This window comes from Bacillus sp. ISL-51 (genome assembly GCF_018613535.1).
Classification (GTDB): domain Bacteria; phylum Bacillota; class Bacilli; order Bacillales; family Bacillaceae; genus Bacillus.
Window position 1 is genome coordinate 345,235 of record NZ_JAGGQB010000005.1, and the last position, 415,516, is coordinate 760,750.

Annotated in this window: 429 protein-coding genes, 1 tRNA gene, 8 pseudogenes, 9 riboswitches and 2 other annotated features (1 of these 449 cut by a window edge); of the genes and pseudogenes, 154 read left to right on the forward strand and 284 right to left on the reverse strand. The window is 45.4% G+C overall.

The window, feature by feature from the left end; genetic code table 11:
• From J7E26_RS06495 to J7E26_RS06515, 5 genes are all read right to left on the reverse strand, one after another.
• Positions 1-74, reverse strand: the beginning of a protein-coding gene (locus J7E26_RS06495; RefSeq protein ID WP_214799721.1) for a 1,2-dihydroxy-3-keto-5-methylthiopentene dioxygenase. It extends 463 nt beyond the left edge of the window; 74 of the gene's 537 nt are visible here — the first part of the coding sequence; its start codon is at positions 72-74; its stop codon lies beyond the left edge, outside the window.
• Between the two features lie 15 nt (positions 75-89).
• Positions 90-719, reverse strand: a complete 630-nt coding sequence (locus J7E26_RS06500; protein ID WP_214799723.1) for a methylthioribulose 1-phosphate dehydratase — start codon at positions 717-719, stop codon at positions 90-92.
• Complete coding sequence (mtnX, locus tag J7E26_RS06505) at positions 677-1,384, reverse strand: 2-hydroxy-3-keto-5-methylthiopentenyl-1-phosphate phosphatase (RefSeq protein ID WP_214799726.1); 708 nt, start codon at positions 1,382-1,384, stop codon at positions 677-679. Before mtnX ends, J7E26_RS06500 begins: the two co-directional genes overlap by 43 nt.
• On the reverse strand, positions 1,381-2,595 hold the full coding sequence (mtnW, locus tag J7E26_RS06510) for a 2,3-diketo-5-methylthiopentyl-1-phosphate enolase (RefSeq protein WP_214799728.1): 1,215 nt from the start codon (positions 2,593-2,595) through the stop codon (positions 1,381-1,383). Before mtnW ends, mtnX begins: the two co-directional genes overlap by 4 nt.
• Before the next feature lie 89 nt (positions 2,596-2,684).
• Positions 2,685-2,784: riboswitch (SAM riboswitch) on the reverse strand.
• 15 nt (positions 2,785-2,799) lie between these two features.
• Positions 2,800-4,017, reverse strand: coding sequence for a pyridoxal phosphate-dependent aminotransferase (locus J7E26_RS06515; RefSeq protein ID WP_214799729.1), 1,218 nt, complete (start codon positions 4,015-4,017; stop codon positions 2,800-2,802).
• A 94-nt stretch (positions 4,018-4,111) separates the two neighbouring features.
• On the opposite strand from J7E26_RS06515, the gene J7E26_RS06520 reads away from it, so the two are divergent.
• The 3 genes from J7E26_RS06520 (at position 4,112) to mtnA (ending at position 7,505) form a co-directional block, all read left to right on the forward strand.
• Positions 4,112-4,891 carry a carbon-nitrogen family hydrolase gene (locus J7E26_RS06520; RefSeq protein WP_214799731.1) on the forward strand — a complete coding sequence of 260 codons (780 nt, stop codon included), beginning with the start codon at positions 4,112-4,114 and terminating at the stop codon, positions 4,889-4,891.
• Positions 4,892-4,986: 95 nt separating this feature from the next.
• Positions 4,987-5,142: riboswitch (SAM riboswitch) on the forward strand.
• A 110-nt stretch (positions 5,143-5,252) separates the two neighbouring features.
• On the forward strand, positions 5,253-6,437 hold the full coding sequence (gene mtnK / locus J7E26_RS06525) for an S-methyl-5-thioribose kinase (RefSeq protein ID WP_214799733.1): 1,185 nt from the start codon (positions 5,253-5,255) through the stop codon (positions 6,435-6,437).
• A 6-nt stretch (positions 6,438-6,443) separates the two neighbouring features.
• Positions 6,444-7,505: an S-methyl-5-thioribose-1-phosphate isomerase gene (gene mtnA, locus J7E26_RS06530; protein WP_214799735.1), complete on the forward strand. Its 1,062-nt coding sequence runs from the start codon at positions 6,444-6,446 to the stop codon at positions 7,503-7,505.
• A 247-nt stretch (positions 7,506-7,752) separates the two neighbouring features.
• Here mtnA and J7E26_RS06535 read toward each other — a convergent pair whose 3' ends face one another.
• Both J7E26_RS06535 and J7E26_RS06540 read right to left on the reverse strand, forming a co-directional pair.
• Positions 7,753-8,250, reverse strand: coding sequence for a methylated-DNA--[protein]-cysteine S-methyltransferase (locus J7E26_RS06535; RefSeq protein ID WP_214799738.1), 498 nt, complete (start codon positions 8,248-8,250; stop codon positions 7,753-7,755).
• Positions 8,247-10,466 carry a PAS domain-containing sensor histidine kinase gene (locus tag J7E26_RS06540; RefSeq protein ID WP_214799740.1) on the reverse strand — a complete coding sequence of 740 codons (2,220 nt, stop codon included), beginning with the start codon at positions 10,464-10,466 and terminating at the stop codon, positions 8,247-8,249. The genes J7E26_RS06535 and J7E26_RS06540 overlap by 4 nt, the downstream gene beginning before the upstream one ends.
• Positions 10,467-10,721: 255 nt before the next feature.
• Here J7E26_RS06540 and J7E26_RS06545 point away from each other — a divergent pair, with 255 nt between their 5' ends.
• Positions 10,722-11,744, forward strand: a complete 1,023-nt coding sequence (locus J7E26_RS06545) for an acyltransferase family protein (protein ID WP_214799742.1) — start codon at positions 10,722-10,724, stop codon at positions 11,742-11,744.
• A 42-nt stretch (positions 11,745-11,786) separates the two neighbouring features.
• Here the strand turns inward: J7E26_RS06545 and J7E26_RS06550 are convergent, their stop codons facing one another.
• The 4 genes from J7E26_RS06550 to htpX form a co-directional block, all read right to left on the reverse strand.
• Positions 11,787-11,954, reverse strand: coding sequence for a hypothetical protein (locus J7E26_RS06550; protein WP_214799743.1), 168 nt, complete (start codon positions 11,952-11,954; stop codon positions 11,787-11,789).
• Positions 11,955-11,956: 2 nt separating this feature from the next.
• Entirely contained in the window at positions 11,957-12,631 is a 675-nt protein-coding gene (locus J7E26_RS06555; protein ID WP_214799745.1) for a DUF421 domain-containing protein, read from the reverse strand.
• Positions 12,632-12,726: 95 nt separating this feature from the next.
• The gene (locus J7E26_RS06560) at positions 12,727-14,079 is read right to left on the reverse strand and encodes a TrkH family potassium uptake protein (protein WP_214799747.1); all 1,353 of its coding nucleotides are present in this window, start codon (positions 14,077-14,079) and stop codon (positions 12,727-12,729) included.
• 157 nt (positions 14,080-14,236) lie between these two features.
• A complete protein-coding gene (gene htpX / locus J7E26_RS06565) occupies positions 14,237-15,130 on the reverse strand; it encodes a protease HtpX (RefSeq protein ID WP_214799749.1) in 894 nt (297 codons plus the stop codon).
• Positions 15,131-15,273: 143 nt separating this feature from the next.
• Between htpX and J7E26_RS06570 the strand changes: the two genes are divergently transcribed.
• Positions 15,274-15,984, forward strand: coding sequence for a DUF1836 domain-containing protein (locus J7E26_RS06570; protein ID WP_214799751.1), 711 nt, complete (start codon positions 15,274-15,276; stop codon positions 15,982-15,984).
• A gap of 132 nt (positions 15,985-16,116) precedes the next feature.
• Positions 16,117-16,311 carry an alpha/beta-type small acid-soluble spore protein gene (locus J7E26_RS06575; RefSeq protein WP_214799753.1) on the forward strand — a complete coding sequence of 65 codons (195 nt, stop codon included), beginning with the start codon at positions 16,117-16,119 and terminating at the stop codon, positions 16,309-16,311.
• A 6-nt stretch (positions 16,312-16,317) separates the two neighbouring features.
• On the opposite strand, the gene J7E26_RS06580 is transcribed toward J7E26_RS06575, so the two are convergent.
• The 4 genes from J7E26_RS06580 to J7E26_RS06595 form a co-directional block, all read right to left on the reverse strand.
• Positions 16,318-17,484: an anti-sigma-I factor RsgI family protein gene (locus tag J7E26_RS06580; RefSeq protein ID WP_214799755.1), complete on the reverse strand. Its 1,167-nt coding sequence runs from the start codon at positions 17,482-17,484 to the stop codon at positions 16,318-16,320.
• Complete coding sequence (gene sigI, locus J7E26_RS06585) at positions 17,481-18,236, reverse strand: RNA polymerase sigma factor SigI (protein WP_214799757.1); 756 nt, start codon at positions 18,234-18,236, stop codon at positions 17,481-17,483. The genes J7E26_RS06580 and sigI overlap by 4 nt, the downstream gene beginning before the upstream one ends.
• A 277-nt stretch (positions 18,237-18,513) precedes the next feature.
• A complete protein-coding gene (locus J7E26_RS06590) occupies positions 18,514-19,305 on the reverse strand; it encodes a TerC family protein (RefSeq protein WP_214799759.1) in 792 nt (263 codons plus the stop codon).
• 251 nt (positions 19,306-19,556) lie between these two features.
• Positions 19,557-20,189 carry a DedA family protein gene (locus J7E26_RS06595; protein ID WP_214799761.1) on the reverse strand — a complete coding sequence of 211 codons (633 nt, stop codon included), beginning with the start codon at positions 20,187-20,189 and terminating at the stop codon, positions 19,557-19,559.
• Positions 20,190-20,563: 374 nt separating this feature from the next.
• Here J7E26_RS06595 and ku point away from each other — a divergent pair, with 374 nt between their 5' ends.
• Together ku and J7E26_RS06605 are read left to right on the forward strand one after the other, a co-directional pair.
• On the forward strand, positions 20,564-21,448 hold the full coding sequence (gene ku, locus J7E26_RS06600) for a non-homologous end joining protein Ku (protein ID WP_214799763.1): 885 nt from the start codon (positions 20,564-20,566) through the stop codon (positions 21,446-21,448).
• 2 nt (positions 21,449-21,450) lie between these two features.
• Positions 21,451-23,286: a DNA ligase D gene (locus tag J7E26_RS06605; protein WP_214799765.1), complete on the forward strand. Its 1,836-nt coding sequence runs from the start codon at positions 21,451-21,453 to the stop codon at positions 23,284-23,286.
• A 9-nt stretch (positions 23,287-23,295) separates the two neighbouring features.
• Here J7E26_RS06605 and J7E26_RS06610 read toward each other — a convergent pair whose 3' ends face one another.
• The 4 genes from J7E26_RS06610 to J7E26_RS06625 all read right to left on the reverse strand — a co-directional run bounded on the left by J7E26_RS06610 (position 23,296) and on the right by J7E26_RS06625 (position 25,076).
• A complete protein-coding gene (locus tag J7E26_RS06610) occupies positions 23,296-23,850 on the reverse strand; it encodes a YkoP family protein (protein ID WP_214799923.1) in 555 nt (184 codons plus the stop codon).
• 193 nt (positions 23,851-24,043) lie between these two features.
• Positions 24,044-24,508 carry a MarR family winged helix-turn-helix transcriptional regulator gene (locus J7E26_RS06615; protein WP_156476255.1) on the reverse strand — a complete coding sequence of 155 codons (465 nt, stop codon included), beginning with the start codon at positions 24,506-24,508 and terminating at the stop codon, positions 24,044-24,046.
• 141 nt (positions 24,509-24,649) lie between these two features.
• The gene (locus tag J7E26_RS06620; protein WP_061528033.1) at positions 24,650-24,832 is read right to left on the reverse strand and encodes a hypothetical protein; all 183 of its coding nucleotides are present in this window, start codon (positions 24,830-24,832) and stop codon (positions 24,650-24,652) included.
• 88 nt (positions 24,833-24,920) lie between these two features.
• Positions 24,921-25,076, reverse strand: coding sequence for a hypothetical protein (locus J7E26_RS06625; protein ID WP_214799767.1), 156 nt, complete (start codon positions 25,074-25,076; stop codon positions 24,921-24,923).
• Positions 25,077-25,269: 193 nt separating this feature from the next.
• Between J7E26_RS06625 and J7E26_RS06630 the strand changes: the two genes are divergently transcribed.
• Positions 25,270-25,602, forward strand: coding sequence for a MerR family transcriptional regulator (locus J7E26_RS06630; protein ID WP_214799769.1), 333 nt, complete (start codon positions 25,270-25,272; stop codon positions 25,600-25,602).
• A 37-nt stretch (positions 25,603-25,639) separates the two neighbouring features.
• Here J7E26_RS06630 and mgtE read toward each other — a convergent pair whose 3' ends face one another.
• The 3 genes from mgtE to J7E26_RS06645 all read right to left on the reverse strand — a co-directional run bounded on the left by mgtE (position 25,640) and on the right by J7E26_RS06645 (position 28,991).
• On the reverse strand, positions 25,640-26,995 hold the full coding sequence (gene mgtE, locus J7E26_RS06635; RefSeq protein ID WP_214799771.1) for a magnesium transporter: 1,356 nt from the start codon (positions 26,993-26,995) through the stop codon (positions 25,640-25,642).
• A gap of 234 nt (positions 26,996-27,229) precedes the next feature.
• Positions 27,230-27,395, reverse strand: a riboswitch (M-box (ykoK) riboswitch).
• 106 nt (positions 27,396-27,501) lie between these two features.
• Positions 27,502-27,639 (reverse strand): transcriptional regulator SplA domain-containing protein, encoded by a 138-nt coding sequence (locus tag J7E26_RS06640; RefSeq protein ID WP_156476266.1) that lies wholly within the window; start codon positions 27,637-27,639, stop codon positions 27,502-27,504.
• Between the two features lie 89 nt (positions 27,640-27,728).
• Positions 27,729-28,991 carry a glycosyl hydrolase family 18 protein gene (locus J7E26_RS06645; protein WP_214813208.1) on the reverse strand — a complete coding sequence of 421 codons (1,263 nt, stop codon included), beginning with the start codon at positions 28,989-28,991 and terminating at the stop codon, positions 27,729-27,731.
• 159 nt (positions 28,992-29,150) lie between these two features.
• Positions 29,151-29,262: riboswitch (TPP riboswitch) on the forward strand.
• A gap of 185 nt (positions 29,263-29,447) precedes the next feature.
• Here J7E26_RS06645 and J7E26_RS06650 point away from each other — a divergent pair.
• From J7E26_RS06650 to J7E26_RS06660, 3 genes are read left to right on the forward strand one after another with little or no spacing between them, the layout of a single operon-like run.
• On the forward strand, positions 29,448-30,047 hold the full coding sequence (locus tag J7E26_RS06650; protein ID WP_214799774.1) for an ECF transporter S component: 600 nt from the start codon (positions 29,448-29,450) through the stop codon (positions 30,045-30,047).
• Entirely contained in the window at positions 30,034-31,671 is a 1,638-nt protein-coding gene (locus J7E26_RS06655) for an ABC transporter ATP-binding protein (protein ID WP_214799776.1), read from the forward strand. The genes J7E26_RS06650 and J7E26_RS06655 overlap by 14 nt, the downstream gene beginning before the upstream one ends.
• Positions 31,646-32,407 (forward strand): energy-coupling factor transporter transmembrane component T family protein, encoded by a 762-nt coding sequence (locus J7E26_RS06660; RefSeq protein ID WP_214799778.1) that lies wholly within the window; start codon positions 31,646-31,648, stop codon positions 32,405-32,407. Before J7E26_RS06655 ends, J7E26_RS06660 begins: the two co-directional genes overlap by 26 nt.
• A 53-nt stretch (positions 32,408-32,460) precedes the next feature.
• Here the strand turns inward: J7E26_RS06660 and J7E26_RS06665 are convergent, their stop codons facing one another.
• Positions 32,461-33,294, reverse strand: a complete 834-nt coding sequence (locus J7E26_RS06665) for an STAS domain-containing protein (protein ID WP_214799780.1) — start codon at positions 33,292-33,294, stop codon at positions 32,461-32,463.
• Positions 33,295-33,513: 219 nt separating this feature from the next.
• On the opposite strand from J7E26_RS06665, the gene J7E26_RS06670 reads away from it, so the two are divergent.
• Positions 33,514-34,473, forward strand: coding sequence for a S8 family peptidase (locus tag J7E26_RS06670; RefSeq protein ID WP_214799782.1), 960 nt, complete (start codon positions 33,514-33,516; stop codon positions 34,471-34,473).
• 139 nt (positions 34,474-34,612) lie between these two features.
• A riboswitch (SAM riboswitch) is annotated at positions 34,613-34,768 on the forward strand.
• An 81-nt stretch (positions 34,769-34,849) separates the two neighbouring features.
• Positions 34,850-37,138 carry a 5-methyltetrahydropteroyltriglutamate--homocysteine S-methyltransferase gene (gene metE / locus J7E26_RS06675; protein ID WP_214799783.1) on the forward strand — a complete coding sequence of 763 codons (2,289 nt, stop codon included), beginning with the start codon at positions 34,850-34,852 and terminating at the stop codon, positions 37,136-37,138.
• A gap of 40 nt (positions 37,139-37,178) precedes the next feature.
• Here metE and J7E26_RS06680 read toward each other — a convergent pair whose 3' ends face one another.
• Entirely contained in the window at positions 37,179-37,325 is a 147-nt protein-coding gene (locus J7E26_RS06680) for a hypothetical protein (RefSeq protein WP_214799785.1), read from the reverse strand.
• A gap of 76 nt (positions 37,326-37,401) precedes the next feature.
• Here J7E26_RS06680 and J7E26_RS18665 point away from each other — a divergent pair, with 76 nt between their 5' ends.
• A complete protein-coding gene (locus tag J7E26_RS18665) occupies positions 37,402-37,617 on the forward strand; it encodes an alpha-helical endospore appendage domain-containing protein (RefSeq protein ID WP_483861459.1) in 216 nt (71 codons plus the stop codon).
• Entirely contained in the window at positions 37,563-37,796 is a 234-nt protein-coding gene (locus tag J7E26_RS06685) for a BclA C-terminal domain-containing protein (RefSeq protein WP_483861460.1), read from the forward strand. The genes J7E26_RS18665 and J7E26_RS06685 overlap by 55 nt, the downstream gene beginning before the upstream one ends.
• Before the next feature lie 38 nt (positions 37,797-37,834).
• Here J7E26_RS06685 and J7E26_RS06690 read toward each other — a convergent pair.
• The 4 genes and pseudogenes from J7E26_RS06690 to ohrB all read right to left on the reverse strand — a co-directional run bounded on the left by J7E26_RS06690 (position 37,835) and on the right by ohrB (position 40,609).
• Positions 37,835-38,961 (reverse strand): annotated as a pseudogene (locus tag J7E26_RS06690) (glycosyltransferase).
• 4 nt (positions 38,962-38,965) lie between these two features.
• Positions 38,966-39,439, reverse strand: coding sequence for a hypothetical protein (locus J7E26_RS06695; protein WP_214799789.1), 474 nt, complete (start codon positions 39,437-39,439; stop codon positions 38,966-38,968).
• 21 nt (positions 39,440-39,460) lie between these two features.
• Positions 39,461-40,066, reverse strand: a complete 606-nt coding sequence (locus J7E26_RS06700) for an alpha-helical endospore appendage domain-containing protein (RefSeq protein WP_214799791.1) — start codon at positions 40,064-40,066, stop codon at positions 39,461-39,463.
• Between the two features lie 132 nt (positions 40,067-40,198).
• Positions 40,199-40,609 (reverse strand): organic hydroperoxide resistance protein OhrB, encoded by a 411-nt coding sequence (ohrB, locus tag J7E26_RS06705; protein ID WP_214799793.1) that lies wholly within the window; start codon positions 40,607-40,609, stop codon positions 40,199-40,201.
• A 131-nt stretch (positions 40,610-40,740) separates the two neighbouring features.
• Here ohrB and J7E26_RS06710 point away from each other — a divergent pair, with 131 nt between their 5' ends.
• Positions 40,741-41,187 carry a MarR family winged helix-turn-helix transcriptional regulator gene (locus tag J7E26_RS06710; protein ID WP_214799796.1) on the forward strand — a complete coding sequence of 149 codons (447 nt, stop codon included), beginning with the start codon at positions 40,741-40,743 and terminating at the stop codon, positions 41,185-41,187.
• 30 nt (positions 41,188-41,217) lie between these two features.
• Here the strand turns inward: J7E26_RS06710 and J7E26_RS06715 are convergent, their stop codons facing one another.
• From J7E26_RS06715 to J7E26_RS06750, 8 genes are all read right to left on the reverse strand, one after another.
• Positions 41,218-41,643, reverse strand: a complete 426-nt coding sequence (locus J7E26_RS06715; RefSeq protein WP_214799798.1) for an organic hydroperoxide resistance protein — start codon at positions 41,641-41,643, stop codon at positions 41,218-41,220.
• Between the two features lie 115 nt (positions 41,644-41,758).
• Positions 41,759-43,006, reverse strand: a complete 1,248-nt coding sequence (locus J7E26_RS06720; RefSeq protein WP_214799800.1) for a glutamate-5-semialdehyde dehydrogenase — start codon at positions 43,004-43,006, stop codon at positions 41,759-41,761.
• Positions 43,003-44,115, reverse strand: a complete 1,113-nt coding sequence (gene proB / locus J7E26_RS06725) for a glutamate 5-kinase (RefSeq protein ID WP_214799801.1) — start codon at positions 44,113-44,115, stop codon at positions 43,003-43,005. The genes J7E26_RS06720 and proB overlap by 4 nt, the downstream gene beginning before the upstream one ends.
• 66 nt (positions 44,116-44,181) lie before the next feature.
• Positions 44,182-44,396: a binding site (T-box leader), on the reverse strand.
• An 86-nt stretch (positions 44,397-44,482) separates the two neighbouring features.
• Positions 44,483-45,385: a formyltetrahydrofolate deformylase gene (purU, locus tag J7E26_RS06730; protein ID WP_214799803.1), complete on the reverse strand. Its 903-nt coding sequence runs from the start codon at positions 45,383-45,385 to the stop codon at positions 44,483-44,485.
• Between the two features lie 74 nt (positions 45,386-45,459).
• Positions 45,460-45,777: a DMT family transporter gene (locus J7E26_RS06735; RefSeq protein ID WP_214799806.1), complete on the reverse strand. Its 318-nt coding sequence runs from the start codon at positions 45,775-45,777 to the stop codon at positions 45,460-45,462.
• Positions 45,774-46,112 (reverse strand): DMT family transporter, encoded by a 339-nt coding sequence (locus tag J7E26_RS06740; protein WP_214799808.1) that lies wholly within the window; start codon positions 46,110-46,112, stop codon positions 45,774-45,776. Before J7E26_RS06740 ends, J7E26_RS06735 begins: the two co-directional genes overlap by 4 nt.
• Before the next feature lie 67 nt (positions 46,113-46,179).
• Positions 46,180-46,288, reverse strand: a riboswitch (guanidine-I (ykkC/yxkD leader).
• Between the two features lie 31 nt (positions 46,289-46,319).
• Positions 46,320-46,847 (reverse strand): GNAT family N-acetyltransferase, encoded by a 528-nt coding sequence (locus J7E26_RS06745; RefSeq protein ID WP_214799809.1) that lies wholly within the window; start codon positions 46,845-46,847, stop codon positions 46,320-46,322.
• Between the two features lie 98 nt (positions 46,848-46,945).
• On the reverse strand, positions 46,946-47,464 hold the full coding sequence (locus J7E26_RS06750) for an acyl-CoA thioesterase (protein WP_214799811.1): 519 nt from the start codon (positions 47,462-47,464) through the stop codon (positions 46,946-46,948).
• 191 nt (positions 47,465-47,655) lie between these two features.
• On the opposite strand from J7E26_RS06750, the gene J7E26_RS06755 reads away from it, so the two are divergent.
• Together J7E26_RS06755 and J7E26_RS06760 are read left to right on the forward strand one after the other, a co-directional pair.
• A complete protein-coding gene (locus tag J7E26_RS06755; RefSeq protein ID WP_214799813.1) occupies positions 47,656-48,516 on the forward strand; it encodes a dimethylarginine dimethylaminohydrolase family protein in 861 nt (286 codons plus the stop codon).
• Between the two features lie 71 nt (positions 48,517-48,587).
• Positions 48,588-49,637 carry a lactonase family protein gene (locus tag J7E26_RS06760; RefSeq protein WP_214799815.1) on the forward strand — a complete coding sequence of 350 codons (1,050 nt, stop codon included), beginning with the start codon at positions 48,588-48,590 and terminating at the stop codon, positions 49,635-49,637.
• A 24-nt stretch (positions 49,638-49,661) separates the two neighbouring features.
• Here the strand turns inward: J7E26_RS06760 and J7E26_RS06765 are convergent, their stop codons facing one another.
• The 10 genes from J7E26_RS06765 to proG all read right to left on the reverse strand — a co-directional run bounded on the left by J7E26_RS06765 (position 49,662) and on the right by proG (position 59,991).
• The gene (locus tag J7E26_RS06765) at positions 49,662-50,633 is read right to left on the reverse strand and encodes an ABC transporter ATP-binding protein (RefSeq protein WP_214799817.1); all 972 of its coding nucleotides are present in this window, start codon (positions 50,631-50,633) and stop codon (positions 49,662-49,664) included.
• Positions 50,630-51,535 carry a C40 family peptidase gene (locus J7E26_RS06770; RefSeq protein ID WP_214799840.1) on the reverse strand — a complete coding sequence of 302 codons (906 nt, stop codon included), beginning with the start codon at positions 51,533-51,535 and terminating at the stop codon, positions 50,630-50,632. The genes J7E26_RS06765 and J7E26_RS06770 overlap by 4 nt, the downstream gene beginning before the upstream one ends.
• Positions 51,532-52,629 (reverse strand): mandelate racemase/muconate lactonizing enzyme family protein, encoded by a 1,098-nt coding sequence (locus J7E26_RS06775; protein ID WP_214799842.1) that lies wholly within the window; start codon positions 52,627-52,629, stop codon positions 51,532-51,534. Before J7E26_RS06775 ends, J7E26_RS06770 begins: the two co-directional genes overlap by 4 nt.
• 14 nt (positions 52,630-52,643) lie before the next feature.
• Positions 52,644-53,570, reverse strand: coding sequence for a S66 peptidase family protein (locus tag J7E26_RS06780; protein ID WP_214799844.1), 927 nt, complete (start codon positions 53,568-53,570; stop codon positions 52,644-52,646).
• An 89-nt stretch (positions 53,571-53,659) separates the two neighbouring features.
• Entirely contained in the window at positions 53,660-55,285 is a 1,626-nt protein-coding gene (locus J7E26_RS06785; protein ID WP_214799846.1) for a peptide ABC transporter substrate-binding protein, read from the reverse strand.
• Complete coding sequence (locus J7E26_RS06790; RefSeq protein WP_214799848.1) at positions 55,282-56,313, reverse strand: ABC transporter ATP-binding protein; 1,032 nt, start codon at positions 56,311-56,313, stop codon at positions 55,282-55,284. The genes J7E26_RS06785 and J7E26_RS06790 overlap by 4 nt, the downstream gene beginning before the upstream one ends.
• A 4-nt stretch (positions 56,314-56,317) precedes the next feature.
• Positions 56,318-57,265 carry an ABC transporter permease gene (locus tag J7E26_RS06795; RefSeq protein WP_214799849.1) on the reverse strand — a complete coding sequence of 316 codons (948 nt, stop codon included), beginning with the start codon at positions 57,263-57,265 and terminating at the stop codon, positions 56,318-56,320.
• Positions 57,266-57,270: 5 nt separating this feature from the next.
• Positions 57,271-58,197 (reverse strand): ABC transporter permease, encoded by a 927-nt coding sequence (locus J7E26_RS06800; protein ID WP_214799851.1) that lies wholly within the window; start codon positions 58,195-58,197, stop codon positions 57,271-57,273.
• Positions 58,198-58,211: 14 nt separating this feature from the next.
• Positions 58,212-59,036: a M55 family metallopeptidase gene (locus tag J7E26_RS06805; protein WP_214799853.1), complete on the reverse strand. Its 825-nt coding sequence runs from the start codon at positions 59,034-59,036 to the stop codon at positions 58,212-58,214.
• A gap of 136 nt (positions 59,037-59,172) precedes the next feature.
• Entirely contained in the window at positions 59,173-59,991 is an 819-nt protein-coding gene (proG, locus tag J7E26_RS06810; RefSeq protein WP_214799855.1) for a pyrroline-5-carboxylate reductase ProG, read from the reverse strand.
• Positions 59,992-60,170: 179 nt separating this feature from the next.
• Between proG and htrA the strand changes: the two genes are divergently transcribed.
• Positions 60,171-61,538 carry a serine protease HtrA gene (gene htrA / locus J7E26_RS06815; RefSeq protein WP_214799858.1) on the forward strand — a complete coding sequence of 456 codons (1,368 nt, stop codon included), beginning with the start codon at positions 60,171-60,173 and terminating at the stop codon, positions 61,536-61,538.
• Between the two features lie 248 nt (positions 61,539-61,786).
• On the opposite strand, the gene J7E26_RS06820 is transcribed toward htrA, so the two are convergent.
• From J7E26_RS06820 to J7E26_RS06830, 3 genes are all read right to left on the reverse strand, one after another.
• Positions 61,787-62,758: a glycosyltransferase family 2 protein gene (locus J7E26_RS06820; RefSeq protein WP_214799860.1), complete on the reverse strand. Its 972-nt coding sequence runs from the start codon at positions 62,756-62,758 to the stop codon at positions 61,787-61,789.
• Positions 62,759-62,769: 11 nt separating this feature from the next.
• The gene (locus tag J7E26_RS06825) at positions 62,770-64,914 is read right to left on the reverse strand and encodes an ArnT family glycosyltransferase (RefSeq protein WP_214799862.1); all 2,145 of its coding nucleotides are present in this window, start codon (positions 64,912-64,914) and stop codon (positions 62,770-62,772) included.
• A 215-nt stretch (positions 64,915-65,129) separates the two neighbouring features.
• Entirely contained in the window at positions 65,130-66,080 is a 951-nt protein-coding gene (locus tag J7E26_RS06830) for a ring-cleaving dioxygenase (protein ID WP_214799864.1), read from the reverse strand.
• A 328-nt stretch (positions 66,081-66,408) separates the two neighbouring features.
• On the opposite strand from J7E26_RS06830, the gene J7E26_RS06835 reads away from it, so the two are divergent.
• The 6 genes from J7E26_RS06835 (at position 66,409) to J7E26_RS18230 (ending at position 70,872) form a co-directional block, all read left to right on the forward strand.
• Positions 66,409-67,719: an APC family permease gene (locus J7E26_RS06835; protein WP_214799866.1), complete on the forward strand. Its 1,311-nt coding sequence runs from the start codon at positions 66,409-66,411 to the stop codon at positions 67,717-67,719.
• A gap of 280 nt (positions 67,720-67,999) precedes the next feature.
• Complete coding sequence (locus tag J7E26_RS06840) at positions 68,000-68,617, forward strand: DUF47 domain-containing protein (RefSeq protein WP_214799868.1); 618 nt, start codon at positions 68,000-68,002, stop codon at positions 68,615-68,617.
• A 12-nt stretch (positions 68,618-68,629) separates the two neighbouring features.
• A complete protein-coding gene (locus tag J7E26_RS06845; RefSeq protein ID WP_214799870.1) occupies positions 68,630-69,628 on the forward strand; it encodes an inorganic phosphate transporter in 999 nt (332 codons plus the stop codon).
• Between the two features lie 105 nt (positions 69,629-69,733).
• Positions 69,734-70,480, forward strand: coding sequence for a type II toxin-antitoxin system SpoIISA family toxin (locus tag J7E26_RS06850; RefSeq protein ID WP_214799872.1), 747 nt, complete (start codon positions 69,734-69,736; stop codon positions 70,478-70,480).
• Positions 70,480-70,650, forward strand: a complete 171-nt coding sequence (locus J7E26_RS06855; RefSeq protein WP_214799874.1) for a type II toxin-antitoxin system SpoIISB family antitoxin — start codon at positions 70,480-70,482, stop codon at positions 70,648-70,650. Before J7E26_RS06850 ends, J7E26_RS06855 begins: the two co-directional genes overlap by 1 nt.
• 99 nt (positions 70,651-70,749) lie before the next feature.
• On the forward strand, positions 70,750-70,872 hold the full coding sequence (locus tag J7E26_RS18230; protein ID WP_229978138.1) for a hypothetical protein: 123 nt from the start codon (positions 70,750-70,752) through the stop codon (positions 70,870-70,872).
• A 30-nt stretch (positions 70,873-70,902) separates the two neighbouring features.
• Here J7E26_RS18230 and J7E26_RS06860 read toward each other — a convergent pair whose 3' ends face one another.
• The 37 genes and pseudogenes from J7E26_RS06860 to J7E26_RS07040 all read right to left on the reverse strand — a co-directional run bounded on the left by J7E26_RS06860 (position 70,903) and on the right by J7E26_RS07040 (position 98,085).
• The gene (locus J7E26_RS06860; RefSeq protein ID WP_214799876.1) at positions 70,903-71,784 is read right to left on the reverse strand and encodes an N-acetylmuramoyl-L-alanine amidase; all 882 of its coding nucleotides are present in this window, start codon (positions 71,782-71,784) and stop codon (positions 70,903-70,905) included.
• A 36-nt stretch (positions 71,785-71,820) separates the two neighbouring features.
• Positions 71,821-72,060: a phage holin gene (locus tag J7E26_RS06865; RefSeq protein WP_214813210.1), complete on the reverse strand. Its 240-nt coding sequence runs from the start codon at positions 72,058-72,060 to the stop codon at positions 71,821-71,823.
• 14 nt (positions 72,061-72,074) lie between these two features.
• Complete coding sequence (locus J7E26_RS06870) at positions 72,075-72,338, reverse strand: hemolysin XhlA family protein (protein ID WP_214799880.1); 264 nt, start codon at positions 72,336-72,338, stop codon at positions 72,075-72,077.
• Positions 72,339-72,391: 53 nt separating this feature from the next.
• Complete coding sequence (gene xepA, locus J7E26_RS06875) at positions 72,392-73,165, reverse strand: phage-like element PBSX protein XepA (protein ID WP_214799883.1); 774 nt, start codon at positions 73,163-73,165, stop codon at positions 72,392-72,394.
• A 70-nt stretch (positions 73,166-73,235) separates the two neighbouring features.
• Positions 73,236-73,430, reverse strand: a complete 195-nt coding sequence (locus tag J7E26_RS06880; RefSeq protein ID WP_214799884.1) for an XkdX family protein — start codon at positions 73,428-73,430, stop codon at positions 73,236-73,238.
• The gene (locus tag J7E26_RS06885; RefSeq protein WP_214799886.1) at positions 73,417-73,878 is read right to left on the reverse strand and encodes an XkdW family protein; all 462 of its coding nucleotides are present in this window, start codon (positions 73,876-73,878) and stop codon (positions 73,417-73,419) included. The genes J7E26_RS06880 and J7E26_RS06885 overlap by 14 nt, the downstream gene beginning before the upstream one ends.
• Positions 73,879-73,890: 12 nt before the next feature.
• Positions 73,891-75,513, reverse strand: a complete 1,623-nt coding sequence (locus tag J7E26_RS06890) for a pyocin knob domain-containing protein (protein WP_214799888.1) — start codon at positions 75,511-75,513, stop codon at positions 73,891-73,893.
• A 2-nt stretch (positions 75,514-75,515) separates the two neighbouring features.
• The gene (locus J7E26_RS06895; RefSeq protein ID WP_214799890.1) at positions 75,516-75,788 is read right to left on the reverse strand and encodes a hypothetical protein; all 273 of its coding nucleotides are present in this window, start codon (positions 75,786-75,788) and stop codon (positions 75,516-75,518) included.
• Positions 75,785-76,363 carry a YmfQ family protein gene (locus J7E26_RS06900; protein ID WP_214799893.1) on the reverse strand — a complete coding sequence of 193 codons (579 nt, stop codon included), beginning with the start codon at positions 76,361-76,363 and terminating at the stop codon, positions 75,785-75,787. The genes J7E26_RS06895 and J7E26_RS06900 overlap by 4 nt, the downstream gene beginning before the upstream one ends.
• Positions 76,347-77,393, reverse strand: coding sequence for a baseplate J/gp47 family protein (locus J7E26_RS06905; protein WP_214799894.1), 1,047 nt, complete (start codon positions 77,391-77,393; stop codon positions 76,347-76,349). The genes J7E26_RS06900 and J7E26_RS06905 overlap by 17 nt, the downstream gene beginning before the upstream one ends.
• Complete coding sequence (locus tag J7E26_RS06910) at positions 77,386-77,811, reverse strand: DUF2634 domain-containing protein (protein WP_214799896.1); 426 nt, start codon at positions 77,809-77,811, stop codon at positions 77,386-77,388. Before J7E26_RS06910 ends, J7E26_RS06905 begins: the two co-directional genes overlap by 8 nt.
• Positions 77,812-77,887: 76 nt before the next feature.
• Positions 77,888-78,245 (reverse strand): annotated as a pseudogene (locus J7E26_RS06915) (VOC family protein).
• A 53-nt stretch (positions 78,246-78,298) separates the two neighbouring features.
• Positions 78,299-78,565, reverse strand: a complete 267-nt coding sequence (locus J7E26_RS06920; RefSeq protein ID WP_214799898.1) for a DUF2577 family protein — start codon at positions 78,563-78,565, stop codon at positions 78,299-78,301.
• A complete protein-coding gene (locus J7E26_RS06925) occupies positions 78,565-79,542 on the reverse strand; it encodes an XkdQ/YqbQ family protein (protein WP_214799925.1) in 978 nt (325 codons plus the stop codon). Before J7E26_RS06925 ends, J7E26_RS06920 begins: the two co-directional genes overlap by 1 nt.
• A 14-nt stretch (positions 79,543-79,556) precedes the next feature.
• The gene (locus J7E26_RS06930; protein WP_214799900.1) at positions 79,557-80,216 is read right to left on the reverse strand and encodes a LysM peptidoglycan-binding domain-containing protein; all 660 of its coding nucleotides are present in this window, start codon (positions 80,214-80,216) and stop codon (positions 79,557-79,559) included.
• Positions 80,209-85,002, reverse strand: coding sequence for a transglycosylase SLT domain-containing protein (locus tag J7E26_RS06935; RefSeq protein ID WP_214813213.1), 4,794 nt, complete (start codon positions 85,000-85,002; stop codon positions 80,209-80,211). Before J7E26_RS06935 ends, J7E26_RS06930 begins: the two co-directional genes overlap by 8 nt.
• Entirely contained in the window at positions 85,002-85,142 is a 141-nt protein-coding gene (locus J7E26_RS06940; RefSeq protein WP_214801343.1) for a hypothetical protein, read from the reverse strand. The genes J7E26_RS06935 and J7E26_RS06940 overlap by 1 nt, the downstream gene beginning before the upstream one ends.
• A 41-nt stretch (positions 85,143-85,183) precedes the next feature.
• On the reverse strand, positions 85,184-85,630 hold the full coding sequence (locus J7E26_RS06945; protein ID WP_214801300.1) for a phage tail assembly chaperone: 447 nt from the start codon (positions 85,628-85,630) through the stop codon (positions 85,184-85,186).
• Positions 85,631-85,716: 86 nt separating this feature from the next.
• Positions 85,717-86,160: a phage tail tube protein gene (locus J7E26_RS06950; RefSeq protein ID WP_061523160.1), complete on the reverse strand. Its 444-nt coding sequence runs from the start codon at positions 86,158-86,160 to the stop codon at positions 85,717-85,719.
• Position 86,161: 1 nt separating this feature from the next.
• Positions 86,162-87,559: a phage tail sheath family protein gene (locus tag J7E26_RS06955; RefSeq protein WP_214813216.1), complete on the reverse strand. Its 1,398-nt coding sequence runs from the start codon at positions 87,557-87,559 to the stop codon at positions 86,162-86,164.
• A complete protein-coding gene (locus J7E26_RS06960; protein WP_214801294.1) occupies positions 87,559-87,768 on the reverse strand; it encodes a YqzN/YkzM domain-containing protein in 210 nt (69 codons plus the stop codon). Before J7E26_RS06960 ends, J7E26_RS06955 begins: the two co-directional genes overlap by 1 nt.
• On the reverse strand, positions 87,765-88,211 hold the full coding sequence (locus tag J7E26_RS06965; RefSeq protein WP_214801291.1) for a phage tail terminator family protein: 447 nt from the start codon (positions 88,209-88,211) through the stop codon (positions 87,765-87,767). The genes J7E26_RS06960 and J7E26_RS06965 overlap by 4 nt, the downstream gene beginning before the upstream one ends.
• Entirely contained in the window at positions 88,208-88,711 is a 504-nt protein-coding gene (locus J7E26_RS06970; RefSeq protein ID WP_214801287.1) for an HK97 gp10 family phage protein, read from the reverse strand. Before J7E26_RS06970 ends, J7E26_RS06965 begins: the two co-directional genes overlap by 4 nt.
• The gene (locus J7E26_RS06975; protein ID WP_214801284.1) at positions 88,708-89,064 is read right to left on the reverse strand and encodes a DUF3599 family protein; all 357 of its coding nucleotides are present in this window, start codon (positions 89,062-89,064) and stop codon (positions 88,708-88,710) included. Before J7E26_RS06975 ends, J7E26_RS06970 begins: the two co-directional genes overlap by 4 nt.
• Positions 89,061-89,444 (reverse strand): protein YqbG, encoded by a 384-nt coding sequence (gene yqbG / locus J7E26_RS06980; protein WP_214801281.1) that lies wholly within the window; start codon positions 89,442-89,444, stop codon positions 89,061-89,063. The genes J7E26_RS06975 and yqbG overlap by 4 nt, the downstream gene beginning before the upstream one ends.
• A 20-nt stretch (positions 89,445-89,464) precedes the next feature.
• The gene (locus tag J7E26_RS06985; RefSeq protein ID WP_214801278.1) at positions 89,465-90,400 is read right to left on the reverse strand and encodes a phage major capsid protein; all 936 of its coding nucleotides are present in this window, start codon (positions 90,398-90,400) and stop codon (positions 89,465-89,467) included.
• Between the two features lie 26 nt (positions 90,401-90,426).
• Positions 90,427-91,272, reverse strand: coding sequence for an XkdF-like putative serine protease domain-containing protein (locus tag J7E26_RS06990; protein WP_214801275.1), 846 nt, complete (start codon positions 91,270-91,272; stop codon positions 90,427-90,429).
• Positions 91,273-91,305: 33 nt separating this feature from the next.
• Positions 91,306-92,754 carry a phage portal protein gene (locus J7E26_RS06995; protein WP_214801272.1) on the reverse strand — a complete coding sequence of 483 codons (1,449 nt, stop codon included), beginning with the start codon at positions 92,752-92,754 and terminating at the stop codon, positions 91,306-91,308.
• On the reverse strand, positions 92,755-94,053 hold the full coding sequence (locus J7E26_RS07000) for a PBSX family phage terminase large subunit (protein ID WP_214801269.1): 1,299 nt from the start codon (positions 94,051-94,053) through the stop codon (positions 92,755-92,757). It lies immediately after the preceding gene.
• Entirely contained in the window at positions 94,050-94,847 is a 798-nt protein-coding gene (locus J7E26_RS07005) for a terminase small subunit (protein ID WP_214801266.1), read from the reverse strand. The genes J7E26_RS07000 and J7E26_RS07005 overlap by 4 nt, the downstream gene beginning before the upstream one ends.
• Positions 94,848-94,961: 114 nt before the next feature.
• Complete coding sequence (locus J7E26_RS07010; protein WP_214801262.1) at positions 94,962-95,471, reverse strand: sigma factor-like helix-turn-helix DNA-binding protein; 510 nt, start codon at positions 95,469-95,471, stop codon at positions 94,962-94,964.
• 115 nt (positions 95,472-95,586) lie between these two features.
• Entirely contained in the window at positions 95,587-95,793 is a 207-nt protein-coding gene (locus J7E26_RS07015; RefSeq protein ID WP_214801339.1) for an XtrA/YqaO family protein, read from the reverse strand.
• Positions 95,780-96,121 carry a phage portal protein gene (locus J7E26_RS07020; RefSeq protein WP_214801259.1) on the reverse strand — a complete coding sequence of 114 codons (342 nt, stop codon included), beginning with the start codon at positions 96,119-96,121 and terminating at the stop codon, positions 95,780-95,782. Before J7E26_RS07020 ends, J7E26_RS07015 begins: the two co-directional genes overlap by 14 nt.
• Positions 96,122-96,218: 97 nt before the next feature.
• Positions 96,219-96,386, reverse strand: coding sequence for a hypothetical protein (locus J7E26_RS07025; RefSeq protein ID WP_214801256.1), 168 nt, complete (start codon positions 96,384-96,386; stop codon positions 96,219-96,221).
• Positions 96,386-97,186, reverse strand: a complete 801-nt coding sequence (locus J7E26_RS07030) for an ATP-binding protein (RefSeq protein WP_214801253.1) — start codon at positions 97,184-97,186, stop codon at positions 96,386-96,388. The genes J7E26_RS07025 and J7E26_RS07030 overlap by 1 nt, the downstream gene beginning before the upstream one ends.
• Entirely contained in the window at positions 97,086-97,916 is an 831-nt protein-coding gene (locus J7E26_RS07035) for a FaeA/PapI family transcriptional regulator (RefSeq protein ID WP_214801251.1), read from the reverse strand. Before J7E26_RS07035 ends, J7E26_RS07030 begins: the two co-directional genes overlap by 101 nt.
• The gene (locus J7E26_RS07040) at positions 97,909-98,085 is read right to left on the reverse strand and encodes a hypothetical protein (RefSeq protein ID WP_214801249.1); all 177 of its coding nucleotides are present in this window, start codon (positions 98,083-98,085) and stop codon (positions 97,909-97,911) included. Before J7E26_RS07040 ends, J7E26_RS07035 begins: the two co-directional genes overlap by 8 nt.
• Positions 98,086-98,274: 189 nt before the next feature.
• Between J7E26_RS07040 and xre the strand changes: the two genes are divergently transcribed.
• Both xre and J7E26_RS07050 read left to right on the forward strand, forming a co-directional pair.
• A complete protein-coding gene (gene xre, locus J7E26_RS07045) occupies positions 98,275-98,616 on the forward strand; it encodes an HTH-type transcriptional regulator Xre (protein WP_214801247.1) in 342 nt (113 codons plus the stop codon).
• A 148-nt stretch (positions 98,617-98,764) separates the two neighbouring features.
• Positions 98,765-99,361 carry an ImmA/IrrE family metallo-endopeptidase gene (locus J7E26_RS07050; RefSeq protein ID WP_214984869.1) on the forward strand — a complete coding sequence of 199 codons (597 nt, stop codon included), beginning with the start codon at positions 98,765-98,767 and terminating at the stop codon, positions 99,359-99,361.
• Between the two features lie 38 nt (positions 99,362-99,399).
• On the opposite strand, the gene J7E26_RS07055 is transcribed toward J7E26_RS07050, so the two are convergent.
• The 4 genes from J7E26_RS07055 to J7E26_RS07070 form a co-directional block, all read right to left on the reverse strand.
• On the reverse strand, positions 99,400-100,008 hold the full coding sequence (locus J7E26_RS07055) for a poly-gamma-glutamate hydrolase family protein (RefSeq protein ID WP_214813217.1): 609 nt from the start codon (positions 100,006-100,008) through the stop codon (positions 99,400-99,402).
• Positions 100,009-100,088: 80 nt separating this feature from the next.
• Complete coding sequence (locus tag J7E26_RS07060; RefSeq protein ID WP_214801243.1) at positions 100,089-101,039, reverse strand: N-acetylmuramoyl-L-alanine amidase; 951 nt, start codon at positions 101,037-101,039, stop codon at positions 100,089-100,091.
• A 156-nt stretch (positions 101,040-101,195) separates the two neighbouring features.
• Positions 101,196-101,330, reverse strand: coding sequence for a PhrA family phosphatase inhibitor (locus tag J7E26_RS07065; protein WP_214801241.1), 135 nt, complete (start codon positions 101,328-101,330; stop codon positions 101,196-101,198).
• Positions 101,320-102,456 carry a response regulator aspartate phosphatase gene (locus J7E26_RS07070; RefSeq protein WP_214801238.1) on the reverse strand — a complete coding sequence of 379 codons (1,137 nt, stop codon included), beginning with the start codon at positions 102,454-102,456 and terminating at the stop codon, positions 101,320-101,322. The genes J7E26_RS07065 and J7E26_RS07070 overlap by 11 nt, the downstream gene beginning before the upstream one ends.
• Before the next feature lie 217 nt (positions 102,457-102,673).
• Between J7E26_RS07070 and J7E26_RS07075 the strand changes: the two genes are divergently transcribed.
• Both J7E26_RS07075 and J7E26_RS07080 read left to right on the forward strand, forming a co-directional pair.
• On the forward strand, positions 102,674-103,138 hold the full coding sequence (locus J7E26_RS07075; protein ID WP_214801235.1) for a DinB family protein: 465 nt from the start codon (positions 102,674-102,676) through the stop codon (positions 103,136-103,138).
• A gap of 144 nt (positions 103,139-103,282) precedes the next feature.
• Positions 103,283-104,047, forward strand: coding sequence for a sulfite exporter TauE/SafE family protein (locus tag J7E26_RS07080; RefSeq protein WP_214801230.1), 765 nt, complete (start codon positions 103,283-103,285; stop codon positions 104,045-104,047).
• A gap of 47 nt (positions 104,048-104,094) precedes the next feature.
• Here J7E26_RS07080 and J7E26_RS07085 read toward each other — a convergent pair whose 3' ends face one another.
• The 22 genes from J7E26_RS07085 to J7E26_RS07190 form a co-directional block, all read right to left on the reverse strand.
• Entirely contained in the window at positions 104,095-106,977 is a 2,883-nt protein-coding gene (locus J7E26_RS07085) for a type 2 lanthipeptide synthetase LanM family protein (protein WP_214801228.1), read from the reverse strand.
• Positions 106,978-107,069: 92 nt separating this feature from the next.
• Positions 107,070-107,246, reverse strand: coding sequence for a class II lanthipeptide, LchA2/BrtA2 family (locus J7E26_RS07090; protein WP_214801225.1), 177 nt, complete (start codon positions 107,244-107,246; stop codon positions 107,070-107,072).
• Between the two features lie 36 nt (positions 107,247-107,282).
• On the reverse strand, positions 107,283-107,459 hold the full coding sequence (locus J7E26_RS07095; protein WP_214801223.1) for a class II lanthipeptide, LchA2/BrtA2 family: 177 nt from the start codon (positions 107,457-107,459) through the stop codon (positions 107,283-107,285).
• A gap of 21 nt (positions 107,460-107,480) precedes the next feature.
• Positions 107,481-107,636: a hypothetical protein gene (locus J7E26_RS07100; protein WP_214801220.1), complete on the reverse strand. Its 156-nt coding sequence runs from the start codon at positions 107,634-107,636 to the stop codon at positions 107,481-107,483.
• An 18-nt stretch (positions 107,637-107,654) separates the two neighbouring features.
• Positions 107,655-109,802: a peptidase domain-containing ABC transporter gene (locus J7E26_RS07105; protein WP_214801218.1), complete on the reverse strand. Its 2,148-nt coding sequence runs from the start codon at positions 109,800-109,802 to the stop codon at positions 107,655-107,657.
• A gap of 9 nt (positions 109,803-109,811) precedes the next feature.
• Positions 109,812-112,979, reverse strand: coding sequence for a type 2 lanthipeptide synthetase LanM family protein (locus J7E26_RS07110; protein ID WP_214984867.1), 3,168 nt, complete (start codon positions 112,977-112,979; stop codon positions 109,812-109,814).
• An 84-nt stretch (positions 112,980-113,063) separates the two neighbouring features.
• Positions 113,064-113,246, reverse strand: a complete 183-nt coding sequence (locus J7E26_RS07115; protein WP_214801216.1) for a plantaricin C family lantibiotic — start codon at positions 113,244-113,246, stop codon at positions 113,064-113,066.
• A gap of 224 nt (positions 113,247-113,470) precedes the next feature.
• Entirely contained in the window at positions 113,471-114,136 is a 666-nt protein-coding gene (locus J7E26_RS07120; protein ID WP_214801213.1) for a response regulator transcription factor, read from the reverse strand.
• Between the two features lie 11 nt (positions 114,137-114,147).
• A complete protein-coding gene (locus J7E26_RS07125; protein ID WP_214801211.1) occupies positions 114,148-115,398 on the reverse strand; it encodes a sensor histidine kinase in 1,251 nt (416 codons plus the stop codon).
• Positions 115,399-115,465: 67 nt separating this feature from the next.
• Entirely contained in the window at positions 115,466-115,657 is a 192-nt protein-coding gene (locus tag J7E26_RS07130) for a hypothetical protein (RefSeq protein ID WP_061528140.1), read from the reverse strand.
• A 17-nt stretch (positions 115,658-115,674) separates the two neighbouring features.
• Positions 115,675-116,406: an ABC transporter permease gene (locus J7E26_RS07135; RefSeq protein ID WP_214801208.1), complete on the reverse strand. Its 732-nt coding sequence runs from the start codon at positions 116,404-116,406 to the stop codon at positions 115,675-115,677.
• The gene (locus J7E26_RS07140) at positions 116,387-117,322 is read right to left on the reverse strand and encodes an ABC transporter ATP-binding protein (protein WP_214801204.1); all 936 of its coding nucleotides are present in this window, start codon (positions 117,320-117,322) and stop codon (positions 116,387-116,389) included. Before J7E26_RS07140 ends, J7E26_RS07135 begins: the two co-directional genes overlap by 20 nt.
• A 125-nt stretch (positions 117,323-117,447) precedes the next feature.
• Positions 117,448-118,800: a HAMP domain-containing sensor histidine kinase gene (locus J7E26_RS07145; protein ID WP_214801201.1), complete on the reverse strand. Its 1,353-nt coding sequence runs from the start codon at positions 118,798-118,800 to the stop codon at positions 117,448-117,450.
• Positions 118,797-119,468: a response regulator transcription factor gene (locus J7E26_RS07150; protein WP_214801198.1), complete on the reverse strand. Its 672-nt coding sequence runs from the start codon at positions 119,466-119,468 to the stop codon at positions 118,797-118,799. The genes J7E26_RS07145 and J7E26_RS07150 overlap by 4 nt, the downstream gene beginning before the upstream one ends.
• 248 nt (positions 119,469-119,716) lie before the next feature.
• Complete coding sequence (locus J7E26_RS07155) at positions 119,717-121,210, reverse strand: UxaA family hydrolase (RefSeq protein ID WP_214801195.1); 1,494 nt, start codon at positions 121,208-121,210, stop codon at positions 119,717-119,719.
• Positions 121,176-122,651: a tagaturonate reductase gene (locus J7E26_RS07160; protein WP_214801191.1), complete on the reverse strand. Its 1,476-nt coding sequence runs from the start codon at positions 122,649-122,651 to the stop codon at positions 121,176-121,178. Before J7E26_RS07160 ends, J7E26_RS07155 begins: the two co-directional genes overlap by 35 nt.
• Positions 122,652-122,725: 74 nt before the next feature.
• Positions 122,726-123,727 (reverse strand): LacI family DNA-binding transcriptional regulator, encoded by a 1,002-nt coding sequence (locus J7E26_RS07165; protein ID WP_214801188.1) that lies wholly within the window; start codon positions 123,725-123,727, stop codon positions 122,726-122,728.
• Between the two features lie 68 nt (positions 123,728-123,795).
• On the reverse strand, positions 123,796-125,190 hold the full coding sequence (locus tag J7E26_RS07170) for a glycoside-pentoside-hexuronide (GPH):cation symporter (protein WP_214801186.1): 1,395 nt from the start codon (positions 125,188-125,190) through the stop codon (positions 123,796-123,798).
• Between the two features lie 22 nt (positions 125,191-125,212).
• Positions 125,213-126,610: a glucuronate isomerase gene (uxaC, locus tag J7E26_RS07175; RefSeq protein WP_214801183.1), complete on the reverse strand. Its 1,398-nt coding sequence runs from the start codon at positions 126,608-126,610 to the stop codon at positions 125,213-125,215.
• Between the two features lie 191 nt (positions 126,611-126,801).
• Positions 126,802-127,980 (reverse strand): NAD(P)/FAD-dependent oxidoreductase, encoded by a 1,179-nt coding sequence (locus J7E26_RS07180; protein WP_214801179.1) that lies wholly within the window; start codon positions 127,978-127,980, stop codon positions 126,802-126,804.
• Between the two features lie 42 nt (positions 127,981-128,022).
• Positions 128,023-128,439, reverse strand: a complete 417-nt coding sequence (locus J7E26_RS07185; protein WP_061523191.1) for a helical membrane plugin domain-containing protein — start codon at positions 128,437-128,439, stop codon at positions 128,023-128,025.
• A 353-nt stretch (positions 128,440-128,792) separates the two neighbouring features.
• Positions 128,793-129,323: a cupin domain-containing protein gene (locus J7E26_RS07190; RefSeq protein ID WP_214801176.1), complete on the reverse strand. Its 531-nt coding sequence runs from the start codon at positions 129,321-129,323 to the stop codon at positions 128,793-128,795.
• Positions 129,324-129,455: 132 nt separating this feature from the next.
• On the opposite strand from J7E26_RS07190, the gene J7E26_RS07195 reads away from it, so the two are divergent.
• The 3 genes from J7E26_RS07195 to J7E26_RS07205 are packed head-to-tail and all read left to right on the forward strand — an operon-like array spanning position 129,456 to position 131,988.
• On the forward strand, positions 129,456-130,439 hold the full coding sequence (locus J7E26_RS07195; RefSeq protein WP_214801173.1) for a DMT family transporter: 984 nt from the start codon (positions 129,456-129,458) through the stop codon (positions 130,437-130,439).
• Positions 130,440-130,493: 54 nt separating this feature from the next.
• Positions 130,494-131,234 carry an ABC transporter ATP-binding protein gene (locus tag J7E26_RS07200; protein WP_214801170.1) on the forward strand — a complete coding sequence of 247 codons (741 nt, stop codon included), beginning with the start codon at positions 130,494-130,496 and terminating at the stop codon, positions 131,232-131,234.
• 1 nt (position 131,235) lies between these two features.
• Positions 131,236-131,988: an ABC transporter permease gene (locus tag J7E26_RS07205; RefSeq protein ID WP_214801167.1), complete on the forward strand. Its 753-nt coding sequence runs from the start codon at positions 131,236-131,238 to the stop codon at positions 131,986-131,988.
• Positions 131,989-132,019: 31 nt separating this feature from the next.
• Here the strand turns inward: J7E26_RS07205 and J7E26_RS07210 are convergent, their stop codons facing one another.
• Positions 132,020-132,835, reverse strand: coding sequence for a uroporphyrinogen-III synthase (locus J7E26_RS07210; RefSeq protein WP_214801163.1), 816 nt, complete (start codon positions 132,833-132,835; stop codon positions 132,020-132,022).
• 219 nt (positions 132,836-133,054) lie between these two features.
• Here J7E26_RS07210 and J7E26_RS07215 point away from each other — a divergent pair, with 219 nt between their 5' ends.
• The gene (locus J7E26_RS07215) at positions 133,055-133,240 is read left to right on the forward strand and encodes a DUF8096 family protein (RefSeq protein WP_053573476.1); all 186 of its coding nucleotides are present in this window, start codon (positions 133,055-133,057) and stop codon (positions 133,238-133,240) included.
• Between the two features lie 40 nt (positions 133,241-133,280).
• Here the strand turns inward: J7E26_RS07215 and J7E26_RS07220 are convergent, their stop codons facing one another.
• From J7E26_RS07220 to fdhF, 4 genes are all read right to left on the reverse strand, one after another.
• The gene (locus J7E26_RS07220; RefSeq protein WP_214801160.1) at positions 133,281-134,465 is read right to left on the reverse strand and encodes a macrolide family glycosyltransferase; all 1,185 of its coding nucleotides are present in this window, start codon (positions 134,463-134,465) and stop codon (positions 133,281-133,283) included.
• Positions 134,466-134,484: 19 nt separating this feature from the next.
• Complete coding sequence (locus J7E26_RS07225) at positions 134,485-135,675, reverse strand: cytochrome P450 (protein WP_214801157.1); 1,191 nt, start codon at positions 135,673-135,675, stop codon at positions 134,485-134,487.
• 205 nt (positions 135,676-135,880) lie between these two features.
• Positions 135,881-136,411, reverse strand: coding sequence for a helical membrane plugin domain-containing protein (locus tag J7E26_RS07230; protein WP_214801154.1), 531 nt, complete (start codon positions 136,409-136,411; stop codon positions 135,881-135,883).
• Positions 136,404-139,361, reverse strand: coding sequence for a formate dehydrogenase subunit alpha (gene fdhF, locus J7E26_RS07235; RefSeq protein ID WP_214801151.1), 2,958 nt, complete (start codon positions 139,359-139,361; stop codon positions 136,404-136,406). The genes J7E26_RS07230 and fdhF overlap by 8 nt, the downstream gene beginning before the upstream one ends.
• A gap of 124 nt (positions 139,362-139,485) precedes the next feature.
• On the opposite strand from fdhF, the gene J7E26_RS07240 reads away from it, so the two are divergent.
• From J7E26_RS07240 to J7E26_RS07255, 4 genes are all read left to right on the forward strand, one after another.
• Positions 139,486-140,055, forward strand: a complete 570-nt coding sequence (locus J7E26_RS07240) for a YjgB family protein (RefSeq protein WP_214801148.1) — start codon at positions 139,486-139,488, stop codon at positions 140,053-140,055.
• A 102-nt stretch (positions 140,056-140,157) separates the two neighbouring features.
• Positions 140,158-140,565, forward strand: a complete 408-nt coding sequence (locus J7E26_RS07245) for a ribosomal maturation YjgA family protein (RefSeq protein WP_214801145.1) — start codon at positions 140,158-140,160, stop codon at positions 140,563-140,565.
• A 43-nt stretch (positions 140,566-140,608) separates the two neighbouring features.
• Positions 140,609-140,782 carry a YjfB family protein gene (locus J7E26_RS07250; RefSeq protein ID WP_214813218.1) on the forward strand — a complete coding sequence of 58 codons (174 nt, stop codon included), beginning with the start codon at positions 140,609-140,611 and terminating at the stop codon, positions 140,780-140,782.
• 122 nt (positions 140,783-140,904) lie between these two features.
• Positions 140,905-141,078: a hypothetical protein gene (locus tag J7E26_RS07255; RefSeq protein ID WP_214801139.1), complete on the forward strand. Its 174-nt coding sequence runs from the start codon at positions 140,905-140,907 to the stop codon at positions 141,076-141,078.
• A gap of 206 nt (positions 141,079-141,284) precedes the next feature.
• On the opposite strand, the gene J7E26_RS07260 is transcribed toward J7E26_RS07255, so the two are convergent.
• From J7E26_RS07260 to J7E26_RS07270, 3 genes are all read right to left on the reverse strand, one after another.
• Positions 141,285-141,920, reverse strand: a complete 636-nt coding sequence (locus tag J7E26_RS07260) for an MgtC/SapB family protein (RefSeq protein ID WP_214801136.1) — start codon at positions 141,918-141,920, stop codon at positions 141,285-141,287.
• 2,172 nt (positions 141,921-144,092) lie between these two features.
• Positions 144,093-144,782 carry an HAD family hydrolase gene (locus tag J7E26_RS07265; RefSeq protein ID WP_214801133.1) on the reverse strand — a complete coding sequence of 230 codons (690 nt, stop codon included), beginning with the start codon at positions 144,780-144,782 and terminating at the stop codon, positions 144,093-144,095.
• 22 nt (positions 144,783-144,804) lie between these two features.
• Positions 144,805-145,566 carry a DeoR/GlpR family DNA-binding transcription regulator gene (locus J7E26_RS07270; RefSeq protein ID WP_214801130.1) on the reverse strand — a complete coding sequence of 254 codons (762 nt, stop codon included), beginning with the start codon at positions 145,564-145,566 and terminating at the stop codon, positions 144,805-144,807.
• Positions 145,567-145,822: 256 nt separating this feature from the next.
• Between J7E26_RS07270 and lacG the strand changes: the two genes are divergently transcribed.
• The 8 genes from lacG to J7E26_RS07310 all read left to right on the forward strand — a co-directional run bounded on the left by lacG (position 145,823) and on the right by J7E26_RS07310 (position 155,334).
• A complete protein-coding gene (gene lacG / locus J7E26_RS07275) occupies positions 145,823-147,223 on the forward strand; it encodes a 6-phospho-beta-galactosidase (protein ID WP_214801128.1) in 1,401 nt (466 codons plus the stop codon).
• A 60-nt stretch (positions 147,224-147,283) separates the two neighbouring features.
• The gene (locus J7E26_RS07280; RefSeq protein WP_214801125.1) at positions 147,284-147,598 is read left to right on the forward strand and encodes a PTS sugar transporter subunit IIA; all 315 of its coding nucleotides are present in this window, start codon (positions 147,284-147,286) and stop codon (positions 147,596-147,598) included.
• Positions 147,599-147,609: 11 nt separating this feature from the next.
• Entirely contained in the window at positions 147,610-149,307 is a 1,698-nt protein-coding gene (locus J7E26_RS07285; RefSeq protein ID WP_214801122.1) for a PTS lactose transporter subunit IIBC, read from the forward strand.
• Positions 149,308-149,336: 29 nt separating this feature from the next.
• On the forward strand, positions 149,337-150,506 hold the full coding sequence (locus J7E26_RS07290; RefSeq protein WP_214801119.1) for a galactokinase: 1,170 nt from the start codon (positions 149,337-149,339) through the stop codon (positions 150,504-150,506).
• Positions 150,507-150,509: 3 nt separating this feature from the next.
• The gene (gene galE / locus J7E26_RS07295; protein ID WP_214801115.1) at positions 150,510-151,508 is read left to right on the forward strand and encodes a UDP-glucose 4-epimerase GalE; all 999 of its coding nucleotides are present in this window, start codon (positions 150,510-150,512) and stop codon (positions 151,506-151,508) included.
• 5 nt (positions 151,509-151,513) lie between these two features.
• Positions 151,514-153,010 carry a UDP-glucose--hexose-1-phosphate uridylyltransferase gene (gene galT / locus J7E26_RS07300; protein WP_214801112.1) on the forward strand — a complete coding sequence of 499 codons (1,497 nt, stop codon included), beginning with the start codon at positions 151,514-151,516 and terminating at the stop codon, positions 153,008-153,010.
• Complete coding sequence (locus J7E26_RS07305) at positions 153,007-154,059, forward strand: aldose epimerase family protein (RefSeq protein WP_214801109.1); 1,053 nt, start codon at positions 153,007-153,009, stop codon at positions 154,057-154,059. Before galT ends, J7E26_RS07305 begins: the two co-directional genes overlap by 4 nt.
• A gap of 159 nt (positions 154,060-154,218) precedes the next feature.
• Entirely contained in the window at positions 154,219-155,334 is a 1,116-nt protein-coding gene (locus J7E26_RS07310; RefSeq protein ID WP_214801106.1) for a glycoside hydrolase family 53 protein, read from the forward strand.
• Positions 155,335-155,609: 275 nt separating this feature from the next.
• Here J7E26_RS07310 and J7E26_RS18535 read toward each other — a convergent pair whose 3' ends face one another.
• Complete coding sequence (locus J7E26_RS18535) at positions 155,610-155,786, reverse strand: hypothetical protein (RefSeq protein ID WP_311379516.1); 177 nt, start codon at positions 155,784-155,786, stop codon at positions 155,610-155,612.
• Positions 155,787-156,097: 311 nt separating this feature from the next.
• Positions 156,098-156,286 carry a hypothetical protein gene (locus J7E26_RS07315; protein WP_214801103.1) on the reverse strand — a complete coding sequence of 63 codons (189 nt, stop codon included), beginning with the start codon at positions 156,284-156,286 and terminating at the stop codon, positions 156,098-156,100.
• 772 nt (positions 156,287-157,058) lie between these two features.
• Between J7E26_RS07315 and J7E26_RS07320 the strand changes: the two are divergent.
• Positions 157,059-158,060: pseudogene (locus tag J7E26_RS07320) on the forward strand (tyrosine-type recombinase/integrase); the annotation flags it as partial.
• Positions 158,061-158,190: 130 nt separating this feature from the next.
• On the opposite strand, the gene J7E26_RS07325 reads toward J7E26_RS07320, so the two are convergent.
• The 3 genes from J7E26_RS07325 to J7E26_RS07335 form a co-directional block, all read right to left on the reverse strand.
• Positions 158,191-158,263: transfer RNA gene (locus tag J7E26_RS07325), tRNA-Val, on the reverse strand.
• Positions 158,264-158,395: 132 nt separating this feature from the next.
• Positions 158,396-159,568 (reverse strand): cystathionine beta-lyase, encoded by a 1,173-nt coding sequence (gene metC, locus J7E26_RS07330; protein ID WP_214801097.1) that lies wholly within the window; start codon positions 159,566-159,568, stop codon positions 158,396-158,398.
• Positions 159,561-160,682: a methionine biosynthesis PLP-dependent protein gene (locus tag J7E26_RS07335; protein WP_214801093.1), complete on the reverse strand. Its 1,122-nt coding sequence runs from the start codon at positions 160,680-160,682 to the stop codon at positions 159,561-159,563. Before J7E26_RS07335 ends, metC begins: the two co-directional genes overlap by 8 nt.
• A 68-nt stretch (positions 160,683-160,750) precedes the next feature.
• Positions 160,751-160,876, reverse strand: a riboswitch (SAM riboswitch).
• A gap of 177 nt (positions 160,877-161,053) precedes the next feature.
• Here J7E26_RS07335 and J7E26_RS07340 point away from each other — a divergent pair.
• From J7E26_RS07340 to J7E26_RS07365, 6 genes are all read left to right on the forward strand, one after another.
• A complete protein-coding gene (locus J7E26_RS07340) occupies positions 161,054-161,776 on the forward strand; it encodes an esterase family protein (protein ID WP_214801090.1) in 723 nt (240 codons plus the stop codon).
• A gap of 33 nt (positions 161,777-161,809) precedes the next feature.
• Positions 161,810-162,325: a YjcG family protein gene (locus tag J7E26_RS07345; RefSeq protein ID WP_214801086.1), complete on the forward strand. Its 516-nt coding sequence runs from the start codon at positions 161,810-161,812 to the stop codon at positions 162,323-162,325.
• A gap of 5 nt (positions 162,326-162,330) precedes the next feature.
• A complete protein-coding gene (locus J7E26_RS07350; RefSeq protein WP_214801083.1) occupies positions 162,331-162,762 on the forward strand; it encodes a GNAT family N-acetyltransferase in 432 nt (143 codons plus the stop codon).
• Positions 162,763-162,920: 158 nt separating this feature from the next.
• Entirely contained in the window at positions 162,921-163,154 is a 234-nt protein-coding gene (locus J7E26_RS07355) for an AbrB/MazE/SpoVT family DNA-binding domain-containing protein (protein WP_214801080.1), read from the forward strand.
• Positions 163,155-163,892: an ABC transporter ATP-binding protein gene (locus tag J7E26_RS07360; protein ID WP_214801077.1), complete on the forward strand. Its 738-nt coding sequence runs from the start codon at positions 163,155-163,157 to the stop codon at positions 163,890-163,892.
• The gene (locus tag J7E26_RS07365; RefSeq protein WP_214801074.1) at positions 163,885-164,607 is read left to right on the forward strand and encodes an ABC transporter permease; all 723 of its coding nucleotides are present in this window, start codon (positions 163,885-163,887) and stop codon (positions 164,605-164,607) included. Before J7E26_RS07360 ends, J7E26_RS07365 begins: the two co-directional genes overlap by 8 nt.
• A 45-nt stretch (positions 164,608-164,652) precedes the next feature.
• Here J7E26_RS07365 and bla read toward each other — a convergent pair whose 3' ends face one another.
• The gene (gene bla / locus J7E26_RS07370) at positions 164,653-165,411 is read right to left on the reverse strand and encodes a subclass B1 metallo-beta-lactamase (protein ID WP_214984845.1); all 759 of its coding nucleotides are present in this window, start codon (positions 165,409-165,411) and stop codon (positions 164,653-164,655) included.
• An 89-nt stretch (positions 165,412-165,500) separates the two neighbouring features.
• Positions 165,501-165,755: a hypothetical protein gene (locus J7E26_RS07375; RefSeq protein WP_214801067.1), complete on the reverse strand. Its 255-nt coding sequence runs from the start codon at positions 165,753-165,755 to the stop codon at positions 165,501-165,503.
• Positions 165,756-165,875: 120 nt separating this feature from the next.
• Here J7E26_RS07375 and J7E26_RS07380 point away from each other — a divergent pair, with 120 nt between their 5' ends.
• Positions 165,876-168,161: an ATP-dependent helicase gene (locus tag J7E26_RS07380; protein WP_214813220.1), complete on the forward strand. Its 2,286-nt coding sequence runs from the start codon at positions 165,876-165,878 to the stop codon at positions 168,159-168,161.
• A 77-nt stretch (positions 168,162-168,238) separates the two neighbouring features.
• On the opposite strand, the gene spoVIF is transcribed toward J7E26_RS07380, so the two are convergent.
• The 4 genes from spoVIF to J7E26_RS07400 form a co-directional block, all read right to left on the reverse strand.
• The gene (spoVIF, locus tag J7E26_RS07385) at positions 168,239-168,493 is read right to left on the reverse strand and encodes a sporulation-specific transcription regulator SpoVIF (RefSeq protein ID WP_214801060.1); all 255 of its coding nucleotides are present in this window, start codon (positions 168,491-168,493) and stop codon (positions 168,239-168,241) included.
• Positions 168,494-168,664: 171 nt separating this feature from the next.
• Positions 168,665-168,850 (reverse strand): YjcZ family sporulation protein, encoded by a 186-nt coding sequence (locus J7E26_RS07390; RefSeq protein WP_214813223.1) that lies wholly within the window; start codon positions 168,848-168,850, stop codon positions 168,665-168,667.
• 91 nt (positions 168,851-168,941) lie between these two features.
• Positions 168,942-169,139, reverse strand: coding sequence for a hypothetical protein (locus J7E26_RS07395; protein ID WP_214801054.1), 198 nt, complete (start codon positions 169,137-169,139; stop codon positions 168,942-168,944).
• A 280-nt stretch (positions 169,140-169,419) separates the two neighbouring features.
• On the reverse strand, positions 169,420-169,776 hold the full coding sequence (locus J7E26_RS07400; protein WP_214801051.1) for a DUF1360 domain-containing protein: 357 nt from the start codon (positions 169,774-169,776) through the stop codon (positions 169,420-169,422).
• A 171-nt stretch (positions 169,777-169,947) separates the two neighbouring features.
• Between J7E26_RS07400 and J7E26_RS07405 the strand changes: the two genes are divergently transcribed.
• The 5 genes from J7E26_RS07405 (at position 169,948) to cotZ (ending at position 172,504) form a co-directional block, all read left to right on the forward strand.
• The gene (locus J7E26_RS07405) at positions 169,948-170,334 is read left to right on the forward strand and encodes a spore coat protein (protein ID WP_214801048.1); all 387 of its coding nucleotides are present in this window, start codon (positions 169,948-169,950) and stop codon (positions 170,332-170,334) included.
• A 40-nt stretch (positions 170,335-170,374) separates the two neighbouring features.
• Positions 170,375-170,689 carry a spore coat protein gene (locus tag J7E26_RS07410; protein ID WP_214801045.1) on the forward strand — a complete coding sequence of 105 codons (315 nt, stop codon included), beginning with the start codon at positions 170,375-170,377 and terminating at the stop codon, positions 170,687-170,689.
• Between the two features lie 92 nt (positions 170,690-170,781).
• Complete coding sequence (gene cotX, locus J7E26_RS07415; RefSeq protein WP_214801041.1) at positions 170,782-171,285, forward strand: spore coat protein CotX; 504 nt, start codon at positions 170,782-170,784, stop codon at positions 171,283-171,285.
• 149 nt (positions 171,286-171,434) lie between these two features.
• A complete protein-coding gene (gene cotY, locus J7E26_RS07420; protein ID WP_214801038.1) occupies positions 171,435-171,917 on the forward strand; it encodes a spore coat protein CotY in 483 nt (160 codons plus the stop codon).
• 143 nt (positions 171,918-172,060) lie between these two features.
• Positions 172,061-172,504, forward strand: coding sequence for a spore coat protein CotZ (gene cotZ / locus J7E26_RS07425; protein ID WP_214801035.1), 444 nt, complete (start codon positions 172,061-172,063; stop codon positions 172,502-172,504).
• Between the two features lie 59 nt (positions 172,505-172,563).
• On the opposite strand, the gene J7E26_RS07430 is transcribed toward cotZ, so the two are convergent.
• The 10 genes from J7E26_RS07430 to J7E26_RS07475 all read right to left on the reverse strand — a co-directional run bounded on the left by J7E26_RS07430 (position 172,564) and on the right by J7E26_RS07475 (position 181,470).
• Positions 172,564-173,169 (reverse strand): CotO family spore coat protein, encoded by a 606-nt coding sequence (locus J7E26_RS07430; protein WP_285288992.1) that lies wholly within the window; start codon positions 173,167-173,169, stop codon positions 172,564-172,566.
• Positions 173,170-173,266: 97 nt separating this feature from the next.
• Positions 173,267-174,043 (reverse strand): enoyl-ACP reductase FabI, encoded by a 777-nt coding sequence (gene fabI, locus J7E26_RS07435; RefSeq protein ID WP_214801029.1) that lies wholly within the window; start codon positions 174,041-174,043, stop codon positions 173,267-173,269.
• A 127-nt stretch (positions 174,044-174,170) separates the two neighbouring features.
• On the reverse strand, positions 174,171-174,983 hold the full coding sequence (gene thiD / locus J7E26_RS07440; protein WP_214801026.1) for a bifunctional hydroxymethylpyrimidine kinase/phosphomethylpyrimidine kinase: 813 nt from the start codon (positions 174,981-174,983) through the stop codon (positions 174,171-174,173).
• Between the two features lie 21 nt (positions 174,984-175,004).
• Positions 175,005-176,015, reverse strand: a complete 1,011-nt coding sequence (gene thiF, locus J7E26_RS07445; protein WP_214801023.1) for a thiazole biosynthesis adenylyltransferase ThiF — start codon at positions 176,013-176,015, stop codon at positions 175,005-175,007.
• Positions 176,012-176,776 carry a thiazole synthase gene (gene thiG, locus J7E26_RS07450; RefSeq protein WP_214801020.1) on the reverse strand — a complete coding sequence of 255 codons (765 nt, stop codon included), beginning with the start codon at positions 176,774-176,776 and terminating at the stop codon, positions 176,012-176,014. Before thiG ends, thiF begins: the two co-directional genes overlap by 4 nt.
• A 3-nt stretch (positions 176,777-176,779) precedes the next feature.
• The gene (gene thiS, locus J7E26_RS07455; RefSeq protein ID WP_214801336.1) at positions 176,780-176,980 is read right to left on the reverse strand and encodes a sulfur carrier protein ThiS; all 201 of its coding nucleotides are present in this window, start codon (positions 176,978-176,980) and stop codon (positions 176,780-176,782) included.
• Positions 176,980-178,089, reverse strand: a complete 1,110-nt coding sequence (gene thiO / locus J7E26_RS07460) for a glycine oxidase ThiO (protein ID WP_214801017.1) — start codon at positions 178,087-178,089, stop codon at positions 176,980-176,982. Before thiO ends, thiS begins: the two co-directional genes overlap by 1 nt.
• Entirely contained in the window at positions 178,073-178,690 is a 618-nt protein-coding gene (gene tenI, locus J7E26_RS07465) for a thiazole tautomerase TenI (RefSeq protein ID WP_214801014.1), read from the reverse strand. The genes thiO and tenI overlap by 17 nt, the downstream gene beginning before the upstream one ends.
• Positions 178,668-179,375 carry a thiaminase II gene (gene tenA, locus J7E26_RS07470; protein WP_214801333.1) on the reverse strand — a complete coding sequence of 236 codons (708 nt, stop codon included), beginning with the start codon at positions 179,373-179,375 and terminating at the stop codon, positions 178,668-178,670. The genes tenI and tenA overlap by 23 nt, the downstream gene beginning before the upstream one ends.
• 87 nt (positions 179,376-179,462) lie before the next feature.
• Positions 179,463-179,571, reverse strand: a riboswitch (TPP riboswitch).
• Between the two features lie 54 nt (positions 179,572-179,625).
• Positions 179,626-181,470 (reverse strand): monovalent cation:proton antiporter family protein, encoded by a 1,845-nt coding sequence (locus tag J7E26_RS07475; protein WP_214801011.1) that lies wholly within the window; start codon positions 181,468-181,470, stop codon positions 179,626-179,628.
• A 224-nt stretch (positions 181,471-181,694) separates the two neighbouring features.
• Here J7E26_RS07475 and prpE point away from each other — a divergent pair, with 224 nt between their 5' ends.
• A complete protein-coding gene (prpE, locus tag J7E26_RS07480) occupies positions 181,695-182,438 on the forward strand; it encodes a bis(5'-nucleosyl)-tetraphosphatase PrpE (RefSeq protein ID WP_214801008.1) in 744 nt (247 codons plus the stop codon).
• Between the two features lie 38 nt (positions 182,439-182,476).
• Here prpE and J7E26_RS07485 read toward each other — a convergent pair whose 3' ends face one another.
• The 4 genes from J7E26_RS07485 to J7E26_RS07500 are packed head-to-tail and all read right to left on the reverse strand — an operon-like array spanning position 182,477 to position 185,233.
• Complete coding sequence (locus tag J7E26_RS07485) at positions 182,477-183,370, reverse strand: RluA family pseudouridine synthase (RefSeq protein WP_214801005.1); 894 nt, start codon at positions 183,368-183,370, stop codon at positions 182,477-182,479.
• 14 nt (positions 183,371-183,384) lie between these two features.
• Entirely contained in the window at positions 183,385-184,185 is an 801-nt protein-coding gene (locus J7E26_RS07490; RefSeq protein ID WP_061521833.1) for an NAD kinase, read from the reverse strand.
• 18 nt (positions 184,186-184,203) lie between these two features.
• Positions 184,204-184,839 carry a GTP diphosphokinase gene (yjbM, locus tag J7E26_RS07495; protein ID WP_214801002.1) on the reverse strand — a complete coding sequence of 212 codons (636 nt, stop codon included), beginning with the start codon at positions 184,837-184,839 and terminating at the stop codon, positions 184,204-184,206.
• Positions 184,840-184,867: 28 nt separating this feature from the next.
• Positions 184,868-185,233, reverse strand: coding sequence for a UPF0738 family protein (locus tag J7E26_RS07500; RefSeq protein ID WP_214800999.1), 366 nt, complete (start codon positions 185,231-185,233; stop codon positions 184,868-184,870).
• Between the two features lie 124 nt (positions 185,234-185,357).
• On the opposite strand from J7E26_RS07500, the gene J7E26_RS07505 reads away from it, so the two are divergent.
• From J7E26_RS07505 to J7E26_RS07525, 5 genes are all read left to right on the forward strand, one after another.
• Positions 185,358-185,939 carry a CYTH domain-containing protein gene (locus J7E26_RS07505; protein WP_214800996.1) on the forward strand — a complete coding sequence of 194 codons (582 nt, stop codon included), beginning with the start codon at positions 185,358-185,360 and terminating at the stop codon, positions 185,937-185,939.
• Positions 185,936-186,625 carry a lytic transglycosylase domain-containing protein gene (locus tag J7E26_RS07510; RefSeq protein WP_311379515.1) on the forward strand — a complete coding sequence of 230 codons (690 nt, stop codon included), beginning with the start codon at positions 185,936-185,938 and terminating at the stop codon, positions 186,623-186,625. Before J7E26_RS07505 ends, J7E26_RS07510 begins: the two co-directional genes overlap by 4 nt.
• Before the next feature lie 227 nt (positions 186,626-186,852).
• A complete protein-coding gene (locus tag J7E26_RS07515) occupies positions 186,853-187,251 on the forward strand; it encodes a globin domain-containing protein (RefSeq protein WP_061521828.1) in 399 nt (132 codons plus the stop codon).
• On the forward strand, positions 187,248-188,150 hold the full coding sequence (gene spxH, locus J7E26_RS07520) for a ClpXP adapter SpxH family protein (RefSeq protein WP_214800993.1): 903 nt from the start codon (positions 187,248-187,250) through the stop codon (positions 188,148-188,150). The genes J7E26_RS07515 and spxH overlap by 4 nt, the downstream gene beginning before the upstream one ends.
• A 286-nt stretch (positions 188,151-188,436) precedes the next feature.
• Complete coding sequence (locus tag J7E26_RS07525; protein WP_214800990.1) at positions 188,437-188,604, forward strand: hypothetical protein; 168 nt, start codon at positions 188,437-188,439, stop codon at positions 188,602-188,604.
• A gap of 36 nt (positions 188,605-188,640) precedes the next feature.
• Here the strand turns inward: J7E26_RS07525 and pepF are convergent, their stop codons facing one another.
• The 4 genes from pepF to J7E26_RS07545 all read right to left on the reverse strand — a co-directional run bounded on the left by pepF (position 188,641) and on the right by J7E26_RS07545 (position 192,760).
• A complete protein-coding gene (gene pepF, locus J7E26_RS07530; protein ID WP_214801325.1) occupies positions 188,641-190,470 on the reverse strand; it encodes an oligoendopeptidase F in 1,830 nt (609 codons plus the stop codon).
• Positions 190,471-190,698: 228 nt separating this feature from the next.
• Positions 190,699-191,859: a competence protein CoiA family protein gene (locus tag J7E26_RS07535; protein ID WP_214800986.1), complete on the reverse strand. Its 1,161-nt coding sequence runs from the start codon at positions 191,857-191,859 to the stop codon at positions 190,699-190,701.
• Between the two features lie 152 nt (positions 191,860-192,011).
• Entirely contained in the window at positions 192,012-192,668 is a 657-nt protein-coding gene (gene mecA, locus J7E26_RS07540; protein WP_214800983.1) for an adaptor protein MecA, read from the reverse strand.
• Positions 192,659-192,760 carry a hypothetical protein gene (locus J7E26_RS07545; RefSeq protein ID WP_156476323.1) on the reverse strand — a complete coding sequence of 34 codons (102 nt, stop codon included), beginning with the start codon at positions 192,758-192,760 and terminating at the stop codon, positions 192,659-192,661. The genes mecA and J7E26_RS07545 overlap by 10 nt, the downstream gene beginning before the upstream one ends.
• A gap of 184 nt (positions 192,761-192,944) precedes the next feature.
• Between J7E26_RS07545 and J7E26_RS07550 the strand changes: the two genes are divergently transcribed.
• On the forward strand, positions 192,945-193,601 hold the full coding sequence (locus J7E26_RS07550) for a TerC family protein (RefSeq protein WP_214800980.1): 657 nt from the start codon (positions 192,945-192,947) through the stop codon (positions 193,599-193,601).
• Positions 193,602-193,646: 45 nt separating this feature from the next.
• Here J7E26_RS07550 and spx read toward each other — a convergent pair whose 3' ends face one another.
• The 8 genes from spx to J7E26_RS07590 all read right to left on the reverse strand — a co-directional run bounded on the left by spx (position 193,647) and on the right by J7E26_RS07590 (position 201,950).
• Complete coding sequence (spx, locus tag J7E26_RS07555; protein WP_003327578.1) at positions 193,647-194,042, reverse strand: transcriptional regulator Spx; 396 nt, start codon at positions 194,040-194,042, stop codon at positions 193,647-193,649.
• Positions 194,043-194,220: 178 nt separating this feature from the next.
• Positions 194,221-194,799 carry a GNAT family N-acetyltransferase gene (locus J7E26_RS07560; RefSeq protein WP_214800977.1) on the reverse strand — a complete coding sequence of 193 codons (579 nt, stop codon included), beginning with the start codon at positions 194,797-194,799 and terminating at the stop codon, positions 194,221-194,223.
• 77 nt (positions 194,800-194,876) lie between these two features.
• A complete protein-coding gene (locus J7E26_RS07565) occupies positions 194,877-196,103 on the reverse strand; it encodes a putative glycoside hydrolase (protein ID WP_214800974.1) in 1,227 nt (408 codons plus the stop codon).
• Between the two features lie 259 nt (positions 196,104-196,362).
• Complete coding sequence (gene oppF, locus J7E26_RS07570; protein WP_214800971.1) at positions 196,363-197,280, reverse strand: ABC transporter ATP-binding protein; 918 nt, start codon at positions 197,278-197,280, stop codon at positions 196,363-196,365.
• Entirely contained in the window at positions 197,273-198,349 is a 1,077-nt protein-coding gene (locus J7E26_RS07575) for an ABC transporter ATP-binding protein (protein ID WP_214800968.1), read from the reverse strand. The genes oppF and J7E26_RS07575 overlap by 8 nt, the downstream gene beginning before the upstream one ends.
• Positions 198,350-198,361: 12 nt before the next feature.
• Positions 198,362-199,279, reverse strand: a complete 918-nt coding sequence (oppC, locus tag J7E26_RS07580) for an ABC transporter permease (protein WP_214800965.1) — start codon at positions 199,277-199,279, stop codon at positions 198,362-198,364.
• 3 nt (positions 199,280-199,282) lie between these two features.
• The gene (locus J7E26_RS07585) at positions 199,283-200,218 is read right to left on the reverse strand and encodes an ABC transporter permease (RefSeq protein WP_214800961.1); all 936 of its coding nucleotides are present in this window, start codon (positions 200,216-200,218) and stop codon (positions 199,283-199,285) included.
• Between the two features lie 106 nt (positions 200,219-200,324).
• A complete protein-coding gene (locus tag J7E26_RS07590) occupies positions 200,325-201,950 on the reverse strand; it encodes a peptide ABC transporter substrate-binding protein (protein ID WP_214800958.1) in 1,626 nt (541 codons plus the stop codon).
• Positions 201,951-202,426: 476 nt separating this feature from the next.
• Positions 202,427-202,638, forward strand: a binding site (T-box leader).
• 53 nt (positions 202,639-202,691) lie between these two features.
• Here J7E26_RS07590 and trpS point away from each other — a divergent pair.
• Entirely contained in the window at positions 202,692-203,684 is a 993-nt protein-coding gene (gene trpS, locus J7E26_RS07595; protein ID WP_214800956.1) for a tryptophan--tRNA ligase, read from the forward strand.
• 33 nt (positions 203,685-203,717) lie between these two features.
• Here trpS and J7E26_RS07600 read toward each other — a convergent pair whose 3' ends face one another.
• From J7E26_RS07600 to J7E26_RS07640, 9 genes are all read right to left on the reverse strand, one after another.
• Positions 203,718-204,470, reverse strand: a complete 753-nt coding sequence (locus J7E26_RS07600) for a YjbA family protein (protein ID WP_214800953.1) — start codon at positions 204,468-204,470, stop codon at positions 203,718-203,720.
• 211 nt (positions 204,471-204,681) lie between these two features.
• On the reverse strand, positions 204,682-205,593 hold the full coding sequence (gene opp4C, locus J7E26_RS07605) for an oligopeptide ABC transporter permease (RefSeq protein ID WP_214800952.1): 912 nt from the start codon (positions 205,591-205,593) through the stop codon (positions 204,682-204,684).
• Between the two features lie 15 nt (positions 205,594-205,608).
• Positions 205,609-206,559: an ABC transporter permease gene (gene appB, locus J7E26_RS07610; RefSeq protein WP_214800950.1), complete on the reverse strand. Its 951-nt coding sequence runs from the start codon at positions 206,557-206,559 to the stop codon at positions 205,609-205,611.
• Positions 206,560-206,633: 74 nt separating this feature from the next.
• A complete protein-coding gene (locus J7E26_RS07615; RefSeq protein WP_214800948.1) occupies positions 206,634-208,262 on the reverse strand; it encodes a peptide-binding protein in 1,629 nt (542 codons plus the stop codon).
• 77 nt (positions 208,263-208,339) lie between these two features.
• Positions 208,340-209,329: an ABC transporter ATP-binding protein gene (locus J7E26_RS07620; RefSeq protein ID WP_214800947.1), complete on the reverse strand. Its 990-nt coding sequence runs from the start codon at positions 209,327-209,329 to the stop codon at positions 208,340-208,342.
• A complete protein-coding gene (locus tag J7E26_RS07625; RefSeq protein WP_214800946.1) occupies positions 209,326-210,312 on the reverse strand; it encodes an ABC transporter ATP-binding protein in 987 nt (328 codons plus the stop codon). Before J7E26_RS07625 ends, J7E26_RS07620 begins: the two co-directional genes overlap by 4 nt.
• Positions 210,313-210,485: 173 nt before the next feature.
• The gene (locus J7E26_RS07630) at positions 210,486-211,271 is read right to left on the reverse strand and encodes a DUF2268 domain-containing putative Zn-dependent protease (RefSeq protein WP_214800945.1); all 786 of its coding nucleotides are present in this window, start codon (positions 211,269-211,271) and stop codon (positions 210,486-210,488) included.
• A 78-nt stretch (positions 211,272-211,349) separates the two neighbouring features.
• Positions 211,350-212,588 (reverse strand): beta-ketoacyl-ACP synthase II, encoded by a 1,239-nt coding sequence (gene fabF / locus J7E26_RS07635; protein ID WP_214800943.1) that lies wholly within the window; start codon positions 212,586-212,588, stop codon positions 211,350-211,352.
• A gap of 23 nt (positions 212,589-212,611) precedes the next feature.
• Positions 212,612-213,550: a beta-ketoacyl-ACP synthase III gene (locus J7E26_RS07640; protein ID WP_214800941.1), complete on the reverse strand. Its 939-nt coding sequence runs from the start codon at positions 213,548-213,550 to the stop codon at positions 212,612-212,614.
• A gap of 166 nt (positions 213,551-213,716) precedes the next feature.
• Here J7E26_RS07640 and J7E26_RS07645 point away from each other — a divergent pair, with 166 nt between their 5' ends.
• Positions 213,717-213,950 (forward strand): hypothetical protein, encoded by a 234-nt coding sequence (locus J7E26_RS07645; protein WP_214800939.1) that lies wholly within the window; start codon positions 213,717-213,719, stop codon positions 213,948-213,950.
• A gap of 29 nt (positions 213,951-213,979) precedes the next feature.
• Here the strand turns inward: J7E26_RS07645 and J7E26_RS07650 are convergent, their stop codons facing one another.
• From J7E26_RS07650 to J7E26_RS07665, 4 genes are all read right to left on the reverse strand, one after another.
• Complete coding sequence (locus tag J7E26_RS07650; protein WP_214800937.1) at positions 213,980-214,171, reverse strand: ComZ family protein; 192 nt, start codon at positions 214,169-214,171, stop codon at positions 213,980-213,982.
• Positions 214,172-214,184: 13 nt separating this feature from the next.
• Positions 214,185-215,138 (reverse strand): BMP family ABC transporter substrate-binding protein, encoded by a 954-nt coding sequence (locus J7E26_RS07655; protein ID WP_214800935.1) that lies wholly within the window; start codon positions 215,136-215,138, stop codon positions 214,185-214,187.
• Positions 215,139-215,227: 89 nt separating this feature from the next.
• Positions 215,228-215,794 (reverse strand): hypothetical protein, encoded by a 567-nt coding sequence (locus tag J7E26_RS07660; RefSeq protein WP_214800933.1) that lies wholly within the window; start codon positions 215,792-215,794, stop codon positions 215,228-215,230.
• 82 nt (positions 215,795-215,876) lie between these two features.
• Complete coding sequence (locus tag J7E26_RS07665) at positions 215,877-216,611, reverse strand: hypothetical protein (protein WP_214800931.1); 735 nt, start codon at positions 216,609-216,611, stop codon at positions 215,877-215,879.
• 257 nt (positions 216,612-216,868) lie between these two features.
• Here J7E26_RS07665 and J7E26_RS07670 point away from each other — a divergent pair, with 257 nt between their 5' ends.
• Positions 216,869-217,054: a YjzD family protein gene (locus J7E26_RS07670; RefSeq protein ID WP_214800929.1), complete on the forward strand. Its 186-nt coding sequence runs from the start codon at positions 216,869-216,871 to the stop codon at positions 217,052-217,054.
• 43 nt (positions 217,055-217,097) lie between these two features.
• Here J7E26_RS07670 and J7E26_RS07675 read toward each other — a convergent pair whose 3' ends face one another.
• From J7E26_RS07675 to J7E26_RS07735, 13 genes and pseudogenes are all read right to left on the reverse strand, one after another.
• The gene (locus J7E26_RS07675) at positions 217,098-217,277 is read right to left on the reverse strand and encodes a YjzC family protein (RefSeq protein WP_061521800.1); all 180 of its coding nucleotides are present in this window, start codon (positions 217,275-217,277) and stop codon (positions 217,098-217,100) included.
• Positions 217,278-217,370: 93 nt separating this feature from the next.
• On the reverse strand, positions 217,371-218,327 hold the full coding sequence (gene argF, locus J7E26_RS07680; protein WP_214800927.1) for an ornithine carbamoyltransferase: 957 nt from the start codon (positions 218,325-218,327) through the stop codon (positions 217,371-217,373).
• On the reverse strand, positions 218,315-221,407 hold the full coding sequence (locus J7E26_RS07685) for a carbamoyl-phosphate synthase (glutamine-hydrolyzing) large subunit (protein ID WP_214800925.1): 3,093 nt from the start codon (positions 221,405-221,407) through the stop codon (positions 218,315-218,317). Before J7E26_RS07685 ends, argF begins: the two co-directional genes overlap by 13 nt.
• Entirely contained in the window at positions 221,400-222,458 is a 1,059-nt protein-coding gene (locus J7E26_RS07690) for a carbamoyl phosphate synthase small subunit (protein WP_214800923.1), read from the reverse strand. Before J7E26_RS07690 ends, J7E26_RS07685 begins: the two co-directional genes overlap by 8 nt.
• A 69-nt stretch (positions 222,459-222,527) precedes the next feature.
• On the reverse strand, positions 222,528-223,685 hold the full coding sequence (locus J7E26_RS07695) for an acetylornithine transaminase (RefSeq protein ID WP_214800921.1): 1,158 nt from the start codon (positions 223,683-223,685) through the stop codon (positions 222,528-222,530).
• Positions 223,682-224,458: an acetylglutamate kinase gene (gene argB / locus J7E26_RS07700; protein WP_214813227.1), complete on the reverse strand. Its 777-nt coding sequence runs from the start codon at positions 224,456-224,458 to the stop codon at positions 223,682-223,684. Before argB ends, J7E26_RS07695 begins: the two co-directional genes overlap by 4 nt.
• A 14-nt stretch (positions 224,459-224,472) precedes the next feature.
• Positions 224,473-225,690, reverse strand: a complete 1,218-nt coding sequence (argJ, locus tag J7E26_RS07705) for a bifunctional ornithine acetyltransferase/N-acetylglutamate synthase (protein WP_214800917.1) — start codon at positions 225,688-225,690, stop codon at positions 224,473-224,475.
• Between the two features lie 21 nt (positions 225,691-225,711).
• Positions 225,712-226,749 (reverse strand): N-acetyl-gamma-glutamyl-phosphate reductase, encoded by a 1,038-nt coding sequence (gene argC / locus J7E26_RS07710; protein WP_214800915.1) that lies wholly within the window; start codon positions 226,747-226,749, stop codon positions 225,712-225,714.
• A gap of 199 nt (positions 226,750-226,948) precedes the next feature.
• Positions 226,949-227,486: pseudogene (locus J7E26_RS07715) on the reverse strand (MFS transporter).
• Positions 227,483-228,922 (reverse strand): FAD-binding oxidoreductase, encoded by a 1,440-nt coding sequence (locus tag J7E26_RS07720; protein WP_214800913.1) that lies wholly within the window; start codon positions 228,920-228,922, stop codon positions 227,483-227,485. The pseudogene J7E26_RS07715 and the gene J7E26_RS07720 overlap by 4 nt, the downstream one beginning before the upstream one ends.
• A 108-nt stretch (positions 228,923-229,030) precedes the next feature.
• Entirely contained in the window at positions 229,031-229,201 is a 171-nt protein-coding gene (locus tag J7E26_RS07725; protein WP_214800911.1) for a YqaE/Pmp3 family membrane protein, read from the reverse strand.
• A 59-nt stretch (positions 229,202-229,260) separates the two neighbouring features.
• Entirely contained in the window at positions 229,261-229,569 is a 309-nt protein-coding gene (locus J7E26_RS07730; RefSeq protein ID WP_214800909.1) for a metal-sulfur cluster assembly factor, read from the reverse strand.
• Positions 229,570-229,632: 63 nt separating this feature from the next.
• Positions 229,633-230,400: a prolyl oligopeptidase family serine peptidase gene (locus J7E26_RS07735; protein WP_214800906.1), complete on the reverse strand. Its 768-nt coding sequence runs from the start codon at positions 230,398-230,400 to the stop codon at positions 229,633-229,635.
• 120 nt (positions 230,401-230,520) lie between these two features.
• On the opposite strand from J7E26_RS07735, the gene J7E26_RS07740 reads away from it, so the two are divergent.
• The 3 genes from J7E26_RS07740 to J7E26_RS07750 all read left to right on the forward strand — a co-directional run bounded on the left by J7E26_RS07740 (position 230,521) and on the right by J7E26_RS07750 (position 231,778).
• Positions 230,521-231,333, forward strand: coding sequence for a Cof-type HAD-IIB family hydrolase (locus J7E26_RS07740; protein ID WP_214800904.1), 813 nt, complete (start codon positions 230,521-230,523; stop codon positions 231,331-231,333).
• A gap of 98 nt (positions 231,334-231,431) precedes the next feature.
• Positions 231,432-231,581: a hypothetical protein gene (locus J7E26_RS07745; protein WP_214800902.1), complete on the forward strand. Its 150-nt coding sequence runs from the start codon at positions 231,432-231,434 to the stop codon at positions 231,579-231,581.
• The gene (locus J7E26_RS07750; RefSeq protein WP_061521787.1) at positions 231,581-231,778 is read left to right on the forward strand and encodes a DUF3813 domain-containing protein; all 198 of its coding nucleotides are present in this window, start codon (positions 231,581-231,583) and stop codon (positions 231,776-231,778) included. The genes J7E26_RS07745 and J7E26_RS07750 overlap by 1 nt, the downstream gene beginning before the upstream one ends.
• Before the next feature lie 73 nt (positions 231,779-231,851).
• Here J7E26_RS07750 and J7E26_RS07755 read toward each other — a convergent pair whose 3' ends face one another.
• The gene (locus J7E26_RS07755) at positions 231,852-232,313 is read right to left on the reverse strand and encodes a BsuPI-related putative proteinase inhibitor (RefSeq protein WP_214800900.1); all 462 of its coding nucleotides are present in this window, start codon (positions 232,311-232,313) and stop codon (positions 231,852-231,854) included.
• A gap of 15 nt (positions 232,314-232,328) precedes the next feature.
• Positions 232,329-233,171 carry a YitT family protein gene (locus J7E26_RS07760; RefSeq protein ID WP_214800899.1) on the reverse strand — a complete coding sequence of 281 codons (843 nt, stop codon included), beginning with the start codon at positions 233,169-233,171 and terminating at the stop codon, positions 232,329-232,331.
• Positions 233,172-233,305: 134 nt separating this feature from the next.
• Here J7E26_RS07760 and J7E26_RS07765 point away from each other — a divergent pair, with 134 nt between their 5' ends.
• Both J7E26_RS07765 and J7E26_RS07770 read left to right on the forward strand, forming a co-directional pair.
• Positions 233,306-234,157 (forward strand): DegV family protein, encoded by an 852-nt coding sequence (locus J7E26_RS07765; RefSeq protein ID WP_214800897.1) that lies wholly within the window; start codon positions 233,306-233,308, stop codon positions 234,155-234,157.
• A 51-nt stretch (positions 234,158-234,208) separates the two neighbouring features.
• The gene (locus J7E26_RS07770) at positions 234,209-234,331 is read left to right on the forward strand and encodes a DUF3941 domain-containing protein (RefSeq protein WP_214800895.1); all 123 of its coding nucleotides are present in this window, start codon (positions 234,209-234,211) and stop codon (positions 234,329-234,331) included.
• A gap of 45 nt (positions 234,332-234,376) precedes the next feature.
• On the opposite strand, the gene cypC is transcribed toward J7E26_RS07770, so the two are convergent.
• The 4 genes from cypC to J7E26_RS07790 form a co-directional block, all read right to left on the reverse strand.
• A complete protein-coding gene (gene cypC / locus J7E26_RS07775) occupies positions 234,377-235,627 on the reverse strand; it encodes a CYP152 family fatty-acid peroxygenase CypC (protein WP_214800893.1) in 1,251 nt (416 codons plus the stop codon).
• Positions 235,628-235,759: 132 nt separating this feature from the next.
• Positions 235,760-237,409 (reverse strand): methyl-accepting chemotaxis protein, encoded by a 1,650-nt coding sequence (locus J7E26_RS07780; RefSeq protein WP_214800886.1) that lies wholly within the window; start codon positions 237,407-237,409, stop codon positions 235,760-235,762.
• 2 nt (positions 237,410-237,411) lie between these two features.
• A complete protein-coding gene (locus J7E26_RS07785; protein ID WP_214800884.1) occupies positions 237,412-238,386 on the reverse strand; it encodes a BMP family lipoprotein in 975 nt (324 codons plus the stop codon).
• Between the two features lie 177 nt (positions 238,387-238,563).
• Positions 238,564-239,412 carry a CvfB family protein gene (locus J7E26_RS07790; RefSeq protein WP_214800882.1) on the reverse strand — a complete coding sequence of 283 codons (849 nt, stop codon included), beginning with the start codon at positions 239,410-239,412 and terminating at the stop codon, positions 238,564-238,566.
• Positions 239,413-239,558: 146 nt separating this feature from the next.
• On the opposite strand from J7E26_RS07790, the gene J7E26_RS07795 reads away from it, so the two are divergent.
• The 3 genes from J7E26_RS07795 (at position 239,559) to J7E26_RS07805 (ending at position 242,734) form a co-directional block, all read left to right on the forward strand.
• On the forward strand, positions 239,559-240,050 hold the full coding sequence (locus J7E26_RS07795) for a YajQ family cyclic di-GMP-binding protein (RefSeq protein ID WP_061521780.1): 492 nt from the start codon (positions 239,559-239,561) through the stop codon (positions 240,048-240,050).
• A gap of 101 nt (positions 240,051-240,151) precedes the next feature.
• A riboswitch (SAM riboswitch) is annotated at positions 240,152-240,275 on the forward strand.
• Between the two features lie 90 nt (positions 240,276-240,365).
• A complete protein-coding gene (locus J7E26_RS07800; protein WP_214800880.1) occupies positions 240,366-242,207 on the forward strand; it encodes a bifunctional homocysteine S-methyltransferase/methylenetetrahydrofolate reductase in 1,842 nt (613 codons plus the stop codon).
• Positions 242,208-242,293: 86 nt separating this feature from the next.
• The gene (locus J7E26_RS07805) at positions 242,294-242,734 is read left to right on the forward strand and encodes a GNAT family N-acetyltransferase (protein WP_214800878.1); all 441 of its coding nucleotides are present in this window, start codon (positions 242,294-242,296) and stop codon (positions 242,732-242,734) included.
• A gap of 63 nt (positions 242,735-242,797) precedes the next feature.
• Here the strand turns inward: J7E26_RS07805 and J7E26_RS07810 are convergent, their stop codons facing one another.
• Positions 242,798-243,604 carry an alpha/beta fold hydrolase gene (locus tag J7E26_RS07810; RefSeq protein ID WP_214800876.1) on the reverse strand — a complete coding sequence of 269 codons (807 nt, stop codon included), beginning with the start codon at positions 243,602-243,604 and terminating at the stop codon, positions 242,798-242,800.
• A 231-nt stretch (positions 243,605-243,835) separates the two neighbouring features.
• On the opposite strand from J7E26_RS07810, the gene J7E26_RS07815 reads away from it, so the two are divergent.
• The gene (locus J7E26_RS07815) at positions 243,836-244,465 is read left to right on the forward strand and encodes a pentapeptide repeat-containing protein (protein ID WP_214813233.1); all 630 of its coding nucleotides are present in this window, start codon (positions 243,836-243,838) and stop codon (positions 244,463-244,465) included.
• Between the two features lie 119 nt (positions 244,466-244,584).
• A complete protein-coding gene (locus tag J7E26_RS07820) occupies positions 244,585-245,088 on the forward strand; it encodes a DinB family protein (RefSeq protein WP_214800872.1) in 504 nt (167 codons plus the stop codon).
• Positions 245,089-245,193: 105 nt separating this feature from the next.
• Here J7E26_RS07820 and iolX read toward each other — a convergent pair whose 3' ends face one another.
• The 3 genes from iolX to J7E26_RS07835 form a co-directional block, all read right to left on the reverse strand.
• Positions 245,194-246,222 (reverse strand): scyllo-inositol 2-dehydrogenase, encoded by a 1,029-nt coding sequence (iolX, locus tag J7E26_RS07825; RefSeq protein WP_214800871.1) that lies wholly within the window; start codon positions 246,220-246,222, stop codon positions 245,194-245,196.
• 232 nt (positions 246,223-246,454) lie between these two features.
• Positions 246,455-247,474 carry a LacI family DNA-binding transcriptional regulator gene (locus J7E26_RS07830; protein WP_214800869.1) on the reverse strand — a complete coding sequence of 340 codons (1,020 nt, stop codon included), beginning with the start codon at positions 247,472-247,474 and terminating at the stop codon, positions 246,455-246,457.
• A 47-nt stretch (positions 247,475-247,521) separates the two neighbouring features.
• Positions 247,522-248,385, reverse strand: a complete 864-nt coding sequence (locus J7E26_RS07835; protein ID WP_214800867.1) for an AraC family transcriptional regulator — start codon at positions 248,383-248,385, stop codon at positions 247,522-247,524.
• A gap of 122 nt (positions 248,386-248,507) precedes the next feature.
• On the opposite strand from J7E26_RS07835, the gene J7E26_RS07840 reads away from it, so the two are divergent.
• On the forward strand, positions 248,508-249,875 hold the full coding sequence (locus J7E26_RS07840; protein WP_214800865.1) for an MATE family efflux transporter: 1,368 nt from the start codon (positions 248,508-248,510) through the stop codon (positions 249,873-249,875).
• A 34-nt stretch (positions 249,876-249,909) separates the two neighbouring features.
• Here the strand turns inward: J7E26_RS07840 and J7E26_RS07845 are convergent, their stop codons facing one another.
• Positions 249,910-250,653, reverse strand: coding sequence for a squalene/phytoene synthase family protein (locus tag J7E26_RS07845; RefSeq protein WP_214800863.1), 744 nt, complete (start codon positions 250,651-250,653; stop codon positions 249,910-249,912).
• A gap of 87 nt (positions 250,654-250,740) precedes the next feature.
• On the reverse strand, positions 250,741-252,582 hold the full coding sequence (gene asnB, locus J7E26_RS07850; RefSeq protein WP_214800861.1) for an asparagine synthase (glutamine-hydrolyzing): 1,842 nt from the start codon (positions 252,580-252,582) through the stop codon (positions 250,741-250,743).
• Positions 252,583-252,755: 173 nt separating this feature from the next.
• On the opposite strand from asnB, the gene J7E26_RS07855 reads away from it, so the two are divergent.
• Positions 252,756-253,301, forward strand: a complete 546-nt coding sequence (locus J7E26_RS07855; protein WP_214800859.1) for a DUF2777 family protein — start codon at positions 252,756-252,758, stop codon at positions 253,299-253,301.
• 38 nt (positions 253,302-253,339) lie between these two features.
• Here J7E26_RS07855 and J7E26_RS07860 read toward each other — a convergent pair whose 3' ends face one another.
• The 4 genes from J7E26_RS07860 to J7E26_RS07875 form a co-directional block, all read right to left on the reverse strand.
• Entirely contained in the window at positions 253,340-256,024 is a 2,685-nt protein-coding gene (locus J7E26_RS07860; protein WP_214800857.1) for a peptidase S8, read from the reverse strand.
• 80 nt (positions 256,025-256,104) lie between these two features.
• Positions 256,105-256,254 carry a hypothetical protein gene (locus J7E26_RS07865; protein ID WP_214800855.1) on the reverse strand — a complete coding sequence of 50 codons (150 nt, stop codon included), beginning with the start codon at positions 256,252-256,254 and terminating at the stop codon, positions 256,105-256,107.
• A 101-nt stretch (positions 256,255-256,355) separates the two neighbouring features.
• Positions 256,356-256,712, reverse strand: coding sequence for a YisL family protein (locus J7E26_RS07870; RefSeq protein ID WP_214800853.1), 357 nt, complete (start codon positions 256,710-256,712; stop codon positions 256,356-256,358).
• Positions 256,713-256,805: 93 nt separating this feature from the next.
• Positions 256,806-257,711: a fumarylacetoacetate hydrolase family protein gene (locus J7E26_RS07875; RefSeq protein WP_214800851.1), complete on the reverse strand. Its 906-nt coding sequence runs from the start codon at positions 257,709-257,711 to the stop codon at positions 256,806-256,808.
• Between the two features lie 205 nt (positions 257,712-257,916).
• On the opposite strand from J7E26_RS07875, the gene J7E26_RS07880 reads away from it, so the two are divergent.
• The 7 genes from J7E26_RS07880 (at position 257,917) to J7E26_RS07910 (ending at position 260,462) form a co-directional block, all read left to right on the forward strand.
• Positions 257,917-258,102: an aspartyl-phosphate phosphatase Spo0E family protein gene (locus J7E26_RS07880; protein ID WP_214800850.1), complete on the forward strand. Its 186-nt coding sequence runs from the start codon at positions 257,917-257,919 to the stop codon at positions 258,100-258,102.
• Positions 258,103-258,516: 414 nt separating this feature from the next.
• The gene (locus tag J7E26_RS07885) at positions 258,517-258,738 is read left to right on the forward strand and encodes a spore germination protein (RefSeq protein ID WP_061521764.1); all 222 of its coding nucleotides are present in this window, start codon (positions 258,517-258,519) and stop codon (positions 258,736-258,738) included.
• Positions 258,739-258,751: 13 nt separating this feature from the next.
• On the forward strand, positions 258,752-258,985 hold the full coding sequence (locus J7E26_RS07890) for a spore germination protein GerPB (protein ID WP_214800848.1): 234 nt from the start codon (positions 258,752-258,754) through the stop codon (positions 258,983-258,985).
• Between the two features lie 33 nt (positions 258,986-259,018).
• Positions 259,019-259,636 (forward strand): spore germination protein GerPC, encoded by a 618-nt coding sequence (gerPC, locus tag J7E26_RS07895; protein ID WP_214801321.1) that lies wholly within the window; start codon positions 259,019-259,021, stop codon positions 259,634-259,636.
• Entirely contained in the window at positions 259,633-259,809 is a 177-nt protein-coding gene (locus J7E26_RS07900; protein WP_214800845.1) for a spore gernimation protein GerPD, read from the forward strand. The genes gerPC and J7E26_RS07900 overlap by 4 nt, the downstream gene beginning before the upstream one ends.
• Entirely contained in the window at positions 259,809-260,204 is a 396-nt protein-coding gene (locus J7E26_RS07905; RefSeq protein WP_214800843.1) for a spore germination protein GerPE, read from the forward strand. Before J7E26_RS07900 ends, J7E26_RS07905 begins: the two co-directional genes overlap by 1 nt.
• A gap of 39 nt (positions 260,205-260,243) precedes the next feature.
• Positions 260,244-260,462 (forward strand): spore germination protein, encoded by a 219-nt coding sequence (locus tag J7E26_RS07910; protein WP_214800841.1) that lies wholly within the window; start codon positions 260,244-260,246, stop codon positions 260,460-260,462.
• A gap of 30 nt (positions 260,463-260,492) precedes the next feature.
• Here J7E26_RS07910 and J7E26_RS07915 read toward each other — a convergent pair.
• From J7E26_RS07915 to addB, 5 genes and pseudogenes are all read right to left on the reverse strand, one after another.
• Positions 260,493-260,744, reverse strand: a pseudogene (locus J7E26_RS07915) (HNH endonuclease); the annotation flags it as partial.
• A 64-nt stretch (positions 260,745-260,808) separates the two neighbouring features.
• On the reverse strand, positions 260,809-264,201 hold the full coding sequence (gene sbcC, locus J7E26_RS07920; protein ID WP_214800839.1) for an exonuclease subunit SbcC: 3,393 nt from the start codon (positions 264,199-264,201) through the stop codon (positions 260,809-260,811).
• Positions 264,198-265,370 (reverse strand): exonuclease subunit SbcD, encoded by a 1,173-nt coding sequence (gene sbcD / locus J7E26_RS07925; protein WP_214800836.1) that lies wholly within the window; start codon positions 265,368-265,370, stop codon positions 264,198-264,200. Before sbcD ends, sbcC begins: the two co-directional genes overlap by 4 nt.
• Positions 265,371-265,435: 65 nt before the next feature.
• A complete protein-coding gene (gene addA, locus J7E26_RS07930) occupies positions 265,436-269,140 on the reverse strand; it encodes a helicase-exonuclease AddAB subunit AddA (protein ID WP_214801318.1) in 3,705 nt (1,234 codons plus the stop codon).
• The gene (gene addB, locus J7E26_RS07935) at positions 269,127-272,627 is read right to left on the reverse strand and encodes a helicase-exonuclease AddAB subunit AddB (RefSeq protein WP_214800834.1); all 3,501 of its coding nucleotides are present in this window, start codon (positions 272,625-272,627) and stop codon (positions 269,127-269,129) included. Before addB ends, addA begins: the two co-directional genes overlap by 14 nt.
• Positions 272,628-272,770: 143 nt before the next feature.
• Here addB and J7E26_RS07940 point away from each other — a divergent pair, with 143 nt between their 5' ends.
• The 4 genes from J7E26_RS07940 to J7E26_RS07955 all read left to right on the forward strand — a co-directional run bounded on the left by J7E26_RS07940 (position 272,771) and on the right by J7E26_RS07955 (position 275,721).
• Positions 272,771-273,481, forward strand: coding sequence for a DUF421 domain-containing protein (locus J7E26_RS07940; protein ID WP_214800832.1), 711 nt, complete (start codon positions 272,771-272,773; stop codon positions 273,479-273,481).
• 64 nt (positions 273,482-273,545) lie between these two features.
• Positions 273,546-274,031, forward strand: a complete 486-nt coding sequence (locus tag J7E26_RS07945) for a ferritin-like domain-containing protein (RefSeq protein WP_214800830.1) — start codon at positions 273,546-273,548, stop codon at positions 274,029-274,031.
• Positions 274,032-274,062: 31 nt separating this feature from the next.
• A complete protein-coding gene (locus J7E26_RS07950) occupies positions 274,063-274,395 on the forward strand; it encodes a four-helix bundle copper-binding protein (protein WP_214800828.1) in 333 nt (110 codons plus the stop codon).
• A 168-nt stretch (positions 274,396-274,563) separates the two neighbouring features.
• Complete coding sequence (locus J7E26_RS07955; RefSeq protein WP_214800826.1) at positions 274,564-275,721, forward strand: AbrB family transcriptional regulator; 1,158 nt, start codon at positions 274,564-274,566, stop codon at positions 275,719-275,721.
• Positions 275,722-275,774: 53 nt separating this feature from the next.
• Here J7E26_RS07955 and J7E26_RS07960 read toward each other — a convergent pair whose 3' ends face one another.
• From J7E26_RS07960 to J7E26_RS07975, 4 genes are all read right to left on the reverse strand, one after another.
• Positions 275,775-276,266, reverse strand: a complete 492-nt coding sequence (locus tag J7E26_RS07960) for a MarR family transcriptional regulator (RefSeq protein ID WP_396019843.1) — start codon at positions 276,264-276,266, stop codon at positions 275,775-275,777.
• A gap of 120 nt (positions 276,267-276,386) precedes the next feature.
• A complete protein-coding gene (locus J7E26_RS07965) occupies positions 276,387-277,865 on the reverse strand; it encodes a monooxygenase (protein WP_214800822.1) in 1,479 nt (492 codons plus the stop codon).
• 142 nt (positions 277,866-278,007) lie between these two features.
• Positions 278,008-278,523 (reverse strand): signal peptidase I, encoded by a 516-nt coding sequence (gene lepB / locus J7E26_RS07970; protein ID WP_214800820.1) that lies wholly within the window; start codon positions 278,521-278,523, stop codon positions 278,008-278,010.
• Positions 278,520-279,146 (reverse strand): TVP38/TMEM64 family protein, encoded by a 627-nt coding sequence (locus J7E26_RS07975; protein ID WP_214800818.1) that lies wholly within the window; start codon positions 279,144-279,146, stop codon positions 278,520-278,522. The genes lepB and J7E26_RS07975 overlap by 4 nt, the downstream gene beginning before the upstream one ends.
• A 157-nt stretch (positions 279,147-279,303) precedes the next feature.
• Here J7E26_RS07975 and J7E26_RS07980 point away from each other — a divergent pair, with 157 nt between their 5' ends.
• The 4 genes from J7E26_RS07980 (at position 279,304) to J7E26_RS07995 (ending at position 281,805) form a co-directional block, all read left to right on the forward strand.
• On the forward strand, positions 279,304-279,663 hold the full coding sequence (locus tag J7E26_RS07980) for a YhjD family protein (protein WP_214800816.1): 360 nt from the start codon (positions 279,304-279,306) through the stop codon (positions 279,661-279,663).
• A gap of 119 nt (positions 279,664-279,782) precedes the next feature.
• Positions 279,783-279,983: a DUF3311 domain-containing protein gene (locus tag J7E26_RS07985; protein ID WP_214800814.1), complete on the forward strand. Its 201-nt coding sequence runs from the start codon at positions 279,783-279,785 to the stop codon at positions 279,981-279,983.
• Complete coding sequence (locus J7E26_RS07990) at positions 279,980-281,449, forward strand: sodium:solute symporter family protein (protein ID WP_214800812.1); 1,470 nt, start codon at positions 279,980-279,982, stop codon at positions 281,447-281,449. Before J7E26_RS07985 ends, J7E26_RS07990 begins: the two co-directional genes overlap by 4 nt.
• Before the next feature lie 44 nt (positions 281,450-281,493).
• Positions 281,494-281,805 (forward strand): YbjQ family protein, encoded by a 312-nt coding sequence (locus J7E26_RS07995; protein ID WP_214800810.1) that lies wholly within the window; start codon positions 281,494-281,496, stop codon positions 281,803-281,805.
• Positions 281,806-281,848: 43 nt separating this feature from the next.
• Here J7E26_RS07995 and J7E26_RS08000 read toward each other — a convergent pair whose 3' ends face one another.
• Positions 281,849-282,118 carry an excalibur calcium-binding domain-containing protein gene (locus J7E26_RS08000; RefSeq protein ID WP_214800808.1) on the reverse strand — a complete coding sequence of 90 codons (270 nt, stop codon included), beginning with the start codon at positions 282,116-282,118 and terminating at the stop codon, positions 281,849-281,851.
• Between the two features lie 195 nt (positions 282,119-282,313).
• On the opposite strand from J7E26_RS08000, the gene J7E26_RS08005 reads away from it, so the two are divergent.
• Positions 282,314-283,024 (forward strand): YrpD family protein, encoded by a 711-nt coding sequence (locus J7E26_RS08005; protein ID WP_214801315.1) that lies wholly within the window; start codon positions 282,314-282,316, stop codon positions 283,022-283,024.
• A 249-nt stretch (positions 283,025-283,273) separates the two neighbouring features.
• The gene (locus J7E26_RS08010; protein ID WP_214800806.1) at positions 283,274-284,485 is read left to right on the forward strand and encodes a GNAT family N-acetyltransferase; all 1,212 of its coding nucleotides are present in this window, start codon (positions 283,274-283,276) and stop codon (positions 284,483-284,485) included.
• A gap of 39 nt (positions 284,486-284,524) precedes the next feature.
• Here the strand turns inward: J7E26_RS08010 and pdxR are convergent, their stop codons facing one another.
• Positions 284,525-285,940, reverse strand: coding sequence for a MocR-like pyridoxine biosynthesis transcription factor PdxR (pdxR, locus tag J7E26_RS08015; RefSeq protein WP_214800803.1), 1,416 nt, complete (start codon positions 285,938-285,940; stop codon positions 284,525-284,527).
• A gap of 103 nt (positions 285,941-286,043) precedes the next feature.
• Here pdxR and J7E26_RS08020 point away from each other — a divergent pair, with 103 nt between their 5' ends.
• Positions 286,044-286,595: a pyridoxamine 5'-phosphate oxidase family protein gene (locus J7E26_RS08020; RefSeq protein WP_214800801.1), complete on the forward strand. Its 552-nt coding sequence runs from the start codon at positions 286,044-286,046 to the stop codon at positions 286,593-286,595.
• A gap of 33 nt (positions 286,596-286,628) precedes the next feature.
• On the opposite strand, the gene J7E26_RS08025 is transcribed toward J7E26_RS08020, so the two are convergent.
• The gene (locus J7E26_RS08025) at positions 286,629-287,546 is read right to left on the reverse strand and encodes a DNA-3-methyladenine glycosylase family protein (protein ID WP_214800799.1); all 918 of its coding nucleotides are present in this window, start codon (positions 287,544-287,546) and stop codon (positions 286,629-286,631) included.
• Between the two features lie 164 nt (positions 287,547-287,710).
• Positions 287,711-288,289, reverse strand: a complete 579-nt coding sequence (locus J7E26_RS08030; protein ID WP_214800797.1) for a competence protein ComK — start codon at positions 288,287-288,289, stop codon at positions 287,711-287,713.
• A 314-nt stretch (positions 288,290-288,603) separates the two neighbouring features.
• Here J7E26_RS08030 and J7E26_RS08035 point away from each other — a divergent pair, with 314 nt between their 5' ends.
• Positions 288,604-288,837, forward strand: a complete 234-nt coding sequence (locus J7E26_RS08035; protein ID WP_214800795.1) for an IDEAL domain-containing protein — start codon at positions 288,604-288,606, stop codon at positions 288,835-288,837.
• Between the two features lie 29 nt (positions 288,838-288,866).
• Here J7E26_RS08035 and J7E26_RS08040 read toward each other — a convergent pair whose 3' ends face one another.
• Positions 288,867-289,724, reverse strand: coding sequence for an SDR family oxidoreductase (locus J7E26_RS08040; protein WP_214800793.1), 858 nt, complete (start codon positions 289,722-289,724; stop codon positions 288,867-288,869).
• Between the two features lie 125 nt (positions 289,725-289,849).
• Here J7E26_RS08040 and J7E26_RS08045 point away from each other — a divergent pair, with 125 nt between their 5' ends.
• From J7E26_RS08045 to J7E26_RS08070, 7 genes and pseudogenes are all read left to right on the forward strand, one after another.
• A complete protein-coding gene (locus tag J7E26_RS08045; protein WP_214800791.1) occupies positions 289,850-291,373 on the forward strand; it encodes an FAD-dependent oxidoreductase in 1,524 nt (507 codons plus the stop codon).
• A gap of 125 nt (positions 291,374-291,498) precedes the next feature.
• Positions 291,499-292,041 (forward strand): annotated as a pseudogene (locus tag J7E26_RS18605) (protoglobin domain-containing protein); the annotation flags it as partial.
• Positions 292,042-292,281: 240 nt separating this feature from the next.
• The gene (locus tag J7E26_RS18610) at positions 292,282-292,797 is read left to right on the forward strand and encodes a methyl-accepting chemotaxis protein (RefSeq protein WP_396019842.1); all 516 of its coding nucleotides are present in this window, start codon (positions 292,282-292,284) and stop codon (positions 292,795-292,797) included.
• A 129-nt stretch (positions 292,798-292,926) separates the two neighbouring features.
• A complete protein-coding gene (locus J7E26_RS08055; protein ID WP_214813250.1) occupies positions 292,927-293,484 on the forward strand; it encodes a biotin transporter BioY in 558 nt (185 codons plus the stop codon).
• A gap of 2 nt (positions 293,485-293,486) precedes the next feature.
• On the forward strand, positions 293,487-294,929 hold the full coding sequence (locus tag J7E26_RS08060; RefSeq protein ID WP_214800787.1) for an acyl-CoA synthetase: 1,443 nt from the start codon (positions 293,487-293,489) through the stop codon (positions 294,927-294,929).
• Complete coding sequence (locus J7E26_RS08065) at positions 294,917-296,008, forward strand: acetyl-CoA C-acyltransferase (RefSeq protein ID WP_214800785.1); 1,092 nt, start codon at positions 294,917-294,919, stop codon at positions 296,006-296,008. The genes J7E26_RS08060 and J7E26_RS08065 overlap by 13 nt, the downstream gene beginning before the upstream one ends.
• A 53-nt stretch (positions 296,009-296,061) precedes the next feature.
• Complete coding sequence (locus J7E26_RS08070; RefSeq protein WP_214800783.1) at positions 296,062-296,637, forward strand: histidine phosphatase family protein; 576 nt, start codon at positions 296,062-296,064, stop codon at positions 296,635-296,637.
• 33 nt (positions 296,638-296,670) lie between these two features.
• On the opposite strand, the gene J7E26_RS08075 is transcribed toward J7E26_RS08070, so the two are convergent.
• Positions 296,671-297,591, reverse strand: coding sequence for an ABC transporter substrate-binding protein (locus J7E26_RS08075; RefSeq protein ID WP_214800781.1), 921 nt, complete (start codon positions 297,589-297,591; stop codon positions 296,671-296,673).
• A gap of 496 nt (positions 297,592-298,087) precedes the next feature.
• On the opposite strand from J7E26_RS08075, the gene J7E26_RS08080 reads away from it, so the two are divergent.
• Positions 298,088-299,236: a S8 family peptidase gene (locus tag J7E26_RS08080; protein WP_214800779.1), complete on the forward strand. Its 1,149-nt coding sequence runs from the start codon at positions 298,088-298,090 to the stop codon at positions 299,234-299,236.
• 43 nt (positions 299,237-299,279) lie between these two features.
• On the opposite strand, the gene J7E26_RS08085 is transcribed toward J7E26_RS08080, so the two are convergent.
• Entirely contained in the window at positions 299,280-300,530 is a 1,251-nt protein-coding gene (locus J7E26_RS08085) for a M48 family metallopeptidase (protein WP_214813240.1), read from the reverse strand.
• Positions 300,531-300,682: 152 nt separating this feature from the next.
• On the opposite strand from J7E26_RS08085, the gene J7E26_RS08090 reads away from it, so the two are divergent.
• The gene (locus J7E26_RS08090; RefSeq protein ID WP_214800775.1) at positions 300,683-301,078 is read left to right on the forward strand and encodes a YhfM domain-containing protein; all 396 of its coding nucleotides are present in this window, start codon (positions 300,683-300,685) and stop codon (positions 301,076-301,078) included.
• A 47-nt stretch (positions 301,079-301,125) separates the two neighbouring features.
• Here J7E26_RS08090 and J7E26_RS08095 read toward each other — a convergent pair whose 3' ends face one another.
• From J7E26_RS08095 to J7E26_RS08110, 4 genes are all read right to left on the reverse strand, one after another.
• Positions 301,126-302,667, reverse strand: coding sequence for a fatty acid--CoA ligase family protein (locus tag J7E26_RS08095; protein ID WP_214800773.1), 1,542 nt, complete (start codon positions 302,665-302,667; stop codon positions 301,126-301,128).
• Between the two features lie 132 nt (positions 302,668-302,799).
• Positions 302,800-303,444 (reverse strand): SDR family oxidoreductase, encoded by a 645-nt coding sequence (locus J7E26_RS08100; protein WP_214801310.1) that lies wholly within the window; start codon positions 303,442-303,444, stop codon positions 302,800-302,802.
• 82 nt (positions 303,445-303,526) lie between these two features.
• Positions 303,527-304,522 carry a lipoate--protein ligase gene (gene lplA / locus J7E26_RS08105; RefSeq protein ID WP_214800771.1) on the reverse strand — a complete coding sequence of 332 codons (996 nt, stop codon included), beginning with the start codon at positions 304,520-304,522 and terminating at the stop codon, positions 303,527-303,529.
• Positions 304,523-304,534: 12 nt separating this feature from the next.
• Entirely contained in the window at positions 304,535-305,269 is a 735-nt protein-coding gene (locus J7E26_RS08110; protein WP_214800768.1) for an MBL fold metallo-hydrolase, read from the reverse strand.
• 157 nt (positions 305,270-305,426) lie between these two features.
• Between J7E26_RS08110 and yhfH the strand changes: the two genes are divergently transcribed.
• Both yhfH and J7E26_RS08120 read left to right on the forward strand, forming a co-directional pair.
• Positions 305,427-305,561, forward strand: coding sequence for a protein YhfH (gene yhfH, locus J7E26_RS08115; protein WP_016938325.1), 135 nt, complete (start codon positions 305,427-305,429; stop codon positions 305,559-305,561).
• Between the two features lie 232 nt (positions 305,562-305,793).
• Positions 305,794-307,083, forward strand: coding sequence for a glutamate/proton symporter GltT (locus tag J7E26_RS08120; protein WP_214800766.1), 1,290 nt, complete (start codon positions 305,794-305,796; stop codon positions 307,081-307,083).
• A 39-nt stretch (positions 307,084-307,122) separates the two neighbouring features.
• Here the strand turns inward: J7E26_RS08120 and J7E26_RS08125 are convergent, their stop codons facing one another.
• Entirely contained in the window at positions 307,123-308,163 is a 1,041-nt protein-coding gene (locus J7E26_RS08125) for a M42 family metallopeptidase (RefSeq protein WP_214800764.1), read from the reverse strand.
• A gap of 157 nt (positions 308,164-308,320) precedes the next feature.
• Here J7E26_RS08125 and J7E26_RS08130 point away from each other — a divergent pair, with 157 nt between their 5' ends.
• Both J7E26_RS08130 and fabHB read left to right on the forward strand, forming a co-directional pair.
• Positions 308,321-308,494, forward strand: coding sequence for a hypothetical protein (locus tag J7E26_RS08130; RefSeq protein WP_214800762.1), 174 nt, complete (start codon positions 308,321-308,323; stop codon positions 308,492-308,494).
• Positions 308,495-308,609: 115 nt separating this feature from the next.
• The gene (gene fabHB, locus J7E26_RS08135) at positions 308,610-309,587 is read left to right on the forward strand and encodes a ketoacyl-ACP synthase III (protein ID WP_214800760.1); all 978 of its coding nucleotides are present in this window, start codon (positions 308,610-308,612) and stop codon (positions 309,585-309,587) included.
• A gap of 71 nt (positions 309,588-309,658) precedes the next feature.
• Here fabHB and J7E26_RS08140 read toward each other — a convergent pair whose 3' ends face one another.
• The 6 genes from J7E26_RS08140 to J7E26_RS08165 form a co-directional block, all read right to left on the reverse strand.
• Positions 309,659-311,989, reverse strand: coding sequence for a YhgE/Pip family protein (locus J7E26_RS08140; protein ID WP_214800758.1), 2,331 nt, complete (start codon positions 311,987-311,989; stop codon positions 309,659-309,661).
• Between the two features lie 69 nt (positions 311,990-312,058).
• A complete protein-coding gene (locus J7E26_RS08145) occupies positions 312,059-312,631 on the reverse strand; it encodes a TetR/AcrR family transcriptional regulator (protein ID WP_214800756.1) in 573 nt (190 codons plus the stop codon).
• A 147-nt stretch (positions 312,632-312,778) separates the two neighbouring features.
• A complete protein-coding gene (hemY, locus tag J7E26_RS08150; RefSeq protein WP_214800754.1) occupies positions 312,779-314,212 on the reverse strand; it encodes a protoporphyrinogen oxidase in 1,434 nt (477 codons plus the stop codon).
• Positions 314,213-314,239: 27 nt separating this feature from the next.
• The gene (gene hemH / locus J7E26_RS08155; protein ID WP_214800752.1) at positions 314,240-315,175 is read right to left on the reverse strand and encodes a ferrochelatase; all 936 of its coding nucleotides are present in this window, start codon (positions 315,173-315,175) and stop codon (positions 314,240-314,242) included.
• A gap of 71 nt (positions 315,176-315,246) precedes the next feature.
• A complete protein-coding gene (hemE, locus tag J7E26_RS08160; RefSeq protein ID WP_214800750.1) occupies positions 315,247-316,308 on the reverse strand; it encodes a uroporphyrinogen decarboxylase in 1,062 nt (353 codons plus the stop codon).
• A 123-nt stretch (positions 316,309-316,431) separates the two neighbouring features.
• Entirely contained in the window at positions 316,432-318,573 is a 2,142-nt protein-coding gene (locus J7E26_RS08165; protein WP_214800748.1) for a transglycosylase domain-containing protein, read from the reverse strand.
• Between the two features lie 122 nt (positions 318,574-318,695).
• On the opposite strand from J7E26_RS08165, the gene hmoB reads away from it, so the two are divergent.
• The 3 genes from hmoB (at position 318,696) to J7E26_RS08180 (ending at position 321,956) form a co-directional block, all read left to right on the forward strand.
• On the forward strand, positions 318,696-319,196 hold the full coding sequence (gene hmoB, locus J7E26_RS08170) for an antibiotic biosynthesis monooxygenase family protein (RefSeq protein ID WP_214800746.1): 501 nt from the start codon (positions 318,696-318,698) through the stop codon (positions 319,194-319,196).
• A gap of 150 nt (positions 319,197-319,346) precedes the next feature.
• The gene (locus J7E26_RS08175) at positions 319,347-320,696 is read left to right on the forward strand and encodes a hypothetical protein (protein WP_214801307.1); all 1,350 of its coding nucleotides are present in this window, start codon (positions 319,347-319,349) and stop codon (positions 320,694-320,696) included.
• Positions 320,697-320,765: 69 nt separating this feature from the next.
• Positions 320,766-321,956, forward strand: coding sequence for a M20 family metallopeptidase (locus tag J7E26_RS08180; protein WP_214800744.1), 1,191 nt, complete (start codon positions 320,766-320,768; stop codon positions 321,954-321,956).
• Between the two features lie 19 nt (positions 321,957-321,975).
• Here J7E26_RS08180 and J7E26_RS08185 read toward each other — a convergent pair whose 3' ends face one another.
• Genes J7E26_RS08185 through ecsA form a run of 3 tightly spaced genes read right to left on the reverse strand, consistent with a single transcriptional unit; the run spans position 321,976 to position 324,689 of the window.
• Positions 321,976-322,680 carry an EcsC family protein gene (locus tag J7E26_RS08185; RefSeq protein ID WP_214800742.1) on the reverse strand — a complete coding sequence of 235 codons (705 nt, stop codon included), beginning with the start codon at positions 322,678-322,680 and terminating at the stop codon, positions 321,976-321,978.
• Between the two features lie 46 nt (positions 322,681-322,726).
• Complete coding sequence (locus tag J7E26_RS08190; protein ID WP_214800740.1) at positions 322,727-323,953, reverse strand: ABC transporter permease; 1,227 nt, start codon at positions 323,951-323,953, stop codon at positions 322,727-322,729.
• The gene (ecsA, locus tag J7E26_RS08195; RefSeq protein ID WP_214800738.1) at positions 323,946-324,689 is read right to left on the reverse strand and encodes an ABC transporter ATP-binding protein; all 744 of its coding nucleotides are present in this window, start codon (positions 324,687-324,689) and stop codon (positions 323,946-323,948) included. Before ecsA ends, J7E26_RS08190 begins: the two co-directional genes overlap by 8 nt.
• A 490-nt stretch (positions 324,690-325,179) precedes the next feature.
• On the opposite strand from ecsA, the gene J7E26_RS08200 reads away from it, so the two are divergent.
• The 3 genes from J7E26_RS08200 (at position 325,180) to J7E26_RS08210 (ending at position 327,473) form a co-directional block, all read left to right on the forward strand.
• Complete coding sequence (locus J7E26_RS08200) at positions 325,180-325,617, forward strand: HIT family protein (RefSeq protein ID WP_214813243.1); 438 nt, start codon at positions 325,180-325,182, stop codon at positions 325,615-325,617.
• 136 nt (positions 325,618-325,753) lie between these two features.
• Complete coding sequence (gene serC / locus J7E26_RS08205) at positions 325,754-326,833, forward strand: 3-phosphoserine/phosphohydroxythreonine transaminase (RefSeq protein WP_214800734.1); 1,080 nt, start codon at positions 325,754-325,756, stop codon at positions 326,831-326,833.
• A 121-nt stretch (positions 326,834-326,954) separates the two neighbouring features.
• Entirely contained in the window at positions 326,955-327,473 is a 519-nt protein-coding gene (locus J7E26_RS08210) for a tryptophan transporter (protein WP_214800732.1), read from the forward strand.
• 57 nt (positions 327,474-327,530) lie between these two features.
• Here J7E26_RS08210 and yhzF read toward each other — a convergent pair whose 3' ends face one another.
• Entirely contained in the window at positions 327,531-327,722 is a 192-nt protein-coding gene (gene yhzF, locus J7E26_RS08215; protein WP_214800730.1) for a membrane protein YhzF, read from the reverse strand.
• 118 nt (positions 327,723-327,840) lie between these two features.
• On the opposite strand from yhzF, the gene J7E26_RS08220 reads away from it, so the two are divergent.
• On the forward strand, positions 327,841-328,197 hold the full coding sequence (locus J7E26_RS08220) for a YtxH domain-containing protein (protein ID WP_214800728.1): 357 nt from the start codon (positions 327,841-327,843) through the stop codon (positions 328,195-328,197).
• A gap of 178 nt (positions 328,198-328,375) precedes the next feature.
• Positions 328,376-328,987: an HTH-type transcriptional regulator Hpr gene (locus J7E26_RS08225; protein ID WP_214800726.1), complete on the forward strand. Its 612-nt coding sequence runs from the start codon at positions 328,376-328,378 to the stop codon at positions 328,985-328,987.
• Here the strand turns inward: J7E26_RS08225 and J7E26_RS08230 are convergent.
• Entirely contained in the window at positions 328,984-329,325 is a 342-nt protein-coding gene (locus J7E26_RS08230; RefSeq protein WP_214800724.1) for a YhaI family protein, read from the reverse strand. The genes J7E26_RS08225 and J7E26_RS08230 overlap by 4 nt on opposite strands.
• 210 nt (positions 329,326-329,535) lie before the next feature.
• On the opposite strand from J7E26_RS08230, the gene J7E26_RS08235 reads away from it, so the two are divergent.
• On the forward strand, positions 329,536-330,066 hold the full coding sequence (locus tag J7E26_RS08235; protein WP_214800722.1) for a DUF3267 domain-containing protein: 531 nt from the start codon (positions 329,536-329,538) through the stop codon (positions 330,064-330,066).
• Between the two features lie 60 nt (positions 330,067-330,126).
• Positions 330,127-330,345: a hypothetical protein gene (locus J7E26_RS08240; RefSeq protein WP_003155245.1), complete on the forward strand. Its 219-nt coding sequence runs from the start codon at positions 330,127-330,129 to the stop codon at positions 330,343-330,345.
• 55 nt (positions 330,346-330,400) lie between these two features.
• Here the strand turns inward: J7E26_RS08240 and yhzE2 are convergent, their stop codons facing one another.
• Positions 330,401-330,487, reverse strand: coding sequence for a sporulation protein YhzE2 (gene yhzE2 / locus J7E26_RS08245; RefSeq protein WP_003155248.1), 87 nt, complete (start codon positions 330,485-330,487; stop codon positions 330,401-330,403).
• A gap of 126 nt (positions 330,488-330,613) precedes the next feature.
• Complete coding sequence (gene yhzE1, locus J7E26_RS08250; RefSeq protein WP_003327753.1) at positions 330,614-330,700, reverse strand: sporulation protein YhzE1; 87 nt, start codon at positions 330,698-330,700, stop codon at positions 330,614-330,616.
• A 159-nt stretch (positions 330,701-330,859) separates the two neighbouring features.
• Between yhzE1 and J7E26_RS08255 the strand changes: the two genes are divergently transcribed.
• Entirely contained in the window at positions 330,860-331,714 is an 855-nt protein-coding gene (locus J7E26_RS08255) for a peptidylprolyl isomerase (protein WP_214800721.1), read from the forward strand.
• 38 nt (positions 331,715-331,752) lie between these two features.
• On the opposite strand, the gene J7E26_RS08260 is transcribed toward J7E26_RS08255, so the two are convergent.
• From J7E26_RS08260 to J7E26_RS08285, 6 genes are all read right to left on the reverse strand, one after another.
• Positions 331,753-331,980 carry a sporulation YhaL family protein gene (locus J7E26_RS08260; RefSeq protein WP_214800719.1) on the reverse strand — a complete coding sequence of 76 codons (228 nt, stop codon included), beginning with the start codon at positions 331,978-331,980 and terminating at the stop codon, positions 331,753-331,755.
• A gap of 117 nt (positions 331,981-332,097) precedes the next feature.
• Positions 332,098-333,042, reverse strand: coding sequence for a 3'-5' exoribonuclease YhaM (gene yhaM, locus J7E26_RS08265; RefSeq protein ID WP_214800717.1), 945 nt, complete (start codon positions 333,040-333,042; stop codon positions 332,098-332,100).
• Positions 333,043-333,114: 72 nt separating this feature from the next.
• The gene (locus tag J7E26_RS08270) at positions 333,115-336,000 is read right to left on the reverse strand and encodes an ATP-binding protein (RefSeq protein WP_214800715.1); all 2,886 of its coding nucleotides are present in this window, start codon (positions 335,998-336,000) and stop codon (positions 333,115-333,117) included.
• Entirely contained in the window at positions 335,997-337,223 is a 1,227-nt protein-coding gene (locus J7E26_RS08275) for a metallophosphoesterase family protein (protein ID WP_214800714.1), read from the reverse strand. The genes J7E26_RS08270 and J7E26_RS08275 overlap by 4 nt, the downstream gene beginning before the upstream one ends.
• A 111-nt stretch (positions 337,224-337,334) precedes the next feature.
• Positions 337,335-338,594, reverse strand: coding sequence for an ABC transporter permease (locus J7E26_RS08280; protein WP_214800713.1), 1,260 nt, complete (start codon positions 338,592-338,594; stop codon positions 337,335-337,337).
• A complete protein-coding gene (locus tag J7E26_RS08285; protein WP_214800712.1) occupies positions 338,587-339,483 on the reverse strand; it encodes an ABC transporter ATP-binding protein in 897 nt (298 codons plus the stop codon). The genes J7E26_RS08280 and J7E26_RS08285 overlap by 8 nt, the downstream gene beginning before the upstream one ends.
• A 104-nt stretch (positions 339,484-339,587) precedes the next feature.
• Between J7E26_RS08285 and J7E26_RS08290 the strand changes: the two genes are divergently transcribed.
• On the forward strand, positions 339,588-339,773 hold the full coding sequence (locus tag J7E26_RS08290; RefSeq protein ID WP_214800711.1) for a YhzD family protein: 186 nt from the start codon (positions 339,588-339,590) through the stop codon (positions 339,771-339,773).
• A gap of 24 nt (positions 339,774-339,797) precedes the next feature.
• On the opposite strand, the gene J7E26_RS08295 is transcribed toward J7E26_RS08290, so the two are convergent.
• The gene (locus J7E26_RS08295) at positions 339,798-340,565 is read right to left on the reverse strand and encodes an enoyl-CoA hydratase (RefSeq protein ID WP_214800710.1); all 768 of its coding nucleotides are present in this window, start codon (positions 340,563-340,565) and stop codon (positions 339,798-339,800) included.
• Between the two features lie 181 nt (positions 340,566-340,746).
• Here J7E26_RS08295 and J7E26_RS08300 point away from each other — a divergent pair, with 181 nt between their 5' ends.
• From J7E26_RS08300 to J7E26_RS08310, 3 genes are read left to right on the forward strand one after another with little or no spacing between them, the layout of a single operon-like run.
• A complete protein-coding gene (locus J7E26_RS08300; RefSeq protein WP_214800709.1) occupies positions 340,747-341,100 on the forward strand; it encodes a hypothetical protein in 354 nt (117 codons plus the stop codon).
• 28 nt (positions 341,101-341,128) lie between these two features.
• A complete protein-coding gene (locus tag J7E26_RS08305) occupies positions 341,129-341,626 on the forward strand; it encodes a cation:proton antiporter regulatory subunit (protein WP_214800708.1) in 498 nt (165 codons plus the stop codon).
• A gap of 7 nt (positions 341,627-341,633) precedes the next feature.
• Positions 341,634-342,848: a cation:proton antiporter gene (locus tag J7E26_RS08310; RefSeq protein ID WP_214800707.1), complete on the forward strand. Its 1,215-nt coding sequence runs from the start codon at positions 341,634-341,636 to the stop codon at positions 342,846-342,848.
• 26 nt (positions 342,849-342,874) lie between these two features.
• Here J7E26_RS08310 and J7E26_RS08315 read toward each other — a convergent pair whose 3' ends face one another.
• From J7E26_RS08315 to J7E26_RS08325, 3 genes are all read right to left on the reverse strand, one after another.
• On the reverse strand, positions 342,875-344,164 hold the full coding sequence (locus tag J7E26_RS08315) for a lysine N(6)-hydroxylase/L-ornithine N(5)-oxygenase family protein (RefSeq protein WP_214800706.1): 1,290 nt from the start codon (positions 344,162-344,164) through the stop codon (positions 342,875-342,877).
• 100 nt (positions 344,165-344,264) lie between these two features.
• On the reverse strand, positions 344,265-345,767 hold the full coding sequence (locus J7E26_RS08320; protein ID WP_214800705.1) for a coproporphyrinogen III oxidase: 1,503 nt from the start codon (positions 345,765-345,767) through the stop codon (positions 344,265-344,267).
• 115 nt (positions 345,768-345,882) lie between these two features.
• Positions 345,883-346,749 carry a Cof-type HAD-IIB family hydrolase gene (locus tag J7E26_RS08325; protein WP_214800704.1) on the reverse strand — a complete coding sequence of 289 codons (867 nt, stop codon included), beginning with the start codon at positions 346,747-346,749 and terminating at the stop codon, positions 345,883-345,885.
• Between the two features lie 587 nt (positions 346,750-347,336).
• Here J7E26_RS08325 and J7E26_RS18235 point away from each other — a divergent pair.
• Positions 347,337-347,497: pseudogene (locus J7E26_RS18235) on the forward strand (hypothetical protein); the annotation flags it as partial.
• Positions 347,498-347,584: 87 nt separating this feature from the next.
• On the opposite strand, the gene J7E26_RS08330 reads toward J7E26_RS18235, so the two are convergent.
• Positions 347,585-347,938 (reverse strand): YlbF/YmcA family competence regulator, encoded by a 354-nt coding sequence (locus J7E26_RS08330; protein WP_214800703.1) that lies wholly within the window; start codon positions 347,936-347,938, stop codon positions 347,585-347,587.
• 87 nt (positions 347,939-348,025) lie between these two features.
• Positions 348,026-349,159: a DUF445 domain-containing protein gene (locus J7E26_RS08335; protein ID WP_214800702.1), complete on the reverse strand. Its 1,134-nt coding sequence runs from the start codon at positions 349,157-349,159 to the stop codon at positions 348,026-348,028.
• Positions 349,160-349,404: 245 nt separating this feature from the next.
• Here J7E26_RS08335 and J7E26_RS08340 point away from each other — a divergent pair, with 245 nt between their 5' ends.
• The 6 genes from J7E26_RS08340 (at position 349,405) to J7E26_RS08360 (ending at position 353,461) form a co-directional block, all read left to right on the forward strand.
• Positions 349,405-350,496, forward strand: a complete 1,092-nt coding sequence (locus J7E26_RS08340) for a YheC/YheD family endospore coat-associated protein (RefSeq protein WP_214800701.1) — start codon at positions 349,405-349,407, stop codon at positions 350,494-350,496.
• Between the two features lie 13 nt (positions 350,497-350,509).
• The gene (locus tag J7E26_RS08345) at positions 350,510-351,850 is read left to right on the forward strand and encodes a YheC/YheD family endospore coat-associated protein (protein ID WP_214801303.1); all 1,341 of its coding nucleotides are present in this window, start codon (positions 350,510-350,512) and stop codon (positions 351,848-351,850) included.
• A gap of 85 nt (positions 351,851-351,935) precedes the next feature.
• Positions 351,936-352,151 carry a YheE family protein gene (locus tag J7E26_RS08350; protein WP_214800700.1) on the forward strand — a complete coding sequence of 72 codons (216 nt, stop codon included), beginning with the start codon at positions 351,936-351,938 and terminating at the stop codon, positions 352,149-352,151.
• A gap of 219 nt (positions 352,152-352,370) precedes the next feature.
• Positions 352,371-352,580: an alpha/beta-type small acid-soluble spore protein gene (locus J7E26_RS08355; RefSeq protein ID WP_214800699.1), complete on the forward strand. Its 210-nt coding sequence runs from the start codon at positions 352,371-352,373 to the stop codon at positions 352,578-352,580.
• Between the two features lie 106 nt (positions 352,581-352,686).
• Positions 352,687-352,812, forward strand: coding sequence for a hypothetical protein (locus J7E26_RS18240; protein ID WP_286174400.1), 126 nt, complete (start codon positions 352,687-352,689; stop codon positions 352,810-352,812).
• Between the two features lie 28 nt (positions 352,813-352,840).
• The gene (locus tag J7E26_RS08360; protein ID WP_214800698.1) at positions 352,841-353,461 is read left to right on the forward strand and encodes an NAD(P)-dependent oxidoreductase; all 621 of its coding nucleotides are present in this window, start codon (positions 352,841-352,843) and stop codon (positions 353,459-353,461) included.
• Positions 353,462-353,502: 41 nt separating this feature from the next.
• On the opposite strand, the gene bmrD is transcribed toward J7E26_RS08360, so the two are convergent.
• Positions 353,503-355,524 carry a multidrug resistance ABC transporter ATP-binding protein/permease BmrD gene (bmrD, locus tag J7E26_RS08365; RefSeq protein WP_214800697.1) on the reverse strand — a complete coding sequence of 674 codons (2,022 nt, stop codon included), beginning with the start codon at positions 355,522-355,524 and terminating at the stop codon, positions 353,503-353,505.
• Positions 355,521-357,278, reverse strand: coding sequence for a multidrug ABC transporter ATP-binding protein BmrC (gene bmrC, locus J7E26_RS08370; protein WP_214800696.1), 1,758 nt, complete (start codon positions 357,276-357,278; stop codon positions 355,521-355,523). Before bmrC ends, bmrD begins: the two co-directional genes overlap by 4 nt.
• A 427-nt stretch (positions 357,279-357,705) precedes the next feature.
• Between bmrC and J7E26_RS08375 the strand changes: the two genes are divergently transcribed.
• Together J7E26_RS08375 and J7E26_RS18245 are read left to right on the forward strand one after the other, a co-directional pair.
• Positions 357,706-358,206 carry a universal stress protein gene (locus J7E26_RS08375; RefSeq protein ID WP_214800695.1) on the forward strand — a complete coding sequence of 167 codons (501 nt, stop codon included), beginning with the start codon at positions 357,706-357,708 and terminating at the stop codon, positions 358,204-358,206.
• A gap of 53 nt (positions 358,207-358,259) precedes the next feature.
• Positions 358,260-358,361: pseudogene (locus J7E26_RS18245) on the forward strand (hypothetical protein); the annotation flags it as partial.
• A gap of 31 nt (positions 358,362-358,392) precedes the next feature.
• Here the strand turns inward: J7E26_RS18245 and J7E26_RS08380 are convergent.
• The gene (locus tag J7E26_RS08380) at positions 358,393-358,941 is read right to left on the reverse strand and encodes a hypothetical protein (RefSeq protein WP_214800694.1); all 549 of its coding nucleotides are present in this window, start codon (positions 358,939-358,941) and stop codon (positions 358,393-358,395) included.
• Between the two features lie 121 nt (positions 358,942-359,062).
• Between J7E26_RS08380 and J7E26_RS08385 the strand changes: the two genes are divergently transcribed.
• Positions 359,063-359,653, forward strand: coding sequence for a TetR/AcrR family transcriptional regulator (locus J7E26_RS08385; protein ID WP_214800693.1), 591 nt, complete (start codon positions 359,063-359,065; stop codon positions 359,651-359,653).
• 39 nt (positions 359,654-359,692) lie between these two features.
• Here the strand turns inward: J7E26_RS08385 and dat are convergent, their stop codons facing one another.
• On the reverse strand, positions 359,693-360,544 hold the full coding sequence (dat, locus tag J7E26_RS08390; RefSeq protein ID WP_214800692.1) for a D-amino-acid transaminase: 852 nt from the start codon (positions 360,542-360,544) through the stop codon (positions 359,693-359,695).
• A gap of 255 nt (positions 360,545-360,799) precedes the next feature.
• On the opposite strand from dat, the gene J7E26_RS08395 reads away from it, so the two are divergent.
• On the forward strand, positions 360,800-361,648 hold the full coding sequence (locus J7E26_RS08395; protein ID WP_214800691.1) for a polysaccharide deacetylase family protein: 849 nt from the start codon (positions 360,800-360,802) through the stop codon (positions 361,646-361,648).
• Between the two features lie 39 nt (positions 361,649-361,687).
• Here J7E26_RS08395 and J7E26_RS08400 read toward each other — a convergent pair whose 3' ends face one another.
• The 3 genes from J7E26_RS08400 to J7E26_RS08410 all read right to left on the reverse strand — a co-directional run bounded on the left by J7E26_RS08400 (position 361,688) and on the right by J7E26_RS08410 (position 363,899).
• Positions 361,688-362,458 carry an NAD-dependent protein deacylase gene (locus tag J7E26_RS08400; RefSeq protein ID WP_251034603.1) on the reverse strand — a complete coding sequence of 257 codons (771 nt, stop codon included), beginning with the start codon at positions 362,456-362,458 and terminating at the stop codon, positions 361,688-361,690.
• 55 nt (positions 362,459-362,513) lie between these two features.
• The gene (locus J7E26_RS08405) at positions 362,514-363,629 is read right to left on the reverse strand and encodes a mechanosensitive ion channel family protein (RefSeq protein ID WP_214800689.1); all 1,116 of its coding nucleotides are present in this window, start codon (positions 363,627-363,629) and stop codon (positions 362,514-362,516) included.
• A gap of 165 nt (positions 363,630-363,794) precedes the next feature.
• Positions 363,795-363,899 carry a YhdX family protein gene (locus tag J7E26_RS08410; protein ID WP_214800688.1) on the reverse strand — a complete coding sequence of 35 codons (105 nt, stop codon included), beginning with the start codon at positions 363,897-363,899 and terminating at the stop codon, positions 363,795-363,797.
• Positions 363,900-364,068: 169 nt separating this feature from the next.
• On the opposite strand from J7E26_RS08410, the gene J7E26_RS08415 reads away from it, so the two are divergent.
• From J7E26_RS08415 to crcB, 3 genes are read left to right on the forward strand one after another with little or no spacing between them, the layout of a single operon-like run.
• A complete protein-coding gene (locus tag J7E26_RS08415; RefSeq protein WP_214800687.1) occupies positions 364,069-364,785 on the forward strand; it encodes a glycerophosphodiester phosphodiesterase in 717 nt (238 codons plus the stop codon).
• Between the two features lies 1 nt (position 364,786).
• Positions 364,787-365,182 (forward strand): fluoride efflux transporter FluC, encoded by a 396-nt coding sequence (locus J7E26_RS08420; protein WP_214800686.1) that lies wholly within the window; start codon positions 364,787-364,789, stop codon positions 365,180-365,182.
• Entirely contained in the window at positions 365,179-365,538 is a 360-nt protein-coding gene (gene crcB / locus J7E26_RS08425) for a fluoride efflux transporter CrcB (protein WP_214800685.1), read from the forward strand. Before J7E26_RS08420 ends, crcB begins: the two co-directional genes overlap by 4 nt.
• Positions 365,539-365,552: 14 nt before the next feature.
• On the opposite strand, the gene J7E26_RS08430 is transcribed toward crcB, so the two are convergent.
• The 3 genes from J7E26_RS08430 to J7E26_RS08440 all read right to left on the reverse strand — a co-directional run bounded on the left by J7E26_RS08430 (position 365,553) and on the right by J7E26_RS08440 (position 369,639).
• Positions 365,553-366,941, reverse strand: a complete 1,389-nt coding sequence (locus tag J7E26_RS08430) for a hemolysin family protein (protein ID WP_214800684.1) — start codon at positions 366,939-366,941, stop codon at positions 365,553-365,555.
• 236 nt (positions 366,942-367,177) lie between these two features.
• Positions 367,178-368,422 (reverse strand): beta-ketoacyl synthase N-terminal-like domain-containing protein, encoded by a 1,245-nt coding sequence (locus tag J7E26_RS08435; protein WP_214800683.1) that lies wholly within the window; start codon positions 368,420-368,422, stop codon positions 367,178-367,180.
• Between the two features lie 32 nt (positions 368,423-368,454).
• Complete coding sequence (locus J7E26_RS08440; protein WP_214800682.1) at positions 368,455-369,639, reverse strand: pyridoxal phosphate-dependent aminotransferase; 1,185 nt, start codon at positions 369,637-369,639, stop codon at positions 368,455-368,457.
• A 198-nt stretch (positions 369,640-369,837) separates the two neighbouring features.
• Between J7E26_RS08440 and cueR the strand changes: the two genes are divergently transcribed.
• Together cueR and J7E26_RS08450 are read left to right on the forward strand one after the other, a co-directional pair.
• Positions 369,838-370,263, forward strand: a complete 426-nt coding sequence (gene cueR, locus J7E26_RS08445; protein ID WP_214800681.1) for a Cu(I)-responsive transcriptional regulator — start codon at positions 369,838-369,840, stop codon at positions 370,261-370,263.
• 61 nt (positions 370,264-370,324) lie between these two features.
• Positions 370,325-371,659 carry a hemolysin family protein gene (locus J7E26_RS08450; protein ID WP_214800680.1) on the forward strand — a complete coding sequence of 445 codons (1,335 nt, stop codon included), beginning with the start codon at positions 370,325-370,327 and terminating at the stop codon, positions 371,657-371,659.
• Positions 371,660-371,712: 53 nt separating this feature from the next.
• Here J7E26_RS08450 and J7E26_RS08455 read toward each other — a convergent pair whose 3' ends face one another.
• Positions 371,713-372,312, reverse strand: coding sequence for a lysophospholipid acyltransferase family protein (locus J7E26_RS08455; RefSeq protein ID WP_214800679.1), 600 nt, complete (start codon positions 372,310-372,312; stop codon positions 371,713-371,715).
• Between the two features lie 238 nt (positions 372,313-372,550).
• Between J7E26_RS08455 and sigM the strand changes: the two genes are divergently transcribed.
• The 3 genes from sigM to J7E26_RS08470 are packed head-to-tail and all read left to right on the forward strand — an operon-like array spanning position 372,551 to position 374,386.
• Positions 372,551-373,042: an RNA polymerase sigma factor SigM gene (gene sigM / locus J7E26_RS08460; RefSeq protein ID WP_003155312.1), complete on the forward strand. Its 492-nt coding sequence runs from the start codon at positions 372,551-372,553 to the stop codon at positions 373,040-373,042.
• Positions 373,032-374,108 carry an anti-sigma factor gene (locus tag J7E26_RS08465; RefSeq protein WP_214800678.1) on the forward strand — a complete coding sequence of 359 codons (1,077 nt, stop codon included), beginning with the start codon at positions 373,032-373,034 and terminating at the stop codon, positions 374,106-374,108. The genes sigM and J7E26_RS08465 overlap by 11 nt, the downstream gene beginning before the upstream one ends.
• Entirely contained in the window at positions 374,096-374,386 is a 291-nt protein-coding gene (locus tag J7E26_RS08470; RefSeq protein ID WP_003155315.1) for an anti-sigma-M factor, read from the forward strand. Before J7E26_RS08465 ends, J7E26_RS08470 begins: the two co-directional genes overlap by 13 nt.
• An 81-nt stretch (positions 374,387-374,467) precedes the next feature.
• On the opposite strand, the gene J7E26_RS08475 is transcribed toward J7E26_RS08470, so the two are convergent.
• From J7E26_RS08475 to J7E26_RS08490, 4 genes are all read right to left on the reverse strand, one after another.
• The gene (locus tag J7E26_RS08475; RefSeq protein ID WP_214800677.1) at positions 374,468-375,823 is read right to left on the reverse strand and encodes a sodium-dependent transporter; all 1,356 of its coding nucleotides are present in this window, start codon (positions 375,821-375,823) and stop codon (positions 374,468-374,470) included.
• Positions 375,824-375,938: 115 nt separating this feature from the next.
• Positions 375,939-377,342, reverse strand: a complete 1,404-nt coding sequence (bcaP, locus tag J7E26_RS08480; protein ID WP_214800676.1) for a branched-chain amino acid transporter BcaP — start codon at positions 377,340-377,342, stop codon at positions 375,939-375,941.
• Positions 377,343-377,708: 366 nt separating this feature from the next.
• On the reverse strand, positions 377,709-378,578 hold the full coding sequence (locus J7E26_RS08485; RefSeq protein ID WP_214800675.1) for an SDR family oxidoreductase: 870 nt from the start codon (positions 378,576-378,578) through the stop codon (positions 377,709-377,711).
• Between the two features lie 78 nt (positions 378,579-378,656).
• Positions 378,657-379,760, reverse strand: a complete 1,104-nt coding sequence (locus J7E26_RS08490; RefSeq protein ID WP_214800674.1) for a citrate synthase/methylcitrate synthase — start codon at positions 379,758-379,760, stop codon at positions 378,657-378,659.
• Between the two features lie 109 nt (positions 379,761-379,869).
• Here J7E26_RS08490 and J7E26_RS08495 point away from each other — a divergent pair, with 109 nt between their 5' ends.
• On the forward strand, positions 379,870-380,745 hold the full coding sequence (locus tag J7E26_RS08495; RefSeq protein ID WP_214800673.1) for a transcriptional regulator CitR: 876 nt from the start codon (positions 379,870-379,872) through the stop codon (positions 380,743-380,745).
• A gap of 68 nt (positions 380,746-380,813) precedes the next feature.
• On the opposite strand, the gene J7E26_RS08500 is transcribed toward J7E26_RS08495, so the two are convergent.
• Positions 380,814-381,647, reverse strand: a complete 834-nt coding sequence (locus J7E26_RS08500) for a C40 family peptidase (protein WP_214800672.1) — start codon at positions 381,645-381,647, stop codon at positions 380,814-380,816.
• Positions 381,648-382,107: 460 nt separating this feature from the next.
• Between J7E26_RS08500 and J7E26_RS08505 the strand changes: the two genes are divergently transcribed.
• Positions 382,108-383,487 carry an alkaline phosphatase PhoA gene (locus J7E26_RS08505; protein WP_214800671.1) on the forward strand — a complete coding sequence of 460 codons (1,380 nt, stop codon included), beginning with the start codon at positions 382,108-382,110 and terminating at the stop codon, positions 383,485-383,487.
• 35 nt (positions 383,488-383,522) lie between these two features.
• Here the strand turns inward: J7E26_RS08505 and J7E26_RS08510 are convergent, their stop codons facing one another.
• Positions 383,523-384,929, reverse strand: a complete 1,407-nt coding sequence (locus J7E26_RS08510) for a SpoVR family protein (RefSeq protein WP_214800670.1) — start codon at positions 384,927-384,929, stop codon at positions 383,523-383,525.
• A 169-nt stretch (positions 384,930-385,098) separates the two neighbouring features.
• Between J7E26_RS08510 and J7E26_RS08515 the strand changes: the two genes are divergently transcribed.
• From J7E26_RS08515 to lytF, 3 genes are all read left to right on the forward strand, one after another.
• On the forward strand, positions 385,099-386,613 hold the full coding sequence (locus tag J7E26_RS08515) for a mechanosensitive ion channel (RefSeq protein WP_214800669.1): 1,515 nt from the start codon (positions 385,099-385,101) through the stop codon (positions 386,611-386,613).
• A gap of 123 nt (positions 386,614-386,736) precedes the next feature.
• Complete coding sequence (gene nsrR / locus J7E26_RS08520; protein WP_214800668.1) at positions 386,737-387,171, forward strand: Rrf2 family transcriptional regulator; 435 nt, start codon at positions 386,737-386,739, stop codon at positions 387,169-387,171.
• 184 nt (positions 387,172-387,355) lie between these two features.
• Complete coding sequence (lytF, locus tag J7E26_RS08525) at positions 387,356-388,789, forward strand: peptidoglycan endopeptidase LytF (RefSeq protein WP_214800667.1); 1,434 nt, start codon at positions 387,356-387,358, stop codon at positions 388,787-388,789.
• 42 nt (positions 388,790-388,831) lie between these two features.
• Here the strand turns inward: lytF and J7E26_RS08530 are convergent, their stop codons facing one another.
• Positions 388,832-389,155, reverse strand: a complete 324-nt coding sequence (locus tag J7E26_RS08530; protein ID WP_214800666.1) for a DUF3889 domain-containing protein — start codon at positions 389,153-389,155, stop codon at positions 388,832-388,834.
• Positions 389,156-389,347: 192 nt separating this feature from the next.
• Here J7E26_RS08530 and J7E26_RS08535 point away from each other — a divergent pair, with 192 nt between their 5' ends.
• Positions 389,348-389,590, forward strand: a complete 243-nt coding sequence (locus tag J7E26_RS08535) for a YhdB family protein (protein WP_214800665.1) — start codon at positions 389,348-389,350, stop codon at positions 389,588-389,590.
• A gap of 14 nt (positions 389,591-389,604) precedes the next feature.
• Here J7E26_RS08535 and J7E26_RS08540 read toward each other — a convergent pair whose 3' ends face one another.
• The 13 genes from J7E26_RS08540 to J7E26_RS08600 form a co-directional block, all read right to left on the reverse strand.
• Entirely contained in the window at positions 389,605-390,129 is a 525-nt protein-coding gene (locus J7E26_RS08540) for an NADPH-dependent FMN reductase (protein ID WP_214800664.1), read from the reverse strand.
• Positions 390,126-390,770: a response regulator gene (locus J7E26_RS08545; RefSeq protein WP_214800663.1), complete on the reverse strand. Its 645-nt coding sequence runs from the start codon at positions 390,768-390,770 to the stop codon at positions 390,126-390,128. The genes J7E26_RS08540 and J7E26_RS08545 overlap by 4 nt, the downstream gene beginning before the upstream one ends.
• The gene (locus tag J7E26_RS08550; protein WP_214800662.1) at positions 390,767-391,906 is read right to left on the reverse strand and encodes a GAF domain-containing sensor histidine kinase; all 1,140 of its coding nucleotides are present in this window, start codon (positions 391,904-391,906) and stop codon (positions 390,767-390,769) included. The genes J7E26_RS08545 and J7E26_RS08550 overlap by 4 nt, the downstream gene beginning before the upstream one ends.
• A gap of 145 nt (positions 391,907-392,051) precedes the next feature.
• Positions 392,052-393,794 (reverse strand): phospho-sugar mutase, encoded by a 1,743-nt coding sequence (locus J7E26_RS08555; RefSeq protein ID WP_214800661.1) that lies wholly within the window; start codon positions 393,792-393,794, stop codon positions 392,052-392,054.
• Between the two features lie 132 nt (positions 393,795-393,926).
• Entirely contained in the window at positions 393,927-395,594 is a 1,668-nt protein-coding gene (gene glpD, locus J7E26_RS08560; RefSeq protein WP_214800660.1) for a glycerol-3-phosphate dehydrogenase/oxidase, read from the reverse strand.
• A 139-nt stretch (positions 395,595-395,733) separates the two neighbouring features.
• Complete coding sequence (gene glpK / locus J7E26_RS08565) at positions 395,734-397,224, reverse strand: glycerol kinase GlpK (RefSeq protein ID WP_214800659.1); 1,491 nt, start codon at positions 397,222-397,224, stop codon at positions 395,734-395,736.
• A gap of 16 nt (positions 397,225-397,240) precedes the next feature.
• Positions 397,241-398,068, reverse strand: a complete 828-nt coding sequence (locus tag J7E26_RS08570) for an MIP/aquaporin family protein (RefSeq protein ID WP_214800658.1) — start codon at positions 398,066-398,068, stop codon at positions 397,241-397,243.
• A gap of 173 nt (positions 398,069-398,241) precedes the next feature.
• Complete coding sequence (locus tag J7E26_RS08575; protein WP_214800657.1) at positions 398,242-398,817, reverse strand: glycerol-3-phosphate responsive antiterminator; 576 nt, start codon at positions 398,815-398,817, stop codon at positions 398,242-398,244.
• 25 nt (positions 398,818-398,842) lie between these two features.
• Positions 398,843-400,189 (reverse strand): aspartate aminotransferase family protein, encoded by a 1,347-nt coding sequence (locus tag J7E26_RS08580; RefSeq protein ID WP_214800656.1) that lies wholly within the window; start codon positions 400,187-400,189, stop codon positions 398,843-398,845.
• Positions 400,190-400,417: 228 nt separating this feature from the next.
• Positions 400,418-401,956, reverse strand: coding sequence for a bifunctional GNAT family N-acetyltransferase/carbon-nitrogen hydrolase family protein (locus tag J7E26_RS08585; protein WP_214800655.1), 1,539 nt, complete (start codon positions 401,954-401,956; stop codon positions 400,418-400,420).
• Positions 401,957-401,975: 19 nt separating this feature from the next.
• Positions 401,976-402,638, reverse strand: coding sequence for an HAD family hydrolase (locus J7E26_RS08590; RefSeq protein ID WP_214800654.1), 663 nt, complete (start codon positions 402,636-402,638; stop codon positions 401,976-401,978).
• Positions 402,639-402,764: 126 nt separating this feature from the next.
• A complete protein-coding gene (locus J7E26_RS08595; protein ID WP_214800653.1) occupies positions 402,765-403,187 on the reverse strand; it encodes a CBS domain-containing protein in 423 nt (140 codons plus the stop codon).
• Positions 403,188-403,317: 130 nt separating this feature from the next.
• Positions 403,318-403,707, reverse strand: coding sequence for a DUF5365 family protein (locus tag J7E26_RS08600; RefSeq protein WP_214800652.1), 390 nt, complete (start codon positions 403,705-403,707; stop codon positions 403,318-403,320).
• Between the two features lie 110 nt (positions 403,708-403,817).
• Between J7E26_RS08600 and J7E26_RS08605 the strand changes: the two genes are divergently transcribed.
• Complete coding sequence (locus tag J7E26_RS08605; RefSeq protein ID WP_214800651.1) at positions 403,818-404,726, forward strand: RluA family pseudouridine synthase; 909 nt, start codon at positions 403,818-403,820, stop codon at positions 404,724-404,726.
• Here J7E26_RS08605 and J7E26_RS08610 read toward each other — a convergent pair.
• From J7E26_RS08610 to J7E26_RS08645, 8 genes are all read right to left on the reverse strand, one after another.
• Positions 404,723-405,322, reverse strand: coding sequence for a class D sortase (locus tag J7E26_RS08610; protein ID WP_214800650.1), 600 nt, complete (start codon positions 405,320-405,322; stop codon positions 404,723-404,725). The genes J7E26_RS08605 and J7E26_RS08610 overlap by 4 nt on opposite strands.
• Complete coding sequence (locus J7E26_RS18540; protein WP_214800649.1) at positions 405,319-405,528, reverse strand: LPXTG cell wall anchor domain-containing protein; 210 nt, start codon at positions 405,526-405,528, stop codon at positions 405,319-405,321. Before J7E26_RS18540 ends, J7E26_RS08610 begins: the two co-directional genes overlap by 4 nt.
• A 310-nt stretch (positions 405,529-405,838) precedes the next feature.
• A complete protein-coding gene (gene fabD / locus J7E26_RS08620) occupies positions 405,839-407,095 on the reverse strand; it encodes an ACP S-malonyltransferase (protein WP_214800648.1) in 1,257 nt (418 codons plus the stop codon).
• Between the two features lie 25 nt (positions 407,096-407,120).
• Complete coding sequence (locus tag J7E26_RS08625; RefSeq protein ID WP_214800647.1) at positions 407,121-408,188, reverse strand: HAD-IIIC family phosphatase; 1,068 nt, start codon at positions 408,186-408,188, stop codon at positions 407,121-407,123.
• A gap of 23 nt (positions 408,189-408,211) precedes the next feature.
• Positions 408,212-409,342, reverse strand: coding sequence for an acyl-CoA dehydrogenase family protein (locus J7E26_RS08630; RefSeq protein ID WP_214800646.1), 1,131 nt, complete (start codon positions 409,340-409,342; stop codon positions 408,212-408,214).
• A gap of 17 nt (positions 409,343-409,359) precedes the next feature.
• A complete protein-coding gene (locus tag J7E26_RS08635; RefSeq protein ID WP_214800645.1) occupies positions 409,360-409,593 on the reverse strand; it encodes an acyl carrier protein in 234 nt (77 codons plus the stop codon).
• Between the two features lie 37 nt (positions 409,594-409,630).
• Positions 409,631-410,482: a 3-hydroxyacyl-CoA dehydrogenase family protein gene (locus J7E26_RS08640; RefSeq protein ID WP_214800644.1), complete on the reverse strand. Its 852-nt coding sequence runs from the start codon at positions 410,480-410,482 to the stop codon at positions 409,631-409,633.
• Positions 410,483-410,522: 40 nt separating this feature from the next.
• Positions 410,523-415,511 (reverse strand): non-ribosomal peptide synthetase, encoded by a 4,989-nt coding sequence (locus J7E26_RS08645; RefSeq protein WP_285289006.1) that lies wholly within the window; start codon positions 415,509-415,511, stop codon positions 410,523-410,525.
• Between the last annotated feature and the right edge of the window lie 5 nt (positions 415,512-415,516).

The window sequence follows — 415,516 nt, forward strand, 5'->3', positions numbered from 1 at the left end:
TCTAAAAAGCGTGCTACTTCCTCTTGGTTTTCTATTAATGTATTTTTTTCATCATGAATTCTGATCGTTGCCATTTTGATTCCTCCTCTTTATTTGACAAGCTGCGGCCGGAGTGACAGGAGCTTGATATGATAGCTGAATAAAAACTCATAGGCTTCCAGCACCCTTTTTGCCTCAAACGCATTTTTCCCCCATGCCGTAATGCCGTGGTTGCGGATCAGCACGGCGCCGGAGTCGCTCACCGCGTGTGCTGCGAAGCTTTCAGCCAATGACGGAATATGTGCGGGATTGTCAATAATCGGAATGACCACCGCAGCGTTTTCCTCCCAAAAGCCGAGCGCTTTAATGATTTCCTGCCCCTGAAATGTAATTTGTTTTTCATCGCGGTACAGCTCTGATATCACATTATTATTTATCGTATGGATATGCAGACAGCAGCCCGCATTTGTCTTTTGATACAAATAGGTATGCAGAAGCGTTTCCGCTGACGGCTTTAAGGTATGGCCGGTTTCAGCGGGTTTCCCGTCCTGATCGACTAAGAGAAAATCTTCGTCTGTTTCTTTCCGTTTATCCTTGCCGCTTGCCGTGACGAGAAAGGTTAACGGCTCATCAGAGACTTTAATGGAAAGATTGCCGCTTGTCGCCGGGAACCAGTCTCTTTCAGCCAGCTCACGCTTTACTTCGGCAAGTTCGCGCCAGCGCTCTTGTTTTGCAGCCATGCCTGCACCTCCCCCATGTTTTCAATGCCGCTTTTCACTTCGTAAAAATCATGAAAAGGAAGATGACGCAGCCCGAGCTCCTTGCATTCATCCAGCAAGTAATCTCTTGCAAAACACATATCAGATAACTTGGCAGCCTCGACATCCGTAACGGAATCACCGATCATGATGAGAAACTCCTTTTGGTCTTTTGAAAGCTTTCGGATGACTGACGGTTTGCAGCAGCCGCATTGGTTTGTACAGCCCTCGTCACAGGCATGAGGCCATTCAATCTGAATATGTGCATTTTCAAAAGACGCGTGATTGCAGAAAATACGCTCCTTTTCCACGATTCCATCCAAAAGCGGGTGCACAAAAAAGTCCATCCCGCCGCTTACGACATAAAACGGAAGGCCGTTTGACCGGACGAACGAGACAAACTCCACAAAACCGTCCCGTATGTTCGCATCCTGCAGAACAAAATCTCTCAGCTCTTCTTTTAAGCAGCTCGGCAGAAGCCCGAACATCCGGCCGACGCCCTCTTGGATGGATATGCTTTTAGACAGGACGCCATCCTTTAAAGCGAGCCATTCAGGCGGTGCGAATTCTTTCATGATGCTGATAATGTTGTCGTTCATTGTAACCGTTCCGTCGAAATCACAAATAATCAGCGGTGTTTGGGTCATACGGCTTCCGCCCTCCCCCATTTATCTAATGCGAGCTGAAGGTCTTTGCACGCTGCCGCTTTTTCTTCTATCGGCTGCCCTTGAAGCACCGCATCGATAATGGCGCGGAACGCTTTTCCTCCGCCTTCGGCGCCTCTCGGATGCCCGTGAATCCCGCCGCCGGCGTTAATGATATGATCAATTCCGAAATCACGCATCAATAAAGGCGCCATGCCCGGATGAATGCCTGCCGACGGAACTGCAAATGAAGGCTTGAAGACATCTTCCTTTACACATTCGTCGTGAATGGCGAGCGCTGTCTTTTTCGGAAGAGCCACCGACCCGTAAGGTGACGGAAATAAACTGAAATCGGCGCCGCAGCACCGGTTCAGCTTACCAAGCAAAAGTGCATGCGATAAACCGTAGACGGGAGATGATGTGAACGCGCCGCTGACCGCCGGGTGCGCCATGATCGGAAGCGGGATGTCCGCATCTTCCGCAAGGCTTTGCATAACGTCTAAGCCGTAGGCGAACACATTCAATAAAAGGGCGTCGGCTCCAAGCTCGGCAGCGCGTCTTGCTTTGTCCCGCAGGTCAGCCGTCCGTCCCGTAAGGTTTACCGCATACAGTGTTTTATGCCCGGTCTCTTCACAGGTTTCCTTCAAGACACGCTTCCCTTCTGTAATACGGGTTTCAAACGGGGCCAAATCATTTTCAAAGAAAATTTCGTCATCTTTAATGATATCAACGCCGCCCAGCGCCTGCTGTCTGAGCTGATCTTTAATGTCAGTGAGATCCCGTCCGATTACGCCTTTAAAAATGCTCATTAAAAGCGGTCTTTCAAACTCGCCGATCATTTTGCGGATGCCGTATATGCCGAATTTCGGCCCGGGCAGGGAGCGTTTAAACGCCTCGGAAAATTCAAGATCAGTCAGTTTCATTTTTCCGTCAAGCGACAGCTTCCCGAACACTGTTGTCAGCACTGCCGGAATATCGTTTGAAAAATTAACCTCAGGATAGGCAATGGTAATGACCGCCTGTTTTTCGTTTTCAGCGGTTCCTTCTTTCTTCTCAACCTTTACCACCCGGCCCTTATGCCGTCTGAGCTGATCCTGCTTCAGCTGGGGCAAATCCGTCCAGGAGCCTACCGTCAGCCCCGTCGCAATTTGTTCAGCCCGTTTCTCACTGTCTCCCGGGTCCGTCAAAAGATATGTTGCCAATACTTCGCTCATGCGTGAACTCCTCTCTTTCTTTCGCAAAACAATAAAAAACCTCTCCTGTTTGAGCAGAAAGAGGTTTCAAGGTTTCGTGTTATGTCCGAATCTTATCTCTCAGCTCCTGCTGCAAGAATTAGCACCGTGCTTTATCAGTCGGTTGCCGGGCTTCATCGGGCTCGTCCCTCTGCCTGCTCTTGATAAGAATAATGATTTTATAAATTATTTCGAATTATCCCATTGTTTTCTTGTAATGTCAATGCTTTTTCGGGCGAAAAGATTTAGTTTTCCGATCCGGTCCGCCGCCTCTTTAAGTCTTTCTTCACTTGTCAAAAGACCGACTCTGATGTAGCCCTCGCCCCATTTTCCAAAGCCGTTTCCCGCTGCGACCGCGACATTGGCCTTTTCCAGAAGCAAGTCTGAAAATTCCTGTGACGTATAGCCGGCGGGCACAGGCAGCCACGCGAAAAAGGAGCCGGCCGGAGCCGTCACTTCCCAGCCGATATCGCGGCAGGCCGTGATCCACGCATTGCGCCTTGATTCATACCTGTCATTTTGCTCGGCGACACATGTCTGATCCGCTAAAAGAGCCGCTGCAGCAGCCTGCTGCACCGCAGGGAACAAACTGACAAACATGTGGTCTTGGTACAGGTTGATCGCTTCGATGACTGATCTGTTCCCAATGGCAAATCCAACCCGCCAGCCCGCCATATTGTAGGTTTTTGACAGCGTGTAAATTTCAATTCCGGTTTCTTTTGCCCCGTCTGTCTGCAGGAAACTCAGCGGTTTGTGCCCGTCAAAGCCGACGGCCCCGTAAGCGAAATCATGAACGGCGCAAATGCCGTTTTCCTTTGCGAAGCTGACCGTTTCCTGAAAAAACTCCGGTGTCGCCACAGCCCCAGTCGGATTATTCGGATAATTGAGATACAGGAGCTTCGCTTTTTTCCGCACTTCTGCGGAAATCGCGCTGTAATCCGGGAGAAAATCCCTTTCTTCCGTCAGCGGCATCATTTCCATTTTTGCTTTCGCTAGGGCAACGCCTGACCAGTAATCGGGATAACCGGGGTCCGGCACCAGAATCGTATCACCCGGGTTTAACAGGCATTGCGGAAGCTCAACAAGCCCTGCCTTGCCGCCGAACAATACGGCTACTTCAGTTTCCGGATCGGCAGTGACGCCGTACTCTCTTTCGTAAAAAGCCGCTGCTGCCTTTTTAAAGCTGTAAGAGCCGCGGAATGATGAGTATTTATGATTTTCCGGCCTTTCGACAGCGCGTTTCATTTCTTCTACGATATGCTGAGGAGTAGGCTGATCAGGGTTTCCCTGCCCCAAGTTAATTACGTCTTCGCCTTCTTTCAGCTTTCGGTTCACCTTTTGCACCAAAGATGCGAAAAATTGTTGAGGCAAATGTTTCAGTACATCAGAGAATTCAAAGTTCATATTTTCACCTTCTAAAAATGTCTTGAAATGATAGTCCATCATCATATATGGTTAAATAAAAAAAGTAAAGAGAAACTTGGGGGAGTTGTAAAAAATGAAATGGACCGTTTCTTGTTTGCAATTTGATATTTCATACGGGAATCCTTCAGAAAATATAAAAAAAGCAGAATCTTTTATCGAACGAGAAAGCCGCCATGCCGATGTTTTGGTGCTTCCTGAATTGTGGACGACAGGCTATGACCTCACACGCCTTGATACATTGGCTGATGAAAACGGTGAAGCCTCAAAGCAATGGCTCCGGCAAACGGCGAAAACATATAACGTGCACCTCGTCGCCGGATCGGTTGCGGTTAAAGAAGGAGATAACGTCTATAACACGATGTACATCGCCGATAACAACGGACAGATCAAAAAACAATATCAAAAAGCGCATTTGTTTCAGCTGATGGATGAACACCTGTATTTATCAGCCGGCAGCAGCGATGGTTTCTTTGAGCTTGACGGCGTAAAGTGCGCCGGGCTGATTTGCTATGATATCCGCTTTCCCGAGTGGGTCAGAAAACATACGGTGAAAGGGGCGAATGTGCTGTTTATTTCTGCGGAATGGCCTCTTCCCCGCCTTGATCATTGGAAAAGCCTGCTTGTCGCAAGAGCGATTGAAAACCAATGTTTTGTCGCGGCATGTAATTGCACGGGTTCTAATCCCGATAATGAATTTGCCGGCCACAGCCTGATTATCGACCCGTGGGGACGGATTTTAGCCGAAGGAGGACAGACAGAAGGCGCCGTTCGGGCGGAAATCGATGTATCAGAAAGCGCGGCTGTACGCAGCACCATTCCTGTCTTTAATGATTTGCGGAGTGATTTATATTAATTTTTTGAAAAAAAACGTTGACAAAAAGATCAGGCTCCTGTTAATATTTTCATCAACTGATTAATTCGAATTGTTATACAAATCAATATATTTTTCTCTTATCGAGAGTTGGGCGAGGGATTGGCCTTTTGACCCCAACAGCAACCGACCGTAATTCCATTGTGAAATGGGGCGCGTGATTTTTGCGCCGAGACGATTTGTCTCTTAAGGCACGGTGCTAATTCCATCAGATTTTATCTGAGAGATAAGAGGCGGACTTTACTGTTTCAGCCTCCTTCTCTTCAGAGAAGGAGGCTTTTTTTACGGACCTATTCTCCGGACAACATCTTTTTACACCACTACATAATTGGAGGGGAAATCCATGCCAGCAACGAAAACAAGTGTTTATGAACAATTAACCGAAAGCTCAGCTGCCGCGTTAGCCGTTAAGCTCGGCTTATTCCAAAGCAAAAGCACATTAACGTGCCGTGAAATCGGCGACGGCAATTTAAATTACGTCTTTCATGTTTATGACAAAGAAAACAATAGAGGACTGATTATCAAACAAGCGATTCCTTATGCAAAAGTCGTCGGTAAAAGCTGGCCGCTTACCATCGACCGTGCAAGAATCGAAAGCAGCGCGCTGATCCGCCAAGGCGAACATGCGCCTCACCTCGTTCCGTCTGTGTATTATTCAGATACAGAGATGGCTGTGACCGTTATGGAAGATCTCTCCCGCCTGCAAATTTCAAGAAGAGGATTGATTGAGGGTAAAAACTACCCAAATTTATCAGTCCATATCGGTGAATTTCTCGGAAAAACGCTTTTTTACTCATCCGATTATGCGCTTGATGCAAAAGTGAAACAGCAGCTCGTAAAGCAGTTTACGAATCCGGATCTCTGCAATATTACAGAAAGGCTTGTCTTTACAGAGCCGTTTCTTGACCATGAGACAAATGATTTTGAAGAGGAGCTTCGCCCTTACGCAGAAAAGATTTGGAACAATTCCCGATTAAAAACGGAAGCAGCCGAGCTGAAAGCCATATTTTTAACATCAGCCGAAACATTGGTTCACGGGGACCTGCATACGGGAAGCATATTTGCCGGTGAACACGAAACAAAGATCATTGATCCCGAGTTTGCCTTTTTCGGGCCGATCGGTTTTGACATCGGCCAGTTTATCGCAAACCTGCTGTTAAACGCCCTCAGCCGGGACGGTGAAGACAGACAGCCTTTATATGACCATACAGAGGCCGTATGGGAGACATTTGTGAAAACGTTTAGTGAGGCGTGGGAAAAAGACAGTCTCATTTCGTGCAGACACCGGCTTCACGAAACGCTTCAAACCGCATTTGAGGAAGCCGTCGGTTTTGCCGGATGCGAGCTGATCCGCCGCACGATCGGGCTTGCCCACGTGGCCGACTTAGAAGAGATTGTGCCGTTTGACAAACGTATTGAAAGAAAGAAACTGACACTTGAAATCGGCGCCTTTTATATCGAAAACCGAAAAGAACTGAAAAGCATCACTGAAGTTTTGGAACAATTTAAGCTCCGCGTAAAGGAATGATGGATCATGACGAATGAATTTGCCATCCCCCGTTCTGTTGAATGGAAGGAAACACACATCAACATTTTAAACCAACAAAAGCTCCCGGAGATTACTGAATATGTGGAGCTGACGACGAAAGAGGATGTATTTGATGCGATTGTCACCCTGAAAGTAAGAGGCGCTCCGGCCATCGGCATAACCGCGGCGTTCGGACTCGCACTTTGTGCTAAATCGATAGAAGCTGCGGATGTTTCTGACTTCCGCCGTCAGCTTGCATCCATCAAAGAATATTTAAACAGCTCAAGACCGACGGCTGTCAACTTGGCGTGGGCGCTTGACAGGCTTGAGAGTTCCATCAGCCATGCCATTTCAATCAATGAAGCGAAAACCACTCTTGTCCATGAAGCCATTCAAATCCAAGTTGAGGATGAAGAAACATGCCGGATGATCGGCCAGAATGCCTTGCACCTTTTTAAAAAAGGCGATCAGATCATGACCATCTGCAATGCAGGTTCGATTGCCACAAGCCGCTACGGCACGGCGCTTGCGCCTTTTTATTTGGCGAAGCAAAAGGATCTCGGCCTCCATATTTACGCATGTGAAACACGGCCGGTATTACAGGGATCACGGCTGACGGCATGGGAGCTGATGCAGGGAGGAATTGATGTGACTCTCATTACAGACAGCATGGCCGCCCATACGATGAAAGAAAAACACATTTCAGCTGTTATTGTAGGCGCTGACAGAATCGCTAAGAACGGTGATACGGCCAACAAAATCGGGACGTACGGTCTCGCGATTTTAGCCAACGCGTTTCAAATTCCATTTTTTGTCGCCGCCCCGCTTTCCACATTTGATATGCGGATTGAGAGCGGTGATCAAATTCCTATTGAAGAACGAGATCCTGAAGAGGTAAGGCAGATATCCGGCGTGCGCACCGCTCCTGAAAACGTACCCGTATTCAATCCCGCCTTTGACATCACCCCCAATCATCTGATTTCGGGTATTATTACAGAGAAAGGGATTGTGACCGGTTCATATCAGGAAGAAATCGAGCAATTATTCGCAGATTGCCAGATCATCTGAAAAACCGCTGATGATACTGCCTCCTCTTCAGGCAATGTCAGCGGTTTTTTTGTTTACACAATTTGACCATTTCATCTCTTTGGACGGCTGATATCAGATGCAATTTCAGAAACAGCTCTGCATAACCGGCTATTTTTTCCGGACGGCTCAGCTTCATCAGACTTCGTCCTCCTTTTTCGTCAGACCAACTCTTTTCACTTAATAAAATAATATGTCAGGCGTGAAAAAACGGAACGTGCCATATGCTTTATTTTTCTTTATAGGATATTTGTTCGAGGTTTAATAAAACGGCTTTTACATCAGTCTTGCTGCCCGCGTATCCCGTTAAGGCACTATTTTTGCCGATTACCCTGTGGCACGGAATAAAAATCGGAAGCATATTGCATTTGTTGGCTTGTCCGATGGCGCGCACCGCTTTTGGATTGCCGATCGCTTCGGCAATATCGGCATAGCTTCGGGATTCCCCGTAAGGAATCATGGCAAGTGTGTCCCACACTTTTTCTTGAAAAGGTGTGCCTTTTTGTCTCAGCGGCAGAGAGAAATGCTTTCTTTTTCCGGCAAAATACTCTTCCAGCTGTTTTTTTGCCTTCATTAACAGGGCGGTTTCACGCATTTCAGTCTGAGGGGATGATTGTTCCCATTCCGCAAAATCGTCCCCGCTCAGAAAAAGGCCGGTGATAAAGCCTTCTTCCTCTGTGATCATGATAGTTCCAAGCGGTGTGTCCGCACTTGTAAAGCAGGTCATTCGATATTCCTTCTTTCCTCTTTGTTCTGCCGGATCGGGAGCGTCAAATGAAACACGGTTCCTTTCCCTTCTTCACTTTCAACATGAATACGGCCTTGGTGTTCTTCGATGATTTTGTAGCTGACCATCAGCCCGAGGCCCGTTCCTCTGTCTTTCGTCGTGTAGAACGGTTCTCCCAAACGTTTCAGTTTGTCCTCTGGGATGCCGGTACCTTCATCTTGTAATGAAATCTGAATGTGATCTTTATCCGAAGGCTGAATGGTCACGTAGATATTACCGCCGTCGGGCATGACTTCGATTGCGTTTTTTAAAATATTAATAAACACTTGTTTTAATTGATTGGGCTCACAGTAAATCGGAGGAATGTTTCCGGTCAGATTTAAATGGATCTGCACATTGACAAGGTTGGCCTGGGCGTTCAGAAGATCAGCCGTGTCTTTCATAATCTGCGTCACATCTTTTTCTTCATACAATATGGCCTGCGGTTTTGCTAAAATTAAAAATTCGGTGATAATAGACTCGATGCGTTTTAATTCTGAGGTAATGACGTTAAAATACAGGGAATACTCACCTTCAATACTTCCTTTGAGAAGCTGAATGAATCCTTTCAGCGCCGTCATGGGATTTCTGATTTCGTGGGCGATGCCTGCTGCCAGCTCCCCTACGACGTGCAGGGTGTCGGATTTCCGAAGCCGCTCCTCCAGCTCTTTGCGCTCCGTGACATCTTTAAAGATGGCAAGATTCATATTTTGAATGATATTCCGCTTGAAGGAAAATTCCAGTTTGCGGTGATCGCTGCTGCTTAATAAAAAGGGGATTTCATTATCCATTCCTTCTAAATCAATCTCTCTTGCGGGAACGCCCGCGTTTTCAATGTCAAAAGAAGAAAGAATGTCAGGCACGGCGTGTGTTTTCAGCTCTTCATGCGGAATGCCGAGAATGCGGCTGGCCAGCGGATTCGCGTCGATAATGCGGAACTGGTTGTCAAATAATACGTTGCCGTCCATGGAGCCGTTAAATACTTTTCTGAATTTCAGCTCGCTTTCCCTCAGTTCTTTTTCCATTCGCTTACGGTCGCTGACATTTCTTAAAATCGTCAAATGCTGGCCTTCGAGTATCGTCCGTTTTGACGTGAATTCAAGCTCTTTATATTGTCCGTTCCCCATCTGAAACAGCATTTCTTCCCGGATTTCACCGTATTTTTCGTATTTCTTTTTGATATGTTTGTATTTTTTCTGCGGATCAGCGATAAACGTACATAAGTACCGCTTCAGAAACTCGTCCATCGGCAGCTCAAAAATTCGGCATGCCGCTTGGTTCGCCTTGGCGATTTTTCCGTCGTCAGACCAAATCACGATGGCGTCCATGGCGTTTTCAAAAATTTCGCGGAAGCGCTCTTCGCTTTTAAAGAGTTTTATTTCCATCGACCGTTTTTCCGTTATGTCTCTCATAATGGACATATAAAACCCGCTGATTAAGTTGGAAGTGATCGTAAACTCAAACAGCTTCTCCTTACCTGACCGGAGCTTGACGGGCAGCTCTCCCTTGGCTTTTCCTTTCCTGCGGAGAGTATCCCAAATGTCCTTCAGGTGCATGTTGTTTTCGCCGTCTGTAAAATGCTGGAGTGACAAATGAAACAGCTCGTTTTGGTCTATCTCGAAGCTTTTGCAAAAAGAGAGATTTGCATCAATAAATCCCCCGTCCTTGTCAAACAGCACAATTCCGTCAACAGCCCTGTCAAACAAATCTTTGAACAGCTGTTCGTTCATTGAGAATTCCCGCTCCAATATTTTTTTAGAGGAGATGTCCCTCATCACCACAAAAAAATAATCCTCCCCAATTCCGTCCCTGGCAAGGAATTCAATGTATTTTGTTGCGCCGCTGTCCAGCTTAATCGGCACCTCTTTCCATAAGAAGCCCTTATCTAAAAATTTCTTGACGGCCGCGTTCAATTCTTCCTGAGGGACAGAATATAAAAAATCGAGGACGGAGCGGTTGATGAGGCCGTCTGCCTCAATCTGCATCATCCGTGCCGCAGCCTCGTTCGCCTGGACGATTTTCATTTCCTTATGGCAGATGAAAATGGCATCAAGCGTGTTGTTCATTATGATATGATATCGGCTCAAATCATTTTTCAGACGGTCATTTTCCTCCTTCAGCCGCTTCAGCTGCTCTTGCAAAGATTCCTTTGTTTGCAAATCCAGAGTTTCAGCCATTCAGTACACTCCTTCTTCAAAAAACCTATCCTTCAATATTTCTACAAAATCCTCCGTCTTCCTTCATTTGCCCTATACATTTCAGAAAATTTCAATGATATGACAAGTTAAAGTCTTTTTCTACGATCCTTACCTCCCCGTTACATCATCCTAACAATCCTTTTTTTTCGCCTTCATTTTTCATTTTTTATTTTAAAATGGACACGAGCAGGAAATAATCATGCAGTGAATGATTTTTGAAGAGAAGGTGATGCTATGACGAAATCGCGTGACAGTTACTTTGACAATGCCAAGTTTATTTTGATTTTCCTTGTGGTGTTCGGCCATATCCTCCGGTCATTTATTAACGGAAATGAGTTTATGCTCCATCTCTACAAATTCATTTATACTTTTCATATGCCTGCCTTTATCCTTGTGTCCGGCTATTTTGCGAAAAACTTCAAGCGCAAAGGTTATGTGAAGAAACTGGCTGTGAAGCTGATTATTCCGTATTTGATTTTCCAGAGCATCTATTCGGTTTTTTATTACTTTATTCAGGATGAAAGCATAACAAGCGTTAATCCGATTGATCCGCAGTGGTCTCTCTGGTTTTTAATCAGCTTATTCTTTTGGAATCTGCTGCTGTACCCATTTACGAAACTGCCGAAAATGTGGGCGCTTGCTGCGAGCTGCGGGCTTGCCGTTATGATCGGTTATCTCGATTTCATCAGCAGCACGCTGAGCCTTTCACGAACGTTTGTCTTTCTTCCGATGTTTCTCGTCGGCTTTTATTTAAATAAAGATCACTTTGATTTACTGAAGAGCAAAAGGGGCAAACAAATTGCCACCGGCGTTCTTTGCACGGTTTTTCTTTTATGCTGGTGCATCGACTTTGATTACTCGTGGCTGTTTGGCTCGGAACCCTATTCAACATTCGGAGACGTGACGCTGTTAAGCGGGCTGTCACGTATCGGCTGGTATGTTTTGGCCTTTGCCGCTACCTTCAGCTTTTTGGCACTCGTCCCGCAAAAACGCTATTTCTTTACAAAGTGGGGCACGAGAACATTTTACGTCTACCTGCTGCACGGATTTATTATTAAAACCTTGCGGCAGATCGGGCTGGAGGATCATCTGTCTGATTATCAAAATGTAGTGATGCTTCTTATTTTAACAGCAGTCCTTACATCCATTTTATCCAGCAATGCTGTGAAAACAGCCGCCCAGCCGTTTATTGAATTGCGAATGACCGCCTGGCTTGAAGCTGTAAAAGGAACAAGGAAAAATGCTTATTCCAAATAACGAAAAATACCTCTTAAGCGCGTGCCGCCTAAGAGGTATTTTTTATTTTTTGCTGTCTTCTTTTTCCTTCGGTTTTGTCTGTTCAAGCGTTTCAATCAGTTTTCCGGCGTTATAATCACCGAGTTCGCTTGAGAATTCTTCTTCAAGCAATTTAGGATCCATCGGTTTTTTATGATTTTGCATATCCTTGCTGTGGCGGTTTTTTGTCATGCTTATTCGCCCCCTTGTTTGCCGTGTTTTGACTTGCGGTTTGCGCCCCTGAGTCCCGGATCACCGTCATATTGTGTTTTGTATGCATCTTTATCCATACTTTCTGTCGGTGTGTTGTTATTTGTTAAAGCTTCATTCGTTGCTGCCTTGCGTTTCATCTGATTTCCTCCTTCTGTAAGCAATTCTGTTTTGAATTCCTGCAAAATCGATTTAAGATCGCGCACTGTGACCGTTTTTGCCTCATCCATCAGCTCGTAGCCGATTTGTCCGTTCGGCTCCAGCAGCACAATTTTAAAATCCTTAATATCCCCGAGGCCCTCCTGCCTGATCCTCATCGACAGCTGTGATTCGGTTAAGCGCATTTTTTTTAAATTTTTCGATATGACTTGCCCGTTTTCAACAACAGCTATGGTTTTCCCAGAAAATAAATACTCGAAAAATTTTGATTTGATTTCGAGGAATTCCATTAGAATCAAGACCAAAATGAAAATCGTTGCCGCAAAAATGGTTTCCCATAAACTATGCTCAATAAACGGCTGAATGATAATGGAGCCGATGGAAATCATGATGACTGTCTGGGTAACCGACAGCTGGCTAATCGATTTCCGTCCGGCAAGTCTTAATAAAAAGGTACCGACCGCTATCATAATCACTGATTTCCATAATACGGCTAACAAGTATGTCACCTCTTTAGGATTAGCGTCTCCCAAGAATTCATTTCCACACATCTTTTTTTTGGCAATAAAAAAGCACCGCGCTTGAAGACGCGGTGTCAGCCGATAATGACTCTTTCCTTCGGATAATGGTAATTCGCTTCGATTTCTTTGCGCCCGATTAAATAAAGGAAAGTCAATATGCCGATTCGGCCGATAAACATGACAATCATAATGACACATTTGCCGACGTCGCTTAAATGCGGCGTAATCCCCAATGACAGCCCGGTTGTTCCGAAAGCCGAGCATACCTCAAACAGCAGTTCAAGCAGTGACTGATGCTTTTCGGTCACGGCTAAAATGAGCGTCGATCCGAAAACAAGCAAAATAGCCATCATCGTGACGACAAGCGATTTCATGACATCCGCCTGATGAAGCTCGCGTTTAAATACCTTCACGGCTTTATTCCCGCGGGCAAAATGAAATAAAGCAAGGAGATTAAGCGCAAAGGTCGTCGTACGGATTCCGCCGCCGACTGAGCTTGGCGAAGCGCCGATAAACATCAGGGCGCATATAAAAAATAAGGTCGGCGCCGACAGCTGGCTGATGTCAATCGTCGCAAGCCCCCCGCTTCTCGTGGCGGTTGATTGAAAGAGACATAAAAATAAAGTATCGTGCCAGCTTTTCCCCTTTAAGAGATGGCTTGCTTCAAGAGCATATATCCCGACAGCCCCGAACAATACGAGCAGCCCAAACATGATCGTCGTAATTTTCGTAAACAGCGTAAATGAATATCTGCGCTGCTTGGAAAATAAAAAGCCCTTCACTTCCACAAGCACCGGAAAACCGATAGCGCCGAAAATAATCAGAAGCATCGTAATAAATTGCACAAAATAGTCATGTCTGAACGGAACGAGCGAATTTCCGGTAATATCAAATCCGCCGTTCGTCGTGGCGCTGATGCTCGCAAAGAAGCCGTGTAAATAGGCTTGTTCAAATGAATGATAATACGTTAAAAAATACGTTCCTAAAATCAGGCCGCCAAAAAACTCGATCCATAAAATCAGAACCAGCACTTGCTTCATCAGATTCACGATCCCGGAAAACTGCGATTGGTTTTGGTCGACCATTATAAGTTTTCGTTCCCTTAAACCAATCCGTTTCCCCATAATCAGCCAGACGAATGTTCCGAGCGTCATAATGCCGATTCCGCCGAATTGCAGCACGAAGGCTAAAATGACAATTCCTGTCGTGCTGAACGTATCAGCCGTGTTTACAACCGTTAATCCGGTCACGCTGACTGAACTGACAGCCGTAAACAGCGCGTCTATAAACGACCAGCTGGCTCCCTCTTTATGGGCAGCCGGCAAACTTAACAAAATAAATGCGACCGTTACAGCGAGAAAATAATATAACGCAATCAGCTGTGCGGGCGACAAAACCTGTATTAATTTCCCTAGCTTTAATTTCATATGATTATTCCTTCAGCCTCTCATTGTAGTACGTAATTATTCTAAAGATATTAGGAGAATTTTTAAAGGTTTTTTGACAAAGAATTTTCTTTACCTTATGTAATTACACATATCTTTAAACAAAAAACCTCTGAACCAGGTTCAGAGGTTATTGACATTATTTCGCTTCCAGCCTGCGGATTCTTTCATCCAGGTCAGGGTGAGTAGAAAACAGAGACGAATGCTTTTTCCCGTTGATTTTTAAAGTTTGCACCGCTGTCTGATCCTCTTCGTTTACATGGGCTGTATAAGATTTCAGTGTGCGCAGGGCGTGAATCATTTTATCCTTACCGGCAAGATCCGCTCCTCCGCGGTCAGCATGAAATTCTCTATGGCGTGAGTACGCGAAGACGACAAGACTGCCGAGTATGGAAAAGATAATCTGAAACACAATTATCGCGATAAAGTGGACGATCGGCGCAAGATCTTCTTTTACAAATCGGCTTGCAATCCATGCCGCGATACGTGAGAGGAATACAACAAACGTATTGACGATTCCCTGCAACAGCGTCATCGTAACCATATCACCGTTTGTTATGTGCGCGACCTCATGGGCAAGAACCCCTTCTACCGCAGCATCATCCATTTGCTGCAGAAGCCCCGAAGAAACCGCAACGAGCGAGCGCCGTTTAGACGGTCCGGTCGCAAAGGCATTGACTTCAGGAGAATTGTATATACCGACCTCAGGCATTTTCGTTAAACCTGCGGAACGAGACAGTCTGTGGACGCGGTCGACTAATTGCTGCTCCTCATAGCTGAGTGATTGTTTTTTCGGGTTTAACACCCTGACACCCATCATTGTTTTTGCCATCCATCTGGACATGGCAAGTGAAATAAAGGAACCGACAAAACCGACAACAAGGCTGAAGACGAGTAATGCCGTCAGATCTACCCGGCCATTTTGTATATACGAGCCAACACCGGTGACGCTTGTAATGATCGTAAGCACAATCCCGATTGTCGTGATGACCAAAATATTCGTTAAAATAAACAGAAATATTCTTTTTGCCATAATAACCTCCGTCATTTTAAGATCAAAAGAACTTATTTAATTAAATTATATCTGATCCGTTTGAAAATGCAACAATTACGACGTATGATGATAATGTATTTCTCAGCGATTGAACAAAGTAAACACGTAATCAGAGGTGAACAATGAATACTTTTAAACTGACCCGAACTGACATGGTCCGGCTTCTTTATGCGTTACAAGGCCAAGGGGACACAAGCCCTCTCCAAATCTTAATAAAATCAGCAAAATCAGCAAATATGACGTTAGATGAAGCAGAGAACCACCTTCACATTCCTGAGTTTCTCACAAGATTTGAACGAAAAAAAGAAAGGAGAGAATACGGGCTTTCAACAAACGAGATTGTCGAGCTCGGCAACTTGTGCGAGCTGACGTCTTTAAAATCAACGGCTGTCCAAAATTGGGTGAAACGCGATATTAAAGACTTAATCGGCCATCCCGAATTAGGAAAAAAATATTCAATCGAACAAGCTGTTATTCTTCTCATTGTACGTGATTTAAAATCAATTTATGACTTTGAACATATACGCGTCATATTAAAGATTGCTTTCAATACCATTACAGACCGGTCCGATGACATCATCAGCCCGATCAGCTACTATGAAAGCTGCGCTCAGGTAATCGATTATATTCACCACAAAGACAGCCCTCCGATGAAAGAGACAAGCCTTCAAGAGCTCGTTGAACAGCAGACGGACAAGCTGCGCGGCCGCTTTAAAGAGCTGGGAAGCGGACAATGGGAGAAAATCAAAACCATTATCGCGGTTACGGTGCTCTCCGTTTTGACATTCCACATCCAGACTACCGCCTACAAAATGACACGCCATTTGTTATAAAAGATGCTTTCAGCCCCGGTCCTTTTACCGGGGTTTTTTAACGGCGTACAACAATTGCCAGCATAATGGGGACGATTCTGCCTGAAACTAAGACGCGTAAATAATCTTGCCAGAGAAAAGGAGATGAAAAAGATGGCGAGCAGAAATAAACTCGTTGTTCCAGGGGCTGAGCAGGCACTCGACCAATTTAAATACGAAGTGGCTCAAGAATTCGGCGTGAACCTTAGTTCTGACACAGCAGCACGCGCAAACGGCTCTGTGGGCGGAGAAATGACAAAACGGCTTGTGCAGCAGGCCCAATCACAATTAAACGGGAAAAATCAATAATACAGTTTATTCGCCGGGATTTCTCGGCGAATTTTGATGTTTATCAGCATTCTCCCTGCCGTGCCGGTACCCATTCGGATTCCGGCGGTCTGACGCATCTTCATGCCGGTGATAGGATTCGCGGTGTTCACTGCGGTCCTGATTCCAGCGATGATTATAATACCTTTGTTGATACCCTTTGTCATTTCCGTTTTCTTGAGGATCTTGTGTTGGGGTTTGCTCTGTTTCCCCATCTTGTTCCTTCTGTGTATTTTCCTGTGATCCGGAATTTACATTTGTGTCTTTTCCCTGATTGTCGTCCTGGCTGTTTGGACTCTGATTATTTGGGTCAGTTGTTTCATTGCTGTCCGGCTGCTCTGTTTTCAATTCTCCATCAGTATTTTTTTGATCGTCTGCTGCCGGTTTTTCCGCTGCCGGGTGCTCTGTTTGATCACTGTCTGTCTCGGTGTTCTGATGTTCGGTTTCATTGCTGTCCGTTTTCTTTTCGGGCCGGTCTTCTTCTGTTTTCTTTTCATTTCTTCTTATGTAGCTGCCTGTTGACATTCCTTCCTGTTTTGCTTTTTCCCTTGTTTCCATATCTGATTCAAGAGATTCCAGGCGGTAGGTGTCTTTATATTTTTTCGTTACGTCAGCCAGCTGTTTTTTAACGCCTGTTTTATATGTATGATCATCTGAATTTTCATAAACCGTGGAAATTAAGATCTCTTTTGATTCCTTTACATATCCATGCTTGCTGCAATCGGTAATTATATCACTGATGACTTCCTTAAAATCATTGCTTTTCCAATCGCCGATATCATCGATGACCTGTTTGGCATCATTATTCAGCGGCGTCAGCTCAATAACCTCATATTTGCTGTTTAACGCCATTTCAATACTCGGATTAATGTCAAGCGTCATGTAGGCGTATGCTTTGTTATCAGAAAAAATCGGGAGCATAATTAAAATAAATAAAATAATAGCTGTCATTGTAAAAACTCCCAATTTGAAAGGGCGCAGTTTCAGAAAATCAAAAAAGCTGGCCCTTCTGCTCATACGCGTTTCGCCTGAAAGCGTAATTTCCTCTCCGATTTCACAAGTATGGTGATCATTTTTTGTTTTTAAAAATTGTCCGTCAGGGGTTAGCAACGTGACGAATTTTTTATTTTTTTCTACAATGATCCCTCTTCTCATGAGTGCAACACCCCTTTAAGATAATCTTTTAAATAAATATAATCACCGGTAATAATAATGCTCATGGCAATGATATACTTTCTGTTCCGCTCGATCGTTTTTCTGCTGACCGACACAAGCTGCTCCAGCTGTTTGACCGGAAGCTGTTTTTTCTGGTGAAGAATGGCTGCCAATTCTTCATTTTCCACAAGCGTATAGGCAACCTTAATCGCATTCTGCCTCGCATCTGTATGCTTTGGCGATTGCTCAAGCAATTCTTTAAAAGACAATCCGTACTCTCTCAGCTGCTTTTGAAAAAAAAGGATTTCTTCCCGCCGCTGTTCCTGTTCAATCTGTTTGCGGTATTCATCGATGGAAAGCTCTGCCTCGATTAGGCTCTGGGAAGACTCCTGATCATCGCCTTCTGGCACATCCATATTGATATGCTGAGCGGCTCTTGCTTCTTTTCTTATATAATCTATTACTTTTCTTTTTATAATCAGCTCTGCAAATGCAAGCAGCGAATTTCCTTTTTCAGGCGAATATTTTTCAATGGCTTCGTTAAACGCGATCAGTCCGATGCTGAATTCGTCGTCTTTTTCATCTATATATCGTTTACAAACGGATGAAACCGTCTTCGCGATAAAAGGCTTATATTGCTGTATTAAATCGTTCTGCAGATCTTTGTCGCCTTTTTGTATTTTTTCAACAGATGTTTCAAGCGTTTGTTTCTTTTTTCCCAATTTAAACAAAAGGCTAAGCACTGGTTTCACCTCAGTTCCTCCCTATAACTACTCATAATCATAGCTAATTTAGTAGGGATTCGCAAAGGAAGAAAAAGAGAAATCGATTTCTTTTGTCTCAATTATGACAAACTAATAAGACGTACTATACATGATTTCGTGCCCTTATTTAGAATTAAGGGGGTTTTCTGTACGTTTTTTGTAACAATGCTGTTATAAAATTGTTATCATATGTCTTGTTTGTAAGCGCTTCAACTATAAAAGGGAGTTCCGCTTTGAAAAAGCAGAACTCCCTTTTTGAACCCTTTTACGCGTGCTCTCTCCCAGCGGACTCTTCTTTATGCCTCTCCTCTTGCGTTTTTTTTGAGCCGGACATAAACCATCCGCCGGCCGCGATCGCCGCCAGAACCGTCCAAAAAACGACCTTCCATGCCGCCGAATGAATAAAGTGAGCGGAAACCATACCGATTTCCTCATGAGCAAGGGTGTATAAAGCGAGTTTTACACCTACCCAGCCCACAATAACAAATGCCGCCGTTTCCAAACTCGGGCGTGTTTTCAATAAAGAAACGAACATGGATGCCGCAAAACGCATAATAATCAAACCGATGATTCCGCCCGCTAAAATAACGATAAACTGACCGCCGTCAAGTTCTCCGATGGCTGGAAGCGATGTCTTAGGAAGCGTTACGGCAAGCGCGACCGCCGCTAATATCGAATCAACGGCAAAGGCGATGTCAGCCAGCTCCACTTTGAATACAGTCGCCCAAAACCCGCTTTCTTTCTGAACTCTCTGTTTGCCGTCATTTTTGTATACATAGCGCTTCAGCAAGTGGCTTACGGCAATGTAAAGCAAATACAAGGCCCCGATTGCCTGAACCTGCCATACATTAACGAGAAAAGAAATGGCGAATAATGAACCGAAACGTAAGATGAAAGCCCCTGCCAGTCCGTAAAACAATGCTTTCTTTCTTTGTTTCTCCGGGAGATGCTTCACCATCACCGCCATCACCAGCGCATTATCCGCCGCTAAAATCCCTTCCAGCCCGATTAAAACGAGAAGAACCCAGCCATACTCCAACAACAATGCAATATCCAATTTTACTCCTCCTCTTCTCCGTTTTCTGTCATCCGAGCTTATACCGGCGGTTTTTTTATACAAAAAAGACCTTTGCCGATATAAGGCAAAGGTCTTGCTAGACATGAAATGATTGGCATGCCAACAAAGCCGATGGATATAGATCCATGAATTGACGACTTTGTTTCCGGAAAATCCGGACGCTACTCCCCTTTGGGATATCAAGAAAATATTGGTTTATAAGCTCATCATAAAGGCTGTTTCTAAGTTTGTCAATGCTTAACTTTTTCATTAAATGAAGAATCCGCTTTGATCCCGTTTCTTCTTTTCACCAGCATATAAACGGCAAAAAGCAATACAATGAAAATACCGAACGGCAGCATATATTGATCAAGGATTGAGCCGACGCTTTTCCAATTTTCCCCGAGCTTCATGCCTAAATAAACGTAAACGAAAGTAATCGGCAGCATGGCGATATATGTATAAAGGGAAAATACCCAGACATTCATCTTTGCAATTCCGCAAGGCAATGAAATCAATGTCCTTACACCGGGTAAAAAACGGCCGCTGAAAGCCACAAAACCGCCGTGCTTTTGAAAAAACTCATCCGATTTTTGAAGAGATTCGGGCTTTATCCATATGTACTTCCCAAACTTCAGCAAAAACGGCCGGCCGCCCCATCTGCCGATCCAGTACAAGACAAGCGGGCCGGAAAGACCGCCGAGCGACCCCGCAAACACTGCGCCGGCAAACGTCATATCTCCTCTCGAGACCCAATAGCCCGCAAGCGGAAGAACGATTTCCGCAGGGATGAATTCTATACTCAGCGCCAAAAAAATTCCGGCGTAGGATAAGCTCTTAAACGCCTCAATTATCGTTAGGATAACATCTTCGATCAGTATCACTCCCCTTATGGGTCTTCTATTCCGAAACTTCAGAATGATTTTAACACATTTGCACCGGAAGAAACGATTACTTTATCTCGAGACTGAAATGTTTTAAAGGCATGCCGCTATAAATGAGAGTTATTTCAGATCGGTGACAAGAAAGCGAGAAAGCTGCGGCTTGATATGGTGCTGAGTGAAGAGGCGGAAACGGATATGCAAAAAAGCTTTCGGGTGAAAAAGGCTGTGATTTCTGCAAGGCTTCTACTTCAGCAGACCTTTGCGGCCAAAGGAACTCGAACAGCTGGTTAGTGAAACGCCGCACCACCCATAAGTTGCTACACATGGAATGAGGCTGTCTATCCACAATAAAAAACAAAAAGGAGTTTTTATTCATGCATACGATGTGGAAGGGATCGATCAGTTTCGGCCTCGTCAATATTCCGGTTAAGCTCTTTGCGGCCACTGAAGATAAAGATGTAAAATTCCGCAGTCTTCATAAAGAAGATCACGGGCCGATTAAATATGAAAAAATCTGCACCGGCTGCGAAAAAAGCCTCAGTCCGGACGAAATTGTCAAAGGATACGAATATGTAAAAGGAAAATACGTTATTTTGACCGATGAAGACTTGAAAGAAGTAAAACAGGAACACGAAGAAAAAGCGGTTGAAATCGTTGATTTTGTTCAATTAAAAGAGATCGATCCGATTTATTTTAACCGTTCTTATTATGTCGGGCCCGGAGACAACGGCACGAAAGCTTATACGCTTTTGCGGGAAGCGCTTAGAACGACAGGTAAAATCGGCATCGCCACCATTACGATCCGTTCAAAACAGCAGCTTGCCATCCTCCGCGTGTATGAAAATTGCATCGTGATGGAATCTATTCATTACCCGGATGAAGTCAGAAGCGCGGGACATGTGCCAGGCGTCCCGGATCAAACGGATGTAAATGAAAAGGAATTGCAGACAGCCATCACTTTAATCGACGAGCTGACAACCGAATTTGACCCTGAACAGTACGAAGACACATACCGCAAAGCCCTTCTCGCCAAAATTAATGATAAGCTGGAGCATCAGGAAGCGGGTGTCACACCGGCTGCGGCAGGTCCGCGTGAGGATGTCATTGATCTCGTCAGCGCCCTTCAGGCAAGCATCGATCGAACAAAGCGGCCCGATCGCGAGAAAGCGGCGCCCGCTCAGCCGAAAGAAGCTGCACCTGCTGGCAGCGGGGGCAAAAAGCGGAAAACAACAAGACAAAAAGCCTCCGGAACGTCATAGTCATGGTGCTGACGATGCAGCCGATTTTGACCTCCTCACCGCCTGAGGGCAGTGAATGGCGCTACGAAGTGAAGTATGACGGGTTTCGCTGTCTGCTCCATGTGAACGCAAAAGAGGTTACATTAACAAGCAGAAACGGCCAGCCGCTCACCAGCCAATTTCCGGAAATCACCCTTTTTGCGGCACAATGTTTTCAACAGATGAAAGATAAGCTCCCCCTTACGCTCGACGGAGAGCTTGTCTATTTGATCAATCCGTACCGGGCAGACTTTGAGCGTATTCAAATCCGCGGGCGTTTAAAACGTGCGGAGGCCATTGAAAAAATGGCTGCCGAACGGCCGTGCCGCTTTCTTGCGTTTGATCTGCTGGAACTAGCGGGAGCAAAATTCGCTTCTCATCCATATTCGGAGCGGAAGCAAATGCTTTTTCATCTGCTGGCGGAAGCACAGCTCCCTGCGTCTCCTCATCACCTGGCAAAAGAAGCCATTCAATACATTCCCGAGCATGCTGGCTTTGACCCGCTCTGGAATACAGTTGTACGGCATGACGGAGAAGGAATTGTGGCGAAAAAAACAAACAGCAAATGGATCGAAAACAAACGGTCTCCTGACTGGCAGAAATATAAGCATATGAAAACGGCGCATGTTTTATTAACCGGTTTTAATCCGAAAAACGGCTATGTGACCGCATCGGTTTTAAAAGACGGTAAGGTCATTCCCGTTGCGTCAGTCTCCCATGGCATGCAGGACGAAGAAAAAAACGCCGTCAGAACGATTATGGAGACCCACGGAAAAAAGCTGGGAACCGGCGAGTATACACTCGATCCTTCTATTTGTATGACCGTCCGATATTTAACCGTTTTGCAGGATACGCTGCGGGAGGTCTCCTTTGTTTCCTTTCAGTTCGGCATGGATTGGACGGCTTGCACCTATAAGCAGCTTGTTCTTCACTCAAAAACGCTGCATCCGAAACTGCAATTCACTAGCCTGGATAAAGTCATTTTTAAAAAACGCAAAAAGACAAAAGAGGATTTTATATGCTATATCGTTCAAATCAGCGATTTTCTTTTGCCTTTTCTAAAAGACCGGGCAGTCACAGTCATCCGTTATCCGCACGGAGCGCCCGGTGAATCCTTTTTTCAGAAAAACAAACCGGATTACACGCCTGACTTTATCTCATCCGTTTTTGACGGAAGCCATGAACATATTGTTTGCAACGATATGTCAACACTTTTATGGCTGGCTAATCAGCTGGCGCTGGAATTTCATGTTCCTTTTCAAACGATACACAGCGAAAGACCCTCAGAAATCGTAATTGATCTCGATCCGCCGTCACGAGATGATTTTCTTATGGCCGTGCAGGCGGCGCATGTGCTGAAGCAGCTGTTTGAGTCATTCGGCATCACGCCGTTTCCAAAGCTGTCCGGAAATAAAGGCATTCAGCTCTACATCCCGCTTTCTCCGGAGGCTTTCACTTATGATGATACCCGCCGGTTTACAATGCTCATTGCTGATTATTGCGTCAGGACCTACCCTGATCTTTTTACGACAGAGCGTTTTATAAAAAATCGCAATGGAAGGCTGTATCTTGATTATTTACAGCATGCCGAAGGGAAAACGATTATTTCTCCCTACTCCACACGGGGCAATGAACTGGGAACCGTCGCCGCCCCTCTGTATTGGAACGAAGTAAACACAGCGTTAACGCCTGATGATTATACGATTGACACAGTGATTGAACGTGTAAAAAAGCAAGGCGACCCGTTTTATGACTTTTACCGCCAGCCCCAGGACGAGCCTCTTTCAATCGTGCTGGAGCAAATAAAGAAAAAGAGCTGATTTCTTCTGTCAGCTCTTTTCAGCTTGATATGTGCCCATCAGCTTTTCTTTAGAAATCATTAAATAATAGGAATAAGGAATATTTTTGAGGGTGAATTGTTTTGTTGTAAAATATAAAATCGGAATATGCGCCACTTGCTTAAATACCCTGTAAAATCCATTGGACGGCTTCATTACCTCAAACCCGAGCCTCGCCGCTCCTTTATGAAGCATCGTGATGCCGATGACGCCTTTAATCTCGTCTTTTCGTTTATGCTGATGAATATAATCAGCTAAATGAGGCATGGATTGATAAACCTTTTGGTATATCATAAAGCCTCTTCTGACCGCACTTTCAATATGCTGCAGCTCTTTTAGGAGTTTGACATTATGAAGATGAATCTTGACCAATATATCGTTCTTTTTAATCCGGGTTCCGTCGCTTAATACGACTTCTTTTCCTTTATACCTTGTTAAACGGACGCGAAACACATTGGACTTGTGTTTGTCAATCAGCGTCAGCCGGGTAAAAAAGAAATAAAGCGGATCAAGTACATACCAAATGGACAGCAGACAGCTCCTCACACGCTCACCTTCTTTATTGTTCAAAGCACCCTCATATTTTGGCATGAGGCGTGTCACATTATGATTGGTAAATAATGATGCTACCCTTTTCCATCATATGCAAAAAGAGCGGCCGGCTCTACAGCCGCGCACAGAAAAAAACACTCTCTATATAGAGAGTGCCCGGCTCGTTTTTCAATGCGAAGGTTTGCGTTTAACGGAACAGCAAATGCTGGCTGTGAATACCCGCTTTTTTCAATAGGGCTATCAGCTGTTCTTGTTCATCAGGCATAAGTCCTGAAAACGCTCTCGCAATTCTCAATGAATGAATCGGATAAATTTTATCCAAATACTCGTTTCCTTTATCAGTTAAATGGGCATAAACAGACCGTTTGTCCTTCGGATCTTGTTCTCTGACTAAAAATCCGTTTCTCTCAAGCTTATCGATGACATAGGTGACATTCCCGCTGACAAGCAAAAGGCGCGATCCGATTTGCTGCAATTTTTGCGGGCCTCTCGTGTACAGAAGTTCTAGCACTGCAAATTCAGTCGGATTAAAGCCATGTTCTTTGCTGTCACGGATACTGTGTTCGGATACACTTTTGAAAGCCCTTGCAAAAACTTTGTACAAATTCATCGAACGCATAACTTCCTCTTCGTTAAACGATAATCTCATCATATCTACCTCGTATATAAGATTTTTATAAAAAAATAATGTAAACCCTTACAATTAATAAGAGTCGTTTTCTGTTTTATATTCTATTCGTGCTGTTTTTCAGAATTCCTTCTTTTTTATATAAAAAATACCCTTATACATAAATTAATTTGTATAAGGGTCTCGTTCTCTATAGGGAATGTTCCGAAAAAAATACGCGTATTCCTTTCTTAGCTCCGTAATGGTCATCGAATTCAAGATCTCTTTCGTATAAACTCCGATCTGAAGCAATTTTTTTGAATAATGGCTTCTCTCTTTGTCCAATGCGGTCTGTAGCAAATGACTCATGGCGCCCTCCTTTGTTTTGCGTTATTCTGTTAACAGGATAACGTTTTTATATCAATGACGTATAAAGCATTTGTAAAGCTTCTGTAGATTATGATGTTTTTCGGTAAAGCCCGTTTTGTACGGAACGGAGCAATTGAAAAGCATGTTCTCCGGCAAGCTGCATGAACGCTTCCAGCATTTCATCCCGTTTCATATCCAGTTCTATAATCTCTTTTGCCAGCAAAACCGCTTTTTCTTCCTCCATGAATATCCTTCCTCCTCATTGTTTCTGTACATCAAGCATAAAACGGGATGTTAGGCCGTGCATCAAACTTGTTAATTTTTCTGCCGTCTTTTTTCTAAAATCTTCTATTTCATGTTAGAAAACCTAACAATCGTCAGGTTTTTTCTCTTCTTTTTTTATATAATATGAGTAAAAGACATCCAGGGGTGGAAAAATGACGACAGACGAACAATCTTACAAAGACAAAAAAGTGATTTCGATCGGTATTGTAAGTGAATTAACCGGATTGTCAGTCAGACAGATCAGATATTATGAAGAACGGAAATTGATCTATCCGCAGCGCTCTTCACGGGGGACGAGAAAGTATTCTTTCGCAGACGTAGAACGGCTTATGGATATTGCGAACAAACGGGAAGACGGCGTCCAAACCGCGGAGATTTTAAAGGACATGCGCAAAAAAGAACAAGCCCTGAAAAATGATCCGCAGGTCCGGAAGAAAATGCTCAAGGGACAGCTTAACGCCCACTTCAAGTATAAAAACCGCTAAATAAAAAAGTCCGCCTCACAAAAGAGACGGACTTTTTTTACAGCGCATGAAGAAATGCCGTTGCGATTCCGAAATAAATTAATAAGGACAAAATATCATTAAGCGTCGTAATCAGCGGCCCGGAAGCAATCGCCGGATCAATGTTCAGTTTATGAAGAATAATAGGGACAATCGTTCCCGCCATCGTTCCGATAATTAAGGTCACGAGAAGAGACGAACCGACGACGAAACCGAGCGTTAAGTCCTTCTGCCAGACGGATGCGACGATCGTAATCGCTATCGAACAGACGATTCCGATATAGATACCGGCTCTCAGCTCACGGAAAATCAGCTTAAAAATGGTTTTTTTATTCATTTCTTCTTTAGCCAAACCTCTGATAACCACAGCGAGGGACTGTGTACCGGTGTTTCCGGTAGTTCCCGCGATCATCGGCATGAAAAATGCCAAGGCGACTACTTTTTGCAATGTGTCTTCAAAATAATTCAGAATGCTTCCAGAAATCAATCCGATAAACAAAAGCAAAATCAGCCACGGCAATCTGCGGTATGCCGCTACATAAGCTTTCGTATCAAACGTGATCGCTTTACCCGATGCCGCGAATTTTTCATAATCTTCATCGGCTTCTTTAATAACGACGTCGATAATATCATCGACGGTGACAATGCCGACCAGCACATTGTTTTCTTCGACGATGGGAATGGCTAAAAAGTCATACCGCTGAATAAGCCGGGCGACTTCTTCCTGATCTTGAAGCACTCCCGCTGAAATGACACGCGTAAACATGAGATCTTGGACTTTATCTTCCGGATCTCCGAGAATTAAATCCCTGTAGGAAAGAACCCCGACAAGCTGCTTGCTGTCATTAATGACGTATAAATAGTTTATCGATTCAGCGATTTCTGCGAAGCTTTTCAGCTTGACGACCGCATCATTTACAGTATAATGCTGCGGGATCCAGACAAAGCGGTTCGTCATCATACGGCCCGCTGATTCCTGCGGATAGTTCATCAGAAGCTGGACGGCCTTTGATTCCTCCGCCTCCATGCTGGAGAGCAGCTGTTCTTTCAGTTCTTCATCCATCTCTTCCAGCAATGCGGCGAGATCATCGTTATCCATTTTGTTCATCGCGAGGGTTGCTTTCGTTTTACCGACTTTATGTAAAACGGCAAGCTGGAATTCCCGCTCTAATTCTCCGATCATGTCGGTGATATCATCAACCGTCAGGTACGACAGGTAGCGGGCCCGGTGTTTTTCCGGCATTTCTTTAAATAAAAACGCCATATCATAAGGCTGAAGTTCATCTATCATGCTGCGGAATTCTTTTATTTTTCCATCCCGCAATAAAATTATAATGCGTAATATGAGTTCGTCATAGGTCATGTTTTGAACCATCGGGACTCGTACCTCCTTTACGGAGACGCGCCGTCTGTCAAAGAAAGTGCGGCGGACCGTCTCCTCATCATGTCATCACTTGTTATCTGGCTGTATATGGGTACTTCTTCTGACATACTCGAATGGGGAGAATCCATACTCCGCACCTCCTTATCATGCTCAGTCATGTACATTTTGAGGCATAAAAAAAACCTTCTGAATTGAAGGCGAAAAGAAGCACGGCAAATAAACGTGCGGGGCCTTCAATCGTAGAGCTTTAGCACTGTATGGCATAGGATGACCATCCAGCTGCGTTAAAAATCACCTTATGTCGATGATTCCTGTTGACCCATTGGCGTCTTTGGACATTTTTGGGCAGCAGCGTATCTCCATACAGGAGCCTCACCTAACGAAGTTCCTATTTGAATTGACACACTGAGATTACAGAAAAAAAAGGGATGTGTCAACCATAAAATGCGTTATTTCAGCTATCGGTGACAAAATAAACGGAATAAAGGCTGAAGCCCTTATTCCGGCAAATCGCTTTCATCTTCTTCTGAGAGCAAATGATACGATTCATGCAGCATTAACGCGTATTCCCCTTCTTTTGTCGGATGGGGAACGTATTCAGCCTGATTAATGTACTGCTCTTCTCTTTTTTTCATGTGCAAACCTCCTTTTCACATTAGATTGTCCAAAAGAATGCCTGTTATCATAGGAAAGAAAAAACCCCGCCCGAGGGCGGGGTCAGGCGCTATATTTTTCGGATCGTGAAAAATTTCCGCAAGAGCCAAGGCCCCGGATTGAAGCCGAGCGTCAATTGCCACGCTCCGATTGCCTGAAGGCCGAATTCCCGCACGAGAACCATTTTTTCACTCATGCTTCTTACGTCTTCAAACCACACTTCATGGGCTCTTCCCTGTTCATCCGTGTACCGGAAATACGGCGAGCGGTCTTGCTCGGAATAGTGTATCGCCGACTGGTGCTTCATAGCGGTTTCAATCGCCCGCTGATTGGATATGGCCGTTCCGATGGTGCCCGGTTTGTACGGAATGAGCCAATCATAGCCATACAGCGGAACACCGAGAATCACTTTTCTTCTCGGCACCCTGCTGATGGCAAAATTGATTGTTTCCCTGACCTCGGTCAAAGGCGCAACAGCTCCCGGCTCACTGCCCGCATGGTGCCAATCGTACGCCATAATAAACATGTAATCGACGACAGCACCGATTCCGCCGTAATCATACCCGCGAAGCCAAGGCACCCCTTCACTTGTTTTAGCCGGAACCGATATGGTTAAAGCAAGCTGATGCTGGGAAAGCCGGTTTTTTAATTCACGGAGAAAGCCTGTGAAAAGATCACGATCCGCTTCACTGATCCGTTCAAAATCAATGTTTACACCGCCATACCCCTTTCTTGTGGTCAAACTTACGATATTGTTGACGAGGTTCGTCCGGGCTGACGGATTTTGCAGCACTTGATGGGCAAGGTCAGAACTGAACCCCCCGCCCGTCAGATTCGTAATGACGGCATGCGGCCGCACTCTGTTTTTCCACGTGGTTTCAATCGCTGTTTTGTCATTTAAATCATTCAAAAGGTCCCCATTTGGGCCAAAATGATATTCAAACAGCGATATCGCTGATGAATAGGGTGCATAATCGTTGATTAACGCTCTGTCTGCTTCAGGTGTCCGAATGACATAAAATTGCAGAGTACCGGCAAGGTAGTTCGAGATGTCAGGTATCCTCACCTTCATTCCCGCCTGTAAACGGTTTGGCAAAATCGCGGGATTGGCCTGCATCAGCTGCATTTGCAAAACATAAGACTTGCTCGCGATGACGGCATACGTATCATTCGGCTGAACCGTATATTCATAAAGAGGAATAAGCAGCGCTTGCCCCGGAACAATATTTGTTTCCTCAAGCCCGTTGACGCTTCTGATCCGGTCAACAGGAAATCCGTATCTCCTGCTTATTGAAAATAACGTGTCGCCAGACTGCACTGTATGAACAAACATAGGAGTCCTCCATTTCCTTTTTTAAAAAAGGCGCGCGATAAACACTCTTCCTATCTTTATGAATGACAGTCCGGCCCGATTCCTCTCTTCAGCCGGGAAAAGCTGTTTACAAATCAGAATTGATCAACTATGATGATGTCATCATAAAAAACTGTATAGGAAACGCACTAGGGGTGCTGTAATGGCTGAGATAAAACATGCTGCGGCGTGTTTTGATCCCTTATAACCCGATCTGGATAATACCAGCGTGGGGAAGTGCAGATTGACCGAAGCGCGGTTTATTTTCCATGCGTTTTCGTTCTGTTGCTGCATATTCCCTTGGATATGCAGTTTTTTATTTTCATTTAAAAACGGGAGGGAAACGAGAATGATGAAGCCGAATGATCATTTCCTGTAACGAAGTCAGTATTCAATAGCAGCCGATAATTCAACAGACAAGAAAGCAGGAGATTAAAAATGAAGAACTGGAAAATGAGAGAAATTGTTGTCATGTCAGTCATCAGTGTTGTATTCGCCGTCATCTATTTATTGTCTACTCACTTAAGCAATATAGCGGCCGGTTTTTTCGGCCGGATGAGCTATGAACCGATTTACGGCATTTGGTTTATCGTATCGGTTATTGCCGCATACATCATTCAAAAACCCGGAGCGGCGCTTATTTCTGAAGTCATTGCCGCATTTGTGGAGTGTCTTCTCGGAAATCCGTCAGGCCCGATGGTCATTCTGATAGGAATTGCGCAGGGGCTGGGAGCGGAAGCCGTCTTTTCAGCCACACGCTGGCGGGTCTATTCCCTGCCTGTTTTGCTGTTGGCGGGGATGGGTTCTTCTGTGACAAGCTTTATTTATGATTTGTTTGTTTCCGGCTACTCTGTTTTGAATCCGGGTTTATTGGCAGTTATGCTGATCATCCGTCTTGCTTCCGGTGCGATTCTTGCCGGGCTTCTCGGAAAAGTGATCAGCGACTCGCTTGCCTATACGGGCGTGCTGAACGGAATGGCGCTCGGAAAGGCATTCAAAAAGAAAAAGAAACAGGTGACCCAAGATGCAGGCATCTGATCCGCTTCTCACGGTTGACCGTCTGACATTTTCTTATGAAGAGGATGAAAAACCGATTATTCAAGACGTATCATTTCAGCTGAAAAAAGGAGAACGTGCCTTATTGCTCGGTCCGAGCGGGTGCGGCAAAAGCTCGCTTGCCCTTTGCTTAAACGGCCTTTATCCGGAATCGTGCGACGCGGTTCAAACAGGCCGTATTGCCTTATACGGGACACCCCTGTCAGATCTGTCAGAGCCTGCCGCCAAATCAATCGGCGCGGTGTTTCAAGATCCGGATCAGCAATTTTGCATGCTGACGGTTGAGGATGAAATCGCCTTCGGACTGGAAAATCTGCAATATGCAAAAGAAGACATGGACAGGATCATTGATGATGTGCTGGAAAAATTCGAAATTCTCCATCTGAAGAAACGAACAATCACTGCCCTGTCAGGCGGGTTAAAGCAAAAAGTCGCGCTCGCTTGTATTATCGCGATGGAGCCTGAACTTATTATTTTGGATGAACCGACGGCTCAGCTTGATCCTTATTCTGCGCGTGAATTCGTACAGCTGATCAGAGAACTCCAAAAGAAAAAAGGCTTCGGCCTTCTCGTTATTGAACATCAGCTCGATCATTGGGCGCCGTGGATGGACAGAACGATTGTGCTTGACGAATCGGGGCGGAAAGTGATGGACGGGCCGACAAAAGACATCTTTCAATTTCAGCTTGATGAGCTGACGCAGCTCGGAATAACCATTCCGCGCGTCATTACTTTGCAGAAGCATCTTCGTATCCCTTTTACTTTGTGCAAAGAAACCCTTTTTAACGAGCCGTTCCCTCCCCTTTCGGATAACGGAGGGATCAAGCCTTCTTCAGAAGATGCGCTCAGCGTTCACGATCTGTCATTTAAAAGAGGATCGAAACCGATTTTTCAGAACCTGGGCTTTTCCGTAAAAAAAGGCTCAATCACTGCGATTGCCGGGCCTAACGGCACCGGAAAGTCCACGCTTCTCTCAGTGCTTGCCCGGCTGAATCGGCCGGAGAGCGGACTGATTGAAATAGATGGAAGACCGATTGATTCCTATTCTGAAAAAGAGCTGCGGCGCCATATGGGATTTGTATTCCAAAATCCTGAGCACCAGTTTGTCACTGACACAGTCATGGATGAACTGCTATTCGGCTTTGAACGTCATAAGGGAGTGAAGGAGAAAGCCCTTCAGCTGTTAACCCGGTTCGGGCTCCGGCGCTATGTCTCGTATCATCCGTTTTCGTTAAGCCAAGGACAAAAACGCAGGCTCAGCGTTGCGACAATGCTGATGCACGATGTAAAAATGCTGCTGCTTGATGAGCCGACATTCGGCCAAGACGCAAAGACGGCGCGTGAATGTATGCAAATGCTTCAAGAGATTCAAGCAGAAGGAACGGCGGTTCTAATGGTGACACACGATATGGAGCTTGTCTCCGAATATGCCGACAGCATTCTTGTGCTTCATGATACGAACCTGGTTTACTATGGGTCACCTGACTCTCTGTTTTCTGAACGGCACGGGCTCGTTGAACAGGCAAAGCTGGCTTTGCCGCTGAAGTATGAATGGATGAGACAAGATGGGAGGCAGAGACATGAATCACCGGCTGCAAGCTGTTAACCCGACGATAAAAGCGGCGGCTGTCCTTTGCTGTGTCGTGATGCTGTCGTTTATTTATAATCCATATACGCCGGCTTTGTTTTACATTATCATCGTGGCAGGTGTCATAACGGCAGGCCGGATTCCGCTGAAAAAATGGCTTCTGTTTACGGTTCCGTTTTTCATTCTCGCCTTCGGCTGCTTATGGACAGCGGCCGTTTTCGGAAATGTCCCGACAACCGCCGGCAACCTGCTGTTCCGGCTGGGGCCTATTTCCGTCAACAGTGACAACGCGGCACTCGGCGTTTCGATCGGCTTTCGCATTTTATGTTTTTCTGCTTTGTCGATGATGTTTATTTTCACAACCGATCCGATTCTGTTTATGCTGAGTCTCATTCAGCAGTGCAAGCTGCCGCCGAAGCTTGCGTACGGCATTATCGCCGGTTTTCGGTTTCTTCCTCTTCTGAAAGACGAGATCCGGATCATCAGGCAGGCGCACAGAATCAGAGGCGCTGTGACTGAATCCGGCCTGAAAGGAAAGCTGTCCGCCTTTACACGCTATACCATTCCGCTTTTGGCAGGTGCGATCCGGAAAGCGGAACGCACAGCCATCGCAATGGAATCAAAAGGTTTTACAGGCAGCCGAAACCGTACGTATTACAGGACCGTGACTGTGCGGGGCGGCGACTGGTTCTTTTTCCTGCTCGTCCTTTTATTATTTGGCGCAAGTTATACTGTCTCTTTATTCTTTTTATAAAAACAGGCCGCCGGAGACGATTCGGCAGCCTGTTTTTGTTATGTACGCTTCTGTCACTGATTATAATTAAGCGCTTGAGCCAAATTTGACTTAATCGTAATATTTGAGAAATTAATACCGAGCTGAACGGCCGTTTGGGCGATTTCCGGCCTGATTCCGGATAAGGTCGATTTGACTCCGATTAAATTAAGCGCCTCAATCAATTTAAAGATTTGGTGCGCCACCATCGTATCCACGACCACCACGCCCGACAAGTCGATTAACAAATGCTCGACAAGCCTGTCTGCACAGGTGCTCAACGTGTTTTCAAGAATAAATTTAGCCCGCTCAGTGTCGATATCCCCGACAAGGGGCAAAAGGGCCGTGCGTTTGCTGAGTGTGATGACCGGCGAGCTTAATTCTAATATCATTTCCCGCTGCGCGTTCAGCTGCATTTTCGAATTATGCTCGGCATGATCAACAAACGTATAAATGGTAAAATCAAATACCTGAACGATTAAATCCTCCCATTTCTTCCTTTCTCCCCGTGCAAACAAAGACTCATGAGAATCGGCAAACGCATCGTAATAACTTTTATACAGCGTCCGGTTTCTCATAAATTCACGGACCACATATTGAACGGGTGTGTCTAAATGCTTCTGGTCCTTCGCAAGCTCGATCACCCACCGTTCGAACTCTTCCAAAAATTCTTTTTCCGGTTTGATATACATGTTATTAATATGCCGGTAAAATTCTTTATCCTGCTCAAAAAGTTCTTCTGTCATAACCGGATTCGTCAAGGAATAGATCGAATTGGGGTCTGTGTCTTCCATTGTGTCGATCCAATCTTTTGCAATTTGATCAACCTGTCCTGAAAAATATTCGTATAATGCTTCATTTAGTTTCATACCTCTTCTCCTTTCCCATTTCCAATTATAGCGTCAGCGGGTGCCGATTCACAGTGAAAGCTGTTAATCCATCCATTTATTTGAAAATAATTAGTGCAATGGATTGCGCCTGTTTTGTCAAAATGCTTCAAATGTCTCTTTCCAAGCGGCGGTCTCTGCCATAAAATAGTAGCAACACCCTTGTATCCACTTGCAAACATAAAAAAGGAGGGCTTTTTTATGAATGGTGAAATGCGCTTGATCCCGTATGTCACGAATGAGCAGATGATGGATGTGAACGAGCTTCCTGAGGGTATTAAAGTGATTAAGGCGCCAGAATTGTGGGCAAAAGGGTTTAAAGGCAAAGATATTAAAATCGCGGTTCTTGATACAGGCTGCGACACGAACCACCCGGATTTAAAAGATCGGATTATCGGCGGTAAAAATTTTACCGATGATGACGGAGGCAAAGAGGATGCGATTTCCGATTATAACGGACACGGCACCCATGTTTCCGGAACGATTGCTGCTAATGATGCAAACGGCGGAATTTCTGGGGTTGCGCCAGAGGCAAGCCTGTTAATCGTCAAGGTGCTCGGCGGTCAAAACGGCAGCGGAAAGTATGAATGGATTATTAACGGCATTAATTATGCGGTTGAACAAAAGGCTGATATTATTTCCATGTCACTCGGCGGACCGAGCGATGTGCCGGAGCTGAAAGAAGCCGTCACAAATGCCGTGAAAAACGGCGTGCTGGTCGTCTGCGCAGCAGGAAATGAAGGTGACGGAGACGAGCGGACAGAAGAGCTTTCTTATCCCGCTGCTTACAACGAAGTCATTGCAGTCGGATCGGTTTCCGTAGCTCGAGAATCGTCTGAATTTTCAAACGCCAATAAAGAAATTGACCTTGTCGCTCCAGGAGAAAATATTCTCTCCACCCTCCCTAATCATAAATACGGAAAGCTGACGGGCACTTCAATGGCAGCCCCGCATGTGAGCGGAGCGCTCGCCTTGATTAAAGGGCTTGAACAAGATGCTTTTCAGCGAACGCTGTCTGAGGCTGAAGTTTATGCCCAGCTTGTACGCCGGACGCTTCCGCTTGATATTGCCAAAACATTAGCGGGGAACGGATTTCTTTATTTAGACGCACCTGACGTGCTGATGGAAAAAGCCGAACAGTCACAGCTGCTGTCTCTATAATATTTTTTTCATATAATGTTATCTTCATTTGTCAGATATTCAGTTTTTAAAATATGAGATTTTCTATTGACAGTGATCTTCATAAGCTGTTAAGATTACCAACAAATGATGTAACTTTTCAAAAAAATTAAAATAATTTCTCTTATCGAGAGTTGGGCGAGGGATTGGCCTTTTGACCCCAACAGCAACCGACCGTAATACCATTGTGAGATGGGGCGCGTGATTTTTGCGCCGAGACGATTTGTCTCTTAAGGCACGGTGCTAATTCCATCAGACGTGATCTGAGAGATAAGAGAGGCTGACTTTTGATGTTAAAGCCTCTTTCTCTCATGAGAAAGAGGCTTTTTTGTTACATCTCACTAAAGGAGGAGACATAATGACAACAATTAAAACTTCGAATCTGGGTTTTCCGAGAATCGGCTTGAACAGAGAATGGAAAAAAGCGCTTGAGGCGTATTGGAAAGGAAATACCGACAAAGAAACATTTCTTAAAGAACTTGACGGACTATTTTTATCCGCGGTCAAAACACAGCTTGATCAGCATATCGATATTGTGCCGGTGTCTGATTTCACCCATTATGACCATGTGCTTGATACAGCCGTCAGCTTTAACTGGATTCCGGAAAGGTTCCGCAGCATTACCGATCCCGTTGATACATATTTCGCCATTGCCCGCGGCGCAAAAGATGCCGTTTCTAGTGAAATGACAAAATGGTTTAATACCAACTACCATTACATCGTTCCTGAATATGACAAAAGCCTGGAATTCCGCTTAACAAGAAACAAGCAGCTTGACGATTACCGCCGGATTAAAGAAGAATTCGGAGCGGAAACAAAACCTGTTATCGTCGGCCCGTTCACATTTGTCACGCTTGCCAAAGGCTATGAACAATCAGAAGCGAAAGCCATTCAAAAACGCCTCGTCCCTCTTTACGTCCAGCTTTTGAAAGAGCTTGAAGCAGAAGGCGTCAAATGGGTTCAAATTGATGAGCCTGCGCTCGTGACAGCTTCTTCTGAAGATGTCCGCGCCGCAAAAGAACTCTATGAAGAAATCACAAAAGAGCTGTCAGGCTTGAATGTTCTTTTACAAACGTATTTTGATTCCGTTGATGCTTACGAAGAACTGATTTCTTATCCGGTACAAGGCATCGGGCTTGATTTCGTGCATGATAAAGGCAGAAACCTTGAACAGCTGAAATCGCACGGCTTCCCGAAAGATAAAGTGCTGGCAGCAGGTGTGATCGACGGACGCAACATTTGGAAGATCGATGCTGAGGAACGCCTTGATGCGGTTCTAGACATTCTCGGCCACGCGGATATTGAAGAGTTGTGGATTCAGCCTTCCAGCAGTCTGCTGCACGTCCCGGTAGCGAAACATCCTGACGAGCACCTGGAAAAGGATTTGCTGAACGGACTGTCATACGCAAAAGAAAAATTAGCTGAACTTGATGTCTTGAAGAAAGGGCTTTTGTCCGGAAAAGCCGCGATCAGCGAACAGATTGAGCAATCCAAGGCAGCTCTGGATGCTTTGAAAGCTTTCGCTACAGGAGCAAACTCCGATCAAAAAGATGAGCTTAATCAATTGACAGAACGAGATTTTTCCCGTCCTGTGCCGTTTGAAGAGCGTCTCGCACTTCAGAATGAATCGCTCGGCCTTCCCCTTCTGCCGACGACGACGATCGGGAGCTTCCCGCAGTCTGCTGAAGTGCGCAGCGCGCGTCAAAAATGGCGGAAAAAAGAGTGGACTGATGAACAGTACCAAGCATTTATTAATGCAGAAACAAAACGCTGGATTGACATCCAGGAAGAAATCGGACTCGACGTGCTCGTTCACGGAGAATTCGAACGGACGGACATGGTTGAATATTTCGGTGAAAAACTCGCCGGTTTCGCCTTTACAAAATATGCTTGGGTGCAATCTTACGGTTCACGCTGCGTCCGTCCGCCGGTCATTTTCGGAGATGTCGAATTTATCGAACCGATGACTGTAAAGGATACGGTTTACGCCCAATCGCTGACAGAAAAACATCTGAAAGGCATGCTGACGGGCCCTGTTACCATTTTAAACTGGTCATTCCCGCGTGTGGATATTTCCAGAAAAGAAATCGCCTTCCAAATCGGCCTCGCCCTCAGAAAAGAGGTAAAAGCGCTTGAGGATGCCGGTATTCAGATTATCCAAGTGGATGAACCGGCGCTTCGGGAAGGTCTTCCGTTAAAAACGCAGGATTGGGATGAATATTTAACATGGGCTGCAGAAGCATTCAGATTAACGACGTCTTCTGTGAAAAATGAAACGCAAATCCATACACATATGTGTTACAGCAACTTTGAAGATATCGTTGATACGATTAATGACCTTGACGCAGATGTAATTACGATCGAACACAGCAGAAGCCATGGAGGATTTTTAGAATACTTGAAAGAACACCCTTACGTAAAAGGCCTCGGGCTCGGCGTATATGACATTCACAGCCCGCGTGTTCCGGCTACTGAAGAAATCTATCAAATTATCGATGACGCGCTTGCAGTGTGTCCGACTGACCGTTTCTGGGTGAACCCGGACTGCGGGCTTAAAACAAGACAGCAGGAAGAAACCGTTGCGGCTTTAAAAAATATGGTGGACGCGGCGAAGCAGGCCAGAAAGAAGCAAACTCAGCTTGTATGACGAAAAAAACCATCCGTTTTCAGGCGGATGGTTTTTTCTATTATAATGAAGCGATCATATCACGGTATGAGCCGTCCCCTTCTTTTTCAATGGTGATGTCCCGTTTTTCGTCAACTGCCAGTACAGTCAGAGATGTATCATGAATATAGGAAGAGTTCCAAAGTTCGGAAAGCTCCCGCTGTTTCACATTTTTTTGCTTGAAGGGATCCTTTTTAACCGTACGAAACTTGAGTGATCTATATTAATTTATAAGGGAGGACATTGTGTCACAGCCTGATTTACCTAATATCACCCCTGTCGTTACACATTCCAGAGACGATACCATTAACCTTCTGCTTTCATCTATTGCTATGGAAGAGCTGGGAATGGCCCATATAATGATCAGAACCTTTCTGCTGATATTACGGTTAATGCGGCAAACACTGTGTTTACTATCGGACCGGCAGGGAGATATTATATCTCTTACCAGATCAATTTAACGGCCGGATTACTGGTAAGCTCACGTGTTTTAATTAGTGGTACAGCATTTACAAGTTCAATTATTGCTCCGGTCGCATCTTTGGCAAATTTTAATAACTCCTTTATTGTTTCGCTGACTGCCGGAAGTACAATTCAGCTGCAGCTGCGCTGCTTGCGGGCAGTGCGAGAGCGGCTTTAAACATTACCCGTTTGTCCTGAGTGCAGATAAAAAAAGGATCAGGCGTTTGTCCGCTGATCCTTTTTCAATTGAGACAGAAGCGCTTGCGCCGGTTTGAATTGCGGGTTGGCTTTTACGGATTTTTTGGCGTAAGCGATGGCCGTCATCTCATGATTTAATTCGGCATGGCACATTGCCATGTAATAAAAAGCCCTGAAGTCAGCGGCTCCTTTTAAAATAAGGTGTTCCGCGTTTTCTTCTTGAATCTGCGTTCCGCTTTCAAATGCTTTTATCGCTGCCCGGTACTTTTTAAGATGGTATAAAACAAGGCCTTTATAATAGTGCAGATTGCTGTAATCAGGGTACAGCCTGAGCACTTTATCAATTCCCTGCTCCGCTTCATCATACCTTTTCAGCTCAAGTAAAATCGTATATTTTAAATAATATAAGAGAGACGGCGGCATCCGTTTTTCACTTAAAAACTGAAAAATCGAACCGTTGACAAGGTGCAGCGCTTTTTCATAATCTTTTATTCTATAGCATTCACTTGCCAAATGATAGACAAGCCAAGGATCGGGATTTTCCTGAGAAAGCTCTTCATTTAAAATGCTGATGTTCCGTTTATGTTTTTGCTTTACTTTTTCTTCTTGCTCCAAGTAGCCATAGTGATGAATCACACAAGGAAGGGTAAAAAAAGCTTTGTTATCTTCCTCATTGGCGGATGTGATAGTTTCATGTATTCTGCCTTGATAATAGAGGCCTTGCCTGTTTCTGAACAGCTTGGCTGCATGCTTTCAAACGCTTCGTTTTCGTCTAAGGGCTTCCCCGTATAATTTACGATTTTTAAGAGGCCGCGGCTCGGCAATTCGTCATGCAGCAGCGCGGTTAAAAAACTGCCCGTCTCCTGATCAATCTCCTCGTCAGCGTCTAATATTAAAATCCAATCTCCCTCGGCATGCTGCAGGCCGTAATTTCTCGCCTTTGAAAAGTCATTTTCCCATTGAAAGTCAAACACTTTGGCATTAAAGCTTCTGCAAATGGCTTTTGTATTATCCTGTGATCCCGTGTCTACAATAACGATATCATCCGTGATGTCTTGTACACTTGATAAACAACGGGAAATGTGGCGTTCTTCGTTTTTTACAATCATACAAAGAGTCAGCTTACTCTCCGGATTTCCGCTCATTTTCTCACCTTTCTCGTTTTTGGAGTTGTTGATTGAACCAAGGCCGTCCTGGCTTTCCGTTCATCGTTACGACAGTTGGACGGACCCATCTGACGGCGGATTCAGCAGGTGTTTCTATTTCATGTTCCTGCCATTGCTGAAGCAGCCTTATCGCCTGTTTCGTAATGGGATGTGCCTGAAATTCCCTGGGGCATTCAGAAATGAATTTTTTCGTACGGGCCGCAACAGCCTTCATTTCATGAAAGTGCCTCTCATACATATGCTTCTGCTCCCTTTCCAAACTGATCATTAAAAACAGCCGCCCGCCCGTTTCCATCTGCCAGCGGCACAATGCGGAAAATAACCTGATCTCTTCTTTATAGTTTGAATTTCCCCTCTTATCGACTGTGATGGTTAATATATTTAACAAAGCGATTGTGAGACAATGCATGGCTTCAAACGATGCCTTGCGGGCCTTTTTTATTTCTTGATACGGCATCTGTTTCACCCGTCTCTCATTTTATGAACGTTCCTCTCTGTCTTCTTTACTGCCGCACTCCTCACATTCCTCACCTTCACAAGCCTCACACTCACAGCAATCAATGCGGCCGTAAAACAGCCCGTCACACGGATCAGCATCAGGCGGCGGATTCGGAAAGTACGGGTCTTCAGGTTCATCAGGATCATTGGGGTCTTCAGGGTCCCGCGGTTCGTCTGGATCGTCCGGATTGTCCGGATCGTTGAGGTCTTCAGGGTCCCATGGGTCGTCTGGATCGTCTGGATCGTCTGGATCATCTGGTTCGTCCGGATCATCAGGATCATTGGCGTCCATACAGAGCTGAGAGTCCTGTAAATAGATAATATCCTCCAGCTTTGTCTGCAAAAGGAGCTGGGATTTCATGACAGTGCGCAAGAGCCGTTCTGTGCTTCTATTTAACCCTAACAATTCCCGGAATGGAGGATCATCGAAAGCGTCGAGATACGTTTGGATTTTTTCCGCTTCCGCCTGCAAAATATGGGATAGCCCGATTTCTTCCATTGCCACGGATGAAAGTAGAAGATTCAGGGTTTCACATCTGGTGAGTGTAACGTCGGGGGTGATGTTCGGTATGTTTGGAAGAGACATCGATTTCTCCCTCGTTTCTCATGGTGTATGATGCGCTATATATTATTCTTATTCCGAGAGAGAAGAGATCATTACTGATGTTTTCAGCATAAAAAAACATCCCGTACGCCTGATCCGGGATGTTTGCCAGTTTTATTTCAGCTCAAGTTTGACATCAACATTTCCTCTTGTCGCCTTTGAGTATGGGCAGAACTCGTGGGCTTCCTGAACAAGTTTCTGTGCTGTTTCTTTATCCAGCCCTTTTGTATCAATGACAAGCGTTACGCCGATTTTAAATCCGCCGTCGCTTTCATCCTTCATAAGGCTGACTTGCCCTTCGATTTCAGATTTTATGTCGATTTTATGTTTTTTGGCGGCGAGCTCGAGCGCTCCCCCGAAACAAGCTGCATATCCCGCTGCGAAAAGCTGTTCAGGATTTGTTCCGGTTTCTCCGTCTTTTTTTTCATTCGGCATGACGACATTAAAATCCAGCACGCCGTCGTCTGATTTGATATGCCCTGCCCGTCCGCCGACTGCGGTCGCTTTTGAAGTAAATAGTGCCATTTGTTATCAGCCTCCTCATTGTACTTATTGTTTATATTACCCATGCACATATTTTTAAACATGATAGGAATAGGAAATAGGTCATTTTTCGGATACAATAGGAGTAACGTTAACAAAGAGTTGGTGAAAACATGGCAGAAAAAGAATTTGAACATATGAAACTGGAGAATCAGCTTTGTTTTTTGCTGTATGCAAGCTCAAGGGAAATGACGAAAAGATATAAACCCCTCCTTGATAAGCTGAATGTGACCTATCCGCAATATTTGGCCCTGCTTTTATTATGGGAACATGAGGAGCTGAATGTAAAACGGATGGGTGAGCTCCTGTATCTGGACTCCGGAACCCTTACTCCGATGCTCAAGCGGATGGAGCAGCACGGAATCATTATGAGAAAAAGATCGGCAGAAGATGAACGGTCCGTCACCATCCGGCTGACGGATAAAGGACGGGCTTTACAGGAAACGGCGGCGGATATTCCCAGTGTCATGCTCGAGCAGACGGGACGTTCTGAAGAGGAATTAAAGCAGTTAAAGCGCTCCCTTTATGAGCTGTTGAAAACATTGCACTGCATAAAATGAGGATGCCCTTCATCAGGCATCCTCATTTTTTTATTCTGCTGCTTGAAGCTTCACTTCAATATTCCCGGCTGTTGCTTTTGAATAAGGGCAGACACCGTGGGCTTTTTGGATGAGTGCTTCCAGATCCGCTTTATCGATACCGGACGCTTTGACTTGCAGGGAAACGCCGAGTTTATAGCCTTGATCCGCTTCATCTTTTAATAAACTTACGTGTGCTGTGACTTCTGTTTCAATCTTGAGGCGCTCTTTTCTGGCTACAAGCTGAAGGGCGCTGTCAAAGCAGGCGGAATATCCGGCGGCAAACAGCTGTTCAGGGTTTGTTGCATGTTCCAGCTGTTTCGCACGCGGCGTTCCCGGCATTGCGACATCAAGGTTCAGCACCCCGTCAGATGACGTTACTTTTCCTTCTCTTCCGCCGGCGGCTGATACTGTTGCAGTAAATAATGGTTTTGTCATGAGATTCACCTCTAATATATTTTATACAATCATATTGTACACAATTTAAATAGGGACGTCAATCTTTCCGCAACATAAAAAAGCTTACCCCTGAAAAGGGATAAGCTTTAAACAGTCATACGCGGATTTGTCCGTTTCCTTTGATAATGATCTTTGTTGAAGTTAACGCAGGCAGCCCCATCGGTCCTCTCGCATGGAGTTTTTGCGTGCTGATGCCGATTTCGGCTCCGTATCCGAATTCAAAGCCGTCTGTAAATCGGGTAGATGCATTGTGATATACAGCGGCAGCATCAACGGCCGTCTGGAAATATGCCGCGTTTTCGTTATTTTCAGTCAGAATGGCTTCTGAATGGTTTGTGCCGTATTGCTGGATATGGCGGACTGCCTCCCGGACGTCCGGCACTGTTTTCACACTGAGAATCGGCGCCAGATACTCCGCTCCCCAATCGGCCTCTTCTGCTTGTTTCGCTTCCGGCTTCAGCTTGCATATGACGTGATCTCCGCGAAGCTCCACTCCTGCTTTTACAAGCTGGTTCAATAGCTCTAAACCGTGCTCATTCGCCCAGTTTTCATGAATCAAAAGAGATTCAATCGCATTACAAACGGAAGGCCGCTGTGTTTTGGCGTTGATCACGACCTCACTTGCCATTTTTGGATCTGCTGATTCATCTATGTATACATGGCAGTTCCCCGCTCCGGTTTCTAACACGGGCACGGTTGATTCCCTGACCACCAGATCAATCAGATTTTTGCCGCCGCGCGGGATTAATACATCCAATCCGTCATTTAATGTAAAAAGCTGCTTCGCGGTTTCTTTGCTTGTATCTTCGATAAGCTGAATCGCATCGACCGGAAGCTTTGAAAGCCCAAGCGCCCGTTTCATCACGCTGACAAGCGCTTTGTTGCTGTGGATCGCTGACGAACTCCCCCGCAGCACAACCGTGTTTCCTGTTTTTAAGCAAAGTGTGGCCGCATCGACGGTTACGTTAGGTCTGGCTTCATAAATCATGCCTACGACTCCGAGCGGCACGCGGATTTTTTCGATAGATAAGCCGTTCTCTTTTTGAATGGTTTCCAATGTTTCACCGACGGGGTCTTTAAGCCCGATCAATAATTCCACCGCGTCCGCTATGTCGAGGAGGCGTTTTTCGTCAAGGGTCAGCCTGTCGATAATGTCAGGTGTCAGCCCTCTTTTTTTTCCCGCTTCAATATCTTTTTGATTTTCTGTTAAAATCAATTGGCGTTCGTTTCTGAGTCCGCCTGCAATGAATTGCAGCGCTTCGTTTTTTTCCGCCGTCGTTTTCATGACCATTTCGGCAGCCGCTTCTTTTGCCAAAGCCGCTTTTTGCAATACTTCACTCATGTGTTTTCCCCCTCGTCAAATAAATTCACCCAATCGTCTCTATGAATCACTTCAACTTGTTTCATGCCTGCGAGTTGATCGCTCCGCTTTCCTCTGACTTTCATAATCTGATCGGATGAGTAATGCGTCTGCCCTTTGCCGATGATGCCGCCGGGCCCTCTGACTTCCACCACGGCCCCTTTCGGGAAATGGCCGCGGACATCGGCAACGCCGGCCGGAAGGAGGCTGCTGCCATTATGAATCATCGCCTGCTCCGCTCCTCCATCAATAATGATTTCCCCGGATATCGGAGAATGAAACATGATCCATTGCCGCGTATTATTCACTGAGGATAACTCTTTGTCGCCGATATATGTGCCGTCTCCATTTCCGTTTAAAATGGCGCTGAGCTTTTCTCTTCCGCTTCCGGTTCCGATAAATACCTTAACCCCGAGGGACAAAGCGGTCTGGGCAGCGAGAAGTTTTGACTTCATGCCCCCGGTGCCGACCTTTGATCCGGCCGAGCCTGCGTAACCAAGCAATTCAGGCGTAATGTCATCCAAGTAATCAAACCGTTTCGCGTCGGGCTGTTCATTCGGATTGGCATCGTAAAGCCCGTTAATATCGGTGAGAATCATCAATTGGTCCGCATGTATCAGCCCGCTCACAAGCGCGGACAGCATGTCATTATCGCCGAAGGTCAGCTCTTCGACTGAAGTGGAATCATTCTCGTTAATAATCGGCACAACCCCCCGTTCCAATAATTCCATGATCGTCGCATACGCATTTCGATACCGTTCTCTTTTTGAGAAATCTATTCTCGTCAATAGGATTTGCGCCGGAGTGAGACCGTGCCTTTTTAATTGGCTCATATATTGCTGCATTAAAAGCGTCTGACCGACCGCAGCCGCGGCTTGCTTCCCTTTGATCGTAACGGGGCGCGACGGGTAGCCGAGGGCAGAAAAGCCCGCAGCTACGGCGCCTGACGTGATGAGGATCATTTCATGGCCTTCCTGCTTTAACAAAGAAATGGCTTCAACATGCTCCTTCATTTTTGCTTCATCAATACTTCCGTTACTGTTGGTGAGCGAACTGCTCCCGATTTTCACAACGATTCTTTGCTTTTTCATTGTTTTCTCCTCCGTGGCAATCAATCCAAACCGGCTTTCCATAAAAAAAGCCCATTTCATCCTGAATATAAGGACGAAATGGGCTTTCCGTGGTACCACCTTGATTGAACGCGTTTTTCACGCGTTCCGCTTTCCCTGTAACGCCAGGTTATCGCGCTTGAGTTTTCCCCTCAAGACTCCAAGGCAGGTTCGGCAGGTTTCATGCGGCAAAATGTTTCAGCGGGCCATTTTGCTCTCTGTCACAGAAAGTCCTGCGTACTAATCCTCTTCAACGCTCAATGATTTTTTTATATTATGCAAAGAAAAAAGTATCTTGTCAAGATATTTTTTCACTAAAAACAGCCCGCCTCCTCAGGCGGACCGTCAATTAATTAAATACGATTGTTTTGTTCCCGTGAACGATCACACGGTCTTCCAAGTGCCATTTTACGGCTCTTGCCAATACGCTGCGTTCAATGGTTCTGCCGATATTTTTCAGGTCGTCGGCATTATCTCTGTGGTCAACGCGTTCAATATCCTGCTCGATAATCGGGCCTTCATCAAGATCGTTCGTAACATAGTGAGATGTCGCGCCGATTAATTTCACTCCCCGCTCGTATGCCCGTTTATACGGATTCGCGCCGATAAAAGCCGGCAGGAATGAATGGTGAATGTTGATAATCCGATTCGGATGAGCCGATACAAAGTCAGGCGTTAAAATCTGCATATATCGGGCCAGTACAATGACGTCAATGTCATATTGCTTCAGCAGTTCAAGCTGATGACGCTCCGCTTCCGCTCTGATGTCTTTGTTTGCTTTCATATAATGGAACGGAATATTCAGCGGTTCAACCAATTCTTTTGCATTCTCATGGTTGCTGATGACGGCCGCTATTTCAGCCATCATATTGCCGCTTTGCCATTCCCAAATCAGCTCATGAAGACAGTGCAGTTCCTTCGAGACAAAAATCGCCACCCGCTTCAGCTCGCTTGCCAATGTCAGGCTCCACGTCATGCTGAATGTGTCAGCGATTGAGGCGAATGCCTGTTTTAATTCCTCTTTTTTTTCACGAATGCCTTGGCAGTCGAATTCGATTCTCAGGAAAAACCTTCCGCCTTCAGGGTCTGTTGTATATTGGTTTGACTCAATAATATTTGCGCCGTGATCAAACAAAAAAGCTGACACAGCCGATACAATTCCCGGCTGGTCGGGGCAGCTGACAAGCAGGCGCCCTTTTTCCTCATTACCTTCGCGGTATTCCTTCAGCCGCTGTGTCATATATGAATTCATATTTTTAATCCCTCATATCTTTGTAATTCGTAAACTAATTATAAATTATACTTAAGATTTGATAAAAATCAATTTCACGAAAGAATTTTCAGTCCGACAGCGGCGCATAAAATTAACGCAATAAAAAAGATACGCTTTGCATCCTTCTGCTCGCCGTAGAAAAGAATACCGGCCAAAGCGCCGCCGGCCGTGCCGATACCGGTCCAGACTGCATAGGCCGTTCCCATCGCAATCGTTTCCATCGCATAAGATAGAAGAGAAAAAGAAGCCGCAAAGCCAACGATAATAAAAAGAATCCACTTGAACGTTTTCTCTTTTTGATATTGATTTATCAGAACGACACCGAGCATTTCAAAAAGGCCCGCGGCAATTAAGCTGATCCAATGCATCATTCACCCTCCTCCTTCGTTTCAGGGTTATCCTGCGTTACCAGTTTTAAACCAATGACGCCGATCAGCAAAACACCGATCAGCACGATTTTTACGGGAGCCACCTGTTCCTTAAACAGAATGATTTCACAAAGCACCGTTCCGGCCGTGCCGAGCCCGGTAAATACTGCATATACCGTGCCTACCGGCAGGCTGCTTGCCGCCTTTATTAATAAATAAAAGCTGATGACGATTCCGACGGCCGTGCCGCTCCACGCCAGCGCTGAATCTGCATGTTTCAGCCCGATGACCCATACGACTTCAAATACGGCCGCAAAAATGACTAAACTCCATTTCATCTTGTTCACCCTTTCTGTTTTCCGGACAATACAAAAATGCCCGGGCAGTCGTCTCTCATGAGATTGACTCTCCCGGGCTTTTTTCCCTCCGTGTGCATATGCGGGGATATGTCCGCATATGTGTTTTCTCTCGGACCAGACCACGTGATGCATGCGGAACCCTAGAAAACATGTCTGGCTGTATCATACTACATCTTGATATAACGTTCAATTGTCAGATTTTATTTCGTAAACCGCAAGCTGTCTGCCCCATTTTTCTACGGTTTGGCCGGTGATCATGCCGATCTTTTCTGCCACACGGACGGATGCACGGTTATTCGGATCAATCAGCGCCGTCAAACGCCCGTAATGAAGTTTGCCGAAGCCGTATTCCAGACAGGCTTTTGCGGCTTCTGTCGCGAAGCCGCGCCCCCAATGGCAGCGGGCAAACATATAACCGATTTCCATCACCGTGCTCCCGTTAACCGTCTGCGGCACGATCCCGCATTGGCCCAAAAACCCGTTCGTCTCCTTTTCTTCCGCTATCCAGAGACTGACCCCGTACCCTTTTGCCAATCGTTTGTTCCAAGCAATCCATTCCTTCGTTTCCCGTTTACTTTTAAGAGAGGGATAATATTTCATGACCTCCGCGTCTGTAAACAGCTTATACAAATTCTGCTCATCACTATCCTGCATTGCCCGCAGGCGGATCCGCCCGGTTGTCAGGATGGTATCAGAAAGCTTGTTTTTCCCCATACGCGCCACGGCTCCTTTCCCTGTATAAAATTATCTATACGGAAGGGAAAGTCCTTTTTCAACCTGAAAAAACAGCTTTTAAAAGGCGGTTCTGACGCCTACCAAGGTTTATCCGTACCAAGCGCGTCTGCCAGGGCCTTGCTGTGCTTTAGGCGGTTTTTTCGTTCGGCGGCCCGCTGGACGGCAGTATTATGAAGCATGATTTCTTCCTCTGTTTCCGGCACGATTCTCGGGACGGGTACGGATTTGCCGTTTGCATCAAGAGCAACAAACGTCAGAAATGATGTGGCCGCAAGCTCCCGTTCCCCCGTCATTAAATGCTCCTTAATCACTTTGACAAACACTTCCATAGACGAAGTGCCTACCCAAGTGACATAAGATTCAAGGCACACGGAATTATCTTGACCGATCGGCCGCAAAAAGTCCACAGAATCCATTGAAGCTGTGACTGTTTCACATCGGCAGTGCCGGGCTGCTGAAATAGAGGCGATATCGTCAATGTAACTCATCAGCTTCCCGCCAAACAGCGTGTTGTGATTATTCGTGTCAAGCGGAAATACCCGGCTTGTTTTTACCACCCTTGTTTCTTTGCAAAATCTCGATTCAGGTAACTTCATATCATTCAAACTCCCCTTTGGTGTCTGCTCGTATTGAGTCATTCTTTTGTACCACCTATTAAACAATACTTTCGCCGCTTTGTCTAAAATTTTAAATGTTAAGCTGGTAAGATGTTCTGCCAGAAATGTTTCATTATTCTTCACTAAAGGGAATAATATACGCACATTGACCACGGACAGGAGGATTTTACATGGACGTATCCATTCCGAAATTCAAGCAGAAACCGGCATGCCGCAGTGAATATGATGCTTTACAAACGGTCATTTTATGCCGGCCTGAACATATGGCAATTAAAGATATTATTAATGAAACGCAAAAGTTTTTTGAACATGAGAATATCGACATCACTATCGCCAAAAAACAGCACAGCGACTTCGTCAGCATATTAAAAGCACATCATATTGAAGTCATCATGCTGCCTGAGAATCGCGAATTGCCGGAACAAGTATTCACTCGGGATATCGGATTTGTTTTGGGCGGAACCGCCTTTATTTCCAATATGGCCGCATCTGTCCGGCAGGGAGAAGAAAAGGCATTTCAAAAGCTGCTTGAAGACGAGAACGTACCTTTTATCCGCATGGAAGAAGCGAATATTGAAGGCGGCGACGTCATGATCGCAGGTGATACCGTTTACGTCGGTCTGAGCGACCGGACGGAACAAGCGGCTGTTGCGGAGCTCGAAAACGCGCTGCCGGAATACACCGTTGTGCCGATCCCGTTGCAAGAGGATTTTTTGCATTTGGACTGTGTGTTTAATATTATATCGGACACTGAAGCGCTATACTGCCGTAAAGGCTTGCGGCAGAAAGAAATTGACCTTCTTTCCAAACGTTTTGAACTGATTGAAATACCTGAAAAAGAACATTTTACCCTCGGCCCGAATGTGCTTTCGATCGGTCATAAAACGATCATCAGCCTGCCGCAGCACCGCCATACGAATAGCGAGCTGAAGAAAAGAGGCTATCGCGTCATTGAAACCGATCTTTCCGAAATTATTAAATCCGGGGGTTCCTTCCGCTGCTGCACCTTGCCGATTGTCAGGAGATCATAAACATTTTAAAAGGCGGATTCCCCTAAGATGCGGTAATATAGAGAAGACATTACTTTAGAGGGGGAAACCGAATGGCTAAGTACATAGGATACGCAGGAACATATACAAAAGGCGGAAGTGAAGGCATTTATTGTTTTGAACTCGATACAGAAGCAAAACGGCTCAGCCGGACGAAGCTGGCCGCAAAGCTCGGCAACCCGACTTACGTTACACCGAATTCAGATAACAGCATGCTTTATTCCATTGAAAAAACAGACGGAAAAGGCGGCGTCGCTGCCTATCAGATCAATGGCACAAGCGGGGAATTAACATTTGTGAACCATCAGCTGATTGATGGGCCTTCTCCGTGCCATGTCAGCGTTGATGATAAACATGAATTTGTCTTAACCGCTAATTATCACAGCGGTAAAGTTCACGCCTTTCCGGTCGGTCAAGACGGCAGGCTTCAGGCAGCAGCAGCTGAAGCCGCTCATACGGGGGCAGGCCCTCATGAAAGACAGGAAAAACCGCATACGCATTTCGCAGGCTTTACGCCTGAGCACAATTACATCGCGGCCGTTGATTTAGGAACGGATAAACTGTACACGTACCAATTGAAAGAAGGCGCCCTGCAAGAAGTAAAAAGCCATTCATTTGCACCTGGTTCAGGACCGCGCCACATTGTTTTCCATCCGGCTGAAAAATACGCCTATGTGATGACTGAAATCAGCAATGAAGTCATCGCTCTTGAATATAACCCGACATTGGGCGAGTTCAGAGAGCTTCAAGTCATTTCCGCTTTACCGGAGGGCTTTACTGACAAATCCCAAGGGAGTGCGATTCGAATCTCAAAAGACGGCAGATTTCTTTATGCCGCTAACCGCGGACACGACAGCATTGCCATCTTTAAGATCAACCAATATTCCGGTGAATTATCACTTGTTGAATGGGTGTCAACAGAAGGAAACTGGCCGCGGGATTTCGCGCTTGATCCGTCTGAAGCATTCGTCGTTGCCTCAAATGAGGAGACGGGAAACCTCGTCCTGTTTGAACGTGATCAAGAAACAGGCAGACTGACATTGCTGCAATCTGACGTATCTGTTCCGTATCCGGTCTGCGTTTCATTTTTGTATCAATCCTAAACAAAAAGAAAGCTGGCTTATCAGTCAGCTTTCTTTTTTGTATAAGTGACAGGCTACAAACCGCCCTGCCTTTACTTCTTCAAGTTCAGGCACGGCTTTGGCGCACACATCCATCGCTTCAGGGCATCTCGTCCTGAAGACGCAGCCGCCGGGCGGATTGACCGGGCTTGGCAGCTCCCCCTTTAAAATAATCCGTTCACGCTTGTCCTCCAGCTCAGGGTCAGGAATCGGTATCGAGGATAAAAGCGCCTTTGTATAAGGGTGAAGCGGTTCGCGATAAAGCGCGCCGCTTTCCGTAATTTCCATCATGCGCCCTAAATACATGACACCGATGCGATCACTGATATGCTTGACCATCGATAAATCGTGGGCGATAAACAAAAAAGTCAGTCCTTTTTCCTTCTGCAGCTTCTTGAGCAGATTGACGACCTGGGCCTGCACAGACACATCAAGGGCTGAAATCGGCTCATCCGCTACAATAAACTCAGGGTGCAAAGAGAGCGCTCTGGCAATGCCGATCCTCTGCCTCTGGCCGCCGCTGAATTCGTGCGGATAGCGGCTGCCGAAGTCGGGGTGAAGACCTACCGCTTCAAGCAGCTCATCCGCTACCATCAGGCGGGCTTTTCGCGTATTGTACAGCTTGTGGATTTCCATCGGCTCCATAATGATTTCTCGTACCGTCAGACGCGGATTCAAGGAAGCGTAGGGATCCTGGAAAATCATCTGGAGCTTGCGAAAGAAGCCGGCCCGCTTTTCAGCGCTTATATTGTGAATGTCCGTTCCTTCATATGATACTGATCCGGCCGTCGGCTGATACAGGCGGAGGATGACTCTGCCGAGCGTCGATTTCCCGCAGCCAGACTCTCCGACAAGGCCGAATGTCTCCCCTTTTTGAATGTGAAAGCTCACACCGTCTACCGCTTTAACCGTTTGCTTTCTGCCCGCGTCAAAATGCATTTTAAGCCCGCTGACTTCAAGGAGCGGAGAAGCCGTCATTTCCTTTCCCCCTTTCCGCTGAAACAGCGGCGTATTATACATAATTCTTGTTCATAGATCGTTCCTTCTAACGGGAGCACTTCAATTGTTTTACCCGTTTTCGGCGAGTGCAGCATCCGCCCGCCGCCTATCGCCAAACCCACGTGGTGAACGGCGCCTTTTCCTTTTTCATAAGCAAAAAACAAAAGGTCGCCCGGCTGCATTTCGCTTACCGGCACGCCGATCCCGGCCTGTGCCTGGTCTGTGGCATCACGCGGCAGCGCATAGCCGTTTGCTTTAAAAATCGAAAACATAAATCCCGAGCAATCATAACCGAATCCGCTCAGGCCTCCCCACAAATAAGGAAGCCCGAGAAACGCCATTCCCGTTTCGATAATGTCATGCGCCCTTCCCTGCGTGTGCCGCAGCACCCCGGCATCTGTTTCTTTCAGGAATCGTTCCCCGAACGGAGTCAGCACCCTGATCAATCCATCCTGCTGACCTGCGGCAGGCAGACGCGTTAAGAAACTCATTTCCGATTCCCGCTCGCCGTTTTTGTTATATAAAAAAGCTGTCGGCTTGGTGATCCATACGGTATGAGGAGATGTACCGAAGCGGCTTTTAGAAAGCTGGCATGTTTTCACCCACCCCGGATAGCCGCGCGCATCTTTTTTCGAAGGCTGGCCCGGAATGACGACAAAAGCCCAATCTCCCTCCTCTTTGAGCACGATGACTTCTTCACCGAAGAGCACCTGTGTTTGAACAAGATTGTCCGTGCATAATTGAAGCCGCTCCTCATATCCCATGTGCGCCAGCCATTTTCTGATGTTCACCGGATTTCCAAGCATCGGCGCTTCAGCCGGTCGCGGAGAAGACGGCGACGTCCATATATTGGCCACAGCAGCTGTAACGACCGCTTTCATCTCTCCGCCTCCTCTGCCGACAAGACACCGGTAATGCCGAGCCCCGGGTCGTCAGGAATGGTAATCTGACTGCCGCTGTATGATATGCCGCCTTGGATGATATCTGTTTTCAGCATTAGCGGCGCATCAAAATCAAATCTTGTCACGTTTCGTTTGCTTGCCGCAAAGTGGGCTGCCGCGGTAATGCCGAGTTTCGTCTCAATCATGCTGCCGACCATACATTCCACCCCGCACGTTTCCGCCATCGCATTGATGGTCTCCGCCCGCTTGATTCCTCCTGCTTTCATCAGCTTAATATTGATCATATCGGCGCTTCTGGTTTGCAGCACGTGAAATGCCTGCTGCGGGGAAAAGACGCTTTCATCAGCCATGATCGGTGTCTCAGTCGCATCGGTGACCTGCTTCAGGCCGGCGAGATCGTCTTTATGGACGGGCTGCTCGACAAGCTCGATCTCAAGTCCGGCATCCTCCATTTTGCCAATGGCGGTCACTGCCTTTTTCGGCGTCCAGCCCTGATTGGCATCCAGCCTCAGCTTCACGTTTGCGCCGACGCGCGCTCTGATCGCCCGGATTCGTTCAATATCATCGGCTATCTCATCTTTGCCCACTTTTATTTTCAACGTATGAAACCCCTCTTTCAGATAACCGGCCGCGTCTTCGGCCATCTCCTCAGGAGAATTGACGCTGACGGTAAAGTCTGTTTCGAAGGTGTTGCGATAACCGCCAAGCAGCTGGTAAAGCGGGACTTCGTTCATTTGCGCCCAGCCGTCATAAACAGCCATATCAATCGCCGCCTTTGCGCTCTCATTTCTCTCTAAAAGCCGGCTGATGTCATAAAAAATCGCTTCCGGGCTATGAAGGCTCCGCCCCAGCAAAACGGGCTTCAGAACGTCATGAATGGCGCTTTCGATGCCCGCCATGCTGTCGCCTGTAATGACAACAGTCGGGGGCGCCTCCCCCCAGCCGGCCAGGCCGTTGTCATATGTGATCTTCACAATGACCGATTCAGCTTTGTATACCGTCCGTAAAGCGGTTTTAAACGGTTTTTTCAGAGGCACGGAGATTCGGCTTGTATGAATACCAGTTATCCTCACTTTTGGTCACTCCTTCAAGAAACTCCCGGTTCAATCGTTACCGTTTTTGCAACTGTATCCATGACTGCGCGCACACCGATCGGAACGGCAAAGCTCGGTGAACAGTGGCCGATTTTAAAGCCCTTGAGCGCAGGTTTTCCTGATTTGACAATATAATCTTCCAAAACCTGCTCTAAAGTGAGCGATTTTTCTTTTTTCTGCGGCTCACATTGATGGAAATCACAGACGAGTATTCCCGCGGCATCCGACAGCTTGCCGGCCATTTTTAATTGATTCAGCATTCTGTCGATTTGATACGGCTCCTCATCGATATCTTCTATAAACAGCAATTTGCCTTTCGTATCAATTTCAAAGGGCGTGCCGAGTGTTGAAGTGATGAGTGACAGATTGCCTCCCGCAAGCTCTCCTTCGGCTCTTCCGTCCGACAGCGCCGAAAGCGGGGATATGTCTTCTGTATAGGTGAATTCCGTTTCTGAGAAGAGCTGCTGATACGATGCTTTCGTAAGGGGATGCACATCGTCAAGACCGATATCTGAGCTCAGCATCGGACCGTGAAAAGTGACGAGCCCCGTATTTTGATGAATGGCTGTATGTAAAAACGTGATATCGCTGTATCCCCAAAAAATCTTCGGATTGCTGCGGATTAAGCCGTAATCGATATCAGCGGCGATGCGGCCTGTGCCAAATCCTCCGCAGGCGCATAAAACCGCTTTAACATCCTTATCAGCGAACATGTCATGCAAATCATCCAGCCGAACGCGGTCCTCTCCCGCCAAATAGCCATGCCGGTTCTTCAGCGCCCGGCCGAGTTTCACTTGAAGGCCAAGCTCCGTTTCTAAAAAAAGCTGCGCCGTTTTTAACGCTTCACTGTCAGGCGGGCTTGCGGGTGCAATCACACCGACCGTGTCACCTTTTTGCAGAGCCTTCGGTTTATGTTTCATGGCTTCCCATTCTCCTTTCCTTCCCTTTCGAGAAAGTGAAAAATACCGCTCCCTTGCCGGCAAAAGAGCAGTATGGTTTCAATTTAACATCAGGACTTTTCCGCCCATTTTAAATCAATGTAGCCGACGGGATGGCGGACAATGCCCTTCACGTTTTCGTTCTGCAAATGAACCTGGTTGTAAAAATAAATCGGAATAATAGGCGCTTCATTGATCAGCAGCTTTTCTGCCTTATGCATAAGCGCAAATCGTTTTTTCGCATCGGCTTCATGCTGTGCCTGTTTAATATAGCTGTCGTAAGCTGTGCTTCCCCAGCCTGTGCGGTTCATTGAATTTCCTGTCTGGAATGCTTCGAGAAAGCTGATCGGATCTGCGTAATCAGGTAAAAATGAGCTTTGTGAAAATTGAAATTTCAGCCCTTTCTGCTCCTCTAAAAAGACGTTCCATTCCATATTGGCAAGCTTGACGTCAACGCCGAGCACGCCTTTCAGCTTTTGCTGAATCGCTTCCGCTATTTTCTTATGCTCCGGTTTTGTGCTGTATGTCAGTGTAACGGCCGGCAGCTTGTCATAATGCTCTTCTGCCATGCCCTTTTCCAAAAGTTTCTTTGCCTCTGCTTCGTTTGCGGTTAATAAGCTGCCGCCCGCTTCGCGGAAATCTTTGCCGTCAGGCTGTGTAAATCCCGGAGATACAAAGGCATGAGCCGGCTTTTCGCCGTTTTTGGTCACATAGTCTGTGATTTCTTTTTGATCGATGGCCATCGCAAACGCTTTTCTGATCTTTTCATTTTGAAACGGTTCCATTTTCACATTAAAACGGTAAAAATACAGGCCGGCCTGATCCCACGTATGAACATTTTTCTGACCCGTCAGCTGCTCGCTCAGCTCGGCCGGAACATATGACGTATCTAAATCTCCTGACTGGAACATCTGATAGTCTGTATTGCGGTCACTGACCATCGCCCACGTGATTTTATCAAGCCTGACAGTCTTTTTATCCCAGTACGAATCGTTTTTTTCCATTGTGATACTGTCGTCATGCTTCCATTCGGTCAATTTAAACGGCCCGTTCCCGACAAAGCTCTTCGCTTCAGTGAACCATTTCGGATCAGCCTTGGCGACCTTTTCATTAATAGGAAAATACGCCGGATTTGAAACCACGCTCAGAAAATAATCTTGCGGGGCAGCAAGCGTCACGACAAGCGTTTTCTGATCTTTTGCGGTGACTTTCACATCTTCTTTTTTGCCTTTTCCGCTGTTAAATTCTTCTCCGCCTTTTATCATGTAGCCGAGAAAAGCGGAGGATGCACCCGTTTTCGGATCCAGCATCCGTTTCCAGGCATATACGAAATCGCCGGCTGTGACCGGATCGCCGTTCGTCCATTTGGCGTCATCCCGTATCGTAAAGGTATACGTCAGCTTATCATCGGACACCTTCCAGCTTTTTGCCATGGCAGGTTCGGGTTTATTATCTTTTCCGAGCCTTGTCAATCCCTCCATGATGTTGTTCAGCGGCTGCCACGACACATTATTAAATCCGATCGGAGGATCGAATGAGGTCGGCTCATTCTCATTATTCAGCCGGAGCACGGTCTCACTCCCCTGCTCTTTCGCTTTCCCTCCGCCAGCTTCCGTTCCCGCCTGCTCATTGGCCGTACAGCCCATCAAGGCAAACGAAAGCGCAGCCGCAACTCCTATCGCCCATCTCTTTTTCATCTGAATCCTCCTTTTTCCTCTGCTGCTGTCAGTTGTTTTTGCACGCGCTGCTCTGCGCGTTCGTCCTGGAGCCAGCAATTTACCATGTGGCTTTTTGATTTAACGGTTGTTTCGGGATATACTTTCTCACAGACGATCATCCTGTCCGGACAGCGGGCCGCAAACGGACATCCCGCCGGAGGATCGAATAAATCAGGCGGCGTGCCGTCAATCGGCATAAGCTCAGCCCCTTCCATATCCAGCCGCGGCACAGAATGGAGCAGCCCTTTTGTGTAAGGATGGTTCGGATGATAAAAGATATCATGCCTCGTGCCGATTTCCGCAATTTTCCCTCCATACATGACTGCTACCCTGTCAGCAACCTGGGCGACAACACCAAGATCATGTGTGATCAGAATAATAGATACGCCGGTTTTTCTTTGAATCTCCTTAAACAATTCCAGTATTTGTGCTTGAATCGTCACATCAAGGGCCGTTGTCGGTTCATCGGCGATCATAATCTCCGGCTCGCATATAAGAGCCATCGCGATGACAATCCGCTGCCGCATACCGCCGCTTAACTGGTGGGGGTATTGCTTGAGCCGCGTCTTCGAATCAGGAATGCCGACCAGTCCCAGCATGGAGAGCACCTCGGCTTCAGCTTGTTTTTTTGTCATGGCCCGGTGTTCCAGAAGTGCTTCTGAAAGCTGATCTCCTACGGTTAAGGTGGGGTTCAGCGCCGTCATCGGATCTTGAAAGATCATCGAGATATCCCGCCCCCGTATCCCCCGCATTTCCCGTTCCGGCAATTTGCAAAGGTCTTTCTGTTTAAACTGTATGCTCCCGGATTCAATCCTTGCTGAATGTTTTGGAAGAAGACCCATCACTGTTTGGGATGTCACACTTTTTCCGCAGCCAGATTCGCCGACAATCGCAAACGTTTCGCCTTTATACAAATCAAAGCTGACGCCTCTTACAGCCTTAACAGTGCCTCCGTACGTTGAAAAAGTAACATGCAGGTCTTGAACTGAAAGGACTTTATGTGCCATACTGCTACCTCCTCAGCTTAGGATCTAACGCGTCCTGCAGGCCGTCGCCAAGCACGTTAAAAGCGTACATTGTCAAGGAGATGAAAAAGGCCGGAAAAAACAGCCGCCACCAATGGCCTGATAAAATTGTCGGCAAGCCGTCATTTGCCATCACACCCCAGCTGGCGAACGGCGCCTGAATGCCGAGCCCGAGAAAACTTAAAAATGATTCCGCAAAAATCGCCGCCGGAACAGTGAGCGTCATCTGCACAATAATGGCCCCCATCGTATTCGGCAAAAGATTTTTCTTAATAATCCGAAATGTTTTTGCGCCGAAGGTTTTTGAGGCGAGGACATGCTCATCATGCTTCATCTTAAGCACCTGCCCCCTGACGATCCGCGCCATGCCGACCCATCCTGTGACGGTTAAAGCAACGATGATCGAACTGAGGCCGGGGCCCATCAGCACCATTAGCAGAATCACAACGAGCAGATACGGCAGGCCGTAGAGGACCTCAATGATTCGCATCATAACGCTGTCTGTGCGGCCTCCCTTGTAGCCGGCGATGCCTCCGTAAATGACGCCTATCAAAAAATCAATCAGCGCCGCCATCACACCTACAAATAAAGAAATCCGCGCCCCGTACCATGTTCTTGTAAACACGTCCCGGCCAAGCTCGTCAGTCCCGAACCAGTGAGACGAAGACGGCGGGAGATTTTGCTCAGCGAGCGTTTGGCGGGTTACACTGTGCAGTGAAATCAGCGGGCCGAAAATCGCCATTATAAACAGAATCAGCAGAATAAAAAGCCCGGCCATCGCCAATTTATTTTTTTTGAGCCGCCGCCACGCATCCTGAGCGTATGACAGACTCGGACGTTTGACGGACTCAGACTCGCCATTTTTTTCACCGGCCGGCTGAAACCAATCGTCAGGCACTTCTGCGCGCTTCCCTGCTTCTGCGGAGAGATTCATAGCGTTCACCCTTTCTTATGAAGTTTTATGCGCGGATCTAACAGACCGTATGCCAAATCTACTAAAAACAGCATGACAATCAGAATTAAACTGTAAAAAACGGTCGTTCCCATAATGACGGGATAGTCCCGCTGATTAATACTTTCCACGAAGTATTTTCCCATTCCGGGGATGGCAAAGATTTTTTCTATGACGAAACTCCCCGTTAATATACTGGCAACCAGCGTGCCGAGCACGGTAATCACGGGCATGAGCGCGTTTTTCAATGCATGTTTTAAAATGATTTTCATAGGAGAAAGCCCTTTTGCTTTGGCGGTGCGGATATAATCCTGGGTAAGCACCTCTGCCATGCTTGACCTTGTCAGCCTCGCGATAATCGCCATCGGGCCGACGGCAAGCGCCGCGGTCGGCAGCACCATATGAACCGGACTCGTCCAGGTCGCCGCGGGAAGCCATTTCAGATTGACGGCAAATTGCTGGATTAGCAGTGTTGCCATAATAAAGTTGGGAATGGAAATCCCGAGAACCGCCAGGCTCATCGCCGCATAGTCGAGAAAGCCGTTTCGCCGGAGGGCGGCGGTAATGCCGAGCGCGAGGCCCGAAACAACGGCAATGACAATCGCGGTCATGCCGAGCTCAAAGGAAACGGGAAATCCGCGTTCGAGCATATCGTTTACACTGTCTGACGGTTTTTTGATAGATGGACCGAAATCAAATGTGAGAATGGATTTTAGATAGATGGTGTATTGGATAATGAGAGGTTCGTTCAGATGGTAGTAGGATTCGAGATTTCGCTGAACCGCTTCGTTTGTTCCGCGCTCTTCGTTAAAAGGCGAGCCGGGTATCACCTTCATCATGACAAATGTCAAGGTGGTGATGACCAAAACAGTCATGGCCATTGCTATAAAACGTTTAATGATATACCGTACCAAAGCCGTTCACCCCTTTAACAGAATGATGTTCTCATGGCGAGTTCTGTCATGACCAGCATGGCCTGATAGGCTTCCGGCATATCTTTTGCCTGAAATTGAACGGTTGTCGTGCCCGGAACGATTTCAGCCCCCGGCATCAAATTCGCCCATTCTGCCTGTCCATAGTTGGCAAACTCAATGCCTAAAACGGGTCTGTCCGGCGGCGTAAGCGGTTTGACCTTATCTTTATGTTTCAGCGCATAGGCTGTTTTCTCCGTCAGGAGCTGGCCGGCTTTTACAGGTGACAGGCATTTTACCGCTGTTCTTGAGATCGATTGTTTCACGGCGGCAGTCGTTACATTCGGGATCAAATCCTCCGCTTCTTTTGCGGCGCGGTCATCTCCGGCAACCATAATCACCGGCACATCGAAAAATCCGGCGAGATAGGCATTCAGTCCCAGTTCACCGACCGCCGTATCGTTTATGTAAAAGTGACGCACACCGAAAATCATACTGTGGGACATGACCCCCGGGGTCGAGGCTCTTGCATGATAGCCGATAAATATCGCACCCGTATATGATTCGTCAAGCCCCTGCATCATCGAAAACGGCTTCACGTCCCCTGTAATTAATTCAGCCTCGGGGTGAAGCTTTTCGGCGAGCAAATTATTCATTTTTGAATGGCTGTCATTCACGAGCACTTCCGTACAGCCGTTATTGAACGCTGCTGTGATGCAATAGTTTGCTTCCTCCGTCATGATGGCACGGCCGCGCTCATAGTTGTGCATCCGGGAATTGACAAACGTTTCGTCCGGCAGGCCGGAAATCCCTTCCATGTCTGCAGATACATACAGTTTCATATAATGCCTCCTTTTTTATCTAAAATTTCGTTATTAAATTATGAATATTCTTACAAATTATATTAAAAAAGAACGAAACATGCAATATCAGCAGTAGATTATCGTTCACAATTGACAAAAAGAATCCCGCATATGTTCACATGCGGGATTTGACATTTTCTGAAAGCTTACGGTATTTATCAAGTGTTCTCTCAAAAACCTCATCAAACATGGCAGGGGCGGCGGATCGGATGACATCGGCTCCTTCTCCTGTTATGCCTCCTTTTGTCGCCACGCGCGTTAACGTTTCCTGAAACGTGATTTTCTTTTCCAGCAAAAGCTTTCCGGTGCCGTACAGCGAGTGAACGAGAAATTCAAAAGCTTCCTCTTTTGATAAATGGCTGTTTTTAACGGCTGACAGCGCGAATTCCTCAAATAAGGCGGCGATCAACCCCGGTGCTGAACTTGTTAAATTACTGGCGGCATCCAGATTGTCCTCTTCTATTTCTCTTACCGTTCCAAAGGCTGACAATCGCTCATTCAAATGGTTTTTTTGGGTCGAAGATACCGTTCCGCCATGAACGATCAGCGACACGCCGGCTTTTACTTCTGACGTCAATGCGGGAATATATCGGCTGACAGCTGTGTCTGATCCTGCCTCAAGCGCCTGTAATGGCACGCCGGCCGCAATGGAGACAACATGCGTGTCGCCATGTATGAATGAATCTAAGCGCTGCTTCGTTTCCAGCACATACAGCGGAGGTACGCAGATGAAAATCAGACTGCATGTTTCAGCCCATACCTCAAGGGAGTCAATCTGTACCGAAGGATATTCAGAAAGCAGCGCCTGCAGACGCTCCCCTCTTGTTCTCGTATCAATAAAAAGATCACGCTCCGTAATCTGTTGATCTCTCAGCAGACGGAGAGCAATCATTTCCGCCATGCTGCCGTACCCTATCAAACCGATGCGGCCCATCTCATCATTCCTCTCTGTTCATAGCTTCCTTAAGCAGTGTACCCTTTTTAGTAAATCTCCGCACTTTTTCACAATTTCCCATAATCTTTTCATTATTATCCCACACTTTTTGTTTAAGATGGAGTCAGTCATAATCGGCAAATCATGCTATGATGAAATAGAGAAACGGAGTGAACATGATGGATAACTATCGTGATGAAAATCGGACAGACCAAAAAGAACAGGAAGTCCTTTTAGTGAAAGAAAATCCTGATCAGCACCCGCACCCCGCCAGATACACCTTACAGGATGAGGAGAAGAAAAAGCGCAGCTTCGGGTGGTTCAGACCGCTCCTCGGCGGGGTCATCGGCGGAGGGCTCGCCCTGGGAATTTATACATTTACACCGCTTGGCGATCATCAATCTCAAGACACAGCAAGCACGGCGCCGGCGCAGGAAACATCATCGGTAACCGCAAAGCAGACGTCTTCTGATTCCGGCAAAAACACAACGGCGTCCGACAGCTCGTCAAAAGATTCAGCAAAAATTTCGAATATGGTAGAAGACATCTCACCGGCAATCGTCGGCATTACAAATCTTCAAAAGCAGCAAAGCAGCTCTGATTCGCTGTTCGGCTTCGGATCAAGTTCTGACTCAAGCTCAGGCTCATCGGGTGATGATACCGAAACAGGCTCAGGCTCGGGCGTCATTTTCAAAAAAGCAAACGGAAAAGCGTATATCATTACGAACAACCATGTGGTTGAAGGCGCCTCTTCTCTTAAAGTGTCATTGTACGATGGCACAGGTATAACAGCCAAGCTTGTCGGCAGAGATTCTTTAACGGACTTAGCCGTATTAGAAATCAGTGATAAACACGTGACAAAAGTCGCGAGCTTCGGAAACTCATCCTCTCTCAGAACGGGTGAATCGGTCGTTGCCATCGGTGATCCGCTCGGAAAAGACCTTTCGCGCACCGTGACACAAGGAATTGTGAGCGGCTTAAACAGAACCGTTTCCATTTCTACGTCAGCCGGAGAGTCCAGCATTAACGTCATCCAAACCGACGCGGCCATCAATCCCGGCAACAGCGGCGGGCCGCTGTTGAATACAGACGGCAAAATCATCGGCATCAACAGCATGAAAATCAGTGAAGACGACGTAGAAGGCATCGGCTTTGCAATCCCAAGCAACGACGTAAAACCGATCGCCGAAGAGCTCCTCTCTAAAGGACAGGTGGAACGTCCTTATATCGGCGTCAGCATGATAGACTTGGAGCAAGTGCCGCAAAACTATCAGGAAGGCACGCTCGGCCTCTTCGGCAAACAGCTGGATAAAGGCGTTTATATCCGTGAAGTGGCACAAGGCTCACCTGCCGCAAAAGCCGGACTGAAGGCAGAAGACATCATCATCAGCTTAAAAGGCAAAGAAACTGATACAGGCAGCGAGCTTCGCAACATTCTTTACAAGGATACAAAGGTCGGCAGCACCGTTGAAGTGAAAATTCTCAGAAACGGCAAAGAAATGACAAAAAAAATCAAACTGAATCAAAAAGAAGAAACCTCTTCTTAACACAAACCCAAGGCCAGCAGCCTTGGGTTTTTTATAGAAAACGAAACGTTCAGGAGGACGCATACTGATGAAGGGTAAGGTCTTGTGCTGGTATGGGCGGGCATAATATTTTTGCAGATCAGCCTTCACCTCCCCCCGGCAGATTTCGAAAGACAGCTCATCGTATAAAGCTGCACCACTAGTCAACCTCCCGCAATGTGTTAAATAACAAAAAAACACCCTGTCCATAAGCGGACAGAGCATTTGGATCACGACATATGCTGGTCGCGGCAGATGTTTTGTTTTTTAATGCCGTACGCTTTTTGAACGATATAAAGCGGGCGGTCTTTTGCTTCGTCATAAATTCTTCCGATATATTCACCGATCATTCCTAAAATCAGAAGGACAATGCCGCTGAATAACAGCTGTATCACAATCAGGGATGACCAGCCGGTAATCGTGCTGTCTGTAAACAGTTTCATATATAAAACGATAAACATATAGAGAAAACCTGCGCCTGACATGAGCATTCCCGCATAGCTTGCAGCCTTGAGCGGTTTATGGGAAAACGTTGTAATGCCGTCCATTGAGAGCTTCAGCATCTTTTTAAGCAGGTATTTCGTTTCTCCCGCCAGCCTTTCGTCACGCTCGTATTCGACAGAGGTCTGCTTAAAGCCGACCCAGCTGACAAGACCTCTGACAAAAGGGTTTTTCTCTTTTAATTTTTTCATTTCATCACAGACTTTTCTGTCCATCAGGCGAAAATCGCCGGTGTCGATCGGGATATCGATATCAGTCACGCTCCGCAGCAGCCGGTAAAACATAGCAGCTGTCTGTTTCTTGAAAAAGGTCTCGCCTTTTCGTTTTGTCCGGACGGCGTACACGACATCAAAGCCTTCCTTCCACTGTTCAATCATCTCCAGAATTAATTCGGGAGGATCCTGCAAATCGGCGTCAATGACGACGATTGCATTCCCCTCTGCGTAATCCACGCCTGCTGTAATTGCGATTTGGTGTCCGAAGTTTCTGGAAAAATCGATAATTTTCACTCTCAGATCAATGAGGCTGTGCTCTCTTAAAATCTCAATACTGCGGTCTTTGCTTCCATCGTTAACAAAGATTAATTCATATTGCTCTTTCGTTTGATCCATGACTTCTTTCAAACGCTGATAAGTCGTGCGAATGACGAGTTCTTCGTTATAAACCGGGACGACAATGGAATATTGAGTATGTCTGTTCATGTTTTTTTCTCCTATTCATCAGCATTTAGTTCGTATAATGCAGCTGACTGATTCATTCCGCCAGGTCCGCCGCCCATTCGGCCGTTTTTGCCTGAAGCCTTGCCGTTGCTTGATGTATCAGTTGGACCAGTATTTTTTGTCTTCTGATCAGAGCTTGATTGCCATTTATCTGAAGACACTTTCTTCCCGTTTTTCTGAACCCATTCAACAATATCGTTGTTTCCGCCTTTTCCCATTCCAGAAGCTAAGAAGTATTTCACTTTTCCTTCTTTTACAAGCCTTTTAAATTGAGTCAGCGTGACAGCCGGGTCAGAACCGCTGAATCCGCCAATAGCCATGACAGCCTTTTTCGTTTTAATAATATATGGCGCCGCTGTATTCGAGTCGGTTGTGGCGAACAGGAATTCCGCTCCGGAATTATTCTTCTCTACATATTTGATCAGTTTTTCATTTACAGTTGCATCAGACATTCCCATGCCTTTTCCGCCCATTGATGCGAGCTGGGGCCCTGTTTCAGGCTGTGAACTGTTGCCTCCGTACAGAAGCGGTGTGCTTGCCCAATAAATCGGCATCACCAGCAATACGAGAAGAGCTGCAAGTGATACATAATAACTGACCGGTTGTTGACGCTGTTTGAACACCAGCAGAGCAATTGCAGACAACGCGCCGATAACACCTGCGCCAATGCTCCAGCCTGCACCGATTTGATCGTTGTAGTTTCTGAGAATAAACAATTCAAATCCAGTTGTGGCAATAATCGCTGCCGGGAGAAGCCATGATTTCCAGCCTGTCTGATTGCGGTACAGGTGAACAAGAGCAACCCATCCCGCACCGACAAGAGCCGCAATCGGAGGTGCCAGCATAATGAGATAATAATGGTGGAAAAATTCTGCCACACTGAAGAATCCTGCAATTGGCACAAGCCACGCTACCCAGAAAACCATTTCCTTCTGCTCGACAGATAATCTTCTTTCTCTCGCTCCCGCGATGAATAAGCCTGCGATTCCAAAAATCGCAAACGGCAGCAGCCAGCTGATTTGATCAGATAGTTCTGTTTGGAAGAGCCGCAGCGGACCAGGAGTTCCCGTTCCGAACATTCCTGAGCCTGATTGCATTTTCGAGCCGGTTCCTGTACCGCCTTTGCCGCCGCCAGGTCCGCCTTGACCCCCATTCGGCATTTCACCGCCGCTTGGCATTTGCCCGTTGGATGGAGGTGCCGTCATAGTGCCGTTTGATGATTTGTCATTACGAGATGAACTGCTGCTCGATGAGTTGTTAGGCGGTGCTTGAGTTTGTGATGAACCTTTATCGGAAAAAGACATTTCTTTTGAAGCGTCTCCGTTCGGCCCTCCCTGACCGCCGCCGGAATTTTGGCCTGTCAGCCGCTGAATTCCGTTATAGCCGAAAGCCAATTCCAATACGGAGTTTGTCTGGCTGCTTCCGATATAAGGCCGTTTGCTGGCGGGAATATTGTCAACAATGAGCGCCCATGATAACGAAACAGCTGCTAATACGGCTAACGCACTTACCAATGAAATGATTTTTTTCTTCATTGCGGCGTTTGCCGCAATCAGATAGAACAACAAGAAGGCCGGTAAGATCATATAAGCCTGAAGCATTTTTGTATTAAAACCTGCGCCAACTACAAAAAATGCCGCCAACAGCCAGATCAGCTTTCCTTTTCTTATGGCTTTAAAGAGAAGCCACGTTGCCAGCAAGAGGAAAAACACGAGTAATGCATCGACATTGTTTGTCCGTGCTACAGCTACAGCAATCGGTGTACATGCCATAACAAATGAGGCAATGCGTGCCGCCGTTTTGCCGAACGTCGGCTTAATTAATAAGTACATAAGAAGTACTGATCCTACACCAGCCAATGCCTGAGGCAGGATGACGCTCCACCCGTGCATACCGAATATCAGTGCGCTGATCGTTTGGATTTGGTATGTAACGGGCGGTTTATCCACCGTGATAAAACCGGCTGCGTCAAATGAAGCGTAAAAGAAATTATGAAAGCTTTGAAGCATACTCGTTACTGCTGCGGTGTAATAAGGATTCACCGTATCGTCATTCCAGATGTTGTACATATTCAAGAATGCAGAAGCGAGTAAAATGATGATTAAGACTGCATCCATCTCGCGTTTTTTCATTTTCACCTTTGTTTTCACTCCTTTTGTCTAACTTTGATACAGTGTAACAACCAAATGTGAAAAAATTATTAATAAACAAAGACAATTATTTTGCCATTTACAAATAGGTAAAAAGAATGATAAACAGGAAATGCCAAGTGAACAGACCGTCCCGTTACTTTCTAAAAGCACAAAAAAGATGCCTCCGTAAAAGCCGGACGGCATCTTTTTACATCTGTTATTTACTGAATCGGCTTGAGGCGCGCTTCTATTTCAGAACGGCGATGCTCAAGATAAGGAGGCAGCGCAATCGTTTTACCGAGCTCCTCTGGCGCTTCATCCACCATAAACCCCGGGCCGTCTGTTGATAATTCAAAAAGGATTCCGTTAGGCTCCCGGAAGTACAGCGCTTTGAAATAATAACGCTCCACAATGCCGGAGTTGCCGAATCCCTCTTTGCTGATGAGGCGGTGCCAGGCGGCAAGCTCCTCCTCATCTTTAACGCGGAATGCGACATGATGAACGCTTCCTTTTCCTTGGCGCTCACGAGGAAGATCGCTTCTTTCGATCAGATGGATTTCTGTCGCCGCCCCGCCGTCTCCGGATTCTAACACCGTGACGGTTCCCCGGCCTTCATGTGTTTCTTTTCCGATTTCCGTGAATCCCAATATGTCAGTTAACACACGCAGGGTCGGTTCAGCGTACGGAACGGTCAATTCCACCGGACCGAGGCCGCGGAAGGAATATTCTTCAGGAATGCCGCTTTGTTTCACGGCTTCACCGATGTTTCTGCCTTTTTCATCAGCCGTCAATATAAGCCGCTGCCCCTCATGGTCTTGAAAAGCAAGAGTGTCTCTTCCGGCTGTTTTTATGATGTCACCGTGAGCGACCTGATGTTCATAGAATCGTTTTTTCCAATATTGAAGAGCTTGGGTGTCCGGCACGCGCAGACCGATAGAAGAAATGCTGTTTGTCCCCGCATGAAACGGCGCGATCCGGGGAATTTCAAAAAACGTCAGCTCAGAACCCGGATTGGCAGCTTCGTCTCCGTAAAACAAATGATACATTGTCGGCTCATCCTGATTGACGGACTTCTTCACAAGTTTCAATCCCATGACCTTACTATAGAAATCTAAGTTTTTTTGTGCGTCAGCCGTTAAAGCCGACACATGGTGAATTCCCTTAACCTTCATTTTGTTATCCTCCATTTAATTATCTCGATTTCGAGATATTTTCTATATATACAAACCTATTTTATTCGGAGCATAAAGTCAATACATCTGCTCCGCAAATCAGGTCTCCCTCGTGTCTCACGAAAAAAACCACGAACTATTTCTATTCCGCAATAAATAATATTCGTTATTTCAGACAAAACATTTCAGTTTCCAAGAATAAAAACCTGTATTTATAAGGAAATACGTAAAATCAGAAAATTTATTTAATTCGTGTTTTAGCAAATAGGGTTTACAATATGTAAAATAGTTTTTTCAACAAGAAGCTTTTACATTGGAGGGACAGGATATGCAGACTGAAGAAAATGGATTAAAAAAAGAGATCGGGATGACAATTGCCCTCTCTCTTGTCATCGGCACCATTATCGGTTCCGGCGTATTTATGAAGCCCGGCACCGTGCTTGCCTACTCCGGTGATTCGAAAACTGCGCTTTTAGCATGGCTGTTAGGAGGAATATTAACGCTTGCCGGGGGTTTGACCGTTGCGGAAATCGGCACGCAGATTCCGAAAACAGGCGGGCTGTATACATACCTTGAGGAAGTGTACGGCGAGTTTTGGGGCTTTTTGTGCGGCTGGGTTCAAATTATCATTTACGGCCCAGCCATTATCGGAGCGATCGGGTTATATTTCGGTTCCTTAATGGCGCATCTTTTCAGCTGGAATTCAGGCTGGTCAAAGGTAATCGGAATTTTGGCCGTTTTATTTTTAAGCATCATTAATATCATCGGAACGAAATACGGCGGAATCGTTCAGGGAATTACGACCGTCGGAAAACTGATACCGATCATCTGCATGATTGTCTTCGGTCTTTGGAAAGGCGATCAGCACATATTCAGCGCCGTCACCAGCAGCATCTCCGACATGAATTTCGGCGCGGCGATTTTGGCAACACTCTTTGCCTACGACGGCTGGATTTTACTTTCCGCTCTCGGAGGAGAAATGAAAAATCCTGAAAAACTGCTGCCGAAAGCGATGACGGGCGGGCTGTTAGTCGTGACCGCGGTCTATCTTTTCATTAACTTCGCCCTTTTACACATTCTTTCTGCAACCGACATCGTCAAGCTCGGTGAAAACGCGACAAGCACGGCGGCTGAAATGCTGTTTGGCGCCATCGGCGGAAAATTGATCAGCGTCGGAATCATCGTCAGTATTTTCGGCTGTTTAAACGGAAAAATTCTCGCTTTTCCGCGTATCTCATTTGCGATGGCGGAACGAAAACAGCTTCCGTTTGCCAAACAGCTTTCACGCGTACACCCGGCGTTCCGCACCCCGTGGATCGCGGTGTCATTCCAGATTGCGCTCGCCGTTATTTTTATGATCGTCAGCAATCCGGATAAGCTGTCTGAGGTCTCCATTTTTATGATTTATATTTTTTACGTCATGGCCTTTTTCGCGGTATTTATCCTGCGAAAAAAGAACGCCGGCAAAAAACGCGCCTACAGCGTCCCTTTGTACCCAGTCGTCCCTGTTTTGGCCATCGCGGGTTCACTGTTTGTTTTAGTCAGCACGGTCATCACAGACACCTTAAGCTGCGGGCTGTCCATTTTGATCGGTCTTGCCGGATTGCCGCTGTATTTTTGGATGAAAAAAGCAAATTAAACGGTTCCTATTACGGGAGCCGTTTTTTTTCATTAAAATCACGCGCAAAAGTTGACAGGAAATTCACATCTTTTGTTATACTTTTTAAGCAAGATGTCTGAATTCGAAGTATGTTACGTTTTTTTGGCGAAGTGGGATAATATAAGAAGAACGGGATGAGACACGTTTTTACGAAAAAATCAAGAGGCGTTTTTTTCGACTTTACCTGTTTTTTTTCGACAAAAGGCTATATAATAATTTGATGTGTGCATTGTCTCATTCAAACAATGGAGGGTTTTTAATGATAAGAAGAAAAAAAGATAAGTTCTCACTCCTTTTAACAGAAATCGCAAAAAATATAGACGAAACCGCAGAATATTTTGTGAATTTTAAAGTCACGAACCAAACGACTTTGAAGGAATTTGCCGATACGTTAAAAGAGTTTGAAACGAAAGGAGATAATCATGTTCATGTCATGATTAAAGAGCTGAACAAAGCTTTTATCACTCCCATTGAACGTGAAGACATCCTTGAGCTGACGAACAGCCTCGATGACGTGCTTGACGGAATCGAACATTTTTCAGCGATGATGGAGATTTTCTCAATCACCTCTTCTGACGAACATATCGATAAGTTCAGCGGCTACATAAGAGAGTGTGCGAAGGAAATTTTAATCACAATTGAATTGCTCGCAGAAAACCGATTAAAGGACATTCACCCTCACGCCATTAAAATTAAAGAATACGAGCACAGCTGTGATAACCTGCACCGTAAATCTTTAAAAAATCTGTTCGGAACAGAAACCGACCCGATTAAAGTCATTCAATACCGCGAGATTTACGAAACGCTTGAGGAAATTGCCGACTCTTGCCAAAGCGTTGCCAATAACCTTGAAACCATCATTATGAAAAACGCGTAACGAGGGGTTATCATGAGTACATTATTAATTTTAACGATCTTAATTGTCATTTGTGCTTTGATATTTGATTTCATTAACGGATTTCATGATACCGCCAACGCAATCGCCACCTCGGTTTCGACAAAAGCGCTGAAGCCGCGGCACGCAATTATCATGGCCGCTATCATGAACTTTCTCGGAGCTATGACGTTTACAGGCGTAGCCAAAACCATCACGAAGGATATTGTGAATCCTTATACATTAGACAACGGTTCGATTGTGATACTCGCGGCTTTGCTCGCGGCGATCACCTGGAACTTAATCACTTGGTATTTCGGCATCCCGAGCAGCTCTTCTCATGCGATTATCGGGGCGATTGCCGGTGCGGCCATTGCGGCGTCAGGTTTTGCTTCGCTGAATTATAAAGGATTTATTAAAATTATCGAAGCACTTATTTTATCACCAATTATCGCCTTTGTCCTCGGCTTTACCGTTTATTCAATCGTAAAGCTGATTTTTAAAGACAGCAACTTGGCGAAAACGAACAAACGGTTTCGCAGAGTGCAGATTTTAACGGCTGCGATTCAGTCCTATACACACGGAACAAATGACGCGCAAAAAGCGATGGGTATCATTACGATGGCACTAATGACTGCAAACTTACATAAAAGTGATGCGATCCCTTTCTGGGTGCAGCTTTCATGTGCGGCTGCGATGGGTCTCGGTACGTCAATCGGCGGCTGGAAAATCATAAAAACCGTCGGCGGCAAAATTATGAAAATCCGTCCGGTAAACGGCGTATCTGCCGACTTAACCGGCGCGGCCATTATTTTCGGCGCGACATTTATCCATCTGCCGGTCAGCACGACACACGTCATCTCGTCTTCCATCCTGGGCGTGGGCGCTTCCCACCGCGTAAAGGGCGTAAACTGGGGAACGGCCAAACGGATGCTTATTACATGGGTTATCACGCTGCCGATCTCAGGAACACTCGGCGCCATTGCCTTTTTTATCTTAGATATCTTCTTCTGATATATCACCCGCTTCTTAACAGAAGCGGTTTTTTTGTGACAGGAAAATGATTCCATGACATAGAATGAAAATAAGCAGACCATTTTTCGAATGTGAGGGGTGCCCATGCTTTTATTTTTTCAAATTATGGTGTGGTGCATGGCGGCCGCGCTTGTTTTATATGTTTATGCATCCTGGCGGTTTGAGGCAAAAGTCAAAGAAAAAATGTTTGCCATACGCAAAACGTGGTATTTACTATTTGTAGTAGGCGCGATGGTTTATTGGACATACGAGCCTGAGTCCCTCTTTACCGACTGGAACAAGTATTTAACCGCTGCCGTCAGCTTTGCCCTTATAGATGCGTTCATCTTTTTGAGCGCTTATATTAAAAAGCTCGCCGGTAATGAATTAGAGACGGATACGCGGGAAATTTTAGAAGAAAATAACGAAATGCTGCACAACTATCTCGAAAAACTGAAAACCTATCAATATCTGTTGAAAAATGAACCGATCCATGTTTATTATGGAAGTATAGAAGCTTATGCAGAAGGAATCAGCAGACTGTTAACTGCCTATGCTGAAAAAATGAACATCACGGTTTCGCTGTGCGATTATTCCGCACAGACGGATAAGGACCGCTTAACAGAGCATATGCCTGATGCGGCGGATGTTCAGTCCCGCCTTAACCGAAAAGACGTCTACTATGATCAAAAAGGAAGGCTTGTGCTTATTCCGTTTACAGTCCAGACCCGCCATTATGTGATCAAACTGACATCAGAAAACCTGTTGACGGAATTCGATTATTTGCTTTTCACATCATTAACGAGCATTTATGATTTAATGCTGCCAATAGAAGAGGAAGGTGACGGATAATGGAGCAGGCTTTTCATAATGGTCAGCCGGAACGGGCGGCAAAGCCGTTTAAAATTCTCAAAAAACGCTCATTGACAAGTTTCGGGAGTTATCAAGTCAGCCCTCATACCGCAAGAATTTTCAAAGAAAACGAACGGCTGATTGATAAGTATAAAGGAAAAAAAGCTTGATTACACTAAAGGACAGGAGACTCGGCTCTTGTCCTTATTCCTTTTCTCCTTATTTTACATATAATAAAACCAACTACATCAGATGCGACAGGTGATCATGTGAAAAAAATTGTTCGGCGTGTGAAGTTTGTGGATTATGGACGGTTCGGGCTTTCCGCTTATTCGCTGAAGATGAAGGCGAGGAATCTCGGGCTGCTGAATCGATTAAAGAAGAAAAGCTGAATCCCGGAATCATCCGGGACTCGGCTTTTTTTATGTGAGCTGCATCATGATCTTCGCTTTTACAGCCGGGCCGTAGATGCCGTCAGACGTTAAGCCGTTCACAGATTGAAAGCGGGCTACAGCGTTCGCTGTTTTCGGACCGTAGACGCCGTCAATGCCATTGTTGACAGCTCCTTTTTCAGGGTAAAAATAAAGCGCGGCAAGCGCGTTTTGCACCTGGTATACCTTTTCGCCGGATGTATACGGCGTTGTCAGCTGAATCACCTCGTCCGGAAGAGGATATGTTACCTGTACGGGCGCACTGACATACAGCACTTGTCCGATTTGAATCAGATTCGGGTCAGCAATGTTGTTCCATTTCTGCAAGTCCGCTACGCTGACACCGAATTTTCGCGCGATTGCCGACAGCGTGTCCCCTTTTTGTACAGTATAAGTCTGTCTGCTGTCTGAACCGATCCCCGCTTTAAATTCGTCCCATATATCCAAAAGCCTTCTCGGGCAAAGCTTGCCTGACCAATGCTTATGCTCGACGACATTTGCAAGCGGTATACTGTGCGATGCCATTAATGTGCGGATGAGCCATTGGGCGTTTGCGACAGCTTTTGGAAAATCGCCGTCTGCATTTTCACAGATTTCAATGCCGATTGATTTACGGTTGCCGTCTCCGTTCCCGTCCCCCGCATGCCATCCGTTTTCATTTAACGGAAGATGCTGATAAATTTCTGTATCATCGACTGTGAAATGCCAGCTTGTGGGCGTATCGGGATTTTTCACATAACGCGCGTGCATTTTCGCATTAGCGCCGATAGATGTATTCGCCGTATTGTGAACTGTAATATAGATAGGCGTCATCGCATAGCCGGGGCGGTTATCGGCACCGACCGGAATAAAATCTTGAATAATGTTTACCATTTTTATCTCTCCTTACTTCGTTAAATTGTTTATTTTTTATAAAGCCTGCTGTTTTTTCCCTTTTGATGTTACATAATTGTTTTTAAACCAGGCAGCCACTGTCGTCCCGATCGTAAAAATAGCGGATCCGGCGGCATATAGCGTGTCCGCAAGCTGATTGACCTGGTCCTCCTGAATGTCTAGTGGCGACTTGCCGAACATCAGCAAGGTTTGGTTCAATAAAGCAAGCAAAAGAAGCACCGTCCTGATGACCGTGCCTTTGTCCGCGTATTTCATATCTGTGTCCCTCCTCATTTTTGCAGCAGATTGTACATGATGGCGATGGCGCCGCCGATAATGCCCGTGCATATTGCTGTCACGATGGCTCCTGTAATGGTCCGCTTAATCCATGTCGTATTTTCCTCAATCTTGTTCAGCTTCTCATTCAGTGTCATGATTTGCTGGTCCTGACGGACTGACACCCGCTCTAATGACGCGACCCGCTGTTCTAACACCTTATGTTCGCCTTTGATTCCCGCGAATTCTTTCTGCAGCGTATGTTCATCAAGCAGCAATAATAAAACCCCCTTTTACATTGTTCTCACCCCCCTTCGGAAGCCTGTTTTCCTTAGGACACAGCCGTCCCTTTCACAGAAAGGCTCCCGCCTGAGATTTTCGTAATTTCCATGACAATTTCTTTAAAGCCGGCAATATCAAATGACCACGCTTCATGTGTTCCTGACGTACCGCAGGACAAAGTCCCGTCATCTGATTTAACCCCTCTGATCGGCAGGTTTTCTCCGGAGAAGGATCTGCCCCAGAACGCAACAATGCTTGATTCGGCTGTGCCGGTGATTTCGACGAGGAGTTTTTTTCGTGTTCCTGCTGAGAAAATATTTCCTTCTCCCGTTTCAGCCGCATCTTCATGAAAAACAACATCTTCAAATGAAGCTTGCCCTTCAGTCTCGCAGTCCCCCGCACCACTGTCACCCGCTCCGACAGACTGGTATAAACCAAATTCGGACTGTTTTTGGCTGCCATTTTCATAGCGGAAACGGTAATATCTTTTAGATAGATATAACCAATCGGCAGCGGTCAGCACCCCCGCCTTTACTGCTATAGATTTTGTTGCCGTCCAGAAATTGTTATCCTCACTCTCTTCGATAAAAAGAGTTCCGTCGCTATCTGAGTAAGCCCATCCCTGTACTTTTACAATTAATACGGCCCCCAAGCGGTCTTGTCCGAACTGGCTATAGACTTCAATAGCTTTAAGCGGTGTATTGGTCAGAAGCTCTGCCATCCCGGAAATATTCGCAACCGGTGTCACATAATCGTTTTTTCCGCCTCGATAAGCCTTTACTGCGCCAGGCCGGCCAGGAAATTCAAATGAGTACTTTTTCATTGTGCAGCCTCCTTTTCTTTGTTTGTTAACCATGTAAGACCAAATAAAAAAAGCCGCTTGGCTTATGAGGTTACATCTTTGTTTTTACATTTTCGTATGCTTCACCCGTTATTTCTTTGAATTCCCCAGGGGTGACATACTGCGCAGCCACACCTTCAGCCAGCTCCTCAACAGAGCAATCATGATAGCCCGCGGCCTGTTTTACCATTTGTACTGAGGCCCATTTATAAAACAAAGCGTAAACCCAAAAGTTAAGATGTTTCATTTTTCATTTCTCCTTTTAAGTTCATAACATCCAATTTTAAAGCTGCTAATTGCTCGCCAAGAAACTGATTCACATGCTTAGCCTCTTGTTTCGCCAACACCTCTGCAGCTAACTGCATGCCAAGTGTTTGCTGGGCTTGTTCGGCTGCTTTTCTTGCTAATTTTTCATTTGCCAGCTGTTGACCGAGATTATAAATTTGTTGAGATGGATTTGAAGCTGGGGAAATACCCTTTTTTAAGCTATCCTTATAAGCTTGGTCAGCTGTTTCCGTCCACTCTTGTTTTTCTTCATCAAAATACGGCCGCCACATGCCTTCACCGTTTATTTCCGGCGGTAAGTCTGTAGCGTTACTCGGCATGATATAGTCTCCTAATTTAGAATCCGGATAAAGCTCAACAGGTCTGCCTAAATAAATCTTGTCATTACCATAAGGAAATATTAACTTCATATTCTCCCGCCTTTACGTTAGTGCCACAACAAGGTCAATGTAATAGCCATTAACATTATTTTCAACATTGGCCATAATACCGGTCAGCTTTAAATCTCCATTAGAATAAATAATAACCTTGCTGTAGCCGGTGGTACCGCTTGCTGCAACCATGGTCACAACTCCTTTTGCAGGTGCACAAGAGGACGGGATACTCCCGAAAACTACTTCTCTATCAGTCAGAACGTGTCCGTTTAGATGAAGGGTGTTCCCTACTTTACGATATTGAAGCGGTCTGTCTCCTGATTTAGCGCCATTTTTGTAAGGAACATTTATCCAAGGTACGTTCTCGGTATCAAGTTCAGTTACAATACGCCTCCAGCCCTGCCAGCCCAGGTTTAAATCCAAATAGTTTGTAAACATATTATTCTTATAATCGACAGCAATTACGTAACCAAATGTTCCCCTTCCTTCACTATCAAGCGATGTAAAATGAAACATACCGCGAGTTGAGGCACTGCTTGGACTATTTGCAGCTTTACCGGTTGAATAAAATGTACCAAACGACCTTCCGTTTTTATTAATTTTTTCAAGAAAGTCATCCTCATCACCAATCGCAAGAAGATAGCTCCCGTTATCACTTGTTATTTTAGAAAGCTGTGCGCCATTCCATTGATTTTTATCTGTCTGTGTTACATGGATGTCTTTCTGGTTGGCATGTGCATCTACTTTTGCTTGCGCGCCTGAATCAGTTTCTCTTTTGCTCCATTCCGACCAGACCCCCTTCGTGCTGAAGCTTCGGACATACGTAGGGTTTCCGGCAGACACTGTATCCATAAAAACCTGGACAAAAGTCGGTGATGTTCCGCGGGTTCTCTGCATTACAATTAATTGGCCGTATTCCGCAGGCTTATTTTCCGTATGCTGGGAAGACATATAGTACACACCGGACGTTTTGATATTGTCTAAGTTTGTTTCCGTTATGGTTTTTGAATTCCCGTCACTATCAGTCAGACTGAATAATTGAGCGGCATTCCATTTTTCTTTATCTTTCTGAGTGACATGAATATCCGTCTTATCGGCATGCGCGTTCACTTTCTCTTGCGCGCCTGCAGCTGTCTCAAACAGCATCCAATCAGTCCAATTGCCGTTTTTCAGCGTTTTTCTCCAGAGTCCTCCGTCACTTGAAAAAGCGACAGCCTCCCCGTCATTCTTTGAAGAGTAAAGGTAAATGCCGTCCGTTGATTGCGGCGGAGTATTTATCCCTGAATCCGTCGTATAAAAAGTGAAGGTTTTATTCTGAGTGACAGCTGTTTTATGAAAATCCAGTCCGTCAGAAATATTGATTAAAACAGAGCCGTCATCTTTTGTGATTTTTGACAACTGGCCGTTATTCCACGTCTGACGCTCCTCCTTGGTCAAATGCCGGTCTTGGTCCTGGACGTGCTGATCAACATCTTTTTTTGCTGCCTGCTGTACATTGTCCACATTTCCGAGTCCGACTTGCGCCTTTGTCGTTTTATGCGGGTTGTTCATATCGTTTTTATGGGCTGCCAGATCTGTATGGGCGTCTTTTATTCCTTTTTCCCAGCGATTGACGTCATCTTCGTTAATGGGGTCGTCCGGGAGCCAGTCTGTTTTTTCTTCATATGCCATCGTTACACCACCTCAAACGTAAATCTTAAGTCGAGCGTTCTGTTGTTGCTTACGTCTGCATTTGTTTTTCTTTCTGTGATGACGCTGCCTGTTTCATCGATTATCTGCACGGTTTCAATGTGCTTGATGTCTTCTTCCCGGCGTGTCAGGACGGTGACGGCGGCGTCATTTATGGTTATTTCTGCGATCGGCGTTTCTTTGCCGTTTAACAGCACTTTTGTGATTCTGCTTTTCAGATCTGCTGCCGCGCGCTGTCTGTATGCGGTTGATATCATGGTAAGACCACCTCGTTATTGTTGAGTGTGACGGAATATCCGACTTTCAGCTCACTGGCCGTCCGGTATCTGCGATGGTTGAGAATGACACGGTCTTTCAGCTCCAGCGTTTCGTTTAATCCGGCCCTGAGTGTATAAGCCAAATGGGAGGGCTTAATGTTTTCCAGCGTCTCGATCAGCTCGCTTATGTGCTGCAGATCGTCAAGCACGATATCGACATTAAAACGGTATTCTCCCGGAAGCAGGCGGACGTGAGCAGAAGGATGTTTCAAAAAGCGGTTTAACGCCTGTTCAATGGCTTGATATGTCATCGGCGGAATATTCGACATCTTTGAAATGAGCCGCAATCGTCTCATTTCAGCCGTGTCGCCTGACTCCCTCGGTATTTTTAATATTTTTTCCCAGCGGTCAAGCCCCCACGTCGCCGTCGTGATAAACAGCTGGTCGGTCAGATCAAAAATGCCGTTATTCTGCTGATCAAATTCCGGGGCTTCCGCTTGCAGAATTTCCGCCATTTCTTTTAACCGGGTTAAAAACAGCGGGAGGCAGGCCGTCATATCATCGAGTCTGCTCAAGTATAGTCACCTGCCTGAGTGCCGGAATTTCAACATCGCTCAGCACGAGGTTTTCCGCTGCTCCGTTGATCCTGATATCGGCGTAGTCACTGACGGACGCCGAGTTATATACGATATTGTTAATTTGTGATAAGCGAATGGTATTTTCTTCGAATGCCATTTTCTTAAATAAATTCAGGACACCCGTTTCGATTTCAGCTTTCACTTCATCAATTGAGCTGTTTAGCTCAGGAAGAACTGTGGCGGAGATCTCAATATCCTTCCATACAGCGCTTTCTACCGTTACAGATGCTCCGATCGGGGCCTGTCCTTCTCCCTGTCCTTCTTCCGGGTCAATATAATCCTTTACTTTCTTAATCAAAATGGCTGATGCCGGCTCGAGGTTCGCATTCGTGATGACGACCTTTACCGTTCCTTCTCCGTTCCAAAGCGGAAAGATTTTCGCTTTTCCGACACCGTCCACTTCTTCAGCCCATTGCTTATAGTGCTGCTTATTTGCACTGACTGCCTCGCGGCGGACACGCATAAAGTAGCGCTCCCGCAAGCTGTCGTCGTCTTCTTCCTCACGGCCCGGAATTAAAATATCACGAATAACCGCCTTCTCAAGCCCCGGTATCGTATCAAGCGGCAGCAGGTTTCGCCCCGAAATGTTGGCATTTCCCGCTTCACCGGCCGTTTCACATTGGAGCGTTCCGTCAGCCGCATATTGAAAATACAGGTTATCGACAAAAAAACGGGACCCGGCGGGAATGGTGACGCCTGATGTAAATTCTCCGGCTCTTACTGCTTTTGTCGCAGCGGTTCTTTCAATTCCGGCTTCCGCGGCCCGCCTGTCCAGAAATTCTCCCTGCGCGGTATCGGAAAAGACAAGCTCCAGAACGGTATCAAGCCAAATATAAGATTTTGCGAGTTCAGCCGCCGCAGGTGCGAGCGCATTGTAGATTACGCTGCCTTCCCTTGTATCAATGGCAGCCGTTATTCGTGACAGCATTCTGTCCATAATGTCTTCAAATGTCTGTGCTTCAAACATCCCTGCCCATCACCTCCTCAATCTCAAGCATTCCGTCATCGGTTTCCACTGTGAAAGAGACATGGAATGCATCATCTTGTTTCTCAATCTCAAAATCTGTCACAGCGGAAATGCGGTCATCATACAGTAAAGCTTCTTCAATGAGCCTTGGAATCTCCATTTTTTTATAAGCATCGGTCGTTTCATTATCAGAAAGAACCTCCTGCAGCTCATTCCCGATATCATGGCTGAAAACGGAATACGAATAACGTTCTGTATGAAGGGCGATATAGACAAATTGCCTGATTGCTTCAAGCCCTCTTATCAGTTCATTTGTAATCCGGTTCTTTTCAAAATCAATTCGGTAGGTTTGTGAAGTTTCAATGGCTTCACTTACATCCTCCAAATCATCAAATTCGATTTCCGGTGTCAGGGCCATTGCACCCGCTCCTTTATCATTTGTTCAATAAAAAAAAGCCCCCTTCATCAGATGAAGCGGTCTTTTCCTTTGCCTTTCAATAGGCTGAAATTCCGATTACATTTCCGTCCGGATCTCTGATATAGACGGATAAAATGTCCCCTATCGCTCCCGTGCGTTTCACCGGTCCTTCCTCTATAGTCAATCCGCCCTCCGTCACATGGCGGATAACGGAATGGCAGTTTCCGTAATGAAACAGAGATCGGCTGCCCCGGGTGTCGGAGTCTGCGCTTTCGGCTCGAACTCTTTATTGGCTTCATGCAGATTTATTTCCTGATCACCAAAAGGAAGCGCGGTTCTGCCTGCCCCGAAGGTAAGGCCTTCATGCCCAGCATCCGGTTGTAAAATTGCACGGTCCGCTCGATACTGGCGACAGTGAACACCAAATGATCCAGTCTCTCGACTTATATGCACATCCCCGTTTTTTCCCAATTATACAGAAATGCGGCTAAATTTTGTCCAGTATAAAAAACGATTGACCGCCGGTTAAAGCCGCGGTCATTACCCGTTCTCCGGGCTGGAGCTGATCGTCTTCCCCCGCTCTCATCCGTTTCGGTACAATGACGGCATCTGCCGGAATGATGAGCTTATCGTGATCCTTCAATTTCAATTCGAGCGGCGCAGCGGCTGTGACTTCGGCCGGAATTAATTCTACCGGCGCCCCGGCATCAACCGCGCCGACTGCTAAATGTTTAATGGCATCACTCAGTTTCATCAGGAAGTCCCCTCCGGCATGACGTTTTTCTCTGTGACATCAATGGTCATCGTGTGTTTCGTTCCTTGGAATTCATGGCGGTCCGTATCAACGTAATACGTTTTTTCCAACCCGATTTCCGGGATTGAAATATACACCGGCAGACCGCTTTCCAGACCCGGAATGCCGATGGCCTGAATGTTTTTCAGCTCTTGTTTCACGCCCTTTTTCTCTGCCTGCTTGACCTTTGCCCGCTGCTTCAGCTGGGCTTCGTTAATGTCGTCAGAAACCGTTTCTGTATACTGCAAGACGCCGAATGTTTTCATGCCGGAATCGTCTTTGGCAGTTGCTTTCACCGTTTTGTTGTCTTTTTGAAGACGCATGACGACACGGGTTGCGGTATCGTCTATTGAGGTGCTGTATTGATACCCCGTGATATTGACACCTGTTTCCAGCACCCAAACCTCCGACGGCTCCGGCCACTCTCGCAATCCCAGCCTGCCCTTTTCTGAATAAAGCTGATAATGGCGTCCCGTCTGGCTTTTTGTCTGCTTTAACGCCTTTAAAATGATGTCGTAAAGACTCGTATCATTTTTAAAAACGAGAGACTTGATTGTGTGGCCCGTATTGGCAATCGACGTGACGGGAATTTGAAAATCGCTGGCGATTCTCTTAATGATTTGATCGGCGCGCTGATTGGAAAACACATAGACATCTTGGTTTTTCACAAGATACTGGAGCATATCATAAGCGGTAAAGGCGACGGTATGCTCGTCCGGGGTTCTCGCAAAGACAATGCCGCGGAACAGCTCCTTCCCGTTCCATTTAAATAAAACCGTATCACCCTCTGACACGCTGTAATACGTCTGGCTGCCCTGCTTGACCACAATCGTCGCTTCAATCGAGCGCGGCGCCTGGTATCTGCGGCCTTCAAGTGATACGCTTTCTGTCACCAGCTCAAGCCACTCCATTTCTTTAATGACAAATAGTTCTATCATTTCATTCACCCGTTTCATTGCGGTATCTTCAGCTTCTGCCCCGGGAAAATCCAATGCCCCGGCTGCCTGATGTTCCGTTTGCTTCGCTTAATCATAGCGGCTTTATTCGCGTTCCAAATTTTCCTCCACTCAGTGTGGTTTCCGTAAAACTTCCCGGCAATGTCCCACAGCGTGTCTCCTTTTTTCACCGTGTACGTTTTGGGAGAAGCTTTGGACGGGCGCTTCGCTTTCGTTTTTTTCTTTTGTTTGATTTTTCTTGGAGATGCAGTTTTATATTCTTTCAGCACGATGTCATAATTCCTGTCACCGATTTCATTGTCGCCTTCACTGTAATTGAGGCTTTCAATGCTGCATGTGACATTGATTTTTGTCCCCGTAATCAAAAACTGAACGGGTTTTTTCGCCTTCATCCATTTTTCAATTTTGGCGATTGCATTTTCTGGTGAAGGGATGCTTTTATATTCAGCAATCGGGCTGTATCTTTTTGGAAAAAAAGAAGAGAACGAAATTTCTTTCGCTCCCGGTTCTTCAATAAATGTCACATCTCCCAGTCCGGTGACCTTCACTGAATCATTCTGCACACTGTTTGCGATATCAATTGCTTCAGGAAGAACGGGAAGCCGGAGCTTATCCTTTCCCTGTGATATCCAAAATTCATAAACGGATTTAGTCAAAAGCAACGGCCCCCTTCGCTCCGGTATAAATGTCTTTTTGCAATTCATCGATCAGCGCCTGTTTGATTTTGGCCGCCAGGCTGTCGGCATCTTGTCCATTATGGAAATGCTGTTCGCCGCTGAATTCAATTTTAATTTCATTTGTTCCTGCTTTTTGTACGGTTTGCCGGCTTCCTGTGACTGCGGCAGAAACTGTGCCAGCAGAAAGCGACGCCGGGTCGGCCTGAGACGGATCAGATACTTCCATTCCCAGCGCTTGAGCCGCTTGTTGAAGAAGATAACGGCCGCGGATGCCCCGTTCTTCAGGGATAATCCACTCCCGTTTATTGCCTTCGCCGACACGGGCGATTTGTTCCTTCGTAATCAAACCGCCGTTCGCGTAGCCGATGTACGGTCCGCCGTGATTCATGCTTTTAATGCCCGGCACGTTGTTGATCGAACCGTAGCGGCTTTTAATATAGCCGATGGCGGCTGCCGCGTTGTGAATCGGGTTTCGGATATCATTCATGCCCGGTGCTTTATGATCGTCAAACGTGCTCGGGATTGTCTGCATGAGTCCTTGTGACGGATGCCCCGCTTTTGCGTTGCTGTCCCATAAGTTAATGGCGTTCGGATTGCCTCCGGATTCATTTTGAGCGATGGTCATTAATCCCGGAAGCCAGCTTAATGGCGTATTTGTAGCGCTCATTGCGGCCAAAAGCCACTCCTTGACGTTTCCTCCGGCAGCGCCCATGCCTGAAAAAGCGGCCGCAAGCGAGCCTGCTTGTTTTTCAGCGAATTTTTTCACATCAACTGAGCCAAGCCCCTTGACAACACCAACTGAAGCAAAGCGGCCGAGACTCATCATGACGCGGGAAGGAGAATGGATATCAAGCTCCTCCCGAAAAGCCTCCTCAACCTTTTTGGCCATGTCTTTGGCCGCCTGTTTCACTTCGCTTCCTTTGGAGATCATACCTGATACAAAGTTGCCGACTAAGCCTGATCCCCACCCGTTTGAAGCGTCCTTCGATTGCAGGAACGGTTTATCTACATGTGTGCTCACATATTGCGCCGTTCCCGTATCCTTTGCATTTTGCCCGGCCGAGAACCCTTTGACCGTTCCGATCCCCCAAGAGGATGATTGATTGACCGCGGATTGATAAGGCGTTTTGACTTTCGATTGTAAAAACGCATCGGTTCCCGTCTGCGTCGCATTTTGCCCTTTTGCATAGCTTGTGACGACTTGCTTTCCGTAGTGAGGCGAAACGGAAATTAAATTATTAAACGGTGTGCTGATATTCTTCTGTTTCCAGGCTTCCATATCCACTGCATTGCTGCTGATGCCGCTGTCAAATCCTTCCGTGAATTGTTTGCCGAGTGTTGAAGCTTGGCCATTGAGACCGGATGCATCAACGGACGGTGAAACGGATGCGGACACGGAAGACGATGAAACGCCGCCTAATGCCGGCGCACCGGCTGATGCTGCTGCCGCGCCCATATTATCGACAACTCGCATGCCGAGCTTTGAGGCGGCTTGAGACAGAAGCATTTTGCCGCGGCCGCGGTTGTTGTCGACAGGAATAACAAACTCCTTGCCGGCTTCACCGATCCATGAGATGGTCGGTTTTGTGATGTATCCGCCTGTGGCGTTTTTATCCGCCTTTTTCTTTTTATCTCCGCCGCCTGTCACAAAGTTTATAACGCTTGACACCGCTCCGCCCGCTTTGTCCCATATTTTTTTCACCCAGCCGAATGCTGCAGAAAATGCATCTGAAATGGCTTCGCCCACTTTCGTGAGGGGCTCTTGAATGTTTTTCTCAAACCAGCCGCTTAACCCTTTCCAAATGTCCTTTACAGTATCTAAGGCAGTCTGGAAAGCATCTGATATTCCTTTTCCGACATCTGTTACAGTGTTTTTCACAGGGTTCCAGACCGTGTCCATGAACCACCCGGAAACCGTACTGAAAACAGACTTAATTTTATCCCAAGCTCCTGTGATTTTACTCCAAATGGAAGTCGCTACTCCAACTACAGCTGATTTAACAGGCTCCCAGACGGTGCTCATAAACCATGCTGATACCGTGCTGAAAACATTTTGAATGGTTGTCCATGCATTTACGATACTTGACCAGATACTTGTCGCCACTCCGACTACGGCTGATGATACCGGCGTCCATACATTGTCCATAAACCATGCCGATACCGTGCTGAAAATGCCTTGAATCGTCGTCCATGCATTTACGATGTTCGACCAGATGCTTGTCGCCACTCCGACAACTGCCGTTGACACAGGTGTCCATACATTGTCCATGAACCATGAGGAAACGCTCCCCCAAGTATCTTGTATCGTTGACCAAGCAGTTTGAGCGGCTTTCGTGATATCATTCCACGTATCTTTCAAAGCTCCGGAATCAAAGGCCTCGCCTAAGCCGGAACCGCCTAAACTGCCGGCGATTCCGCCTACCGCTCCTCCAATTAATGTTCCGACTCCGGGAACGACACTTCCTATCGCTGCTCCGGCAGCCGCCCCGGCCATACCGCCGCCTGCTGAACCAATTTTTTCCCCGGCGTTGTCTTTATTCATTCCGATTAAATCAGTAAGTGACAATAATTCGCCTATACCGGGAATCCCTTTAGCCGCACCTTTTAATCCTTTCAGTCCGCCCTTTAATGTCTTGGAACCCTCCAACCCTTTCAAAAGGCTCTTCATTCCATTACTTGAATCTTTCGTTTTCAGTGTATTGACAGAGGTATTTTTACTTCCCTTTCCAGGTGATTCACGTTTTGTAGATTTATTTCTATCTTCGACTTTATTGCTTTTGCTGCGTGAGACGCCGGTGCAGCAGCAACAGCCGCCCCACGCGCCCCCTGTCTTTTTGGCGGACCTTCCGGAGGATTTAACCGCCGGCGCAGCCGGCTGCGGCCGCTTCGTTACATTAGGACGATTCGCGCTTTGGGCGCTTCCCCCGGACATACTGCCTTTGCCTTTTGCATTTTTGGTTTTACCGCCTAATAACCCGCCTATATTGAGATTCCCCAATTTTTCAGCGATGCCTGTCATAATCTTTTCTAGAAATTCCCCGACTTTATCTATGACTTTATCCGGACTGAATTTCTCGAATTTTTTCGCGATCTTGCTGACAATGTTATCAACAAATTTTTCAGCTTTTTCTATGATTGCATCCGGACTGAATTTGCCAACGACGTCGTCAACTTTTTTCATAAATGAATCTGTAAATTTGTCCAGCTCTTTAAATATCGCTTCAGGACTGAATTTGCTGGCGATGTCATCTATCTTTTTCATAAAGGAGCCTGTGAATTTGTCCAGTTCTTTTAATATTGTTTCCGGACTGAACTTGCTCGCTATATCGTTGACTTTTCCCATGAATGAAGTCGTGAATTTGTCCAGCTCCGCTAAGATTGTTTCCGGACTGAATTTGCTCGCTATATCATTGACTTTTCCCATGAATGAAGTCGTGAATTTGTCCAGTTCCGCTAAGATTGTTTCCGGGCTGAATTTGCTTGCTATATCGTTGACTTTTCCCATGAATGAAGTCGTGAATTTGTCCAGCTCCGCTAAGATTGTTTCCGGGCTGAATTTACTCGCTATATCGTTAACTTTCCCCATAAATGAAGTCGTGAATTTGTCCAGTTCCGCTAAGATTGTTTCCGGGCTGAATTTGCTCGCTATATCATTGACTTTTCCCATGAATGAAGTCGTGAATTTGTCCAGCTCCGCTAAGATTGTTTCCGGGCTGAATTTGCTTGCTATGTCATTGACTTTTCCCATAAATGAAGTCGTGAATTTGTCCAGCTCCGCTAAGATTGTTTCCGGGCTGAATTTGCTTGCTATATCGTTGACTTTTCCCATGAATGAAGTCGTGAATTTGTCCAGTTCCGCTAAGATTGTTTCCGGGCTGAATTTGCTTGCTATGTCATTGACTTTTCCCATGAAAGAAGTTGTGAACTTATCCAGCTCTGTCAGTATCGTTTCCGGACTGAACTTTGTTGCGATCTCGTCTGCTTTTTTCATAAAGGATGCCGCAAACTTGTCCAGTTCCGCCAAGATTGTTTCCGGATAAAATTTGCTTGCAATTTCATTGACTTTTTTCATAAAAGTTTCTGCTATTGTATCCAATATCGAAAAGCTGTTTTTCGGAGAAACGTCAGGAGCGGCATTCGGCATTTTTCCGATTTCCGGCATTTTCTTTTGCAATGCAGCAAGCTGTGCTGTCACCTTTTCATTTAACGATAGCTGAATACTGTTGTTTTTTCCCGTCAGCGTATCAATCCCCGCTGAAATGCGGCCGACTGTTTTCATGACGTGATCAATTACCCGTATGGTGACAGAATACCCACTCTTTAACGCAGACTGCATATAGTGTTGTATGCGCTGAATGGCGGGTGTCACTTGGTCTGCCGCACTTAGTGTAACGGTAAATCCTTTAAACCCGGCGGCCAAATCCCGCAATCTTTCAAATGCCGCTGTCGCGTTATCCTTTGCTCCTATTTTAATGGTTAAAGACGCAGGCAGACCCGCTAATTGGACTTGCACCTTTTGAATGACGGCACTGGCTCCGTCTTCAGCTGTAATAGAGATGATTTGTGCGCCCAGCTTTCTTTTCATAGATCGTTGAATGCGATCAACCGTTCTTAAGACAAATTTACTCTCTTTCCGAATATCAATTTCGCTTTTGCGTTTCGACATTTTTCTATATTTCTCAAGCGCTCTAAAGCCATTTTGAATTTTCCTTATTTTCTTTGTCACTCGATCTTCCATTTCAAACCGGGCCGTCAGCTTTGCCATTATGTTGTTCCCCCTTTCTTCGCTTGTTTTTCAAGAATGTCCAGCTTATAACCGATGAACCCGTATAACAGCGCCTTAAAATGTCTCGGCGCTTCATATAACTCTTGCAGTTCTGATGGAGAATAATGAAGCTCGTGCATCGCGTAATAGAGATACACGGCTTCCTTGTTTCCATCTTTTATCAGTTTTTTGCTTCTTGCTCCAAATCTTCCAATTCGTCCTCAAAACCGTTGATTTCAATTGCTTTGTTTAACCAGTTGGCATATTCGCCGCCGACTGAAAGAACGCGTTTTGCCACCTCTACCGGGTCTGCCGTTTTGTATGCCTCGCGAAGCTCTTTAGAGCGGAAATCAGGGTAAATTGTAGATTCCACTGCAATTCGCGCATAGAAACGCTGACTGTCTAAGTCTTTTACGCGTCCGCGGCCTTTAACATTTTTATACGTCGTGCTTTCCTTCTCCAATTCATCAATGCGTTCAGTCGTGATCGCTTTAAAAATGAAAGGCACCATATTTCCTTTTTTATCAACAAACCGCTTTGAAAGAGGAACCTTGATTTCTTCAGCCTCCACTGTTTTCCCCGGCAAAAAGAAGGACAGATCATATACTTGTTCGTTTTTTTCGCTCATCATTAAAACTCCCTTTTATCTATGTTTTTCATGTTTAAAAGCAGACCTTCCTCACAGAAGGTCTGCTTCATACTTCAAATCCGGACTTAAAACGTTTCAGAAAGCTTTTCCGGCACATCAAAATCTTCAAATGTAAACGGCACTTCTTCTTCGAGCGCCTCTGAGTCCACATCCAATCCGGCGATTTTGGCTGAATCGAAGTTGACGTCGTATAGTGTGACGCGTTCTGTGCCGCGGCCTGACGATTGGTCATCAAGAACGGCCTGCAGCGTAAAATACGGATCGCTGCCTTTTTTGACGTAATCCATCATGAGAACGGCGAATTTTGATGTGACTTTATAAAATGTCGCCGTGCCCGTTCCGTTGGCGCCTGTCGTTTTGTGGCCCGTCATGCGGCGGCCCATGATGTTCACTTCTGATTTGTTTTTTTCCACGTTTGCTTCAAATGTTTTGATGTGCGCCATTTCTTCCCCATCGAGAAATAAACGGCCTTCTTTTCCTGAAATGGTGTTTTGCGCTTTTAATGCCATCTTAGTTTACCTCCACATTAAAGTAGAATTTTTCCGCTGCGTCCACAGGCTGTACGGCGAGATCAATTAAAAATCCGTCGCGGTCTTCGCTCATGCCGATTTTGATATCGTTATCTGAGTCAAAATCAGTAATGCCTCCCGCATCCTGAAGCGTTGTCATGTATTGAATAATCATCGTTTTGACGAATTGAAGGCCGTCATTTGTAGCAGGAATATCGCTTCCGCTGCCTTTTTTCGATTTAATTAATGCTTTCAGCTCACGTGTCAAATCGTTGTTCACCGCGTCCAGCACACGGACGATTTTGTTTTTCGCGAACTTTCTGTTTTTCTCAGCGGTAAATGTGACTAAAGAGTTGATGTCCTTTTCAACGCTGACCGACTTATCGCGGGCATCATATGAGAAAAGGAATTCTCCCTTTGCGAGACGTTCGACAACTTCATCATGATCCAGGCGGTGCAGCACATCGACTGCGCCTTCGTATTCAACAAATGTTAATGATTGATTAAAAGTTGCACCTGCGCTTGCGCCCGCTACCCAGGCCGTCGCCTCTTCGGCTTTGACCTCGGTTCCGTCTTCAAGCAGGACACCTTCCGTTACATTGATGATGCCTTCATAGTCTCCGTTGTAATGGGCAGTCACACCTTGCACTTTTTGTCCCTGTGCGTCACGGAGGCGTTTAATAAATGCAGCGAATGTCGCTTTCAGCTGTTCGTTATCAGCAACCGGAAGAGCGATGACATCAAAGTTCTCCGTTTCGGCTGCCGCTAAGAAATCTGTATAATCCGAGTTGACCGGCGCCTTATCTGTTCCGCCTGCCAAACGGATGCCGACCGCCGGATGTAACGTTTCACCGGACTCATCCTCAGACCCAGTCAGAGGGATGGATGAAGACAGTTCGCCCGTTCCGGTGAAAGTGACATAACCGTTTGCCGTTAATTGCTCGGCTTTTTTCACCGTTTGTTTGTCGACTTCCGCTTCATCCATATAAGTCGTCACATCGAAAGCGGTTTGGTCAAGGACATTTTCACTGATTCGGATCATGATGTCATTTCCTTTTGATCCGCCGTATAATGCAGTTGCTTTTACACCCGGCGAGATATCGGCGCTGGCTCTGATTCCCTCCGTCAGACGGTACATCAGAACAGTCCGGGCTTTTTTCTTGGCCTCGCGTAAAAGCAGCAATGACGGATCTTCAATGCTCAGTCCCACTTTTTTGTTCAAGTCCTCAATGCTTGAAATGGAAACGAATGTTTTCGCTTCACCCCAATTCGATGCGACAGGCAGAGCGACGATCCCCCGTTCACCGAGTGCCACCCGCTCTTCGGCCGTTGTTTTAAAGTTGAAATAGATGCCTGCACGTTCTTTTTCTTTTCCCTGCGTAAATGTTCCGCCGTTCATTATTGCATGACCTCCTTGGTTAGAAATGTTTGAATGTAAGTTTGGGCTTGCGCTTTTGTCATTTGTTTTTGATTCACGCCGAATAAAGCCCCCTGAAGAATTTCAGGTTTAACGCCGAAAAGCTCCTTCGCGTGCTTCGTTAAGTCCGCCGTGTCAAAAAGGACGGAGCCTTCTTTTTTCACGGTATTTTGCTTTTTGTTTTCTTTCACTTTTGTTTCACCCCGCTGTTTATGTCAATGTCCCGCAATCCGGGATTTGAGTGTTTCTGATAATAGTAACGGCTCGTCCAGCGGATCATGATCACTGCGTCGCCTTTATCTCCGATCCTCGTTTCCATACGTGTAATGCGGATGAAATCACCAGTATGTTCGCCTGATTCCGTCAATAGCGGAATCTGGTGTCTTGATTCTCTGACAGCGTCAGCCACCCGGTCGGCAGTATAAAGCGCCTGCACGGAGTCAAGATGGAACAGCTTTACATTGAGGCTGTAGGTTTTCTTAAAGGTAGAGACCGTATCATTCTCGTCAAAAACGGAAGGCGGCGGGATGTAAAGTGAAGGCACCTGAAATTGTTCAGGGAGCTCACTTTCATAAACCGGCACGCCACACTGTTTATATAAAAACGCCGCAATTGACCCGGTTTCACTGTTCATCCGATTTTCCCTCCCAATGTGTTGAGCCACTTATCCATGCGCCTATTCAGCAAGTTTGCAAAGAGCCGTTCATACAAAAGAAGGGCGTCATCCCAAAACTGATTGCCGCTGACCCATTTTTTCTTCAGCGCCATTCCCGTTGATGCCGAAGGATCGTATATGAACCGGGACCCTTGAAAATATCCGGGCACCCATCTTACGTTTTCATCCGAGACGGTCCAATGCCCGTCATTTATGAAAGAGGCGTATTCCAAATTGGTGCCGATTTCAAGGGACAGCCCGCCCTTTTCTGTGATCCACACATTATCCTGCGCTCCTTTTCGAAAGGAGGATAACAGCCTCTCTGTATCAATGCCCCGCGAATGAATGAGTTCATCACGAACCAAATCGAGAAACTGCATGCCGGACTGTTCCAGCCATTCGGCAGCTTGACGGGAAAAGTCTCCGGAAGCGGCTTTTGCTAATGATTGATTCCATCGTTCAAGGCCCTTTATCTTCATAACCTGCCATCCCTCACAGCTATGGCCTCCCAATGATGATTTCTTACTTTTTTCGGCATTTCCAGAATGTAAACGTGATTTTCCCAGATGATTTTGTCGTTCACACGCAAAACGGCAGCTATCGGAAAATGAACGAGAAACCGCTGATACACCTTGTGATCAGGCTCAAGCTGGATGAGCTGCTGCTGTTTTTCAGTGAAGCAGCACGGCACGTCATGTTCATCAGGCGTATCAGGATAAGTGAAAACAGGCTGGAGCTTTTGCGCGGGAATTCCGAAGCGTCCGCTCTCCGGAACCGACTCCGTCTCATGATAAATATCACACCTGTCAGTAAGCAGCCGTTCGTAGCTCATAACGTTCTCACCTTTACGCTTGAAGAAACCGGAGAATAGCCGGGCGTGACATAATCACTGAGCAGATGGTACACCGCGGGTTTTTCGATTCCGCCTTGTGCTGCCACTGTATAAGAGTAATCACCTATTTTTTCAGACTGATAGGCGGAAGCGGCTGCTTCATTCTGATTCAAAAGCGCAAAATACTGGGCGAGCTTTAATATCGCGAGTTTCGCTTTTTCAGGGAGCGGTGCGTACACGGGATCAGTAAACTGATGACCCGTCAGCCTTGCCGCTTCTGCCTCCGCCTCCAGAATATCCTGCACGAGCAATGACTCAGGCCTGTTTTTGACTTGATCATAAACCGAGTACGAGGCAACGTCAGACGGCTGAATTAACATAGCTGCCCCACCTCCATTTGTTATTCTTTGACGTTAATAATTTTCGCGCTTGCATCTTCTTCTTCAAACTTGCTGTCAAGTTTAGCAGTTAAGACAATGATAAATTTACGGCTGCGAATATCCTTATCGACTTCAATTCTGATATTTCGGGAGAAGCCGAGAATGATATTTTTCGGATGGGTTAAAATGATATCAGACGCATCATACTGAGCGTCTCCTTCTCCGGCTGTATACGGCTGCAGGTTGGAAATCCCTTTAACAGGGACGCCGAATGCCGAAGACAACCCGCCTTGCACCGCGAGATCCCCTAAGCCGGTTTGACGATCAGCCACCCGGTCTTTCCATTCAATCTCCATGCCTTGAGATGTATAAAACCTGAATTCCTGAGGAAGACGCAAATATTTAGCAGGCACCGCCTTTAAACCTTTTTTGAAAGTGGCTCTGGACAGTTCTTCCCCCTTAACGTCAATGACGTGAGAAACGGCCTGCTTGCGGATCCCGTCAAGCTGTGCAAGATACGGATCAGATGAAGATGTATCGCCGTTTACGACAAGTTCTTCAATATCCACTGCCGCCCGTTCGGCTAAAATCTGCATGATCGTCTGCTGCAAGCCGTCTTTTTCAATGTTATTTTCAAGCGTGTCATACGTAATGTTAATTTCCGCGATGACTTCCTTCGTATTCAGCTGAACCGTGCTTGTTGACGGAACGGTCAGCTCATCATTTGATAAAGCCTTTCCTTCTTCAGCGGCCCGCAGGATACGCTGGCCGAAACCGATTTTTTCAAATTTCTGCGAGTCGTTTTCCATTTGGATGACACGCGATTCACTGAAAATGGTCGGCGTGTTCTGCACCATTCGGATAAAAGCCGATGCTTGTGCAGGATTCATTAATCCGCCGCTTTTTAAAGCAGAAAGTGACATTTCCGCTTTTCTGATGATATCTTGATTTCTCACTCTAGAGTTCCTCCTTCTGACTGGGTTTAGAGCAGTCCGCTCCAAATGGATTTTTTGACCGGCTCTTGGCTGCCGCTCATGTCATCTTCCGTCTGCTTTGAAGCCCCTCTTGCTTTTTCAAGCGCTTCAATGCGTTTAATAATCGGCGCAAGCATGTCCTCAACAAGCTTTTTCAGCTTTTCATCATCAGACGGCGCAGATGACCCGTCTTGTGCGTCCGTGTTTTGGTCCATATTGTCAAGACGCTTCAACAGCGGATGCAGCGCGTGTTCAATGGATTCTCTCAAGTCTTCTTTTTTCATCTTTTTCAAGTCCTCTCCCTTGCGGTATCTGGATTTACGGTCGCGGTCCAGCAATTGCTTGACCACGCCGAATAAGCCGGCTTGTTTTTCCTCCGGCTCTTCATATACGTCAGCGGTTCCCGCCATGCTGTAGCCGGTAATGACGCCGGCTTTAATTTGTTCCCATACTTCATCGGATGCTTTCGTGACAAGCACCCACGATCCTTTTCGGATCTGTGCTCCGCCGATTTGAAAATCATCCGGTGCGACATATGACTCCACCACCTCGCCGGTGCCGCCTTCAAAGTTATGATTCGTGTCAATATTTCGGGCATCGGCCAGAAATCCGTGAGCGGCCTTTTCAATTTCTTCAGCTGTCATATAGTCGCCGTGGGCATCGGGGACATCCGGCTCATAAACAATGCCGTAGACGAGCTTTTGCTCATCGGGCTCGCTTTTCGTAAACACCTGCACCTTTTTTTCAAATGACGGGAGGCCGGCTGCTTTTGTGAAAAAAAATTCCGTCTGATTCGCCGCCTTATCCACGTAGCTCACAAAGCTGATGACGGCATTTCTCAATTCCCTCGGCACTAGATTTTTCACCCCCTTTAAAGGACTGGTTCATCATTTCTTTGCATTCTGATCTTGCGCCGCTTGTAATGGGGGACGGCTGTAAAACTCTTCCGGCCATTCCTCAAGCGTTTTGCCGAGCACTCTGCCTGCCAGATCACGCAAATCATTAGGCGAGACGGCACCGGCCGTGATGAATGGCGTGAGCACCTTCGCAATTTCAAGCGGATCACGAAAATCAGGACCCTTTAATGTCAGCTGCACATCATGAATGCCCAATTCAGGCAAAAACAAGGTGTTCAGCTTGTTGACAAGCGTTTTTCTCTCCGGCTGAAACACTTGCTCTTCCGTTATTTTCCGGGCGGTGTCCGCCGTCGCTTTGTTATATTCCTGCGCCTCGCCTGTATAAAGCGGCGGAAGGCGGAAGGCGGACCGGAGTTTATTTCTGCTCTTGTCGTCATATTCAAGAAACAGCGCATCATCCTGTAAAATTTCTGCAAGCGATTTGATTTCCACGGAAACCGGTGTGATGTCTTCTCCGCCGTGAAGATCTTTTTCCTTGGCGATGCCTTCTGCCTCAATTAACAGAAACTTATGGGCGTTTTCCACCCCTTCCAAATCATTCATATAGTCTTGCAGCTCTTTATACGAGGTTTCAGACAGCATGCCGTTTTCGACCGTAATCGCAGCCGGCACGTGGCGGCCCTGCTTAAAATACATGAAGTTAAGCTCTTCTGCTTTTCGCGCGCCGTATAGGTTGACGATATTGCCGACCCAGCGCGGAATGCCGTATGTGCCGCTGCCGATTTTCAGATGAATCGCTTCATTTGCCTTGTATTGCTCAGACAGGGCGTTCACATATTCGCCGGTCCGCATGTCCATGATGCGCGGGTCGCCGTATTCTTTGAAGAAAACTTTCCGGCCATTTTGCAATTGAACATATTTGCGGAAGCGCTTTTGCCTTTTGATCGTTTTGGACGTGCCGTTTTCTTCATAGGAAAACGTGACTTCAACAGGATCGGTTACGCCGCACACCCGCATATTTTTCACATCCAAATATTCGATCCCCGCCGGTTTTCCCGATCCGTCCCGAAGCACCTCCATAAAGCCGTTGCCCGTTTTTTCCCGGTCTTCAATCGCATACCCGAGAATCGTCTCGGCTGATTCGTCAAAGTGAAGACATTTGTAAAAGCTTTCAAGCTTCGTCCAGTTTTTTTCAGCCTGTTTCTTTTTAACCGGGGCCACATCTGAGCTGTTTATATCAAAGGTGTACTCGACATCAAATCCGAAGCCCGTAATGTTGACCCGATATGCATCAATACATTGCTGAAGGATTGTAGAGTATTCGGCAATCGTTTTCAGCTCTATAATGTTATAAGGCGGAGAAATAATGTCTTCGCCGTAAAGGTCCGAAAATTGATCATCGTACAGCTGTTTTGCCTGCGGCGCGGCCATATTTGATTTAAAAACGGTGGCTCTTACGCTTTGATTGTTCGGCACCATTTACCTCCTCCTTTCTCGATTCGGGCGGGCCCGTTTCTGTGATGAATCTTTCAGATCCGCTACGTCGTAATCATCCAATGCGTACCAAATCGCTGAAAGTGTATGGGGATCAATTGAAAATTCATCTTCCGACAGAGCGCCGTTTTTGTTCTTTGCATAGGTTAATGTTTGCAGTTCATAAATGGTATGCTGACAGCGGTCTGAGCAATAAATGTTTCTGAACCGTTTCAGCTTTTTTGTGTATTGCAGCCGGGAGCCGGGAAACTTTTTCGCCGCGACCATGTGAAAGCCTTGCTGACGGAAATATTGAATGCTTTTCGGCTCGGCTGAATCCGCTTTGATCAGCTCTTTTTTGTCTGCGAATTCGCGAAGCTCTTCAGCTGTTTTGTCATCGGTCATTTTGTTTTTATAATATTCCCAGAAAATATAAAGCTCCTTGTTTTCCGGATCTACGGCAAGCCGAATAACGGCGTTGTATGACTCTTCAAAACCAAAATCCATGCCTGTCCGAAACATCGGCTGCCTGATGCCTTCGATCCGCTGTTGTAAAACCTCATGTTTCATGACTTGAAACTGCGGAAACACACGGATGCCGTTTACGCCGAACTGTCCTTTGCGGGCAATTCGGTACAGATCAGGATCATATTGTTTTAAGCTGTCCAGCTGAGCAATGTAGCTTTCAGGCAAAAACATATTGTCGCAGGCGGTGGAATGGTGGTAATACGTATCCCCTTTAATGACGGTGCCTTTTTCATACAGCTCCCGGTCATCCAATACGAACCGTTTGTTTTGCTCATCCTGAAAAAAATGCCGATACGTCCAATTGGAGGTGCCGACAGGATTTGTGGTGCATATCATGTGAAGCGAAAGCTCAGGATGCCGCAGACGGCCGATCAGCTCCTTAAAGCCCTCATACTTCACCTCAGAGCATTCTTCAATCCAAATTAAAGAAATATGATGGATGGATTTTAATTTCGCCGGGTTGTCCATGCCCTTGAACATAACCCGGCTTCCGTTTGCAAATCTCAGCTGCATCGGTGAGGATACTGCCTTCACGGCATGTGCCAGCTCAAGCTCCTCGATGATATCCTCAAACAGCGCAAAGGTGGAATCCCGATGCGTATCAAACACCTCGCGCACGACAAGCGCCGTCCGCTTTTCCTGAAGCAGCTTCAAGATGATTTTCAGCGCAGTGTGATAGCTTTTTGATGAGCCGTAGCCGCCGACGAGAAATTGGTACGTTTCATTCCAATTGAACAAATAATCCTCAAAGCGCGGGTTGACCGCTTTTTCCATCATGTCCGTTCCTCTTTCCGCGTGATCATAATATCAATCGGCTTTTGGGGGCCCTCTGTTTTTTCCAGCTTCTGCTGTGCCAGCTTTAATTTTTCATTTTCGATCTTTTGTTTAAATTGATCCGGGAATAAGTCAAAATACAAGGAAAGCTTTTCGAGCGCCTTCATTTTGTCGGCAAGCTTAATGGCGATGCCTTCCTTGCCGAGTTTTGCTTCTGTCACAATCGTGCCGTCCACAAGACCCGAATCTTTTACGTCGACGTAGCTGATCTCCTGCATAATCGGATTGTCATTTTCATCAAACAGCGGCCCTGATTTTCCGAAGGCCTGAACCTCTTTTTTTCCGAATGTCACATAATCCGTGATGTCTGCGAAAGCGATTTTCACATACACTTGAAGGACGTCCATCGCTTCGATAAACACTTTATTGACCATTTCCTTTTTCATGCGCCTGATTTCTCCGGCGACCTTTTCGTTTTTTAATAGCCTGCTTCCCGTCACATGTGCGCTGTCCGGAGAATACCCGGCTTTAATCGCGGATTGGGTGGCGTTAAAGCTTTTCACATAATAAAGGCAAAACAGCCGCTGGCGTTCGTTTAAATCATCATTGTCATAAGAGGCGTTTTTTCCGGGGCTTCTCTGTTTTTTATGTAACGCCTCTTTCCAGCGCCCTTCTTTTTTCCACCTGCCTATCGTCCTGGCGGATACGCCGGCTTCTTCGGCTACGGCCCGGTTTGTTATGCTGCCTTTATGCGCCTTATATACTGCAAATGCTTGTTCTCGCTGTGTGTTTTTCATGTTACGGCATCACCGCCACCTCCGACATGGATGTCTATAATAAAAAGCGGCTTCTTTCGGCCGCTTTCATGTTTTCGTCTATTCACTTCTAGGTGGCAAACGTATGACAAGACCTTAAGCAGGTGACTGTTTTCTTTCTTCCTGCTGCTTTTGTATTTTTAACAGCGCCCGTTTGATCGTCGTCTGTACGGTTGATTTCTTTACATTCAAAAGCGCCGCTATCCGTTCATAGGAAAAGCACTCTGCTTTGTGAAGGAGAAGCATTTCTTTTTCTCTATCTGTTAATAGGGTTAATGCTTCCCGTATTCTTATCCTGTCTTCTTCAGTGATGCTCCCGCTCGGTTCAAACATCATCGCTTGTGAATAGGATTCTATAATTCTCGGATCTTTAATCAGCATTCTTTGATAGGCATCTCTGCGGTCAATTGCTCTTCTTATGCCGGGCTGCCGTCCTTTCTCAAGCCATTCCGTGACATATTCTAAATCTGTAATGATTGTTCTGATTATTTTTTTGTCCTTCAGCTCTTCTGCCGAAAGTGCTGCTTCATCAGCTTCCTCCAGCTGCTTGTACCATTTTTTCGTTTGCTTCAGCGTGCGTTTATATTCAAATAATAAGTCTTCCATGATATGATCCTCCTCTTTTCGGGAACAAAAAAAGGACACCAATCAATGCACAGATATGCGCAATTGATCAGTGTCCGCAGGCTTTCCGTCTTGGACGTATTCTGTTTTTAAAAATCTAATTCAATTTATAGCCGATTTCGTATTCAACCCGGGCCAAATCTCCCTTTCTCGTTTCGACAAGCGTTTTGCCGTGCTCCGGCGCTTCGGCGAGCCATGCTTCCCCCTTCAGCCCGTCTACAATAATGACGCGCACCTTACCTTCCTTTAATTGGCTTTGCAATGTCGTTGTTTCGATGTTTGCCAGTTTTTTAGGATTCATGATAAAAGTCCTCCGTCTGTTTTGTTATTTGTATGTCGTTTATGATGTGTTCGAGCTCACGAATGAACTCTTCCTTCCCCTCGGAAAGCTCTCCCTTTAACATGTGAAGAGCCGTTTCAGCCGCTTCATAAAGCTCCGGGGCTTTGGCCATCAATGCGGCGTTTATTTGCTGTGAGTATGAGCTTAAGTTGAAAACGGCTGCAATGAGCCTGCCGTTTGAATAAGGGAATCTTTCCCTGTCCGCTTCATTGTAAGCGGAATAAATGTAAATTGGTTTTTCTTCTCCGCTGTTTACGGCCCGCCATGGGGCGGGACTGTTTTCTAATTGCAATGAATGTCCTCACTTTCCGTCGGCTTCATGCCACGATTCAATTTGCTTTTCGATCCGTTTAGCCCGGAACAGCAGGCAAAAAAGCCATTTTATATATTTATACATGTGCACCCAGCCTCGCTTTACCGGCTTGAACCATTTGCTCCAGCCGGTTGATGACCGGTGTTAAATCAGCGCCTGCTTTGCAGTTTGGGCACGGGTGAAAGACAGCTCCGAAAGCAGTCGCTTTGACGATGACTTTTTTCGTTCGGCACAGTTTACACATTACCTCGCCCCCTCTAATCTGTGGTTCAGTTCATACGGATTTCCTTTAATAATGACTAAATAGTCGCTGCACATTTCATAAATTCTGGTCCCCAGCGCCTCATCAATCCGCACAAGCTCGTCACAGGCAAGCTCGCTGGAAAGAAGGATCGGCTTATGATTTAAGTAGCGGTAATTAATGACGGCATACATCTGTTCAATCTGCCAGTCGGTCGCCCGCGGTTTTCCGTTTAACGGTTTAAACAAGTCATCTATAAAGAGCACATCAACCTGCTTCATGCGGGAAAGCTTTGCGTCCAGCAGGTCAAAATCATTTTTTAAATCCGTAAACCCCTCCACAAACGGAAAATACACAACCGGGGTTTGCTTTTGTTTCATGACATCATTGCTGAGAGCGGTAAGAAGATGCGTTTTTCCCGTTCCCGGCCGTCCCAAAAGGGCGATGCTGTTTTTCCGGCTGTTTTTGATCCTGTCAAAGTTCTCAATAAATTCAAGCGCACAGTCATAAGCATCGATGACGGCCTGCGGCTTTCCTGAGGTTCGAAACCCCTTGAAATTCAGCTTCCTGAAGGCATCGGTGATTTCACTTGCGCCAAGCAAACGCTTCACTTTCCGATCATCGGCGCAGCCGCACTTCACCCATACATCCGTTCCGTTTTGCATTCTGAGAAACCCGCCCTGATCTTTACAGAGCTGACAGTCATAGCGGCTTTCGTCTGATTCGCCCGGTCTGTCCGCCAGTAATGGACGTTTCCCGTTTTTCAGGTCGGCAAGAATCTGCTCGATTGTTCGTTTTGTCATGTATTTTATTCCTCTCTCTTCTCATTGTGATTGTCTTTTTCGCGATTCGCGCATTCAAGCGGTCTTCTATAAACTTGGCACAGTAGCTGAATGACTTAATCGTTTCAGCTGAAGAGGTGCGCCGCTGTTCAAAGGCTGTAAAGCATTCTCCGAGCCATTTGATTGCTTCGTGTGCTGAAACACCGCGGGAAACAATGCGGGCGATGGCTTGATAATCTCTTGACGATGGGTACACGCTGCGCCCCTCCTGGGCAGACCTCAATCTGATAAAATGTCTGGCAATCTCGTTTATTTCATCTTCAGCAGTATAGTCTTTTGTTATATCTATATCTGACCTGACGTTTTTGTCCTCCGGATTTACCGTAAATGTCTGATCAGAGCCTTCGGGGCGGATATATGTGTCCGCTCTTTGCGTAAATTTTTTCGAATGCTTAACGGAGATCATCAATCCGTAAGGCGCCCGGACGACTTTGATATATTCATGCTTTTCCAAAAGATCAAGCCATCTTCTGACGGTTTTTTCACTGACGCCGAATACCTCGGCCATCTCTCTTGCTTTTACGGGCTTATGCCCAAGAACGATGCCCCAATTGACTCCGTCGTGCTGCTGTTCCCTTGTCGTTGAGCTGATGAACCATAAAAACAGCCATACAGAGGAACCCATTTTGTCGTAATGTTCTGAATTCAGTAATCCCGAATAGGTAAAAAACGGATAGCTGTTATCATTCATGCCGTGAATCTCCATTTTTCTTTAAGCTTACATACAACTCATACTGCATTCGGTTCTCAAATCGGAACACCGGAAGTCCGCAAGCGGTAAACGAAATTGAACCGCCTGCTTGCCCTAAAAACTGCTGGTCAGCCAAATTGCGGCTGAAGCGGATGATAATCGGCTGCATATGATAACCTCCCGATACTTTTTTTATCACTTTTGATACATTTTGTATCTCTATGAGTTCGATTATATACGATACATTTCGTATCATCAAGACATTTTTGATACTTTTTTTATCTTCTCTTTATTTCGATACGTTTTGTATCTATAATCAGAAGTAAATTAGGGTGTTGAAAAAAGAGAGGTCATTCGGATGATAGGCGGCAGATTGAAAAGTCTCAGAGGAAAAAAAACACAGGAAGAGATCGCTAATCATATCGGTGTCTCACGGGCCAGATACTCTCATTATGAAAACGGCCGCTCAGAACCCGATTATGAAACGCTGCAAAAGCTGGCCGATTACTTCAAAGTGTCGACAGATTACTTGTTAACCGGAAAAGAAAAGCCTTCAGATGAAGATATGTTTTCAGATCCCGACTTGCAGATCGCGTATCGGGACATGCAGGATTTTTCCCCGGAAAGCAAACAGCAGGCGATTGAATTCATTAATTATTTAAAAGAAAAAGAAAAAAACCGCAAGCCGAAAAAGAAATAATTCACTCTTTTCGTTAAATAAAACGAAAAATAAGCCGATATAAAGGCTGCATGTTTATTTTTAAAAGAAAAGGGAAATGATTCAAAGTCCGATAAGGGCTTTTCTTTCTCACTCAAAAAGGAACATACGTTCGAAAGGGTGTATTCAATTGGGCGATTTTTTAACACATCTGGAGGAATACGTAAAAAACTTATATTGCAGCTTGGGAATGACCGCCCCTCTTCATATTGATATGCAGACCATTGCGAGGGAACTTGATATTTGGATTCATTTTGAAGATACCCCCAGCATGATGCTGAAGCGTGACGGCATGTACAGCATTGTCCTTAATCAAAGAAAGTCGCCTGAAGAACAGTGGGAAGATTTTGCGCATGAGCTGTGCCACGCGCTGAAGCATACCGGAAACCATTTTCACATGAATAAGCTGTTCAGAGAGCTTCAGGAATTTCAAGCCAATCAATTTATGTACCACTTCTGTGTGCCGACCTTTATGCTGTTAAATATGGAGCTTCCCCAGTGGAGAAGCCATGCCGTCACTTTAATCGCAGCTGCCTTCCGCGTGACAAAATCATTTGCGGAAAAAAGGCTGGAGCTTTTTGAACGGCGTAAAGCAGGTATTCAATTTCAGAAGCAGCTGGCCTTTCATCTGTCAGGAAAACGAAAAACGGGAGGATATCAGCCGGCGGAACACCGCCTGGCTGCCGCCGAACACAAAGAAGCTTACAGCTTCAGCAGCTGCGAATAAAAAACGCCGGGCACCCAGCCCGGCGACAGATCCTGCAATCAATCTTCACAGTAAAACACACGTTTTACTGCTTTCACATAACGAAAAAAACAACCATTTTTAGAAAACCGCCGCCCGCCGAATGTAAAATGATCGAAAAATGCCCGGCGCTGGGCGGTGCTCAATTCAAGCTGTATGCCCAATGCTTTTTTGCTTTGATTTACGATATTGGCCGGATGCGCCCCTTTGAACCTTCCGCTTTCAGCCGCAAGTTCGGCGCTGAATCCCGCCTCACGGAGACTTTCAACAATGGCTTTCGCGCCGGCAATATTTGAACCGCCGGCAATCGTGTGCCTTTTTGTTAGATCCCGATAGCCGTGAAACGCCAAAGCAGCGTCATGCTGCTTAACCATTCGAAGCGCAATCGGCTCATCAAATCGGGTGCTTGTCAGGTGCAGAAAATGATTATTGCGTTTTTTCATACCCTCAAATAAATAGATGGAGCAGCGGTCTGAAAAAGCGCGCACGAGCTCGCTTACACCAGGTTCAATTCCGCCCCCATGAGGACTGAAAACGATACGGTCTGCCTCTTGTTTTTCCCGACACACGATGCGGTATTCCGATTCCGCCGCCTGTAACGCATGAAAATGATGATACATATCGTTCATATTCAAGTGCTCTCCTTTACATATCAGCACCAGTTTACGCTACACCGGACAAAATGAAAATAGTTTTCTTTTGCCTTTGGTTAAGAGAGCTTTGCTTCCAGTTTTGCTTTTGTCTTCGGCCCGTATATTCCGTCAGCTGATAAGCCGGTCACAGATTGGAACCGTTTGACGGCATTTGCCGTTTTCGCTCCGTATACACCGTCAGCTCCATGATTTTTGGCGCCTTTGTCGGGATAAAAATAAAGCGAAGAGAGCGCCTCTTGCACTTGGAGAACCGCGCTGCCTTTCGTCAGAGGGCTTGTCACCTTAAGAATGCCCATTGGGAGCTTCCAGTGACCCGTTTGGCCGGCAGATGAAGCCGCAGAACCAAGCTTGATCGCTTGGCCGATCTTAATCAGATCAGGATTTCGAATATGGTTTATACGTTGCAGCGTCTTCAAGCTGACGCCGGTGCTTTGGGCTATTCCAGAAAGCGTATCGCCTTTTTTGACGTAATAAACGGAGCCCTTATGCACAGACGAGACCGTTTTAATATCGGCACTCCCGTTTACTTTTTTTTCAATCGCAGCCTTCACTTCATCCCAGCGGCCCTCGGACAAAATACGGTGCGGGCAATATTTTCCGTTCCAGTCCTGATGTTTTCTGATCCGATCAATCCCCCAGCCGCGCTCCTTCAGCAGCTGTGCGATAAATGTAATCGCCAGCTCCTCTGCGGCTCTGTACCGTGTGCCGCCTGACTTGCTGTAGCAGATTTCTACAGCAATTGACTTCCGGTTGCCCGTACCGTTTGTACCGTCTCCCGAATGCCAGGCATTTCGGTCCAGGGGCACTCCTTGAATCACTTCTTTATCGTCGACAGCAAAATGATAGCTTGTTGATTCGCTGTTGCCGGTCATATAGCTGATTTCATTAGCGGCCGATGCGTCATTTGCCGTGTTATGAATGGTAATATACTCCGGCGTCATCGGATTGGGGCACTTTAATGCGTGTTTATCCGCAGATACGAGCCGTTTTTTTACTGCAATACTCACTCTTCATCTCTCCTTATGCCTTTTTCACTAATAGGTGGCATTCGTAGGACGGATGTCCGAGCAGAAAGGCCTTGATATTTGGATAAAAATGCCTCAACGGGAAGAAGAAGAGCGGAAACTAAATAAGACCCTTTCGAGGAAGGGTCTTCACGTATTTTATGTTTGGTTCCGCGCGGCAATGTGGAATGTGCCATCCGTTTGATCCGCTGAATGGCTTTCATAGCTGATCACCTGAGTAAAGCTGAACCCGACAGCAACAAGCATCAATCCTGACAACAATTTAGATTTCATAGAGACAATCTCCTCTCTGGATTTGTTTTTGGGCGTGCACCATTTTCTCATAAAACGTGAGCGCTTTTTCAGGCTGCCCATGTTCCATGTAGAATTTGGCAGCATCATGCGCCAGTTCTTCTACATACGGATACAGCATGTGTTCTTCCAGAAAATCAAACGTGTGCTTGACGGATGCGTTATCCATTTTCTTTCCATATAACGCATGTAAAAATCGAAACAGCTCTACAAACAATTCATCATTGTACTCGCGGGCAATGTCCAGTCCCAGGCGATATTGCTTCTCTGCTTCTGCAGTTGTGTTTTGTTTATAAAGAACCTGTGTTAATGAGTAAATAGAATGCGGAAGATTATCGAACTTTTCTGACTTGCAAATGGAAACGGATGTCTCAAAATATTCGGCTGCTTTAGAGAGGTCTCCCATTTTTTCGTAACAGTTTCCGAGATTATATAAGGCTGAACTGATAAGACGGGGATTGCCTTCTTTTTTTGCAAGATCTAAAGCCAGTTCTAAGTGGGGCAATGCTCTTTCTGGATACTGCATGTCATCATAATTCCCTGCAATAACGAATTCACATTGGATTCTGCGGACGTTGTACGTTTCATACGATTGGTACGTTTCAAGCGCTTGAACGGCGTAACTCATGGAGACGTAGGTTTGTTTCAGATTGTAAAATATCTCGGCCATTTTAAAAGCAAACTCAGCTTTTTCGATGTCGTCAGAGACGAGGGCAAGGTTTTTTTCAGCCCGTTTGTAATACATCATGGCGTTTAAGAACATTTTTTGTTTGAATTCATACATTCCTCGAAAAAAATTAAAATAGTAATCAAGCAACCCTGTCAGTTTGTACTGATTGCCTTCAATGTCTTCCAATAATTCTGAAAACTCAGGCTGAGAAGGGTCCTCTTTTAAGGGCTTGATGTAATCCAGCATAACACGGTGCCTGAATTCCATTAATGAATAATACAGCAATAAATCCTGGTCTTCTTCCATATCCTCAATTTCTCTCTCTACTTCACGTTTGACGCGTTCCGCTTCAAGCACGTGAAACTGTCGGATATGGGTGTACCATTCATTAATTTTGAGCCCGACAAAAGAGGACGGAATAGTCTGCTTCATCCTCAATTAATCCCCCCTTTTGGAATGACCGAGATATGTCATATTTTATCATATTTGCAAGAAAAAGAAGAACGCAAAAAGACCGCAATTGTCGAATTTCGGCTAACCGCAAAGGTTCAGCCGCTGTTTTTTCTGCTGAGCCGGGGCTTTTTGCTTGTTTCTTCCCTCTCAATTGATATAGCATGTCAGTACAGCATTTATCTTTTTAAATGGAGGAAAACACATGACAACACAAAATCAACTGGTCAGCCACTTTTTATCACATCGAAACGTGACGATTGAATTGGCGGAAAAAATCAGCCGGGAGCATTACGATTACAAACCTGCAGAGACATCAATGTCTGCTGAAGAACTTGTGAAACACATTTTTTCTTCATTCCTCATGTTCGCAACAATCATTAAAGAAGGAAATGGATCAGCGCTCCAAAACATGCCTAAGGAAGAAGAAACAGATCTCATAAAACTGGCGAAAACGCACACAGAAAAAACGACAAACATTTTGTCAGAGCTGACTGATGAGCAGCTGAACCGCGAAATTGACCTGACCGCTTCTTTTGGGAGATATGTAACTGGAGCCGCTCTCCTTCAGCTTGCCATGGAGCATGAGATTCATCATAAAGGGAATTTGTTTGTATATGTCAGAGAAATGGGCCATACGGATCTTCCGTTTTATCAGCAAAAATCATAACCTGATTATCCGCCAAACCAGTCATATTACGCTGGGCGGCGGATTTTTTCTATTCATTAAAAAATTCTAAAAATTAAATTGATTATAGCCTTCGAATCATATATAATCTGATAAAAATAGTCGGATTATTCAGGAGGCTTTCAGATGAGTGTAAGCATTTTATTCATGGGTTTCATTGTCGGAACGCTGGTCGGATTGACGGGTGTCGGGGGAGCGGCGCTTTTAACTCCCTTATTGATTATTTTAGGAATCAACCCGTCTATCGCGGTCGGCACCGATCTTTTATATAACTCGATCACCAAACTGTTTGGCGTTGTTTCTCATTGGAAACAAAAGACTGTTCATTTCAAGCTTGCAGGATACTTGGCAATCGGAAGCGTGCCCAGCGCATCCATAGCCATCGGCGTACTCCACCTGTTCCCCGCTTTTCATCAGCATCAGGAGCAGATTATTAAACACGCTCTCGGCTATGTTCTGACGCTGGTCGCGGCCTCCATTATCCTGCGCCTCTTTTTTGATAAAAAACTGCGCCCGAACCGCTGGCAGCAAAAGCCGCTTGAAGAGAAACGGACACTTATGATTATTATCGGCGTGATTTTCGGCTTCATCGTCGGGTTGACATCGATCGGTTCCGGCTCTTTATTTGCGATCGCCATGCTGTATTTGTTTAAAATGAAAACGTCAGAGATTGTAGGAACAGACATCGCGCACGCATTTTTGCTCGTAACCGCAGCCGGCCTGTTAAACGCCGGCTTTGGAAGCGTCAATTACTTGCTGGCGGCGAATCTGCTGCTCGGCTCAATTCCCGGCGTGCTCCTCGGCAGCTTCTTCTCGCCAAAATTCTCCCCGCGCCCGCTGCAGTTTGTGATGGCGGCGATTATTTTGATAAGCGGGTTGAAATTAATCTAAAAAAAGCGTCCTTTACGGATCGCTTTTTTTCTTTTCGAAAAAGTTCGCTAATCTAAAGCCAATGGGGTGGGAATTTCTTTATTAACTGATCTCAATAGTGCAAATAATTGTCCTGTTTTCCCTAACATCATCCCCAGTCCCGAATGATCATTTCTTATTCCATTTTGCCAGCCATGCATCAATAAGGTTTCTTTAAAATTGTTAACCCATATATTAATTGTATTCTCAATTTCTTGTTTGCGATTTTTAAAGAGAGACAATTCCTTAATAGCATGAAGTATATCTATATTGCCCATCGTGCCATGACACAATGAGTAACCCTGCCGATGGGAATTGCCATTTTGCAATGTGTCATTTAATGACTCATTAATATACCCAACATGAATACGCCCATCTACATTTTCATGTATCCTGCTTCTCCCAAGAAGAATACCGCAAGACCCATGACACCACATTGGGGACGAATAATCCGACCCATTTTTTCTGTTATCTTTCCACTTATTTATTTTAGTATCAAAAAATCTATCTTCGTATTTGAGAGCTGATTCAATCAGTCTGAGTACTTCCTCGGATGGCTCAATATGTGCATAATATTCAGATAGTGCATAACAAATTCCAGTAATTCCGTGAGAAAACCCTGCTAAAATTATATTCTCATCCGCGTCAGATTTCCAATATGCTTCATTTCGGTTTTGAATCGCTCTTTTGCATATTTCCGTACAAACTGCCCTTGCAGTATCTTTCACTATTTCAGTCCGATAATGCTTGCCGAGTTGAACCACAACCTTTAATATTCCCGCGAGTCCGCCGATAAAATCAGTATGTTTTATTTGGGAGGTTTCCTCACGAAGCTTCTCTAAGTATGCTTTACACACCCTGTTCACTTCATTTTCTGAATAAAGTCCGGTATCTCTCATTTTATTGACAAAATAGATATAAGAACTTGATCCGTAAAAAGCTGAAAAATTTGTTTTATAAATACTATGCTCATATATTTGATTAATGGAATTAACTATTTTACGAAGAACTGGCTTGATTTTTTCATCATTATATATAAGATTATAAGCTGAAAAATACAGCCCTACTCCAGCTAAACCATCGTACAGTCCAAAGCTTAGCGGTCCTGCAGATAAAGTGCCATTGGGAGCCGAGACTATTGATACCCATTGAAGATCATTCTCTGATTCCATTGCTTGTTTTAAAATACAATCTGTTTCTATTTGAATCAGTTCTTTAATTTGTATTTCATTTTTAAATTGCCTAGGTACAAAATCATCACTTTGATTAGTACAAATGATATCCAAATTAGCTGCTGTGGAGCTTAAGGCCATATTTATCAATCTCACTTGCTGGTACATGTCTTCTTCCGACATATTCGCTAAACGAGTTAAGACTTCTTGTTTAGCGCTTCTTTTCATAATCCCTGTACCCACCACTTGTACTGAATTTGAATAAACCTGTTTTTCACTAATAAAAGTATTAAAATAGGGTATATCACCGATCATCATATCCTTGATCTCAAATGGGCTGATGGAATCAAATGCTTCATATTTTGTGTAGGCATCCTTAATAAAAGATAAAACTCTTCTCCTTTCTCCATAATCTTTTAAATACATAGGATGGAGAAGAGTTTCAAGAAATGCAGCGTAAACATATGTAGGTCTGACAATAATTCTAATAGGGGCATTGCTAAAATTGCTTATGAGGTTCGGGATATATAAATCTTTTTTCAAAATAATGTATATTCTTTCGAAACCTTCAATAAACTCTTTTTCAAATTCAAAGCATTCTGCTACTTTATTTTTATAAACAGGAAGGTTACTTCCCCTTTTGAAGAAATAATGTTTCTTTCTCATAGAAATTTTATCAGTTTTTATATGAAGCACTTCTTCTTTTTCACCTTTTTGATTTTCTGTATTTATCAAACCTCCTATATTTGTCAAGCCGTTATCTTCCGGAAAACTCATATAGTTGAAAAATGCAGATTTTAATATTGTTTTATTTACTTGCGCTGATGCCATCAAATTAACATTTTCTTTGTTCTCTTCAGAAAAAACAAGGCTGCTTTGAAACAAAGTCTCAAGATCAACCAACACAGGTTTGTCACGACATGCAATTATATTTTCAAAATGAAAATCTGATCCTTGAAAAGCATAAATAAAGCCTAAATGCATTCCAAATTGATAATAATAATTTCTTACCTGTTCAATATTATCGCAAGGTTCAGCCTGTACGTATTCTTGCCATCCATACTCACCTTGATCCAAAGATAAAGGAGTTTTTAAATTAGTTTGATAATGCTGATTGACATAATCAATGACCTTTTCATAAAAAACATCAATTTTAAGTGAACGGGGTTTATAAACGAGTTTATCATTTTCAAATTCTATAATAACGACACTTTTACCGCCGTTATGAACATCACCCGCATTCATTTCAATCTTTCTCATTTTTCCGAGCGAAAAATTGAATTTTTTTTGGATGTTTTTATAATCATTAACCCAATGTTTAATAATAGATATAGTGAAGCGTATAAAATCAGAGGTGGATCTGGAGATTAAATCTTCCAATACAGGATAGTTATTTAATATTTCTTCAACAAATGCGGAATTTTTCAGCCTTTCTGAGAATAGATCATAATTTTTAGATTCATTTTTTTCATCAAACTCATCAAAAGTCTGATGAAACTCATGGATAAGTGTTTTCTCCGCCAAATGGTATATTTTTTTCTTATAATTAATTAATATCGATTCAATAAGACACATTTTATCCAGACTTTCTGATTGTATTCTATCCATTTCTTTAACAAGACGAGTTTTACAAATATTTATAAAATACTTTGCAAAACCTTCAAAATAGTCATCTTCTTTAAATATGTCTAATACAGAGTTTTTATAATAATGGTTATCTGATTTCTGTGTTTTGTTCATATTAATCACATCCCATATTTATTTCTTGACTGCTTGAATAACAAAAAAGAAAAAGAATATGTACGCATATACATATTCTTTTTCGGATATATTTAGTCGTTACATGGGCTGACGATGGACGCACACTTTGTCGTCGGACAGCCTGCCAACGATATTGGAATTGTGATGGTTGTCGGAGTTATCGTCATCGGGGCTGCATCTGAACCCCCTGCAAGATCTTTTAATTCTTCTTCAGTCATTGGAGTCAGTGCTTGGAAATCTTTTTTCATTTTTAATTCCTCCTATAGTTTAATTTTTTAAAATTTTCAGTCGTTACATGGGCTGACGATAGACGCACATTTAGTTGTCGGACAGCCTGCTAAAGATATTGGAATTGTGATAGTTGTCGGTGTAATCGTCATTGGAGTTGCCTCCGATCCTCCCGCCAATTCCTTTAATTCTTCTTCAGTCATTTGTTCCAATGCTAAAAACTCTTTTTTCATTATAAATCCCTCCGATTATTTTTATATTTGCTTTTGCGGACATGCGCAGCCTACTGTGACAGTTGCACACAGATGTGTGAATGGAATTGTTGTTATCGATATTAAGTTTTGCCCTCCAACAAGGTCTTTCAATTCTTGTTCCGAAGTTTCATGCAATGCGCTAAAGTTTTTTTTCATATTTCACCTCCTTTCAAGCTAATTAGTCTGCTGCAGCCGAGATTCATATTTGCTCTTTATTGCCTTTAAGTTTCCATTTTCAATCTCGTAGATAGATTCGGAGAATTCGAGCCATTCCGTTCTATGGGTAATAGAAATTACAGTTATATCCTTATTGTAGATGTTATTTAATATATTTAATTCCGTATCCTTATCCAAATTGCTTGTTCCTTCATCTATAAAGAGAATTTGCGGATTTTTCGCTAACACTCTGGCTATTGAGATCCTCTGCCGCTGCCCGCCCGATAAGGTAATACCATTTTCTCCAATTATCGTATGGTAACCCATGGGCATTTTTATAATATCCTCATGAATACATGCTTCTTTTGCAGCTTGCACAACTTCTTCCATTGTTATTTTTTCACTAAAATATTTTATATTATTTATAATAGTGTCATTAAACAGATTGACATCTTGAACAATGTAACCTAATGTTTCTCTCAGCTTAACCATATTTACGTCCTCTATTTTGAATTCACCATAGCAAATTTCTCCCGCAGTTTTTTGATAAAGGCCGGCAATGATTTTAATCAATGTAGACTTTCCGCTTCCGGTTTTTCCGATTAATGTGATTTTTTCTCGCGGGCGGATCATTAAATTCACATTATTCAGAATACAGTCAGTTCCATTGTAGCTGAAGTCAATATTTTTCAAGCTGATATTATGAACAGCCGGGTTAAATCGTTCACTGCTTTTATCATTTACTTCCTCATCTTTTTCATCCAGCACGGCCTCAACTCGGTCTACCATTTCTTCGACTAATTTAATAGATTCGAGACTGCCAATTATAGATCCAAGCGGTGACATAAACCGTCCGGCAATGTTAGAAAAAGCAATTACTGCTCCAAGTGTTAAACCTATGGATGACGCTGACCAGGTACCTACAATTAAAATAAGTAACGGCAAAGATAGATTGATTGCATTGGAGACCGCACCCAGTAAGGACGAATAATTCATTCTTTTTGAGAAATAATCTAATTGATGATCAAAATTATAATTTAATTGGCTTTCAATATTCTTTGTTTCTCCTATTGTTTTTATAAATGTCATGGATCTTAAAATTTCGATTAGCTGACTCTGAAAGTTTGATTGACTGTTTACTTCCTGTTTTGTAAACATTTCAATTTTCGGAAGCAAAAATTTAGTACTCAGCACCTGTATCATCGCTCCCGATAAAACTATAAAAGATAAAACCGGAGAATAAACAAACATTACAATGAAAAATACAAAGATAAGACTGATATCCAATATTAAAGTCGACGCAAGCCTGGAAATGACTTCGCGAATTACAGCAATGTTATGAATTCTTGTCGAAATATCCCCGGCGGTATTCGCCTCAAAAAACTTTAAGGGAAGAGAAAATATTTTACTGATTATTTTATCAGTCATACTTTTATTAATTTTTAATTGCAGTTTGATAATGAATTTCATTCTGATTAAAGACAGACTAAAGAATAATACGATTGAAACAATAACAAACGTTAAAAGCATAGGTATAGGGAGACTTTTCTCATCTCCGCTAATAAATGAATCAATGATATATTGAGTCAAAAAAGGAGTCATTAAGTTTAATGCTTGAAAAATAAAGGTAAAGATTATAATAAACCCCAATAATTTTTTATCTTTCAGAAGATATTTTCCGATCTTTTTAAATGAAGACACGTCTTTTAATGATGCAGCAATTTTATCTTTTCTCTCAAATTCGTTCTTTCTAGTTAACATAATAGAAATACCATTATAAAACGTCTTGAACTCTTCTAATGTGATTGTCAGTCGGCCAGTCGAAGGGTCTATAATTTTTACGGTATCCGTGCCAAATGATTCGACAACTACAAAATGATTATGATTCCAATGAACAATTAGCGGATGGATTTTGTTTATCTCTTTAAGCTGATTTAAGTTGTCTGTACGAAAAGCTTTAAAATCATAATCGAATGTTTCGGAAATCTTTTTCATTACAATTAAATCTGTGCCGTCTCTTCCGATAATTTCTTTATTTAATTTCAATTTGTTAGGATTGATTTTTATTCCTTCAGCCCTGCTCAAAACCATAGCTAAACAAGTAATACCGCAATCAAATTGATTTCTTTGAAGAATAACCGGAAGTTTTTTTTTACTAATTTTCATAAAAATCTCCTAATAAGTTTTTTTCATACAACCTATTTCAAGATTAAGAATATTCGGTAATCCGGTATCTGCTGCATAGAGCATCCCATACAAGATCCCTGCTAAACCCAGCATTAAGTTTGGTGTTTCCACATCTCTTCCCACTCCGCATTGATAGAAACCTATATTTTTGTCTTGTACACTCTCTGCGATTAAATTTTTTCCAATCGTTACAAATTGACTTTCACCAGTCTTTTTTCCATATTCGATCAATATTAACGCGTTCCCCATGTCTCCATGACATAGGCTTTGCTCTCGGCCAAAACCGTCATAAAAAATATTGGAAACGGCTTGGTTCATATCATTTTTGGCCTCTTCAGCAATGTCGGCGTGTTTTGAATCTTTCAATTCTAATCTGCTTAATAGAATTCCAGGGGAACCATGACACCAAGCAGATGCAGCTTCTTCATTAACCGGTTTTCTCAGGTCAATCCAGTTACCGTGTACTATTTTGGAATTTTCAAAAGCAAGTCCTTTTCGAATATACTTACTTATATCTTGATGTTCTGAATGTTTCTGGAGCAATTGAAGGGCGAATATCATTCCAGCATTTCCATGAGAAAAGCCCGTTAACGGCTTATTTGCAATACCTTCCCAAGTGATAAAATCCTGATCAAGAAAGATAGCTTGTTTCATTAAGAATGAACCGCATTGTTCAGCCAACGATAAAAAGAATGTATCATTCTCTATTTCAAACGAACGTATCAATACAGTAAGAGCCCCTGCTGCTCCACCGATTATATCCAATTCTTTATCATATGGAAGCAATTGCGGAATAAGCTGAGCTATTTGTTTTGCATCCTGTTTATATTTTTCGCGTTTAGTAAACATATAGAAATTCATTAATGCATATACAATCGAAGACACTCCGGAAAAAGCCCCTACAGACATATTGCTGCCTTCCTCCGGTTTTATCTCAATATGAATAAAACGAGAGACGACATCATTCATAATTTTTTCTGCCATGTCCAGATATTTTTGTTTTTTCGTGACGCGCCATAAAGCAAGATAGGTGAAGGCCATCCCGGAAAGTCCGTCATAAAAGGTATCACCCATAACAGACAAATTCCATTGAATTTCATCAACCCCAATAGGAGTAGCGTTTAGCCAAGAGTATGAACTTCCTTTATCTGTATGTGCTTTGTATGATTGATTATAAATATAAGCTGCCAATTCTTCTGCTTTTTCTATTAAGATACTCTCTTGGTCACTATTGAAAATATTTAAATATCTGCTGGGTTCTTTTGTTATAAATTCTTTCAAAACTATTTGTCGGTCATCCTCCGAAGCAAGCATTGACAGTTCGATAACATTAAGCTGAAACTCTAAATCGTCTTTTGTTAAATTTGAAATTCTTTCTTTTACACTTTGAGCCGGTGTTTCTGCAAAGTAATTCTCAATTTTTTTATTTTTTGAGCTCAGTAAATCTTTTTCATTGAGCTTTACTTTGAAATAAGGGATATCATTATTGATTAAATCATTGAACTCATATTTAACAAGGGATTGATATTCATCTTCTCGCTTGGGCCTCTCCCATATTTTAGATAAGAAAATTTCTCTATCAATAGAGTTATGTAAAAATCTTGGGTGGAAACTTAATTCTAATAAAGCAGAATATTTTATTGTCGGTTTCGAAATAAACCGAACATATATCTTGTTTTCATTCTTTTCTATTATGCGAATTAATTCCGAAGCATGTTTTAGTATTGTCATATATATTTTCGAAAAACCTTGTTTCAGTTCTTTGACATAATCTTTTGCGTATACAAATTCATTGTCAAGCATAGGGTGATTATTAGCTGAATCAATTTCGACATAGTCTCGTTTGACAGACATTTCTGCTGTCTTTAAATTTTTAAGCTGAGGAACTTTAATGATCGACTTTGCTTTCCCTTTCCGCCCTATACCGCTAATATCAGCTTTGCCAGCAAAGAAAAAAGGAAGCAGGCCTAATGCTCTGACAGATTCATGAAGCTGCGTCTCAGCTTTTTCATAAGCGTCCATCGCATTCGTTTTTTTCTGGTATGCGGGATGAAATAAGGACTCTAAATCAATGAGAACTGGATAACTTCCGTTGGCAATAAGATTTTCCGAATGAAAATCGACGGCTTTCAATGCATATAACAAACCGATTTGGGCTCCTGTGCGCCGATAAAAGCTTTGAATATCTTTTAAACAATTGCATGCTTTAAAAGATATAAATTCAGTCCATCCATATCCGTCTCTGCTAAGAACATTTGGAGTGCTCAATTTTATATCATGATCTCTATTTCTCTCATTCAGAAATTCAATTATCTTTTTATATAACAGATCAATTTCTAAGCTTCTCGGCTTATAAATAAGCTTGCCTTCGTTTAATATAATTTTAGTTACCTTTCTCCCATCAGAATGGGAATCACCCATTCCTAATTCAATGTCCCTTATTTTGACTTGTTCTGAAAAACCAAATGAAGAGAGTAGTTCAGGCCTGTCTTTTTCAAAACGGGAGATAAATTCCGCCAAGAATTTTTTAAATTTTCTCAATTCATTACCGATCACTCTCAATAAAACTGGATATTGTTGAAAAAAGCTTTTAAGGTACTCGGGATTGCCCAAAAGAGTTTTATTATAATAATCATATTTTTCTTTAGGGGTCTCCCCTGATAAAAGACCTTTTTCCCGATTCATATTCATATCCAATACAAGTGTTCTATAGGATACTTTTAAAATGGTTTTTTCTAATTGATTTGATATACTATTATGAAGAAATGCTGGTTGTTCTAGCAGATAATCATAAGAAGAAAATTTTGATTTTTGAAGAAGCTCATCGAAGTAAGAAGACACTTTTAAGGCAAAAATATGAAACATGATTTCTTCATTTACGTTCTCTTTCTTAAAAGTTTGGTGAGCAATCCCTGTTTTTAAGTTTTCGAAAACATGGACTGTAAAAGCGGATTTATGTAGTGGGGTTTGATATAAGTTTTTCACTTTATCAATTGACTGAATGGATAACACATTATGAATGCTTTCCTGGGCCATTTGAATATCATTCTTATATATCAATTCCAAGTTTCGATCAAGCAGATTTTCATTTCCATTATAGTGAGAGGCGGCAGCTTTTTTTTCTTTACTTAATAGAATATTAGTTATCGAATTCATTTGATATTCATCTCCTTTAAAAAAAGAGGGAGACAACTGGATCTCCCAGGGCATTGGAAATCTTTTGTTACTTTTGCGTTTGTTTTAACAGAAGCAGGTGTGAGTAGGACAAAGGCCGCATTCCCAAGTTAATGTACAAAGCTTACCATCATTACCTTGAGAAATCCCTCGTTGTTCAGCACCGCCCCCTCCGCTGAATTCACTTAAAGAAATTTCCTCAAGTTCCTCTCTTAAATCCCCGGCAAAACAATACATTTTCTCATTCATTAGTATTCCCCCTTAATGTTTTTTGAAATATATTGGATTTAAATCCATATATTTCTATAATCCTATGATAAACATCTTTTCCCAGTAAGGCACCGAAAAGTCATATTCGGAAAAGCGCTTTTTTTTTGCGCCTTTCCGAAGTGATATTATTTATTGTGAGGCATCATTTATTTATCCGGTACAAAGAAAAATCGGGATTAACTATTCTGTTAATCCCGATTCATTTACTCATATATAGTTTTCAAAGAGATTAAAGAATATCGATTTGCTTTAATCAGTGCCTCTGTTCTAGATTTCACACCAAGCTTGTTGTACACACCCGTAAGAATGTATTCAACTGCTCTCTGACTGATTAACAGCTTAGCCGATAATTCCCGATTTGTCATTCCTTCGGCAACTCCTGCTAAGATATCTTGTTCTCTTTCATTTAATGTAATATCTCTTATTCTATCTTCAAGCTTATCAATATTGAACATATTTGCTTCTGTCCTTCTTAATTGCTTAAAAAGATGAGTAGGAATAATGGTATCTCCTTCAATGACACATTCAATTACTTTTATCATTTGCTCTTCCGTTGATGACTTACTTATGAAACCGGAAATACCGACTTCCACTAAAAGGTTGAAGTGTGCAGGGATATCAAATCCAGTATAAATTATAATTTTTTGATCGGGACTTTCTCTAAGAATCATTTTTGACAATTCCATTCCATTTAATTCCGGCATATATAGATCAAGTAAAATTAAGTCATACTCGTAATGCTTAAGATGATTAAGTACTTCTTTACTGTGAGACAATATTGTTACTTCCATTCTATCGCTTTTTTCTAGAATGGCTTTTGTCCCTTGAGCAACACCAATATGATCATCAATTAATAGAATCTTTATCATAGCAGCGCTCCCTATTCATTTTTCGTACTTATTTCAAACCTTACCAGCAATCCTTCATTTTCAACTGATGCTATATTATGAATACCATTCATACAGTTTATACGTTCTTTGATCCCTGTTAACCCGAAGCTGTTTGTTTTTGTATTCACTGTATTCCAATTAATGCCGATTCCGTTATCCTCGTAAACAAACATAAGACTTGTTTCTTTTTGAATCATTGTCAAAACAATATAATTGGCTTTTGAGTGTTTTACAGCATTGATAAGCAGTTCTTGAACAATCCGGTAAATGTTTATTGTTATATCTTCTGTAAAAATAGAATCGTCTTTTACATCTAAAAGGAATTCAATATCAAGCTGATGGTTACTTTTATATTTATCAATTAAAACTTGAATGCTGCTAAGAAGTCCCATCTCCATTAAAAAAGGGGGTCTTAAATCAAAGCATTTTTCTCTTATATATTGGATATTATCCAACAAAATTTCTCTTATGTAATAAATATCCTTATATTCCCCAACATGATACTCTAATTCTCTGCATATAAATATTAGCTCTTGAATGATAGAGTCATGAATATCCTGTGCAAGTTTGGTTCTCTCTATCTCTGAAATTGAAAATAAAACCTTAGAAAGTACAGCCGACTTACATTTATATTGATCGCTTATGATGATTTCATCAATTTTTTGCCGGATTAATAATTTGTTCTGAAGTGCAGATGCTGTGCAAAATGCCAGCATTCTCAGCCAATCTGCTTCATTTTCACGGATCTTTATAGGATAACCTCTATCTGATAAAAGAATATAAACAAATGTATCATACTTCTCCCCAATAAAGAGAATTGATCCACTAACGGTTTCACTGATTTCTCCTATCTTAAGATTTGTAATGTTTTTGTTAGGGATCTGAATATGTTCTTCTTTAAATTCTAATGTTTTTTTATCATAGTGTATAAGAGAAATCTGCTCTCCTGAGAAGACACTCTGTATTTCATTGGTCAGCTCTTTTATTAATTGATCTGCATCTGATTCCTCTTGACAAGATTCTGAAAAACGGATCAAGCTGCGGAGGTATGTCTTATTCTTGTCACCACAAAGAGAGCATAAAAAACTACTGCCAAATATACTTAGAACAAAAAATAGACTATACTGTTTAAACTGTAATTGGCCGCCTGTTATAAGTAAAAGCATAAATAACAATAATAAGGAGAAAACAAAGGCCCTTGCATACTGCTCTGCATTAAGCTTCACCCAATAATCTTTCATTCGTCTCCAAACCCCTTACTAAAGAAAATAAGGGAACTCTCCCTTTGAATTCCCCTAAAACGGAATGTTACTTTACACTTATTAAAATATAAACAGCGAACGCAACAATGTATACCAGAAATGATCCCGTCATAAATTTTACGGGTTTTCTTGAGAAGTTTAATACTCCTCTTAATCCGTCATTCAAAATCATTCCGAAAAATGTAACCAGCGTAACTCCTAAAGCCAGCATTGAAATCACAAAAATAATTTGCTCCATCTAAAATCATCCTCCATTTACATTCTGTATTTTTTTGAATATACATATAAGCCTGATAAGGAAACCAAAACATACAGCCCCATTATCAGTAATCCCCAGATTAAAAAAATTGAATTTGAATATCCCATATCACTTTCTAAAATTTGAATACTGAAACGATAAATAAAAGAAAAAGGAAAGACAATTGAGATATCACTTGCTAACAGCATTGTCATTACTAGAAATGAAGCTACACCTGTTATCATCACAACCACTATATTTTTACTTATGAATGCAATTAAAGCGGCAATCGGAATGGTAAGCAGACTCATAGTAGTAGAAGTAAAGGATGTCGCTATTAACCTTAATAAGTCGCTTGCCGTGAGGTCTTCTCCAAAAAAGAAAAACAAGGTTGTTAAGTGAATAAAGTGATTAATTGCCGAAATGAAAAACAAAAACAGAAAAGCTGCAGCTAGCTTTGATAATATCAATTTGAATTTATGATAAGGATAAGACATCCAGTTCAACATTGTCTTGTTTTTAAATTCTAAATAAAAATAAAAACCTGAAAATATAAAAATAACAGTCGGAAAAAGGACGGAATACTGATTAAAAACAAACATATAAAATTTGTACCAATCTGTTTTTTCATTCATAGTCAGAAGACCGATTCCATTTATGAGAAATGGCAAAAAACTTAGAAAGAAAATAACATAAATTGATTTTAGCCTTTTCAGTTTCATAAATTCGTTACGCACTAACAGACTCATGACCTTCCTCCTTTGCCAGCAGTTTTAAATAAAGATCTTCCAAAGATAGCTTAAATCCGTCAATAGATTCCTTGTTAACTCCATAAGAATTTAAATTCTCTTTCATTTCCGACGGATGCATTATTGAAATAAATTCAAATTGCTGTTTATTTCTTGAAATAATATGATCGGCAAATTCCTCAATATCCGCCCAATCAATACCTGCTTCCGCTGGTATTTTGTATAAATAAAGATGTTGTTTATTTTTCATAAAGGCTGACTCAAAAATAATTTGTCCCTTATTCATAATAAGCAATTCATCAGCCATGAGATTAATCTCACTTAAGAGATGACTTGAGATAACGACTGTGGTTCCATTTTTCATTACTTCTTGTATCAGCATTTCCCTCACTTCTTTAATACCATAAGGATCTAAACCGTTCGTCGGTTCATCCAGCAAAAGCAATGCGGGAGCGTGCGCAATTGCTCTGGCGATTCCCAGCCTCTGTTTCATTCCTAATGAAGTTTGTGAAAACAGCTTATCTTTGTGTTCATAAAGTCCAACCGCTCCTAAAACCTCATTTATTTCTTCTTCCGAAGCTGATCTTTTTAAATAGTTAAGATGCAGCTTGATATTCTCAAAAAGAGTCAAATTTTCATAAAAACCGGGAAATTCGATAATGCTTCCGATAGACTGAATCACATCATGATTTGGATTGCGATATAGGTTGTTCCCCTCAAAAATCACTTCTCCTGAAGTTGGAGGAAAAATCCCTAAAAGAACTTTAAGCAATGTCGTTTTCCCTGCACCGTTCGGACCTAACAAACCGTATATTTTCCCTTTTTCCAGTGTTAAATTTATATCATGTAAAATTTCTTTCTTTTTTATAGAAACATTGATACCTTTGGATATTAAAGCTGGATCAGCCTTCTTCACTTATCATCATCCTTTCCATCTTGTTCTGTTTATAATATAAACTTACAAGGTTAAAAAGAAGATATAATCAAGGTTAATTTAAGTTTAAATTTCTCAACATAAAAATACGTGAAACCGCTATGGCTTCACGTTTCTTCACTGCTGTTTTGGTAAATAATAAAAACCGTTCCGTTTTGATTACTTTTTATTTTATGTTCCAGTTTCATTTGTTTGAGCATCATATTAATGATAGATAATCCAATTCCGGCGCCTTTTCTTTCAGATTTATAATCCATTCCCGGGCCCATATCCTCAATTATGATAACGGGTTTGTTTTCAATAAATTTTGTCTGTACTGAAACGTATTTTCCTGAATTAGCATGGCGCAAAACATTTTGAAAAATGTTATCAAGAATTCTTTTTAGCCAAGTCTCGTCTATTTCCCATACGATGTTTTCCTTTAGATTAATATCTATTGTAAAGTGCTCTTTCTCAAAAATCGGATACCAAGCTGTTAACGAAGAACGTATAATCTTTAATATGTCACAACTCTTTTTATGAAGCGGCAATTTACCTGCAGCAAGAAGAGAAAATGATGACAAATTGTCAATCAGTTCGCCCATAAAAGTTATTTTATCATTTATGATGCCTAGTGAATGCTTTCCATTTTCACTGCTTATTTCATTCTTTAATGAAAATGTATGCCCTCTTATAACCGTAAGAGGTGTCCTTAAATCATGGGATAAATCAGCAATCAAGTTTTTTCGTATTTCAGCTTCTTCCCGCTCTTTTTGTCTGCTGTTCTTCAATTCCTCAACCATTTGATTGAATGAATATTCCACTTGACCCAGTTCATCGTACTGTTTAACTGTTACAAATTCTGGTATTCCGTCATTATCTTGTTTTTTCATATGATTCCCCAGAGAAATTAACCTTTTTTGTATTTTCGCAAAAAACATCCATGAATTAATCACAAAAAGTGAACAGACAAAAATCAAGGCGATAAACCATATATAGGAATACTTGGCTCTCATAACTTCCCATTGAGATCCTATAATTGAGCGGGGAGTTTCTAAAAATGCATACCCGCTGTCTTCACTCCCATTTAAATAAGCACTCAGTAATAAATATTTCTTTTGGTTTTGTTCCATTAATTTGATCAATTCGCTTACGTGAATAATCTCACCTTTTTTGGCGAACCGATCTGAGGTTGAAAAAATCACCTTTCCCTTATCATTTATCCAAATGATATCAGAGTGTTTATATTGCTTCATATGCGGGAATGCGGCTGTAATTTCTCGATTAGACTTTCCTGAAAAATCATCTATATCGGACTTCCAATCACTTTCCAATTTATTTGGTTCATAATGTACTTGACCCTGGTGATCAATAATGTATGTTAATGTGACATAATATAGAAAATTAACGCCTAAAAAGGCTATCGGAAAAAATAAAATTGAGGCAATGATATTAAGAAGGTACTTTGTCGATAATCTCATTGTTTAATCCTATATCCTATCCCTCTGATTGTTTCAAGAATCTCTGGCTCATTTGGGTTTATCTCGATTTTTTGCCGTAAATGCCGGATATGTACCATTAACGTCTTATCCCCTTCGATATAAGTCTGTTCCCAAATATTTTCGTAAATTTGTTCCTTTGTTAATATTTGATTGGGATGTCTAAGCAAAAGCAAAAAAATCCTTAACTGCTTGTCAGTTAAAAATATTTCCTCATTGCTTTGATTATTTAAAATCCTTTTTTCTTTCAAGTAAATACTTAAGTGTTTTAGCTTCAACTCATGAATAGCAGTCTTATCAAACCTTCTTAACAATACTTCAATTCGTGCGACCAGTTCATCGGGATGAAATGGCTTTGTCACATAATCATCCGCAAACCCTAAGCCTTTCAGTTTATCTTCTAAACCTGTTCTGGCTGTTAAAAGCAAAATAGGGATCTGCGGATGAGTTTTTTTCATCCTTTGACCTATTGTAAATCCGTCTAAACCAGGCATCATAATATCAAGTACAATCAGGTCTGCCTTTTCTATATATTTTTCATAATGATAGGAAGAAGTGAGCCACTTAATCATATAACCCCGTTCTTCTAAGTCATCCTTTACAAATTGTCCAATTTCTTGGTCATCTTCAATATATAAAATGTTATTCATTAGGCCCTCCTCTGAAATGACATGATCAAAAAATCAATCTCCATAATAATTATATGTATTATAAAAATCTCCTTTATTTAAGGCACCATTACATAATTATAACTTAATTTGGTATTCACTAAAAAATTTCTTCTGCTTGTTTAGTGGCTATCATTCAGTTTTCGTGCACTCCATTCCACAATTCATTTTAAGATTCAAAGTAATAGGTCAATACGAAAAGGCGACCCTTCCACGGATCGCCTTTTCCCTTATAATGTCACACCTGACTTGAAAATCGCGAGCTCTCGAAAATCGTTTTTTTCGTTATTGACAAACTCACCGCTTGCGACTTGTATGATGTATTGAATAAAATCTCTTACCATATCACCCTCTGCTGTTTGTTCTTCTGTTAATCGGCCTGCATTATAGTCAATCCAATGAGGTTTTGATTGATAAAGGCTTGTATTCGTTGACACCTTTACAGTCGGAACAAATGTGCCGAAAGGTGTGCCTCTTCCGGTTGTAAACAGTACGATGTGGCAGCCTGCTGCGGCGAGTGCTGAGGAAGCGATTAAATCATTGCCGGGCGCACTAAGCAGTGTCAGTCCCTTTGTTTTCAGTGTTTCGCCGTATGCCAGTACATCAGAAACCGGTGAAATTCCGGCTTTTTGTGTGCAGCCAAGCGACTTGTCTTCAAGCGTTGAAATACCGCCTTCCTTGTTCCCGGGTGACGGATTTTCATAAATCGGCTGCTCGTGCTTTATAAAATATTGCTTGAAATCATTGATCAAGCGGACCGTTTTATGAAACACTTCTTCGTTGGCCGCCCGCTGCATGAGAATCGTTTCAGCGCCGAACATCTCAGGCACCTCAGTCAAGACGGTGCTTCCTCCCTGTGCAATCAAGTAATCTGAAAACCTCCCTAATAAAGGGTTTGCAGTAATGCCGGAAAAACCGTCAGATCCGCCGCATTTTAAACCGATGCTCAATTCTGACAGCGGGATATCTTCCCGTTTATCCCCTTTCGCTGCTTGATGAATCTCCTTTAAGAGCGCAGCACCTGTCTCGATTTCATCTGTGACAGATTGTGATTCGAGAAATTTTACCCGATCCCCGTTTATATCGCGGAGCGCTTCTTTTATCGCTGACAGCTCATTATTTTCACAGCCGAGCCCCAATACAAGGACACCGCCGGCATTGGGATGACGAATGGCGTTTATTAGGATTTGTTTCGTATTCTCATGATCATCGCCAAGCTGTGAGCATCCGTATTGATGCTTTAATACTAAAACATTATCAAATGGCGCAATGTCTCCCGCTTCCTTTACGAAGCGCTGAATGATTTTCTCGGCGACGCCGTTTACACAGCCGACTGTGGGGACAATCCACAGTTCATTCCGCACGCCGGCCGTGCCGTTTTCTCTACTGTAGCCTTTAAATGTCCGGTTTTCATTTGTAAAGGGATTGTCTTCGAAAACCGGTGTGTAGGCGTATGTCTGCACATCTGATAAATTTGTTTTTACATTATGGACATGAATATGCTCGCCGATGGAAATGCGTCTTGTCGCGTGTCCGATCGGAAAGCCGTATTTGATAATGCCGCTGTTTTCTTCTATTGTTTCGAGAGCAATTTTATGCCCCCGTTTCATATCGTCTTTCGCTTCAATGACCAGGCCGTCCATATGAAGCATTTCCCCTTTTTTAATATCACGCAAAGCGAGAAGCACATTATCGTTTGGATGAATTTTCATGATCTCTTTCATTTGACACTCCCCTTTTCATACAGCACTCTTTTAGCGCATATTCCATTCTCCCCTCATGAATGGTTCTGAGGAAAAAAGCAGTACGTTCGGTCAGTTCCGGAAGATCATTCAGATTCATTCCCCATAGGCGCTCTTCACCTAAAATTGCAGCAGAAGCCTGAACCATATCCTCTTTTTTTGCGGACCAAACCGCTTGAAAAAAAGCCAGGACATCCGCATCGTCCTCCAGCTCATACCGGCCGTTCCAATATGAATAAATGAGAGCGCTTAACGCAAACACCAGCCGCTCCGGAAGACGGCCCTTCTGTTTGACATAGGCCTGAAGCGTCGGAAGATTTCTCGTTTTGAATTTGGACACGGCATTGAGCGATATACTTTGTAAATAATGTTTCATATATGGATTTTTAAATCGGTTTAAAACATCCTCCGCATATGGTGTAAGTTCCTTCATATTTAACACAGGGAGAATTTCTTCACTTATCAGCTCTTCGATAAATCGGCCGGTCACATTATTTTCTGCAGCTTCCCGAACGGTCTGTAATCCGTATAAAGAGGCAACCGGCGCCATTGCCGTGTGGACGCCGTTTAAAATTCTGACCTTTTTCGTCCGATACGGAGTGAGATCACCGGTGATAATCACGTTCAGCCCGGCGTCGGCAAAAGGGAGTTCATTTTGAATATACTCAGGCCCCTCTATCACCCATAAGTAATATTGCTCGCCCACCACAAGCAAGCGGTCTTCATATCCGAGAGAAGCTGTGAGCTCCTCCGAGGCGCCGACAGGAAAACCGGGAACAATCCGGTCTACTAAGGTATTACAAAAGAGGTTTGCATAATGAATCCAATGTGTAAAACCTTCCTCCAGCTTCCACAGCTCAGCATATTGAAGAACGGTTTCTTTCAGTTTCCGGCCGTTTTCTTCAATCAGCTCACACGGCAGCACTATACAGCCTTTTTCAGCATCGCCTGCAAAAGCCTTGTAACGAAAATAAAGAAAAGCCGTTAATTTCCCAGGGAATGTTTTTTGCGGCGTATCCTCCAAACGATCCCCTTCATCAAATGTAATGCCGGCTTCTGTCGTATTTGAAATAATAAAACGCAGCTCCTCCGCCTTTGCCAGCCGTTTAAATGATGCATAATCAGAAAAAAGATCAATGCCCCGGCTGATGGATTTTACAATCGTATGTTCATTTACGGGTTTTCCATCCTTCATTCCCTGCAAAAAAAGCGTAAACAAACCGTCCTGCTCGTTTAATATTTTCATTTTTCCAGATCCCCTCGGCTGAACGGCGACAACGCTGCCCTTAAAATCCGTCAATTGATTCAATTGATCAATCTGCCAATCCGCAAACGCCCGCAAAAAGTTGCCTTCACCGAATTGAAGAACTTTTTCCGGATATTGAATGAATTCCTTACACAGTGTCTTATTTAAACGCTGCAAGCTGTTCGCCTCCTTCACATTTATGCACACGTTAACATTTTTCAGTGTGGAAAACCGAGGTGTATGCATACGGGTCATCGCTCAAGCTTTTTAACAGAATCCCTTATCATAACCTCGGTATTTTCATAGATTTTTTCCGCCGCCATGCACGGATCAGCGATCAGCGCTAAAATCTTCTCGGCGCCGAGTTTGCTGATGTTTTCAACGGGCCGCTTCACTGTTGAAAGCCTTGGCGTCATGTATTGGGAAATGCCGATGTCATCAAATCCGATGATCGATATGTCTTTGGGAACCTGCATCCCTTTGGCAAAAATCGCATTCATTGCCCCTATGGCCATGTCATCATTTGAACAAAAGACAGCCGAAGGAGAGGATTGAAGAGACATGAGCTTTTCCATCGCCTGATAACCGCTTTCCATATCATAACGCCCTTTTACACTGTATTCCTGCTTGATCGGAACATGATGCCGGATCAGCGATGACAAGTAGCCTTCTTTTCGCTGCTGGGACGATTTAAATCCTTCCTTTCCTTCAATAATGGCGATGTCTCTGTGGCCATTTTCGATCAGGCAGTCAACGGCCTGCATGGAGCCTTCTTTATCGTTTGATAAAATATTGATGATGCTCCTGTCATCAATATCTCTGTTCAGCACAACAAGCGGGATGTTTTTTTCGCGGATATGATAAATAAAAGAATTATCAGTATCGCTTTGGCTCATTAAAATGATGCCGTCGTATCTCATAGGGTTGATAGTGTCATAGCTTTTAAGATCATCAATGCCGCGCACGAACAAATTGTATTCCTCGCTGATGACGCGGTTTACCCCTTTTATGGTGTCGGAAAAGAAGCTGTGTGAAGTTCCGTTTGTGATGCTTGTAAAAAACAGTCCGATCGTATGAGATTTTTGCATGGCAAGGCTTTTCGCATTGACATTGGGTGTATAATTCAGCTGTGCAGCGAGCTTTAGTATTTTCTGTTTTGTATGCTCTTTAATGTAAGGGCTGCCGTTCAGCGCCCGGGAAACGGTGGTGTGGGATACATTGGCTAGTTTTGCGATATCTTTTATGGTTACCATCGGTTTTCCTTTCTCCATCGTCATCTGACATTTATTTCTATTGTACCATTAATGGAGGGCCCATAAAATCACAAATGATGAGGTTTGGCGCTGTTTAACTCCTGAACGAGTTCTGCGTGCTGTTTGTCTGTCAGTTTATACATGAAACCGATGATCAGCATGGCGCACAGTAAAGCGGCAGCGGGATATAAAAGCAGCAGACCTTTTATTCCTATTAAGGTGCCGGCTGTTTGGGAGACATTTGGGACGTAGCCGATTAAGCTCAGCCCAACACCTGAAAGAAAACCGGACAAAGATTGGGCCAGTTTTCTTGAGAAATTAAACAGCGAATAGGTGGTGGCCTCTTTCCGCTCGCCCGTTTTCCATTCGCCGTAATCAATAATATCCGACACAAGCGCCCACGTGATGCCATTCGGAATGCTGATGCCGATAAAAGCAATGCTCGCTAAAATCGTAAAAACGTATACATTTGCCGGCAGACAGAAATTCACTGCATCAGCGGCGGCACTGACGGCAAAACCGATTATTACCGTTTGCTTTTTTCCAAACCGTTTGACAAGCTTCGGCAGAAACAGAACGCCCAAAAAAGAAGATCCGATAATTATAAAACTCAAGTAGGACATAAGCTCTGCGTTGTGAAGATTGTACTGCGCGAAATACACAAGCATTGCTGATTTAATGTTATAAGCCGATATCGAAAAAATCGTCATAAAAACGACTGTCAATAAAGGTTTATTGCCGATAAAGCTTTTTAGAACCGCCCCCGCAGACAGCTTTTCCTTCGGGGCGTCGCGGACGATGATTCTTTCTTTACAATTCCGATAACAGATCATAAATCCTGCGATCCCGATGACGGCCATCATTCCCATGACAGCGGGGTATCCGATGTGAACGTTATCAAATTGAACGAGGATCGGTATAACGATGACACTCGTAATCAATAGCGCCCCAAGCGATCCGATCTGCCGAAATGCGGAAAGCGCGGTTCTGTCCTCCGCATCCTGTGTAATGGCGGCGCCAAGTGATCCGTACGGGATGTTGACGAAAGAATAGGCGACACCCCAAAGCATGTAGGATGCATAAGCATAGACGAGTTTCCACGTTACTGACACATCCGGTGACACAAAAATCAATACGGTCAGGATCGCAAGAACAATACTTCCGAATAACAAATACGGCCTGAACTTCCCCCTCGGACCGATATTTTTTCTGTAATCAATAGCCGATCCGACAATCGGATCAGTTACAGCCGCGAACAGCTTGCTGACTAAAAATATACTGCCGGCGAAGGCTGCCGGGATGCCTGCAACATCAGTGAAAAATTTCAGCAGATATATTTGTCCAAGGTCAAACATAAATCCGTTTCCGAAATCACCGAAACCGTAGGACACTTTTTCCTTCAAGCTCAGCTTATGTCCTTTCACTTCTGCGGGTGATGCTGTAACGACAGGCACATTATTCATAAGTCACCTCTCCGGTTAAATTTTAAAAACCGAAATATTCCTGTGCGTTCCGGCAGCAAATTCCCTCGACAATCCCCCCTAAAAGCTCCATATCGTATGGCGCTTCCCCATTCTCTGCCCAGGTGCCGATCAGGTTACAGACAACTCGTCTGAAGTATTCGTGGCGTGTATAGGACAAGAAACTTCTTGAGTCAGTAAGCATGCCGATAAAGCGGCTGAAAAGCCCTGTATTTGATAATGCTTTCATCTGTTGAAGCATTCCGTCCTTCGTATCATTAAACCACCAGGCTGTGCCGAATTGAATTTTCCCCGGCGTTTTTCCATCCTGAAAGCTGTTCATCATGCTGGCAATAATATAGTTATCGTTAGGATTCAGTGAATATAAAATGGTTTTTGGCAATTGCTGTTTCATTTCTGCGGAGTTTAGAAGCTGTGCCAGAGGTTTTGCGATATGTTCATCATTTATCGAGTCATAGCCTGTGTCAGGACCGAGGGTATTGAACATTCTCGTATTTGTGTTTCTTAATGCGTTGATATGATACTGCATCGCCCAATCCAGTTCAGCGTACAGACCGCAAAGAAATTGCAGCGTCCATGTTTTAAATTTCATTTCGTCTTCAAAAGACACATGCCCTCCGCTTAATCCGGCAGCAAAAATACCAGCCGCTTCGTCTTCGGTTGTTTCGGCATATACCATTTGATCTAAGGCGTGATCAGACACCCTGCCACCGGCAGCATGGAAAAAACGCACACGTGATTCCAACGCTTCTAAAAACGTTTTATAGGAAGTGATGGAGATTCCCGCAGCTTTCTCAAGCGCCTTAACCCACTCGGCAAAACCCGGCCGGTTGATCTCGAGTCCCTTATCCGGGCGGAACCCCGGTAAAACTTTTACAGGGAAATCGCTATCTTTTAACAGCATATGATATTCCAGCGAATCAACGGGATCATCTGTTGTGCAAATGACTTTTACATTCGATTTTAAAATGAGGTCCCGTGCGCCAAAACCTTCTCCTTGCAGCAAGACATTTGTTTTTTTCCAAATAGAGTCGGCTGTTTTTTCATTCAGCACGTCATAAATGCCGAAGAAACGCTGCAGCTCTAAATGAGTCCAGCTGTACAGCGGGTTTCCTATTGCCATCGGCACTGTTTTTGCCCAAGCCGCAAACTTCTCTTCATCTGCAGCGTTTCCGGTAATGAAGCGCTCCTCAACACCATTTGCTCTCATGAGGCGCCACTTATAATGATCACCGTAAAGCCATGCCTCCGTAATCGTGGCGAATGTTCTATTTTCATAGATTTCCTTGGGGCTTAAGTGACAGTGATAATCAATAATCGGCATTCCTTCCGCATATTCTTTGTACAGTTTGACAGCGGTTTCATTATCCAGTAAGAAATCGGTTCCCATAAATGCTTTCATTTTCTCATCCTTTCTAATATTGTTAACGTTAACAAAATGATTCCTTTTCATTTTATCTTTCTCTTTTTCATATATCAATCACTTTTGTTTGATTTTTCAAAATAGTCTGCCGCCTCTTTTTCAGAAAAAAAGACATTGCCGTCAGGCTCTGAATTCAGAGCGCCGGGCAATGTCTTTAAACAACTAAAGGATTAGTAAGCGAGACTGAATAACCCTTTAATATGTGTTAAGTAACGTACGTTACTAGCTTCTTTCATTAAAGATGCAGGAAGGCCTTTCAGCGGAGTAGAGTTCGCTCCAATAATGGCAACAGCGTCTTTACGGCCGAGGCTTGCAAGCGTACCAGAGTTTACAGGCTTGAATGTTTCAAGCGTTTTTCCTTCTAAGTAAGCGAATAGGTTGTACCCGATCAGCTCACCCATTTGCCAAGCGATTTGCGCTGTCGGCGGGTACGGACGGCCGTCCGGTGCGAAGTATACCGCGCTGTCTCCGGCAACGAATACATCTTCGTGAGAAGTAGATTGTAAGAAATCGTTAACTGTCGCGCGTCCGCGGTTCACTTCAAGACCTGATTCGCCGACTAATGGATTTCCTTGTACGCCGCCTGTCCAGACAAACGTGTTAGCAACGACTTTTGATCCGTCTTTCAGATCAATTACGTTTCCTTCAACATTTGTAACAGGAAGACCTGTTAAGAACTCAACGCCGCGTTTTTCAAGGCTTGCTGTCGCGCGTTCGATAAGATCATCCGGAAGAACAGGAAGGATTTTCGGACCTGCTTCAACCAATTTCAGTTTGATTTCTTTTGGATCTACGCCGTATTTTTTCGCCAGGTTCGGCATGATGTCAGCAAGCTCACCGACAAGCTCGACGCCTGTTAAACCGCCGCCGCCGATAAGAATTGTTGCATCAGCTTCGTTTTTCGTTTTAGAGTACTCACGCACACGGTCTTCCACGTGATTGTAGACTTTATTGGCATCAGCCGCAGATTTCAGCACCATGCTGTTTTCTTCGAGGCCAGGAATGCCGAAATAAGCCGTAACTGAACCAAGACCGACAACAAGGGCGTCATATGTTAATTTAGAACCGTCACTAAGCGCAACTTCTTTCTTATCAACTGAGAAAGAGCTGACTTCCGCGATTTTAAGATCAACGTCCTTACCTTTTAAAAGTTTTTCAAGCGGCATAGCAATCGCTTGTTCAGATACGTTTCCGGCTGCAAGACGGTGCAATTCCGTAATGATTTGGTGAGTCGGGTATTTGTTCACAACGGTTACGCGGGCTTCATCTTTACTGTAATGTTTGCGAACGGTTAGAGCAGAAAGAATTCCGCCATAACCAGCGCCTAAAATGACAATATGTTTTGACATCGTATATCCTCCGTCCTTTATATCAATTTGTGCGGTAGTTGATTATTTTTGTTTTTCAGACATGATTTGCAGGTAGCTTTGAGCAAAACGGAAAAGCTTTTGCGCCTGCGGGTCTTTCAGCATTTTCAGCAGGCCGAAAATTCCGATCACTTCATTGCTTGCATCCGCGCGGTCTTTTGCTTCGATCGCAGTAGCAGCCACTTCTTTCGCTGTTTCTTTCACAGGCTCAAGAATTTCTGTAAGCGCACCCACTGTATCGCTCTTCAATACTTCGTCTGTCGCTACAGACTGTGCAAAATCGTAAGACTTCGTTAAAATATTAACTAACTCAGTCAGTTTTGGAAGCTGGTCTACTAAAGCAGTCAGTGATTCTTGAACTTCCGGTTTTAACAGCTGATCAATGAGATCGCGTTGGCCTTGGCTGACAGATTCATTTGTTTGATCGATTGTTTCTGGCATATCCGATTCTCCTTTACTATAAGCAGTATGCTGATTTTTTTTGGAAAGGGTAGCCTTCCCCATTTCACGCAGAAAGCATGAAAAAACAGGATTGTGAATTCATGCACAATCATTTACAAAAATAAATGTTTACTACCCAGTTTTTCACTTTGCCATATTCAGTATTATTTTTATATCAACAAAAACAATTGAATAAGTCAAAATTCCTTTTTCCTCTCTGAAAATAGCAAACATAAAAAACCCCAATTTGATTTACTTCTATATGATAACACTTTTTGAACAAAATTTGAACGTGAATTGTTTCGTTTATGAAATTATTTATATGGAGGCAGAGTTATAACGTTTCTTTGACACTATTTTTTTACAGGCATTCCGCTTCTCTCCTGTCCTTTGTCCCAAATCTCTAAAAGCGGCGCTTTATGTCCCGTAAAAGGGTCATGCTTCGGAAGCGGGACGCAGCTGATTTCTGTTACTGCACTTTTACTTTTTTCTGTTTTTATATCATACTTCCGGCCGCCGGGATAAGCGCCCATAACCTTAAAATCAGAACTTCCGGTCATTTTTTTATGGCCGATTCCGGCGGGTATGACCGCAGCATCTCCCGTTTGAACGCTGATATCGGTTCCGTTTTCGCCTCCGAATCTCAAAACAGCGCTGCCTTTTATCGTAATAAGAACTTCATGAGTTGTACTGTGAAAATGATGATAAGGAAATACCCCTCCCGTCCAGCTGTTTGACCAGTCATGTTGACGGAGGATTTTCTCCGCTTTCTTTACCGTATCACCTTTGAAGATCCCTTTATAAATCACAAGCGGGAGCCCGGGGTTGTTCGGGATGCGTCCGTCATCTTCAAAATAAAATGTTTGGATGTCCTCTTTCTGCATGGTATCACCTCCGTACTATTTTGTATTCCACAATTCTTCATCGGTTAAAACGCTATTTTCTGATATTCCATTGCGAAGCATTCCGGTGAATAGTATAGTATAAAAAATAATGTGTCAAAATGAGGGATTTTAATGAAAGCAATTGTACTCGGAATATTGTCATCTCTGTTTTTTGCAGTTACTTTTATTTTAAACAGGGCAATGGAGCTGTCAGGCGGGAGCTGGATGTGGAGCTCTTCCCTGCGCTTCATTTTTATGGTTCCGTTTTTATTTATGATTGTTGCGGCAAAAGGAAAATGGAGGCCGCTTTGGCTTGAAATGCGGAGCAAGCCGTTTTTTTGGCTGAAGTGGAGCTTTATCGGTTTCGTGCTTTTTTACGCACCGATTACCTTTGCGGCAGCTTACGGGCCCGGCTGGCTCATCGCCGGCACGTGGCAGATTACGATTGTCGCCGGAGTGCTGTTATCTCCTTTTTTCTATGAGAAAAAAGATTCACCCGCCGGCCCAATTTTTGTTAGGCAAAAGATTCCTCTTATCTCACTTGTTACTTCCGTCATTATCTTGATCGGAGCCGGGCTGATTCAGCTTCAGCATGCGGGCTCACTATCGGGCCGCACGCTTTTATTCAGTGTTGCGCCAGTCGTGATCGCCGCTTTTGCCTATCCCCTCGGCAACCGCAAAATGCTTGAACAATACGGAGGAAAACTCGATACGTTTCAGCGCGTGCTCGGCATGACGCTTGCAAGCCTTCCTTTCTGGCTGTTAATCGCAGCTTTCGGATGGCATTCAGACGGTCTTCCGGCTCCCGGCCAGACGTTTCAGTCCTTTATCGTCGCTGTCAGCTCAGGAATTATCGCGACCGTTTTATTTTTCCGGGCCACTGACCTGGTAAGAAACGAGCCGCAAAAACTTGCCGCTGTCGAGGCGACGCAGTCGGGCGAGGTTCTTTTCGCTCTGATTGGCGAAATCGTCTTTTTATCCGCGGCTTTCCCGTCACTTCTTTCTTTTGCCGGGTTATTCATTATTATTGCCGGAATGGTTATGCATACTTTCGCTTCCCATCAGCCAAGCCCGAAACCTGCGGAGAAACCGTCAGCCAATCTCACAGAATCATAATTTTTTTAAAAGAGCCGTTTCATTACGGCTCTCCTATGAAAGGTGTAATACTCTATGAATGAAGAACACATTCCCGCAATTTCTTTTCTGTCAGTCAATAAAAGCTACGAACAAAACGATACCCGCTATGACGTACTGCTCGATGTAACCGGTCATATTCGGCATGGCTCGATAACGGCAATCATAGGGCCGTCGGGTTCAGGGAAAAGCACGCTGCTGTCGCTGTGCAGCCTTATGAATTCACCGGATAAAGGCGAAGTGCTTGTATTCGGAAAAGAGGTAAGGAATTGGGATATCAAAGAGCTCAGAAAAACGTCCGGGCTTGCTTTCCAGTCTGCTCCTGTCATAGAGGGTACGGTGCGGGACAACCTCCTGCTCGCGGAAAAGCTCCATCAGACACAGGCTTATACACCGGAAGAGCTTGCCGATTTTACAGATCTTCCTTACGAGCTGCTGGATCGAAACGCAAAAGAATTGTCAGGCGGACAGCGGCAAAAGCTTTCATTAGCCAGAACGCTTGCGAATCCGCCGTCCATTTTGCTGCTGGATGAAATCACGTCCGCTTTAGACCCTGCATCGGTTCTCGTGATTGAGAAACTTATTACAAGCTGGCATCAGCAAAAAAAACTGACTGTCTTATGGATTACCCATAACCTCGAACAAGCCGAACGGATATCCGATACGATATGGTTTATGGCGGAAGGGCGGCTTTTAGAAACCGCAGACACCGAAACATTTTTTAAAGATCCGAAACACGAAGCGGCCAGAGCGCTTTTACAAGGGAGCGGCCGATAATATGGATTATCTTTCTCTTTTATTTACCAGTGTTTTTGTCATCATCGCTTTATTTTTATCTAAATCTTTTAAAGCCGGCGTAGAAAAGGATATGATCATCGCGACTGTAAGGGCGGTAATACAGCTTTTAATTATCGGTTATATCCTATCGCTGATTTTTCACGGCGATCACCCGGTGTTTATCATTTTAATGGTGCTTCTCATGCTTACTGCCGCCTCGCAAAATGTCGTAAAACGAAAAAAAATGCAGATCGGCTCATTTTGGCGAGTTTTCCTGACGCTGGCTATCGTAGAAATTGTAACACAGGGAATTTTATTGGCCCTTCACATCATTCCTTTCACCTCACGATATGTCATCCCGATAAGCGGAATGGTGATCGGAAATTCTATGGTGCTGTCGAGCTTGTTTTTAAACCGCCTCGGATCAGAGGCTGAAATGCGGAAAGAAGAGATTCAATTGATTCTTTCTCTTGGCGGAACACCTAAGCAGGCAATCCGGCACATTTTAACGTCGAGTATGAAGCTCAGTATGATTCCGACGCTTGAAAGCCAGAAAACATTAGGCCTCGTCCAGCTTCCCGGCATGATGACGGGACAGATTTTAGCCGGCGCAGATCCTATACAGGCGGTGCGCTTTCAATTGCTGATCGTTTTTACGACCATGGCCTCCGCCCTGCTGACATGTGTCATATTAAGCACCTTGACTTACCCTTCTCTTTTCACAGCTCACTGGCAGTTAAAAAAAATTCAATAGGAAAAGAGTAGGCTCTTTCCCTATTGAATCATCAAGAGTTCAGAGATTCATAGTAACGGGACAGCTCGATAATCATCGCCCCCATCCGCTCAATTTCCGGAGCAAGGAGCCTCATTATCCCTTCATCGCGAATGGCTTCAGCTGTCACTTTTCCGACAGCCGCAGCCAGAACGCGTTCTTCGAATACTTGTTTTATTTCATTTGCCATCCCTTTCTCTCTTGCATAATCAAAAAGGGAGCGCACTTGAATGGCTGTCGTAAAACACACCGCGTCAATTTCATGGTCCATCAGCTCCCGGCACAGCTTATCAACGGTTTCCCTTTCAGGCGGAATGTGCTGATAAGGCAGGATAGGGAAAACCTGCGCTCCCTTTCCCTCAAGAAAGTCTGTTAACACAGGCGCTTTCTCACCATGGAGCTGTATCATTACCTTTTGCCCTTGGAAATCAAACCGCTCCAGAGAACGGATCAGCCCTCTTGTTGTTCCGTCTTCATCTGAAGCTGACGGTGTCATGCCGAGTTTTTTTAAAGCTGCAAAGGTTTTATAGCCTCTGCAGCCTATTTTTGCTTGTTGGATGGCCAGCAGAAACTCTTCTTTCAGACCGATTTTTTCTGAAACTGATCGTAAGGTTTCCATTCCGATTCCGGTTGTAAATATGGCCCAATCTGCTTTTTCTTTAACAAATCTCCGCACATCTGGTTCAATTTGTTCTTCGGCCAGGTACACGGTCCCTTGGAGGGAGCGGATAACTGCGGTGCCGCCTTGTTTTTCAATTAATGTGCTGATTTCTTCTGTTTTCCGCGAACCGCCGATTGCAATCCGCTTACCGTTCAATCCTTTTCCCATCGCTGTACTCCTCTTCCCTTCAGATGCCGGACAGCCGCTCGGTTTTTCGAAAACTGACTGTCCGATTCTCTCTCAATTTTGCTCATCCATTTCTATTGATGATATCATTTATTTTCACGCAATCGTGAGGGAAAATCAAGACAGCCCCCGTTGAATCCCGCATGCGGTTGCTGTATGATTAACCGCAGAACGATTAGATTGGCGGAGGGGTTTTCAATAATGGAAACGAAAAAAGAGTTTGAAACAAAAGGGTATGATACATCAGTGATTTATGAGTTTAACGAATATCCTGACGCGCATAGCGGACGCTGTGATAATTGTGACTATACACTGTTTAAAAGCTCGGTAAAAGGCGGAAAGTTTTTGCGAGAATGCCGGAGATGCGGGATGAAGAAAAACATTTAACAAAACAGGCAGCGGAATCTGTCCGCTGCCTGTTTACATATCAATTTTCCACAACCGCCTCTTTTATAAAATCTTCAATTGCGGCTGCAGCCTGTTTAGCGCCGCCGGTTTCTTCAATTTTCTGCTGCATGTTTTTCACCCGGCTGAGGATGTTTTTATCTTGGTAAACCTTCTGAACGTCTTTTTGCAAACGGGACACACTGACCTCTCTCGGCGGCAGATGAACGCCGAGGCCCAATTCATCTACGCGCATGGCGGTTACCTCTTGTTCTTGCATTTGCGGCACCACAACGAGCGGGACACCCGCATTCATCGCTTCCATCGTACTGTTCATCCCGCCGTGAGAAACGAAGAGCTGGGCTTTTTCCAATATATCAAGCTGCGGGACGTGCTGGCGGATGATAAAGTGATCAGGCACATCGGTAAAGCTTTCCGGATCAATTGATGTGCCGACTGACATGACGACACGCCATTTTGAATCCCGAAATGCATCAATGCACATTTGATAAAATTCAGGCCATGCATTAAATGCCGTTCCGAGAGAAATGAGCATAAGCGGCCGGTCATCGGCATTCTCAAGCTCCAGACTTCCTGTATTTGTGCGTTCACCAAGAGACGGGCCCACAAAACAGAAGCTGGCATCAAAGGTTTCTTGTTTCGGCTGAAATGCCCTCGGCATAAAGACGATATTCAGTTTTTCAGGCTTAAAGAATTCTTCCATGGTCATATGTTTCACTTGCTCATTTTCGACCTCTTCCTGAAACTCCTCTATCGCTTGTTTTGCCGCTTCAATTATATTTTGGTCTTTTTTTATTTGAAAATGCTCATTTATCGCATAACTCGGGCAGAATTTCACAGCCGGAATACCGCATTTGTCGGAAAACAATCTTCCTGACAGAGCGAGAAAATCATAAAGAACGGCGTCGGGGAGGTCATCTTTGTACAGCTCTTCCAACTGCGGGAGCACTTCAGCCGCTTCTTTCAAAAACATCACAAAGGCATCGCTTTTATTCACCTGCTCTTTTATTGTCTCAGGGTCAGGCTTAATGCTCGTGCGGTATAAAACCGGGACGGCGCCGGTTTGTGAAACGGCATGTGCGAAGTCCTCCGTCGTAGCATATGTAACTCTGTGCCCTAGTTTGACAAGCTCCTCCGCTACCGGCAATGTGGGATTGACATGACCGTGAGCGGCCACATTAATAATGGCAATGTGATTTTTTTTCATCATTCTCTTCTCCCCTATATTAATTTGTCTTAAGTTCAAATACTGTTAAGCCGTACATGACGCTGTTTTGAATCGGCTCAACCCGGACGGGCTTCAGCTTGTGATATGTTTTTAAAAGCCCTCTCAGCGCGACCTCTGCTTCAAGCCTGGCAAGCGGCGCGCCTAAACAAAAATGAATGCCGAATCCAAAAGAAAGATGCGGATTCGGTTGACGGCGGATATCAAACACTTCGGCATTCTCGAATTTCTTCTCATCACGATTGGCTGACGCAATATAACCAAGAACCATTTCCCCGCTCTTCAAGAGGCGGCCGCTCAGCTCAATATCGTGTTTGACCGTCCTCCGGACAAACGGAGCAGGAGCGCGAAAACGCAACGTTTCTTCAATGACCAGCGGGATGAGCGAAGGATCCTGTCTCAGCTCTTCGTAAAGTCCCGGTGTTTCTAATATGCTGTATACCGTATTGGAGATGAGATTGGTCGTTGTTTCATTTCCCGCCACCAAAAGCAAGGTGCAAAACGGGAGCAGATCTTCTCCTGAGAGCTTTTCTCCTTCTGCTTTAATTAAAATAGAAATAATATCCTGGCCGGGCTGTTTTCTTTTTCCTTCTATAATCCTTGCAAAAAATGAGGCCAGTTCCCGCTCACATTCATCCCGTTCTTGCTCATTCACTTTCGCCGCTTCAGGGCTGTCATCCTTAGGCGTGCTGACAAGAATATCCGACCATTCTTTAAATTGGTCCATATGCTCGGACGGAACACCCAATAACTCCGAAATCACGATTACCGGCAAAGGATAAGATAAATCTTTAACAATATCAATGCTTCCCCTGCCCTGTGCCTGTTTCAGCAGGTCATCTGTGATTTGCTGAATTCTCGGCTCCCATTCTTTCAAAACCCGGGGAGTAAAAGCGCGATTGACGGCTGATCTGATACGGGTATGCTTTGGCGGGTCCATATTCAGAATGGAATTTCCGATCGAACTGATCATTTGCGGCATATGGCTGGAGAATGCCTCTTTATCACCAATGACTTTTTTTACATCATCATACAAAAACACGCTCCATACCTTGTTTTCTTCATCAAAATGAACGGGGTTTTCCCGCCTCATTTCTTCGTACCACGAAAAAGGGTCATATGCGTCTAGGCCGTTCTTTCCTTTCATCAGGGTTCTCTGGATCGCTTGTCTAGGATTCTTAAGCTTGCTCATGTTTTCTCACTCCTGATTGTGTCAATTTTTGAACTTTTGACGCCTTGATTTTTATCGTAGCACATCTTTTCAATTTTTTTCTATTCATAACCTTAACTATTAACATAACACAACAAAAGTCATAACAACGGGCGTGAAATTTATCCCAAGAAACCGTTCACAGCGCACAAAAAACCCGAGCCGCCTTCAGGCTCGGGAATGATCGTTACTCATTTGTATGGTGCTTTTGATTTTCGGGAGGCTGCGTGTTTCTCTCCATATCACTTGTATCCCCGCCCATTCCCTTTAAAAAAGAAAACAGCAGGGTGACGGCCTTGTTGATGTCCGGGTCTTTCAAAGCGCGGACGATATCAAAATAACCTGTCTTCTTATCATCGTCTTTTTCTTCAACAGCCTTTGTCACGCCCGCGTTGATTTTGACGATGAAAGGCTCAAGCTGTTTAACGTCAATCATGCCGAGCACGCCCGTCAAAAGCAGGAGGTTTTTTAACGTATTGGCGGTTTCTGGCGTATCAGCTTTTTTCACCATAATATCCATCACTTTGTCTCCCTGTCCGAAAAGCCCCCGCAGAAGGGCCAAAACGCCGCGCTCATTCATATGATGAAGAATGTTCAGGGATTCTAAAATAGCGTCCTTATTGTGTAAAAGGGCGGTCTCAATTTCTTCTAAATCCCGCCTGCGTTTCTCTTCGTCCGTTACGGTCTGTTTGCGAATGGTCTTGATTGCCTTAGCCATTTTGCTTTTTCCCCCTTTTTACCGCGTCTCCCGGAAACACATAATCCTTCCGCGCCCATTTCCGCTGGACTTGAACTCCGATCTGCGGCTGCGGGTTTCCGTGGCGGAAATTGATCTTCGGCAGCGGATTGATGCCTTCTTTCTTCAAGATTTCCATCTTGGCGGATGTTTCTTTATAAGCCGGTGTATCGGTATCCTTATCAGAATAGCTGCTCGTTAAAAGATTGACGGCTGCATCATTCGAATCGTTCATCGGCAAATACACTTGCTTGCCTTGGACACGGTCTGTGATGACGCATTTGACCTTCACATTCCCGTACGGCGATGTCAGGCGGACGAGCGTTCCGTCTTCAAGCCCTCTTTCTTCTGCCAATTCAGGCGATACTTCTAAAAACACACTCGGTGTTTTTTCAGAAATCCCTTTTGATTTATAAGTAAGGTTGCCTTCATGAAAATGCTCAAGCAGACGGCCGTTATTTACATGGATATCGTATTGTTCATCAAATTCCTTCGGCTCCGTCCACTGAACGGGATAGAGAATCGCCTTGCCGTCAGAAAACGGAAATTTGTCTGTAAATAAAAGCGGTGAATCGGTTCCGTCAGCCCCGACCGGCCACTGCAGAGATTTATAGCCTTCAAGACGTTCATATGTGACGCCGGCATAAAGCGGTGAAAGCATCGCTGCTTCTTCCATGATGTCCGCGGGATGATCGTAATGCCAATTTGCGCCTAACCGGTTTGCGACATCCATAATGATTTTCCAATCCGGTTTTGAGTCGCCAAGCGGCTCAAATACTTCGTAAAGGCGCTGCACCCGGCGTTCCGTATTAGTAAATGTGCCTTCTTTTTCAAGGCTCGGGCTTGCGGGAAGCACCACATCGGCAAACTCGGCCGTACGTGACAGAAAGATATCCTGTACAACGAAGAAATCAAGCTTTTCAAACGCAGCGTGGACGTGATTAATATTAGAATCAACAAGTCCCATCTCTTCGCCTTTCAGGTACATTGATTTCAGCTTTCCTGAATGGATGCCCTCAATCATTTCATGGTTTGTCATGCCGATTTCTTTCGGGAGATCCGTTCCCCAGCCCCGCTCGTATTTTTTGCGGGCCTTTTCGTCCGTTACTTTTTCATACCCCGGGAAGCTGTCCGGCATACTGCCGAAATCACTGGCCCCCTGCACGTTATTATGGCCGCGCAGCGGATAAGAGCCGGAACCCGGTTTTCCGTAGTTGCCGGTCACCAGAAGCAAATTAGAAATAGCGGTGCTCGTATCACTGCCTCCGATATGCTGGGTGACACCCATCGCCCACAGTGCGCACACACTGCCGGCCTCATGAATCATATGGGCGATTTTGATCAATGTGTCCTTGGCAACGCCGGTATGTTTTTCAGCGTATTCCATCGTGTACGGCTCGAGGCTCTCTACAAACTCATCTATCCCGTTGACCCGTTCACGCAAAAATTCCGAATCCGCCATATCATGATCGAGCAAGTATTTTGAAACGGCGTTGAGCCATACAATGTCAGATCCCGCGCGCGGCTGGAAGAACAGGTCTGAACGCTCAGCCATCTCATGTTTTCTCAAATCAGCGACAATCAGTTTTTGTCCGTGCAGCTTATGTGAACGTTTAATCCTGGTGGATAAGACGGGGTGCGATTCAGATGTATTTGAGCCGATAATCAGCACAAGCCCTGCTTTTTCAATGTCTTTAATGGATCCTGAATCACCGCCGTAGCCGACCGTCCTGAACAATCCGGCTGTCGCGGGAGACTGGCAGTAGCGTGAGCAGTTATCGACATTGTTGGTTCCGATGACGGCCCTTGCAAGCTTTTGCATTAAGTACGATTCTTCATTGGTGCACTTCGAAGATGTAATAAAGGCAAGGGCGTCAGGGCCGAATGTTTCTTTGATATCGGTAAATTTATCGGCAATCAGCTCAAGCGCTTCCTCCCATTCCGCCTCCCGAAACGCGTCTCCTTCGCGGATAAGCGGTTTAGTGAGGCGCTCTTCACTATTGACGAAATCCCAGCCGAACTTCCCTTTGACACATGTTGAAATTCCGTTGGCAGGCGCCTCCGTCTGCGGTTCAACCTTTAATATGTCTCTTCCTTTCGTCCATATATCAAAGCTGCATCCGACACCGCAATACGTACACACGGTTTTCGTTTTTTTAATTCTTTCGTCTCGCATGGCTGATTCCATGTCTGATATGGCAAGGATGGAGCCGTATCCGGTTTCAACGCCTTTTGTGATGTCAATCATCGGACGAAGCGTCTCTTTATTGATGCCTGTTAAATACCCCGCCTCGCCTTCCATTCCTTTTTCCATCATGGCATTGCACGGACAGACCGTTGAACAGTGCCCGCAAGACACACATGAAGATTCATTGATCGGAACATCATTGTCCCAAATGACCCGCGGGCGTTTGCGCTCCCAATCTATCGTAAGGGTTTCGGTGACCTGTACGTCTTGACACGCTTCAACGCAGCGTCCGCATAAAATACACTGATCCGGATCATATCGGTAAAACGGATTTGATTCGTCTTTGTGATACGGCTTTTGATCAAACGGAATGCTTTGGTGGTTGATTCTCATTTCTTTCACCGTGTTATGTACTTCGCATCCCCCATTGTTGTAATCACAAACAGTGCAATATAATTCATGGTTATATAAAATCTTGTCCATGCCGATAATTTGCGCTTTTTTCACATCTGACGAAAGTGTGTCAATTACATCTCCGTCCTTTATGTTCGCTGAGCAGGATCTCACCAATTCTCCATTTACATTAACGATACAGGTGTCACACGTCTCAATCGGGCCAAGGCTTGGATGATAGCATACTTGCGGCACTTCGATTGAGCTGTTGTTTAAAAGCTGCAGCACGGTTTGTCCGTCTGCGGCCTCCATCTCAACACCATTGATTGTTACTTTCTTTGTATCAGGCATTTTGATTTCCCCTTTCTGCACCCCTTTATACATCATCTATGATTCCCCAACCGGCCATTCAGTAAAACATCGCGTTTAGCCCGGAAGACCTTCGGGTACAAGAGGAAAAAAGGAGGCATTACATATGTTGAAGAAAAAAACGCTCATCACGGGATTATCGGCAGTTGTCCTGACAGGAACCGTTTTCGGTGCCGAAGCGTTTTCTGATTCAGAGCCCGTTCATGCTGCGGCTGCTTCTGAGACACCAGATCAAAGTGCAAAAGAGCTGGTGAACCGCCTTTATCAATCAGCCTTTAAAGGAGAAATGCCGCAAGACGTTAAGGGCTTGAAAATAAATCAAAGCACAAAGCAGGATGTGTATGATAAAATCGGCGAGCCTGAACGGAAAGCGGACGGCAGCAATCCATTTGACCTGTACAGCTGGAATATGGGACATCCCGGCTATGGATTTTCCTACCGCGAAAACGGAACAATCTCAGAAATCCGCTATTTCGGCACCGGTGTTGAACGCCGCTTTAACCTTGGCAGCGTAACGCCTGACGTCTTAAGCAAACAAATCGGCAGCGCCGATAAAACCCTTGCCGTACCGGGAACCGGTGAAACGGATTATGTTTACAATACAGGGGATTACGAACTCCATTTTGTCATCGGCAGCGGACAAAAAGCCGATCATGTGAATGTAAAAGCCAGATAGCACAAATAAAACAGCGGCCTTGGAGCCGCTGTTTTTCATAGACAGCTTACCCATAAATCCTTACAATACATGGGAGAACCTGTGTAAAGGGGAACAAGTGACGTGAGAAGAAATCGATTGGCATATGGCGCTTTGACCATACTCATCATTGCGCTCGGCTTATTATCCAGAACAGCATATACGACTGCCCTGCTTCCCGATGCGGTAAACGCTTATCTAGGGGATGCTCTGTGGGCCGCGATGATCTTTACGGGGTGCGGTTTCCTGTTTCGGCACGCACAAACAAAAACAGCCGCTGTGATAAGCCTTTCGTTTTGCTATATGATTGAATGCAGCCAGCTGTATCACGCGGCGTGGATCGACGCCATCAGAAACAATCCGCTCGGCGGGCTCGTCCTCGGCTATGAATTTGTTTGGAGTGACATCATCGCATATACAGTCGGGGTGTGCGCTTCTGCCTTTCTAGAATGGACAACGAAAAGCAAAAAAAGCCGGGCGCTCTCTTTATAATTGGCGTAAGCCGCCGATATGAAGAAATAAGGAGGTGGAATTTGTGGACATTCCCGCATTATCAATCGCTATGCACCAGACATCTCTGGCGCAAAATGTAAACATCGCTTTAACAAAAACGGCCTTACAAAATGCTCAGACTGCTTCGGAGGAGACCGTGAAAATGCTCTCCCCCCAGCATCCGACATCCGGCCATTCTATCGATCTGAAGGTATAAAAAAAAGGCTGTCAGGTATATTCTGGGCAGCCTTTTCTCCTCCCTTGGAATTGTACGTACACCATATCAGGGGAATAGGCATATGGTAAAGAGAATAAAAATTTCTTAGGGAGGTTTTCCTCTTGTACGATCCTTTTTTAACCGAATTTGCGCCCGGTGACGAACGGGTTCCTTATTATTATCCGAGGCCGCGCCCGCCTTATTATTACCCGAGACCCTATCCATACTATCCAAGACCGTACCCATACCCTTATTATCCGCGTCCCTATTTTCCGTACCATCCTTGGTATTATTGATGTTGAACACCCGTATTCCAAACAGAATATGCCCTGTACTCCGATCCTTTTCCGCCCGGATAATGGTGTGATTTTGTCATAAAAGAAAGAAAATGGCGGCTTCAGCAGAAAAACACGGCCTCCCCCATCCGGATACGATCAAACCTGAGCACGGCTTTAGACAAATGTATGATAATCGCAAAAAAGGGGATTGCCCCCTTTTTTTGCTATTCAACCTTTACAGACACCATGTATGGGACGGATTGAACGTTCTCCATCACTGCCGCTTTTCCGCTCCTGCTTTTCGCTCTGCCCTTCACTTCAAGAATGCCTTTATTCAGCTCATAGGAAGTAATGAGAATACCTTTCGCTTCAAGTGATTTTAAAATATCATAAGTAGCGGCCTGCTCCTCCGCTTGAAAGCTGATCACTAAAGAATAGGCTGCCGATCTAAAAAGAAAATTTAAAAGTTCTAGACCGATTAACGCTAAAATCGTGCCGCTGATCCCGATGACATACATACCGGCTCCGACCGTCAAGCCGATTCCAGACGTTGCCCAAATCCCCGCCGCCGTCGTGAGCCCGCGCACAACATGCCTTTGCAAAATAATTGTGCCGGCGCCTAAAAATCCGACGCCGCTGACCACTTGTGCCGCTACCCGGCTCGGATCAAAAGACGTATGATCTTTAGACAACAAATCAAAAAAACCGTATTTGGACACAATCATCATCAAGGCGCTGCCGACAGCAACTAAAAAATGTGTCCTCAATCCGGCCTCCTTTGCCCTGAACTCCCTTTCCAAACCGATGAGAGCACCAAGCAGCCCGGCAACCGCTAAACGAATCACAAAATCAAGTTCCATCGTCTCTCCCCTTTCCTTATCTTCTTACCCGATCTTACAGCACAATCATGCGGTGATCTTTTTTCAACTATCGGTATAAGGAGGTTTTATGAAATATATTCTTTGGTTCTTTAAATTATTGTGATTGATTTGCGGAGGATATAAAGCATCCGTTTCCAGGTATCTTATTTGCCTGCACGGCAAAACAAAGGAATATAAAAAAATACATACCGTTTCGCGAGAGAAGAAGAAGGCCCAAGCGGTTTATACCAATTGGGCATCGCCGAAAAAGGCTGGGAGGACTTATCAAAACCTATGAAAAAATGGAGAGCGTGTTTCTCTTTTTTATAGCACGGGAGAAATAGATGTCATTGAAGAATAATCATTACAAAAAAACAGGATGAAACCCGCAAACCGGCTTGTCTTTTTCGGCGGCCATCATCCTTTCGGATCGAACACCATCTCTCGGTAAGGAGAACACCTTATTCTAAGCCGAAAAAACAACAGCTGCACTCCCCTTCACCGCCATTTAACCGAAGATCATGATTTCTAGTAAACCAATCTTATTTTTTTAAATAGATATTCCGAAATAAACGATCGAAACAAGATATTGTAATAAATCCCTGTTCACCCTTAAAATACTAATTGATAGAATGGTATAAGGAGGTGAAAAAATATTCAAAGCGAACAAATATAGATCTCACCTAAATACATATTCATTGTTTTGCTGGTCATTATATTTATAAAGGAGGAAATGCTCAGCTAAAGGGATGCTATTTGCCGTATCTTTAGCCCTTGCTTCCGCTTCTTGTCCCAACATCAGTAGCTAAAGAAACCAATACTAACGCTACTAACGTCACCGGAATTACGAACTCGATTACTTATAATGAAAATATTCCCTCTATGATTAACATACAAAGCGATACCTCTGTGTCAAAACCTATTAAAGATGCTATTAGAACAATTTTAAAAAACAAACCAAAGCTTTTTATCTCGCAGAAAAAATAGCAGGCAAAATTATAAGAAATGATCTCGACTGAATATATTGAACCAGTATTAAAAGACTTATTGAATGAATATGCAGCCTTGAATTGGTCTGATGTGCAAAATAAGCTTTATCATTCACTTAAAAAGTCAGGACTGTCTGATAGTAAGGCTAAGAGTCTCGCCTACTGGACAACTTTGGCTATGAAAACTCTTTAATTTTTATTTATTAGGGGAAAAGCAAGAAAAAAAACGCACCATAATGTTAAGCCAACTAATTATGGCACTATCTTACTGGTTCTAGCCATTTTAAATTAAGTTAAAGTGCTGCTAGTTTCCGCTATGGTTTTTCGTGAGCTGAACAAGACAATCTTTACAGCTGTAATACTTGCTATTCCGGCCTGTCTGGCAATATTCGTTTTAACATTTATGATTCTTTTAAAAAATAAAATCGTTGATACTCCACCTAACCGTTTAGCATCAATATCATTTATTATTCCTGTTGGATTCTCTGTTCTTTGCGTACTATTGTACCTAGTTTAGTCATACATTTTTTTCGCAGCAATGCTGCAAATCATTTTTCAGGTGTTATACCCTTTACAACTCGTTTTCAAAACTATACATATTCACTTTACTGGTCAGCATGTTAGCTCTAGTCTGCATGCTTATTTTTATGACGATTGTAAAAGGGGTTGCACTCATTCTTAAAACTGCCTAATTGGTCGGCCTGCATTCTTAAGTTAATCTGCATAGGTTGTTATCTGCTTCTCTATAAAATATGTTTCGCATAGTACTGTTGGAAATATATCTATATTCTAAAGAGGAGAAATTCTTCTTTCATTCTTTATAGCTTTCTATTCCCGGGCTAAGACATGCTTTTACTAACCTGGGTAAAATCAGAAAAGAAAAACCAGGAGAAATGGAGGGATTAACACATATGGATAATATTAAATACACATTGTATTTTTCTATTTCTTTCGTTTTACAGCTCCTGTGGTTCTTCTTAATAAAGGAGAATTTTAATGTAACTATACTAGACATGGCAGTTATGTCTTTCTTCATCACCTTTTTCATGTTCATCATAGACAAATTGTTCAAAAAAAAGCAGGCCGCATAAGGCCTGCTTTTTCAATTGGTATTCTTCACTTTTAAATAATTCCAGCTTTCCTGCACACTATCAGCTGCCATGAAACATTGAATGAGAAAAAGTTACGGAAATATAGATGAACCAGCAATTACATCAAAAAACGCAGTAAAATCAGTGATAATCCCACCGCTCGCCAGTTGTTTTTCCTCAAATAACGAGCGGTTTTTTCCGAATGGATCAATGGCAATAATCTTGCCGATGCCCGCTTTCTTCGCCGCTGTAAGTCCTGAAAAGGCATCTTCAATGACTAAACATTCGTTTGGCATAAGACCTAATTTATTCGACGCAATCATAAATATGTCCGGTGCCGGTTTGCCAGGAAAGCTTCCGTCATCAAACGTTACTTTGTCAAAATCAAACCACTGGTCTAAATGAAAAACGTCAAAGTAAAATTCGACATTTTCCTTTACCGTAGCGGTCGCAATGGTCATTGGCATTCCTGATTTTTTCAGCCGGTTCAGTATATCCGCAAGTCCCTTTGTCAGCCTTAGTTCATCTTTGTTTTTAAGGCATAATTCTCTGTAATAGGCTTCTTTTTCAAAAGACATTTTTTCGATTTCCTCACTTGTTAAATCTTTCGAAATAAAATAAGTGAGGATTTCCTTGTTCGTTCTTCCATGAATGTTAATTAAAATGTCTTTATCCGAAATCGCTTTTGATGAATACTTCTTTACCATGAAAAACCATGCTTTTTCATGTAAATGCGAATCTTGAAACATAGTGCCGTTGAAATCAAAAATAATCCCTTTCATTGAATCGCTCTCCTGCCTTATTTTATTTTTTTGCGATTTTAACATCTACATATTGTTCGTAATGGATTTGAACATCCTTCATCACTTTATCATCCGTAATCAGGTAATCTATATCATGCAAATTATAGAAAACGTAAAAATCTTCCCGGTTGAATTTTTTATTATCAACAAGCAGAAATTTAGTTCTCGAATTATTCAGCGCAATTTGATGTGCTTCTCCTTCTTCAATGCTGTAAGAAGAAATTTCATCATTATGTATACCATTTGCACTAATGAACGCCTTTGTAAAATTGAATTTTTGCAGATTGCCGTTGACGATGGGACCTACGAATGCACCTGTATTTTTTCTGAAGTCCCCCCCAATCAGGATAATATCGGCAACGTCACCATGCTTTAAAATATCAAACACAGGATAGTTATTGGTAATAATTCGGATTCGCTTATGTAAAAGATGTTTAGCTAAAAGTTCAATTGTCGTACCCGGTCCCAGAAAAATGGTATCGCCGTCGTTAATATAGGATGCTGCCAGTTCTGCAATTGTACTTTTTTCCTCCATTTGAACGCCGAGTTTTTCGTGATGCGATAATTCCTGATCAATTGAGTAAGAAATACTCTGGGCGCCGCCATGAATACGCACAATTTTCCCGGCTTTATCAAGTTCATCTAAATCTCTTCTGACTGTCATGTCGGAAACATCCAGTCCATCAATAATGTCATTCACCGTAACAAACCCTCGGGAGTTAACGATATCAATGATTTTTAATAATCGTTCTCTTTTTAACATGTTCAATCATCCCCTTAACTTTAAACACAATTTAACACACGCGCAAACTCCGGTCAACAAAAACAAACACAAATGAACAACTTTACAAAACCCCTGTCACGCCAATAGAAATCGTCATTAAGTCTATAATTAGAGCCTTTATTTCTCAATGAAACTATTGACAACAAAAATGTATGCGTTTACTATTAAACAAAAGATAACAATTGTAAACATTAATAAACTTAATTTTTACATTGTTTTGAGGAGGATTCCAGTAATGCTCAAATTACCTCATGATTTTATTTTAGGCGGCGCGACTGCAGCGTATCAAGCAGAAGGCGCAACAAAAGAAGGCGGCAAAGGACCTGTTGCCTGGGATGAATTTCTTGAAAAACAAGGAAGATTCAGCCCTGATCCGGCGAGTGATTTTTACCGTCAATATCCGGAAGATATAAAGTTATGTGAAAAATTCGGAATTAACGGCATCCGACTTTCCATTGCCTGGACAAGAATTTTTCCGAACGGCACGGGTGAAGTCAATCAAGAAGGCGTAGATTACTATCATCATATGTTCGCAGAATGCCAAAAACGAAATGTCACTCCTTTTGTCACGCTTCATCATTTCGATACACCGAAAGAATTATTCGATAAAGGCGATTTTTTACATCGTGACACAATAGAAGCGTTTGTTAACTATGCGGAGTTTTGTTTTGAAGAATTTACCGAAGTCAGATATTGGAGTACTTTTAATGAAATTTATCCCGTAGCCACTAACCAGTATTTACTGGGTGTTTTTCCGCCGTCTATTGAAAGCGATCTCACAAAGGTCATTCAATGCTTACATAATATGATGGTGGCGCACGCAATGACCGTTAACCTATTCAAGGAGGGCAGCTATCCTGGTGAAATCGGCGTCGTTCACTCGCTGGAGACAAAATATCCCGCCAGTGACTCAGAAGAAGATCGCCACGCCTGTTTCCTTGATGATGCGTTATCAGTCAGACTCCTCCTCGATGCAACTTACCTCGGTTACTATTCAGAGGAAACCATGCTTGCTCTAAATGAAATCTGTCAAGCAAATGGAGCTTCATACGAGTTTTCAGACAGCGATTTTGAAATCATGAAAAAGGCTTCAACGCGAAATGATTATCTCGGCATTAATCATTATCAATGCCATTTCGTTAAAGCGTACAACGGTGAAACCATGATTCACCATAATGGAACCGGAGACAAAGGCACTTCGGTTTATAAAGTAAAAGGGATCGGCGAAAGAATCTACAAAGAAGGGCTGAAAAGAACCGATTGGGACTGGCTCATCTACCCTGAAGGAATGTACGACATCCTGATGCGTATTAAACAAGATTATCCGCAGTATAACAAAATTTACATTACCGAAAATGGCATGGGGTATAAGGACGAATTTGAAGACGGCATCATTATGGATAAAGCAAGAATCGAATACTTAAAAGTGTATTTAGAAGCGATCAGTAAAGCGATTACTGACGGCGTCAATGTAAAAGGGTATTTCTTATGGTCCTTAATGGATTTATTTTCTTGGACAAACGGATATAACAAACGCTACGGTCTTTTCTATGTCGATTTCGAAACTCAGAAACGATATCCGAAAGAATCCGCCTACTGGTACAAACTGGTGAGTGAAACAAAAACGATTATTTAACGATGACACATGGTGAAAAGGATCTCTTTTCATCATGTGTTGCCTTAGGAGGTTTTTTTAATGACTAAAGAAGAATTACAAATGCTCGGTTTTGAAATTGTGGCTTATGCCGGAGATGCCAGAAGCACACTATTAACATTACTAAAAGAAGTGCGTGCCGGAAACTTCGAAAATGTGGAAGCAGGATTAGAAAGTGCCGATGAAAATTTACATCTCGCCCACAATGCACAAACGAAAATTTTAGCAGAAGAAGCCCAAGGCAAAGACATGGAATTAGGTTTTATTTTTATACACGGGCAAGACCACTTAATGACAACTCTGCTTATTCGGGATCTCATCCAAGATTTTATAGAGCTCTATCGAAGCCGTCAATAAGGAGTGGAATAATGAACGGTATCATCAAGCAAATCGAAAAGGGAAAACCCTTTTTCGAAAACATTTCAAGAAACATTTATTTAGGCGCAATCCGTGACGGCTTCTTAACCGCCATGCCTGTCATTTTGTTTGCAAGTATTTTTATTCTGATTGCTGCTGTACCGGAAGTATTAGGATTCTCCTTCCCTAAAAGCGTATCCAAATGGCTCTGGAAAGTGTATAACTATTCAATGGGAGCCCTTGGTCTGATTGTGTCGGCAACCACAGCAAGATGTCTGAGTGAATCAATGAACCGCAGATTGCCAAAAAACAAAGTGATTAACTCCGCCTCCGCGATGCTTGCTTCTATTGTTGGGTTTCTTATTTTAAGCGTTACTCAAATTGACGGCGGTTTTTCAACAGAATATTTAGGTACAAAAGGTCTTTTAGCTGCTTTTGTCTCTGCATTTATTACGGTGAATGTTTATAAGTTCTGCGTGCTGAAAAATATCACAATTAAAATGCCCAAAGAAGTTCCGGGAACCATTTCACAAACGTTTAAAGATGTCTTTCCGTTCGCCTTTTCCGTACTGACAATGGTGATCATAGATTTAATCGTCAGAAATATGCTGAACGTGTCTTTCGCAGAAGCTCTCACTGCTCTGCTATCACCGTTGTTTACTGCCGCTGATGGTTATCTGGGAATCTGTATGATTTGGGGGATGATGGCCCTTTTCTGGTTTGTCGGCGTACACGGGCCTTCTATTGTAGAGCCGGCTATCGCGGCTATTATTTATGCAAATGTGGAAACAAACTTGCAGCTTCATAATGCCGGTGAACAAGCATCCAACGTGCTGACAGTCGGACTTGGAAACTTCGTCGGTACAATGGGAGGAACCGGCGCAACCCTTGTTGTTCCATTTATTTTCCTTCTTATTGCAAAATCCAAACAATTGAAAGCAGTCGGAAAAGCGTCTGTAGTACCAGTATCTTTTGCAGTGAACGAACCACTTCTCTTTGCTGCACCAATGATTTTAAATCCTTATTTTTTCATCCCATTTATTTTAACACCGATGGTTAATGTCTGCCTGTTTAAGTTTTTTGTTGATGTGATCGGAATGAACAGCTTTATGTATGTTCTTCCATGGGCAACGCCTGCACCAATCGGCCTGATTCTCGGAACAGGTATGGGACTCTCGGCTTTTATTCTTGCAGCCGTATTAATTATCGTCGATTTCCTTATTTATCTTCCATTCTGTAAAGCTTATGACAGCGAATTAGCGGCTAGAGAAGCTAAAAGTACTGAATCGGAAATTGCTGCTGAAACTTCTCACGCAGCACAGGCAGCAGAAGATACAGCCTCTGTCATAGATACAAATCTTCAAATGAAAGAATCTTCACCGGCCCTGGAACAAAGCACCAATGTTTTAGTATTATGCGCAGGCGCAGGAACAAGCGCTATGCTTGCTAACGCACTGACAGAAGGCGCTGAAGAATACAATGTGCCGATCACTGCCTCAGCAGGCGCCTACGGATCTCATTACGACATCTTGAAAGACTTCGATATCGTCATTCTAGCTCCGCAAGTAGGCTCTTATTATGATGACATTAAAGAAGATACAGACCGCTTACAAATTAAACTCGTCGCCACAAAAGGTGCAGAATATATCAACCTCACCAGAAATTCGGAAAAAGCAATTACATTCATACTGGAACATACCGCTGAATAAAAATCAGACTGTAAAATTGGAGGCTTGTCATGGAAACAAAACTTTTGAAAACAAAATTCGAAGACGTTTTCAATCGGCAGGACGGAGAATTATTTTTCGCACCGGGACGGATTAACCTTATCGGAGAGCATACGGATTATATTGGCGGGCATGTTCTTCCTTGTGCCATTACACTCGGGACATATGCTGCAGGTGCGAAACGGGAAGATCATCAAATTCGGCTCTACTCGGAAAACTTCCCGGACATCGGCATGGTTTGTTTCGATCTTCACGATACAGCTTACAGAAAAGAAGATAACTGGACCAATTATCCGAAGGGAATGATTCGTTACCTGCAAGAAGCCGGCCATAAAATAGACAGCGGATTGGATATTTTCTTTAACGGGAATATCCCGAACGGGGCCGGATTAAGTTCCTCTGCTTCAATTGAAATGCTGACAGGCGTTGTCTTAAGAGACATATTTGACCTGGATGTTTCTGATCATGATTTAGTGTTAACCGGAAAAAAAGTTGAAAATGAATTTATCGGTGTCAATTCCGGAATTATGGATCAGTTTGCGGTACAAAAGGGAAAAAAGGATATGGCCATTTTATTGGATTGCGAAAAGCTTGAATATGAAATGATACCGGTTGTTTTAGATGGATATAAAATCGTCATCATGAACACGAACAAGCGCAGGGAGCTTGCGGCTTCAAAATATAATGAGCGCCGCTCTGAATGCGAAGCGGCCCTTTTGGAACTGCAGCAATATCAGAAAGTGAACTCGCTTGCACAGCTTACAGTGAAAGAGTTCGAAAAATTGGAAACTCATCTGTCTTGTGAAACGTTGCGTAAAAGAGCCCGCCACGGGGTCAGCGAAAATGAACGGACCCTCTTAGCCGCAAAAGCATTAAAAGCGAACGATTTAAAAACCTTCGGGGAACTGATAAATGCGTCACACAGATCTTTGCGTGATGATTATGAAGTAACGGGTGCCGAATTAGACATATTAGCAGAAACAGCCTGGGAAGAAGGAGCCCTCGGAGCAAGAATGACAGGCGCGGGTTTCGGCGGCTGTGCGATAGCGATCGTGGAAAGCGAAAAAACCGACAGCTTTATCCGGGGCGTTTCATCTAAATATCTTGATAATACAGGACACGAAGCTTCATTTTACATAGCAGATATTAGTGATGGAGCGAATAAATGGAAGGAGAAATAGATGATGACAGTTCTGGTTCTGGGCGGAGCAGGTTATATTGGTTCTCATGCCGTCGATCAGTTAATTAACAAAGGATATGAAACGGCAGCAGTGGATAATTTGCAGACAGGCCATAGAAAAGCCGTTCATGAAAAAGCACGGTTTTATCACGGTGATATTCGCGATAAAGAGTTTCTTCGTTCTGTTTTTGAAAAAGAGAGTGTGACAGGGGTGCTCCATTTTGCGGCTCATTCCCTTGTCGGCGAATCTATGAAAACTCCCCTTTCCTACTTCAATAATAATATTTACGGTACACAAATTACACTGGAAGTGATGAAGGAATTCGAAGTAAAAAACATTATATTCTCTTCTTCCGCCGCTGTCTACGGCGAACCTGAGCGTGTACCCATTACAGAAGAAATGCCGACGAATCCGAAAAGCGCATATGGCGATACAAAACTCATAATGGAAAAAATGATGAAATGGTGCGATATTGCCTGCGGTATAAAATATGTTTCTCTCCGGTATTTTAATGTTGCCGGAGCGAAAATGGACGGCTCCATCGGCGAAGATCACAAACCCGAAACACACCTTGTCCCTATTATTTTACAAGCAGCGCTCGGTCAGCGTGAGGAGCTTTCGATATTCGGTAATGACTACAATACAAAGGACGGCACGTGCGTACGCGACTATATCCATGTCGTTGATTTAATCGATGCCCACATTCTCGCGCTGGAATACTTGAAGAACGGCGGGGACAGCAGCATTTTCAACTTAGGTTCAAGCACGGGATTTACAGTCATGCAGATGGCGGAAGCTGCACGTGAAGTGACTCGCAGGGAAATTAAAACAAAAGTCGCAGAAAGAAGAGCAGGAGATCCAAGCACGCTCATTGCTTCAAGCGATAAAGCAAGAAACATTTTGGGATGGAATCCGAAACATACAAGTGTCTCGGAAATCATCGGAACTGCATGGAAATGGCATCAGGGGCATCCAAACGGATACAATGATGAATTCAATTAAGGTGGATGGTAATCGTGATTTTTGAATCAGTGGCAGGGTTTTTACAGGCCAGTATCGCCTCGGGTGATATGGATGAAATGGATGTTATCTACAAGCGAAATCGGCTTCTTGATTTACTCGGGCTGACAGATTATACAGAGCCTAAGCGGATTAAAAAACAGAGCCGCCTTCTCTGCCTGGACGAAATGGTCGAAGATGCGGTGAAACGAGCAATTATTAACGATACACTGGCTGAAAAAGAAATGTTAGAAAGCAAAATAATGGATGTCATTACGCCGGCGCCTTCGTTTATCAATGCCAAATTTAACGAACTGTTTTTAGATCACCCGAAAAAAGCAACAGATTATTTTTATCAGCTGAGTAAGAACAATGATTATATTAAAACGCGTGCGATTCAAAAAAATATTGTTTACAGTTCAAAAACGCCTTTTGGAGAACTCGAAATCACAATCAATCTATCAAAGCCGGAAAAAGACCCTAAAGAAATCGCCGCGGTGAAAAACAGTCCAGCGGGCGGCTATCCCAAATGTCCGCTTTGTATGGAAAACGAAGGATATGCCGGAAGATTAAATCACCCCGCGCGTTCGAATCATCGCATCATTCGATTTGACTTAGCCGGCGAAAAATGGGGATTTCAATATTCCCCATATGCGTATTATGGCGAGCATGCGATTTTTCTGTCAAGCGTGCACAAACCGATGAAAATCGATCGTGACAGTTTCAGAAGGCTCCTTTTGATTACGGAGAAATTTCCGCATTATTTTGTCGGCTCAAATGCAGATTTACCCATCGTAGGAGGATCGATTCTTTCACATGATCACTATCAAGGCGGAGCCCATCATTTTGCAATGGCAAAGGCGGAGTCCTTTTACCCTTTTGAAATGCAGCATTTTCCGCAAGTTCAGGCAAGTGTCGTGAAATGGCCGATGTCAGTTATTCGCCTCCGGGCAAAAGATCCCAAAATGCTGACAGATGCGGCAGCTGCTGTTCTTGAAAAGTGGCGCGCTTATACAGATGAAGCCGTTAACATCATTGCTAAAACAAGTGAATGGCATAATACCGTTACCCCCATCGCAAGACGCCGGGGAACAGATTTTGAAATGGATCTCGTCCTAAGAAATAATCGCACGACTGAAGAATACCCTGATGGAATTTTTCATCCGCATCAAGATGTTCAGCACATAAAAAAAGAAAATATCGGCTTGATTGAAGTGATGGGGCTGGCCGTTTTACCGCCGCGGCTTAAAAACGAGCTATTGGAAGTAGAAAAGTATTTGCTGAATGCGTCACATGATATAAAAGAAATCCATCGATCGTGGGCTGAAAAAATCAAAATGAAGCAGGACGTTACTCCTGAAAATGTAACCGCTGTCTTGCAAACAGAAGTAGCGAATGTATTTTTACGCGTACTGACTGATGCAGGTGTGTTTAAAATGACGGACGATGGAATTCATGCTTTTAAACGATTCACAAAATTACTTGAGGATGGTGCCAAAAAGTGAAAATCACGAAAACAATTTTTGGACATCTTGAAAACGAAGAAGTTGTCGAATATGCCCTTGAAAATGACAACGGTTTAACACTCAGAGCTTTGAATTACGGAGCAATAGTCACTTCTATCGAAATGAAAGATTCGAAGGACAATTTAGAAAATATCAGTTTAGGCTTTCGGACGCTTGAAGACTATTTGAAATACTCGCCGTATTTTGGAGCTCATGTCGGACGGGTGGCCGGACGGATAGCAGACGGCCAATTTGAAATTGACGGAAAACCGTTCGTTATTGATAAAAATGATGGAAATAATCATCTTCATGGCGGAAAACACAATTTCAGCAAAAAAATTTGGGACGCGGAAACGAGTATCAATGAAAATAGTGTTTCACTCGTTTTTCGTTACACCAGCCCAGACGGAGAAAATGGTTATCCAGGAACGCTTCATGCCATCACTTCTTATACGCTGACAAATGATGATGAGTGGGTCATCGATTACCATGCGGAAACAGACAAACCGACCCTTTATAATCCAACCAATCACATTTACTTTAATTTATCGGGATCTGTCAAGGAGACGATTTTAGATCATCACCTCTTTGTCAGCAGCGAGTCTTATGCCCCCCTCAGAGAGGACGGCATTCCGCTCGGAAACATCATTCCATCAGCCGGCACCGTTTTTGATTTAACCGCTCCGGCACCGATTCGGCGGGCTGCCGAAAGCGATGACGAGCAAATTACATTCGTAAAACAAGGGTATGACCACCCCTTTGTACTCTCTCATAAAAAAAATGAGCCGGATGCGATTCTTTCCCATGAGAAAAGCGGCCGGGCCGTTTACATGTTTACGGATGCCGATGCTGTCGTCATTTATTCAGGCAATAAGCTAAAAGGAAACTTTACTATCGGCGGTTATCCGGCCGGAAAACACAGCGGGATTACCATGGAAACGCAAGCATTGCCTGATGCAGTCCATCACGAAGATTTTGGCGACATTGTGTTAAGACCGGAAAAACCATTTTCTTCACGGACAATTTATCAATTTAAAGTAACTGAATAAACGAGAGAAATGTCATTAGCCTTTTACCAGAGAACACCGGCGAGGCAAACCAATTAAACAAGTCAGAACCTCCCCTCAGAAAGCCGCTGGGTTGTCTTAAGAGTAAAAACAAGAAGCAGCCGGGTCAATAAAGATTTTTTATCCCAGGAGGTCATTTTTATGTTAAAAAACCATGTAAAACGTTTTTTGGTAAAAATCATCTGTCTATCTCTTGCTTTCACTGGTTTTGCGATTTTCAACGTTTTTCAAAAGGCAGAAGCGGCGGCTCCTTTTGCTTATGGAGCTGACATAGGCTGGATGAAACAAATGGAGGATGAAGGTGTACGCTGGCTGGATGACAGCGGAAAGCCGGCAGATTCTTTACAGATTCTGAAAGACCACGGAATGAATTCCGTCAGGCTGAGAGTTTTCGTGAATCCGCCAAGCAGCTATTATTGGCTGAAAGACGGCACAACCTGGACAATGCTCGGTTATAGCGACAAAGCCGGCGTGCTTGCTGCAGCAAAAAGAGCAAAAGCTTTAGGAATGAAGGTAATGGTTGACTTCCACTATAGTGATGTTTTTGCAGACCCTGGCCATCAGATAAAGCCGAACAAATGGGCCGGATACACCAATACCCAGTTACAAACAGCCGTATATAACCATACTTACGATGTCATGAGTGAATTAAAAAATCATGGCATATCTCCTGATTGGGTGCAGGTCGGAAATGAAATCAACTCAGGGATTATGCTGCCGGATGGCAGTACGAACGATTTCAGTAAATTGACTGGATTCCTTAATAAAGGCTATGACGCAGTAAAGGCGGTCAGCCCCTCCTCCAAGGTGGTCAGTCATTTAGCACACGGGACAAACAACAGTCAATTCAGATGGTGGTTTGATCAATTCTTCAAAAATGGAGGCAAAACCGATATTATCGGTGTATCATTCTACCCCTATTGGGAAGGTAAGCCCTACTGGGAACTCACCGGTGATTTATCGTCCAATTTAAATGACATCGCATCACGCTATAACAAAGAAGTGATGGTTGTTGAACTGGGCGGAGACGAAAATAACCCTAAAGATTCATACTGGACAATCAGCGATACAATAAAAGTAGTAAAAGCCGTTCCGAACGGCAAAGGGATCGGAGTATTTTATTGGGAACCCGAGGCTCACTCAAGTGTTCTTTCAGATGGTTATCCATTAGGCGCGACTGCCAAAGTTTCTAAAAACGTCTTGAAATATACAACCGCTATCGATGCTTTTAGTGACGCAGCGAAAGGAAAGAACTGATCAATTACAAAAAATGATGCATGACACCGGAAACCGGCGGCTTCGTTTTACACTCATACTCTTTATGGCTTTATAAGTAACAGAAGACAGCCGGTTTTGACGTTAAGAATAAAAAACATTTTCTGAGGAAAGGAGTAATCTTGTGTTTGTTTTTCCGATGAGTTGACCCCGAACCCGCATACTAAAGTCAATCACAGGAATAACGAAGAAACTTCAGCATTCTTCCCGGCGAAAAATTTTTTCCTTTTCACTTTACTAAGCCCCCTTAACGCACCCTAAGAATCAGCCCGACTGACTAACTGTTTGACTTTATACCCGATAACAGCAAGATAAATTACGATAATACAAATCAACGCACCTGTTCCAAAATAAGTTTGCGAAAATAAGTAAACACTTACCCCGCCGAAAATGATGTACATAATGATGTCAAAGATAATTTTCTTATTAGTCATTTTGATTTCCCCCATCTGCATGATTCGGGGTGCTTGTTTTTAAAAACACCCATATTTTATAAAATATACAATATTTTGCACCCGCAACTTTCTAACAATAATTTTTTCCTTTACTGGTACTATACGTAAATATACCGATTTATTAAAAACATGTTAACACACTATTAGAGGTGGAAGAATGGTAAAGCATTATAAAAGATTCTTATAAACTACATTTGAAACAAAATCAGTAAATACCAATGACTGATTTACTGGGTGCAGTTTACAGAGAACATAAAAAAGCATCCAAAATGGATGCTCATTAATGAATTTTATCTTTTTTTCACATCAAATTGCGTTACAAGTCTCATATTAACATTTGCAATACGCTTACCATCTTCAAACTCATACCAATGCTCACATTCTTGCAATTCTTTTATAAGTTCTTTTTCAGATTCTGCAATTACTTTAGCTGTTCTTATATTTTCATTGTCAAACCAAAAAACAACTTCAAATTTCATAATCTTTCACCTCTTGCTTTATTATCGGATAAGAGGTCTAGAAATGAAACGGCTCGCAAAATTTGTCGAACGAAAGTGCCCTTCATACCTCAGAACGCTCCTGTGCGTTTTTATTGGGCATTTTCTTTTCCCGTTTCGTGTCATCCCTCCGTTCAAATAAAAAACGGACACTGATCAGAGCACAGTGATTCTGTGCTCTGATCAGTGTCCGCAGGCTTTCCGTCTTGGACTTAATTATTAGTTTTCTCAATTGATAGAGCAATAATTAAAACAAGGAAGGAAGTAGTCCCGAATATAATGAAAAACATTTTCCCATGAAGGTAATTATATAAGAAAAAACCACATAATATGACTACGATTAAACAAGATATTAATTTACAAAAGCACAAAAAAAATCCTGTTTTTTTCTCGCACTTTCTCTTCTTCTTCTTTTAAAAAGGGTGAATCAATAGTGCTATCCTATTCCTTTCAGGAACAGAAACTAGAAGCCAGCAATAATCACCTCTTTTTCTCTATATACCTATCAATCTCTTTAAAGTAAGCTGTAGCCGTGAATGAAATGATTGCGCTTATTAACGTGATGTTCGCTTTCATGTCCGGCCTGTAATCGTGTTGGAAATATATCCAGAATCCGCAGTCCATCAGCAGAAACAGTATCCTGAGAATCATAGGTTACTCTCAATCATTCGCGCCCTCCTTATCCTTTTCATAGGACCCAATCTAATTGTTAACCAGCTCCAAAACACTCGACTGACCTCGTTCAGCTTTTTGATCATTCGCAGAGAAGTGGGTTGAAAAGAAACTCTTTAATAAGAATGGTAAGCCTTACTATTTTACAACATCTGTAAAATATTCAAACCACTTAAAAAATCATATCCTCCCAGCATTAGGTCATAAAAAAATAGACAAAATAAAAAGTCTTCATATTGTTGATTTTATTGATGATTTATCTAAAGATGGAGCTAGAAAAGATGGAAAGCCTGGCGGATTAGGTGATCAAACAATCAAAGATATATTTAAAATTTTACAAGCATTATTTAAAACTGCCACAGAGGAATGGAAATTGATAAAAAACGACCCTATTGAGGGATTGAGTTCGCCAGAAGCTGAGAATAAAGAAATGAACTTTCTTGAATCTGATGAAGCAGCTGAATGTATTAAAGTGTTGTATGAAATAGATATTAAATGGCGCTTATATTATCTTGCAGCTCTGATCGGGGGGCTTCGTAGAGGGGAAGCTCTTGCCTGTGAATGGCACTTGGATGTAGATTGGGACAAAGGTGGAATATACGTAAATAGATCAATTTCTAAAACAATTAACGGAGAGCCTCATGTCAAAAGCCCAAAGTCAAAAAGTTCTCAACGATTCGTCAAAATGCCTGATTTTTATATGAATGAGCTGGCGAAATATTATCGCATATGGAAAAAAGAAAAATTATTGCTTGGCGATGCCTGGGAAGGCGGAGAACATCAATATGTGTTTCACAGTGGTAAAGGAAAACCTTACTACTATACAACCCCTACCGCAAAATGGACTAAAATAAAAAAGAAGTACGGTCTAAAAGATGTTCGTCTTCATGACTTGCGGCATACTATGGTGGCTCTCCTTATGGAAGCTGGCGAAAGTCTCAGTGCTATTCAACGAAGAGCTGGACATGCCAGTGCTCGAACAACTAGTGATATTTATGGTCATGTTACCGAGAAACTCGAAAATAGCACAGTAAAACACTTTAACCAGTTCGATCCTAGAAACCTAGCACAAAAACAGAGTTGATTTTGAATTCCCCTTCAAAATCAGCTCAAAAAAATAATTTCGTCCCCAATTCGTCCCCAACTCGATTAATGATGACAAAATCAATAAATAAGCAAAGTAAAAAACCCTTGCGTAGCAAGGGTTTTGGCTATGATTCCGACTGGGCTCGAACCAGCGACCTCTACCCTGTCAAGGTAGCGCTCTCCCAGCTGAGCTACGGAATCATGATATGTATGTGTTTCTGGGTATGTTGTTGTCTCTCTGACATTTACAATTATATAACCTGCTTCCCCATTCGTCAACACTTTTTTATAAAAAATAAAAAAGGGCGCTGCGCACAAAGCGCAGCGTTATGATTACCGCACACCGGCGGGGGCAATTTGTTTCAGCGCCCGTTCGAAGTCGCGCTCTAAGTCTTCGGCGTTTTCGACTCCGACGCTCAGGCGCAGCAGGCCGTCTGTGATGCCGCGTTTTTCTCTTTCTGTTTTCGGCATGGCGGCATGCGACATTGTCGCCGGGTATGAGAGGATGGATTCGACGGCGCCCAGGCTGACGGCGAATACCGGGAGCGATATGTTCTCCACCAGCTTTTTGACGGCTTCCTTGCTTTCCAGCTCAAAGGATAGAACGGCGCCTGATCCGCTTGCTTGGCGTTTATGTGTTTCAGCCCCCGGGTGGCTGGCCAGTCCTGGATAGTAAACGTTTTTGACAGCGGGGTGCCGGTGAAAATATGCAGCCAGCCGCTCAGCCGTCCGGCTCGCTTTTTCCAATCTGACCTGCAATGTTTTCAAGCCTCTCAGCACAAGCCAGCAGTCCTGTACGCCAAGCACCGCGCCAAACGAGTTTTGCAGCTTATAAAGCTGATTGCCTAGCTTTTCATCTTTTACAGCGGCGAGGCCTGACAATACGTCGCTGTGCCCGCTTAAAAATTTCGTTGCGCTATGAAGCACGATATCTACGCCAAGATCAAGCGGGCGCTGTAAAGCCGGAGTCATGAACGTGTTATCCAAGTATGTCAGACAGCCGTGATCTTTGGCCAGTTTGACGACTGCCTCGATATCCGTGATGCCGAGCGTCGGGTTTGAAGGAGTTTCCATATAGATGGCTTTTGTATGCGGCCTGATGCCGCGGGCGACCGCTTCTGTGTCCGTCATATCGACAAAGGTGTGCTCAATCCCGAAACGGGACAATACCTCAGTCACCATGCGGAAGGTCCCGCCGTACACATCCTCTGTGACAAGAACGTGGTCGCCTTGGGACAAAAGCAAAAATGCCGTAGAAATCGCAGCCATTCCCGAGCTGTAAGCAAAACCTCTCGTTCCGCCTTCAAGATTCGCAATGGTCTCTTCAAGGGCCGTTCTGGTCGGTGTGCCGGAGCGGCTGTAATCATACGCCCCGAATTCTTCAAATGAAGACTGATGGAATGTAGAGGCGTGCTGGATCGGCACGCTGACGGCTCCCGTGGCCCCGTCTGTTTTAAATGAATTGTGCACGAGCTGGGTTTCAAGCGTCCAATTTTGATTACTCATATGACACAGCCCCCTCTTTCACTTGGCGTAACGCCTGCTTCAAGTCCTGCTTTAAATCCTCTGCGTGTTCAATCCCGACTGAAAAGCGCAGCAGGCGATTGCAGACGCCGTTTGCGATACGGATGTCTTCCGGAATGTCCATATGAGTCTGGGTCGCGGGGTATGTAATAAAGCTTTCCACCCCTCCGAGGCTTTCCGCGAAGCAAATCGTCTCGAGCGCTTTTAAAAACGGATTGATCCATTCCTCTTTTTGCAGACGGAATGAAAGCATGCCGCCCTTTCCGGGATATAAGACATCGGTGATTTCTTCTTGATGCTCTAAAAATGCCGCAAGCTCACGGGCGTTTTCCTCATGCTGGCGCATTCTGAGGCCAAGCGTTTTCATTCCTCTCATTAAAAGCCACGAATCAAAAGGCGGGAGGACGGCGCCGATGGCATTTTGATGATTAAACATGATCTCGCCAAGCTCCTCATCCTTAACGACAACAAGGCCAGCAAGCAAGTCATTGTGCCCGCCTAAATATTTTGTGGCGCTGTGAATGACGATGTCGGCGCCAAGTTCGATCGGGCGCTGAAGAACGGGGGTATAAAAAGTATTATCTACGATCAGCAGCAAGCCCGCTTCTTTCGTAATCCGGGCGATTTTTTCGATATCTGCCTCCTGCATGAGCGGGTTTGTCGGCGTTTCAACAAATACCGCTTTCGTGTTGTCCGTCAGTTTTGAGCGTAAACAGTCTTCATCGCTGAAATCATCATAAATGAAGCTTACACCGTACTTCCTCCACTCATTTTCAAACAAACGGTATGTGCCTCCGTATAAATCTGAAGAAACAATCAGTTCATCCCCGCTTTTGAATAAAGCCATGATGGTTTGAATGGCTGCCATTCCCGAGCTGAAGGCAAAACCTCTCGCTCCGTTTTCTAAATTGGCAATGGCGTCTTCCACGAGCTGGCGTGTCGGGTTTTTTGTACGTACATAATCAAAGCCGGTAGATTCTCCTATACCTCTGTGGCGGAAAGCGGTAGACAGATAAATCGGCGGACTGACAGTTCCCGTTGCTTCTTCACTTCTATTTCCAATTTGGGCTAATTTTGTTTCAACATGCTGCGTCATAAGTAAGCACCATCCTTTTTTCAAAATAAAAAAGCTCCTTCTTCATAAGAAGAAGGAGCTTTCTCTTCCTCTTATCTTCCAAGCATGTGAATCGCTTGCTGGATTTAGCACCTTGGCACTTTGCCTTCTGACGGCAAAGCAAACCGGTTGCTGAGGTTTCAAAGGGCCAGTCCCTCCACCTCTCGTGATAAGAATAGTGTTTAGTATTTTCTGATTGTTCTATATTAACTCACTGTTAAATGAATTTCAACAACTTTTTATTCTTTCCAAACTCTCGCAAGAAGTACATCTGAAGAAAGAAATTTCTAATAATTCATGGTACAATAGGAAAAAACACAATCAAGACTAGAGACGCCCTGGAGGAATGCAATGTGGCACCGAAAACCGGAGTAATCCATGAGAAAAAACTTTTTTCACATGAGCTTGAAGAGGAAATGACCGTTTTGGTCTACCTGCCGCATACTTACTCTCCACTGTACAAATACCATACGATCATCGCTCAAGACGGCCATGATTACTTCAGATTGGGGAGAATCGGCCGGCAGGCGGAAGAGCTCATGTCCAAAGGGGAGATTGACCGCTGCATCATTATCGGTGTTCCCTATAAAAATGTTCAGGAGCGAAGAAACACGTACCATCCTGAAGGCTCCAAGTTTGCCTCCTATAAACGGTTTATCGCAAATGAACTTGTCCCTTTTATCGACGAAGAGTACCCCACTTATCAAGTCGGCTTCGGCCGCACAATGATCGGGGATTCTCTCGGGGCAACCGTTTCGCTTTTGACGGCGATTGATTATCCGAACATGTTTGGAAACGTCATCATGCAGTCACCGTATGTCGACAAGCATGTAATTGATGCCGTCAGAGAGTCGGAGGATGTAAAGCAGATCTCCGTTTACCATCAAATCGGAGTAAAAGAAACAGACGTCCATACAACGGACGGCAAGATTGTTGATTTTACTGCGCCGAACGAAGAGCTCAAACGGCTGCTGGAAACGAAACAGTCTGAATACCATTATGAAACCTTTGACGGGGATCATAAATGGACCTACTGGCAGCCGCTCATCGCACCGGCGCTGAAAAAAATGCTGTAATCACTTTTACATTCATTCAAGGAGGGAACTTTCATGAAATACGGTATCGTTCTATTTCCATCAAAAAACTTGCAGGATCTCGCAAATTCGTACCGGAAACGCTATGACCCGAGCTACGCGCTGATTCCGCCGCACCTGACGCTGAGAGAACCGTTTGAATCCGCTGAACAGGAAATTGAGCAAGTCGTATCACAGCTGAGACAGATTGCAAAGGAGTCACATCCGCTCGTTTTAAAAATCACCAAATACAGCTCGTTTTCTCCCGTCAATAATGTCATCTACATGAAAGCGGAGCCAACGGATGAATTAAAAGCGCTGAGTGAGAATTGCTATTCAGGGGCATTAACCGGCAAGCCGGAATACAGCTTTGTTCCGCATGTGACAGTCGGCCAGAAGCTTTCGTCAGATGAGCATTCTGACGTATTGGGCCAGCTGAAAATGCTGGAGCTTTCCCACGAGGAAATCATTGACCGTTTCCATCTGCTCTATCAATTGGAAAACGGCTCATGGACAGTATATGAAACATTTTTATTAGGCGGAGGAGAATAACTGTTTTGGAAACCATCATCGCTCATACTGAAAAACAAATAAACGACGCTTTTTTCGTCAGAAAAGAGGTCTTTGTTAAAGAACAGCAAGTACCGGAAGAAGAAGAAATCGATCATTTAGAAGACGAATCAGAACATATCGTCATTTACGATGGCAGCCAGCCCGTCGGAGCCGGCAGATGGCGCTTGAAAGACAGCTATGCAAAATTAGAACGTATCTGCGTGATGAAGAGCCACCGCTCTCTCGGCGTCGGCGCGATCATTATGCAGGCGCTTGAAAAAGCCGCAGCCGCGCGCGGCGCTTCTGCTTTTATCTTAAATGCACAGACCCGGGCGGTGCCGTTTTACGAAAAACAAGGATACCGTGTCACATCCGGGGAAGAATTTCTCGACGCCGGCATTCCCCATTTGGAAATGGTAAAAGATAATAAAAAATAAAAAACACTCCTGTCTCGGATGATGAGGCAGGAGTGTTTTTGTACACCTGGGAAAATTTTCGTTTTACACTTGAAATTTGTGTAAAAAAAGAGTATGTTTGGTATGTTTAGTAATACAAATCATACAAAATATACAATTCTTACTGAGGAGGACATGAAATGGTAGCCCCAAAAGGAAAGCATATCTTTGGAACTGTCAAAGTTGGAACGAAAGGGCAAATTGTAATTCCAAAAGAAGCGAGAGAAGTGTTTAATATTCAGCCAGGGGACTCGCTGCTCATGTTAGGTGATGACCAGCAGGGTATTGCACTTGTAAAACAAGAACTCTTTTTCGAATTCGCTAATGATATTTTAAATGCCAAAAACATAGATGAAGAAGGCGAGGAAGAGTAAATGCCCGCCATTCAACTGAAGAAATTAACGAAAAATTATAAAGGTGTAACGGCTGTCGATCATCTTGAATTTTCAGTTAAGAGTGGAGAATTTTTTGCTTTATTAGGTGAAAATGGTGCCGGGAAAACGACACTAATCAGTATGCTCTGCGGGCTTCTTTCACCTGATGGCGGAGATGCATTCGTGCTCGGGCATAGTATTTTGACTGATCTGGACAAAGTGAAACCTAAAATGAATTTGTCGCCTCAGGAAACTGCTATAGCGCCGAATTTAACGGTGCGTGAAAACTTGGAGTTTATTGCAGGAATTTATGGGATGTCAAAAAAAGAAGCGAAAATAAAGGCATCTGACATGCTGGAATTGTTCCATTTAAAGGAGAAGGAAAAAGCAAAGACGAAAACATTATCTGGCGGAATGCAGCGCCGGTTAAGCATTGCGATGGGAATGATTACGAATCCGCAAATCTATTTCTTAGATGAGCCGACATTAGGACTGGATGTTCGTTCGCGCCGTGAATTATGGAAGAATCTTGAGAAACTGAAAGGAAACATGACGATTATTTTAACAACACACTATTTGGAAGAAGCCGAAGCACTGGCAGACCGTATTTGCATTTTAGAAAAAGGTTCATTAAAAGCGCTGGGCACGGCGGAGGAGCTGAAGCAGCAAACTCATACAGCAACATTTGAAGAGGCCTTTTTAGCCATTTGTGACGGTGAGGCCGGAATTTATGCTTAATTTTGCGATACGCAATCGAAAGGAAATATTTCGTGATCCCCTGTCCATTATACTGGGAATCGCATTACCCGTTATTTTATTACTTGTTTTTACAACCATTGAGAAAAATGCGCCGCTTGATACCTTTAAAGTCAATCATTTGGCACCCGGACTGATTGTCTTTAGTTTTGCTTTTCTCACGATGTTCTCTGCATTATTAATTGCAAAGGATAAACAGACTGCACTTCTGACCCGTTTGTTTGCTTCCCCATTGAAAATAACCGATTATGTTGCTGGTTATGCCCTGCCGATGATACCGTTAGCCATTTTACAAATCGTCATTTGTTATTTAGCGGCGATGGCTGCAGGTTTATCCGTTGAATGGTTAGATCTATTGTTAAGTATCGCTGTATTATTGCCGATAGCCATCATGTCCATATTCTTTGGGTTATGCTTAGGGGCAATCTTTACAGATAAACAGATTTCAGGGATCGGGACAATGTATATCACGTTAGTGCAATTTTTAGGCGGAGCCTGGATGGATTTAAATCTTCTCGGTGAATCATTTAAAAAAATCGCCTATGCTTTACCCTTTGTTCACGCAATTGAATTAGCACAAGATGTTATCATTGGCGATTATTCTGCATTTACTGAACATTTTTGGTGGACAGTTGGATATGCAGTATTAACGTTACTTATTGCTATCTTAGCTTTTCTTAAAATCTATAAAAGATAAAAAACGAGCCGGCACTTAACGTAATAAAGTGTCGGCTTTTCTTCATCATTTTTGATTTTCCAGCAAACTCAGCGTATGAGTTAATAAACGGGCATCCCCCGGATTCCCATGGCCTGGAACCACAATGTTGATATGGTTATATCTTTTTATTACGTTTTCTACCGCATGCGGCCAGTGATCCGGATAGAAGTCCGGGGTCGGAACGATTTCCTGTGTCTCCAATGCCTTTATTAAACATCCTCCAAATAAGAGTTTCTCTTGCGGCAGCCAGACGATGATATTATCTTTTGTGTGTCCTTTTCCAGGATAATACGTTTGTACATCAATACCGCCAAACCGCATCTTCGTTACCTTCTTTAAATCTCCGAGCGGCCGGTCAAATCCCCTTTGTTCTGCTAAGTCGGCCGTCAGCTTCGTGCTGTGTACCTTTACTCCATTTTTGTAAAGAGTGTTCAGTCCCCCTATACGATCGTCATGGGCGTGCGTCACAATCGCATCGGTGACCTGTTTGTCCGGAAATTGCTGTTTTAACCGCTGAAGCAATTGATCTGTGAGGCTGTCATCCCAAGGGGTGTCAATCATGACTAACCCTTTCGACGTTTCAAGGACTACACCGTTTGCCGGAACAGGACTTCCATCTACTATCCCGGTGCTTGTATGCATCCATACATGTGGCGCCAGCTTTGTGAGGGTTATATCTTTTACGGAGTTTTCTGCTGCGTGTGTCGGTCTCGCTCCGATTGTAAAGAAGCTTAACACGAGTAACCCAACCACTAAAAACCTGAATCTTTTCAACATGATCATTCCTTTCTTCCATTATTTTAAATCTTACTATTTGAAAGAAAAAGAGAATTTTTCATTTAACGATAAAGCCCCGGCTCTTATCCGGGGCTTTAAGCGTATTGATTAATATATCGTCCTTTTCCCGCTCTTCCCATCACGTGACGAAGAGAGCGCTTACGTTTTTCCTCATTTACTTTCTTTTCAGCGGCTGCCGCGTTTTCCCGGCGGCGTTCCACTTCTCTGTAGTCCCTGTCATTGGCCAGAGCGGCCGCTTTTGTAATGCCGGCATAGTCTGGTTTATATCCTGCTGTCCGGTTTGCGTACTGAGCATATTGCTGGTTTTGGATCGGTCCCGCATAAATCATATGTAACCCTCCCCTTTGCTCTTCATTTCCCTTAATCTTACTTTTTGAAACGCGGTTCTTTTGATATGATATTCTTTGTCTATCAAATGGATGAACACATTTTAATGGGAGGACCCCTTTTTGAAATGCGCCCGACTGAACCATCGAACGATACATTTACATACATATTCTAGAGAACATTATCAATTCCTTTTTGAAGAAGCGCAAAAAGGCCATTTATTTTGCGCACATTGTGACAAACCTGTAATGATGCGGCTTACGATTTTAGAAGCGCCGGAATTTTACCATCGCCAAAAGGGTGATTTCACAGCCTGTGAAAAAGCCTGTGAGGAAATGGCCCCTCAGGCGGAGGCAGAAAAAGAGGATTATAAGGAAACCGGCATGTTCCGCCTGCCGAAAGGAAAAGCCATTTCAGCGGACAGAAAGCCGGTTCTCTCCGAATGGAAAAGACCGCAAAAAATAACGTCCGCCGCGCCATTTACCGTGAAAACGGAAACACCTGATACTTCTCTGTTTCCTGATATCGGTTTAAACCGGGAACAGCTGGAGGCGGTCACCGAAACTAGCGGGCCGCTGCTTGTGCTTGCAGGCGCCGGGAGCGGAAAAACAAGGGTTTTGACCGCCCGCGCTGCCCATATGATTGAACATCTCGGCATTTCACCAGAAAACATGCTGCTGGTGACCTTTACGACTAAAGCAGTCGCTGAAATGAAGGAGCGGATGTCCAATGAATACGGACTTTCCGCCTCCAAAGTCGCCCGTCTCGTAACCGGAACATTCCACAGCTTCTTTTATAAAATTTTATATCACTTTGATTCTTCCAAATGGAATGGCAGCCAGCTCTTAAAAATGGAGTGGCAGAAAGAGCAATATTTGAAAAAAGCGCTCTATGAAGAAGATTTGGATGAAAAAGAGTTTCCTGTTGACCAAGCCCTGCAGCTTATCGGATGCTGGAAAAATACGTATCTGTCTCATGAGCGAGTTCCGTTGGAGGACGAATGGGAGAAAAAAGTATACAGGCTTTATGAGCGTTACGAGCGGCAGAAGCAAGAGAAGAATCAATTTGACTTTGATGATATGGCCCAAGGCTGTTACGAGCTGTTTCAAAGCCGCCCTGATATACTCGCGCAATATCAATCGAGATTTTCTCATATTTTGATTGACGAGTTTCAGGATATCAATCCGGTGCAGTATAAAATCATGCAAATGATCGCAAGTCCCGAGGATAACTTGTGCTGCGTCGGGGATGACGATCAATCCATCTATGCGTTCCGCGGCAGCAGCCCGTCATTTATTCTTGATTTTCAGAAAGACTATCCCGCTGCAAAGACGATATACTTAACAGAGAATTATCGCTCGACGCACCCGATTGTCTCAAGTGCTCACAATGTCGTAAAGAAAAATAAAAAACGGTATGCGAAAACACTTTCCGCCGTCCGGGATGGCCTGCATGAGCCAGTCATTTTTTATCCTTACGATGAAGAAGAAGAGGCGACAATGATCGTATCTGATATAAAAGAGAAAATCCAAAACGGAGCAAGCCCTGATGATTTTGCCGTTCTTTACCGGACGAACAGCGCCGGACGGGCCATGTACGAAAGGCTGCATCAATCATCCATTCCTTATCATGCGGACCGCGGCGTGCAAACCTTTTACAGCCGAAGAATCGTCCGGCAGATTCTCGCGTACTTATACGCGAGCCAAAATGAGGATGATCCGGATGCAGTGAAGGATTTGCTGCCGGCCCTGTTCTTGAAGCAGTCTGCCTTACAAACAGTAAAGGCGCTGTCCATAACAGAAGACTGCACCATGATAAAAGCGCTGACAAAGCTTCCCGACCTGAAGCCTTTCCAGCTCAATAAAATAAAACAAATCGTGCCATTTTTCGCAAGCATCCGCACGATGAAGCCTATTGAAGCCATTACCTTTGCAGAAAGCAAAATGGGCTTTTCCGAGTATATAAAAAAACGGGGAAATGAAGGAAACAAGCTTGAAAAAGGCTCTGATGACCTTCGGGATGTCAAGGTTGCCGCCAAAAAGTTTAAGACCATTCCCGATTTTCTTGCCCATGTCGATCATATGCGCGCCGCCGAAAATGTAAAAACGGACGAAAACGGCGTCGAACTGATGACGATTCACCGCTCCAAAGGGCTCGAATTCAATACGGTCTATATTTTAGGCGCGGCGGACGGCTCGATCCCCCATGATTTTGCGCTCGAAACAGCGAGAAAGGGAGACGGCGCTCCGCTCGAAGAAGAGCGGCGGCTTCTGTACGTGGCCATGACAAGAGCCATGCAGCATCTTTATGTATCAAGTCCGGCAAACAGGCGGGGAAAAACAGCCCGCAGTTCAAGATTTCTTGAGCCTCTTCTTCAGCTAAACAGACGGACTGCACTCAAAATATAAACAGCCCGGCAGAAATCTGCCGGGTTTTTTTCAAATAAAAAGGCCTACCGCAGCAAAGACAGCAAGGCCGGCTGACCCTATTTATTGTTCAGCATTTTAGAAATGGTGCCAAAATCGAGCTTCTCTTTTCCGCTTGTAATAGATTGAACGATTTTGTCTTCTAATTCTTTCGGAACACGTTTGTTTGCCAGCTGCGACACCTTCTGAATGACGCCTCTCACCGTATTTTCATCTTTGAAATCGGCATTTTGCAAACTTCCGGCGAGATTCATGACATCCTTCATGTTGACGCCTGTTTTCTTCTCAATATTTTTAAAAAATTGATTATCCATGTTTTGCCTCCTTTTGTGGAGTAATACGATATTGTATGAACAAAGGGCGGATCATGTGCTCAGAGGACACAAGAAAAAAATCCGGGCTCCCCAGCTCCACACCCCGTAAGCATCAGGCAAGCACGGGGCTTGATGTCCCCGCGCTTTTCCTGGGTCTTGCTTAATGATTAATTAAAGAAAGGACGCACCGACAATGATCAGAAGGATAAACAATACGACTACAAGAACAAATGTTGAGCCGTATCCGCCTCCGACATAGCCGCCGCCGTAACCGCCGTAACCGCCGCAGCCGCCGTAACCGCCGCAGCCGCCATAACCACCGCCGCAGCCGCCGAATCCGCCATATCCGAATCCCATATATAAGCACCTCCTTTACTCTCTATACACTATGTGAGCTGACTCGTTTGGCTTGGATAAATGCATAGGGCCAGTGCGGATTTCATGAATTTTATTGGAGATGCTCCATTTTCTTCAGCTTTGCTTCCGTTTCGGATGCAAATACTTCTATCCATTCTTCAAAGCGCAATCCTGCATCATCAAATTCTGACAACTGCTTTTCAATAGAAAGGATATTACTGTCATGCAGTCTTTGTTTTTGATTGTGCGGATGATATTTTCTGTTTATAAACATTTCAATGATGTTCATATTGATCCCCCCTCCTATTGTCTATGCGGAAAAGAGACGGGGGTTCTGAAAAACAAAAAAACCGGAATCTCCGGTTTTTTTACATAGGTCTCGGTTTTTTCTTTTGGCCGCACCCGCAGCCTTTCTTTTTAATTTTTTTTCCGTAAGGCTGATGCTCAGAAGTTTTGTATGGAGAATTTTGGGAAGGTTTGCTTGATTGACTCATGATGATCCTTCCTTTCCTTATGTCATATATGCTAGTTTATGCCGAAAGTTACGATAAGTTGCTGGTGGAACCGCCTTATTCCGGAAGCAGACGGGAAACCGCCGCCTCAATAATTCCCGCTGCGCCGGCAATTGCCAAAAGTAAAATCAGCCATTGCGCCGCTTGAGGAATCACAATTTGCGCGATGATCAAAAAGGCGGCGCACCATACGCCCGTACACCAGTAGCAGCTGAGCAGTTCACCGATAAATGCCCTGAGACCCTTTCCTTTGATAACGATATAGGTTTCTGTTGAGCCGTCAGGAGCGGTCTCCGTTTTTTCTTCGTGAAAAAGGCTCCTGAGCGGCGCCATAATGGTGTCAAAAACAAAAAGCCTGGCCAACCGAAAAACGGCAAACGAAAGCAGAAAAAATGAAAGCCAATTAATAACCACTGATTCACTCCTTTTCAAAACATGACCTCTTTTACATATATGCGAAAATCCTGATCCTCATGAATCGCATCTTGTCCGGTAAAAAAATGGGTGTGGTTTAGTTGTTTTTCTTATTCCGCTCGGCGTTTCATTTGCATTATATAAAGTATGGATTAGAAAGGAGTGAAGGTTATGTCGTTTGAAGAAAAAGTTGAAACACTGCAACCGCAAATATTCGAACAATTATCCAGCGAATTCGAACAGGAGATCGAAGTGATTGATTGCGAAAATATCACAGTGGATACAACACATATAACGGCCGCTCTTTCTATACAAGCCTCAGTTACTACGGCGATTATCCTCGCGACACAGCTCATGGTCGCAGATGAAGATACAGCCGACCAAATGGTAACCGAACTGCTGATCCTGGATGATTGCCAGATAAAAAAAAGAACCGTTATTCAAGTCATTAACAGCCGCAATGTCAAAATCACACTGACAGCAGACGATATTATGGCCTTTGTACAAATTTTGCTTCAATTATTAAATATACTTTTTACTGAACTCGGCATCCTTTAACCCTTTCTTTTCACAAATTTTAAAGTTGAGGTGAAAACAAATGTCAGATAACGAAAAATTCAAAGAAGAACTCGCAAATCTTCCAGAGGTGGATCCGCTTTTAAAAGTGCTTGTCAGCAATGTCTTCAAAAAACACGGCGTGACAAAGGATAAATTACGGGAAATACCTGATGAAGAAAAAGAAATGCTGATCGCATTAGTCAAAGACATGCAGGCGAAATCAGAAGCTTTCCTTGAAAGCCAGAAACAGAAAAAAGAGCAGGAAAAAGCGCAAGAACAGCAGCAAAATCCGAAAACCCGCAGAGAACAATTAATCGAACAGCTCCGGCAAAGACGCCAAAATCCCGGTCAATAACTAAAAAATGGTGATTTTTATCAGGATATATGCCTGAGTCAAAGTAAGGGGCCGGCTCATTTAATAATAGTAAAAGAAAAGGAGGAATAGATATGGAAAGCAGACCATATTCTTGGGTTGCACTTGATCCTGAATGCGAACATCCGCGAGAAGAAAAAGAAGAAAAAGAAGAAAGAAGATGTAATGTTTGCTGTAACGGCAACGGTTTTTTCGACAACGATAATGCCTTCATCGACCAGGACCTGGCTCAGGCAAATATCAGCAAACAAGTGTCTGATGAGGCTATTATCATTCGGGACTCTTGCGACATCAACGTTACATCCACAGACGTTCAGGCAGTCACATCAGTCGTAACAGCATTAAATGCGGCAGTCGTAACGGCTACTCTCACTTCAATCGCTGACGGAGTCATCGCTGAATTAGTCGCACAAGACTTACTGCAGCTAACATCTAACAAACAAATCAACCGCCAAAAACTTCTCATCGAAAACTCCCGCGGCGTTAATGTCACAACAGTTGATGCCGATATCGCAACATTGATCTCAACAGCGACAAATACACTGGTTGCCATCTTAGTCATCACTCTTGTCCTCTAAATCTAAAAGCAGAGCTAAAAAACGCTCTGCTTTTTCTTATTTTCCCCGCATATGATGATTTATAGACGTTCACCCACACCAAGTGGGTCTCACGTACATATGTTGTTAAAGACTAAAGTCAAATACCCTAAAAGAAGGAGCTGAAATCCATGAGCTGCGGAAAACACCATGGCCGAGATGAGAACTGTGTATGCGAAGCAGTCGAAAAGATTTTAGCAGAGCAGGAGGCCGTTGAAGAACAGTGCCCGACCGGCTGCTATACGAATCTTTTGAGTCCGACAATTGCTGGTAAAGATACCATTCCGTTTCTCGTATTTGATAAAAAAGGCGGATTGTTCTCCACATTCGGGAACGTCGGAGGATTTGCGGATGATAGCCAATGCTTTGAGTCCATTTTCTTCCGTGTAGAAAGACTTTGCGATTGCTGTGCGACGCTGTCTGTATTGCGTCCAGTAGATGTGCATGGCGACACCCTCAGCGTCTGCCATCCTTGTGATCCTGATTTCTTCGGTTTAGAAAAAACAGAATTTTGCATTGAAGTTGATTTAGGCTGCTTCTGCGCCATTCAATGCCTTTCACCGGAGCTTGTTAACCGGACTGCGCCGCACAAAGAGAAAAAGCATCACGGATAGTCAATGATTCGCATCTTTTCTAAGGAGAATCCCCTTCCAACCTTCTATTACAGATGCAATCATTCAGCCCGCCCGAATTCGGGCGGCTGACTCTCCGATTTCGTTGCCGGTTTCATTTAAAACGTTAAGGCAGGAGGGATATTATGAGCCAGAAAACAACAAACTGTGTGCGTGAAGCAGTAGAAAATATTGAAGACCTTCAAAATGCGGTGGAAGAAGATTGCCCGGCAGGCTGTTATTCTAACCTTTTATCTCAGGCTTATACATTAGGCGATACAGTGCCGTTTGTGCTTTTCACATCTAAATCTAAACCGTTTACCGCGTACGGAAATGTCGGCGAGCTGGAAAACGGTCCTTGCTTCAATACCGTTTTCTTCAGAGTGGAAAGAGTCTGTGACGGCTGCGCCACATTAAGCCTGCTCATTGCGTTTGACGAGCATAAACACATTCTTGATTTTACGGAAAAGGATTCTGTCTGCGATGTGTTTCGATTAGAAAAAACGAACTATTGTGTGGAGGTTGATCTTCATTGCTTCTGCGCGATCAATTGCTTGAATCCGAGACTGTTGAACCGCACACACTACTAAGCGAAAAAACAGCATAAAAATAAGCTGCCGAATGATGTTTCAGGCAGCTTTTTGTATGCTTAAAATCCGAGCGGGTGCAGCGAGGTGATATCCTCTATTGCGAGTTCTGTCGGCGCTCCGTTGCTTGTTGTCCGCAGGAAAATCGCATCATTTTTTCTTCCGACGATCACACCTCTGTAGGTTTTCCCATTCGCTTCAATCAGACAGAGCGCACGCGGCATATTGTGGGGAAGCTTCGTTAAGAAATCAATTTTTTCAATAATGGACATTCTGCTCATCGGCTTTTTCACACGTTTTGGCGGCACTTTCTCTTCCGGCTCGGCATTGTGAACCGCTTCCGGTTCCTTTTCGGCTTTCTCAGGCTCTGAAACGCCCTGCTCCTGAGTCTGTTCTTCATGCAAGGCTGCTTCTTCTGACTGGGATTGCGGCGGCAATGTTTGTTTGTCATGCTCCTTTTCTTCGGCCGGCGAGGCGGCGGCAGGCTGATCCGCCTGTTTTTCCGCGTGCTCCGGAGGCTCCGGTTTTACAAGCTCTTCCTGCGGCGGCTCAGGTGTTTTCCTTTTTTTTACTAATATGTCCTGCATAGAAGATTGCGTTTCCACATAATCCGGCTGAACGATATACATGAGCGGTTTTTTCTCCGCGTTTCGGTTTTTATTTGACATCTTCATCCCTCCGATTCAGTCATGTTTTATCTATATGACAGAATGACAAAAATCAGAAGAAATAAAAAAGCAATCCCTGTCAGGGACTGCTTGTCAATTAACGTGCGGTAATATGGAAACCTGAATCAACATGAAGATTTTCGCCCGTGATGCCTCTTGATAAATCACTGAACAAGAAAGCGGCTGTATCGCCAACTTCCTCAGGCGTTGTTGTACGGCGAAGCGGTGCGCGCTCCTCGATGTCTTTCAGGATAGAGTTAAAGTCGCTGATGCCTTTTGCAGACAGCGTGCGGATCGGACCGGCAGAAATGCTGTTTACACGGATATTTTCTTTTCCTAAATCAGCAGCTAAATATTTTACGCTCGCATCAAGAGACGCTTTCGCAACACCCATTACGTTATAGTTTGAAACGACGCGCTCACCGCCGAGGTAAGTCAATGTTACGATGCTTCCGCCTTCTGTCATCATCGGACGCGCCGCTTTTGCGACGGCTGTCAGAGAGTAAGAGCTGATGTTATGCGCCAGCAAGAAACCTTCACGGTTCGTATTTAAGTATTCGCCGACAAGCTCTTCTTTGTTTGCAAACGCGATGCAATGCGCAATGCCGTGGATGACGCCGACCTGTTCTTTAATGCTTGCAAAGCAAGTCTCAATCTCAGCGTCGTTCGTCACATCACACGGAAGAATGACTGAATCATTTCTTTCTAAAGTAGCTGCAAGCTCATGGACTGATTTTTCCAAGCGCTCTCCGGCATAAGTGAAAATGAGGCGTGCTCCCGCTTCATGCAGTGAACGTGCGATTCCCCAAGCGATACTGCGTTTATTGGCAACCCCCATCACAACGATGTTGCGGCCTTCAAGAGAAAAATTCATATGTATAAAGCCTCCTGTAATAGTTTAAAGACATAGTGTTAGTACCTGATCTTAATTTCAATCATATCATAACCTTGTCCAGAATAAAAGTACAGGAAAGAGACCGCAGCCATGAGCGGTCCCTTTTTTATCTCGTCTGCAAACTGTTTCTTTTAAAGGCAAAATGATTGGTCGGGCCGTGTCCCGCACCGATGCCGAGCGTGTTTTCCACAGCTTCACGGACAAAATTGGCGGCAATCTCGAATGCCGTTTGAATCTCTGCTCCTTTTGCTGTCTCCGCTGTCATCGCTGCCGCAAACGTGCAGCCTGTTCCGTGTGTATGTTTTGTGTCAATATACGAGTGGCTGATTTGCGTAAAAGACGAGCCGTCAAATAATAAATCAACGATTTTACCCTGTTCAGGCTTGTGCCCGCCTTTTATAATGACATTTTTTGCTCCAAGCTTACATAGATGTTCCGCGGCTTTTTTTCGATCCTCAAACGTACGGATTTCCATTCCCGTTAACACCTCGGCTTCGGGAACATTCGGCGTAATCGCATAGCTGCGCGGGATTAACAGCTCCTTTAATGCGGCCTGTGATTCTTCACGCAGCAAGGAAGCGCCGCCTTTCGCAATCATAACGGGGTCAGCGATTACATGATCCAGCTCGTACTGATCAATTTTTTCTGCAATCACCGTAATCATCTCAGCGCTCCACAGCATCCCCGTCTTTAATGCGTCCGGCCGCAAGTCTTCCGCCACCGCGTCTATCTGGCTGCCGAGGGCTTCTGCCGTGAGCGGGTAGATGCCGTGAACACCCAGTGTATTCTGCGCAGTTACCGCTGTAATGGCTGACATTCCGAAGACGCCGAGTTCCTGAAACGTTTTGAGATCCGCCTGAATACCGGCGCCCCCGCCTGAATCAGAACCGGCAATCGTTAATGCTTTACAAATGCTCATGCTGTTTTCTCTCCTTTCGCGTCACCCGATCCATTTATGATAAAAGGATTTCGCCCTGCTGATGTCGCTCGTGCCGTGAATTAAAGCCCGGCCGTCACGAAACAGAACCATCTTTAAACTGTCCGAACGGCAGGAAATTAAATACGGATTAGCCGATACTTCAAGCCCCGCCTGTCTGAGCTGTCCGGCAAGTGATTTAAGTTCAATCTGTTCTGCCATCTCCGTCCTGATCTGTACGGTGTTTCGGCCGCACAGTACAGCGGCTTTTGTTTGGCTTTCAAAAGATAAAAACGGAAATTCATTCGTGCCGCAGCTTGGGCATTCGGCCGCTTTAAGCTTAGCAATATTCACTTCTGACCGTTCATTTTTCCACAAATCAAAGGAACGGAGTACATGCTCAATAGGTTCGCCTGTCAAAAGCTTCAGCGCATCGGCAGCCTGATAAACGGCAACCTGTAATACCGCAGGGCTGATGATTCCCGCCGTATCGCAGGTCAAACCGCCTAACGGCAGCGTCTCAAGCAGACAGTGAAGGCATGGAGTGACACCAGGAATAACGGTAAAGGAAATCCCATAGCTGCCGACACAGGCGCCGTACAAAAAGGGAATTCCCTTCTGAACCGCCGCGTCATTGACAATAAGCCTTGTTTCAAAGTTGTCCGCAGCGTCGACAATGATTGAAGCATCACTGATTAGCCGGGGCGCATTTTCTGCGGTGACATCCATGACTAAGCCTTTCACATCCACATCGCTGTTAATGGAACGGAGCCGTTTTTCAGCCGCTGCGGCCTTCGGCATTTCCCGTCTGACGTCGTCTTCAGTATAGAGCTGCTGGCGCTGAAGATTGCTCCATTCAACATAATCTCTGTCGGCTATCGTTACTTTCCCAACACCTGCTCTGACAAGCATCTCCGCACCGGCCGTCCCGAGCGCGCCGGCGCCGATAATGACGGCATGAGACGCTTTCAGCTTTTGCTGGCCGCCGGGACCGATCGGCTGAAACAGCTCCTGTCTGGAATATCTGTCCGTCATACAGGAAGACCGTCTCGCGGACTGCTCGCCGTGCCGTAATCTTTCACCGGAATTCTGCCCGCCTCATAAGATAGCCGCCCCGCTTCGACGGCAAGCTTCATCGCCTGTGCCATTTTTACCGGATCATCCGCGCCTGACACAGCTGTATTTAATAAAACACCGTCGGCTCCCAGTTCCATCGCATAGGCTGCATCTTTTGAAGATCCGACGCCGGCATCCACAATGACAGGCACCTTCGCCTGCTCAATGATGAATGACAGATTCAGAGGATTCAGAATGCCTTGGCCCGAGCCGATCGGCGAAGCGCCTGGCATAATGGCATGAACGCCAAGCTCTTCAAGACGCCTTGCGAGCACGACATCATCAGACGTATACGGAAGAACGATAAACCCCTCTTTAAGCAGCTGTTCGGAGGCTTTTAACGTTTCGACCGGGTCCGGCAAAAGAGATCGGCTGCAGCCGATCACCTCTACTTTTATCATGTCGCAAAGCCCGGATGCTTTTGCAAGCTTTGCGATTCTGACGGCTTCTTCAGCCGTCGAGGCTCCGGCTGTATTCGGAAGAAGCGTGTATTTGGACAAATCAAGCTGTTCAAGAAAATTCGGCTGAGACGGTTCAAATATGTTCATCCGCCGTACCGCAAAAGTTAAAATATCCGATTCTGATACGGCGACCGCTTCTTTCTGGATGTCGAAACTCGGATATTTTCCCGTTCCTAACAGAAGTCTTGAATTAAATTGTTTTCCGCCTATTGTTAACATGACTCATCCGCCTCCTACGAAATGGACAATCTCTATGACATCGCGGTCACACAGGCCCACATTCCGATAATTCTTTTTTTCGATGATTTCTTTATTTCTCTCCACAACTACAATTTTTTGGTCAAGCTGATAGGATTCTAGCAAATCCTGAATCGTGCCTTTTTCCTTATCCCATTCAATTTGTTTTCCGTTCAGCTGAAGGATCATACCTGAACCGCCTCCTTGCGATCAATTCGAAACGCCTCTTGCCACTCTGTTTTGACCTCTTGATTCAAGACCAGATTCCGAACCATTTCAGCCGTTGCCGGGGCTAAAAGAATGCCGTTTCGAAAATGGCCGGCAGCAAATACTAAGCCGTTGTCCTCCGGGTGCCGGCCGATAAACGGCTTTCCGTCTTTTGTTCCCGGCCGGAGCCCCGCCCAAAACTGGTCCATCTTCATATGTTCAATTGCAGGCAGCATTGATTTTGCTTTTTTTATGACTTCTTCAAGCCCTCCGATGTCCGGTGTATCACTCCAGTCGCCCGGTTTCATGGTTGCTCCGATCACAAGTCGGCCGCTTTTTCTCGGAACGACATAACAGTGGTCATGGTACAGCGTTCTTGTAAGCGGGATCTCATCGTTCCAAACAGAGAGACATTCCCCTTTTACAGGGAAAAAGGGCTGTCCTAAGCCGAGCTGGGCAAAAAACTGTCCGCTCCATACACCGCTTGCGACTGCGACTTGATCAGCATATACGGCTCCGGCCGATGTTTTTATGCAGAACGCTTCTTTATCCCGTTTGATTTCAATAACGTGTGTATGTTCATAACATTCTGCTCCATAGCGCCTCGCGCCTTTGGCATACGCTTTACAGACATAATACGGCTCGACATGGACGTCGTCTTTTATCAGGCTTGCGCCGAGAATGTCTTTTGACGCAAACGGCTCTTTTTCAAGCGCTTCTTTTGCAGAAAGCCATGTGACGGAAGGTAAATCATCCATCTGCCGCAAACGGTTGACATCTTCTTTTGAATACGCCAGCTTCAGCATCCCGCCATTATGGCGCCTGATGTCAATGCCCGCTGCTTCTTGCAGCTCTTTTTCGGCAGTTTCATACAGGCGCTGGCTGTGCATGGCAAAATCAAAAAACGCGTCACGATTTTCGCATTCAGCATGTGCGCCAAGCATTCCCGCCGCTGCGCTTGTCGTCCTTTTGCCGATTGTCCCGCTTTCGAACAAGACGGTTTTCTGTTTATTCTTCGCCAGCTCATAAGCAATGGCCGTTCCGATGATTCCGCCGCCGATAACCGCTGTATCATAGTGCTTCTTCATAACCGGCCTCCCTTACCTCGCGAGAATAACGTTTTGCCGCTTCCCCGGGGTTTTTTGCTGAAAAAATCCCCGACATGACGGCAATTCCGTCCGGCCCCGCCTGTTTTGCCTGACAGATTGTCTCAAGTGTCATACCGCCAATGGCGATCACCGGAATGGAAATTTTTCGTTTAATGTCTGAAAGCAGATTTATGCCTCTTGCTTCAAGTCCTTTTTTACAATCAGTTTCAAATACATGGCCGAATAACACATAATCGGCATCCTCTTTTTCAGCTTGGACGGCTTCTTTCAGCGAGTGAACGGAACGGCCGATATGAAGATGCGGAAATCTCGCTCTTACCTGCTTTACGGAAAAGCTGTGCGCCGGAAGCTGAACTCGGTGAATATTGGCAAAAAGCGCTATATCCGCCCGGTCATTGATGATCAGTTTTTCCTTATCCACGCCGCCTTTTTGTAAAAGCGACAGCAGATGCATGATATCCCCGGCTGATTTGTCCCGCTCTCTGAGATGAATAAAGCCCACATGACGATGAATCGAGATAATATCTTGCGCCAGCTGTGCAACGGGCTTTCGGTTATCAGTTACCGCGTGCAGCTCCAAAGGGCTCCACCTCTTCCTGAGCCTTTTTGGACCAGCCTTCTTTTTGATAGGCCATTCCCCAAAATTGATATTCATAATAACTTGAAATGACGAAATTCTCTTTCATCTTTGCGCGGATTTCCTCTGTGCTTTTTTCAGCCAGCTCGTCAAAACGGTTGACCTGTTCCTCAACCTGCTGTCTAAACCAGCCGCCGCCGTATGTTCCGATCCATTTCTCATAAATCGGGTGGCCCGGTTTACATTCCTTCAGCCGTTCGCCGACTTCATAATAAAGCCAATAGCAAGGCAAAAGAGCTGCTAATATTTCCGCAAAATTACCGCTCAGCACCGATCTGTACATATGGGACGTATAAGAGTAAGCAGTCGGTGACGGTTTAAATTCCGCACGCTCTTTTTCTGTAATCCCTAAAAGTTTCGTAAATTCGCGGTGCAGCGCCATTTCCGCTTCATATGTGCCTTGCGCGTGGCCTGCCATTCTGCCCGTTGTAAACAAGTCCTCGGCATAAGCCGCTCCGAAAGCCTGAACCTTAGCAAAATGCGTCAAATAATAGGAATCTTGCAGCACATAATATGTAAAGCGGTCTATCGGCAGGCTTCCGTCACCGATTCCCTTTACAAAAGGATGAACAAAGCTCCCGTCCCACCATTCAGCGGCGGCCCGCTTGCATTCCTCTGAAAATTTCATCATGTTTTCCCCCTTGATAGAAATAAAAAAACCACTTTCCCGCATCGGAAAAGTGGTTTGGAATTTACATGGATAAAAGACACCCAAAAAAATACCGCTCCACTTCCCTACGCAGGTCTGAACCTGTTCAAGTTATGAGGGTCTAAAAGTCTCACTTTTATCTCAGCCCTTATGAAGGACACCCCTAGTGGTCATACGATTAATTATTTACTTGTTATGCCCTTCTATCTTAACATGAATCAAAATTTGGTCAAGCTTCAAGCGTTTTTTTCAGCTCCGACACGTAGTTGCGCGAGCCAGTGACAATAAGGCGGTCTCCTGTTTTCAGCCGTGTGTCTCCGTGCGGAACGATGCTGTCCACGCCTCTGAAAACCCGTACGAAAATGACATCGCCCATCAGCGGAAATTCACGCAGAATAATGCCGTTATACGCGGTATTTTCCATGTTGATCTGATAAAGCGAAGACTCTTGGTTCGTCAGCAGGTTCATCACGCCGGGAGCTTCAATTAATGCGCGCAAAAGCGTTTTTGTAGAGAGAAGGATTGAAAATATGCTGATGCCCTCTTCCTTCAGCTTCGCTTCATGCTCAACGGACCCGACGCTTGCGATGACCCGCTCGGTCCCTTTTTCTTTTGCAAATAATGCGATTTCCGCATTGAGATCTTCATTACCCGTCGCTACCACGAGAATATCGGTCTTAAAGATGCCGTGCGACTCCAGCGTGCTGTGTTTGTAATCAGCGATCGTTTCCACCGTAAAGACGGATTCTGAAAGCTTTTCCTCGGCATTTTCCTGATACACATGGACGATCCGCACTTCATATTCCTCATCGGGCAGTTCAAGCGTGACCGGAAGCGTCATTTGGTTGGCGCCGATAAATGTAATGCGTTTTTTTTCCTTCGGCGTTTCTTGCCGTTTGTATAATTTTTTAAAGCCGATCGGCGTTATAATGCTAGCAATCACGGCAACCAAGGTCAGTGCCCCCGACATATTGGCGCTGATGATATGCAGCCTCTGCCCGATCGTAGCTGCTGCAATGACAAGCGACAGAGTGGATGTCAGCAGAAATCCCGACGCCAACACGGTCCTCTTGTCATACCACCTTTTCAAATAAAGCACCGGAATGATCTTGCTGATAAACAGCGCAATCAAAAGCAGCGGAATCATAATCAATGTTTTCGGATCTTGAAACAGCGTCCAAATGTCCAATTTCACGCCGACCATGACAAAAAAGATCGGGATTAAAAACCCGTAGCCGAACGAATCAAGCTGTTCAACCATTTCTTTATTCGGCGACAGCAGCGACACCAGCACGCCGGCTAAAAACGCCCCGAGAATATTTTCTGCCCCGAGCGACTCTGACAGGGCGACAAGCACGATAATCAGCGTGAAAATGGCTCTCGTGCCAATCTGAACCGTTCCTTTTGACATCGATTGAACGAACGAGCGGTGCTTAAAGATCCGGCCGAAAAAGTACAGGACGACCCCCGCGGCAAACAAAATCATGAGAAGCCACATATTACCGCTGTCCTCACCGTAAACAGAAGCAAAAACGGCGAGGAGAATCATCGTCGCCAAATCGGCAATAACGGCGACAAGCAGGATGATCTGCCCGATATTTGAGTTCATAATCCGCTCTTCCTTTAAAGTCGGCACGACCACTCCAAGCGATATCGTCGAAATGATAAGCGTCATTAAAAAGGCATTTTTGATAAAACCGGCTAAAACAAAGCCGTACGACAGCAGTAATGATAAGATAAAAATGCCGATAAAAATTATCAGTGCTGCGGCAAACGTGTTGGGAGCTTCCCTGCCGTTTTGGAGAAATTGTTTTTTCTTCCCTTTTTCAAACGAAGAAAAGTCAATCTCCAAACCGCTTAAAAACATTAAAAAGATAAAGCCGAGAACAGACAGCGTCTCCAGCCACGTATCCCCCTGAACGACAAGATTAAAGCCGCTTTTTCCGATGATAAGCCCCATGATGATTTCCGCGACAACGACCGGAATGCTGAGCTTAAACCGATGTAAAAGGAGCGGCGTCAAAAATGCGACGATCAGGACAACGACTAAAGATGCGACTGATGTGTGTTCCATTTGTAAATACCTCCTTAGAACAAGGGTTATTAAAGCCCGTATAAACGGACAAAACCTTCTTGATTCAAAAAAACATAACGCGATTTTAACAAGGCTGAACGCAAAAAAAAAGTAATAAGGCTTTTTTTGTTCAATTCTATTTTAATTTGCTCTAAAACAGCATGATTAGGCACAGGAATTTGCCCCATAATAAATAAATCAGCTAAAAAGGGAGGCTAATACGCATGGCTTATGATGTCATCAGCGATATACACGGGTGTTATGATGAAATGATCGCGTTAATTCAAAAGCTGGGGTATGAGGTGAAAGGCGGCATGCCCGTCCATTCTGAAGAGAGAACGCTTGTATTTGCAGGAGATTTAACAGACAGAGGCCCAAAATCCGTTGAGGTGATGCGTTTTGTGGCAGAAGCATATGAAAAAGGGGCAGTCCGTTATGTCCCGGGAAATCATTGTAATAAGCTGTACCGTTATTTAAAAGGGAATCCCGTAAAAGTTATGCACGGACTGGAAACGACTGCTGCAGAACTTAAAGAACTTTCGCCGGCTGAAAGAATGGAGGTCTCAGCGCAATTTATCCGGTTATACGAAAAAGCGCCGCTTTACGACATTTTACATAACGGCGATCTTGTTGTCGCCCATGCCGGCATAAAGGCTGACGATATCGGCAAACACTCGCGGAGGGTGAAGGAGTTTGTCCTCTACGGGGACATAACAGGAGAAACGCATCCAGACGGCCGGCCTGTCAGAAGAGACTGGGCCGCCGCTTATCACGGCAAAGCGTGGGTTGTATACGGCCATACCCCTGTAAAAAGGCCGCGGATCGTCAATCGCACCATTAATATTGATACAGGCTGCGTCTTCGGAAATGAGCTGACCGGCTTTCGTTTTCCCGAGCATGAAACTGTTTCTGTGAAAAGCTCGATGCCGTATGACGCTACACGGTTTCGCGAAGATGCCGGCCAATAGCACACAAAAAAGCCCGAAACTTTCGCTGTTTCGGGCTTTTATATCTGTTCGATCAATGATTTCATGTCATCCGGAATCGGAGCATGGAACACGAGCGGTTCACTTGTCATTGGGTGAAAAAATGAAAGCCGCTCACTGTGAAGGGCCTGCCGGGGCATTCCCTCAGTTTCCCCGCCGTACAGCGTATCGCCGACTAACGGATGGCCGAGATAGCTCATATGCACCCGAATTTGATGTGTTCTGCCCGTTTCCAGCTGTAAAGCGGCCAGAGTGCATGTGTCTCCCGCTTTTTTCACACGAAAATGGGTAATCGCTGCTTGGCCTTGCTGGGTAACCATCCGTTCAATAATGCTGTCCGGCTTTCTGCCGATGTGAGCGTCAACCGTTCCTTCTTTCTGAATCATTCTGCCGTGTACAACAGCGAGATAGCGCCTTTTAACGCTGCCTTTTTTCTGTTCCGCCGACAAAAGAGAATGGGCGAGACGGTGCTTCGCGATCAGCATGGCGCCCGAGGTATCCCGGTCAAGGCGGGTGACAAGATGAACCGTTGACTGTACGCCGTTTTGCCGGTAATGGTGAATGATTCCGTTAGCGATGCTTTGTGACGGGTGCTCCCTTGAAGGAATGGAGGAAACATATGGCTGCTTATTGACGACAAGCACATGTTCATCTTCATAAAGAATATCAAGCGGTACAGGCTCAGGCAGCAGGGTTTCACTCACTTGTTCCTTTGGAAACTCCACCTTTAACACATCTCTGTCAGCTAAAACCGCGCGGACGGTCACATGTTCACCGTTAATCAGAAGATCTCCCCCGCCGAATTTAATTTCTGCCAGAAGCCGCTTTGAAATGCCGAGCTGCGCTGTATATTCTTTTACCGTCATGCCGGCTTCTGCGGCTGTAATGGTCTTTTGGATAAAAAAGTTTTCCAATCCGTTTCCTCTTTCTATTCACCTTTTCCGATAAAGGAATCCTGCACTCTTTTCCAAAACGGGAAAGGCCGGAATCTTGCAAATCTGACTTTTTCTTCAGCCACTCGGCATAGAATCGACTTGACGTCCTTATGCAGCAAGGTTAAATGATCTATCGTCACTTGAAAATCGACGTCATTTCTCGGTTTGATGACACAGTTATGATGATCCGGAAGAAGGAGCGGCGAGCCGACAGTCCGAAAGACGCGGTTATTAATTGAAGCCATCTCCGCAAGCTGAATCGCTCTGATGGAAGGATGAATGATCGCGCCGCCTAATGCTTTGTTGTAGGCCGTGCTTCCGGACGGTGTGGACAGGCATAAACCGTCACCCCTGAACGTTTCAAACAGCTGTCCCTTAATTTCAACGTCAGCAACAAGACTGCCTTCTATACTTTTGATCGTGCATTCATTTAATGCCAAATATCGTTCTTCACGCTCGTTCTCATGATAAGTAACGATCACCTCTAGGAGAGGATATTCCACAGTATGATACGGGGTTTTGGCGATGGCCAGCACAAGCTTTTCAATTTCTTGGGGAACCCAATCGGCGTAGAAGCCTAAATGGCCTGTGTGAACCCCGACAAAGGCTGTTTTGTCCAAACGGTCGCTGTATCTGTGAAATGCGTAAAGGAGCGTTCCGTCACCGCCGACAGAGATGACGATTTCCGGCTCTTTTTCATCCAATGTCATGTCAAAATCGAGTAAATACGTCTGTATCTTGCTTTTGAGTGTATCTGAAACCTCGTCTCCTTTTGAAGATACGGCAAATTTCATGCCATAACTCCTCCTTTCCTATTGATGGCCGCCCGCTTTTTTCTTACGTGAAAACACGGCTTGGGCTTCCTGAATTTCGCCGCGTATTTCTGACATTTCTTCATCCAGGCGGGATGCGGCTTCTGATGCACGCTGCAGCCTCAGCTTTACTTTTTCAGGAATGTTACCGCTGTATTTGTAATTCAGTGAATGCTCAATGGTCGCCCAAAAGTTCATGGCAAGCGTACGGACCTGTATTTCCACGAGAACGTGCTTTTCCCCGGACGTCGTTTGTAAGGGATATAAAACGACAAGGTGATAAGACCGGTATCCGCTTTCTTTATGCTCAGCGATGTAATCGCGCTGGTCAACGACAGTAAAATCTTTTCTGGCAAACAGCATATCCTTAACACTTTGGATATCATCGACAAATTGGCACATGATGCGGAGCCCTGCTATATCCTGCATCGTTTCAATCTGATGCAGCGGTATGCTTTTCCGTCTCGCCTTTTCCAGTATGCTTGCCACCGGCTTCACACGGCCTGTCACAAACTCAATCGGCGAATGGTCATCTTCATACTCATAAAGGGTTCTGACGCCTTTCAGCTTCACTTTTAATTCATCAACAGCCTGGCGGTATGGCGCTAAAAATTGCTCCCATTGTTTGTCATCCATCGTACATCCCCCAATTCCGAACCTGTTTCTAAAGAAATACGCGTTTCACTTTTTCTTCCATTTCTCCGTAATTTGCATTATCTTTAATATTTTCGAGAAGATAGTCGAGCTCTTCATGCAGGCCTGAAAGTTCAACCGTTTCATCTCCTGCCATAAGTATTGCAGGCTTTCTTTGATCACGGGCCTCTTTCAGGGAAGGCCATACATTTTCTTTTATAATGACATATTCAAAAGAGTCCGCTGATTCAAGTATGTATACAAAAGCAAAGTGGTCGGAATCAACAAGCATTTGACCTGAGGCTTTGCGTCCTGCTCCGCTTACGTCTTCCCCGCACTCGAGGCGGAGTCCGTCTTCTGATAATGATGCGTTTTGGATTTCAATTCTCTTTTGCATAATGTTCTCCTTTTTTAACAAAGTACAGGATTTATTTTATCATATCAAGGTCGATATTGATAAACGTAACCTCTAAAGAGATAATGGGAATCATACAATTTTTCTGCCTGAAAGGAAGACAACCATGACCCAAGAAATAGAAATTGAATTCAAAAATCTCCTGACAAAATCAGAATTTCTTATGCTGGCTGACGCATTTAACATGATGGAAAACGATTTTAAGCACCAGGTGAATCATTATTTCGATACAAAAGATTTTTCCCTGAAACAAAAAAAATCGGCGCTCCGCATCCGCGAAAAAAACGGCGCTTACGTCCTGACGTTAAAAGAGCCTGCGGCAGTCGGACTTTTGGAAACACACCAGAAGCTTGCAGCACCTGATCTGGACGGCTTCACAATTCCTGAGGGTCCTGTAAAAGAGCAGCTGACCGGCCTCGGCATCAATCCGGACCTTATTTGTTATTTCGGAACTTTAACGACAAAACGCGCGGAAAAAGAAACAGAAAAAGGCTTAATAGTTTTAGATCACAGCCGATATTTAAATAAAGAAGACTTTGAATTGGAATTTGAGGCGGCTGACTGGGATGAAGGAAAACAGGCCTTTGAACAATTGCTTCAGCGATTCAGCATTCCTCAGCGGATGACTAAAAATAAAATTATGCGTTTTTATGAACAGAAACAAACAGAAGGTGGAATGACACAGTGAATATAACGAATTGGGCGGCCCTCCTCCAGCTTCAGTCGATGGCGCTGCAATCAATGTCAAATACGAGCGGCACAGCAGGCGGACAATCGTCAGAAAGCCCGCTTTCAAGCTTCAGCTCCCTGCTCAGCCAGTATACAAACACGGTCAGCGGACAGCAGTCCTCCTCCGCGCATTTAAACGGCGTGCGGGCAGCGGGCAGCACCTATTCACCGAGGATATCTGAATTCACAGCAGAAAGTCCCGTCCAGAGCAGTCATACAGCTGATGCCAGCATAAAGGCAGCACAGACATCAGACAGCAGCACCGGGAGCTTTTCAGTGGACAGCGCTATTAAAAAAGCGGCTGAAAAATACGGGATAGATGAAAAACTGATCCGCGCCGTCATCAAACAGGAATCAGGCTTTAATCCGAAAGCCGTCAGCGGCGCCGGAGCAATGGGGCTGATGCAGCTGATGCCGTCTACGGCAGAATCACTCGGCGTGTCAAACCCGCTCGATCCCGTCCAAAATGCTGACGGCGGCACAAAATACTTAAAGCAGATGCTCACAAAGTATGACGGGGATGTTTCCTTGGCTTTGGCCGCCTACAACGCAGGACCCGGCAACGTCGATCAATACGGGGGTATTCCTCCGTTTAAGGAAACACAGCAGTATGTCAAGAACATTACCGAACAGTATTACGCGTAAACCAGAGAGGCTGAGTGCCCTCTGGTTTTTTTGCGGAGTGAAATCTTACACATGAATGAATCCTATGTGATATGATATGTAATACAAATGCCTGACAGAAAGGCACTTTGTTTGTAGAAATAAAATGTTATTGCTAAAATATACAGTAAATGAAGATAGTAAAACTGAAATATAATTTTGCAATGGGAATTATGATTCCTATTAGCCATATTAAAGGAGTAGTCAACATGGGACAATCGTTTAACGCACCATATGAAGCGATTGGAGAGGAACTTCTATCGCAACTTGTTGATACTTTTTATGAGCGTGTCTCGTCTCATCCCTTGCTGAAGCCAATATTCCCAAGCGATTTGACAGAAACGGCCAGAAAACAAAAGCAATTCTTAACCCAGTATTTAGGCGGACCTCCCCTTTATACTGAAGAGCACGGCCACCCCATGCTCAGAGCAAGGCATCTCCCCTTTCCGATTACAAACGAGAGGGCTGATGCGTGGCTCAGCTGTATGAGTGGCGCGATGGATCATGTCGGGCTTGAGGGCGACATTCGTGAATTTCTGTTCGGGCGTCTGGAATTAACGGCCAGACATATGGTAAATCAGGCAGAAGCGGAGGATCGATCATATTGACAAACTATCAACATGAGCAATACTTCGCCCATTGCCACGGACATCCAAAAAAACCTTTGGAAATTTACATGTTTGTCGACCCTTTATGTCCTGAATGCTGGTCGCTGGAGCCCGCCATAAAAAAATTAAAAATCAGATACGGACGTTTTTTCACACTGCGGATCATTGTTTCCGCCAGCATTACATCCCTGAATAAACAAAAGCGGAAAAAACACCTTCTCGCCGAAGCATGGGAAAAAATTGCGAACCGGTCGGGAATGTCCTGTGACGGAAACCTTTGGCTCGAGGAGGATCAGCCCCTTTCATCGCCTTACCTTGCCGCACTTGCTTTAAAGGCGGCCGAGCTGCAGGGAAGAAAAGCGGGAATCCTGTTCCTTCGCAATATGCAGGAAAGCCTGTTTGTGTCTAAACAAAACATTACCGATGAAGACGTGCTTTTGGATATAGCTAAAAAAACGAAATTGGATTTAGAAGAGTTCAAACGGGACCTCCATTCGCAAAGCGCGGTAAAAGCGCTTCAATGTGATATGAAAATTGCGGCGGAAATGGATGTCACCGTCAACCCGACCTTGACGTTTTTTAATACCCAGCATGAAGATGAAGGGCTGAAAGTGCCCGGCAACTATTCTTATGACGTATACGAAGAGATTTTATTTGAAATGCTTGGCGATGAACCGAAACCTTCCGAAACGCCTCCCTTGGAGTGTTTTATAGAATATTTCAGGTTTGTCGCATCTAAGGAAATTGCACTAGTTTATGATTTAAGTATTGAAGAAGTTGAAAAAGAAATGAAAAAACTGGCGTTTGCCAAAAAGGTCGCCAGAGTTGAAGCAAAGCACGGACTGTTTTGGAAGTCATTAGCCGGCAGCCAGGAAGATTTCACCTGCTGTGATAAGTAGCAAAAAAGCTGATTCCTTACGGAGCCGGCTTTTTTTTTGCAAATAAAGAAACCGCGCCGGGATAAGCGCGGTTTCATATGTCTTAACGACAACAAAGGGGATGGGAGAAATTTTTCACGGTCAAACAAAGGGGTAATGTTTGTTTGTGATCAATTTCACATCCTTATCATATCAAATCATGTCGAGCTTTGACAAGCCATACGATCAATGTTCATATTTTTGTCACAAAACATAACTGACCGCTTGTTTTCATAGAATGTATCAATAAGGACGAGGAGGGAAAATGATGCTTCGCACCGTGATAACCATCGGTATGATTGTATTTTTCTTCTTTTTAAATTTATTAGCCATGATGCACATGCTGCCGCTTTACATTACCTCTCCCCTGCTGTTTTTGTCCATATTGTTCACCTTGTACCGGCTGAATCACCGGAAAACGTTTAAAGGTTTTTAAGAAAGCCTGTGCACATTTTGCACAGGCTTTCTTGATTCAGGAATGGTTCAATTTTGAAAGCAATTCTTCCATTTCATTCAGTTTTTCTTCAAACATTTTGCAGGCTGCTTCAATCGGTTCTGGCGATGTCATGTCGACTCCTGCTTTTTTCAGTATATCAATCGGATATTCTGAGCTTCCGGCTTTTAGGAATTCCGTATAACGCTCAACCGCAGGCTTGCCTTCTTTTAAGATCTGGCTGCTCAGCGCTTGCGCCGCACTGTAGCCTGTCGCATATTGGTATACATAATAATTGTAATAGAAATGAGGAATTCTTGACCATTCCAAGCCGATTTCCTTATCAATGACCATGTTGTCCCCAAAATACTTTTTGTTCAGATCATAATAAAGCGTGTTTAACAATTCAGGCGTTAACGGCTCGCCTTCTTGCGCCTTCGTATGAATCAAATGCTCGAATTCGGCAAACATCGTCTGTCTGAAGACCGTGCCTCTGAAGCCTTCAAGCATGTGGTTGAGCAGGTAAAGACGCTGTTTTTTATCCTTTAAGCTGTTCAGCATATATTCTCCGAGAAGCGCTTCATTTGTCGTAGAAGCTACTTCAGCGACGAAGATGCTGTAGTTACCGTACGGGTACGGCTGATATTTTCTCGTATAGTAGCTGTGCACCGAATGCCCGAATTCGTGAACAAGCGTAAACAGGTTGTTGACATTGTCATGCCAGTTCATCAAAATATACGGGTTCGTGCCGTATGTACCGGACGAATAAGCGCCGCTTCGTTTTCCTTTGTTTTCGTACACATCGACCCAGCGATTTTCAAGGCCTTCTTTCAATATAGACGCGTATTCTTCACCTAACGGGGCAAGCCCTTTCAGCATGTACTCTTTTGCTTCATCGTACGTCACCTTCATTCCCGCATCTTTTACAAGCGGTGTGTACAAGTCATAAATATGGACTTCATCAAGTTCAAGCACCTTTTTTCTCAGGTCGATGTAGCGGTGTAAAAGCGGCAGATGCTTATTGATGGTTTTCACCAGATTATCATATACTTCCTCTGGAATGCTGTTAGCAGACAAAGCGGCTTCCCGGGCTGATTTATACTTTTTCACACGCGCGTAGAAGTTATCTTTTTTCACAGTGCCGCTGAGGGTAGTCGCCATCGTGTTTTTAAACTGCCCGTATGTTTTATACACAGCTTCAAACGCGTTTTTGCGAACCTCCCGATTGCCGCTTTCTAAGAAATTAATAAAGTTGCCGTGTGTGATTTGCGTTTCTTTTCCGTTCTCATCTTTAATAGACGGAAACGTAATGTCAGCATTATTTAAAACACTGAACGTATTGGAAGGAGACGACAGCGCTTCTGAAGCTTCCGCAAGCAGCGCCTCTTCTTTTTCACTTAACACGTGCGGACGCTGTTTCGTAATCTCTTCAATCGCATGGGAATACAGCTTCAGCTCTTCTTTTTCTAGAATAAACTGCTGCAGCTTGTCCTCCTGAATAGAGAGAATTTCCGGTTCTATATATGCAGCTGCGCTGGCAGCTTGTGAATACAGGCTTGCTGCTTTGTCGTTCAGCCCTTGATAGAAAGAATTGCCCGTATCCTGGTCTGAGCGCATATGCGCGTAAGAATACAGTTTCCCTAAACGGCTCGTCACCTCGTCTTGAGCGGTAAGAGCGGCGTATAAATTATCGGCGGAATGAGCCAGTGTGCCTTTAAAGGAAGATAAATTCGGAATTAATTTTTTAACCTCTTGAAATTCTTTATTCCAGGCCTCATCACTAGGAAAAATATCCTCTAGTCTCCATGTATCCTCTGCCTTTACTTCGCTTCTGTCAGGCAGCTGTTTTGCTTTTTTTTCCTCAGTCATGGTGATCCCCCTCGTTTTCTTTACTTCAAGCCAATTGAAAAAACGATTGTTTCTCCAAAAACTTGTGTTGTGATTATCTTCCGTTTTTTCACTGCCTTTTGTCAAATCATATGCGGCACATAAGAGCGAGCATGCCAAAAATACAGTGAAAAAGCGAAAACCAAACGCTTTTATGCGCTTCACATTCAGCCACCACCTTGACGTTAGGGTGAGCTAAATGCCGCATTCTCATTCCCCAAAAAACAGCCGATCCCGCTGATACAGCTCCTCAGCTGTTCGAGGGTGCTTTTTTTGAGATGTGAGCATATATACTTCATTCTCAGTTTCTCTTAAAAAATCCTGCAAACATAAAAAATCGGCATATTGTTTTATCGCCAGGATGATGAATTCTTTATTGTATTCGTACCGCAGATTGATATCCCGATCAATGATTTTCCTGCGGCAGAAGCGGACCATGTCCGCTAAGCGGATCGGCGCTCCTTTTTCCGAAAGCTCCATAAACCGCAAATACAGGTGTCCCTGCCATACAAAAACAGGGCTTTGAAACAAAAAGCCGGCCGATACTGGAACAAATACCTCAGACGGCAATAAAGAAAATGCGGTTTGATGCCTTTCATAAAAAAGGCGCTGAATGAGACGGGCTTCTTTTGATAAGAACCGGCTGCTTTTTCGGCGGAAACCGGAAACAGCCCGCTTCCAAGCGGAAAGCTTAACATTTCGGGAGCCTTCCGGCAGACAAATGTCCGTCAGATTTGCTTTATGGAGAGGAGTGATTTTCATTTCGGCATATGAATAGCCTGTGTAAAACGGAATGATCGCATGCAGTTTATAAAAGGAGCGGGCCTCGGGGCAATAAAATAAAATAGAGGAAAATGAATTGACTTCGAAAAACTGCCAATGAAAAGCAGAAAGTTGAAAAAAATGTGCGGACAGCCGTTTTAAACGTTTTGCTCCGATGATCCAAAACGGATTGAACCCGGCTTTTTTCAAGCCTTCTGTACGGCTGTGCAAAGTTTCCGCAGATAGATGTGCACATTGAAATTCAAACGCCAGCCTGTCTTCTCCGCTTTCAGCAGTAAGATCCGGCCGCTGTCCCGCTGATTTGACATATGGCTCCAAATTGGCGGTAAGTCCTTGTGCTTTCAGCCAGAGAAAAAGCTGCCGTTTTCCTTCCATGTGGTATTCACTTTCCGGTTCCGGCTCTCCCGGACACAGCCTGCTTTTCTTATGGGCAAAGTGCGGCAGTTTTTGCGATCCCACTTTCAGATCAAGCTCTCCCCGGCATACAGGGCAGTACCAGCGGATTTGTCTTAACTCCGCTGCTTTTTGATTAGAATAGCTGCCAGCCAGCTGAACCAGCCGGCCCTCGGCAGTCACGGCACTGAACATTTACCATCTTCTCCTTTCTGCGTCTTTCTGTTATTCAGCAAAAAAGAAGGTATAATCCTGTTTGCAGCAAAAGGCGGATTTTCCGTTTTCGATCGTTCAGAATCCTTTTCTGCACAAAAAAAAACCGATTTCTGCTGAGAGAAATCGGTTTGTTATGATGCAAAGTGTTTTTTTATTGTATATAACGCATGCTCAGGTATCACCAATTTGCCGTATTCTTCAAGGCGGTGAATGCTGACTGATGATTCATGCGCGTACTCTAACAGGATGCTTAGCTGATTTTCAACCTCTTCATCAGTTTGCTCATTAAAGTCTGCATATAAATAATATCGGTTCTCAAACGAGTAAAGTGTCGTTTTTATTCCGTTAAGATTTAATTTAGAAAGCGAAATAATATCCTCAAAATCATCGAATCGCAAAGTAAACTGAAGCTTCTGTTCCTTGTCTTCCTGGCTGTCAGCCTGCTCTTCTTTTTGGAAATCATCAAGTAAGGCGTCGAGATTTTCATCTGCCGGCTCTTGTTTTTTATCTTCAGGGATCGGCAGTTCGAGTTTTTGTCCATCTTTGGAAAGCTGGGCTTTTGTTACGATAATTTCCAGTCCTTTGTCCAATGCCTGAACCTGAATCCAAAGCGGACCCTCGACAGCGAATTCCTCTTCCTCATGAACTTCATCCATGACTTCCCAGAACAGTTCTTCACTGCGTTCGCGATTGTACCAGATTTCTTCTCTGTCAAAACCGCGATCTTCAATATCACCATATGACATATAAAATTTTACAGTATGCTCGTTAATTCTTTCTATTTCCATTTGCCAACCTTCCCTTCTTTATAAGATGTTGAAGGGACATCTAAGCTCCCGATGAATAGTACTTTACTACACTTTACCCATTCCGTCCACATCTTAACCTTATGAGGAAACAGCGCGAATTCTTTATATTTCTATTTTATGATAAATCAGTTATAAAAGAAATAAAAAAGCATTTTCTCACGGAAAAACAGGCTTTCCCCCGGTTCCCATCATAATTGTCATCCTGCTTCATATATTAGTTGTACAAGCAACCGGAACAAAAAGCGAGGTGGTTTCATGCCGCACGATTACCTGCTGTCTCTACTTGTCATTATCGGAATTGATTTAATCCTCGGCGGTGATAATGCTGTCGTCATTGCGATGGCATGCCGGAACCTGCCGCATAAGCAAAGGCAGAAAGCGATTATTTTCGGAACGTTTATTGCCGTTGCCATGAGAATAGGACTGACGAGCGCAGCCGTCTATTTGCTGAACGTTCCTTTTTTACAATGCGCAGGCGGCGTGTTCTTATTGTATCTCGGCTATCAGCTTCTTATTGAGAAGAAGGATACACAGCGTGTGAAGAGCAGTTCCTCACTTTGGAGAGCTATCCGCACTATCGTACTGGCCGACCTCTTTATGTCGCTTGACAATGTGATTGCCGTAGCGGGCGCTTCTCACGGCGAGCTGACGCTTGTTGTCATCGGGCTGTTCGTCTCGGTGCCGATTATCATCTGGGGCAGCAAGCTCGTTCATGCTGCAATGGACAAAGTGCCGCTATTAATCTATGCCGGAAGCGGCCTGCTCGCTTTTACGGGCGGTGAAATGATCGCGAGAGACAGTAAGCTGTCTTTTTTCATGGCAGACCACGGTACGGTTCAAATGATGCTGCCGATTTTGACTGTCGTGTTTGTCATCCTCGCCAGTATGATTTATGAACAGACTGAAAAGTAATAAAAAAGCCCAAACCGCGAAGGTTTTGGGCTTTATAATCTTATATCAGTTAGCCAGGCGCTGTGCTTCTCTCAATTGGAAAGAACGCACTTTTCTTGGCAGGAATCGTCTGATTTCATCTTCGTTATAGCCGACTTGCAGACGTTTTTCGTCAATGATGATCGGGCGGCGAAGCAATCCCGGATGCTCATTGATTAAAGTGTACAGGTCTTGAAGCGGCATTGATTCAACGTTTACGTTCAGTTTCTGGAATACTTTAGAACGGGTAGAGATAATTTCATCCGTACCGTCTTCAGTCATACGCAGAATCTGCTTGATTTCGTCAATGGATAAAGGCTCGGAGAAAATGTTTCTCTCTTCAAACGGAATCTCGTGCTCTTCCAGCCAAGCTCTTGCTTTTCTGCATGACGTACAGCTAGGTGATGTGTATAATGTAACCATTAATCTTCACTCCTCTAATTAGTAGGATGAACATGTTTGTATTCTCAAATTGAAATGACTTTAAAAAAGGAATCTTTATAGGTATTATACTATAAAAAAGTAAGTATGAACAGTCTCCTGAGAAAAAAATGTGTCGATCCGGCAAATTTGCAGCTTGCGGGATTATTTACATTCTCAATTAGTTTAACTTATCGAAAATGTTTTTTTGTTTTTTCTCATCAATGACTTTGAGAACTTCATCCGTATTTTCGTATGATTCTCCGTACCATTTTTCATCTTTATAAGTGTGAATGGTTTCATATGTCTGTTTCATCGCTTCAAACATTTCTTCTTCAGATTCTGTTTTCGGTGACCAGTACAGAATCTCCATTTTATTCACTTCATTCGTAGCCAATGACCGGCGCCGATACCCGATTGACTGTGCATGCTTGAAATGCTCTCTTTGGTAAAAACGCAAACGCTTCTGTGTGTCCGTGTCATCCTCGTCGACAGGCTCCACCTCAAGCAGAATCGGCTTGTTTTTCTTTTTCAGCTTACCGATCAGCTTGCGTCCGAGACCCTGCCCTCTGGCTTTCTTTGACACAAACAGATAATCAATAAAGATAAAAGAGTCAAATTCCGCAAACATCAGCACGTAGTGTTGGCCCTCTTCTTTATGATAAACATCGCTTTGCTCCTTTAACAGGGCTTCCATATGCGCTTTTGATTTCATTTCTTCAATCGGAAAATATTCACTCAGCTTTTCATACCAGTTCATTCATTTGCTCCTTATGGGTTCGTTGTCTTCACACTTTTAGATATACCCCATTTCCGACTGTTTAAACAATCTTACATCTATTTAGACGGTTGACTTTGTGACATGGTTTCATTTTTTTTAAAAGGTGTGTAATCTACATGTTGCGTATAATGATTGGCTGCATCCCACAATAAAAATTCGTCGATGCCTTCATCGTGTAAAGCTTTAATCTGGTCTTCCACCTGGCTTTTGCCGTACTCTTGGTAGTTGCCGCTTCCAAGGTATGAGGCTGTAAAGTCCTGAAGCCACGGGCGTGACGATGGCGGATTTTTCAGTTTGGAGAGTTTTTTGTTCTCCACCTTTGCATATTCCCTGACGACTTTGTACGGTTCAAGGTCGGGTTTATCAATGCCGAAATAGCTCGTCCAATGGCTCGGATAAATCATGGATGAAATGACATCGACATGCTCAGAAATTTTGCTGAAATTCTGTCCGATTCCCGGCGCTTCGGGCAATGTCGCTGAATAGCCGAAAATATCAGCCGACATATCAACACCGTGCGGCTTTAATTTTTTCTTGGCATAACTGACAAAATCGGTAACGGCATGAACACGTTTCTGCACGTTGCTGTCAGCTGATTTTCCATAGACTCCATGGCCGTATGTCAGCTCATCATCGCGTTTTTCAAACCCTTCCGGGAAACGGACATAATCGAACTGAATCTCTTTAAAGCCCATTTTTGCGGCTTCTTTTGCAATGTTTACATTGTAATCCCATACTTCTTTCATAAACGGATTCACGAATGATTCCCCTCGTCCGTTCTTCCAGACGCTTCCGTCTTTTTCTTTAAAGGACCACTCCGGTTTTTCTTTCGCGAGCGCGCTGTCTTTAAAAACGACAATCCGCGCGATCGGATAGATGTGTTTTTCCTCCAGTTTTTTCATCATCGTTTTTGGGTCTTTGATGTACGGCTTGCTGATCTTGTAGTAGGGAGACTGTTTATCCGGCTGGAACGTAAGGTTTCCGTTATCGTCTTTCACATCAATGACCATTGTATTCAGTTCTGTTTTGTCTACAAAATCCGTCAGTTCATCAAACTTGCTTCCGCCCGCAGAATGCCCGGTTACGTAAATGCCCCGCACCTTATCGGGATGTGAAAAGTGCAGCCCTGAGGGATAAGCGAACCTCGTCATCCCTTCCGGCAGTTCTTTTTTTGTAAGAGCTACTTTTAATTCCGGCTGCTCTTCTTTTACAGCGGCCTTCGCCGGATAAGCCATCAAACTTAGAAACAGTCCTGTGACGATGGCGTATGTCATCATTCGCATGCTAAACTCCTCCTTTTTTCCATTATAGGAAACGGGGCGCATGCTTGATAAACTTTAATGTGCAAGGCTGCCAATATCAACTTTTGTCCGGCCGCGGCTTTTCCGGAAAAAACAGGACATTGACGATAACTTCCAATGACGTTTCATTTTCTTTTTCAACCCATTAAATAAATCGTATGGCAGTGAACCGGAAAAATGCAAGGTCATGGACAGTCCATAAAAAAATCCTTCAAGACTGCAGTCTTGAAGGATGATCATCTTATCGAAACGTTTTAAATTCTGCTTCTGTGCACATGACAAAATGTCCCGGTGTGACTTCGCGAAGCTCCATCTTTCCCCCGTCTTTCAGCTGATGGATTGACGGATCGTATTTTTTCCGGACCCGATTTCTTTCGTAATCAGGGTCAGGAAGCGGAATGGCGGACAGGAGGGATTTTGTATACGGGTGCAGCGGATTCTCGTAAAGCTCATCCGCCGGCGCAAGCTCAACCAGCTTTCCGAAATACATGACGCCGATACGGTCGCTGATGTATTTGACCATGGATAAATCATGGGCGATAAACAGGTAAGTGAGCCCCTTTTCCTTTTGCAATTTCTTCATTAAATTGACGACCTGCGCCTGAATGGATACGTCAAGGGCGGAAATCGGTTCGTCCGCAATGATAAATTCCGGATCAACCGCCAGCGCTCTGGCAATTCCGATCCGCTGACGCTGCCCTCCAGAGAATTCATGTGGATAGCGGTTGGCGTGCTCCTTATTTAAACCGACCGTTTCAAGCAGTTCATAAACCCGCTGCATGCGCTCCTTTTTCGTTTTCGCGAGACGGTGGATATCAATCCCCTCTGCAATAATGTCGGCAACTGTCATTCTCGGATTTAAAGATGCATACGGATCTTGGAAAATCATCTGCATTTTCCGGTTAAACTCCAGCAGCTTTTTGCGGGATTTTTTGCCGTGGACATTTTCTCCGTTAAACAGCACCTCGCCGTCAGTTGCTTCATACAGACGGATAATGCTCCGGCCTGTCGTCGACTTTCCGCAGCCTGATTCTCCGACGAGGCCGAGCGTTTCGCCTTTATAAATATCAAATGACAGGTCATCTACCGCTTTTACGGTTCCTTTCTGCGTGAAAAAATGCTGTTTTAAATGTTTAATTTCGAGAAGCTTTTCAGTCATTTTTTTCACCTTCCTTCATTAAAACCGGCTGCTGGTACGTATTCGGCAATTTGCGCATTTTTGCCTTAACCGCTTCAGGCGGCTCTGCCTTAGGCGCGTCCGGATGCAGAAGCCAAGATTTCACAAAATGCGTGTCAGACACTTTATACATCGGCGGCTCCTCTTCAAAGTCAATTTTCATCGCGTAAGAGCTGCGAAGCGCAAACGCATCTCCTTTTGGAGGATTCGTCAGATCAGGCGGTGTTCCCGGGATGGCCGTCAGTTTTTCCTGGTCAGTGCTTTCAAGACTCGGCATAGATGCTAAAAGCCCCCACGTATACGGGTGACGCGGATCATAGAAGATTTCGTCCACCGTGCCGGATTCAACGACTTGGCCCGCGTACATGACAGCGACCCGGTCGGCAACGTTAGCGACAACGCCTAAATCATGGGTGATAAAAATAATCGAAGTGTCGATTTTTTTCTGCAATTCCTTCATCAGCTCAAGAATCTGGGCCTGAATCGTTACATCAAGTGCGGTTGTCGGCTCATCAGCAATTAACAGCTTCGGATTTGCCGCAAGCGCCATCGCGATGACGACCCGCTGCCTCATTCCGCCGGAGAATTCATGCGGGAATTGGCCGACCCGCTTTTCCGGCATCGGAATTCCCACCAGATCAAGCAGTTCAATCGCGCGTTTGCGTGCCGCTGCTTTTGAAATGTTTTCGTGTTTAAAAAGCACTTCCGTAATTTGTTTCCCGACCTTCATTGTCGGGTTCAGAGACGTCATCGGATCTTGGAAAATCATCCCGATGTCTTTTCCTCTGATGGACTGCATCTCTCTTTCTGACATCGGTACAATATCGCGTCCGTCAAAGAGAATCTGCCCTCTTTTAAAATAGCCGGGCGGCATTGGAATCAGCTTCATAATCGCTTGGGACGTCACACTTTTTCCGGAACCGGATTCCCCCACGATCGCGAGCGTTTCTCCCTTATTCAAATGGAAATTCACGCCGCGGATTGCCTGTACCTCTCCGCCGTATGTTTTAAATGAAATGGCTAAGTCTTTTACCTCTAGCAAGCGTGTCACTCATATCACTCCTTATTTGCGTAACTTAGGATCCAGCGCGTCTCTTAATCCGTCACCGACAACATTAAAGCCAAACATCGCAAGGCAGATAAAGCCGGCAGGGAAGAATAAACGCCAAGGGTAATAGGTTAATGCAGGCAATCCGTCTGAGGCCATCGTTCCCCAGCTCGCAAGCGGCGCCGGTACGCCGAGCCCTAAATAACTTAAAAATGCTTCTGTAAAAATCGCGGTCGGAACCGTCAGTGTCATCGTGACTAAGATAGAACCCATGGCATTCGGAACAATATGCTTAAACAGAAGACGTCCCGTTTTCGCACCCAGTGTTTGGGAAGCAAGCACATATTCCTGATTCTTCAATTGGAGCACTTGGCCGCGGACGATCCTCGCCATATTAATCCAGCCCGTTATCGTCATGGCAACGATAATCGTCAGTAAGCCCTTCGGCAGGACAACCATCAGCAAGATAACCATTAATAATGAAGGAACTGCCCAAAGAATGTCCGCGATACGCATCATCACTTCATCAGTTCGGCCGCCGCGGAATCCGGAAATGCTGCCCCAGATGACGCCGATTAATAAATCAAGCACGGCAGCGGCTACACCGATAAAGATGGAAATCCGCGCACCTACCCACGTCCGTACGAAGATGTCCCTTCCCAGGTCATCCGTACCGAACCAATGATCCTTAGACGGTGCTTTATCCGCATTTAAAAGATTCGTCGTTGCATAATCATATCTTGAAAAAACAGGGGCAAAAATAGCCATAAGGATAATAAGAACGATCAGTACAAGCCCGACCATCGCAAGCTTGTTGCTGCGAAAGCGAAGCATGGCGTCTTTCCACAGGGAAAGGCTTTTTTTACTTATTTTTTCGGCATCACTGGCATTAGCTGAAGCTGGTTCAAACATATTTTTAGGAATGTTCTGCATGGCCTAGGCTCCTTTCTTTGCTTTAGAAAGCTTGATTCTCGGATCAATCAATCCGTACAGCACGTCTACAATTAATACGCATAAAAGCAGGATAACGCTGAAGAACACGGTAACTCCCATAATGACCGTATAATCACGGTTGGTAATGCTGTTGACAAAATGCGCGCCTAAACCGGGAATTCCGAAAATGGATTCTATGATAAAGCTTCCCGTCAAAATGGACGCCGCCATCGGTCCCATATATGTCACAACAGGCAATAACGCGTTTCGCAGCGCATGGCGCACCGTGACTGACGGACGTGACAGCCCTTTTGCTTTTGCGGTCCGTATGTAATCGCTGTTTAACACTTCAATCATACTTGAACGGGAGAGCCTGGCAATAAACGCCATCGGCATAGAAGCAAGCGCAATGGAGGGCAAAAAGGTGTATGCCCAGGATTCCCACCCTGCGACCGGGAAGAGTTCCAATTTAATAGAGAAGATATACTGTAATATCGTCGCCAATATAAAGCTCGGAACTGATATTCCAAAGATCGTTAAAATCGCAACGGTATAATCCTGCCATTTATTATGATACAGGGCAGCAATCACCCCAAACAAAACACCAAACGCTAAAGCGAGGAGAATAGCTTCTGCTCCGAGAGTAAATGAAACGGGGAAACCTGAATTGATTAAATCATTTACGCTTTGCCCTTTATATTTAAATGAAGGTCCGAAATCCCACATCGCGACAGACTTTAAGTAGCTGACATATTGGATAACGAGAGGCTTGTCCAGGCCGTAGTGCTCGTTTAAGTTTGCCTCAATTTCAGGCGGGAGCTTTCTTTCGCCTGAAAACGGTCCGCCCGGTGCAGCCTGCATTAAGAAAAATGTGGCGGTGACAATCACAAACAATGTGATGATCATGTAAATGAATCGTTTACCGATATATTTTAGCAAGGTGAACACCTCCATGTTTTTTACAATTTTATACTTAATCAGTAAGAAAGGTATATGGGGACATCCTCCCCATATACCTTGGGTCTTTTGTTTTTAGAGCCGCTTTCTATTCAAAAGAAGCATTTCTAAAGTAGACGTCGCCTGTTCCGGTTACAATGACATTTTTGAGGTTTTTATCCTGCACCCATGTATCTGTATAGAAATAAACTGGCGCGACCGGCATTGCATCAAGAAAAATCTTCTCTGCTTTTTTCAGCTCTTCGATACGTTTATCCGGGTCAGTTTCAAGCTGAGATTGATTCAATAATTTTTTAAACTCAGGATCTTCCCATCCGGTATCGTTGTTTCCGCCTTCTTTATCGCGGAACAATTCAAGGAAGTTGATCGCATCATTGAAGTCGCCGAGCCAGCCCATACGGCCGATTTGATAATCCTGGCTGTGCAGTTTGTCGATGTACACATTCCATTCGGAGTTATCAAGTTCAACCTTAACGCCTAAATTCTTTTTCCACATTTCCTGCACGGCCTGCGCGATTTTAGCGTGAGCATCATCCGTATTGAAAGATAATTTGATTGCCGGAAGGTCAGATACTTTCTTAACGCCTAACTCCTTCAAACCTTTATCAAGATATTCTTTTGCTGTTTTGACATCATTGTCTTTGAAATATCCTTTAGTATTATCTTTAAAGCCCTTCATTGACGGAGGCACGGCTGCCATTGCCGGGATTTGTTCGCCTTGGGTCACGTTTTTCACGATAGACGCGCGGTCGAGGGCATAAGTAAGAGCTTTCCGAATGTTGACATTATTCAGCGGTTTGGCTTCTGTATTAAATTTGTACCAATACACGCCGGCAATAGGCTTAACATTCAATGATCCGTCTTTCTTCAAAGTCGGCAGGGATTCTGTCGGAAGCTGTCCAAGCGGCATTCCCGCCCAATCAAGTTCCCCTGCTTGGAATTTTTTAAGTTCCGTGTTGTTATTGTTAATCATCACCATGTTGATTTTCTTCAGTTTTACAGAGTCTTTATCCCAATATTCATCGTTCTTAACAAGATCGATAGAACCGCTGTGTTTCCAGGCCGTCATTTTGAACGGGCCGTTTGACACATAATTTTCGCCTGCATTCGTATTCCAGTTTTTATGTTTTTCAGCAATTTTCTTGTTAATCGGCATATACGTATAGAATGATGTTAATTGCAGGAAGTAAGGTGTCGGGTTGTTCAGTTCAACCTTTAATGTTTTGTCATTAACGGCTTTTACGCCTACGTCATCAATTTTACCTTTTCCTGTGTTGGCAGCTTCAGCGCCTTTGATATAGTAGAGCTGATATGCGTATTGTGACTCGTTGTTCGGGTCAAGCGCCCATTTCCAGGCATATTCAAAATCCTGCGCAGTAACGGGATCGCCGTTTGACCATTTTGCACCGTCACGAATCGTAAATGTATAGGTCTTTCCGTCTTTGCTTTTTTCGATCTTAGATGCCATTCCTTCTTCAGGCTCACCTTTAGAGTTGACGCGTGTCAATCCTTCAAAGGTCTGACGGATGACACCGCCGGAAACGGAATCGTTAGCTAAACCGGGATGTAAAGAGAATGGTTCTGTTTTAATATTGATATGAAGTGATGTCTGCCCTTTGGTGTCATTCTTTCCACCGCCGCCTGATCCGCCGCATGCACTTAACACAAGCGAGAAGATAAGCATTAAACCCACAATAGACCAACGCTTTTTCATGCACTAACCCCCTAATTAATTTTTCAGCCTTTACTACTAAATACTCAGAAATATCAGACAAAATAACTTAATATTTTTCTAAACTTTAATTGTGTTCCGTCTTTTCTGATTATTTTATGTAAAGAAGCTGTAACAATAGAGTGAACAAGTTCATTATAATGAAATGAATAATTTATTGCAATACTATTTTCTCAATTTAAAATATTTAAATTTGGTCAGTTTTTCTGCCAAAAACGTGACATCCTTCTATAGTTTAAAGCATAACTAAACTAAATTTTCCGCAGATAATTTCCAGTTCATATTGCTTTTTACATATAATATTCGTTATACGAAATGTTGATAAGTGTTATCATTTAGGCATTTCCAGACAATTTCGTGATTTTTCGAACCATGAGAGAACTGGAAAAAATCTTGTATTCTTCTGATGACATTTGTCTATAATTGATTTATAATGGATCAATCAAACATAATTGTTGTGATTCGCTATGATGAAGAGTAGTACACATTTCAACCCATTTGAAGAGAGCCTGCGGTGCTGTGAGCAGGTAATGGGCAATGTGGAATGGACTTCTGAGCAGCTGACCGAACGTAAGTAGGCTCAGCCGGAGCAGTCTCCGTTACCAACGTCTCGAGCGATTCCATTGTTATGGAATAATCAGGGTGGCACCACGGTTCATTCGTCCCTTTTTCTACGGGAAGAATGGGCTTTTTTTATTATGTTTTAGAAACGAGGTATGGATTATGAAGAAAACAATTTTTTCAGGCATTCAGCCGAGCGGGTCAGTAACGCTCGGAAACTACATCGGAGCAATGAAGCAATTTGTCGATTTGCAGCATGATTACAACGGTTACTTTTGTATCGTTGATCAGCACGCGATTACGGTGCCTCAAGATCGGCTTGAGCTGCGGAAAAATATCCGCAATCTTGCAGCGCTATACGTAGCGGTCGGGCTTGACCCCGAGAAAGCGACACTGTTTATCCAATCAGAGGTTCCCGCTCACGCCCAAGCGGGTTGGATGCTTCAATGCGTCGCATATATCGGTGAACTTGAGCGGATGACGCAGTTTAAGGATAAGTCCAAAGGTAAGGAAGCCGTTGTTTCCGGACTGTTAACATATCCGCCGCTTATGGCCGGAGATATTTTGCTGTACGGAACTGACCTTGTCCCTGTGGGAGAAGACCAGAAACAGCACCTTGAGCTGACCCGAAATCTGGCGGAACGTTTCAACAAAAAATACAATGATATTTTCACGATCCCCGAGGTCAAAATCCCTAAAACGGGCGCGCGCATCATGTCGCTGGCTGACCCGCTGAAGAAAATGAGCAAGTCAGACCCGAATCAAAAGGCATTCATCACGCTGCTTGATGAGCCGAAGCTGCTCGAAAAGAAAATCAAGAGCGCCGTAACCGATTCTGAAGGAATTGTAAAATACGATAAAGAAAACAAACCGGGCGTCTCTAATCTGCTTACCATCTACTCAATTTTAGGAGGCGCATCGATCGAAGAATTAGAGGCTAAATATGAAGGCAAAGGCTACGGCGAATTCAAGAGCGATTTAGCTGAAGTGGTGGTCAATGCGTTAACGCCGATTCAAGAGCGCTACCGTGAATTAATTGAAAGTGACGAATTGGACCGGATTCTCGATGAAGGTGCAGAGCGCGCCAACAAGGCGGCCGGCAAAATGGTGAAAAAGATGGAAAACGCCATGGGGCTCGGACGGAAAAGACGATAAAAAAAGAGGCGGGGTTTCCCTGCCTCTTTTTCTTTAATTCACTTTTGATTCCTGTTCCATCTCCCAAAGCTTCTCGAAAAACGGCTGCCCTTTTATCAAGTTTTCACAGAAAGCGAGATGCTTGTCTGACCAGCCTTCAATCGTTTCATTATAAAGCATGTCCCAAATCTCCTCAAAGCTCATTCGTTTGATCTGCTCGTACATATGCGGATTCCACTCAGTATACCAATACACAATTTCCGCTCGGTTTTTCAGCCCTTTCAGCTGATCAAGCGCCATAAACATCAGCTGCTTGATCTGCCGCTCTTTTCTCGTCAGCCCTCTGACGTGCTCCGGCGCCAATGATAAAATGTGATATTCCTTTGAAGACTCCAATTGCTTCGGCTCAAATTGATAGGCTTCAGGCTCTACATCCTTTACCATTTCATAGACAAGCTGCTCCTGCCTCGGAATCAGACGGCTCTTCCGGACCGGAATGGTATAGCCGATCGTATCCACGGCAATGATGCCGATTCCGTCTGTTACGACAAAACAATATTCAAGCTTCGTCCGTTCATGATTTTTTCGCACGTATGATTTTTGGTGAACTTCATCAAGCAGCTCTTTCGGAAGCTCCGATAAATCGTTTTCTATGTAATGAAATAACACCGACGGCACTCTGAGCAATGGCGTCTGATCCAAAAGCTCTACCGTATCTTCCTTGCGCCATTCGTGAAAATGGCATACATTATAACCATTCTCTTCACCTTCAAACCAATTCACCCACACATCATGAAGAAATAACATATTCGACCCCTCACTTTATAAAAACTGTTGTCCACAGTATAGGCAAGGGGAAGATAAATTATTCCATTTCCATATGAGAATTCCGCTTCAGCCTGAAAGACCCGGCGTTTCCGCCTTTCCCTCTTTGGTCAGCATGCCTGTAAGCCTTCATTGCAGAAACATAATACAAGGATCAAAAGAATAAAAAAATCTCCCGTTGTGAACCGGGAGATCATTTCACATTTTTAGGATCAAGCGCATCACGCAGCCCGTCACCGACAAAGTTGAAGCATAATACGGTAAAAAGAATGAATAGTCCGGGAAACAATGGATACCACCATGCCTGTATCATAATCGTAAAGTTTTGCGCATCTTGAAGCATATTTCCCCAGCTTGCAATGGGCGGCTGTATTCCGAAACCGAGATAGCTCAGCGCGGATTCAGCCAGAATAACCGAGCCGACTTTTAAAGTTGCTGACACAATGATCGGTCCCAGCGCGTTGGGAAGGATATGAGAAAAAATGATTTTATGCGTTTTTGTCCCGATTGTTTTGGCAGCCAGGACATATTCTCTTGAACGTAAAGATAAAAATTCTCCCCTGACCAAACGCGCAGTGGTTGTCCACCCCGTCAGACAAAAGATTAAAATCAATTTGTCCACACCCGGTTTAAATATGGTAACAAGCGTAATCAATAAGAAAATATCAGGTATTGAAAGCACTATATCAACTAAACGCATAATAACAGCATCCACAATGCCTTTAAAATAGCCTGCTAACGCGCCTAAGATGGTTCCGATAAAAATGGAGCCGACCACAGACGCAAAACCGACTAATAAAGAGATCCGCGCGCCATATAATATCCTGCTGAAAATGTCACGCCCAAATTTATCCGTTCCCATCAAATGCTCTAGCCCCGGTGCTTTAAATTTATCAAGCAAACTTTGCTGCTCTTGCGAATAAGGAGCAATCACCGGCGCCAAAATCGCTGACATAATAATTACAAACAGAATAATAGCACCCGCAACCGCCAGTTTATTTTTCGAAAACTTTTCCCAAAAGATTTTTGTCATGGTTTCCGGCTTTTCGGCAATATTTTCTTTCAGCCCGACCTCCGGTGCTGGAGGTGTGTTTAATTCGGCCATCATCGTTCCCCCCTTTTAATATTCAATTCTCGGATCAACCACTGCATATAAAATGTCAGCGACAAGGTTGCCGATCACCACAAGGACGGCTGAAATGACGGTCATCGCCATAATAACTGGATAATCACGCTGGAACGCTGAATCGACAAACAGCTTTCCTAACCCCGGCCATGTGAATATTTGTTCTACGACAACAGATCCGCCGATAAATGAGGGAATCATCAGTCCAAAGATTGTAATAACAGGCAATAACGCATTCCTCAGGCCGTGCTTAAATAACACACGATTTTCTTTAAACCCCTTCGCTCTTGCCGTACGGATATAATCCTGATTTAATACGTCCAGCATATTTGATCTCGTGTATCTTGTCAGACCGGCCATATCGGCCGTCGCTAATACGAATGCAGGCAAAATTAAATGATGGATGCGGTCAAAAATATTGAAGTCCGTGTTCAGCGTCTCGACACCTCCGGTAGGAAACCAGCCAAGGTTTACAGATAGAACCATAATTAAAATTAATCCAAACCAAAAGTTCGGAATAGCCAATCCTATAAATGAGGTAAATGTAATGCCATAGTCGAGTTTTGAATAGGGTCGTTTTGCGGACAAGACGCCAAATGGGATAGAGATGATAAGAGCCAAAATCGTTGAAACGAGCATCAGTATGAGCGTATTGGGCATTCGGGCCATAATCAGTTCTGAGACAGGTGTTCCTTTTCTGACAATTGACGTTCCGAAATCCCCCTGAACCATATTGCCGAGCCACTTTAAATATTGAACATACTGAGGATCATTTAACCCGTATTTTTCAATAAATTGTTCTCTGTCGGCCTGGCTGATTTTCGGGTCCATCATTAACGTCATCGGATCTCCCGGCGCAGCTTTCATGATAATAAAAGATAAAATGGTGATCCCCAATAAAATTGGAATGGACATCAATGTTCTTCTGATAATATATGTAGCCATATTCTTGTCCCCTTTACTATCCTTATTAAAAACAGAAGAGGGAGGAAACGCTCTCCCTCCCCTCTAAGGGAAAATTATTTTGCAAGCCACCACTTTTGAATATTATACAAATCACGTTTCGGATGGTATTTGTATCCCTCAAGGTTTGCCGGCATTGCCATGTGATTGTTAGGGTAATACAAGAACGTATACGGCTGATCTTCCGCGATTTTTTGATAGATTTGCTCGTATTCTTTTGAATACTGCTTTCTGTCGCTGATCGATTTTGCATCCTTCATGAGTTTATCCGCTTCAGCATTCTTATACCACACATAGTTTAAGCCCTTTTTAATTTGGTTTGAGTGGAAGATGTCATATTGGTCTGGGAAAGTAGATAAGCTCCAGCCCATGACCATCGCGTCAAAATCCCAATTCGGAGGATTCATCTGTTCAACAAGGGCGCTCCATTCTACAATCTGAGTCTTCACTTCAATGCCGATTTTCTTCAGCTGTTCTTGAACGACTACAGCTATGTCTTCCCGGACTTTGTTTCCTTGGTTCGTTTTCAGTGTAAACGAGAATTTCTTTCCGTCTTTATCTAAAATGCCGTCACCGTTCGTATCTTTCCATCCGGCTTCCGCAAGCATTTGTTTCGCTTTTTTCTCGTTATACGTGAATTTCGGAACTTCAATGTCCTTAGGATAGTTCCAAGATAAAGGACTTTCCGGAATGTAGGCTACCTTGCCGTCTCCATCTAATACTTGGTTGACGATTGACTCACGGTCAAGAGCGGTTGTGAGCGCCTGGCGGACCTTTTTGTCCTTGAATAATTCGTTCTTCTCATTCCAGCCGATGTATACATAACTTAATGCCAGATCAGTGACTACTTTGAGGTTATTAAATTTTTCAGCGGTTTTATAGTCAGTGGCCGGCACATTAAAGAAATTAATATCGCCAGCTTGGAGCTGAGCTACCGCGGCATTTGCATCCGGGATAATTTTGTAGGTCACCGTATCTAAATAAGGTCTTCCTTCAAAGTAATCATCATTCGCTTCGAGTTTAATATATTGCCCCTGTTTCCATTCTTTAAATTTGAACGGGCCTGATCCGATTGGTTTTTTTCTATTAAATTCGTTTTCTTCCAAATCTGCAACCGGAACATTACCGAGAATATGCTTCGGCAGAATGGCTGTGCTGTCTAAAGCATTGTTATAGAAATTACCGTCTTTATAATTCAGCTTGAACAATACTTCGTAATCGCCTTTTTTCTCGACGGATTTCAGCATTTCATAAGTTGATCCGCGTTCTCCCTTGTAATCTTTGCTTAACGGGACACTGTACGTAAATACAACGTCATCTGCGGTCAGTTCTTTTCCGTCGTGAAACTTAACGCCTTTTTTAATCTTCACATCGTACGCAAGCCCGCCGTCTAATTCTTTAATGCTCTCAGCAAGCGACAATTTCACGTTCAGTTTTTCATCCGTTTTCGTTAAATAGCTGTAAAGCATATTCTCAACTTCAGTACTTGCATCATCTGTGGAATACAGCGAGTTAAAGAGTGTAGGCTCCCCGATAGACCCGACAACCAAATCTCCGCCTTTTTGCGGTTTGCCTGCCGGTTTGGATTCGGAGCTTGTGGATTTTGAGCCGGAGCAGGCGGACAGGAAGATGGCGAGCGCCATAAAAACACTTAGCATCATCAGTGCAGATTTACGTAATTTCATATCAATTCCCCCTTTGTGATATATATGCGGCAAGTTCGTTATGTAATCCGGCATACCCCCTCTCAAAGCTTGTCATTTTAGGCATACAAATGGCAGGCGACGAAATGATCGGGAGCGGCTTCTTGGAATGCCGGTATTTGTTCTTTGCAAATCGGTTTGGCCATCGGGCATCTTGTGTGGAACACACAGCCTTTCGGCGGGTTGGCCGGGCTTGGCAGTTCTCCTTTCAGGATGATTCGTTCCCGCTTGACGGCTCCTTTTTTTCTCGTGAGCGGCACTGAGGAAAGGAGCGCTTGCGTATAAGGGTGAAGCGGATTGTCGTAGAGCTCGTGCTTATCGGTCAGCTCCATCATTTTTCCGAGATACATGACGCCGACTCTGTCGCTGATATGGCGGACAACACTTAAATCGTGAGAGATAAAGAGATATGTCAGATTAAATTCTTCCTGCAGTTCTTCCATTAAATTGATGACTTGGGCTTGGATGGAGACATCAAGCGCGGAAACGGGCTCATCCGCAATGATCAGCTCCGGATTTAATGTAAGCGCTCTTGCGATGCCGATCCGCTGCCGCTGCCCTCCGGAAAACTCGTGCGGATAGCGGCCCGCAAAGCTCGGATGAAGCCCGACTTTTGCAAGCAGCTCTTCCACTCTTTCGTTTCGTTCGCGCAGGCTGTACATATTGTGAGTATGAAACGGTTCTTTAATAATGGAACGCAATGTTTTTCTCGGATTGAGTGATGCGAAGGGATCTTGGAATACCATCTGAATGTTTTTGCGGACGCTTTTTCTAAGTTTTTCTTCAGACAAGTTGGAAATATCCCGGCCTTTGAAAAGAATCTGGCCGTCTGTGGGTTTGTATAAGCGGATCATCGTTCTGCCTGCAGTTGACTTGCCGCAGCCTGATTCTCCGACGATCCCGAGCGTTTCACCGCGTTTCAGTGAGAAGGACACACCGTCTACAGCTTTTACGTCCCCGACTTTTCTTTGAAAAAAACCGGAGCGGATCGGAAAATATTTTTTTACGTCTTTCAGCTCTAAAATGGTTTCTTGGTTGGCAGCTGTCATTTTGAATCGGCACCCTCTTCCTCATATAAGAAACATCTTACAGAACGGCCGTTTTGATGTGTCACGAGCGAAGGCTGCCCCGTCCGGCATTTATCCATCGCTTTTGAACATCTTGGAGCAAAACGGCAGCCTTCCGGCAAATTGTCCGGTGTCGGCACGCTTCCTTTGATCGCATTCAATGTATCAATCTCTCCGTCTATCACCGGAATGGAGGTTAACAGCCCTTCCGTGTACGGATGAAGCGGTTCTAAAAATAATTCATCGACGGTTGCGCTTTCTACGACTTGTCCGCAGTACATGACGATCACCCTGTCAGCCGCTTCTGAAACGACGCCTAAATCATGGGTGATGAGCAAAATGGAAGTATCGAATTTTTTGCAGAGGTCTTTCATCAGCTCCAGCACCTGGGCTTGTATCGTCACATCAAGCGCCGTCGTCGGCTCATCGGCAATCAGGAGCTTTGGGTTGCAGCTGAGCGCGATGGCGATCATGACCCTCTGCCTCATTCCTCCTGATAAGCGGTGCGGATATTCTTTTAACATTTGTTCGGCTCTGGAGAATCCGACCAATTTCAGAAGATCCACTGCCTTTTTCAGGGCTTCTTTTTTGCTCATTTTTTTATGGTATTCAAGCACTTCTGTAATTTGTTCACCGATGGTCAGCACCGGATTGAGGGAAGTCATGGGTTCCTGAAAAATCATAGAGACGTCATTTCCGCGGATTTTGCAATATTCGTTTTCGCTAAAGGAGGCCAAGTCCTTGCCTTCAAGCTTAATCGAGCCGTCCATTATTTTCCCGCCCGAGCTTTGGACAAGTCCCATAATAGAAAGCGAGGTGATGCTTTTGCCCGAGCCGGATTCTCCTACAAGCGCGACGGTTTCACCTTTGTTAATGTGAAAATCAACACCGTCAACTGCGGGAATCGGCTGCTTTTTTCTGAAAAAATAGGTCTTTAAATTATTCACTTCTAATAGTGTGCTCATGATACTCCCCTTTCTCATTCCGCTGCATCAGAGGAAAACATTCGTTTCGCTATCAAAAAATATAGAATAGTCGAAAAATTTTATAGTTGTATATTATTACATCATTATTACAAAAGCAAGAATTTTTTAGGATAAATGTAATATCCTTAAATAATTTCCATTCTTTTAATCTTTTAAAGCGTTGCTTCCAGAAAGGTTTTCGAGGGGATGGACAGCGCTTCCTCCACTGTTTTTTTATTATCTGTTAAATATTTTTTTACTATATTGAATCCGACGGCATAGCCAAGCATTGAGGGTACGTATCCTTTGCCGAATAACAGCTGGGAAAACTGTCTGCTGTCTCTTGTTAATCGGAGATTTGGCTTGATTCTTTTTTCAAACAGAAACTGCAGCTGCTCAGGCGTATAGTAGGACGTCCACTCCGCCGTAAGGCTTGAGCCGAAGCGCTCATAAACAGCATATTCTGCCAGCCCCTCCATCATGATTGTATCAAGTAATGTGACATCTTTTTCATCCTTTGTCACATGTTCTAACCGGCAGACATGATTATATTCATGCGTCATAATGGCGGAGACAGCCGAATTAGAACTATCTGACGATAAGAAGAGGAACATTTTATCCCGGAAGGCAAGGCCCGATTTTGACCCGAACTCCAGACGGATTCTCCGATTTCGTTCATCGACGGGCAAAAGAATAATCGGCACGTCAGGCCCGTTCCACTTTTCCTTTAGATTCTTCTCTTCCTTTTGAACATGGCTGAAACATCCTTTTTCTTTCAGCTGATTGATTGTAAGTGATCCGTCTTTCATATTGCGAAACATCCCGTGGTTTTGGAGAGTTCCGAGTATCGGCTTCCAATCTTTCTGTTTTGCTCCTGAAAAAAGAGGTAAAATGTGTACGGCTAACTCATCTATAGATGCCGCATTATTTATCCATTTGTATGTTTGTTTGACACTCATGCTGGTTCGCCTCCTCTTTTTATGATATGCAGGCAAAAAAAACCGGCCACCCTTTTGGGCAGCCGGCCAATGACTGTGTTATTGATATTTTTTGAAGATCAAAGTGGCATTATGTCCGCCGAATCCGAGCGAGTTGCTGAGGACGACATTTACATCCTGCTGACGCGCTTTATCCGGTACGTAATCTAAATCACATTCTTCATCAGGCGTTTCAATATTGATCGTCGGCGGAATGATTCCGTCTTTAATCGCCATAACGGAGAAAATCGCTTCGATACCGCCGGCAGCTCCTAACAGGTGGCCCGTCATTGATTTTGTCGAGCTGACTGCAAGCTTGTACGCATGCTCGCCGAAAACGGTTTTAATAGCCATTGTTTCGTATTTATCATTGTAATACGTGCTTGTACCATGAGCGTTGATGTAATCAATATCCTCCGGCTTGATGCCGGCATCCTTGATCGCTTCCTGCATTGCTCTGGCTCCGCCTTCACCGTCTTGGGCAGGCGCGGTAATGTGATAAGCATCACCCGTTGAACCGTAACCGACAATTTCTCCGTAAATTTTCGCGCCGCGGGCAAGCGCATGCTCTAATTCTTCAAGCACAACGATTCCCGCGCCTTCTCCCATGACAAACCCGTCACGATTTTTATCAAACGGGCGGCTTGCCGTTTTCGGATCAGGATTTGTAGAAAGCGCTTTGTTGGCGCTGAAGCCCGCAAAAGACATTCTTGTCAGCGGCGCTTCCGTACCGCCGGTAATCATCGCATCAGCATCGCCGCGCTGGATGACTTTAAACGCGTCCCCGATAGAGTTCGTTCCCGTCGCGCATGCCGTCACCGTACAGGAGTTGACTCCTTTCGCTCCGAGTGCGATCGAGATTTGGCCTGTCGCCATATCCGGAATCATCATTGGAACAAAAAACGGGCTGACCCTTCTCGGCCCTTTTGTTAAGAAGATTTCAAATTGCGATTCAAGCGTTTCAAGGCCGCCGATGCCGGACCCCACCCAAACGCCGACTCTTGGCGCAATGTCTTCTGTAATGTTCAGACCTGCATCTTCAACCGCCATTTTCGCGGCAACGACTGCATATTGTGTGAAGCGGTCCATTTTTCTCGCTTCTTTTTTATCCATAAAGTTTTCAATGTTGAAATCTTTCAGTTCAGCGGCTACTTTCGCCGGATATTCATCCGATTCCACACGTGTGATCGGACCGATTCCGGACACGCCGCCGATTGCGTTTTTCCAGCTTGTTTCGGCGTCGCTGCCAAGCGGAGACAGGGCTCCGAGTCCTGTAACGACTACTCTTTTTTTACTCATCTTGTGTGCACCTCACCTTTTTTCTATCGACCCCAGCGCATTGCGATAGCGCCCCATGTTAAACCTCCGCCGAATCCAACCATGACGATCACATCACCGTCTTTGATTTTTCCGGCTTCTAATTCCTCTACTAATGAAATCGGAATAGATGCAGCAGAAGTGTTACCGTATTTATGGATAGTTTTAGACATCTTTTCAACCGGAAGCTCTAAACGTTCCCGCGCCGCTTCCATAATGCGGATGTTTGCCTGATGGGGAATTAAAAAGTCTACGTCCTCCTTGGAGAGGCCGGCTTTTTCAATGACATTTACACTTGATTCACCCATTTGGCGGACGGCGAATTTGAATACTTCTCTTCCATGCATGATTGTATGCCCTTTTTCATCTAAGTACAAGTGCTGGCCGCCTGTTCCGTCTGCTCCAAGCTCAAATGACAGAATGCCTCTGTCGTCGCTGACAGGCCCGATGACCGCCGCGCCCGCTCCGTCCCCAAACAGAACGGCCGTGTTGCGGTCTTCCCAGTCTGTAATGCTTGAGAGTTTTTCCACACCGACCACAAGAACATGTTTGTATGTTTGTGATTCAATAAATTGTTTGGCAGTCACAATACCGTACATAAAACCTGCGCATGCGGCACTGATATCCATTGCGCATGCTTTTTTGGCACCCAGCTTTTCCTGAATCATACAAGAAACGGTCGGGAATGACTGGTCAGGAGTAACGGTTGCGACGAGAATCATATCAAGATCCTCAGCCGATACGCCCGCCTGGTCAAGCGCCTTTTGCGCAGCCTCAGCAGCCATGCCTGATGAATACATGTCTTCAGCAGCGATTCTTCTTTCTTCTATACCTGTTCTCGTCCGAATCCATTCGTCCGATGTTTCTACCATTTGTTCAAGATCATGATTTGTCAGCACTTTTTCCGGAATGTAGCGGCCGACACCAAGTATTCCAGCTTTCATAGGGAAGACTCCTTTATATAGTGAATTTAAAAATTATTTATTAAGATCAATTATTAGTATCAGGTACTAATTCTACCCTATTTTTTTTCTGTTGGCAATATATTCGTCTAAACTAGACGCGATTCTCTCTCATAGAATACCTCAAAGACGAAAGGAGGCCTTGAGTATGGACATTTTCACAAAAATGATGTTCGGCAATATTGAGGACCGGGAAGAACGGGAAGAACGGGAGGAGCAAAAGGAAGAGAAAGAAGAGCCTGAAGCTGATCCCGAAGAGACAATCGATTACAATCATGTGATGAATCAGCTCGGCGCCATTATGAACTCCCTCGATCAATTAAAGCCAGTCTTTAAAGACCTCGCGCCGATGGTGTCCGCCTTAAAGAAAAAAATAATGTGAAAAGCCACTTCCATTAAAAGTGGCTCTCTTTATTTATTCGGCTCCCCGGCATCGGATTTGCCAAGCTCATAAGCTTCCGCCATGACTGATGTAAACAGGTTCATAAACGGCTGGATCATTTCCATAGACAGATCAATGCCTGATTTCTCAAGCTCCGCCTTCGCTTCCGGCAAATATTTCATTGCAATCTGCATAAATTCAAGCGATTTTTCATGCTGCATGTGTATCCACCTCTTATTCATTTGACGGCAGTTCATTTGTTTGATTATACGTTTTTACTAGATCGGCTATCTTTTGCTGAAAAGCTTTGTCCACCAGGGGGCTGAAGGTTCCCATTTCGACGACTCCGTCTCTGAAATCGAAGCTGTGGTCTCCGCTCTTTAAGACACCTTTATTATACTGTTCTGCGATCAGTGTGTAGGCTTTATCTACATTTTGCACCGTGCTTGTCAGCACCGTGTTTTTGCCTAAATCAGCTTGATCGGCGACATAGCCGATGGCGTACAGTCCGTCTTTTTTTATTTGCTGAATGACAGGAACATTATACCCGTCTCCGGCCGGATACACAACATCCGTGCCTTCATCCTTTAATTTCCCGTAAAGGTGCAGCGCTTCATTGTCATTATCCCAGTGGTCTGTAAATTCAGTATTGACGACGATGTCGGGGTTTTCATATTTTGCCCCTTTGATAAAGCCGTCTACTTCGGGCTGCCATAAAAATGAAGCTATAACGCCGACCTGATTGGTTTTTGACATGTGGGCAGCGGTCATTCCGCCGAAAAAGCCCATTGCTTCTCCCATGAGATGGACGCTTGTGACATTGTCGCCTTTAGCCGTTCCGTTTGAGATGACGAATTCCATGTCGGGATAGTCCTTGCTGATCATATTAAAGATTTCCTCATATTCTTTTCCGTGTCCGTATAAAAGATTGACACCTCTTTTATGAAAGTCCTCTATCGCTTTTAAAATATCTTCGTCAGATCTTATATTTTCTTTATAATAAACGTCTACGTTAAATTCAGATTGTATCGCTAATAAACCTTTGTAACCTTTTGTGCCCCATACCAGATCATTGATGGTATCGGGAAAAAGCATTCCGACCTTCTCAATTTTTCCTTTAAACGGAGTTTGTGCGCATCCGCTCATTAAAAGGAGGACAGAAAAGATCATGACAAGCCTGGTGATCAAGCCATGTTCAACCCCTTTTCAAACCCATAACATGTATATTTGATATACGTTTATTGTAGCGGTAATGCACATAACATGGAAGGTTTTTCTTAAAATTTGTCGAATATTGATGAAAATTGTCTTTTCCATTCTTGAATTTTTTCTTCCGCTTCATATTTTTCCGTTTTTTCTTCTATTTTCAGCGTCATAACCGAATCTTCATCTTTTATGCTGTCTGATTCCAGCTTGTTTTTCAGCTGAGCGGCTGCGTCATCTAAAAAAAAGCGGTTTTCGCTGTCTTCTTTCGGCTCCCTCCACGGACCGTACAAAGGCGGAAGGATGATGGCCCGGGCCGCTTCCCTCTGGCAGCTCTTTTCCCATGCTTCGAGATCCTCGCTGTATATGATCCAATACAGAGGTTCCGTCCTATCTTCAGGAAGAAATCCGCTTCCGTATTGAATGCAGATCTGATCGTATGTCTTTTCGCCAATTTCATCTATTTTCTGAAAATGCTCGTTTCTTCCGAGCCACATTAATCTTTCTTCCAAATACAGCTGCCGGGTTTTATCTTTCGGTTGAGCCAAAATGACATCAACGTATGTTCCTTCATCCATCAACTGCTCGCATAATGAAAGGCCGAGAAATTCATCTGCTCCAATTATCAGCGCTGCTTTCATCTCATCTGCCGCCTTTCCGGTTTTTCATTGGCGCACAAGCCAAACAGCCCTCTGAAAAGAGATGGCTGTTGTATTCTATTCACTACAGTTCTTTTTCATGCCTGCGGAAAAACTGACAGATGGCGCCATACATCCGTGCGGGATGCTCAAATAAATGATAGGTAATATCCGCTTTGCTTCCGGTCCTTTCCAACGCTTCTTTATATGCGTTCGCATGCAGGAGGTGTGGATACGGCGCTCCGGTCATTCTTTGCCAAATATGTACCGGAACGCGGGTGGAGAAGCCTGAAATGGTTTGATAGCGGCGTGAGCTTGCTTCTTTTTCAGATATGCCGAAGCTTGCGGCAGCTTCCCTCAGAAATTGTTTATAGAAAAATTTATTTTCTTTTTCAGATTCATAATGAGCTTGAAGATCAAGACAAGGATTCAGCATCGCGGCTGAACGGATATGTTCCGGGGAAAAACGCAGCAATTGATCGGCGCAGAGGGCGCCCATGCCGTCTGCCAACAGATGAATTTTCGGATTGAGGATTTCTTGTTTCAGCACATAGTGGATCAGCTGCTTGGCGTAGGCAACCGCTTTTTCCGCTCCCCAGTGCCTGCCGTACAAATTGCTGTTGAAGATGGTATAGCCCTTTTCCCTCAGCATGTTTAACAGCTGATTTCTTCCGTAATGCTCGAGCCAAAAGCTGGAGTCCCCGCTGACATAGTGTGTTCTGTCACCAAGGATAAAGACGCCGAAGCCGTTCGGCTGATACGGAAGGTGGATGACGTTCGGCTCAGACCCCAATTGGAAAAACCTTTCCGTTATCCCCAACCTTCCCGCCTCCTTTCACTCCTAATCTCTCGCTATCTTATGTAAATAGAAATGAAACGGATAAGGTATACCCCTATTTACTCCTATGTTTTGGCTATTATACCAAATACCGATACTCTATTTTATCATTAAATAGGCAGAAAGCAGAGTGAATGCCGATGCCAGAGACCTTCATTTTGATGCGAAAATTGCCTTTCGCCCGGGCTTTATGTATGGTATGATACAACGTAGAATAAAATGAAGGACGAGGTGGAAACGTGCGGTATATTATTGCTTTTATTTGGACGTTCCTTTTATCACATATGGCCTGTTATCTGGTCGCCTCCATGAACAGTGCGGCATACAGCTTTAAGCAATCTTCCGTTATTGCCGTCATCATTGCGGTGCTTGTCTTTGTTCTTGCGGAAATCATGCCTGTGAAACAGGATGCCGGCCAGCATTAATTGATGAAATGAAAAAAACCTGCTGACCGCAGGTTTTTTTCATTCACGGCTTTCTTTGGTACGTCCACAGCCTGTTGTGATTTGAGGTTTCAGGAAACATGTCTCCTGCGGTCAGCTTAATTTTTTGCGGATTTTTGACCATACTCCCCGTCTCGCCGATTTCAACGTACACACCGTTATTCGGCGCTTTTTGTCCGGGCCTGAATTGATGCTGCTGTCCCACGTCATTTCCTCCTTTTTCTTTTTAATGTAGTATGCGCTTGTATGCGGGATAATATGTTCAATAAAAAAGCCGCCGATTCGGCGGCTTTCTTCGTTATTGCTGTTTGCAAAGAAGGGCTTTCAGCAGCGCCTTCTGTGCGTGGAGCCGGTTTTCCGCTTGTTGAAACACAGCAGAGTGCGGGCCGTCGATAATGTCAGACGTTACCTCTTCCTCTCGGTGGGCGGGCAGGCAGTGCAAAAATGTATAGTCCGGCTTTGCGAGGGTGGCGAGTGACGCGTTTACTTGATACGGCGCAAAAACCGTAAGCCGCTGCTGCGACTCTTCTTCCCGCCCCATGCTTGTGAACACATCGGAATAAATTACATCAGCGCATTGCACCGCTTCTTGAGGGTTTTCGGTAAGGATCATTTTTGTCCCGGACAGCGCTGCGGCCTCTTTCGCCGCCTTTACCGCCTCTTCCTCAACTTCATAGCCTTTCGGTGATGCTACCGCAATATCGCAGCCCATTTTGGCGCAGCCGATCATAAGGGAATGCGCCACATTGTTTCCGTCTCCGATATAAGCGACTTTTACGCCCTTCAGCTTACCCTTTATTTCTTGAATCGTTAACAAGTCCGCGAGCGCCTGGCAAGGATGGTACCGGTCGGTCAGCCCGTTAATGACGGGAATGTCAGCGTGCTCGGCAAGCTCCTCCACTTTTTCATGCTCAAAGGTGCGGATCATGATGGCATCAACAAATCCGGACAGCACCTTCGCCGTATCCGCGACCGTCTCGCCGCGACCCAGCTGCAAGTCGCCGCTTGACAGAAACAGCGCTGTCCCTCCAAGCTGCGCCATCCCCGCTTCAAAGGACACACGCGTCCGCGTCGATGATTTTTCAAAAATCATCGCCAGTGTTTTCCCTTGGAAGATCGGTTGGATCGGATTTTGTTTTAATGATGAGGCTTCCGCAAGAAGCGCATTGATGGCGGACGCGCTGAGGTCCTTTAACGTCAGAAAATCTTTTCCGTATAAATTGGTTAAAGCATGTTGAGCATTTACTGTGTGCATGACGCCACTTCCTTTTGATAGAGATCTCTGAGTGAAACAGGCTCAGGCTTGCCAGAGCCGCTCGCTAAAAACGCTTTTACGGTTTCCGGTTCGGTAAAGACCGTCACGCCGTGCGTCATGGCTTCAAGCCGCTGACTGCGGGCTTCTTCAGAGTCATTGAAATTGATATGGACCGCTTTATCCTTTCGCTCTGCCCAGGCTGAAAAAGAGCTTTCGCACACTGTAAAGCCCGCGGCTTCGGCCAGTTGTGCCGTTTCTTCATCTCCGCCTTCTAAATAGATGCTCCCTTTTTTATCCCACACATGCGCGTAGATTTTTTTTAAGGCGCTTTCGGCGTCAAATGCGACACACATGCCTTCTCCAGTCGACTTCATTTCAGGTCCGAGCTTTACGTCGATATCCTGGATGGCGTGGGATGAGAACACCGGGAATTTGACTGCTGTTCCGTGCTGATTTTGAATGACCGGGTTCACGTCTTGTAAGGATGCGCCCGCTAACAGCCGGGTGGCGAGCGGAATCATCGGCACTCCCATCACTTTAGAGATAACGGGAACCGTGCGGCTTGCTCTCGGATTTACTTCGAGAACGAGAATCTCCCCTTTATCGATGACAAATTGAATGTTCATGATCCCTTTGAATGATAGTTTTTCTGCTATTTTTTCTGCGGCTTTCTTCATGCCTTGTTCAAGTTCCGCAGTGACAGACGGCCCCGGAAGGATCGCAAAGCTGTCGCCCGAATGGACACCGGCACGTTCAATATGCTCAGTATACGTCGGAACGAAGACCTCTTTTCCGTCAGAAATCAGATCGATCTCCACTTCTTTTCCTTCAATATATTGATCGATAAGAATCGGGTACGGCATGCCTGTTTCCTCTTCAAGAAGAGCGGAGAAAACCGCTTCTGATTCGATGATGATCATACCCATACCGCCAATGACGTAGGAAGGGCGGATCAGCACCGGATACCCGATGCCTCTTGCTTTTCGGACGGCTTCTTCCTTAGAATAAGCCGTTTCCCCTTTTGCATGCTTCAGGCCGAGTTCATCCAGCAGCTTATAAAAGCGGTCCCGATCCTCCAGCGCATCAAGTGTCTCAAATGACGTTCCGAGCAGCGGAATGCCCGCTTTTTCCAGCGATTCAGCGGCATTGATAGCGGTTTGCCCTCCGAACTGGACGATGGCAAAATCGATATCTTCATGTTCCGCTACATTTAAAATATGTTCTGCCGTCAGCGGTTCGAAATAGAGCCGATCGGCAATTTCGTAATCCGTGCTCACCGTTTCCGGGTTGTTATTGATCATGATCGTTTCAAACCCGAGCTTTTGCAGGGTTAAGACACCATGAACGGCGCTGTAATCAAATTCTACGCCTTGACCGATACGGATCGGGCCTGATCCTATAATGAGCGCGCGTTTTTTCTCTTTGCGGCTGATATCTCCGTCACTTTCTCCGAGATACGTGGAGTAAAAATAGTTCGTTTTGGCGTCAAATTCAGCTGCACACGTGTCCACGATTTTAAACGATGGCTTGATGCCTGTTTCTTTTCTGAAAGCGCGGACGGCTTCTTCCGTTTTTCCTGTGAGGAATGCGATCATCCCGTCTGTGAATCCCTTTACCTTCGCTTGTTTCAAAAGCGGTGCTGTCAGGTTTTCCCCTTCTTCCATCAGTTTGTTTTCCAATGTGATGATATGACGGAACACATGGAGAAAAAACGGATCGATTTTTGTTTTCGCATGAATGTCTTCTACAGTCACACGGCGGCTCAACAGCTCCATCACGACGAAAAATCGGCGGTCATCCGGCACCTCGGCTAATTCCCACAGCCGCTTCAGCGTATAGCCGCCGAGCTCAGGCAGGCGGGTGCCGATATTTTTTAATTCAAGCGAGGCTGCCGCTTTTTGAATGGCTGCCTCGAGATTCCTTTCAATAGCCATGACCTCGCCTGTTGCCTTCATTTTCGTTCCGAGCGTGCGGTCAGCATTTTTAAATTTGTCAAACGGCCATCGCGGGAATTTCACGATGACATAATCAAGCGCCGGTTCGAAGCTTGCGTATGTGGAGCCAGTCAGCGGGTTTTTCAGTTCGTCAAGCGTATAGCCGACGGCCAGCTTTGCCGCCATTTTGGCAATTGGATAGCCTGTTGCTTTTGAAGCAAGTGCGGATGACCGGCTGACCCGCGGATTCACTTCGATCACGTAATACTGTTTGCTGAAAGGATCAAGCGCAAATTGAATGTTGCAGCCTCCGACCACATCAAGCGCCGAAATAATCGCTAAACTTGCCGACCGCAGCATTTGATATTCTTGATCCGTTAAGGTTTGAGACGGAGCGACAACGATGGAATCCCCAGTATGCACGCCGACCGGATCAATGTTTTCCATATTGCAGACGGTAATGCATGTGTGATTTCTGTCGCGCATCACCTCGTATTCAATTTCCTTAAAGCCCGCGATGCTTTTTTCGATCAGGCATTGGTGAATGGGGCTGGCTAAAAGCGCCTGCTTGATAAGCTTCTGAAACGCTTCTTTCGTCCGGGCGATTCCGCCGCCCTTTCCGCCTAATGTATAAGCCGGCCTCAGGATGACGGGGAACCCGATGGATTTTGCAAAACGGAGAGCGTCTTCTTCATTGTCGACGATTTCACTTTCCGGAACGGGCTGGTGAAGCTCATTCATCAAGGAGCGGAACTGTTCCCGGTCCTCACCTTTTTGAATGGTTTCCACCGATGTGCCCAAAAGCTTCACATGATGCTTTTTCAGCACCCCTGCTTCTTCAAGCTTAACGGCTAAATTTAACGCGGTTTGGCCTCCTAAATTAGCAAGCAGCCCGTCTGGCTTTTCTTTTTCGATAATGGCCTCAAGACTGGCGGGTGTGAGCGGTTCAAAATATATTTCATCGGCAAAAGCCTCATCCGTCATAATCGTTGCGGGATTGTTATTTACCAGAATTACGCGGTATCCTTCTTCTTTCAGGGCCATGCAGCCCTGCGTGCCTGAATAGTCAAATTCTGCCGCCTGGCCGATGATAATCGGGCCGGAACCAATGACTAATATGCTGGAAATTGTCGTATCTTTAGGCATGAGCGATTTCTCTCCTTGCTGTTATCACTTTCTCTATATATTCATCAAATATCCACTCACTCTCAGCCGGTCCGGGATGGGCTTCAGGGTGGAACTGAACGCTTAAAACAGGAAGCCGTTTGTGACTGAGCCCTTCGACTGACGTGTCATTGACATGATGAAACCTGATGGACAGCTCGTTTTCGTCAATTGATGCTTCGTCTACGACATAACTGTGGTTTTGGCTTGTCATAAACACCCGTTTCGTTTTACGGTCAATGACGGGGTGGTTGGCTCCCCTGTGTCCGAACGGCAGCTTATACGTATTCCCTCCGAAAGCAAGGGCGATAAGCTGATGGCCGAGACAAATGCCAAGCGTCGGAAAATCACTGATAATAGATAAAATCAGTTTCATGTACGGCGCGATCGCCTTCGGATCTCCGGGTCCGTTTGAGAGTACGATTCCGTCAGGATTGATATCATAAACAGCATTCATTTGCTGATACGGAATGACCGTCACCTTGCAGCCCCGTTTCATGAGTGATGAGGCGATAGATTTTTTAAAGCCGAAATCAATCAGCGCGATATGCTGTTGCCCGTCTCCCATGACGGTGATGTCTTTTGCTGCCGCCTTTTGTGCCGGATTTTCTTCCTGCGGCAAGGCAGGCGGTGCTCCAGATGTCGAAATGGCTGCGTTCATCGTGCCGCCGGAACGGATTTTTTTAACGACGGCTCTCGTATCAACCTGAGTCAGAAGCGGGATGTTCCACTTATTTAAATACTCCCTTACACTTGATACCGCTTCATGATGAGAAAAGTGTTCACATGCTTCATAGACGACAGCAGCCTTCACTTGGGGGATTTTGCTTTCAAGGTCTTTCTCATTCATTCCGTAATTTCCGATCAGCGGATACGTAAAGACGATAATCTGCCCTTTATATGACGGATCCGTCAGCACTTCCTGATAGCCCGTCATCCCGGTAAAAAAAACGGCTTCGCCTGTGCAGCTCGCTTCTTTGTCAAGTTCACCGCTGAATGAAGTTCCATCTTCCAATACTAAATAGCCTTTCATCTAAAGCTCACCTCTTGATGAATAATTAATTAAATAAATGTATCTTTATACCTTTATAACTAAAAAAAATTATTGATTGACCGCGGAATGCGCTTCGATCGCTTCTTTCAGTTTGCTGACGGCTGTTGTGATGTCTTCTTTAGATACCGTAAGCGGAGGAAGAAGCCTGATGACATTCGGGCCCGCCGGAAGCACCAAAAGCCCGCGCTCCTGCAGATCTCCGATGATGCCGGAAACAGGACCGGCGCATTCAATTCCGACTAATAATCCTTTTCCGCGAATTTGTTTTATAAAAGGACCTGTCAGCTCACTTTTCAGCTGTGCTTGAAGAAAACGGCCTTTGTCCGCCGCCTCTTGGAGAAAGTCCGGCTGAAAAACGGTTTGGAGCGTCGCATTCACCGCTGCCATTGCAAGCTTGTTTCCGCCGAAGGTCGTGCCGTGAGAGCCCGGCGTAAAGGCTTCCCCCAGCTTCTTTTTACCGATGACGGCTCCAACCGGGAAGCCGTTTCCTAAGCCTTTGGCAACCGTGATAATATCCGGGCTGAGGCTGAAATGCTCATAGCCGAATGCTTTGCCCGTCCGGCCGATTCCGGTTTGAATTTCGTCTATGATGAGCAGCGCTTTTTTCTGATTGCAAAATATCTGTACAGCGGCGATGAATTCCGGGTCTGCGGGATGGACTCCGCCTTCTCCCTGCACCGTTTCAAGCATGACGGCGGCAATATCCTCTTCCTGTGCCAGCGTGCTGAATGCAGACGGATCATTAAACGGCAGATAATGAAAGCCTTCGAGCATCGGGCCGAAGCCGGTTTTGATTTTGTCTTGGCCTGTAGCGGCCATTCCCGCATAAGTACGCCCGTGGAAGGATTGATTGAATGTGACGATTTTTGTTTTTCCCGTTGCTTTTCGTGCGAGTTTAATTGCTCCTTCATTAGCTTCCGCCCCGCTGTTGCAAAAGAAAACAAGATCGCCCGCGCTGTGCTCAGCAAGCTTCGCCGCGGCTTTTTCCTGAAGAGAATTATCAAATAGGTTGGAAACATGCCAGACGCTGCCGAGCTGTTCTTTGACTGCTTCTGTCACTGCATCATGGCAATGCCCGAGATTGGAAACGGCGATACCTTGGATAAAGTCGAGATACGTTTTTCCGTTTTGATCCTCCGCGATCGTTCCTTTCGCTTTTTTAATATCGATAGGCCAGCGGCTGTAGGTTTGAAATAAGCTGCTCATGACACAATCTCCTTTTCCTTGACGATTTTTGTCCCTTGGAAGGTGCGGTCTGTAAAAAACGCTCCTTTTCCGTTTACGATCATGACTTCCGACACATCTTCGTTCAAAGCTGATAAAGCCGATTTCACCTTCGGAATCATGCCTCCTGAAATCACTCCTTCATTAATGAGTGACTGAACCTCTTGCGGCGTCAAGACATCGAGCCGGTTTTGGCCGTTCATAATCCCTTCGACGTCGGTGACAAACATGAGCTTATCGGCGTTCAATGCCGCAGCTACGGCTGTAGCCGCCACATCTGCGTTTACGTTTAGCGTTTCACACTCATTCGTCATAGAAAGCGGGGCGATGACGGGGATGATGCCGTCTTTCATTAAAGCTTGAATAATCGACGGGTCGGTGTTTGTGATCTCGCCCACTTCGCCGTATTTGTCTTGGTCCAGGTAGGACGCCTTCAAAAGACCGCCGTCCTTCCCCGATATACCCGCAGCCTTTAATCCATTTCTGGAAAGCTCCGCCACAAAAAATTTATTGACCGTTCCTGACAGCACCATTTCTGCGACTTCCAATACCGGTTTGGTGGTTTTCCTCTGGCCTCCGACGAATTCTGTTTCAATGTTTAATCTCTTCAGCATATTTGTTATTTCCGGGCCGCCCCCGTGAACGATGGCAATGTTCCAGCCTGCTTGCATGAGTTCTTTTACATTTTGAAAAAAAGCGGCGGATAACTCGCGAATCACACTTCCCCCGCATTTAAAAACAATGGTTTTCTTCATGCCGCTCCCCTTTATTACGTGCGATAGCTCGCATTGATTTTGATATAATCATAGGTTAAATCACAGCCCCATGCCCGGCCGCGTCCGTCGCCTTCGTGCAGCCGGACCGCGATCACAATCTCGCCGCCGGTTAAATATTCCTTCGCATCGGTTTCTGAAAACGGCTGAGGCTCATTGTTTCTGAACAGGCACTGCCCTCCGAGAAATACTTCCACTCGTTCGGCCGTTACGCTGGCTGCACTGTGTCCGATCGCTCCGATAATGCGGCCCCAGTTGGCGTCGGTGCCGTAAACGGCGGTTTTAACAAGGCTTGAGCCGACGATTTTTTTGGCAATGACGTTTGCTTCCAGATTGTTTTTCGCTCCCTCGACTTGGGCTTCAATTAATTTTGTCGCCCCCTCGCCATCTCTGGCAATCTCTTTAGCAAGGTCTTCGCAGGCAAGCTTTAAGCCCTTTTTAAAAACCGGCCAGTCCGGATGCTGCTCCGTTAAGCATTCATTTCCAGCACAGCCGTTTGCCATCACAAGCACCATGTCATTCGTCGATGTTTCTCCGTCAACGGTGATTTGATTAAAGGAAACGTCTGTGACCTCCCGCAGCGCTTTTTGCAGAGCCTGTTCTTCCACAGCCGCGTCTGTCGTGACAAAGCCGAGCATGGTGGCCATGTTGGGATGGATCATTCCCGAGCCTTTTGCAGCTCCGCCTATCGTTATTTTTTGACCCCCGATCATCAGCTCGTAACACGTCTGTTTAATGACCGTATCCGTCGTCAAAATCGCTTCTTCAAAAGCGCCCGACACCGCAGGCGCTGCGTTCAGAAGCTCAATGCCGGTCTGGATTTTCTTCATGTCTAAAAGCTCACCGATGACGCCCGTCGATGAAACGGCAACAAGCTCCGGTTCAATGCCGAGCAGCCCGGCGAAGCTTTCCCGCATTTGATAGGCGTCTTGTAAGCCTTGATCTCCGGTGCAGGCGTTGGCAATCGCGCTGTTCACGATAACCGCCTGCAGCACCGCTCCTTTTTTGAAGCTGTCTTGCGTCACTTTAAGCGGGGCGGCCTGAAAATGGCTCTGCGTATAAACTGCGGCGCTTGCTGCCGGCGTCTCGCTGATAATCGCGCCGAGGTCTTTTTTTGAATAACGCAATCCGCAGTGAACGCCTTTTGCTTCAAATCCTTTTGGCGAGGTTACGCCGCCTTTGACTTTCGTTATTTCCTGACTCAGTTGAATCATATTCAGAATTCCTCTCCTGTTTTATGGATAGACTGGCGTCATCGTAAGCCCTGTTTCTTCCTTCCAGCCATTCATAATATTTAAATTTTGGACCGCCTGCCCTGCGGCGCCTTTCATCAGGTTATCTATGACAGAAACGATGGTGACCCGGTTTGTTCTTTCATCAATGGTGACGCCGATATCGCAAAAATTGCTGCCGTACACTTCTTTTGTCGCCGGGTATTCACCCTCCGGCCTGATTCTCACAAAATATGAATCTTGGTAAAATTCCGAATACAGCTCTCTTATTTGTGCGGAAGACATGTCTGACGTTACTTCCGTATAGATCGTCGCCATAATTCCTCTTGTCATCGGCGCCAGATGCGCTGAGAAAGTAACGGGTTTCAAACTCGGCTGCCATGCCGTTAATTGCTGCTCAATTTCAGGTGTATGCTGGTGCTCATTGACTTTATAAATCTTGAAATTATCATTCAGCTCAGAATAATGTGCGGCCATGGACGCTTTTCGGCCGGCTCCGGATACGCCTGTTTTCGCATCGATAATAACAAATGAATCATGCAAAAGCTTTTTCTGCGCCAGCGGGGCGAGTCCGAGCAGCACGGCCGTCGGAAAACATCCCGGATTGGCGATCAGCTTTGCCGTTTGAATCTCTTCTTTTTGAAGCTCGGCTAAGCCGTACACCGCATTTTGGATCGTTTCTTTCGGCGCGGATTTCCGCTTATACCACTTTTCATACACGGCGGGATTTTGAATCCTTAAATCGCCTGAGAGGTCAATGACCGGGATTCCCGCTGCCGCAAGCTGCGGCGACCACTCGCCGGAAACACCGGGAGGCGCTGCCATGAACATGACATCTATTTCTTTTCGGATCGTTTCTATATGAATGGGCTGGAGTGATTGTTTTGTCAGATTCCTTAAATGCGGATATGAATCAGTATATGCATTCCCTTCTCCGCTTGATGAATATAATATACATTCTTCTGCATAAGGGTGATGATTTAGAATCCTGACAAGCTCGGCGCCTCCGTAACCAGTTGCGCCTATTATTCCTATTCTCAACGAGTTCACCTTCTTGGTTTTTGTGAAATTATTTAACATTATAACATGAATAAAAATTAATTCAATTGTATATTTAATATTTTTTCATCCATTTTCCAAGTATATTTCCGGTCAAAAAAATCCCTCTCAGCAGGGTTTTCAGAAAAAGGTGCCGCTGCCCGATTACAGCAGCAGAAAATAAAAAAACAGACTGAATCTATCAGCCTGTTTTCATCATCAGCCCGCTTATAAAAAACAATATCGAGCTGGCGTAAAAAATGATATGCACCGTAAAAAAATCAGCGAGAAAGCCGCCAAGGATGATGGCCGCCGCGGAAAAAACGGCAGTCCAGAAATGGTAGCTGCCGATTTTTCTGCCTCGTTCTCCGCTGTCGGTATAATCGGCAATCAAAATCTTTTCGCCGTGTTTTTTGCATCGCTCCGAACAGCCCTAGCAAAACCTGAACAATGTAGACTTGATACACATCGGTAATGTGCGGGAACGTAAGCAGAAGCACCGCCATGCCCCATGAATTGGACATGAGAAAGTACCGGGATTCCACTTTTGCCGACAGGCGGCCGAGCAGCGGATGGATCAGCGCCCCGCTTAAGCCGAACAAGCCGTACGACAGACCGAATTGCGTGTAGCTGGAGCCGATGTTTTTAATAAATAAAATGTAGAAAGGAAAGATCAAGCTGCTGGCAAAAAAGACGCTGCTTTGAGAAAGAATCAGCCATTTTAAATTATCGCGTTTCATGTTTTGTACCTCTGGTAAAAGTAATTCATAAACAGATCGTCCGGATCATACTTCCGTTTTTTCTGAAAGAACGTATCGCTTTTCGGATAGGCCCGCTGCATTTGTTCTTTCGTTTGATATAACATATACGGAAGATAATAGCTGCCGTGATGCTGCAATGCCGTATCCGTCATTTTTCTGATGATGCGCGCCGTATCCGCCTGATCCGCTTTTGAAAATCCTTCATTAATTAAAAGGACGAGCGAAAACATGTCATCCTTCGCGTATGACAGATCGGCTTTTTCATTCTTTTGCACGTAGCGGATCGTAATGTTCACAAGATTCAGGTCTTCATGTGACAATGTCTGCCGCAAATCATCGATGTACGGTGCAAATTCGCGGACGGGCACGAAGTATTCTTGAAGCACGTCGGTATTGTCTCCGTTTTCATATTCTGAAAATTTGGACTCTGACCGCATCACGTTGTTTCTTGTGATTTTCGTGCCGTTTTGACTGAGAAAATAGGATTGCTGTGCCGACCAGAGCCAGTTTCTCCCCCAGTCATACCGGCGGGACAGACCGAGCGCAAACTTCGTCAGCGACGGATGTTCGTCTTCTTTCAGTTCGTCGTACTGGTTTAATTCCTGCTGGTTTTCGGCCAGTGTGTAATTGGTCACATACATATCGTGCAAAAAGCCTTTTTCTCCGGTTGCAATCCGGGCAAGATGCATACGGACTCCAGGGTTGCGCTGAACGTTTTTGATAAAATATTGACTGTATGTATCAGCGTTCATACGCTTCGTCTGCATTTGATAGAGCTCATCGTCAGTCAGTTCAATATCGGCATCAAGAATGACTCCGAACAGCCCGTAGCCTCCGATGACGGCAGAAAACAGCTCATCTTTCGGTGTGACAGTAATCACTTTGCCGTCTGCCTGCAAAAGATGAAAGGATTTGACCGTATCAATCAGCGAGCCGTACCGGATATCCCGTCCGTGGGCATTGGCGCTCAGTGAACCGCCGACCGTAAAGATGTTTTGTGATTGCATGACCTTTACCGCAAGTCCGTACGGATTGACATAGCGCTGAATATCATTCCATGTCGCTCCCGCCTGCACTGTGATGATTTTTTTCTTCTGATCGAGCCCGAGTATTTTGTTATAGCCCGTCATATCGAGAACAATGCCATCCTCATAATAGGTCTGGCCGCCCATTGAATGCTGGGCGCCGGCGATTGAAATTTTCAGATGCTTGCGCTTTGCTTCGTTTATCGTTTCGATCAGCGTCTCTTTTTCTTTTCCCTTGACCGTCTGCTTAATTTTTACGGGCATCAGCCGGCTCACATCCGTCACGGTGCCGTTTTGCCGCTCTTTATCTTTGTGATAAACAGAAAAGGCGAACAGCACCGTATACATACAGACGGCACATAAGGTGATTAGAAGTGTTTTTTTCTTCATGGCGTCCCCCCTGAATGCAGCCGGTTTATTATAACACGCTCGCGCCCTCTTTTTTCCTTTTTAAACCGAAACCGCAAAAAACCCGAATGATGGAGCAATCGGGTTTTTTTAGCGCCTCGCTCTTTTTTCAGCGCGCCGGTCCGCAACGACAAAGCAGGCATGAATGGCGCCCGGCAGCCAAAAGAAAGCGGTCAGAATCAGGTTTAATACGGCTTGAATCGGCCGGCCGGAAAACAGTACGGCAAGCGGCGGGCAAATAACGGCTAACAGATACATCAACGGCTCTCACTCCCTCTATATTGGAAAAAAAGGCTGCCCGAAACAGGCTGCCTTTCTTATTATTGAATGCCTAATGCAATTTTCGCGTAACGTGACATTTTATCCCTTGTCCATGGCGGGTTCCACACGATGTGAACTTCCGTCTCTTTTACATCCGGAATATCGGCGAGGGCTTTTTTCACCTCATCGACGATAATCGGGGCGAGCGGACATCCCATTGATGTCAATGTCATTGTGACGTGCGCAAGGCCGTCATCATCCATATCAACGTCATATACAAGGCCGAGATTGACGATGTCGACGCCGAGCTCAGGGTCAACGACCTGCTCCAAAGCGCCCATGATGTTTTCTTTTAATGCTTCCTCCACGGTTCCATCACTCCTTTTTCTTCAGTATAACGTAAAACCTGCTTATCTTAACACCTTTGTGCTCTATAAATGCTTATGAAACCATGCGACGGTTTCTAATACGGCATGTCTGGGCACTTTATGATCCGCCCGCTCGTCTTTAATAAATTGAAGAAGCTCAGGCCGTTCGCTGTAATGCGGTTTGATTGTTTCATAAAAGCAGCGGGTCGGCGCATACGGAACGACTTTGTCTTTGACCCCGTGCCAAAATAACAGCGGACGATTGCGTAATTTTTCAGGCTGCAGGCTGAGATCAAACATTTTCAGGCGCTCAAACAATTCATCGACTTTCTCCTGGCTGACGTTAATGTCCATTCCCTGCTGTTGTACATAGTCAATCTGCTGCTGAAAAAATGCCGTGTAATTCGGGCTTCCCATCAGACTGACGCCGACTTTGACCCAATCATACGCAGCCATTGCGCCGAGTGTCGTAATGCCGCCCATCGACGTGCCCGCAAGCCCGATTCGCCCCTCCTCGATCAGGCCCCGCGCTTCAAAGTCCTCCTTCAGCACACGGAGCTCGCTGATTTCATTTAAGACGATGTCCCAAAAATGGACAGAAAGCTCTTCTGCCGATAATTGTTCAGCGCGTTCCCCGTGGTAAAGGGCTTCCGGCAGCACTGCCCTGAACCCTTTTTCAGCAAGCAGGTAGGCAAAATGAAGATTATGCTCCTTGGCGCTTGTAAATCCGTGGATAAAGAAAACGAGAGGGACGGCACGGTCTCGGTATTCTTCTTTTACAATATGTAAAAACGGAATGTCTGATACGTTTTGATGATCAATTTGAATCACGATGACTCCCTCCTTAGGATAACCATAATCATAAGTGTAACATGTAGACAATAAAGATGGTAAAAAGCTACACTGTACATAAGAGAAAAGCAGCAAAATATATGATTGAAGGAGTTATGTATGGAGACAAAACCTTATATCATTGCCTTAGACCTAGACGGAACCTTGCTAAAAGATGATAAAACCATATCCCATGAAACAGCCCGGACGATCCGATTGCTCAAAGAGGCCGGCCACCATGTTTGCATCTCAACGGGGCGCCCGTTCCGTTCCAGTTCGATGTATTACGAAGAGCTGGAGCTTACAACGCCGATTGTCAATTTTAACGGGGCATTTGTCCATCATCCGAAAGACGATTCATGGGGCCGCTACCACACGTCTTTATCTGTTGACGTGGTTAAGCAGCTCGCTGATCTCACTGATACTTATCAGATACATAACGTGCTTGCAGAAGTCATTGATGACGTTTATTTCCATTACCATGATGAGCATTTAATCGAGGCCTTTCATATGAACATGGCGCGTGTCACGTTCGGCGATTTGCGCGAAACCGTAAAAGAGGATGTGACGTCCGTGTTAATCCACGCAAAGGAAGAGGATGTTGCGGGCATACGGGCACATCTATCCGATGTCCACGCCGAAGTGATTGACCACAGAAGATGGGCCGCACCGTGGCATGTGATTGAAATTATTAAGCACGGCATGAATAAAGCGGTGGGGCTGAAGAAAATCAGCGACTATTATCAAGTTCCGAGAGAGCGGATCATCGCATTCGGCGATGAAGATAACGATCTGGAAATGCTCCGATTTGCCGGATGCGGCGTGGCAATGGGAAACGGAACGGATGAAGCAAAACAGGCGGCGGACCGCATCACGGATACAAACGAAGCGGACGGCATCGCCCGGTTTTTGAAGGACTATTTTTCACTATAGGAATGGATATTAATTTTTTCCCACTTATAACCCGCCGCAGCCCGTCCATACTAAAAGAGACGACTCATCTCGTCAAAGTATGGAAGGGGGAAATTGCAATGGGTAAACGAAACAAATCAAAACGGTTTATTCAGCAAGGCAAGGACTCTGTCAGCCTACATGACGCAAGATTTCCATATCGGTCTACATTAGCGGACGCGCAGCACGACGGCGCAAAAGAAACTGCTGAAAGACAGGTCGATTATTAATGAGAAACGAATTGTTTTCTCAGGCAAAATCATTTGTCCAGCAGGCTGTCATGATTGCGAACGGTTTCGAAGACGGCGACCGGCAAAAAGCCGTCTTACGGGCTAAAAATGCCGTATCTTCCGCGTACGCCAATTCGACAGATGCAGAACGTCAGCAGCTGCACCAATTTCAGGATCAGCTGGAGAAATTGCAATAACCTGCGGGATTCCGCAGGTTTTTCTTTTTAACAAAAAACGGCGCTGGTTTTCAACCAAGCGGCCGCTTTTCTTTTACTTCACTTCAAATGTTTTTACCATTTTCAGCCTTTTTCCGATCTGATCGGACTTTCCTAAAAATGTCACTGTCACTGTGTATGTCCCCGGACCAGGTGCGTTTTTCCATACATCTGAAAAGTCATACGTTTCATTCGGCATTAATGTGACGGTCTGGAACGCCTGGGTAAACATTCTGTCTTTTGAATAACGGTACAGCTCCTTATTATGCTGGTCATGTACGGTCAATTCGAATTTCTGTCCTGAGCTGAATGTAAAGTCGATCGGGTTTGCGCCTTTGTTTTTTAAGGACATTTGAAACTCAATTTGGTGATCAGTCTGCACAGGATTAACGGCCAATTCAACTTGCTGTTCATTCATCTCTCCCGATACCTCCTCTGCGGGCTCCTTCTGCCCGGATTGACTGCTGCATCCGATCAATAAAATGACCGGGAAAAGCAGGCCAAACAGCCATTTCATTCTATCCGCTCCTATTTAGTCTTTTCTGAAGAAACCAAAAATCCCAGTCGTTTGGACGATGTTCGTGAAGGCTTTCGGATCGACTTCTTTTACGATCTTCTCTAAGTCGTACAGTTCATACCGCGTGATGACGATGATCATCATTTCTTTCTGTTCGTTTGTGTAAGCGCCCTTTGCCGGCACTGTCGTAATGCCGCGGACCATTTTTCCGTAAATCGCTTCTTTGATTTCTTCGGCTTTTTTCGTGACGATCATGGCGGTCAGCTTCATGTGGCGGGTATGGATGGCGTCAATCACCCTTGTTGTGACATACAGTGTGACAAGGGTATATAATGCTTTCTCCCATCCTTGCAATAATCCTGCCGTCAAAATGATAATCCCGTTTAAGATGAAGAAATACGTGCCGACCGGTTTATCCTTCCATTTCGCAAGCACCATCGCGACAATATCGAGACCGCCCGTTGATGCGCCGTATTTCAGCGTAATCCCGATCCCTACAGCCGATATCACCCCTCCGAATACCGCATTCAAAAGGATATCATGCGACAGGCTTTTTTCGGGCAGAATCCCCATAAAGACGGTGGTCAGCGCGACGCTTAACACGCTGTAAATCGTGAATGATTTTCCGACCTTCCGCCACCCTAAAACGCCGACCGGAATATTTAAGAGGAACAAGAGCACTCCTGTCGAAATATAAAAGGGGGCGTATTGGTCAACGACGCTTGATAACAGCTGTGCGACTCCGGTAAAGCCGCTCGCATACACATTCGCCGGAATGAGAAATAAATTCAGCCCGGCCGCGTTCAGAAACGCGCCGATAACGACGATTGCTAATTTTTTTGATTGTTCTAGTACCATAGCTTGCTCCTCCGCTCATTTTCATTATTAGCTTTTCCCTTAAAACAAATATTTGAACACAATTTTGCCAAATTTATATGATATAGTTGGCATATCTCTCATATTTGAGGAATACCGGAAAGAAGGGAATTATGATGACAGTTCACCTTATTGCAGACAGCGCCTCTGATTTGCCGAATTCTTATTTTGAGGCGAACCAGATTGGGTTTATTCCGCTTAATGTGTCACTTGACGGCAAAGAATATGAAGACGCGGTCACCATTCAGGCGGATGATATATTTAAAGCAATGCATGATGGGAAAATACCGAAAACGTCCCAGGCATCACCGGAAACTATTAAAAATGTGTTTTTGCAATACGCAAAACTGGGAGAGCCGGCGCTTTATCTCGCCTTTTCTTCAGGCCTTTCCGGCACCTATCAGACGGCTGTGATGGTCGCCAATGAAGTAAAAGAGGAATTCCCCGATTTTGACTTGCGGATCGTCGATTCCCAGTGCGCTTCATTAGGCTGCGGCCTTGCGGTTATGCACGCTCAAACACTCTGTGTTAACGGGAATACAATACAAGAAATCGAAACGTCTGTAAAGAACTTTTGCGCACATATGAAGCACATTTTTACAGTGGATGATGTAGCCTACCTTGCGAGGGGCGGCAGAATTTCCAAAACATCCGCTTTTGTCGGCGGGCTGCTGAATATTAAACCGATTCTGCATGTGGAAGACGGCAGACTTGTTCCGCTCGAAAAAATGCGGGGGCAGAAGAAACTGTTTAAGCGGATTATTGAGATGATGAAAGAGGAAGGCGGAGATTGGGAGAGCCAAACTGTGGGAATCAGCTATGCCGATAATGAAGATACCGCTCTCAGCATGAAACAGCAGATCGAAGAAGCGTTTCAGCCGAAAGAGGTTATTCTTCATTCAATCGGGTCAGCCATCGGCGCTCATTCCGGGCCGGGAACGCTTGCGATTTTTTTCTTAAAGCCATAATTTCAAATGCGGCCGGGCATCCTAAGAGGAAAGGAAGGGAGGCTTTGCCGAATGAAAGATGATGATAAAAAACCGCTTGACAATAACGCCCTTAATCAGAAAAAGAACCGGCTTGCCGAAAAAAACCGCCAGGCAGGCAAAAAACAAGATTCAAAAAAACCCGATCATCTGTGATCACAAAAACAGCCCTCTTGTTCAGGAAGAGGGCTGTTTTGTGTTCTATTTGCGTCTTACATGGCTTATCACAAATCCGCTCTCTGGCAGTGCCGGCATTCTGGACAGACTGAAGCTCAAATCTTGAGGCGGAACATCGTACTCTATTTCATTGGCGAGAAACGCAAGGGAAGCCTTCATCACTTCCACGGTCATTCCCTCACCCGGACAGCGGTGGCCGTGAGCCGGATCACCTCCGCCCTGAGGAATGAAATCAAACTCATTTTCCTCCCGCCCTTGGAAGCGTTCCGGACGAAATTCATTCGGATTCTCCCAAAGCCGGGGATCATGGTTTGTCCCATATAGGTCAAGCATGACGGATGCGCCCTTTTTAAACTCACAGTTCTTCCACACGAAATCCTTTTTCACGACGGCTCCTAAAAACGGGGCGAACGGGTAATACCTCCGCACTTCATGTACAAATCTTTCGGCATCCTGATCATCTCCCGACCTGAGCTTATTCCGATATTCAGGGTGTTCATGCAATGCCAGGGCGGAAAACGCAATGAAGTAAGAAATGGCGGCAATCGGGCGCAGAACATTAATAAGCTCGACGGCAGCCATGTGAGAATCAAGTCTGCTCCCGTCCGGCTCTGTATGAAAAGCCATTTCATACAGGGCCGAGCCCTCCGGCGTTTGCAGCTTGCCGGACCGCACATCCTCAATGACCTCTGCTATCCATTTCTCCGTTTTCGGCCTCGCCCTTCTGCCTTTCCAATGACGCGGACCGACAGCTCCGAATGCGTCTACCATGGCGCTGAAATCCTCCGCCCGCTCCTTCACTTCTGAGTCTTTCAGCGGGACGCCGGCCCAATCACAGGCAGCCCGGCACAGCACTTGCTTCGCTTCATCAAAAAGGACAATTTGGTCTCTATCCTTCCATTTTTCCGCAGATGCTTTCCACTGTTTTGCCGCAGCTTCTGCAAGCTGTTTTTGCCGGGGCGGCGTCATCAGCGACATAAAAAGAAGCTTCCGGTGCTTATGCCGTTCGCCGTCCATTGCCTGAATTGCCCCTGTGCCGAATAACGTTTTCTGCACCCGCTTGGGAAGGGCATGCTGCCGCTGAAATCGTTCTGTGTCATAAAAAAGCTTTGCGGCTTCCGCTCCGCTCATGCAAATGAATGTCTTCCCTAATAAACGGGCGCGAAACACATCCGAGCGGTACTTCTCCGCTCTGTTTTTCACAAATACATATCCATCGCGCAATAAAGCCAGACTGTTATCAAGACCCTTTTCATGCGGGATTTGTTCATTCATCCCTATTCCTCCCTTCTTTTTTTCACCTTTCACAAAAAGGTTGAATGTAAACACATGATATTCAGTATCTGTGTTTCACTCAGAAGTTAATCATGTCAGACGGCAAAAAATCAGGGATTGAGCGGAATTCCGTTACAATGTAAAACGGCGGACCTGATCATTTAACCGTTCTGTCAGGCTGCGCAAGGCATTGACGCTTTCTGTCATGTTTTTAAAGGATGACAGCTGTTCGAGGGCTGAAGCTGAGATCTCTTCGCTTCCGGCAGCAGTTTCCTGAACGACGGCGCTGATGCTTTCGGCATGCTGCAGCACTTGCTCACCAAGCTGTTTCGATTCGCGGATCTGCCCGTCTAAGTGAGAAAGCTCTGCCTTAATGTGCGCGGCTTTCTGTTCAATGTGCGCAAAGGAGCCGGATGTTTTATCCATCAGCGCCTGCTGTCTGTCAGCTAAAGCGGCGCCGGTGCTGACGGCGCCTGTTATAGAGGTGATGCCGGCTTCAATTTGCTTCACCATATCGAAAATCTGCCCGGTCGCTTTTGTTGAGCCGTCTGCCAGCTTTCGTATTTCCTCCGCTACGACGGCAAACCCTTTCCCCGCTTCTCCGGCTCTTGCCGCCTCGATCGCGGCGTTTAATGAAAGCAAATTTGTCTGGCCGGCAATTTCGGAAACGGTTTGTGCCATCATATTGATGCCCGCCGCGTGTTCTATGAACAAATTTGCAGCTTTCGAGATTTCTTTTGACGTTTCATTGCTTTTGTCAATCGCTTGTTTTGTTTCTGCTAAAGCGCTTCGGCCTGCAGCTACCGCTGAAATGGTGTCCTCACTGCTTGCCGTCGTCTGTTTTGAGCGCTCAGCGTTCGCCTTTGCGTGCTCATCCATTTTTTCAATAAATAACACCGCATGCTGCAAGTCTTCTGAAATGGTTTGTGAGCCTTTTGCCATTTCTTCCGTTGATACAGACACCTGCTCGGCCATTTCCGTGAGTGTCTGGTTTTCTTTCGTCAGGCCTTCTGCAAATGTTTCCACTTCGCGGCCGACCTCTCCGATCGCCTTGATTAAGGTGCGGAGCTGTTCTGTCATGATTCCGAATGAATCATTCAGCTCTTTCAGCTCGTCTTTGCCTCTGTAATCTAGTTTTTCAACGGCCAGATTTCCGCCTGCGATCCGCCGGGCGTTTTCGGCCATCCGGCGGATCGGCCCGGCAATTTTCGTCGTCAGCCTGATGGATGACAGCACGGTGACGGTAAGGAGCACGATCGTTAACGCCGCTGCGCTGTATACGATAAATTGAATTTGATCGGCCGTTTGTTTCTGCATCTGTTCATAACGGCTGCGGCTTTCGAGATTGAGCATGTAAATGTCATTCAGCAGGCCGTTAATACGGGCGGCTGTCCTTGTCGCTTCGGCCGGACTCTTTGTATTAAGGGCCGCAACCCCCTCCGTCTGCCATGTCTCATATTTTTTGGCGAGCTTGTCATAGGCGGCTTTTCCCGCCGGGTCAGTCATTGTTTTTTGAAGCGCATTCAGCCGGCCGGAGCTGTTTTTCATATAGGTGCGGACGCTCTCTTTCTGAGCATCGGCAAGCGTGTAGGAATAGCTTGTGATGCTTTCTTTCAAAGTATTGAGTTCAGCCTTTGCCGCTTGGACGCTTAACAGCGCTTCAATCTCATCTTCATTTGAAGCTTGAATCTTCATCATGTTTACAATCGTAAAACCGATGACTGCGGCAAAGCATATCATTGTCACGGCCGCATTAACGAGAAGTCTGGTCCGTAATGTCACGTTCATTCCCCTCCCTTTTCGATCAGCTTGCTTTTCATACCAGTGATTTTTTTTGTCAGCTTATCTGAATTCTGCACGATTCTGATCTGGGCTAAATCCATGCCATTTTCTTTTAATCCGTAAACGATTTGGCCGCTTTTGATTCGCTTTCCGTTTTTTAAATCTTTGGCCAGCTCATAAATCACATGATCGACGTTTTTCACTAAAGAGGAAATAACGGCGTGTTCGGCAGTGTAATACTGGTCGCTGTCCGCACCTATCGCGTATTTCTTTTCGGCCTCAGCTTCCTTCAGCGCCCCTACACCCGTAAAACCGGCCGCCGCAAACAGAACATCGGCCTTTTGATCAATCATTCGTTTGGCGATCTGCTGCCCAAGCTTGTCATTATCAAATGATCCGCTGATTTCAGACAGGACATGGATATTCGGTTTGATTGATTTCGCTCCTTCCAAATAACCTTTTTTAAACCGTTTAATGACGTCGGCATCCGAGCCGCCGATAAAACCGATCGTGCCCGTTTTTGTTGTCATAGCGGCCAGCGCTCCGGCTAAATAGCTTCCCTCATCCTCTTTAAAGGTAACGGAGGTGACATTTTTCAGTTCGGACACTGAATCAATCAGCACAAACTGCTGGTTCGGATATTTTTTTGCGACCTTCTCTACATCTGGCTGCATGCTGTAGCCAAGCCCCACAACAAGATCATTTCCTTCTTTTACAAGCTGGGTCAGTCCTTTTTCATATGTACCGGCATCCTTTATTTCTCTGTAATCAAATGTGATGCCGAGCTCGTCTCTTGCTTTTATTAAGCCTTGAAAACCGGAATCATTAAAGGACTGGTCGCCAAGCCCATTGTCCGTCAGCATCATGCCGATTTTTTTCGTCGCGCGCCCGGCCGTTTCGTCTGTTTGGCTGTTTGCACATCCGGCTGCTCCGAGTGCGATCAGCAGAACAGCCGCAAATATCACCAGTTTTTTCATTGAAAATCTCCTTTACGGTTTTTTCTATATATCGGTCTGCATGTCATGATATTTTATTTCAATAAAATATTTATTTTTATCGAAAACAAACATGAGGAGAAAGATAATCAGGGATATTGCGGTTTTAGAGGAAATAAAAAAACACCAGTGGTATCCACCGATGTTTTTGCAGAAAATTTATTGTTTTTCGTACGTCCAGCCGTCCTCCTGATAAACCTTGCCGTTTTTCATCAGATGGCCGAGCGCCCGTTTAAAGGCGGCTTTGCTTAAATTGAACCGCTCGCGGATATCGTCAGCATGGCTTTTGTCCCCGTAAGGCATTGCGCCGTTTCTCGATCTTAAATATGTCAGAATCTCTTCCGCGTCAACGGAAAGCGCGTCCTGCTTTCTCGGGAGAAGCGACATATTGACTGAACCGTCTTCCTTCACCTGAATGACACGTCCCGTCACACGGCTGCCGAGTCTCGGTTCTTCCTTTCTTTCAGAAGGATGAATAAACCCGCGGATTCCTTCATCAGTAATAATGAACGAGCCGGAAGCGATCAGCCTGTACACTGTACCCGTCAGTTCTTTATTCATCATCTCTTCGCCTGCATCCGTAAATAATTCGCTGATGATGTCCTCCGGCGCCGGTTTGGCAAACATGCGTCCTCGGTTTGTCACCTTCAGCATGCAATACAGCCTGTCGCCTTTTTGCGGCCAGACGGATTCATACGGAGGAAGATGCTCTGTCGCTACGAGCGCGTCTTTTGAGAGGCCGACGTCGACGAATACGCCCATATCCTCCACCTTATCCGTCACTTCCACCCATCCGTAGTCATAAAAGCTGATAAGCGGCTTTTTCATCGTCGCGGCGAGCCTTTCCTGAGGGTCGACGTAAATAAACACCTCCACTTCGTCTTTATCTTCAATGTCCTCTGTGATTTCGCTGTTATGTAAAAGAACCGTATCCTCGCCGTCCGTTAAAAAATACCCGAAATCGGTTTGGTGATCTATACTCAACGTGAGCTGCTGCCCTGGTCTCATGTTATCGTCCTTCCTGCTTCGCCCATATAGGCTGTTGTTTGTCTCATTTTTACCAACAAACACAAATTCATGCTTTATGCTGTTGGACATTTCTCCTTATTCTACTATAATCAACACATAAGTGAAATGTTATTGGAGGTTTTCATATGGCAAAAGAAAGTTCTTTTGATATTGTATCCAAAGTTGAATTTCCCGAGGTGCAAAACGCGATTCAAATGACGCTGAAGGAAATCGGCACCCGCTATGACTTTAAAGGGTCTAAAAGTGACGTGACATTAGAAAAAGAAGAACTAGTGCTGATTTCTGATGACGAATTTAAATTAAACCAGCTTAAAGACGTGCTTAGCGGCAAGCTGATTAAACGCGAGGTTCCGACGAAAAACATCGAATACGGCAAAATCGAAAATGCCTCAGGCGGCACGGTGCGCCAGCGCGCGAAGCTTGTGCAGGGCATTGATAAAGACAACGCGAAAAAAATCAATGCCGTGATCAAAAACTCCGGCTTGAAGGTAAAATCACAAATACAGGATGACCAAGTGCGCGTGACCGGAAAAAACAAAGATGATTTGCAGCAGATTATATCAGCCGTCCGCGGGGCAGACCTGCCGATTGATGTTCAATTTATTAATTTTAGATAAATTGTGTGATTCCTATTGATTATTGTCTCTATTTTCGGTAAATTTGGAGAAAGGGATTTTCGGAGTTAACATTTGGAAACCCATTGACAATTAAATGAACGTTCTTATCAAGAGAAGCCGAGGGACTGGCCCGACGACGCTTCAGCAACCGGTGTAATGGTTTATAAAAACCGTGACCAAGGTGCTAAATCCAGCAAGCTTACAAAACAGCTTGGAAGATAAGAAGAGAGACAAATGATCAAAAAGTCTTCTTCTTAAGAAGACTTTTTTTATTTCTCTTTTTTCCTTGCTGAATGTGAATGAAGGAGGCAAATAATGGGACTATTGGAAGATTTGCAGCATCGGATTTTAATCGGCGACGGAGCGATGGGAACTCTGCTTTATTCCTATGGCATTGACAGGTGCTTTGAGGAGCTGAATGTGTCAAAGCCTGAGGAAATCAAACGGATACATAAGGCTTACGTGGAGGCAGGCGCCGACATTATTCAAACGAACACGTACGGGGCGAATTACATTAAGCTGTCGAGATACGGACTGGAGGATGAGACGAAAAAAATTAACCAGGAGGCGGTCAAAATTGCGCGTGCCTCCTCAGACGGCGCCTATGTGCTGGGAACGATGGGCGGCATCCGCACCTTTAACAAAAACGCCTACAGCCTTGAAGAAATCAAACGCAGCTTTCGGGAGCAGCTGTATCTCTTACTGCATGAAGAGCCGGACGGCCTTCTGTTAGAAACCTATTATGATTTAGAGGAGGCGCGCGAAGTATTAAAGATCGCGAGAAAGGAAACGGAACTCCCGATCATGCTCAATGTATCGATGCACGAGCAGGGTGTGCTTCAGGATGGCACGCCGCTTAGGGAAGCGCTCAGGTCGATTGCTGACATCGGCGCTGATATAACGGGCATTAACTGCCGTCTCGGCCCGTATCACATGATTGAGGCGCTCACCGAAGTGCCGATTTTCCGCGACGCTTATTTATCCGTCTACCCGAACAGCAGTCTCCCGTCTCTTGAAGAAGGCCGGCTTGTTTATGAAACAGACAACACTTATTTCCGTGAGAGCGCCGTTGAATTCCGCAAGCAGGGCGCGCGGATTATCGGCGGCTGCTGCGGCACGACGCCAAACCATATCCGGGCAATGGCGGAAGCAGTCCGCGGGCTTCTTCCCGTCACGGAAAAAGAGGTGAAAATCAGACGGGAAGAAGAGGTAATCGCTGTCCGGGATGAACGGGCCGAACCGGGATTAAACGAAATAGCCGCTAAAAAACGTTCGATTATTGTGGAGCTTGACCCGCCGAAAAAATTGAATTTTGACAAATTTCTGCATGCGGCAGCTGAATTAAAGGAAACCGGAATTGAGGCGCTGACGCTCGCCGACAATTCACTCGCGACGCCCAGGATCAGCAATGCCGCCTGCGGGTCTTTATTAAAGGAGCGGCTTGATATTCGTTCTCTCGTCCATCTGACATGCAGAGACCGGAATATCATCGGTCTTCAGTCGCATTTAATGGGGCTTGATACCCTCGGACTCACCGATATTTTAGCCATCACGGGCGACCCCTCAAAAATCGGCGACTTTCCGGGGGCCACCTCTGTTTATGATTTAACGTCTTTTGACTTGATCAGACTGATTAAACAGTTCAACGAAGGCATTTCCTTATCGGGAAAACCGCTCGGTAAAAAAACCAGTTTTTCCGTGGCAGGCGCGTTTAATCCGAATGTCCGCCATCTTGACAAGGCAGTCAAAAGGCTGGAGAAAAAGATCGAGTGCGGCGCCGATTATTTCGTTTCCCAGCCTGTCTACTCAGAGCAGCAGCTCATTGACATTCACAAGGAAACGAAGCATCTTCAAACACCGGTATATATCGGGATAATGCCGTTAACAAGCAGCCGCAACGCGGAGTTCATCCATCATGAAATCCCCGGTATTAAGCTGTCAGACGGCATCCGCGAAAAAATGGCGCTTGCCGGAGAGGATAAACAGAAGCAGAAAACCGAAGGCCTTGCCATCGCCAAGTCCCTCCTTGACACGGCGTGCGAGCTGTTTAACGGAATCTATTTAATCACCCCTTTTCTCCGTTCTGATTTGACGTCCGAGCTTGCCTCTTATATTAAGCAAAAGGATGAAAAGCGGACAAATGTCTATTTGCATTGATACGGGTAAAAATGAGGCCGCCTGATGTGACAGGCGGCCTTTTCATGGTACGATTAAGAAAAAGAAACAGATAAAGGAGAATGGCCATGCTTGAAGTAAAATCCATTACCGCAGAAGATACGTACAATATCAGACATAAAATACTGCGCCCTCACCAGACCATTGAGGATTGCAAATATGATCAGGACAACATGGCAGGCGCTTTTCATCTGGGGGCGTTTTTCGAAGGGACGCTGATCAGCATCGCCTCTTTCTATCCTCAAGAACAAAAAACATTAAAGGAAACACCCGCCTATCAGCTGCGCGGCATGGCGACTCTCCCGGAATACCGCACGCAAAAAGCCGGAAGCACATTAATTGCATACGCAGAACGGACACTGACAGATATGGGTGCGGCGCTTGTCTGGTGCAACGCCAGATATCATGTGAAAGGGTATTATGAAAAGCTCGGCTGGAAAAGCATCGGCGAAACCTTTGACATTCCGGGCATCGGTCCGCATCTGATCATGTATAAAAAACTTGCCTGACTTTCCGGCCGGGCAAGCGAAAGCCCTGATAAAAGAATATTCCTTATCAGGGCTTTTGACGCGTTATTCTTTGGCAAACCGGGTGATTTCTTCATTAAGGCGGTCTTTTTCTTCATAGAAGATGCCGTGCCCGCTTTCTTCAAAAGGAATGAAGCTCGCACTTTGAATCCGCCGCTTCAGCTCCTTCGCAAAATGAACGGAACAGACCTTATCCTTCACGCCGTGCATAATCAGTGTCGGCACTGTAATATCCTTCAGCTCCTTGCGTAAATCCTCATCCCGCAAAGCGGCGGCGGAATGAAGGGTGCCGTAAGATGAGGCGCTTAAACCGAGATTCTGGAACCATTGCCTGAACTCCGGCGTTTTGCTTTTCGCAAAGAAAATGCGGCTGAAATCGGCGAGCGCTTTCGGCCGGTCTTTTTTAAAATCGGCAATCAAATCATCAACGTCTTTTTTTCGAAAGCCGTACGGATAATCAGGCCGTTTTGTAAATGCCGGGGCTGCCGCCGACATTAAAATGAGTTTTTTAATGTCCGCCCCGCCGTGTCTTGTCATGTAACGGATGGCGATGGCACCGCCCATCGAAAACCCGGCGAGCACCGCATCCTTCAGCTCCAGCGTGTAGATGACGGCCTTCACATCATCAGCCATCGTGTCATAATCATATCCTTCAAACGGCTTGTCAGATTGGCCGTAGCCCCGGAAATCAATGCCGATGCAGCGGAACCCTTTTTTCGGCAGTTCATTCATCTGATATTCAAACATATTGTGGCAGAGCGGCCAGCCATGCAGAAAAACAATCGGCTGTCCCTGCCCGATATCCTCGACAAATAAACTCACATTTTCTTCGGTTTGAACGTAGCATCCCATCTGCTCATTCCCCCTATCCGTTTTTTCAGCCCCAAGCGGTTGACGCCGCTCCGCTTTTCCATTACGCTCTTTCAATAAAGCGAAACACTGCGAAAATCGGCGAAGAATGCAAGGCACGCTTTGCAGGCGGTGCTGTATATGTTTTCTGATTATCATAAGAAAAACCGTTTCGATTCACTATATGTTTCAATTGCTGATTTCAGCTATTATTTTAGTAAAGGGAGTAAGTCGATGAATACGATACAAAAACCGAAAATTCCGGAGCAATTACCGCTTCTTTCTTTCAGTGAAGCACTTAAGGAGGATCATATAAAGGAGGCGGTGATTGAAAATGGTTCAATCACCGGATATGAGCTGCAGCACTTGTGTGCAGAGCAGGTGATTTTCAGAAATATGGTCTTTACGGACGTCTCGTTCAGACATATGGAATGTACGGATGTGCGGTTTGAAAAATGCGATTTGTCAAACGCCGATTTCAGCGGGAGCATCATCCATAGAACGGTCTTTCAAAACTCAAAATTGCTCGGAGTGAATCTGGCTGACTGCACCTTGCGTAATGTGCGGTTTGAAGACTGCCATGCCAATTACAGTTCATTCAGCTATTCAAATATGAAGCATGTACGCTTTGAACAATGCACTCTTTCTGAAAGTGAATGCAATGATGCCGCTCTGGAGCACACACAGTTTGATGCATGTAATTTGGACGGCGCAAACTTCATCGGCACTTCTCTTTTCAACATGGATATCAGCACATGCACCTTTGAGGACATGCACGTCTCGCTTGATAAGCTGAAAGGATGCCGCATAGCCCCCGCCCATGCCATTACTTTTGCGAGAGCGCTCGGGGCCATTGTCCTGTAATGCCTATTACAGGACAATGGCCCCAGCTTAATACCCTTCTCCAAGTATGCCTGCGAATGCGTTAAAAAGGGATTTCCCCATAAGCGTTGAATGTACAGAAAGGAAAAGGGGGAATGTGAATGTCTCAAATTCAAAAGCTCTATGACTATCACGTATGGGCCAATCAGCAAATATTTCAGCATCTGAAAAACGTGCCTGCTGTAAGCCTGAATCAGGAAGCAGAAAGTGTTTTTCCGTCCGTCAATGCTGTGCTGCTGCATATGTGCCAGGCTGACTATGTCTGGCTTAAAACGCTTTACGGTGAAACGCACGAGCAAATCATTCAGAGTCTCGCTCAATTTAAGGAACTGCACGGAGATCACGATGCGATTGAACATAGGATGACGGCGCTTTATGAAGAATACGGCAAATTTTTAACGGGGCTGGAGGATACGGAAAGTTCGATCTCCATTTCTCACCCGCACTACGGAACACTTCATACGACATACGCCGATATCATCCGGCATGTTGTGAACCACGGCACATACCATCGCGGCAATATAAGCGCTATGCTTCACCAAATGGGACATAAAGGCGTACCGACTGACTATATTTATTTTTTATACGAAAGAAGAGGTGAATAAAAAAAGCAAGGGCTGAGCTGCCCCTTGCTTTTAACTGTTTTTGAAGTTATAAAGATATGATCATAGATAGCCGGCAGGCTGAGCATCGGAGCAAAGCGGATACAATTATATTCCGGCATAGCGGATGCCTGCCGTAAGCTTCACAGGCTTTCCTGTTCTAAAGGAATCGGTCGCGGCGATGCCGATTTCTAAATTAATTGCGGCATCGACTTCTGTGACAATCGGTGTTTCCCCTTTTTGCACACATGCCGCAAAATGCTCAAGCTCCAGACGGTAGGCGTCTTTAAAGCGGGTTTGAAAGTCAGGAATAATGTCATAGCTGCTGCCAGCCTCCGTCAAAACGGTGACATGCCGGTTCCGCAGCGTTCCCACTAATATAGTTCCCGTTGTGCCGATAATTTCTGCGCGGATGTCATGGCCGTACGGGGAATTTCTGCTTGCCTCCACATCTCCGGCAGCGCCTGAGTCAAATTCAAGATACGTCAATGCCTGGTCGACATCTCCGCACTCTTCCATGAACGGATGCTTTAAAATCCGGCCGTGTCCGCTGACGGACGTCACTTCAGCATTCATGAGATACCTGGCCATATCGTAATCATGAATCGAGCAGTCAATGAAAAGGCCGCCGCTATGTTTAATAAATTCCGCCGGCGGTGAGCCATAATCTCTAGTAAAGCCTTTATAATAAATAGGCTTGCCGATTTCCCCGGCATCGATTCGTCTTTTCGCGTCAGCGTACGCCGGATCAAACCGCCTCATAAAGCCGACCTGGCAGATGACTCCTGTTTCCTCTATCTTTTTCATGACTTCTTTAGATTCAGCAAGGCTGAGTGTCAGCGGTTTTTCAACGAAGATGTGCTTGCCGTTTTCAGCGGCTTTTATAATCATTTCTGCGTGTGTGCTTGTCGGAGTGACAATGATCACCGCGTCAATGCTGTCATCCTCCAGCAATTCGTACGGATTTTCCGACCATTTGCTGATCCCGAGTTCCTTTGCAGCTTCTTCAGCTCTTCCCTTCATCGGGTCACAGACCGCCGAGAGCTGCGCGCCCTGCACTTCGCTGATTAAATGCTGTGCATGAAAATATCCCAATCTTCCCAATCCCAAAACCGCACACTTGACTTGATTTGTCATGTAAAACACTCCTTTTTATGAGAACCCTGCGCCGAAGATGATTAAACGGAGCAAACGGTTTCTCTTTTAAGAAACACCGATTTGAAAGCGCTTTATTTTTCATGTATGCTTTTTGGTCTTTTTCTTATTCGGAGTATTTTGCGCAAGCGCTTTCTCAAAAGATGATTTCATTCTACAATGCTTATCACTCCTTTGACAATCCCTTTTTGATAAAAAAACGCGCCCCTTTAGCTTACGGGCGCGTTTTTGCCGGAGCAGTGGACTGTCTGACGACGAGTTCCGGTGATAAGATGATTTTGCTTTTTGTTTTTTTCTTTCCTTGAATTTCATCAATAAGCAGCTGAACGACGCGGCGCCCCATCTCATGAATGGGCTGGGCCATCGTGGTGAGCGGAGGATCGACCATTTCAGCGAGAATGGTATTATCAAAGCCGATGATGGATAAATCTTCCGGAACCCGAATACCCCGCAGACGCGCAGCCTGAATCACCGCACACGATAAGACGTCATTAAACGCAAACACGGCCGTCGGAAGGTCTCGGTCAAATAATGCACCCGCAGCTTTTTTTCCGCTTTCAAGCGAGTATCTCGTTGGAATGATAAGCGATTCATCGAGATGCGTTCCTGCTTCCCGCATTGCCTCCTGAAACCCTTTCATCCTGTCTTTTTCACTTGTCGTCGAACCGTCGCCTGTGATACAGGCAATTTTCTTATGGCCCAAAGAAAGCAGATGCTTGGCTGCCGAATAGCCGCCGAGAAAGTCGTCAATAATGACGACGTCCATCGGAACGAGCAGTCTGTCCTGAGAAATCATCGCCAGCGGGATGCCGGATTTTACGATATCGTCCAGCGCCTTGATGCTGTCGGCATGTTCAATTCCTGTCGCAACAATAATTCCGTCTGCCTTTTTTTGTTTCAGCATTGAAAAATACTTTGTTTCCTTTTCCGGATGGTAATCAGTGCTGCAAATCATAATATGAAATCCGAGCAGACTCGCGCTGTCTTCAATGCTTTTCGCCAATTCCCCAAAAAACGGGTTTGAAATATCCGGGGTGATCAGGCCGATAATATTTGTCCGTTTGCCGGTTAAAGCAGAAGCGTGGACGTTCGGCAGGTAATCCATCTCCTCCATCACGCGGAGCACCTTTTGCCGTGTTTTGTCACTGATTCTCCCCGTATTGTTTATGACCCGCGAGACGGTGGTAATGGAGACGCCCGCTTTATCCGCCACATCATAGATTGTGATTTTCATACAACAAATCCCTCATCTGTTTTCTGATTTCCTCATATACGCCAAGCTCAGTCTATCTTGCGGCTTACGAATTTGCGGTATTCCAACGGAGTTACGCCCTCGATCTGCTTAAACAGTTTAGAAAAATACGTCGGGTCTTCCATGCCGATGGCGTCGGCAATCACCCCCATTTTGTCATTGGTTGAGGATAACAGGCGCTTCGCCTCCGTCATTCTTACTTTGTTCGCATATTGGCCGGGCGTGACACCGAGCACCTGCTGCATGCAGCGGGTCACATAGTCTTGATTGTAATGAAGCGCCGAGGAGAGCGCTTTAATGGTCGTTTTCTCTTGAAAATGCTCCTGTAAGTAGCGTGCGGCCTCCCATGCGACCCTTTCCTTCGCTGACGGAATTTGAAAGGCTTCTTTTTGCAAATGCAGCAGCAGTTCCTCAAACAGAATCTGCTTTCTCAGCGGCAAATCGGAATTTTCGGCGCTGTCATCAATGAGGACGCCGAATTGTCCCGCCATAAACTGCGGGCGCCGCACCTTTCCTTTTTGCGGCAATGCCAGACGGTAGCGGGCCGGCTCTTCAAAGCTGCCCTTTTTGTGCCGCAGTTCAGCCCAGTTGTTCCCGGCTTTTTCCGTAACGTCATATGCCGCTCCCTCAAAATGAAGCCACGAGTAGCAGGTCGTCTCCTCGCTGCCTTTCGTGCCGTAATGCTCCAGACCCGGAGAAAGCAGAATATACTCCCCCGCTTCAACCGAAAAAGAGTTTCCGTCTTCTGTGATGTACAGGACGCCCTTGGTCACATATAACAGATCAAATACGGAGAAAATCCGCCTCACATGTGTTTCGCCTTTTTTGAAAACTCCTTCTCCCGCGGCGATAAACGCCGGGAATGGAGGGACAGTAAACTCGAGAAAAGCCATTTTTTAAAGGCCCTCCTTTTTAAGTCGGATTTTTGCAAGAAGTTTCGTTTCTCTCCCTTTTTATTATAAGAAAATGGCGGTACACTTTAAAACGTTGATTTTGTTAAGAAAGGGGTAAAACAATGAAACAAGCGATTTTAAAACGAACTGCCTTCAAACAATCTGCTGATCACAATCTCTCATTATTTGCGCTTACTTGGCCGATATTTATTGAGGTTTCATTATATATGTTTATGGGGAACGCCGACACTCTTATGCTTAGCCAATACTCAGACAACAGTGTGGCGGCTGTGGGCGTCAGCAATCAGATCTTAAATTTAATTATCGTGATGTTCAGCTTCATTGCAACCGGCACAACAATCGTTATTTCGCAATTTTTAGGCTCTAAACAGAAAAAAGAAGCACAGGAAGTGGCATACGTTTCCATCGGGGCAAACTTTGTCATCAGCCTCGCGATCAGCGCCGCCGTTTTTTTCGCGGCCGTCCCGATGCTTCGTGTGATGGGCCTTTCAAATGAACTGATGCCTGATGCCAAAGTCTTTTTACAGGTGGTCGGCGGCCTTTCATTTATCCAAGCGCTGATTATGACGTTCAGCGCCATCTTAAAAAGCTACGGCTATACGAAGGATACGATGTTTGTCACGATCGGAATGAATATATTAAATATCGCCGGTAACTTTCTTGTCATTTTCGGGCCGTTGGGCTTGCCGGTTCTCGGCGTCGCAGGAGTTGCGATGTCTACGTCCATCGCGCGGGTCATCGGATTAATTGCGATGATAATGATCGTCAAAAAACGCATCGGCCTCGGCTTAACGTTTAAGAAAGTATTTCACGTCCATAAAGAGCACTTGCGCAAGCTGTTGAAAATCGGCATTCCGTCTGCCGGCGAACAGCTGTCTTACAACATTTCGCAAATGGTTGTCACTTATTTTATCGCCATCATGGGTGCACAGGCGCTGACGACAAAGGTGTACACGCAAAACATCACCATGTTTATCCTTTTATTCGGGACAGCGATCAGCCAAGGCACACAAATTTTAATCGGCAGGTATATCGGCGCCAAACAATTTGATGACGCATATCACCGCTGTATGAAAAGCCTGTATTGGGCGCTCGGCATTGCTGCGCTGACATCCCTTGTCATGACGCTGTTTTCAAAGGATCTGATCGGACTTTTCACAAACAGCCCGGACATTATCGCCACGGCGAGCATGCTGATTGCCATGACGATTATTCTTGAACCCGGCCGTTCATTTAATGTCATCATCATCAACTCGCTGCGGGCGGCCGGAGATGCGAAATTCCCCGTTTATATGGCGATGATTTCCATGTGGGGCATCGGCCTTCCTCTCGCATATCTGTTCGGCATCTATTTCGGATTCGGGCTGATGGGCGTGTGGATTTCCTTTATCGCGGATGAATGGGTCAGAGGCATTTTAATGTACAGAAGATGGCGGTCACGGATTTGGATTCAAAAAGGAATCGCATAAACGCCCGAAGCTTCGCAATGAAGCCGGGCGTTTTTTACGCTTGAGAAAGCATGTCTCTGATCTCTTTCAATTGTGTTTGATAACGTGAAGCCAAATCGCAAACGGCTGATTGCGAATATAACGGAAACAGCGGCATCGCTTCTGCGGCTTCCTCATAATACGCCTCCGCTTCAAAAGCGATATACTCCCACACATTGATAAAAGCCTTGTTGACCGTCTGGCTGCTGAGCTCTTCTTCCGTATAGCCGAACTGCTGCATCACTTGCCGCGGCAAGCGCTTTTTTTGACGTTTATCCGTTTCGATATCCCTGAGGAGGCGTGTCAGCTGAATGGCCACTCCCAGTGATACGGCGGCGTTGCGGAGCTTGTCTTGATTTCTGCGCGCGCATATCGGCAGGATGAGTAAACCGATGGCGCCGCCCGTCTGATAGGCGTACATAAGCAGTTCATCAAGCTCGTCATATGTTCCTTTCTCTCTATCTTGCCTTTGGCCTGCGATGAATTCACAAAAGGGCTCTTCCTCTAATGTAAATTGCCGGCGGGCATCGCCTAGCGCCTCCCACAAAAAGCCGCCGGGGCTTGTCCCGTTGAGAAAGGCGTCCGCGGCCTGTTCAAAAAGGACAAGCTCATGAAGGTCAGCGAGCTGTTCGGCTTGATGAAACAAAGCCAGCACAGCCCATGCCGCCCGCCTGTTTTTCAGCGGAAGAGACGAAAAGGCTTTGTCACATAAGGGAAGATGCTTTTTAATGATTTGTCCGCACGTTTCATATTCGGTCATGTCACTCACTCCTCTATCTGTTTAGTTTATCATATGTTTCACAATGAAAAGACCGATATCCGTTAAAGGAAACCGGTCGCGGCACGGCTATTCTTCTATGTCGATGCGGTACGCCTCAAACCATGTATGGATCTGGGCGAGGTGGGCGATCAGCTGCGGACCTTTCATCAGCTGCCCGAACCACGGAACTTGAAAAGATGACCCCTCTGTTTCCAGCAGCATTTCTAATTTTTTTCTGTCCAGCAGCATGTGGAGCACGGAATCTTTTTCTTGTAAAATCGTTTTCAGCCATTCTGTGACGCCTTTTGTATATTTCGGGTGATGGGTTTTCGGATACGGGCTTTTTTTGCGGTACAGAATATCGTCCGGCAGCAGGCCTTCGAGCGCTTTTCGTAAAATACCTTTCTCCCGATTGTCATGCATTTTCATTTCCCACGGGATATTCCATACGTATTCCACCAGCCTGTGATCGGCAAACGGCACACGCACCTCAAGGCTGGCGCCCATGCTCATGCGGTCTTTGCGGTCAAGCAGATTTGTCATAAACCACAGCATATTCAGGTAAAACAGCTGTCTTCTCGCTTTATCGGCGCCCGTCTCGCCGTCTAGCAGCGGTGTTTCCGCGATTGTTTCTTCATATCTTGCATTCACGTACTCTCTTAAGTGCAGCCGTTTTTGCCATTTTTCATCTAAGAGGGTGATCCTCTCCTCAGTAGACCTCATCCAAGGAAATCCTTCTTCTGCTGCCGCATGGTGAAACCACGGGTATCCCCCGAAAATTTCATCGGCACATTCTCCTGAAAGGCTGACGACGAAGTCCTTTTTAATTTCGCGGCAAAACCACAGCAAAGAGGAATCAACATCGGCCATGCCCGGAAGATCTCTGACGAGAACGGATTCCTCAAGATGTTCTACCAATTGATCTTGCGTGATGACACACTTATGGTGCTGTGTGCCGAATGCGCCTATCATTTTATCGATCCACGGGCCGTCGTCATTCGGCTGAAAAGCACTCGCTTTAAAAAATCTGTCGTTCTCCTCGTAATCGATCGAATAAGTATGAAGCGGATCTCTTCCTTCTTTTTCAAAATGTTCTGCGGCAATGGCGGTGATGGCGCTTGAATCAAGCCCGCCTGATAAAAATGTGCAAACCGGCACGTCGGAAACGAGCTGGCGCGTGACCGCATCTTGAAATAAGTACCGAACGTGAGCAGCCGTATCATGAAAGCTGTCTGTATGCGGTTCGCTTTTTACATTCCAATAACGCCATATGGACAAACCGTCTTTTGAAAAGGTGAGCGCGTGGGCGGGGCGGACCTCGTTAATCCCTTTGAAAACGCCGCTGCCGGGTGATCTGGACGGACCGAGGCCAAACACTTCGGCAAGCCCGATACTGTCTGTGCGGGCTTTCACATCAGGATGTGCGAGGATGGCTTTCAACTCTGAGCCAAACAGAAAAGAAGACCCATGTTCTTTATAAAAAAACGGTTTTACGCCGAGCCGGTCTCTTGCCGCAAACAACCGCTCCCGCTTTTCATCCCAAACCGCGAAGGCGAAAATGCCGTTCAAGCGGTGAACGCACTCCTCCTGCCACTCAATATAGCTATGCAGCAGCACCTCTGTATCAGATGTCCGTTCAAACCGGTGCCCACGCGCCTGCAGCTCTTTCCGCAAATCTTCTGTGTTATACAGCTCGCCATTATAAATAATCGTATACGTTTCTCCTTGATGCGTGCAGGCCATCGGCTGGCGCCCGCCTTCAATATCAACGACTGAAAGTCTTTTATGTCCGAATAAAACATGGGGCTCTCCCCAAACGTTTGAATCATCAGGTCCCCGTTTTGAAAGAGTGTCTGTCATTTTGTTCATAATATGTTTCTCTTGGACGAGCTGCTTTTTAAAATCGATCCAACCCGTAATTCCACACATGTGATATCAGCTCCAATCCCGTTTCTGTCGGTTTCAAATTCGTTTCTATCAGCACTTTACCCAGTTTATGCAGAGAAACACAGATAGTTGATTTGTCCCAGTAAGAGTTGTATGAGACAAGCTTGAAATGGAAAGAACGGAAGAGAAGAAAAAACAAAGGAGACCGGCGCAAAATGAAACGAAAACAGCTTTTTTCAGAAAAGAACAAATGGGAGCGCGGGACGCTGATGATAGAGGACGGCATCTGCCTTGTTGAGAACGGGGATGGAGACATTCTGCTTGCTGAAAGCCTCGGAAACGCTGCCGTATTTATTAAACTTGACGGCAAATGGCAGCCGTCCCGGATTCAAGGCAATACAGCCGAGGTGGGTTCCGGGGGAACGATTGTCCTTTCGGGCGGGGAAACGATCCGTTATGAAAAGACGGTGAAACGGCCGCTTTTGGACTTGCTGGACTCACTTGATGATGAAACGTTTCTCTTGTTTCTGAAGCATTTGCACGGGTTCGGCCTGTCTGTATATGATTGTGTTTTTTCCTACAACCAAGCGATGTTCTCCGGTGAAGGCGTATCGTTCTACCACTTTTCGGCAGATGACGCCCAGTGCGCCCTACAGCATCACCGCGGCAGCTCGGGGAAAAACGATCGGTTTGAATGGACGGCGTCGGACGGGCGGCGCTCCATCATGTATTCAACCGCAAAACACGGCGGGACAGCGTAAGTAAAACAGGCGGCGCCCTTTAAAGACGCCGCCTGTTTTTATTTTCCGACAGTTACTTTGACTGCTTTGCTTTCTTGTTTATCCGTATCGGCAGCCGTCACATAAAGCACGGTGCCTGCTTTTTGTTTTTTGATTTTGACGGAGAACGCGCCTTTTTGATCAGCTTTCTGCGTCGCGATTACTTTTTTCGCTTTATTTTTGACGGTGATTTTCGCTTGGCTGTTTGCTTTTCCTTTAACCGCCGTGTCTTTTGATGTCACTTTGCTGACCTTAGGCGCGGCGGACGGGGTTCCTTTGGCTGTGACAATGGTGACAGATGTTTTTGCGTCATCTTTAGCAGCTTTCACTTGTAAAACGGTGTCTTTTTTCTGCATCGGGATATTCACTTTAAATTTGCCGTCTTTACCTGCTTTAGCGCTGCCGAGTTTTTTCTTGCCGTTCATGACTTCAATGGCCGTGCCCTCTTTCGCTTTTCCTCTGACAGCTGTCTGTGTGCTTTCAAGCTTGTTGATTTCAAGGCCTAAATCAACGGCGCTGACTGCCTTCATGATATTCAGGCGGCCGTGGCCGGAATGCCAGTCAACTCCCGGGATGACAGGAATCGGAATCGGGTCGCCATTGTCATCATACAGCTCTTCTTCTTGGCCGTCCTCGCTTTTAAACGAAATATCGTCCGCGGTCTGCTTTAATTTGGCTTCCACTTCATTCGGCTTGAGCTTCGGATTTTGGGACAGCAGCAAGCCTGCGGCAGCCGATACATGCGGCGCGGCCATTGACGTGCCGCTCATATACGTTACATTTCCATTCGGCACGAGACTCGGAATATCAGACCCGGGCGCTGTCAAATCGAGCCCTTTTCCATAGTTTGAGAAATCAGCCGTCATATCCATCCGATTGCTTGCGCCGACAGAGATGACATATTTTGATGAAGCCGGATAGGACAGCTCATTCTGGCCTTCATTTCCGCTTGCCGCGGCAATAACGACATTTTTTGATGCCGCATATTTCAGGGCAAATTCAAGCACACGGCTGTATGCTCCGCCGAGACTCAAGTTAATGACTTTCGCTCCCTTGTCGGCCGCATATTTAATGCCAAGGGCGATTTGCTCTGTATCTCCCGAACCTGTAGAATCCAGCACTTTTACGGGAATAATGCCGGCTTTAGCATTCAGTCCTGCCATAGAGTAACTGTTATCGCTTTTCGCGGCAATAATCCCGGCAACATGTGTGCCATGCCCTTGATCATCAAGCGCACTGTTTGTTCTGTTTACAAAATCGTGCCCTAAATCGGTCCTTACCTTTCCCTTCAGATCAGCAAGTGTGCTGTCTACTCCTGTATCCACGACAGCGATGAGCGTGTCATTGAGCTTGCGTTTTGACAGCAGCGATGACGCCTGGTCAAATTTCACATCCGCTCCTTTTATACCCCCGTCCGCGCCGCCGTTTTTCAGTGACCATTGGTAAGGATACTGAATGTCGGCCGACTGGCTTTTGTATTCACGCACAGGTTCGGCAAATTCAACAGCCGGCAGTTTTGACAGTAAAGATGCCGTGTCCTTCACCCGTTTGGGGCTGATAGAGTATGTGCCGTTTTGTTTTTGATCTTTCGGCATTTCAAAGGAATAAAGGTTGTCAAACAGTTTCTTCGCCTGCTTGATTTGGGATATATCTTTTTTAGATTGCGCGCTTGCCTTGAAGCCTGCTGCTTCTTTAGTGACTGCGGCAAGGCTTTTGTTATGTTTTAATTTAAAAATCACTTTCTGCATCTGAACTTTGCTTTCAGGAGCCAGCTTGTTTTCTGTTAAAAATGCTCCGGCTGTTTTGCCTTTTAAGCTGTGAATGTGAAGCTTATTTGCTTGCTGTTTCATTTCTTTTTTCAAATAAGAAGGTGCCGATTGCAATGCGGCGGCATATAGCCGTTCAATCGCTTTTTGGTCTTTGTCAGTCACCGTGTATGAGGAATTGCTTCCGTTTTCAGCCGTGTCGCTGAACAGCGGCTTCAATGTCACAAGATCCTGATAGATTTCGGTTCTAGCTTTTTTGTTGAAAACGAGTTTTGCTGCGATAAACGGGGCGGCTTTGTAATAGAGCTTAGACAGTTCTTTTCCTGAAGCTGTTTGATTCAGCTCTTGATCACGAATCGTTCTCAGATCCTTTAAAATACCGGTTCCCGCTTTTTTCTGGCTGACGCTCATTTCTACAGGGCAGGATTCCTCCTGTTCAAGATCTGCCGGCTGGAGCGTTGTGCCTTTATAGCTGATAGTGTAGGCTGCTTTTTTTGCGCTTTCGTTTTGAATGCTGCCCTCTTCCTCAGAATCTTCCCCTAAGTACTCTACTTTTATGTAGTAAGGGCCTTGCCAGGCATGCGGAACGTTGATTTCGCTTTTCTCTTGGTCTGTGTAAGAACGGTACATGTCAAACGTGTCGCCGCTGAGGGCTTTCTCTTTGCTGGAGTAGACGGATACATTTAAGAAGGATTGACTGCTTACGGTTAACGCCATATGTGAATCTTTTGATACTTCATCTTTACTCGGCGTTATTTTATACCAAACTGATTGTTCCGGCTCATCAATCACTCCGGACTGTGCCTTTCCGTTTTCCAAGGCTTGTGCTTGCTCAATCGGCTCTGCGGCAGATACTTCTGAAAACGGAGCGGCGAGGCTCAGCACAAGAGCCGCTGTCAAAATGGCCGCCCCAAACGATATGAATCTCTTTCGTCTCATCTCGGAATCCCCCTATTCTTCTTTGATTCTCTTGAAGAGTAGCACAATCCCAAGGAAACAGATACCCAGTAAAGGAATATTTAAGGATATGTTAAAATACTCGGAAATCGGATAGGTCCATTTACGCCAAAATATTGCGGAAGAAGAATGTGCGGCCGGCACGTCCGGTTCGGATTAGAACGGTCTTTTACGATCCATTCTCCGCCCCATGTTTTCATTACATTTCTCATTTGGCAGCACCAACCTTCTTCAGTAATGTTACTGTTGAGTATGAAGGCATAACCTGCAAATAAAAAAACCCGGATCGGCATCCGGGCCATAAAGTCATCAGTTAAAATAAGTGAAAGCCGATCGGCAAATGCAGGCCGAGTAAAACCGTCAGGATGAGAACGATGATAAAACCGATCCACATGCCCGCAGTCGATTTGCCTTTCTTCTTGCGGATCAGAAGCATTTCCATCAGGCCGATGGTAATGATGCCGAGCAGCATTTTGCCGGCGTATTCTCCGTTCCAGTTAGCAAAACGGACAAACAGCTCAGCGCCGGTCAGAATAATAATAATATAGAATAAGCGCAGAATCATATGCGTGATTTTCGCGCCCTTCGCTTTTCCGGAATCGTACATCCCGTAGCTGACAAACACCAGAATAAGCGCAATGACCCATGATGTAATATGCCAATGTGTCATAATTTTCAATTCCCCCTATCAGATCAATCTGCCTCACTTATGGTACCACAACAAGCCGCCAGGAAGCATTATCAATTGCAGAAAGACACACAATTATCCGATTTGATTCGACAGCGTGCCGATCGGCTCAATCGTAATGTCAATGCGATCGCCCGGTTTCAGAAATTTCGGCGGCTGAAAACCTTTGCCGACGCCCGACGGTGTTCCCGTCGCTATAATATCTCCGGCTTCAAGCGTCATTCCTTTTGAAAGCGCCTCAATCAATTCCGCGATCGGAAAAATCATGTCGCCTGCCGAACCGGATTGGCGCAGTTCCCCGTTCACCCGCGTCTCAACCTTCAGGCTTTGCGGATCGCTGACCGCGGACTTATGTACAATGACCGGTCCCATCGGACACGTCGTATCAAGGCTTTTGCCGATAAAAAACTGTTTATGTTTTTGTTGCAGATCGCGCGCTGTAATATCGTTCACAATGGTGTATCCGAATATATAATCGTGCGCTTCTTCTTTGGAAATGTGCGATCCGTTTTTTGAAATGACGACCGCGAGCTCTCCCTCATAATCAAGCTGGTCCGTTACGCCGGCGTGGCTTTTGACTGTATCGCCGTGGCCGATAACGGTTGTCGGCGACTTGGTAAATACCATGGGGTGCTCCGGAATATCCGCTTCACTTCCCATTTCAATGGCGTGATCCCGATAATTTTTCCCGATGCAGATCACATTCTTTGAAGGTCTGGGAATAGGCGCACAGAGCTTCACGTCAGACAGCGCATACATAAATGACCCGGACTCATCATTTGGTTTTTTCGCCCATTCCGCAAGCTGCCGGGCGTGCGCGGCAAACTTATCTCCTTTTTCAATACATTCCATCAGCGAACCCGGAATCGTCTCAAGTTCAAACAGTCTTTTTTCAGCCTTTTGCAAATCTAAGATTTTGTCATCATCAATGATCAGACCGACAAACTTTCGGTTGTTCAGTTCCCCTGTCGCAAATTTCATGTTAATCCCCCATCATTTTTAAATCTGCCGTTCCTCTATTTATTCTTTCTCCGAGGACGGAAATCCTTTTTTCATCACAGGAAAAGAGTATCAAATATTGTCACTTTTTTAGTCATATTGACGAAAGAAAACCTTCGCGGATAAAATAGGTTATACTACTAGCATCCTATGTTTTCCAAAATAATCGAGAATTGGAGATCACACGATGAACAGAAAAATTGAAGAAATGAGATTGACCTTATTCGAAACAGCACAAAAATTCGGAATCAATGCGACAGAGACTATCCGGTGCAGCCAAGAGCTGGACATCCTCTTAAACGGATGCCGGGCTCAGCTCATCCGATGTGAACAAACCAAAGACACCAAGGAGCCCGCGGGGCAGACAAATTAATTCAGCTGTAAGTAAAAAAACCTTGAAAGAGCCAGCCCTCTGAAAACAAATACACAGATCAAAGCCCCGGCACCATCAGACATCATGATCCCGCAATCCGGGTTCCTCAAAAGGGCGCGGTCTATTTACAAGCTGCATGAATAATGGATAAAGAGATGGTTTCTCTTACACAGGATATATGTTTCTAAAAAGCGGCAAACACATACAATTGTGCAGCACGTGAATGCACAATTGCGGCGCAACGAAGTGAAGCGCTGTTTCACACCGGGGCAGTGTGCCGCCGGTGTTTTTTGTGCCCGCCGATTTTTCCGCTCACAAAAATGCGCGTTTGTCATAAGCTATTCTAGGCAGGCAGCCCAAGTATGCTCCTGATGTGCAATTTTCCAAAAACCTTCACGAAAAGGATGTGCTCGTATGCCCGCAATTGTCGGAGCGTTTAAAATTAATGCCGTCGGTACGAGCGGAGTCGTGCATATAGGCGACTGCATCACCATTTCTCCCAAAAGCGAGGTTAAGACTTTTGCCGGAGCGGGCAGCTTCAATACCGGAGACAATCTCACACTGACGAATTACAGAAACACAACGAATGTGTACGATAATGATGTAATCGATCAGCCAATGGCAGGAAATGCATAAAGGAGGTCCAAATATGAATTTTTACGTCAATCAAACGATCCAAATCAATTATATGCGTGTTGAATCTGTCAGTAACTCCTCCATTCTGCAAATTGGAAGCGCCGGTTCTATTAAATCGCTTTCTAACCTGTATAATACGGGAAGTTATGTTGAAGCAGCGCCGGCCGTCAGTGCGGGGCAGACTGTAGCCGTTTCAGAGGGTACGGGTTCGCCGGCATTTGTGCCGTTTCGGTCTTCAAGCCGGTAATTTCAGAAGGAAAACACATGCGAGGTGAATGTAATGTATGACCAATCCGTTTCATCCTACCTGCAGAATTTAAATTCCTTCGTCCAGCAGCAGGCACTGCAAATTCAGGAGCTCGAAAGGCAGCTGAAAGAGTTTCAAAATGAAATGTCCACGATGAAACAGCGGCCCTCCACAACAATCGAGCGGCTGGAGTATAAATTCGACCAGCTAAAGATTGAACGGCTCGAAGGTACGCTGAATATCGGATTGAATCCGACTGATCCTGACGCCGTGCAAAATTTCGAGGTCAGCCAGACAGCTCCGCAGGTCGGAATGATGCAGCAGGAGCAGGCGGGCCAGCAAATGCAGCAAATCCGCCAGAATGTCGATATGTATTTGAATGAAGAAATCCCCCTTCTGTTAGAACAGCTCGAACAGCAGCACGAAAGCAGGCTTGATGAAACAAACAAATATCACATTATAGAAGATATCAGAAAACAGATGGACAGCCGGATTCAATATTACATGTCGCATGTAAAAAAAGAAGAAAACATGCAGCCCGCGCAATATGCCGAGCAAATCGCTGAACACGTCAAGCGGGATATCGTAAGGGCAGTCGAGCATTTTATTAAACACATACCTGGTGAAATGAAAGGTGATGATCCATCATGATTTTTACGGTTATTAACCGGCAGATCGAAGTCGGCGATATCCATTCTACCGGGGTATCGAGTTCCTCCCTATTATTAATCGGTGATACGGATTCAGTCTACTTGTCTTCGATTTTTGACACGCCGCCGGAATCTCTCATTATCGGGCCTGTAGTCCCGCTGTCTCCTGAATAATGTTAAAGCGAATTTCACGCCTCAGGATCGCCAAGGTCAATTCACTCGGGATTGCAAGTGTCTTTCAAGCCGGTGACACAAATGAAATTGATATGAAAACAAAAGTATTCGCCGTGCAGCGTCCCATTGCCACATACAGAGACGATGAAGGCTCTTTTCACAAAAAAGAATACCAAGTCTTTCAGCAGCCGGTCGTGATGCCGCTTCCGGAAACAGGCGTCCAAAGCGCTTTCTGCCACGAAATGCCCTCTATTCAGGTCAGGAGCGTCAAAGTTCAGGGATTATCGTCCTCTTCTGTGTTTCAGACCGGCTCAGCGTCAATTGTGCTCGGGGAATCAAGACTTAAGCATATTAGGCAGATTGGCTCGCCAAACTCACAATCATCCCGAAGCTGACATATAATGACGGTGAGACTTCTATAAAGGGTGTCGTTTATGCCAGCAATTACCGGACCTATAGCTATCAATTCCATATCGGGCGGAGTCGTAAACTTTGGTGATTCCTTTTACCTTTCTCCAAAAAGCTCTTCTAAATCTGCGCTCGGTTCGGGAGCAGGCAATACCGGAGATTTCCTGTTATTAAACAACATTGTCAATGCGACAAACTATATAGACCCCGATGTCAGCGATCAAGATATGGTTGGAAATGGATAAAAAGCAGCCGCTCTTTGTGGAGAGGGCTGCTTTTTGGTCTTTCCGTTCATTTGATTTTTTAGTTTTCACAAGCTTTTCCGGCAGCTGTTTTCTGATCCGTTTCGCAAATCGGGCGAGTTTTGGATCGCGCCGCAGCTCTTCCATCCCGGAAAGCCTGACCGCCGGCTCCTGATTCGTGTACAGCGCGTGAATCTGTTTATGGCAGGGGATGCAGAGCATCACGGTCGAAAGAAATATCCCGCCTTCTTCCTTAGGTGTCAGGCGGTGCTCCGTCACCCGCACATGATGGCGGCCGCATCATTCACATGTGCCCCCCGGAAGGTTTAGCCAACATCCTTCTCCCTTTCTACATCAACTCTAATGTGACACGGGTGCCTTTTCCGCTCGGCTCGGCCGGATGAACGATGAGTTTTTTTGGCAGCCGCGCCCTCAGCTCCTGCACGTGGCTGATCACCCCGACAGACAGATTGTCTGATTGGAGCTTTTCAAGCGCGGTGACAACGGTGTCCAAGAGTCCCTGATCAAGGGTGCCGAAACCTTCGTCTAAGAAAAAGAATTGCAGCGGATATTGTCCCCGCAGCTGAATTTGAGCGGACAATGCAAGCGCAAGCGACAGCGAGGTAAGGAACGTCTCCCCTCCTGAAAGGCTTGATACGGGCCGTTTGACGCCCCCGTTTGCATCGTCGCGCATAACGAATCCGCCTTCGGAATCGACCAATATGGCATAGCGCTGCCGTGTCAGCGCTGCGAGCCGGGCCGAGGCATCACGTGCTACGCTTTCCAGCTGTTCTTCGGCTAAAAATTCGACAAATGTATTTCCTTTACATACGGACTGAAGCTTATCAAGCCTGTCAATATGAGTCTGCCAGCTTTTCAGCTCAGCTTCGATTTCCGTGAAGCGTTTATGCTGTTCTTTCATGACCGTAAAGGCTTTCGCCTGCGCCCCTTTTTCCTCCATGGCGGCACCGAATTCCGCCTCCGCCTGCTGCAGCAGCGAAACGGTCTCCGTCCATTCTTCTTCAGTCACTTGCCGTTCGGCTAATTTATCACTGACACGGCGGATATTTGCAATGAGCTGTTTTGTACGATCTTGAAATTCATCAATTTCTCTTTTTATCTGCTCTGACTGCTCCTTTGGAAGCAAGCTTCTTTTGACATCGGCTGCTTCTGTAAAGACGGTGTCTTTCGAGCGTTCCCGCCAGTCCTTTTCCGCTTTCTCAAGTGCTGCCTTTGCATCCCTTACCGAAATATCACTGCCGGACGCCCGTCCTTTTGCTTCATTTAGAGTTTGCTGGGCCCGCTTCAGTTCGTCAAAAAGGGTTTGCTCTTTCGTTTTTAACAGCTGTAATTCGCTTTGCACCGCTTCGAGCTTTATAGTGATCGGTTTTCCTTCAGCTGACGGTCCGAGCTCGTTTTCATATCCGTCGATCACGTGTTGAATGCGTTCTGACGTATAGTGAATCTCCAGCCGCTCCCGTTCAAGCTGATGACATTTTTCCTGCAGCCGTTCTTTTTCCTCTTCATGCTCTTTCAGAAATGCAATGCTGCGTTCAATTCGCTTTTCGCATTCCTCGGCTTGTTGATCCTTCTCTTCTATAGATGCCTGCCACTTGTCAATCCGGTTCAGCGGCATATCCCCGCATGCTTCGTTATACTGCTTCAGCCGGCTTTCTGACAACGATTGAAGCTCCTCTAACGACTCTCGGAGGCGCTCCGCTTCTTTTTCCTCATAGCGAATCCGTTCGTTCAGCTGTTCCGCCTGTTTAACGGTGTTTTGATATGCACTGATCAGCCTTGTGACTTTCGTTTTTACAGACAGCATATCCTGCTTCATTTGTTTCCATTCTAAACGGACGGCGCTGAACGCTTCATCGAGCGGGCGGCCGTGAATGGAAGGAGCCGCTTCAAGCTCCGGCACTAGGGCGGTTTGTAAAAACGGACATTCTTCGATGAAGCGCCCTGACTGCTCCTCCAATGTAACCTTAGCCGTCAGCACTTCCTGAGAAAGGGACGCCGCTTCAGCCAGCAGCGCCTCGATCTGCTGTAAATGTCCTTCTGTGTCCGTATTAAGCGTGTAGGTTTCATGAGCGGACTGCGTTCGGTCATGATGAGTTGAGCCGCACACGGGACAAGGTTTTCCTTCAATTAGTTTTTCCGATAATTCTTTTGTTAATGCAGCCGTTCTCGCTTCCTCACGCCGGATGCGGAGTTCCGTTTGCGTCTCGTTTGCCCGCTCGGATGCGGTCTTAATTGACTTTTCCGTTTCACATACCATATGATAAACGGCTTGAACCGTCTGATAGGCGCGGATGATGTCTTCCTCTTCTGTTTTTGCTTTACCGGCGAGCGCCTTGTTTTCCTCATTCAGTTTTTCTAAGCTTTTCGTCTGCCTTTCAAGGTTCGCCTTTTCTTTTGTGATTTGTTCTTTTGTCTGATGAATGCCGAGCGCAAGCTGTGCCGCGGTTTGGTATTGTTTCCGTTCATCTGCGGTCACCTGAACTGTTTTCAGCTTCTCTTTCAGCTCATTTTGCCGTTCTTGCCCGCGTGTCAGACGGTCTTTAACTGCGGTCAGCTGTTTTGAGGCCTCTTCATATTCTTCCTCTTTTTTGTTGCGCTCCGCTTTTGTTTTTGCGGCTTCTTTTTTGGCCTCCGTCAGCTTTTGCTCAGTTTCTAAAAGCCTTGCGTAAAGCTCCTGCTCCTTAAGCAGCTTCGGCTCCTGTTCAGCTTTATAGGCCCGCCATTTTTCATAGGCTTCATTTTTTTGGTCAAATAAAGCGGTTTCTGCCGCTAATTGCTGTTTGGCCAGTTCGTGCTCCCGTATAGCCCGTTCGTTTTGACGGATGGCTTCACTGTAACGATCGGCGTACGGCTCTAACGCCGCAGCAGTTTCCGCTTCTGCAAACCGGTTTGTTAAGTCGGTGATGCGAGGCCGTTTTTCATCAAGTCCGCTTTGCTGCCGTTCATATTCTTTTTTTTCTGTTTGCAGGTTCCAAATCTCCTGATGGTCCAGATGGCGCTCTTTTGCTTGTGCGCGTTTCTTTTCCGCGGCTTCAAGGCGTTCCTTCGCCTCCTGAAATTGCTGCTCAGCCTGCTGCAGCGCTTCCTCTCCGGCATCGCCCAGGCCTGACTGCTCCGCAAGCATTTCATTTTTTTTCGCGGCCGCTTCCTGCGCGCGCCGCCGCAATTTTTTGACAAGCCTGTCCCCATACTGCTCCAGATTAAAGAGACGCTGAAGCATGTGCCTGCGTTCTGTCCCTTTTAGCGAGAGGAATTCAGCAAACTTCCCTTGAGGCAGAACGACGGCTCTTGTAAAGTCGTCAATTGTAAGCCCAAGAAGCTCCTCCACTTTTTTATTCACTTCATTTGCTTTATCGGCAAGCACGGTTTGTTCCTCTTTTATTTCAATCAAACGGCAGAGAGCTGTTTTGACCTTTGTTTCATCCGTTCTCTTAAACACGCGCTCCACCTTGTAGGAAACCTGATGGTTGGCTTGCAGCGCGAATGTAAAGGAGACGGCGAGCTGATCTTCCGCATGGTTCAGGATGCCGTGCGTATTATTCGCGGCACGCTCCACCTTTCCGTATAACGCAAGTGTCATCGCGTCAAGGATGGAGGATTTTCCGCTGCCCGTCGGCCCGAAAATCCCGAAAACCCCGGCGCCTGACAGTCCGGCAAAATCAATGGTCTGCTCCTCTCTGAAGCTGTGGAGCCCTTTTATCGTTAACAGGATCGGCTTCATTTCGCATCCTCCTCATCATCTGCCGACGCAAGCTCTAAAAACAGCTTGACCATCTCATCATCAGGCACGGCGCCGCCCGTTTGTTTTTCATAAAATTTCTTAAACCGATCCTCAATTGACATCTGCTTCACTTCAATCCGGTCTCTGTCCGCCTTCTTCTCCGCAAAAATCGGCCTGATATGGATAAAGCCCGGATGCGCCTTTCTCAGCCGGTGAATCTCCTCAAGAGAAAGCTGATCAGTCAGATGGATATCAAGATCAATCCAGGCGTTCCGGTCACGCCCTTCATCCAGCCAGCCGTGGACTTCACTCAGCCCGTCCGCCTTCCACTTGACAAGCGGTTTTCCGGCGGATAAAAAAATCTCTTCCCACTTCGCTTCACCGCCGGGACGGGCTTCTACCACCGTCACCGATTTGGCGTAGCCGGCTTCTGAAAAGCTGTACGCCAGCGGAGATCCGGAATAGCGGGCAGCCGTTTTGGCCCGTTTGATCGTTTGCGGACGGTGCAGGTGGCCGAGAGCCACGTATGCCGCATTATGAGGAAGGCTTTCCGCTGCGACCGTGTAGGCGCCCCCGACTTCAATCGGCCGCTCGGAATCGGTTTGGTTTCCGCCTGCGACATAAATGTGGCTTGCCGCGATTTTAACGGCATCCTCTCGGCACAATCCGCACATGTGCGAAAATGCCTGTCTGATTTTCACGTCGTAATGGTCGCGGAGAAGCTTTTCCTCAAACGTATCAGACAGCACTTCGTTTAATCTCGCTTCTGACGGATACGCGAGCGCAGCAACGGCTAACAGCTCGCCGGCCGAAGGGACTTCAATGTGGACAGGTTCCGTCCGCGGATAGCCGATTAAATGAATACCCCGCTCATTTGTTAATGGGGAAGCGGCCGCCAGCCTGTCAGGATTGTCGTGATTCCCGGCAATGACGACAACCGGGCGTTTTCCGCCGTCAGAAAGGGCGGAAAGGCTTTCGTAATACAATTGCTCGGCGAGCGCGGGCGGATTTACCGTGTCAAATACATCTCCCGCCATAATGACCGCATCAATGTTTTCTTCCTTTACAATTGCATTCAGCTCTTCCAATACCTCGGCCTGCTCGTTCAGACGGCTTCTGCCTTCAAGCGTTTTTCCGAGGTGCCAGTCGGCCGTATGTAAAATTCGCAAATGTATTCACCTCACTTTTTATATAGAAAAAAAGATCCGCTCCTATAAAGGAGCTTCGGATCTTATTACAGCGTGAGCACGCGGCCTCCATCGAAGAAATAGAGCGCACGCCCTTTCACTTTTGTTTTTGTAATTTGTTCAACCGCTTTTGTATAAAGTTCGATTTGTGTTTCATATCTTTTTTTAAGAATCGGAGCGGCGCCTTCAAATCCGCTGCGGAACTTTCCTTCAATCCGGTCTGTTTTATAGTCAAGCAAATACAGGCCGTCAGCCGTTTCGTACAGACAATCAATAATTCCCTGCACCAAGAGCGGTTCTCCCGCTGTTTCAGCATCGGAATAAACCTCATTTGCCGGAAGCGCCATACTGAACGGCACTTCGCGGTCAATCCGTTTCGCCCGGAGAAGATCTGCCCCGACATCGGTATGGAAGAAATGAACGATTTCTTCTATTTCAATCGCGGCGCGCTGCTCTTCTGTCAGTAATTCCTTTTCATAAAGCGACCGGACCGTACGCTCCGCTTCTTCAGCAGTCGGCACATGCGTCATCGGAATGTGCTGCATCACCGTATGCATCGCCGTTCCTTTTTCGGCGGCGGTCAGCCCTTTTTTCATCATAAAGCGCGGGCGCCTGTATAACAAACTGTCTCCAGACGGTTTTATAAGGGAGCGGCCGCTGTATTCATCCTCGTATTCTTGCTTTCGCTTCAATTCAGAAACAGACTGCTTCGTCCGGATGGCTGTCAGCTTTTGATACGGGTACTCCCATTCAAGTAAGCTTTGCGCCTGTTCAGCAAATGAAAACGAACCTTGGACAGGCTCCCCTTGTTTGATCGCTTCCAGACGCGCGCTTTTTTCTTCCGCGCGTTCTTCAATATCATCATTAAGCAAGTCACTTTGCTGAAGCATGCGAATGAGAAAACGTGACGAATCTTGCGCAATGTCCCCCGGAGCCGCAAGCCCCGGCGCTCTAAACGACTCCATATCACGGTGGCGAATGAGCGCCGGGCCGATAAAGTCCAAATAGGATGCCGCCTGATAACGGTCAAATTCAGGAAGAAGCCAGTCCGTTTGAGCAGCTTGGCCTTGCCATTTTGCCAGCTGTTTTTCACGATTTTTGCAGGAACCGACGAGAAACAGCTTTTCCTTCGCTCTCGTCAGCGCCACATACAGAACACGCAGCTCTTCTGATAACAGCTCTCTGCGCATTTTTTTCTTCATCGCAATAAGCGGAAGCGTCGGATAGCTGATCCTAAGCTCCGGGTGAATATATTTCGTGCCGAAGCCAAGCTCTTTATCAAGCAAGTATGATTTGTTGAGATCCATCATATTAAAGTTTCTGCCGAGTCCCGCAGCGAAGACGACAGGGAATTCAAGCCCTTTGCTGCTGTGGATCGTCATCAGCCGAACGACATCCTCCTGCTCGCTGAGCGAGCGCGCCGTCCCCAGATCATCCCCGCGCTCCTGCATACGTTCAATAAAGCGGAGAAAGCGGAATAAACCGCGGAATGCCGTCGCTTCATAAGAACGCGCCCTGTCATACAAGACGCGTAAATTGGCTTGGCGCTGCTTTCCGCCCGGCATGCCGCCGACATAATCAAAGTATCCTGTGTCGCGGTACACTTCCCAAATAAGCTCGGACACTGAGTGATTCGTAGAAAATGACCGCCACTTTTGCAGGTCGGAAGCAAATTTTCTCAGTTTTTGATACAGCTCATCGTGTCGGTCTCCGCTTGCCAAATATGCCTTCATCGCTTCATAATACGGTGCTTTTTTATGTTCCAGGCGAATCAGCGCAAGCTCGTTTTCATCACAGCCGACGATAGGCGAGCGCAGAACGGAAGCTAGCGGAATATCCTGATACGGATTATCAATCACCTTTAAGACAGAAAGTGCAGACGCCACCTCAACGGCTTCAAAATAACCTGACGTCAAATTGGCGTAAACCGGAATGCCTTGGTTTTTCAGCTCCTCCATGATTTGAGGGGCCCACGGCATGGAACGCAGCAAGATGACAATATCCCGGTATTGGATGTTTCGGTGTGTTTTTGTTTTTCCGTCATACACCTTAAACGGTGATGAGACGAGCCGGCGAATCTCCTTCGCCATTGCTTTCGCTTCAAGCTGCACCGTTTCAAAATCTTCGGCGCCCTCGGCACTTTCTGAATCATCAGCGCTGTCAATCAGCAGCAGCTCCGTTTTCGTCTCTTCATTCGGCGGATACGATGCCCCAAGTTTCAGTTCCGCCTGCTCATCGTAATCCACCTCGCCGATTTTGCCGCCCATCAGCTGCTTAAACAAGAAATTGGTGCTGTCCAAAATATCGGATCTGCTCCGGAAATTTTGGTTAAGATCAATTTTCAGTCCCGCGCCTTCCCCATGTTCCGTAAACCGTTTATATTTTCCGAGGAACAGAAGCGGCTCGGCCAGTCTGAAACGGTAGATTGATTGCTTCACATCCCCTACCATAAACAGGTTTCCCGACTCTTCAGGCCCGCTTTTGACAAGCTGCAAAATCGATTCCTGCACAAGATTGGTATCTTGATATTCATCAACAAGCACTTCATGAAACTGCTCTTGGTAATATGCGGCGGCTTCACTTGCCGTCCGTTCCCCTTTTTCATTCACGTCAGATAAAATAGCCAGACAATAATGTTCCAAATCCGAAAAATCAATGATCGATTTCTCTTGTTTTGCCGCTTCAAATCGTTTTCCGTACGAAATCACGAGCTGAACGAGAGTTTCAATGACAGGTTTCATGTCTTGTAAACTCTTCATATGCTCCACTGGGCTTCTTGTAAAATAGTCGGTTTTTAATTTTTCGATCAGTTTTTTCGCACCGTTTCGTAAATCAGTCGCTTCCTCTAAAAGCGCCTTGTCAAATTCGTCCCCTTTTACCGCCTTTGCGCGCTTGAATGTCACAGCGGGAACCCGTTTATACAGCTCCGTAAAGTCATGCCGGCAGCTGATCAGCTCCTCTACCTGCGCAAGATCATCGAGAAAATTGTCAGCGCGCGGCGCGGGTCCGCCTGGTGCTTTTGTAAGCTCAAGCGCCCGCTCGAGCTTTTGCTTTGCCCCGTCCAGCGCCATCGCGGCATCCTCGCTCACATACGCGTAAAACGGCAGCTCTTCAATCCGGCTTCCTTCAGTCACATCATACAGATGAACAAAGCTTTTCAGCCATGCTTCCGGGTCAGGATGCGAACGGGAATATTCGTACACCTGCTTGACGAGAGCTTGAAGATCCAAATCATGGCGGTCCGTCGTATATCTGTCGACAAGCTCAAAAAACGCCTGGTCTCCCTTTGCATATTCGTCCTCAAACAGTTCATCAAGCACTTCGTCTCCGAGCAGTTCGCCTTCCGTCTGGTCAGCCATCCGAAAACCGGGGTCAAGATCGATCATATAATAATATTTTCTCAGTACCTGCAGACAGAAGGAATGCAGCGTCGAGATACTGGCCTTATTTAAAAGGGACAGCTGCCGCCTGATATGCAGTGATCCGGGCCGCTTGGCCAGCTCTTTGTCCAATGCTTCGGCGATCCGGTGCTTCATCTCCGCCGCGGATGCGTTTGTAAATGTCACCACAAGAAGGCGGTCTACATCAATCGGATCATCCTCAGCCGTTATTTTTCTGATCATCCGTTCTACAAGCACTGCGGTTTTGCCTGATCCGGCTGCTGCTGCAACAAGGATATCGCGGCCGGAAGAAACGATGGCGTTCCATTGGTCCATCGTCCATATGCTGTCTTGCGGTTTAGGAATGTGCATCATCATCCGCCTCCTTTTTCAGCCAATCGAGTATGGTGCCGTCTTTTTCCGCTTTCAGGCTGCGGTATTCGTTTTCCTCCAGTGATTCATCAAACTGGCACACGGATTTAAACGCGCAGAAAGTACAAGGAGTCTTATCCTTCAGCTTATACGGGGTGATGGACACAAGTCCGTCTGTAATCGCCTCGCCCGCCTGCTGAAATGTCCGCCTCACATGTTCTGTCAGCAGATGAAAATCCCGTTCCCCGACTGCCGCGGAATCAGACCTTAAAGAACCGTCCTTTTTCAAACCGGCATTGACAATATTCGATCGCCCTTCCTCCAATGTCGTATCCATCAGGCGGATCGCCTCCTGATCACCGAGCAAAAGGCCTTTCATTTTAAATTTCTTAAATATTTCTTGCTCGATTTCATCAAGTCCGAGCGGCAGATTCGCTTGAATCATCGGATCGTGGATATGAAAATACAGCACTCCGGCCGGCGTCGCCTTCATACCGAGCCAATCGGCCGAATGTGTGATCGACAAATCAAGATAGGTGAGCATTTGCAGAGCGAGACCGTAATACACTTCCGCCAAATCAAGGCCTTTGTCGCTCGATTTATAATCAACGATTCTCAGCAGAAGGCCTTTTGAGCTTTCCGCTTTATCGACGCGGTCAATCCGTCCGACAAGTTCCATCGTACATCCGTTTTTCAAAGTGAAGGTGAGCGGAGGCAGCGGGCCGTTCCCTCCAAAACCGAGCTCAAGCCCGATCGGCACAAAGCCGCTCGCCTTCGCATGTTCGCTTAATATGCCTGAAACGCGTGTGACGATTTTCTGCAGCTTTTCTTTTACATAAAAATGCCTGTTTGAACTGAGCAAAATCTCTTTTTGAAGCTTCGGCGCAAGCCGTTCTACCGCGTCATAGGAGAAATTCCGGCACTGATCCTTCGTTAAGTCGCGCCAATCCAGATTTTGTTCGCGCAGACGGTCTGAAATCAGCTTCAGGCTGGAATGAAACAGCTGTCCGATATCCGGCGCTTCCAGCTTAAAAAACTGCCGCTCCTTTAATTGCAGTCCGTGGGATGCAAAATGGGAAAACTGGCAGGCGTTAAATGCTTCCATCCGTGATACGCTTCCTTTAATATGCTCTCCGTAAAGCTGGCGCGAAACGGGCCGTTCAAGCCGTTTGGCGTCATTGCGGAAAAACAGGCTGGAGAACAGCTTTTTTGCGCTCCGGTTGTCAGGCCCGTTTATCAGCACATTGTATGCGCTCCACCACACGTCACTGATCTCATACTCTCTTGACCATAATCGGAGCTGGCTTGCTGTATACGTTCGCGCCACCTGTTTATTGACAAGGTAATGAAGCTGCTCCTCTTCACTCACCTGCTCGGGATCACCCGCTGACAGCTTTTCCTGATGTTCCGGGAAAAGATCGCCGAGCCTGTTCACCACGATTGACGGCAGGAGCGTCTTTCCTTCCGCGTCGGCAATCGGGTACGACACGTAAAGACGGTCAGAAGGGCTTGAAAGCGCCATATAGATCAGAAAATGCTCATCAAGGAGACGCTCGCGGCCTGCGGAAGACAGCTCCACACCGATCGTTTTCAGCCACTCCCGGTCGTCATCAGACAAAACGCCGCTTTCATCCGGCCGCGCGGGAAGGACGCCGTCGTTCGCTCCGATGACAAAAGTGCAGGACGCACCGTAAATTCTTGACAAATCCATATTACCTACAAACACTTGGTCGAGCGCAGGGGGAATCAAAGAAAAATTGAGCGATTCCACTCCCGTTTCAAGCATTTGCTGAAACAGCGCCAAAGACATTTCATCTTCACCCATCATGCCGGCAAACTCCTCGAGAAGCTGAATGACGGCATCCCAGGCCTGGCTGTGCTGCTGCGCTTCAATGATGTTTCCGGTCTCTTCCGCCCGCTGCCGTTTGCGGTCGAGTTTTAACGGAACATCGGTTTCCTCTAAATAGAGATACAGAGCTTCCGCCATGCTTTGTACCGTTTTTGCTTTTTTCAGCCGTTTTTGGAGCTGAAAAAGCGGCGCGGCAATCCATTCCTTCGTTTCGTTCAGCATATTCTCGGTCTCAATTTCTTGATCCGTTTGCGCAAACTCCTCATCCAGCGATACGAAGCGCCTGTAGGTAAAACGCTCTCCGTTCGTCCAGCGCTCGCCCTTAATTCCATAGGCGATACAATAGTTTTCCAGCTGGTCGACTTGCTCTCTCATCTTCTGCTCCGGCTGATCGAGAGGGAATAGCAGTTCGGTTTTCGCGCAGCGAAACACCGCTTCATATCTCCAATTTCCCTTCACCACATCCAAGCTGGAGCGGATAAACTCAATGAGCGGGTGATGCTGCATAGAAGCTTTTCCGTCAATAAAATAAGGAAGCTCGTAATCTGCGAACACTTCTTTCAGCATATCTTTATAATCTTCCGGCTGTCGGATGAGAATGGCCATATCTCTGTACCGATACCCTCTGTCCCTGACAAGTGAATGAATTTCCCGGGCAATACCCTCCAGCTCCGCTCTTCTGTTTTGCGCTTGCATGACGGTAAAAGCCTCCTGCCCGTTTACAAACGGACGGGCCGGCCGCACGTCATATTGCGCTTCGGTGTGGGCAAGCTCAGGCGCATGCTTATGTCTTTTTGTACCATGCAGTTCTTTGCAGGAAATATCAGCGTTCAGTTCCTTTGCCGTCTGGTAAAGCTTATAATATGTGCTGCCCGTCATTCTGAACAAATCCAGCTCATCAGGCACGCGTTCTGCCGAAGGCTTGTCCGCAGTCAATGAAAATGTCACATGATCAGCCTGCGTGATCAGCTGTTCCAGCACTCTGAATTCCTGCGGCGTAAATTGGTAAAAGCCGTCCACATAAACACGGGCGCCTTTTATATCATCCGCCAAAGGGATCTGCTGAGCGAGCAGCGTCAAATAATCCTCTGAATGCAAATATTGGCCGTCAAGACTTCTTTCCATCTGCTGATATAAGATCCCTAAGTCATGCAGCTTTTCAGCCAGCATCCGCTCTCCGCGATATTCAGACGACGTTCCGCTCTCTGCCATTCGGCGGATATCGGCAGGCTCAAGACAGTAGCGTTTAAACTCAGTCAGCATCCGTTCCACCTGCTCAGTGAACCCGCTTTTATCACTTGCCTTTTGATATACTTTGAAATCGTGCTTATATTCTTCAATCAGCTTTCTCAAAAGCATTTGCACGCCTGTCGTCGTCACAAACGGGCGGTTCATTCCCCCGGTATGCTGAAGCACACGCCATGCCAAACGTGAAAAGCTGAAAACTTGAGCGCGTATCATACCGCCGATATCAGGCGTTTTAGCAAGCTCATATTCCATTAAAAACGTCATTTGATCCGGGACTAGAAAAATGATCGGCTTCCCGAACGGCTCCCGGCGCAGTTCATCTTGAATGCTGTCGATAATCAGCCTCGTTTTCCCACTCCCGGATCTGCCTACTAAAAACTCAACACCCAAATTAGAAGACCCCTCTCTTTTTATCTCTCTACATTTTATCGAAAGTTGACGAAAATGACCAATCTGATCTGCTGGTAAAAACGGGATGCTTGTTTTAAAAAGGCCGATGTTTGTCCAGCATAAAAAGAAAAAGGATTATACATATGTCAGAATATCCCGAAGTCATTATACGAACCGCCCTTTCATTCAGTATTCTTTTTATCGGCGCCCGTTTACTCGGAAAACAAACCATTTCACAAATGACACTCTTTGATTTCATTGCAGCCATCTCGCTCGGCGCCATTACGGCAAATTTATCGTTTAATACAAAGCTGCCGATTCATTATACTGTCATTGCTTATACCATCTTTGTGATGATCATTTACGGCGTCGCATATTTTTCTATGAAAAACAGAGCCGTCAGAGGCTTCTTCGCAGGAAAACCGACCATTGTTATTCAAAACGGCAAAATACTCGAAAACAACATGAAAACAATGCGTTATACCATCGACTATCTAAACCAGCAGCTGCGTGAAAAAGATATATTTGACGTTTCTCAAGTCCAAACCGCCATAATCGAAACGAACGGAAGCATGTCTGTTGAAAAAAAACCGGAATATGCGGCCGTCACAAGACAAGACCTCGGCATTTCCGCCAAACAGGAAAAAAACTTTGCGGTAGAGCTCGTCATGGACGGAGAACTGGTCACAAAGAACTTGAAAGAAAACCACGTGTCGGAAACATGGCTGAGAGAAGAGCTGAACAAGAGGCAGCTTAAGGTGAGTGACGTCGTATACGCTGTCCGGGGAAGCAATGGCCGCCTGTTCATCGATACGTACGATGACCATATTACATCACCCCTCGATCAGGAATAAGCGATGATATCCGCACATGTCACGGTATGTGATCGTATACTGTATAAAAAACGGGGGTGGGTCCATGTACGACAATTATTTTCCTTGCACAGCCGTATACAGAGACGACTCTGTTCTCATAAAAGACCTTATAAAATCGATTAACGGAGAATACAGCGCCGTTATTTGCTATTCGATCCTGGCCGAGAAAGCGCCGACCGCAGAAATCAGAAAACAAATCGAACACATCAGAGAGGAAGAAGTGCGCCATCTTCATGCCTTTTCTTCACTGTATACATCGATTACCGGTAAACACTTGACGCCCAAACAAACGGAGCATTGTCCGCATTTATATAAAGACGGGCTGAAGGCGGCTTTCTTCGACGAACAAAGAACGGCTGATTTTTATCTGCACGCAGCCGACAGATCCTCAAACCTTGAGGCGACGCAATTATTTGCGCGCACGGCTCAAGACGAGCAGCGTCATGCCGTCTGGTTTTTATATGATATGATACATCTCCCCTGCCATCACCCGGCAGGTTTGACTTCGAATTCGCCGGGAAAAGGATAACCATCCTGACATATGCGGGGAGGTTATCCAAATGGTACAATTGCAAAATTCGCAAGCCTGTCTTGAGGCATGCATCAGCTGTATGGAGGCTTGCAACAGATGTTTTAATCAGTGTCTGTCAGAACAGAACCATCATGAATTAAGCGAATGCATCCGGCTTGACAGAGAATGCGCGGACATGTGCGCGTTTGCCGTAAGAGCAATAGAAGCAGAAAGCCCGTTTGCAGCCGAAATTTGTGCGCTCTGCGCCGAAATTTGCGAAGCGTGCGCAAAAGAGTGCCAGATGCACGATCATGACCACTGTCAGGCATGCGCAAAAGCATGCTTTACATGTGCTGAGGCCTGCCGCAAAATGGCAGCCTAGCGGAAAGAGCTCCTGATCAGGGAGCTTTTTTTATGTTTACGATAAGAAAAATGAATGGATGACGAGTAATAATTAATAATTTATTTATCTTAAAATTTATACTATAGTTGTAGTAAGTTAACGAGCTTAACAATTAAATAGGAACGTTTTAGGAAGAAGGTTTTTTTAGTGAAGAAAGACAAACATCTCCTTACGGATATCTGGTTTATCCTCATAAGTGCGGCAGGGGGGTTTCTTCTTTCGTTTACAGGTATGTCTATCGCATGGATGCTCGGAACGCTTATGGCGGGCTGCATCCTTTCCATCGTGCGGCCGCGCTGGCTGTTCATGGCGCCCGACAGAAGAGGCATTCACCGCAGATGGCTCGCGTTAGGACAAATGATTCTCGGAATCGAGCTTGGCCAGAAATTGAACTTGTCCGTACTTTCCGTCTTACGGGAGCATTGGCTGCCGGTGGGAATCATGCTGATTTTCTCCATTGTCATGGCCCTGTTTTCCGGATATGCGCTCTGGCGCTTCAGCCGGACGGACATGATGACAAGCTTTGTAGGCACGGCTCCCGGCGGTCTGTCCGCCATGCCCGGCATCGCTCAGGAAGTCGGCGCCAACACAGCCATCGTAAGCCTTATCCAGCTGATCCGCGTCCTCTTGGTCGTCATGACAATTCCGTTTCTGGTCATTTTCTTATTTGCGAAACAAAGCGGCGGCACTCAGGAAGCCGCAGGAGCAATGACATCGGGAGCCGTAAATGCAGGACTTATTCCCGTCCTGTTAACAGCCGGGTTTATTTTGGCCGCGTGGCTGGCCAGTAAAGGAGCCAAACTGCTGAAATTTCCGGCTCCGTGGCTGCTCGGCAGCATGATAGGCGTTGCGGCTGCGCAAATCGGCGTATCCGGTTGGGCCGGAGAAGACATTTTGGCCTGGTGGCCGCCGGAAGCGAATCAGCTGTCTCAGATTTTTCTCGGCGCCACGATCGGCTCAAAAATGTATAAAAGTATGTTTACAGGTGTCACAAGGGTGCTTACCGTCGGATTCATTTCCTCAGTCGGATTAATCGCTGCCATGATTCTGAGCGCGGTGATCGTTTCTAAGCTGACGGGCATTCCGATGATTACATCCGTTCTCGCCTTCGCCCCCGGCGGCATCGCCGAGATGGCGGCAACCTCCATCACTCTGCATGAGGATTCGACCTTCGTCGTCGCGGTTCAGGTCATCCGGGTTATTCTTGTCATCGCCATGCTTCCGCCCTTTTACCGGCTGCTGCATCATCTTTCTCGAGAGGGCCGTTCTGCCGGAAGCAGCGGCCGAATAGAAAGAAGAACCTGATCTGTTAACGGAATGGGCCAAGCAAAAAACACGCACATATGATGCGTGTTTTTTTAGTCGGAAAACAGCTTTCCCCCGGCATTGACAAGCCTCCAGTTTTCCGAAAGATCGCGGAACAGCCGTCCAGCAAATAACAGCTCTTCATCTGTATAGCGATTCAAAAGCTTCATCAGGCGCTCTTTAATGATTTCGTGATATTCGTGATGCAGGCCGTGCAGCTCTTTCCCGGCAGGCGTCAGGCGGAAATAGACTTCCTTTTTATTGTCGCTCAGCCGGGTTCTGCGCAGAAAGCCGGCTTGTAAAAACTTTGCGCAGCTTCTGGAAACAGTCGGTTTTGTTGTCTTCATTTTTTCCGCTATCGAAGTGACATTGATCGGCTCATGATCTCCGATACAAGACAATATATGAATTTCCGTCAGGGTCAGCTGAAGTTTTTTGCCGTTTTCCTCACGGAGTTCGTCCATCCGGCCGGCCAAAGACATTCTGATGTCCTCCTGACACCTCTCCTGCTCGTGAAAGATATCTGTTAATCGTTCAAGAATCATCTGTTTTGCATGTTCTAGCTGGCTTGGATCCAACTGCGGGTCACCCTTCCGTATTCATTGTTTCTTTTACTATATCGTTTTGTTACGAAAGAAACAATCGAATCGGTGCATGAAATGTTATCAGTTTAATCCCCAGCGCCCTATCCCCGCCAGAACGGTTTCTTCCGCATGGCGGCCTGAGCCGCCGGCTGCCCAAGCCACATGGCCGTCCGGCCGGATCAATACAGTGTGAACGTCCTGCCAATCGGCACGCATTTTAGAAAGGGAAGCCCGGACAGCCACCACTCTCACCGTATCAATATCGGCAGGTATGCTTTCTCTTAATGACAGCAGCACAAATGCGCCCTTCCGAAGAAAACCATACAGCCGGGCTGATCGGCCGTCGTGAAGAATAAGTTCCATATCCGGCAGCCGTTTTCCGTTGAGGACATGCGGCGGCATATCAGAATCAGGTTCGTAATGCACATCAAGAGCAGATATTTTCCCTGCCATATATCGATTGGATTCCGGAAAAGCCAATAAAGCTGACACCGTATCCCTTAATGCGAGCCCTGAGTCGGTGAAATCGATCAGTCTCGTCTGCACTTCCGTATTGCGCAAAATATCTTCCCCCGCGCTGTGCCTTTCCTCATGATAGCTGTCCAAAAGCTGCGGCGGCGCTTCACCTTTGATTTGCGCGGCCAGCTTCCATCCGAGGTTGACCGCGTCCTGAAGCCCCGCGTTCAGTCCTTGCCCGCCGGCGGGAAAATGAATGTGCGCCGCATCCCCCGCCACCAAAATCCGGCCGGAACGGTACCGCTCGGCCTGCCGCTGCGCATTTCCAAACCGTGACATCCACACAGTATTACTCAGACCGAAATCCGTTCCGCATATCCGGCGGAGGTCTTCCTTCAGCTCATTTTCGGTGACCGGTTCATCTTTCCGCTTTTGCGGCAAGTGCGGAGAAACGATAATGACACGGTAAAGACCGCCCGGCAGAGGAACAATGACAGCTGATCCCTGCTGGCCGCACACTGAAAAAAATGCTGACTCAGGCGGATTCCTCAGCACGGCATCGCCGAGAGTTCCTATTAAGGTGGCATCGGTGCCCGGAAAAGCAATGCCCGCCTGTTTCCGGATGATGCTCCCCGCTCCGTCCGCGCCGACGGCATACAAGCTGTGAAGCGTGCGGATACCGTTTTCATCTCGGAATACCGTCTGCACCCCGCCATCAGTTTGTGTAACAGCCAGCGCTTCAGCCCCGCGGATGATGTCAGCACCTAAGCCTATCGCATACTCCTCCAAAAGCCGCTCTGTATCTGCCTGAGGCAGCATCAATGAATAGTTTTGCTTTGAATCCAGCACAGAAAAGTCCAGTCGGGCATCCAGCATAGAAAAATGGCCGGCAGACTGTTTCGTTCCTTTATCCAAAAAACGCTCCAATATGCCTCTCATCGCAAAAAGCTCCAGCGTACGCGGATGCAGGACAAGCGCTTTTGAATAGGGTACTGTTTTCTTCAGACGTTCAATGACAGTCGTTTTCACCCCGGCAAGCGTGAGTTCTGACGCAAGCATAAGACCGACCGGCCCTCCCCCGATAATGACAGCCTGTGTATTCATACTAACAGCTCCTCTTCCCATTTTGTTACGCGCGTAACAAAAAACATAAAAATAAAACGCTTATATTTTTGTTGCGCTCGTAACAATTTTGATTATAATCTATTTCCTTCATATTGGCAATCATTTCCGAAAAAAGACGCCTTCATTTGGCGTCTGATTCATTGATGACCCCGACAATATTTTTATCCTTAATCGGGCCGAAGTGGCGGCTGTCGAGGCTGTATATGCGGTTGTCACCGACGACAAAATATTGTCCTTTCGGTATCTTTTTCTGACCTGTCGTCTCCTTCAATGTATAATCACCGGTCACATGGCTCCCGGAAGACAGCGATGACTTCAATGGTTTCAAAAACGGCTCTGCCACACGTTTTCCGTTTACATACAGCTGATCCTCCCTGTATGCAATCGACTCGCCGGGCAGACCGATGACACGTTTGATCAGCACTTTGTGATGCGGGCCTTTAAACAAAACAATATCGAAGCGGCGGATTGTTTTGTACCGATGGGAAAACTTGTTGACCATCAGCTCATTTCCTTGTTTAAAGGTCGGATTCATACTGATTCCTTCGACTTTATAATCAATAAAAATGGCATTTTTTAATTGTATGGCCAAAACAACGATAAGCACGCCGGCTATAAACCAAAACCGTTTTTTCAAGATTCTTGTCTCCCTCCGTCTTTCTCATGCTGACTGATTCTTGTGTGTAAACGCCCCTCGATACGCTTTCCGGCATACCACAGCGCCGCGATCACCGCGATCGCAATCACCATCCGGACGGGCTGTGTGATGAGCGCGTGAAGATCATATCCGATAAAGCTGATCATAAAGATCATGACCAATTTCCCCATGGCAGCGGCGGACATAAACTGCAGCGCACCCACCCGTGACAGGCCGGCAACGACATGCACCGCGGCTGAAGGCGTGAAGGGAAAGCACAGTAAAATAAACAGCGGGCCGAATCCATGGCGCTCCACCCAAAGCATCATCTTTCTTACCGATTGATGTCTGCGGATGAAACCGAAAGCCCTTTTCTGACCGAAGCGGCGGACGGCATAAAACATAAGCACCGATCCCGCGGCTGACCCGAGCCAAGAAAGAAAAAAACCTTCCCATAATCCAAACGAATTCGTATTCGCTACAACAAACGCAACAAGCGGCAAAAATGGAAGAAACGCTTCAATAAAAGGTAAAAGAACCGCAGCAGCAGGGCCGAAAGATCTATAGCTTTGGAACCACTCCGTCAACTGCTCCTCAGTCAAATATGAAAAAAATTGCTCCAACGTTTATACTCCTTAACGAGTTTGTCTACCCTTATTCTACACATTATCTCCAAAAAACGAAAATGTTTACGAGATTTTCCGACTTGAAACATGGCGTAAACGAGTATAAAATAAAAACAAGAACAAACGTTCCCCTTTAAGAAAGAAGGAGTATTTTATGCCTAACATTCAGAACAGCACCAGCGATCTCATCGAACGGGGGCTGTTTTTACCCATGGCTATCACCATCCTGAACCGGGATCTTGAAGCGCTTGACTCGTGCCCGTTCAAATTAAAACAACCCTATAAACAGCTTATCAGCTGCTCTTTAAAATTAGCACAAAAGGATTTGATTGATGTTCGAAAAGAGTTAAGAAAGCGTAAAATTAAAATGTATGAGGCCGAAAGAGATGAAGCATTTACTCTTTATGTCTGCAGCGTAAACGGCTATGAAGAGAAGCATCGCTATTTCAACCCGAGAATACGGGAACAGGTAACCACCTTGGTGGAGTTTTATCTGTTTGCCGCTAAAACTTGAAAAGCAGCACGGACTGCTTTTACTTCCCTTGATAAATTTCAGACTATTCACACTATACATTCGACATGATTTTATTTATAATTCGGGACACGCTGTTTTCTATTAAAAGGAGGAATGTTATGAAACTGATTCATTTTCTTGCTGCCCTGCCCTTTTTCGGAATTCTTGCCGGCATCCCATTTGCCAATCGGGTGACCCCTTACCTTTTCGGCATGCCTTTCATCCTCGCGTATGTTGTCATATGGGCGGTGCTGACTTCTGTGCTGATGGCGGCTGTTTACAAACTGGACAAGGAAAACAAGGCGGGTGAGACGGAATGAGCGCAGCATTTTTCGTGATGGCCGCCGTGCTCTTATTTTGTGTATATCTTGGAATCCGCGCCCGAAAAGGCAAGGATATGGACCTTGAACAATGGACGGTCGGCGGCCGCGGCTTCGGCACGCTGTTTGTCTTTTTATTAATGGCGGGAGAAATTTACACGACCTTCACGTTTCTCGGCGGAAGCGGATGGGCTTACGGAAAAGGAGGCCCCGCCTTTTATATCATCGCTTACGGCTGCCTCGCTTACATTTTGTCGTATTGGCTTTTGCCGGCAGTCTGGACCTATGCCAAAAAACATAAACTGATGTCACAGTCTGATTTCTTCATTTCAAAATATAAAAGTCCGCTCCTCGGTATTCTTGTGTCAATCGTGGGCATCATAGCCCTCATTCCCTACCTCGTCCTGCAGCTGAAAGGGCTCGGATTAATTGTTTCAGCCACATCCTACGGGCTGATTTCGCCGACCGCCGCAATCTGGATCGGAGCAGCATCCATCACGCTATATGTCATGATTTCAGGTATTCACGGATCTGCCTGGATATCAGTCGTCAAAGATATCATGATTTTAGGCGTCGTGTTATATTTAGGAATTTATTTGCCGATTCATTACTATGGCGGCTTTTCAGAGATGTTCAGAGAAATCGAAGCCGCAAAACCGGGTTTTCTCACCCTTCCTGAAACCGGCCAGAGCGTTTCATGGTTCAGCTCGACCGTCCTGTTGACAGCCCTCGGCTTTTACATGTGGCCCCATACCTTTGCAGCCTCATATGCAGCAGAGCATCCGCGGGTTTTCCGCAAAAACGCGATCATGATGCCTCTATACCAGCTTGTCCTGCTGTTTGTCATCTTTGTCGGATTTGCGGCGATTCTCCAAGTGCCCGGATTAAAAGGGGCAGATACGGATCTCGCCTTATTAAAACTTTCGCTGAAAACCTTCGATCCTTGGTTTGTCGGATTAATCGGGGCGGCGGGAATCCTGACGGCCCTTGTACCCGGTTCGATGATTTTAATGGCCTCAAGCACGCTGTTCGCTAAAAATGTTTACAAAGTCATTGCGCCCGAAACATCCGACAAAACGGTATCACAATTGGCAAAATACGCCGTTCCCGTGATTGCGCTGATTTCCGTGTATTTTACGCTGAAAGGCGGAAACACCATCGTCACCTTGCTTCTAATGGGATACAGCCTTGTCACACAGCTTTTCCCGGCGCTTGTATTCAGCCTGCCGAAGCAGCGGTTTGTCACGAGCCAAGGCGCTTTTGCCGGCATATTGGCAGGGGCCGGGACGGTTGCGTTCATCACGCTGACCGAATCAACCATCGGAACGCTTTTCCCATTCCTCCCGCAGACCGTCAAAGATATGAATGCAGGCATTATTGCATTGGTTTTGAATACGGCAGTTATGTTTGCGGTCAGCGCCGCTGTCAGAAAAAAACAAATCAATGCAGCCGAAAGGGCCGCATAGATGGTAAGATAGCGGTATGACGATACATGAAAGGGGAACCCTGTATGATTATGACAACGACTGAAACCATTGCCGCAAAACAGATTACAGAAGTAAAAGGATTGGTGACAAGCAGCATCGTCCAATCCCGCCACATCGGAAAAGACCTGCTCGCAGGCTTAAAATCTGTCGTCGGCGGAGAATTAAAAAGCTATACGGAGATGCTGGAGGACTCAAAAAAGGCCGTAAAGGAGCGTTTAATCAGAGAGGCGGAGCAGCTCGGGGCCAATGCCATCGTCGGTCTGCGGTTTGAACTGACCGCCGGGCAAAACACATCTGAATTAATCGGATACGGAACAGCGGTGACCGTTGAATAATCTCAAAAAAACAAGACCCTTCTTATTAAAGGGCCTTGTTTTTTTATTTCTCACACGCGATATAATCTTTATCCCGATCAAGCTTTCGGTTGGCATCGTAAAGCGTTTTTGAGACGTACGGCTTGTACTTTGTTTTTCCGCCCTTGTTTTTCACTTTAGACGTACGGGCCACTCCGCCTTTATACACCTTGTTCAGCGCTTTGCAGTTTTGATACGTTTTAACCTTTGTTTTCGCCTCTGCCTTCTGCCCCGCGCCGTAAGAACAGCTGAACACCAGGCCTGCAGACAAAAGCACGGCTGCCGTTTTTTTCATCTCTGTCATCCCCCGTTATGTAAAAAGTTGTATTACGAACATATCATAATTCAAATAATAACCATTTACAAGATAAATAGGTAAAAAGATTCAAATCAGTATCCTTCGGCACCTTTTATATGGAATTTATTTCAGAATATTTTTATAATGTATGATGATAGCGCTATCTAACTATGATTGCAGGAGGAGAAAATGATGATCAAAAAAGGGCTGCTTGCGGGTGTACTCACTACAACCGTTCTTTTTGGCACATGTTCGGCAGATATTCCGGGGCTTATCAGCCCAAAAACGGCGGAAGCGGCGACTCAGCTCAGTAAAGGAATCGGCGGAAGGGCCTACCTGAACAGCACCGGGTCAATTCTTGTCACGAAAATTCAGCTGCCGACATCCATTCAGGTGTCAAATGGGACAGCCTATATTTATTCCGGCTTTACCGGAGGCACAGAAGCCGATATCGGGCTTCAATACAGTGAGAAATATAACGTATGGAAACCGATTATGAAAGTCGGTTCAAAAGGACAGGGCGAGGTCAGGTACCTTGAAGGAGAAAGCCAATTCACTTATACGAAAGGCTTCCGCCCCGGCAGCACCGTACAACTGACAATCTACAAAAACCTTAACGGTAATACCCGTGCAACATACTGGGGCACGAACAATGACGGATACAGCGGCCGCATCATCTCAGAAATCAATCAAACAAACATCGGCGCCATCTCAAAATGGAAAGCGCTCGCAACCGTTGCGGTGACATCGGAAGATCAGCGCCCTGCTATCAAATCAAATTTCTCGACATCATTTACAAACATTACAGTCGACAACAAAGCCGTCACACCTGTCATCGATACACAAGACTTTGCCAAAGTGACAGTTTCCGGAAACAGTGTCAATATGTCTGTCGTCAAATAAACAGTTTGAACGCACGGCTTTATATGGCCGTGCGTTTCATTATGATTGTTTCACACTGAATCATTGGTAATGCAGGAATTTTTCATGTACACTTTATGTAAATCGGTTTCATGTGCCCATCGTTGAATACTTGCATGAAATGAGAGAAATATTGTTAAAATACGATTATACACCCTAAAAATGATTGACGTTCAGTCATTTTTAGGCGGTGGACTGCCCTGATTATCTATTGATGTAGGAGCGAACATAATGAGCAGAGAAAAAAGGCTTGAATTGAAGAAAGTTGAAACGAAACATTTAAAACAGTTTAACCAGCTGTTGCGTTATGTTTTCCAAGTAACGAACAGTAATTTGCATGAAGTGGGCTGGCAGGAACCCGAAATTGTGTCTGCGAAACTTCCTGTTTTGGAACAAGCACACGTATTAGGATGGTTTGATAAAGATAAACTGGTTTCACAAGCGGCCGTATACCCTTTTCAAGTGCGAATCTTTAATAAAACGTATGAAATGGGCGGAGTGACGGGAGTCGGAACTTATCCCGAATACGCCAATATGGGATTAATGGCTAAACTGCTATATAAATCTTTAGTCGATATGCGGAAGCGCGGACAATCCGTTTCCTACCTCTTCCCATACTCAATTCCTTACTACAGACGAAAAGGCTGGGAAATTATAAGCGATAAAATGACCTTTGAAGTGAAAGATTTTCAGCTTCCGAAAATGAGGACCGTTTTAGGAGAAGTTGAACGCGTAAATCCGGATCATGATGTGATCAAGGAAGTCTACAGCCGCTTCGCGCACCAAAACCATGCCGCAATGATCAGGAATGATTTAGCCTGGGATGAATACTGGCGTTGGGATTTAGATGACCTCACAGCTGCGGTTTATTATGACCAATCCAGACAAGCGAACGGGTATGTGCTTTATTGGATCGCGGATGAAATATTTCATATTAAAGAAATGGTTTATGTGAATGAAGAGGCGCGAAGAGGTTTGTGGAACTTTATATCGGCACACTTCTCTATGGTCACAAAAGTGGTGGGTAACAATTTTTCTAATGAACCGATTGCCTTTTTGTTGGAAGATGCCGAAATTAAGGAAACGATTTCTCCTTACTTTATGGCCCGTATTGTCGATATTGAACAGTTTATCAATCAGTACCCTTTCAAACCCCAGAAAGAGGAACGGTCATGGTCGTTTACATTAGACGATCCGCTGCTTGAATGGAATCAAGGTGTCTTTACCGTCGAGATCTCTCCTGAAGGAAAAGGAGTTTTAAGGCGCGGCGGTGATCCTGAAACAGCGAAAGCGGATATACAAACGATGACAGCATTATTATTTGCTTATCGGAAACCTGAATATCTTCACCGGATAGGCCGGCTGGAATGCAGCCTTGACACATTGGAATTAATTGAAGACCTGTTAGAAACACAAACCCCTTATTTCTCAGATTACTTTTAATCAAGCGAATGAAAAACAACCCTCATCAGGGTTGTTTTTTTACGCACCAAACGGGAACCATGCTTTCCGAAGCTGACAGATTCCTTCTTCGATTTCTTCCTCTGAAAGTCCGCCGAAGCCAAGGATGACCATCGATGTTTCAGGCTCCTTAGGGTTTATCCAATATGGTGATGTGTCATATACTCTGACACCTGCTGCTTGTGCTTTATCCACCAGTTCCGGCGCAGACCTGTCCTTCACGTTTACCAACAAATGCAGCCCCGCTTTTTGTCCGATGATTTCAATGTGCCGGCCCATCTGGTTTTGTAATGCCTGAATCAATGTTTGATGCTTTTTCTGATAAATTTTTCTCATTTTACGAATGTGGCTTTTAAAATAGCCTTCTTTCATAAATAAATATAATGCTTTTTGAATGATAGGTGATGCGGATTGACTGTAATTGATGAATGTATGATCGTACACATCAAGCAGCTTTTGCGGCAGGACAATATAGCTTAACCGCGCGGCAGGCAAAAATGATTTGGAGACCGTGCCTAAGTAAATGACATTGTCTTTTGCATCTAAAGCCTTTAACGAAGGGATCGGACGGCCTTGATACCGAAATTCACTGTCATAGTCATCCTCGATAATATAGCTGTCGTGCTGATTTGCCCATTCCAATAGCGATAACCGCTTCTGAATCGGAAGCACCATGCCGTACGGAAATTGATGGGAAGGCGTAATATACACGGCTTTTGCTTTTATTCTCTTAAGCTGTTCGATATCTATTCCGTCCTGTTCAAGGCGAATCGGCTTTACGGTCCAGCCATGATTGATAAAAACAGACCTGGCCCCCGCGTAACCCGGGTTCTCCATGGCGACGGAACGATCTTCAAAAGAGAGCAATTGAATCATAAGACTGAGAGCCTGCTGAGTGCCGGAACAGATTATGATTTGCTCCGGTGAACTCAGAACCCCTCTCGCCTGAAATAAATGGCCGGATAATTCTGTTCTGAGGCCGATATCTCCTTTTCCATGATTGGACAGTAATAGCTTTTCCGGTTCATCGGTCAGCGCTTGATTTAAACACCGCTTCCACGTCTGCATGGGAAATGACTTCACATCAATGTCACCGTATCGGAAATCACAAATGATGTTTTCTTTCTCATCCTCAGCTGCTTCCGGTTTCTGCCTGATATTACGGGAAGAAGGCAGGACAACAGGCTGCTCTAAGGGCAGGACAACCAGCCCGCTTCTCGGTTTACTTTCCGCATATCCTTCTGCCGCCAATTGCTGATACGCGTTTTCGACCGTATTTTTACTGATATGTAAATGCCCCGATAAATAACGGATGGAGGGCAGAAGCGCTCCTTCCGGAATGTCGCCGTCTTCTATTTTTTGTCTGATGTACTGATACAATTGCACGTAAATCGGAATGCCGTTTTTCTTTACTAATAAGGGAGTAAATTCTAACATAGGACCTCCATCTGACCTCATCCATTTTATCAAAATTGTCTCTTTTAGAACGGACAGTGTTTCTATACAATCATTATAACCTATAGATGAGGAGAGAGATTACATGAAACCATATGTACGGGCATCCCACAAAGAATGTACGGATCAGACGCGCATTGATGATTTTTTAACGAAGACTCAGATCGGGTACCTCGGATTGGCAGATCAGGATATACCTTACGTTATCCCCTTAAATTTTATATGGAAGGAAGGCTGCTTCTTTTTTCACGGAGCGTCTGAAGGAAGAAAAATCGATATGATCCATACAAATCCGAAAGCCTGCTTCACCGTAAGCGAACAGTACGGAACGATGGTCAGCCCCATTCCGGCAAAAACAGATACTGCATATATGAGTGTCGTCGCGGGGGGAACTGTTGAGATGGTCACTGACGCAGACGAAGGAACCGCCGTGATGCAGGCGATGCTTGATAAATATGTTCCGAACTATTATCAGACGCCCCTCTCAAAAACACACGTTGAAAAATATCGTTCTTCCTTAGGAAGCAAAACCGTCGTATGGAAAATCAAACCTTTGCATATAACCGCAAAAGAAAACCAACTAGATGAACAAAAGAAATTCTATCCGGGCCGTACGGTTCAACAGGATAACAGCTGAAAAAACCCTTCAAAGAAAGGGTTTTTCAGTCACTCAATAAAGCACCCGCCACAAATAAAATGTCGCGTAGGATTCCCAATTCCTCCACTGAGAAGCGTACTCCGTTATTTCTTCTTTTGTAGGTTTTCTGTCCATCCCTGCCAGCGTTTTAATCGAATTGATTAATCCGATATCGTCAATCGGAAAGGCATTCGGAAAACGCAGACAGCGCATTAATACATAGTTGGCCGTCCATGGGCCAATGCCGCGGATCTTTATCAAACTTTTTTCTGCGCGCTTGAAATCTTTCATATTCAGTAATCTATCTTTCGATAACCTCCCCTCGGCCATTAACTGGGCGATGCCGATGATATATTCACTTTTCTTTACCGTCATTTTCATATCGGCAAGGTCTTCTGGCATGAGTTTGGCGATCTTGTCGAATGTCGGAAACATCCAGTATTTTTTTGAATTCCACTCCATTGCTTCACCAAATTTTTCAACAAATCTTCTTTTTAATGTGTATGCATATGTTAAGTTAATTTGCTGGCCGATGACGCCCCAGCACATAGCCTCAAACAAATCAGGAATGCCCACATTACGCAGCCCATAGAAATCCTCAATCGGCTTCTTCAGCAGCGGATCGTTTTTTGCCATTTCGTAAAAAGGGGTAAGATCGCTCTCGAGATCAAACCACTCTATAATATACGCCTCAATGAGATCACGCTGCCGCTCTTCTTCCGGTCCTGCTCCGCCCAGAAAATGAACGGCTAACTGATGCTGATCATTTGCGCTGATCTGCACTAACGACCGAATGTCTCCCACGGCAATGACCCGTGTGATCGTTTCTTCTTCAATTTCAAACATACACTCGTTTTTTTCACGCATTAAATAGCCAAGATTTGCTTTAAAATTAAATGTTTCCGGAAGATTGATCAGCATGATATCTTCATTTAATTGATTTTCATCCATATCGGAACCTCCTCGTAAGCCCGTCACTTCGTTTTAACACATAACTGGGCGGGACGCTTTTGATATGTTGCTGTTTTATTCTTACTTTCTATCAAGCATTTGATAGAACAAAAAAAAGCCCTCCCCAAAAGGAAAGGGCCCGTCCCTTCACATCACGTCTTTCTCTAATACCTCTCCCCCAGCTCCCGCAAAATAAAATCATAGATCATCCGCGTCCGCTCTTCCTTCGGGTATAGCATGAACTCCTGCCGTTTTGGGATGTGGCTGCCCATTCTGTCCTGGAAGGTGGTTCTGAGATAGGCGGTTCTGTATACCTGGTTCTCGAAAGAATGAAAAGACACTTCAAGCTCCATCGTTTTACCGTTTGAGAAAGTGACCGACGTGTCGTCGAATTCCGTGGGTTTGAATTCCTTGACGTGCACGTGGGAGATCCAGCCGCATTGGGGCCTTGTTGAAGAAAGGGTAGGGAATAAAAAGATGTGATTTGAAGGGTCCACCATAATCGGCGGTTTGTGAGAAATTTTTATCGCTTCATACGTTCCCGCTTTTCTTCCCGCATAGCTGGAACCGAAATAGCGGCAGCTTCTGTCAATGATGTGAATCGGCTTCATGCTGACATAAAGAACGCAGTCTTTTTCAATGATTTTCGAGCCCATTCTTCCGTCTACTTCCTCCGGCAAGAGGGCGATTGTTGAGCGGTTTACTTCATAGCTTTCTAAGGGTGCGTGTGTTTTCTGGCACATGATGTGCAGCCTCCAATCCTTTTTTTCAAAATTTATACTAATAATCTATCATCTGTAATCGGAAAACGACAGGTTTTTTTTGAAAATAGCTCAAAATCATCTTTTAATGATATATTTTAGTCATAAATCACTACTTAAATATCATTTTTTCGTCAGTTTCACATAAATTATCCCCTGCATTTTTTCGTTTTTTCGGCAATTTGCAGGATATGTCGATATATTTTCAAGTATTAGTTGTCTAAAAATTATAAAAATTAATTGATTTTTCCGGTCGATATCCATATACTATAAAAAAGGCATTGGGGGGATTCTTTATGAAAGAGAAAAAATCGTACACTGAGCTCATGAAGTCCCGCAACACGCAAAAAACAAATGAATTCGATGTGACAATGGCCGATATTTACATTCAAATGGTGCTCGATGAATCCTTGTTTAAGCGTCGGCTCACCATGCTGACAGACCAAATCAATAAAGCGCTTGATAATAAAGATAAAGAAGCGTTCCTTACGCTTTCTAAAGAATATGCAGCACTCAAACAGAGTGAATAAGCCAATCCATATGGATTGGCTTTTTTAGATTATCCGTTCACAATGGTGCCGCCGTTCACGTGAATCGTCTGCCCCGTGACGTATGTCGAATCGTCGCTTGCTAAGTATAAATAACTCGGTGCTAATTCAACCGGCTGGCCCGGGCGCTCCATCGGTACATCTGAACCGAATACTTCCACTTCCTTCTCGGAAAAGCTCGCCGGAATAAGCGGCGTCCAAATAGGGCCGGGAGCAACCGCGTTAACACGGATGCCCTGTTTGACCAATGATTGGGAAAGTGACCTCGTAAATGTAACGATGGCTCCTTTTGTTGCTGAATAGTCAATTAAGGTTTTATGACCCTTATAAGCGGTAATGGAAGCCGTATTAATGATCGAACTTCCTTTTTTCAGATGCGGCAGCACGGCCTTTGTTAAGTAAAACATTGAAAAAATATTCGTTTGGAACGTTCTGATGAGCTGGTGGCTTGTGATTTTCTCAATGCCCGGCTGCACGTGCTGCTCTCCCGCATTGTTGACTAAGATGTCAATGGAAGGAAAGGCTTGGCTGGCCTGACGAATGACATCATTGCAAAAGGCTTCATCCCCGACATCGCCTGCTATGAGCAGGCACTTTGCCCCTTCTTTTTCAACATATTGCTTCGTCTCTTCCGCATCCTGATGCTCATCAAAATATACGATCACCACATTTGCGCCTTCTTTTGCAAATAAGACGGAAACGGCGCGTCCGATCCCGCTGTCGCCTCCCGTAATAATCGCCGTTTTTCCTTCAAGTTTTTTCGCTGCTTTCGGCTTATCAAAAACCGGGCGGGGGTCCATTACATATTCAAATCCGGGCTGCCGGTTTTGATGCTGCGGCGGTAAAGTTTTCTTTTTTTGATTCGCCAATCTGATCACTCCTTTACATTAATTACTATATTATGAGTAATTCGAGCATCTTATACGGTCGTTTCATGTATGAATAAACGCATAATGGAAAAATTAAGAATATACAACAGAGGAGGTAATCCGACTTGACCACTTTTTCAAACGAGGAACCGGCTTCTTATTGGAGGAAGTCGGCTGACATCCCTTCCTTCCCAGCCTTAACTAAAGATACAGAGTGTGATGTGGCGATCATCGGCGGAGGGATTACGGGCCTTACGACGGCATATGAGCTGACCAAAAGAGGTTTCCGTGTCGCTGTCATTGAAGCCGATCAGATTTTGAACGGGACAACGGCGGGCACCACCGCCAAAATCACCGCTCAGCATGATTTCATTTACGCAGATCTCATTCAGCAGCTCGGCCTCACCAGCGCCAGATTATATTTTGAGGCACATCTTCACGCAATGGACTATATGAAACAGCTCATAAAGGACAACTCCATTGCATGCGAGCTGACCGCGCAAGACGCCTGCCTTTATACAAATACGGAATCAGGCGTCAAAAAAATCCGCAGCGAGCAGGAGGCATACACAAAGCTCGGCATTGAACATGAGCTGGTCAAAGAGCTTCCCGTCCCCGTCGATTGCAAACTTGGCCTTGCGATGAAGAATCAGGCGCAATTTCACCCGCTTTTATATGTCTCGGCTCTCGTTCAGGAGATGGTCAAAAACGGTGCGCAGATTTTTGAACAGACGGCCGCGATAGATATTAAAAAAGAACCGCAGCCGGAAGTCGTCACGAAAAACAGACACGGAATCAAGTGCAAATATATAGTCTGCTCTTCCCACTTCCCCTTTTATGACGGAGGCGGGCTGTATGCTGCAAGAATGTATGCCAGCAGATCATACGTCTTGGCGGTAAAACCGAAACACCCGTACCCGGAGGGCATGTTTCTCAGCATCGATAAGCCTGCCAGATCATTGCGCTATACGACGATGAACGGTGAAAAGCTGGTGCTCGTCGGCGGCGAAAGCCATAAAACAGGCCAGGGAAAACCGCCGTCCGAGCACTATGAAGCGCTGAAGCAATTTGCGGAAGACACAATCGGAATTGAGAGCATTCCGTATCATTGGTCTGCCCAAGACCTTGTCACTATCGACAAAATTCCGTTTATCGGGCCGATTTCAGGTAATGAAGAACATATTTTAACCGCGACCGGGTTTAAAAAATGGGGCATGACAAGCTCCGCGCTTGCGGCCAGTCTTTTGGCTGACCATATTGAAAACAAAAAAAATCCGTTTTCTTCTTTGTTCACGCCGTCCCGCTTCCATCCTGATCCGGGGCTGAAGAAACTGTTTTCTTATAATACAGACGTGGCCAAACACCTCATAGCGGGCAAGCTTGAAAAGCCTGACGATTCACCGGATGAACTTGCACCCGGAGAAGGAAAAATCGTGACGGTAAACGGCAAACGGGCCGGAGCCTATAAAGATGAACAAGGCTGCCTGCACCTTGTCGACACGACGTGCACTCATTTAGGCTGTGAAGTTGAATGGAATGACGGCGAACACACATGGGACTGCCCCTGCCACGGCTCCCGATTCACACCTGACGGCAAAGTTGCCGAAGGCCCCGCTGTAAAGCCGTTGAAAAAGATCAGCCCAGATTGATAAAACCATTCTGTACCGAATGGTTTTATTTTTTTTCTGCATATAAAATATTTTAATAAGATTCCTTCATTCAAGTTCCTTCCAAACCGATAAAAAGAAAAAGAGGATATCTGGGGGACCTTACATTGTTATTTAAAAAAGACAGAAAAAAAGAAACAGCTTATTTTTCAGAAGCGGGTGCTGAAGCAAAAAACCGCATCCAGCTTTCAAATCAATATGCAGACGTAAAAAAGCAGCTTAAAATGGTCAGGCTGGGGGACGAAGAACTGCATGTGCTTGAAGAGCTTCAGCCGTTAATTAAGGAGCATATTTCACATATCGTCGATTCGTTCTATCAAAATTTAGACCATGAAAAATCGTTAATGACGATTATTAACGACAACAGCTCAGTCGACCGTCTGAAACAAACATTAAGACGCCACATCCATGAAATGTTTGCCGGAAACATTGATGATGAATTTATTGAAAAAAGGCAGCGCATCGCTTCCATCCACTTGCGGATCGGCCTCGAGCCTAAGTGGTATATGGGGGCGTTTCAGGATTTGCTTCTGTCTATGATGAACATTTATGAAGCATCGATTCCTGATTTGCACGAGCTACTAAAAGCCATAAAGGCGACGACGAAAATACTGAATCTCGAACAGCAGCTTGTCCTTGAAGCCTTTCAGGCCGAATATAACCGCTTGCGCGACGAACAAGAGGAAAAGAAAGCGCTCCTCCATCAAAAAATTCAGGAAACATCAGGCTCGCTGGCTGACTTGTTTTCAGAAACGAGCCGCGCCGTTCAGGAGCTGGTCGATAAATCCGAGGGCATTTCCGAGGCCTCCAAAGCCGGCACCGTCACTTCCGTCCATGTAGAGGAAAAATCAATCGGCGGTAAAAAAGAGCTTGAGAACCAGCAAAAGCAAATGAATAAAATCGACTCAAGCCTCGCGCAGATTGAAGTAGAAATGGATAAGCTGAACGGCATCGCCCAGCAAATCGAAAAAATCTTCGGCATCGTTACAGGCATCGCTGAACAAACCAATCTTCTGTCTTTAAATGCTTCCATCGAATCCGCCAGAGCAGGTGAGCACGGCAAAGGGTTCGCCGTTGTTGCGACAGAGGTGCGGAAGCTGTCCGAGGATACGAAAAAAACCGTGTCCACCGTATCTGAGCTTGTGAACAATACCAATACACAAATTAACATCGTGTCAAAACATATTACAAATGTGAACGGGCTTGTGAGCGAAACGAAAGAGAAGATGACACAAATCAATCATCTCTTTGACGATATTGTCCAAAGCATGAAAACGAGCAAAGACCAGACGGGCAAAATCGACGTTGACCTTCAGGCATTTCTCGGCGGCCTTCAAGAAGTCAGCCGCGCCGTATCCCACGTCGCAGCGTCCGTTGATTCACTTGTCATCCTTACAGAAGAATAGAAAAAGACAGACCAGCCTTTTTTATCAAGGCTGGTCTTTTTAATGTTAACTTTCAATAAAATAAAGTTGACATATAAACAAGCTCGCTTTATTGTATAAACATATTTTATATAGCTGGAGGAAAGAATGATGAAATTAACAGAAATGATGCATATCGCTGTGTTTACAGCCATTATGGGCGTATTGGGATTGATCCCGCCTCTTTTCTTATCCTTTACGCCCGTTCCGATCACACTCCAGACGGTCGGCGTGCTCTTATCGGGAAGCATATTAAAACCGAAAGCCGCTTTTTTAAGCCAATTGCTGTTTTTGCTGCTCGTGGCCTTCGGAGCGCCCCTGCTCTCCGGCGGAAGGGGCGGATTCGGTGTATTTTTCGGCCCGAGTGCAGGGTATCTTTTATCATATCCGCTTGCGGCTTTGCTGCTCAGCATCAGTATTCAAAGGCTTCGCACTGTTTCCGTTCCCAATTTGTTTATCAGGCAGTTTTTATTCGGCGTGCTGCTTTTGTATGTGATCGGCGTTCCCTTTCAGTCGGCATTGATGCACATTGATATATGGACAGCCGCCAAGCTCAGCCTTGTATACGTGCCCGGAGATTTACTGAAAGCCGCCGCGGCCTCGTTTGCAGCCGTCAGAATCAGAAAAACGCTGCAAGTGTCGCAGCTGCTTTATACGAAAGGAAGCTGAATATGCTTATTACATCCGCCTATTCGGCAATTGCCGGGTGCGCGCCGGAACACATCGCGATTCAGACAGAAACAGAAGAGCTCACATATCAAAAGTGGAACAGACTTGTGAATCAGACGGCGAACTGGCTCCGCAGCCTGGAATATAAACCGGAAAAAATAGCGATTTTATTACCGAACGGGATTCCGTTTTTACAACTGTTTGCCGGAGCTGCGCATGCGGGCTGCACGGCGATCCCGTTAGATCCGCGCTGGACAGCCGCCGAGTGCGAGGATCATCTGTACATAAGCAGTGCGGATTTGGTCATTACGGCCTCATCGTTATACAGCAGGCTGGCCGGTATCATGACACCTGTTATGCTGTGGGAAGAGTGTAAGTCTTTGATTGATGCCGGACCCGCTTCCTATGTGCCTCCCGTCAGCGGAGAACGGGTCTTTTATATGGGCTTTACTTCCGGGTCTGCAGGAAAGCCGAAAGCCTTCACCCGCTCTCACCGTTCATGGCTGGAGAGCTTTTCTTGCACGAAACGTGATTTTCACATTTCCCCGCATGATCAAGTGCTGATACCGGGTACACTTCGTTCGTCACACTTTTTGTACGGCGCAGTCAGTACGCTGTTTCTCGGCGGAACCGTCATGCTTCAAAAAAAATTCAATCCGGCCGAGATAAATGACAGGCTGGCACAAGCTGACGTCCTTTATACCGTTCCAACGATGACAGACGCCTTGCTGTCGATTGAGGCGTTTCCCGACAAAACGCTCAAACTGATTTCTTCGGGTGCAGACTGGCCGGCTCCGGCTAAACAAGCCCTGACAGCCCGCTATCCGCGCCTTTTGTTATATGATTTTTACGGAACGTCAGAGCTGAGTTTTGTGGCGCTGCTTTCACCTGAAGACAGCGTCCGAAAGCCTGAGGCCGCGGGCCGTTCGTTTCAAAATGTCCGGATCGAAATCCGCCGGCCGGACGGAGAGTGCTGCCGGACGGGTGAAACCGGTAAGATTTTTGTGAACAGCCCCATGCAGTTTTCAGGATACATAAACGGCCACAAGCCTGATGATTCAGGATGGATGACGGTTGATGACATGGGGTATGTCGACGAGGAAGGGTTTCTTTATGTGGCAGGAAGAGAAAACGGCATGATCCTATACGGCGGACTGAATGTATTTCCGGAAGAAATTGAACGGGTGCTGAATACCTGCCCCGGAGTGAGGAAGGCAGCTGTCGCGGGCGTTCCTGATGATTATTGGGGCGAAATCGCCGTGGCGGTGATCGACGGAAACGCCGATGTAAAGGAACTGAAAAAGCAATGCAGAGAAAAACTGGCCGCATATAAAGTTCCTAAGAGATGGCTGTTTACAGAAGACATACCGGAAACGGCGGGCGGTAAAATCGCCCGTGCCGCCGTTACACAATGGGCAAAGGATATGATGGAATGGAAGCTGTAATCACAGATGCAAAACGAACGATTTTTGCACAGGAAAACGGTCTGCTGAAAGACAGTCTTCCTGAAGATTTAGCGGCGCCGCTGATCCGCCATCTCAGCCAGGCAGCACCCGGTCACATTGATGAAGTCCTTTTCGGAAACGCGACGGGACGCGGAGGGAATCTTGCCCGCCTGTCAGCATTAAAAGCCGGGCTTCCTTTAAGCGTTTCCGGGACGACCGTTGACAGACAATGCGGTTCAGGGCTCGAAGCGGTGAGAATTGCCTGCAATTTTGTAAAAGCTGGCGCTGGAAGCATGTATATCGCGGGAGGAGCGGAAAGCAGCAGCCGCTCCCCCTTTTCTTCACGTGCGCGTTTTTCTCCTGAGCATATCGGCGACCCCGATATGGGGATAGCCGCCGAATACACGGCAGAAGCCTATTCGGTGACAAGAGAGATGCAGGACGAGTATGCTCTCCTCAGCTATAAACGAAGTTTGAAAGCGCAGGAAGACGGCTTGTACCATCAGGAGATCCTGCCCTATAACGGTTTCACCGCCGACGAAAACATGATAAAAAAACGGAACATGGAGACTCTTATTTCCCGCGCCAAACCCGTGTTTCAGCCCGGCGGCACCGTAACCGCCGCCAACAGCTGCGGGATTTCTGACGGCGCCGCGGCACTTTGCGTTATGGAAGAACAAAAGGCGCGGGCACTCGGCTTAAAGCCGAGATTGCGCTTTGCCGGGAGCGCCGTAAGCGGCGTACATCCGAACTTCCCTTCAGCGGCACCAGTTTACGCGATAAAAAAGCTGCTGAACGAGCACTGCCTGTCACCGGATGATATTGATATGTATGAAATAAACGAGGCGTTTGCCGTGAAAATATGCGTTTCATCACAGGAGCTCAAGGTGCCTTATTCCAAAATAAACGTCCGGGGCGGCGCTCTGTCAATCGGACATCCGTACGGAGCTTCGGGAGCGGCGCTTGTCACCAGGCTTTTTTATGAAGCCGGGAGAAGGCCGGACGCCCGCTATGCCGCAGCAGCGATCGGCAGCGGAGGCGGCATCGGTCTGGCGATTCTCTTTGAAGTGCTGACATAACGGCAGTATAATAGATTATATCTATTAAAAACAAAGATCGGAAAGGAGACATTATGACAGCCGTTTGTTTAGTTAGACATGGAGAGACCGATTGGAACGCCCAGAAAAAGCTGCAAGGCAAAACGGATATCCCGTTGAATGCGACGGGAGAGCGCCAAGCAAAAGAAACCGGAGAATACTTGAAAGATTTTTCATGGGATGTCATTGTATCGAGCCCGATGAAAAGAGCCAGAAAAACAGCCGACATCATTAACAGCTTTTTGAACCTCCCGATTGTCGAAATGGAAGACTTCAAAGAACGGAGCTATGGTGATGCGGAGGGAATGTCTTTACCGGAACGGTCAAAACGCTATCCCGATAAAAACTACCCGAACATGGAAACCGACGAGGAACTGACAGACAGGATGTTGGCCGGTTTAGTGAAGGTGCAGCGGCAATTCCCCGAAAAAAAAGTGTTGATCGTCGCCCACGGCGCAGCCATTCACGCCCTTTTGTCAGCCATTTCAGGCGGAGACATCGACATACAGAACGCAAAGCTTGTCAATGCGTGCCTGAGCAATATCCAGTGGATCGAAAATAAGTGGCACGTCAAAGATTACAATGTAAGCAGCCATTTATCGGCGCAATAACGAAAAGCCCAAAACGGGAAGTTTTGGGCTTGTTCATTTGGACGGAACCATATTTTCGAGATCGTCTAAAATGGCGTCCGCTCCGTCAACACTTCGGCGAAGCGACCAACCCTTTCTGCCGCCGTTAAAAACGTGCCCGTTTTTAACGGCGGACAGCTGTCTCCACAACGGTTTTTCTTCAAACGCTTTATCTGGCTTTCCGCCAATAAGCACGATGTAATCGGGGTTGATTTGGAAAAGCTTCTCCGGCGTCAGCTTCATATTGGCAGATGCTCCGCCGCTTGATTTGGTGCTTGTGCCGATCGCATACGTATAACCGGCGAGCGTCATCAGCCGGGACGTGAAGAATTGGTCCTCCTTCGCCGTCATCCTGTCATTTGTGTTTTCGATTATTAAAATTGATTGGCCTTCAGCGTCCAGTTTTCTCTTCACTTCGCTCAGCTTTTCCTCATGGGCCGACAATTTTTTCTCCATGATGCCCTCTTTTCCGACCGCTTTTGCAATCGTAAGCGAGGCATCGACCGTATCCTGATAATCCGCATCGGCGTTTTTCAAAGCGATTGTCGGGGCAATTTGCTTCAGCTGATCGTACATTCCCTTGTGCCGGTTCATATCGGCAATGATTAAGTCAGGTTTTAAGGCGGCGATTGTTTCCAGACTCGGCTGTGACCGGGTGCCGACGGACGTATAGCCGTCCATTTTTTTCAGCACGTTTTGATTGATCAGCTGCTTCGGTTTATTGTCATCTGCCGCTCCGACCGGTTTTATGCCGAGGTCAAGCAGCGCGTCAATAAAGCCGATCTCCAGTACAACTACCCGTTTTGGATGTGCGGCCATATGCGCGGTCCCTAAATCATGCTTGACCGTGACTTGATGATCTTGTTCGTCAAGCGAGCATGCAGACAGCAGCAAGATGAACATAGAAATCATAAGAACACTGACTGTTGTTTTCATACGCAGCCTCTCCCGCTTAATTCTTTTTTCCGCATATTATACCATTCTCGCCATAAAAATAATGATAATCATTATCATTATTTTTATAAAATGGTTTCACATTTTCTCTTTGCAAAACCTTTTACAGCCTTTTCCATCATGAATAATGCCGAGCCTCGGCTTCCTCTCCATCTGCTATGCTCATTCAACAAAAGATGACATTTCTCCCGTTTTGGAAATCGCCCCCCAAAAAGGAAGCGAATCATTTTTCCTAGCAAACAGCGTGACGAATGTGCCTATGCATATTTACACATGTCCATCTCTCGGTTTTTTCCATTAAAATTTAAATATTTCGTGTTCCTATTGAAATAAAGAGAGATGATATACCTAAATAGGAAAAAATGTTTCTTAAAAAAATTGGGTCTACTAAAATATTATTCCATAATATACAATTAATCCACAGAATAGTCTGTGTCTATTGATTATTCTGCAAATTACAAAAGGGAGAGGATAAAGAGTGAGAGGCAAAAAATTGTGGATCAGTTTGTTGTTTGCTTTAACGTTAATCTTTACGATGGCGTTTGGCAGCGTATCTTCTGTTCAGGCAGCAGGAAAAACAGGAGGAGAAAAGAAATATATTGTCGGATTTAAACAGACAATGAGCACGATGAGCGCCGCAAAGAAAAAAGATGTCATTTCTGAAAAAGGCGGCAAAGTGCAAAAGCAATTCAAGTATGTAGACGCGGCTTCAGCTACATTAGATGAAAAAGCGGTAAAAGAACTGAAAAAAGACCCGAGCGTAGCTTACGTTGAAGAAGATCACGTAGCAAAAGCATACGCGCAGTCCGTTCCTTACGGCATATCTCAAATTAAAGCCCCTGCTCTTCACTCTCAAGGCTACACTGGTTCAAATGTAAAAGTAGCAGTTATCGACAGCGGTATCGATTCTTCTCATCCTGACTTAAAGGTTGCAGGCGGAGCGAGCATGGTACCTTCTGAAACAAATCCTTTCCAAGACAACAACTCTCACGGAACTCACGTTGCCGGTACGGTTGCGGCTCTTAATAACTCAATCGGTGTATTAGGCGTTGCGCCAAGCGCATCTCTTTACGCTGTAAAAGTTCTCGGGGCTGACGGTTCCGGTCAGTACAGCTGGATCATTAACGGAATTGAGTGGGCAATCGCAAACAAAATGAACGTCATTAACATGAGCCTCGGCGGGCCTTCTGGTTCTGCAGCCTTAAAAGCGGCAGTTGATAAAGCCGTTGCTTCCGGCATTGTTGTCGTTGCGGCAGCCGGAAACTCAGGCACTTCAGGCAGCTCCAGCACTGTGGGCTATCCTGGTAAATATCCTTCTGTTATCGCAGTAGCCGCTGTTAACAGCAGCAACCAAAGAGCATCTTTCTCAAGCGTAGGACCTGAGCTTGATGTTGCGGCACCGGGCGTATCTATTCAAAGCACGCTTCCTGGCAACAGCTACGGCGCGTACAATGGTACGTCAATGGCATCTCCGCACGTTGCCGGAGCGGCCGCTTTGATTCTTTCTAAACATCCGAACTGGACAAACACTCAAGTCCGCAACAGTTTAGAAAGCACAGCAACATACCTTGGCGACCCTTTCTACTACGGAAAAGGGCTGATCAACGTACAAGCTGCTGCGCAATAAAACAGAAAAAACCGGCGGGGAAAGACTCCCGCCGGTTTTTTTATTATTTTTCTTCCTCCGCATGTTCAATCCGTTCCATAATAGACGGATGACTGCCTCTGAATACTTTAACAAGAAGCGGCGGATTGACGCGGCTCAGTCCGTTAACAGCCAGATCCTGAAACGTTTCCACGGCGGCTTCCCTGTCACCGGTCAGCTCAATCCCGTAACGGTCAGCGGCGGTTTCCTGATAACGGGAAACGGCATTTGTCAAAGGATCGGATACAAAGCTGAGAACAGAAATAATCAGCAGTAAAAGCGGAAGAGCGGCCAAATCCCACGTGCCTTTGATGTGTAACATTCGGCCGAAGGACAAAGACAGCCATTTAAAAAGCTTGTCAATGATATATAAACCAGCCAACGACAGCAGCAAGTAACCCGCAAGTCCGATGTATACATGCTTCATGACATAGTGCCCCATCTCATGCCCCATAATAAACAGAATCTCCTGATCCTTCAATTTATGAAGGGTCGTATCCCACAGAACAATCCTCTTATTAGAGCCGATACCCGTCACATACGCGTTAAGCGCGTTTGTTTTCTCCGACATATTCACCTCGTAGACGTGATTTGCCGGAATATCCGCCTTATCGGCAAGCGATAAAATTTTGCTTTCCAGCTCCTTGTCCTTAAGCGGGTAAAAGTCATTATACAAAGGATCAATGACAACCGGCTGCAAGAAAAACAAAAACAGGGTAAACGGCACGGTCAGGCACCATGCGTAAAACCACCATCTTTTTGTATGCTTCGTGATCAGCCAGTAAAACACAAGCACACACAGCGCAACCAGCGGAAAACTGATCCAAAAATCAATGACGTGATCCCTCAACCAGCTTGCGGTTGTTTGCGTGGAAATATGGTAAGCAAGCGAAACACGGTAACCGATCCACTCTAACGGAAGCGAAGCCGCCGTGATAATAAGAGAAAGCACAAACACAAAGCTTACGATTTGCAGCACCCGAAAACGCACGGCTTTTTCCAGCCATTGCTTTATTTTTTTGGAAAGTCCTGTAATAAGAAGCAGAAAAAATAAAAACCAATCAAAAGGAACTCCGATAAAAAATAAAAAATCCTTCACGTTTGAAAAGTTCTCAGCAGCTGCCAATTTGCCCGGGCTCATAAACGATGCCGGATCCGCTTCCGTTCCCTTTACAGCCTCCGGAACAGCAGAGTCCCCTGTCATAAAGAAATACCAATAGAAAAAAAGTCCGTACAGCACATAGGCAAGACCCGCTGCCGCTATCCATTTGCGCATGGAAGTCTCCCTCCTTACCCTCAATACTTACTTCTATTGTAAGCATAAATGCAAATAATTAGAACCAAGCCCTCTGGCGATGTTAATCTTTTCATAACAGAGAAGAATGGAACATCAGGAAGCGGGAAAGACTAATGGCTGGAGTGATGAATATGAAAAAAATAATCGCATCTATCGCAGTGATCGCCCTATTGGTCATTACTTTTTTCTATGTATACAGCCGTACCGGCGATGTGTTCCCTTCAAGCAACGCAGATCTTATTATTTTGTCTGCGCACGGAAAAGAAAAAACGAACATTAAAAACAGACAGAATGTAAAGGATATGCTCGACATCTTGAATCAAGGAAAACAAGTAAAACAAACCAAAAGTGTATCGCCTGATTACGATGCAACCATTAAATACCATGAAGATCGTTTTGATTCATTCAGCATGTGGCTCGACGGCGAACAGCATATGATATACAAGCATAAAGATACGTATTACAGGCTGAACCGCCATGATACGAAGCTGTTGCAAAGCATCATAAAAGAAGAATCGAAGAGCTGACGGCATACACCTGAAAAGCGAAGCCAGAGGCTTCGCTTTTTTGGGATTCATTTCGGAAGCATGTCCCGAACAGCACGCCTCAGCAGCTTTCCGGTCGCATTTTTAGGAATCTCTTCAAGAAAAACAACTGCCGCAGGGCGTTTATATTTCGCGAGATGCTTTTCACAGTAATCAAAAATGTCCTGCTCTGTCAGCGAACTGTGCGCCGGCACGATATAGGCATGCACCGCCTCCCCCGTTTTGGCGTCCGGAGCGCCGATCACAACGGCTTCTTTCACCTCTTCATGGCTGTAAAGCACTTCTTCCACTTCACGGGGATAAACATTGTATCCGCCGACAATGATCATATCTTTTTTTCGATCGACAATATAAAAATAACCATCCTCGTCGCGTTTCGCCAAATCACCCGTGTAAAGCCAGCCGTCCTTTAACGCATGCTTCGTTTCCTCGGGCATTTTGTAGTAGCCCTTCATCACATTAGGCCCCTTTACGATCAATTCCCCCACTTGGTGATCCGGCAGTTCGCGGCCGAGCGGATCGACGACTTTATTTTCCACATGTAAAATATTCGTCCCGATCGAGCCTGGTTTTCTGCCCCTGTCGAACGGATTAAAACAAGTGACGGGAGAGGCTTCTGAAAGCCCGTATCCCTCTAAAATGCTCACTTTAAAGGTTTGTTCAAAAGCTTGCAAAAGAGCGACCGGCATAGACGCACCGCCTGAAATGCACAGTCTCACAGAAGCAAAATCCTCTGCCGTGCCGTGCTCGTACTGATATAAGTAGTTATACATTGTCGGAACGCCCGCAAAAATCGTTGCCTGCCGGCGCTTGATGAGTTTAAAAACAGACGCCGGGCTGAATTGCGGCTCAATTAACACGCACGCCCCGCTCATCAGGGGTGCATTCATACAAACGGTTAAACAAAAGACATGAAACATCGGCAATGTCGCGACGATTTTATCTTTCTCATTCATTCCTAAATAGCCGGCGACATCATTTGCATTGGAAAAAAGATTTTGATGGGTAAGCATAGCGCCTTTCGGTTTACCTGTCGTCCCCGAGGTGTATAAGATCACGGCAGTATCATCTTGGGACAATGTCGGATAGCTTCTTTCTCGTTCCATAGGATGGAGCATTTGTGTAAACGTTATCATTTTTGTGCGCAATTGAGGGTCTTCTGTCACCGGAGCGTTCTCTGTCGTTTGACTTATGATCATATGCTCCAAAAGCGGTAATGAGCCGTGCAGGCGTTCAAATACGGGAATCAATTGATCCGCCGCGGCTATCGCTTTGACATCGCCGTTGTTCAGCATATAGCCGATTTCTGTCGGTGTATACGTTGGGTTGATCGGGACAACTACAACTCCCGCTTTTAAAGCGCCGAAGAACGCAATGACAAAATCAGGCGTGTTTCCGAGCAGCAGCGCAAGATGATCCCCTTTTTTCAGTCCTCTGTCCTCCAATCCGTTTGCGAATTTTTCAATCTTACCTGCCAGCTCCTCGTACGTCATGTACTCATCTTGAAACAGACAAGCTGGTTTTTCCGGTTTCTGTGCTGCCGTTTCTTCCAATTTGGAAACCAGATTCATTTTCCCACCCCTTTAAAAATGTAATGAATGAATAGTCATTCATTAATGCGGAATAAACGTTCACTTTTCATTATAGAAAAATATAGAAAAACACTCAAGGGCAAAAAGCCCCGAGTGCCGGAAAACCGAAAACTACACTTGTTTCAGCGCTTCTCTTATCGGCGTGCCGCCTGCCGTCAGATCAAACGCCTTGCCATGTGTATTCATTTCATCTAAAGAGGCGAGAACCGTTTGTGCGACATCTTCTCTTGAAATAGACCCTCTTTCTAAATCGACAGCCGCTGCAACCATGCCCGTGCCCGGATCATTCAAAAGCCCGCCGGGACGGATAATCGTATACGTCAGACCGCTTGCTTCAAGGATTTTGTCCGCATAATGCTTCGCAGCGTAATACGGCTTCAAAGATTCATTCCAATTCTCGCGGTTATGGGCCTGAAGAGCGCTGACCATCACGAACCGATCAATTCCGGCGGACTTTGCCGCTTCTATGGCTTTTGCCGCTCCGTCAAGATCAATTAAAAGCGTTTTATCATATCCCGTGCTGCCTCCTGATCCCGCGGCAAAAACAACGGCGTCACACCCCTGTGCGGCTTTTGCAATATCCTCCGTGCTTCCTTCTAAATTCGCAGTGACGGCCTCCGTTCCGGCAGCTTGAAGCGCTTCTTTCTGCTCTTGTTTTCTGACCATTGCCCGGACGGTATGTGTGCCGTCTTTTTGAAACAGCCCGACCAGTCTTTGTCCGATCTGTCCGTTCGCACCGATGAGAAATACTTTCATCATGATCCCTCCCTATGTTCATTGTGTGCCTATCATTTCATACAAGCGAACGCCTTTTCAAATGATGTGTTTGGCAAATGCTCTAATAAATCAGCTCAAGAAAATCTTCTTTATCAATATTGCCGAAATACTGTTTCAGATCGATCCCGGCTAGCGCTTCCCGAATGGCGGCTCTGTCATATTGCTTTCCGGTCAAGGCTTGTTCGATCTCACTTATGTCTTTTGCGCCGAAGAAATCGCCGAAAATTTTGCAGTCCTGGATCATTCCTTTTTTCACTTCCAGACGGAGATCAATCGAACCGACCGGATAACGCTTGGAATGCTGGAGGTTAAAAGCCGGAGATCTGCCGAAGTTCCAGTCCCAGCTTTGATAGCGCTCCTCGGAAATCTTTCTGATGACCTTCCAGTCTTCCTCTGTCAATTTATATTCAGGCACCTCGTCAAGATCATTAGTGTTGAATATATGGCGAAGCAAATGGTTTTTGAATTCATTTGCGGTCATTTTGTCGTCAAGAAATTCACTGATATTGGCGACGCGGCTTCTGATTGATTTGATGCCCTTTGATTCGATTTTGTCTTTTTTCACTTTCAGGGCTGACACAACATGATCAATCGAGGAATCCAGCATCAAAGTGCCATGGCTGAAAATCCGTCCTTTCGTCGAAAATTGGGCGTTTCCTGAAATTTTTCTGCCGTTTGCCATGATATCGTTTCTTCCGCTTAATTCCGCTTCCACCCCGAGCTGGCGCAGTGCTTGAATGACAGGTTCGGTGAATTTTTTAAAATTATGGAAGCTGTCTCCGTCATCCTTTGTAATAAAGCTGAAATTGAGGTTTCCGAGATCGTGGTAGACCGCACCGCCCCCGGACAGCCGGCGGACGACGATAATGCCGTTATCCTCAACGTATTTCGTATTAATTTCTTCTATCGTATTTTGGTTTTTTCCGATAATAATCGACGGCTGATTGACATAAAACAGCAGGTACGTCTGTTCAGGGTCGAGATATTTCACGCAATATTCTTCTATCGCGAGGTTGATCCTCGGGTCATAATGGTTTTGATTATCAATAAATAACATGGTGCTCCTCCTTTATTTCTCCCACTTCAGCCCCGAAAAGGCGATTTTCACTTCGCCGCCGAACACGGTTTTTGCTTCTTCCCGCAGCTTGTGATGTTCGCCAAAGTGCGGCAAATGCGTGAGAATCAGCTCGCCAGCGCCGGCCTCTTCGGCGATGCGTCCGGCTTCAATGCTGTTCATATGACCCGCGCTGGTGCCGTCTTGATGGGCATAAAAATTGCACTCGCAGATTAAAAGGTCAGCATTTTCAGCAAATGGGATGAAGGCGTCCTGATAGCTTGAATCAGCCGTGTACACAACAGTATGCGAGCCGTCAGTAATCCGCATGGCATAACAGGCGGCCGGGTGAACGGTCTTTAAAAATGTAATGGTGAACGGCCCGGCAGAAAGCGGCTGGTCAGGCTGATAGGCAATTCCTTTTGTATGTGTTTTATATGTAAGACGCTGAAACTGTTCTATATCAGCATCATGCCCGTAAATAGGAAGCGCCTGCGTTCCCTTTCCGAGAAAGGAGCCGACTTGCTTGGCGAACTGAAGCGGTCCGATATCAGCGATATGATCATGGTGATAATGTGACAAAATGACGGCGTCAAGCTCTTCTGCCGGAACATAGGCGAACAGCTTTGATAATACTGCGCTGCCGCAATCGACAAGCAGAGAATAACCGCCGGATTGAAACAGATAACCTGACGTTGCTTCATTTGCGGCCGGAAAGCCGCCGTAACAACCAATAACTGTAACTTTCATATTAGCCTCCGAATGTTTATTGTGAATAGATCCTTTCCTCCAATATACCTATTTTTCGTTCAAATTGCATGTTTTAAACATTGTGTCAAAACAGCCGTTGATTTTTCAAAACTGTTATAATACAATATAGAGACAATAAAACGAAAGAGGGATGGGTATGTTGGATAAAATAACTGAATTTTTTAGAAATCTACCCGGTAAAAAGTGCGCGGAATGCGGAAAAGAAATAGCTGAACAGCATGAATGCTACGGCAATGTGTGTGACGACTGCTTGAAAATAAAGGATATGTGACAAAAAGGCACCGCACATTCCCAGCATGTGCGGTGCCTTTTTTTGTCACAGCTATCATACTTTCTGAATAGGGCGTCATTCACCATTATTAGCAATCATCTGAATTATTTCTATTATTCAGTATATTCAAACTATATTTAACTATAGACGAAATGTTTTCTTTTCTATTATAATTTGTTCTAATAGCTATCTTTTTAGATACTTATTGCATTTTTTCTTCGGGAGGTAATCTATGAAAAAATTACGCTTTGGATTAGCGACGCAAATTTTCGTCGGACTCATACTAGGGGTCATAGTCGGTGTCATCTGGTATGGCAATCCCGCAATCCCTGTCTATTTACAGCCTGTCGGCGATTTGTTTTTACGCTTAATTAAAATGATAGTGATTCCAATCGTCGTCTCCAGCTTAATCATCGGCGTTGCCGGCGCAGGAAGCGGAAAACAGGTCGGAAAATTAGGCTTCAAAACGATTTTGTATTTTGAGATCATTACTACTTTCGCCATCATTCTTGGACTGGCCCTGGCCAATCTCTTTCATCCGGGAGCAGGCGTTAATATACATGAAGCTCAAAAAACAGACATCAGCCAATACGTTGAAACAGAAAAGGAACAAAGCAATAAATCTGTTGCAGATACGTTCCTGCATATTGTACCGACAAACTTCTTCCAATCATTGGCCGAAGGTGATCTTCTAGCTATTATTTGCTTCACTGTGCTGTTTGCACTCGGTATCTCAGCTATCGGAGAAAAAGGAAAGCCGGTATTGACCTTTTTTGAAGGTGTATCTCATGCGATGTTCCATGTTGTAAACCTAGTCATGAAAGTCGCGCCGTTTGGTGTTTTTGCCCTTATTGGTGTTACCGTTTCCAAATTCGGCCTCAGTTCCCTGCTTTCACTCGGTAAACTGGTCGGCTTAGTGTATATAGCCCTTGCTTTCTTCCTCTTTGTCGTATTCGGAATCGTCGGAAAGCTTGCCGGTGTAAACATTTTTAAATTCCTCGCTTACATGAAGGATGAAATTTTATTGGCGTTCACTACGTCAAGCTCCGAAACCGTACTCCCCCGCGTCATGGAGAAGATGGAGAAAATCGGATGTCCGAAAGGTATTGTATCCTTCGTCGTGCCGATCGGATATACCTTTAACTTAGACGGATCTGTGCTGTACCAATCAATTGCCGCTCTATTCCTCGCTCAGGTATACCACATTGACTTGACCATTTGGCACCAGATTACACTTGTGCTTGTCTTAATGGTCACATCGAAAGGAATGGCTGCCGTGCCAGGGACTTCTTTTGTCGTCCTGCTTGCAACACTGGGTACAATCGGCGTTCCTGCAGAAGGGCTTGCTTTCATCGCCGGTGTTGACCGGATTATGGATATGGCCCGTACGGTCGTCAATCTGACCGGAAACGCGCTTGCATCTGTTGTGATGTCAAAATGGGAAGGCCAATATGACGCCGCTAAAGGCGCGGAAATCATGAGCCTTGCCAAAACAGAACAAAATACGACCATTTCCGGTTAACGAAAAGCCTGCACGGAGTAAATCCGCGCAGGCTTTTTTTCATACCATCGGCGACAGAACGTAGCGGTACAACAGCTTCGCCGTATTGTGAAGCGATGATTCGTGCGTGCGTTCATATGCGTGCGAAGCGTCGATTCCCGGGCCGATCAGACCGTGAACGATGTCATGCCCTGAACGGATGGCCGCTGACGCGTCAGAACCGTAATACGGATAAATATCAAGCTGATAGTCGATGCCGTGCCGTTCTGCCAGCTCAGTCAGATGTTTTCTGAGCTGATAATGGTACGGCCCGCTCGCATCCTTCACGCAGATCGAAACGGTATATTCATCCGTTGACTGCCCGTCTCCGATCGCCCCCATATCCACCGCCAAATATTCAACGGTTTCAGGCGGAATGTTTGAATTCCCCCCATATCCGATCTCTTCATTATTTGAAATCAGAAAATGCGTCGTATACGGCAGCTCGATTTTTTCTGCTGTGATACGGTGAATTAATTCAAGCAGCAGCGCCACACTGGCTTTATCATCAAGGTGGCGGGACTTGATAAAACCGCTTGGCGTAATCTGCACGCGCGGGTCAAACGAGATAAAGTCGCCGACTCTGATCCCGAGATCCGCTGTCTCTTGCTTCGTCTTTACAGGCTCATCAAGGCGGACTTCCATATTCGCCTGATTCCGTTCAGCCTTGCCCGCATCTTTATAGACATGCACGGATGTCTGGTGCATTAAAATGGTCCCCGTATATGTTTTGCCTGAAGCCGTTTCGATTTCACAATATTCTCCTTCAATGGAGTTGTAGCGGAATCCGCCTATCAAATCTATTGTCAGCCTGCCGTCTTCTTTTATTTCCTTTACCATTGCGCCGAGCGTGTCCACATGCGCCGTCAGCAATCTGTGCCGGCTGCTATCCCGGCCGGGAATTGTTACAAAGAGACCCCCTTTACGGTTTCTGTAAGACGGAACACCCCATCCCTTTAAAAGGTTTTCTACATATGCTATGACCTCATATGTATTGCCCGTCGGACTCGGAATTGATACCAGCTCTTTAATCAGTTCCATCGTTTTTTGTACAGCTGCCACAGGTCATTCCTCCTATCTATTTTTATTCTTCTTAAAATATACTCTTTTCATCCATAACCGGTCCAATCTTTTCCTCCTCTTTTTTCATAGAATGAAGAGAACATGAGAAAAGGAGGGATATGTATGTGCTGCCGCAAATCACATAAGCGGAAATGGTTTGATGATGACTGGTTTGACGATTGGTTCGATAACGACTGGTTTGATGACTTCTTCTGCTGCTGCAAAAAAAGAAAAGAAGATCATTGCAAAAAGAAAAAAGAGAAAAAGCATCATCCATGCTGCTGTCACCGCCGCCGAGATTGGTAGATTCTCACATCAAAATATTCTATAAATAAATTTCTCATGTTCTTCCAAGCAGGGATTTATGACTGCTTGGTTTTTTATTATTTATTAGTACCAAGTATTAATATCTGGTGTTATAATCTGATGTAAAGGAGTGGATGTATATGTCAAAATCAAAAATTACAGCTATCGGTACATATGTCCCGGAACGCCGGTTAACAAACGCAGATTTGGAACGTATCGTGGATACGTCTGATGAATGGATCGTTCAGCGCACCGGGATGAAAGAAAGACGCATTGCCGGCGAGCATGAATTCACCTCTGATTTATGTATTGAAGCGGTGAAAAACCTTGCCGGAAGATACAGCGGAACTCTTGATGATGTCGATATGATCCTTGTCGCTACAACGACAGCAGACTACGCGTTTCCGAGCACCGCAGCCCGCGTACAGGCTTACTTCGGCTGGCCGCACACAGGGGCGCTCGATATTAACGCAACATGCGCGGGACTCACTTACGGGCTTCAGCTTGCTGACGGATTAATTACAGCCGGATCGCATCAAAAAATCATCGTCATTGCCGGTGAAACGTTATCCAAAGTAACGGATTATACCGACCGGACAACCTGTGTCCTTTTCGGAGATGCAGCCGGGGCCCTGCTTGTTGAACGGGACGAGTCCTCACCGGGATTTTTGGCGGCCGTACAGGGAACGGCAGGAAGCAGCGCGGATGTCCTGTATCGCGCGGGGCTGCGCAATGATTTGAACGGAGAGCCGCTCAAAGACGGCGGACATATGGTTCAAAACGGACGTGAAGTGTATAAATGGGCGGTAAGGACCGTGCCCAAAGAATTTCACGCCCTCTTAGAAAAAGCCGGTTTTTCAAAAGGAGATGTGGATTGGTTTGTTCCGCACAGCGCCAACATGCGGATGATCGAATCCATATGTGAAAAAATCCCCTTCCCGGCTGACCGGACGCTGACAAGCGTCGAATATTACGGAAACACTTCCTCTGTTTCTATTATTCTTGCACTGGATGAAGCCGTAAAAGCTGGAAAACTGTCTGAAGGTGAGACATTGGTATTATTCGGGTTCGGCGGAGGCTTGACATATACCGGACTGTTGGTGAGATGGGGGTTTTAATGCCTTTTGGGCGGCACTGAGGGCCGGACACAAAAAAGAGGCTTGAGCGTTATGCTCAGAGCCTCTTTTTCTTATGCTGTCTGTTCTTCTGTCACGTCTTCTTTTCTGCTTTGCACGATAAAGTACACAATGGTGAGCAGAATCATCACAACAGCGATGCCAAGCAGAATAAATGCCTGCTGCCACATGTAGCTGTAATCGCCGTTTGAGATGACGGCCCGGAAGCCGTTGATGCTGTAAGTCATCGGCAATGCGCCGTGAATGACTTGATAGAATCCCGGCAGCAGCTCAAGCGGGAAGGTTCCGCCGCTTGCCCCAAGCTGAAGCACGAGGATAATGACAGCGATAAAGCGGCCCGGATTCCCCATCGTTGTCGCTAAGAGCTGAATCATAGACAAGAACGCGATGCTTGTAATCATCGTGAAGAGATAAAATCTCCAAGTGCTTTCCACATCAAGCCCGATTCCTTTTAAGAGAACCGTCGCCACGATAACGGATTGAATAAGCCCGACGAGCAGAATGACGCTGAATTTGCTGAGGAACCATTCAAACCCGTTTCTCGGACGGCCTGAGGCTTCTTTCAGCGGGAATACAACCGTCAGCATCAATCCGCCGACATACAAGCCCATAGACAAAATATAAGGCGTCAGCCCCGTTCCGTAGTTAGGCACAGAATGGATCGCATTATCGTCCGTTTTCACCGGATCGGCGATCATGCTGTAGTTTTTGTCATTCGCCTTAACATCTCCGGTTTGATCCGCAGCGTCCTTAAGCTGGCTGGATAATTCGCCGGTGCCGTCTAAAAGCTTGCCTAAGCCGGTGCCGAGAGAATCTTGGCCTTGTTCAATTTTGGATGACCCGTCATGAATTTTGTTTTGCGCGTCTAACAGCTTCGATAAGCCGCCGGACACTTGGCCGCTCCCTGACACTAACTCTCCTGAACCTGATTTAAGCTGGGCGAATTTGCTGTTATATTCGCCGATACCAGCCGTCAGTTTGTTTTGGCTTTCAAAGACGGTTTGAGCTCCGTTGTACAGTTTATCGGTTCCTGCGGTAAGCTGGTCAATCGCGCTTTGTACCGCCGCTGCGCCGTTATACAGTTTGGATGTAGACTGCGGCAGCGCTTTTAGTTGTTCCGCCTTCGCTTTTACGTCTTCCAAAGCACTCTTAATGGCTGACATATCAGGAAGCTGAATATCGTCAGCGGACGGAAGCTGATTGACGATCCGGTCTAAATCAGGAAGGTCAGCTTTAGGCAGCTTTTCATTCAGAAGCTGAACGAGTTTCGTTTTTTGTTCATCCGTTAAGAAATCGCTGTTCTGAATCACCTTTTTCACGGCGTCATCACGTGCGCTGAGGCTGTTCTTCAAATCAGAAAGCTGATTTTTAAACTGCTGCATTTCCTTTTCTGTCTGCTCTAGATTCTGGACTGCTTTTTCTATTACTGAGAGATTGACAGAATTGAGGGCATCTTCAAATGCCGCTGCTTTTTGAGACACTTCTTGCGCCTTGCTGTTTAACACGCTTAATCCATTCGTTAAATCAGGAACTTTTTGCTGCAGCTGTTTGTGTCCGTCAAGACTTGTTTTCAGCCCGCTGGCCACTTGACCTCCTCCTGAAGCAATCTGCCCTGATTTATCTTGAATTTCGGCGCTCGCGCTTTGCAGTTTTGTGATAGAACTGTCAAGCGTTTGAATTCCGCTTGTCACTTTCGCCGCTCCGTCAGCCAGCTGTGCTGTTTTATCACTGATGGTTGCGGTGCTTTCGGTCAGCTTCGCTAAGTTTTCCTTCAGCTTAGCGCTGCCGTCCTTCGCATTTTTCGTGCCGTCGTCAATTTTTTTGGCGCCGCTGCTGGCATCGCCGAGACCTTTGGCAATATCTTTAAAGTTATCAAAAATCACTTTGGCGTATTGCTCTGTCACCTCTTTTGAAACAGAGGCTTTCAGCTTGTCGATCGCCTTTTCGCCGATTGTTGCCCCGACATAGTTTGAACCGGCATTCGTATGATATTTCAAATCCAATTTCTTCGGATTTTTATCCAGTACGGTGCTGGCGTTTTTTGAAAAATCTTCGGGAATCTCGACCAATAAATAATATTTAGCATTTAATAAGTCCTTTAACGATTGATCAAGATCACTTGAAAAATGCCAATCAAAGTTTTTATTTTTCTTTAACTCTTTTATAAGGTCATCGCCGATTTGAAGATGCTTCCCTTCATAATCTGACCCTTTATCCTGGTTTACAACGACAACCGGCAGCTGATCCACCGTGCCGTACGGGTCCCAGTACGCCTTTAAAAACACTCCGCTGTAAATCAGCGGAACAAATAAAATGGCAATAATGGGGATCAACAGTTTCTTGCTGGTTACAATTTCTTTCCACTGGTTTTTTATCGTATTCATCCCTGCTGCCTCCTTCCGCAAACTGACTCATTTAACAAAACGGTCACGATTTAAAAAGTGAAGGATCATCTATTGAGATAATCCTTGAACGACGTACATTTCCAGCAATTCGGCAATCGTCTCTTTTTCAAGGGGCGGATGGTTTTTTTCCCAATCAAAAATAAGCGCGATGTAGAGTTTGAGCATCACAAAGGCGGTCAACTCGGGATCACACGGTTTAATGCTCCCGTTTTCGACGGCTCTTTCTATCTTATCTTTAATATATGCCAGGATGGCGCGCTCCATTTTCGCGATCACTTCCTGAACGGCTATTGTACCAATCTCAGCGTTTTCTTGAAAAATTTTAATGGTCAGCTGATGTGTTTTTCTGAATTCCAATATGGCCGTCAGCGCCCGGTGAACGTTTTCGTGAAATGAAAGATCCGGTTTCATCGCTTCGTCTGCGTGCTCCTTCATTTCTCTTAAAATAGTGGTAAAGATATCATCGAACAGTTCTTCTTTGTTTTTGAAAAACGTGTAGATGGTTCCCTTCCCCACATTTGCAAGCTTTGCCACCAAATCCATTGTCGTTGCCTTATAGCCGAATTGTGTAAAAGACTTCGTTGCCGCTTCCAGAATGAGCTTTTTCCGATCGACGGACATGTTTCCCACCTCGTTAAATTGACCGTTTGAACGTTTTAGTCATTTTGTACATAAGATAACTTATCACAGTCATGAAAAAGATTCAAATGTTTTTTCTCACTATTGGTGTTCCCTGCAGAAGATGGGAACATACAAAAAAGCCTCCGTTTAAGATAACGGAGGCTGATAGGATTCAAATAAATATGCCAGTGTATCGTATACGGCCGCTTTTCCCTGGTCGATACAGTCGGGAATCCCTACGCCTTCAAAAGAAGCGCCCGTAGCGTATACGCCCGGATAGGAAGCTTTCAGCGCATCTCTGAACTCTTTAATGCGCTCTTTGTGGCCGACATGGTATTGCGGCATGCTTTCGTTCCAGCGGGTCACACACGTCATTTCCGGCTCACCTGTGATGTTCATCACTTTTTTTAAATCTTCCATTACGATTTTTATGATCTCGTTATCTGAAAGATCAACGATTGATTCATCCCCGGCCTTGCCGACGTACGCTCTGAGAAGGGTTTTGCCCTCAGGCGCCGCGTGCGGCCATTTTTTGTTCGTCCACGTGCAGGCCGTAATGGAGAAGTCGCTGTTTCTGGAGATGACGAAGCCCGTTCCTTCATGCTCCATCTTAACGGATTCTGCCGGAAAACCTAAGGCGACATTGGCCACTGACGTAGAATGCATGTCTTTGAGACATGAAACGGCGGGAAGATCGGAAAGCATTCCGGCTGCGGCTTTATGCGGAGCTGTTACAATGCATCCCTCTGCCTTCAGCACATCGCCGTTATCAAGCTTAACCGAATACCCTTTTTCCTCACGGCCGATATGAGTCACCTTTGTTCCTTTGATCATCTTTGTCAGCTTGAGCTGCTTCTCCAGCTCTTCAACAAGGGTCTGAAGCCCTGTCGTCAGCGTTAAAAACTGGCCTTGCTTTTTAGCTGTCAGCTGCTGGCCTGACGCTTGCGGCCTTGTTTTTTTCATGCCGAGAATCAGGCTCCGGTGCTTTTGCTCCGTTTGATAGAATTGCGGAAACGTTGACATAAGGCTCAGTTTGTCAATATCGCCGGCGTAAATTCCCGACAAAAGCGGCTCTATTAAATTCTCAACGACTTCGTCTCCGACGCGCCGGCGGAAGAATTCTCCTAAAGACTGATCTTCCTTCTGCTTGCTTGCAGGCAGGACAAAGTCCAGCGCCGCCCGGGCTTTTCCGGGAACAGAAAATAAACCGGTCGAGATGAACGGGGCAATTTTTGTCGGAATACCCATCACCGAGCCCTTCGGCATTGGGTGAAGCGTCTCATTGACAAGCACATAAGACTGGCCGGTCGCATTGTTGACGAGCAGATGATCAATGCCTAAGTCCTTTACGAGCTGCGGAGCGCTTTTTTTTCTTTCTAAAAAAGAATCCGGGCCGCGTTCAATAATGTAGCCGTCTTTATGAGCCGTCTGAATTTTGCCGCCGACTCTCGGGCTTGCTTCGATAAGTGTCACTTCAAGCGGCAGGTTTTTTTCCTTGATTTCTTTTTCCATGTAGAAGGCGGCGGCTAATCCCGTGATGCCGCCGCCGATGATGACCAGATGTTTTGTATCGCCACTCATTTTTATCGCCTTCTTTACCGTTTAATTCTAATTGTCCAGCTTCTTCAGAACGACCGTTGCAAGCGCGTCGATAAATTCAGGCTGTGCATTCGGCATGGCCGGACGATAGTAGCTTGCGCCGACTTCATCCGTAACGGCTTTGCATTCATAATCATTATCGTAAAGCACTTCTAAATGATCGGCAACAAAACCTGCAGGCACATATACAAATGCTTTATAAGGATGCTCCTGATGCAATTCCCGCGTCAAATCCTGCACATCCGGCCCGAGCCACGGATCAGGGGTGTTTCCTTCACTTTGCCAGCCTACGGCGTAATTGGCAATTCCGGCGCCTTCTGCAATCAGCTTTGCTGACTCATGCAGCTGGTCTGGATACGGATCGCCGTATTCCTTAATTTTTTCAGGGAGGCTGTGCGCAGAGACGATAAGCATAGCTTCATCGCGTTCTGCTTTCGGCATTGCTTCGTACGTTTTTTTTACTTGGCTGACCCAATAGTCCACGAATTTCGGCTCATCGTACCAGCTTTCAACAGACTTGATCGTCAAGCCGCCGAGCTTATCTGCTTCTTCTTTGGCGCGCTTGTTATACGACTGGACGCTGAATGTTGAAAAGTGAGGAGCAAGCACAAGGCTGACGGCTTCTGTAATGCCGTCCTTATGCATCTCCGCCACCGCATCCTCGATAAACGGTTCAATATGCTTCAGGCCGATATAAGCTTTGAATGTCACGTCATCCTGAATTTCATTTAAACGCTGTTCGAGCTTTTCCGCCTGCTCTTGGGTAATTTTCGCAAGCGGAGAAATCCCTCCGATCGCTTCATATCTGTCCTTTAAATCTTGAAGCATGTGCGGTTCCGGCTTTCTGCCGCGTCTGATATGTGTATAATACCGTTCTATGTCTTCTTCTTTATAAGGCGTTCCGTAAGCCATGATAAGAAGCCCCATTTTCTTTTTGCTGCTCATATTGTTAACACCTCTTTTGATGGTCTGTCATTGATTTTGACAGTAAAACCTTCTTATAACCAACGATTTGCTCAGGAAGATTGTTCCGTTTTTTTGGCTGAGGAGTATTCATGTACAAACGCCGTCAGCTTTTGCAGCGTTTCCGGTTTTACATCAGGGAATACGCCGTGCCCTAAATTAAAAATAAAGCGGTCCGTTTTCATGCCTTGATCAAGAATGGCTTTCGCTTTTTCTTCGATGACTTCCCACGGCGCAAGAAGGAGCGACGGATCAAGATTGCCCTGAACCGTTTTTGTGATGCCTTGTTTTCTGGCTTCTTCTATGCTGAGTCTCCAATCTAGACCGACGACGTCAAGAGGAAGATCATGCCAATCCTGCGCGAGATGGCTGGCGCCTACGCCGAACATGATCAGCGGCACATTTTCTGCGGCAAGCTCCCGGAAAATTCTGTCCATCACCGGTTTGATATACAAACGGTAATCCTCGCGGTTCAGCGCGCCGACCCATGAATCGAAAATTTGAATGGCTTTGGCGCCCGCTTTGATTTGCGCTTTGGCGTACACGATAATCATGTCCGCGAGCTTATCCATCAGCATCTGCCACGCTTGGGGCATACTGTGCATAAACGCTTTCGTTTTATTGTAATTTTTTGAAGGGCCGCCTTCAATCATATAACTGGCCAGCGTAAAAGGCGCGCCCGAAAATCCGATGAGCGGAACGTTCAGCTGTTCGTTTACGAGTAATCGAATCGTTTCAAGCACGTAATGAACATCCTGCTCAGGATTCAGTTCGCCGAGCTTTTCAATATCCGCCATGGAACGCACCGGTTGATCGATCACCGGGCCGATTCCGTTTTTAATTTCAACGTCCACTCCGATATAAGGGAGCGGCGTCATAATGTCTTTATATAAAATGGCAGCGTCCACTCCGTACTGCTCGACCGGCAGCCTTGTCACATAAGCGCACAGCTCGGGCTGGTGCGTAATTTCGACTAAGCCGTATTTTTCCTTCAGCTTGCGGTATTCCGGCTGCGAGCGCCCCGCCTGCCTCATATACCAAACCGGGACGTGACCCGCTTTTTCTCCCCGTGCCGCTTTTAAAAACGTATCATTAAACGCTTCTCGTTTACTCATCTGAATTTCCACCTTTCCTCCTGCAACCATACGTTCGTGTTCTTCGCCCATTACACTATACCTTGTTTTTTTAAAATGGTATAGAATTGAGGCTTAATGTTCAAAAAATCGCCGAATTCGCCTTTAAGAAGAAAAGAGCTTCGGCTGAACGTATCCGGTCCCCTTCCCTTCTTGTTTCGTCTGTGTATTATAAGGAACAACTTTGTATGAAGCCCCCGAAAACAGATTCGCATACGGAATGTCAAAGCTGCCTTTGCCTTTTACGGAATCCAGAAGCTTGTCTTTTCCGTCTTTCTTCACATATATTCGGTAAACAACCCGCTCATCCTCTTGGGCATCCCATTTTAATGCGACCGTAAACAGCCCCATTGCCTTAAATGTATAGCGGGCTGACAGGGATGCGACAGGCTTCAGCTTGATCGGGCTGCCCAGCTCTTTTACATTGTCCGGTTTTTTAAATGCCCCGCCGCTTTCGCCTGCTCTCGTGATGATGTCCTTAAACAGTCTGACCGGATACTGGCTTCCGCCTTTCAGGTAATGGGTCGTATCCGTTTTGTCATACCCCATCCAAATAGCCCCCGTAAGACTCGGGCTGTATCCCGCAAACCAGGCGTCCTTCGTCGCGCCCGAGATGCCTGTGTATGAGGTCGTTCCGGTTTTTCCCGCCAGATCGCCTTGATAGCTCCCTTGTGAAGCAGTGCCTTTTTTTACGACCTGCTGAAGCATCCTCGTCATATTCCAAGCCGTCTGTCCGCTGAACACACGCGTCTTGCCGCCTTTATGTTCAGCTGCGGTTTCTCCGTCTTCATCTGTTATTTTCACAATAAAATATGGCGCCGTATAGATGCCGTTTGCCGCAAATGTATGATAGGCTCCGGCAAGCTGAAGCGGAGTGACGCCTTCTGACAGACCGCCGAGTGCGATCGCCAGTCCGTTGTCAGGAACGTTCATCCCGTTTTTCTCCAAATACGACTTCCCCGTCTCCACGCCGATTTCCTCCAATGTCCAGACAGCGGGGGCATTTTTGCTGTATGTAATCGCATCTTGCATTGTTACCTCACCCGCATATTGCCCGTCATAATTTTTCGGCTCGTATCCGTCGTATGATTGCAGTTTATCTTGAAGGAGGGAATACGGTTTAAATTTGTTTTCCTGCATGGCCGGCCCGTACACCGCAAGCGGCTTAAACGTTGAACCCGGCTGCCGCGGCGCCGTCGCACGGTTATATCCCTTCGTCACATAGTCCCGTCCGCCGATCGCCGCCCTGACGCCTCCTGTCTTATTATCGATAAAGACGGCGCTTCCTTCGGCTGATTGATCCGTCCCCGGAAAATAGCCGTTTTCCTTCATGAGCGTATATGCTGTTTTTTGCAGCTTGGAATCAAGTGATGTTTGAATCGTATAACCGCCTTGCAGCAGCTGTTCGCCTGACATCGAATATCGATCTTCCGCTTCTTTGATGACGAGATCGATATAGCTGTCAAACCAAGGCGTTTCAGATGTTTTTTTGACGTGCAGCCCCAACGTCTGCCCCTCGGCCCTGACGGCCTCTTTTGCGCTGATATAGCCTTGATCGTTCATCATCGCGAGAATCGTGTCGCGCCGTTCTTTATTTTTGTCAGGATGCTGAATCGGCGAATACAGGGAAGGGCCCTTCGGAATTGCCGCCAGCACCGCGCCTTCTGCAACGGTTAAATCTTTTACCTCTTTATTGAAATAATAATGGGACGCCGCTTGGATGCCGTAGACGCCGTGTCCGAAATAGAGCTGGTTGAGATACATTTCAAGCAGCTTGTCCTTGCTGTAATCGCGCTCAAGATTAATCGCGATAATGACTTCTTTCGTCTTTCGCAAAAAGGTTTTATCATTTGTCAGAAAGATATTTTTCGCCAGCTGCTGAGTGATCGTGCTCCCGCCTTCCACCTTGCCGCCAGCTAAAATATCGCGGAAAACCGCCCGTCCGACAGACTTCACATCAATCCCGTGATGTTCATAAAACCGTTTATCCTCAACAGCGATAAACGCTTCTCTGACATCCTTCGGAACGTCCCGAATCAATACCGGTTCACGGTTCTCCGTATAAAGACTCGCAATCTCACTGCCGTTTTGGTCCACGATTTTTGATGAAGCATGAAGAATCAGTTTTTTTTCGTCGATGACATAATGGCCGAGAAAAATAATGATAATATATCCGATTAACGCGAGAAAAGCGGTTGCGGCTGCTATTACTAATGGTATAAAGAGTTTCTTTTTCTTTTTCAGCATGAGTCACCTCGCCTTTCTTAACCTGTAGTATGGGAAATATTGTTTTGAATTATGTCAGAATGAGTCGCCAATAGAAACTTATACCACTCTTTTGATATACTAGCAAGCAGGAGGTGGCTGATATGAAAGTTTATATTACATATGGGACAGCCGATTTTTTAAAGACGATTGCAAAGAAACATCCCGATGAGAAGATGGTGCTGATGCAGGGTGAAGAAAATGCGATTTTAATCCATGAGACAAACGGAGAAACCGTTTTTCAGGCGCCCCATTCATATGAAACCGTTGACAGCGTCGGAGAAATCAAACATCCGGGCTATGCGGTGCTGAACAATATCGCCGTTACTCAGGAAGGCAGACCGCTGTTTGAAAACAGGTTTAAAAACCGCGCCGGCAAAGTCGAAAATGAACCCGGCTTTGAAGCCATTCGCGTGTTAAGGCCGCTTGATGGCGATACGTATGTCATCCTTACCTTGTGGGAAAAAGAAAAAGCCTTTCAGGACTGGCAGGAGTCAAGCTCCTATCAAGAAGCCCATAAAAAACGCGAAACATCAGCCGGTATGGACACAACGTCCATTTTTTCACGCCCTTCTTATGTAACCGCTTATTATGCAATAGACTAACCCGCCGGAGATTTTCCGGCTTTTTTTATGTCCTGTTTTTCCGCATACTCCTTTGCACCATCCGCCCGCCTATGAATAACCTGTAGCAATCAATTTGTAAACGGGGTGGTTCAATTGGAGATCGGCGCCTTCTCGGTTCATCTGCTTTATATGGCATTTATCGCAGCCATTATTGTATTTATGCTGCTTAGAAAAGATACAACCTTTGTCTCTCTGGCCGGTATTTTTGTGATTGCGTTATGGACGACGCACTCTTTCTCCGCTTCGGTCAGCAGTTTATTTCACAGCTTTACGTATGCCGCCGGGGAATTGCTGCCGACCATTTTTATCATCTGTTTTATTGTGTCGATGAGCGGCATTTTAACCAAAACGGGTATTAATGAAGCGATGATTTCTCCATTTGCGCGGCTGATGAAGGGGCCGGCTGTCGCATATTGGGTGATCGGCTGCCTGATGTTTGTCATCTCCCTTTTTTTCTGGCCGTCCCCCGGAATCGCTTTAATCGGCGCTGTTTTGCTTCCTGCAGCGATCCGTGCGGGCCTTTCGCCGATCGCCGCTGCGATGGCGATGAATCTGTTCGGCCACGGATTTGCTTTATCAGGTGATTACGTTATTCAGGCGGCGCCGAAATTAACGGCCGATGCCGCCGGAATTCCCGTCGGCGATGTCATGCAGGCAAGCATTCCGCTTGTCTTGATCATGGGGCTGACAACGACAATCACCGCTTTTTTTATCGTCATGCGCGACCGAAAAAAAGCGCAGCCCTCCCTGTCATTCAGCAATTCTGATTCTCAGGATACAAGTCTGTATTTGCCGAAAAAACTCAGGGTTTTTTTCGCGTTTTTGATTCCCTTTGTTTTTCTTGCTGATATTGTCTGCATGCTTGTGTATCGCCTTCAAGGAAATGACGCCACCGCATTAGTCGGCGGAACGGCAATCGGCATTCTCCTTTTCGTCCATTTCATTGTTTATAAACAAAGAAATTTGGAAAAGATCACTGGGTATTTTATCGGCGGTTTCCAATTCGGCTTTAAGGTATTCGGTCCCGTGATCCCGATTGCGGCATTCTTTTATCTCGGTGATGCTGGCTTTGAGAGTATTCTGCACACCCCTCTCCCGGAGGTGTCGGCGGGAATCGTAAACGATCTCGGTTTGGCTTTATCCCGCTCCTTCCCGATGTCCGGGGAATTTGCCGGGATTGCCCTCACGGCAGTCGGAGCCATAACAGGGCTTGACGGCTCAGGATTTTCCGGCATTTCCCTTGCCGGCTCGATGGCGAAGCTATTTTCGGCGGCACTTCATACCAATCCCGCGGTTTTAACGGCGCTGGGCCAGCTGTCGGCGATTTGGGTCGGAGGCGGAACATTGGTCCCATGGGCTCTTATCCCAGCTGCGGCGATTTGTAAAGTAGACCCTTTTGAGCTGGCGAGGAAAAACTTTCTCCCCGTCACAGTCGGCCTGATCGTCACCACAATCGCCGCCATCATCATTTTGCCGTAGCGGAATGATTGAAATCTTCTGACTTTTTCTATACAATCATGAGAAAAGCAGACGAGGGGGCTATCGCTTTTGACGTTAACGACACTTCAAAAAAGCTTACATGAACAGCTTGACGCGTTATATGAAGAAATGGTTGAGATGAGGCGGCATCTTCACATGAATCCCGAGCTTTCCTTTAAAGAGAAAAAAACGCCGGCATTTATCGCCTCGTTTTACGAAAGGCTCGGCGTCCCCATCCGTACGAATGTGGGAGGAAACGGTGTTGTCGCTTATATCGAGGGCCGCGAACCCGGGCCGGCTGTTGCGCTGCGTGCGGATTTTGACGCTTTGCCCATTCAGGATGAAAAAGACGTGCCCTATGCGTCACAAGTTCCCGGCGTCATGCATGCCTGCGGCCACGACGGCCATACGGCAGCTTTGCTTGCGGTCGGAAAAGTCCTTTATCACAATCGGGATAAGCTGAAAGGGACATTTGTGATGATCCACCAGCATGCCGAAGAATTTTCCCCGGGCGGTGCGAAACCGATGATTGAGGATGGCTGCCTGGAGAATGTCGATGCTATTTTCGGCACTCATTTATGGGCCACTGAACCTGTCGGAACAATTTTATGCCGCTCTGGCGCAGTGATGGCCGCAGCTGACAGATTCACCATTAAAGTGCTCGGAAAAGGCGGCCACGGCGCGATCCCTCATGATACGAAGGACGCCATTTTAATCGGCTCGCAAATTGTCACTGCCCTTCAGCATATTGTCAGCCGCCGGGTAAACCCGGTGCAGGCGGCCGTCATTTCAGCAGGATCTTTCGTCGCTGAAAATCCATTCAACGCAATTGCTGATCAGGCAGAGATAACCGGCACCGTCCGATCGTTTGATGAAGATGTCCGCGATCTGCTTGAAACAGAAATAGAAGCTGTCGTCAAAGGAATCTGCGCCATGCATTCCGCTTCTTATGAATACTGTTTTAACCGCGGCTATCCGGCAGTCGTTAATCACCCTGAGGAAACGGCTCACGCAGCCTCCGCCGCCAGTGAAACAGAAGACGTGACAAACGTAGCTGAAGGGAAGCCGCAAATGGCCGGTGAAGATTTTGCCTATTATCTGCAAAACGTAAAAGGCACATTCTTTTTTACAGGCGCCGCGCCTGAGAATGCGGAACACATTTATCCCCACCACCACCCGAAATTTGATTTCAATGAAAAAGCGATGCTTACGGCTGCCAAAGTGCTCGCCGCCGCAGCTGTGAGTTACCCCCGTGCATAATAAAAAAGCAGCCGGTACCTTACGTACCGGCTGCTGCGATTCTTAAATGAAAAACATGCCTCGCCGTCTCGCCAAGCTGAGACAAAAGCTTATAATTGGCCGCCCCGCCTACTGCGGCTCCGACGACCGGCAAAAGCTGAAACAGCTTCACGACGTCCAGATAGTCCCGGTATTCCTGCTGAAAGACTCTCCAATCCATATCGTGCTTTTTTGAGTCCCAATTTTCAAGAATTGAAAACACGCGTTTCCGCTGTTCGCCGCTGGAGAAAGCAAGCTGAAAAATGAACAGTAAAAACAGTCTTTCATCTCGTTTTTCGACATCGAAACCATATATGGAAGATAGATCGAATAAACATTTCATTTTAATGGACAACAGCAGCGGAAAATCAGCTATCCCTAAAAAGATGCCGCCGGCTCCCGTGCCGATTCCTTCCGCAGCCGCGATCTTTTGATAAGAAGCGATCGTTTGTCTGGCGAGAGAATCTTTATCCCGGAGAGACATACCGCTTGTATCCCGCTTCGCCTTAACCAGATTTGACCCCGCCATCGTCGCTTCCGTCATTTTCTTAATGCTTTCTGTAATCACGGTATGAATCTTCTCTGGGATCCGCTCGTTTATTTTCCCTTGCATCCCTTTAGAAAACCGTTCAAACATGGAATCCTTCCGCAAAAATCGCGTTTTCCATTGCAGGGCTTCCTGGAGCAGCTGCTGATCGTCGGTCATTTACGTCTCCTTCTTTCATTGAGGTTGGTCTCAAAAACCGGCTTGATTACAGCTTTCCGTATTTTTTCAGCCTTCCGCCCATATATGAAGGCAGAAGCGCATAGATGAGAACGGCTGAACCGACAGCGGCATACAGCGCTCCGGTCATGCCCGCCGCATAGCCTGATGCAGCAGAAAGCAGCAGCGCCTGCACGGCTAATGTCGTCTTCATTAAAGAAAAGAAGCTTTTCAGCTTAATGTTTTGCCTTACGGGATACAGCTCCTGCAATGAGAGATGATGAAAGTGCCCGAAAAGCGGCAGAAGCTGAATGCCAGTGATAAAGATGGTAAATACCGTCAAAGCAGCCGTAATCCACGGATTGGAAGAAACGAGCATAATAATCAGTATAAAGATCACCGTGAGCCTGACTTGAATGCCTAAATAATCGTTTGAGCGCAGAAAGGCCCGCGCATACATGTAGGAGAACGTTTTTCGCTGTTCAAACGGGATCATTCTGAGCAAAAAGTCGAGATATGCTCTGCGTTTCGCCTGTTTTTTCAGATGAGGCACATCTGTAAACAGATTGGCTACTCTGTAAAATCGCTGTTTCCGTCTCAATTCATATTCAATATGAGCTTCCCATTTTAACGATTTATGTTTTGCGGCCGAGGTGAAATACACATATAGACCCGCCATTACAGCATATACGGCAATCGCGTACGCATAAAACGATTGTAATATGAAGTATAAAAGCAGCATATTGCAGATAAAACGAATGACTGCATCCATCAGTTTCATGCTTCTGTCATTCATAAACGTCATCCGCCACTCCATCGCCTGATTCCACGCTTTCACCGCCAGCATCTGGATGAAAACAGCCGCATAAGCCGTTAGCGACGCCCCGGGGCTGACAGCGAAATAAAGAGGCATACATACAAGTGAAAGAGCAATAAGCGGAAAAAGCTGCGACAGATAGCTGTACCTGAATGACTGCTTAAAATAAGTCCCCATTTTCGGTTCAAGGGGCAGTAAAAAAACGAGATCAGCTTCCTTTAAAAGCGTCCGTACGTACGAGCCGGTCAGGACAAATGAAAACAGCACGGCCATCACCCAAAATGACGGGAAATGGGCAGGAATGTCTTTTACCCACTTGCTGTACCAGCTCGCGGCGCCGGCAATGAAAAAGATCAGCACAATGACGAGATGATCATTGAGCATATATTTCATGTACATTCTTGTTTCCTTTATATGCTCCTCAAGCCGCGACTGCCAAATAGTAGACATATTATTCATGGCCGGCGTCTTCCTTCGTCAGCTCAACATATAAATCATCAAGTGCGGCCTCTTTCATGCCGAACTGCTCTCTCAGCTCCTGCAGCGTGCCGCTCGCCCGCACCTCGCCGTTATGCAGAATGATGAAAGCGTCACAATATCGTTCTGCCGTTGCCAAAATATGTGTAGACATCAGCACGCTTGCACCGGCCTTTTTCGCGGCGTCCATCCGCTCTAATAACGCATTAATCGCTAGCGGATCAAGCCCGAGAAACGGCTCATCAATGATATAAAGCGACGGCTCGGCAAGAAATGCGCACATGATCATTACTTTCTGCTTCATTCCTTTGGAAAAATGCGCCGGAAACCACTTCAGTCTTTTTTCCATTCTGAATTCTTTGAGAAGCGGGGGAAGCCTTTTTTCCAGCGTTTCTTTTGAAAGGCCGTACGCCATGGCCGTTAATTCCAAATGCTCCTTGAGCGTCAGCTCTTCATACAGCACCGGTGTTTCAGGGATATATGTGAATTGCGAACGGTAGCTTTCTTTATCTTCAGAAAACGTTTTTCCGTTTAGCTCGATCGAGCCTTTATGCGGATCCATTAAACCGATAATATGCCGGATCGTCGTGCTTTTGCCCGCACCGTTTAATCCGATTAACCCGACAATCTGGTTCGGCTCCAGGGTAAATGAAACATTTTTTAAAACCGGGTTTCTCGTGTAACCGCCGGTTAAGTCTTTTACCGATAGCAGAGACATAATTTCTCCCCTTCTAATTCGTTTTTCTTCATAGTACCAAAAATAATGTCTGATTTGAAACGATTCCCTTTTTTCTAATGTAAAAAAGCGCACATATCTATACTTTTTATGGACATCATAATGTGTGTAGAAGGAAACAGCTTTAATCAACTGAAAATGAGGTGTTTGTTAAAGACGTCTTAGAACAGTTGGATGAAAATCAACATGTCCCATGCTTACTATTTCTTCACTCACTGCTTTGATGATGTTCTTCAGAAATGATGAAATAATCAAATGAGGTGTTTGTCCCAGGAATCAATAAGCATACCCATAAGTCTTCATTTTAAAAACAAATGAGGTGCTTACCAAAGGCATATTATATTTTCTGCGATAAAGCTTGTACTTCTGCATCCAGGGTGAACGCTTAGCCGTTCATCCTGTTTTCAGTTTTCGGCCGTTTTGTGGTACGATGAGATTATACATATATTTCATTTCAGGGAGGAACCCATCCATGCATAAAGCGGACGATTGTATTTTCTGTAAAATCATACCCGGTGACATTCCGTCTTCAAAAGTATACGAAAATGAACACGTCGTTGCGTTTCTTGACATCAGCCAGGTGACGAAAGGCCACACCCTCGTCATTCCGAAAACACATATTGAAAACGTGTACGAGTTTACACCGGAGCTGTCTAAAGAATACTTTGAAGCTGTGCCGAAAGTCGCTCGTGCCATTCGTGATGAATTTGAGCCGATCGGGCTGAACATGCTTAATAATAACGGTGAAAAAGCCGGCCAATCGGTGTTCCATTTTCATATGCATATTATTCCGCGTTACGGAAAAGGCGACGGTTTCGGCGCCGTCTGGAAGACACATACCGAAGACTACACGCCTGACGACCTGCAAACGATCGCGTCCTCTGTCAGAAAGCGCCTTGCCTCATCTTGATGATGGGGTTTTTTTGCGTCCGAAAAAATAAAAAACTTAAACAATTCTAATTTTTTATATCAAAAAATACAAAAAATTGTGATAGGATTATTGTATTATTTTTTAACTAAAGCGGAAACAGGGAGAGATCGTAATCATGGAACGTACAACTAATTTCAACGCAGGACCGGCAGCCCTTCCTTTAGGTGTGCTGCAAAAAGCACAGAAAGAATTTGTCAACTTCAATAAAAGCGGCATGTCCGTGATGGAGCTGTCTCACCGAAGCAGCGAATATGAGGCGGTGCATCAAAAAGCGAAAAGCCTTTTAAAGGCGCTGATGGGCATTCCGGACGATTATGACATTTTGTTCCTCCAAGGCGGCGCAAGCCTTCAATTTTCAATGCTGCCGATGAACTTCTTAACACCTGATAAAACGGCTCATTTCATCGTGACAGGCGCTTGGTCTGAAAAAGCCCTTGCCGAAGCGAAGCTGTTCGGGCAAACATCGGTGACAGCAACGAGCGCAGATTCAAACCACAACCATATCCCGGAAGCTGACCTCGCCGGAATCAATGACGGCGCCTACTTGCACATTACGTCCAACAACACGATTTTCGGAACGCAATGGAAGGAGTTCCCGAATTCGCCGATTCCGCTCGTGGCCGATATGTCAAGCGACATTCTGAGCAGAAAGATCGACGTCTCCAAGTTTGACGTGATTTACGGCGGAGCCCAGAAAAATCTCGGGCCGTCCGGTGTCACAGTTGTCATTATGAAGAAAGCTTGGCTTGAAAAAGAAAATGAAAACGTTCCTAAGATCCTGAAATACTCTACGCATACAAAAGCGGATTCGCTGTATAACACGCCGCCGACATTTGCGATTTACATGCTGAGCCTCGTCCTTGAATGGCTGTCTGAAAACGGGGGCGTTGAAGCGGCTGAACAACGGAATCAGCAAAAGGCTGATATCATTTACAGCACGATTGACAAAAGCGGCGGCTTTTATGCCGGCCATGCTGAAAAGGACAGCCGATCTCACATGAACGTGACATTCACGCTTCGCGAAGACAGCCTTACGAAGAAATTCGTTGAAGAAGCGAAAGCCGCTAAAATGACGGGACTCGGCGGACACCGCTCGGTCGGCGGCTGCAGAGCGTCCATCTACAACGCAGTCAGCCTGGCTGATTGTGAAAAACTGGCTCAGTTTATGAGAAAGTTCCAGCAGGAAAACGAATAAAAATTCTTCTATCAAAACGGTTCCTTTGATATACTGTTTTCATATCAATATTTCCGGCCATCGCAATAAATGACGAGCATATTATTGGATGGCAAGAAAGCCTAGCAGAGGAGAGCATAGTATGAAAACAAAAGAATTAGTCATTATGGCCCTGTTTGCGGCAATCGGGGCGGTGCTTCATTCCGTCATGCCGCCTGTATTATTCGGGATGAAACCCGATATGATGCTTGTGATGATGTTTATGGGAATCCTGTTATTCCCCCGGGTGCAGAACGTACTGATGATCGGGATTGTGACGGGAATCATTTCCGCGCTTACGACATCATTTCCGGGCGGCCAGCTTCCGAACATCATTGAAAAACCGGTGACGGCGTTTCTGTTTCTCGCGCTGGTGCTGCTGATCAAAAAGAGCGCCAAAACAGCTTCGGCTGCGGTGATTACGGTGATCGGCACACTCATTTCAGGAATGATCTTTTTAGGATTGGCCCTGCTCATCGTCGGTCTGCCCGGCGGATTCACAGCCCTCGTGCTTGCGGTCGTCCTTCCGGCGGCAGCGCTGAACGGCATTGCCATGATCGTTATGCATCCGATTGTGCAAACGATCTTAAAACGGTCTAACATGCTAGAAACGGCGAAATAATCGCATACCTAAACCTCTTCCGCTCCGGAAGAGGTTTTTAATGTGTTTCGGCATGTTTCATAACAGAAGTTTTGTGAAAAAAATAAGGAACAATGTGAGGGCGGTTCCTGTTGAGCAGACAATGGCTTTTTGACGGACGACCCGCTTCGGCGGATAAGAAGCGGCTTGGCCGAGCAATTTCAGGTAATAAACGGCGCCCGCCGCAAACATAAGAGCCATACAAGATAAAACAATCATAAAGACAGACAACCTTCTCCCTCCTTTTCCCTTAAAAAATATGCTAAAATAAAGCAAGCTATGTATAGAAGTTTATTCTTCTGAACAAAAATGATAAAAGCTTGTGAGAAAAAAAACGGGGTGATTTCAAATGGCTGACGGACGTTCCCTTTTAACAGGCCTTTTCGTAGGCGGATTGATCGGAGGAGCGGCAGTTTTACTTTCGGCTCCTTCATCCGGGAAAGAGCTGCGGGGCAAAATTAAAGAAAATTGCAACTCCATTGAGGAAACGATTAAACGGTTAAAAACAGACGGCAAAGCGCTGAAGGACCAGCTTGTCCAAACGGCGAAAGAAAGCGCTGAAGTCATTAAAGAGGTAGGCGGAGAATTGCAGACGAGCATCAAAAAGTGGCAGGAGGAAATTAGGCCCCACCAGCAGGATCTCCAAAAGGAAATCGCTGATATTGAAGAAAAAATCAGACAGCTGGAGAAAACCTTACAAAACTAATATCCTATCCAATCAAAAAAAGTGCGGACACATTGCGTCCCGCACTTTTTTCTTGTACTTAAAGCCTTTGCCAGCAACGGATCAAGAATTTATTATAAAATTCTTAAATTTTCATCTTTATTAATCTTTATTTTATTGGCATAATAGAGAAAAAGAAAATGAGAAGCAGGTGATCGGATTGAATCGTGTTGAACCGCCTTACGATCTAAAAGAAGCACTGATCTACACTCAAAAAATGGCGCAGCTGTCAAAAGCCCTTTGGAAATCCATGGAAAAGGATTGGCAGAATTGGCTGAAACCGTATGACCTTAATATCAATGAGCATCATATTTTATGGATTGCTTACCAGCTAAAGGGAGCGTCGATTTCTGAAATCGCAAAATTCGGGGTCATGCACGTATCAACGGCATTTAATTTTTCGAAGAAACTTGAAGAACGCGGGTATTTGAAGTTTTCCAAACGGCTGAATGACAAACGAAACACGTACATTCAGTTAACCGATGAAGGTGTAAATGTATTCGAAAGTCTGCTTGAGGAGTTTGACCCGACGAGAAACGCAGTTTTTAAAGGCTCCCAGCCTCTTTACCACTTATTCGGGAAGTTCCCGGAGGTTGAGGAATTAACTTGTGTCATCCGCCACATTTACGGCGAAGATTTTATGGAGATATTCGAAAAGTCACTGACGAATATTAACAATGATTTTGAAAGTGAAGACGGAAAGCTGAAGAAGAAAGCGGGCGAACAGGCCGTCCATGAAACAGCAGAAGAACTGGAACCGATAAACAGTTAATCAAAATGCTTCATGATCCCAATAAATTCTTCCATCAGCGCTGTATAAAGCCCCTGCTCGTACAGAGCAAAGATAGTTTCATGGACATCTAATTTTTCGTTCAGCTGTCCCGCAAAAAGCGCAAGGAGCTTATCGAATGTCACAAAGCCTTGCGCTTTTTGCGACCTCAGCTCGGCCTCTAACTCGCGGCATATCCGCCCGACCTCTTCTCCTTCCTCCTCGGTCAGCCCTTTTTCAATCATCATCGCATAAAAAGGGTACTTATCCATATCTACCGTTTTCACCAGCAATTGTATGTAATATTCTAACCGCCCGATACGCTGATCCATTGAATCCATCCGTTTCACTTCTTTCTATCTTTAATCTTATTTTAGCTGATAATGCATGGAGAAGAAAGCTTTAACCGTACATTTCCATGTTTCACCGGTCTCTTCTCTCCTTCCCTCACCGGGTTTATTTTTTTCTCTAAAAAAGGATTGATTTTTTCTCCCGAAGAGAGTAAATTATTTTGAGATTGTATTCCATCATTGTACGGAAGGATGACTCTGATGAATTGCTGGAAAACCATTAATCTGGTCAAAGATTATGGTGCGGTTCGTTTACTATTAACTGCTGTAGGTTTTATGATCCTGTTTTTTATATCTAACTTTTTAGCGTTTGGGCTTTTGCGGCCGAATATCAGTTTAAATGACGGTTACGTGCCTCTCTTTTGCGTTTTGCTTGTCGTTACTTTATTTGTACATAAAGTCATACATGTCCTGCCGATGATCTGCAAAAAAAGAAAAAAGGAAATAAAGATGGATTTTTTGCGGATGCCGACATGGAAAGGGATACCGAGAACGACCATGCTGATTTCAACAATAAGCCCGTTTTTATTGATCACGCCGGTGTTATTTTATGCCGGGCTGGCGTTTCCGAGCCACGCCCATTATTTTTATATGATTTCAAGCATCCATGCAGGCTACTGCCTGCCCGATCTTCTGTTTGCGCTGCATTTGATGAAAGCGCCCAAGTCATGCTTAATCGATCAGGAATCCGACGGTTTCGATATTTTAGTAAAAAAATTGCCGGAGTCTTGATGTCCCGCTGATTTTTCAGCTTACATTCTATCTTTTTCAATAAATATTTGGTAATGTAATATGGGAGCAGTTCAGAGAGAGGGGGAATCTCCCATTATTTTATTCTATTTTATCGTGGCTGCCTTGTTTATTCTTTATTTCATAAACAGGCTCACAAATACATTATGCCTTGTCAGAGAGATTCCTGAAGACCGGCAGGATAAGGTATTCCGCTTTATTAACGTATCCATTTTAATTTTATTGATCTCTTCTTTTGTGGAGATCTCCTTTACTGTTTAAACGGGCAAAAAATACGGCTGCCGGCGTATAACGCGGACAGCCATATTTTTTTGCCCTAGTACAGCCAAGAAGCGCCGATGATGATCAATAAGATGAACAGCACGACCAACAATGCAAAACCGCCTGCAAATACTTCACCCATCTAAAAAAGCACCTCCTACAAAACGTTTTATTTTTCCAATTACATCATATGCAGTGAACTGCTGAAACGATTAGGCGCCCCTGGGAAAGAAAAGGGACCGCTTTTAGAAAAAGCGATCCGACTCGCTTAATAAATGTACGCTGCACCTACGATAATAAGCAAAATGAACAGTACAACGAGCAGCGCAAAACCGTTTGAATATCCTCCGCTCATGGTTCATTACCTCCTTTTCTTGATCAATATATTTGTATGTATCAGGAAAAAGTTTGACTAGACGAATGCCCTTTATTTAAAATCTTTTTACAGAAAGCCACAATATGTTATGATACGCATATGCAATTTAATTTGGAATGATTAGGAGTGTTTAAAGGAATGAAGAAAATCGCGATAGCAGCTATTACGGCGACAAGCGTCCTGGCTCTCAGCGCTTGCAGCAGCGGCGACAACGACGTGATTGCCAAGACGGATGCCGGAAATGTAACAAAAGGCGAGCTCTACACGAACATGAAAAAAACAGCAGGAGCAAGCGTTCTGACACAGCTCGTACAAGAAAAGGTATTAGCAAAAAAATACAAAGTATCAGATAAAGAAATCAATAACAAGCTGGATGAGTATAAAACACAGCTCGGCGACCAGTATACTGCCATGAAACAACAATACGGCGAAGACTACCTGAAGGATCAGGTGAAGTACGAACTGCTCGCCCAAAAAGCGGCGAAAGACAACATCACGGTGACAGATGCCGACACGAAAGAATACTATGACGGCTTAAAAGGTAAGATCCGCGCAAGCCATATCCTTGTTGCTGACAAAAAGACGGCTGACGAAGTGGAGAAAAAGCTGAAAAAAGGCGAGAAGTTTGAAACGCTTGCGAAAGAATACTCAACTGACACCTCAAAAAACAACGGCGGCGATCTCGGCTGGTTTGATAAAAAATCAATGGATTCAACATTCAGCGACGAGGCATTCAAGCTGAAGGTCGGACAAGTCAGTGATCCTGTAAAAACAAAGTTCGGCTACCATATCATTAAAAAGACAGAAGAACGCGGCAAATATAACGACATGAAAAAAGAACTGAAACAAGAAGTTCTTGATCAGAAATTAAACGACAACACAGCTGTACAAGCAGCGATTCAGAAAGTCATGAAAAAAGCTGACGTAAAAGTAGAAGATAAAGACTTGAAAGACACATTTAATTCAACAAGCAGCTCAAGCTCTTCTAAATAAAAAACTGTGCAGGCTCTTCGCGAGCCGCACAGTTTTTTTTATGCGATCGAATGATTGGAGTTTTCTTCAGCTTCGCCGTTATCATGTTCAGGCGCTGCCAAACGGCGCTCCCGTTCTTGCTCCATCCGTTCGATATAGATTCTCCCTTCTTTTTCAATAAACGACTGATCGAGCTTTTCCTCCTCTTTCGCTGTGGCGAAAAGCTTATAGGCGCTGAAAATAATTCCGATAATGCAAAGGTACACCCACCATGGAAAAAATAACACGGCGTTTTCCTCCCTTTTTACGTAGAGTCTTTACTCTAAGCTATGCGGGAGAAAGACAAGTTATGTGAGGCTGATATAAAAAAAGGACCGATCGCGGGGATCCGTCCTTTTTTCTGCTCATTGATGAAAAGTCGGTTTGTAGAAAGAACGGTTTTCAAGCGCAAAGACGCGCTCTGTATATTCGCCCGGTTTGACCCGTTCAAGCGCTCTGTCCATCATGATCATTTTCGCATCAAGGTTGTCAATGTAATGCAGAATTTCCGCTTCTTTCACCATCGGCGGTTTCGGGCTTCCCCATTCCGCTTTTCCGTGATGGCTCAAAATTAAATGCTTCAGGATTAACACCTCTTCAGCATCAATTTGAAGCTCTTCAGCAGCTTTTGAAAGCTCTGTCACCATGATTGAAATGTGCCCGAGCAAATTCCCTTCCACCGTGTACGTTGTGGATACAGGGCCTGAAAGCTCTTTTACCTTGCCGAGATCATGCAGAATCACGCCGGCATACAATAGGTCACGGTCAAGCGACGGATATAAATCGGCAATCGCTTCAGCCAGCTTCAGCATCGAAACGACATGATACGCAAGCCCTGAGACGAACTCATGGTGATTTTTAGCCGCTGCCGGATAATCCATAAACTCAGCAGCGTATTTTTTCACCAAATGTCTTGTAATCCGCTGGATGTTCGAATTTTTCATTTCGAAAATATATTGAGTGATGAGATCCATCATTTCATCTTTTGGAATCGGCGCTGTTTCAAGAAAATCGTCAATGCTGACATTTTCATGTTCGCCTGCGGGCCGGATGTTTCTCAGCTTGAGCTGGTTGCGCCCCCGGTAATGATGAACGTCCCCGACCACTTTCACAATCGTCTGCGGCGCATATGTCACTTCATCACTTTGCTTGGCATCCCACAGCTTCGCTTCGATATCCCCCGATTGGTCTTGCAGCATTAACGTCAAAAACGGTTTTCCGTTGCTCGCAATTCCTTTCGTCGAAGATTTAATCAGTAAATATTGATCGACCTGCTCGCCAACCTCGTGCAGCATAATACCTTTTGCCATTCTATTAAAGCTCCCTCCATATCTTACATAATACCAGTATAGCACATACCTCTTTTTAGAAAATAAACTCTTTTATGACAGCAGCTGCATGACATTTTCGCTTTGCAACGACTGTCTGACATGCTCATGGCAGGTAAAATAAAGCACCTGCCGCCCGCCTTCTGTCAGATGCTCCAGCGCATCAAACAGCCGCGTCAGACGCTGTCTGTCAAAATGGACGAAACTGTCATCCAGTAAAAACGGAAGTGAAACGGAAGAGTCCCGCTCTGCCGCAAGGGCAAAGCGGATGGCCGCATAAAGCTGCTCGCACGTTGCTTGTGACAGCTCTCCGGCAGAAAAGACGGCTCCGTCTTTTCGCATGACCATAATAGAGTCGTCCGCCTCGGAGAAATAAATTCTCTCATAGCGGCCGCCGGTAAGCGGTTCGAATAACGCTCCCGCCGTTTCTAACAGCCGCGGAAGCGTGACTTTTTTATGCCGCTCTATTTTTCGCCTGATCACATGCCGGATCGTTTGCAGCGCGGCCCACTCCTTAGCCGAGTGTTTGACGCGCTCCCTTTGCATTTCCGTCTGCTGCTTTAAGTCCGATACAAGTCCTGAGGCCTCCAGCTGCTCCTGCTTAACCGCAAGCAAAGCGATTTGCTCACGAAGATGTCCGGCTTTATCCTCAAGCTTTTCTTTCGCTTCCTGTTTCCGAATGAGCATACTTTCTAGCTCAGGTACATTACAGCTCAGGTGCGGTTTTAATTCCTCACCGCTTATGCCTGACAATTGCGTCTTGATCTCATGAAGCTTGCGTTCTGTTTCTTGACGGCTTTCATTCAGCCTGGCCAGCGCACAAAATTGTTCGCGTTTTTTTGCGCCCGCCGCCTTAAAAAGCTGTTTTACCTGTTCCTCATAGTAATGAATTTCTTCGTTCAATTCACGCATTTGCTCTTCTGTATGCAGCAGATCCGTTTCAAGCGCCTGTTTGCGTTTCGCAGCCTCACGCGCCCGTTCCCCCTGTGCGAGTAAAGTATGCAATGTTTCTTTTACGGACAGCTCTTGACCGCTTAATGAGCCGCTCAGCTTGCGGACGCGTTCTTCAAACACCCGTTGAAGCTTTTGCAGCCTGCCCGCTTCAATGGTCAGCTCGCGCTTCCGCCGGATTTCGTTCTTCACGTCTTTCATTAGATGATATACGTCAAGAAGGTAGGACGGGTCGCCTGTAAATCCCAGCTCCTTCATAAAACGCTCCGCTTTTTGTTGGAACGGCGCCATTTCGGCCTCCCATTCTTCATATTGGCGGATGATTCTTTCGTACGCGGCTTCTTTCTGCTCAAGCACGGCGCGATCCGCGATCAGCTGCTGTCTGTGCTGGTCGTCACGCCAAAGCTCTTCCTGCAGCAGGTCAGCCGCTTCTTTTGACATCAGCTGCTCCCGCTGTTGAAAGCTGGTCTGGTTTCTCTCTGACGGCGCTGATTTTTGTTTGCCTAACAGGAAGTACAGCAAAAGAGCGCCGAGAAATACGGCAGCGGGAAGCCATTCCTTTAACATGATGAAAATGGCAATGACCAGAATGCCCGCACCGAGAAACAGTTTTTTTTGTTTGGCCCGCTGTTTTTCCAGCAGCTGAAGCTGAGTCTGCAGTTCATGCCCTTCTATATCAGCCGTTTGCTTATACGCTTCTAAAGCGGCTTCTTTTTCTTTTCTGACAGCCGGATCAACTATATTTGCCGCTGTCATATCATGCTTTCGCTCGGCTTCCTCCAGCTCCAGCCGTGCTTGTTCGAACATGTCATCGAGCTGTGATTTCCTGTCTCTTGCTTGTCCGGCGTTTTGTAAGGCCTCTTGCAGCTGCCATTCATACTCGTATGCGGTGTTTAACGAAAGAATGTCCTCTTCCTCCCGTTTGCCGAGCTGCTGTAAGCCTGAAGCAACGCGGGCAGATGTTTGCCGGAGCCGGGCTTGAATGGCGGCAAGCTGCTCGCCGCGGGATTGGTACATATGCTGTTCACTTGACAGTTCCTGTAAAATCCGCTTATTCTGTAACATGTTTTCATCCGGAGCGAGCTGATCGGCCTGCCGTCGGATTTCCGCCGATTTTGCCCGAAGCGCTTCAAGCCGCGCCGATTTCGGATGGAGATGCGATTCGTATTTTTCAAGCTGATGCATCCCGTCGCCGGGGAATAGCTTCAGTGACTCAGGATAGGAGGCAAGCTCGCTCTCCAGCGCTGTTTTTTGATCTTCAAGCGGCTTGACTGCAATTGCCGTTTCTACCATTCTGATCTCTTCAGATAACGCCGCCAGCTCTGCTGCTGCATCATGCAAACGGGCGCCGGCATTTTTTTTCTCCTCAAGGAGCCGATGATAACCTGCTTCCGCTGATTCTGCCTGTTTAAGCTTTGCGGCAAGCTGCTTTAATGTTTCCAGCTCTTGATTTAAGCGGGGGTTCCGCCCGTTAGGTTTATAAATTCGGTCCAGCTCTTTAGCCAGCCTGCTATCAAGCTTTGATACCGCCTCTGATCCGAATAAGCTGGAAAACAGCAGAAACTCGCCGATTTTGTCACGATTGAAAGCATGAATCTCCTGCAGCCCGAATACATCAAAAGCATATATCGCTTCGTATAACGCCCGGTCTGTATTTGAAAGAAGCTGTTTTAGCCATTCCCCGTCCTTTACCTCGCCTGCGGACGTGTAGACTCTGATTTTTTCAGCCGCGCCTTTTGTCCGTTCAATTTTCAGCGCACCGTATGTTTCATGATTCAGTTCCACAACGCCGCCGTAGACGCCGCCGTTTTTCGGTTCATATTTTTTCGACTTCGGGAAACCGAAAAGGACGCTTTTGATAAAGGACATCATTGTCGTTTTGCCGGCTTCGTTTAGTCCGTAGATGACTTGTACAGGTGACGCTGCCAGCTGAAAGGTTTGATTGGAAAACTTTCCGTACTGATAAATATGAAGCGCCGTTATGTTCATGTTCCAAGCTCCTTCATCTGGTGTTTCAGCACGGTTTGCGCCTGCTGCTTAATGTCCCGTATATCTTCATCTGCAAAGGAAGGCATCTGCCTCCGATATACGGGATGGCGCTCCAGTGCTTCGAACACCTCGGTCATGTCCCCGCACTGCTCGATGTCTTGAAACAGCCCTCCGAAAAACGGGTCAAGGGGCCGGCCGCTGTTTTTTTGATCTGTCTGATCCTCAATCGCAAGCGGCCAGACGAAACATTCCTCTTCCGCCTCTTCTTCCTGTAAAGCGGAAAGAAGCTCTTCTGTGATGCCGATTGGCGCCTCTGTCCAAAAACGGGGCGATTCACCGCACAGCACAAGCTTGACACACGCCGGACGGCCTGCCGCGCGCAAGCCGGCAAACGCGGATAACGCTGCTTTCATAAGGGACGTCATCTGTTCAGCGCCTGAGATATCAAGCTCAATTTCTTCCCACAAAATATCGTGCGCTTGTTTAAACTCATAGGAAATGTCTCCGTTTGTCACCCGAACGAGATAATATCCTTTAGGCCCTGTTTCCTTCAAATGGCGGGCTTGAATATTACCGGGATAGATGGCTGCCGGATGACGGGAGGAAAGAACCTGCCGCTTATGAATATGTCCGAGCGCCCAGTAATCCATGCCGCTTTTTTCGAGATCTTCTTTCGTAAACGGGCTGTACGGATCGTGGCCCTCCGCTCCTGATAACGTGCCGTGCAGCATGCCGATATGAAAGGGTGCGCCGGTTGCTTTTCGGTAACGTGCGGCCTGATTGACCGTCACCGTTCTTTCCGGATAGCTGCATCCGTATATGCTTGCCGTAAGCTTTCCGTTTTTAAAATAGGATTTTTCCTCAGGTATATCTGATGTGAAAATATGTACGTTTTCGGGCCATTCAATCGGTGTCCAGTCACCGCCCAAGTGGTCATGATTTCCGAAAATGACGAACACTTGGATTTCCGCCTCTTGTAATCTAGTAAACTGTTTTCTTAAAAAAAGCTGGGCTTTTAAGCTTCTGTTGGCTTCGTCAAACAAATCCCCCGAAAGCAGCACGAAATCTGCTTTTTCCCGGAGAGCATCGTCTATAAGCCGGGTGACGCTGTGAAAGGTGCTTTCTTTAATGCGGGCATATACCGGTTCAGGCAGATGCGAGATGCCGTAAAATGGGCTGTCGAGATGCAGGTCGGCGGCGTGAATAAACGTCAAATCAGCCATCGGGCCCTCCCCTTTCTGTAGGTTGAAGTACCCTTATTTTAGCACCGTTTTTGTGCGAATGCACGTTCTGCCTTATAAAAAAAACAGCCCGGATGCCCCAGGCTGTTTCTCTTATTGTTTGGAGATGCGAAGCGCTTGTTTGATTGCTTTGAAGCCGCCGGCATTTCCATAAATCAACACGCCGCCTTTATAAATTCTTGCGCCGATAACTGCCAGAATCAGAATGGTGACTAATGTCAGACCGATGCCGACAGCAACCTGCCAAAACGGAATATCGAGCATGCCGACGCGTAAAAACATAATCATCGGCGTAAAAAACGGAATGTACGAGGTGACGGTAATAAAACCCGCATCAGGCCGGCCGAGACCGAACATCGCGATCATAAAGCCGGCTACGACTAAAAAAGTCATCGGCTGAATGGTCTGCTGCACGTCTTCTATCCGGCTGACAACGCTGCCGAGAAACGCGGCAAGCGTGGCATAAAGAAAATAGCCGAGCAAAAAGAAAATGACAGCATATATGACCGTTGAGACCGGAACGTCAGTAAAGTTGAGAAACTGGCTGACAGGCGATGACGCTTGATTCTGATGATTCAGCGTCAGCGAGAGATAACCCGCTGTCAGCAAAATAGCGAATTGGGTGATTCCCACAAGCGCGATGCCGAACAGTTTGGCAAACATCTGCTGAATCGGCGGCATGCTTGAAATCAGAATTTCCATCACCCGGGAGGATTTTTCCGTCGCTACCTCCATCGCAATCATGCTTGCGTACAAGATCACGGCAAAATAGATGACAAACAGCATAATGTATACAAGGCCCATCACCTGTCCGAGCTCTTCCTCAGACTTTGCACCTTTTTCCAGCGCCTTTTTGCTGACTGCAGCAGGCGTGTAAAGACTGCTGACCGTTTCATCTGAGACGCCGAGTTTGGCCGTTTCGACAGCGGTTTTTGTCTGAGTCAACGCCTGTTTGAGCAGTTCGTACGCTGATTCATTAGAGATGGTTAATGCCTGATAGGCTCCCGATATCGTTCCCTTTTGATCTCGCTTGATGATAAACAGCCCGTCCCATGTCCCGTCTTTGATCTTCTTCACTGCCTCTTGCTTTGATTGTTTCGTGTGCAGGACTTGCAATTCATGATCGGTATCCGCCGCTTGAAGCTGTTTCGCAAATACCGGATACAGCTCGCCCGTTTCGTCAATCACAGCAATTTCCTGCTTCTCATCTCCCGATTGAAATACGGAAATAATGGATTGCAGATTGGTCACAAATAAAACCAATAATACTGTAATGGCCGTTGTGATAATAAATGACTTTGTCGTGATTTTGTTTTTGTATGTATGAAACATCATGATCGAAAATTTATTCATAGACGGCCCCCACCTTTTCTATAAAAATATCATGAAGTGACGGCTCTTCCAGTTCAAACTTCCGAATAAATCCCTTCCCTTGAAGAGCTGAGAAAATATCTTGAGAAATCGGTTCGTTTTCAATCTGCAGCCTGATCCCGTCATTTGTTTCCTTCCATTTGACTACGCCTTCATGCGTTTTTAAAAAGCTGAGATCGTCATCTGAATGAATCGTGATATTTTTTTTGCCGAAGGATCGTTTAATTTCTTTGAGGTTCCCTTGAACGACCGGCTTCCCCTTCTGCAAAATGCACAGATTTTCGCAAAGCTCCTCCACATGCTCCATCCGGTGGCTTGAAAAAACGATGGAAACGCCGCTGTTTTTCAATGAAATAACGGCTTCTTTTAAAAGCTCCACATTTACCGGGTCAAGTCCGCTGAATGGTTCATCGAGAATTAACAGTTCAGGTTTATGAAGCACGGCAGAAATGAACTGTATTTTTTGCTGATTGCCTTTTGACAGCTCTTCGACTTTCTTATTCTCGTATTCTGTGATGCCGAACCGCTCAAGCCATGCGACAAGTTCTTTTTCGGCTTCTTTTTTTCCCATGCCTTTTAATCTCGCAAGATAGACAAGCTGGTCCTTCACCTTTATTTTCGGATACAGTCCGCGTTCTTCAGGCAGGTAGCCGATTTTTTCGCTGATTGAGTAGTCAACGGGACGGCCTTTCCAGCTGATCGTGCCGTCAGTGATGCTTAACAGACCTAAAATCATCCGAAAAGTCGTTGTTTTCCCTGCTCCGTTTGCACCGAGCAGACCGAACATTTCTCTTTCAGGTATTTCTAAATGCAAATCGTCAACAGCCGTGAAGCTGCCGAATTTTTTCGTAACATGATCAATTGTAAGCACTGATCCAACTCCTTCCCTGACCATTATATCCTATTAATGGGTAAAAATTAATGGAGGATTTTGAATTTTTTTTCAGAATATGATCATACAAAGGAGGTGACGAGATGGGGCAATATGTATTGACGGCATTCCATCCGTCCGGGGAAACGCTGCTCAATGAACGGATTGAAGCTGAAAATGAGCAAAAGGCGAAGGCCGCCGGAGAAGCATTATTAAAGGAAAAAAAGCTGGAGAATAATACGCATCGACTAGTAAACGAGGCCGGAAAGCTGATTTTATTCCACAGATGACAGAAGCTTTCCGGCTTCTGTTTTTTATCGGTTAAATTGCGGAGTTCGTTTTTCTAAAAACGCGCGGATGCCTTCTTTATGGTCATCCGTTTTTCTCATATTTTCCTGGGCCTTTCGTTCAAGAGAAAGGACGTCTTTTAATCGGTTCATATGAAGACTGTTATAAATGGCTTTTGTTTCAATCATCGCTGATAAAGGCGCGTTTAACAAACGGTCGATATAAGGCTTCGCCCCCGTTTTGGGATCACCGCTGAAAAGCCCGTCCGCCAGCTTCTTGCGCACCGCCTCCTCGGCCGGCAGTTTTTCACCGCTCCAAATCAGCTTTTTCGCTTCCATTTCTCCGACGCGTCTCATTAATAAATAATGGCCGCCCCCATCAGGAACAAGTCCGATCCCGATAAAATTCATCGCTAAGCGGGCATTTTGTTCAGCGAGCACGATATCAGCGCACAGCGCAAAGCTCAGCCCAAGCCCCGCTGCGGCGCCGTGGATGGCGGCTATCACTATTTTTTTCATATCATAGAGCGTCAGCGTAATCGATTCGATCATTTTCATCAGCCGTTCATATTGCCCGGCATCATGAGCTGACGTCATCATTTGAATATCGCCGCCGGCGGAAAAGCCTCTGCCTTCCCCTCTCAGTAAAACGATAAGCGCGTCACTGTCAGCGGCCATGACACACGCGTTTTCCAATTCCCGCAGCATTTGTTCATTCAGCGCGTTGTAGCTGTCAGGCCGGTTCAGTATAATTTCTGCAATCTTTCCCTTTTCTTCATATTGAATATACTCCATTACAACTCCCCCTTGTATCCGCTTACATTTTTTGTTCAATTTATATATTCCTTCCGACGAAGCCAATCTCCTTTATTTTTCAAGGTCAATAGATACCGAAAAATGCATATCATTTGAAACCGATCATACATTTTTATATAGTGAAATTGACATACATGAAAAAAAGGGGGGGACACAAATAATGAAATACGTGATACTCAGCTTCGTGCTGGGCATATTTATGGTGCTGTTCCCCTCTTCAGATGTGGTCTTACTTTCCCAAACTGTGACTGAAGCGGACAGCCACGTCCAAATCTCGGTGTACCCGCAGGAAACGGTGTCGGCAAAAACGCCTGCTTACGCGAAAACTTCACCGCAAGACCTGTCAAAGGGGTACAGCGTGTTATCCCGGATGATCGGCCTGTTATCAGTCAAACCTCTTGATCAATTCATCGAATCCACATTGGAAAGGACATGCGCCATTCCGATACAATACCAGTCCAATTACCTCCGGCATCAAACCGATGATCAGTGCCAGTCTGAATTTACAGTCTAAAAACAGTACAATTCCGGAGGGATTTTTTATGAATATTAAAGAAAACGATTTGCCCGGCATCGGTAAAAAATTTGAAATCGAAACGAGAAATCAGGAAAAAATGACGATTATCATACATGATGACGGCAGACGGGAAATTTACCGATTTGATGACCAGGATCCTGATGAGCTTCTTGCAAGTATTTCCCTTGATGATGCCGAGGCGAGGCAGATTGCCGCTATTATCGGCGGGATGGTGTACAAACCGCAGGCGCTCGAATCGATCGAAATGGCGTTCAGCGATCTGATTATCGAATGGTTTAAAGTCGAAAAAGGAGCTAAATCGGTCGGGCGGACGCTCGGTGAACTGGATGTGCGCCAGAACTATGATGTGACGGTAATCGCCATCATTAAGCACAACCAGAAAAAGTTCTTGAACCCCGGCGCAGATTCCGTCCTTGAAGCGAACGACACACTCGTCCTCTCAGGCGAAAGAAAGCATCTGAAGAAATTGATTCGAGACTTCCTTTCAAGAGACGGAGTGTGATCGGTATATGGACCATCTTGTATTTGAAGTCGGAACGGCGCTTGTGCTTGTCGCCATTGCAAGTGTCATCGCAAATAAAATCAAATTTTCGATCATTCCCTTTCTGATTATTTTAGGAATGCTTGTCGGGCCGCACGCGCCCCAAGCGGGAATCATCGACTTAAGGTTTATAGAAAGCGGAGAGGTGATTGAGTTTTTCGGACGGATGGGGGTCCTGTTTCTCCTCTTTTACCTCGGGCTTGAATTCTCAGTCGGAAAATTAGTCAAATCCGGACGGTCGATAGCCGTCGGCGGAACGATTTATATATTAATAAATTTCAGTTTAGGGCTGATTTATGGCTTCATTACCGGTTTTTCCTTTTTGGAAGTGCTTGTGCTGGCCGGTGTCATCACAATTTCATCGAGTGCTATTGTCGCAAAGGTGCTGGTTGATTTAAAACGCACGGCGAATCCGGAAACAGAATTGATTCTCGGCATTATTATGTTTGAGGATATCTTTCTGGCGGTGTACTTGTCTGTCGTTTCCGGCCTTGTGCTGGGAGACGCAACTTCCGTCGGAAGCGCGCTCTTGGCGATTGTGATCGCCCTAGGCTATATGCTGCTGTTTTTTATCGCTGCGAGAAAGCTGCCGCCTATTCTGAATAAGCTGCTTGATATCCGTTCAAACGAAGTGTTTGTCATCGTGATTTTCGCCGCACTCTTTTTCATCGCCGGTTTTTCCGAGACGATTCATGTCGCTGAAGCGATCGGCGCGCTCTTACTTGGGCTTGTGTTTTCAGAAACGGTTCATTCTGACAGGATTGAACACCTCGTTGTACCGTTCAGGGACTTTTTCGGGGCCATGTTCTTCTTCAGCTTCGGGCTCAGCATTGACCCGTTTTCACTCGGGGATGCGGTATGGCTTGCTTTAGGCGCCGTCCTTCTCACCATTGCCGGGAACTTTATCGCCGGTATGATTGCCGGCCGCCGGGCAGGGCTTTCCCATAAAGCATCATCCAATATCGGGCTGACCATCGTGTCACGCGGTGAATTCTCAATCATCGTCGCAAATCTCGGCATCGCCGGGGGACTGTCCGCCTCGCTAAAGCCGTTTGCTGCTTTGTACGTCTTGATTCTTGCGATTCTCGGCCCTTTGCTCACAAAGGAATCGAAGCGGATATACCTTCAATTGAACAAAGTATTCAAGTGGAAGACAGCTGTTAAAAAACAGCCGGGATCATAAAAAAACTGACCTCTTGTCACAAGGGGTCAGTTTTTTTGAGCGGGAAGAAATTGCTGAAAAGCCGTCTTTTTCTGAATGGAGAAATGCTTTTTTCCCATAATGGTATTGATCATTCTTTGATTTCTGTAGACAGAAAGCTTTAAATTCGTAGCGCCCGTGCCGTGAGAATGATCGAGATTCGTTAATGTGAAAAAATGATGGGTCCGGCCGTCCTTAAAGACAAGGCGGGAGTCATCCGTCACTTTAAACCGCTTCTCATCCTCCCATTCAATTTTAGAAGAGAAAGCTGAAAACCATTTCGGGATATGCGGCTTAAAGCCGGTGGCCAAAATGACTTTTTCTGAATCAACTTGGAAGGATTCATTCATTTGCCATTGGTGAAAGCTCAGTACGCATCGCCCGTCACGTTTTTCAATCTCTTTGAGCTCCGCCATCGGCTGGATGTACACGTCTGGCGAGCCGCCTCTGATCGACCTGTGGTACAGGGCGTCATAAATGGACGCAAGCGTGTCAGAATCAATGCCGTGGCGCAGCCCGTTCAGCTCAGGGAGCGCGTTCAGCCGTTCTTTGAAAGGAAGCCGATTGAAATATTCCACATAATCCGGCGTAAACATTTCCTGGCCGAGCTTCGCGGTTTCTAATTCACGGAATCCGGTGGACCGTGTCACCCACTGCAGCCGGCAGCTGCGGTGCTTTTCATCATTCAATAAATCAGAAAATATCTCCGCCGCGCTTTGGCCCGAGCCGACTACTGTAATTGATTCAGCGCCGCTGAGCTCGTCTTTCCGAAACAAATATTCCGGGCTTACCAGCGTGTCCCGCCGCGCATCGTCATCAAGCTCAACCGGAACAAGCGGCTCAGTGCCCGTGCCCATTACGATATGTTTCGCTTTATACTCCGTGACGGTTCCGTTCTCAGTATTTTTTACGCTGACTTGATAATGTCCGTCCGCGTCCTTTACGTCAACGACCTCTGAGCCGAAACGGCACGACTCGATTTCTGAAGCCGCCCAGCTTAAATAGTCATTAAATTCGCGTCTCGGAATATCGAATTCATTAAACGTATAAAAACGGTACAGCCGATCATTTTCATGCAGATAATTCAGGAACGTATAACGGCTTCTCGGATCGGCCAGTGTAACGAGATCCGCTAAAAACGCCACCTGTAAATCCGTTCCTTTAATTAAAAGACCCGGATGCCACGCAAATTCCTTCTTTTTATCAAAGAAAAGGGCGTCTATTTCAGGAATGTCCTCCAGTAATGCTGCCAGTCCTAAATTAAACGGCCCGATTCCTACTCCTATAACATCATACATGTTTTACACCTCTTATGATTAACAGTCTGATCTGTTTTTCCCTTTCTCACGACCGGCTAAACATAAAAAAACGGCACACTGATCGCGTGCCGTCTTCCGTTTATAAAGCAGATTTTACAAACATCTCATCTAAATATTTTATTTTTTCTTCTGTGTAATGCTCGAATCGGTCATTGTATGATTTCGGATCTTTCGGGTTCGCGAAATGCGTGATGTTTCCCGTTTCAGGGTGAATGAATTTGCTTGCGGCGCCGCAGCCGATACCGATAATCGTCTGTACTTCTTCCATAATCATAATGTTATAAATGCTTTCCTGTCCCGGTATGGAATATCCGACATTTTCAAGGTTTCCGAGTATGTTTTTCTGACGGTACAAGTAGTACGGAGTGTAGCCGTGCTCTTTTGTCCAGCGGACGGCGTCGTCCATCATGCGGGACACCTCTTCTCTGTCAGCGACCTTATACTTATGCTTGTTTCTCGTCATTTCTGAAGCCCGTTTAAAGGAAAGCGTATGAACGGTCAGGGATTCAGGCATGAGCTTTTCCGTTTCATCAAGGCTGTTTCTGAACTCGGCTGCGCCTTCTCCCGGCAAACCGATAATTAAATCCATGTTAATGTTATTCATGCCGTGCTTGCGGGAAAGATGATATTTTTCGATTGTTTCTTCAACTGTGTGATGCCTGCCGATCGCCTTCAGTGTTTCATTTTCGTACGACTGCGGATTGATGCTGATTCTGTCGATTTTATACTTATTTAAAACGGCCAGCTTTTCTTCCGTTATCGTATCAGGACGCCCGGCCTCGACCGTGATTTCCCTGATGTTTTCAACATTCGGGAAGGAACGGGCCATTTCTTCATATAAAAGATCCATTTCTTCGGCCGTAATGCTCGTCGGCGTTCCGCCGCCGAAATAAATTGTCGTTACCTTGATGTCATGCAGCTTCAGCCATTCTCCGATCTTCTGCATCTCATAATGAAGCCCCCATAAAAAAGAGCCGACTCTTCCGGCCTGTCCTTGGATGGCATACGCGGGGAAGGTGCAGTAGGCGCATTTCGTCGGACAAAACGGTATTCCGATATAAATGCTCACTTCATCTTTGACCCGGTACAGATCGGGAACCGCGGCGAGCTGGCGGTCGACGATCTCCTGCATCAAATTGATTTTTTCATCATGAATTAAGTAATCCTTTTTCAGTTCGGTGTGCGCTTGCTCCTTCGTCTGCCCGCTTTGGAGTTTTTTATGAAGGAGCTTTGTCGGTCTGATTCCGGTTAAGATTCCCCATTTTTGCGTAATGCCTGTATGGGCTTGAAGAAGATTTAAATACACGTATGATAACGTGTTTTTTAATTGTTTAAAAACTTCTTTTTCAATCCATCCGGCGAGAACCTGTTTCGTGTGGTGTTCCGTGACGGCCGTCCCTTTTATTTCTCCTGATACCGAAACACTGTCCGCACTCCGGGAAATGCTGAGAGAGATGACGAGATCGCAAGGTTCGTCAGTCTCGCCGTATACGAGAACACACTCTTCAAAAAATAAATTCGCGATGTTTTGCAGCGGACGATGCAGCCTGTCATCCGTAATGCCGTCTATTTTTATTTGCAATGTGATCACCTTATTTTTCAGATTCAAAACTTTCTTTAGTGTACAGAAAGAACAGGCTAAAATCAATCCGCGCGAAAAAGCCGCAGACCGGCGATTGCATGCCTGCGGCTTTTTATTATAAGCGTTTCATGTGGAACTTATCGAGAAATCCTTTTCGCTGCTGCATGCGGAAATATTCCTTGATCATATAGGCAACGCCCTGTTCGTCATTTGACCTTGTCACCCAGTCCGCTTTTCTTTTTACTTCATGGGAAGCATTTCCCATGGCCACACCGAGCCCGGCAAGCTCAATCATCGGCAGATCATCATCCTGATGGCCGATGGCGACGACCTCTTCCATTGATAGACCCAGCTCAGCGGCGACAATCGCCAGCCCGCTTTCCTTTGACACGCCTTTAGGCACGATGTTCAGCTTTTCCTCGTTAATGCGGATCACATCAACGGACGGAAAGGCTTTCACTATCGTTTCCGTTATGTCAGTTTGCAGGCCGCTTTCGGCATAGACTTCAATGACGGGCGCCGATACGGGTTCATCAAGCAGCAAATCACTTAATGATTCGACAAACTGCACCGGATAAAAAATCGGGTCAGACGGGTGGATCATTGTTTTCCCCAGTAAGTTTGAATTCACTTTTTTCTTGTTTCCGATGGAATATTTCTCATGAAGGAGCCGGATGTTGCATTGGTAGCTTTCCAGCACCTGCACAATATTAAACGTGTGGTCTTCTGAGATTTTCTTTTCCAAAAACGGTTCATCTATTTTTTCGGCGATGTACGCTCCGCTGTGGGTAATCAGCATTGCGTCAAGCTTTAACGTTTTCGCTATCTTTTGAGCGGATCGAAAATGGCGGTTTGTCACCAGCGTGACGTAAATCCCTTTTTTCTTCACGTAATCGATGGCATCCTTTGTCGTCTGGTGCAGCTTTCCGTTAGACCGAAGAAGCGCCCCATCTATATTTAACGCCAGCATTTGTTTTGACACAGAGAAGTCCCCCTCCTTGATGACTGTACTTGTCATTAGGATATGACCCTGTCTCTCTGTTTAGAACAACCTTTTCTCGCAGCAAAAAAGCCTGCCTCAGCAGACTTTGAATGGTCGTCTTTTTTGGGATACGATCGTTTGCTGTCTTTCTCCCAATGTGTATTTCTATTTTCGAAATATATCAGGAACCCCTTATTTGACCGTTGATGCGCTCGTTTCACTTACTCTCTGTTGCTACCCCTAAAAAAACAGACAGTATAGGCGACCGTATCCTTTGATATTCGGTAAGTGTAGGCGCTTTCAGAGTTATTATCTCAATTTTATTGTGAAAAGACAAGGGTTTTTTTAACTAAAAAAATCAGAGGGTGCCCCTGTGCTGAAGGTAATATAAAAGCTGGGACAGGACGTAAATTCGCATCCAATAAAGAAAAAAGCGGTGACAGACAAGTCTCAATTAAAGGGCATTTATAACGATGACTTCATTCAAAACCTGATGAACATCATAAAAAATGCAGATCCGGCTTTTGGCCGGGACAAATGTCTGGCGCTCATTTTTCAAAAGGACTGTCCGGAACTTGCGTTAAACCAGCGAAGGCTCCAGGCCGCATCTCCCATGGGTAAGCCCCCATTCCTCCCTTCTGTCCGATCCCTTTCCGATTCTTCCTTTCTTGAACGCTTAATACAGAATGAATTATTATATGTGAGAAAGAGCGCAGCGAATAACCTTAATGATATTTCAACAACACACCATTATCATCAACGGGACGGTAAAGGGTCGCTTGATTTTTCCGCCGAATAAAAAACCCCTCCTTTTCAAAAAGAGGGGTTCGTCACATTAATTTTCCGGGTTGCCGTAAAGCTCTTCAAGAGGTTTCATAATAATTTTGTTTAATTCGCCGATCAGCATGCTCATGCGCTGTTCTGCTTCCATCAGCTGAGAAATCGTTTCATGCTGCTGTACGAGAGCAACTGTTTTTTGCGCTTGCTCTACCTCTTCCTGAGTAATTTCTTCACCTGACATTTGCTTTTGCTGAAGATTCAGCTGCACATTGCGGAAGTTATCAAACATGCGCTTTGCAGAGTCATCAGCATTTACTTGATCGTAAAGCCCTTTCAGACGGCTGTATTCGTCGCTGTTCCGCAGTGCTTTTTCAAGATCATATGCTGCGTCATAAAAATTGACTGCCATATTAAACCGCTCCTTTCTTTCCTTTCAGACATACCACTCCACTATAACAGACTGCGAAGCGACTTTCATTATCGGCGTATGTTTTCGTTAAAAAAGGACGACAAACAAAGCCTGTATCGCTCCGATAATCCCTCCGAGCAGACCGCCTAAATACGTAATCATCTTAAATTCCTTTTTGGAAATGGACAGCACCATTTCCTCAAGGCGCTCAACCGGAAACTGGTCAACCTGCTCTTTTACGACTTCCTCAAGGCGAAGCCGTTTCAGTACATCTTCCAAATGAGCCGCTATACCGCCCAGCGCTGCTTCAAGCAGCTTCGGCGCATACGTTCCTGTAATGTCCTGCTCATAACGGGTAATGAAAGTGCCGATCGGACGCTCAAAAAACGGTGCGGTTGAGAATGCGGTTAATGCCCGGTTTTTCAGGCTGAACAGCAGATCTTTCGCATTCCATTTTTCATCCGCCTCATAAAGTGTATAAGATTTGAGCTTGCTCCATTCTTGCGAAAGAAGATCGGACAGAAGCTTTTTCGTTTCATCGTTCTGCAAAAACTTTAACAGCTCCGGCAGCACGCGGTCTGCAAGGCTTGAGTTGCCGAGGAACATCTGTACCATGCTGCCTAGCATTCCCCGCGCTTTCAGAAAGTCATCAATCATATTGCCGAGCCTTTCTTTCCCTTCTTCACTTTCAAAATAATCGCTGCTCCGCTTCAAAATATAATCGGCGACCATCGGCACTTTTTCTTCCAGTTTATCCTGCACATCACCCGGAAGCCATTCTTTAATGGCGCGGTGCTCATATTTACTGTAAAGTTCAGAAAGCTTCTCGTCAGTAAACTGGCCGATCCACGTATCGGCCGCCTCTTGCGGATGTTTTATGCCGATCGCGGCCAAGGCCTCATGAACCGTCATGCCGGAAGCGGCCATTTTTTGTGTGAATTGTTCAGCGAAATGCAGCGCTTGTTTTTTGACGGTGTCTGACATGAGCCGCTTTTTTATGCCCTCAGGTGTTAAAAGGTGGTTCGTCACCATCAGCCCCATCTGCTTCGCCAGTTCATCCCGTCTTTTCGGAATCAGCCCCGGTGTAAAAGGAATCCGTTTTCCGAACAGATAATATGGCCGGTACGGACGAAATAACATTTGAATTGCAAGATGATTCGTCACCGCACCGATCGCGGCTCCGATGACGATCATAAATATAAACGTTCCTGCTATGCCCATTCCTTTTCATCTGCCTCCATCTTCATCTTATGTTCTTTTTTCTTGATGATATATCTATTCGTATTATAGAGGCTTGCGTGAGCACGGGCAAATGAAGAATCCGAAATGATCTTGTTTATCAGGAATAAGGCAAGATAATGTATCGTACTCTTTACAGTAGAACATCTTTTAAGCGGCGCTTGGCATGTTCAATGTATAGAAGGGCCTTTTAGTCAGCGGCTTTTGAATAAAGGGGGAGTAACAACATGACAACACTTGGTTTTATGTCCGTATCCCGCCAGCACGAAGCAGATTATGCCTGCGAACTGGCAGAAAGGGCGCCCGATTATAATGTGCGCTTTGTCCGTTTTACACCGTTTGATATATCTCCTGAAACGTTACGCGTAAAAGCGCTTGTTTATCATCCGAAAAGCGGCAAATGGAATGAATCGGAAATCGATATTCCTGAATATATTTATGACCGCTGCTTTTACGGCAAAGCCGCAGGCGCCCAAAAAGCGAAACCGATTGTAGAGTGGCTTAAAAAATATCCGAAAACAGAATTTATCGGCCGGGGGCTTCCTGATAAATGGACGGTAACAGATGCTTTGCAACAGCATCATTTGATCAGCCCGTACATTCCAGAAACCATTCAAGTAAGCCGCTATGAACAGATTCAATCATACTTAACGAAGGAAAAGGCGTGTATTCTCAAGCCCGCTTTCGGGGCGGGCGGCAGGGGCATTATTCTGCTCGAATCCGGCAAAAAATCAATCTCAGCCACTTACCATATCGGAAAGAACAAACAAACAAAAACCTTTTCCAACCTTGTATCCTTTAAATCATGGTGCAAAAAAGTGTTACAGCACCGCTATTTGCTTCAGGCTTATTTAAATATCCAAGATAAAGAACGATACCCGTGTGATATACGGATTTTCATGCGTAAAAGTGAGTCAGGGGCTTGGGAAACGGTAGGAAAAGTGGTCCGAAGAGGTTACCAGAACGGGCTTTTATCCAATTTGTCAGGAGGATCTGAACCGCTTAAATTCGATGCGTGGTTTGAGGATATTCCGAAGAAGCAGCAGGCGGTTTTATTAGATGATGTTTTTTCTATCACCCAATCCGTCCCCTATTTTCTCGATGAACGGTTCGGGCCGCTGTTTGAGCTTGGGCTTGATATTTGTTATGCCAAAGACGGGCGCATCTGGCTGTTAGATGTCAATTCAAAACCGGGCCGGAAAGCGGTTTTAAGCGTATCTCCCGAGCTGAAAGAGGAGCTTTATACCAGTCCGCTGAAACGCATACGCGATCTTCGCTCACAGGAGAGCCAGAAAGGGGTACTTCCGCGTGAATCGTAAAGGGATTGGGATCATGGTCGGCATAGATAAAAAAAGCAAAAATACGCTGTATCTCCCCTCCTCGATGAAACGGGAAGGGCTTTTGTCTGCCGCTTTCGGAACCAAGGTGGTCAAGTGCCGTGTCTCCTTTACACAATCACTTGAAAAAAGCGCGCTTCTTTCTGAAGATTTGTTTGAAGAGCTGATGATACCGCACAAAAGCCGGGCCGACCTTCTCATTCACGAACAGACGGTGCATATCGGCCCGCTGATCGGCATATATACAGCCGGATTCACCTCATCGCCTTTGCGGCCGTTAAAAGACCGCTCTCTCTTTTTTTCAAAGCTGCTTTCCCTGCATGAGAAAGCGAGCGGTTATTGTTTTGTTTTCGGCGCCCATCAAGTGAACTGGAAAGAGGGCACCATTCAGGGGCTTCTTTATAAAGAAAACGGCTGGGAACGCGCAGCCGTTCCTCTTCCGAATGTGGTGTACGACCGATTGCCGAGCAGGAAAACCGAGGAGGTGCCGCTTTTACAGCAAACAAAACAGCGGCTGATGAATGATTATCAGATTCCGTGGTTTAATCCGCAATTTTTTAACAAATGGGACATTCATAAGTTTCTTGAAAAAAACAGCCTTACCGCTTCACTCTTGCCGCAATCCATCCTACACCCCAATGCTGAAACGATAGACACATTGTGCGGCATGTACGAAACCGTCTACATTAAACCAGCTGACGGAGCACTCGGAGCCGGCATTTATCAGCTCACAAAGACAGCTCCCGGCTTTACCGTAAAACATACGAATGACGAAAAATCATTTTCCGCAACCCGCTATTCTGATGCGTCCTCCTTCATGAAAGCTTTTGAAGAAAACCACGATCCCGCCGCTTTTTTAATCCAGCAAGGCATCAATCTGATCCGGCTGGAAGGACGCCCCGTGGACTTCAGGGTTCATACGAATAAAAATGCCGAAGGGAAATGGACGGTAACAGCCATCGCGGCAAAGATCTCAGGAAAAAACAGCATCACGACCCACCTTGCCAATGGAGGAGAAGTGAAAACGTTAGGCGAATTATACGGCGACCCAAAGGAAAGAATCGGTATCATCCGAAAGCTTTCGAAAGCCGCTTTAACTGTCAGCCGTGTTTTAAGTGAACATATTGAAGGATTTATCGGAGAAATCGGCTTTGACCTCGGGATCGATCATGACGGAAAGGTCTGGATGTTTGAAGCGAATTCCCGCCCGGGCCGCAGCATCTTTTCACATCCGAAGCTGAAATCGGTCGATTATCTGACAAAACGGAGAAATTTTGAATATGCGTCTTATTTATCAGAACGGTCCATTACCGCCCCGGAGAAACTCTGGCGGTGATGGACGGCTTTTTTTACATTCCGATAGGACAAGCTTGAACGATATGGGCTACAATGAAACAGGAAGACATTTCCGGTAAAGGAGCGTGAACCTCATGATTTCGCATTTCAGCTGGAAACCGTTATTCAAAAAAGAGAAGCTGCCCGGATGGCGGATTTCGTTTTACTACCAGGGCACACATTACGAAGGTATTTATCATAAGTCCGGAGAAATTGAATGGGGGGATTCTCACCCGGGTAAAGAAGAACCGGCTCTCATCCAGGAGCTGCACGAACTGATGCTTTATCACATATATGACTGATCTTATAGCTTAGCCGGCAAACGGCTGAGCTTTTTTTCTTCCGCTATTTACCACCCTTTTTTCCGCATGAGATGCCGCGCGAATCAGCATAATACGTAGTACAAAGCAGCCACTGCATTGGGTGAAGCCGAGCAGGCAGCGGTTTTTCAACCAAAAACCATAAACTGGTGCAACTCCAGAAAACCCAACCATACTATTTATATAAAGGAGATCATACAAATGGCAAACCAAAACAACTCTTCAAACCAATTATTAGTACCTGGCGCTGCTCAAGCAATCGACCAAATGAAATACGAAATTGCTTCTGAATTCGGTGTAAACCTTGGCGGAGAAACAACTTCTCGTGCGAACGGTTCTGTCGGAGGAGAAATCACAAAACGTTTAGTATCTTTCGCACAGCAAAGCATGGGCGGCCAAGGCGTACAATAACTCAATAAATGGCTCACAGAAGGCGCGTACACCGCGCCTTCTTTTATGTCGGCGGGCACCCTTTTTTTCTCATTCACATACCCTAGGAAAAAAGGAGGGAAAACATGTGTCATTCATTGCCGCAGTCAATTGGGAGCTGATTCAGTTCGTAAGTGTCTCCATGGTCAATGAATATGTTGCCCACCATTTTGCATTTATCAGCAGGTTTTCTTTTCCGCGCTGCTTTGAATGATATAATGAGCGGCGAGGAGGTTTTTTAGATGAAAATCGCTTTATTCGGCGCGACAGGAAGAGTCGGACAGGCTTTTATCGAAGAAGCGCGTAAACATAAACACCTCGAGATATTCGCTTTCGTCAGATCGGATAACACAAAGCTCCCCATTTCTGAAGATCATATCATCAAAGGAAATGCGCGAAAACCGGAGGATGTCAATCAGATCATCTCCAAAGCAGACACAGTCGTCAGCTGTCTCAGCACGGACGGAGACGACACACTGTCAGCAGCTATACGGAATATCATCGAGAGCATGAAACAAAATCAGGTTCAGCGTCTGCTCACTGTCGGAACCGCCGGCATTCTTCAATCTCGGCTGGAGCCTGATAAATACCGTTTTGAATCAATAGAATCTAAACGAAAAACAACCAGAGCCGCTGAGGAGCATGCTGGCGTGTATACGATGCTTCTGGCTTCGGATCTGGACTGGACGATCATTTGCCCCACTTACCTTCCTGACGGAGACGCCGCCGGAACCTACCGCTTCGAACAAGATGTCCTTCCGGAAGGCGGCGTTAAAATAACAGTCGGGGATACGGCGCATTTTCTTTATCATGAACTTGTATCGCCGCAGTTTTTCAGAAAGCGCGTAGGACTTGCCTATTAAAACCCAACAAAAAGGGCGAACCGCGGGATTCGCCCTTCCTCTTACACTGCGGATTGCGCCGTGCCTTTTTGCAGTTCATACATTTGATAGTACTGCCCCTTTTGCTCCATCAGTTCATCGTGGCTTCCTTTTTCAATGATGCGCCCCTTTTCCAAAACCAGAATCTGATCAGCATTTCTGATCGTTGAGAGCCTGTGGGCAATGACAAATGTCGTGCGCCCTTGTTTGACCACGTGCAACGCCTTTTGAATGACGGCTTCTGTTTCCGTATCAATGTGCGCCGTCGCTTCATCCAATATTAAAATGGCCGGATCAAAAGCGAGCGCCCTTGCAAAAGAAATAAGCTGGCGCTGGCCTGAGGACAGCGTTCCGCCTTTTTCCGTGACGGGCTCGCGGATGCCCTTCGGCAAGGACTGAAGAAGGCCGCCGGCGCCGACTTGGCGGAGAGCTTCCTCCGCTTGCTCCAGAGAAACGCTGTCATCATTGAGGCTGACATTGGAGCCGATCGTCCCCGAGAAAAGATACGGGTCTTGGAGCACAATGCCCATGTGCGACCTGAGCTCCTGTCTCGACATGCTGTAAATGCTTTTTCCGTCCAGCAGCACATCTCCTTTTTGCGCATCGTAAAAACGGAACAAAATATTCAGGATGGAGCTTTTGCCGGAGCCCGTATGGCCGACGAGCGCAATCGTTTCTCCTTTTTCGGCCGTAAAGCTGATATTATTCAGCACTGTATCTCCCTGCTGATAAGCAAATGAGACATCCCGGAATTCCACAGTCCCCTCTGCCTTTCTTTTCGCCGGGACTCCTTGTGTCTCCGTTCCCTTCTCTTGTAAAAGCTCAAATACCCTGGCGGCTGAGACCCGGGCTAATTCGAGCTTTGAAAATTGATTGACGATGCCTGTGACCGGCTGAAACAAACGGTTCAGATAATCAACAAACGCATACAGAACCCCGATGGATATTAAGCCTGAGGCGTTCAGGCTCGCGCTTCCGAAGTACCAGATCAGCCCGACAAACGCAATGTTGCGCATGACATTCACAAGGCTGTGAGACATGAGGGAATTTAATGACAGCATTTTGTTTTTAAAGCGGAAATGGGCTTCATTCAGCTCTTCAAATTCCTTCATTGTTTCCTTTTCACGGCGGAACGCCTGGATAATCGGCATCCCCTGAATCGACTCGTTCATTTTCGCATTGATGTCACTATTAATGGAACGGATTTTCTGATTAAATACAGATGCATATTTACGGTAAAAGACAGACCAGACCATTAAAATCGGAACGATCAAAAGACATAATGCCGCAAGCCTGACATCGAGCATAAACAGCGCCGTAAAAATACCCAGCATATAGACGCCGCTCGTCACAAACGTTGACAGCACCGTCACGTATAAATCTCTGACCGCCTCGGTGTCATTCGTAATGCGCGCGACAACTTTCCCGGCGGGCAAATTATCGAAGTAGCTGATCGGCATCTTTTGTATATGAGAAAACACATCCTGCCTCATGCGCTGTATAATCCGGTTTGCGCCCATTTGGAGAAGGTAATGCTGGCCGTAATGAAAGCACACAGAAAAAATAAGCAATCCCGCGTAAATACCGATCAATGTCATGAGCCCTTTGATTTCCGGGCGGTAAAATTGAAAAATGTCCTGTTTTGATAACATTACAGCGGGATATGACCTGCTTTCCTTTCCGTTTGACATCGTCAGCTTCCCGTCAGACACCGACCTGTTTCCGTCAAAGCTGACGTGACGGTCTACAAAATAGTAAGCCGTTCCGACTTGGTAAATATGCGCCTCGCCGGTTTTTTCGGCGCCCGGCTTCATCCGGTCCTCTCTGACATAATAGGAACCTTTAAACCTAACTGCGTCCGGCTCTTCCGAAGAGCCTTTATACCATGTTTTTTCAACGCCGAGAATGTGGTCGTCGATCATTTTTTTCCCGATAAACGGGCCGGTCAGCTCAGCACTCACCGCGATGATCAGCAAAACCACAGCCCAAATCAGCAGCTTTTTATAATAAAGCGCATAGTTCCACAGTCTTTTTCCGGTGTTCATGCGCTGTTCCCTCCTTCATCAAGAGAGGACAGCTGCTGCCTCTCGAATTGTTCCCGGTACCAGCCGTTTTGCGCCAGTAACTCCTGATGTGTGCCTCTTTCAGATATCCGTCCTTCGTCCATGACGAGGATAAGGTCTGCATGCTCGACTGCAGAGAGACGGTGTGTGGTGATAATCGTTGTTTTGTGCCGCCGTTTTTCTCTGATATTGTCAATGATGGAGGCTTCCGTTTTTGCATCAACAGCGGAAAGCGAATCATCCAATATGAGAATGTCCGGGTCGGTCAAAAGCGCTCTCGCAATGGAGATGCGCTGCTTTTGTCCGCCTGACAGCGCGACGCCCTTTTCTCCGACGAGCGTCTCCAGTCCATGAGAAAGCATGCTGATATCGTTTTCGAAATGCGCTTCCTTTAAGGCGCTGCGGATCTCTTCGTCGTTTGCGTCTTGGCGGCCGTACAGCAGGTTTTCTTTTACTGTTTTTGAAAACAAAATGTGATCCTGCGGCACATAGCCGATCCATCCGCGGAGCCGGCTGAGCGGAATTTGCTGGATGGGAACGCCTGTGAAAGTCAGCTTGCCCTCTCCCGGCGGATATTCACGCAGAAGCTGCTTAATGATTGTCGTTTTTCCGCTTCCCGTTTTTCCGACGATGCCGAGCGTCTGCCCTTTTTCTGCAGAAAAAGAAACGCCGGATAGAGCGGGACGCGTCCCGCTTGGATACGTAAAGGTGACATCATCAAAAACAAGGCGTCCCGGCTCTTTTATGGCAGCAGGCTTGAGCGGCTCCCTGACGTCAGGCTCATAAGAAAGCGTCTCATTGACACGGTCTAATGAGGCATTCCCGCGCTGCATCACATTAATTAATTCCCCGACCGCAAACATCGGCCAGATCATCATCCCAAGGTACACGTTAAACGATACCAGTTCTCCGAGTGTCAGCCGGTTTTGAAAAACAAGATAGGCGCCGTAGCCGAGTCCGATGAGATAGCTGAGACCGACGAGAAGTTTCACAGTCGGCTCAAACAGCGAATCAATAAATGCCACTTTCATATTTTTTTCATACACGTCCGCCGTCATATCACTGAATCGGCTGACATCATTTTTTTCCTGTACAAAGGCGCGGATGACCCGAACGCCAGAAACCGACTCAAGCACCCTGTCGTTTAATGAACCGAAGGCATTTTGCGCTTCCGTAAACCGCTCATGAATCTTTTTTCCGTACAAACTGATGGCAGCCGCCATAAACGGCAGCGGGATAATAGCAGCAAACGTAAGCTTCCAGCTGATGAGGAACCCCATCGTCAAAAAAATCGTCAGCATATACATTGTGGAATCGACCAGGGTCAAAATGCCGAAACCCGTCGTCAGACTCACAGCCTGCAAATCATTCGTCCCTCTTGCCATTAAATCTCCCGTTCTATATTTCTCAAAAAACGGAGGAGACATATGCAAGAGCCTGCCCATCAGTTTCGAACGGAGAATTTTCTCCATCACGTTCGCACCGCCGAAAAGCTGGTACATCCAAAAATAAGACATCAGATAGACAACAGCCGTCAAAACGAGAAAAACACCAATGTAAAACAGCATCCCATTTTTCGTAAACACGCCCGCCTTCATATCGTCTATCGCGTTGCCGAGAAGTTTAGGCGGGAACATTTCTATGACGTTAACACACAATAGCAATACAATCGCAACGGTATATCGCAGCCAGTAGGCTTTAAAAAACCATGCCAGCTTTTTTAATACAGTAAACAAATACGTTCAGCTCCCTTCTGCCGTCAGCCGCCTTCAAGTTTATCCATATTGTTTTCTCTGCTTCTGATTGCTTTTGCTATTTTCTTCACATCCATCACACCTGTCTTTCGTTTATTTTTTTGTATAAAAAAAGACATGAAGCCTCAGCTCCATGCCTCTTATTATCATTCATAAGGTACAGACCCGCCGATTATGCGCGACTGCACTGTTTTAAGCTAACGGTTACAAAACGGGAACAGTATGGCGGTCACGCCGATATTTAGCTGTGGTTGAGTTGACACATTTAATAATGACATGATCCATACCTCCTTTTTCCTATATTCTCCCTTCATCATATAAACAAATCCTTTTATTGTCAATATAGGTTTTACAACTCTAATGGCCGGGTAATGTCATGTAAAACCTTCTTTCTGAAAGGATGAGGCCAATGTTTCACGCAGATCGGCTGATTGCAGCTTTTGACGGAAGTGACGATAGTAAGAAAGCGCTTCAAAAAGCCATTGACCTTTCAAAAACGTTACACGCAACATTAACGGTCGTCCATTCTCACAATGTGAAAGAGACGCAGACGATTGTTGATCCGCCGAGGCCGGTAACAGGGGCAACGTATATCGGCGGCGGGATTGCAAGCGTTCCTGATCCGCTGAATACGGAAGGAGCTGTTCCTGCCCCGATGATTTATGAAGACCGTACGGAAGAAGTCATTGCGGAAGCAAGAATGCTTTTGAATGATAACCACATAGACGGAGATATTGATATTTTAGAAGGAGATCCTGCTGATGCGATTATTGAGCACGCCGACCGTATATCGGCAGATCTAATTGTCATGGGAAGCAGGGATCAAAACAGATTAAAAAAACTATTATTCGGGAGCGTCAGTGAAAAACTGTCGTCGAAATCCGATATTCCGGTTCTCATTGTAAAGTGATGATCCGATCGGGACTATGAAAAAGAAACATTCACAGGAGCATTCGGCTTAGAGTGCCTGTCATGCTTTTTTCGATCGGATAAGCGGCCGATGAAGGCTATGTCTCTTACCGTCTGCCGATTGAAACGATTGCTGAATGGAATAACAATAACTGAAGGCTTGCAGGCATCACACCTGCAAGTTTTTTTATATATCCCGGCTTCCTTTCTTTTTCGGCATGACAAAAAAACTGGCCATGATCAAAAAATCAATACATAACACGACAGACCAGCCCTTTAACAATTGGCTGAGCGCTTCGGTGCGTAAAGAGTCTTGAATGAGAAAAACCGTTCCGGCTAAGAGAATGCCGCCGATCGCAAACGACAAAACATGTTTCCCCCACCCTTTTGCATAGTGTTTGGCGTGGTCCAATCCGTACCGCTTTACAGGCTCTGATCCATCCTTTAACACATAATAACGAAACCGTTCATCCGCCCATTGAATCATACTTTTTCCGAAAACGACTGACACCGCGATATAAATGGCGGCGATTGCATGCGCCATCGTGGCGGTTGCTCCCTTATATAAATCAATTCCGGCTGCAAAAAACAGCACCGCATCCAAAAGAGGAATCAAAGCGAAAAAGAACATCCCGAGCTTTTGACGCCTGAATAGATACCGCGCCGCCAATCCGCTGATGACAGCCGCCCAAAAAGCAGCCTCACAAATTACAATCATCCAAGCAACAGCATTCAAACTTATTTCCCCCTCGTCTTCATACAATTGTTTTACTAAAAAGCATTGTAACACCCTTTTTTATTTAATACAATCGTATTGTAAAATTGCGTGATGTTTTTTTTCTTGATACACTAGAACCATGCCTAAAAAAATTGATCATGAACAAAGAAGAAAACAAATAGCCGAAGCAACATGGCGGATGATTTTAGAACGGGGAATGGAAGGAGCGACAGTCAGGAACATTGCCCAGGAAGCAGGCCTTTCATTAGGCGCACTGAGGCACTATTTTGCTACCCAGGACGAGCTTTTGGGATATGCGATGACACTCGTAAAAGAAAAAGCAGCCGCCAGAATACAGAAAGTCGCCATGAAAGATCTGCCGCCGAAAGAAAAGGCGGTACAGCTGATGCTTGAAATTATTCCGACAGATGAGGAAACATTAGCCGAAATGGAAGTCTGGTTTGCTTTCACAGCTTATGCCAGACATAAGGGAGAGAAGTTTAATGCCCAGCACGACGGCATACACAGCTATATTTACAAGCTGATTGACTGGCTGGACGAAAGTAAGCTTTTGAAAACACATCTTGATAAAGAAACAGAAGCAGAGAAATTATACGCCATTGCGGACGGATTGGCGCTGCATGCCATGCTTGAGCCGGAGCGGCTTGTGAAGGATAAGGTTTCCCGCGTGCTCGTTCAGCATGTAGATTCTCTTTGCATCGACCAGTAAAAAGAAGGCCGGATTTGTGTTCCGGCCTTTTTTGTCCATTTACGATTGAATCCCGATTTCCTGCTGAATGCTGGCCTGAAAAGCCTCCTGAAGCTTTCTGGCGACAGGTCCCGGCGTTCCGCTGCCGACCGGATTCCCGTCAAGGGTCACAATCGGAATTAATTCAGCAGTCGTTGACGAGATAAAAATCTCATCCGCTTGTCTGAGTTCCTCTTCAGTCAGAGGGGTTTCTTTTACCTGAATCCCGTTTTGATTGATCAGCTCCAAAATTTTCATCCGGGTGATGCCGTTTAAAATCAGCTCATTGGCCGGATGTGTGCGGACGACGCCGTTTATGACAGCGTATACGTTGGAGGAGGTTCCTTCTGTGACTGCCCCGTCTCTTATGAGCACTGCTTCATAAGCGCCCGCTTCATAGGCTTTCTGCTTGATCATGACATTATACAGTAAATTCAGACTCTTAATATCACATCTCAGCCACCGCTTATCTTCTGCCGTTATGGCCGCCGCTCCCTGTTTCTGCTCATTTTCCGGTTTTTTCACGGAAAAGGTGTACGCCGTAGTCTGCGGCTCTAAGCCCTTATCATACTGATGCTTTCTCGGCGCCTTCCCTCTTGTTGTCTGAATGTAAACGCCGCCGTCGGTGAGTTTGTTTTCCTGAATGAGTTTTTGCAGATCCCACTTTGCGTCTTCCGCGCTATACGGCAGGGTGATGCCGATTTCAGCAGCACTTCTGAAAAGACGCTCGATATGCTCATGCAGTCCGAATAAGACTCCGTTATACACCCTGATCACTTCGTACACGCCGTCACCGAATTGGTATCCGCGGTCCTCAATATCAACTGCCGCTTCCTCACGATCAATTAACAGGCCGTTTACAAGTACTTTCATACAACCCCTCCTAAACGTTATCAATCTGATGCGCATTCTCAGCTGTTATTGTCAACTATTCTATCATACTGAACAAGCCGGGAGCAGAGTTTATTTTTTTCTTAAAATCTTATATTTCGACAATTTTTCTATGTTCTTACCAGTTTTATTCCTGTATACTTGACTCGACATACATATGCTGTTAACTTATGGCACTTATTTAAGCCTCCGCTGTTTCAGCAATATGCAGAAATTTATGCTACTGGAGAGATTGTTATGCGCAATACAAAAGAAGGTGCTTCCCCTTCTCTGTTTTCACTGGCTTTTAAACTAACGAGTTTAGCAGTTTTGTGCGGACTGCTTCTGTTAATCGTCATATTGGGCTATTCAACTTCCGCCGCTAAGAATAAACAGATCACTGTCACGGCTAACGGCCAGCTTCGTGATGAAAAACAAAGCCTGCGGCTGAAAAACGATTCCCCCGGCGTGTTAATCAAGCACTTACAGGGAGAGCGGGACACAGGCAAAAAAACGGTGTATTTAACATTTGATGACGGGCCTTCTCCTTATACTGACAAATTATTGGATGTTTTGAAGGCACATGGCGCAAAAGCCACTTTTTTTATGCTTGCACCGCGGATGAACGAATATAAACATTCCGTTCAGCGAGCAAATCATGAAGGAATTGCGCTCGGTCTGCACGGCGTCACGCACGACAATAAACTGTTTTACCAAACCCCGACGTCGCCTCTGAAAGAAATGCAGCAGGGCCGTGCCACGCTTCAAGCGATCACAGGGGTGAAAACCGATCTAGTCCGCACGCCTTACGGAAGTAAGCCGTCGTTGACAGATGCCCAGATAAAAAATCTCGAAAAAGGCGGATTCGTATACTGGGATTGGACGATAGACAGCGAGGATTGGAAGTACAAAAACGCACAATATGTGCCTGAGGTTCTGAACCAGCTCGCTTATTTAGAAAGCAGCCGCACGAGCAGGCCTCTTGTTATTTTAATGCATGATCTGCCTGCCACGGTTCATGCGCTGCCAAGCCTGATCCAACAGCTGAAAGCGAAGGGCTATTCCTTCGATGTGCTGACGGATCAAATGATTCCCGTCCATGAATAAGAAAAGCCGGATCGTATAGATGATCCGGCTTTTTTCCGTCTACGTTGCGGAGTTGATATGTTTTGCAAACTCACCGATTTTCCGATGTATCACCAGATCAAATAAATGGTCGCAATATGTCGGCTCGAGATTAATGATCACCTGTTTCAATCCCGGTATCCGGCTCGCATCCTCAGGCACGAATCTGGCCGGCGCGACCTCAAGCGAAGTACCGATAACGAGCAGGAGATCCGCTTGATTAAGCTTTTCATAGAGGGTCTCAAAATGCTGAACGAGATCGCCGAACAGAACGACATCTGTTTTTAACACCGTTTCGCATACTTTTCCGTCTGCTTTTTTCGCTGTACATTCCGGCACGTCCTCCTTCAGTAAATGAGAAAGCCCGTAACGCGATTTGCAATCAGGACAGACAGCCGTTTGAATCGAACCGTGAAGCTCATATACACTGCTGCTTCCCGCTTTCTTATGAAGCCCGTCAATATTCTGCGTAAAAATGTCTACCTGCTTCCCCCGCTTTTCGAGATCGGCCAAATAAAGGTGACCGGCATTCGGTTCATAGTTTCCGCTCATTTTCATTTGAAACAGCTGTTTGAATTTAGGCCAAAATTCGCGGGGATGGCGTTCAAAGTATTCGCGGCTCATTGCTTCCATTCTGGACGTGTCTTCCGTCCATATACCGCCCGCAGACCGAAAATCCGGAATGCCCGATTCCGTGCTCATGCCGGCCCCGGTCAGCACCGCGATACGTTCTGCCTGATTGATCAATGTCAAAAACCCTTCCACTCTGCCACCGCCTTTTCTTTTTATCATATCATGAAAAAAACCCCGCCCTAAAGGCAGATTACCTTTCAGGACGGGGGCCTTGTTATGCCCGTTCCTTTTCTCCGGAATGCTGATTTACCTGAAACGGGTCATTCTGATTTTTCTGCTTTACAAATACCGTTTGACCCGGGTAAGCGAATTCCACGCCTTCCTCGGCAAAAATATCAATAATCCTGCTGTTAATGTCCTGACGCACGTCTAAGCTTTCCGCCCAAACGATGGTCTTCGTGTAAAAGTTGAAAAACAGATTGTAATAGCTGTCTGCAAACATATCAAAATTGACCATGATCGTATCGTCATGCACGCCTTCATGTTCAATCAGCATCTTTCTGAGCCTGATGATACACCGCTCTAAATTTTCGATAGGCGTCGCATAAGAGACACGGATGGAGAACGTAACCTGGCGCTTTGTCATTCTTGTCCAATTTGTGATGGCCTCCATGGACAGCGTTGAATTGGGAACGGTGACGAGCGCTCCCTGCGCCGTGCGGAATCTCGTGCTTCTGAAGGTGATATCTTCAACGCCCCCGGTCACAGCAGAGGTCTCCACCCAATCGCCGATCGTAAACGGCTTCTCTGTAATAATGATGATGCCGCCGAAGAAATTGCTGATCGTATCTTTAGCGGCAAGCGCAAAGGCCAATCCGCCAAGCCCCAGTCCGGCCACGAATCCGTTGACGTCATAATTAAATTCCTGCGCAATCACACTGACGCTGAGCGCCAAAATCACAAAGCGAAGCACCTTAGATAAAAACGGCGCCAAAATGTCGTCCATATCAAGCTCAAAGCGCTTATTGACTTTATGAAACAAAAATGAAGAAGCTGATGTCAAATTGCACAGCCCCCAAGCGAGCAGCGCTACGATAAGAGAACGGTACATTTTTTTCACAATGTCCATCTGTCCGTCTAAAAACGGTGAATATTCAATTGCCAAAAACAGTCCCAACGCCGCAAAAAACCATCTGGCGGGCTTGTCAAACGCCACGGCGATTTGTGTGAAAATGTCTGTTTTCGGCTTGTTTGCCAATTTATAAATCAGTTGAAAAAAATATTTGACAAACAGCTTTCTGAGAATGAGAAAAGCAAGTAAAATTCCTATGCTGATGCCGATTTGTGAGATATGTTCAAGAGTAAAAAAGCTCTGAAAATGTTTAGCCATGGCAAATGCTCCTTTTGTCTGATCGAATCTATATTATACTAAAATATTCGGCGAATATCTTTCTTTAATGTCTGATGCACCGCAAAAAACCCCGGCTGGGAAATACAGCCGGAGTTTTCGCGCATAATCGTTCAATTATCAGCCAGATACAACAGGGGCAGGCACCTATTTCTTCTTCGTTTGTGTCTGATTCAGGAGAGTCGCTTTTTGCATTTCAGCATCGGTTTCGGCCTTAATTCTTTCCTCCACTTTCAATCTCCCTTTTCCCATGATCTCGCCTCCTTTGTGCCATTATAAATGATCTCAATCTATTGTAAACAGAAGAAAGCACTGTTTTTATTCCAAAAAAATACTTTTTGCACATTCACCAGTTTGTATCGCTGTGCATATATGAAATTTGATACAATAACAGAAATGCCCTTGAGGGGAGCTGACAAGCTTGTATACCATCGCCCACCGCGGCGCATCAGGATACGCGCCCGAAAATACATTTGCCGCATTTGATATTGCGGCCGATATGAATGCTGATTTAATTGAGCTTGACGTCCAGCTCACAAAAGACGGACATATTGTCGTTATCCACGATGACAAAGTGGACCGGACGACGGACGGTTCCGGCTTTGTAAAAGATTTTACGCTGAAGGAGCTGCAGGCCCTTGACGCCGGAAGCTGGTTCAGCCCTGAGTTTAAAGGTGAACGGATACCCTTACTTGAAGAAGTGCTGAAGCGCTATCATCCTAAAATCGGGCTTTTGATTGAATTGAAAGGCCATCCTTCCCAAGTCGGTCTTGAGAAAGCTGTCGGCCAGCTGTTAGGCCGGTTTTCCTTTTCGATTCATCATATTGTTCAATCATTCAGCATCAAGTCGATCCAGACCTTTCACGACATGTACCCGTCTGTGCCGACCGCAATTATTACCCGGCCCAGCTTCGGTATGTTTTCAAGAAGTCAGCTTGACGCCTACAAATCAGTCGCAAATTATGTCAATATTAAATATACCCGGCTTAATCGTTTCTTGATTTCTACCGCCCACAAAAACGGCTTGAAGGTGTTTGCCTGGACGGTAAGAAACCAAAAGACAGCCGCCAAGCTGCAGGACATGGCAGTTGACGGCATTGTAACAGATTATCCGGACTTCATTACTAAGGGTGGCTGATATGAAACAATACATCGCAATCTTTATCGGAGGCGCTTTGGGGGCTCTGCTCCGTTTTGAAATGAATGTGCATATCCGCAGCGGCGCCTTTCCGGCGGCTACTTTGATTGAAAACGCAGCGGGAAGCCTTTTACTTGGACTTATAACAGGTTATTTTATCATTCGGGCCAAGCGCCCTCTCTTATCTGCATTTTTAGGAACCGGTTTTTGCGGGGGATTTACAACGATGTCAACATTCTCAAAAGAGACCGTCTTTTTAATGCAATCGTCTCCACAGGATGCTTTTCTTTATTTTGCCGTCACAATGGTATCAGGCCTTGCGCTTGCATTCGCCGGCATCGCCGCCGGGCGGCAATTGGCTTTTCGCATAGCAGGAAGGGGGCATAAAACGTCATGACGATTTTCTGCATGTGCCTTGCCGGAGGAATAGGAGCTGTCTTTCGCTTTTTACTGGGAAAAGCGGTCACAGCAAAATCCGGCGGCTTTCCGATTCCAATGGGAATGACAGCAGTCAATCTGCTGGGTGCCCTCGGTCTCGGGCTGTTTACCGGAATCGGATTGCATAACCCTTCAGCCAGCATTATCATTGCGACAGGCTTTTTCGGTGCGTTTACCACCTTTTCCACTTTCAGCACTGAGGCCGTGCAGCTGCTGCTGAACAATCGAGTAAAGGCGAGTCTGTTGTACATTGCCGTGTCGGCAGCCGGAAGCCTTTTGGCGTTTTGGGCCGGCTGGATGATCATGTCTGTATAAAAAAACCTTGAGCTTTATTTTTCGCTCAAGGTTGCGTTTTGAAGCATTACGGTCTCAGGCACAGGCAGCGGGTGATTTTTTGTCTCCAGCCCGCCCAAGCGGCCTGTCTTTTCTTTCAATTCAATTTGTTTGATAAACCGGCCGTCCATCTCCAAAACCCGGGCAGTGTACCGGCCGATGTGTATCGACTCCCCCGCCGTGATATCGATGTTTTCTTTCAGCACGAGCCCGCCGATTGTATCGACTTCTTCCTGAATGGCGGCGCCGAGCAAGTGGTTCACCTGCTCAATCCGAACCTTTCCGTCTAATACGTAATGGTGTTCGGACAGCTTTTGAATCAGCGGCTGTTCATCTTCATCAAATTCATCTCTGATGTCACCGACGATTTCTTCAAGAATGTCTTCGGTTGTCACAAGGCCTGACGTTCCCCCGTATTCGTCAGACAGAATCGCCAAATGAATCCGTTCTCTCTGCATTTTGATCAGCAGGTCGTCAATGGGAATCGTCTCAATCACTTCAATGACCGGCCTCACATACGGCGTTATCGGTAAACCCGCTTTTTCTTCCTCTGTCATAAACAGCAGATCTGAAAACAGATGCTTCGTGTTCACCATGCCGATGACGTTGTCTTTGTCCCCATCGGTTACAGGCCAGCGCGTATATTTGTCCTTCAGCATCATATCCAGCATTTCCGGTATAGACATATCAGTTGAAACAGCGGCCATTTCCTTTCTCGGGATCATGATCTCCTTTGCGATCCGGTTATCAAACTCAAAAATTTTATTCACAAATGTATATTCAGACGGATTAATCTCTCCGTTTTTCAAACTTTCTGACAGCAGTATTCTCAGCTCTTCCTCTGAATGGGAGCCTTCATGCTCAGATACCGGCTTTAACCCGAACAGTCCGGTCAAAAGCCTGGCGGAGCCGTTCAGCACCCAAATAAACGGAAACATCAACAAGTAAAACAAGCGAAGCGGCCCGGCAATCCATAAAGTCAGTTTTTCCGCTTTTTGAATGGCAACCGTTTTAGGCGCAAGCTCGCCTATAACGACGTGTAAAAACGTAATCAGTGCATACGCCGCAGCAAAAGAAATGACATGCTCAGCCGAATCCGGCAGCCCCATGCCCCCAAACAAGGGATGAAGCATCCGTTCAAAAGCAGGTTCTCCCAGCACGCCGAGTCCGATGGATGTCAGCGTAATGCCAAGCTGTGACGCCGATAAGTATTCGTCAAGGTCCGTAATGATACGCTTTGCGAGTACCGCCCGTCTGTTCCCTTCTGAAATGAGCTGGTCGATTCTGGATCTCCTTACTCTGACGATCGCAAACTCACTCGCGACGAAAAATGCCGTTAAAGCAATGAGTACAGCAATTAAAATCAAACTGTCAATGTCGTCCATTTCACCTTATCCCTGTTAGAAAGGATAAGGACGTCACCTCCCGGCTGCAGCATTTTTTCCTGAATTCGAGGTACGAAATGGATGATTGACTATATAGAGGGCCCCATCCTGCCACCTCCTAAGTCAAAGCATGATTACAATTTGTATATTTTATTGTATCACAACTCATTCCAGAATTATTTTTTCATTTTTCGATTTATTTATCATGAAAAAAACAGCCTTCAGAAAGGCTGCTGTTACTTGCTTCGGAAATGATTTTCTAAACAAAGCGCCGTATTGATTCCCCCGAACCCCATGCTCAGGCTTAATGCGCAGTGTACGGTATGTGCGCTCGGCCTGTCTTTCACCCAATGAAACGTATCGTCAATCGGCTCTGTTAAGTTCCGTGTAGGATGGAGCATGGATTCCCGCATCTGCAGAAGTGAGGCAATGACTTCCACCGTACCGGCAGCGCTGAGGCCGTGTCCCGTAATCGATTTTGTAGCGTTTATTCGCGCGTGTGACAAACCGCTCTCCGAAAGTGCGCGGCATTCAGTCTTATCACCAATGGCCGAACCGGTGCCGTGTGGATTTATGTAATCAATCTCTGCCGCCGAAAGCCCCGCCCGATCCAATGCCTCGCGGATCACCGTCATTTCTCCTTCAATAGAGGGGTTTGGATTGCGGTTGCCGTCAGAGGCCATGCCCCAGCCCTTCAGCCCGGCCCATGAGCGCGCGCCCCGCTTGTCCGCGGACTCAGCCCGTTCCAGCACAATCGCCCCGCATGCTTCTCCGTAAATAAAACCGTCTGTATGCCGGTCAAACGGGCGGCAGGCTGCCTCAGGGCAGTCGGCATATTTGTCAGAACCCATAGCCCCTAATGAGCGCAGCGCCTGACATTCCATATACGACAGGTCTGTTAACGCCCCGATGACAATGCAGCGGTCAAACAGGCCGCCATTGATCGCTTGGGCAGCCTGAATGACGGCCGCCTGACCGCTCGCAGACGCGCCGCCTACCGTAAAGGCGGGCCCTTTTATCCCGAATTGCTCTGTGCAGAGCCCGGACAAATCACTATCCATAAAAGAGAGCCCGTACGTCGGATTCACAAATTGCGGCGACTCGCTGTTTTTTTCGAAGGCTTGCACCAGTTCACGCTGCTGAACATTGGAGCCGCCGATGATTAAGCCGGTTCGGCTCGGGTCGGCTCCGTCTAATGCAGCATCCTGCCATGCCTCATCTAAAGCGATAAGCGCGGCCCTTCCGGACAATGAAGCTCTTCGGTACAAACGTTTGGAGAGCGCGTCAGGAGGCGTCAAATCTTTCAGCTCCGCGCCGATAAACGAAGTGCCTTTCTGCCGTCCCGGGCGCTTCATGACATCAAACGCGTGACGGCCCTCCATTAGAGCCTCAAGGAATGCGTCCTTGCCTTGTCCGACTGCCGTTAATACGCCGATTCCGGTGATTTTCATTTCAGACATCCCATCATTTCTCATAGACATTAGACTGTTCTCCCGTCTTTATATATTGGAAGCTATGAAACGAAATCTTGATACAAAGCGGCAAAAATCTCCCGCGAATTTTGGATTTGTTCTAAAGACACGCTGAATGATAACCGGAAGTAGCCGCTCCTTCCGAATCCGCTGCCCGGCACGATTAATAATTTATATTTCTGTGCGGCATGCCTGCAAAACTCGACCTCGTCTTCAATCGGTGATTTAGGAAAAACGAAGAAGCCTCCTGTCGGCATTTCAAAATCGAAACCTGCTTCTGTCAGGATGTCAACGATAAGGTCTCTCCGCTTCCGGTAAGGAGCCGCATCTATCGTCAGATCATCCATTTCAGCCACGGTGCGCTGCATCATGACAGGCGCATTCACAAATCCGAGCGTCCGATTGCAATAAACGAAAGCATCCGTCAGAAGATCACGTTCAGGCATTTGGCCGTCCAAACCGATATACCCAAGCCGCTCCCCCGCGATCCCGAGATCTTTACTGAAAGAACTGACTAAAATGACGCGGTGATACGCTTGGAACGGATTCGCCTGCTCTTCCCCGTAGATCAGCTGGCTGTACGGTTCATCAAACAGGATATAAATGCTTTGGCCGTGTTTCTCCTCCGCTTCTTTTAATAAGGCGCCCAATTCATTTATGTTGTTTTGGCTTAAAACCGTCCCCGTCGGGTTGTGCGGCGTATTTAAAATCAACCCCTTCGTCTGGGGAGTGATCGCTTTCCTTACTGCTTCAATATCAATCTCAAATGTGTCAGTAAGCGGGCAAATAACGGGTTTTCCGCGGTAATTTTCAACATACGCTTTATATTCCGCAAAATAAGGCGCTAACAGTATCACTTCTTCGCCCGGATTCAAAATGCTCTTCAGCGCGACATTCAGCGCCCCGCCGGCTCCGACTGTCATCACGACATGCTTGGAAGAAATGTCTGCCTCAAACCGTTTTGATAAGAAGCGCGCTACCTTTTCTCTCGCTTCCGGAAGCCCTTGATTTTGTATGTATCCGTGCCTTCCCGCTTCAGCCGTTTCACGCAGCGCCTTTTTAAATGCCTCAGGCGGCTCGGTGACGGGATTTCCGATTGAAAAATCGAATACCTTATCAGCGCCGTATTCCTTCTTCAGCCGCGCGCCTTCATCAAACAGCCTGCGAATCCATGATCCTTTCTGTAAATTCTCTGTAACTTCTTTTGATAAACCGGCCACTTTCATCTGTCCCTTCTGCGCGTTTGCTCGTCTTCCTTCGCCAAACCGCTCTCTATTTACAATGATTATGGAAGATTTGCATGATTCAGTCAACGCTTTTTCCTAAAGCCTTCACTGCCAATTAGAACGACAGCACTGGAAAACAATAAACTTGTGCAACTCCTCTTCATATATTAAACTATTCTCATAACTATAACGTGATGGTTGGGGAGGGATTTAGATGGGGCTGAGACTTATCGCATCAGTGAATTAGCGGCTCTTGCCGGAGTAACGAAGCGGACGGTGGATTACTACACAAATCTTGGTCTGTTAACGCCGGCCAGGTCTTGTTCGAACTATCGTTACTACGATACACTTGCACTTAAACGACTAATGTTTATTGTCGCTTGTAAAAAGCAGCGATTGGCCCTGTCTGATATAAAAGATCAACTGGAGAACCAGTTTCCCTCTTCAGCTTTGACTGATGATATTGGAAATTTGGCAACGGAAATTGATGACATGAATCAAAACATCTCCGGGATCTTGCATCGGTTTGAAAAGCTTGAACCTGAGGAGCGTGCCCAGCTGAAAAAAAGGCTTACTCCCGAAAAGCTTGCAGTGCTTCAATCATTTATGCTGCTGTTAAGTTAAACCATTATCTTATTAACAGGAGGTGTTACCTTCATTTTCCCAAAAGGAGTGAAGGTTCTAATTGGACATTGTGAATTTGATTTTAGTCGCGGTTTTAATCGCGCTGACGGCATTTTTCGTAGCATCTGAGTTTGCGATAATCAGAATCAGAGGCTCACGGGTTGACCAGCTTATAGCAGAAGGAAATAAAGCCGCAATCGGTGTAAAAAAAGTGACCACGCATTTGGATGAGTACTTATCGGCGTGCCAGCTCGGCATTACATTGACTTCGATTGGTCTGGGTGTCTTAGGCGAATCAACGATTGAACGCATGCTTCATCCGCTTTTCACAAAATTAAACGTACCAAACTCACTATCGCATGTTATTTCATTCATTCTGGCCTACGCCATCATTACATTTTTACATGTGGTCGTAGGGGAATTGGCGCCGAAAACAGTCGCCATCCAAAAAGCGGAAGCCGTTTCGATGCTGTTTTCGAAACCGCTCATTTGGTTTTACCGCATCATGTTCCCGTTTATTTGGCTTTTGAACAACTCCGCCCGTCTTCTGACAAAGATGTTCGGTTTGGAGACGGTTTCTGAAAATGAGCTTGCCCATTCGGAAGAAGAGCTGCGCATCATTTTATCAGAAAGCTATAAAAGCGGGGAAATCAACCAGTCTGAATTTAAATATGTGAATAAAATCTTTGAATTTGACGACAGACTCGCTAAAGAAATTATGATTCCGAGAACGGAAATCGTCAGTCTGCCGCACGATATCAAAATCTCTGAAATGATGGATATCATTCAGATTGAAAAATATACACGCTACCCTGTCGAAGAGGGCGACAAAGACAATATTATCGGCGTCATCAATATTAAGGAAGTGCTGACCGCCTGCATCAGCGGCGAAGTATCAGTTGACTCGCCGATTACCGCCTTTGTAAATCCGATCATCCATGTGATTGAATCTGCGCCCATTCACGACCTGCTTGTAAAAATGCAGAAAGAACGGGTTCATATGGCGATTCTGTCAGACGAATACGGCGGAACCGCAGGGCTTGTGACCGTTGAAGATATTATCGAAGAAATCGTCGGGGAAATCCGGGACGAATTTGATATTGATGAAATCAACGAGATCCGCAAACTCGGGGACGGCCATTATATGCTTGATGGAAAAGTCCTGATTGACCAAGTGAACGACTTGCTCGGCATTCATTTAGAAAATGACGAGGTCGACACAATCGGCGGCTGGTTCCTTACCCAGAAATACGACGTGCAGCAGCATGATTCCATTATTGAAGAAGGCTGTGAATTTATTATTAATGAAATTGACGGCCACCATGTCGCTTATATCGAAGTAAAGAAGCTGGCGTTTGACGAACTGTTAGAAACCGCCGAACAAAAAGAGGCGTAATCCTCACAAAAAAAGCTTGCCGTCTATGCGAACGGCAAGCTTTTTTAATTCTGTTACATCTGTTCAAGTTTTTTCTCAAGCTCTTTTATTCTGCTGTTCAGCTCTTCTGTCATGGCTGCCAGCCTTTCCTTCGGCGCATAATCGGCGAAGTCCTCCTGGAAAAGCGGTTCCCCGATGATAAGCTTCATCTTCCCTTTTTTAAACAGCTCTTTTCCTGTAGAAGGCCCTTTGTAAGCTGCCGGAACGAGCGGCGCTTTCCCCATTTGCGCAATGGTCACGGCCCCTCTTTTCAGCGGAACGTCTTCAGATGTTCTCGTACCGCTCGGGAAAATCCCGACTATCTTTCCTTCTTTTAAGAGCTTAATCGGCGTCTTAATGCTGCTTGGCCCAGGATTCTCCCGGTCAACCGGAAAGGCATTAACTTTCTTTAAAAACGTTCCGATCCCCTTTTTCTGAAACAGCTCTTTTTTTGCCATATAATGAATCTGCTGAGGCAATATCCCGACACCAAGGGTGATCACATCCACCCAGCCTGAGTGTGTGCACGCAATAACGAAACCTGTATCAGACGGAAGATTTTCTTTATTGTACACTTTAATTCCTCCGCGCAGGGAGAGAATGCCTTTAAGGGCATTTGCACAAAAACTATACATAACGCACTTCCTTTGTTGTAATGATCAAATGTATTCTGACTCTATTATAACAATATTTATTATTACCTGGTACTAATAAATATATTTTTCCTTAATCATTCTCTATCTTTTGTGGCGGATTTTGGGTACTATATAGAAATGGTGTTTGATTAGGTGAAAATGAAATTAAGCCGTTTGCATGGAACGTGCAACTTTAAACCTTTCTTATGCGTGTATAACATAGAGGGGAGAAAAGGCAGTGACGATCGATGAAATTTACCAAATGTATATGAATGATGTTTACCGGTTCCTGCTCTCCATGACAAAAGACAAGCATCTCGCTGAGGATTTGCTGCAGGAAACCTTTATGAGGGCATACATACACATTCACTCCTATGACCACAGCAAAGTAAAGCCATGGCTTTTTCAAGTGGCGAGAAATGCGTTTATAGATTATGTCAGAAAACATAAAAAGGAAGTGACCATTTCCGATGACTTAATTGGGAGCCTTTTTCAGACGGCTGTTCAAAGCCCGGCTCATCAAATTGAAATCAAGGAAGTGCTGACAGGGTATATGTCCGAACTCCCCGACAATTATCGGGAGGCCTTAACATTGTATTATTTAAAAGAACTGAATTACAAAGAAGCATCCCATATTATGAATATTTCAGAGGCTAATTTTAAAAGTGTTTTATTTCGTGCCAGACAGCGGCTGAAAGCACTTTATAATAGAGGTGTTAATGATGAATGAAGAATTTAAGAAGCGATTTTACCAATATAAAAATGGGGAAATGAGCGACCAGGAGATGGCCGCCTTTGAAGAAGAGCTGGAAAAGCTTGAAGTCTATCAGGAATTGATTGAAAGCGAAATGCAGGACGACCGGCAATGGGACGTCAGTATCAGCCCGGAAAAACAGCGGGCCATTTTATCATACGGAAAGCGCAAATCATATTTGCGGATTTCCGTTCTCGCCGTCATTTCTACATTGATGATTTTGCCGCTTTGCACATTGGGAAGCTACCTCTACTACGGGCTCGGAGGAAAAGAAAGCACCGGAAATCAATTAATGGAAACCGCGGCAGTGACAGTGGCGATCACAATGCCGAACGTCCTCGTTGATACGTCGGGCTTAAAAAGCCAGGTGAAGCTGTTTGGAATGAATACAGAATTTCCGCTTCAAAAACAGATTGGCACAAAAACAAAATCAGTAGGCGGAGAACGGGTGGAGATGTTTTTGGATACGGTCAAGCCGCCTGCTGTCAACTATTATGATTTAGATGTCAGCCAGGCAAACCATTATTTTGCGCATCCCTCCGGATTAAAGGAGCGGACGGTTGACAAAGCCGGTCAAACCTTAAAGAAATTGCCTGAAGGAAGCGTCGCCGAGGTTTATCTTTCTTACGATCGCGCCTATCCATCAACTGAAATCTATTCACGATTTAAAAACTATGATGTGAAGTTTTTATGGAATGCGGTCGACACGGAAAAAAATCTGAAAGACAGTCCTTATGCCGAACCGTTAGGATTTCCCGGGAAAGATTCAAAAATGCTTTCCTCTTTTGAAACGCAAGGACAGACTGACCGCGAACAATTTATCAACGCACTTGAATATATGTCCCGTCATAAAAAATGGGTGCATGTCATTTCTAAACGTAAAGATATGAACCTGGACAACAGAATCAATTATGTAGACCGGCACGGAATGAATGTATACGGGTCTGTTATCACGGGGCCGACAAAAGAAATCGAACGTCTGCTGAAAAATAAAGCAGTAAAAGCAGCAAACATCGGTGAGGTGGAATTATGGAATTGGTAAGAATCTTTAAAGAACATAATGTTTTCGGCTGGATATCAGTCGGGACCGCGATCTTGTCCCTGCTGCTGCTGAATGTGGCAATTATCAGCAATGTGACCTTTTATTCTTATCAGATGCTGCCGTTTGCGATGGCGGCCGTGCCCTTTGGCATCATTGAGCTGTTTATTAAAAAAGGCAGGACGGGTCCAGGCCTGCTCGGTGTCATCCTTAATCTTTTCGTTATAGTCTGTGTGTATACAATTGTTGCGGTGGATACGAATTTACAGTTTGGTTTTTAAAAAGAAGCGCCCAAGACTTTCCCGTCTTGGGCGTTTTTGCTGATAATCAAAAAACAAGCCCCCTGAAAGGGCCTGTTTTTTCTAAAATGAAAGAACTCCGATTAAATTTAACAATACGATTATGATAGCCAGCGGCACGAGATACCGCAACAGGAAATACCAGAGCTGAAAGAAAGCATAACCGATGGAAGACCCGCTTTTCATCTCGGCAAAAAGCGCCTGCTTCGGTATTTTCAGCGGAATAAAGATTGAAATCAATAAAGCGCCCAGCGGAATAAGCACATTACTGACGGTGAAATCCGCCAGATCAAAAAAGGTTTTGCCAAAGACATGTACATCGGCAAGAACACCATACGATAAGCAAGACGGAATGCCGACTAAAAAAATGAGCAGACCGCTTGTCCAAGACAGTTTCTTTCTTTTCGTTTCATCGCCTTTCCCGACTGTCGCCACGATAATTTCCACCATAGAGAAAGCCGAGGTCAGTGCAGCAAAGAAAAAGACCGCGAGAAAACCGATGAAAAACAGCGTGCCGAAGGGCAGCTGATCAAATACAGCCGGAAGCACGGTAAACAGCAGCGTAGGTCCTTCATCCGGCTTTAATCCAAACGAAAACACCGCCGGAAAAATCGCCAGTCCCGCAAAAAGCGTGACAAGTACATTCATGACAACGATCGAACCGGCCGAACCGGGCAGATTTTGTGATTTCGGAAGATAAGAGCTGTACGTCACCATGACCGACACCCCGAGTGTTAATGTGAAAAACGCCTGTCCCAATGCATATAAGATGGATTTCGGCGTAAGGTCTTCAAAATGGGGAACCAATAAAAATTTAACCCCTTCGACGGCATGATCAAGAGTGAGCGAACGCAGCACAAGCAAAATAAACAGCACGAATAAAATCGGCATTAATACCGCGCTGACACGCTCTATCCCTTTTTGTACGCCTTTTGCGACGACAGCTACCGTCATGATCATAAACAGCAGCTGCGCCGCGAGCGTCTGAAGCGGATTTTCAATGACTGCGCCAAACATCGAACCGTACTGTTCCTGAGTGAGTCCTGATAAAGAACCGGAAACGGCTTTCACCGTATAAAGCAAAATCCATCCGCCGACGACACTGTAAAAAGATAAGACTAAAAAACAGGCCGCCACACCTACATAACCCGTGAGATACCAAACCGATTTCGGCGCCGCTTTTTTGTAGGCATCTATCGCGTTTGTCTGGCTCCGCCTTCCGAATATAAATTCACCGAGCAGAAGCGGATAACCGAGAAGAACGGTAAAGAGGACAAACACGAGAAAAAAAGCGCCTCCTCCATTCGTTCCCGCTACGTAAGGGAACTTCCAAATGGCTCCAAGGCCGATGGCCGAACCCGCAGCGGCCATAATAAATCCTATTTTTGAGGCCCATTGAACCTTTTTTTGGTCAGACACGACTTTCCACTTCCCTTCCGCCCTATATTATCCCTTATTCGCTTCCATAACTTAAGCCTATTTTGATATGTTTTATTGTTCTGAAAATAAAAAAAGCGGCAAGGGCCGCTTCCCGTTATAGCTTCTCATTTAATTTGGAATGCTTTCTGGAATATAAGAAGTAAATCAGCAGGCCGATGATCAGCCAAATAAAGAAACGAAAAATGGTGGTCCAGCCAAGATTCAGAATCAAAAACAGGCAGAACAGAATCGCCAATGCCGGAATAAACGGAACTCCCGGACATTTAAAAGCTCTCGGCAGATCCGGCTGTTTCTTTCTCAGCACGATCACCGCTACGGAAATCAGGACAAACGCAGCGAGCGTTCCGATGTTCACAAGCTTTGCAAGTTCGTCAAGCGGAACGAGTGAGCCGAGTAAGGCGGACAGGATGCCGAAAACCCATGTGACCACGTGAGGCGTTTTATGCTTAGCGTGAACTTTTGAAAGCACCCCCGGCACTAACCCGTCACGGGACATAGCGAACATCACCCTGGTCTGGCCGTACAGCATGACGAGCATGACTGTTGTCATTCCTAAAACGGCGCCGATATCAATAATGCCCGCCACCCAGTTTTGGCCGGCCATTTGCAGAACAAGAGATACAGGGTGATCGACGCCTTCAAATCGGGCAAACGGCACAACGCCGGTCATAATCGCCGATACCGTCACGTACAAAACCGTGCAGACCAATAATGAATAAATAATACCTTTAGGCAAGTCCTTTGCCGGGTTTTTCGTTTCTTCAGCAGCAGATGACACGGCATCAAAACCGATGAAGGAGAAAAAGACGAGCGCTGCTGCGCTGAAAACTCCGCCAAATCCCATCGGCATAAACGGCTGCCAGTTATGCGGCTTGACATACACAGCTGCCACGGCAATAAACAGCAGAACAACCAGAATTTTCAGAATAACCATGATATTATTGACCCGTTTTGATTCCTTAATGCCTAAATAGAGAAGGAATGTAATGGCAAGCACGATGACAAAGGCGGGAAGATTAAAAAACGTAACCGTACCCTTAACAGACCCCGGGGCTGCGGTTAACGCGGCCGGCAGATGGATGCCGAAGCCCGCTAAAAATGATTGAAAATAACCGGACCAGCCGACTGAAACCGCACTGACGGCAAGCATATATTCCAAAATTAAATCCCAGCCGATAATAAAGGCGAGAAGTTCGCCCAATGTGGCATACGTAAATGTGTAAACGGAACCCGAAACCGGTACGCTTGAAGCAAATTCAGCATACGACAGAGCCGCAAATAAACATGCGAGGGCGGCCACGACAAACGAAACAGTCAGCCCGGGCCCCGCCGTCACGGCGCCTGTTCCCGTTAAAACAAATATTCCTGTCCCGATAATGGCTCCTATTCCGAGCAGCGTTAAATCAAAGGCGCCCAATTCCCTTTTCAGCGACTTCTCCCCGTTCGTTGCGGCAAGCAGATCCTGAATGCTTTTCTTTCTAAATACGCTCCCCTTCATCTTCTTCACTCCCATTATATAAATCTCATAAGTTAGAATATTCAGATAACAATGCTAATAATGACTAAATTCTTATTTTTTTGCTGTAAATATCGCTGCCCATCATCCCTTTCTCCTACATCATATTATATCTAAAAATAAAAAAATGAAAACAACTTTTTTGAAAATTCTATATTTTATACATCATCATTCAAATTACCATAATAAACCCCTATATCATGATCATAAGGTTGACGGGGTTTTGTCAGACGGAGGGAGATTATTATTTAACTGACAATTACCAATTTCCAAATTATATGTATCTTACCTTTCAAACAATAAAACATCCCGCACTCTGAGAGAATGCGGGATGTTTCTTACAAGTGATCAAGTTGAAATAAACCGTCCTCCGTTGACATGGATGGTCTGCCCCGTCATATAAGAGGATTCGTCTGAGGCCAAGAGCACATATGCTCCTGCGTGTTCTGCAGGCTGTCCCGGCCTTCCCATCGGCGTGTCCAAGCCGTGCTTTTCCACCTTTTCTTTTGTAAACGTGGCCGGAATCAGCGCGGTCCAGATCGGGCCCGGCGCCACCGCGTTCACTCTGATTCCCTGATCAGCTAAAGACATTGCCATAGAACGCGTAAAGGAAACGATTCCGCCTTTCGTACAGGAATAATCTATCAATGAAGTATCTCCTTGATAAGCGGTAATAGAGGTTGTGTTAATTATGGCGCTCCCTTTTTGCAAATGCGGCAGTACGGCTTTTGTCATATGGAACATTGAAAACATGTTCGTCCTGAACGTCTTCTCCAGCTGCTCTGTCGTGATATCGAGTATTCCGTTTTGCGGATGCTGTTCAGCCGCGTTGTTCACTAAAATATCAATTTTCCCATAATGATCTATGACTTGCCGGACTGCCTTTTGGCAATGCGACTCATCACCGACGTCTCCCGGAATTAGCAGGCACTCAGCCTGCTCTTCTTCTGCCCGCTTCTTCGTTCTCTCAGCATCGGAATGCTCGTCGAGATACAGGATGGCAAGGTTTGCTCCCTCTTTCGCATAAGCGATCGCAGCGGCTGCGCCGATGCCGCTGTCCCCTCCTGTGATAAGAGCGACTTTGCCTTTTAATTTTCCGGAGCCTTTATAATCCTGGTCCTCCAATAACGGCTTCGGGTCCATTTTCGACTCAGTGCCCGGCTGGCGGTCCTGTCCCTGCGGTTTTTGTCCTTCCTTTTGTCTGTCCATCGGATTCATTTTCTCACTCTCCTGCAAATGGTGTTAATGAACGATACCACGCCATGTGAGGAGTTAAACAGACAAATATGCCCCTGATTACAGCTGCTGGGCCGCTTTGGGAAATGAGCCGGTATATTTTGCAGACGGTCTGAAAATCATGTTGTTTGAGGCCTGTTCAAGCACATGGGCGCACCAGCCGGCCATACGGCTCGCCGAAAATGTCGGGGTAAATAAAGCGTCATCAAAACGAATCGCCTTCATCACCGCAGCGGCGTAAAATTCTACATTGGTGTACAGTTTGCGGCCCGGCTTATACTTTTCCAATAAGCGGACGGCTTCCTGTTCCACATGCAGCGCCAAATCGAGCGATCTGTCATTCCCAGCCACCTCTTCAGCCTTTATGCGCAGCGCTTCCGCACGCGGGTCTTTTGTTTTATATACTCTGTGGCCGAAGCCCATGAGACGCTCCCCCCGCTCCAGCTTGGCTGTCAAATACGCTTCTGCATTCTCTTTTTCTCCGATATCCTCAAGCATTTTCGTTACACCTGAAGGCGCTCCTCCGTGCAGCGGCCCTTTCATCGTGCCGAGCGCGGAAGTTACCGCGGATACCAAGTCGGATTCAGTGGAGACGGTGACTCTCGCTGAAAAAGTAGACGCATTCATGCCGTGCTCCATCGCCAATATCATATACGTCTCAAGCGCCTTTTTCTGAGCTTCTGCCGGCCGTTTGCCAGTCAGCATGTATAAATAATTTTCCACATGTCCGTATTGAGAGTTCGGCGCTATCGCTTCTTCTCCTTTTATCCGCCTGTTTCTGTAAGCGATGATTGTCGGTGTGGCCGCAATCAGCCGGATGGCTTCTTCCGGCCGGGGCGGATACGCAAAAGAATCTGTGCCTAATGCTGAAATGGCAGTCCTCAGCACCGCCATGTCGTCCATATGGTTAGGAAGTGTTTCCAGTAAATCGATGATACGCTTCGGCAGCGTGCGTTCTGCCGTCAGCTTCTCCTGAAAGTCCAGTAATTCGCGCGCATCCGGAAGCGTTCCGTATAAAATGAGATACGCTGCTTCTTCAAAGCTGGATTGCAGCGCAATATCCTTCGCGTCATATCCGCGATATATTAAATGCCCCTTTTCTCCGTCAATGTGGCTGATTGCCGTTTCTGCGCAAGTAATCCCTTTTAATCCATGATGTATCAATGTGATTCCCCCTCATCCTCTTTCTGTTATTATAGTAGATATAATATTTAAAAAATAATGAATATTTTTAAGGGAATTAATTAAAACTTTTAATCAGAGGAGAGCATTTATGGATTTCAAATGGCTTCACACCTTTGTGACCGCGGCAAAATATGAGAATTTCCGAAAAACGGCGGAAACGCTTTTTTTATCTCAGCCGACCGTCACCGTTCACATTAAGTTATTAGAGAAAGAAATCAGCTGCAAGCTGTTTCAGCGAAGCGGCAGAAAAATACAATTGACAGAGGAAGGAAAGGCATATGTGCCGTTTGCCATGAGGCTGCTTGAGGATTATGAAAACAGCATGGCAGAGCTGCACAGGGTGCGCCAAGGCTACTCGCAGACCTTAACGCTTGCTGTGTCGCCGCTTATCGCCGACACCATTCTCCCGTCTGTGATGAAGCGTTATACGGCTGCCAATGAAGAAACCGAAATGACCGTAACGATTTACGAATCTGAGGAAATCGCAGCCCAAATCAAGACAGGCTCAGCGGATATCGGCTTGAGCTGTTTGAGGGTGCAATCGGCCTCCCTCACATGCCGTTCTCTGTATCATGACCCCGTTGTGCTTGTCGCGCCCCCTGATCAAAAACGCAAAACCGGAAAGGAGGCTGATGCCAAAGATCTGCTCAAACACTACCTGCTGCTCACCCATAACCATCCCGATTACTGGGATGATTTGCTCCGCCAGGTCAGAATACAGTTCCCCTTTGTCAGGACGATGAAGGTTACGCAGACGCACATTACAAAGCGATTTATCAAAGAAGGGCTGGGCGTCTCGTTCCTGCCGCTGTCAACGGTAAAAGCTGAACTCGCGGCAGGCAGGATGATTGAAATCCCATGTAACTTTGCCCAGATGCCGAGAGCCGGAGCATACGCCATCGCCCTGCATGAAAATGAGAAAAAGAAAACCTTTTTAGACTTTTTATCGCATTTTCACTTTTAGAGAAACCAATAAGGGCGTACGCCGTCTAATAAAAAAAACCCGTTCTGATGAACGGGTTTTCACAGCTGTTAGAATCTTTTCGCGCCCAAGTAGCGAGGCTTCCAATAGCTGTTATTGAGATCGCTTGTCGCAACACCGTCAGAACCGGCATGGATGAACTTGTTATTTCCAATGTAGACACCCATGTGAGACGGGCCTGCCTGATATGTTGTAAAGAAGACGAAGTCACCTGGTGACGGGCTTGAAACGCTTTTCATTGAGCTCCAGTATCCCGCAGTGCTTGTTCTTCCGACACTCGTCTGTTTGTTGAGCAAGTACCAGATAAATCCGCTGCAGTCAAAGCCGGACGGCGTTGTTCCTCCCCATACATACGGCGTTCCCGTCAATGATTGCGCATCAGAAATCAGCTTGTTGACTTTCAGCTTCGTTTGAGCAGTATTGCCGTTTGATGAAGAAGACGGTTTAGATGGTTTAGACGGTGAAACCGTTGACGAACCGGAGCTTGACCCTTTTACTTTAAGAACCTGTCCGATGCGGATAAGGTCTGTTTTTAAACCGTTTAAGCTTTTTAATTGATTAACAGTCATGCTGTATTTATTCGAAATTTTCCAAAGACTGTCGCCTTTCACTACTTTATATGTAGATGATGATGAACTGCTGCTTGAACTTGAGCCGGATGAAGAAGATTTACCGTTAATTGATAACGTTTGTCCTATGTAAATAATATCCGATTTTAGTTTGTTTTCTGATTTAATGGTATTAATTGACGTTCCGTATTGATGTGAAAGTCCCCATAATGTATCGCCTTTTTTTACCTTAATGCTTTGTGCAGACGCCGCTCCCGCAAACAAAGTAGACCCCAGAACCACTGCTGTTGTTGCTGTAACAAGTTGCTTTTTCATGTTTTCCTCCCTAAATTCATCTATCTATTTTATAATCTCTTTTTTCAAGTTTTTATCTATTTTCTATTATAAGGGTCAATTTCCACTAGAAACAGACTTGACTTCACGTGACAAATTTCTTACTAATTCGTTTTCAAAAAAAGTTTTTAAGGGTATTAAATATTTCAATTTGATTTCAAACGTGACGAAAAACGAGCCGTTTTGTCATGTTTTTTTCCTGCGGTCTATTTTTTTTGGAAAAAAGAAGAACTCCCATTAACAGATTCATCCTTGTAAAAAAATCCCGCCATTTTTCATAAAAGATGAATGGTTTCCGCTGTTGCATGAAAAAATAACAGCACACCGGGATTTACATTTCTAACAAATGCTTCACTTGAAATTTACAGCATCGACGGCCGCCCTTTACAAACATCCCCTACCATAAAACATGCAGAACATGATTAAAGGAGGACAAGTGAGAATGAGTCTATTTAAACAGGTTAAATCAAAGCTTTTGCCGGCGGCAGCCGTGTCTGTGCTGACAGCGGGCCTGATTGCGGGAGCGGGGTTTCAGCATTCAGAGCAGGCAGCTGCTAAAAAACAAAAAGACACAAACGAAATCAGAAACGTCATCTTCATGATCGGCGACGGGATGGGCGCACCATATATGAACGCCTACCGTTCGGTCATCAACAAAGGCAAACCGGCGGACGGCATGAAGCTGACGGCATTTGACCCAAATCTCACCGGCATGATGATGACTTATCCTGACGATCCTGATTCCAGCATCACCGATTCTGCGGCAGCCGGAACGGCAATGGCCACAGGCGTGAAAACCTACAACGCTGCCATCGGCATGAATAAAAAAGGACAGCGCGTCAAATCAGTCCTTGAGGAAGCGAAACAGCAGGGCAAATCCACAGGTCTTGTGGCAACGTCAGAAATTGCCCACGCCACTCCGGCTGCATTCGGAGCTCATAACAAATCAAGAAAAAACATGAATGAAATCGCAAGCAGTTATATTGATGATCAAATCAACGGAAAACCGAAAGTGGATGTATTGCTCGGCGGCGGAAAAACAAATTTCATCCGGAAAGAACGCAATGTGACAAAGGACTTCAAAAAAGCGGGTTTCAGCTATGTCACCTCAAAACAAGAGCTGAAAAAAGACCGCAATAAGAAGATTCTCGGCCTGTTTGCCGACGGCGGACTCGACAAAGCTTTAGACCGTACGAGCGAGACGCCTTCATTAGAAGATATGACAAATTCAGCTATCGACAGGCTGAACACGAACAAAAAAGGATTTTTCTTAATGGTGGAAGGCAGCCAGATTGACTGGGCCGGACATGACAATGATGTTGTCGGAGCGATGAGCGAAATGAAGGATTTCGAAAAAGCATATAAAGCAGCTATCGCGTTTGCCAAAAATGACAAGCACACCCTTGTCATCGCAACGGCAGACCACACGACAGGCGGATTTACCGTTGGAGCGAACGGCGAGAAAAATTGGCATGTTGAACCGATTTTGGCTGCGAAAAAGACACCGGCATTTATGGCTGATCAAATCAAAGCCGGAAAATCAGTCTCTTCGGTGCTCACTAAGTATACCAAGCTGAAATGGTCAAAGGATGAAATCCAGCAGATCGAAACGGCGGCGAAGCAGGATCCTGATAAAGGCGCCTACAAAGCGATCATTAAGCTCTTTAATACGAAAACCAACAGCGGCTGGACAAGCGGCGACCATACCGGGGAAGAAGTGCCTGTTTACGCATACGGCCCCGGAAAAGAAGCATTTACCGGCCTTCTGAACAACACGGATCAGGCGAAAAACATATTTAACATCTTAAAAAACGGCAAATAAAAAAAGGATGCGGGTTTCCCTGCATCCTTTCTTCTTTACATATATCTGCGGTGCACTCCTTTTCCGTCATAAGAGAACATGACTTCCTTTTCCTCAAGAACGGACTCAATGTGCACGCTCCTTCCCCACAGCTGATACAGGTACGGCAGCACCTTCTCCAAGTACTTCAGATCCAGCTCAATTCCTTCATACCAATGCTTAATATAGAGCTCATTATTTTTCAAGTAGTCGCCGTCATTAACGGTCAAGTACGGAAATCCTCCGTTCACCCGCATATTGACGAGCTGGTCGCGCACCGCCTTCCACTCTTTGTCGATAACCTTATAGTCCCGGCCCTGTTTTTGGAATAAATAAAGGTCCTCGCGCAGCACGAGGTCTTTGGTCAAGTAATTACGGATGAACGAAATATCAGATTCGATTTCCCTGACTTCAAACATTTTCTCGCGTCCGGACCCGGGCTTTACCCCCACTTTTTTCATTTCCTCTGTCGGTTTGTTATACCGCTCCTCAATATCTTCAAAAATTTTAAGTCCTAAATAATACGGATTAATTCCCGTTTTCGACGGCTGAACGACGCCGGCATTCAGCTTCGCAAATTCGATTGCTTCATCTGACGTCAATTCAAGCTCGCGGATGATCCGCTGATGCCAATACGAGGCCCAGCCCTCGTTCATGATTTTCGTTTCCAGCTGCGGCCAGAAATACAGCATTTCTTCTCTCATCATTGTTAAAATATCACGCTGCCATGGTTCAAGCTCCCGCGAATGCTCTTCGATAAAAAGCAGAATATCCTTTTCCGGGCGGGGAGGAAAACCCTTTTTCCCTTTTTTCTTTTCTATTTGCTTCGGCTTATCCATATCCCATAAATCATCGTACGGTGAGGAAACGGCGTCCTCCTCGTCATCCTCATCATCATCGACGCTCCACAACAGCTTCGGCCTGACTAAGGACGGATCGATATGCTCCTGAATCGCCAGGATGGCGTCTAAAAAGGATTCCACCTCTTTTATCCCGTGAATTCTTTCATAATGTTTAATCCGTTCAGCCGTCGCCGCCATGCTTTCAACCATGTCCTGCTTCGTATTTTGAAAGCGGCAGTTATTTTTGAAAAAATCACAATGAGCCAGAACGTGGGCGACAATTAATTTATTCTGGATCAGCGAATTGCTGTCCAGCAAAAAAGCGTAGCAAGGGTCCGAATTAATGACCAGCTCATAAATTTTACTCAAACCGAGATCATAGTGAAGCTTCATCTTGTGAAATTGTTTGCCGAAGCTCCAATGGCTGAATCTCGTCGGCATGCCGTACGCACCGAATGTATAAATAATCTCAGCCGGACAAATTTCATATCTCATCGGGTAGAAATCAAGGCCGAATCCCTTTGCAATCTCGGTTATTTCCTCAATTGCCCGCTGTAAACCCTTTTTCTCCTCCGCGTTCAACCGAATCCCCCCTACTTGGACTTATTTATAATGTATGACCCCGCCTGTCAAAAGATGAAATAATAGACCGGTTTCCACCTTAAATTCTTTCGGCACATCCGCCCCGTTTGCTTTATATGTGAGTGGGTAAAACACACACCATACCACATAAAGTAAAGGAGAGATTCTATTGAATACAGCAGACATGCTTACTTCGTATCTCAGTAAATTGCCGAATTTAATCATTGCGCTTCTCGTCCTGCTGATCGGCTGGGGCATTGCCAAAATCATTGAAAAAGCCGTGTACAAGGGGCTGCAAAAAACAAAAATCGATGACAAGCTGTTTGCGGAAAAAAAGCCCTCCCGCTATTCATCCGAAAAAGTGATCAGCAAGGTCATTTATTTTATCGCATTGATTATCGTTTTTATTCTGTTCTTTAATATTCTGCACCTGACAGCAGTGGCTTCTCCGTTTGTCAGCATGCTCTCAGCCATAACGGCGGCTGTGCCGAGCGTTTTAAAAGCCGGTTTAATTCTCTTATTGGGATGGGCGGCTGCTTCGCTTTTCAGCTATCTCGTCAAAAAAGCGGGCATGAAGCTTGCCAGCAACGGCCGGCTCAGAAAATGGAACATGGTTTCAGAAGAAAAAAGTGTCAGCCAATCAGTTATGGCTGCCTCCCGAATCGTTTTCTATCTCGTATTGCTCGTCTTTTTGCCGGGTGTCTTATCCGCTCTGCAAATCAGCGGGGTATCAGAACCGTTTACAAGCATGATTCAAAACGTACTGTCTTTCTTACCTAAATTATTTGCCGCGGCCCTGATTGTATTAATCGGCTGGCTGGTTGCCCGGCTTGTCCGTGATATCATCACAAATTTCCTTGCAAGCATCGGAACTGAAAGACTTGCTGCGCGAATGGGCCTTGCCATTTACCTAAAGGATACAAGTCTCTCAGCAATCATCGGAACCATCGCATACGTGCTGATTTTAATCCCGGCTGTCATTTCAGCGCTTGACCGGCTCGATGTCGCCGGAATTTCTGAACCGGCCGTTGCCATGCTGAATACGGTCTTTACAATGCTTCCGAATATCATCATCGGCATTGTTCTTATCCTCGCCGGCATCTGGATCGGAAAATGGGTGAACAGTATCGTAACAGGGCTCTTGCACCGCGCCGGCTTTAACTCTCTTCTCGGGAAAATGGGACTTGAAGCGGCGGACTCGGCGAAGCTCTCGCTTTCTCAGGCTGGCGGGATGATCGCACAGATTATCATTGTCCTTCTCTTTACCGCGGAAGCTTTGCAAATCGTTCATCTGGAATTTCTCGTTGTCATCGCAACAGGCATTATCGCTTACCTGCCTAATGTCCTTGCAGCGGTATTTATCGTCGGGATCGGGCTTTTGGCCGGACAGCTTGTTCAAAGGGTGCTTGCGGGCATTATAAAAGGCAGAGAGTTTAATTTTCTGGCGCCGCTTGCGAAATATACCATTATAACGCTTTCCTTCTTTATGGCGCTGGATCAGCTCGGGGTCGCCGGCACGATTGTGAATTCGGCGTTTATTCTCATCCTGGGCGGTTTCGCTCTTGCGTTCGGACTTTCATTCGGACTTGGAGGAAAAGAGTTCGCTTCCCGTTATTTAGCAAAATTGAACCGCAAAATTGAAAAACATCAATCAGATCATCATCAAAAACCGCCAATGTCTTAACCAAAAAACGTGTGCTCACGGGCACACGTTTTTTTATGGGAGCCGGAATTCCTTTTTTTTCATTTTAGATTCATATATGATAAAATGTAACGGAAGCAAAATCTCTTATTTCGAGGTCATTCTATGAAATTAACAAATTACACCGATTATTCTTTAAGAGTTTTGATTTTTTTGGCTTCCAGACATTCCGAAGAGCTTTCTAACATAAAACAAATTGCTGAAACATACTCAATTTCCAAAAATCATCTTATGAAAGTGATTTATCGTCTCGGCCAGCTCGGTTACGTGGAAACCATCCGCGGCCGGGGAGGCGGAATTCGATTAGGAATGGCTCCGGAAGACATAAACATTGGAGAGGTCGTCAGAAAAACAGAAGACGACTTTAACCTCGTAGAATGCTTTGATTCCCAAAAAAATCTCTGTATCATATCTCCCGCCTGCAACTTGAAGCATTTGCTGAATGAAGCCCTCTCATCTTATCTTGCCGTTTTAGATAAATATACATTAAGAGACCTGGTTAAAAATAAAGAGGAGATTATGAGACTGCTAAGAAGCTGAAGGAATGCCCGCATTCCTTCTTTTTTTATGTCTTTGTAAGAAAAAAGGCCTAATTCTCTAAAATCGATAAACGATCAGCAGACACGAGCCGATATTAAGGTTATCATTACTGTTGTCTTCACTTTCGGAACAGATATCGGGTGACGGGGACAGGAAAATCATCGCAGGAAAAGGGAGATTTACTATGAAAAGAAAATTGGCAGTCGGTTTGACTGCATCTGCGATTGTCGGGTCTGCATTAACTGTAACGCCGGCAGAAGCACAGACCATTAAAGTAAAAAGCGGAGATTCTTTATGGAAGCTTGCCCAAAACTACCACACAAGCGTGGATGCGATTACATCAGCCAATCATCTGAAATCCACCGTTCTTTCCATCGGGCAGACACTCACCGTTCCAAACGGCAAATCCGGTACGGGCACTTCTAAAACAACCAGTACGACTAAGAGCGTTTATACGGTAAAAAGCGGAGATTCGCTGTGGCTGATTGCAAATGATTTTAAAATGTCCGTGCAGGAGCTGAAAAAACTGAACGGGCTGACAAGCGATTTAATTCGCGCCGGCCAAAAATTAAAAGTGTCCGGAAAGGTTTCCTCAAGTACAGAGCAGACGAAAAACAATTCCGGCAGCAGTTCGAATAATAACAGCTCAAAAAACTCATCGTCTTCAGGGACGTACAAGGTAAAACTCGGCGATTCACTTTGGAAAATCGCAAACAGCGTCAATATGACCATTGCAGAATTAAAGGTATTAAACAATTTAAAAACAGATACTATCTACGTAAATCAGGTCTTAAAAACGAAAGGAACGGCTTCGTCAGGAAATAAGCCATCCAACAACAACAATTCAAATAATAACCAGACGCAAACGTCAACCTATACGGTAAAAAGCGGGGACTCGCTCTGGAAGATCGCAAACGCATACAATATGACGGTTCAGCAAATCAGAACCAACAATCGTTTAACATCGGACGTGCTTCAGGTCGGACAAGTGCTTAAGCTGACAAAAACGTCCTCTTCCGGTTCTTCGTCAACTCCATCAACTCCGAGCAATTCCGGAGATACAGGGAAAACGACTACATACACGGTAAAAAGCGGGGATTCTTTATGGGTGATCGCCCAAAAATTCAATGTGACCGCACAGCAGATCCGTGATAAGAACAATTTGAAAACAGATGTGCTTCAAATCGGGCAAAAGCTGACAATTACAGGCCAGTCAACATCTTCGACACCAAACAATTCCGGCAGCACCGGCTCAACGAGCGCCAAAATCAACACGATGATCAGTGCCGCGAAAGCACAATTGGGCGTGCCGTATGTTTGGGGCGGAACGACACCGAGAGGCTTTGACTGCAGCGGATTCATTTATTACGTTCTGAATAAAGTCACTTCCGTATCCAGACTGTCAGCCGCGGGCTATTGGAATACGATGTCATCTGTCAGCCAGCCGGCCGTCGGGGACTTTGTCTTCTTTTCCACTTACAAAGCAGGCCCGTCTCATGTCGGAATTTATCTCGGAAACGGACAGTTTATTAATGCCAATGATTCGGGAGTCGTTATTTCCAACATGGACAATTCATATTGGAAACAGCGCTACCTTGGCGCCAAACGTTTCTTCTGATGTTTATAAAGCTGTGCGGCCATATAAGGCCGTGCAGCTTTTTTACAGCCGAAATATATTTATGCTGATGACGTGTTTTGTCACCGGGTGAAAATACACTTCGGCCCGGGAGGAAAATGTTTCAGCCTTCGTTTTTACCGTTACCCGAAATACGTCTTTTGTCTGTTCCCGATTCACCTTTGTACGCCCCATATAGGAATAATCCGAAAGCTTTGCGCCTTTATATTCACGCTTAAGCTGATTCCAGGCGAGATGCTCCCACTTTTCCACTGAATCATTGAGGTGCTCCGTATGTCCTTTTTCAGCGATTGAAACGATTAAAATGCCGCAAAACAGCAGGGCAAGCGCAAATGGAAGGGATTTCATCTGTATGTTCTCCTGATTCATTATTTGTTTTCTAGCGTTTCCAAAAGCGCAAAAAGCATGCACATTTTATTTTATGTCTCCCTCATATTGCTATGCCGCTGTTCATGCGGTCACCAACTTTTCCCCGGCGCTTCCCGGCCTGATCGGCATAAACTAATCACGAACTTCTCACCGGAAAGGAGAAGCGAAAAGATGGATCATGCCGATTATGATAAAGCCCTGTATTACACACATCGATCCCAATGGGATAACTTATTAATTCTGATGGTGCGCACAAAAGATGATTTATTATCAAAACGAATCGAACACTTTCTGCATGCGTATCATTTTGAACTCGATAACGCAGTGCTCGAAAAAGAACTGTATTCACTCCTCGGCTATATTGATCATGCGGCAGAATTGGCGTATGAAGATCAATTAGCTCTCCTGACATAAAAAAAATCCCGGCTTTACACGCCGGGATTTATTGCTTTTGCGAACATTTGTAATTCTTCCATCATTTCTTTAATATTGACCGCCATATCCTCTGTAACGGTTTGATGTTCAAGATCAATATGTACAGGATCTAAAATGAGCTGCTTCGGAATCACATTTGCATACACACCCCGCATAACCGTGCGCATATTTGTCAATGCGTTCATTCCGCCTTTTCCGCCGCCGGCTGCTGCAAGTATCGCAACGGGTTTATATTTCAATTGTTCACTGCTTAAGAAATCAATCGCGTTTTTTAAAGCTCCGCTCATACCGCTATGGTATTCAGGAGATAATAAAACCACAGCAGACGACTCTTTTACGCGCTGTCTGAGCTCTTTAACCGATTGCAGTTCGGCCTGTTTTTCTTCGCCATTATAAAGCGGCAGTCCGTTTTCGCTCAGATCGATAAAATCCGTATGGAAACGGTCTCTGATATACGAAGCCGCGATTCTTGTCCTGCCTTGTTTTCTCGGAGTGCCGCTTATCACTAAAATACTCACTTTGCCATCTCTCCATATAAGTTATTTTTCACAGCAAACAAAGCCGCCTGCGTCCTGTCTGAAAGATCCAGTTTTGAAAGTAAGTTGGACACATGGGTTTTGACTGTTTTTTCAGAAATAAACAGGGATGAAGCAATTTCCTTGTTGCTTTTTCCGCCCGCTATTTCCTTCAGAACGTCTTTTTCCCGGCGCGTCAGCTGATAATATTTTTCTTTCTCCTGCTCATCCTGCCTCATATGTGTCAGTACGTGGGGCATAATATCCGCCGAAAGCTGATAGCGGCCGGAATACACTTGGCGAAGCGTTCTCACTAAATCATCGGGCTGCGCGTCTTTCAGCTGATACGCCTTGGCGCCTGCTTTAAGAGCCGGAATGACATGCTGCTGGTCAGAATAGCTTGTCAGCACAACAATGCTGATGTCCGGAAACCGTTCTGAAGCGATCTTCGTTGCTTCAATGCCGTCCATATCCGGCATTGATAAATCCATTAAGATAATGTCCGGCTTTGTTTCTTGAGCAGCTTGAAGAGCTTCGGCTCCGGTAGACGCCTCGCCGACAACTTCAATATCCTCTTGTGTGGCAAAGAAAAAACGAAGTCCCTTGCGGACAACGTGATGATCATCGGCTATCACAATTTTCATCGTTTCGTCCTCCTTTTGCCGTCAAGCGGAAGTGTGACGGAGACAATGGTGCCCGCGCCAAGCTCAGACAGCAGCGTAAAACGGCCGCCGCATGCTTCAGCGCGCGCTTTCATCCCGGCAATGCCGAGTGACGGCAGCCCGGCATGCGAATCAATGCTGAAGCCTGTGCCTTGATCTGCAATTTTAAGCTCTGCGTATTCCGTTTCCTCCGCCACAGAAACAGAAACCCATTCCGTTCCTGCGTGTTTTTTACAATTATTCAGCGCCTCTTGGGCAATTCTCCACAGCGCATGTTCCTGTTCATCGGTAATCGGCGGGACATCGGCCCTTTCACAGTGTGCTTGTAAGCCGATGAGAGCGGCATAGCTTTTGATTGACTCACTGAGCCCTTTCGAAAGACTTTCAGGCCGCAGCTGCCAGATCAGCGCCTTCATTTCCGCTAATGCGTCCTGAGACAGCTCTTGAATGAAAGCGATCATCTGCCGAAGCCGTTCGTCATCCGTCAACGTTTTGGCCGCTTTTGCCGTTAAGCTGACGGAAAACAGCATCTGATTGACGGAATCATGCAGCTCTTGCGCAAGGCGGCTGCGTTCCATCAAAAGCGCATGCTGCTGTTCAAATTCAGCGAGTTTCATCCGCTGGATCGCCGTCCCGATTTGAAAAGCGACAGCCTCAAGGAGATGAAGCTCCTCCTCATTAAAAAACGTCTTCCCGCCGGCCGCGACATTTAATAAACCGAATCTCCGGTCGCCGTCCTCAAGCGGGACGGTCGCGTGATGGGTAACGCCCTCCGTGTCATATGAATTCGCTTGTTTCGCTAATTCAATCCGTTTACAATTCATAATGTTTGCCGCTTTTGTTAATCCACCGTTGCTGAATTTAGTGAGACAATAGCAGTCCCCGCTGCACATCAACACGTTTTCCCGCTGACTGAGGGCGGGCGGCAAATAAGCGGATGCAGCCAGTGTATAGGGTTCATCCGGCTCAATGAGAAAAATCCAGCCTGATTGAAGGCCGGTCAGGCTGAGCAGTTCACGCAGCACTTCATTAAGTGTTTCTTTCAGGTCATGACCTTGGTTTAAAGTTTCCGCGATCGCTTTTAATGTTTTTAATTTCTCCACCGACGTTTTGCTCAAACTCTCTCACTCCGGCCCATAAGAATTATCTACATTATAACAGTTATTTTCAAAATATTCCCTCGTTTGCAGGTTGATTTTTTCTCAGCCTTTTGGATGAGACGCAGCAAAAAATCCGCCGGCTGAGATTCCGGCGGATTGGGCTTTACTTTGTTTGTTCTGCGATGCTTTCTACCGTTTTCATGACAGCTTCAGATAACGCTGTAAGACGCTGTTCGCTGTCTTGTAAAGATGTTCCTTTCACGGCAAAATAAAATTTAACTTTAGGCTCTGTTCCTGATGGTCGAAGACAGAACCAAGAGCCGTCTTCAAGGAAATATTTCAGGACATTTGATTTCGGCAGGTCAATGTCCTCTTCTTTGTGTTCAGCAAATACAGTTCGTTTTCCGACGGAATAATCCTCGGCTTGCGTGATCTGTTTTCCTGCCATTTGCTCCGGCGGGTCATTTCTGAAAGACGTTAAGATAGCGGCAATCTGTTCGGCGCCCTGCTTTCCTTTTAACGTCAAAGATTTCAGGCCTTCTCGGTAATATCCGTACTCCTCAAAGATTGCCTGCAGCGCGTCATAAAGCGACATTCCCTGCTTTTTATAGAAGGCGCACACTTCAACTGCCATCAGAGCGGCCTGAATCGCATCTTTGTCACGAGCAAAATCGCCGATTAAGTAGCCGTAGCTTTCTTCATACCCGAATTGGAACGTGTATTGGCCGGACTTTTCATATTCTTTGATTTTTTCGCCGATAAATTTAAAGCCGGTTAATGTATCAATTGTGTCCAGTCCGAAGGAAGATGCGACTGCGCGGCCGAGTTCGCTGGTCACAATCGTTTTAAGAACAACACCGTTATCAGGAAGCGTTTCTTTCTTTTTCTTCTCGGAAAGAAGGTAATGCATTAAAAGCGCGCCTGTCTGGTTGCCTGTCAGGACCGTGTACTTGCCTTCATTGTTTTTCACGGCAATACCGAGGCGGTCGGCATCCGGATCTGTTGCGACCAGAATGTCAGCGTTCTGCTCTTCACCAAGCTTGATTGCATATTCAAATGCCGCGTGCTCCTCCGGGTTAGGCGATGTGACGGTTGAGAAATTCGGATCAGGAAGCTCTTGTTCTTTTACGACGGTGACGCGTTTGTAACCGAGTGCTTCGAGTCCGCGGCGAACCGGTTTATTCGCCGTACCGTGCAGCGGGGTGAAAACGACGCTTACGTCAACTTCATCGGCAAGCTCGGGATGAACGGAAATAGAAGTCAGTTTTTCCGTGTAAGCCTTATCAATCTCTTCACCAATCATGTTAATTAAGCCTTTTTCCTTCAGCGCCTGTTCGTTCTCAACGTGAATGGCCAATTCGTTTTCGATGGCATTCACCTCAGCGATGACGATGTCCGCTTCGCTCGGCGGCAGCTGCCCGCCGTCGCCGCCGTAAACTTTATAGCCGTTATATTCAGGCGGATTATGGCTGGCTGTCACGACAATACCTGCAAAGGCGTTCAGCTTTCTGACTGCAAAAGACAGCTCAGGCGTCGGACGGAGCTCATCAAAAACGTACGTTTGAATGCCTTGGGAGGCCAGTGTTTTCGCCGCTTCCATCGCAAATTCAGGCGATTTATGGCGGGAATCATAAGCAATTGCGACGCCTCTTTTTTTCGCTTCCTCTCCCTGCTTTACGATATACGCAGCAAGTCCGGCGGAAGCTTTGCGGACCGTATAGATATTCATCCGGTTCGTTCCCGGGCCGATTTCTCCGCGCATGCCTCCCGTCCCGAACTCAAGGTTTTTGTAGAAAAAGTCTTCCAGCATCTGCTCGTTTCCTTCTGCATCCGCTAATAACTTTTTCAATTCAGAATCTAAATGTTCGCTCTGTTTCCAGCGTTCGTAGCTCTTACTCCAACTCATGTTCGTCCTCCTATAAATTCAGCTTATGACCATATTTTAATATGAAGCGGCTGTCCGTGTCACTTGAAAACATTGTATCGCTGTTCTATGTAAAAGAAGGGCTTATGCCTTTTCGGCACAGCCCTCTGATAATTATTGTTCGAGCGGCACAACTGCATCATGCAGCAGCGTGTTTAACTGCTCTGTGTGTTTCGCTCTCGTTTTTTCATCCCATTGGAAACGGTCGCTCATGTAATCAATTACAGCCGTTTTATGTGCTTCAACCCATTGAATATCGAAGTAAAGTCTGCCCGTTCTGCGGACGAAGAAATCAGCAGGCGTTGCAGCCATCTCTTCTTCAATGCTGTATGCAGCCTCTGCCAAAATGTGAACCGGGACCTGGCGTTTTATTGCTTCGTCAGTCAGGCCTTCAATCCGGCTGAATACATTTTCTACGTTAGAACCGTATCTGATAGCCAACTGCTTCGCATTTTGTTCTGATAAACCGATCTTCACGCCTTCTTTTGTCTTCGCTTCCACAAATGACTCGAAGTTTTTAGAGCCGCCGACATGCCCTCCGGAAATCGGCATCGTCTTCGTTTTACAAGCACCGAAGTCCTGGCCGCCCTCTTCTTTTAAACGCTCGCTGACAAGGTTGACAATGTGCTCAGCCATTTTTCTGTATCCCGTCAGTTTTCCTCCGGCGATCGTAATCAAACCTGATTGAGATGTCCAGATCTCGTCTTTACGTGAAATCTCTGAAGGATCTTTTCCTTCCTCGTGAATCAGCGGTCGAAGCCCCGCCCAGCTTGATTCAATATCATCCGCTGTAATATTCAGCTCAGGGAACATATAATTAATTGAGTTTACGACATAGTCGCGATCCTGCACCGTCATGCGCGGATGCTCAAGCGCTTGCTTGTAAACCGTATCTGTCGTACCCACGTATGTTTTTCCTTCGCGCGGAATGGCAAATACCATCCGGCCGTCAGGCGTATCGAAGTACACCGCCTGTTTAAGCGGGAATACGGATTGGTCGAATACGAGATGGACGCCTTTTGTATGCTGGAGATGCTTTCCGTTTTTGCTGTGGTCTTTTTCTCTCAGCTGGTCGACCCACGGACCTGTCGCATTGACGATTTTTTTAGCGTAAATGTTATATTCCTTGCCGGTCAGCATATCTTCAATTAAAACACCGACAACTTTCCCTTTTTCGTACAGAAGCTCTTTCACTTTAGAATAGTTGACCGGCTCTGCTCCGAATTTTACGGCTTCTTTCATAACTTCAATTGTCAGTCTCGCATCGTCTGTCCGGTACTCAACGTAGTAACCGCCGCCTTTTAAGCCGTCTTTTTTAACGAGCGGCTCTTTTTGGAGCGTTTCTTTTGCAGACAGCATGCTTCTGCGTTCTGATTTTTTTACGCCGGCCAGAAAGTCATATACTCTTAAGCCGATGGACGTTGAGAATGAACCGAAAGTGCCGCCTTTATGGAACGGAAGCAGCATCCATTCCGGAGTCGTGACGTGCGGGCCGTTTTCATATACGATTGCCCGTTCCTTACCGACTTCTGCGACCATTTTCACTTCAAATTGTTTCAAATACCGTAATCCGCCATGGACAAGCTTTGTGGATCGGCTTGATGTGCCGGCCGCAAAGTCCTGCATTTCGCTCAGTGCGACTTTCATTCCTCTTGAAGCGGCGTCAAGCGCAGTACCTGCACCTGTAATCCCTCCGCCTATAATAAACAGATCATATGTTTTTTTTGTCATGTCTTCCAGCATGTTATCCCGTTCAAGACTTGAAAATTGATGATTCATCATTACGTTTCCTCCTTGTTGTCACGGTATAGGAAAAAGAGACCACAACAGCCAAAGCGCATGTCATCACTTTGGTGCTGTGGTCTCTCCTCATCTCAGGACCGTTCCTATTAACTTGTTTTCAGTATACCACACTTACGTCTTATTTAAAAGCCATAGCTGCTTTTACAGCTTTTTTCCAGCCATTATACAATTCTTCGCGTTTGTCTTCTTCCATTTCCGGCTCAAATCGCTTATCCAAATTCCATTGATCAGCGATTTCAGAGCTGTCCTTCCAATATCCGACCGCGATTCCGGCTAAGTACGCCGCACCCAGCGCCGTCGTCTCATTTATTTCAGGACGTTCGACGGGAACATTCAGCAGGTCGCCTTGGAACTGCATAAGAAAATTGTTTTTTACCGCACCGCCGTCCACGCGCAATGTTTTTAAAGAGATGCCGGAATCAGCCTCCATTGCGTCAAGAACGTCTTTTGCCTGATAAGCCAGAGATTCCAGCGTAGCCCGGATGAAGTGTTCTTTCGTCGTTCCGCGTGTCAGGCCGAATACAGAGCCGCGCACGTCACTGTCCCAATAAGGTGTGCCTAAGCCGACAAAAGCAGGGACGACATAGACGCCGTCAGTTGAATCCACACGCTCTGCGTATGTCTCGCTTTGCGCGGAATCCTGGAACAGCCGCATCCCGTCTCTGAGCCATTGGATGGCAGATCCTGCGACAAAAATGCTTCCTTCAAGCGCATACTCCACTTTGCCGTCAATCCCCCAGGCAATTGTCGTCAGCAGGCCGTGCTCTGATGTAATCGCTTTTTCTCCGGTATTCATAAGCATGAAGCAGCCTGTGCCATATGTGTTTTTCCCCATGCCTTCTTCAAAGCATGCCTGGCCGAACAATGCTGATTGCTGGTCTCCGGCAGCTCCCGCTATCGGAATGTTTTTACCGAAGAAGTGGTAATCAACCGTTTTCGCGTATACATGTGAAGACGGCTTCACTTCCGGCAGCATTGATTTCGGCACGCCTAAAATATCAAGCAGCTCATCATCCCATTTTAAATCATGAATGTTAAACATCAGCGTTCTTGACGCATTGGAATAATCCGTTACGTGCGCCGCGCCGCCTGACATTTTCCAGATGAGCCACGAGTCAATCGTTCCGAACAGAAGGTTTCCGTTTTCCGCTTTTTCCCGCGCGCCTTCAACATTGTCAAGAATCCATTTCACTTTCGTTCCTGAGAAATACGGATCGATCAAAAGACCCGTTTTTTCTCTGAATGTGTCATTATACCCTTTTTCACGCAGCTCTTCACAAATGCCGGCAGTTTGCCTTGATTGCCACACGATAGCATTGTAAACAGGTTTTCCGGTATCTTTATCCCATACGACCGTTGTTTCCCTTTGGTTTGTGATGCCGATTCCGGCAATTTGATCAGCGCTGATTCCGGATTCAGAAATGACTGTAGCGATAACAGCCAGCACCGATCCCCAGATTTCATTCGCACTGTGCTCCACCCAGCCGGGCTGCGGGAAGAACTGCGTGAATTCCTTTTGAGCGGAATGCACGATCTTGCCTTCTTTATTAAAAAGAATCGCTCTTGAACTTGTTGTGCCTTGATCTAATGATAAAATATAGGTTTCCATGATGCCGCTCTCCTTTTTAAATATATTTAGAATTTGATAAGGTTTTCGGTGATTGAGATCTCTTCGTATATACATAAAGTATTAACAGTACCACAACCAATATAACGCTTACAAACCAGAAACCAGGTGTCACATTTCCTTTAAACGCAGCATTGTAAAATACACCGCCGAATGCTCCGCCAAGTATCGGACCGATAACGGGAATCCATGCGTATTTCCAATTAGACGGCCCTTTTTTCGGAATCGGCAGAAATGCGTGGGCGATTCTCGGCCCTAAATCCCGTGCAGGGTTGATCGCATATCCTGTCGTTCCTCCAAGAGAAATTCCGATGGCAACGATGAGGAAACCGACAATAAGCGGGTTCAGCCCTTTTGTAAATTCATTCGCCCCGATTGCCAAAATGCCGAGCACAAGCACAAACGTACCAATGATTTCACTTACCATATTCCCAAATGTATGCGGAATACTCGGCCCGGTTGAGAAAACGCCGAGTTTAGCAGCAGGATCGTCGGTCACCTTCCAATGCGGCAGATAGTGAAGGTACACAAGAACCGCACCGATGATTGCTCCGATCATTTGTCCCGCGATATAAACAGGGACCTCTTTCCAAGGAAAACTGCCTTCAAGCGCAAGGCCTATCGTTAAAGCCGGATTAAGATGAGCGCCGCTGATTCCGCCGACAGCATACGCTGCCATGGCAACACCCAATCCCCATCCAAATACAATAACAATCCATCCGGATTGGTATGAAAGCGATTTCTTTAAATTGACTCCCGCACAAACACCGCCGCCAAAAATAATAAGCAGCATTGTACCGATTACTTCTCCCCAAAATGCTGTCATCATAATTCCTCCTAAAATGACATAATAGCAGGTTTGACAGAGTTATAGAGAATAAAAAGCCCACAACAAACCTCTTTACGCCTGATTGCTTTCGTAAAGTGCTGTTGTGGGTCTCCGGGTCTCCATCACATAGTATTAACCTAGGTCTATTGTAACAACGGGTGAAAGCGGTGTCAATCTTTTTTTGTCATAGAATGTTCATATTTAGCCCACAGCTCGGTATCTGACGTAGTCACTGCCGTGGCCCCGGCCTTCAGAGCATTATCAACATCCTGTTCAGTGCGGATAAAGCCGCCGGCGAAAATCGGTATCCCCGTCATTTCTTTAATTTCCCGGATCAAGGTAGGAACGATGCCCGGGAGGACCTCAATGAAATCCGGCTTATGTTTCCCGACAAACTCCATGCTTTTCTCCATGGCACTCGTATCGAGTAAAAACAGCCGCTGAATCGCGTATATTTTCTTTTGTTTCGCTTTGGCGATGACGGTGGATCTCGTTGAAATAATGCCGGCAGGCTTGATGTCCTGGCAGATAAACTCCGCCCCGTATTCATCATGTTTAATGCCGTGGATCAAATCAACGTGAACCATCAGATGCTTTCCGTGCTTTTTCGCTTCGTTTACGACACCTTTCAATTGACCCAGGTGAATATCTAAAATGACTCCGTACAAAAACGGACTTTCTAAAAACGCGTCAAACTGCTTCATATTCCGGATAGCCGGTAAAATTTTCTGGTTGTGAAAACTCATGTTTTACTCCTTTAATATTAAAAAATCAGATGCTCAGCACACTTTCCTTGACCGTCGCAATGATAAATGAAAGCTCCTCTTCCGAGAGACAGAAAGGCGGTGAAAGCTGGATTACATTATTATATCCCGCTACGGTATCTCCATTCTTCCCGACGATCAGCCCTTTTTCCTTACAAGCAGCAGCGACGTGCTGAACAGTTGCAGCATCAGCCGGCTCTTTCGTGATTTTATCCTTTACGAGTTCTATTCCGACGAGCAGGCCTTTCCCCCGTACATCACCGACCGCAGGGTGTTCTCTGAGTGACTGAAGCTCCTTTAGCAGCCTTTCGCCAAGCTCTCGTGAACGGCCGATCAGATTTTCATCCTCCATGATTTGCAGGTTTTTCAATGCAAGGGCGCAGGCAGCAGGATTTCCTCCGAATGTATTCACATGGCGGAAGCGGTCATACGGCTCCCCGCCGCTGTATGCCTCAAAAATTTCCCGTTTCACCGCAGTAGCCGAAAGCGGCAGATAAGCACTCGTGATGCCTTTCGCCATTGTGACGATATCAGGCTTCACGCCATAATGCTGGAACCCGAAAGGCTCTCCCGTGCGGCCGAATCCGCAAATAACCTCATCACAAATCAAAAGCGCGCCGTGGCGCCGGCAAATGTCCTCCACCTTAGCCATATACCCTTCCGGCGGCATTAAAATGCCTCCGCCTGTAATAATCGGCTCCATAATCACGCCTGCAATCGTTTCACTTAACTCCCACGTCATGATCCGGTCGATTTCCCGTGCGCTTTCTAATGTATCAGCATCGGCGGGATTCCGATAGAGGTCTGGCGGCGCAGCATGCAAAAAACCTTGGCTTAACGGCTCATATTTGTACTTCCTCTGCGCCTGGCCGGTAGCGGCGAGCGCCCCCATCGAATTGCCGTGATAGGCTCTGTATCTGGAAATGATTTTGTAGCGGCCGTAATCCCCGTTTTCAATATGGTATTGGCGGGCAATTTTGAATGCGGTCTCATTCGCTTCTGAACCGCTGTTGGAAAAAAAGATCACATAATCGCCGCCAAGCCATTCATTCAGCTTTTCTGCAAGCTTAATAGCCGGCGTATGGCTTTGCGTCAGCGGGTAATAAGGCAGTTCCTTCAATTGTTCGTAAGCCGCATCAGCAAGTTCCTTTCTGCCGTAACCGATATTCACGCACCACAGCCCCGACATGGCATCCAAATACCGCCTTCCGTCTATATCAGTGACCCAAGCCCCTTCCCCCTTCTGGGCGATCATACTGTCGTCCGGCTTCGCCCCTTTCATGGCATGCCAAATGAAGTCTTTATCCTTTTGCTTGAGTGATTGATTTTGCTGTACATGTTCCACACCGCTCATCTCCCTTTCAATATCGTTACGTTGTATCGAAAGCTGGCCGGCCCGTAAGCCGATTATCTTGGTGAAGTTTTCCTCTTATTAAGAATATAAAGGCGGATCAGAGGCGAGTCAATAAACCGCTGAGAAATAAAAAAACGCTTTCGCCGCGAATCGAGCGGAAGCATCCAAAACTGTCATACAGAAGCTCCCAAAAAAACAGCCCGCCCCCTCAGCGGGGCGGGCAATGTTTTATTTGAGATACGTAATTCGGTAAATGTCTTTGCGTCTGTCTTTCAGCTGGCGCACAGTTCCGTTTTCCCGCTGCCTTCTTAAAATTTCCAAATCCACGTCGCCGATCACGACCATTTCAATATTCGGATTCGTTTCACCGACGATTCCGTCTCTGGCAAATTCAAAATCAGACGGAGCAAAAATAGCGGATTGCGCGTATTGAATATCCATGTTTTCCGTTTGCGGCAGGTTTCCGACGGTACCGGAGATGACGGTGTAAATTTGGTTTTCCACCGCTCTCGCCTGAGAGCAATACCTCACGCGCAAGTAGCCTTGGCGGTCTTCTGTGCAAAATGGCGTAAAGATAATTTTCGCCCCTTGTTCCGCTGCAATTCTCGCAAGCTCTGGAAATTCGATATCGTAACAAACTTGAATGGCGATTTTGCCGCAGTCCGTGTCAAACACGCGGACTTGATCACCGGCGCTGATGCCCCACCATTTCCGCTCATTCGGCGTAATATGGAGCTTGTATTGTTTTTCAATTGTGCCGTCCCGTCTGAATAAATACGCGATGTTATAAATTTTCCCCTCTTCTTCGACAAAGTGAGATCCGCCGATAATGTTGACGTTATATTTCACCGCAAGGTCTGTGAACAGACTGATATAGTCCTCCGTATATTCGGTAATTCTCTGGATTGCCAGGCTCGGGGAGCGTTCCTCCAGAAATGACATGAGCTGGGTCGTGAAGATCTCAGGGAAAACTGCGAAATCGGATCTCGCGTCAGAGGCCACATCGACGTAATATTCAACTTGATTGGCAAATTCCTCAAAGGAATAAATCTTTTTCATTTCATATTGAATGGCGCAAATGCGCACAGGAAATGCCGATTTGTAATAACGTTTTGACTGCGGCAGATAATCGACATTATTCCATTCCATTAATGTCGCATATTTAATAGAGGCCGTATCATCCGGCAGATAATTCGGATTAATCCGCATTAATGTAAATCCGTTCATCAGCTGGAATGAGAGAACCGGATCATAAATCTGGTGGCGTGTCACCTGCTCGACATAGGCTCTGGCCGTCATCTCTTCAGCGTACTTGTGGTAATTCGGAATCCGACCGCCGATGATGATGCTTTTTAAATTCAATCGTCTCGCCAAATCTTTTCTCGCTTCATACAAACGGTGGCCGATCTTCATCCTTCTGTACGTCGGGTGGACCATCACTTCAATGCCGTACAGATTTAAGCCGTCCGGATTGTGATTTGTGATATATCCGTCATCTGTAATATCCTGCCATGTATGACGGTCATCATATTCATCGAAATTGATGATCAGGCTTGAGCAGGAGCCGATAATCTCGCCTTCATACTCCGCGCAAAACTGCCCTTCCGGAAAATGCGCCAGATGGCTGATTAAATGCTCAGGCTCCCAGGGCTCCATTCCCGGGAAACAATCCTTTTGCAGTTCAATAATTTTATTGATATCTTTCTCTTCCATATTCCGTATGACCATTTTCTTTTCGAAACGGGTCAGATCTAGTTTTTCAGACAACGCTGCTTCCCCCTGCCGATTAGTTTTGTTGATTCAATCGCTGTAATAATAATTCAAGTTCCAATTCGGCCATAGATTCGAGTCTGTGGTCGTAGTCTTCAAACAAAAGAGCGCCTGTCACTTTATTCGGCACAATGACGCACTTCATGCCGGCGCGCTTGGCGGCAATTGATCCGTTGACAGAATCCTCAAAAGCAAGACACTCAGCCGGTTCGACACCTAAATGTTCCGCTGCTTTCAAATAAAGTTCCGGATTCGGCTTCACCTCTTCCACGTCATCAGCCGTTTGAATGACTTCAAATTCATCAAACAGACCTAATTCTTTCAGGTGTTCCGATACCCATTTAAAGTCTGAGCTTGAAGCCAGGCCGACCTTCAGCCCCAGCTCTTTTGCCGCGGCTAAATAAGCCTCCACACCGGGGCGCGCTTTTTCCGTTTTCATCCGCTGTGCAAATCGCTGGCGCCTGATCGCCGTCAGTTCATCGTGATCAAGCTCTCTGCCAAGCTGTTCCTCTAAATAGGCAAACGGCTTAAACCCGGCGGCCGTTCCGATGACCTTTCCCCAGACGGACAGGGGCAATGTCGATCCGTGCTCTTCAAACATTTCTTGCAGCACTTCATATTCATGGGTTTCTGTATCTAAAATTAACCCGTCAAAATCAAAGATTAACGCTTTTATCACTGCTTACAGCTCCTTTAGCAAACGTACTGGACTATGTATACACTATACCGTGAATTGCTTATGCGTTCAAAATGTAACATGCGGACGGAAAGAAGAGCCTGCATCAATGCAAGCTCCCTTTATCCGTTACTGATTGTCCTGGCTTGAAATATTAGAGAGTGCTGCTCCCGCAGACTCGTTTGAACGCTGATCGACCGCTAAGTCTCCAAGCGCAACGATCCCGACTAGATGACTTTGATCTACAATAGGAAGGCGGCGGATTTGGTGTTGGGCCATCAGCTGTGACGCCTCTTCAAGACTCATGTCCGGGTTTCCCGATACTACTTTAGAAGACATCACATGTGAAACAGGTGTTTGGCCGTCGCGGCCCTGAGCCGTTGTTCTCAATGCGATATCACGGTCTGTCAGCATTCCTTTTAATTCTCCTCCGTCCACGACAGGAATCGCGCCGACATTATGCTGATGCATCAATGCAGCTGCTTCCTGAATCGTTTGGTTTGGAGAAACGGTCGCTACGTGCGTAGTCATTGATTGTTTGATTGAACTCATTGTAAAGCACCCCTTTCGCACATTAGTATGCTCGGGGGTTTGCCTGAATATAAAGGGAGATAGAGGAAAGAAATTGTGGTATCATGTCAAGGAAGCAAAAAAGAGCCCTATATAAAAGGCTCTTCCACCGTCAGATCAGCTTTCTGTGACCGTAGGCCGCCGATCTTCCGCCTGTCTGAAAATCAGCGTAGGTGAATGGAAATAACATTCCGCATTCATTCAGCAAAGCACAGTTTTTATTAAACAGCGCCTGCACATCGTACGCCGCACTCGGCTTTGACAAAATGATATGTACCGTTTGCAGACAAGCCATAATTTGAAACGCTTCTTTTAATGTTCCTTGGTAAAGTTGGTTTTGTAAGGACAATACGCCCTTTTTTTTAAAGCGCTGAATTTCCAGTTCGGAGAAATAAAGAGGAAAGACATTTTGAAACAGTTCGGAGGAAAGCTCTTTTATCGCGCTTTCTTGTCCATCAGTCGCTGCGTTCACAATTCTCACATCAATCACCTTTCTTGCCATGCGAATATCCTTCGATCTTTATCAAGAATAGCATAGAAAAAATCGCGAAAGCTAAGGTAAGTGTTTCCTGTTGGAACAGCCGCTTTCCGCATAAAAAGGAGCTTCACGAAATGAAACAAAAAGGCCGCGGACTGGAATTTCAGATGACGGAAAAGTACAGCGGACAATGGCTGTTTTCCGTCCTCAAATCAGAATTTCAGGCGTCAAAACCCGTGATATCAGAATGGATGAAACAAAAAAGCATTCAAGTCAACCATGAAACACCAATAAACAATATCATCCTCAAAACCGGCGACCGCTTGTTCATTGATCTTCAGGAAAAAACAGATTCCTCCATTATTCCGGAGTACGGTGAAGCGGATATTTTATACGAGGACAGCCATTTGTTAATCGCAAATAAGCCGGCAGGAATGCCGACTCATCCTAATGAAGAAGGACAGACCGGAACTCTTGCCAACCTCATCGCTTATCATTTTCAAATAAACGGCGAACAGGCGAAGGTCCGCCACGTTCATCGTCTGGATCGGGACACTTCGGGTGCGGTCGTGTTCGCCAAGCACCGTCTTGCTCACGCCATCCTTGACCGCCAGCTGGAGAACAAAACATTAAAACGCACGTATGCAGCTGTTGCGGAAGGCAAATTGAAGCCGAAAAAAGGTACGGTTGATACCCCGATCGGCCGCGACAGATCACATCCGGTCAGACGGCGCGTTTCACCGGGCGGGCAAGCGGCCCTTACGCATTATGAAGTGAAGGGCTATCACCCCTGCGCGCGGCTTTCTCTTACGGAGCTGGAGCTGGAAACAGGAAGAACGCATCAAATCCGTGTCCATATGGCCAGCATCGGCCATCCTTTAGCAGGGGATGAACTGTATGGCGGCAGCCGGGCGCTTTTTCACAGACAGGCGCTGCACGCCAAAAAGGTAAAAGTCGTTCATCCGCTGACCGGAGAAGAAATCATCGCCGAAGCGCCGATGCCCGATGATTTGCTGCGTTTTGTCGAGGCTTATTTTTCCTAAACCGGTTCGGCATAAATAATATATCGCTTCGGGGCATTTCCGATATATGAAAACGGATAGCATGTCGTCAGCACCAGTTCCTCCCGCTCGTGCTGGAGGGTAATGACCGACGTATCGTTTTGGCTGACGATTTTGGTATGGGTGATTTTATAGGAAAAGGTGCCGTAAGACAGAATGATAATGAGCTGATCACCTTTATCCAGCTCACCCGTCCGGCGGAAAACCGTATCCCTGTGGCCTGATAAGACGATTTGTCCGTGTTCGTCCGGGTAATAGCTGTCCTTGTAATGCCCGACGCCTTTTGCTAAATCATCTGCGTCAGTCCCTTCCACTATCGGAAGCTCAGCGTCTATTTTAGGGATTTCTAAAATGCCGCTCGCTTTTCCTACCTTGGGCTGAAACGCTGCTTTGCGCTGTTTTTGGACGGCGCTTTTTTTTATTTTCCCCTCTGTTCCGACTGGTGCCGCCGCTTTTTTTGCTTCCTCAAGCGATTGCTTTGTTTTCATATGTGTGTCAATGATTTTCCAGCTTCCATAACAAGTGATGATGACACCGATGATGATGACCAGAAGAGGAATATGCTTCATTTTGTTCATTGCATCCGTGTTCTCCTTTTCTTTCTGAAATACCAATACATGCCGGAGCCTGTGATTGCGATACCGATCAGTACGATTTGATAGTGGCCCGCCGAGGTATCAGGCAGTGTACGGCCTTTTCTGTGTACCGCTTTTAGGCTGTTTGTGACTTGTCCTTTAATACCGGCAGGAGCCGAGCGGGTGATGAATTTACTGTACTGTATCACCGGCTGCTTCTTCTATTACAGGACACTCGGGGCTTTCCGGTTTTTTTGTTTGATCAGGCTCCTCTGTTACATCTGTTTTTTCTTCTTTGGCGTTTATTGCAGTTTGAGCAAGTTTTTGTCCGGGGGATTATTGCCGTCGTCAATAAATGGATTATATAGTTTTAAATTCAAAATGCATACTTAATTCAAATTCATTTGGGTACTAAAAATTCTTAAGTTGCCTAAAGTTTTTGATAACTTAAGAGTTTTTTTAGTGTGAATCATTTATTATTATCGATGGTTTAATACTTTACAATGACCTGTTTTTTGTTTAAGTGAGAAATTCCGTTAACTCATAATACTCTCCTGTTTCATCTATAATATTAAACAGCCATTGTCGTCTTTCTTGATGAGACAATTTTTTTGTCTGAAAAATCCCTTGGAGTAACTCTAACGCCTCAATCATTTGAACTTTCGTAGGATGTCTACCTGTTTTTTCCACCTCCTCTTGAAGGCTCTGCATGCGTTTATAGGGCTTTACTACACCTTCTTGATATTCAATTTCATTCCAATTGAAATTTGGAGTAGCTACCGCAATAGCTAAGCATTTTGTAATAATAGTTTGTTCTTCTCTCCTGTCAGGATTTGATGCTATAGAAAGATTAATCAATGATTGCCTATCAGCTTTTTCTCCAAAACATAAAGATGTTACGTTGGGTAAATTTATTTCAGTTAGTTTATTAAGCACATTTTTAGGTCCCATTTCGATAGCATGTGTCATCCCAAGTCGTTTTAAATAGCGCAAAATCTTAGTCCATTGGACGGGATTTACCATTTGTAGTGTTAAAAGATCCACAACATTTTCAGGATTTTCATAAGGAACTCCTGTCACATTAGATATAACAGGCCACTTAAACAAATTAAATCTGTATTTAGATAATTCATAGCATAGCTTTTCTGCCTCTTCTAACATGAGGGGGCTATGAATTGGGGCACTGAACATGAGTGGTGTAACATGACCGTCTTCGTCAAGAACTCCCATCTCTACTTTCTCTATAACGTCCTTATGTCCTGAGATAGCCACTTGTGTTGGTGAATTATAACAAGATATAGCTGCCACCTGTCTATTATTTTTTGAGTGCTGCTTACAGAGCTCTCCTACTATTCTAGTGTCTATACCATCTAAAATCGTCATAGATCCCAAATCTTTATCAGCATTGTCTTGCATTAGCTTTCCTCGAAATTGTGTTATACGTATAGCATCCTCAATAGAAATAACACCTGAACAGGCTAAAGCTGAGTACTCGCCTAAACTATGTCCTGCGCAAAAGTGCGGACGAATTCCAACCTCCTCCATGTAAACTCTAAATGCTGCAACGCACGTAGTTAGAAGGGCAGGCAGTAAATTTTCCCCTCGATTCAACTCCCATAAACTTCCTTCAAAACAAAGTTTTGCAATATTTACTTGAGCAATATCACCCGCCTCTTCAAAAGTCAATTTTGCTATAGGATATTCATCATAAAGACTCCTCCCCATACCTATAAATTGAGACCCTTGGCCTGGAAATAACAGCGCTATCTTTTCCATACAAACACCTCCATTCCTTATATTATTAATCTAGTCCCTTTACAGTCATATAGTCTGGGACATCCTGTACGTAACTTAAATCATTTTCAAAAATAACAAAATCTTCTTCTTGATAGACTTCCTTAAAACCTCCAAATTTATAAGTTACGTACATCATACGATTTCGGTCCGTTAACTTAAATTCGGCTCGGATTTTCACTCCTGCTTTCTTTGCTTCAGCCATTATGTAATTCATTAAAACTGTACCTACTCCTCTAGACATAACTCGACAAGACATAAGTAATAATTTAAAGGTCCAATATTCATCTTCACATTCTAAAAGAGCTAACCCTACTTTTCCGTATGATCCATATTTATCATCTAAACTAGCAATAAATAACTTGTGTTTATCTGATTTAGAAAAATACTCTAATTCTTCGTAAGAATACGTGTATCCAGTAGTATTGAGCTGGTGAGTTCGAACAGTGAGCTCCTCTGCCCGTTTTAAGTCGTCTCCCTGGAGTGGTGAAATCGTAAACACCATATTTAAGGAGGCAAGAAACTCATCTTTCGGACCAGTAAATTGTTTTTCTGCTTTGTTACGGATTTCATCGCTCTTGTACATTAACCTTCTTAGTCTTGAATCTTCAGTGATAAAGCGAGGTTCCATGATATCCATATTCGGAATTTCTTTATATTCCATAGCATTAATGCAGTATACTTCAGGCAGTTCAAATTTCACTTCCTCTAATTCAAAAGGTTGATCGTCTACAAATGCCACTGTATTCATCCCAATATTAATGGCTGCAACAATTTCTTGAATTGAACTAGATTTTGAATTCCAATTAATTTTGGGATAAAGGAAATATTCACTAATCTCCAACTCTTTTAGCTTAGCCATTGCCATACTATGTTCATTTTTACTTGAAATAGATTGAAGAATTCCACGTTCATCAAGCGTATGAATTATGTCCATGATACCTTCCTTCAAGCTTACTCCCTCATCTTCTAGTAGTACACCATTCCAAATAGTTTGATCTAAATCCCAAATAACTAATTTTATTTTTTCCTGTTTTTTCTTTTCTACTATTGAAATTTGTTCCTGTTCTATCATATTATCCCCTCCTTGACATTTTTTTAAATGATACTCCCTAGTGCATGATTGGCAATCATCACTTCATGCATTTGTGATGTTCCCTCAATAATCTCGTTAATTTTTGCATCTCGATAATATCTTTCCACTGGATAATCCCCTGAACAGCCATTGGCACCATGGATCTGAACAGCATCATTTGCAACTTTTACCGCCATACTAGAGGCGTAGTATTTAGCATTCCATGTTTCCATAATAGAATCAGGGCTTCCTTCATCTTTTAGTTCACCTGCATTTATGCATAGTAGTCGGGCAGCTTTTACTTGAACAACCATCTCGGTTAGCATTTTCTGAATCAATTGATTCTCTCCAATTGCGGATCCGAACTGTTTTCTTGTCCTTGCATAATGAAGTGAATGTTCTAGGCAAGCTTGAGCTAAACCCACACATCCCCATGCAATTGTATAGCGACCATAGTTCAGACAAGATAACGCAATATGGGAGAGCCCAGTTCCAATCCTGCCAATAAGATTTTCCTTTGGAATTCGGCAATGAGAAAATTTTATTTCTCCTAGCATTGACCCTCTTACTCCTAACATCGAATTAATTTGATTAACTTCTACACCTGGTGTGTTACGCTCCACAATAAACGCTGCAGGTCCTTCTTTACACATAGCAAAAATTAAGAATACATCAGCAATTTGCCCCATTGTAATCCATTTTTTAACTCCATTCAGCACATAATCATTACCATCTAATATAGCTTTAGTCTGAATACTTTTTGCATCACTACCTACTTGAGGTTCCGTAAGCCCAAATGCTCCTATGACTGACCCTTCTGCTAGCTTTGGTAGCCAATAATTGCATTGCTTCTGAGTTCCCCAACGGTGAATTGCCAAGGCTACCATACCATGAACCGTGAGTAAGCTACGAACTGACGAACATCCTCTACCTACTTCTTCATTCAAGACTCCTATTGTTACCATATCTAGACCCATACCTCCGTACTGTGACGGAAGCATGGAACCTAAATAGCCTTCCTGGGCTAGGTTTTTAATAATATCAGTGGGAATATGCTGTTTTTTATCAATATTTGCAGCATTTGGAGCCACATGTGTGTTTACAAAGTCTGCAAACTTTTCTTTCAAAGATAATTGTTCTAATACATTTTCCATATTTTTATCTTACCTCTCTATGCTGATTTACGTTCAATTAATTCAGCAATTTTTGTAACGGTACGAAAGTTTTCCATATCCATGTCTTGATTATCAATTCGAATACTGAACTCTTTCTCAATAAACATTACTAATTGCATAGCAAATAAAGAGTTCACAAAACCTAGTTCAAATATATCCTCATTATCCAAGAGTTCACGTTTACGAAAAAAACGACTTAGAAATGCTTTAATTTTTAATTTGATATCCATATCTTCACCTCATTTTAAATTTACATTGCGTTAAAAATTACATTACAGCGTACTCAAAAAAGCCCTTACCACTTTTGCGACCGAGTAATCCTGCATCTACCATCTTGCGTAGTAAAGGACAGACTCGGAATTTAGGATCTTGATAACTTTCATATAAAACATTAAGTGAATCGACTACTACATCCAGACCTATTAAATCTGCAGTACGAAGGGGTCCCATTTTATGTCCAAAACCTTTCACAAAAATTTCATCAACTTCTTCTGGAGTAGCTACTTGATCCTGAAGGACGTATGCAGCCTCATTCATAAACAGATGAGAAATCCGATTTGAGACAAAACCCGGATAATCTTCTACAAGAATAACTTCTTTTTCTAAGGAATTTAGTATTGATTTTGTTGTTGAAATGGTTTCCTCAGATGTGTGATATCCTCGAATCGCTTCTACAATCGGTTTAAGTGGCACTGGATTCATAAAATGAACGCCTATTACCTTTTTAGCTCTTCTAGTTAAAGCCCCTACCTTTGTAATTGAGATACATGATGTATTCACCATATAAATACAGTTTTCAGGACAAACCTCTTCAAGCTGAGCATAAACAGTGCTTTTTATTTCTAACTGTTCTGGTACATTTTCAACAATAAAATCCGCATCTTTTAAAGATTCATAACCTGTCGTAAATTTAATACGCTTTAAAATACTTTCTGGATCCTGTACAGCGAGATCTTTACTATAAAAGCTTGCAAACCTCATATTGTTATAAATTTCACCTTTGGCTTTTTCTAATACCTCCTGTTGGAAATCTACTAGTACAACATCGTAATTATATTGGGCAAAGCATTGGGCAACGCCAACTCCCATTGACCCTGCTCCTATAACACCAACTTTCATTTCACGCCACTCCTTTCAAATCACGTTCAGTATTATATAACTATTTCAAGCCCAAATATTCAGAGGCAATCTTAAATGCACTATCCATATCATTATTTATAGTTGGCACTGCGACATATAGGATATCTTTAAATATTCGGAGCGTGATCTCGTTACCTGCTACCATATCTTTCAACTCCATCTCATAATGATTAAAAGAGTCAAAAATATTATCTATTTCCATGTCTGCGTAAAAATTAACCACGGGAATATGTTTGAAATATTTATTACGTCGCTCGGAGTCATCACCTTTTGATTCAAACAATAAATGCCCATAATTATTATGCACTTGTTGCTTACCAAGCCGTTTTATAGAGTGTGTAACTCCATCATATTGGTATGGTATTATATCCAGATGTAATCCTAATGTTTGAAAGCCCATATCCTCTCTTCCAAAATGCATTAATAAGAATGGAAAACTAGATTTAGAATGAATGTAAGGTTGAATATTTAGTAAATCATATAATTCAGTCACCCATAGAATTGGATCTTTTAATATTTGATTTAAGACAGATTCATTATATTTGTATTTAATATGTAAACACCGTTGAGCAGTTTTACCCTTCATTAATGAATCATAGATGCTGGCTTGTTTGAAAAAATTATCAACAAAATCTTTTGCATCAGGTTGTAATTGATTTTTATTCTCTATTTCATTTCTTATCTTTGTATATTCCGTATAATAATTAGATATTAAAATCCCCTGTTTTCTGGAAATTTTATCTTTGATTAACTGACCCAAAATTTCTGTAGAGGCTAAGTCCCATAATCCATGGTGTACAAAGAAATATAGGCAATATCTATTAGGACCAATCTTGACAATAAATATTTTGGATAATAATCGTTGTTCCTTAAATAATTGAGACGCCTGAATAACAGCATTGCACCATTCAAGATCCTGCCCTAACTGCTTGTTAGAAGAGATATCTATAAAAGGAATATGCCAGTCAGATGTATAACTATATTGTTGTAATTGGTTTCGATCTTTGTCATAAGAAAGTCTGAAAATACTCTGTTCACACACTATATCTTTTACAATTGAAATTAATCGCTCCTGAGTAATATCACCTTGAATTTCAGTTTTAGCACCGCACACATTACCTGGATAGTTATTAAAAAAGAATTTTTGATAAGCAAATGGTTCAAAACACTCGGCTTTTCTGTCTACAATATTTTTTTCATATTCTAATAGCTCTTTAGAAAACAAGGTTTTCTCAAAACTAGAAATGTCATACTGCTTTAAAGCAAAGATATTGTCAGTTGTGACTTGTGAATTTTTTTCTTCTTCAATAACCTTTGACTGTTTAAATGATGATTCAAAATTTTCATGTTCCACTTTACCGTTTACGGCTAAATTGTTCGTATGTTCAATTGCTTCAAGCAATGTTTTTTCATAACAATTTTTTAATTGCTGAATTAGATATTCAGAATATTTACCCTTGTTGTAGAAAATATCTAATTTCAGTTTTCCTTCATCAATAATGCTATTAATTATTAAGTTGCTGATAATATTTTCTTCTGCTATCTGAGTTCCAGTAGGGAAGGGCGATTTGATGAACCTAGATTTTCCCCGACTTAATTCACCTAAGAAATTAAATGAGATATCTATATTAATATTTGGAATTTTTTCGCCTTGTTGATGTTGAATTATTCCATAACCTATTCCACTGTTCGGTACAGTTTTTAATATTTCCTTTGTTTTAACTATACTATTTTCAAGGGTATCTAAAGCTTCAATAGTAATAGGATAAATGGTCGTAAACCAACCAACCGTTCGATCAATTCTTAAATTATTGCTGAACTCTTCTCTTCCATGACCTTCCAAGAATAAAGTTAGTTTTTTATGTCTTTGCCATAATTCATTGGCACGGGCTAATGATGCCAATAGGATTTCTTGAAATTCAGCATTATATACTTTTCCTAAACGTACTAATTTGCTTGTTTTTCTTGCATCTATTTCGAAGCTTATTTTTCCTGACCCGATGTCTGCTCCATACATATCAGCATCAATTTCTCCAAAATTAGCATTTTCGAGAACTCCATTCCAATAACTTACTTCTTTTTGTAACTCACTACTACTTCCATATTTGAATAATTCATTTGACCATTCTTGATATGAAGTAGTTTTTTTAGGTAGCTCAATTTCCTTTGTTTTAATATACTGTTTATAGATAGATTCAAAATCCTCTAGAATTATTCTCCAAGACACGCCATCTACCACAAGATGGTGTATAGCAATCATTAAATGATCACCATTTTTTGTTTTAAATAAAGCGCACTTTACTAATGGTCCCGTTGCTAAATTAATACTTTTTTGTAACTCATCATTCTTAACCTCTATTGCCTTTGATAATTTTTCATCCTTAAGTTCAGAAAAATCATAGATGCGCAACTCGGGTTTCTCACACTGTTTAATACTTAAAATTTCTTGCTTTCCATCTTTAAATATAGCTCTCAAGATATCATGGTGTTTTACAATAGCAAGTAAACTTTGTTTAACTGCTTCTTCATTGAATCCTTCAGGATTAGCAAGAAGCACAGATTGATTAAAGTGATTAGGATTATTTAATTTCCATTTGAAAAAAGTATCCTGAATCGGTGTTAATGGTACTTCACCCGATATTTCTTCTTGTCTACTTTCTTCTTTTTCTTCAACTCTCCTTATTACTTTGGCAACATTCTCAACTGTCTGAAACTGGATAATTTCACGCATAGATACACTATAATTTGCTTCCCTTAACTTAGATACTACTCGAATGGCTTTAATTGAATCACCACCCATATCATAGAAGCTATCTGTCACACCTAAATTATCTATACCTAATATTCCTGAAAATATTGAAACAATTTCTTCTTCCGTTTGATTTCTTGGTGCTACATATGTTTCCTCACTGTTTACTTCAATTTTCGGTAAAGCCTTCTTATTCAGCTTTCCGTTTCTAGTTACAGGAATACATTCAATTTGCATCATATGAGAAGGAATCATATAAGCAGGTAGGTGTTTAGATAATTCTTGGCGTATAGCCTTGATATCCAATACTTTTTCTCCTACCAAGTAGGCACATATACTTTTTTCTTGCTCTTTCTCACTTATGATTAAGGCTGTGTCTCTTATATCTTTTATCTGCCTGATGACACTTTCAATCTCACCAAGCTCGATACGAAATCCACGTAGTTTTACCTGATCATCTATTCTACCTAAATACTCAATATTTCCATCTTGCAGCCACTTTACTAAATCGCCTGAACAATACATCATTCCAGAACCATATGGATTAGGAATGAATTTTGCTTTGGTTAGTTCAGGATTATTTAAATATCCTCTCGCTACGCCATCGCCGGCGATACATAGCTCCCCTACCATTCCAATGCCACACAATCTACCTTCGTTCATAATATAAGTGGTCGTATTAGAAATTGGTTTTCCAATAGGGGTTTTGACTTTTACCTGATCTGCATCAATTGGATAGTAAGTTGCAAACGTTGTTGTTTCTGTTGGACCATAACCATTTATTAATTGAGTTTTTTTATTTTCTTTCTTAAATTTCCGAATATGCACTTCTGATACTTTCTCACCACCGAAGATGAGTGTTTCCAATTGGTTAAACACAGTCACATCTTCATTTACTAATTGGTTAAACAAAGTTACAGTCAACCACATCGTCGTAATTTTTTGACCCTCAATTACACGCTTTAAAGCAGAGGCATCCATTATGAGATCTTGGCTACTAATATGTAACTCCCCTCTATTCAACAATGCCCCCCAGATTTCAAATGTGGCTGCGTCAAAACTTAGTGACCCTGTTTGTAAAATTACGGTGTCTTTATTCAATTCTACATAATTAGGACGGTGTACCAATCGTGTAACACTTTTATGCTCAACCATAACTCCTTTCGGTTTCCCTGTCGTACCAGAGGTATAGATGAGATAGATTAGGTCATTTACGGTATTGATGTTTACAGGGTTCTCCTGTCTACCTGTCCACTGCATTGCTTCACTTACATCAACAATAGGAATATCTCCTTTATATGCGTAAGATAAACCGTTCACTAGAATAGCCTTAGGCTTACAATCTTCTAACATATAGGCAACACGTTCTAACGGATAAGCCGGATCAACCGGGACGTAAGCCCCGCCAGCCTTGACGATCCCACAAATCCCTATGATTGTTTCTATGTTCCGTTCCGCCATGATCGCTACATAGTCATCACGACCGATGCCCATCTGACGCAACCGAACGGCAAGTTCATTCGCCTTTGCATTTAGTTCCTGGTAAGTAATTTCCTTCCCTTCGGCGCATACGGCGACTTTATCAGGTGTTTGTGCAACCTGATCTTCAAAGCGTGTCACAATATTCTTGTATAGGGGAGTAGATAGAGATATATCGTTAAATTCTCCAAGTATCTTCTCTTTTTCTGTAGGACTAACAACATTAATATCTATTATTTTTCGGGTAGGATTCTGGGTAATTTCCTTCAAGATCTGTACATAGTGAACCATCATTTGACCGATGCTATTTTCACTGAATAAATCACTACAGTACTCAAAGCTCAATCCATAACCTTTCTGCAATGCCTCTACTGTCATAGTAATGTCAAATTTAGATATGTTTCTTTCAATACCAATATCCTTAAATCTTAATCCTTCACCTTCAAGAGATACTTCATCAATGTTTTGAAAACTAAATACTATGTCATATAGTGGATTACGAGAACTATCTCTTACTAAATCGAGATTTTCTATCAATTCTTCAAGGGCATATTCTTGATTCGCTTGTGCCTGCAGACATTTTTCTTTCATTTCTTCCAAGAAGGTGTGAAAGCTTTTATCGCCTTGAGGCTTCCCTCTCATAACTAGAGTGTTCACAAACATACCGAGGATTTTTTCCGTGTCTGGATGAACTCTCCCTGAAAATGGACTTCCAACAACAATATCCTCTTGATGGCTATACTCACGTAATAAAACCATAAATGCCGAAAGTAGTACCATATATT

Bases quoted from the DNA above. Each gene is read 5' to 3' on its own strand.
- bmrD (WP_214800697.1), bottom strand. From the start codon at position 355,524: ATGAACACCGGAAAAAGACTGTGGAACTATGCGCTTTATTATAAAAAG.
- J7E26_RS07170 (WP_214801186.1), bottom strand. From the start codon at position 125,190: ATGAATAATGTGCCTGTCGTTACAGCATCACCCGCAGAAGTGAAAGGA.
- J7E26_RS07515 (WP_061521828.1), top strand. From the start codon at position 186,853: ATGGGACAATCGTTTAACGCACCATATGAAGCGATTGGAGAGGAACTT.
- J7E26_RS08385 (WP_214800693.1), top strand. From the start codon at position 359,063: ATGCCTAAAAAAATTGATCATGAACAAAGAAGAAAACAAATAGCCGAA.
- J7E26_RS06920 (WP_214799898.1), bottom strand. From the start codon at position 78,565: ATGAAACTGAGTGATGCCATTAAACATTTAGCAGTCGGCGCGGTTGAT.
- J7E26_RS07090 (WP_214801225.1), bottom strand. From the start codon at position 107,246: ATGAAAAAAGATTTCCAAGCACTGACTCCAATGACTGAAGAAGAATTA.
- J7E26_RS08435 (WP_214800683.1), bottom strand. From the start codon at position 368,422: ATGTCTATGAGAAATGATGGGATGTCTGAAATGAAAATCACCGGAATC.
- J7E26_RS07180 (WP_214801179.1), bottom strand. From the start codon at position 127,980: ATGTCAAAACATATTGTCATTTTAGGCGCTGGTTATGGCGGAATTCTT.
- J7E26_RS07695 (WP_214800921.1), bottom strand. From the start codon at position 223,685: ATGAGCAGCTTATTTCAAACCTACAGCCGCTGGCCTATCGATATTAAA.
- J7E26_RS07550 (WP_214800980.1), top strand. From the start codon at position 192,945: ATGCCGCACGATTACCTGCTGTCTCTACTTGTCATTATCGGAATTGAT.
- hemY (WP_214800754.1), bottom strand. From the start codon at position 314,212: ATGAGTGGCGATACAAAACATCTGGTCATCATCGGCGGCGGCATCACG.
- J7E26_RS08110 (WP_214800768.1), bottom strand. From the start codon at position 305,269: ATGAAAGTTACAGTTATTGGTTGTTACGGCGGCTTTCCGGCCGCAAAT.
- J7E26_RS06935 (WP_214813213.1), bottom strand. From the start codon at position 85,002: ATGGCAAAGCTGACGGCCCGGTTTGAAATGGAAGATCGAGTGACAAAG.
- crcB (WP_214800685.1), top strand. From the start codon at position 365,179: ATGACGATTTTCTGCATGTGCCTTGCCGGAGGAATAGGAGCTGTCTTT.
- J7E26_RS06850 (WP_214799872.1), top strand. From the start codon at position 69,734: ATGCTTTTATTTTTTCAAATTATGGTGTGGTGCATGGCGGCCGCGCTT.
- glpD (WP_214800660.1), bottom strand. From the start codon at position 395,594: ATGATGAATCATCAATTTTCAAGTCTTGAACGGGATAACATGCTGGAA.
- J7E26_RS07560 (WP_214800977.1), bottom strand. From the start codon at position 194,799: ATGAACTGGTATGAAAAGCTGAGTGAATATTTTCCGATTGAAGAAATG.
- mtnW (WP_214799728.1), bottom strand. From the start codon at position 2,595: ATGAGCGAAGTATTGGCAACATATCTTTTGACGGACCCGGGAGACAGT.
- J7E26_RS06865 (WP_214813210.1), bottom strand. From the start codon at position 72,060: ATGAAATACGCGGACAAAGGCACGGTCATCAGGACGGTGCTTCTTTTG.
- J7E26_RS06640 (WP_156476266.1), bottom strand. From the start codon at position 27,639: ATGAAAAAAAGAGAAGAGCAGTACATTAATCAGGCTGAATACGTTCCC.
- J7E26_RS07950 (WP_214800828.1), top strand. From the start codon at position 274,063: ATGGTACAATTGCAAAATTCGCAAGCCTGTCTTGAGGCATGCATCAGC.
- J7E26_RS07185 (WP_061523191.1), bottom strand. From the start codon at position 128,439: ATGCCAGAAACAATCGATCAAACAAATGAATCTGTCAGCCAAGGCCAA.
- J7E26_RS07960 (WP_396019843.1), bottom strand. From the start codon at position 276,266: ATGATTCTTGAACGATTAACAGATATCTTTCACGAGCAGGAGAGGTGT.
- J7E26_RS06785 (WP_214799846.1), bottom strand. From the start codon at position 55,285: ATGAAAAAGAGATGGGCGATAGGAGTTGCGGCTGCGCTTTCGTTTGCC.
- J7E26_RS07760 (WP_214800899.1), bottom strand. From the start codon at position 233,171: ATGGTACTAGAACAATCAAAAAAATTAGCAATCGTCGTTATCGGCGCG.
- J7E26_RS08065 (WP_214800785.1), top strand. From the start codon at position 294,917: ATGGAAGCTGTAATCACAGATGCAAAACGAACGATTTTTGCACAGGAA.
- J7E26_RS06715 (WP_214799798.1), bottom strand. From the start codon at position 41,643: ATGACAAAACCATTATTTACTGCAACAGTATCAGCCGCCGGCGGAAGA.
- J7E26_RS06995 (WP_214801272.1), bottom strand. From the start codon at position 92,754: ATGGTGCCGAACAATCAAAGCGTAAGAGCCACCGTTTTTAAATCAAAT.
- galT (WP_214801112.1), top strand. From the start codon at position 151,514: ATGGTAATCGTGATTTTTGAATCAGTGGCAGGGTTTTTACAGGCCAGT.
- J7E26_RS07010 (WP_214801262.1), bottom strand. From the start codon at position 95,471: ATGGAAGACTTATTATTTGAATATAAACGCACGCTGAAGCAAACGAAA.
- J7E26_RS07155 (WP_214801195.1), bottom strand. From the start codon at position 121,210: ATGAAAGAGATCATGAAAATTCATCCAAACGATAATGTGCTTCTCGCT.
- J7E26_RS18610 (WP_396019842.1), top strand. From the start codon at position 292,282: ATGAATAAAATCGACTCAAGCCTCGCGCAGATTGAAGTAGAAATGGAT.
- J7E26_RS08635 (WP_214800645.1), bottom strand. From the start codon at position 409,593: ATGGATATCAAATTAAAAATTAAAGCATTTCTAAGTCGTTTTTTTCGT.
- J7E26_RS07855 (WP_214800859.1), top strand. From the start codon at position 252,756: ATGAAACGAAAACAGCTTTTTTCAGAAAAGAACAAATGGGAGCGCGGG.
- J7E26_RS08120 (WP_214800766.1), top strand. From the start codon at position 305,794: ATGAAAAAATTACGCTTTGGATTAGCGACGCAAATTTTCGTCGGACTC.
- J7E26_RS08575 (WP_214800657.1), bottom strand. From the start codon at position 398,817: ATGAGTTTTCACAACCAGAAAATTTTACCGGCTATCCGGAATATGAAG.
- J7E26_RS08600 (WP_214800652.1), bottom strand. From the start codon at position 403,707: ATGGCAAGAAAGGTGATTGATGTGAGAATTGTGAACGCAGCGACTGAT.
- J7E26_RS07190 (WP_214801176.1), bottom strand. From the start codon at position 129,323: ATGCAGAAAGAGGACATCCAAACATTTTATTTTGAAGATGACGGACGC.
- fabI (WP_214801029.1), bottom strand. From the start codon at position 174,043: ATGAATTTTTCTCTTGAAGGCCGCAACATCGTTGTGATGGGGGTTGCC.
- J7E26_RS07260 (WP_214801136.1), bottom strand. From the start codon at position 141,920: ATGGAACTTGATTTTGTGATTCGTTTAGCGGTTGCCGGGCTGCTTGGT.
- J7E26_RS08360 (WP_214800698.1), top strand. From the start codon at position 352,841: ATGAAAATCGCTTTATTCGGCGCGACAGGAAGAGTCGGACAGGCTTTT.
- J7E26_RS07600 (WP_214800953.1), bottom strand. From the start codon at position 204,470: ATGTTATTTCTTCATGATGTGTGGGTGAATTGGTTTGAAGGTGAAGAG.
- J7E26_RS07230 (WP_214801154.1), bottom strand. From the start codon at position 136,411: ATGGCTAAGGCAATCAAGACCATTCGCAAACAGACCGTAACGGACGAA.
- J7E26_RS07150 (WP_214801198.1), bottom strand. From the start codon at position 119,468: ATGAATAACATTTTATATATTGAAGATGACCAAGAAATTGGACAATTT.
- J7E26_RS08580 (WP_214800656.1), bottom strand. From the start codon at position 400,189: ATGAGCGGTGTGGAACATGTACAGCAAAATCAATCACTCAAGCAAAAG.
- J7E26_RS06780 (WP_214799844.1), bottom strand. From the start codon at position 53,570: ATGAAACATAAACCGAAGGCTCTGCAAAAAGGTGACACGGTCGGTGTG.
- J7E26_RS07885 (WP_061521764.1), top strand. From the start codon at position 258,517: ATGCCCGCAATTGTCGGAGCGTTTAAAATTAATGCCGTCGGTACGAGC.
- J7E26_RS07005 (WP_214801266.1), bottom strand. From the start codon at position 94,847: ATGAAAAACACACAGCGAGAACAAGCATTTGCAGTATATAAGGCGCAT.
- J7E26_RS06615 (WP_156476255.1), bottom strand. From the start codon at position 24,508: ATGATGAGATTATCGTTTAACGAAGAGGAAGTTATGCGTTCGATGAAT.
- J7E26_RS06765 (WP_214799817.1), bottom strand. From the start codon at position 50,633: ATGACGGCTTCTCCGCTCCTTGAAGTCAGCGGGCTTAAAATGCATTTT.
- J7E26_RS07125 (WP_214801211.1), bottom strand. From the start codon at position 115,398: ATGAAAGATTATTGGGTGAAGCTTAATGCAGAGCAGTATGCAAGGGCC.
- J7E26_RS06975 (WP_214801284.1), bottom strand. From the start codon at position 89,064: ATGAGCTACGAACGGCTGCTTACTGACAGGTGTGATATTTATCATGAG.
- J7E26_RS08300 (WP_214800709.1), top strand. From the start codon at position 340,747: ATGAAATACGTGATACTCAGCTTCGTGCTGGGCATATTTATGGTGCTG.
- J7E26_RS07195 (WP_214801173.1), top strand. From the start codon at position 129,456: ATGAAAGCAATTGTACTCGGAATATTGTCATCTCTGTTTTTTGCAGTT.
- lytF (WP_214800667.1), top strand. From the start codon at position 387,356: ATGAAAAGAAAATTGGCAGTCGGTTTGACTGCATCTGCGATTGTCGGG.
- J7E26_RS08610 (WP_214800650.1), bottom strand. From the start codon at position 405,322: ATGAACAAAATGAAGCATATTCCTCTTCTGGTCATCATCATCGGTGTC.
- J7E26_RS08095 (WP_214800773.1), bottom strand. From the start codon at position 302,667: ATGAATCTGGTTTCCAAATTGGAAGAAACGGCAGCACAGAAACCGGAA.
- J7E26_RS06670 (WP_214799782.1), top strand. From the start codon at position 33,514: ATGAATGGTGAAATGCGCTTGATCCCGTATGTCACGAATGAGCAGATG.
- J7E26_RS06545 (WP_214799742.1), top strand. From the start codon at position 10,722: ATGACGAAATCGCGTGACAGTTACTTTGACAATGCCAAGTTTATTTTG.
- J7E26_RS08375 (WP_214800695.1), top strand. From the start codon at position 357,706: ATGTTTCACGCAGATCGGCTGATTGCAGCTTTTGACGGAAGTGACGAT.
- J7E26_RS08230 (WP_214800724.1), bottom strand. From the start codon at position 329,325: ATGGATTCAATGGATCAGCGTATCGGGCGGTTAGAATATTACATACAA.
- J7E26_RS06795 (WP_214799849.1), bottom strand. From the start codon at position 57,265: ATGAATCTCTCCGCAGAAGCAGGGAAGCGCGCAGAAGTGCCTGACGAT.
- J7E26_RS07890 (WP_214800848.1), top strand. From the start codon at position 258,752: ATGAATTTTTACGTCAATCAAACGATCCAAATCAATTATATGCGTGTT.
- J7E26_RS07875 (WP_214800851.1), bottom strand. From the start codon at position 257,711: ATGAAATTTGCGACAGGGGAACTGAACAACCGAAAGTTTGTCGGTCTG.
- J7E26_RS06645 (WP_214813208.1), bottom strand. From the start codon at position 28,991: ATGTTTGTTCATACAGTGCAGTCTGGCGACACGTTATTTTCAATAAGC.
- J7E26_RS07210 (WP_214801163.1), bottom strand. From the start codon at position 132,835: ATGGGAAAAGGATTGAACGGTAAGCGGATTGCAATCGGCGGTTCGCGG.
- J7E26_RS07860 (WP_214800857.1), bottom strand. From the start codon at position 256,024: ATGAGACGAAAGAGATTCATATCGTTTGGGGCGGCCATTTTGACAGCG.
- gerPC (WP_214801321.1), top strand. From the start codon at position 259,019: ATGTATGACCAATCCGTTTCATCCTACCTGCAGAATTTAAATTCCTTC.
- J7E26_RS08200 (WP_214813243.1), top strand. From the start codon at position 325,180: ATGCATAAAGCGGACGATTGTATTTTCTGTAAAATCATACCCGGTGAC.
- J7E26_RS08030 (WP_214800797.1), bottom strand. From the start codon at position 288,289: ATGTGCCAGAAAACACACGCACCCTTAGAAAGCTATGAAGTAAACCGC.
- yhzE2 (WP_003155248.1), bottom strand. From the start codon at position 330,487: ATGGGTGAAGTATTTGCAGGCGGTTTTGCATTGTTGGTCGTGCTGTTC.
- thiF (WP_214801023.1), bottom strand. From the start codon at position 176,015: ATGACGGACAGATATTCCAGACAGGAGCTGTTTCAGCCGATCGGTCCC.
- yhfH (WP_016938325.1), top strand. From the start codon at position 305,427: ATGTTGGATAAAATAACTGAATTTTTTAGAAATCTACCCGGTAAAAAG.
- J7E26_RS07845 (WP_214800863.1), bottom strand. From the start codon at position 250,653: ATGACCGAATATGAAACGTGCGGACAAATCATTAAAAAGCATCTTCCC.
- J7E26_RS08345 (WP_214801303.1), top strand. From the start codon at position 350,510: ATGGTCGGCATAGATAAAAAAAGCAAAAATACGCTGTATCTCCCCTCC.
- J7E26_RS07625 (WP_214800946.1), bottom strand. From the start codon at position 210,312: ATGAGCACACTATTAGAAGTGAATAATTTAAAGACCTATTTTTTCAGA.
- cotX (WP_214801041.1), top strand. From the start codon at position 170,782: ATGGAAAGCAGACCATATTCTTGGGTTGCACTTGATCCTGAATGCGAA.
- J7E26_RS07065 (WP_214801241.1), bottom strand. From the start codon at position 101,330: ATGAAATCTAAATTGTTGTCAGGATTGATGCTTGTTGCTGTCGGGTTC.
- J7E26_RS07040 (WP_214801249.1), bottom strand. From the start codon at position 98,085: ATGCAGCCGATTATCATCCGCTTCAGCCGCAATTTGGCTGACCAGCAG.
- J7E26_RS07265 (WP_214801133.1), bottom strand. From the start codon at position 144,782: ATGAAAGGGATTATTTTTGATTTCAACGGCACTATGTTTCAAGATTCG.
- proB (WP_214799801.1), bottom strand. From the start codon at position 44,115: ATGAAAAAGCAAAGAATCGTTGTGAAAATCGGGAGCAGTTCGCTCACC.
- J7E26_RS08395 (WP_214800691.1), top strand. From the start codon at position 360,800: ATGCGCAATACAAAAGAAGGTGCTTCCCCTTCTCTGTTTTCACTGGCT.
- J7E26_RS07100 (WP_214801220.1), bottom strand. From the start codon at position 107,636: ATGAAAAAAAACTTTAGCGCATTGCATGAAACTTCGGAACAAGAATTG.
- J7E26_RS07000 (WP_214801269.1), bottom strand. From the start codon at position 94,053: ATGATGGAAAAAGCGGTCAACCCGCGCTTTGAGGATTATTTGTTCAAT.
- J7E26_RS07615 (WP_214800948.1), bottom strand. From the start codon at position 208,262: ATGAAATTACGTAAATCTGCACTGATGATGCTAAGTGTTTTTATGGCG.
- J7E26_RS06855 (WP_214799874.1), top strand. From the start codon at position 70,480: ATGGAGCAGGCTTTTCATAATGGTCAGCCGGAACGGGCGGCAAAGCCG.
- J7E26_RS08240 (WP_003155245.1), top strand. From the start codon at position 330,127: ATGGGAGCAGTTCAGAGAGAGGGGGAATCTCCCATTATTTTATTCTAT.
- J7E26_RS06605 (WP_214799765.1), top strand. From the start codon at position 21,451: ATGGTGCTGACGATGCAGCCGATTTTGACCTCCTCACCGCCTGAGGGC.
- J7E26_RS07490 (WP_061521833.1), bottom strand. From the start codon at position 184,185: ATGAAATTTGCCGTATCTTCAAAAGGAGACGAGGTTTCAGATACACTC.
- addA (WP_214801318.1), bottom strand. From the start codon at position 269,140: ATGCACATTCCTAAACCGCAAGACAGCATATGGACGATGGACCAATGG.
- J7E26_RS06860 (WP_214799876.1), bottom strand. From the start codon at position 71,784: ATGGTAAACATTATTCAAGATTTTATTCCGGTCGGTGCCGATAACCGC.
- pepF (WP_214801325.1), bottom strand. From the start codon at position 190,470: ATGACTGAGGAAAAAAAAGCAAAACAGCTGCCTGACAGAAGCGAAGTA.
- J7E26_RS06940 (WP_214801343.1), bottom strand. From the start codon at position 85,142: ATGCACGAGCTTCATTATTCTCCATCAGAACTGCAAGAGTTATATGAA.
- ecsA (WP_214800738.1), bottom strand. From the start codon at position 324,689: ATGTCTCTGCTATCGGTAAAAGACTTAACCGGCGGTTACACGAGAAAC.
- J7E26_RS08020 (WP_214800801.1), top strand. From the start codon at position 286,044: ATGAAACCATATGTACGGGCATCCCACAAAGAATGTACGGATCAGACG.
- J7E26_RS07620 (WP_214800947.1), bottom strand. From the start codon at position 209,329: ATGACAGCTGCCAACCAAGAAACCATTTTAGAGCTGAAAGACGTAAAA.
- J7E26_RS07130 (WP_061528140.1), bottom strand. From the start codon at position 115,657: ATGGAGCAAATTATTTTTGTGATTTCAATGCTGGCTTTAGGAGTTACG.
- J7E26_RS06745 (WP_214799809.1), bottom strand. From the start codon at position 46,847: ATGGGGAAAAACAAGCTTTCTGATACCATCCTGACAACCGGGCGGATC.
- J7E26_RS06910 (WP_214799896.1), bottom strand. From the start codon at position 77,811: ATGGCCCTGACACCGGAAATCGAATTTGATGATTTGGAGGATGTAAGT.
- J7E26_RS07405 (WP_214801048.1), top strand. From the start codon at position 169,948: ATGTCGTTTGAAGAAAAAGTTGAAACACTGCAACCGCAAATATTCGAA.
- J7E26_RS07035 (WP_214801251.1), bottom strand. From the start codon at position 97,916: ATGAATGATAACAGCTATCCGTTTTTTACCTATTCGGGATTACTGAAT.
- tenA (WP_214801333.1), bottom strand. From the start codon at position 179,375: ATGAAATTTTCAGAGGAATGCAAGCGGGCCGCCGCTGAATGGTGGGAC.
- yhzE1 (WP_003327753.1), bottom strand. From the start codon at position 330,700: ATGAGCGGAGGATATTCAAACGGTTTTGCGCTGCTCGTTGTACTGTTC.
- mtnK (WP_214799733.1), top strand. From the start codon at position 5,253: ATGCCAGCAACGAAAACAAGTGTTTATGAACAATTAACCGAAAGCTCA.
- J7E26_RS07105 (WP_214801218.1), bottom strand. From the start codon at position 109,802: ATGAAAATTAGTAAAAAAAAACTTCCGGTTATTCTTCAAAGAAATCAA.
- J7E26_RS08530 (WP_214800666.1), bottom strand. From the start codon at position 389,155: ATGAAATCCCTTCCATTTGCGCTTGCCCTGCTGTTTTGCGGCATTTTA.
- J7E26_RS06740 (WP_214799808.1), bottom strand. From the start codon at position 46,112: ATGAAATGGAGTTTAGTCATTTTTGCGGCCGTATTTGAAGTCGTATGG.
- J7E26_RS08290 (WP_214800711.1), top strand. From the start codon at position 339,588: ATGGGGCAATATGTATTGACGGCATTCCATCCGTCCGGGGAAACGCTG.
- J7E26_RS06755 (WP_214799813.1), top strand. From the start codon at position 47,656: ATGGACGTATCCATTCCGAAATTCAAGCAGAAACCGGCATGCCGCAGT.
- J7E26_RS07870 (WP_214800853.1), bottom strand. From the start codon at position 256,712: ATGACACATTGGCATATTACATCATGGGTCATTGCGCTTATTCTGGTG.
- J7E26_RS06790 (WP_214799848.1), bottom strand. From the start codon at position 56,313: ATGGCACATAAAGTCCTTTCAGTTCAAGACCTGCATGTTACTTTTTCA.
- J7E26_RS06965 (WP_214801291.1), bottom strand. From the start codon at position 88,211: ATGAACAGTGAAACCGGGTCAATTGCGGCGTTTTTATATAAACAGTGT.
- J7E26_RS07880 (WP_214800850.1), top strand. From the start codon at position 257,917: ATGAACAGAAAAATTGAAGAAATGAGATTGACCTTATTCGAAACAGCA.
- J7E26_RS07505 (WP_214800996.1), top strand. From the start codon at position 185,358: ATGACCCAAGAAATAGAAATTGAATTCAAAAATCTCCTGACAAAATCA.
- J7E26_RS07025 (WP_214801256.1), bottom strand. From the start codon at position 96,386: ATGTGTAAACTGTGCCGAACGAAAAAAGTCATCGTCAAAGCGACTGCT.
- J7E26_RS07205 (WP_214801167.1), top strand. From the start codon at position 131,236: ATGGATTATCTTTCTCTTTTATTTACCAGTGTTTTTGTCATCATCGCT.
- J7E26_RS06580 (WP_214799755.1), bottom strand. From the start codon at position 17,484: ATGAGAAGAGGGATCATTGTAGAAAAAAATAAAAAATTCGTCACGTTG.
- J7E26_RS07990 (WP_214800812.1), top strand. From the start codon at position 279,980: ATGAGCGCAGCATTTTTCGTGATGGCCGCCGTGCTCTTATTTTGTGTA.
- cotZ (WP_214801035.1), top strand. From the start codon at position 172,061: ATGAGCCAGAAAACAACAAACTGTGTGCGTGAAGCAGTAGAAAATATT.
- bcaP (WP_214800676.1), bottom strand. From the start codon at position 377,342: ATGAAGGGGAGCGTATTTAGAAAGAAAAGCATTCAGGATCTGCTTGCC.
- J7E26_RS07545 (WP_156476323.1), bottom strand. From the start codon at position 192,760: ATGTGGACGGAATGGGTAAAGTGTAGTAAAGTACTATTCATCGGGAGC.
- J7E26_RS08165 (WP_214800748.1), bottom strand. From the start codon at position 318,573: ATGCTGAAAAAGAAAAAGAAACTCTTTATACCATTAGTAATAGCAGCC.
- J7E26_RS08570 (WP_214800658.1), bottom strand. From the start codon at position 398,068: ATGACAGCATTTTGGGGAGAAGTAATCGGTACAATGCTGCTTATTATT.
- J7E26_RS08220 (WP_214800728.1), top strand. From the start codon at position 327,841: ATGGCTGACGGACGTTCCCTTTTAACAGGCCTTTTCGTAGGCGGATTG.
- J7E26_RS07980 (WP_214800816.1), top strand. From the start codon at position 279,304: ATGCCTAACATTCAGAACAGCACCAGCGATCTCATCGAACGGGGGCTG.
- J7E26_RS07085 (WP_214801228.1), bottom strand. From the start codon at position 106,977: ATGAACAAAACACAGAAATCAGATAACCATTATTATAAAAACTCTGTA.
- J7E26_RS08305 (WP_214800708.1), top strand. From the start codon at position 341,129: ATGAATATTAAAGAAAACGATTTGCCCGGCATCGGTAAAAAATTTGAA.
- J7E26_RS08535 (WP_214800665.1), top strand. From the start codon at position 389,348: ATGGATCATGCCGATTATGATAAAGCCCTGTATTACACACATCGATCC.
- J7E26_RS06770 (WP_214799840.1), bottom strand. From the start codon at position 51,535: ATGAAAGCGGTCGTTACAGCTGCTGTGGCCAATATATGGACGTCGCCG.
- J7E26_RS07745 (WP_214800902.1), top strand. From the start codon at position 231,432: ATGGGTAAACGAAACAAATCAAAACGGTTTATTCAGCAAGGCAAGGAC.
- J7E26_RS08185 (WP_214800742.1), bottom strand. From the start codon at position 322,680: ATGACCGACGATCAGCAGCTGCTCCAGGAAGCCCTGCAATGGAAAACG.
- J7E26_RS08235 (WP_214800722.1), top strand. From the start codon at position 329,536: ATGAATTGCTGGAAAACCATTAATCTGGTCAAAGATTATGGTGCGGTT.
- J7E26_RS08405 (WP_214800689.1), bottom strand. From the start codon at position 363,629: ATGGCTAAACATTTTCAGAGCTTTTTTACTCTTGAACATATCTCACAA.
- yqbG (WP_214801281.1), bottom strand. From the start codon at position 89,444: ATGTTAATTCAGCCGTCTGACGTTGCCTCGTACTCGGTTTATGATCAA.
- J7E26_RS08335 (WP_214800702.1), bottom strand. From the start codon at position 349,159: ATGGGCATAGCAGGAACGTTTATATTTATGATCGTCATCGGAGCCGCG.
- J7E26_RS06570 (WP_214799751.1), top strand. From the start codon at position 15,274: ATGAATACTTTTAAACTGACCCGAACTGACATGGTCCGGCTTCTTTAT.
- J7E26_RS08645 (WP_285289006.1), bottom strand. From the start codon at position 415,511: ATGGTACTACTTTCGGCATTTATGGTTTTATTACGTGAGTATAGCCAT.
- J7E26_RS08440 (WP_214800682.1), bottom strand. From the start codon at position 369,639: ATGAAAGTGGCCGGTTTATCAAAAGAAGTTACAGAGAATTTACAGAAA.
- yjbM (WP_214801002.1), bottom strand. From the start codon at position 184,839: ATGGATGACAAACAATGGGAGCAATTTTTAGCGCCATACCGCCAGGCT.
- J7E26_RS07565 (WP_214800974.1), bottom strand. From the start codon at position 196,103: ATGCGAATGATGACATACGCCATCGTCACAGGACTGTTTCTAAGTTTG.
- J7E26_RS07795 (WP_061521780.1), top strand. From the start codon at position 239,559: ATGGCAAAAGAAAGTTCTTTTGATATTGTATCCAAAGTTGAATTTCCC.
- hmoB (WP_214800746.1), top strand. From the start codon at position 318,696: ATGAAAGTTTATATTACATATGGGACAGCCGATTTTTTAAAGACGATT.
- J7E26_RS08075 (WP_214800781.1), bottom strand. From the start codon at position 297,591: ATGAAAACAACAGTCAGTGTTCTTATGATTTCTATGTTCATCTTGCTG.
- J7E26_RS08035 (WP_214800795.1), top strand. From the start codon at position 288,604: ATGAAAGAGAAAAAATCGTACACTGAGCTCATGAAGTCCCGCAACACG.
- J7E26_RS06665 (WP_214799780.1), bottom strand. From the start codon at position 33,294: ATGAAACTAAATGAAGCATTATACGAATATTTTTCAGGACAGGTTGAT.
- J7E26_RS07835 (WP_214800867.1), bottom strand. From the start codon at position 248,385: ATGGCTTTTCTCGAGTTTACTGTCCCTCCATTCCCGGCGTTTATCGCC.
- hemE (WP_214800750.1), bottom strand. From the start codon at position 316,308: ATGAGTAAACGAGAAGCGTTTAATGATACGTTTTTAAAAGCGGCACGG.
- J7E26_RS08255 (WP_214800721.1), top strand. From the start codon at position 330,860: ATGAAGAAAATCGCGATAGCAGCTATTACGGCGACAAGCGTCCTGGCT.
- xre (WP_214801247.1), top strand. From the start codon at position 98,275: ATGATAGGCGGCAGATTGAAAAGTCTCAGAGGAAAAAAAACACAGGAA.
- J7E26_RS07910 (WP_214800841.1), top strand. From the start codon at position 260,244: ATGCCAGCAATTACCGGACCTATAGCTATCAATTCCATATCGGGCGGA.
- asnB (WP_214800861.1), bottom strand. From the start codon at position 252,582: ATGTGTGGAATTACGGGTTGGATCGATTTTAAAAAGCAGCTCGTCCAA.
- J7E26_RS08500 (WP_214800672.1), bottom strand. From the start codon at position 381,647: ATGAAAAAGCAACTTGTTACAGCAACAACAGCAGTGGTTCTGGGGTCT.
- J7E26_RS06735 (WP_214799806.1), bottom strand. From the start codon at position 45,777: ATGATGCATTGGATCAGCTTAATTGCCGCGGGCCTTTTTGAAATGCTC.
- J7E26_RS07365 (WP_214801074.1), top strand. From the start codon at position 163,885: ATGCTTAATTTTGCGATACGCAATCGAAAGGAAATATTTCGTGATCCC.
- J7E26_RS08000 (WP_214800808.1), bottom strand. From the start codon at position 282,118: ATGAAAAAAACGGCAGCCGTGCTTTTGTCTGCAGGCCTGGTGTTCAGC.
- oppC (WP_214800965.1), bottom strand. From the start codon at position 199,279: ATGCAGAACATTCCTAAAAATATGTTTGAACCAGCTTCAGCTAATGCC.
- J7E26_RS07805 (WP_214800878.1), top strand. From the start codon at position 242,294: ATGCTTGAAGTAAAATCCATTACCGCAGAAGATACGTACAATATCAGA.
- spoVIF (WP_214801060.1), bottom strand. From the start codon at position 168,493: ATGGATAATCAATTTTTTAAAAATATTGAGAAGAAAACAGGCGTCAAC.
- cypC (WP_214800893.1), bottom strand. From the start codon at position 235,627: ATGAATGAACAAATCCCGCATGAAAAGGGTCTTGATAACAGTCTGGCT.
- J7E26_RS06550 (WP_214799743.1), bottom strand. From the start codon at position 11,954: ATGACAAAAAACCGCCACAGCAAGGATATGCAAAATCATAAAAAACCG.
- J7E26_RS07410 (WP_214801045.1), top strand. From the start codon at position 170,375: ATGTCAGATAACGAAAAATTCAAAGAAGAACTCGCAAATCTTCCAGAG.
- J7E26_RS08100 (WP_214801310.1), bottom strand. From the start codon at position 303,444: ATGAAAGTATTTCTCATCGGTGCGAACGGACAGATCGGACAAAGACTG.
- J7E26_RS07750 (WP_061521787.1), top strand. From the start codon at position 231,581: ATGAGAAACGAATTGTTTTCTCAGGCAAAATCATTTGTCCAGCAGGCT.
- argJ (WP_214800917.1), bottom strand. From the start codon at position 225,690: ATGATTCAACTGAGTCAGGAAATAACGAAAGTCAAAGGCGGCGTAACC.
- J7E26_RS08640 (WP_214800644.1), bottom strand. From the start codon at position 410,482: ATGAAAGTTGGTGTTATAGGAGCAGGGTCAATGGGAGTTGGCGTTGCC.
- J7E26_RS08545 (WP_214800663.1), bottom strand. From the start codon at position 390,770: ATGAAAATTGTGATAGCCGATGATCATCACGTTGTCCGCAAGGGACTT.
- J7E26_RS07690 (WP_214800923.1), bottom strand. From the start codon at position 222,458: ATGAAAGGCTATTTAGTATTGGAAGATGGAACTTCATTCAGCGGTGAA.
- J7E26_RS07240 (WP_214801148.1), top strand. From the start codon at position 139,486: ATGTTGAAGAAAAAAACGCTCATCACGGGATTATCGGCAGTTGTCCTG.
- J7E26_RS06890 (WP_214799888.1), bottom strand. From the start codon at position 75,513: ATGGCATATGAAGAAAAAACAGACTGGCTCCCGGACGACCCCATTAAC.
- J7E26_RS06760 (WP_214799815.1), top strand. From the start codon at position 48,588: ATGGCTAAGTACATAGGATACGCAGGAACATATACAAAAGGCGGAAGT.
- J7E26_RS08060 (WP_214800787.1), top strand. From the start codon at position 293,487: ATGCTTATTACATCCGCCTATTCGGCAATTGCCGGGTGCGCGCCGGAA.
- pdxR (WP_214800803.1), bottom strand. From the start codon at position 285,940: ATGTTAGAATTTACTCCCTTATTAGTAAAGAAAAACGGCATTCCGATT.
- J7E26_RS07645 (WP_214800939.1), top strand. From the start codon at position 213,717: ATGGACATTTTCACAAAAATGATGTTCGGCAATATTGAGGACCGGGAA.
- J7E26_RS07720 (WP_214800913.1), bottom strand. From the start codon at position 228,922: ATGAAGAAAAAAACACTTCTAATCACCTTATGTGCCGTCTGTATGTAT.
- J7E26_RS07640 (WP_214800941.1), bottom strand. From the start codon at position 213,550: ATGAAAGCTGGAATACTTGGTGTCGGCCGCTACATTCCGGAAAAAGTG.
- J7E26_RS08310 (WP_214800707.1), top strand. From the start codon at position 341,634: ATGGACCATCTTGTATTTGAAGTCGGAACGGCGCTTGTGCTTGTCGCC.
- J7E26_RS07375 (WP_214801067.1), bottom strand. From the start codon at position 165,755: ATGATTTATGCGGGACCGATCCAAAACCAGCAATATGCTCAGTACGCA.
- J7E26_RS06880 (WP_214799884.1), bottom strand. From the start codon at position 73,430: ATGAAACATCTTAACTTTTGGGTTTACGCTTTGTTTTATAAATGGGCC.
- J7E26_RS08340 (WP_214800701.1), top strand. From the start codon at position 349,405: ATGACAACACTTGGTTTTATGTCCGTATCCCGCCAGCACGAAGCAGAT.
- J7E26_RS06500 (WP_214799723.1), bottom strand. From the start codon at position 719: ATGGCTGCAAAACAAGAGCGCTGGCGCGAACTTGCCGAAGTAAAGCGT.
- J7E26_RS06710 (WP_214799796.1), top strand. From the start codon at position 40,741: ATGGCAGAAAAAGAATTTGAACATATGAAACTGGAGAATCAGCTTTGT.
- J7E26_RS08630 (WP_214800646.1), bottom strand. From the start codon at position 409,342: ATGGAAAATGTATTAGAACAATTATCTTTGAAAGAAAAGTTTGCAGAC.
- J7E26_RS07095 (WP_214801223.1), bottom strand. From the start codon at position 107,459: ATGAAAAAAGAGTTTTTAGCATTGGAACAAATGACTGAAGAAGAATTA.
- J7E26_RS06695 (WP_214799789.1), bottom strand. From the start codon at position 39,439: ATGCCGTATCAAGAAATAAAAAAGGCCCGCAAGGCATCGTTTGAAGCC.
- J7E26_RS06955 (WP_214813216.1), bottom strand. From the start codon at position 87,559: ATGAACGGCGGAACATTTACGCAGGGAAAAGAAAAAGAACGTGCAGGC.
- J7E26_RS08430 (WP_214800684.1), bottom strand. From the start codon at position 366,941: ATGGACGACATTGACAGTTTGATTTTAATTGCTGTACTCATTGCTTTA.
- J7E26_RS07335 (WP_214801093.1), bottom strand. From the start codon at position 160,682: ATGACGCAGCATGTTGAAACAAAATTAGCCCAAATTGGAAATAGAAGT.
- J7E26_RS07475 (WP_214801011.1), bottom strand. From the start codon at position 181,470: ATGGAACACACATCAGTCGCATCTTTAGTCGTTGTCCTGATCGTCGCA.
- uxaC (WP_214801183.1), bottom strand. From the start codon at position 126,610: ATGAAAGCATTTATGGGAACCGATTTCTTACTGGATAATGAAACCGCT.
- J7E26_RS06620 (WP_061528033.1), bottom strand. From the start codon at position 24,832: ATGAGTCATTTGCTACAGACCGCATTGGACAAAGAGAGAAGCCATTAT.
- J7E26_RS06560 (WP_214799747.1), bottom strand. From the start codon at position 14,079: ATGAAATTAAAGCTAGGGAAATTAATACAGGTTTTGTCGCCCGCACAG.
- J7E26_RS07840 (WP_214800865.1), top strand. From the start codon at position 248,508: ATGAAACAAGCGATTTTAAAACGAACTGCCTTCAAACAATCTGCTGAT.
- J7E26_RS06700 (WP_214799791.1), bottom strand. From the start codon at position 40,066: ATGTCTCTTCCAAACATACCGAACATCACCCCCGACGTTACACTCACC.
- J7E26_RS07940 (WP_214800832.1), top strand. From the start codon at position 272,771: ATGTCAGAATATCCCGAAGTCATTATACGAACCGCCCTTTCATTCAGT.
- J7E26_RS07800 (WP_214800880.1), top strand. From the start codon at position 240,366: ATGGGACTATTGGAAGATTTGCAGCATCGGATTTTAATCGGCGACGGA.
- J7E26_RS07630 (WP_214800945.1), bottom strand. From the start codon at position 211,271: ATGAGTGTCAAACAAACATACAAATGGATAAATAATGCGGCATCTATA.
- J7E26_RS06660 (WP_214799778.1), top strand. From the start codon at position 31,646: ATGAATCACCGGCTGCAAGCTGTTAACCCGACGATAAAAGCGGCGGCT.
- J7E26_RS06925 (WP_214799925.1), bottom strand. From the start codon at position 79,542: ATGATAGAACTATTTGTCATTAAAGAAATGGAGTGGCTTGAGCTGGTG.
- J7E26_RS07500 (WP_214800999.1), bottom strand. From the start codon at position 185,233: ATGCAAAAGAGAATTGAAATCCAAAACGCATCATTATCAGAAGACGGA.
- J7E26_RS07965 (WP_214800822.1), bottom strand. From the start codon at position 277,865: ATGAATACACAGGCTGTCATTATCGGGGGAGGGCCGGTCGGTCTTATG.
- J7E26_RS07360 (WP_214801077.1), top strand. From the start codon at position 163,155: ATGCCCGCCATTCAACTGAAGAAATTAACGAAAAATTATAAAGGTGTA.
- J7E26_RS08295 (WP_214800710.1), bottom strand. From the start codon at position 340,565: ATGGAGTATATTCAATATGAAGAAAAGGGAAAGATTGCAGAAATTATA.
- J7E26_RS07790 (WP_214800882.1), bottom strand. From the start codon at position 239,412: ATGAGACCAGGGCAGCAGCTCACGTTGAGTATAGATCACCAAACCGAT.
- xepA (WP_214799883.1), bottom strand. From the start codon at position 73,165: ATGAAAAAGTACTCATTTGAATTTCCTGGCCGGCCTGGCGCAGTAAAG.
- J7E26_RS07590 (WP_214800958.1), bottom strand. From the start codon at position 201,950: ATGAAAAAGCGTTGGTCTATTGTGGGTTTAATGCTTATCTTCTCGCTT.
- J7E26_RS07650 (WP_214800937.1), bottom strand. From the start codon at position 214,171: ATGCAGCATGAAAAATCGCTTGAATTTATGCAGATTGCAATGAAATAT.
- J7E26_RS07830 (WP_214800869.1), bottom strand. From the start codon at position 247,474: ATGAAAATCACAATCTATGATGTGGCGGATAAAGCGGGCGTCTCCATT.
- J7E26_RS07080 (WP_214801230.1), top strand. From the start codon at position 103,283: ATGAGTGTAAGCATTTTATTCATGGGTTTCATTGTCGGAACGCTGGTC.
- fabD (WP_214800648.1), bottom strand. From the start codon at position 407,095: ATGGAAAAGATAGCGCTGTTATTTCCAGGCCAAGGGTCTCAATTTATA.
- J7E26_RS08055 (WP_214813250.1), top strand. From the start codon at position 292,927: ATGAAATTAACAGAAATGATGCATATCGCTGTGTTTACAGCCATTATG.
- J7E26_RS08330 (WP_214800703.1), bottom strand. From the start codon at position 347,938: ATGGCAGTCAATTTTTATGACGCAGCATATGATCTTGAAAAAGCACTG.
- J7E26_RS06625 (WP_214799767.1), bottom strand. From the start codon at position 25,076: ATGGAGGAAGAAAAAGCGGTTTTGCTGGCAAAAGAGATTATAGAACTG.
- J7E26_RS07225 (WP_214801157.1), bottom strand. From the start codon at position 135,675: ATGAGCAAGCTTAAGAATCCTAGACAAGCGATCCAGAGAACCCTGATG.
- hemH (WP_214800752.1), bottom strand. From the start codon at position 315,175: ATGAGCAGCAAAAAGAAAATGGGGCTTCTTATCATGGCTTACGGAACG.
- J7E26_RS06835 (WP_214799866.1), top strand. From the start codon at position 66,409: ATGCAGACTGAAGAAAATGGATTAAAAAAAGAGATCGGGATGACAATT.
- J7E26_RS08025 (WP_214800799.1), bottom strand. From the start codon at position 287,546: ATGGATGAAAATCAATTAAATGAAGATATCATGCTGATCAATCTTCCG.
- J7E26_RS07905 (WP_214800843.1), top strand. From the start codon at position 259,809: ATGTTAAAGCGAATTTCACGCCTCAGGATCGCCAAGGTCAATTCACTC.
- htpX (WP_214799749.1), bottom strand. From the start codon at position 15,130: ATGGCAAAAAGAATATTTCTGTTTATTTTAACGAATATTTTGGTCATC.
- J7E26_RS08010 (WP_214800806.1), top strand. From the start codon at position 283,274: ATGAGCAGAGAAAAAAGGCTTGAATTGAAGAAAGTTGAAACGAAACAT.
- metC (WP_214801097.1), bottom strand. From the start codon at position 159,568: ATGAGTAATCAAAATTGGACGCTTGAAACCCAGCTCGTGCACAATTCA.
- J7E26_RS06575 (WP_214799753.1), top strand. From the start codon at position 16,117: ATGGCGAGCAGAAATAAACTCGTTGTTCCAGGGGCTGAGCAGGCACTC.
- mgtE (WP_214799771.1), bottom strand. From the start codon at position 26,995: ATGGTTCAAAACATGACCTATGACGAACTCATATTACGCATTATAATT.
- dat (WP_214800692.1), bottom strand. From the start codon at position 360,544: ATGAAAGTACTTGTAAACGGCCTGTTAATTGATCGTGAGGAAGCGGCA.
- glpK (WP_214800659.1), bottom strand. From the start codon at position 397,224: ATGGAAACCTATATTTTATCATTAGATCAAGGCACAACAAGTTCAAGA.
- ohrB (WP_214799793.1), bottom strand. From the start codon at position 40,609: ATGGCACTATTTACTTCAAAAGCGACCGCAGTCGGCGGACGGGCAGGG.
- J7E26_RS06895 (WP_214799890.1), bottom strand. From the start codon at position 75,788: ATGATATCAACCGCATACAGACAGCGCGCGGCAGCAGATCTGAAAAGC.
- purU (WP_214799803.1), bottom strand. From the start codon at position 45,385: ATGAATTCATATATGACACAGCGGCTGAAGGAATACCGCGAAGGTAAT.
- argF (WP_214800927.1), bottom strand. From the start codon at position 218,327: ATGCACACAGTAAATGCTCAACATGCTTTAACCAATTTATACGGAAAA.
- J7E26_RS07660 (WP_214800933.1), bottom strand. From the start codon at position 215,794: ATGAAAGCAGCGCTGATAATTGGAGCAGATGAATTTCTCGGCCTTTCA.
- J7E26_RS06515 (WP_214799729.1), bottom strand. From the start codon at position 4,017: ATGAACTTTGAATTCTCTGATGTACTGAAACATTTGCCTCAACAATTT.
- J7E26_RS06840 (WP_214799868.1), top strand. From the start codon at position 68,000: ATGATAAGAAGAAAAAAAGATAAGTTCTCACTCCTTTTAACAGAAATC.
- argB (WP_214813227.1), bottom strand. From the start codon at position 224,458: ATGAAGAAAACCATTGTTTTTAAATGCGGGGGAAGTGTGATTCGCGAG.
- J7E26_RS07865 (WP_214800855.1), bottom strand. From the start codon at position 256,254: ATGAGAAATGTAATGAAAACATGGGGCGGAGAATGGATCGTAAAAGAC.
- thiO (WP_214801017.1), bottom strand. From the start codon at position 178,089: ATGAAGAAGCACTATGATACAGCGGTTATCGGCGGCGGAATCATCGGA.
- J7E26_RS08210 (WP_214800732.1), top strand. From the start codon at position 326,955: ATGAAAACAAAAGAATTAGTCATTATGGCCCTGTTTGCGGCAATCGGG.
- J7E26_RS06630 (WP_214799769.1), top strand. From the start codon at position 25,270: ATGACGACAGACGAACAATCTTACAAAGACAAAAAAGTGATTTCGATC.
- J7E26_RS06805 (WP_214799853.1), bottom strand. From the start codon at position 59,036: ATGAAACTGTATGTATCTGCAGACATGGAAGGGATTTCCGGCCTGCCG.
- J7E26_RS06820 (WP_214799860.1), bottom strand. From the start codon at position 62,758: ATGAACAGACATACTCAATATTCCATTGTCGTCCCGGTTTATAACGAA.
- J7E26_RS08605 (WP_214800651.1), top strand. From the start codon at position 403,818: ATGAAACAAAAAGGCCGCGGACTGGAATTTCAGATGACGGAAAAGTAC.
- J7E26_RS07345 (WP_214801086.1), top strand. From the start codon at position 161,810: ATGAAATACGGTATCGTTCTATTTCCATCAAAAAACTTGCAGGATCTC.
- J7E26_RS07770 (WP_214800895.1), top strand. From the start codon at position 234,209: ATGAAAGATGATGATAAAAAACCGCTTGACAATAACGCCCTTAATCAG.
- J7E26_RS08090 (WP_214800775.1), top strand. From the start codon at position 300,683: ATGAAAAAAATAATCGCATCTATCGCAGTGATCGCCCTATTGGTCATT.
- J7E26_RS08145 (WP_214800756.1), bottom strand. From the start codon at position 312,631: ATGTCCGTCGATCGGAAAAAGCTCATTCTGGAAGCGGCAACGAAGTCT.
- J7E26_RS08280 (WP_214800713.1), bottom strand. From the start codon at position 338,594: ATGAATAAATTTTCGATCATGATGTTTCATACATACAAAAACAAAATC.
- J7E26_RS07395 (WP_214801054.1), bottom strand. From the start codon at position 169,139: ATGAACATCATTGAAATGTTTATAAACAGAAAATATCATCCGCACAAT.
- J7E26_RS08085 (WP_214813240.1), bottom strand. From the start codon at position 300,530: ATGCGCAAATGGATAGCGGCAGCGGGTCTTGCCTATGTGCTGTACGGA.
- lplA (WP_214800771.1), bottom strand. From the start codon at position 304,522: ATGTTATTTATTGATAATCAAAACCATTATGACCCGAGGATCAACCTC.
- lacG (WP_214801128.1), top strand. From the start codon at position 145,823: ATGCTCAAATTACCTCATGATTTTATTTTAGGCGGCGCGACTGCAGCG.
- J7E26_RS07685 (WP_214800925.1), bottom strand. From the start codon at position 221,407: ATGCCTAAAGATACGACAATTTCCAGCATATTAGTCATTGGTTCCGGC.
- J7E26_RS08070 (WP_214800783.1), top strand. From the start codon at position 296,062: ATGACAGCCGTTTGTTTAGTTAGACATGGAGAGACCGATTGGAACGCC.
- J7E26_RS07110 (WP_214984867.1), bottom strand. From the start codon at position 112,979: ATGAATTCGATAACTAATATTCTATTAAGTAAAGAAAAAAAAGCTGCC.
- thiG (WP_214801020.1), bottom strand. From the start codon at position 176,776: ATGTTAACAATAGGCGGAAAACAATTTAATTCAAGACTTCTGTTAGGA.
- J7E26_RS08400 (WP_251034603.1), bottom strand. From the start codon at position 362,458: ATGATAAAAAGAAAAGGCGGTGGCAGAGTGGAAGGGTTTTTGACATTG.
- spx (WP_003327578.1), bottom strand. From the start codon at position 194,042: ATGGTTACATTATACACATCACCTAGCTGTACGTCATGCAGAAAAGCA.
- J7E26_RS06950 (WP_061523160.1), bottom strand. From the start codon at position 86,160: ATGGCATTAAAAGCGCAAAACACCATTTCAGGAAAAGAAGGCCGTTTA.
- J7E26_RS07815 (WP_214813233.1), top strand. From the start codon at position 243,836: ATGAATACGATACAAAAACCGAAAATTCCGGAGCAATTACCGCTTCTT.
- J7E26_RS08625 (WP_214800647.1), bottom strand. From the start codon at position 408,188: ATGATAGAACAGGAACAAATTTCAATAGTAGAAAAGAAAAAACAGGAA.
- J7E26_RS08355 (WP_214800699.1), top strand. From the start codon at position 352,371: ATGGCAAACCAAAACAACTCTTCAAACCAATTATTAGTACCTGGCGCT.
- J7E26_RS07165 (WP_214801188.1), bottom strand. From the start codon at position 123,727: ATGGTAACCATAAAAGATATCGCAAAACTAGCCAATGTATCCCACACC.
- yhaM (WP_214800717.1), bottom strand. From the start codon at position 333,042: ATGGCAAAAGGTATTATGCTGCACGAGGTTGGCGAGCAGGTCGATCAA.
- J7E26_RS06655 (WP_214799776.1), top strand. From the start codon at position 30,034: ATGCAGGCATCTGATCCGCTTCTCACGGTTGACCGTCTGACATTTTCT.
- opp4C (WP_214800952.1), bottom strand. From the start codon at position 205,593: ATGGCCGAATTAAACACACCTCCAGCACCGGAGGTCGGGCTGAAAGAA.
- mecA (WP_214800983.1), bottom strand. From the start codon at position 192,668: ATGGAAATAGAAAGAATTAACGAGCATACTGTAAAATTTTATATGTCA.
- J7E26_RS07785 (WP_214800884.1), bottom strand. From the start codon at position 238,386: ATGAAAAAACTGGTGATATTTGCGGCTGTTCTGCTGATCGCACTCGGA.
- J7E26_RS18535 (WP_311379516.1), bottom strand. From the start codon at position 155,786: ATGACTAATAAGAAAATTATCTTTGACATCATTATGTACATCATTTTC.
- J7E26_RS08175 (WP_214801307.1), top strand. From the start codon at position 319,347: ATGGCATTTATCGCAGCCATTATTGTATTTATGCTGCTTAGAAAAGAT.
- J7E26_RS08315 (WP_214800706.1), bottom strand. From the start codon at position 344,164: ATGTATGATGTTATAGGAGTAGGAATCGGGCCGTTTAATTTAGGACTG.
- J7E26_RS07945 (WP_214800830.1), top strand. From the start codon at position 273,546: ATGTACGACAATTATTTTCCTTGCACAGCCGTATACAGAGACGACTCT.
- J7E26_RS08595 (WP_214800653.1), bottom strand. From the start codon at position 403,187: ATGAGTTCAATCAAACAATCAATGACTACGCACGTAGCGACCGTTTCT.
- J7E26_RS06520 (WP_214799731.1), top strand. From the start codon at position 4,112: ATGAAATGGACCGTTTCTTGTTTGCAATTTGATATTTCATACGGGAAT.
- nsrR (WP_214800668.1), top strand. From the start codon at position 386,737: ATGAAATTAACAAATTACACCGATTATTCTTTAAGAGTTTTGATTTTT.
- cotY (WP_214801038.1), top strand. From the start codon at position 171,435: ATGAGCTGCGGAAAACACCATGGCCGAGATGAGAACTGTGTATGCGAA.
- mtnA (WP_214799735.1), top strand. From the start codon at position 6,444: ATGACGAATGAATTTGCCATCCCCCGTTCTGTTGAATGGAAGGAAACA.
- sbcC (WP_214800839.1), bottom strand. From the start codon at position 264,201: ATGAAGCCGATCCTGTTAACGATAAAAGGGCTCCACAGCTTCAGAGAG.
- J7E26_RS07200 (WP_214801170.1), top strand. From the start codon at position 130,494: ATGAATGAAGAACACATTCCCGCAATTTCTTTTCTGTCAGTCAATAAA.
- J7E26_RS07120 (WP_214801213.1), bottom strand. From the start codon at position 114,136: ATGATAAAGATTCTATTAATTGATGATCATATTGGTGTTGCTCAAGGG.
- J7E26_RS08140 (WP_214800758.1), bottom strand. From the start codon at position 311,989: ATGAATACGATAAAAAACCAGTGGAAAGAAATTGTAACCAGCAAGAAA.
- J7E26_RS07115 (WP_214801216.1), bottom strand. From the start codon at position 113,246: ATGAATGAGAAAATGTATTGTTTTGCCGGGGATTTAAGAGAGGAACTT.
- J7E26_RS07285 (WP_214801122.1), top strand. From the start codon at position 147,610: ATGAACGGTATCATCAAGCAAATCGAAAAGGGAAAACCCTTTTTCGAA.
- J7E26_RS06540 (WP_214799740.1), bottom strand. From the start codon at position 10,466: ATGGCTGAAACTCTGGATTTGCAAACAAAGGAATCTTTGCAAGAGCAG.
- J7E26_RS06905 (WP_214799894.1), bottom strand. From the start codon at position 77,393: ATGTTTGAAGCACAGACATTTGAAGACATTATGGACAGAATGCTGTCA.
- J7E26_RS08275 (WP_214800714.1), bottom strand. From the start codon at position 337,223: ATGGCTGATTTGACGTTTATTCACGCCGCCGACCTGCATCTCGACAGC.
- J7E26_RS08505 (WP_214800671.1), top strand. From the start codon at position 382,108: ATGAGTCTATTTAAACAGGTTAAATCAAAGCTTTTGCCGGCGGCAGCC.
- J7E26_RS06885 (WP_214799886.1), bottom strand. From the start codon at position 73,878: ATGAAGTTAATATTTCCTTATGGTAATGACAAGATTTATTTAGGCAGA.
- J7E26_RS07030 (WP_214801253.1), bottom strand. From the start codon at position 97,186: ATGACAAAACGAACAATCGAGCAGATTCTTGCCGACCTGAAAAACGGG.
- htrA (WP_214799858.1), top strand. From the start codon at position 60,171: ATGGATAACTATCGTGATGAAAATCGGACAGACCAAAAAGAACAGGAA.
- fabF (WP_214800943.1), bottom strand. From the start codon at position 212,588: ATGAGTAAAAAAAGAGTAGTCGTTACAGGACTCGGAGCCCTGTCTCCG.
- iolX (WP_214800871.1), bottom strand. From the start codon at position 246,222: ATGACAAATCAAGTCAAGTGTGCGGTTTTGGGATTGGGAAGATTGGGA.
- fabHB (WP_214800760.1), top strand. From the start codon at position 308,610: ATGTCAAAATCAAAAATTACAGCTATCGGTACATATGTCCCGGAACGC.
- J7E26_RS08465 (WP_214800678.1), top strand. From the start codon at position 373,032: ATGATGAATGAAGAATTTAAGAAGCGATTTTACCAATATAAAAATGGG.
- J7E26_RS08495 (WP_214800673.1), top strand. From the start codon at position 379,870: ATGGATTTCAAATGGCTTCACACCTTTGTGACCGCGGCAAAATATGAG.
- J7E26_RS07390 (WP_214813223.1), bottom strand. From the start codon at position 168,850: ATGGGATTCGGATATGGCGGATTCGGCGGCTGCGGCGGTGGTTATGGC.
- J7E26_RS07755 (WP_214800900.1), bottom strand. From the start codon at position 232,313: ATGAAATGGCTGTTTGGCCTGCTTTTCCCGGTCATTTTATTGATCGGA.
- appB (WP_214800950.1), bottom strand. From the start codon at position 206,559: ATGGCTACATATATTATCAGAAGAACATTGATGTCCATTCCAATTTTA.
- J7E26_RS08470 (WP_003155315.1), top strand. From the start codon at position 374,096: ATGGAATTGGTAAGAATCTTTAAAGAACATAATGTTTTCGGCTGGATA.
- J7E26_RS06720 (WP_214799800.1), bottom strand. From the start codon at position 43,006: ATGAGTGAAGTATTGCAAAAAGCGGCTTTGGCAAAAGAAGCGGCTGCC.
- J7E26_RS07145 (WP_214801201.1), bottom strand. From the start codon at position 118,800: ATGAGATTATCGACAAAGTACCTTCTTAATATCATTGCCTCAATTTTA.
- J7E26_RS08420 (WP_214800686.1), top strand. From the start codon at position 364,787: ATGAAACAATACATCGCAATCTTTATCGGAGGCGCTTTGGGGGCTCTG.
- J7E26_RS06970 (WP_214801287.1), bottom strand. From the start codon at position 88,711: ATGAAGATAAAGGGCCTTGAACGATGGAATCAATCATTAGCAAAAGCC.
- J7E26_RS08455 (WP_214800679.1), bottom strand. From the start codon at position 372,312: ATGTATAGTTTTTGTGCAAATGCCCTTAAAGGCATTCTCTCCCTGCGC.
- J7E26_RS07430 (WP_285288992.1), bottom strand. From the start codon at position 173,169: ATGTCAAATAAAAACCGAAACGCGGAGAAAAAACCGCTCATGTATATC.
- oppF (WP_214800971.1), bottom strand. From the start codon at position 197,280: ATGACTGAAAAGCTTCTCGAAATTAAACATTTAAAACAGCATTTTTTC.
- J7E26_RS07525 (WP_214800990.1), top strand. From the start codon at position 188,437: ATGCTTCGCACCGTGATAACCATCGGTATGATTGTATTTTTCTTCTTT.
- J7E26_RS07055 (WP_214813217.1), bottom strand. From the start codon at position 100,008: ATGAACGATATGTATCATCATTTTCATGCGTTACAGGCGGCGGAATCG.
- trpS (WP_214800956.1), top strand. From the start codon at position 202,692: ATGAAGAAAACAATTTTTTCAGGCATTCAGCCGAGCGGGTCAGTAACG.
- J7E26_RS07900 (WP_214800845.1), top strand. From the start codon at position 259,633: ATGATTTTTACGGTTATTAACCGGCAGATCGAAGTCGGCGATATCCAT.
- prpE (WP_214801008.1), top strand. From the start codon at position 181,695: ATGGCTTATGATGTCATCAGCGATATACACGGGTGTTATGATGAAATG.
- J7E26_RS07270 (WP_214801130.1), bottom strand. From the start codon at position 145,566: ATGTTAAAAAGAGAACGATTATTAAAAATCATTGATATCGTTAACTCC.
- bla (WP_214984845.1), bottom strand. From the start codon at position 165,411: ATGATCATGTTGAAAAGATTCAGGTTTTTAGTGGTTGGGTTACTCGTG.
- J7E26_RS07310 (WP_214801106.1), top strand. From the start codon at position 154,219: ATGTTAAAAAACCATGTAAAACGTTTTTTGGTAAAAATCATCTGTCTA.
- J7E26_RS07995 (WP_214800810.1), top strand. From the start codon at position 281,494: ATGATTATGACAACGACTGAAACCATTGCCGCAAAACAGATTACAGAA.
- J7E26_RS06945 (WP_214801300.1), bottom strand. From the start codon at position 85,630: ATGAGCGAAAAAAACGAACAAGTATATGATCTGTCCTTCTTTTTGCCG.
- mtnX (WP_214799726.1), bottom strand. From the start codon at position 1,384: ATGACCCAAACACCGCTGATTATTTGTGATTTCGACGGAACGGTTACA.
- fdhF (WP_214801151.1), bottom strand. From the start codon at position 139,361: ATGCCTGATACAAAGAAAGTAACAATCAATGGTGTTGAGATGGAGGCC.
- thiD (WP_214801026.1), bottom strand. From the start codon at position 174,983: ATGAGCATTTGTAAAGCATTAACGATTGCCGGTTCTGATTCAGGCGGG.
- J7E26_RS06535 (WP_214799738.1), bottom strand. From the start codon at position 8,250: ATGACCTGCTTTACAAGTGCGGACACACCGCTTGGAACTATCATGATC.
- J7E26_RS08555 (WP_214800661.1), bottom strand. From the start codon at position 393,794: ATGAGTTGGAGTAAGAGCTACGAACGCTGGAAACAGAGCGAACATTTA.
- J7E26_RS08005 (WP_214801315.1), top strand. From the start codon at position 282,314: ATGATCAAAAAAGGGCTGCTTGCGGGTGTACTCACTACAACCGTTCTT.
- J7E26_RS07075 (WP_214801235.1), top strand. From the start codon at position 102,674: ATGACAACACAAAATCAACTGGTCAGCCACTTTTTATCACATCGAAAC.
- J7E26_RS06830 (WP_214799864.1), bottom strand. From the start codon at position 66,080: ATGAAGGTTAAGGGAATTCACCATGTGTCGGCTTTAACGGCTGACGCA.
- J7E26_RS06650 (WP_214799774.1), top strand. From the start codon at position 29,448: ATGAAGAACTGGAAAATGAGAGAAATTGTTGTCATGTCAGTCATCAGT.
- J7E26_RS08410 (WP_214800688.1), bottom strand. From the start codon at position 363,899: ATGGGAAAAGGGAGATTGAAAGTGGAGGAAAGAATTAAGGCCGAAACC.
- J7E26_RS08270 (WP_214800715.1), bottom strand. From the start codon at position 336,000: ATGAACATAACGGCGCTTCATATTTATCAGTACGGAAAGTTTTCCAAT.
- J7E26_RS07740 (WP_214800904.1), top strand. From the start codon at position 230,521: ATGGAGACAAAACCTTATATCATTGCCTTAGACCTAGACGGAACCTTG.
- J7E26_RS07535 (WP_214800986.1), bottom strand. From the start codon at position 191,859: ATGTTCAGTGCCGTGACTGCCGAGGGCCGGCTGGTTCAGCTGGCTGGC.
- J7E26_RS06845 (WP_214799870.1), top strand. From the start codon at position 68,630: ATGAGTACATTATTAATTTTAACGATCTTAATTGTCATTTGTGCTTTG.
- galE (WP_214801115.1), top strand. From the start codon at position 150,510: ATGACAGTTCTGGTTCTGGGCGGAGCAGGTTATATTGGTTCTCATGCC.
- J7E26_RS07220 (WP_214801160.1), bottom strand. From the start codon at position 134,465: ATGAAAAAAAATCACATTGCCATTATTAATGTGGCCGCTCACGGTCAT.
- J7E26_RS06750 (WP_214799811.1), bottom strand. From the start codon at position 47,464: ATGAAGTTACCTGAATCGAGATTTTGCAAAGAAACAAGGGTGGTAAAA.
- J7E26_RS07355 (WP_214801080.1), top strand. From the start codon at position 162,921: ATGGTAGCCCCAAAAGGAAAGCATATCTTTGGAACTGTCAAAGTTGGA.
- J7E26_RS08485 (WP_214800675.1), bottom strand. From the start codon at position 378,578: ATGAATCCGATGGACAGACAAAAGGAAGGACAAAAACCGCAGGGACAG.
- J7E26_RS07765 (WP_214800897.1), top strand. From the start codon at position 233,306: ATGACAGTTCACCTTATTGCAGACAGCGCCTCTGATTTGCCGAATTCT.
- J7E26_RS07315 (WP_214801103.1), bottom strand. From the start codon at position 156,286: ATGAAATTTGAAGTTGTTTTTTGGTTTGACAATGAAAATATAAGAACA.
- metE (WP_214799783.1), top strand. From the start codon at position 34,850: ATGACAACAATTAAAACTTCGAATCTGGGTTTTCCGAGAATCGGCTTG.
- serC (WP_214800734.1), top strand. From the start codon at position 325,754: ATGGAACGTACAACTAATTTCAACGCAGGACCGGCAGCCCTTCCTTTA.
- J7E26_RS07810 (WP_214800876.1), bottom strand. From the start codon at position 243,604: ATGGGATGCTACGTTCAAACCGAAGAAAATGTGAGTTTATTTGTCGAG.
- J7E26_RS07135 (WP_214801208.1), bottom strand. From the start codon at position 116,406: ATGAGTCTGTTAGTGCGTAACGAATTTATGAAACTGAAAAGGCTAAAA.
- J7E26_RS07280 (WP_214801125.1), top strand. From the start codon at position 147,284: ATGACTAAAGAAGAATTACAAATGCTCGGTTTTGAAATTGTGGCTTAT.
- J7E26_RS07290 (WP_214801119.1), top strand. From the start codon at position 149,337: ATGGAAACAAAACTTTTGAAAACAAAATTCGAAGACGTTTTCAATCGG.
- ku (WP_214799763.1), top strand. From the start codon at position 20,564: ATGCATACGATGTGGAAGGGATCGATCAGTTTCGGCCTCGTCAATATT.
- proG (WP_214799855.1), bottom strand. From the start codon at position 59,991: ATGGGCCGCATCGGTTTGATAGGGTACGGCAGCATGGCGGAAATGATT.
- J7E26_RS08190 (WP_214800740.1), bottom strand. From the start codon at position 323,953: ATGAATAATATGTCTACTATTTGGCAGTCGCGGCTTGAGGAGCATATA.
- J7E26_RS07215 (WP_053573476.1), top strand. From the start codon at position 133,055: ATGGAAACGAAAAAAGAGTTTGAAACAAAAGGGTATGATACATCAGTG.
- J7E26_RS07820 (WP_214800872.1), top strand. From the start codon at position 244,585: ATGTCTCAAATTCAAAAGCTCTATGACTATCACGTATGGGCCAATCAG.
- J7E26_RS07985 (WP_214800814.1), top strand. From the start codon at position 279,783: ATGAAACTGATTCATTTTCTTGCTGCCCTGCCCTTTTTCGGAATTCTT.